The sequence below is a fragment of the Stutzerimonas xanthomarina DSM 18231 genome, from assembly GCF_900129835.1.
Lineage (GTDB): Bacteria > Pseudomonadota > Gammaproteobacteria > Pseudomonadales > Pseudomonadaceae > Stutzerimonas > Stutzerimonas xanthomarina.
In genome coordinates, this window is record NZ_FQXA01000002.1 from 1 (window position 1) to 453,926 (window position 453,926).

Annotated in this window: 411 protein-coding genes, 4 tRNA genes, 5 pseudogenes and 2 riboswitches (1 of these 422 running past the window's edge); of the genes and pseudogenes, 229 read left to right on the forward strand and 191 right to left on the reverse strand. The window is 60.0% G+C overall.

What is annotated here, in order from left to right:
• Positions 1-619 precede the first annotated feature (619 nt).
• Both BUE09_RS04390 and BUE09_RS04400 read left to right on the forward strand, forming a co-directional pair.
• Positions 620-1,312: a YetF domain-containing protein gene (locus BUE09_RS04390; RefSeq protein ID WP_073299501.1), complete on the forward strand. Its 693-nt coding sequence runs from the start codon at positions 620-622 to the stop codon at positions 1,310-1,312.
• An 894-nt stretch (positions 1,313-2,206) separates the two neighbouring features.
• Positions 2,207-2,995, forward strand: coding sequence for a cyclic nucleotide-binding domain-containing protein (locus BUE09_RS04400; RefSeq protein WP_073299503.1), 789 nt, complete (start codon positions 2,207-2,209; stop codon positions 2,993-2,995).
• Positions 2,996-3,341: 346 nt separating this feature from the next.
• On the opposite strand, the gene gltA is transcribed toward BUE09_RS04400, so the two are convergent.
• A complete protein-coding gene (gene gltA / locus BUE09_RS04405) occupies positions 3,342-4,613 on the reverse strand; it encodes a citrate synthase (protein ID WP_019339407.1) in 1,272 nt (423 codons plus the stop codon).
• 362 nt (positions 4,614-4,975) lie between these two features.
• Here gltA and sdhC point away from each other — a divergent pair, with 362 nt between their 5' ends.
• The 18 genes from sdhC to sstT all read left to right on the forward strand — a co-directional run bounded on the left by sdhC (position 4,976) and on the right by sstT (position 27,483).
• Complete coding sequence (gene sdhC, locus BUE09_RS04410; RefSeq protein WP_029404578.1) at positions 4,976-5,350, forward strand: succinate dehydrogenase, cytochrome b556 subunit; 375 nt, start codon at positions 4,976-4,978, stop codon at positions 5,348-5,350.
• Positions 5,344-5,712: a succinate dehydrogenase, hydrophobic membrane anchor protein gene (sdhD, locus tag BUE09_RS04415; protein WP_073299504.1), complete on the forward strand. Its 369-nt coding sequence runs from the start codon at positions 5,344-5,346 to the stop codon at positions 5,710-5,712. Before sdhC ends, sdhD begins: the two co-directional genes overlap by 7 nt.
• Positions 5,713-5,715: 3 nt before the next feature.
• Positions 5,716-7,488, forward strand: coding sequence for a succinate dehydrogenase flavoprotein subunit (gene sdhA / locus BUE09_RS04420; RefSeq protein WP_073299505.1), 1,773 nt, complete (start codon positions 5,716-5,718; stop codon positions 7,486-7,488).
• A 10-nt stretch (positions 7,489-7,498) separates the two neighbouring features.
• Complete coding sequence (locus tag BUE09_RS04425) at positions 7,499-8,203, forward strand: succinate dehydrogenase iron-sulfur subunit (protein ID WP_073299506.1); 705 nt, start codon at positions 7,499-7,501, stop codon at positions 8,201-8,203.
• Positions 8,204-8,494: 291 nt separating this feature from the next.
• Entirely contained in the window at positions 8,495-11,326 is a 2,832-nt protein-coding gene (locus BUE09_RS04430) for a 2-oxoglutarate dehydrogenase E1 component (RefSeq protein ID WP_073299507.1), read from the forward strand.
• Positions 11,327-11,393: 67 nt separating this feature from the next.
• Positions 11,394-12,614, forward strand: a complete 1,221-nt coding sequence (gene odhB, locus BUE09_RS04435; RefSeq protein WP_073299508.1) for a 2-oxoglutarate dehydrogenase complex dihydrolipoyllysine-residue succinyltransferase — start codon at positions 11,394-11,396, stop codon at positions 12,612-12,614.
• 94 nt (positions 12,615-12,708) lie between these two features.
• Positions 12,709-14,145, forward strand: a complete 1,437-nt coding sequence (gene lpdA, locus BUE09_RS04440) for a dihydrolipoyl dehydrogenase (protein WP_073299509.1) — start codon at positions 12,709-12,711, stop codon at positions 14,143-14,145.
• 174 nt (positions 14,146-14,319) lie between these two features.
• The gene (sucC, locus tag BUE09_RS04445) at positions 14,320-15,486 is read left to right on the forward strand and encodes an ADP-forming succinate--CoA ligase subunit beta (RefSeq protein WP_073299510.1); all 1,167 of its coding nucleotides are present in this window, start codon (positions 14,320-14,322) and stop codon (positions 15,484-15,486) included.
• Complete coding sequence (sucD, locus tag BUE09_RS04450) at positions 15,486-16,373, forward strand: succinate--CoA ligase subunit alpha (RefSeq protein ID WP_073299511.1); 888 nt, start codon at positions 15,486-15,488, stop codon at positions 16,371-16,373. The genes sucC and sucD overlap by 1 nt, the downstream gene beginning before the upstream one ends.
• Before the next feature lie 275 nt (positions 16,374-16,648).
• Positions 16,649-17,959, forward strand: coding sequence for a branched-chain amino acid transport system II carrier protein (gene brnQ / locus BUE09_RS04455; protein WP_073299512.1), 1,311 nt, complete (start codon positions 16,649-16,651; stop codon positions 17,957-17,959).
• Between the two features lie 93 nt (positions 17,960-18,052).
• Positions 18,053-18,778, forward strand: a complete 726-nt coding sequence (locus BUE09_RS04460; RefSeq protein ID WP_073299513.1) for a DUF599 domain-containing protein — start codon at positions 18,053-18,055, stop codon at positions 18,776-18,778.
• Positions 18,779-18,834: 56 nt separating this feature from the next.
• A complete protein-coding gene (locus BUE09_RS04465) occupies positions 18,835-19,293 on the forward strand; it encodes a PaaI family thioesterase (protein ID WP_073299514.1) in 459 nt (152 codons plus the stop codon).
• Positions 19,290-19,736 (forward strand): PaaI family thioesterase, encoded by a 447-nt coding sequence (locus tag BUE09_RS04470; protein ID WP_073299515.1) that lies wholly within the window; start codon positions 19,290-19,292, stop codon positions 19,734-19,736. The genes BUE09_RS04465 and BUE09_RS04470 overlap by 4 nt, the downstream gene beginning before the upstream one ends.
• A gap of 42 nt (positions 19,737-19,778) precedes the next feature.
• Positions 19,779-21,029, forward strand: coding sequence for an MFS transporter (locus BUE09_RS04475; protein WP_073299516.1), 1,251 nt, complete (start codon positions 19,779-19,781; stop codon positions 21,027-21,029).
• A gap of 139 nt (positions 21,030-21,168) precedes the next feature.
• The gene (gene htpG / locus BUE09_RS04480) at positions 21,169-23,076 is read left to right on the forward strand and encodes a molecular chaperone HtpG (protein WP_073299517.1); all 1,908 of its coding nucleotides are present in this window, start codon (positions 21,169-21,171) and stop codon (positions 23,074-23,076) included.
• Between the two features lie 202 nt (positions 23,077-23,278).
• A complete protein-coding gene (locus tag BUE09_RS04485) occupies positions 23,279-24,271 on the forward strand; it encodes an amidohydrolase family protein (protein ID WP_143164635.1) in 993 nt (330 codons plus the stop codon).
• Between the two features lie 150 nt (positions 24,272-24,421).
• A complete protein-coding gene (locus tag BUE09_RS04490) occupies positions 24,422-26,044 on the forward strand; it encodes a methyl-accepting chemotaxis protein (RefSeq protein WP_073299518.1) in 1,623 nt (540 codons plus the stop codon).
• A 200-nt stretch (positions 26,045-26,244) separates the two neighbouring features.
• Entirely contained in the window at positions 26,245-27,483 is a 1,239-nt protein-coding gene (sstT, locus tag BUE09_RS04495) for a serine/threonine transporter SstT (protein ID WP_073299519.1), read from the forward strand.
• 141 nt (positions 27,484-27,624) lie between these two features.
• Here sstT and fabB read toward each other — a convergent pair whose 3' ends face one another.
• Together fabB and fabA are read right to left on the reverse strand one after the other, a co-directional pair.
• Entirely contained in the window at positions 27,625-28,842 is a 1,218-nt protein-coding gene (gene fabB, locus BUE09_RS04500) for a beta-ketoacyl-ACP synthase I (protein WP_073299520.1), read from the reverse strand.
• A gap of 11 nt (positions 28,843-28,853) precedes the next feature.
• Positions 28,854-29,369: a 3-hydroxyacyl-[acyl-carrier-protein] dehydratase FabA gene (gene fabA / locus BUE09_RS04505; protein WP_045161538.1), complete on the reverse strand. Its 516-nt coding sequence runs from the start codon at positions 29,367-29,369 to the stop codon at positions 28,854-28,856.
• Between the two features lie 394 nt (positions 29,370-29,763).
• On the opposite strand from fabA, the gene BUE09_RS04510 reads away from it, so the two are divergent.
• The 8 genes from BUE09_RS04510 (at position 29,764) to BUE09_RS04545 (ending at position 36,068) form a co-directional block, all read left to right on the forward strand.
• On the forward strand, positions 29,764-30,786 hold the full coding sequence (locus tag BUE09_RS04510) for an NAD(P)H-dependent glycerol-3-phosphate dehydrogenase (protein ID WP_073299521.1): 1,023 nt from the start codon (positions 29,764-29,766) through the stop codon (positions 30,784-30,786).
• Between the two features lie 19 nt (positions 30,787-30,805).
• The gene (locus tag BUE09_RS04515) at positions 30,806-31,144 is read left to right on the forward strand and encodes a DUF4389 domain-containing protein (protein WP_073299522.1); all 339 of its coding nucleotides are present in this window, start codon (positions 30,806-30,808) and stop codon (positions 31,142-31,144) included.
• Complete coding sequence (sixA, locus tag BUE09_RS04520) at positions 31,141-31,599, forward strand: phosphohistidine phosphatase SixA (protein WP_073299523.1); 459 nt, start codon at positions 31,141-31,143, stop codon at positions 31,597-31,599. The genes BUE09_RS04515 and sixA overlap by 4 nt, the downstream gene beginning before the upstream one ends.
• Positions 31,600-31,683: 84 nt before the next feature.
• Positions 31,684-32,139, forward strand: a complete 456-nt coding sequence (locus BUE09_RS04525) for a hotdog fold thioesterase (protein WP_073299524.1) — start codon at positions 31,684-31,686, stop codon at positions 32,137-32,139.
• Between the two features lie 108 nt (positions 32,140-32,247).
• Entirely contained in the window at positions 32,248-33,054 is an 807-nt protein-coding gene (locus tag BUE09_RS04530) for an alpha/beta fold hydrolase (protein WP_073299525.1), read from the forward strand.
• Positions 33,051-33,908: an alpha/beta fold hydrolase gene (locus BUE09_RS04535; protein ID WP_073299526.1), complete on the forward strand. Its 858-nt coding sequence runs from the start codon at positions 33,051-33,053 to the stop codon at positions 33,906-33,908. Before BUE09_RS04530 ends, BUE09_RS04535 begins: the two co-directional genes overlap by 4 nt.
• A gap of 177 nt (positions 33,909-34,085) precedes the next feature.
• Positions 34,086-34,889 (forward strand): DUF4892 domain-containing protein, encoded by an 804-nt coding sequence (locus tag BUE09_RS04540; protein ID WP_073299527.1) that lies wholly within the window; start codon positions 34,086-34,088, stop codon positions 34,887-34,889.
• 84 nt (positions 34,890-34,973) lie between these two features.
• Entirely contained in the window at positions 34,974-36,068 is a 1,095-nt protein-coding gene (locus tag BUE09_RS04545; protein WP_073299528.1) for an AI-2E family transporter, read from the forward strand.
• A 50-nt stretch (positions 36,069-36,118) separates the two neighbouring features.
• Here BUE09_RS04545 and BUE09_RS04550 read toward each other — a convergent pair whose 3' ends face one another.
• Entirely contained in the window at positions 36,119-37,105 is a 987-nt protein-coding gene (locus BUE09_RS04550; RefSeq protein WP_073299529.1) for a patatin-like phospholipase family protein, read from the reverse strand.
• Positions 37,106-37,281: 176 nt separating this feature from the next.
• On the opposite strand from BUE09_RS04550, the gene selD reads away from it, so the two are divergent.
• The 8 genes from selD to BUE09_RS04590 all read left to right on the forward strand — a co-directional run bounded on the left by selD (position 37,282) and on the right by BUE09_RS04590 (position 45,422).
• The gene (gene selD / locus BUE09_RS04555; RefSeq protein ID WP_073299530.1) at positions 37,282-38,316 is read left to right on the forward strand and encodes a selenide, water dikinase SelD; all 1,035 of its coding nucleotides are present in this window, start codon (positions 37,282-37,284) and stop codon (positions 38,314-38,316) included.
• Entirely contained in the window at positions 38,316-39,422 is a 1,107-nt protein-coding gene (mnmH, locus tag BUE09_RS04560; protein ID WP_073299531.1) for a tRNA 2-selenouridine(34) synthase MnmH, read from the forward strand. The genes selD and mnmH overlap by 1 nt, the downstream gene beginning before the upstream one ends.
• A gap of 26 nt (positions 39,423-39,448) precedes the next feature.
• Positions 39,449-39,727: a hypothetical protein gene (locus tag BUE09_RS04565; RefSeq protein WP_073299532.1), complete on the forward strand. Its 279-nt coding sequence runs from the start codon at positions 39,449-39,451 to the stop codon at positions 39,725-39,727.
• A gap of 88 nt (positions 39,728-39,815) precedes the next feature.
• Positions 39,816-40,418, forward strand: coding sequence for a flavin reductase family protein (locus BUE09_RS04570; protein WP_073299533.1), 603 nt, complete (start codon positions 39,816-39,818; stop codon positions 40,416-40,418).
• A 178-nt stretch (positions 40,419-40,596) separates the two neighbouring features.
• The gene (locus tag BUE09_RS04575) at positions 40,597-41,514 is read left to right on the forward strand and encodes an AAA family ATPase (protein ID WP_073299534.1); all 918 of its coding nucleotides are present in this window, start codon (positions 40,597-40,599) and stop codon (positions 41,512-41,514) included.
• A 31-nt stretch (positions 41,515-41,545) separates the two neighbouring features.
• On the forward strand, positions 41,546-42,508 hold the full coding sequence (locus BUE09_RS04580; protein ID WP_073299535.1) for a DUF58 domain-containing protein: 963 nt from the start codon (positions 41,546-41,548) through the stop codon (positions 42,506-42,508).
• Complete coding sequence (locus BUE09_RS04585) at positions 42,505-44,526, forward strand: transglutaminase TgpA family protein (RefSeq protein WP_073299536.1); 2,022 nt, start codon at positions 42,505-42,507, stop codon at positions 44,524-44,526. Before BUE09_RS04580 ends, BUE09_RS04585 begins: the two co-directional genes overlap by 4 nt.
• 98 nt (positions 44,527-44,624) lie before the next feature.
• Positions 44,625-45,422, forward strand: coding sequence for an acyl-CoA thioesterase (locus tag BUE09_RS04590; protein WP_073299537.1), 798 nt, complete (start codon positions 44,625-44,627; stop codon positions 45,420-45,422).
• Positions 45,423-45,486: 64 nt separating this feature from the next.
• Here the strand turns inward: BUE09_RS04590 and BUE09_RS04595 are convergent, their stop codons facing one another.
• The gene (locus tag BUE09_RS04595) at positions 45,487-46,959 is read right to left on the reverse strand and encodes a methyl-accepting chemotaxis protein (protein ID WP_073299538.1); all 1,473 of its coding nucleotides are present in this window, start codon (positions 46,957-46,959) and stop codon (positions 45,487-45,489) included.
• A 109-nt stretch (positions 46,960-47,068) separates the two neighbouring features.
• Positions 47,069-47,881 carry a TatD family hydrolase gene (locus tag BUE09_RS04600; protein ID WP_073299539.1) on the reverse strand — a complete coding sequence of 271 codons (813 nt, stop codon included), beginning with the start codon at positions 47,879-47,881 and terminating at the stop codon, positions 47,069-47,071.
• A gap of 175 nt (positions 47,882-48,056) precedes the next feature.
• On the opposite strand from BUE09_RS04600, the gene BUE09_RS04605 reads away from it, so the two are divergent.
• The gene (locus BUE09_RS04605) at positions 48,057-49,466 is read left to right on the forward strand and encodes an MltF family protein (protein WP_073299540.1); all 1,410 of its coding nucleotides are present in this window, start codon (positions 48,057-48,059) and stop codon (positions 49,464-49,466) included.
• 5 nt (positions 49,467-49,471) lie between these two features.
• Here BUE09_RS04605 and BUE09_RS04610 read toward each other — a convergent pair whose 3' ends face one another.
• The 5 genes from BUE09_RS04610 to BUE09_RS04630 all read right to left on the reverse strand — a co-directional run bounded on the left by BUE09_RS04610 (position 49,472) and on the right by BUE09_RS04630 (position 55,530).
• Positions 49,472-50,494, reverse strand: coding sequence for a lipase secretion chaperone (locus tag BUE09_RS04610; protein ID WP_073299541.1), 1,023 nt, complete (start codon positions 50,492-50,494; stop codon positions 49,472-49,474).
• 50 nt (positions 50,495-50,544) lie between these two features.
• Positions 50,545-51,441, reverse strand: a complete 897-nt coding sequence (locus BUE09_RS04615; RefSeq protein ID WP_231975602.1) for a triacylglycerol lipase — start codon at positions 51,439-51,441, stop codon at positions 50,545-50,547.
• A 343-nt stretch (positions 51,442-51,784) separates the two neighbouring features.
• Positions 51,785-52,282: a transcription elongation factor GreB gene (greB, locus tag BUE09_RS04620; protein ID WP_073299543.1), complete on the reverse strand. Its 498-nt coding sequence runs from the start codon at positions 52,280-52,282 to the stop codon at positions 51,785-51,787.
• Positions 52,283-52,345: 63 nt separating this feature from the next.
• A complete protein-coding gene (locus tag BUE09_RS04625) occupies positions 52,346-54,847 on the reverse strand; it encodes an ABC transporter permease (RefSeq protein WP_073299544.1) in 2,502 nt (833 codons plus the stop codon).
• On the reverse strand, positions 54,844-55,530 hold the full coding sequence (locus BUE09_RS04630) for an ABC transporter ATP-binding protein (RefSeq protein WP_073299545.1): 687 nt from the start codon (positions 55,528-55,530) through the stop codon (positions 54,844-54,846). The genes BUE09_RS04625 and BUE09_RS04630 overlap by 4 nt, the downstream gene beginning before the upstream one ends.
• 10 nt (positions 55,531-55,540) lie before the next feature.
• On the opposite strand from BUE09_RS04630, the gene BUE09_RS04635 reads away from it, so the two are divergent.
• The 3 genes from BUE09_RS04635 (at position 55,541) to BUE09_RS04645 (ending at position 57,502) form a co-directional block, all read left to right on the forward strand.
• Positions 55,541-56,146 (forward strand): arylesterase, encoded by a 606-nt coding sequence (locus BUE09_RS04635; RefSeq protein WP_073300263.1) that lies wholly within the window; start codon positions 55,541-55,543, stop codon positions 56,144-56,146.
• A 45-nt stretch (positions 56,147-56,191) separates the two neighbouring features.
• A complete protein-coding gene (locus BUE09_RS04640; protein ID WP_073299546.1) occupies positions 56,192-56,473 on the forward strand; it encodes a hypothetical protein in 282 nt (93 codons plus the stop codon).
• A 66-nt stretch (positions 56,474-56,539) separates the two neighbouring features.
• Complete coding sequence (locus BUE09_RS04645) at positions 56,540-57,502, forward strand: L,D-transpeptidase family protein (protein WP_073299547.1); 963 nt, start codon at positions 56,540-56,542, stop codon at positions 57,500-57,502.
• Between the two features lie 88 nt (positions 57,503-57,590).
• Here BUE09_RS04645 and BUE09_RS04650 read toward each other — a convergent pair whose 3' ends face one another.
• Positions 57,591-57,845 carry an Lpp/OprI family alanine-zipper lipoprotein gene (locus BUE09_RS04650; RefSeq protein WP_029404583.1) on the reverse strand — a complete coding sequence of 85 codons (255 nt, stop codon included), beginning with the start codon at positions 57,843-57,845 and terminating at the stop codon, positions 57,591-57,593.
• A 422-nt stretch (positions 57,846-58,267) separates the two neighbouring features.
• On the opposite strand from BUE09_RS04650, the gene BUE09_RS04655 reads away from it, so the two are divergent.
• Entirely contained in the window at positions 58,268-58,555 is a 288-nt protein-coding gene (locus tag BUE09_RS04655; protein WP_073299548.1) for a GNAT family N-acetyltransferase, read from the forward strand.
• A 42-nt stretch (positions 58,556-58,597) separates the two neighbouring features.
• Here the strand turns inward: BUE09_RS04655 and BUE09_RS04660 are convergent, their stop codons facing one another.
• A complete protein-coding gene (locus BUE09_RS04660; protein WP_073299549.1) occupies positions 58,598-59,674 on the reverse strand; it encodes a 3-deoxy-7-phosphoheptulonate synthase in 1,077 nt (358 codons plus the stop codon).
• A 267-nt stretch (positions 59,675-59,941) separates the two neighbouring features.
• Between BUE09_RS04660 and BUE09_RS04665 the strand changes: the two genes are divergently transcribed.
• Entirely contained in the window at positions 59,942-60,889 is a 948-nt protein-coding gene (locus BUE09_RS04665) for a putative 2-dehydropantoate 2-reductase (RefSeq protein WP_073299550.1), read from the forward strand.
• 303 nt (positions 60,890-61,192) lie between these two features.
• On the forward strand, positions 61,193-62,167 hold the full coding sequence (gene cysB, locus BUE09_RS04670) for an HTH-type transcriptional regulator CysB (protein WP_073299551.1): 975 nt from the start codon (positions 61,193-61,195) through the stop codon (positions 62,165-62,167).
• Positions 62,168-62,264: 97 nt separating this feature from the next.
• Here the strand turns inward: cysB and BUE09_RS04675 are convergent, their stop codons facing one another.
• Positions 62,265-62,999 (reverse strand): phosphoadenylyl-sulfate reductase, encoded by a 735-nt coding sequence (locus tag BUE09_RS04675; protein WP_073299552.1) that lies wholly within the window; start codon positions 62,997-62,999, stop codon positions 62,265-62,267.
• Between the two features lie 181 nt (positions 63,000-63,180).
• Here BUE09_RS04675 and thrH point away from each other — a divergent pair, with 181 nt between their 5' ends.
• Complete coding sequence (gene thrH, locus BUE09_RS04680) at positions 63,181-63,798, forward strand: bifunctional phosphoserine phosphatase/homoserine phosphotransferase ThrH (protein ID WP_073299553.1); 618 nt, start codon at positions 63,181-63,183, stop codon at positions 63,796-63,798.
• Between the two features lie 40 nt (positions 63,799-63,838).
• Here the strand turns inward: thrH and pabB are convergent, their stop codons facing one another.
• The 4 genes from pabB to rloA are packed head-to-tail and all read right to left on the reverse strand — an operon-like array spanning position 63,839 to position 68,291.
• Positions 63,839-65,188, reverse strand: a complete 1,350-nt coding sequence (gene pabB / locus BUE09_RS04685) for an aminodeoxychorismate synthase component I (RefSeq protein WP_073299554.1) — start codon at positions 65,186-65,188, stop codon at positions 63,839-63,841.
• Positions 65,189-65,236: 48 nt separating this feature from the next.
• A complete protein-coding gene (locus BUE09_RS04690) occupies positions 65,237-66,220 on the reverse strand; it encodes an alpha-L-glutamate ligase-like protein (RefSeq protein ID WP_073299555.1) in 984 nt (327 codons plus the stop codon).
• A gap of 3 nt (positions 66,221-66,223) precedes the next feature.
• Positions 66,224-67,750: an osmotic stress tolerance membrane protein RloB gene (rloB, locus tag BUE09_RS04695; RefSeq protein WP_073299556.1), complete on the reverse strand. Its 1,527-nt coding sequence runs from the start codon at positions 67,748-67,750 to the stop codon at positions 66,224-66,226.
• Between the two features lie 4 nt (positions 67,751-67,754).
• Entirely contained in the window at positions 67,755-68,291 is a 537-nt protein-coding gene (gene rloA / locus BUE09_RS04700) for a retropepsin-like aspartic peptidase RloA (protein WP_073299557.1), read from the reverse strand.
• 266 nt (positions 68,292-68,557) lie between these two features.
• Here rloA and BUE09_RS04705 point away from each other — a divergent pair, with 266 nt between their 5' ends.
• The 5 genes from BUE09_RS04705 to prpF all read left to right on the forward strand — a co-directional run bounded on the left by BUE09_RS04705 (position 68,558) and on the right by prpF (position 75,370).
• Positions 68,558-69,280, forward strand: a complete 723-nt coding sequence (locus BUE09_RS04705) for a GntR family transcriptional regulator (RefSeq protein ID WP_073299558.1) — start codon at positions 68,558-68,560, stop codon at positions 69,278-69,280.
• Positions 69,277-70,164: a methylisocitrate lyase gene (gene prpB / locus BUE09_RS04710; RefSeq protein ID WP_073299559.1), complete on the forward strand. Its 888-nt coding sequence runs from the start codon at positions 69,277-69,279 to the stop codon at positions 70,162-70,164. The genes BUE09_RS04705 and prpB overlap by 4 nt, the downstream gene beginning before the upstream one ends.
• Positions 70,165-70,259: 95 nt before the next feature.
• Positions 70,260-71,387, forward strand: a complete 1,128-nt coding sequence (gene prpC, locus BUE09_RS04715; RefSeq protein WP_073299560.1) for a bifunctional 2-methylcitrate synthase/citrate synthase — start codon at positions 70,260-70,262, stop codon at positions 71,385-71,387.
• Positions 71,388-71,462: 75 nt separating this feature from the next.
• Positions 71,463-74,066: a Fe/S-dependent 2-methylisocitrate dehydratase AcnD gene (acnD, locus tag BUE09_RS04720; protein WP_073299561.1), complete on the forward strand. Its 2,604-nt coding sequence runs from the start codon at positions 71,463-71,465 to the stop codon at positions 74,064-74,066.
• Between the two features lie 116 nt (positions 74,067-74,182).
• The gene (gene prpF / locus BUE09_RS04725; protein ID WP_073299562.1) at positions 74,183-75,370 is read left to right on the forward strand and encodes a 2-methylaconitate cis-trans isomerase PrpF; all 1,188 of its coding nucleotides are present in this window, start codon (positions 74,183-74,185) and stop codon (positions 75,368-75,370) included.
• Positions 75,371-75,479: 109 nt separating this feature from the next.
• On the opposite strand, the gene ppsR is transcribed toward prpF, so the two are convergent.
• The gene (gene ppsR, locus BUE09_RS04730) at positions 75,480-76,298 is read right to left on the reverse strand and encodes a posphoenolpyruvate synthetase regulatory kinase/phosphorylase PpsR (protein WP_073299563.1); all 819 of its coding nucleotides are present in this window, start codon (positions 76,296-76,298) and stop codon (positions 75,480-75,482) included.
• A gap of 156 nt (positions 76,299-76,454) precedes the next feature.
• Between ppsR and ppsA the strand changes: the two genes are divergently transcribed.
• From ppsA to BUE09_RS04765, 7 genes are all read left to right on the forward strand, one after another.
• Complete coding sequence (ppsA, locus tag BUE09_RS04735; RefSeq protein WP_073299564.1) at positions 76,455-78,827, forward strand: phosphoenolpyruvate synthase; 2,373 nt, start codon at positions 76,455-76,457, stop codon at positions 78,825-78,827.
• A gap of 218 nt (positions 78,828-79,045) precedes the next feature.
• Positions 79,046-79,534 carry a ribonuclease E activity regulator RraA gene (rraA, locus tag BUE09_RS04740; RefSeq protein ID WP_073299565.1) on the forward strand — a complete coding sequence of 163 codons (489 nt, stop codon included), beginning with the start codon at positions 79,046-79,048 and terminating at the stop codon, positions 79,532-79,534.
• Positions 79,535-79,602: 68 nt separating this feature from the next.
• The gene (locus BUE09_RS04745) at positions 79,603-80,595 is read left to right on the forward strand and encodes a zinc transporter ZntB (protein WP_073299566.1); all 993 of its coding nucleotides are present in this window, start codon (positions 79,603-79,605) and stop codon (positions 80,593-80,595) included.
• A 53-nt stretch (positions 80,596-80,648) separates the two neighbouring features.
• Positions 80,649-80,894 carry a CrfX protein gene (locus BUE09_RS04750; protein ID WP_073299567.1) on the forward strand — a complete coding sequence of 82 codons (246 nt, stop codon included), beginning with the start codon at positions 80,649-80,651 and terminating at the stop codon, positions 80,892-80,894.
• 2 nt (positions 80,895-80,896) lie between these two features.
• Positions 80,897-81,721: a mechanosensitive ion channel family protein gene (locus BUE09_RS04755; protein ID WP_019339477.1), complete on the forward strand. Its 825-nt coding sequence runs from the start codon at positions 80,897-80,899 to the stop codon at positions 81,719-81,721.
• 107 nt (positions 81,722-81,828) lie between these two features.
• A complete protein-coding gene (gene sigX, locus BUE09_RS04760) occupies positions 81,829-82,395 on the forward strand; it encodes an RNA polymerase sigma factor SigX (RefSeq protein WP_073299568.1) in 567 nt (188 codons plus the stop codon).
• Between the two features lie 99 nt (positions 82,396-82,494).
• A complete protein-coding gene (locus BUE09_RS04765) occupies positions 82,495-83,487 on the forward strand; it encodes an OmpA family protein (RefSeq protein WP_073299569.1) in 993 nt (330 codons plus the stop codon).
• 752 nt (positions 83,488-84,239) lie between these two features.
• On the opposite strand, the gene BUE09_RS04770 is transcribed toward BUE09_RS04765, so the two are convergent.
• The 10 genes from BUE09_RS04770 to BUE09_RS04815 all read right to left on the reverse strand — a co-directional run bounded on the left by BUE09_RS04770 (position 84,240) and on the right by BUE09_RS04815 (position 95,526).
• On the reverse strand, positions 84,240-85,835 hold the full coding sequence (locus BUE09_RS04770) for an isocitrate lyase (RefSeq protein WP_073299570.1): 1,596 nt from the start codon (positions 85,833-85,835) through the stop codon (positions 84,240-84,242).
• 509 nt (positions 85,836-86,344) lie between these two features.
• Positions 86,345-87,151: a secretin N-terminal domain-containing protein gene (locus BUE09_RS04775; RefSeq protein ID WP_073299571.1), complete on the reverse strand. Its 807-nt coding sequence runs from the start codon at positions 87,149-87,151 to the stop codon at positions 86,345-86,347.
• Complete coding sequence (locus BUE09_RS20565) at positions 87,148-87,777, reverse strand: DUF7931 domain-containing protein (protein ID WP_073299572.1); 630 nt, start codon at positions 87,775-87,777, stop codon at positions 87,148-87,150. Before BUE09_RS20565 ends, BUE09_RS04775 begins: the two co-directional genes overlap by 4 nt.
• Before the next feature lie 4 nt (positions 87,778-87,781).
• Positions 87,782-88,207, reverse strand: coding sequence for a GNAT family N-acetyltransferase (locus BUE09_RS04785; protein WP_073299573.1), 426 nt, complete (start codon positions 88,205-88,207; stop codon positions 87,782-87,784).
• The gene (locus BUE09_RS04790; RefSeq protein ID WP_073299574.1) at positions 88,200-89,366 is read right to left on the reverse strand and encodes a ribosomal protein uL16 3-hydroxylase; all 1,167 of its coding nucleotides are present in this window, start codon (positions 89,364-89,366) and stop codon (positions 88,200-88,202) included. The genes BUE09_RS04785 and BUE09_RS04790 overlap by 8 nt, the downstream gene beginning before the upstream one ends.
• A 76-nt stretch (positions 89,367-89,442) precedes the next feature.
• The gene (gene purB / locus BUE09_RS04795; RefSeq protein ID WP_073299575.1) at positions 89,443-90,813 is read right to left on the reverse strand and encodes an adenylosuccinate lyase; all 1,371 of its coding nucleotides are present in this window, start codon (positions 90,811-90,813) and stop codon (positions 89,443-89,445) included.
• 110 nt (positions 90,814-90,923) lie between these two features.
• Positions 90,924-91,547 (reverse strand): high frequency lysogenization protein HflD, encoded by a 624-nt coding sequence (gene hflD / locus BUE09_RS04800; RefSeq protein ID WP_073299576.1) that lies wholly within the window; start codon positions 91,545-91,547, stop codon positions 90,924-90,926.
• Positions 91,544-92,674, reverse strand: coding sequence for a tRNA 2-thiouridine(34) synthase MnmA (gene mnmA, locus BUE09_RS04805; protein WP_073299577.1), 1,131 nt, complete (start codon positions 92,672-92,674; stop codon positions 91,544-91,546). The genes hflD and mnmA overlap by 4 nt, the downstream gene beginning before the upstream one ends.
• Before the next feature lie 68 nt (positions 92,675-92,742).
• Positions 92,743-93,183, reverse strand: a complete 441-nt coding sequence (locus BUE09_RS04810) for an NUDIX hydrolase (RefSeq protein ID WP_073299578.1) — start codon at positions 93,181-93,183, stop codon at positions 92,743-92,745.
• Positions 93,184-93,300: 117 nt separating this feature from the next.
• A complete protein-coding gene (locus tag BUE09_RS04815) occupies positions 93,301-95,526 on the reverse strand; it encodes an NADP-dependent isocitrate dehydrogenase (RefSeq protein ID WP_073299579.1) in 2,226 nt (741 codons plus the stop codon).
• Positions 95,527-95,893: 367 nt separating this feature from the next.
• Between BUE09_RS04815 and icd the strand changes: the two genes are divergently transcribed.
• The gene (icd, locus tag BUE09_RS04820; protein ID WP_073299580.1) at positions 95,894-97,150 is read left to right on the forward strand and encodes an NADP-dependent isocitrate dehydrogenase; all 1,257 of its coding nucleotides are present in this window, start codon (positions 95,894-95,896) and stop codon (positions 97,148-97,150) included.
• Positions 97,151-97,207: 57 nt separating this feature from the next.
• On the opposite strand, the gene cspD is transcribed toward icd, so the two are convergent.
• Complete coding sequence (gene cspD, locus BUE09_RS04825) at positions 97,208-97,465, reverse strand: cold shock domain-containing protein CspD (RefSeq protein WP_073299581.1); 258 nt, start codon at positions 97,463-97,465, stop codon at positions 97,208-97,210.
• Positions 97,466-97,678: 213 nt separating this feature from the next.
• On the opposite strand from cspD, the gene clpS reads away from it, so the two are divergent.
• Both clpS and clpA read left to right on the forward strand, forming a co-directional pair.
• The gene (clpS, locus tag BUE09_RS04830; protein ID WP_073299582.1) at positions 97,679-98,041 is read left to right on the forward strand and encodes an ATP-dependent Clp protease adapter ClpS; all 363 of its coding nucleotides are present in this window, start codon (positions 97,679-97,681) and stop codon (positions 98,039-98,041) included.
• 29 nt (positions 98,042-98,070) lie between these two features.
• Positions 98,071-100,341, forward strand: a complete 2,271-nt coding sequence (gene clpA, locus BUE09_RS04835; protein ID WP_073299583.1) for an ATP-dependent Clp protease ATP-binding subunit ClpA — start codon at positions 98,071-98,073, stop codon at positions 100,339-100,341.
• 188 nt (positions 100,342-100,529) lie between these two features.
• Here clpA and infA read toward each other — a convergent pair whose 3' ends face one another.
• The 4 genes from infA to trxB form a co-directional block, all read right to left on the reverse strand.
• The gene (infA, locus tag BUE09_RS04840) at positions 100,530-100,748 is read right to left on the reverse strand and encodes a translation initiation factor IF-1 (protein ID WP_002553999.1); all 219 of its coding nucleotides are present in this window, start codon (positions 100,746-100,748) and stop codon (positions 100,530-100,532) included.
• Positions 100,749-100,847: 99 nt separating this feature from the next.
• On the reverse strand, positions 100,848-101,555 hold the full coding sequence (locus tag BUE09_RS04845) for an arginyltransferase (protein ID WP_073299584.1): 708 nt from the start codon (positions 101,553-101,555) through the stop codon (positions 100,848-100,850).
• A 52-nt stretch (positions 101,556-101,607) separates the two neighbouring features.
• Positions 101,608-102,288 (reverse strand): leucyl/phenylalanyl-tRNA--protein transferase, encoded by a 681-nt coding sequence (gene aat / locus BUE09_RS04850; RefSeq protein ID WP_073299585.1) that lies wholly within the window; start codon positions 102,286-102,288, stop codon positions 101,608-101,610.
• Positions 102,289-102,332: 44 nt separating this feature from the next.
• Complete coding sequence (gene trxB, locus BUE09_RS04855) at positions 102,333-103,280, reverse strand: thioredoxin-disulfide reductase (protein ID WP_073299586.1); 948 nt, start codon at positions 103,278-103,280, stop codon at positions 102,333-102,335.
• A 214-nt stretch (positions 103,281-103,494) separates the two neighbouring features.
• Here trxB and ftsK point away from each other — a divergent pair, with 214 nt between their 5' ends.
• The 6 genes from ftsK to cysG all read left to right on the forward strand — a co-directional run bounded on the left by ftsK (position 103,495) and on the right by cysG (position 111,214).
• Complete coding sequence (gene ftsK, locus BUE09_RS04860) at positions 103,495-105,897, forward strand: DNA translocase FtsK (RefSeq protein WP_172830725.1); 2,403 nt, start codon at positions 103,495-103,497, stop codon at positions 105,895-105,897.
• A 15-nt stretch (positions 105,898-105,912) separates the two neighbouring features.
• Complete coding sequence (gene lolA / locus BUE09_RS04865) at positions 105,913-106,539, forward strand: outer membrane lipoprotein periplasmic chaperone LolA (RefSeq protein ID WP_073299587.1); 627 nt, start codon at positions 105,913-105,915, stop codon at positions 106,537-106,539.
• A gap of 75 nt (positions 106,540-106,614) precedes the next feature.
• A complete protein-coding gene (locus tag BUE09_RS04870; protein ID WP_073299588.1) occupies positions 106,615-107,940 on the forward strand; it encodes a replication-associated recombination protein A in 1,326 nt (441 codons plus the stop codon).
• The gene (gene crcB / locus BUE09_RS04875) at positions 107,937-108,311 is read left to right on the forward strand and encodes a fluoride efflux transporter CrcB (protein ID WP_073299589.1); all 375 of its coding nucleotides are present in this window, start codon (positions 107,937-107,939) and stop codon (positions 108,309-108,311) included. The genes BUE09_RS04870 and crcB overlap by 4 nt, the downstream gene beginning before the upstream one ends.
• Before the next feature lie 72 nt (positions 108,312-108,383).
• Complete coding sequence (gene serS / locus BUE09_RS04880; RefSeq protein ID WP_073299590.1) at positions 108,384-109,664, forward strand: serine--tRNA ligase; 1,281 nt, start codon at positions 108,384-108,386, stop codon at positions 109,662-109,664.
• Positions 109,665-109,816: 152 nt separating this feature from the next.
• Entirely contained in the window at positions 109,817-111,214 is a 1,398-nt protein-coding gene (gene cysG, locus BUE09_RS04885; RefSeq protein WP_073299591.1) for a siroheme synthase CysG, read from the forward strand.
• Between the two features lie 28 nt (positions 111,215-111,242).
• Here cysG and BUE09_RS04890 read toward each other — a convergent pair whose 3' ends face one another.
• From BUE09_RS04890 to BUE09_RS04920, 7 genes are all read right to left on the reverse strand, one after another.
• Complete coding sequence (locus BUE09_RS04890) at positions 111,243-112,241, reverse strand: glutathione S-transferase family protein (protein WP_073299592.1); 999 nt, start codon at positions 112,239-112,241, stop codon at positions 111,243-111,245.
• An 83-nt stretch (positions 112,242-112,324) separates the two neighbouring features.
• Positions 112,325-113,305 carry a glycosyl transferase family protein gene (locus BUE09_RS04895; protein WP_073299593.1) on the reverse strand — a complete coding sequence of 327 codons (981 nt, stop codon included), beginning with the start codon at positions 113,303-113,305 and terminating at the stop codon, positions 112,325-112,327.
• Complete coding sequence (locus BUE09_RS04900; RefSeq protein ID WP_073299594.1) at positions 113,302-113,637, reverse strand: TusE/DsrC/DsvC family sulfur relay protein; 336 nt, start codon at positions 113,635-113,637, stop codon at positions 113,302-113,304. The genes BUE09_RS04895 and BUE09_RS04900 overlap by 4 nt, the downstream gene beginning before the upstream one ends.
• Complete coding sequence (gene tusB, locus BUE09_RS04905; RefSeq protein WP_073299595.1) at positions 113,634-113,936, reverse strand: sulfurtransferase complex subunit TusB; 303 nt, start codon at positions 113,934-113,936, stop codon at positions 113,634-113,636. The genes BUE09_RS04900 and tusB overlap by 4 nt, the downstream gene beginning before the upstream one ends.
• Entirely contained in the window at positions 113,936-114,295 is a 360-nt protein-coding gene (gene tusC, locus BUE09_RS04910) for a sulfurtransferase complex subunit TusC (RefSeq protein WP_073299596.1), read from the reverse strand. Before tusC ends, tusB begins: the two co-directional genes overlap by 1 nt.
• A complete protein-coding gene (gene tusD, locus BUE09_RS04915; protein ID WP_073299597.1) occupies positions 114,295-114,687 on the reverse strand; it encodes a sulfurtransferase complex subunit TusD in 393 nt (130 codons plus the stop codon). The genes tusC and tusD overlap by 1 nt, the downstream gene beginning before the upstream one ends.
• Before the next feature lie 88 nt (positions 114,688-114,775).
• Positions 114,776-115,444: a Bax inhibitor-1/YccA family protein gene (locus tag BUE09_RS04920; protein WP_045426571.1), complete on the reverse strand. Its 669-nt coding sequence runs from the start codon at positions 115,442-115,444 to the stop codon at positions 114,776-114,778.
• Between the two features lie 128 nt (positions 115,445-115,572).
• Here BUE09_RS04920 and BUE09_RS04925 point away from each other — a divergent pair.
• Together BUE09_RS04925 and BUE09_RS04930 are read left to right on the forward strand one after the other, a co-directional pair.
• Positions 115,573-115,662, forward strand: a tRNA-Ser gene (locus BUE09_RS04925).
• A gap of 342 nt (positions 115,663-116,004) precedes the next feature.
• Entirely contained in the window at positions 116,005-116,277 is a 273-nt protein-coding gene (locus BUE09_RS04930) for a DUF1652 domain-containing protein (protein WP_073299598.1), read from the forward strand.
• Positions 116,278-116,412: 135 nt separating this feature from the next.
• Here BUE09_RS04930 and BUE09_RS04935 read toward each other — a convergent pair whose 3' ends face one another.
• From BUE09_RS04935 to BUE09_RS04960, 6 genes are all read right to left on the reverse strand, one after another.
• Positions 116,413-117,426 carry a peptide ABC transporter ATP-binding protein gene (locus BUE09_RS04935; protein WP_073299599.1) on the reverse strand — a complete coding sequence of 338 codons (1,014 nt, stop codon included), beginning with the start codon at positions 117,424-117,426 and terminating at the stop codon, positions 116,413-116,415.
• Positions 117,416-118,444 carry an ABC transporter ATP-binding protein gene (locus BUE09_RS04940; RefSeq protein WP_073299600.1) on the reverse strand — a complete coding sequence of 343 codons (1,029 nt, stop codon included), beginning with the start codon at positions 118,442-118,444 and terminating at the stop codon, positions 117,416-117,418. Before BUE09_RS04940 ends, BUE09_RS04935 begins: the two co-directional genes overlap by 11 nt.
• 52 nt (positions 118,445-118,496) lie before the next feature.
• Entirely contained in the window at positions 118,497-119,408 is a 912-nt protein-coding gene (locus tag BUE09_RS04945) for an ABC transporter permease subunit (protein ID WP_073299601.1), read from the reverse strand.
• A 12-nt stretch (positions 119,409-119,420) separates the two neighbouring features.
• A complete protein-coding gene (locus tag BUE09_RS04950) occupies positions 119,421-120,431 on the reverse strand; it encodes an ABC transporter permease subunit (protein ID WP_073299602.1) in 1,011 nt (336 codons plus the stop codon).
• A gap of 171 nt (positions 120,432-120,602) precedes the next feature.
• Positions 120,603-122,204 carry an ABC transporter substrate-binding protein gene (locus tag BUE09_RS04955; protein ID WP_073299603.1) on the reverse strand — a complete coding sequence of 534 codons (1,602 nt, stop codon included), beginning with the start codon at positions 122,202-122,204 and terminating at the stop codon, positions 120,603-120,605.
• 250 nt (positions 122,205-122,454) lie between these two features.
• A complete protein-coding gene (locus tag BUE09_RS04960; RefSeq protein ID WP_073299604.1) occupies positions 122,455-123,018 on the reverse strand; it encodes a cupin domain-containing protein in 564 nt (187 codons plus the stop codon).
• Between the two features lie 161 nt (positions 123,019-123,179).
• On the opposite strand from BUE09_RS04960, the gene BUE09_RS04965 reads away from it, so the two are divergent.
• From BUE09_RS04965 to BUE09_RS04975, 3 genes are all read left to right on the forward strand, one after another.
• On the forward strand, positions 123,180-124,412 hold the full coding sequence (locus tag BUE09_RS04965) for a M24 family metallopeptidase (protein WP_073299605.1): 1,233 nt from the start codon (positions 123,180-123,182) through the stop codon (positions 124,410-124,412).
• Between the two features lie 114 nt (positions 124,413-124,526).
• Entirely contained in the window at positions 124,527-125,432 is a 906-nt protein-coding gene (yedA, locus tag BUE09_RS04970) for a drug/metabolite exporter YedA (RefSeq protein WP_073299606.1), read from the forward strand.
• Between the two features lie 182 nt (positions 125,433-125,614).
• The gene (locus BUE09_RS04975) at positions 125,615-126,802 is read left to right on the forward strand and encodes an MFS transporter (protein ID WP_073299607.1); all 1,188 of its coding nucleotides are present in this window, start codon (positions 125,615-125,617) and stop codon (positions 126,800-126,802) included.
• Positions 126,803-126,844: 42 nt separating this feature from the next.
• Here the strand turns inward: BUE09_RS04975 and BUE09_RS04980 are convergent, their stop codons facing one another.
• From BUE09_RS04980 to BUE09_RS20225, 6 genes are all read right to left on the reverse strand, one after another.
• Complete coding sequence (locus tag BUE09_RS04980) at positions 126,845-127,351, reverse strand: MarR family winged helix-turn-helix transcriptional regulator (protein WP_073299608.1); 507 nt, start codon at positions 127,349-127,351, stop codon at positions 126,845-126,847.
• A 41-nt stretch (positions 127,352-127,392) separates the two neighbouring features.
• Positions 127,393-128,532, reverse strand: a complete 1,140-nt coding sequence (gene aliB, locus BUE09_RS04985) for a cyclohexanecarboxyl-CoA dehydrogenase (protein WP_073299609.1) — start codon at positions 128,530-128,532, stop codon at positions 127,393-127,395.
• Between the two features lie 59 nt (positions 128,533-128,591).
• A complete protein-coding gene (locus BUE09_RS04990) occupies positions 128,592-129,374 on the reverse strand; it encodes an enoyl-CoA hydratase-related protein (RefSeq protein ID WP_073299610.1) in 783 nt (260 codons plus the stop codon).
• A 13-nt stretch (positions 129,375-129,387) separates the two neighbouring features.
• On the reverse strand, positions 129,388-130,155 hold the full coding sequence (locus BUE09_RS04995; RefSeq protein ID WP_073299611.1) for an SDR family NAD(P)-dependent oxidoreductase: 768 nt from the start codon (positions 130,153-130,155) through the stop codon (positions 129,388-129,390).
• Positions 130,156-130,190: 35 nt separating this feature from the next.
• Positions 130,191-131,858: a cyclohexanecarboxylate-CoA ligase gene (locus BUE09_RS05000; RefSeq protein WP_073299612.1), complete on the reverse strand. Its 1,668-nt coding sequence runs from the start codon at positions 131,856-131,858 to the stop codon at positions 130,191-130,193.
• A 513-nt stretch (positions 131,859-132,371) separates the two neighbouring features.
• A complete protein-coding gene (locus BUE09_RS20225) occupies positions 132,372-132,542 on the reverse strand; it encodes a hypothetical protein (protein WP_156889451.1) in 171 nt (56 codons plus the stop codon).
• Positions 132,543-132,974: 432 nt separating this feature from the next.
• Here BUE09_RS20225 and BUE09_RS05005 point away from each other — a divergent pair, with 432 nt between their 5' ends.
• Positions 132,975-133,286, forward strand: coding sequence for a con-10 family general stress protein (locus tag BUE09_RS05005; protein WP_019339525.1), 312 nt, complete (start codon positions 132,975-132,977; stop codon positions 133,284-133,286).
• Positions 133,287-133,557: 271 nt separating this feature from the next.
• On the forward strand, positions 133,558-134,157 hold the full coding sequence (locus BUE09_RS05010; RefSeq protein ID WP_083380754.1) for an exopolysaccharide biosynthesis protein: 600 nt from the start codon (positions 133,558-133,560) through the stop codon (positions 134,155-134,157).
• Between the two features lie 51 nt (positions 134,158-134,208).
• Here BUE09_RS05010 and BUE09_RS05015 read toward each other — a convergent pair whose 3' ends face one another.
• Positions 134,209-135,462, reverse strand: coding sequence for a cation:proton antiporter domain-containing protein (locus tag BUE09_RS05015; RefSeq protein WP_073299614.1), 1,254 nt, complete (start codon positions 135,460-135,462; stop codon positions 134,209-134,211).
• 58 nt (positions 135,463-135,520) lie between these two features.
• Entirely contained in the window at positions 135,521-136,579 is a 1,059-nt protein-coding gene (locus tag BUE09_RS05020) for a DUF1615 domain-containing protein (protein ID WP_143164637.1), read from the reverse strand.
• Between the two features lie 348 nt (positions 136,580-136,927).
• Here BUE09_RS05020 and BUE09_RS20570 point away from each other — a divergent pair.
• Both BUE09_RS20570 and BUE09_RS05030 read left to right on the forward strand, forming a co-directional pair.
• Positions 136,928-137,826 (forward strand): annotated as a pseudogene (locus BUE09_RS20570) (hypothetical protein).
• An 81-nt stretch (positions 137,827-137,907) separates the two neighbouring features.
• The gene (locus tag BUE09_RS05030) at positions 137,908-138,786 is read left to right on the forward strand and encodes an AraC family transcriptional regulator (protein WP_073299615.1); all 879 of its coding nucleotides are present in this window, start codon (positions 137,908-137,910) and stop codon (positions 138,784-138,786) included.
• On the opposite strand, the gene BUE09_RS05035 is transcribed toward BUE09_RS05030, so the two are convergent.
• Entirely contained in the window at positions 138,768-139,355 is a 588-nt protein-coding gene (locus BUE09_RS05035) for a LysE family translocator (RefSeq protein ID WP_073299616.1), read from the reverse strand. The genes BUE09_RS05030 and BUE09_RS05035 overlap by 19 nt on opposite strands.
• Positions 139,356-139,443: 88 nt before the next feature.
• Positions 139,444-139,644: pseudogene (locus BUE09_RS05040) on the reverse strand (NrsF family protein); the annotation flags it as partial.
• Positions 139,645-139,747: 103 nt separating this feature from the next.
• Here BUE09_RS05040 and BUE09_RS20575 point away from each other — a divergent pair.
• The 7 genes and pseudogenes from BUE09_RS20575 to BUE09_RS05075 form a co-directional block, all read left to right on the forward strand.
• Positions 139,748-140,014 (forward strand): annotated as a pseudogene (locus tag BUE09_RS20575) (DoxX family membrane protein); the annotation flags it as partial.
• 124 nt (positions 140,015-140,138) lie between these two features.
• Positions 140,139-140,810: an HAD family hydrolase gene (locus tag BUE09_RS05050; protein WP_073299617.1), complete on the forward strand. Its 672-nt coding sequence runs from the start codon at positions 140,139-140,141 to the stop codon at positions 140,808-140,810.
• Between the two features lie 92 nt (positions 140,811-140,902).
• Entirely contained in the window at positions 140,903-142,165 is a 1,263-nt protein-coding gene (locus BUE09_RS05055) for a DUF2254 domain-containing protein (RefSeq protein WP_073299618.1), read from the forward strand.
• A gap of 286 nt (positions 142,166-142,451) precedes the next feature.
• Positions 142,452-143,861: a DegQ family serine endoprotease gene (locus BUE09_RS05060; protein ID WP_073299619.1), complete on the forward strand. Its 1,410-nt coding sequence runs from the start codon at positions 142,452-142,454 to the stop codon at positions 143,859-143,861.
• Positions 143,862-144,020: 159 nt separating this feature from the next.
• Entirely contained in the window at positions 144,021-144,314 is a 294-nt protein-coding gene (locus BUE09_RS05065) for a hypothetical protein (protein WP_143164623.1), read from the forward strand.
• Between the two features lie 436 nt (positions 144,315-144,750).
• Positions 144,751-147,870, forward strand: coding sequence for an ATP-binding protein (locus BUE09_RS05070; protein ID WP_073299621.1), 3,120 nt, complete (start codon positions 144,751-144,753; stop codon positions 147,868-147,870).
• A 212-nt stretch (positions 147,871-148,082) separates the two neighbouring features.
• Positions 148,083-148,180, forward strand: a riboswitch (glycine riboswitch).
• Between the two features lie 4 nt (positions 148,181-148,184).
• Positions 148,185-148,271: riboswitch (glycine riboswitch) on the forward strand.
• 62 nt (positions 148,272-148,333) lie between these two features.
• Positions 148,334-149,599, forward strand: coding sequence for a D-amino acid dehydrogenase (locus BUE09_RS05075; RefSeq protein WP_073299622.1), 1,266 nt, complete (start codon positions 148,334-148,336; stop codon positions 149,597-149,599).
• Between the two features lie 133 nt (positions 149,600-149,732).
• Here BUE09_RS05075 and BUE09_RS05080 read toward each other — a convergent pair whose 3' ends face one another.
• The 4 genes from BUE09_RS05080 to BUE09_RS05095 all read right to left on the reverse strand — a co-directional run bounded on the left by BUE09_RS05080 (position 149,733) and on the right by BUE09_RS05095 (position 151,203).
• Complete coding sequence (locus BUE09_RS05080) at positions 149,733-150,074, reverse strand: FKBP-type peptidyl-prolyl cis-trans isomerase (RefSeq protein ID WP_073299623.1); 342 nt, start codon at positions 150,072-150,074, stop codon at positions 149,733-149,735.
• A 33-nt stretch (positions 150,075-150,107) separates the two neighbouring features.
• Positions 150,108-150,461, reverse strand: coding sequence for a YkgJ family cysteine cluster protein (locus BUE09_RS05085; protein ID WP_073299624.1), 354 nt, complete (start codon positions 150,459-150,461; stop codon positions 150,108-150,110).
• Positions 150,462-150,533: 72 nt separating this feature from the next.
• Positions 150,534-150,827, reverse strand: a complete 294-nt coding sequence (locus tag BUE09_RS05090) for a GNAT family N-acetyltransferase (protein WP_073299625.1) — start codon at positions 150,825-150,827, stop codon at positions 150,534-150,536.
• A 64-nt stretch (positions 150,828-150,891) separates the two neighbouring features.
• The gene (locus tag BUE09_RS05095) at positions 150,892-151,203 is read right to left on the reverse strand and encodes a hypothetical protein (protein WP_073299626.1); all 312 of its coding nucleotides are present in this window, start codon (positions 151,201-151,203) and stop codon (positions 150,892-150,894) included.
• A 202-nt stretch (positions 151,204-151,405) separates the two neighbouring features.
• Between BUE09_RS05095 and BUE09_RS05100 the strand changes: the two genes are divergently transcribed.
• From BUE09_RS05100 to BUE09_RS05110, 3 genes are all read left to right on the forward strand, one after another.
• Entirely contained in the window at positions 151,406-153,541 is a 2,136-nt protein-coding gene (locus BUE09_RS05100; protein ID WP_073299627.1) for a NosR/NirI family protein, read from the forward strand.
• Between the two features lie 152 nt (positions 153,542-153,693).
• The gene (locus BUE09_RS05105) at positions 153,694-154,881 is read left to right on the forward strand and encodes an acetyl-CoA C-acyltransferase family protein (protein ID WP_073299628.1); all 1,188 of its coding nucleotides are present in this window, start codon (positions 153,694-153,696) and stop codon (positions 154,879-154,881) included.
• A 124-nt stretch (positions 154,882-155,005) separates the two neighbouring features.
• On the forward strand, positions 155,006-155,914 hold the full coding sequence (locus BUE09_RS05110) for a chemotaxis protein CheV (protein ID WP_073299629.1): 909 nt from the start codon (positions 155,006-155,008) through the stop codon (positions 155,912-155,914).
• A gap of 133 nt (positions 155,915-156,047) precedes the next feature.
• On the opposite strand, the gene BUE09_RS05115 is transcribed toward BUE09_RS05110, so the two are convergent.
• Positions 156,048-157,169: an SMP-30/gluconolactonase/LRE family protein gene (locus BUE09_RS05115; RefSeq protein ID WP_073299630.1), complete on the reverse strand. Its 1,122-nt coding sequence runs from the start codon at positions 157,167-157,169 to the stop codon at positions 156,048-156,050.
• Between the two features lie 220 nt (positions 157,170-157,389).
• Between BUE09_RS05115 and BUE09_RS05120 the strand changes: the two genes are divergently transcribed.
• Together BUE09_RS05120 and BUE09_RS05125 are read left to right on the forward strand one after the other, a co-directional pair.
• Positions 157,390-159,753, forward strand: coding sequence for a DNA polymerase II (locus BUE09_RS05120; RefSeq protein WP_073299631.1), 2,364 nt, complete (start codon positions 157,390-157,392; stop codon positions 159,751-159,753).
• A 228-nt stretch (positions 159,754-159,981) separates the two neighbouring features.
• Positions 159,982-160,185 carry a DUF3079 domain-containing protein gene (locus BUE09_RS05125; RefSeq protein WP_073299632.1) on the forward strand — a complete coding sequence of 68 codons (204 nt, stop codon included), beginning with the start codon at positions 159,982-159,984 and terminating at the stop codon, positions 160,183-160,185.
• A 31-nt stretch (positions 160,186-160,216) separates the two neighbouring features.
• On the opposite strand, the gene BUE09_RS05130 is transcribed toward BUE09_RS05125, so the two are convergent.
• From BUE09_RS05130 to BUE09_RS05155, 6 genes are read right to left on the reverse strand one after another with little or no spacing between them, the layout of a single operon-like run.
• The gene (locus tag BUE09_RS05130; RefSeq protein ID WP_073299633.1) at positions 160,217-162,172 is read right to left on the reverse strand and encodes a response regulator; all 1,956 of its coding nucleotides are present in this window, start codon (positions 162,170-162,172) and stop codon (positions 160,217-160,219) included.
• Positions 162,162-163,019, reverse strand: a complete 858-nt coding sequence (locus BUE09_RS05135; RefSeq protein WP_073299634.1) for a sensor histidine kinase — start codon at positions 163,017-163,019, stop codon at positions 162,162-162,164. The genes BUE09_RS05130 and BUE09_RS05135 overlap by 11 nt, the downstream gene beginning before the upstream one ends.
• Positions 163,012-164,016 (reverse strand): ATP-binding protein, encoded by a 1,005-nt coding sequence (locus BUE09_RS05140; RefSeq protein WP_073300269.1) that lies wholly within the window; start codon positions 164,014-164,016, stop codon positions 163,012-163,014. The genes BUE09_RS05135 and BUE09_RS05140 overlap by 8 nt, the downstream gene beginning before the upstream one ends.
• Positions 164,013-164,417 carry an anti-sigma regulatory factor gene (locus BUE09_RS05145; RefSeq protein ID WP_073299635.1) on the reverse strand — a complete coding sequence of 135 codons (405 nt, stop codon included), beginning with the start codon at positions 164,415-164,417 and terminating at the stop codon, positions 164,013-164,015. The genes BUE09_RS05140 and BUE09_RS05145 overlap by 4 nt, the downstream gene beginning before the upstream one ends.
• Complete coding sequence (locus tag BUE09_RS05150) at positions 164,414-164,776, reverse strand: STAS domain-containing protein (protein ID WP_073299636.1); 363 nt, start codon at positions 164,774-164,776, stop codon at positions 164,414-164,416. The genes BUE09_RS05145 and BUE09_RS05150 overlap by 4 nt, the downstream gene beginning before the upstream one ends.
• Positions 164,776-165,627, reverse strand: a complete 852-nt coding sequence (locus tag BUE09_RS05155; protein ID WP_073299637.1) for an STAS domain-containing protein — start codon at positions 165,625-165,627, stop codon at positions 164,776-164,778. The genes BUE09_RS05150 and BUE09_RS05155 overlap by 1 nt, the downstream gene beginning before the upstream one ends.
• Positions 165,628-166,132: 505 nt before the next feature.
• Here BUE09_RS05155 and BUE09_RS05160 point away from each other — a divergent pair.
• Positions 166,133-168,250, forward strand: a complete 2,118-nt coding sequence (locus tag BUE09_RS05160) for a putative bifunctional diguanylate cyclase/phosphodiesterase (RefSeq protein ID WP_073299638.1) — start codon at positions 166,133-166,135, stop codon at positions 168,248-168,250.
• Positions 168,251-168,270: 20 nt separating this feature from the next.
• Here the strand turns inward: BUE09_RS05160 and BUE09_RS05165 are convergent, their stop codons facing one another.
• Together BUE09_RS05165 and BUE09_RS05170 are read right to left on the reverse strand one after the other, a co-directional pair.
• The gene (locus BUE09_RS05165; RefSeq protein ID WP_244153208.1) at positions 168,271-168,909 is read right to left on the reverse strand and encodes a TIGR04211 family SH3 domain-containing protein; all 639 of its coding nucleotides are present in this window, start codon (positions 168,907-168,909) and stop codon (positions 168,271-168,273) included.
• Positions 168,910-169,247: 338 nt separating this feature from the next.
• Entirely contained in the window at positions 169,248-169,556 is a 309-nt protein-coding gene (locus BUE09_RS05170) for a hypothetical protein (RefSeq protein WP_073299640.1), read from the reverse strand.
• A gap of 152 nt (positions 169,557-169,708) precedes the next feature.
• Here BUE09_RS05170 and BUE09_RS05175 point away from each other — a divergent pair, with 152 nt between their 5' ends.
• Entirely contained in the window at positions 169,709-170,035 is a 327-nt protein-coding gene (locus BUE09_RS05175) for a hypothetical protein (RefSeq protein WP_073299641.1), read from the forward strand.
• Between the two features lie 9 nt (positions 170,036-170,044).
• On the opposite strand, the gene BUE09_RS05180 is transcribed toward BUE09_RS05175, so the two are convergent.
• The 4 genes from BUE09_RS05180 to nirB form a co-directional block, all read right to left on the reverse strand.
• Complete coding sequence (locus tag BUE09_RS05180; RefSeq protein ID WP_073299642.1) at positions 170,045-171,766, reverse strand: bifunctional protein-serine/threonine kinase/phosphatase; 1,722 nt, start codon at positions 171,764-171,766, stop codon at positions 170,045-170,047.
• 260 nt (positions 171,767-172,026) lie between these two features.
• Complete coding sequence (locus BUE09_RS05185) at positions 172,027-172,842, reverse strand: formate/nitrite transporter family protein (protein ID WP_073299643.1); 816 nt, start codon at positions 172,840-172,842, stop codon at positions 172,027-172,029.
• Between the two features lie 168 nt (positions 172,843-173,010).
• Positions 173,011-173,388, reverse strand: a complete 378-nt coding sequence (gene nirD, locus BUE09_RS05190; RefSeq protein ID WP_073299644.1) for a nitrite reductase small subunit NirD — start codon at positions 173,386-173,388, stop codon at positions 173,011-173,013.
• A complete protein-coding gene (gene nirB, locus BUE09_RS05195) occupies positions 173,388-175,961 on the reverse strand; it encodes a nitrite reductase large subunit NirB (RefSeq protein ID WP_073299645.1) in 2,574 nt (857 codons plus the stop codon). The genes nirD and nirB overlap by 1 nt, the downstream gene beginning before the upstream one ends.
• Before the next feature lie 607 nt (positions 175,962-176,568).
• Between nirB and BUE09_RS05200 the strand changes: the two genes are divergently transcribed.
• Together BUE09_RS05200 and BUE09_RS05205 are read left to right on the forward strand one after the other, a co-directional pair.
• The gene (locus BUE09_RS05200; RefSeq protein ID WP_073300271.1) at positions 176,569-177,393 is read left to right on the forward strand and encodes an aldo/keto reductase; all 825 of its coding nucleotides are present in this window, start codon (positions 176,569-176,571) and stop codon (positions 177,391-177,393) included.
• Between the two features lie 172 nt (positions 177,394-177,565).
• A complete protein-coding gene (locus BUE09_RS05205) occupies positions 177,566-178,912 on the forward strand; it encodes an esterase-like activity of phytase family protein (protein WP_073299646.1) in 1,347 nt (448 codons plus the stop codon).
• A gap of 217 nt (positions 178,913-179,129) precedes the next feature.
• Here the strand turns inward: BUE09_RS05205 and BUE09_RS05210 are convergent, their stop codons facing one another.
• From BUE09_RS05210 to BUE09_RS05225, 4 genes are all read right to left on the reverse strand, one after another.
• Positions 179,130-180,164 carry an NADP-dependent oxidoreductase gene (locus BUE09_RS05210; RefSeq protein WP_073299647.1) on the reverse strand — a complete coding sequence of 345 codons (1,035 nt, stop codon included), beginning with the start codon at positions 180,162-180,164 and terminating at the stop codon, positions 179,130-179,132.
• Between the two features lie 271 nt (positions 180,165-180,435).
• Complete coding sequence (locus BUE09_RS05215; RefSeq protein ID WP_073299648.1) at positions 180,436-181,617, reverse strand: hypothetical protein; 1,182 nt, start codon at positions 181,615-181,617, stop codon at positions 180,436-180,438.
• A gap of 155 nt (positions 181,618-181,772) precedes the next feature.
• Positions 181,773-182,093 carry a hypothetical protein gene (locus BUE09_RS05220; RefSeq protein WP_073299649.1) on the reverse strand — a complete coding sequence of 107 codons (321 nt, stop codon included), beginning with the start codon at positions 182,091-182,093 and terminating at the stop codon, positions 181,773-181,775.
• 75 nt (positions 182,094-182,168) lie between these two features.
• Entirely contained in the window at positions 182,169-182,531 is a 363-nt protein-coding gene (locus BUE09_RS05225; protein ID WP_073299650.1) for a hypothetical protein, read from the reverse strand.
• A 390-nt stretch (positions 182,532-182,921) separates the two neighbouring features.
• Here BUE09_RS05225 and rfbD point away from each other — a divergent pair, with 390 nt between their 5' ends.
• Positions 182,922-184,967 (forward strand): dTDP-4-dehydrorhamnose reductase, encoded by a 2,046-nt coding sequence (gene rfbD / locus BUE09_RS05230; RefSeq protein ID WP_073299651.1) that lies wholly within the window; start codon positions 182,922-182,924, stop codon positions 184,965-184,967.
• 122 nt (positions 184,968-185,089) lie between these two features.
• Positions 185,090-186,250 (forward strand): NAD(P)-dependent oxidoreductase, encoded by a 1,161-nt coding sequence (locus BUE09_RS05235; RefSeq protein WP_073299652.1) that lies wholly within the window; start codon positions 185,090-185,092, stop codon positions 186,248-186,250.
• 209 nt (positions 186,251-186,459) lie between these two features.
• Here the strand turns inward: BUE09_RS05235 and BUE09_RS05245 are convergent, their stop codons facing one another.
• Together BUE09_RS05245 and BUE09_RS05250 are read right to left on the reverse strand one after the other, a co-directional pair.
• On the reverse strand, positions 186,460-186,672 hold the full coding sequence (locus BUE09_RS05245; RefSeq protein WP_073299654.1) for a hypothetical protein: 213 nt from the start codon (positions 186,670-186,672) through the stop codon (positions 186,460-186,462).
• Positions 186,673-186,889: 217 nt separating this feature from the next.
• Positions 186,890-187,258, reverse strand: a complete 369-nt coding sequence (locus tag BUE09_RS05250) for a YgaP-like transmembrane domain (protein WP_073299655.1) — start codon at positions 187,256-187,258, stop codon at positions 186,890-186,892.
• 645 nt (positions 187,259-187,903) lie between these two features.
• On the opposite strand from BUE09_RS05250, the gene hppD reads away from it, so the two are divergent.
• From hppD to BUE09_RS05280, 6 genes are all read left to right on the forward strand, one after another.
• Positions 187,904-188,983, forward strand: coding sequence for a 4-hydroxyphenylpyruvate dioxygenase (gene hppD, locus BUE09_RS05255; RefSeq protein ID WP_073299656.1), 1,080 nt, complete (start codon positions 187,904-187,906; stop codon positions 188,981-188,983).
• Between the two features lie 175 nt (positions 188,984-189,158).
• The gene (locus BUE09_RS05260) at positions 189,159-189,515 is read left to right on the forward strand and encodes a hypothetical protein (RefSeq protein WP_073299657.1); all 357 of its coding nucleotides are present in this window, start codon (positions 189,159-189,161) and stop codon (positions 189,513-189,515) included.
• Between the two features lie 95 nt (positions 189,516-189,610).
• Complete coding sequence (locus tag BUE09_RS05265; protein ID WP_073299658.1) at positions 189,611-190,864, forward strand: TolC family protein; 1,254 nt, start codon at positions 189,611-189,613, stop codon at positions 190,862-190,864.
• Complete coding sequence (locus BUE09_RS05270) at positions 190,861-192,306, forward strand: efflux RND transporter periplasmic adaptor subunit (protein ID WP_073299659.1); 1,446 nt, start codon at positions 190,861-190,863, stop codon at positions 192,304-192,306. Before BUE09_RS05265 ends, BUE09_RS05270 begins: the two co-directional genes overlap by 4 nt.
• Positions 192,303-195,467, forward strand: a complete 3,165-nt coding sequence (locus tag BUE09_RS05275; protein ID WP_073299660.1) for an efflux RND transporter permease subunit — start codon at positions 192,303-192,305, stop codon at positions 195,465-195,467. The genes BUE09_RS05270 and BUE09_RS05275 overlap by 4 nt, the downstream gene beginning before the upstream one ends.
• Positions 195,464-195,823: a copper-binding protein gene (locus tag BUE09_RS05280; protein ID WP_073299661.1), complete on the forward strand. Its 360-nt coding sequence runs from the start codon at positions 195,464-195,466 to the stop codon at positions 195,821-195,823. Before BUE09_RS05275 ends, BUE09_RS05280 begins: the two co-directional genes overlap by 4 nt.
• Positions 195,824-195,927: 104 nt before the next feature.
• Here BUE09_RS05280 and BUE09_RS05285 read toward each other — a convergent pair whose 3' ends face one another.
• Positions 195,928-196,332, reverse strand: coding sequence for a GFA family protein (locus BUE09_RS05285; protein ID WP_073299662.1), 405 nt, complete (start codon positions 196,330-196,332; stop codon positions 195,928-195,930).
• A gap of 311 nt (positions 196,333-196,643) precedes the next feature.
• Between BUE09_RS05285 and BUE09_RS20805 the strand changes: the two genes are divergently transcribed.
• Positions 196,644-197,411, forward strand: coding sequence for an EamA family transporter (locus BUE09_RS20805; RefSeq protein ID WP_197675231.1), 768 nt, complete (start codon positions 196,644-196,646; stop codon positions 197,409-197,411).
• Positions 197,303-197,530 carry an EamA family transporter gene (locus BUE09_RS20585; protein ID WP_341864708.1) on the forward strand — a complete coding sequence of 76 codons (228 nt, stop codon included), beginning with the start codon at positions 197,303-197,305 and terminating at the stop codon, positions 197,528-197,530. The genes BUE09_RS20805 and BUE09_RS20585 overlap by 109 nt, the downstream gene beginning before the upstream one ends.
• Here BUE09_RS20585 and BUE09_RS05295 read toward each other — a convergent pair.
• The 4 genes from BUE09_RS05295 to BUE09_RS05320 form a co-directional block, all read right to left on the reverse strand.
• Complete coding sequence (locus BUE09_RS05295; protein WP_073299663.1) at positions 197,516-198,337, reverse strand: alpha/beta fold hydrolase; 822 nt, start codon at positions 198,335-198,337, stop codon at positions 197,516-197,518. The two genes, BUE09_RS20585 and BUE09_RS05295, sit on opposite strands and share 15 nt — an antisense overlap.
• Before the next feature lie 204 nt (positions 198,338-198,541).
• Positions 198,542-200,176: an acyl-CoA synthetase gene (locus BUE09_RS05300; protein WP_073299664.1), complete on the reverse strand. Its 1,635-nt coding sequence runs from the start codon at positions 200,174-200,176 to the stop codon at positions 198,542-198,544.
• Between the two features lie 721 nt (positions 200,177-200,897).
• Positions 200,898-201,092: a hypothetical protein gene (locus BUE09_RS05315; protein ID WP_073299667.1), complete on the reverse strand. Its 195-nt coding sequence runs from the start codon at positions 201,090-201,092 to the stop codon at positions 200,898-200,900.
• Between the two features lie 112 nt (positions 201,093-201,204).
• On the reverse strand, positions 201,205-201,978 hold the full coding sequence (locus BUE09_RS05320) for an IclR family transcriptional regulator (protein ID WP_073299668.1): 774 nt from the start codon (positions 201,976-201,978) through the stop codon (positions 201,205-201,207).
• 115 nt (positions 201,979-202,093) lie between these two features.
• Here BUE09_RS05320 and hmgA point away from each other — a divergent pair, with 115 nt between their 5' ends.
• Both hmgA and fahA read left to right on the forward strand, forming a co-directional pair.
• Positions 202,094-203,398, forward strand: coding sequence for a homogentisate 1,2-dioxygenase (gene hmgA, locus BUE09_RS05325; RefSeq protein WP_073299669.1), 1,305 nt, complete (start codon positions 202,094-202,096; stop codon positions 203,396-203,398).
• A 16-nt stretch (positions 203,399-203,414) separates the two neighbouring features.
• A complete protein-coding gene (gene fahA, locus BUE09_RS05330; RefSeq protein WP_073299670.1) occupies positions 203,415-204,716 on the forward strand; it encodes a fumarylacetoacetase in 1,302 nt (433 codons plus the stop codon).
• 71 nt (positions 204,717-204,787) lie between these two features.
• Here fahA and BUE09_RS05335 read toward each other — a convergent pair whose 3' ends face one another.
• From BUE09_RS05335 to BUE09_RS05350, 4 genes are read right to left on the reverse strand one after another with little or no spacing between them, the layout of a single operon-like run.
• Positions 204,788-205,855, reverse strand: a complete 1,068-nt coding sequence (locus tag BUE09_RS05335) for a hypothetical protein (RefSeq protein ID WP_073299671.1) — start codon at positions 205,853-205,855, stop codon at positions 204,788-204,790.
• 3 nt (positions 205,856-205,858) lie between these two features.
• Positions 205,859-206,107: an acyl carrier protein gene (locus tag BUE09_RS05340; protein WP_073299672.1), complete on the reverse strand. Its 249-nt coding sequence runs from the start codon at positions 206,105-206,107 to the stop codon at positions 205,859-205,861.
• Complete coding sequence (locus BUE09_RS05345) at positions 206,104-208,023, reverse strand: HAD-IIIC family phosphatase (RefSeq protein ID WP_073299673.1); 1,920 nt, start codon at positions 208,021-208,023, stop codon at positions 206,104-206,106. Before BUE09_RS05345 ends, BUE09_RS05340 begins: the two co-directional genes overlap by 4 nt.
• Before the next feature lie 30 nt (positions 208,024-208,053).
• Complete coding sequence (locus BUE09_RS05350; protein ID WP_073299674.1) at positions 208,054-209,592, reverse strand: MBOAT family O-acyltransferase; 1,539 nt, start codon at positions 209,590-209,592, stop codon at positions 208,054-208,056.
• A gap of 684 nt (positions 209,593-210,276) precedes the next feature.
• On the opposite strand from BUE09_RS05350, the gene BUE09_RS05355 reads away from it, so the two are divergent.
• The gene (locus BUE09_RS05355) at positions 210,277-211,959 is read left to right on the forward strand and encodes a methyl-accepting chemotaxis protein (protein WP_073299675.1); all 1,683 of its coding nucleotides are present in this window, start codon (positions 210,277-210,279) and stop codon (positions 211,957-211,959) included.
• A gap of 380 nt (positions 211,960-212,339) precedes the next feature.
• Here the strand turns inward: BUE09_RS05355 and BUE09_RS05360 are convergent, their stop codons facing one another.
• From BUE09_RS05360 to BUE09_RS05375, 4 genes are all read right to left on the reverse strand, one after another.
• Positions 212,340-213,680 (reverse strand): short-chain fatty acid transporter, encoded by a 1,341-nt coding sequence (locus tag BUE09_RS05360; protein ID WP_073299676.1) that lies wholly within the window; start codon positions 213,678-213,680, stop codon positions 212,340-212,342.
• Between the two features lie 135 nt (positions 213,681-213,815).
• Positions 213,816-214,997, reverse strand: coding sequence for an acetyl-CoA C-acetyltransferase (locus BUE09_RS05365; protein WP_073299677.1), 1,182 nt, complete (start codon positions 214,995-214,997; stop codon positions 213,816-213,818).
• Between the two features lie 99 nt (positions 214,998-215,096).
• Entirely contained in the window at positions 215,097-215,753 is a 657-nt protein-coding gene (locus tag BUE09_RS05370) for a CoA transferase subunit B (protein ID WP_073299678.1), read from the reverse strand.
• A gap of 26 nt (positions 215,754-215,779) precedes the next feature.
• On the reverse strand, positions 215,780-216,478 hold the full coding sequence (locus BUE09_RS05375; protein ID WP_073299679.1) for a CoA transferase subunit A: 699 nt from the start codon (positions 216,476-216,478) through the stop codon (positions 215,780-215,782).
• A gap of 155 nt (positions 216,479-216,633) precedes the next feature.
• Here BUE09_RS05375 and BUE09_RS05380 point away from each other — a divergent pair, with 155 nt between their 5' ends.
• The 17 genes from BUE09_RS05380 (at position 216,634) to pcaD (ending at position 235,841) form a co-directional block, all read left to right on the forward strand.
• Positions 216,634-217,533 carry a LysR family transcriptional regulator gene (locus tag BUE09_RS05380; RefSeq protein ID WP_073299680.1) on the forward strand — a complete coding sequence of 300 codons (900 nt, stop codon included), beginning with the start codon at positions 216,634-216,636 and terminating at the stop codon, positions 217,531-217,533.
• A gap of 230 nt (positions 217,534-217,763) precedes the next feature.
• On the forward strand, positions 217,764-218,717 hold the full coding sequence (locus BUE09_RS05385; RefSeq protein ID WP_073299681.1) for an AraC family transcriptional regulator: 954 nt from the start codon (positions 217,764-217,766) through the stop codon (positions 218,715-218,717).
• Between the two features lie 193 nt (positions 218,718-218,910).
• On the forward strand, positions 218,911-220,839 hold the full coding sequence (locus tag BUE09_RS05390) for a hybrid sensor histidine kinase/response regulator (RefSeq protein ID WP_143164625.1): 1,929 nt from the start codon (positions 218,911-218,913) through the stop codon (positions 220,837-220,839).
• Positions 220,840-221,068: 229 nt separating this feature from the next.
• A complete protein-coding gene (benA, locus tag BUE09_RS05395; protein WP_073299682.1) occupies positions 221,069-222,430 on the forward strand; it encodes a benzoate 1,2-dioxygenase large subunit in 1,362 nt (453 codons plus the stop codon).
• Positions 222,430-222,918 (forward strand): benzoate 1,2-dioxygenase small subunit, encoded by a 489-nt coding sequence (benB, locus tag BUE09_RS05400; protein ID WP_073299683.1) that lies wholly within the window; start codon positions 222,430-222,432, stop codon positions 222,916-222,918. The genes benA and benB overlap by 1 nt, the downstream gene beginning before the upstream one ends.
• 10 nt (positions 222,919-222,928) lie before the next feature.
• Positions 222,929-223,939, forward strand: coding sequence for a benzoate 1,2-dioxygenase electron transfer component BenC (gene benC / locus BUE09_RS05405; protein WP_073299684.1), 1,011 nt, complete (start codon positions 222,929-222,931; stop codon positions 223,937-223,939).
• Between the two features lie 288 nt (positions 223,940-224,227).
• Positions 224,228-225,007 carry a 1,6-dihydroxycyclohexa-2,4-diene-1-carboxylate dehydrogenase gene (locus BUE09_RS05410; RefSeq protein WP_073299685.1) on the forward strand — a complete coding sequence of 260 codons (780 nt, stop codon included), beginning with the start codon at positions 224,228-224,230 and terminating at the stop codon, positions 225,005-225,007.
• A 67-nt stretch (positions 225,008-225,074) separates the two neighbouring features.
• Positions 225,075-226,418 carry an MFS transporter gene (locus BUE09_RS05415; protein WP_073299686.1) on the forward strand — a complete coding sequence of 448 codons (1,344 nt, stop codon included), beginning with the start codon at positions 225,075-225,077 and terminating at the stop codon, positions 226,416-226,418.
• A gap of 29 nt (positions 226,419-226,447) precedes the next feature.
• Positions 226,448-227,569, forward strand: coding sequence for a muconate cycloisomerase family protein (locus BUE09_RS05420; RefSeq protein ID WP_073299687.1), 1,122 nt, complete (start codon positions 226,448-226,450; stop codon positions 227,567-227,569).
• A 15-nt stretch (positions 227,570-227,584) separates the two neighbouring features.
• Positions 227,585-227,875, forward strand: coding sequence for a muconolactone Delta-isomerase (gene catC / locus BUE09_RS05425; protein ID WP_073299688.1), 291 nt, complete (start codon positions 227,585-227,587; stop codon positions 227,873-227,875).
• A 72-nt stretch (positions 227,876-227,947) separates the two neighbouring features.
• A complete protein-coding gene (gene catA, locus BUE09_RS05430; protein ID WP_073299689.1) occupies positions 227,948-228,886 on the forward strand; it encodes a catechol 1,2-dioxygenase in 939 nt (312 codons plus the stop codon).
• Between the two features lie 483 nt (positions 228,887-229,369).
• Complete coding sequence (locus BUE09_RS05435; RefSeq protein WP_073299690.1) at positions 229,370-230,608, forward strand: benzoate/H(+) symporter BenE family transporter; 1,239 nt, start codon at positions 229,370-229,372, stop codon at positions 230,606-230,608.
• A 122-nt stretch (positions 230,609-230,730) separates the two neighbouring features.
• The gene (locus tag BUE09_RS05440) at positions 230,731-231,573 is read left to right on the forward strand and encodes an IclR family transcriptional regulator domain-containing protein (protein ID WP_073299691.1); all 843 of its coding nucleotides are present in this window, start codon (positions 230,731-230,733) and stop codon (positions 231,571-231,573) included.
• Positions 231,574-231,736: 163 nt separating this feature from the next.
• On the forward strand, positions 231,737-232,606 hold the full coding sequence (locus BUE09_RS05445) for a CoA transferase subunit A (RefSeq protein WP_073299692.1): 870 nt from the start codon (positions 231,737-231,739) through the stop codon (positions 232,604-232,606).
• Positions 232,606-233,400: a CoA-transferase subunit beta gene (locus BUE09_RS05450; RefSeq protein ID WP_073299693.1), complete on the forward strand. Its 795-nt coding sequence runs from the start codon at positions 232,606-232,608 to the stop codon at positions 233,398-233,400. Before BUE09_RS05445 ends, BUE09_RS05450 begins: the two co-directional genes overlap by 1 nt.
• Positions 233,397-234,602, forward strand: a complete 1,206-nt coding sequence (gene pcaF / locus BUE09_RS05455) for a 3-oxoadipyl-CoA thiolase (protein WP_073299694.1) — start codon at positions 233,397-233,399, stop codon at positions 234,600-234,602. Before BUE09_RS05450 ends, pcaF begins: the two co-directional genes overlap by 4 nt.
• Before the next feature lie 450 nt (positions 234,603-235,052).
• The gene (gene pcaD / locus BUE09_RS05460; RefSeq protein ID WP_073299695.1) at positions 235,053-235,841 is read left to right on the forward strand and encodes a 3-oxoadipate enol-lactonase; all 789 of its coding nucleotides are present in this window, start codon (positions 235,053-235,055) and stop codon (positions 235,839-235,841) included.
• Between the two features lie 63 nt (positions 235,842-235,904).
• Here the strand turns inward: pcaD and BUE09_RS05465 are convergent, their stop codons facing one another.
• Together BUE09_RS05465 and BUE09_RS05470 are read right to left on the reverse strand one after the other, a co-directional pair.
• The gene (locus BUE09_RS05465; RefSeq protein WP_073299696.1) at positions 235,905-237,902 is read right to left on the reverse strand and encodes a methyl-accepting chemotaxis protein; all 1,998 of its coding nucleotides are present in this window, start codon (positions 237,900-237,902) and stop codon (positions 235,905-235,907) included.
• 287 nt (positions 237,903-238,189) lie between these two features.
• Positions 238,190-239,917: a tannase/feruloyl esterase family alpha/beta hydrolase gene (locus tag BUE09_RS05470; RefSeq protein ID WP_231975529.1), complete on the reverse strand. Its 1,728-nt coding sequence runs from the start codon at positions 239,915-239,917 to the stop codon at positions 238,190-238,192.
• A 520-nt stretch (positions 239,918-240,437) separates the two neighbouring features.
• On the opposite strand from BUE09_RS05470, the gene BUE09_RS05475 reads away from it, so the two are divergent.
• A complete protein-coding gene (locus BUE09_RS05475) occupies positions 240,438-242,078 on the forward strand; it encodes a Na+/H+ antiporter (protein WP_073299697.1) in 1,641 nt (546 codons plus the stop codon).
• Here the strand turns inward: BUE09_RS05475 and BUE09_RS05480 are convergent.
• Positions 242,075-242,491, reverse strand: a complete 417-nt coding sequence (locus BUE09_RS05480; RefSeq protein ID WP_073299698.1) for a hypothetical protein — start codon at positions 242,489-242,491, stop codon at positions 242,075-242,077. The two genes, BUE09_RS05475 and BUE09_RS05480, sit on opposite strands and share 4 nt — an antisense overlap.
• Positions 242,492-242,723: 232 nt before the next feature.
• Complete coding sequence (locus tag BUE09_RS05485; protein ID WP_073299699.1) at positions 242,724-243,149, reverse strand: VOC family protein; 426 nt, start codon at positions 243,147-243,149, stop codon at positions 242,724-242,726.
• A 113-nt stretch (positions 243,150-243,262) separates the two neighbouring features.
• Between BUE09_RS05485 and BUE09_RS05490 the strand changes: the two genes are divergently transcribed.
• From BUE09_RS05490 to pgm, 3 genes are all read left to right on the forward strand, one after another.
• Complete coding sequence (locus tag BUE09_RS05490) at positions 243,263-244,153, forward strand: LysR family transcriptional regulator (RefSeq protein ID WP_073299700.1); 891 nt, start codon at positions 243,263-243,265, stop codon at positions 244,151-244,153.
• A 197-nt stretch (positions 244,154-244,350) separates the two neighbouring features.
• Complete coding sequence (locus BUE09_RS05495) at positions 244,351-246,936, forward strand: bifunctional diguanylate cyclase/phosphodiesterase (protein WP_073299701.1); 2,586 nt, start codon at positions 244,351-244,353, stop codon at positions 246,934-246,936.
• 286 nt (positions 246,937-247,222) lie between these two features.
• Positions 247,223-248,887, forward strand: a complete 1,665-nt coding sequence (pgm, locus tag BUE09_RS05500; RefSeq protein WP_073299702.1) for a phosphoglucomutase (alpha-D-glucose-1,6-bisphosphate-dependent) — start codon at positions 247,223-247,225, stop codon at positions 248,885-248,887.
• A 65-nt stretch (positions 248,888-248,952) separates the two neighbouring features.
• Here pgm and BUE09_RS05505 read toward each other — a convergent pair whose 3' ends face one another.
• Positions 248,953-249,357: a RidA family protein gene (locus BUE09_RS05505; protein ID WP_073299703.1), complete on the reverse strand. Its 405-nt coding sequence runs from the start codon at positions 249,355-249,357 to the stop codon at positions 248,953-248,955.
• Positions 249,358-249,493: 136 nt separating this feature from the next.
• On the opposite strand from BUE09_RS05505, the gene BUE09_RS05510 reads away from it, so the two are divergent.
• Complete coding sequence (locus tag BUE09_RS05510; protein WP_073299704.1) at positions 249,494-250,411, forward strand: LysR family transcriptional regulator; 918 nt, start codon at positions 249,494-249,496, stop codon at positions 250,409-250,411.
• Between the two features lie 150 nt (positions 250,412-250,561).
• On the opposite strand, the gene BUE09_RS05515 is transcribed toward BUE09_RS05510, so the two are convergent.
• A complete protein-coding gene (locus tag BUE09_RS05515) occupies positions 250,562-251,170 on the reverse strand; it encodes a glutathione S-transferase N-terminal domain-containing protein (RefSeq protein WP_073299705.1) in 609 nt (202 codons plus the stop codon).
• Positions 251,171-251,880: 710 nt separating this feature from the next.
• Between BUE09_RS05515 and BUE09_RS05520 the strand changes: the two genes are divergently transcribed.
• Positions 251,881-252,651, forward strand: coding sequence for a 3-hydroxybutyrate dehydrogenase (locus tag BUE09_RS05520; protein ID WP_073299706.1), 771 nt, complete (start codon positions 251,881-251,883; stop codon positions 252,649-252,651).
• A gap of 363 nt (positions 252,652-253,014) precedes the next feature.
• Here the strand turns inward: BUE09_RS05520 and BUE09_RS05525 are convergent, their stop codons facing one another.
• The 12 genes from BUE09_RS05525 to BUE09_RS05580 form a co-directional block, all read right to left on the reverse strand.
• Positions 253,015-254,505, reverse strand: coding sequence for a sigma-54 interaction domain-containing protein (locus BUE09_RS05525; protein WP_073300277.1), 1,491 nt, complete (start codon positions 254,503-254,505; stop codon positions 253,015-253,017).
• A 76-nt stretch (positions 254,506-254,581) separates the two neighbouring features.
• Positions 254,582-255,949: a TRAP transporter large permease gene (locus BUE09_RS05530; RefSeq protein WP_073299707.1), complete on the reverse strand. Its 1,368-nt coding sequence runs from the start codon at positions 255,947-255,949 to the stop codon at positions 254,582-254,584.
• Between the two features lie 16 nt (positions 255,950-255,965).
• On the reverse strand, positions 255,966-256,580 hold the full coding sequence (locus BUE09_RS05535) for a TRAP transporter small permease subunit (RefSeq protein WP_073300279.1): 615 nt from the start codon (positions 256,578-256,580) through the stop codon (positions 255,966-255,968).
• A gap of 208 nt (positions 256,581-256,788) precedes the next feature.
• The gene (locus tag BUE09_RS05540; RefSeq protein ID WP_073299708.1) at positions 256,789-257,874 is read right to left on the reverse strand and encodes a TRAP transporter substrate-binding protein; all 1,086 of its coding nucleotides are present in this window, start codon (positions 257,872-257,874) and stop codon (positions 256,789-256,791) included.
• 376 nt (positions 257,875-258,250) lie between these two features.
• The gene (locus BUE09_RS05545) at positions 258,251-258,646 is read right to left on the reverse strand and encodes a MerR family transcriptional regulator (RefSeq protein WP_073299709.1); all 396 of its coding nucleotides are present in this window, start codon (positions 258,644-258,646) and stop codon (positions 258,251-258,253) included.
• A 131-nt stretch (positions 258,647-258,777) separates the two neighbouring features.
• Positions 258,778-259,404, reverse strand: a complete 627-nt coding sequence (locus BUE09_RS05550; RefSeq protein ID WP_073299710.1) for a CoA transferase subunit B — start codon at positions 259,402-259,404, stop codon at positions 258,778-258,780.
• A 2-nt stretch (positions 259,405-259,406) separates the two neighbouring features.
• Entirely contained in the window at positions 259,407-260,102 is a 696-nt protein-coding gene (locus BUE09_RS05555) for a CoA transferase subunit A (RefSeq protein ID WP_073299711.1), read from the reverse strand.
• A 40-nt stretch (positions 260,103-260,142) separates the two neighbouring features.
• Positions 260,143-261,045 (reverse strand): hydroxymethylglutaryl-CoA lyase, encoded by a 903-nt coding sequence (locus BUE09_RS05560; protein WP_073299712.1) that lies wholly within the window; start codon positions 261,043-261,045, stop codon positions 260,143-260,145.
• 229 nt (positions 261,046-261,274) lie between these two features.
• Complete coding sequence (locus BUE09_RS05565; RefSeq protein ID WP_073299713.1) at positions 261,275-263,194, reverse strand: acetyl/propionyl/methylcrotonyl-CoA carboxylase subunit alpha; 1,920 nt, start codon at positions 263,192-263,194, stop codon at positions 261,275-261,277.
• Positions 263,191-263,994: a gamma-carboxygeranoyl-CoA hydratase gene (locus BUE09_RS05570; RefSeq protein WP_073299714.1), complete on the reverse strand. Its 804-nt coding sequence runs from the start codon at positions 263,992-263,994 to the stop codon at positions 263,191-263,193. Before BUE09_RS05570 ends, BUE09_RS05565 begins: the two co-directional genes overlap by 4 nt.
• A gap of 150 nt (positions 263,995-264,144) precedes the next feature.
• Entirely contained in the window at positions 264,145-265,752 is a 1,608-nt protein-coding gene (locus tag BUE09_RS05575; RefSeq protein WP_073299715.1) for a carboxyl transferase domain-containing protein, read from the reverse strand.
• Positions 265,753-265,919: 167 nt separating this feature from the next.
• Positions 265,920-267,083, reverse strand: coding sequence for an isovaleryl-CoA dehydrogenase (locus BUE09_RS05580; protein WP_073299716.1), 1,164 nt, complete (start codon positions 267,081-267,083; stop codon positions 265,920-265,922).
• A gap of 237 nt (positions 267,084-267,320) precedes the next feature.
• Between BUE09_RS05580 and BUE09_RS05585 the strand changes: the two genes are divergently transcribed.
• The 8 genes from BUE09_RS05585 (at position 267,321) to BUE09_RS05620 (ending at position 276,023) form a co-directional block, all read left to right on the forward strand.
• Complete coding sequence (locus BUE09_RS05585) at positions 267,321-268,997, forward strand: AMP-binding protein (RefSeq protein WP_073299717.1); 1,677 nt, start codon at positions 267,321-267,323, stop codon at positions 268,995-268,997.
• Positions 268,998-269,060: 63 nt separating this feature from the next.
• A complete protein-coding gene (locus tag BUE09_RS05590; RefSeq protein WP_073299718.1) occupies positions 269,061-269,654 on the forward strand; it encodes a peroxidase-related enzyme in 594 nt (197 codons plus the stop codon).
• 103 nt (positions 269,655-269,757) lie between these two features.
• Positions 269,758-271,020 (forward strand): OprD family porin, encoded by a 1,263-nt coding sequence (locus BUE09_RS05595; RefSeq protein ID WP_073299719.1) that lies wholly within the window; start codon positions 269,758-269,760, stop codon positions 271,018-271,020.
• A 233-nt stretch (positions 271,021-271,253) separates the two neighbouring features.
• The gene (locus tag BUE09_RS05600) at positions 271,254-272,027 is read left to right on the forward strand and encodes an ABC transporter ATP-binding protein (protein WP_073299720.1); all 774 of its coding nucleotides are present in this window, start codon (positions 271,254-271,256) and stop codon (positions 272,025-272,027) included.
• On the forward strand, positions 272,024-272,740 hold the full coding sequence (locus BUE09_RS05605; protein ID WP_073299721.1) for an ABC transporter ATP-binding protein: 717 nt from the start codon (positions 272,024-272,026) through the stop codon (positions 272,738-272,740). The genes BUE09_RS05600 and BUE09_RS05605 overlap by 4 nt, the downstream gene beginning before the upstream one ends.
• Positions 272,741-272,834: 94 nt before the next feature.
• The gene (locus BUE09_RS05610) at positions 272,835-274,052 is read left to right on the forward strand and encodes an ABC transporter substrate-binding protein (RefSeq protein ID WP_073299722.1); all 1,218 of its coding nucleotides are present in this window, start codon (positions 272,835-272,837) and stop codon (positions 274,050-274,052) included.
• A 70-nt stretch (positions 274,053-274,122) separates the two neighbouring features.
• Positions 274,123-275,010 (forward strand): branched-chain amino acid ABC transporter permease, encoded by an 888-nt coding sequence (locus BUE09_RS05615; RefSeq protein ID WP_073299723.1) that lies wholly within the window; start codon positions 274,123-274,125, stop codon positions 275,008-275,010.
• A gap of 2 nt (positions 275,011-275,012) precedes the next feature.
• Entirely contained in the window at positions 275,013-276,023 is a 1,011-nt protein-coding gene (locus BUE09_RS05620) for a branched-chain amino acid ABC transporter permease (RefSeq protein WP_073299724.1), read from the forward strand.
• Positions 276,024-276,324: 301 nt separating this feature from the next.
• Here BUE09_RS05620 and BUE09_RS05625 read toward each other — a convergent pair whose 3' ends face one another.
• On the reverse strand, positions 276,325-277,101 hold the full coding sequence (locus tag BUE09_RS05625) for an enoyl-CoA hydratase (protein ID WP_073299725.1): 777 nt from the start codon (positions 277,099-277,101) through the stop codon (positions 276,325-276,327).
• Between the two features lie 173 nt (positions 277,102-277,274).
• Between BUE09_RS05625 and BUE09_RS05630 the strand changes: the two genes are divergently transcribed.
• From BUE09_RS05630 to BUE09_RS05650, 5 genes are all read left to right on the forward strand, one after another.
• Complete coding sequence (locus BUE09_RS05630; RefSeq protein WP_073300281.1) at positions 277,275-278,165, forward strand: LysR family transcriptional regulator; 891 nt, start codon at positions 277,275-277,277, stop codon at positions 278,163-278,165.
• Positions 278,162-279,208 (forward strand): AraC family transcriptional regulator, encoded by a 1,047-nt coding sequence (locus tag BUE09_RS05635; RefSeq protein WP_073299726.1) that lies wholly within the window; start codon positions 278,162-278,164, stop codon positions 279,206-279,208. The genes BUE09_RS05630 and BUE09_RS05635 overlap by 4 nt, the downstream gene beginning before the upstream one ends.
• Positions 279,209-279,363: 155 nt before the next feature.
• Positions 279,364-280,131 (forward strand): SDR family NAD(P)-dependent oxidoreductase, encoded by a 768-nt coding sequence (locus BUE09_RS05640; protein ID WP_073299727.1) that lies wholly within the window; start codon positions 279,364-279,366, stop codon positions 280,129-280,131.
• A 13-nt stretch (positions 280,132-280,144) separates the two neighbouring features.
• Positions 280,145-281,332, forward strand: a complete 1,188-nt coding sequence (locus BUE09_RS05645; protein WP_073299728.1) for an acetyl-CoA C-acyltransferase — start codon at positions 280,145-280,147, stop codon at positions 281,330-281,332.
• Between the two features lie 9 nt (positions 281,333-281,341).
• The gene (locus tag BUE09_RS05650; protein WP_073299729.1) at positions 281,342-282,475 is read left to right on the forward strand and encodes an acyl-CoA dehydrogenase; all 1,134 of its coding nucleotides are present in this window, start codon (positions 281,342-281,344) and stop codon (positions 282,473-282,475) included.
• A gap of 372 nt (positions 282,476-282,847) precedes the next feature.
• Here the strand turns inward: BUE09_RS05650 and BUE09_RS05655 are convergent, their stop codons facing one another.
• The 8 genes from BUE09_RS05655 to BUE09_RS05690 form a co-directional block, all read right to left on the reverse strand.
• Positions 282,848-283,933 carry a CaiB/BaiF CoA transferase family protein gene (locus BUE09_RS05655; RefSeq protein WP_073299730.1) on the reverse strand — a complete coding sequence of 362 codons (1,086 nt, stop codon included), beginning with the start codon at positions 283,931-283,933 and terminating at the stop codon, positions 282,848-282,850.
• 352 nt (positions 283,934-284,285) lie between these two features.
• Entirely contained in the window at positions 284,286-285,938 is a 1,653-nt protein-coding gene (locus BUE09_RS05660; RefSeq protein WP_417786870.1) for a long-chain fatty acid--CoA ligase, read from the reverse strand.
• Between the two features lie 259 nt (positions 285,939-286,197).
• Positions 286,198-287,349 carry an acyl-CoA dehydrogenase family protein gene (locus tag BUE09_RS05665; protein WP_073299731.1) on the reverse strand — a complete coding sequence of 384 codons (1,152 nt, stop codon included), beginning with the start codon at positions 287,347-287,349 and terminating at the stop codon, positions 286,198-286,200.
• A gap of 10 nt (positions 287,350-287,359) precedes the next feature.
• Positions 287,360-288,415, reverse strand: coding sequence for an enoyl-CoA hydratase/isomerase family protein (locus BUE09_RS05670; RefSeq protein WP_073299732.1), 1,056 nt, complete (start codon positions 288,413-288,415; stop codon positions 287,360-287,362).
• A complete protein-coding gene (gene mmsB / locus BUE09_RS05675; protein WP_073299733.1) occupies positions 288,412-289,308 on the reverse strand; it encodes a 3-hydroxyisobutyrate dehydrogenase in 897 nt (298 codons plus the stop codon). Before mmsB ends, BUE09_RS05670 begins: the two co-directional genes overlap by 4 nt.
• Before the next feature lie 66 nt (positions 289,309-289,374).
• Complete coding sequence (locus BUE09_RS05680) at positions 289,375-290,886, reverse strand: CoA-acylating methylmalonate-semialdehyde dehydrogenase (protein ID WP_073299734.1); 1,512 nt, start codon at positions 290,884-290,886, stop codon at positions 289,375-289,377.
• Between the two features lie 650 nt (positions 290,887-291,536).
• A complete protein-coding gene (locus tag BUE09_RS05685; protein WP_019339665.1) occupies positions 291,537-291,809 on the reverse strand; it encodes an HU family DNA-binding protein in 273 nt (90 codons plus the stop codon).
• A gap of 272 nt (positions 291,810-292,081) precedes the next feature.
• Positions 292,082-292,510 carry a DUF2141 domain-containing protein gene (locus tag BUE09_RS05690; protein ID WP_083380743.1) on the reverse strand — a complete coding sequence of 143 codons (429 nt, stop codon included), beginning with the start codon at positions 292,508-292,510 and terminating at the stop codon, positions 292,082-292,084.
• A gap of 219 nt (positions 292,511-292,729) precedes the next feature.
• On the opposite strand from BUE09_RS05690, the gene BUE09_RS05695 reads away from it, so the two are divergent.
• On the forward strand, positions 292,730-293,206 hold the full coding sequence (locus BUE09_RS05695; protein WP_073299735.1) for a GreA/GreB family elongation factor: 477 nt from the start codon (positions 292,730-292,732) through the stop codon (positions 293,204-293,206).
• 356 nt (positions 293,207-293,562) lie between these two features.
• Here the strand turns inward: BUE09_RS05695 and BUE09_RS05700 are convergent, their stop codons facing one another.
• The 9 genes from BUE09_RS05700 to BUE09_RS05740 all read right to left on the reverse strand — a co-directional run bounded on the left by BUE09_RS05700 (position 293,563) and on the right by BUE09_RS05740 (position 308,166).
• Positions 293,563-294,504, reverse strand: a complete 942-nt coding sequence (locus tag BUE09_RS05700; RefSeq protein WP_073299736.1) for an ABC transporter substrate-binding protein — start codon at positions 294,502-294,504, stop codon at positions 293,563-293,565.
• Positions 294,501-295,367, reverse strand: a complete 867-nt coding sequence (locus BUE09_RS05705; RefSeq protein ID WP_073299737.1) for an ABC transporter ATP-binding protein — start codon at positions 295,365-295,367, stop codon at positions 294,501-294,503. The genes BUE09_RS05700 and BUE09_RS05705 overlap by 4 nt, the downstream gene beginning before the upstream one ends.
• Complete coding sequence (locus BUE09_RS05710; protein WP_073299738.1) at positions 295,367-296,410, reverse strand: FecCD family ABC transporter permease; 1,044 nt, start codon at positions 296,408-296,410, stop codon at positions 295,367-295,369. The genes BUE09_RS05705 and BUE09_RS05710 overlap by 1 nt, the downstream gene beginning before the upstream one ends.
• 2 nt (positions 296,411-296,412) lie before the next feature.
• A complete protein-coding gene (locus BUE09_RS05715; protein WP_143164626.1) occupies positions 296,413-297,450 on the reverse strand; it encodes a FecCD family ABC transporter permease in 1,038 nt (345 codons plus the stop codon).
• A gap of 56 nt (positions 297,451-297,506) precedes the next feature.
• Positions 297,507-299,474, reverse strand: a complete 1,968-nt coding sequence (locus BUE09_RS05720; protein ID WP_231975528.1) for a TonB-dependent receptor domain-containing protein — start codon at positions 299,472-299,474, stop codon at positions 297,507-297,509.
• Positions 299,475-299,530: 56 nt separating this feature from the next.
• On the reverse strand, positions 299,531-300,745 hold the full coding sequence (locus BUE09_RS05725) for an MFS transporter (RefSeq protein ID WP_073299739.1): 1,215 nt from the start codon (positions 300,743-300,745) through the stop codon (positions 299,531-299,533).
• A gap of 287 nt (positions 300,746-301,032) precedes the next feature.
• Positions 301,033-304,977 (reverse strand): trifunctional transcriptional regulator/proline dehydrogenase/L-glutamate gamma-semialdehyde dehydrogenase, encoded by a 3,945-nt coding sequence (gene putA / locus BUE09_RS05730; protein WP_073299740.1) that lies wholly within the window; start codon positions 304,975-304,977, stop codon positions 301,033-301,035.
• Between the two features lie 388 nt (positions 304,978-305,365).
• Positions 305,366-306,454, reverse strand: a complete 1,089-nt coding sequence (locus BUE09_RS05735) for an endonuclease/exonuclease/phosphatase family protein (RefSeq protein WP_073299741.1) — start codon at positions 306,452-306,454, stop codon at positions 305,366-305,368.
• Positions 306,455-306,684: 230 nt separating this feature from the next.
• Positions 306,685-308,166 (reverse strand): cellulase family glycosylhydrolase, encoded by a 1,482-nt coding sequence (locus BUE09_RS05740; protein WP_231975527.1) that lies wholly within the window; start codon positions 308,164-308,166, stop codon positions 306,685-306,687.
• Positions 308,167-309,013: 847 nt separating this feature from the next.
• On the opposite strand from BUE09_RS05740, the gene BUE09_RS05745 reads away from it, so the two are divergent.
• Together BUE09_RS05745 and BUE09_RS05750 are read left to right on the forward strand one after the other, a co-directional pair.
• The gene (locus BUE09_RS05745) at positions 309,014-310,147 is read left to right on the forward strand and encodes an aminotransferase class V-fold PLP-dependent enzyme (protein ID WP_073299742.1); all 1,134 of its coding nucleotides are present in this window, start codon (positions 309,014-309,016) and stop codon (positions 310,145-310,147) included.
• Positions 310,148-310,406: 259 nt separating this feature from the next.
• Positions 310,407-310,625: a hypothetical protein gene (locus BUE09_RS05750; protein ID WP_029404523.1), complete on the forward strand. Its 219-nt coding sequence runs from the start codon at positions 310,407-310,409 to the stop codon at positions 310,623-310,625.
• A gap of 241 nt (positions 310,626-310,866) precedes the next feature.
• On the opposite strand, the gene BUE09_RS05755 is transcribed toward BUE09_RS05750, so the two are convergent.
• Positions 310,867-311,895: an apurinic/apyrimidinic endonuclease family protein gene (locus BUE09_RS05755; protein ID WP_073299743.1), complete on the reverse strand. Its 1,029-nt coding sequence runs from the start codon at positions 311,893-311,895 to the stop codon at positions 310,867-310,869.
• A gap of 278 nt (positions 311,896-312,173) precedes the next feature.
• On the opposite strand from BUE09_RS05755, the gene BUE09_RS05760 reads away from it, so the two are divergent.
• Both BUE09_RS05760 and BUE09_RS05765 read left to right on the forward strand, forming a co-directional pair.
• Entirely contained in the window at positions 312,174-314,153 is a 1,980-nt protein-coding gene (locus BUE09_RS05760) for a DEAD/DEAH box helicase (protein WP_073299744.1), read from the forward strand.
• Between the two features lie 83 nt (positions 314,154-314,236).
• Positions 314,237-314,857 carry a glutathione S-transferase gene (locus tag BUE09_RS05765; protein WP_073299745.1) on the forward strand — a complete coding sequence of 207 codons (621 nt, stop codon included), beginning with the start codon at positions 314,237-314,239 and terminating at the stop codon, positions 314,855-314,857.
• Between the two features lie 66 nt (positions 314,858-314,923).
• On the opposite strand, the gene BUE09_RS05770 is transcribed toward BUE09_RS05765, so the two are convergent.
• The 6 genes from BUE09_RS05770 to BUE09_RS05795 form a co-directional block, all read right to left on the reverse strand.
• Positions 314,924-315,694, reverse strand: a complete 771-nt coding sequence (locus tag BUE09_RS05770) for an SIR2 family NAD-dependent protein deacylase (RefSeq protein ID WP_073299746.1) — start codon at positions 315,692-315,694, stop codon at positions 314,924-314,926.
• A gap of 288 nt (positions 315,695-315,982) precedes the next feature.
• On the reverse strand, positions 315,983-317,479 hold the full coding sequence (locus tag BUE09_RS05775) for a methyl-accepting chemotaxis protein (RefSeq protein ID WP_073299747.1): 1,497 nt from the start codon (positions 317,477-317,479) through the stop codon (positions 315,983-315,985).
• A gap of 314 nt (positions 317,480-317,793) precedes the next feature.
• The gene (gene phrB / locus BUE09_RS05780) at positions 317,794-319,221 is read right to left on the reverse strand and encodes a deoxyribodipyrimidine photo-lyase (RefSeq protein ID WP_073299748.1); all 1,428 of its coding nucleotides are present in this window, start codon (positions 319,219-319,221) and stop codon (positions 317,794-317,796) included.
• Positions 319,218-320,159, reverse strand: a complete 942-nt coding sequence (locus tag BUE09_RS05785) for a MerR family transcriptional regulator (RefSeq protein WP_073299749.1) — start codon at positions 320,157-320,159, stop codon at positions 319,218-319,220. Before BUE09_RS05785 ends, phrB begins: the two co-directional genes overlap by 4 nt.
• Before the next feature lie 2 nt (positions 320,160-320,161).
• Positions 320,162-321,124, reverse strand: a complete 963-nt coding sequence (locus tag BUE09_RS05790) for a YbgA family protein (protein WP_073299750.1) — start codon at positions 321,122-321,124, stop codon at positions 320,162-320,164.
• A 136-nt stretch (positions 321,125-321,260) separates the two neighbouring features.
• A complete protein-coding gene (locus tag BUE09_RS05795) occupies positions 321,261-321,476 on the reverse strand; it encodes a TIGR02450 family Trp-rich protein (RefSeq protein WP_073299751.1) in 216 nt (71 codons plus the stop codon).
• Positions 321,477-321,653: 177 nt separating this feature from the next.
• Here BUE09_RS05795 and BUE09_RS05800 point away from each other — a divergent pair, with 177 nt between their 5' ends.
• Both BUE09_RS05800 and hemH read left to right on the forward strand, forming a co-directional pair.
• Entirely contained in the window at positions 321,654-322,553 is a 900-nt protein-coding gene (locus tag BUE09_RS05800; protein WP_073299752.1) for a TIGR01777 family oxidoreductase, read from the forward strand.
• Positions 322,554-322,625: 72 nt separating this feature from the next.
• A complete protein-coding gene (gene hemH / locus BUE09_RS05805) occupies positions 322,626-323,651 on the forward strand; it encodes a ferrochelatase (RefSeq protein ID WP_073299753.1) in 1,026 nt (341 codons plus the stop codon).
• Between the two features lie 37 nt (positions 323,652-323,688).
• Here hemH and BUE09_RS05810 read toward each other — a convergent pair whose 3' ends face one another.
• Both BUE09_RS05810 and BUE09_RS05815 read right to left on the reverse strand, forming a co-directional pair.
• Positions 323,689-326,325: an EAL domain-containing protein gene (locus BUE09_RS05810; RefSeq protein WP_073299754.1), complete on the reverse strand. Its 2,637-nt coding sequence runs from the start codon at positions 326,323-326,325 to the stop codon at positions 323,689-323,691.
• A gap of 209 nt (positions 326,326-326,534) precedes the next feature.
• Positions 326,535-326,981: a PAS domain-containing protein gene (locus tag BUE09_RS05815; RefSeq protein WP_073299755.1), complete on the reverse strand. Its 447-nt coding sequence runs from the start codon at positions 326,979-326,981 to the stop codon at positions 326,535-326,537.
• A 266-nt stretch (positions 326,982-327,247) separates the two neighbouring features.
• Here BUE09_RS05815 and BUE09_RS05820 point away from each other — a divergent pair, with 266 nt between their 5' ends.
• The 5 genes from BUE09_RS05820 to nahK all read left to right on the forward strand — a co-directional run bounded on the left by BUE09_RS05820 (position 327,248) and on the right by nahK (position 336,256).
• Entirely contained in the window at positions 327,248-328,204 is a 957-nt protein-coding gene (locus BUE09_RS05820; protein WP_073299756.1) for a MerR family transcriptional regulator, read from the forward strand.
• Between the two features lie 108 nt (positions 328,205-328,312).
• Positions 328,313-330,844, forward strand: a complete 2,532-nt coding sequence (gene pqqF, locus BUE09_RS05825) for a pyrroloquinoline quinone biosynthesis protein PqqF (RefSeq protein WP_073299757.1) — start codon at positions 328,313-328,315, stop codon at positions 330,842-330,844.
• A gap of 276 nt (positions 330,845-331,120) precedes the next feature.
• Complete coding sequence (locus tag BUE09_RS05830; RefSeq protein ID WP_073299758.1) at positions 331,121-332,308, forward strand: porin; 1,188 nt, start codon at positions 331,121-331,123, stop codon at positions 332,306-332,308.
• Positions 332,309-332,550: 242 nt separating this feature from the next.
• Positions 332,551-333,690: a nitric oxide-sensing protein NosP gene (gene nosP / locus BUE09_RS05835; protein WP_167369773.1), complete on the forward strand. Its 1,140-nt coding sequence runs from the start codon at positions 332,551-332,553 to the stop codon at positions 333,688-333,690.
• Positions 333,608-336,256, forward strand: coding sequence for a hybrid sensor histidine kinase/response regulator NahK/ErcS' (gene nahK / locus BUE09_RS05840; RefSeq protein WP_083380741.1), 2,649 nt, complete (start codon positions 333,608-333,610; stop codon positions 336,254-336,256). The genes nosP and nahK overlap by 83 nt, the downstream gene beginning before the upstream one ends.
• Before the next feature lie 182 nt (positions 336,257-336,438).
• Here the strand turns inward: nahK and BUE09_RS05845 are convergent, their stop codons facing one another.
• From BUE09_RS05845 to BUE09_RS05870, 6 genes are all read right to left on the reverse strand, one after another.
• On the reverse strand, positions 336,439-337,104 hold the full coding sequence (locus BUE09_RS05845; protein ID WP_073299761.1) for a response regulator transcription factor: 666 nt from the start codon (positions 337,102-337,104) through the stop codon (positions 336,439-336,441).
• A gap of 332 nt (positions 337,105-337,436) precedes the next feature.
• Positions 337,437-338,228 (reverse strand): ABC transporter permease, encoded by a 792-nt coding sequence (locus BUE09_RS05850; protein WP_073299762.1) that lies wholly within the window; start codon positions 338,226-338,228, stop codon positions 337,437-337,439.
• Positions 338,229-338,283: 55 nt separating this feature from the next.
• Complete coding sequence (locus BUE09_RS05855; RefSeq protein ID WP_073299763.1) at positions 338,284-339,012, reverse strand: ABC transporter ATP-binding protein; 729 nt, start codon at positions 339,010-339,012, stop codon at positions 338,284-338,286.
• Entirely contained in the window at positions 339,009-339,980 is a 972-nt protein-coding gene (locus BUE09_RS05860; protein WP_073299764.1) for a YVTN family beta-propeller repeat protein, read from the reverse strand. Before BUE09_RS05860 ends, BUE09_RS05855 begins: the two co-directional genes overlap by 4 nt.
• Before the next feature lie 43 nt (positions 339,981-340,023).
• Positions 340,024-340,503: a tetratricopeptide repeat protein gene (locus BUE09_RS05865; RefSeq protein WP_073299765.1), complete on the reverse strand. Its 480-nt coding sequence runs from the start codon at positions 340,501-340,503 to the stop codon at positions 340,024-340,026.
• Entirely contained in the window at positions 340,500-341,693 is a 1,194-nt protein-coding gene (locus tag BUE09_RS05870) for an ABC transporter substrate-binding protein (protein ID WP_073299766.1), read from the reverse strand. The genes BUE09_RS05865 and BUE09_RS05870 overlap by 4 nt, the downstream gene beginning before the upstream one ends.
• A 152-nt stretch (positions 341,694-341,845) precedes the next feature.
• Here BUE09_RS05870 and BUE09_RS05875 point away from each other — a divergent pair, with 152 nt between their 5' ends.
• The 4 genes from BUE09_RS05875 (at position 341,846) to BUE09_RS05890 (ending at position 344,745) form a co-directional block, all read left to right on the forward strand.
• A complete protein-coding gene (locus tag BUE09_RS05875) occupies positions 341,846-342,283 on the forward strand; it encodes a cupredoxin domain-containing protein (protein WP_019339031.1) in 438 nt (145 codons plus the stop codon).
• Between the two features lie 36 nt (positions 342,284-342,319).
• Positions 342,320-343,603: a sensor histidine kinase gene (locus BUE09_RS05880; RefSeq protein WP_073299767.1), complete on the forward strand. Its 1,284-nt coding sequence runs from the start codon at positions 342,320-342,322 to the stop codon at positions 343,601-343,603.
• Positions 343,584-344,237, forward strand: a complete 654-nt coding sequence (locus tag BUE09_RS05885; protein ID WP_073299768.1) for a response regulator — start codon at positions 343,584-343,586, stop codon at positions 344,235-344,237. The genes BUE09_RS05880 and BUE09_RS05885 overlap by 20 nt, the downstream gene beginning before the upstream one ends.
• A gap of 190 nt (positions 344,238-344,427) precedes the next feature.
• Positions 344,428-344,745, forward strand: a complete 318-nt coding sequence (locus BUE09_RS05890; RefSeq protein ID WP_073299769.1) for an EthD family reductase — start codon at positions 344,428-344,430, stop codon at positions 344,743-344,745.
• Here the strand turns inward: BUE09_RS05890 and BUE09_RS05895 are convergent.
• Positions 344,720-346,357 (reverse strand): histidine kinase N-terminal 7TM domain-containing diguanylate cyclase, encoded by a 1,638-nt coding sequence (locus BUE09_RS05895; protein ID WP_341864711.1) that lies wholly within the window; start codon positions 346,355-346,357, stop codon positions 344,720-344,722. The two genes, BUE09_RS05890 and BUE09_RS05895, sit on opposite strands and share 26 nt — an antisense overlap.
• 275 nt (positions 346,358-346,632) lie before the next feature.
• On the opposite strand from BUE09_RS05895, the gene BUE09_RS20450 reads away from it, so the two are divergent.
• Positions 346,633-346,923, forward strand: coding sequence for a hypothetical protein (locus tag BUE09_RS20450; RefSeq protein ID WP_197675229.1), 291 nt, complete (start codon positions 346,633-346,635; stop codon positions 346,921-346,923).
• 63 nt (positions 346,924-346,986) lie between these two features.
• Positions 346,987-347,271 (forward strand): annotated as a pseudogene (locus BUE09_RS20835) (hypothetical protein); the annotation flags it as partial.
• A 327-nt stretch (positions 347,272-347,598) separates the two neighbouring features.
• Here the strand turns inward: BUE09_RS20835 and BUE09_RS05910 are convergent.
• From BUE09_RS05910 to exaA, 4 genes are all read right to left on the reverse strand, one after another.
• Positions 347,599-348,141, reverse strand: a complete 543-nt coding sequence (locus tag BUE09_RS05910; protein WP_073299773.1) for a DUF421 domain-containing protein — start codon at positions 348,139-348,141, stop codon at positions 347,599-347,601.
• Positions 348,142-348,244: 103 nt separating this feature from the next.
• Entirely contained in the window at positions 348,245-348,889 is a 645-nt protein-coding gene (locus BUE09_RS05915) for a 3'-5' exonuclease (RefSeq protein WP_073299774.1), read from the reverse strand.
• 106 nt (positions 348,890-348,995) lie between these two features.
• The gene (locus BUE09_RS05920; protein ID WP_073299775.1) at positions 348,996-349,646 is read right to left on the reverse strand and encodes a pentapeptide repeat-containing protein; all 651 of its coding nucleotides are present in this window, start codon (positions 349,644-349,646) and stop codon (positions 348,996-348,998) included.
• Between the two features lie 145 nt (positions 349,647-349,791).
• The gene (gene exaA, locus BUE09_RS05925) at positions 349,792-351,651 is read right to left on the reverse strand and encodes a quinoprotein ethanol dehydrogenase (RefSeq protein WP_073299776.1); all 1,860 of its coding nucleotides are present in this window, start codon (positions 351,649-351,651) and stop codon (positions 349,792-349,794) included.
• Positions 351,652-351,663: 12 nt separating this feature from the next.
• Between exaA and BUE09_RS20080 the strand changes: the two genes are divergently transcribed.
• From BUE09_RS20080 to BUE09_RS05935, 3 genes are read left to right on the forward strand one after another with little or no spacing between them, the layout of a single operon-like run.
• The gene (locus tag BUE09_RS20080) at positions 351,664-351,984 is read left to right on the forward strand and encodes a hypothetical protein (protein WP_143164627.1); all 321 of its coding nucleotides are present in this window, start codon (positions 351,664-351,666) and stop codon (positions 351,982-351,984) included.
• Positions 351,977-352,414 (forward strand): cytochrome c-550 PedF, encoded by a 438-nt coding sequence (pedF, locus tag BUE09_RS05930; protein WP_045427171.1) that lies wholly within the window; start codon positions 351,977-351,979, stop codon positions 352,412-352,414. The genes BUE09_RS20080 and pedF overlap by 8 nt, the downstream gene beginning before the upstream one ends.
• Positions 352,415-352,419: 5 nt before the next feature.
• Entirely contained in the window at positions 352,420-353,319 is a 900-nt protein-coding gene (locus BUE09_RS05935; RefSeq protein WP_073299777.1) for a substrate-binding periplasmic protein, read from the forward strand.
• A 105-nt stretch (positions 353,320-353,424) separates the two neighbouring features.
• Here the strand turns inward: BUE09_RS05935 and BUE09_RS05940 are convergent, their stop codons facing one another.
• Positions 353,425-354,645, reverse strand: coding sequence for an MFS transporter (locus BUE09_RS05940; RefSeq protein WP_073299778.1), 1,221 nt, complete (start codon positions 354,643-354,645; stop codon positions 353,425-353,427).
• Positions 354,646-354,841: 196 nt separating this feature from the next.
• Positions 354,842-356,077 carry an ABC transporter substrate-binding protein gene (locus BUE09_RS05945; protein WP_073299779.1) on the reverse strand — a complete coding sequence of 412 codons (1,236 nt, stop codon included), beginning with the start codon at positions 356,075-356,077 and terminating at the stop codon, positions 354,842-354,844.
• Between the two features lie 284 nt (positions 356,078-356,361).
• Between BUE09_RS05945 and BUE09_RS05950 the strand changes: the two genes are divergently transcribed.
• The gene (locus BUE09_RS05950) at positions 356,362-358,140 is read left to right on the forward strand and encodes a PQQ-dependent methanol/ethanol family dehydrogenase (RefSeq protein WP_073299780.1); all 1,779 of its coding nucleotides are present in this window, start codon (positions 356,362-356,364) and stop codon (positions 358,138-358,140) included.
• A gap of 411 nt (positions 358,141-358,551) precedes the next feature.
• Here the strand turns inward: BUE09_RS05950 and BUE09_RS05955 are convergent, their stop codons facing one another.
• From BUE09_RS05955 to pqqA (BUE09_RS20840), 6 genes are all read right to left on the reverse strand, one after another.
• Positions 358,552-359,409: a beta/alpha barrel domain-containing protein gene (locus tag BUE09_RS05955; RefSeq protein ID WP_073299781.1), complete on the reverse strand. Its 858-nt coding sequence runs from the start codon at positions 359,407-359,409 to the stop codon at positions 358,552-358,554.
• The gene (gene serC, locus BUE09_RS05960) at positions 359,402-360,499 is read right to left on the reverse strand and encodes a 3-phosphoserine/phosphohydroxythreonine transaminase (protein ID WP_073299782.1); all 1,098 of its coding nucleotides are present in this window, start codon (positions 360,497-360,499) and stop codon (positions 359,402-359,404) included. Before serC ends, BUE09_RS05955 begins: the two co-directional genes overlap by 8 nt.
• On the reverse strand, positions 360,480-360,983 hold the full coding sequence (locus BUE09_RS05965) for a urate hydroxylase PuuD (RefSeq protein WP_073299783.1): 504 nt from the start codon (positions 360,981-360,983) through the stop codon (positions 360,480-360,482). Before BUE09_RS05965 ends, serC begins: the two co-directional genes overlap by 20 nt.
• Positions 360,984-361,068: 85 nt before the next feature.
• Positions 361,069-362,214 (reverse strand): pyrroloquinoline quinone biosynthesis protein PqqE, encoded by a 1,146-nt coding sequence (gene pqqE, locus BUE09_RS05970; protein ID WP_073299784.1) that lies wholly within the window; start codon positions 362,212-362,214, stop codon positions 361,069-361,071.
• A complete protein-coding gene (gene pqqD, locus BUE09_RS05975; RefSeq protein WP_073299785.1) occupies positions 362,183-362,476 on the reverse strand; it encodes a pyrroloquinoline quinone biosynthesis peptide chaperone PqqD in 294 nt (97 codons plus the stop codon). The genes pqqE (BUE09_RS05970) and pqqD (BUE09_RS05975) overlap by 32 nt, the downstream gene beginning before the upstream one ends.
• Positions 362,477-362,533: 57 nt before the next feature.
• The gene (gene pqqA, locus BUE09_RS20840) at positions 362,534-362,608 is read right to left on the reverse strand and encodes a pyrroloquinoline quinone precursor peptide PqqA (protein WP_003282509.1); all 75 of its coding nucleotides are present in this window, start codon (positions 362,606-362,608) and stop codon (positions 362,534-362,536) included.
• Positions 362,609-363,020: 412 nt separating this feature from the next.
• Here pqqA (BUE09_RS20840) and exaC point away from each other — a divergent pair, with 412 nt between their 5' ends.
• From exaC to BUE09_RS06030, 10 genes are all read left to right on the forward strand, one after another.
• Positions 363,021-364,541, forward strand: a complete 1,521-nt coding sequence (exaC, locus tag BUE09_RS05985) for an acetaldehyde dehydrogenase ExaC (protein WP_073299786.1) — start codon at positions 363,021-363,023, stop codon at positions 364,539-364,541.
• A gap of 239 nt (positions 364,542-364,780) precedes the next feature.
• Positions 364,781-365,896, forward strand: a complete 1,116-nt coding sequence (locus BUE09_RS05990) for an oxidoreductase (RefSeq protein WP_073299787.1) — start codon at positions 364,781-364,783, stop codon at positions 365,894-365,896.
• 157 nt (positions 365,897-366,053) lie between these two features.
• The gene (pqqA, locus tag BUE09_RS05995) at positions 366,054-366,125 is read left to right on the forward strand and encodes a pyrroloquinoline quinone precursor peptide PqqA (RefSeq protein WP_003253598.1); all 72 of its coding nucleotides are present in this window, start codon (positions 366,054-366,056) and stop codon (positions 366,123-366,125) included.
• A gap of 48 nt (positions 366,126-366,173) precedes the next feature.
• A complete protein-coding gene (gene pqqB, locus BUE09_RS06000; protein WP_073299788.1) occupies positions 366,174-367,085 on the forward strand; it encodes a pyrroloquinoline quinone biosynthesis protein PqqB in 912 nt (303 codons plus the stop codon).
• A gap of 95 nt (positions 367,086-367,180) precedes the next feature.
• Positions 367,181-367,933, forward strand: coding sequence for a pyrroloquinoline-quinone synthase PqqC (pqqC, locus tag BUE09_RS06005; protein WP_073299789.1), 753 nt, complete (start codon positions 367,181-367,183; stop codon positions 367,931-367,933).
• A 116-nt stretch (positions 367,934-368,049) separates the two neighbouring features.
• Positions 368,050-368,328, forward strand: coding sequence for a pyrroloquinoline quinone biosynthesis peptide chaperone PqqD (pqqD, locus tag BUE09_RS06010; protein ID WP_073299790.1), 279 nt, complete (start codon positions 368,050-368,052; stop codon positions 368,326-368,328).
• On the forward strand, positions 368,300-369,454 hold the full coding sequence (gene pqqE, locus BUE09_RS06015; RefSeq protein ID WP_073299791.1) for a pyrroloquinoline quinone biosynthesis protein PqqE: 1,155 nt from the start codon (positions 368,300-368,302) through the stop codon (positions 369,452-369,454). The genes pqqD (BUE09_RS06010) and pqqE (BUE09_RS06015) overlap by 29 nt, the downstream gene beginning before the upstream one ends.
• 44 nt (positions 369,455-369,498) lie before the next feature.
• Positions 369,499-371,397, forward strand: a complete 1,899-nt coding sequence (locus tag BUE09_RS06020) for an alpha/beta hydrolase family protein (protein ID WP_073299792.1) — start codon at positions 369,499-369,501, stop codon at positions 371,395-371,397.
• Between the two features lie 98 nt (positions 371,398-371,495).
• Complete coding sequence (gene ercA, locus BUE09_RS06025) at positions 371,496-372,659, forward strand: alcohol dehydrogenase-like regulatory protein ErcA (RefSeq protein ID WP_073299793.1); 1,164 nt, start codon at positions 371,496-371,498, stop codon at positions 372,657-372,659.
• A complete protein-coding gene (locus BUE09_RS06030) occupies positions 372,643-374,319 on the forward strand; it encodes a PAS domain-containing hybrid sensor histidine kinase/response regulator (protein ID WP_073299794.1) in 1,677 nt (558 codons plus the stop codon). The genes ercA and BUE09_RS06030 overlap by 17 nt, the downstream gene beginning before the upstream one ends.
• 64 nt (positions 374,320-374,383) lie before the next feature.
• Here the strand turns inward: BUE09_RS06030 and arsJ are convergent, their stop codons facing one another.
• The 5 genes from arsJ to BUE09_RS06055 form a co-directional block, all read right to left on the reverse strand.
• Positions 374,384-375,616 (reverse strand): organoarsenical effux MFS transporter ArsJ, encoded by a 1,233-nt coding sequence (gene arsJ / locus BUE09_RS06035; RefSeq protein ID WP_073299795.1) that lies wholly within the window; start codon positions 375,614-375,616, stop codon positions 374,384-374,386.
• A 61-nt stretch (positions 375,617-375,677) separates the two neighbouring features.
• Complete coding sequence (locus BUE09_RS06040) at positions 375,678-376,685, reverse strand: ArsJ-associated glyceraldehyde-3-phosphate dehydrogenase (protein ID WP_073299796.1); 1,008 nt, start codon at positions 376,683-376,685, stop codon at positions 375,678-375,680.
• A 17-nt stretch (positions 376,686-376,702) separates the two neighbouring features.
• Positions 376,703-377,029 carry a YnfA family protein gene (locus BUE09_RS06045; protein WP_064482825.1) on the reverse strand — a complete coding sequence of 109 codons (327 nt, stop codon included), beginning with the start codon at positions 377,027-377,029 and terminating at the stop codon, positions 376,703-376,705.
• Positions 377,030-377,109: 80 nt separating this feature from the next.
• Positions 377,110-377,823 (reverse strand): arsenical resistance protein ArsH, encoded by a 714-nt coding sequence (arsH, locus tag BUE09_RS06050; protein WP_073299797.1) that lies wholly within the window; start codon positions 377,821-377,823, stop codon positions 377,110-377,112.
• A gap of 200 nt (positions 377,824-378,023) precedes the next feature.
• Positions 378,024-378,380: a metalloregulator ArsR/SmtB family transcription factor gene (locus BUE09_RS06055; RefSeq protein ID WP_073300293.1), complete on the reverse strand. Its 357-nt coding sequence runs from the start codon at positions 378,378-378,380 to the stop codon at positions 378,024-378,026.
• Between the two features lie 280 nt (positions 378,381-378,660).
• On the opposite strand from BUE09_RS06055, the gene arsB reads away from it, so the two are divergent.
• The 3 genes and pseudogenes from arsB to BUE09_RS06070 all read left to right on the forward strand — a co-directional run bounded on the left by arsB (position 378,661) and on the right by BUE09_RS06070 (position 381,012).
• Positions 378,661-379,740, forward strand: coding sequence for an ACR3 family arsenite efflux transporter (gene arsB, locus BUE09_RS06060; protein WP_073299798.1), 1,080 nt, complete (start codon positions 378,661-378,663; stop codon positions 379,738-379,740).
• Between the two features lie 50 nt (positions 379,741-379,790).
• Positions 379,791-380,756: pseudogene (locus BUE09_RS06065) on the forward strand (permease).
• Between the two features lie 19 nt (positions 380,757-380,775).
• A complete protein-coding gene (locus BUE09_RS06070; protein WP_073299799.1) occupies positions 380,776-381,012 on the forward strand; it encodes a thioredoxin family protein in 237 nt (78 codons plus the stop codon).
• Between the two features lie 98 nt (positions 381,013-381,110).
• On the opposite strand, the gene BUE09_RS06075 is transcribed toward BUE09_RS06070, so the two are convergent.
• Positions 381,111-381,851, reverse strand: a complete 741-nt coding sequence (locus tag BUE09_RS06075; protein ID WP_073299800.1) for a ZIP family metal transporter — start codon at positions 381,849-381,851, stop codon at positions 381,111-381,113.
• Positions 381,852-382,057: 206 nt separating this feature from the next.
• Between BUE09_RS06075 and gacA the strand changes: the two genes are divergently transcribed.
• The 5 genes from gacA (at position 382,058) to BUE09_RS06100 (ending at position 385,378) form a co-directional block, all read left to right on the forward strand.
• Positions 382,058-382,702 carry a response regulator transcription factor GacA gene (gene gacA, locus BUE09_RS06080; RefSeq protein WP_073299801.1) on the forward strand — a complete coding sequence of 215 codons (645 nt, stop codon included), beginning with the start codon at positions 382,058-382,060 and terminating at the stop codon, positions 382,700-382,702.
• Positions 382,702-384,522 carry an excinuclease ABC subunit UvrC gene (gene uvrC, locus BUE09_RS06085; protein ID WP_417778561.1) on the forward strand — a complete coding sequence of 607 codons (1,821 nt, stop codon included), beginning with the start codon at positions 382,702-382,704 and terminating at the stop codon, positions 384,520-384,522. Before gacA ends, uvrC begins: the two co-directional genes overlap by 1 nt.
• Before the next feature lie 34 nt (positions 384,523-384,556).
• A complete protein-coding gene (gene pgsA / locus BUE09_RS06090) occupies positions 384,557-385,114 on the forward strand; it encodes a CDP-diacylglycerol--glycerol-3-phosphate 3-phosphatidyltransferase (RefSeq protein WP_019339070.1) in 558 nt (185 codons plus the stop codon).
• Positions 385,115-385,184: 70 nt separating this feature from the next.
• Positions 385,185-385,260 (forward strand) — tRNA-Gly (locus BUE09_RS06095).
• 44 nt (positions 385,261-385,304) lie between these two features.
• Positions 385,305-385,378: transfer RNA gene (locus BUE09_RS06100), tRNA-Cys, on the forward strand.
• A 98-nt stretch (positions 385,379-385,476) separates the two neighbouring features.
• Here the strand turns inward: BUE09_RS06100 and BUE09_RS06105 are convergent.
• Together BUE09_RS06105 and BUE09_RS06110 are read right to left on the reverse strand one after the other, a co-directional pair.
• The gene (locus BUE09_RS06105) at positions 385,477-386,526 is read right to left on the reverse strand and encodes a phage integrase (protein ID WP_073299803.1); all 1,050 of its coding nucleotides are present in this window, start codon (positions 386,524-386,526) and stop codon (positions 385,477-385,479) included.
• A gap of 1 nt (position 386,527) precedes the next feature.
• Complete coding sequence (locus tag BUE09_RS06110) at positions 386,528-386,764, reverse strand: DUF4224 domain-containing protein (RefSeq protein ID WP_073299804.1); 237 nt, start codon at positions 386,762-386,764, stop codon at positions 386,528-386,530.
• A gap of 210 nt (positions 386,765-386,974) precedes the next feature.
• On the opposite strand from BUE09_RS06110, the gene BUE09_RS06115 reads away from it, so the two are divergent.
• A complete protein-coding gene (locus tag BUE09_RS06115) occupies positions 386,975-387,604 on the forward strand; it encodes a hypothetical protein (protein ID WP_073299805.1) in 630 nt (209 codons plus the stop codon).
• A gap of 84 nt (positions 387,605-387,688) precedes the next feature.
• Here BUE09_RS06115 and BUE09_RS06120 read toward each other — a convergent pair whose 3' ends face one another.
• Positions 387,689-388,009 (reverse strand): hypothetical protein, encoded by a 321-nt coding sequence (locus BUE09_RS06120; protein WP_143164629.1) that lies wholly within the window; start codon positions 388,007-388,009, stop codon positions 387,689-387,691.
• A gap of 271 nt (positions 388,010-388,280) precedes the next feature.
• Here BUE09_RS06120 and BUE09_RS06125 point away from each other — a divergent pair, with 271 nt between their 5' ends.
• The 3 genes from BUE09_RS06125 (at position 388,281) to BUE09_RS06140 (ending at position 390,712) form a co-directional block, all read left to right on the forward strand.
• Positions 388,281-388,874, forward strand: a complete 594-nt coding sequence (locus BUE09_RS06125) for a hypothetical protein (protein ID WP_073299807.1) — start codon at positions 388,281-388,283, stop codon at positions 388,872-388,874.
• A 73-nt stretch (positions 388,875-388,947) separates the two neighbouring features.
• Positions 388,948-389,418 (forward strand): hypothetical protein, encoded by a 471-nt coding sequence (locus tag BUE09_RS06130; protein ID WP_073299808.1) that lies wholly within the window; start codon positions 388,948-388,950, stop codon positions 389,416-389,418.
• A 577-nt stretch (positions 389,419-389,995) separates the two neighbouring features.
• On the forward strand, positions 389,996-390,712 hold the full coding sequence (locus tag BUE09_RS06140) for a hypothetical protein (RefSeq protein ID WP_073299810.1): 717 nt from the start codon (positions 389,996-389,998) through the stop codon (positions 390,710-390,712).
• Positions 390,713-390,743: 31 nt separating this feature from the next.
• On the opposite strand, the gene BUE09_RS06145 is transcribed toward BUE09_RS06140, so the two are convergent.
• The 5 genes from BUE09_RS06145 to BUE09_RS06165 all read right to left on the reverse strand — a co-directional run bounded on the left by BUE09_RS06145 (position 390,744) and on the right by BUE09_RS06165 (position 394,723).
• Complete coding sequence (locus tag BUE09_RS06145) at positions 390,744-391,004, reverse strand: hypothetical protein (protein ID WP_073299811.1); 261 nt, start codon at positions 391,002-391,004, stop codon at positions 390,744-390,746.
• Complete coding sequence (locus BUE09_RS06150) at positions 391,001-391,399, reverse strand: hypothetical protein (protein ID WP_073299812.1); 399 nt, start codon at positions 391,397-391,399, stop codon at positions 391,001-391,003. Before BUE09_RS06150 ends, BUE09_RS06145 begins: the two co-directional genes overlap by 4 nt.
• 51 nt (positions 391,400-391,450) lie before the next feature.
• Positions 391,451-393,181 carry a YqaJ viral recombinase family protein gene (locus BUE09_RS06155; protein WP_417801217.1) on the reverse strand — a complete coding sequence of 577 codons (1,731 nt, stop codon included), beginning with the start codon at positions 393,179-393,181 and terminating at the stop codon, positions 391,451-391,453.
• The gene (locus BUE09_RS06160) at positions 393,178-393,945 is read right to left on the reverse strand and encodes a recombinase RecT (RefSeq protein WP_073299813.1); all 768 of its coding nucleotides are present in this window, start codon (positions 393,943-393,945) and stop codon (positions 393,178-393,180) included. The genes BUE09_RS06155 and BUE09_RS06160 overlap by 4 nt, the downstream gene beginning before the upstream one ends.
• A 355-nt stretch (positions 393,946-394,300) precedes the next feature.
• Complete coding sequence (locus BUE09_RS06165; protein WP_073299814.1) at positions 394,301-394,723, reverse strand: hypothetical protein; 423 nt, start codon at positions 394,721-394,723, stop codon at positions 394,301-394,303.
• A gap of 644 nt (positions 394,724-395,367) precedes the next feature.
• Between BUE09_RS06165 and BUE09_RS19995 the strand changes: the two genes are divergently transcribed.
• Positions 395,368-395,793 carry a hypothetical protein gene (locus BUE09_RS19995; RefSeq protein ID WP_083380739.1) on the forward strand — a complete coding sequence of 142 codons (426 nt, stop codon included), beginning with the start codon at positions 395,368-395,370 and terminating at the stop codon, positions 395,791-395,793.
• 57 nt (positions 395,794-395,850) lie between these two features.
• Here BUE09_RS19995 and BUE09_RS06175 read toward each other — a convergent pair whose 3' ends face one another.
• The 6 genes from BUE09_RS06175 to BUE09_RS06205 form a co-directional block, all read right to left on the reverse strand.
• Positions 395,851-396,549 (reverse strand): HIRAN domain-containing protein, encoded by a 699-nt coding sequence (locus BUE09_RS06175; protein WP_073299815.1) that lies wholly within the window; start codon positions 396,547-396,549, stop codon positions 395,851-395,853.
• Positions 396,546-397,517 carry a HipA domain-containing protein gene (locus BUE09_RS06180; protein ID WP_073299816.1) on the reverse strand — a complete coding sequence of 324 codons (972 nt, stop codon included), beginning with the start codon at positions 397,515-397,517 and terminating at the stop codon, positions 396,546-396,548. Before BUE09_RS06180 ends, BUE09_RS06175 begins: the two co-directional genes overlap by 4 nt.
• Before the next feature lie 46 nt (positions 397,518-397,563).
• Positions 397,564-397,770, reverse strand: coding sequence for a carbon storage regulator (locus BUE09_RS06185; protein WP_073299817.1), 207 nt, complete (start codon positions 397,768-397,770; stop codon positions 397,564-397,566).
• 287 nt (positions 397,771-398,057) lie between these two features.
• Positions 398,058-398,945 (reverse strand): hypothetical protein, encoded by an 888-nt coding sequence (locus BUE09_RS06195; RefSeq protein WP_073299819.1) that lies wholly within the window; start codon positions 398,943-398,945, stop codon positions 398,058-398,060.
• On the reverse strand, positions 398,942-399,820 hold the full coding sequence (locus tag BUE09_RS06200; protein WP_073299820.1) for a hypothetical protein: 879 nt from the start codon (positions 399,818-399,820) through the stop codon (positions 398,942-398,944). Before BUE09_RS06200 ends, BUE09_RS06195 begins: the two co-directional genes overlap by 4 nt.
• A complete protein-coding gene (locus BUE09_RS06205) occupies positions 399,813-400,436 on the reverse strand; it encodes a hypothetical protein (RefSeq protein ID WP_073299821.1) in 624 nt (207 codons plus the stop codon). Before BUE09_RS06205 ends, BUE09_RS06200 begins: the two co-directional genes overlap by 8 nt.
• On the opposite strand from BUE09_RS06205, the gene BUE09_RS20810 reads away from it, so the two are divergent.
• The 29 genes from BUE09_RS20810 (at position 400,435) to BUE09_RS06350 (ending at position 421,189) form a co-directional block, all read left to right on the forward strand.
• Complete coding sequence (locus BUE09_RS20810; protein ID WP_073299822.1) at positions 400,435-400,833, forward strand: helix-turn-helix domain-containing protein; 399 nt, start codon at positions 400,435-400,437, stop codon at positions 400,831-400,833. The two genes, BUE09_RS06205 and BUE09_RS20810, sit on opposite strands and share 2 nt — an antisense overlap.
• Before the next feature lie 73 nt (positions 400,834-400,906).
• Positions 400,907-401,266, forward strand: coding sequence for a hypothetical protein (locus tag BUE09_RS06215; protein WP_073299823.1), 360 nt, complete (start codon positions 400,907-400,909; stop codon positions 401,264-401,266).
• A 35-nt stretch (positions 401,267-401,301) separates the two neighbouring features.
• Entirely contained in the window at positions 401,302-401,496 is a 195-nt protein-coding gene (locus tag BUE09_RS06220; protein ID WP_073299824.1) for a hypothetical protein, read from the forward strand.
• A 61-nt stretch (positions 401,497-401,557) separates the two neighbouring features.
• Positions 401,558-402,322, forward strand: a complete 765-nt coding sequence (locus BUE09_RS06225; protein ID WP_073299825.1) for a DnaT-like ssDNA-binding domain-containing protein — start codon at positions 401,558-401,560, stop codon at positions 402,320-402,322.
• A complete protein-coding gene (locus tag BUE09_RS06230) occupies positions 402,319-403,116 on the forward strand; it encodes a replication protein P (protein WP_073299826.1) in 798 nt (265 codons plus the stop codon). The genes BUE09_RS06225 and BUE09_RS06230 overlap by 4 nt, the downstream gene beginning before the upstream one ends.
• Positions 403,109-403,720: a hypothetical protein gene (locus BUE09_RS06235; RefSeq protein ID WP_073299827.1), complete on the forward strand. Its 612-nt coding sequence runs from the start codon at positions 403,109-403,111 to the stop codon at positions 403,718-403,720. Before BUE09_RS06230 ends, BUE09_RS06235 begins: the two co-directional genes overlap by 8 nt.
• Positions 403,717-404,022 carry a nuclease domain-containing protein gene (locus BUE09_RS06240; protein WP_073299828.1) on the forward strand — a complete coding sequence of 102 codons (306 nt, stop codon included), beginning with the start codon at positions 403,717-403,719 and terminating at the stop codon, positions 404,020-404,022. Before BUE09_RS06235 ends, BUE09_RS06240 begins: the two co-directional genes overlap by 4 nt.
• On the forward strand, positions 404,019-404,225 hold the full coding sequence (locus BUE09_RS06245) for a hypothetical protein (RefSeq protein WP_073299829.1): 207 nt from the start codon (positions 404,019-404,021) through the stop codon (positions 404,223-404,225). Before BUE09_RS06240 ends, BUE09_RS06245 begins: the two co-directional genes overlap by 4 nt.
• Positions 404,222-404,689 (forward strand): RuvC family protein, encoded by a 468-nt coding sequence (locus BUE09_RS06250; protein WP_197675227.1) that lies wholly within the window; start codon positions 404,222-404,224, stop codon positions 404,687-404,689. Before BUE09_RS06245 ends, BUE09_RS06250 begins: the two co-directional genes overlap by 4 nt.
• 90 nt (positions 404,690-404,779) lie before the next feature.
• The gene (locus BUE09_RS06255) at positions 404,780-405,487 is read left to right on the forward strand and encodes a bacteriophage antitermination protein Q (RefSeq protein WP_143164630.1); all 708 of its coding nucleotides are present in this window, start codon (positions 404,780-404,782) and stop codon (positions 405,485-405,487) included.
• A gap of 59 nt (positions 405,488-405,546) precedes the next feature.
• On the forward strand, positions 405,547-406,092 hold the full coding sequence (locus BUE09_RS20845; protein ID WP_073299832.1) for a DUF6338 family protein: 546 nt from the start codon (positions 405,547-405,549) through the stop codon (positions 406,090-406,092).
• A 334-nt stretch (positions 406,093-406,426) separates the two neighbouring features.
• A complete protein-coding gene (locus BUE09_RS06265; RefSeq protein ID WP_073299833.1) occupies positions 406,427-406,642 on the forward strand; it encodes a hypothetical protein in 216 nt (71 codons plus the stop codon).
• Positions 406,643-407,128: 486 nt separating this feature from the next.
• A complete protein-coding gene (locus tag BUE09_RS06270; protein ID WP_073300299.1) occupies positions 407,129-407,512 on the forward strand; it encodes a hypothetical protein in 384 nt (127 codons plus the stop codon).
• Complete coding sequence (locus tag BUE09_RS20085; RefSeq protein WP_143164631.1) at positions 407,509-407,982, forward strand: lysis system i-spanin subunit Rz; 474 nt, start codon at positions 407,509-407,511, stop codon at positions 407,980-407,982. The genes BUE09_RS06270 and BUE09_RS20085 overlap by 4 nt, the downstream gene beginning before the upstream one ends.
• 42 nt (positions 407,983-408,024) lie before the next feature.
• Complete coding sequence (locus BUE09_RS06280; protein ID WP_073299835.1) at positions 408,025-408,600, forward strand: hypothetical protein; 576 nt, start codon at positions 408,025-408,027, stop codon at positions 408,598-408,600.
• 61 nt (positions 408,601-408,661) lie between these two features.
• On the forward strand, positions 408,662-410,233 hold the full coding sequence (locus tag BUE09_RS06285; RefSeq protein WP_231975525.1) for a terminase: 1,572 nt from the start codon (positions 408,662-408,664) through the stop codon (positions 410,231-410,233).
• The gene (locus tag BUE09_RS06290) at positions 410,230-410,595 is read left to right on the forward strand and encodes a hypothetical protein (protein ID WP_073299836.1); all 366 of its coding nucleotides are present in this window, start codon (positions 410,230-410,232) and stop codon (positions 410,593-410,595) included. Before BUE09_RS06285 ends, BUE09_RS06290 begins: the two co-directional genes overlap by 4 nt.
• Entirely contained in the window at positions 410,592-412,742 is a 2,151-nt protein-coding gene (locus BUE09_RS06295) for a portal protein (RefSeq protein ID WP_073299837.1), read from the forward strand. The genes BUE09_RS06290 and BUE09_RS06295 overlap by 4 nt, the downstream gene beginning before the upstream one ends.
• Positions 412,743-413,007: 265 nt before the next feature.
• Entirely contained in the window at positions 413,008-413,913 is a 906-nt protein-coding gene (locus BUE09_RS06300; protein WP_073299838.1) for a hypothetical protein, read from the forward strand.
• Positions 413,914-413,960: 47 nt separating this feature from the next.
• Positions 413,961-414,902, forward strand: a complete 942-nt coding sequence (locus tag BUE09_RS06305; RefSeq protein WP_073299839.1) for a phage major capsid protein — start codon at positions 413,961-413,963, stop codon at positions 414,900-414,902.
• Positions 414,903-414,958: 56 nt separating this feature from the next.
• Entirely contained in the window at positions 414,959-415,459 is a 501-nt protein-coding gene (locus BUE09_RS06310) for a hypothetical protein (RefSeq protein ID WP_073299840.1), read from the forward strand.
• A 3-nt stretch (positions 415,460-415,462) separates the two neighbouring features.
• The gene (locus BUE09_RS06315; protein WP_073299841.1) at positions 415,463-416,152 is read left to right on the forward strand and encodes a phage adaptor protein; all 690 of its coding nucleotides are present in this window, start codon (positions 415,463-415,465) and stop codon (positions 416,150-416,152) included.
• Positions 416,149-416,712 carry a hypothetical protein gene (locus BUE09_RS06320; RefSeq protein WP_073299842.1) on the forward strand — a complete coding sequence of 188 codons (564 nt, stop codon included), beginning with the start codon at positions 416,149-416,151 and terminating at the stop codon, positions 416,710-416,712. Before BUE09_RS06315 ends, BUE09_RS06320 begins: the two co-directional genes overlap by 4 nt.
• Positions 416,713-416,761: 49 nt before the next feature.
• Positions 416,762-417,166, forward strand: coding sequence for a phage tail fiber protein (locus tag BUE09_RS06325; RefSeq protein WP_073299843.1), 405 nt, complete (start codon positions 416,762-416,764; stop codon positions 417,164-417,166).
• A gap of 4 nt (positions 417,167-417,170) precedes the next feature.
• A complete protein-coding gene (locus BUE09_RS06330; RefSeq protein WP_073299844.1) occupies positions 417,171-418,550 on the forward strand; it encodes a hypothetical protein in 1,380 nt (459 codons plus the stop codon).
• A gap of 9 nt (positions 418,551-418,559) precedes the next feature.
• Positions 418,560-418,877 (forward strand): phage fiber-tail adaptor protein, encoded by a 318-nt coding sequence (locus BUE09_RS06335; protein WP_073299845.1) that lies wholly within the window; start codon positions 418,560-418,562, stop codon positions 418,875-418,877.
• Positions 418,874-420,439: a hypothetical protein gene (locus BUE09_RS20460; protein ID WP_073299846.1), complete on the forward strand. Its 1,566-nt coding sequence runs from the start codon at positions 418,874-418,876 to the stop codon at positions 420,437-420,439. Before BUE09_RS06335 ends, BUE09_RS20460 begins: the two co-directional genes overlap by 4 nt.
• Positions 420,440-420,449: 10 nt before the next feature.
• A complete protein-coding gene (locus BUE09_RS06345) occupies positions 420,450-420,797 on the forward strand; it encodes a hypothetical protein (protein WP_073299847.1) in 348 nt (115 codons plus the stop codon).
• On the forward strand, positions 420,794-421,189 hold the full coding sequence (locus BUE09_RS06350) for a DUF4376 domain-containing protein (protein WP_073299848.1): 396 nt from the start codon (positions 420,794-420,796) through the stop codon (positions 421,187-421,189). The genes BUE09_RS06345 and BUE09_RS06350 overlap by 4 nt, the downstream gene beginning before the upstream one ends.
• Before the next feature lie 118 nt (positions 421,190-421,307).
• Here BUE09_RS06350 and BUE09_RS06355 read toward each other — a convergent pair whose 3' ends face one another.
• Positions 421,308-421,691, reverse strand: a complete 384-nt coding sequence (locus tag BUE09_RS06355) for a hypothetical protein (RefSeq protein ID WP_143164632.1) — start codon at positions 421,689-421,691, stop codon at positions 421,308-421,310.
• A 171-nt stretch (positions 421,692-421,862) separates the two neighbouring features.
• Between BUE09_RS06355 and BUE09_RS06360 the strand changes: the two genes are divergently transcribed.
• The 11 genes from BUE09_RS06360 to BUE09_RS06410 all read left to right on the forward strand — a co-directional run bounded on the left by BUE09_RS06360 (position 421,863) and on the right by BUE09_RS06410 (position 437,655).
• Positions 421,863-422,198, forward strand: coding sequence for a M15 family metallopeptidase (locus BUE09_RS06360; protein WP_073299850.1), 336 nt, complete (start codon positions 421,863-421,865; stop codon positions 422,196-422,198).
• Positions 422,195-423,820, forward strand: a complete 1,626-nt coding sequence (locus BUE09_RS06365; protein WP_073299851.1) for a hypothetical protein — start codon at positions 422,195-422,197, stop codon at positions 423,818-423,820. Before BUE09_RS06360 ends, BUE09_RS06365 begins: the two co-directional genes overlap by 4 nt.
• Before the next feature lie 28 nt (positions 423,821-423,848).
• Positions 423,849-425,276, forward strand: a complete 1,428-nt coding sequence (locus BUE09_RS06370; protein ID WP_073299852.1) for a phage tail tip fiber protein — start codon at positions 423,849-423,851, stop codon at positions 425,274-425,276.
• 1 nt (position 425,277) lies between these two features.
• Positions 425,278-425,559 (forward strand): hypothetical protein, encoded by a 282-nt coding sequence (locus BUE09_RS06375; RefSeq protein WP_073299853.1) that lies wholly within the window; start codon positions 425,278-425,280, stop codon positions 425,557-425,559.
• Entirely contained in the window at positions 425,559-426,275 is a 717-nt protein-coding gene (locus BUE09_RS06380; protein WP_073299854.1) for a hypothetical protein, read from the forward strand. The genes BUE09_RS06375 and BUE09_RS06380 overlap by 1 nt, the downstream gene beginning before the upstream one ends.
• A 61-nt stretch (positions 426,276-426,336) precedes the next feature.
• Positions 426,337-426,807, forward strand: coding sequence for a hypothetical protein (locus BUE09_RS06385; RefSeq protein WP_073299855.1), 471 nt, complete (start codon positions 426,337-426,339; stop codon positions 426,805-426,807).
• Complete coding sequence (locus BUE09_RS06390) at positions 426,804-427,481, forward strand: hypothetical protein (protein ID WP_073299856.1); 678 nt, start codon at positions 426,804-426,806, stop codon at positions 427,479-427,481. Before BUE09_RS06385 ends, BUE09_RS06390 begins: the two co-directional genes overlap by 4 nt.
• Position 427,482: 1 nt before the next feature.
• On the forward strand, positions 427,483-427,911 hold the full coding sequence (locus tag BUE09_RS06395; protein ID WP_073299857.1) for a hypothetical protein: 429 nt from the start codon (positions 427,483-427,485) through the stop codon (positions 427,909-427,911).
• Between the two features lie 4 nt (positions 427,912-427,915).
• Positions 427,916-428,167, forward strand: coding sequence for a hypothetical protein (locus BUE09_RS06400; RefSeq protein ID WP_073299858.1), 252 nt, complete (start codon positions 427,916-427,918; stop codon positions 428,165-428,167).
• 36 nt (positions 428,168-428,203) lie between these two features.
• The gene (locus BUE09_RS06405; protein WP_073299859.1) at positions 428,204-429,445 is read left to right on the forward strand and encodes a hypothetical protein; all 1,242 of its coding nucleotides are present in this window, start codon (positions 428,204-428,206) and stop codon (positions 429,443-429,445) included.
• Entirely contained in the window at positions 429,445-437,655 is an 8,211-nt protein-coding gene (locus tag BUE09_RS06410; RefSeq protein WP_073299860.1) for an LPD38 domain-containing protein, read from the forward strand. Before BUE09_RS06405 ends, BUE09_RS06410 begins: the two co-directional genes overlap by 1 nt.
• On the opposite strand, the gene BUE09_RS06415 is transcribed toward BUE09_RS06410, so the two are convergent.
• Positions 437,656-437,889: a hypothetical protein gene (locus tag BUE09_RS06415; RefSeq protein WP_073299861.1), complete on the reverse strand. Its 234-nt coding sequence runs from the start codon at positions 437,887-437,889 to the stop codon at positions 437,656-437,658.
• Positions 437,889-438,236, reverse strand: coding sequence for a hypothetical protein (locus BUE09_RS06420; protein ID WP_073299862.1), 348 nt, complete (start codon positions 438,234-438,236; stop codon positions 437,889-437,891). The genes BUE09_RS06415 and BUE09_RS06420 overlap by 1 nt, the downstream gene beginning before the upstream one ends.
• A gap of 461 nt (positions 438,237-438,697) precedes the next feature.
• Between BUE09_RS06420 and BUE09_RS06425 the strand changes: the two genes are divergently transcribed.
• From BUE09_RS06425 to BUE09_RS06435, 3 genes are all read left to right on the forward strand, one after another.
• Positions 438,698-438,892 (forward strand): PLDc N-terminal domain-containing protein, encoded by a 195-nt coding sequence (locus tag BUE09_RS06425; RefSeq protein WP_073299863.1) that lies wholly within the window; start codon positions 438,698-438,700, stop codon positions 438,890-438,892.
• Between the two features lie 132 nt (positions 438,893-439,024).
• A tRNA-Leu gene (locus BUE09_RS06430) sits at positions 439,025-439,111 on the forward strand.
• A gap of 179 nt (positions 439,112-439,290) precedes the next feature.
• Positions 439,291-439,566 carry a hypothetical protein gene (locus BUE09_RS06435; protein ID WP_244153207.1) on the forward strand — a complete coding sequence of 92 codons (276 nt, stop codon included), beginning with the start codon at positions 439,291-439,293 and terminating at the stop codon, positions 439,564-439,566.
• 556 nt (positions 439,567-440,122) lie between these two features.
• Here the strand turns inward: BUE09_RS06435 and BUE09_RS06445 are convergent.
• A complete protein-coding gene (locus BUE09_RS06445; RefSeq protein ID WP_073299865.1) occupies positions 440,123-440,368 on the reverse strand; it encodes a hypothetical protein in 246 nt (81 codons plus the stop codon).
• Between the two features lie 169 nt (positions 440,369-440,537).
• On the opposite strand from BUE09_RS06445, the gene BUE09_RS06450 reads away from it, so the two are divergent.
• Positions 440,538-441,290, forward strand: a complete 753-nt coding sequence (locus BUE09_RS06450; protein ID WP_073299866.1) for a FadR/GntR family transcriptional regulator — start codon at positions 440,538-440,540, stop codon at positions 441,288-441,290.
• 125 nt (positions 441,291-441,415) lie between these two features.
• Here BUE09_RS06450 and BUE09_RS06455 read toward each other — a convergent pair whose 3' ends face one another.
• The 10 genes from BUE09_RS06455 to BUE09_RS06500 all read right to left on the reverse strand — a co-directional run bounded on the left by BUE09_RS06455 (position 441,416) and on the right by BUE09_RS06500 (position 452,322).
• Positions 441,416-442,324, reverse strand: a complete 909-nt coding sequence (locus BUE09_RS06455; RefSeq protein WP_073299867.1) for an EamA family transporter — start codon at positions 442,322-442,324, stop codon at positions 441,416-441,418.
• 128 nt (positions 442,325-442,452) lie between these two features.
• The gene (locus tag BUE09_RS06460) at positions 442,453-443,733 is read right to left on the reverse strand and encodes a TRAP transporter large permease (protein ID WP_073299868.1); all 1,281 of its coding nucleotides are present in this window, start codon (positions 443,731-443,733) and stop codon (positions 442,453-442,455) included.
• Complete coding sequence (locus BUE09_RS06465) at positions 443,734-444,261, reverse strand: TRAP transporter small permease (protein ID WP_073299869.1); 528 nt, start codon at positions 444,259-444,261, stop codon at positions 443,734-443,736.
• Positions 444,262-444,327: 66 nt separating this feature from the next.
• The gene (locus BUE09_RS06470) at positions 444,328-445,302 is read right to left on the reverse strand and encodes a TRAP transporter substrate-binding protein (RefSeq protein ID WP_073299870.1); all 975 of its coding nucleotides are present in this window, start codon (positions 445,300-445,302) and stop codon (positions 444,328-444,330) included.
• 86 nt (positions 445,303-445,388) lie between these two features.
• On the reverse strand, positions 445,389-446,288 hold the full coding sequence (locus BUE09_RS06475; protein WP_073299871.1) for an SMP-30/gluconolactonase/LRE family protein: 900 nt from the start codon (positions 446,286-446,288) through the stop codon (positions 445,389-445,391).
• Between the two features lie 37 nt (positions 446,289-446,325).
• Entirely contained in the window at positions 446,326-447,150 is an 825-nt protein-coding gene (locus tag BUE09_RS06480) for an NAD-dependent epimerase/dehydratase family protein (RefSeq protein WP_073299872.1), read from the reverse strand.
• Positions 447,151-447,818: 668 nt separating this feature from the next.
• The gene (locus BUE09_RS06485) at positions 447,819-449,339 is read right to left on the reverse strand and encodes a tripartite tricarboxylate transporter permease (RefSeq protein WP_073299873.1); all 1,521 of its coding nucleotides are present in this window, start codon (positions 449,337-449,339) and stop codon (positions 447,819-447,821) included.
• Positions 449,340-449,348: 9 nt separating this feature from the next.
• On the reverse strand, positions 449,349-449,843 hold the full coding sequence (locus BUE09_RS06490) for a tripartite tricarboxylate transporter TctB family protein (RefSeq protein ID WP_073299874.1): 495 nt from the start codon (positions 449,841-449,843) through the stop codon (positions 449,349-449,351).
• A 69-nt stretch (positions 449,844-449,912) separates the two neighbouring features.
• On the reverse strand, positions 449,913-450,881 hold the full coding sequence (locus BUE09_RS06495; protein ID WP_073299875.1) for a Bug family tripartite tricarboxylate transporter substrate binding protein: 969 nt from the start codon (positions 450,879-450,881) through the stop codon (positions 449,913-449,915).
• A 49-nt stretch (positions 450,882-450,930) separates the two neighbouring features.
• Positions 450,931-452,322, reverse strand: coding sequence for an enolase C-terminal domain-like protein (locus BUE09_RS06500; RefSeq protein WP_073299876.1), 1,392 nt, complete (start codon positions 452,320-452,322; stop codon positions 450,931-450,933).
• Between the two features lie 700 nt (positions 452,323-453,022).
• On the opposite strand from BUE09_RS06500, the gene kdgD reads away from it, so the two are divergent.
• A protein-coding gene (gene kdgD / locus BUE09_RS06505; RefSeq protein WP_073299877.1) for a 5-dehydro-4-deoxyglucarate dehydratase crosses the window boundary here: on the forward strand, positions 453,023-453,926 show its 5' portion. 11 nt of this gene lie beyond the right edge of the window; 904 of the gene's 915 nt are visible here — the first part of the coding sequence; its start codon is at positions 453,023-453,025; the stop codon falls past the right edge of the window.

The following is a 453,926-nucleotide window of genomic DNA, read 5'->3' on the forward strand; positions in this document are numbered from 1 at the left end:
TATGTCTGTCTTTGCTGGTAGTCATAAACACGACCGTTTGCCTATCCCTTATGGTAAGGGGGAAACAATGTCCGGTGTTTCAGGGGGCTCGTTCAGCAGCATAGAGCGTCACCACCAGGAAGGGCGATTTCGGAGGCCCATTGACGACTTAGATGCACCGTTGGCGTCTCGGCCTTTCGTAATCAACGGCGACCTTACATCCAAGTGTTTCGCGGGTAAGAACCTCTGACAATCCAATAATTGATGCTGCTATGCGAGGGGGATCGAAATCGCCCGGAACCGACCCGGCACGGATCACCGCAAGGTGGTCCCAGCGGCGATGCTGGTCCGTGGCAATAGGTACACCCCGCGCCTGCGGACCTTGACGGCGAGCTCATCGTCAGAAGGTGGAGGTCTCAGTAACTGCTCCTCATTCTCTGGTACGGACTCACCGGCACCTGCAGCAAGCGGAGCGCGCAGGTGCAACCCCGGAGAAGGGAGTGCTGGAGCAGGGCGTTGAGATGGCCGCCATCTCGATCTACGACAGCGAAGAAGTCAGGAAGCCGCTGTACATCGGCAGATGATCGAATGTCGGCGGTGACGGTCTGAACGGTACGTAGATAGATCGACGGAGCTGTAGATGACCGCTTTTGATTGGCAGCGCATGTTGATGGATGAGTTTCCCGTCGCTTTTCTCGGTGAGGTCGCATTCCGTGCGCTTTTTGCGTTTGTCATCGTATTTCTCTTCCTGAAAATCAGCGGTCGCCGTGGCGTTCGGCAGTTGTCGCTATTTGAACTAGTCGTAATTCTTACGCTTGGTTCCGCCGCGGGCGACGTCTCGTTCTACGAAGATGTACCCTTGCTGCCTATCACCGCTGTGTTCGCTACGCTGTTATTGCTCTATCGGCTCACCGTTCTGATCATGAGCCACAGCGTCCGGTTTTCCGACTGGATGGAAGGCAAGCCAGTCACGATCATTAGAGATGGTCTTTATGAGCTGCACAGCTTGAACCGCTTGAACATCTCGGCTGACGAGTTTTTCATGGAGCTGCGTGTACAAGGCGTTGAGCATCTTGGTCAGGTGCGCCTGGGCATACTTGAAACAGATGGCAATGTAAGTCTTTTTTATTACGCGTCAGAGGTGGTAAAGCCAGGGCTGTCCGTTTTGCCTCCAGAACAACGCCCCACCTATAAGCAAGTTCCAGCCAGCGCCATATATGCGTGTTCGCGCTGTGGCCATATTCAAAGCATAGAAAGCCATCAACACGCGGTCTGCCCTCGTTGCGAGAACACCCAATGGTCCACTGCTTTGAACAACCCCCGGCCGCGCTAATGGCACGCCGCTGCATGCTTCGCTTTAGGCGCCACTGATGAGGGGCACCTGCTCCGTAGGTCGGGGGAAAGGGCACAGCATCAATACTGCGGAGCAAAGACCGGCTAGCGGCTAGCGGCGAACCTAGGGCGTAAATAAAGCTGTTAGGGCTATTGCTTGCCTCGGGCCGATACGATTTTGAGCGTCCGGATTGCTCAATCTATGAACGCCTTCGCTCCATGAACGCTGTCGCATCAAAAAAAGTGCAGCATAGCGGCATTATCTTTCATTATCGCTGATACCTCTTGCGCCATAGCATGGCCGCAGTTCACCGCCGCGATTGCCGTCAGGCCACTGTTAGGACCGGTATCGTCTTAGTCCGGCCTAATCGGCAGTGTCCTGCCTCGACTCGCCCAGATCAGAAAGGCGGAAAAGTCATATGCGCAGCCAGGTTTTGCTCGCGAAGCGCTGGTCGAAGCGCTCAATGAGCTTCTAAGTGCAGAGCGTACCGGCGCAGGTGGCTACCGCCAGCCTCAGCGAGGCGAAAACAGAACTCCAGCGTAGCGTGCTCAGACAGGTGCATTGCGGTGAGGCCGACAGCCAAGTAATTGCGTGATCGCGTGAACATGCGGCTGACCCTGCTCCAGCTCGAGGCGCGCTCTATGAACAATGCATGGTGTTCCCGAACCTTGGAACGTCTCGGGTTGGTTGGTCGTGGGCAAAATGGGGTATTCGCGAGCTGGAAGCGCTTCTTGATGAAGTAACTCACCCGCGGATTCGCGAGCAACTCGGAATCGTTCTTAGAACCCATCATATGAACAGCGATGACTACGGCGCAAAGGTCGGTGAGTTGCACTAGTTGCGGGCAGCCAATCCATGATGTCGGCGCTACAGCGAGGACGAGGAAGCGTGCGAATGGAAACCATCAAACCGGTTGAGGCCGCAAAGATGCATTGTCGACGTTGTATCCGAGCTGCACAGTGTCTGCCCGGCGTATTAAGTAAGTCTGAGATAAAGAAGCTGGAACGGCTCGTAACAAGCGGGCCATTGTTAGACAGAGGGGACGAACTGTTCAGAGCTGGCCAGCCAGCGGAAGCCTTATATGTCATACGATCCGGGGCTGTGCAAAGTTCAACCGCCAATGAACATGGCAGCCAGCAGATCGTCGGGTTCATGCTGGCAGGCGATTTCTTAGGGGTTTCTGCGCTTTATGACGGATCCTATACGACGACCGCAACAGCGATGCAGTCAACCTCGGCATGCAGGATTTCGTTCGACGTGTTGGAGCAGTTCTCGGGCAATTCCGCACTGAACCGTTTCGTGATGCGGCGGCTCGGCCACGAGTTACAGCACTGCAGGTTGGCTCGACTACGGATGGCTGCGCCAAGGTCCAAGACACGGGTCGCCAGGTTCATCTTGCATCATATGACTATGGTGGCTAGCCGGGGCTTATCTGCTACGCGCTTTCGCCTCCCGATGGCCAGATGGCAGATAGCGAATCACCTGGGTTTAGCTATCGAGTCACTGTCGCGGGAGCTAGCCAGCTTTCGCGCTCACGGAATTTTGGAAGTACGAAACAGGGAAGTGGTCGTCCGTGACGTTGCTCGGCTTCAGCGTTTAGCTGACGGCCTGCCGCATGAAGGCGGCGCTCCCATCGTGAAAATGACTGGTGGCAGGCGACCGAACAAACTTCAAGCCGTTTGAAGTTGGCAAGCGGAGCGGCGATGGCTCCAGCCGAGATTATCTTTGTTTTGCGGAAGTTCGTTCACCATCGCGACCGTGGTGTGCAGAACGTTTCGGTCGCTATATCAGGCGCTAGGCCGAAGCCGGGGTAGATCTGTCGGAGGGCAACGTGAGCGACTGCCATGACACCGCGTTGGCCGAGACTATTAACGACCTTCACAAAGCCAAGGTGATCCGCATCTACCGTCCCCGGGGACGACTTGATCTGGTCCAGAACAAAAACGCCCGGTGCGTTGCGCCGGGCGTCTGTGGACCGCTGATCCTGAACGCTATTAGGTCGAATTCAGGGCTAACGGTTCGCGCTGCCTCAGCGAGGCAGGTCGCGCTGAGGATGACCGGTATACAGCTGGCGTGGACGACCGATCTTCTGACCCATCGCAATCATTTCTTTCCAGTGCGAGATCCAGCCGACAGTACGTGCCAGCGCGAAAATCACGGTGAACATACTGGTTGGAATGCCAATCGCCTTGAGAATGATACCGGAGTAGAAGTCAACGTTCGGGTAGAGGTTGCGTTCGGCGAAGTAGGGATCGTTCAGCGCGATCTCTTCAAGCTTCATTGCAAGCTCGAGCTGCGGATCGTTGATGCCGAGTTCGCTCAGTACTTCGTCGCAGGTCTGCTTCATGACCTTTGCGCGTGGATCGAAGTTCTTGTAAACGCGGTGTCCAAAGCCCATCAGCTTGAACGGATCGTTCTTGTCCTTAGCCTTGGCCAGGAATTTTTCGATGTTCGAAACGTCGCCAATCTCGTCCAGCATAGTGAGTACGGCTTCGTTGGCGCCGCCATGTGCCGGACCCCAAAGTGCGGCAATGCCAGCCGCGATGCAGGCGAACGGATTAGCGCCAGTTGAACCGGCCAGGCGGACGGTGGACGTCGAAGCGTTCTGCTCATGGTCCGCATGCAGAATGAAGATGCGATCCATGGCTTTGGCCAGAACCGGGCTGATCGGCTTCACTTCGCATGGTGTGTTGAACATCATATGCAGGAAGTTTTCAGCGTAGTTCAGGTCGTTGCGTGGATACATCATCGGCTGACCCATGGAGTACTTGTAAACCATGGCAGCGAGGGTCGGCATTTTCGCGACCAGGCGCACTGCAGAAATCTCGCGGTGGTGCGGGTCGTTGATGTCCAAGGAGTCGTGATAGAAGGCAGAGAGCGCGCCTACCACGCCGCACATGATTGCCATCGGATGCGCATCACGGCGAAAGCCGTTGAGGAATGACTTGAGCTGCTCATGAACCATTGTGTGGTTCTTGACGGTGCTGATGAATTTCGCCTTTTCTTCGGCGGTCGGCAGTTCGCCGTTTAGCAGCAGGTAACAGGTCTCGAGATAATCGGCTTTTTCGGCCAGCTGCTCAATCGGGTAGCCGCGATGCAGCAGAATTCCCTTGTCACCATCAATATAGGTGATTTTGGATTCGCAAGAGGCGGTGGACATGAAGCCGGGGTCGAAGGTGAAGCGACCCGTGGAGGTCAAGCCTCGTACGTCGATTACGTCGGGCCCTACGGTGCCGGATAGAACGGGCAGTTCGATGGCGTCTGCGCCTTCGATGATCAACTGCGCTTTGTTGTCAGCCATGTATGGCCTCCTGTTTTATGCTTGGAATCATCATGGCCCCCCACGCAGGGCCCGCATCACTATAGTGAGATAAATCACAAAGTCAATTTGGGCTGGCCGCTAGCTGTAGAGGGGTTTAGGGTTGAATTCGCATCACAGAAAAAGCTATTTACGCGAATTACAAACCGAGGCGCCATCCGCCTTTAGTGGCACTTCACCACATTGTCATTAGCGACCTAACTGTTTATAATCGACGACCGACCGGCAGGGGCCTAACAGGCAGTTTCCTGTGGGTTGTCACTCGTGGGTGGCGGGTACCGCTGCGTGCTCTTCCCAACAACTTTGCCCTGCGGTTTCGGGGCTCTCAAGTGTGAAAAAAAGCCGTGAAAAGCCAACGACCTGTAAACCTAGATCTTAGGACAATAAAACTCCCAATCACTGCGTACACCTCAATCCTTCACCGCGTTTCCGGCGTGATCTTGTTTGTTGGTGTGGCCGTCCTGCTGCTAGCGCTTGATGCCTCTTTGTCTTCTGCTGAAGGCTTCGAGGAGGTCAAGGCGTATCTCGGTAGTCCGCTGGCGAAGCTGGTGGTATGGGCTCTGCTCTCTGCGTTGCTGTATCACCTGGTGGCCGGTGTGCGCCATTTGGTCATGGATACCGGCCACGGCGAAACGCTGGAAGGCGGGAAGCTGGGCTCGAAAATCGTTTTGGCCGTATCGGCTGTGCTGATCGTTCTGGCGGGAGTTTGGATATGGTAACCAATGTCACCAACTTTTCCCGTTCAGGGCTTTACGATTGGATGGCTCAGCGCGTTTCAGCGGTTGTCCTGGCGGCTTATTTTCTCTTCCTGATCGGATACCTGATGGTAAATCCGGGGCTGGAGTACGCTCAGTGGCACGCGTTGTTCTCCGCCCAGTGGATGCGCATCTTTAGTCTCCTTGCACTCGTTGCCCTCAGTGTTCATGCATGGGTTGGTATGTGGACGATTTCCACTGACTACCTGACCAACATGGCTATCGGAAAGTGGGCTACCGGCGTGCGTTTTCTCTTCCAGGCGGTGTGTGGCATAGCCATGTTCACTTTCTTCGTCTGGGGCGTGCAGATTCTTTGGGGTATCTGATCCATGGCTAGCATTCGTACTCTTTCTTATGACGCCATCATCATTGGTGGCGGTGGCGCGGGCATGCGCGCTGCGCTGCAATTGGCTCAAGGTGGCCATAAAACTGCGGTGGTGACCAAGGTTTTCCCGACTCGCTCGCATACCGTATCAGCACAAGGTGGCATTACCTGTGCCATCGCCTCGGCCGATCCGAACGATGATTGGCGCTGGCATATGTACGATACCGTCAAGGGCTCCGATTATATTGGCGACCAGGATGCTATCGAATACATGTGTTCCGTTGGTCCGGAGGCTGTGTTCGAACTGGAGCACATGGGCTTGCCATTCTCCCGTACCGAACAGGGTCGCATCTATCAGCGTCCATTCGGTGGTCAGTCCAAGGACTACGGAAAGGGGGGGCAGGCTGCTCGCACCTGCGCGGCCGCTGACCGTACCGGTCATGCACTGCTGCATACCCTGTATCAGGCCAACCTGAAGGCGGGCACGTCCTTCCTTAATGAGTGGTACGGCGTGGACCTGGTGAAGAACCAGGATGGCGCTATCGTTGGCATCATTGCGATCTGCATTGAAAACGGCGAAACAGTCTATATCCGCTCCAAGGCCGTGGTTCTGGCTACTGGTGGTGCGGGCCGTATCTACGCGTCGACGACCAACGCCCTGATCAATACTGGTGACGGTATCGGTATGGCGCTGCGTGCCGGTGTTCCGGTTCAGGACATCGAAATGTGGCAGTTCCACCCGACCGGTATTGCCGGTGCTGGCGTACTGGTGACCGAAGGTTGCCGCGGCGAGGGTGGTTACCTGATCAACAAGCATGGCGAGCGTTTCATGGAGCGTTATGCTCCAAACGCGAAGGATCTGGCGGGTCGTGACGTGGTTGCACGGTCGATGGTCAAGGAAATCCTGGCTGGTAACGGTTGTGGTCCGGACGGCGATCACGTGATGCTGAAGCTCGACCACCTCGGTGAGGAGGTGCTGCACAGCCGCCTGCCTGGTATCTGCGAGCTGTCGAAGACCTTCGCGCATGTCGATCCTGTTACTGCTCCAGTGCCTGTGGTTCCGACCTGTCACTACATGATGGGTGGCATCGCCACTAACATTCATGGCCAGGCGATGACCCAGGATGCTAACGGAAACGACAAGATTATCGATGGGTTGTTCGCAGTAGGCGAAGTGGCATGCGTATCGGTTCATGGTGCCAATCGTTTGGGTGGCAACTCGCTGCTTGATCTTGTTGTATTCGGTCGCGCGGCTGGTCTCCATCTGGAGAAAGCCCTGAAGGACGGTATCGAGCACCGCGGTGCGACTGAAACCGATCTGGACGTTGCGCTGAATCGCCTCGCCAGTCTGAACGAGCGGACCGAGGGCGAAGACGTCGCGTCGTTACGCAAAGAGCTTCAGAGCTGCATGCAGAACTACTTTGGCGTATTCCGTACGGGCGAGTACATGCAGAAAGGCATCGCTCAGCTTGCCGATCTGCGCCAGCGCATCGCTACGGTCAAGATCTCCGACAAGAGCCAGGCCTTCAACACCGCGCGTATCGAGGCTTTGGAGCTACAGAACCTGCTGGAAGTGGCTGAAGCAACTGCCATCGCTGCAGAGAATCGCAAGGAATCGCGCGGCGCGCATGCTCGCGAGGATTTCGAAGAGCGGGATGACGAAAACTGGCTGTGCCACACCCTGTACTTCCCGGGTGAGAAGCGCGTAGCTAAGCGTGCCGTGAATTTCTCTCCGAAGACTGTTCCGACTTTCGAGCCTAAGGTTCGGACTTACTGAGGTCGCCGATATGTTGCAAGTGAGCGTTTATCGCTATAACCCGGATAAAGACGTAAAGCCCTACATGCAGGACTTCCAGGTCAATACCGACGGTAAAGACCTGATGGTGCTCGACGTGCTTGCCCTCATCAAGGAACAGGACGAAGGCTTCTCTTATCGTCGCTCGTGCCGTGAAGGGGTTTGTGGCTCCGACGGCATGAACCTGAACGGCAAGAATGGACTGGCCTGTATTACGCCGCTGTCGTCTGTGGTCAAAGGCAACAAGCTGGTCGTTCGTCCGCTACCTGGTTTGCCAGTTATTCGTGACTTGGCCGTCGATATGGGCATCTTCTATAAGCAGTACGAGAAGGTTCGGCCTTATTTGATGAACGATACGCCTGCTCCGGCTATCGAACGTCTGCAAAGCCCGGAAGATCGCGAGAAGCTGGACGGTCTGTACGAGTGCATCCTGTGTGCTTGCTGCTCGACCAGCTGCCCTTCCTTCTGGTGGAACCCTGACAAGTTCCTCGGTCCCGCTGCGCTGCTGCAGGCCTATCGTTTCTTGGCCGACAGCCGCGACACCGAGACCGAGAATCGTCTGTCTGAGTTGGATGATCCGTTCAGCGTGTTTCGCTGCCGGGGCATCATGAACTGTGTGAGCGTCTGCCCGAAAGGGTTGAATCCGACCAAGGCCATTGGCCATGTGCGGAACATGCTCCTGCAGAGCGCAACCTGATACTCGGAGGTGTCTGCGAGTACTGATAGTAGTTGCAGACCCTTGATGCTTCACCGCGACACCTACGGCGCCAGAGTTCAAACGACGGCGCCGCAGTCTTAGTAGGAACCCCAGCTCACAAAGCCGTGGTTTCGCTCTGAAAATTTGATGACCAGCAGGGGCATCCGGGGTGGTTCTCGGAAACTATCTGCGCGGTCCGTAGTGGCTTTACCTGGGTCGCTGCTTCAGAACTTGGGAAGTCATGCTGCGGTCTCCACGCTGGTGGTGTCTCCTTATCGAAGGTGACCAGACATGCAAGAAAGCGTAATGCAGCGCATGTGGGACAGTGCCCACCTATCCGGTGGTAACGCTGCCTATGTGGAAGAGCTATATGAGCTCTACCTGCACGATCCCAACGCTGTGCCCGAAGAGTGGCGCACCTACTTCCAGAAGCTGCCCGTCAGTGGCGGGGCTGCGGCCGACGTATCGCATTCGACAATCCGCGATCACTTCGTCCTGCTGGCCAAGAACCAGCGTCGTGCCCAGCCCGTTTCGGCAGGCAGCGTCAGTAGCGAGCATGAGAAGAAGCAGGTCGAAGTTCTACGTCTGATCCAGGCGTACCGGATGCGTGGCCATCAGGCTGCCCAGCTCGACCCGCTCGGTCTGCAACAACGGCCCGCTCCAGCTGACCTGGCCATTAACAACTACGGGTTGACCGACGCGGACCTGGATACGGTTTTCCGTACCGGCGACTTGGCCATGGGCAAAGATCAGGCAACCTTGCGTGAGATCCACCAGGCGCTGCAAGAGACTTATTGCCGCACTATTGGGGCTGAATTTACCCACATCGTGGACTCGGACCAGCGCAACTGGTTTCTGCAGAGGCTCGAAAGTGTTCGTGGCCGCCCGTCCTTCTCGCCTGAAATCAAGAGTCACCTGCTTGAGCGCCTGACCGCAGCCGAGGGCCTGGAAAAGTACCTGGGTACCAAGTATCCAGGTACCAAGCGGTTTGGCCTGGAAGGTGGTGAGAGTCTGATTCCATTGCTGGATGAAATAATCCAACGCTCAGGCTCCTACGGCACTAAGGAGATCGTAATTGGCATGGCCCACCGTGGCCGCCTCAACGTCCTGGTCAACACCTTTGGTAAGAACCCGCGCGACCTGTTCGACGAGTTTGAAGGCAAGAAGGTCGAAGGGCTCAGTTCCGGTGACGTGAAGTATCACCAGGGGTTCTCTTCCAACGTGATGACCCCGGGTGGCGAAATACACCTGGCGATGGCGTTCAACCCGTCGCACCTGGAAATCGTGTCGCCGGTGGTTGAGGGCTCCGTTCGTGCCCGTCAGGATCGCCGGTGTGATGCGGTTGGTGACAAGGTGCTGCCGGTCACGATTCACGGGGATGCCGCCGTGGCGGGGCAGGGCGTTGTCATGGAAACCTTCCAGATGTCCCAGACTCGTGCCTATCGCACGGGGGGTACCATCCGGATCGTGATCAACAATCAGGTTGGCTTTACCACCAACAAGCAAGAAGACGCGCGCTCTACTGAGTATGCGACTGACGTTGCAAAAATGATCCAGGCGCCGATCTTCCACGTAAATGCGGATGATCCTGAAGCTGTTCTGTTCGTCACGCAGCTTGCCGTCGATTACCGGATGCAGTTCAAGCGTGACATCGTCATCGACCTGATCTGCTACCGCCGTCGCGGTCATAACGAAGCGGATGAGCCCAGCGGCACTCAGCCACTGATGTATCAGAAAATCTCTAAACAACGCACCACGCGCGAGCTCTATGCCGATGCGTTGACGCAGACCAACGTGCTCGACAACGAGCGCGTTCAGGCCAAGGTTGACGAGTACCGGACTGCGCTGGATAACGGCCTTCACGTCGTCAAGAGCCTGGTCAAAGAGCCGAACAAGGAATTGTTCGTTGATTGGCGTCCATATCTGGGCCATACCTGGACCGCTCGTTACGACACGCGGTTCGAACTGAAGGCGTTGCAGGAACTGTCCAGCAAGATGCTGACGGTGCCGGAAGGCTTCGTGGTTCAGCGTCAGGTGTCGAAGATTCTCGAAGACCGTCAGAAGATGGGTGCCGGTGCGCTCGCCATCAACTGGGGCTATGCCGAGACACTGGCTTATGCAACCCTGCTGTTCGAAGGCCACCCGGTTCGCATCAGTGGCCAGGACGTCGGTCGCGGCACCTTCTCGCACCGTCACGCGGCGTTGCACAACCAGAAGGATGGCAGCACCTATATTCCACTTCAGCATCTTTATGAAGGTCAGCCTCGCTTCGACCTGTACGACTCCTTCCTATCGGAAGAGGCAGTACTAGCGTTTGAGTACGGCTATGCCACTACCATGCCCAACGCACTGGTGGTGTGGGAAGCGCAGTTCGGGGACTTCGCGAATGGTGCTCAGGTCGTGATCGACCAGTTCATCACCAGTGGCGAGCACAAATGGGGCCGGCTGTGCGGGCTGACCATGCTGTTGCCGCATGGTTACGAAGGGCAAGGTCCGGAGCACTCGTCCGCGCGTTTGGAACGCTACCTGCAGCTGTGCGCCGAGCACAACATCCAGGTCTGTGTACCGACGACACCTGCTCAGGTCTATCACATGCTGCGTCGGCAGGCGATCCGTCCCCTGCGCAAGCCTCTGGTAGCGCTGACGCCGAAGTCACTGCTGCGCCACAAGCTGGCGACCTCGACCCTGGAAGACCTGACTCAAGGCTCGTTCCTGACAGTGATCCCCGAGATCGATCAGATCGATCCAGGCAAGGTCGAACGCGTTGTCATGTGCAGCGGCAAGGTCTATTACGATCTGCTGGACAAGCGCCGCAGTGAAGGTCGTGACGACATCGCAATTGTTCGTCTGGAACAGCTGTATCCGTTTCCGGAAGAGGACCTGGCGGAGGTGCTAGCGCCTTACCAGAACCTCAAGAACATCGTCTGGTGTCAGGAAGAACCGATGAATCAGGGCGCCTGGTATTGCAGCCAGCATCACATGCGTCGCGTTGCCATCGCACACAAGAAAGAGCTGTTCTTGCAATACGCGGGTCGTGAAGCGTCTGCTGCGCCTGCAGTCGGTTATGCCTCCATGCACGCAGAGCAACAGGAAAAACTGCTGCAGGACGCCTTCACCGTTTAATCATTCTTGCAAGAGGCCGCGGACACCGCGGCCTCTATGTAAAACCGAATCAAATAGGACCCAGCTAATGGCTATCGAGATCAAAGCCCCTCAATTTCCGGAATCGGTTGCTGACGGCACAGTTGCGACCTGGCACAAACAGCCGGGCGATGCGGTAAAGCGTGACGAATTGATTGTCGACATCGAGACCGACAAGGTCGTTATGGAAGTGCTGGCCGAAGCGGACGGCGTGCTGAGTGAAATCGTCAAAAACGAAGGCGATACCGTGCTCAGCGGCGAGCTGCTTGGCAAGCTGGATGCGGGCGCTACTGCCTCTGCTCCTGCCGCTCCAGCTGCTGCACCTGCACAAGCCAACGCTCCTGCTGCGGGCCCCGCTACCGGTGGAGAAGATGCCATCCTCGCGCCTGCAGCCCGCAAGCTGGCCGAAGAAAACGGCATCGACCCGAACAGCGTGAAGGGCACCGGCAAAGACGGACGCGTCACCAAAGAAGATCTGGTCGCCGCTATCGAGGCCAAGAAGTCCGCCCCGGCTTCAAGCAAGCCTGCCGCCAGCACTGCTGCTGCTCCTGTCACCACTGGTGGTGATCGGACCGAGAAGCGCGTGCCGATGACCCGCCTACGTGCCAAGGTGGCTGAGCGTTTGGTCGAGGCACAGTCGAACATGGCGATGCTGACGACCTTCAATGAAGTCGACATGACTGAGGTCATGGCGCTGCGTTCGAAGTACAAGGATCTTTTCGAGAAGACCCACAATGGCGTACGCCTGGGCTTCATGTCTTTCTTCGTCAAAGCGTCCGTCGAGGCGCTGAAGCGCTTCCCGGCGGTCAACGCCTCGATTGATGGTACCGACATCGTCTATCACGGTTATCAGGACATCGGCGTCGCCGTTTCCAGTGACCGTGGTCTGGTCGTACCGGTCCTGCGCAATGCGGAGCTGATGAATCTGGCTGAAGTCGAAAGCGGCATTGCGACCTTTGGCAAGAAGGCCCGTGATGGCAAATTGTCGATCGACGAAATGACCGGAGGTACCTTCACTATCACCAACGGCGGTACGTTCGGTTCGATGATGTCGACCCCAATCGTCAACCCGCCGCAAGCCGCCATCCTGGGCATGCACAACATTCTGCAACGCCCGATGGCCATCAACGGTCAAGTGGTCATTCGTCCCATGATGTACTTGGCGTTGTCCTATGATCATCGCCTGATCGACGGCAAGGAAGCGGTCAGCTTCCTGGTGACCATCAAGAACCTGCTGGAAGATCCGGCCCGTCTGCTGCTGGATATCTAAAAGACAGTTACAAGTAGCAAGTGGTCGCTGTACGAAAGGCAGCGCACTTGCGGCTTGTAGCGTGTCGCTTGCCGCTTAGAAAAGAGGATTCGTAATGAGCCAGAAATTCGACGTCGTCGTCATCGGTGCCGGCCCCGGCGGTTATGTAGCAGCCATTCGCGCAGCCCAATTGGGTTTGAAGACCGCCTGCATCGAGAAGTACCAGGGCAAGGAAGGCAAGACCGCGCTTGGTGGCACTTGCCTGAACGTCGGCTGCATTCCGTCCAAGGCGCTGCTGGACAGCTCCTACAAGTTCCACGAAGCCCATGAGAGCTTCAAGGTTCATGGGATCAGTACCGGCGAAGTGGCCATGGACGTTCCGACCATGGTGGCCCGAAAGGACCAGATCGTTAAGAACCTCACCGGCGGTGTTGCTGGTCTGTTGAAGGCAAACGGTGTGACCGTGTTCGAAGGCCACGGCAAGCTGCTCAGCGGCAAGCAGGTCGAAGTTACCGGCCTCGACGGCAACGCCCAAGTGCTGGGTGCGGAAAATGTAATTCTGGCGTCCGGTTCCAAGCCAGTCGACATTCCGCCTGCACCGGTTGACCAGAACATCATCGTTGACTCCACCGGCGCACTGGATTTCCAAAGCGTCCCGGCCAAGCTTGGCGTTATCGGCGCTGGCGTTATCGGCCTAGAACTGGGCTCGGTGTGGGCGCGTCTTGGTGCGGAGGTAACCGTTCTCGAAGCAATGGACAAGTTCCTGCCTGCCGCTGACGAGCAGATTTCAAAGGAAGCCTTCAAAGTACTGAGCAAGCAGGGGTTGAAGATTCTGCTTGGCGCTCGGGTCACTGGCTCTCAGGTGAACGGCAATCAGGTTACCGTCAACTTCACCAACGCCGAAGGCGAGCAGCAGCAGACCTTCGACAAGCTGATCGTTGCAGTCGGGCGCCGTCCGGTGACCACCGATTTGCTCGCCGCTGATGCGGGTGTCGATATGGACGAGCGCGGCTTCATTTTCGTCGATGATCAGTGCGCAACCAGCGTGCCAGGCGTTTACGCCATTGGTGACGTGGTCCGTGGAGCCATGCTCGCGCACAAGGCCTCGGAAGAGGGTGTGATGGTCGCCGAGCGTATCGCTGGTCACAAGTCGCAAATGAACTACGACTTGGTTCCGTCGGTCATCTATACCCACCCGGAAATCGCGTGGGTAGGCAAGACCGAGCAGGCGCTGAAGGCTGAGGGCGTTGAAATCAACGTCGGCACTTTCCCGTTCGCTGCCAGCGGTCGCGCTATGGCGGCCAACGACACGGCTGGCTTGGTCAAGGTCATCGCCGATGCTAAAACCGACCGTGTACTCGGCGTACACGTCATGGGTCCGGCTGCGGCTGAACTGGTTCAGCAAGGCGCGATCGGCATGGAGTTCGGTACCAGCGCTGAAGATCTCGGCATGATGGTCTTCTCGCACCCGACCATGTCCGAAGCACTGCACGAAGCTGCACTGGCGGTGAATGGTCACGCTATTCACATCGCCAATCGCAAGAAGCGCTAACAGCGCAGCAGAAAATGGCGGCGTGCACCGGACTCAGCGTCTGGTGCAGCCGCCGAATACCTTCGCGCAAGGTATGACAGGTCCTTGAAAGGTATCCTCGATAGTTTTCAGCGACTTGAGGCGACGGCACCAACAAGTGACGTCTGATGCACATCAAACCGAACGGTAGCTAAGATGAATCTTCACGAATATCAGGGTAAGCAACTGTTTGCCGAATACGGATTGCCAGTTTCCAAAGGCTATGCGGTTGATAGCCCAAAGGAAGCGGCTGAAGCCTGTGACCAAATCGGAGGCACTGAGTGGGTTGTTAAAGCCCAGGTGCACGCAGGCGGTCGTGGCAAAGCGGGTGGCGTAAAGCTGGTTCGTAGCAAGGACGAAGCCCGTGCATTTGCCGAGCAGTGGCTGGATAAGCGCCTGGTCACGTACCAGACTGACGCCAATGGTCAGCCGGTTAGCCGGATTCTCGTTGAAGCGTGCACTGATATCGAGAAAGAGCTGTATTTGGGGGCCGTGGTTGATCGCGCTACCCGTCGTGTGGTCTTCATGGCCTCCACGGAAGGCGGCGTCGATATCGAAAAAGTCGCTCACGACACGCCTGAGAAAATCCTCAAGGCAACCATCGATCCGCTGGTTGGCGCTCAGCCATTCCAGGGGCGTGAGCTGGCATTTAAGCTCGGTCTCAAGGGCGATCAGGTCAAGCAGTTCGTCCATATCTTCGTCGGCCTTGCCAAGCTCTTCGTTGACTACGATCTGGCCTTGCTGGAAGTCAACCCGCTGGTTATCAAGAAAGACGGCAACCTGCATTGTCTCGATGCCAAGCTGAACATCGACAGTAACGCCATCTACCGTCAGCCCAAGCTGCGCGGTATGCAGGATCCGTCGCAGGACGATCCTCGCGAAGCGCACGCTGCCAAGTGGGAGCTCAACTACGTCGCACTAGACGGCAACATCGGCTGCATGGTCAACGGTGCCGGGCTGGCGATGGGCACCATGGACATCGTCAACCTGCACGGTGGCAAGCCTGCGAACTTCCTCGACGTCGGTGGTGGCGCGACCGAAGAACGTGTGACCGAAGCGTTCAAGATCATCCTCTCCGATGACAACGTCGCGGCGGTTCTGGTCAACATCTTCGGCGGCATCGTTCGCTGCGACATGATTGCCGAAGGCATTATTGGCGCGGTGAAGGAAGTCGGCGTCAAAGTACCGGTAGTTGTGCGCCTGGAAGGCAACAACGCCGAGCTCGGCGCCAAAATGCTGGGTGAAAGTGGTCTGAACATCATCGGTGCGACCAGCCTGACCGATGCGGCCATTCAAGTCGTCAAAGCCGCGGAGGGCAAGTAATGAGCGTCCTGATCAATAAAGACACCAAGGTCATCTGCCAGGGCTTCACCGGCTCGCAGGGCACCTTCCACTCCGAGCAGGCTATCGAGTACGGCACCAAAATGGTCGGCGGCGTGACGCCCGGCAAGGGCGGTACTACGCACCTCGGTCTGCCAGTTTTCAACACTGTAAAAGAAGCGGTCGAAGCGACGGGCGCTGATGCGTCGGTTATCTATGTTCCCGCACCCTTCTGCAAGGACTCCATCCTTGAAGCAGTGTTCGGCGGTATCAAGTTGATTGTCTGCATCACCGAAGGCATTCCGACCCTCGACATGCTGGAAGTGAAGATCAAGTGTGACGAGATGGGCGTTCGCCTGATCGGGCCGAACTGCCCGGGCGTAATTACCCCCGGTGAGTGCAAGATCGGTATCCAGCCGGGTCACATCCACCTGCCTGGCAAGGTCGGTATTGTGTCCCGTTCCGGCACCTTGACCTACGAAGCAGTCAAGCAGACCACTGACGCCGGTTTCGGTCAGTCGACCTGCGTAGGTATCGGTGGCGACCCGATTCCAGGTTCGACCTTCATCGATATCCTCCAGCTGTTCCAGGAAGATCCGCAGACCGAAGCAATCGTCATGATTGGCGAGATCGGTGGTTCGGCCGAGGAAGAGGCTGCGGCGTACATCAAGGCAAACGTCACCAAGCCAGTGGTTTCCTACATCGCAGGTGTAACTGCTCCGGCTGGCAAGCGCATGGGCCATGCGGGCGCGATCATCTCCGGCGGCAAGGGAACGGCTGACGAGAAGTTCGCTGCGCTGCAGGACGCTGGCGTGAAGACCGTTCGCTCGCTTGCCGATATCGGCAAAGCGCTGGCGGAAATCACCGGCTGGGAAGTCAAGCAGGCCTGATCTGTACCTAGCGATGCCCGATGCCAGTCAGCTTGTCTGACTGGCATTTTTGTTTCTGCAGGGCAACAAACGGCTTCATGGCATCGTCGTATCGAACCCGCCCAGCACGCGTCCGGCTTCTGCGCCGCCTCTCTTGTGGGCCTTTGATTCCTCGCCCTCGTGGGCCATTTCGATTAAGGTGCGTGCTTTTTTCAGGCGACTCGGCATGGGTCGTAGCTGGAAGCAAGCGCTTATGCGTTCTGCGCGCCGGAATCTTCTGTAGTGGTGATAGTTCAATGACTCGACTGAAAGGCCTCGATTTGCTGGCTCTTGGCTTCATGACGTTCGCGCTGTTTCTTGGCGCCGGCAACATCATTTTTCCACCCAGCGCTGGGCTGGCTGCAGGGCAGTCACTCTGGTCTGCCGCGCTGGGTTTTTTGCTGACAGGCGTCGGTTTACCCTTGCTGACCGTGGTTGCGCTGGCACGGGTTGGCGGCGGCATGGATCGCTTGACGGCGCCACTGGGGCGTGGCGCCGGCACGCTGCTGGCGGTTGCGGTGTACCTGGCTATCGGTCCGCTGTTCGCGACACCCCGGACAGCGGTGGTTTCGTTCGAAATGGGGGTTGCGCCCTTTAGCGGCAACACAGCAATACCCCTTTTCGTTTATACGGTGCTGTTCTTTTCAGCGACTTTGTTCTTGGCAGTGAATCCAGGTCAGCTGGTTAACCGGGTCGGCAAGTTCATCACGCCGGTGCTACTGGCTGCACTATTGGTGCTGGGCGGCGCTGCTGTGTTCGCGCCGGCTGGCGACATCGGGGTGACCGCTGAGAGCTACCGCAACAGCCCGTTGCTGAAAGGATTTCTGGAAGGATATCTGACGATGGATACGCTCGGCGCGCTGGTATTCGGCATCGTGATCGCGACGGCGATCCGTGATCGCGGCGTATCCGATCCCGCGCTGGTGACCCGCTATTCAGTTATTGCCGGCGCAATAGCCGCGCTTGGCCTGTCGCTGGTTTACCTGGCGTTGTTCTACTTGGGTGCAACCAGTCAGGGCATTGCCGGGGAGGCGCAAAACGGCGTGCAGATTCTCACCTCCTATGTACAGCATACGTTCGGTACCCCGGGCAGTCTGCTGCTTGCGGTCGTGATTACGCTCGCCTGTCTGACCACCGCAGTCGGACTGACGACTGCCTGTGGTGAGTTTTTCAGCAGTTTGATTCCGGTTGGCTATCGCACAGTCGTGGTGGTGTTCACCTTGTTCAGCCTGTTGGTAGCCAATCAGGGCCTGACACAGCTGATCAGTGTGTCAGTGCCAGTACTGGTCGGACTCTATCCCCTGGCGATCATGTTGGTGGCACTGAGCTTGCTTGATGGTTGCTGGGTTTCGCCCCGCCGAATTTTTGTCCCGGTGATGGCTGTGACATTGGTTTTCGGTGTCGTGGATGGGTTGTCAGCGGCAGGCTTCAACGATCTGGTTCCGGTTCTGTTCACCCAATTACCGTTGGCCGCGCAGAGCATGGGCTGGCTGGTTCCTGTGCTGGTGACTTTGGCGATTGCGTTCGTGATAGATCGGCTGCTTGGCCGGCGCCGACTCGCGTCATGACGCCTGTGGGTCCTGACGTAAGATTGGCTGCCTAGGTGCCTGGCCAGCGGTTCCGCTGGCTATAATCCGGCGCATGTGTCCAGAGGAATTATCATGCTGATTCCCAATCATTTGCTGCCTCATCTGATAGCTGTCGCGTGGTTCGTGCTGTGCTGGGCCGGCTACACCCGTTACGCAAGCTGGCGAGGCAGGGACACGGCATGCCTTGCTAGCGTCCTGCATCTGTATCGTCAGGACTGGATGCGACGCATGCTGCTGCGCGACAACCGTATTGCCGATGCCAATGTGATCGGCAATCTGGAGCGTAATGCGGGATTTTTCGCATCCAGCACCTTGATCATTCTGGCGGGTATTCTGACCGCGCTGGGTGCGTCGGAACGTGCCGTTTCGCTGTTGGCAGATTTGCCATTTGCACAGCCGGTCAGCCGCGGGCTTTCCGAGATCAAGCTGTTGGCGTTGGCGGTTGTGTTCGTTTACGCGTTTTTCACTTTTAGCTGGTGCATGCGGCAGTACAACTTCGCGGCAGTGCTAGTAGCCTCGGCGCCGATGGCGGGTGAGCGCAACGTGAGTGACCTCGAGCGCAAGTCGTTCGCCGAGCGGGCTGCCAGAGTGATCTCGATGGCCGCAAACCAGTTCAACTTCGGTCTGAGGGCTTATTACTTCGGGATGGCTACCTTGTCCTGGTTCATCCATCCCTGGTTCTTCATGGTGGTGACGACCGGTGTGATGCTGGTTTTGTACCGGCGAGAGTTTCATTCCGATGTACTTAAAGTGATGGTTTTCACGCCAACCTTGCCGGTCGAACAGCCTAAGGAGTAGGGCTCGCGCTGGGAGGGCCGGTAAACTGTGTGGCTTGATCCTTTCTGAGAATTCGCATGAGCGATAGTCTGATACTGGAGCGTACCCAGCGCTTCCTTTTCCTGTTACGCCACTGTCAGGTCCTTGGTATGCGTGTCGAGCAAGCTAACGCCAAGGGGCTCACGCTGCGCCTTCCGTATAGCGAAAAGATCGTCAGCAATCCTGAGACCGGACGCATTCACGGCGGAGCGATCACAACGTTGATGGATACCACTTGCGGTATCTCGACGGCATGCGCACTGCCGGAGCTCGAGATCTGCCCGACGCTTGATTTGCGCATCGACTACATGCATCCCGCCGAGCCGAATCACGATGTGTTTGGCTTTGCCGAATGCTATCGCATGACACCAACGGTGATTTTTACCCGTGGAGTCGCGTATCAGCGCGATATCAATGAGCCAATTGCCCACGTGGTCGGCGCCTTTATGCGCATGGGTAAGAACAGCTTCGTGACAACGTCGGAGACGGCGAAATGAGTCATCTGGACCTCGACGCATTGGTCAGCGAGGCTCACGCCAATAACGATTACGATGCACTCTTGAATATGGTCCCGTACGCCCGGCTCATCGGTATCGAGTGCCTGCGGCTGGGCGATGAGATGGTTTTCCGGCTTCCCAAGAATCAGGACAACATCGGCAATCCTACGCTTCCGGCGATCCACGGCGGCGTAATTGCCGGCTTCATGGAACATGCCGCGATGCTCCATCTGCTGATGTTCATGGGCGCGCCACATTTGCCCAAAATCATCGACTTCTCGATAGATTATCTGCGAGCGGGTCACTATCGTGACACCTTTGCCGCGTGCCAGGTCTGGCGCCAGGGGCGTCGTGTGGCCAATGTTGCCGTGACAGCCTGGCAAACCAACCAGGCTGAGCCGATCGCAACTGCGCGTTGCCACTTCAAGGTCAACGAGCCCTGATAGGCCCTGCCGGCGCTACTGTAGTCGTCTTGAGGGTGTTGAATGGACGCGTTGCTGATACTGGGTGGGCTGCTGCTGATCGTAGCGGGTCTGATCTGGTTGATTGTTCTGGCGTTTGGTACGGGTTTGTTGTGGGGCGTTGGCAGTCTGCTGCCCCCGCTGACTCTGTTGTATATCGTGCGTCATTGGAGTATTGCCCGGAAGGCGGTGGGGCTGTCCGGTTTGGGTTTTATCCCTCTGGTCGTTGGATTTACCTTGCTTGCCAACCACGAGCCGGAGCGAGTCGCGGCCATCGCCAGTCTCGAATGGCTTGAGACGGATGAGCAGACGCAGAGCCACCAGCTGGGTTTTCGTTTGCATGGCCGGCTCGATGGCCGTCCGTTCAATCCGCAGTTCGGCAGTTATATTGATGGCGTGCTCACGTTGCGCGAAGGTGATCAGCTGTTCGCCCGGCAGGAAGTGAGCATTCGCCTCGGTACAGAACCATCTGGTGCTGTGCAGATCGATGTGCTCCCGGGGGATGTCGATCCCGTCCCGGAGGTCGAAATCAATTGGATGCGTCCAGAGCAAGAGCTTCCTGAGGCGCGCCGAATTCAGAGCGGCTACACCTTGCATCTGAACCTGCAACCGGTGCCGCCGAACAAGCTGGCCGGTGACTTCCATCTGGTCTTGCCGGCCCATTACCACACGAGCCTCAGTGGCCACGTTGAACTGTTCACGGACGATTTGCGCTATCGGGCAGGTCAGGTGGATCTGACTCATGACTCGGCGGGCACGCTCGCTTATGTGGCCAGCGATCATTTGCAGCGGCGGTTCGAGACGCGCGCTGTGACCATCGAAACCCTGGCTCCCGTCAGCTTTCCGGCGTCGAGCCTGGTGCTCTCGGTGCAAGCCAAGATCGAGCGGCGCGCGCGTCTGTTTGAACTGAATGTCAGCAAGGGCGACCAGGGCTGGGCGGTAGAGAATGATAGCTATCCGGCGCTGAGTGCTGCAGCCGAAACACCGCTCAAGGTTGCTGCCGCTCAATCTGAACCACTCCCCAAAAGCACCGCAGCGTCCCGGGTGGATCGTCGCCAGCGGTTTTCCCTGGCGCGGTTGCTGCGCAATCCGGCGCGTTACGAACACATGCAAATACGCGCGCAGACCAAACGAGGTGGCGTCGCGGAAGGGCGCTTCAAGGGGCTCGACCGAGACGGCAACCTGGCGATCCGGCAACGGCTGAAAGGCGCGGGAGAGGCTGTCTTCAATCTCAGTCCGGACGATATCGTTTTGCTTGAGCTACTTGAGCCTTAGTCACTGCTGAATGCCGTCAGCGGGAAGATCGCAGTTCTCCATGTATGGGCTGCACTTGAATTTCCTAGTCAAGCCCCCATCTGTTTTCCATCGCCGCAGTCGCGGTCCGTGCCATTGACGATGTGGAGTTTGCAAGACGATGAGTGTGGAGACTCAAAACAAAGAAACCCTGGGCTTCCAGACCGAAGTGAAGCAGCTGCTTCACCTTATGATTCACTCCTTGTATTCGAACAAGGAAATCTTTCTTCGTGAGTTGATTTCCAACGCCTCGGACGCTGCCGACAAGCTTCGATTCGAAGCACTGGCCAAGCCTGAGCTGCTTGAGGGTGGGGCCGATCTGAAGATTCGCGTCAGCTTCGATAAAGATGCCAAGACTGTCACCCTTGATGACAACGGCATCGGCATGAACCGCGAAGATGTCATTACCCATCTGGGCACTATCGCCAAGTCGGGTACGGCTGATTTCATGAAGCACCTGACTGGAGACCAGAAGAAGGACTCACACCTGATTGGTCAGTTCGGCGTCGGCTTCTATTCCGCTTTTATCGTCGCGGAGCAGGTTGAAGTATTCAGCCGCCGTGCGGGCACCTCTGCAGAGGAAGGCGTGTACTGGTCTTCGAAGGGCGAGGGCGATTTCGAGGTTGCCAACATCAACAAGGCGGAGCGTGGCACCCGCATCGTTCTGCACCTCAAGTCTGGTGAGGAAGAATTCGCTGATGGTTGGCGTCTTCGCAACATCATCAAGAAATACTCCGACCACATCGCACTGCCGATCGAGTTGCCTAAGGAGTTTCATGGCGAGGAGAAAGACAAGCCTTCAGAGGCCGAGTGGGAAACGGTCAACCGAGCCAGTGCACTTTGGACCCGTCCACGCACCGAGGTGAAGGACGAGGAGTATCAGGAGTTCTACAAGCACGTCGGGCACGATTTCGAGAATCCGTTGGCCTGGAGCCACAACAAGGTCGAGGGCAAGCTTGAATACACCTCGCTGTTGTTCGTACCTGGCCGCGCGCCTTTCGACCTGTACCAGCGCGAAGCACCCAAGGGGCTGAAACTTTACGTCCAGCGGGTCTTCATCATGGATCAGGCGGATGAGTTCCTGCCGTTGTACCTGCGCTTCATCAAGGGTGTGGTCGATTCCAACGATCTTTCGCTGAACGTTTCCCGCGAGATCCTGCAGAAGGATCCGGTAATCGATTCGATGAAGTCGGCGCTGACCAAGCGCGTGCTCGACATGCTGGACAAGCTGGCTAAAGACAAGCCGGAAGACTACAAGAACTTCTGGAAGCAGTTCGGCCAGGTCCTGAAAGAGGGGCCGGCGGAAGACTTCGCCAACAAGGAGAAGATTGCCGGTCTGCTGCGTTTCGCTTCCACCCAGGATGCATCTGGCGAGCAAAGTGTGTCGCTGGCTGATTACCTGGGTCGCGTCAAGGAAGGCCAGGACAAGGTTTACTACCTCACTGGCGAGTCCTATGCGCAGGTCAAGAACAGCCCGCACCTGGAAGTCTTCCGCAAGAAGGGTATCGAAGTCTTGCTGCTGACTGACCGCATAGATGAATGGCTGATGAGCTACCTGACCGAGTTTGACGGCAAGCAATTCGTTGACGTCGCGCGTGGTGACCTTGATCTCGGAAAGCTGGACACGGAAGAGGACAAGAAGGCTCAGGAAGAAATCGCCAAGACGAAGGAAGGACTGGTCGAGCGTCTCAAGACAGCGCTGGGTGACGAGGTTGCAGAGGTGCGTGTGTCCCATCGCCTGACTGATTCGCCAGCAATTCTGGCGATCGGAGAACAGGACCTGGGCTTGCAGATGCGCCAGATCCTCGAAGCCAGTGGGCAGAAAGTACCGGAGTCGAAGCCGATTTTTGAAATCAACCCGGCACACCCGCTGATCGAGAAGCTTGATGCCGAGCCAGACGAAGATCGTTTCGCCGACTTGTCACACATCCTCTTCGATCAGGCCGCACTCGCGGCTGGGGATAGCCTGAAAGACCCTGCTGCTTACGTGCAGCGTCTCAACAAGCTATTGGTTGAGCTGTCGGCTTAAATTGGCAGCGTTATGAAGGAGGCCCGTCAGTGACGGGCCTTTTTTCGTTTTGGCTGGACGGGTTCGATCATTTGCAAGAGGGCGTGCTATTCGTTGAGCGATACGACCTCAGTGAACCGCCTAGACGTGAGGTGGTCTATCCGCTTGGCTGTTAGGAGGTCATTTGTTGTTCAACTTAAGAAACTGTCTGGCGGCATTCTGTTTGATCGCTTCGATCGCACCGGTTCACGCTCGCGACTATCACTACAGCGACGCTCACCTGCATTTCGTTGATTTCTTCCAAGAAAGCGACGGGATGAGCAGACTGCTCAAAGCCATGGACGCTGGCAATATCGATCACGTGATGATCAGCGGAATTCCTGTTGCCAAGAAATGGCATGAGAACGAACCCAAGCGGCCACGTTATTACGCCGGTGACGATGCGCCGGTCTATTGGTATAGCGCGACCGACGTAGTGGTTGCTGCTGCGCTGAAAGAGCTGGACGAGCAGGAACGGCGAAGATTTCATCCGTTTCTGTCTGGCTTCAACCCTAACGACAAGAATGCCGATGCGCATATCCGTCGAATGTTGGATCTGGACCCAGGCCTTTGGCAGGGCCTAGGTGAGATATTTACCCGGCATGATGACGTCACCGCTCTAACCGAAGGCGACACTCCACGCGCCAACAATGAAGCGCTGACACGTGTCTATCATCTCGCTGCCGAATACGACCTGCCGGTGATGTTGCACTCCAACATCACATCCAAGCGTGAGCGCAACCCGCTTTATCTAGGTGAACTGGAAGATGCGCTGCGAAACCATCCGCATACACGTTTCATCTGGGCGCATGCAGGGACGAGCATGGAGCTGCATCGGCATCAAGAGAAGCTCGAGTTCCTGCTCCCCACCGTCAAGCGGCTACTGGACGATTATCCGAACCTCTACATTGATCTGTCCTGGACCATGCTTCGACCCTATCTTCTGGACGAGTCGAACGCGCCGGTTTCCGAGTGGGTTTCATTGGTTGAAAAACACCCAACGCGGTTCATGATTGGCTCAGATGTGGTGGGGCGTTTCGAGGGGCTTGGAGATGGCATGCGGGCCTTCGATCCATTCCTGGATGCGTTGCCCGAGAAAGTGGCTCGGAAAGTCGCACGGGACAACTTTCTTTCAATCTTGCCAAAGAAGTCGACTAAGCAATCCAGTCAGGACTGATGGCTTAATAATGGCTTTTTTTGGCCGGACGACCACTTGTCGAAACCCGTAGGGTTTCGCCGGTTCCACCTATTAAGGTTTGCTGTCCTGTTCCGATAGCTACACGGTCACCGCTGCGGCTTGCAGCGCAACCATGGAGCAGGAATTCCCATGTCGATTCGAAACTTGAATGTATCTATTCGCTCCGCTATAGGTTTTGGTCTTATAGGAGTGATCGTCCTGGTACTCGGCCTGTTTGCCCTGAGTCAGATGTCCGATATGCGTAAGGAATCCAGCGAGGTGGATCAGAACTGGCTGCCTAGCATCCTCAGCTTGGCTGATCTGAACGTTGCGATGCTTCGCATACGAGCGCTGACCATGCGGACAATGCTAGTTGAGGGGGAGGCGCTTGTTGCAGACAGGCAGTCGCTGGCCAAACTGGTTGATGAGATAGGAACCCTTAACTCGTCCTATGCCGAGCGCATCACCACTGCTGAAGAGAAAGCCTCGTACGGGCAGTTCTCTAGTGCGCAAAAGCAATACTTCGTTGAGCAACAGCGAGTTATCGACGCGGTTGCTCAGGGGGAGCACGATAAAGCGGTCGAATTGATGGGCGGAGCTATCAATACACACGCAGACGCCATGACCAAAGCTCTGATCGATCTGCAACGTATAAACCGCGAAGAGGCCAGCAAGGCTGCGGAGCGCGCCCTGTCTGTGTATGAAGCTGCGTTTATCTGGGTAATCGTCACGATCATAGTGGCTGCTATAGCTACCGTTATTCTCGCGCTAGTGTTTACGCGCAGTATTGTTCGGCCATTGAATCAGGCAGTGGACGTTGCCGAGGGCGTAGCGTCTGGTGATCTGACCCGCAATTTCGAGATCGAGGGGAAAGACGAACCTGCGCGTCTGTTGGCTGCTTTGAAAGCGATGCAGCAAAGCCTGCGTAGTACCATCCAAGGTATTGCTGATTCATCCAACCAGCTAGCCTCGGCTGCTGAAGAGTTGAATGTGGTGACCGAGGACTCGACGCGTGGGCTGCATCAGCAGAACCATGAGATCGAACAGGCTGCGACTGCAGTGAACGAGATGACTGCTGCGGTGGATGAAGTGGCTCGCAACGCAGTGGCGACTTCTGAGGCGTCGCGTGAGTCCGACGCGACCGCACAGCACGGCCGCCAGCAGGTGATCAAAACCGTCGAATCTATCGGGCAGCTGGCAGGTGACGTAACGACCACTGCAACCCAGGTTGAGCAGCTTGCGGGTCAGGTGCGTGATATCAGCAAAGTACTGGACGTGATTCGCTCGATTGCCGAGCAAACCAACCTGCTCGCGCTGAATGCCGCCATTGAAGCGGCAAGAGCTGGAGATGCCGGGCGTGGCTTTGCCGTTGTTGCTGACGAGGTGAGAGCGCTGGCGCATCGTACCCAGCAATCCACCCAGGAAATCGAGCAGATGATTGGCGACGTTCATCAAGGCACCGATAAAGCGGTTACGGCTATGCAGAACAGCAACGAGCGCGCCCGCGCTACGCTTGAGGTTGCGCGTACTGCTGGCGAGGCGCTGGACGGCATCACTCGTGCCATCAGCCAGATTAGCGAGCGCAATTTGGTAATTGCCAGCGCATCGGAGGAGCAGGCTCAGGTAGCACGTGAGGTCGATCGCAATTTGGTCAACATTCGTGACTTGTCGCTGCAGTCTTCTGCGGGTGCCAACCAAACCAGCGCAGCAAGCCAGGAACTGGCGTCACTCGCGATCAATCTTAACGAGCTGGTAGCGCGTTTCCAGGTCTGATTTGCTCTGTGATTACGATGCCCCGGTAAGGGGCTTCGTTTTTTCTGCGCTACTGCAACAGTGACTGGTTGCCGTTTTGTTCCTAAAGCTGGGCAGGGCGGGCCGAGATGCGTACTATCTGGCGTTTTTCGCAGGTGTTGACCGCCGTCTCCAGGGCGACGGGCCTCGCCTGAACCAGCCGTTTACGCCGAGACTCCGCCATGTCCAACTCCTTATCCCTTCTATTCCGCGCCTATAAGCGTGTAGGCCTGGTCACACAGATTGTGGTCGGCCTCGTTGCTGGTTGTTTGCTGGCATGGCTGTCGCCGGAGGCCGCGGCCTCAGTCAGTTTGCTGGGAAGTCTGTTTGTTGCGGGATTGAAGGCTGTCGCGCCAGTTCTGGTTTTTGTCCTGGTCACTGCATCGCTGGCCAATCACAAGCGCGGGCAGCCGACGCACATTCGTCCGATTCTGGTGCTCTATGCGTTGGGCACGATCAGCGCTGCAGCTGTTGCGGTTATCGCCAGCTTCATGCTTCCGACCAGCTTGACGCTGGTCAGCCAGGCGAATGACGTCATACCGCCTGAAGGCGTAGGGGCTGTGCTAAGGACGTTGCTGTTCAATGTTGTGGATAATCCAGTACATGCGCTGATCGAAGGCAATTTTATCGGTATTCTGGCGTGGGCGATTGGCCTTGGATTTGCGTTTCGGCATGCTCGTCAGAGCACCCGTGATCTGATCGCCGACGTGTCGGACGGTGTGACCCTGATCGTCAAGGTCGTTATTGGCTTTGCCCCCCTGGGCATTTTCGGTTTGGTCGCCGGGACCCTTGCCGAGTCCGGCTTCGCAGCGCTGGCGGGTTATCTGCAACTCCTGCTGGTGTTGGTGGGCAGCATGCTGTTCATGGCATTTGTAGTGAACCCCTTGCTCGTGTTCTGGCAGATCCGCCGCAATCCTTACCCACTGGTGCTCACCTGTTTGCGGGAGAGCGGCATAACCGCATTCTTTACCCGCAGCTCAGCTGCCAACATTCCGGTGAACATGCAGCTGTGCGAACGACTCGGGCTGCACAAGGACACCTACTCGGTTTCGATACCACTTGGCGCGACCATCAACATGGGCGGTGCGGCTATCACCATCACGGTGCTGACACTGGCGGCTGTGAACACGCTGGGCATCGCGGTGGACATCCCGAGCGCTATTTTGCTCAGCCTGCTAGCGGCGATCTGTGCCTGCGGTGCCTCTGGTGTCGCTGGAGGCTCGCTATTGCTGATTCCGTTGGCTTGCAGCTTGTTCGGAATCTCCAACGACCTGGCGATGCAGGTCGTAGCCGTCGGCTTCATTATCGGTGTGATTCAGGATTCGGCCGAGACCGCGCTGAATTCCTCGACAGACGCGTTATTTACCGCGGCCTCGTGTCTGGCGCACGGAGACGTGAACGGAGCCGAGCAGGCTTCCTGATCGAGCTGAGTTCCGGAAAGATGATCGCGTTCCGCTCGGGTTACGCGATCCACTAATGCGATTCGCTAGTGATCAAAGCACAGCACAAACAACAACGGCGCCCTTAGGCGCCGTTGTTGTTTGCAGCGGGTGTCGAGTCGATCAGCCTTTCCAGCGCTTCAGTACCAATGTCGCGTTGGTGCCGCCAAAGCCAAAGCTGTTACTCATGACAGTGTCGATCTTCGCATCTTCGCGGGTTTCGCGAACGATCGGCAGATCCGCGACTTCTGCATCGAGCTCTTCGATGTTGGCTGAGCCAGCAATGAAGTTGCCCTGCATCATCAGCATGCAATAGATCGCTTCGTGGACGCCGGCGGCTCCCAGTGAGTGACCTGACAGGCTCTTGGTCGAGCTGATTGCTGGGATCTTGTCACCGAACATGTTGCGGACGGCCTTGCTCTCAGCGACGTCGCCCACCGGGGTGGAAGTGCCATGGGTGTTCAGGTAATCGATGTCACCGTCCACCGTGGCCATTGCTTGTTGCATGCAGCGCAGCGCGCCTTCGCCGCTCGGCGCAACCATGTCATAGCCATCGGAGGTCGCGCCGTAGCCGACGATTTCGGCGTAGATCTTGGCACCGCGCTTGAGTGCATGCTCCAGCTCTTCGACCACGACCATGCCGCCGCCGCCAGCGATGACGAAACCGTCACGCTTGGCATCGTAGGCACGCGAAGCCTTTTCCGGCGTCGCGTTGTACTGGCTGGACAGGGCGCCCATGGCGTCGAATAGGCAGCTCTGGCTGTAATGTTCTTCTTCACCGCCGCCCGCGAAGACCACGTCCTGCTTGCCCATCTGGATCTGCTCCATTGCGTGGCCGATGCAGTGCGCGCTGGTAGCGCAGGCCGAAGCGATGGAGTAGTTGATACCTTTGATGCGGAACGGCGTAGCCAGGCAGGCGGAAACCGTGCTGCTCATGGTGCGCGGTACGCGGTACGGGCCAATGCGCTTGACGCCCTTCTCGCGAAGGATGTCGATGGCTTCCATCTGATTGATCGTGGAAGCGCCACCGGACCCGGCGATCAGGCCGATCCGCGGGTTTGAAATGTCTTCGGCGCTGAGGCCAGAATCTTCCAGGGCCTGCTGCATCGCCAGATAGGCATAAGCCGCCGCATCGCCCATGAAGCGCAGGACCTTGCGGTCGATCAACTCTTCGAGGTTCAGGTCGACTGAGCCGGATACCTGGCTACGCAGGCCCATATCGGCGTAGGCCTGATTGAAGCGAATACCGGGGCGGCTGGCCCGCAGGTTGGCGGAAACGGTGTCTTTGTCATTGCCGAGGCAGGAAACGATACCCAGGCCGGTGATTACGACGCGACGCATGCGGAAGTCCTTCAGAAGCTATCAGTAGATGTAAACAGGCCGACACGCAAACCTTCGGCGCTGTAGATCTCGCGACCATCCACGCTAACGGTGCCATCGGCGATACCGAGGATCAGAGAGCGGCTAATGGTGCGTTTGATATGGATGTTATAGGTAACCTTCTTGGCGGTCGGCAGAACCTGACCGAAGAATTTGACCTCGCCAGAACCCAGCGCACGACCACGGCCCGGGTTACCTTGCCAGCCTAGATAGAAGCCGACCAGCTGCCACATGGCATCGAGGCCCAAGCAGCCAGGCATGACCGGGTCCCCTTCGAAATGGCAGGCAAAGAACCAGAGATCAGGATTGATATCCAGCTCAGCAACCAGCTCGCCCTTGCCGTACTTGCCGCCGACTTCGCTGATATGAACGATGCGGTCGACCATCAGCATGTTCGGCGCGGGCAGTTGGGCATTACCGGGGCCGAACAGCTCGCCGCGGCTGCAACGGAGCAGATCTTCCCGAGTAAAGGCCTGTTGTTTGGTCATGCGTATTCCTCAATGGTCCCTTTATGGAGGGCTTGCTGCGTTCATCCGACTCAAAAATAGCGAGTCCGGTCATAAGACTAGTCATAGACTGCCACCTTGCGCTGAAAGTCACAGCGCGAGGATATGGGTACCGCTCGTTTCGACCAACCACGAGACGGCCATGGTGGAAACGGGCCGATACTTTAACACTCCTGATCCATGACCACGACCATGTGACGTTCTGCCTCTATATAGACCATTGGTGAATGCCTCTCAGGAGGTCTGTGTCATAGGTCGGCAGCTGCGGCCGGAATTGTAATCTGATGCTTCCGCTGTCATCCGGGATGGCACTGGTTGCGCTCGAAGCGCTACGTATAATGCAGAGCATTGCACTTGGTGCCTAAACGGATTCCCCATGACTGAACAGCAACCCATAGCGGTGCTTGGTGGCGGCAGCTTCGGAACTGCTATTGCAAACCTGCTTGCCGAGAACGGCCACAGTGTCCGCTTGTGGATGCGCGATGCCGAGCAGGCCGAAAGCATTCGCACGCACCGCCAGAACCCCCGCTATCTGAAGGGCGTGACACTGCTGCCGGCGGTCAACCCGGTCACCGACCTCGGGCAAACGCTCGCCGACTGCCAACTGATCTTTGTCGCGCTGCCCTCCAGCGCGTTGCGCCAGGCCTTGTCCCCATACGCCGAGCAGCTGTCGGGCAAAATGTTGGTGAGCACCACAAAAGGTATCGAGGCGCAGGGCTTCATGCTGATGAGCCAGATCCTGGAGCAAATCGCGCCGCAGGCTCGGATCGGCGTGATATCAGGACCTAATCTGGCGCGCGAAGTGGCTGAGCATGCGTTGACCGCAACGGTTGTGGCCAGTGACGACGAGGCGCTTTGCCGTTGCGTGCAGCAGGCGCTGCACGGGCGGACCTTTCGTGTCTATGCCAGCTCCGACCGGTTCGGCGTCGAGCTTGGCGGCGCATTGAAAAACGTGTACGCCATCATGGCCGGCATGGCCGCGGCGCTCGGCATGGGAGAAAACACCCGCAGCATGCTGATCACCCGCGCTCTGGCTGAAATGACGCGTTTTGCTGTTAGGCTCGGCGCCAATCCGATGACCTTCCTCGGCTTGGCCGGAGTGGGCGACCTGATCGTTACCTGTACCTCGACGAAAAGCCGAAACTTTCAGGTGGGGTATGCGCTCGGCGAAGGCTTGAGTCTCGATGAGGCCGTGTCACGGCTGGGTGAAGTGGCCGAAGGGGTCAACACCATCAAGGTATTGAAAACCAAAGCAGAGGAGCTACAGGTCTACATGCCACTGGTCGCGGGTCTGCATGCCATTTTGTTCGAGGGGCGTACGCTGGATCAGGTCATTGCGCTGCTGATGCGCGGCGAACCGAAGACCGACGTTGATTTCATTTCCACCGACGGTTTCTGATACGACAACGGAGCTATCAATGAGCACATCACAACGCAGCGCAGAGCGCGAGTCGCTGATTCTGCGCGCACTCTGGATGCTGATTTTCTTTTTTGTCTGGCAGTTGGCCGAGGTGGTGCTGTTGGTTGTCGTCGTGGCGCAGCTGGTGCTGCAAGCGGTAAACGGCAAGGCGAACACCAGCTTGCTGGAGCTGGGAGACAGCCTCAGCCAGTACGTGGCGCAGATCGGCCGTTTCGGCACCTTCAATACGGATCGCAAGCCCTGGCCGATGTCTGACTGGCCGAGGCCACGACCAGCCGACAGAGGAGAGGCGCCTCCGGTGCAACCGGCCCCGTCGGAACAGGAGCCCCAGCCATGATGTTGTGGCTGCTGCGCCACGGTGAAGCCGAGCCCCGGAACCGGACCGATGCCGAGCGTAATCTCACAGCTGCTGGTCGAATCGAAGTGGAGGGTGCCGCCGCGCATCTGCAAGGGCAACCGCTGCAAGCCATTCTTGCTAGCCCCTATCAGCGAGCGCAACAGACCGCTGAAATCGTCCGGCAGGCGCTCGGTTTCGGCAATCCGGTGGAAACCGTGTCCTGGCTCACGCCGGAATCTGATCCGACCGATGCGCTGCTCTATCTCGATCGTCGGAGTGAACAGCATGTGCTGCTCGTCACCCATCAGCCCTTTGTCGGTGTGCTCGGTGGCTGGCTGATCAGTGGTCACCGTGACGCGCCCATTCCGATGGCAACCGCCAGCCTGGCAGAACTGGAAGGGGAGTATGTTGCGGCGGGGTTGATGCGCCTGGTTGGGCTGCGGCACCCAGTCTGATGGCAACACCTCAATTTGCGAGGCTGCGCCTGCTATCACAGGTGATCTGCCACCGAAGAAAATAACAACAGGAGAGCGACATACGTGAGCATTTGGCAACGTCCACCGAGCCTCGAACAACTCAACGCCAACCGGCAGAACACCATTGTCGAGCTGCTCGACATTCGCTTCGAAGCAATTGAAGACGACAGCCTCACAGCCAGCATGGTCGTGGATTCCCGCACGCACCAGCCTTATGGTTTGCTGCACGGCGGCGCTTCGGTAGTGCTTGCCGAGACGGTTGGCTCAATGGCCAGCTACCAGTGCATCGACCCAAATCGATTCTATTGTGTCGGCCTGGAAGTAAACGCCAACCATATCCGCGCGGTGCGCAGCGGTCGCGTCACCGCCGTTTGTCGTCCGGTCCATCTCGGACGCTCCAGCCACGTCTGGGACATCCGACTGCATGGGGATGACGGCAAGCTGAGCTGCATTTCACGTTTGACCGTTGCGGTCGTTCCTCTTGGCGACAACAGCCCGCGGCGTGCAGAGGCGTCGTAGACACCCTGTTTGGCCGGACTGCCTTTGCTTCTGCCGCTTCGGCCGATTGCTGTTGAGGGAAGGGGCGCCAGACAATGGCTGTCGTTTCCATTCAGCTGCATAGAACCCATGACGCAACGCATTTTCTTCGCCCACGCCAACGGTTTTCCATCCGCGACTTATCACAGGCTGTTTGACAACCTGACGCCTGAGTACGCGATAACCTACCTCGATCAGCACGGTCACGATCCGCGCTTTCCAGTGGATGACAACTGGCAGAACCTGGTTCGGGAGCTCGTTGAGCAGCTTGTCGTGTTGCAGGAGCCGGTCTGGGGCGTCGGGCATTCGCTTGGTGGAATGTTGCACTATCACGCCGCCTTACAGCGACCGGAACTCTACCGTGGCGTGGTCATGCTCGATTCGCCAATGCCGACCTGGCTCGATCAGACGTTGATCTGGGCGGGTAAACGTTTTGGTTTTATTGATCGCCTGACGCCCGCGGGCCGAACTTTGGGCCGTCGCGAGCAGTTCAGTTGCGTCGACGAAGCGCGGCGTTATTTTGCTAGCAAAGCACTGTTTCGTGCTTTCGATCCTGCTTGCCTGGATGCCTATGTCGAGCATGGGCTTGAGCCGACTGAGCAAGGCGTGCGTTTGCGCTTCGACCCGGAAACGGAAATCCGTATCTATCGTAGCGTGCCGCATGTGACGCCCGGCTGGCCCCATGCACTGAAGATGCCGCTGGCTGTGGTGCGGGGACGACAGAGTCGAGTGGTGCTGCCCCATCACCTCTACCTGCTACGGCTGGTTGCTCATGGCGAGGCGCACACCTTGGCTGGCGGGCATATGTTTCCGCTTGAGCGACCTGATGATACGGCGGTCCTGCTCAGGCAATTGTTTTGTCGCTGGAGCGAACTGGATAGAAGAGGCGCTGCATGAGTGTCACGTTCGAAGAGATCCGTCTGAGCCTGCCTCATATCGAGGTGGCAGCCCACCTGTACGGTCCGGAAGACGGTCAGCCCGTCATTGCACTGCACGGTTGGTTGGACAATGCCGCCTCCTTTTCTCGTTTGGCACCGTTGCTCGATGGAGTTCGTATTGTTGCGCTAGATCTGCCAGGGCACGGCCATTCCGATCACCGGCCACTCGGTGCTGCCTATAACATCTGGGACTATGCCCACGACGTGCTGCAGACCGCCGAACAGTTTGGCTGGAGGCGATTCTCCCTGCTGGGGCACTCGATGGGCGCCATCGTGTCGGTGTTGCTGGCCGGTGCGATGCCCGACCGGATCGAGCGGCTGGCCTTGATCGATGGGGTGATTCCCTTTACCGGCGAAGCCGATACTGCGCCGCAGAAGCTTGGCGAATCGCTGCAAAAACTGCTCGCAGTGGATGACAAGCGAAAGCCGGTTTACGCCAGCTTCGATCAGGCGGTCGCGGCACGCATGAAAGGCGTGGGGGCGGTTAGTCACGACGCGGCTGAACGGCTTGCACAGCGAGGGCTGATGCCGGTTCCCGGCGGCTACACCTGGCGCACTGACGCGCGTCTGATGCTGCCATCATCAATGCGCCTGACGCGCGCCCACGCGCTAGCCTTCGTGCGTGGGGTAGCCTGCCCGGCAAGCCTGATCCTGGCAGAACAAGGTCTGCTCGCCCAGCCGGCCATGCGCGATCTGACCCAAGCCTTGCCGTTCGCCCTGCATCGGTTGCCCGGTGGCCACCATCTGCATTTGGATGATCAACCTGGGGCTGAAGCGGTAGCGGCGGTTTTCAACCCGTTCTTCGCAGGTTGAGCCGAGCCAGGATGGGGTTACGCAAGAATCTGTCGCAAAGCCCCGCTTGACTTGCTTTTGCCAACTGGTGACGCTGGGCTATCGCTTCAGCAGAGATCCCTCAATGATTGACCTCCATGCCACTGCCTTCTCCAACGGTTGGACCGCGTCGTCGGCGGTGATTCATTGAAGTGCCGTATGCGAGTTATAGCGATCGTCGCGCTGGTTTTTGCAGTCAGCACCGCTTATGCGGCCGACCCGCCGGGTAGCAGGGATTTCCAGGTGCTGCCGCGATACCCGCAGTCCGAAATTGTGGCCTTCAAAGAGCAGAACGTGCTGGACCGAACCTATCCTCTGGACTCGATTCGGCGTATCAGTGGGCGGCTGCGAATGAGCGACCAGATCACTGCCAGCGGCCATTTGACGGCAGTGACCTATCGGTTGCCGGACGTTCATACGGGCATCGAGGCGTTCGAGCGGTCGCGCAGTCGCCTGTTGCGCGAGGGCGCTGAGCTGCTCTTCTGGTGTGAGGGCCGTGAATGCGGGTCGAGCAGCCTCTGGGCCAATGAAATATTTCACCGCTCGACCCTTTACGGCCCGGAGGCGAGGCAGGCCTATCTGCTTGCGCGGCTGCCAGGCGATTCGGATCGGCTCATGGCGATATATGGCGTTACCCGCGGCAACGGCCGCCCCTATCTGCAAGTGGAGCAGTTCGAGCCGGATGAGCCGCTCGGTATCATCCTGCCGAACCCGGGCACCTTGTTGCGCCAGTTGAAAAGCTCCGGCGAACTCTGGCTTCCACGCTTGCCACAAGAACCTACGGCGGAGTGGGGGGCGTTGCTGGCGAACGTGCTGCGGCTCGACAGTACGATACGGGTCGCGTTGGAAGGCAAGGGCGCTGCGGCTTGGTACGAAGCGCTTACACAAGAGCGGATCAAGGCGCGGCGCATGGAGGCAGAGGCCACCGACGAGAATGGGCTGCGTATCACGCTGTTGCGTTGAGGGTATGTTTCAGACCGCAATCGCCACTGCTCCTCCTGGTGCACTTTGCTCTAAAGTGCACCCCCTTCGTCCATAGGTAACAGCATGCTCAACAATGATCGTCTGCTGGTGCAGATTCTGCTCCTGGTGCTGCTCGGTGCCTGTGTGTGGGTATTGGCCCCGTTTGCCTCGGCGCTGTTCTGGGCAGCGGTGCTGGCTTTTGCCAGCTGGCCGATCATGCGCGTACTGACTCGTTGGATGAAGGGCAATTCCACCCTCGCCGCTACCCTGTTGACCGCCGGTTGGATGGTGCTGGTCGCGGTGCCACTGGTCTGGCTGGGGTTCAACATTGCCGACCAGATTCGCGAGGTCAACGTGCTGGTGCACAACCTTCAGGTGCAAGGGCTGCCGGCACCGCCTGCATGGCTCGCTGAACTGCCCTTGATCGGCGATAACCTGCTGAATCTTTGGAACACGCTCGACGAGCAAGGTACGGCCTTCTTCGCGACGATCCGACCCTATGTCGGTCAGGTGGGCAACTGGTTGCTGGTGCGCAGTGCACGGGTTGGCGGCGGGATGCTGGAGCTGGCGCTTAGCCTGGTGCTGGTGTTTTTCTTCTACCGCGACGGGCCGAAACTGGCCGCGTTCGTCCATAGCCTGCTGCATCGGCTGATCGGCGACCGCGCTGACCATTACCTGGAATTAGTCGCTGGTACGGTTCAGCGGGTCGTCAACGGTGTGATTGGTACGGCGGCTGCGCAGGCGATTTTGGCGTACGTCGGATTCAGCATTGCGGGTGTGCCCGGTGCGCTGATCCTCGGTCTGCTGACATTCGCTTTCAGCTTCGTGATGGTCCCACCCCTGATCTGGGGTCCCGCAACGCTCTGGCTCGCCTGGCAGGGGCAGTACGGCATGGCAATCTTTCTGGGTATCTGGGGCATGTTCGTCATCAGTGGCGTGGACAACGTGCTGAAGCCCTATCTGATCAGTCGCGGTGGCAACCTGCCGTTGGTGGTCGTGCTGCTTGGCGTGTTTGGCGGCGTGTTGGCGTTTGGTTTCATGGGATTGTTCCTAGGCCCCACGCTGCTGGCAGTGGCTTACAGCCTGCTGGAAGACTGGCTGGTCAAGGAAGTGCCGAGCGTCATCACACCAGCAAAACTTCCCGGCGATCAAGGCAAGAATGCAGCGGCCCACGACTAGCCAGTTGTTGCTGATAACGCTGTTGCCGTTGGCTGCCAGCGTTCACGTAGCTAGAGCTGCTCGCGCTCGTACTTGTCGAGCGCGTCGCTGGCAACGATTTGCCCCAGCTTGATCAGCTCAGGCGCTTTGTAGAACTCGTAGAAACGGCAAGCGCGCTTGGGAATGTTGACCAGCACGTTGGGCGGGTAGCCGGCGATCTTGTATTGCGTCAACGAGGATTGCATCACTTCGAAGCTCTGGTTAATCAGCTCCAGCAAGGATGCCGGGCCGCCCACATCGATCACCATGGAACCCTCGGCCGATTTCGGCGCACTTTGCCCTGTCGGCGCGGCCGGAGGTTGGCCTTCACCGGGTCCGTCAATCGCGGTGAGTTCGGCTATTTGCTCCTCAAGCCCCTTGCTGCGCCAGAACGGCAGGTGCGAGCTGATCGAGTTGACCATGGCATCGAAACGTCCGGGCCGGACAACCTCCGGCAGCGGATATTGCCGATGGTTATTGGCGTTGAGGTTGACGGCGATGATGATGTCGCTGTGGCTCGAGACCACCGGCACGATCGGTAAAGGGTTGAGTATCCCGCCATCGACCAACATCCGGTTACCTTGCATGACCGGCGTGAACAGGCTCGGAATGGCTGCCGAGGCGCGCATTGCCAGTTCCAGGTTGCCCTCCTGAAACCAGATCTCCTGCTGATTCGTAAGATCAGCCGCGACGGCGGTGAAGGGGATTGGCAAGTCCTCGATGTTGATCGAGCCGAGCATCTCCCTGATCCGCCCAAAAATTTTCTCGCCGCGTATCGCCCCAAGACTGAAACTGGGATCGACCAATCGCAGCATGTCGAAGTAGTCCAGGCTTTCGATCCATCCGCGGTACTCCTCCAGCTTGCCGGCCGCGTAAATGCCGCCTACGACGGCGCCCATCGAACAACCAGCAACGCAGGTGATCTCGTAGCCGCGGGTCTCGAGTTCCTCGATTACGCCGATGTGCGCATAACCCCGAGCGCCACCCGAACCCAATACCAGTGCGACCTTGTTGCCCATGTGATTCTCCCTATGGCATTGGGTTGTAGCTTCAAGCTTCGCGCCGCCAGCTTCAAGCTAAAGCCGAGAAGCACGCCGTTTCATTACATGCTCATCGGCCGATGACGCAGCGACGCGGTCACCACCCTTGCTACAATCGACGCCCGTTTTGCCAGCATCACGAGAGTCTTTTCCAGATGAGCGAACCCATCCGCCTCACCCAATACAGCCACGGTGCCGGCTGCGGCTGCAAGATTTCGCCCAAGGTGCTGGACGTGATCCTCGCCGGCAGCGGCGCACAGAATCTCGATCCCCGTCTGTGGGTCGGAAATGCCTCGCGTGATGATGCCGCGGTGTACGGCATCGACGATGAGCGCGGTGTGGTATCGACTACCGATTTCTTCATGCCTATCGTCGATGATCCCTTCGATTTTGGCCGCATCGCCGCGACCAATGCCATCAGCGATATCTACGCGATGGGCGGTGATCCGCTCATGGCGATTGCCATCCTCGGGTGGCCCGTCAACGTGCTGCCGCCGGAAGTGGCCCGCGACGTCATTGCAGGCGGTCGAGCGGTGTGTGAGGCCGCAGGCATTCCGCTGGCTGGCGGGCATTCGATCGACGCGCCCGAGCCGATATTCGGTCTGGCCGTGACCGGTCTGGTCAACAAGAGCCAGATGAAGCGTAACGACACCGCCTCGGTTGGCTGCAAACTCTATCTGACCAAGCCGTTGGGAATAGGCATTCTCACCACCGCGGAGAAAAAGGCCAAGTTGCGACCCGAGGATGTCGGCAGGGCACGTGACTGGATGTGCACGCTCAACACACCCGGTAGTCGCTTCGGCAAGCTCGATTGCGTGCGGGCGATGACGGACGTTACCGGTTTCGGGCTGCTCGGGCATCTGGTCGAAATGGCCGATGGCAGCGCTGTTACCGCGTGCATCGATTACGCCCGCGTGCCGCGTCTGGAAGGCGTCGAGTATTACCTTGAACAGGGCTGTGTGCCTGGCGGTACGGGGCGCAATTTCGAGAGTTATGGTGACCGTATCGCCGCCATTGACGAGGTGCAGAAGCAGTTGTTGTGCGACCCGCAAACCAGTGGCGGATTGCTGGTGGCCGTTGCCCCCGAAGGCGAGGCAGAGTTTGTTGCAGTCGCCGCCGAACTCGGCCTGCTTCTCCAGCCGATCGGTGAGTTGATCGAAGCCGGCGCCTTTGCCGTTGAGGTACGTTGATGCGTGGCGATACCGATAAGTTTGCTGAGTTGTTTCTCAACGATGTACCGATGATGGACGCACGAGCGCCTGTGGAATTTGCCAAGGGTGCGTTTCCCGGTGTGGTCAATCTGCCGCTGATGAACGACCTCGAGCGGCAGAAGGTCGGTACCTGTTACAAGCAGCAGGGGCAGCAAGCGGCTATCGAGCTGGGCCACCGGCTGGTGAGTGGTCAGGTCAAGGAAGAACGTATTCAGGCTTGGGCCGACTTCGCGCGTAATAACCCTCAGGGTTATATCTATTGTTTCCGAGGTGGATTGCGTTCGCAGCTGGTCCAGCAGTGGCTCAAGACCGAGGCGGGAATCGACTACCCGCGCGTGACCGGTGGCTACAAGGCGATGCGCAATTTTCTGCTGGACACCATCGAACATGCGGCCGCGCATGACAATTTTGTGCTGGTCGGCGGTATGACCGGGACGGGCAAAACCGAGGTGCTGGCACGTCTGGAAGACGGGGTCGATCTGGAAGGCATTGCCAATCATCGCGGCTCAAGCTTTGGCAAGCGCGCCACCCCGCAGCCCGTGCAGATCGACTTCGAGAATGCACTGGCGATTCGCTTGTTGAAGATGCAGAAAGCCGGTGCCAGGCAGTTCGTGCTGGAAGATGAAGCGCGGCTGGTCGGACGCTGCTCGATACCGCTGCCCTTGTTTCAGGGTATGCAGCACTATCCGCTGGTCTGGCTCGAAGACAGTTTTGATGGACGGGTCGATCGCATCCTCAAGGATTATGTGATCGATCTTTGCGAGGAGTTCACCGCTGAGTACGGTGAGGAGGGTTTCACCGCGTTTGCTGAGCGTTTGCAGCAAAGTCTGGTCAATATCAGCAAGCGCCTCGGCGGCGAATGCTACACACGGCTGGCGGCGATCATGGATCAGGCGCTTGCCGAGCAGGCGAGTAACGGTTCGGTTGAGCTGCACCGCGGGTGGATCGAGACGTTGTTGAGGCAATACTACGATCCGATGTATGCCTACCAACGTGAAAGCAAGGCCGCCAGGATCGAATTCGTAGGGCAGCAGGACGCGGTCGTTGAGTTTTTGCGCGAGCGCGCTGCGGGGCATCAAAACTGAGCAGGTCTCAAAACGAGGATCTAGGGATGAAGAACTTAATCTGTCTATCGCTGTTAGCACTGACCCTGACCGGTTGCGCCGCCAAGACTGCCTATCGAGACAGCTGTGCGTCTCAGCTGAACGCCGCCTGGGAAGAGCAGAGCCTGGCCGAGGCGGAAGGCTTCGCCGGCACCGTCAGCTACTCCAAGGCGATGGCACTGCTGACCGGCGCCAAGACCCAGCAACAATTCGAGGCCTACCAGGGCTGCGTGGAGAAGGCCAAGAAGGCCCGTTTCTATCTGCGTGAGTCGCGCGCAGGGCGCTGATGGTGCTGCCATGCTGTGGCGGTCACCTGGCCGCCGCTTCCTTATTCATCGGTTCCTCGCTTCCCGAACCGACTCAGCAGGGATCGACATGCAGCTTGATTTTTCTACGCTGGCACCGGTCGAGGCCTATCGTTGGCTAACGTCCACCATTACTCCGCGACCGATTGCCTGGGTTTCGACATGCTCGACCGCGGGCGTAAGCAATCTTGCGCCGTTCAGCTTCTTCCAGGTCATCAGCAGTAACCCGCCAACGTTGCTGATCAACGTTGGTCTGAAAGACGGCCTACCGAAGGACACCGCCCGCAACGCGCGGGAAACGGGCGAACTTGTTGTGCAGCTCGTCAGTGCTGAGCAAGCCGAAGCGATGAACGCCTCTGCTGCGGCACTGCCCCATGGCATCAGCGAATTCGAGCACTGCGGTATCGTCAGCGAACCGGCCAGCCTGGTGACGGTGCATCGGGTCGCCGGCGCGCCGGTTGCCTTCGAATGTCGTGTCGCGCAGATCCTGCCGTATCCGGCCGAGTCGCCCAATTGCCAGCTCATCTTTGCCGAAGTGTTATTGGCGCACATCGACGACGGTGTTCTCGATGAGCGGGGTCGCGTCGATTCGGCCCGGCTTGATCTGGTTGGCAGACTGGGCGGTGCCGCGTACAGCTATACGCGCGAGCGTTTCGAGATGCAGCGACCCTAACGGGCGTCCTGTTTTCTGAACGCTTGGGTCAGGAAGCGACCCAAGCTGTGAAGCGCTGTAGCGTCTTCACCCGCCGGATCAAGTGCCGTATCACAAGTTCGCAACACCAGGTTTTCACCGCTTTGCCTGCGCTGGGCCGGGTCAGTAGGATCGACGGAACAAAAAAAAGGAGAGTTGCATGCGCACCCGATTGGAAGTCTGTCTGCGGGCGGTCAATGAAGTGCTGCTCGGCAAGCAATCGCAGGTCCGATTAGCCATGGCCTGCCTACTGGCGAGAGGGCACCTGCTGGTCGAGGATCTGCCCGGCATGGGCAAGACGACCTTGAGCCATGCGCTTGCGAAGGTCATGGGACTGGACTTCCAGCGCATCCAGTTCACCTCCGACCTGCTGCCCGGCGATATTCTCGGCACCTCGGTGTTCGACAAGGAGAGCGGTCAGTTCGTGTTTCATCCGGGACCGATCTTTGCCGAGCTGGTGCTGGCGGACGAAATCAACCGGGCTACCCCGAAAAGCCAGAGCGCGCTGCTTGAAGCCATGGAAGAAGGGCAGGTTACTATCGAGGGCGCGACGCGACCTTTGCCCGAGCCCTTCTTTGTGGTCGCCACGCAGAACCCGGTCAGCTCCGGCGGTACATTTGCCCTGCCTGAATCACAGCTGGATCGCTTTCTCATGCGCCTTTCGCTGGGCTACCCGGCTAAAGCGGCGGAGAAAGCATTGTTGCTCGGCGATTCGCGTCGCGATTTGCTCGCCCGATTACAACCGCAGCTGGATCGCGCCGAGCTAGCGGCTATCCAGCAGGCGGTGAGCGCCGTTCGCGTCAGTGATGCGCTGGTCGATTATGTCCTGCGCCTGGTCGAGGCCACGCGCACCCAGCCGCAGTTCGCCTGGGGCTTGTCACCTCGCGCCAGCCTGGCGCTGCTGGCGGCAGCCCGTGCCTGGGCCTTTCTCGACGGTCGAGATTACGTCATTCCGGAAGACGTCCAGGCGGTGCTGCCCTCGGTGGTTGGCCATCGGTTGCGCGAACGTGCCGATGCCACCGGACATGGCGGCGGCGCACTGGTGCAATGGCTGTTGCGCGAAGTGCCGGCGCTGTGACGCCGCCTCTGGCGGACTGACGGGGGCGGTTATGCGAGTGCTACCACGGATACGAGATCGCTGGCTGCTGAAACGCATCCCACCGGGCCCCAGCGTACGCCTCAACCAGCGTCGCATTTTCATCATGCCTACGGCGGTCGGGATGAGTTTCCTGGTCGCGCTGCTGTTGATGTTGCTTGCCGCGATTAACTACGAGAACAGTCTGGCTTACGCCCTGACGTTTTTGCTGGGTTCGGTATTTGTCGTGGCGATTCTGCATACCTGGCGCAACCTGGCGGGGCTCGAGTTGAAGGCGGCGGGCTCGGAGGCGGTTTTTCTCGGCGAGCAGGCCCGCTTGCGGGTGCGTCTGGAGAGCCGAGGTCGTCTGTACCAGGCCGTCTCGGTGGGTTGGCCTAAAAGTGGTTTGCAGTTGGTAGACGTACCGGCAGCCGGCTCCATCGAATTGGAACTGAGCCTGCCCACCGAGCGCCGTGGCTGGCTAAGACCAGGACGGTTGCGCGTTGAGAGCAGATTCCCCTTGGGCATTCTCGTGGCGTGGAGCTGGGTGGATTTGCAGCTCGCCGCACTGGTGTATCCACGCCCGGTCGCAGGCGCTGCGCCAAAGACCGGCGGACAAGCCGATGAGCGAGGTGAGGGTTCGCTGCCGCAGGGTAGCGGCATCGACGATTATCAGGGCTTGCGTCCCTGGCAGCCAGGCGATTCGAGGAAGCGTTTGAACTGGAAAGCCTACTCTCGAGGACAAGGCTTGCTGGTGAAGGATTTCACTGCGCTGTCCGGCGAGGACCCGTTACTGGATTTCGCTGCACTCGACGGTGATATCGAATCCCGATTGTCGTTGCTTTGTCACTGGGTCGTGGAGCTGTCGGCGCGCCAGCAGCCTTTCGCTCTCCGTATCGCCGACACCACCATTGATGCTGGCGCCGGCGTAGAACACCGCAACCGCAGCCTTCGGGCATTGGCGTTGTTCGGACAGCCATCTGGGGAGCCGAATTGAGCAGCGTGCAGCCCATTCCGCGCAACGGCCTGATCTGGCTGTTGGTGGCGCAGGTGCTGGTCATCCTGCCGCATCTGACTCATCTGCCGCTGTGGATCATTGGCCTCTGGCTGGGTTGCGCGATCTGGCGGGTGCAGATTTTTCGCATGCGCGCTCGATATCCGCGAGGCTGGGTGAAGGCACTGATGATGCTAGGCGCTGCGTTCGGCGTCTATTTTTCGCGCGGCGGGTTGATCGGGCTGGACGCCGGCGTGGTGTTGCTGATTGCCGCATTCATTCTCAAGCTGGTGGAAATGCGCAGTCGTCGCGATGCCTTGGTCCTGGTGTTTCTTGGCTTCTTTGCCGTGGTCACCAGCTATTTGTTCAATGACGGGCTGCTCGCCGGGCTTTACAGTCTGGCGCCAATCGTCGCGCTGCTGGCGGCGATGATAGGCCTGCAGCAGAGCCCTGCGGGCACACATCCCTGGCCAACGCTGCGACTGGCAGGCGCTTTGCTCCTGCAGGCGATTCCCTTGATGCTGGTCCTGTTTGTGCTTTTTCCACGCCTGGGACCGCTGTGGTCACTGCCGCAGCCGAAGGATCGCGGCGTGACCGGTCTGGCTGACAGCATGTCGCCAGGCGATATGGCAGAGCTGAGTCGCTCGAGTGCCCTGGCATTTCGCGCCAGTTTCGAGGGCCCGATCCCTGATAGGGATCAGCTGTACTGGCGTGCAGTCACCTTCGAGCGTTTCGATGGCCGGCGTTGGTCTCAGTCTTTTTCATCGCAGCTTCCAAGAGCCCCGGAATGGTCGCCACGGGGCGCGCCGGTTGAGTACAGCATCGTCATGCAACCCAGTGGGCGGCCGTGGTTGTATGCACTGGATGTGGCTCAGGTAAATGCAGGCGACGTGCGACTGATGAGCGATTTCCACTTGTCGCGCCCACAGCCTATTGATAAGCCGCTGCTGTACCAGGCGACGTCGTGGCCGGAGGCGCTGCGTGAACCAGATGCCGGACCAGCGATTCTCGGGCGAGCGCTGGAGCTGCCGCCGTCGGGTAATTCCCGCAGCAGGGCATGGGCGGCTGAACTGCGTCGCCGGCACCTGACACCCAAGGCAACGGTGCAAGCATTGCTCAGTCATTTTAACCAACAGCCTTACAGCTATACGTTGCGCCCTGCGCCGGTGGGCGAGGACATTGTCGACGGTTTCCTATTCGAGACCTTGAACGGATTTTGCGTGCATTACGCAGGCGCGATGACCTTTGTCCTACGCGCAGCAGGTATTCCCGCGCGGGTGGTCGCCGGCTATCAGGGCGGGGAGGTCAACCCGTCGGGCAACTATCTATCGGTGCGTCAGCTCGATGCTCATGCCTGGGTCGAATACTGGGAGGCGGGCAGCGGTTGGGTCAGTGTGGATCCGACATTTCAGGTCGCGCCGGAACGGATCGAGCGCGGGCTGGAGGAGGCGCTTGGCGCTGAGCAGGATCTGATCGAAGGCGCCGTGATGGATCTGCGGCGTTACCGCGATATTGGCTGGCTGAACGACCTGCGGTTCGGCTGGGATAGTCTCAACTATGGCTGGCAGCGCTGGGTTCTCAACTACCAGGGCGAGCGGCAACTGGAGCTATTGCAAAGCTTGTTCGGCAAAGTCGACGCCCGCAAGCTCGGTTTATTGATGGTTGCCTCGGGAGCGTTGCTGGTAGTTGTGCTGGCGCTGGTGCTGTTGAAACCCTGGCACCGGAAACAGAATGCGCAGCTGCGTCAGTTCCAGCGCTTCGAACAGTTGCTGGTGCGCCATGGCATCATTCGACGGGCAGGCGAGGGTCCTCGCGACTTCGGCCAACGCGCAGCAGAGCAACTGCCGGGTGTTGCCGCCCAAATTGGGGCATTCGCCGGATTGTACGAACGGGCCAGCTATGGGGGGCAGTCAACCGACCTGGCCGAGATGAAGGCTGCACTCGGCAGGCTGCGGCGACAGCTGCCTTGGCGTGCCAGTGGAAGCAAACAGCGGCGCGACGTCGACGGCGAGAAGCCATAGCTGCACGCGATGGCATGACATCACCAAAGGTTCGGCGATGCCTGCGCTGATGTGCGCAGCGATAAGATAAACCCCAATAACAACGAGTCGAGGTGGCAATGACCCTGTCCGAACTGCTACAAGCCGTGCGTGAAACTCCTCAAGATGTCGTCGTGCCTTCCAGCTGGGGGCAGGGCCGGGCCGGCTTCGGCGGGCTGGCCGCAGCGCTGGTATTCGAAGCCATGCAGGCGAAAGTGCCGAGTGACCGCCCGGTGCGGTCGCTGTCCATCACTTTCGTAGGGCCGCTTGCGGTTGATGTGCCCGTTAGTTTTGAAGCCGAGGTGCTGCGCGAAGGCAAAGCAGTCAGTCAGGTGCTCGGCCGCGCCATGCAGAACGGCCAAGTCGTAACCTTGGTGCAAGGCAGCTTTGGGGCAGCGCGTGTCTCTGCTGTCAGGGTGGAAGCTGAGCCGGCGCCTGAGCTGCCGCCGGTAGAGGCCTGTCAGGAATTGCCCTACATCAGCGGAGCCACACCTGAGTTCACTCGCCATCTGGTCATGCGCTGGGGTATTGGCGGTCTGCCTTTTTCAGGTAATACATCGCGGGAAATGGGCGGATGGGTTCGCCAGCGGGGCGAGGTCGATCGGGAGCCGGTCACCGTCTCGCATCTGCTGGCGCTCGTCGATGCGTGGCCGCCAGCCGTGCTGCCACATCTGAACAGTTTCGCCCCGGGCAGCTCGTTGACCTGGACCATCGAGTTCGTCCAGCCACTGCCAATACTCGATACTCACGAATGGTGCCGGTACCGTGCCGTGATCGAGCACGCTCAGGACGGTTACGGCCATTGCGCCGCCGCGTTATGGACCGGCAAGGGTGAGTTGGTTGCCTTGAGTCGGCAGACAGTAACCGTCTTCGGCTAACCGGCGCTGCCCGCTGGGTCGTTAAACCCGCAGGCAGTCCCGGCAGCTGTACAGGCTAATGCGGTTAGAGCTTGAGTTGGTGGATCGCCTTGCTGAGCTCGCCGGAAAGAGCCGCGAGTTCAGCGCTGGTGTTCGCCGATTCGACGGTTTGCTGAACGGTTTGCTCCGTAACGTCGCGAATGCCGGTGACCGAGCGGTTCAGCTCCTCGGCAACTTCGCTTTGTTGCTCGGCGGCGACGGCAATCTGCGTGTTGCTCTCGCGCATCTGTGCGACCGCCGCGGTGATGGCTTCAAGTGCTAGTCCTGCTTCACGTGCTTCGCGCACGCAGTCGTCTGCCTTGAGCGAGCTCTCTTGCATGAACTCGACCGCGTCGCGGGTCATGCCCTGCAGCCCGGCGATCATTTGCGTGATTTCGTCTGTGGACACCTGAACGCGTTTGGCCAGGCTACGCACCTCATCTGCAACCACCGCGAAGCCTCGGCCCATTTCCCCCGCACGTGCAGCTTCAATCGCTGCGTTCAATGCCAGCAGATTGGTTTGTTCGGCGATGCTGTGAATGACGCTCACCACACCGTTGATCTTCTGGCTGTCGGCGGCAAGCTGTTCGATGGTTTCGGCAGTCTGCTGTACGCCCTGCGACAGGCTGGATATCGAGCGCTCGACTCGCCGTACGACCTGCTGCCCACTGCTTGCCAGGTGGTCGGCACCCTGCGATTGGTCGCGCGTTTCCCTGGCGTGTTCGGCGATGTGGTGGACGGTGGCGGTCATCTCATTGATCGCGGTCGCAGCCTGGTCGGTTTCGCCCTGCTGGCCGAGCATGCCCTGGCGGACCTCACCCATGCTCGATGCCAGGCGAGCGGCCCCTTCATCGAGGCGGGTGGCCGCCTGGGCAACGGTGCCGACAATGCGCTGGTAACCCGCCTGCATGGCGTTGAATGCCGCAGCCATCTCGCCGACTTCATCACGGCTCGCCAACGGCACTCGCATCGCGAGATCGCCGCTGCGCTCAACATGCACCATGACGTTCTTGAGTGTATTGAGATGGCTGAGGAGGAAATGGATCAGCAGCTGTGATGCGGCCAGCAGCACCAACATCAGCACAGCAACAGCAACCGCGTAGCTGAAGAAATGTTCACCCAGCAGCTGTATCGCGCTGGGCACCCGAGCCAACACAGCCAGGGTTTCCCCGCCCGGTCTGGTCACCAATTGCGCGCCCAGTACCGGCGTGGTGTCGAACAGACGGTCATGCTCGATGGCTACCCACCCTTGGCGAGCGGTTACAGGCCGCCCGTCGATCGCAATGGCCTGACCGGCCGGAAACAGTTCAATATCGGCGTGCCTGGGAATTGCCGTGCCTTCCGGCCATGCCTGTAACAGCGCGCCGAGCTGCTGGGCGTTGTCCTGCGCGTCCTGGCTTCGCGACTGCTGTTCAAGTTGCAGGGCAAAGAGCACCAACAACAGAGTGGTCGCGAACGACACTAGGTTCAGCGCCCAGAACTTGTACTTCAGTGACAGATCGCGAATCCATAAAGCCATTGCATGCTCTTCTTATGTCGATGACCGGAACGGTTCGTCGCGCGGAGGCATCGCCGCTTTTTGCGAACCCGTTCTGTTAACGGCCAAAAAGTGTTGGGCTTGAGCCAGTTCAGTGCTCATTCATTGGCGGTATGCGAAAGAATTCCTGAGCACAATGCGTCGTGCTTAGCGCCAGCTGTTCTTCGCTGACACCGCGGTGCCCGGCCACTTCACGAAGCACTTCAGGAAGAAACGCCGGCTCGTTCTGGCCACCCTTGGGCTTGGGTCGCAGCGTGCGTGGTAGCAGGTAGGGTGCATCGCTTTCGAGCATCAAACGGGTCGCAGGAATGTCACGCACCAGTGGATGCAGGTGGGTACCGCGGCGCTCGTCACAGATCCAGCCGGTGATGCCGATGTGCAGGTCGAGATCGAGATAGGCGTAGAGGGCGCGTTTTTCGCCGGTGAAGCAGTGCACCACTGCAGCGCTGAGCTGATCACGGAACGTCCTGAGGATTTGTACCAGACGTTGATCGGCGTCGCGCTCATGAAGAAACACCGGCAGACCGGTTTCTACTGCCAATTGCAGGTGTTCTTCAAGGACTCGCTCCTGCTGCGCGCGTGGAGACAAATCCCGGTTGAAATCCAACCCGCACTCACCTACCGCGCGTACCTCGGGTTCGCCGAATAGGGCCTTGAGCTGCGCGCCGGTAGTGGAAGTCCATTGGCTCGCGTCATGAGGGTGAATGCCTGCTGTGCAGAACAGCCGATGTCCGCCTTCATCCAGCTCCCGGCAGAGCGCTAACGCCGATTCGCTTTCGTCGAGGCTGGTGCCCGTCAGGACGAGCTGGGCAACGCCCGCTGCGTGGGCACGATCTACAACCGCGCGTGGGTCTCGGGCGAAGGTCGGGTGGGTAAGGTTGACTCCGATGTCAACAAGCTGCATTAGGCGTCTCGCTTATGAGATCTAAATATATGAATCTAAATCAGTCACTTGGACATGATAATTAATGTGGTTAAAAGGGTGTTGCTGGCGATCAAGCCGAGGCTGTGACAATCTTCGCGACCTTGCGGCGGGGTAGCCGCTGTACAGCTTGTCTGATTCGAGCCGATATCCGGAAATGACCCGACTATTTTCCCTGCTGCTGTGTCTGCTCGTGCTTATGCCCTGGCCGGCCTCTGCGCGGGTGATGGGGCCGCCAGCCTGGCAAGCGGCCGATACCGTACGCGATCTTGCGGATATCCGCCGCAGCGGCGTGCTGCGGGTGCTGGTCAATCAGAGTCGCAACAGCTCTGGCGAGGTTAAAGGCGAAGCTATTGGTGTTGAGTATGTACGCCTGCGTGCGTTCGAGCAGTATCTCAATCGCGGGTCAAAAGGGCCTCCGATCACCTTTAAGATCATTCCCAAAGCCAAGGATCAGTTGCTCGGTGCGCTGCAGCGCGGGGAGGGTGATCTGGCCGCGCCTGGGGAGATCCTGGCGCAAGGCGCGATTCGCCGACTAAGCCGTAGCCGCGCCGTGATCGATCAGGTGCCGATGGTATTGGTGAGCCGGCAGGGCGGTCCTCGCTATCACAGCTTCGAGCAACTGTCGGGTCGTAGCTTGGCGTTAGCCGCTGGCAGTGCCGCAGGCTCCGCTCTCGACAAGCTCAATAGAACCTTGATGCAAGCCGGGCGAGCTCCGATTGCGGTCGAGTGGGTGGACCCCACGCTGGCAGTGGAAGACGTGCTGGAAATGGTACAAGCCGGTGTCTATCCGGCAACGGTGGTTGAGCAGCCGATTGCAGAGCGCTGGGCGAAGGTGCTGCCGAAATTGCGCATCGAGTCGACGCTGACGTTGGGCGATCCTGCTGACGTGCACTGGTTTGTGCGAAAGGATGCCGGGATGCTGCGCGCGAGCATCGACCGTTTTTTGCAGACTTACAACGCGCCGGATAACCAGGACGCGGTGTTCGTTCGCGTCTACCGCAGGCTCTATCGGGTTCAGTACCCATTGGATCGTGTCGGCAGACAGCGCCTGGAAAAGGTGCGTCCGACCTTGCAGCGGCATGCTCAGGCGCAGGATCTCGACTGGCTCAACCTGGCAGCTCTGGCATTCAAGGAGTCGACCTTAAACCCATCGGCGCGCGGAGCCTCGGGCGCCACCGGGCTGATGCAAGTAACGCCAGCGACCGCTCGCAGTATGGGGGTGCAGAACATCGGCCAGTTGGACAACAACGTGCTGGCTAGCGCGAAGTATCTGGCGAGCATCCGTAAAACCTTTTTTTCCAGCCCCAGACTGAATGAACGCGAACGCATGGCGTTTGTGCTGGCCGCCTATAATCTGGGGCCGCAGCGGGTCCAGGCTTTGCGTGCGGAGGCCCGACGTCGAGGTCTCAACCCTGATCAGTGGTTTTTCCAGGTCGAACGCGTCGCCATGTCGACCATGGGCATGGGCGTGGTCAGCTACGTCAATGCGGTAAACAAGTATTACCTGGCCTATACCCGGGAACGTTATCTGCTCGAGGGTAGCCCGCAAAGCGCCGCCAACTGAGCAGTTCAGCTGCGCTCAGCCGCAACCAATTGCTCAGCCGCTTGAAGGCGTTGACGCTCGGTTTCGTCGAAGCGTTCTGCCGTCAGACGGGTGATGGCCGCGCGTTTATCCGCTTGGCCAAGGCCCTGGCTGCGTTCAATCCGGCGTTTTTCCAGGCGGTAGGCGGTGACGCGGTCCTGCCATGCTCGACGCTTGGCGTCGAGCCGCTCCAAACGGGCTGCGGCTGCGTTGCCAACCAATTGCTGGCGTAGCTGGCGCAGTTCCGTGGAGCTGCCGCCGCTGGCTGCTAAAGCGCGGGTCTGTTCGCGCAGCTGCACTTGCATCTGTGCCGCCAACAGATCCTGCAGTTCCGCTGGCAGGCTGTTGCGCAAGTTGTCCAGTGCTGCGCCTTTGCCTGACGCATCAAGGCTTGGGTCATGATGAATTGCCAGGCGTTCCAGCATGAAGTGGTCAGCTGCTTCGTCCAGGCCAAAGAAAGTCTGATGGACCAGGTCATCGAATATTCCTGCACGTAACTGCTGCACGGCCCGCAGCCGGATGCGCATGGCGTCTATGCCTGCCTGCTGCATATGCTGCTGTTCCAGCAACAGCAGCTGCCGCTTGTAGTTCAGGTACTGGCTCAGCAGCCGGATGGCGTGGCCTGCGGCAGGTGCGGGCAGTTCGGCTTCGATATAGCGACGTAGCCGGGCGATGCTGGTTTCCAGCGGTTCCTCGCCAATCGAGGCGAGGAAGTAATCGAAGACTCGGCGTATCTCGGCATCAATGATCAGCTTCCCGGCGGCGTCGGCGCGAAGTCGGCCGTCCACCTGGGTGCCAGCAAAGGAGCCTGGCAGACGGTCAAGCGCATCCGTTCGCGGCCGCGGTGGAGCTTGGGCCGGATGTGTTTGCTGGCTGATCTGGCTCGTGCTGTTCCGAGCGGCTTCAGCGCGGCTCTGCGTCTGGGCAGGCACCGGGTCGAGTGGAGCACTGCCGTTCATCACAATGCCGATGAGAAGCCCTAACACAAACAGGACGGCGATAAATTTCATCAGAATGCCTTGTCGTCAGAAGGGTGGGGCCAGCGGGCCCCACCGGAGCCTCAGAGGCCTGCGTTTTTCAGGCGATTGGCATGCTGCCGGTACACTGTCACCGGGTCGGTTTCGAACAGGCTGGTCAGCCCAAGCACCTGGTTGACTTCGTCCAGGTGGTTCATTCGGTAGTTGTCGCGGATGACCATGCCCATGTGCGAGCTGCAGCGCCCCACAAGTCCGTCATTGGGCTCGTCAAATGCCAGCGAGCCGGCTCCCAACATGGCGTCACTCACATCCAGCGGGTTGGTCAGTGGACTGGTACCGCTCCATGAGTAGTAGCGCACGCCGTTGACCTTGTAGGCGCCTTCGCCGCACGCACTGGTCGGAATGCCCTGCGGATATTTCGCATTGAAACGGGCGGCTCCTTCACTGTTGAGTGATTCAAGTGAGCCAAGCGAGTTCTGTGGCTCGGTGCTGGGGCTTCCCGACAGGAAATGAATCAACGCACCCATTCCGTTGGTAAGCCCGGCGAGGATGGCTTCGCCTCCGGAGCCCTCTGGAATCTGTCGTATAAGGTCCGCAACGTCCGACCCTTTGTGTGGCGCGCCGACACTGGTAACCGATGCGACCAGATCGGGACGGACTGCGGCGACATAGCGCACGGTCGGTCCACCGTGGCTGTGGCCGACCAGGTTCACTTTGGCCTTACCGCTGATTGCGACGATTTCCTCGACTTGCTGAAGGAGCTCCTCTCCACGCAGCTCCGAGGTGTTGAGTTGGCTTACTTCGGTGACGTAAACCTGTGCACCGTCGCGTCGAAGTGCCTGGGGAATGCCGTACCAATAATCGATGCCAAGCATGCTGTCGAAGCCGAGCATGCCGTGTGCCAGCACAATCGGATAGCGCGTTTGGGTGTAGCCGCTGGAACCGAACAGGCCGGCCTGGACCTGGCTCGAAACAGCCATGACGGTACCGAGGCATAGAGCAAACACAGTCTTGTTGTTATTCATGAATGCACTCATCTAGGGTGACTGACATTGAGCAATCCATCGCCATTCACCGCGCCTAGCGCGTACTGCAGCGATGACTGGCGCAGCATTCGTGCCAGTTTGCCAAGCGACATGCATTAAGGCTCTAGCGCGGCGTTTCGCCTGCACCAAAATTGCCGGGGCGTGGCGGCACCAGCGAAACGTCCGTTACCAGAAGGAACATGCGCTTGGGTAGGAAGGTGATAACGCGCAAGTTAACCGAAGTTATCTGCTATATCGCTGCTTTAAGTGACTGATCGGTCCTAAATAAACCGTCTAGTCAGGGGTAATCGATAGCGGTGATGTACCAGAGCTTCGGCCCGGTAGGTGTCTGCACCTGAACCTCGGCGTCGAGCGTTCTGCCCACCAAAGCGCGCGCCAGCGGCGAATCGATGCTGATCAACCCTTGGCGCAGGTCCAGCTCATCGGGACCGACGATACGGTAGCGGGCCTGCTCTCCCTCTTCGTCCTCGACTGTCACCCAGGCGCCAAAATAGACCTTGCCGGGATCGCTGGGCCGTTCTGCAACCACTTTGAGTTTCTCCAGCCGTTTGGTCAGAAAACGTACGCGGCTGTCGATTTCACGCAGCATCTTCTTGCCGTAGGTGTACTCAGCGTTTTCCGAACGGTCGCCTTGGGCAGCTGCCTCGCTGACCGACTGGGTCACCTGAGGCCGCTTCACATGCCAGAGTTCATGCAGCTCGGCTCGCAGCCTCACCTCGCCTTCGGGGGTGATCAGAGGGGTGCCGGCAGGGCGAGGTGGGCGATAACGGCTCATGGCGTTTCCAGTTCAGCACGGGCTGGGCATTCTACAGGCAGTCCAACACGCTGCCTGTTCCAATCAATTTTCACGCAGCACATTTAGCGGGCTGGCGTTGAGTGCTCGACGCGTACCCAGCACGCCCGCCGTACCGACCAGCAGCGCGCCAATCAGGGGCAGCAAAAGCAGCCATGGGTGCGGCTGCCAGCGAAGATCGAAAACGAAGTGATAGAGCAGGGCGCTGACCAGTTCGCAACCCAATGCAGCGAGTACACCGCTGGCCGCGCCTAGTACGCCGAATTCGGTACGTCGGGCTCTGAGCAACAGTTTTCGCTCCGCCCCTAGCGCCCGGAGCAGCGCGCCTTGACGAATCCGCTCGTCCAGCGTTGCTTGAAGACCGGCAAACAGGACCGCCAGGCCTGCCGCCAGCACGAACATCAGCACATATTCGACCGCCAACGAGACTTGCGCCAGGATGCTGCGCAACTGGCTGAGCAAGGCTTCGACTTGCAATATCGTCGCAGACGGGAAGTCTCTGGCAAGCTGCACCAGTTCGCGATCCTTGCCTTGCGGCAGGTGAAAGCTGGTCATGTAGGTCGCCGGAACGTCCTGCAAGGTGTCGGGCTCGAAGATCATGTAGAAGTTAGGCTGGAAACTGTCCCAGTTGACCTCGCGTAGGCTGGTTACGCTGACATCGCGGGTGAGCCCGCCAACTGTGAAACTGAGCCGATCGCCAAGCTGCACCTGAAGACTTTCGGCCAGCTCGGCTTCCACCGACACGCCAGGCAGATCGGCTCGCGCCCCGGTCCACCATTGGCCAGCAGTCAGACGATTGTCGGAGGGCAGATCCTCGGCCCAGGTCAGGCTCAGGTCTCGACGAATCGCGCGCTCGCCCTGGCTTTCCTTGCTTACCAGCTGGCGTACCGGCTCGCCGTTGATCGCAACCAGACGACCTGGAACCACCGGGTACAGCGGAGCTGCGTGGTCGGAGAGTGCCTCGATGCGTGCGGTGAATGCGTCCCGGTCGGCGGGTAGGACGTTCAGTACGAAATGGTTGGGTGCGTCATCCGGCAACTGGTTTTGCCAGGTATCGAGCAGCTCGCCACGCAGCAACCCGATCAGTGCCATGGCGAGCAATATCAGGCCGAAAGCCAGCGACTGACCGGCCGCTGCCAGCGGGTGTCGGAGAAGCTGTCCGAGGCCTAGACGCCATGTCAGTGATGCGCCTGAAAGCGTTCGGCGCAGCCCTTTCAATGCCAGCAACAGCAATCCGCCGAGAATCACCGTGGCGAGCAGACCGCCGCCCAGCAGCGCGAGCGTAATCTTCAGATCCAGACTAAGCCGCCACATGATCAAGCCAAGGGCGGTCACGGCGGCCCCGTACACGAGCCAGGAGCTCGGTGGAATCGGCAGCATGTCGCGACGCAATACCCGCAGTGGCGGCACGCGGCCCAGTGCGGCCAGAGGGGGCAAGGCGAAACCCGCCAGCGCAACCAGGCCGGTCGCAATCCCCGCCAGCGCCGGCCACAACGTGGCAGGCGGCACTTCACTGACCACGAGTTCGCGCAGCAGGAAAAACAATCCATGTTGCGCGGCCCAGCCCAGCAGCGCGCCAGCCGTGCTAGCAACCAGGCCCAGGTAGGCGAGCTGCAGGGTATAGAGCATCAATGCTTCGCGGCGTGACAGGCCAAGACAGCGCAACAACGCACTGGCATCGAAGCGGCGAGCCGCGAAGCGTGCGGCCGATAGCGCCACTGCTACGCCTGCGAGCAGCACTGCGGCTAGGCTGGCCAGATTGAGGTAGCGTTCGGCACGCCCCAGCGCGCCACCGATTTGGCGGTTGCCGTCCTTGGCTGTCTCGATGCGCTGATGCGGTTGTAGAGCGACTTTGACGGCCTCTTGGTAAGCTGCCAGTTGCTCCGGGGTGCCTCGCCAGAGTTCGCGATAGCGCACACGACTACCGGGCTGTACCACGCCGGTCGCTTCGAGATCATCCAGATGCATCAGCACGCGTGGCGTCAAGCTGTAGAAATCGCCAACGCGATCAGGTTCGTAGGTCAGCACGCGGGTCAGCTGCAGCGGCTTGTTACCAACTTCAATCCACTCACCGATCTGGAGGTTCAGGGCGGCGAACAAGCGTGCTTCGGCCCAGGCTTGCCCGGGCTTCGGACCTGTTCCGGGCTGTTCGGGCTGATATGGCGCAGCTGCACTGCGAAGCTCACCGCGTAACGGATAGCTGTCATCAGCGGCCTTGACGCTGGTCAGCTGCAGGTTGTCGTCCGTAGCGATAACGCTGGAGAACTCAACCACCCGAGCGTGCGCAAGCTGCAATTGGTTGCCTGCTTCGATCTGTTCCGCTTCGGCGGGAGCACTGCCGCTCAATACCAGGTCGGCGCCCAGAAACTCGGTTGCGCGCAGCAGCATGGCGTCGTTCAGCCGCGCGCCAAAATAGCCAATGGCTGTGCTGGCCGCGACCGCGATCAACAGCGCAAAGAACAGTACGCGCAGCTCACCGGCACGGGCGTCGCGCAACAGCTGACGCAGCGCCAGCGTTGCCAGGCGGCTGAGGGGCACATGCTTCATTGGCTCAGCTCGTCGGCAAGTTGGCGACCGCCTTCCAGGCGAAGCAAGCGCTGGCAACGATGGGCCAGACGTTCGTCATGGGTTACCAGCACTAACGTCGTGCCGCGTTCGCGGTTGAGCTCGAACAACAGTTCGGTGATGGTCGCGCCCGTATGGCTGTCGAGGTTGCCGGTCGGCTCATCGGCGAACAGCACCGCCGGTTCCGCGGCGAAGGCGCGGGCGACGGCAACGCGCTGCTGCTCACCGCCTGACAGTTGCCTTGGGTAATGATGCAGGCGCGCGCCAAGACCGACACGATCGAGCAATTCGGTGGCTTTCGCCTCTGCGTCAGGGCGGCCGTGCAGCTCAAGCGGAAGCATGACGTTTTCCAGGGCGTTGAGGCTGTCGAGCAGCTGAAACGATTGGAAAACGAAGCCGACATGCTCGGCTCGCACACGGGCGCGCTGGTCTTCGTCCAGCGCGCCGAGCAGATGGCCAGCCAGATGCACCTCGCCTGATGTGGGAAGGTCCAGGCCCGCCAACAAACCGAGCAGCGTCGATTTGCCGGAACCTGAAGTGCCGATAATGGCAAGGCTGTCGCCCTTGTCGAGGCTCAATGACACATCGTCTAATATCGCCAGCTCGCCTTCCGCGCTGGGTACCGCTTTGCTAAGGTTCCGGGCGTAGAGAATGCTGGCGCTCATGGAGATTCCGATGCGAGTTTGGTTGAGAGGTGGGGTCCTGGTTTTGCTGTGCTGGGCTCAGGGCGCCTTGGCGGGAACGGTGTTGGTAGTCGGGGATAGTATCAGCGCCGCTTTCGGGCTGGAAACCAGCCAGGGCTGGGTACAGCTGCTCCAGCAACGCCTTGAAACAGAGAATCTTGACCATCGCGTGGTGAACGCTTCGATCAGTGGTGACACCAGCGCTGGAGGACTGGCGAGGTTGCCTGGCTTGCTGGCGGAGCACGATCCGGAAGTCGTCATTATCGAGCTTGGGGGCAATGATGGGCTTCGTGGTCAGCCACCGAAGCAACTGAACAGGAATCTGGCCGCTATGGTCGACCTGTCACTCAAGGCGGATGCCGAGGTCGTGTTGCTCGGTATACGTTTGCCGCCCAACCTGGGGCAACGTTACACGCGTGCATTTGCGGAGGCGTTCGACTCGCTTGCAGACGAGCGGAACCTGCCCTACGTGCCGTTTTTTCTTGAAGGTGTCGGTGGGGTTGAGGGCATGATGCAGGCCGATCGCATCCATCCGACAGCGGGTGCCCAGCAGCAGCTGCTGGACAACGTCTGGCCGGTGCTCGAACCCTTGCTTTGAAGCGTGCGCGCGGCTACTGTCGCGCCCCTCGAATCGGAGCCTTAGATGCCGCGCCCAGCCTGGACCCTTTTTGCCTATCGCCTCATCGTTCCAGACGAGCAGTTCGACTTGTTTGCTTGCCGGGAGAACCGGCTGCACCTGGCATTGCGGCAACTGGAGTTGAGCGGTCAGGTTGATCGCACGCTTTGTGGTGGTTTTCTGCCAGCGCGTCCGCACTGGCAAGATATCGAGCGCTCCGTACTCAAGGACCGCCGGCTCTGCCCCGCGTGTCGCGACGCGCTCGGCGCACAACGCAAGGGCCTTCCGTCTGCCGTCAGCGCCTGGTAGGTCGGCGCCTGCAGGCGGTTCGAGTACAATCGGCGAAACCCGAACACTTTCCCAAGGAAACCCTGAATGCTCTCGCGTGCGTTTGCAGTCGCCTCCAGTGTGTCATTCGCGGCTTTACTCTCGGCCGGTCAATCTATTGCTCTCGAACTACCGTTGCCTCCAGAAGGCGAGGATGTGGTTGGGCAGATTCAAGTGATCAAGGCCAAGTACGAAGACACCTTCGCTGCGCTCGGCGAAACGCATGATCTGGGCTATCTGGAACTGATTGCGGCAAATCCGGGCGTGGATCCATGGTTACCAGGCGAAGGGACCGACATCATTCTTCCGACGCGGTACATCCTGCCACCCGGGCCGCGTGAAGGCGTGGTGATCAATCTCGCGGAGTACCGCCTGTATTACTACCCGGAGGGCAAGGATGTGGTGCACACCTTTCCGCTCGGTATCGGGCGTGAAGGTTGGGGTTCCCCGGTCGGCAATACGCGAATCTCAGCCATGACCAGCAACCCAGCCTGGTATCCGCCGCAATCGATCCGCGACGAACACGCAGCCGACGGTGATCCGCTGCCGAAGGTGGTGCCGCCTGGGCCGGATAATCCGCTGGGTCCATACAAGTTGAGCTTGGCGTTGCCCGGTTATCTCATCCATGGTTCGAACAAGAAATTCGGAATCGGCATGCGCGTCAGCCATGGTTGTTTCCGTATGCTCAACCACAACGTTCTAGAGCTAGCAGGCTTGGTCAAGGTCGGAACCTCGGTGCGGATCATCGACGAGCCTTACAAATTTGGCGTGAGCCAAGGCAAGGTTTATCTGGAGGCGCACACGCCGCTTCAGGATGAAGAACAGAAGATGACGCTCATGGACAAGCATGCGGTGGTGATCAATACATTGCTCAAGCGTGACGAGTCTGCAGGGTCGCTGCAGCTGGATTGGGAAATGGTGCGTGAGATCATCGCTGGCGAAGACGGCCTGCCGATCCAGATCGCCGAGCAGGGGCAGGCTCTGGCCACTCATGAAGAGCCCGTCTTCTAATATTGCGTGTCTACAGATCGCGCCTGGAAAAACAGGCGCGCACAAAAAAGCCGACCTGACTGCAGGTCGGCTTTTTTTCGCCTGAAGCTTACTTGCGGCTGGCGCGTTCCAGCATACGCAGTGCACGCTCATTGGCTTCGTCAGCGGTCTGCTGGGCCTTCTGGGCAGCCTGCAGAGCCTCGTCGGCACGGCTGTACGCTTCGTCGGCACGCGCTTGAGCGCGGGCGGAGGCGTCTTCAGTCGCGGTCAGACGGGCTTCGCTTTCTTTGGTCATGCTGTTGCTGCAACCAGTAGCCAGAACTGCGGCGAAAGCCAGAGCAGAAAATTTCAGAACGTTGTTCATCGTGTTCCCCTTAAGGATGAAATCCATGGCAACTCCCGTTATGGAAAGTTGGCGCGCACATACTACCGATTAGTTACGCTAAGTAAACTGAGCCAAGCAGCTGCTACCACATTTTTTCTGCATGCTCATTCTTTGAACGGCATCCGCTGGCAGAACTGACTGAAAAACAACCAGAGCCAGCCGCGGCACTCGTTACATGGACCGACGCAAACGCCGAAAAGTTGCAGTGTTTATCTGAGTCGACTGTTTGACTGCAGCCCATTCGGTCCATTGTGGTGCGCTGATGATTTAAGCAATTGAAGCCGGGTCTTGCGTAGCGGTAGCATGCGTCGTCCAGCTAACAATAAAGATGGATAGTGCGTGAGAGAGCTGCACGCAACTTCCAAACAATCAGGGCAGGTCTAGCCTGCAGAGGAGGCGAGATGACCGAACAGCTGAACATCCATCATGATCGAACAAGTCACCAGTTCGAGACCGTTGTGGATGGCCATCGCGCTTATCTGGCCTATGTCGATCTGGGCAAACAGACCCTGGATATCTACCGGACCTTCGTGCCCGATGCGCTTCGCGGTCGAGGTATTGCTGCGGTGCTGGCCCAGCATGCGCTGGCGTACGCCGAGCGCGAGGGCTATACAGTTATCCCATCCTGTTCGTATGTAGAGTGGTACATCGAACGACAGGGTGCTACGGACGATCATGAGCAGGAATAAAAAAAACGCCGGCAAGCGGCGTTTTTTTTGATTCTGACAGCGTCAGCTGCGGGCGCGCTTGGGTAAGACGTCCTTCAGCTTGATGTGCATGCCGAGAATGGTTTTCTCGGTGGCTTCCCAATCGATGCAGGCATCGGTGATCGAGACGCCATATTCCAGATCGTTGAGATCTTTGGGGATAGGCTGGTTGCCCCAACCCAGATGACTTTCCACCATCAGCCCGATGATCGAATTGTTGCCCTCGAGGATCTGGTTGGCCACGTTGTCCATCACCAGTGGCTGCAAGGCAGGGTCCTTGTTTGAGTTGGCGTGGCTGCAATCCACCATGATGTTCGGTTTGATTCCGGCCTTGCTCAGTTCCTGCTCACATACTGCAACGCTGACCGAGTCATAGTTCGGCTTGCCATTGCCGCCACGCAACACCACGTGACCATAGGCGTTGCCCTTGGTAGTGACGATAGACACTCCGCCCGATTGGTTGATGCCCAGGAAGCGGTGCGGGCTGGAAACGGATTGCAGGGCATTGATCGCAACGGTCAGGCTGCCATCGGTACCATTCTTGAAACCCACGGAAGACGACAGGCCTGACGCCATTTCTCGGTGTGTCTGGGATTCGGTGGTGCGTGCACCGATGGCCGACCAGCTGATCAGGTCCTGCAGGTACTGCGGGGAGATCGGGTCCAGGGCTTCGGTCGCGGTCGGCAGGCCCATCTCCGCAAGATCGAGCAACAACTGGCGGCCAATATGCAGGCCATCCTGAATCTTGAACGAGTCATCCATGTAGGGATCGTTGATCAGGCCTTTCCAGCCGACCGTGGTGCGAGGCTTTTCGAAATACACCCGCATGACCAGAAACAGGCTCTCGGAGACCTTGTCGGCCAGCACTTTGAGGCGTTCGGCATATTCATGCGCGGCCTTCAGGTCATGAATTGAGCAGGGCCCTATCACGACGAATAGGCGATGATCCTTGCCGTCGAGAATGTTGCGTATCACTTGGCGCCCTTCAGAGACGGTCGCCAGCGCGGCAGCAGTTAGCGGTATTTCACGCTTCAACTGATCAGGGGTGATCAGTGTCTCGTTGGAGGAGACGTTAAGGTCGTCGATCGGTAAATCAGCCATCGTGTTCTCGTCAAGGTCACAGATGCCGTCCGCCAGCCAAGCCCGGTGCGGCGGAGCAGAGCTTGAGGGCGCAGCGGGGAGCGGAACCTTATCGCGTATTGCGTTGCCTCGACAATCATCTTGAAGTCGGACTGCTGCACGAAGATCGCTGCTGTCTGTCGCACCAAGTCGTTACATAGCCGCTGGGCCCTGCCTTGGGACGCTGATAAGGTGGTCATTTTTTACGCCAAGTGTGGCGTCTCACTGATCTGTCGTAGGAGCCCTTGCATGACTGCCCCCAAATCTCGAATCGGAATCATCGGTACTGGTGCCATCGGTGGCTTTTACGGCGTGATGCTTGCCCGGGCTGGCTACGATGTGCATTTTCTTCTGCGCAGTGAATACGAGACGGTCCTGCACAATGGGTTGCAGATAAACAGCGCAGTGCATGGCTCAGTGCACCTCGATTCGGTACAGGCTTATCGGACTGCCGCGCAGATGCCCAAATGCGACTGGCTGCTGATCGGAGCGAAAAGCACCAGTAATTCGGAGCTGGCTCCGCTGATTGCCGAGGCTGCAGCGAACAATGCCAAGGTGGTGGTGTTGCAGAACGGTTTAGGAGTCGAGGAGAGCCTGCGCCAAGCGCTTTCAGATGATGTCCATCTGTTGGGTGGCCTCTGTTTCATCTGCGCGCATCGCTCGGCGCTAGGTGTCGTCGAGCATCAGGCGCTTGGCGGTGTGAACCTCGGTTATCACTCTGGCCCGGCAGGTGAAGCTGATCAGCAGAGGCTGGTCAACGACGGCGTTGCCATGTTCCGCGCGGCGGGTGTCGATTCCAATCCGGCGGTGAACCTCGCGCAGGCACGCTGGCAGAAGCTGGTGTGGAACCTTCCCTATAACGGGCTTTCCGTTCTGCTCGACGCCGGTACCGCTCCGTTGATGGCAAACCCTGACAGCCGAGCACTGGTCCGATCGATCATGTTGGAAGCTTGCGGAGCGGCCGCTGCCTGTGGCCAACCGCTACCCGACGCGGTGGTGGATCGAATGATGATGTTCACCGATAACATACCCAACTATCTGCCGAGCATGTACCACGACCATGCACAGGGACGTCCGATGGAGCTCGAAGCGATCTATGCCGCTCCGCTGGCCGCTGCAGCAGAGGCTGGGTTCGTGATGCCGAAAACCGAGGCGCTGTATCAGGCTCTACGTTTTTTGTCAGCGCACGCGCACTGACGATCTATCCAAGCCACCCGCCGACGCAGGCCACCGGGCGGTTTTCGGTGCGGTAGTGGTTTGCTTCCAGGCTGCTAAGCTCAGTTAGGCCCAGCAAATCTCATGCTTGCTGGCCTCGCGCAGGGTGCGATTGGGTTGGCGGCCCGGCAAGAATGCAAGGGTTAGACTCATCGCTCTGGCATGGCGAAGCCAGTGATGGTCTACGGCGTTTCATACGGAACTGGTCTAGACTTTCGAAGTTTGGTGCAGAAAAGTTATAAAAATGGGTGGCGTCCGCGCGCCATTGGCCTTTGAGGGATCTCTATGAAGCTTCAGCAACTGCGTTACATCTGGGAGGTGGCGCACCATGACCTCAATGTCTCGGCAACGGCGCAAAGCCTGTTCACCTCACAGCCCGGTATCAGTAAGCAGATCCGGCTGTTGGAAGACGAACTGGGCGTAGAGGTTTTCGCGCGTAGCGGTAAGCACCTGACCCGAGTCACGCCCGCTGGCGAGCGAATCATCACGACCGCTGGAGAAATTCTGCGCAAATGCGAAAGCATCAAACAGATTGCGCAGGAGTTCTCCAATGAAAAACGCGGCACGCTCAGCATCGCCACAACCCACACGCAAGCCCGCTACGCTCTGCCGCCGGTGATCAGCGCATTTATCAAGCAATACCCGGATGTCGCGCTGCACATGCATCAAGGCACGCCGATGCAGATTGCCGAGATGGCGGCTGACGGAACCGTCGATTTCGCCATTGCGACCGAAGGACTGGAGCTGTTCGGCGACTTGGTGATGATGCCGTGCTATCGCTGGAACCGTTGCGTTGTTGTACCTCAGGGGCATCCGTTGGCGAAGCTGCAGAAGCTCACGCTGGAAGCCTTGGCTGAGCATCCGATCGTGACCTATGTGTTCGGTTTTACCGGACGATCCAAACTGGACGAGGCGTTCAGCCACAGGGGGCTGTCACCCAAAGTGGTGTTTACCGCTGCCGACGCCGACGTCATCAAGACCTATGTACGCCTGGGGCTGGGTGTCGGAATCATCGCGCGCATGGCCGTCGACGCGAAGCTCGACCCGGATCTGGTCGTCCTCGACGCCAGCGAGCTGTTCGAGCCCAGCGTGACCAAGATCGGTTTCCGTCGTGGCACGTTTCTGCGCGGCTTCATGTGCGATTTCATCGAAACTTTTGCCCCGCATCTTGATCGCGAAATGCTCGAGAAAGCCGTGCAATGCAAAAACAAAGTGGAGCTGGATGAATTGTTCATGGATGTCGACCTGCCGACCTTTTAGTTCGAGCGTCATCCAATTCAGTAAACCGACAGTCGTACGTCTGGCTCGGCAAGGGGCCCGTTTCAAGCCCCTTGATAGAGAGAGCCGGCGTAAATCGCTAGTTTTTAGCGATCAGGTTTCCAGCGTGTAGGCCGCATTCCTTCTGGGTCGACTCTTCCCACCACCAGCGTCCCTCACGCTCGTGCTGATTGGGCAGCACCGGACGTGTGCACGGCTCGCAACCAATGCTGATAAATCCGCGCTCATGCAGGCTGTTATATGGCAGCTCGAGCATGCGGATGTAGCCCCAGACCTCTTCGCTGGACATCTGCGCCAGCGGATTGAACTTGTACAGGCTGTGGCTGGGTGTGGAAAACGCGCTGTCAATCTCGAGTACCGCAACCTGGCTGCGTGTCCCCGGGCTCTGATCGCGGCGCTGGCCCGTTGCCCACGCGCGGACAGTTGACAGCTTGCGGCGCAGCGGTTCGATCTTGCGAATGCCGCAGCATTCGCCATGGCCGTCGCGGTAGAAGCTGAACAGCCCTTTTTCGTTAACCATCGGCTGCAACAGTGCTGGGTCCGGCGTCATGATCTCGATGGGAATGCCGTAGTGCTCGCGGACCTGCTCGATAAACCGATAGGTCTCGCTGTGCAGTCGTCCGGTATCGAGGCTGAACACTTTCACGTTCTTGTTCAACTTCCAGGCCATGTCGACCAATACGACGTCCTCGGCCCCGCTGAACGAGATCCACAGATCGTCCCCGAAAAGGTCGAAGGCCAGCTTGAGTATGTCCTGCGGGGATTTGCCGGCATAGGAGGCTGCCAGCTCGGCTACATCAATAGGTTGACTCATCAGGCGGCTTCCTTGGTTGGCGCTTGGCGCTCTGCTGCGCGATGTTAACAAAGAGTCTTTATTACCCTAAATAACGTTTACAGATGACCGCCCGTTCTTTGTGGCATAAGCAGCGCGTTGCTTCGCCGGGATCTTGCCGTTAGAGTGCCGCTTCAATTTTTCTGCTGTAAGGAGCGCGTCCGTGGAAATAGCCTGTCTCGACCTGGAAGGTGTACTGGTTCCGGAAATCTGGATCGCGTTCGCCGAGGCAACCGGAATCGAATCGCTGCGGGCAACCACACGCGACATCCCTGATTACGACGTCCTGATGAAGCAGCGGCTGCGTATTCTGGATGAGCACAACCTGACGCTGTCGGACATCCAGAAGGTCATTGCCACACTAAAGCCGCTGGATGGGGCCATTGAGTTTGTGGACTGGCTGCGTGAGCGTTTCCAGGTGGTCATCCTTTCGGACACTTTCTACGAGTTTTCGCAGCCGCTGATGCGTCAGCTAGGTTTTCCGACGTTGCTCTGCCATCGCTTGATCACTGACGAATCGGATCGCGTCGTGGATTACCAGCTTCGTCAGAAGGACCCCAAGCGCCAGTCGGTCATTGCGCTGAAGAGCCTCTACTACCGCATCATCGCAGCAGGCGATTCGTACAACGACACCACCATGCTCTCCGAGGCGCACGCTGGCATCCTCTTCCACGCACCGTACAACGTAATCCGTGAGTTCCCGCAGTTTCCGGCGGTGCATACCTTCGACGCGCTCAAGCAGGAATTCATCAAGGCATCCAACCGCAAGCTGACGTTGTAAACGACCAGGCTCCACGGTATCTGCTCAAGTGCCGTGGAGCCTATGACGCTAGCGTTGTTTCAAGCGTTCTCAGCAACACGCTCACCTTGTCCAGCGTCTCCTGATATTCGGCCTGCCACGCCGAGTCAGCTACGATTCCGCCGCCGCCCCAACAATACACACCGTCCTTGCGGAACAGCAGCGTGCGGATCGCAATAGAGCTGTCCATTTCGCCGCGCACGTCCAGATAGAGTAGCGAACCGCAGTAAATGGCTCGGCGAGTCGGCTCTAGCTCATCGATGATTTCCATGGCGCGAATCTTTGGTGCCCCCGTAATTGATCCACCCGGAAAGGCGCCGGAGAGCAGGTCGAGCGCATCCTTGTCCGGATCAAGTTTTCCCGTGACGCTGCTCACCAGGTGGTGCACATTGGGGTAGGTCTCCAAGGAAAACAGCTCCGGCACCTGAATACTGCCGATTTCACAGCTGCGGCCCAGATCGTTGCGAAGCAGGTCGACAATCATCAGGTTCTCTGCCCGATCCTTTGTACTGGCCATCAGCGCGTAGGCTTGTGCCTGGTCGCCTTCTGAATCAGGCCGTCTGGGCCGAGTGCCCTTGATCGGGCGAGTCTCGACTGTCCGGTTGCTCACGCGCAGGAAACGCTCCGGAGAGACGCTTGCAATTGCGCCTTGCTCGATCGTCATAAAGCCGGCGAACGGAGTCGGGCATGCCTCGCGCAGGAGACGGAACGCCTGCCACGGGTCGCCGATATAGGCAGCTTGGAAGCGCTGGGCGAAGTTCACCTGATAACAGTCACCCGCTTGGATGTACTGCTGGATACACTCAATCGCGTCCTGGTACTCGCCAGGTTTCAGATCTGCCGTAAACGCTGACGACAAGCTGAACGTCGCTTCTGAAGATTGCCCGTCCGTTTCGAACACTGTGGTCAGGCGGTTACGTTCGGTCTGAGCCAGTGATGGATGAAAGACCAGGTGCGTGGTTTGGCGCTGGTGATCATTTACCAGCGCCCAGGCATAGACGCCAAAGCGAGCGTGAGGAAGGTTCAGGTCGTCGGTAGCCACATTCGACAATCTTTCCAGCCGCGAGCCGAAGTCATAGCTGATATAGCCCAACAGGCCGCCTATAAAGGGAAGTTCGGCGTCTGGCGGTGCTTCGGCATTCCCCAATGAGCGGAGCGCCCCACGAAGTCTCGAAAAAAACGCGTTGCCGGTTTCCATCGCGCCAGGTTCGAGCAGCTGGGTTGGCCATGCACTTAGCAGGTCGAATCGGCCGCGTTCGGCCATCGGGCGGCCCGAGTCGAGCAGTACTGCGCCGGGCGCGTGGCGAATACGTTCGAACCAATGGGCGGGATCGGGGTGATAGGGAAGGGCGTGAAGCGTGCAGAGGGGCATGGTGTGTTTCGTTCGGGAGGTGACCCGGCCAATGGACCGGGCTTTGGCTCAATCGTGAGCCGGGATGTGGCCAAACAGCTCTTGAGCGAATCGCACTCGCTCTTCTGGGGTTTCCTGCTTCCCGCTTTTCTTGAGCTCCTCGACGCGATTCTCCACGGCATGCGCGCGGTGGGTCAGGCCACAGTCGTTGGCGATCTGAATGTTGAGCCCCGGACGTGCGTTGAGCTCGAGAATCAACGGCCCTTTATCCTCGTCCAGCACCATGTCCACACCGATGTAGCCAAGGCCGCACAACTCGTAGCAGCCGGCTGCGAGCTTCATGAAACCGTCCCAGTTTGGCAGCTGTACGCCGTCCACGGCGTTGGTGGTGTCCGGGTGTTTGGTGATCTTGTTGTTCAGCCAGGTGCCACGTAACGTGATGCCCGTCGCCAGATCTACTCCGACGCCAATGGCACCCTGGTGCAGGTTGGCCTTACCGCCGGACTGCCGGGTCGGTAGGCGCAGCATGGCCATGACCGGGTAGCCCATCAGGACGATGATGCGGATGTCCGGCACGCCTTCGTAGCTGATGCTTTTGAAGATCGGGTCGGGGGTAACGCGGTACTCGATCAGCGCGCGGTCACGGTGCCCGCCCAGCGAATACAGCCCGGTGAGGATGTTGGAAATTTGATGCTCGATCTCGTCATGAGTCAGGATTTTTCCTGACACCGTTCGATAACGCCCCTCGAAGCGGTCAGCGATTACAAGGATGCCGTCGCCACCGGCACCCTGTGCTGGCTTGACCACAAAGTCGGTGTGGTCCTTGACGATGTCCTTGAGCTTTTCGATGTCACGCTCGGTCTCGATGATCCCGTACATTTCCGGGACGTCGATGCCGGCCTCGATTGCTCGCTCCTTGGTGATGATCTTGTCATCGACGATCGGGTACAGGTTGCGCTTGTTGTACTTGAGCACATAGTCCGCGTTGCGGCGATTGATGCCCATGATGCCTTTGGCTTCGAGGGCCTTCCACGTCTTGATTAGACCGAACATGGCTCAATCCTTCAAAAAGGCTTTGAAACGAAACAGTTCGGTCAGGCGGTAGCCGCGATAACGACCCATCGCGAGCATGAATCCGACCATGATCAGCAGGACTGCCGGGAAGGTGAAGATGAAATAGGTCAACTCCGGAATATTCATCAGCAGGAATGCCAGCGCTGCTGCGATAAGTGTGCCGACTGCCACCTTGAATGCATGGCCGCCGCCGCGTTCTTCCCAGGTGATGGAGAGACGCTCGATGGTCATGGTCAGGATGACCATCGGGAACAGTGAGACGGATAGTCCGCGCTCGAGCCCGAGCTTGTGGCTGAACAGACTGATCACCGCGATCAGCACCACGACGAACGTAAGCACGACCGACAGGCGCGGCAGCATCTGAAGTTTCAAATGCTCCAGATACGAGCGCAGTGAAAGCCCCATCGCCGTGATGACGGTGAACAGGATGATGCCGAAACCGATCTGGGTTTCACGGAAGGCGAGCGCAATCAGTACGGGTGTAAAGGTACCCAGTGTTTGCAAGCCGCCGAGGTTGCGCAGAATCAGAATCACCAGAACGCCGATCGGAATCATGATCATGATCTGGTAGGTCTGCTGCGTTTGCAGTGGCAGGCCGTACAACGAATATTCGAGGAAGTCCGCGTCCGTATTCTCGTCGGTCAGCTTGGCCAAGCGGATGGCGTTCATCTCGCTGCTGTTAAGCGTGAAGGTGACCTGCGCGTTGCGCCCGCCTTCGAGTGTCATCAGCGGCTCGTCGCCGGTCCACCAGATCAAGCGATCTTTCGGCAGGCCCTGTTCGCCGGTTTCTGGATTGAAATACAGCCATTTGTCGCCGTTGAAACTGCGCAACCAGAGCTCTGGCGATTGCGCCATGTCAGCCTGCAGTCGAACCGTGTGAACGCGTTCCATGGGAACGTGCGCGATGGACAGCAGCAATTCGATTACCCGCGCTTTGTTTGGTGTAGAAGCGTCGCCGCCAAGCAGCAATTTGACGTTGTCATCGTTCGCATTGTTGACACGCTTGATGGCTTCGCTGATGAAGGTCTCGACGTCCGCCGAATGCTGGCGTATCGGTGAAAGCAACGCTTCCGCGGCAATCTTCTCAGCGCCTTCGACCGGAATGCTGTCGCGGAAAATCGGGCCGGTAGCCTTGGTTTGTTCACCGCTATAACGCCGGGTCAGGACCAGCCGGTAATACAGCGTCTGCTTGCCATTGACGCGCCGCGCTGACCAAGTGACCCGACGGTTGCCATCGGCACGGTTGATGCTCACGCCATAGTTGTTGGAAATGAAACTCTCATTGAGGCTGACGAATTCCTGGTTGAGCGGCGGCACGTACATCTGCAGTTTCACCGGCTCGCGCGGGTTGGCCTGGAATTCGACCTTGGCGTCGATGTTCCAGAGGTCATCGGTTTCATCTTCGGTAACCGGGATGCCCAGGATGAATATCTGGTAGGCAGTGATTGCGATGCCCAGCGTGACGAGCAAAAGAATCAGGATTTTCAGGTGCAGGGTAAGGGCGCGCATGGGGTTACTCGTCAGCGTCGGATTCGATAATGCAGCCGGGTTTGCCAGCAGCGTACTTAAGGCCAGGGTCGACCAGGGCCCCGAAGCGAGCAAGCGCTTCGGAACCGATTAGAAGTGGGTATTGGAATGCGCTTCGGTCCGTGAGGTTCACTTCGATGCTGCGTTTTGCCTTGCCCATGCATAGATTGAGTTCAACGACCGGGCGCGGAGTATAGGTTTTTTCTTCCTCTGGATCGAAGTCGCCAGCGCGACGCTTGATCTTGCTGATGCGCTGCAAGGGCAGTTCGATGGGGCGGTCGTGGGCTTCGTCGATAGCGAGGTAGAAGCGCACCCAGTTTTTTCCGTTGCGCTTGAAACGCTCGATGTCGCGGGCGCTGAGCGAGGCGGTCTGGGCACCTGTGTCGAGTTTGGCTGGCACCTCGAGACCGAAATCGGGCAGCGCCACGTGCTCATTCAGACCATAGATCGTTTTTTCATCGGCCTGCGCCCAGAACGGAGCGCTTAAAAAGCAGAGCAATAGAAGGCGGGTTTTGGTGCTCATAAATCCAGATAGTCGAGTCGAGAAAGTGGACAGGAACAACGAGCCAGGCTGAAGCGCGTCGAGGCGAGCGCCAGACGCGGCGTATGTAGGCATGCATTCTAGCATGGGCGACTTATCGCTCGGCTAGGCTCAAGCCGTACTGCGGTGCCACTCACTCTGCAGGCAACTGGGTTGCTGAGCGATTGTCGACAATCTACTTTTGTATCATTGACCAAGTGCGCTTCTAGGGCTAACTTGGCGCCATTAGTCGGTGAGGTGTCAACAATATGCTGGATGCGTTGGAAGCGCCGGGTCTTGATCAGGCAGACAGCGGAACCCTCTCGGAGCACGTTTTTCGACGGATCCAGGCAGCCATCGTGAAGGGCGATATCGCGCCCGGTAGCAAGATTTCAGAACCTGAGCTTGCGCGTACCTATGGCATCAGTCGCGGGCCACTGCGCGAGGCGATCCACCGGCTGGAAGGGCAGAAGCTGCTGGTTCGCGTGCCGCATGTTGGCGCACGGGTGGTTTCGCTCAGCCATGCCGAGCTGATCGAGCTCTACGAGATTCGTGAATCACTGGAAGGCATGGCCTGCCGACTCGCTGCCGGGCGGATGAGTGAGGCGGAAATTGATGATCTGCGCCGGGTACTGAGCACCCACGAGCGCGATGAAGCCTTCCAGGCCGGCGTCGGCTACTACCAGCAGGAAGGCGACTTCGACTTCCATTACCGGATTATCCAGGGCAGCGGTAACCGCACGCTGGCCAAGTTGCTGTGCGACGAGCTGTATCAGTTGGTGCGTATGTACCGCATCCAGTTCTCCGCAACCCCAAACCGCCCGCGTCAGGCGTTCGCTGAACACCACCGGATTCTTGATGCAATTGCCGACCGTGACGGCGAGCTGGCCGAGCTGCTGATGCGGCGCCACATCTGCGCTTCCAAGCGCAATATCGAGCGGCACTACCTAGCTGCTCAACAACAGACATCACAACCAAGAGGTGAGGCATGACACTTCCTACCCCCGGTCAGCGTTTCCGTGACGCGGTGGCCAGCGAGCATCCGCTGCAGGTCGTTGGCGCCATCAACGCCAACCACGCTCTGCTGGCCCAACGCGCTGGCTTCAAGGCGATCTACTTGTCCGGTGGCGGTGTGGCGGCCGGTTCGCTCGGCCTGCCGGATCTCGGCATAACCGGTCTTGATGATGTATTGACTGACGTGCGTCGCATCACCGACGTCTGCGACCTTCCGCTGCTGGTAGATGTCGACACTGGTTTCGGCTCCTCGGCGTTCAACGTGGCGCGTACGGTCAAGTCGATGATCAAGTTCGGCGCGGCGGCGATTCACATCGAGGACCAGGTTGGGGCCAAGCGCTGCGGACATCGCCCGAACAAGGAAATCGTCACTCAGCAGGAAATGGTTGACCGCATCAAGGCAGCTGTTGATGCACGTACCGACGACAGTTTTGTGATCATGGCGCGTACCGATGCGTTGGCGGTGGAAGGGTTGAATGCCGCACTGGATCGCGCCGCCGCCTGCATCGAAGCGGGTGCCGACATGATCTTCCCCGAGGCCATCACCGAGCTGGCGATGTACAAGACCTTCGCTGACCGCGTGAAAGCGCCAATTCTGGCCAACATCACCGAGTTCGGTGCAACGCCGCTGTACACCACCGAAGAGCTGGCCGGCGTCGATGTGTCCCTGGTGCTCTACCCATTGTCGGCGTTCCGCGCCATGAACAAGGCGGCCGAGAATGTCTACACCGCGCTGCGCCGTGACGGTACTCAGAAAAATGTGATCGACACCATGCAGACGCGCATGGAGCTCTACGATCGCATCAACTACCACGCATTCGAGCAGCACCTCGACTCACTGTTCGCTCAGAAGAAGAGCTGACGAGAAGGCCCCATTGGGTTTGCCAATGGGGCCTTTGCAATCCATTTTTCAACGTGATTTGCAGTATCCAGAACAAATCCAAGAAGGAGATAGCAATGGCTGAAGCAAAAATTTTGAGTGGCGCAGGCCTGCGTGGCCAGATCGCCGGCCAGACTGCCCTGTGTACCGTGGGCAAGACCGGTGCCGGGTTGACCTACCGCGGTTACGACGTACGTGAGCTGGCGGCCGAGTGCGATTTCGAAGAGGTGGCCTACTTGCTGTTCTACGGCGAGTTGCCAAACACACAGCAGCTGACCGATTACAAAAGTCGCCTGAAGACCATGCGGGACCTGCCGCAGGCGCTTAAGGAAGTGCTCGAGCGCATCCCTGCCAGTGCGCATCCGATGGACGTCATGCGTACCGGTTCGTCCGTACTTGGCACGCTGGAGCCAGAGCTCAGCTTCGACCAACAGCGCGACGTGGCCGAGCGTCTGATGGCCGCTTTCCCCGCGATCATGTGCTACTGGTACCGCTTCACTCATGATGGCGTGCGCATCAACTGCACGAGCGACGAAGAGACCCTGGGCGGTCATTTCCTCGCTCTGCTGCACGACGAGAATCCGAGCGACCTGCACGTCAAGGTGATGAACGTCTCGCTGATCCTTTATGCCGAGCACGAATTCAACGCCTCGACCTTTACTGCTCGTGTCTGCGCCTCGACGCTGTCCGATCTCTACTCCTGCGTGACCGGCGCCATCGGTTCGCTGCGTGGCCCGCTGCATGGCGGCGCCAACGAAGCGGCGATGGATATGATCGAGCAGTGGAAGAGTCCGGAAGAAGCCCGTGAAGCCATCCTCGGCATGCTCGAACGCAAGGACAAGATCATGGGCTTCGGCCATGCGATCTACAGCGAGTCTGACCCGCGCAACGAGGTGATCAAGGTTTGGGCGAAGAAGCTCGCCGATGAAGTGGGCGACACCGTGCTCTACCCGGTTTCGGTGGCTGTCGACGAAACCATGTGGGAGCAGAAAAAACTCTTCCCGAACGCCGATTTCTACCATGCCTCCGCTTATCACTTCATGGGCATTCCCACCAAACTGTTCACGCCGATCTTCGTTTGCTCGCGCGTTACCGGCTGGGCATCCCATGTGTTCGAACAACGCAGCAACAACCGGATCATTCGGCCGAGCGCCGAGTACATCGGTCCGGAGCAGCGCAAGGTTGTCCCGATCGCCCAGCGTTGATCGGAGCGAGGGAGCTCGTCGCCGGGCTCCCCGCACCTTGCCCCACAGAACATTACTGAATTGAGTTCTTCCGGCATGAATACAGAACACCGCAAACCTTTGCCAGGCACTGGGCTTGACTACTTCGACACCCGTGAGGCGATCGAAGCTATTCAACCGGGCGCCTATGACAAGCTGCCCTATACGTCCCGCGTTCTGGCCGAACAGCTGGTGCGTCGCTGTGAGCCTGAAGCGCTGACCGATTCGCTGAAGCAGATCATCGAGCGCAAGCGCGACCTCGACTTTCCCTGGTATCCGGCACGCGTCGTCTGCCATGACATCCTTGGCCAGACTGCGCTCGTCGACCTCGCCGGTCTGCGCGATGCGATCGCGGAGCAGGGCGGTGACCCGGCGAAGGTCAACCCGGTTGTTCCGACTCAGTTGATTGTCGACCACTCGCTGGCGGTGGAATTTGCCGGTTTCGACTCGGATGCGTTCGAGAAGAACCGCGCCGTCGAGGAGCGACGCAACGAAGACCGCTTCCACTTCATCGAGTGGACCAAGACCGCGTTCAAGAACGTCGACGTGATCCCTGCCGGCAACGGCATCATGCACCAGATCAACCTGGAGAAGATGTCGCCGGTGATTCAGGCGCGCGGTGGCGTGGCCTTCCCGGATACCTGTGTCGGTACCGACTCGCATACCCCGCATGTTGATGCGCTGGGCGTGATCGCCATAGGTGTCGGCGGTCTGGAAGCCGAAACCGTAATGCTCGGCCTGCCGTCGATGATGCGACTGCCCGATATCGTTGGTGTGCGCCTGACTGGCAAGCGTCAGCCAGGCATCACCGCCACCGATATCGTACTGGCGTTGACCGAGTTTCTGCGCAAGGAGCGTGTGGTCGGAGCCTGGGTCGAGTTCTTCGGCGAGGGTGCCGATAGCCTGACCATCGGCGACCGCGCGACCATCTCCAACATGTGCCCGGAATACGGCGCAACCGCTTCGATGTTCTACATCGACCAGCAGACCATCGAGTACCTCAAGCTGACCGGTCGCGAGCCGGAGCAGGTCGCACTGGTCGAGCAGTACGCCAGGGAAACCGGCCTGTGGGCAACCGCGTTGGAAGGTGCCGAGTACGAGCGCGTGCTCGAATTCGACCTATCCAGCGTGGTGCGCAACATGGCAGGCCCGTCCAACCCGCACAGGCGTCTGCCAACATCGTCGCTGCATGAGCGCGGCATTGCCGACGACGCGATGCTGGCGTCGGCGCGGGCTGAAGAGGCCGAAGGCCTGTTGCCGGACGGTGCGGTGATCATTGCCGCCATCACAAGCTGCACCAACACCTCTAACCCGCGCAACGTGGTTGCCGCCGGGCTACTGGCGAAGAAAGCAAACGATCTGGGATTAGTGCGCAAGCCGTGGGTGAAAACGTCGTTCGCGCCAGGTTCGAAGGTCGCCAAACTGTATCTGGAAGAAGCGGGCCTTTTGAGTGAGCTGGAAAAGCTAGGTTTCGGCATCGTCGGCTACGCCTGCACCACCTGTAATGGCATGTCCGGTGCGCTGGATCCAAAAATCCAAAAGGAAATTATCGACCGTGACCTGTATGCCACGGCTGTCCTGTCAGGCAACCGTAATTTCGATGGCCGTATCCACCCATACGCGAAGCAGGCCTTCCTCGCTTCGCCGCCCCTGGTGGTCGCTTATGCCATTGCCGGTACCGTGCGCTTCGATATCGAACAGGATGTCTTGGGCACCGACCAGAACGGTAACCCGATCACGCTGAAGGACCTTTGGCCGTCGGATGAGGAGATTGACGCCATCGTTGCGTCCTCGGTCAAACCCGAGCAGTTCAAGCAGATCTACATTCCGATGTTCGATCTGGGCACCATTGAGGAAGCCAAGAGCCCGTTGTACGACTGGCGCCCGATGTCCACCTACATCCGTCGTCCGCCATACTGGGAAGGCGCGCTGGCCGGGGAACGCAGCCTCAAGGGCATGCGGCCGCTAGCGATCCTGCCTGACAACATCACCACCGATCACCTGTCGCCGTCCAACGCTATCCTGCTGAACTCGGCTGCCGGCGAATACCTCGCGAAAATGGGCCTGTCGGAGGAGGACTTCAACTCCTACGCTACTCACCGCGGCGACCATCTGACCGCGCAGCGGGCGACGTTCGCCAACCCGCAGCTGGTCAACGAGATGGCGGTGGTCGACGGCAAGGTGCAGAAGGGTTCGCTGGCGCGTGTCGAGCCGGAAGGCAAGGTGATGCGCATGTGGGAAGCCATCGAAACCTACATGACTCGCAAGCAGAACCTGATCATCGTGGCCGGTGCCGACTACGGCCAGGGCAGCTCGCGTGACTGGGCGGCCAAGGGCGTGCGCCTGGCGGGTGTCGAGGTGATCGTCGCCGAAGGCTTCGAGCGTATCCACCGTACCAACCTGGTGGGCATGGGCGTGCTGCCGGTCGAGTTCAAACCGGGCACTACGCGCCTGACCCTTGGCCTCGATGGCACCGAAACCTTCGATATCGAAGGCGAGCTGTCGCCGCGCTGCGACCTGACGCTGGTCATTCATCACAAGAGCGGTGAAGAAACCCGCGCTCCGGTCACCTGCCGCCTCGATACGGCGGCGGAAGTCAGCGTCTACCAGGCCGGCGGCGTGCTGCAGCGTTTCGCCAAGGACTTCCTCGGGCAGGCGTGACCGACCGTCCTCGTAGGGTGGATGGCGCTTTTCCATCCACCGCACCAGCCCGCGCGGTGGATCGGTGAAGCGTGATCCACCCTACAACCCAATCATCTTCCAGCCAGGACTCACTCATGGCTCATCAAACCCAGATTAGAATTCCCGCGACGTACATGCGTGGCGGCACCAGCAAGGGCGTGTTCTTCCGCTTGCAGGACCTGCCGGAAAGCTGCCAGGTGCCGGGCGCTGCGCGCGACAAGCTGTTCTTGCGCGTGATCGGTAGTCCCGACCCTTATTCGGCACACATCGACGGCATGGGCGGCGCCACGTCCAGCACCAGCAAATGCGTCATCCTGTCCAAGAGCACTCGACCTGATCATGACGTCGAGTATCTCTATGGTCAGGTGTCGATCGACAAGCCCTTCGTCGACTGGAGCGGCAACTGCGGCAACCTTTCAACCGGCGCCGGCGCGTTCGCGCTGCATGCCGGCCTGGTGGATGCCGAGCGTATTCCGCAGAACGGCACCTGTGTCGTGCGGATCTGGCAGGCCAACATCGGCAAGACCATCATCGCCCACGTGCCGGTGGCCAACGGCCAGGTGCAGGAAACCGGCGATTTCGAGCTGGACGGCGTGACCTTTCCGGCTGCCGAGATCGTTCTGGAATTCCTCGATCCGTCTGATGAGGGTGAGGCGGGCGGTTCGATGTTCCCAACCGGCAGATTGGTCGATGATCTCGATGTTCCTGGCATCGGTACGCTCAAGGCGACCATGATCAGCGCTGGGATCCCGACCGTGTTCGTTAACGCCGAGGATATCGGCTATCAGGGCACCGAGTTGCGTGACGACATCAATGGCAACCCCGCGGCGCTAGCGCGGCTGGAAGCGATTCGAGTGGCCGGAGCGCTACGCATGGGGCTAATCAAAACGGCGGAGGAGGCTTTGACGCGTCAGCACACGCCAAAGGTTGCCTTCGTCTCGCCGTCCAAAACGTATCGAACCTCAAGTGGCAAAACCATCAATGCGGGCGAAGTGGATCTTCTCGTACGGGCTCTGTCGATGGGCAAGCTGCATCACGCGATGATGGGCACCTGTGCGGTGGCGATTGGAACGGCCGCTGCGGTTCCGGGCACGCTGGTAAATCTCGCTGCTGGTGGTGGCGAGCCCGAGGCTGTGCGCTTTGGTCATCCCTCTGGCACCTTGCGTGTTGGCGCCGAGGCGAAGCAGGTCGACGATCAATGGACCGTAACCAAAGCGATCATGAGCCGCAGCGCTCGCATATTGATGGAGGGGTGGGTGCGTGTGCCCGGCGATGCCTTCTGAAAGCTCGCACTACCGGACAAGGAAGTCATGCGCTGGAGGTCGTTTCTGTACGCGAAAATGAAAAAAAGTCCGCACAAAGCGGACTTTTTGTTGTCTAGCAGAACGGCACCTATTTGAGCCGGCGCTCGACACCTTTCTCGACGAGGATCTTGGCGGAGATTTCTTCCACCGAAAAATGGGTGGAGTTGATGTAATTGATGTTCTCGCGACGAAACAAGTTTTCGACCTCGCGGACTTCAAACTCGCATTGAGCGTAACTGGCATAGCGGCTATTGGGTTTGCGCTCGTTGCGAATGGCAGTCAGACGGTCAGGGTCGATGGTCAGGCCGAACAGCTTGTCGCGGTGGGTCTTGAGGGCGGGAGGAAGTTGCAGGCGCTCCATGTCGTCTTCGGTCAGCGGATAGTTGGCGGCGCGGATACCGTACTGCATCGCCATGTACAGGCAGGTAGGCGTTTTGCCACACCTGGAGACGCCGACCAAAATGAGGTCCGCCTTGTCGTAGTAGTGCGTGCGGGCACCGTCATCGTTGTCCAGAGCGAAGTTGACGGCGTCGATTCGCTCCATGTAGTTGGCGTTATGGCTGATCGAGTGGGATTTGCCAACGGAATAGGAGGAACGTGACATCAGTTCATGTTCCAGGGGAGCAAGGAAGGATGAAAAAATGTCGATCATGAAGCCATTGGATTCAGCCAGGATGTCGCGAATCTCCTGGTTTACCAGCGTATCGAATATGATCGGCCGCGCGCCGTCGCTTTCCGCCGCTTTATTGATTTGCTGTACCATTGCCCGCGCTTTTTCGGCCGTATCGATATATGGCCGCGTGAGCTTTATGAAAGTGATGGTTTCGAACTGTGCCAGTAGGCTTTGGCCGAGCGTTTCGGCCGTAATCCCGGTACCGTCGGATATGAAAAATGCAGTTCGTTTCATTGCGCCTGGGACCTTAAGTCAAGAACGGTTCTCAGCTATAGTAGGCCCCTTCGCCGAGCCTCGATTGGCAGGCATTGTTACTTATTTTGCAGGGCCAGGCCACCGTGCCGCGGATGGGCACGAACCGAGTTTCCAACACAACGTGGAGAGATCACCTTGGTAGAGTACGTAGTTTCCCTCGATAAGCTCGGCAATCATGACGTTGAGCGTGTAGGGGGCAAGAACGCCTCCCTCGGCGAGATGATCAGCAACCTGGCAGGTGCGGGTGTTTCGGTACCTGGTGGTTTCGCCACTACCGCCGAGGCCTATCGTGATTTCATGGAGCTTAGCGGTCTCAACGAGCAAATCCATGCGCTTCTCGATGCGCTGGACGTGGACGACGTCAACGCGCTTGCCAAAGCCGGGGCGCAGATTCGCGGCTGGGTCATGGACGCCGAATTCCCTCCCAAGCTCGATGCCGACATCCGTACCGCATTCGCTGAAATGTCCGGCGGCAACGACCATATGGCCGTTGCGGTCCGTTCATCGGCCACCGCGGAGGACTTGCCGGACGCTTCGTTCGCTGGTCAGCAAGAAACCTTCCTTAATATTCGTGGCGTCGATAACGTCATTCGGGCTGCGAAAGAAGTCTTCGCGTCCCTGTTCAACGACCGTGCGATTGCATACCGCGTCCATCAGGGCTTCGACCACAAGTTGGTTGCGCTGTCCGCGGGTGTCCAGCGCATGGTGCGTTCCGAGACTGGCACTGCAGGCGTGATGTTTACCCTGGACACTGAGTCTGGATTTCGCGACGTCGTGTTTATCACCGGTGCTTATGGCCTCGGCGAGACTGTCGTCCAGGGTGCGGTCAATCCCGATGAGTTCTACGTGCACAAGCACACCCTCGAAGCCGGTCGCCCGGCCATTCTGCGTCGCAATCTCGGCAGCAAAGCGATCAAGATGGTCTACGGCGAAGAAGCTAGCGCTGGTAAGTCGGTTAAAACTGTCGACGTTGATCAGGCCGAGCGAATGCGCTTCTGTCTGACCGATGAGGAGGTGGCCAATCTCGCCCGTCAGGCGATGACCATCGAGAACCATTATGGCCGTCCGATGGACATCGAGTGGGCCAAAGATGGCGATGATAATCAGCTGTACATCGTCCAGGCTCGCCCGGAAACAGTTAAGAGCCGCAGCAGCGGGAACGTCATGGAACGTTACCTGCTGAAGGAGAAAGGCAAGGTACTGGTCGAAGGCCGCGCCATCGGTCAGCGCATTGGTGCTGGTCCGGTAAAGATCATTCATAACGTATCCGAGATGGACAAGGTTCAGCCGGGCGATGTGCTGGTGTCGGATATGACCGACCCGGATTGGGAACCGGTGATGAAGCGCGCCAGTGCAATCGTTACCAACCGCGGCGGCCGAACCTGCCATGCGGCGATCATTGCTCGTGAGCTGGGTATTCCGGCGGTTGTTGGTTGCGGTAATGCAACTGAGCTGCTGCAGGATGGCCAACGGGTCACCGTCACCTGTGCCGAAGGCGACACCGGCCTGATCTTTGAAGGCGAGCTGGGCTTCGACATCCGTCAGAACTCTATCGACGCCATGCCGGAACTGCCGTTCAAGATCATGATGAATGTCGGTAACCCGGATCGTGCATTTGATTTCGCCCAGCTGCCCAATGAGGGCGTCGGTCTGGCGCGTCTCGAATTCATCATCAACCGGATGATCGGCGTTCACCCCAAGGCGCTGCTCAATTTCGATGCCCTGCCGGCTGACGTGAAAAGCAGTGTCGAAAAGCGTATTGCCGGCTACGGCGACCCGGTCGACTTCTACGTCGAGAAGTTGGTCGAGGGCGTCAGCACCCTGGCGGCTGCGTTCTGGCCGAAAAAAGTCATCGTGCGGTTGTCTGACTTCAAATCCAACGAATATGCCAATCTGATCGGCGGCAAGCTCTACGAGCCGGAAGAAGAGAACCCGATGCTCGGCTTCCGCGGTGCATCGCGTTACATCAGCGAATCCTTCCGCGATTGCTTCGAGCTCGAATGCCGGGCCATGCGCAAGGTTCGCGACGTGATGGGGCTGACCAATGTTGAGCTGATGGTGCCGTTCGTGCGCACCTTGGGCGAAGCCTCGCAGGTCATCGACATCCTCGGTCAGTTCGGTCTCAAGCGTGGCGAGAACGGCTTGCGCATCATCATGATGTGCGAGCTGCCTTCCAACGCTTTGCTGGCTGATGAGTTTCTCGAGTACTTTGATGGCTTCTCCATTGGCTCAAATGACATGACCCAGCTCACGCTTGGTCTGGACCGTGACTCCGGTATCATTGCCCATCTGTTCGATGAGCGAAATCCAGCGGTCAAGAAGCTGCTGGCGAACGCGATCGAAGCCTGTAACAAGGCAGGCAAGTACATCGGCATCTGCGGTCAGGGACCTTCCGATCACCCCGACCTGGCCAAGTGGCTGATGGAGCAGGGCATCGAGAGCGTATCGCTGAATCCTGACTCGGTGCTCGATACCTGGTTCTTCCTGGCTGACGCTGAGATCAAATAAACGTAGGGCGGCAAAAGGGCGGTTTCCGCCCTTTTTCGCAATGATCGAAAGCGGCTTTATCAATCTCGGCGGTGAATCTCAGGCGCATCACATGCGGCGTTAGCTAGTGCTGCCATAGCGATTGTGATGGGATCCAGCGCGGGGATTGGTGAGCGAATCGCGGATTCTCGATGTCGGCGAACAAGGCTTGACGCGTTTCAAGTACTAGGAGACTAACCATGCAATACATCACCCCAGATCTCTGCGATGCCTACCCCGAGCTGGTGCAGGCCGTGGAGCCGATGTTCAGTAATTTCGGTGGTCGCGACTCCTTTGGTGGCCAGATCGTTACGATCAAATGCTTCGAAGATAATTCGCTAGTCAAGGAACAGGTGGATGTAGACGGAGCCGGCAAGGTGCTGGTGGTTGACGGTGGTGGCTCGCTGCGCCGCGCATTGCTCGGTGACATGCTTGCAGAGAAGGCCGCGCGCAATGGTTGGGAGGGTCTGGTCATCTATGGTTGCATCCGTGATGTCGACGTGATTGCGCAGACGGAGTTAGGCGTTCAGGCATTGGCTACCCATCCCATGAAGACTGACAAGCGCGGCATTGGCGACCTCAATGTTCCGGTGACCTTTTGTGGGGTTACTTTCCGCCCTGGTGAATATGTTTATGCCGACAACAACGGCATTATCGTCTCGCCCGAAGAGTTGAAGATGCCTGGTTGAACCACGACGTTCGGCTGATCAAGCCCGGCTATGCCGGGCTTTTTTGCGATTTGTAGGAGGCAGGACCGGTGCCTGACGAAATAGGGCGTACAGGGCTTCTGCATGCCCTTGTGTTAAACGGGCACGGCGGTGCGCGCAGGATTACTTATGCGGATATCCCCTCGCTGGAGCTGGCCGAGCAGGAGAGCTTGTGGATCCATTGGGATCGAAGCCAGGCACAGGCTCAGGCCTGGCTTCGTAACCGGAGTGGCTTGAGTGCATTCGTATGCGACGTATTATTGGAAGAAAATACCCGTCCGCGCCTGCTTTCGCTGCCTGGCGACGAGTTGCTGCTATTCCTGCGAGGCGTAAACCTTAACCCCGACGCCGAACCCGAAGACATGGTGTCGCTACGCGTATTTGCGGATGCGCGCAGGGTGATATCGTTGCGCTTGCGACCGCTGCGCTCGACCGAGGTGGTGCTTCAGCAGTTGGAAGCTGGCATCGGTCCGAAAACCGCATCCGAAGTGTTGCTCGGCCTGGCTGACGCGCTGACCGAGCGGGTTGATCAGCTCGTTGCCGTGCTGGCAGAAAAGCTGGACGAGGAAGAGGACCGTGTCGAGACGGATGAGCGGTACACACCACCTCAAGACAAGATGTTGTCGTTACGGCGCCAGGCGGCTGGCCTACGACGGTTCCTGTTGCCGCAGCGCGAAATCTATTCGCAGCTGACGCGCAATCGCCTGCCGTGGTTCGTCGATGACGATACGGACTACTGGAATGAGCTGAGCAACCGGTTGATTCGATATCTGGAAGAGCTGGAGCTGGTTCGCGAGCGAGTCAATCTGGTGCTCGAAGCAGAAGAAAGGCGAATGCGCGAGCGGATGAACAGGACCATGTACCTGCTCGGCATCATTACCGGCTTTTTCCTGCCGATGAGTTTTCTTACCGGACTGCTCGGGATCAATGTGGGAGGCATTCCTGGCTCCGAAAACCCTTATGGGTTCGCAATAGCCTGTGCGCTCATTGGTGCGGTTGCGTTTTTTCAGTGGCGGATCTTCCGCCGGCTGAAATGGGTTTGATGTGACTACTCATAGGGCTGTGCCGTCAGAGTCACACTGTTGCCGAGGTAAAGATGCACGATCCCTTTGAAGAATCCCTGCGGGACATGCTTAACACGCAGCCGGAGCGTCATGATGACGCCCGCCTGGATCGTGTGCTGAAAACGGCCAATCGACAGGTTGGCGCTGGCGATCTGTTTGGCCTGATGGGGCATTGGCTGCAGGCCATGCTGATCGCATTTAGCAGCGGTGCGCCGCACGCCTCGGCTGTTACCCGCCGCCATTCCGAATCCCGTACTTCTTTCAATAAGGCCGACTGATCATGGAACTCGATCCCTGGAGCCAGAGCTTGTTGGGTGCTATGAGCGCTCTTTGGCAACCTATTGCCGCATTCATTCCGCGCTTGTTCGGTGCGCTATTGCTTGTAGCCATCGGTTTCGTCGTTGCCAAGCTGTTGGATACGCTACTGTCAAAGGTCCTGGCAAAAATAGGCTTGGACCGTTTGGTTGCCGGTACCGGGGCGACAAAGTTGCTGGGGCGTGCCGGTATTCGCATGCCGATCTCGGCGCTGATAGGCAAGATTGTCTATTGGTTTGTGTTGTTGATTTTCCTGGTGTCGGCTGCAGAGTCCCTGGGGCTCGCTCGCGTTTCGGCGACGCTGGATATGCTTGCGCTATACGTGCCCAAGGTTTTTGGAGCCGGGCTGATTCTGCTGGTTGGCATACTGCTAGCGCAGCTGGTCAATGGTCTGGTGCGTGGAGCTGCCGAGAGCGTTGGCCTTGAATATTCCGCAGGGCTCGGACGGATTGCGCAGGGGTTGGTAATCATCATCATCATTTCGGTTGCAATCGGGCAGCTTGAAGTGAAAACCGAACTGCTCAACTACGTCATTGCGATCGCGCTGATTTCCGTCGGGCTGGCGGTTGCGCTGGCTTTCGGTCTTGGCAGTCGTGAATTGGTGAGCCAGATTCTCGCCGGAATTTACGTTCGTGAACTTTACGAGGTTGGCCAGAGGGTACGCATCGAAGGGCTGGAGGGCTCGATCGAAGAAATCGGGACGGCGAAGACCTTGTTGCTTACTGATGACGGTGAGCTGGTCTCGATTGCAAATAGAGTGCTGCTGGAACAGCGCGTGGGCAGCCGTTAAGCCCGGTAATCTGTTAAAGTGCGCCGCCCCTTTTCGCGGGCGACCGTGAATGGCGGCCACGACTTGTGCCGGTTCGAAGCGTCTTGACTAAAACCCATCCACCCACCATGAGCTATGACCCCCGCCAGCTTTCGGACGAAGAGCTGGTGCAGCGTGCGCATGCCGAGCTGTTCCATATAACACGCGCCTATGAAGAGCTGATGCGACGATATCAGCGCACGCTATTTAACGTATGCGCGCGTTATTTGGGAAACGACCGAGACGCAGATGACGTTTGTCAAGAAGTCATGCTGAAGGTGTTGTATGGTTTGAAGAACTTTGAAGGCAAGTCGAAGTTCAAGACATGGCTATACAGCATTACGTACAACGAATGTATTACGCAGTATCGAAAAGAGCGCCGTAAGCGCCGGTTACTTGATGCATTGAGCCTCGATCCGGTCGAGGAGGCGATTGAAGAGAATACACCTGGCACCGAGGAAAAGGCGGGGCTAGACAAGTGGCTGGTTCATGTGAATCAGATTGATCGGGAAATACTTGTACTGCGTTTTGTCGCGGAACTGGAATTTCAGGAAATCGCTGACATCATGCATATGGGCCTAAGCGCAACGAAGATGCGATACAAGCGTGCATTGGACAAACTTCGCGAAAAATTTTCGGGAATCGCTGAAACTTAATGGCAACAAACTGTCTTAGTGATAGCGAACAGCTTGGGCTTAGAGACAGCCGGTTTCCTTAGATTGTTCTGATACTCACCACCAGATGGGGATTTACGGATGAAACTTAAAAACACCTTGGGCGTTGTAATTGGCTCTATGGTTGCTGCTACTTCTCTTAGCGCGCTCGCCCAGGGCCAAGGCGCTGTAGAGGTGGAAGCATTCGGCAAGCACTACTTCTCCGACAGCTCTCGTGGCTTCGAAGACGAAGGCGAGCTCTATGGCGCTGGCGCCAGCTATTTTCTCACCGATGATGTCTCCTTGGGCCTGTCCTACGGTGAATATCATGACGTCACTTCAGACGACCCGGTAGCGGGCGGCGGCCACAAGAACATCAAGGGAAGCTTGACCTCTCTTGATGCGGCCTATCATTTCGGTCAGCCAGGCGTAGGCCTGCGTCCTTACGTTTCAGCTGGCATGGCTCACCAGAGCATTGGCCAGGCAGCACGTAGCGGTCGTGACCACAGCACCTTTGCGAACATTGGCGCAGGTGTGAAGTACTACTTCACCGAGAACTTCTTTGCCAAGGCCAGCGTTGATGGCATGCATAACATCGATGCTGGCGACAGCGAGTGGATGGCTGGCGTTGGTGTAGGCCTGAACTTCGGCGGCGGTGCACAGCAGCAGGTCGCACAGGTTGAGCCGACTCCTGAGCCAGCGCCGGCTCCGATCGTTGATAACGAGCCAGAGCCGGAGCCGGAATTGGTCCGTGTCGAGCTTGACGTCAAGTTCGACTTTGACAAGGCCCGCGTTCGCGAAGAAAGCTACAGCGACATCAAGAACCTGGCTGATTTCATGCAGCAGTATCCTCAGACCAGCACCACTGTCGAAGGTCACACCGACTCGGTGGGTACTGATCAGTACAACCAGCGGTTGTCTGAGCGTCGTGCCCAGGCTGTTCGCGAAGTGCTGGTCAACCAGTACGGCGTCGAAAGCCAGCGTGTCGATTCGGTCGGTTACGGTGAGGCCCGCCCGGTTGCGGATAACACCACTGAAGAAGGTCGTCAAATCAACCGCCGCGTAGAAGCTGAAGTCGAAGCACAGGTTCGTTAATTCGAAATTTGCTTGGCTAGCTCGGCAGGTGCCTGGTAAGTCTTAGGCACCTTCTCGGCTTCTTGAAAAATCCGGTACCAGATTCTGGTGTCGGATTTTTTTTGCTTTGCTGTTAGCCATTCACAGTGCATGCGCCTGCCTGTGTGGCGAGCGCTGGATGGAGCTGCAGCCCAACGGCAGCGAGCGGTGCATCGGCGTAGTTGCTTGGTGCAAAGCCTAGGCGGTGCCGAGCATGCTGTCGGGGGATCATTGGGGGTACCTGCCGCCTTGAGCTTTCACAGGAACGCGCATGAAGTCTGCTCGCTACGACTAGAGATCTGAAGAGTACGCGGCCAAACATGTCGTTGCGCCTGCCTATACAGCTTTCGCACTAGCGCCACGTTTCTATCGTGCCAAAGCCCAAGCGAAGTAACGGTCCTCAGGCAGCCATAAATCCAGCAGGCCATGAATGGCTAGGTTGACTGGTGCTGGACTGCCTGCGCAGAAATTTATCCAAAAGCCTGCAGTTATCCCTTCGCGAATCTGGACTAGCAGTGTTCCAGGACATCGGCGACTGGCCTTAGCGTAGCGCCTGTTAGACATTGCAGAAGAAAGTGGGGAGACGTGTGCGGTGCTCGCGAGAGAGCTATTCATGCCTCGATTGCGCTTCGTGCGCAAACAAAAAAGCTGCCCCTTTCGGGAGCAGCTTTTATGCAGATGCCAAGGCATCTGTCACACCACTGGCCCAGGGGTGCCTGGGCCAGATCCAGCTCTTAGTGGAACTGGTTCATGGTGTTGTCTTTACCGCTCGCCTTCAGAGCTGCTTCGCCAGCGAAGTACTCTTTATGGTTGTCGCCGATGTCGGAGCCAGCCATGTTCTGGTGCTTAACGCAGGCGATACCCTGACGCAGTTCTTCACGCTGCACGCCTTTCACGTAGGCGAGCATGCCCTGGTCTGCGAAGTAACCCTTGGCCAGGTTGTCGGTGGACAGCGCGGCGGTGTGGTAGGTAGGCAGAGTGATCAGGTGGTGGAAAATGCCAGCATGAGCGGAGCCGTCCTTCTGGAAGGTGCGGATCTTCTCGTCGGCAACCTGGGCCAGTTCGGTTTCGTCGTACTCGACGCTCATCAGCTTGGCGCGGTCGTAGGCGGAAACGTCCTTGCCTTCGGCAACGAATGCGTCGAACACTTGCTGACGGAAGTTCAGGGTCCAGTTGAACGACGGGCTGTTGTTGTAGACCAGCTTAGCGTTCGGGATGACCTTGCGGATTTCGTCAACCATGGCAGCGATCTGGCCAACGTGCGGCTTCTCGGTTTCGATCCACAGCAGGTCGGCACCGTTCTGCAGGCTGGTGATGCAGTCGAGTACGCAGCGAGCTTCGCCAGTACCTTTGCGGAACTGGAAAAGGTTGCTTGGCAGGCGCTTCGGACGCAGCAGTTTGCCTTCGCGCTTGATCACTACATCGCCGTTGCCCAGTTCGGCTTCGGTGATTTCTTCGCAATCGAGGAAGGCGTTGTACTGGTCGCCCAGGTCGCCCGGTTCTTTAGTCACGGCGATCTGCTTGGTCAGGCCAGCACCCAGGGAGTCAGTACGAGCAACGATCACACCGTTGTCGATGCCCAGTTCCAGGAATGCATAGCGAACGGCAGCGATCTTGGCGAGGAAGTCGGCGTGCGGAACGGTGACTTTACCGTCCTGGTGGCCACACTGCTTCTCATCGGATACCTGGTTTTCGATCTGGATGCAGCAAGCACCGGCTTCGATCATGCGCTTGGCCAGCAGATAGGTGGCTTCCGGGTTACCGAAGCCAGCGTCGATGTCGGCAATGATCGGGACGATGTGGGTTTCGTAGTTGTCGATTTGGTTCTGGATCTCGGCAGCCTTGGCGGTGTCGCCGGCTTCGCGAGCGGCGTCCAGGCCGGTGAACAGCAGGTCCAGCTCGCGGCTGTCGGCCTGGCGCAGGAAGGTGTACAGCTCTTCGATCAGGTTGGAAACGGCAGTCTTCTCGTGCATCGACTGGTCCGGCAGCGGGCCGAACTCGGAGCGCAGAGCAGCAACCATCCAGCCGGACAGGTAGAGGTAGCGCTTGTTGGTGGTCTTCAGGTGCTTCTTGATGGAGATCAGCTTCTGCTGACCGATGAAGCCGTGCCAGCAACCCAGCGACTGGGTGTAAACGGACGTATCGGCGTCGTACTCGGCCATGTCCTTACGCATGATGTCGGCGGTGTACTGAGCGATTTCCAGACCGGTCTTGAAGCGGTTCTGAGCACGCATGCGAGCCACGGACTCAGGGTTGATAGCGCTCCAGCTGCTTCCAGCTACTTCTTTCAGAGCGGCAACGGCTTTGATGTCGTTTTGATAAGCGGACATGGTCAATCCTTCAAAGAAATTCGTGTTTGGTTGAGCACCGACTTTTCCCACTGAAACCTGCGTGTTTGCGCTGATGATGCGGATAGCACGCGGCAGAGCGTCGAAATATCGACCGAGACGAGGATTGAACCAAGGAGAGGAGGGTACGCAGTTACGACCGCAAGAGAACTTGGCTAGCTGTGGAATGATCGTGGCATTCCAACACTCAGCGACCTAAAGTCGTTGGGTGGACCAGCAAACTGACGTCTCAAGCTGATGCGTTAATCGCTTCCCCGTCCCTCAGGACGACTCGTTCCAGTCGCAACCTCGTCAGTCCGCCTTGTGGGCAGTACAGTCACGGAACGCCTCTGCTGGTTGGCTGAGTGCGATCCGGAGGCCCTGTTCAGAGCCTCTGGTTAGCGGGAGCGAGGCCATAATGCGCCGGCAAAGTAGGTTCGTCAAATGTTTTGTAGTGGATTTTAACAGGCACTACATTTTTTAACGGAACGTCGTTTGTCCGCTGAACCTTCTCAATTCAGCGTGTCTACTTTCAGTCGTAGAGAGAGGTCTTGACGACCTGCTGTGGAGTATCTGCGCAGCATTCCGTTCTCGGTGGAGCTTGCGGATTCGTCGACACCGCCGAGCTCGATCCATTCGCCAAGTCGCCCGCTGACTCGCGTATCGGTTTGCTGGATATTGATTGCACCTGGTTGGGATGCGCTCATGCGGTCGTTATGGCTGCTGATCGTAACGTGCACTCGATCGCCCTGTACGGTAGCAGTGGCATAGAAACCGCGCGTGACATCACGGTACTGAGTTTGTTGATAGAGCTGCCCGTAGCTGTCGCTCCCCATGGTGGAGATGGGGACGCTTTGGCCTATTTGAATCAGCGCAGGATAGCCCTCGGTGGCTTGGACCTGCTGCACTCCGCCGCCTTGGCTATTGGTGCTGTGACGGATGATCCGCACCTGGTCCCGACCTTGATTCTCCCCGCGGCCGCTCTGGATCTCGACGTCGCCAATGCGCGTTCCACTGTCGATCCGATAGCCGCTTTCGCTGCCAGTGGCTGAGTTTTGCGTATCGACACTGATCAGGAGTCTGCGGGGTTCGGTATCAAGTTTGGACAGGACATCTCGAAGCTCGCTGATCACGGCAGGCGGTGCGTTGACAATCAACTGGTTGCCGTATGCATTCACCTTGCCTTGATCAGCTACCACCGATTGGGCAATCGGTAGCACGTCTTCAGCCATTCGGAAATCCAGCGCGATCACCTCTGTCGCGGCGTGAAGTGTCGAGCTAACGATTAACAGGCAAGCAGCGAGTAGATGACGGCTCATAGCAAAAAGCTCCGCATATTGGGATCAAGAAGGCTACGGTCCCAGGCGACATCGAATAGCCGTTGCTGTTGGCGTGCGCGGCCAGGGTCTCGGTACTGCGCATGGCCCGAGAACTGGTCTGCGTTCGGGCGAATCAGCATGCCGCACTCGTCGACTATAAGGCCTGCGGGGGGGTGTATTAGATAATCCGGATGAGCGCTGCGAATATGGAAATTGCTGGTCAATCTGCGGCTTAGGGTGACCAGGCAGTGCCCTTCAGTGGCTACTCGAGAAGCGTCGCTCACCAATATACGCAGACGATTTCGTGGGTGAGCCCGCAAGAACTGCGAGCAGGCCCTTTGGATGCTGCTGTGGTTGTACAGCCAGGGTTCCAGGTCCGGCGTATAGATACTCAGGCTGCGCCTGGCTTGCCGGATCAGTGAAAGCGCATGACCACGAGCTTCGTCCATGTCATTGAAAGGCTGAGCGGAAGTGTCCACACCTAGCGTAAACGGTGCTGCGCTCCATTCTTGAGGCTGGACAGGCCTTGCCGCAGGGTTATCAATCCGGAAACGACCCGGTGACAGGAACTCGATCATCGGCGAGACGTCTTCGCTGACAGAGTGATCCGGGTCGTCATGTGCCATTTGGCTAGTGAGTCTTTCGAAGCATATCGACGTGGGGAAGGCCGGCCTCGAGGAACTCTTCACTGACCACTTCAAAGCCAAGACGCTCATAGAATGATGTGGCATGCACTTGAGCGGTGAGTCGCTGTTCATTGAGGCCACGCCGCTCAGCCTCGTCAATGGCCGCTTTCATCAGTGCGCCCCCGACATTCATACCGCGCCAGTCGCGCAATACCGAAACGCGACCAATGTGCCCGTCATTAAGCAGTCGCGCGGTGCCGATCGGGTAGCCGCTTTCCAGAGCGAGAAAATGCACGGCCTCAGCATCATCTGAGTCCCATTCCAGCTCCGGCGGCACCGATTGTTCAGCAATGAACACAGTCTCCCGAATTCGCCGTAGCTCCGCGTTATCCTGCTGCCAGTCGGCGATGCGAACTTCTATGTTACTCATCAGCGAACTCCAGACTTCCCTGTTTGACCAATTGCAGAATTAGGTTACGCCCATCCTCATCGCTCAGCCAGCCAGCGAGGTTTTCCGCATGGAGTGCGTCGGCAGAGCAGATTAATTTCAACAGCTCTTTCAGATGCGCTGGAAGCAGTCGGCTCTGGCCACTGGCAAACAGCAACAGGCCGATGTCCACCTCGCTCCAGGCCATGCGCGCGCTCAGGTTCCGTACGAGTATCGCGCCATCCTCCAACGCTGCCAGCATGGCCTTTTCGTCAATCTCTGGACCCTGTACTCGCTCCGGATAACGCGGCTCGGTCATGAATTGTCCAAACCAGGTGAGCAACAGGCGCTCGTCGCCCATATGCTCGGTGAGCATCGCCCGCAGGCGATCTAACGCATCGCTTTGAATCTGGTGTGGGTCGTCGATCGGCAGCAGATCCGCGTCGCTGTAACGCTCTTCGTCAGGCAGGAATTGCGCGAGGAAGTCGGTAAAGTGGGTTAGAACCTCTGCTGCGCTGGGCGCTCTGAAGCCCAGCGAGTAGGTCATGCAGGCGTCTTCGGCGGTGCCGAAATGAGCCAGTCTCGGCGGCAGATAAAGCATGTCGCCTGGCTCAAGTACCCATTCGTCAGTTCCCTGAAAATCCGCAAGTATGCGCAGGTCAGCGTGCTTGAGCATTGCGCTCTCGCTGTCGCACATTTGTCCTATGCGCCAGCGTCGCTGCCCATGTGCCTGCAGCAGGAAAACATCGTAATTGTCGAAATGCGGGCCCACTCCGCCGCCCGGCGCCGCGAAGCTGACCATGATGTCGTCGATTCGCCAGTTGGGCAGAAAACGGAAGTGCTCGATCAGTTCGGCGACTTCTGGCACCAGTTGATCGACCGCCTGTACGAGCAGCGTCCAGTCTCGTTCTGGCAGGCTTTGATAGGTGTCTTCACTGAACGGACCTCGGCGCAGCTCCCAAGGTGTGTCGCCATGCTCGATGACCAGGCGCGACTCGACTTCTTCTTCCAGTGATAAGCCGGCCAATTCATCTGGGGAAACCGGGCTTTCGAATCCGGGAATGGCCTGGCGGACCAGTAGAGGCTTTTTCTGCCAGTAGTCACGAAGAAATTCGCGCGCGCTGATCCCGCCGAGAATTTGTAAAGGAGTGTCGGAAGTCATGCCAGGTACCTTGCTCTGTTCAAGAGCTGAAAATAAAAACGCCCGGCACAGCCGGGCGTGCAAATAATGGGTTCGCTCAGATCCGCTTGGCTTGCTCGACCGCGTTGCCGATGTAGGTGGCAGGGGTCAGTTTGCGCAGCTCCTGCTTGGCTTCGGTCGGCATATCCAGACCGTCGATGAAAGTCTGCAGGGCCTCGGGGCTGATGCCTTTGCCTCGGGTCAACTCCTTGAGTTTCTCGTAGGGGTTCTCAATGGCATAGCGACGCATGACTGTCTGGATCGGCTCAGCCAGCACTTCCCAGCACGCGTCAAGGTCTTGCGCGATGCGCGCTTCGTTGAGCTCGAGTTTGCCGATGCCTTTGAGGCTGGCTTCGTACGCAATGATGCTATGAGCAAAGCCAACGCCCAGATTGCGTAGCACAGTTGAGTCGGTCAGGTCCCGCTGCCAGCGGGAAATGGGCAACTTGCTCGCCAGGTGGCTCAGCAGCGCATTGGCGATGCCGAGATTGCCTTCCGAGTTTTCGAAATCGATCGGGTTGACCTTGTGCGGCATGGTCGAGGAGCCAATTTCGCCTGCAACGGTGCGCTGCTTGAAATAACCCAGCGAAATGTAGCCCCAGATATCGCGATCGAAATCGATAAGAATGGTATTGAATCGAGCGACCGCATCGAACAGCTCTGCGATGTAATCGTGAGGCTCGATCTGCGTGGTGTAGGGGTTCCAGCAGAGCCCCAGGTCGCCTTCGATGAATTCGCGCGCGTTGGCTTCCCAGTCGACATTCGGGTAGGCGGACAGGTGGGCGTTGTAGTTGCCGACCGCGCCGTTGATCTTGCCCAGCAGGGGTACAGCGGCGACCTGTGCAATCTGGCGCTCGAGGCGGTAGACCACGTTGGCCAGCTCTTTGCCAAGGGTAGTGGGCGAGGCGGGTTGGCCGTGCGTGCGGGAGAGCATCGGTACGTCGGCGTGGGCGACGGCCAGCGCACGGATTGCGTCCGCCAGCTGACGCATCAGTGGCAATAACACGTCGTCCCGGCCTTCGCGCAGCATCAGCGCGTGGGACAGGTTGTTGATGTCCTCGCTGGTGCAGGCGAAATGAATGAACTCGTTGACCTTCGCCAGCTCCGGCAACTGCTTGGCCTGCTCCTTGAGGAGGTATTCCACCGCTTTCACATCATGGTTGGTGGTGCGCTCGAATTCCTTAACGCGTTCGGCATGTTCGAGTTGGAAATTCTCCGCGAGCTGATCGAGAAGCGCATTGGCTTCGTCCGAGAAGGGCGCCACCTCAGGAATGCCAGCATGTGCAGCCAGGCGCTGCAGCCAGCGGACTTCAACCTGAACGCGGCAGCGAATCAGACCGAATTCGCTGAAAATAGGGCGCAGAGCGCTGGTTTTGCCGGCGTAGCGGCCATCGACAGGGGAAACCGCGGTGAGCGAGGAAAGCTGCATAAAGGGCATTCTCGGCAGTCGAGCAACGAAAAGAGGGCGCAGATTATACATGAAAGCGAAAGGTAGACTGTCGCGGTGGCAATATCGCTTGTCGAGCCATTTGCGGGAGCTTATTCCGAGCGGAGCATCGGATAAAGCTCATCCAGCAGCTTGCGCCGGCTGAATACCATCTGCCACCGATGCCCGCCGAGTTGGCGCCAGAGCCGCGCTGAACGTATTCCCGCTAGCAGAAGCGCGCGGATCTTCGCAGCGTTGTCGCTCTGCTGGAGGTGGCGCATATCGCCTTGGACCTGAATGCGTTGGCGAAAGGTACTAAGCGTGTCTTGGTACAGCCCGCCAAAAGAGGCGATCACGTTTTCGTGGGTCAGACCAAAATGATCGGCCTGCTGCTGTATCTGGTCCAGGCGACTGCCTATCACCTGTAACAGGTCGCCGCGTTTATCCAGTTGCCGTTCCAGGCCAATCATCGCCAGCGCATAGCGCAGCGGCTCGCGTTGCAGGCTGCTGGTATCTCGCTCCAGTGCGCCGACCAGTGCTCGATAGCCCTCGCGAAGATTCAAGTCGTCCCCGCCATAGATTTCCAGAGCCGGCTTGTCTTCTCGCACCAGCAGACTGCCCAGCAGGTTCGCCATGGCAGCGTTTGGCACCTGTCCGGTTCGGGCTATTCGATCAACCAGCGCTGCAGCTTCAAACACCGCGCCGAGCGCAACCAGTTGTTCCTGTCGTGGTGTCATGGGCGGGCTCCGGCGAACCAGGGCTCCGCAGTCTCGATTACACCACCGCCGAGGCAGACTTCGCCGTCATAGAACACCACTGACTGGCCTGGCGTTACGGCGCGTTGCGGCTCGTTGAATACCGCTCGATAGCCGTTGTCGGTCTGCTCCAGCGTGCATGTCTGATCGCTCTGGCGATAGCGCACCTTGGCCGTGAGCTGCAATGGCGCGGGCAGTTCGATCGGGTTGACCCAATAAATTTCCGAGACCAGCAAAGCCCTGGAAAACAGCCATGGATGATCATTGCCCTGGCCGACTACCAGCACATTGCGCTCGAGATCCTTGCTCAAAACGTACCACGGCTCGTCGCTTGCATCCTTAAGGCCGCCGATACCCAAACCCTGTCGCTGGCCGATGGTGTGGTACATAAGGCCGTGATGGCTGCCGATGATTTCGCCATCGATCGTCTCGATATCGCCCGGCTGGGCAGGTAGATATTGCTTGAGGAAATCGCTGAAACGACGTTCCCCGATGAAACAGATTCCTGTTGAGTCCTTCTTCTTCGCCGTCGCCAAACCGTGCTTTTCCGCAACTGCGCGGACCGCCGGCTTTTCCAGCTCCCCTACCGGGAACAGCGTTTTGCTTAGCTGCTCGCCGCCGACAGCGTGGAGGAAATAGCTTTGGTCCTTGTTCGAGTCCAGCCCTTTGAGCAGCTCGCTGCGTCCGTCAATGTCGCGGCGCCTGACGTAATGCCCGGTGGCAATCAGGTCGGCACCGAGCGCCAGAGCATAATCAAGGAACGCCTTGAACTTGATCTCACGGTTGCAAAGGATATCCGGGTTAGGCGTCCTTCCGGCTTTGTACTCAGCCAGAAAGTGCTCGAATACATTATCCCAGTACTCAGCGGCAAAATTCGCCGTGTGCAGTTTTATGCCGATCCGGTCGCAGACGGCCTGAGCGTCGGCCAGATCTTCCCGAGCTGTGCAGTACTCGGTGCCATCATCTTCTTCCCAGTTCTTCATGAACAGGCCTTCGACCTGGTAACCCTGCTCAAGCAGAAGCAGGGCGGAAACCGAAGAGTCGACGCCGCCGGACATGCCGACGATGACGCGCAGGTTTTCAGGGGCGATAAATGGTGAATCAGGCATAAAGACTCAGGGTTAACTGCAAAGCGTGCAATTCTAACAGGCCGGCCAAGCCAGCGGTTAGAGGTCGATCAGTCGCGTATGACTGCGAGATCATGGGTCGGGCCAGCCAGGTAGTCATCAATGCAGCGCAGAATCAGTTCGCTGCGCCAACGCTCCGGTTGGTTGGCGAGTTCGTCTCGAGTCATCCAGAGGGCTGCGACAATGCCACTATCGAGCTCGCGGTGTGACTCATGGCGAACTGGTGAGGCCGCGAAGCAGACGCGCTGGTAGGTAACGCCATTACTTGGTGCAGTGTATAGATAGACACCTACCACGCCTTTGAGGGCAACCTCCCAGCCGGTTTCCTCAAGGGTTTCGCGTACCGCCGCTTGGCGTAATGTCTCGTCGGGCTCAAGGTGCCCGGCCGGTTGATTGAGTACCAATCGACCACCTTTGGATTCTTCGACCATCAGGAAGCGGCCATCGACTTCGACAATCGTTGCCACCGTGATGTGTGGATGCCAGGTCATGTTCAACCTCGGGCTGATCTGGATACAAAGAGGGCGTGTTTTTACATGCGTTGTAAATAAAGAAACCCCGGCGTAGCGCCGGGGTTCACTTTCATTCACCAGTACTGCCAGCTCCGATCAGGCCAGGACGGCGAGCGCAGCGTTGAACGTTGCACTTGGGCGCATTGCCTTGCTGGTCAGTTCGGGGTTGGAGCGGTAGTAGCCGCCAATCTCGACTGGCTTGCCCTGAACCTCGGCCAGCTCAGCAAGAATGGCTTCTTCGCTATCCTGCAGCTGCTTCGCCAGGGGTGCGAAGTGGGCTTGCAGGCCGGCGTCTTCGGTTTGTGCTGCGAGCTCCTGTGCCCAGTACAGCGCCAAATAGAAGTGGCTGCCGCGGTTGTCCAGCTCACCAGTACGGCGGGACGGAGACTTGTTGTTGTCGAGCAGCTTGCCTGTAGCCGCGTCCAGTGTCTTGCCGAGTAGCTTGGCTTTGACGTTGTCGGTTTTGATTCCGGTCTCTTCCAGCGATACCGCCAGCGCCAGGAACTCACCGAGCGAGTCCCAGCGCAGATGGTTTTCCTCGATCAGCTGCTGGACGTGCTTGGGTGCAGAGCCACCGGCACCTGTTTCGTACATGCCACCGCCGGCCATAAGTGGGACGACAGAGAGCATCTTCGCGGATGTGCCGAGTTCCATGATCGGGAACAGGTCGGTCAGGTAGTCGCGCAGAACGTTGCCGGTCACGGAGATAGTGTCCAGACCACGAATCAAGCGCTCCATGCTGACGCGGATGGCTTCGTTGTAGTCCATCATGCGGATGTCGAGGCCGGTCAGGTCATGATCCTGTAGGTAAGTTTCGACCTTCTTCTGAAGTTCGCGATCGTGGGCGCGCTCCGGGTCAAGCCAGAAGATCGCTGGCGTGTCCGATTGGCGTGCGCGGGTAACGGCCAGCTTGACCCAGTCGCGGATCGGCGCGTCCTTGGTCTGGCAGGCGCGCCAGATGTCGCCTTTCTCCACCGGGTGCTGCATCAGCACGGTGCCGTCGGTCGACACGACGCGCATGATGCCGTCAGCTTGCATCTCGAAGGTCTTGTCGTGGGAGCCGTACTCTTCAGCTTTCTGTGCCATCAGGCCTACGTTCGGCACGCTGCCCATGGTTACCGGATCAAAGGCGCCATTGGTTTTGCAGAAGTTGATCATCTCCTGGTAGATGCGAGCGTAGGTGCTCTCCGGCATCACCGCTTTGGTGTCCTTCTGCTTGCCATCCTTGCCCCACATCTGACCCGAGTTGCGGATCATGGCGGGCATGGAGGCGTCCACGATCACATCGCTCGGGATGTGCAGGTTGGTGATGCCTTTGACAGAGTCAACCATCGCCATTTCTGGGCGCTCAGCGTAGCAGGCGTGGATGTCGTGCAGAATCTCTTCCTGCTGAGAATCGGGCAGCGATTTGATCTTGTCGTAGACGCTGCTGATCCCATTGTTCGGGTTGACGCCCAGCTCTTTGAACAGCTCGCCGTACTTGTCGAAGACGTCTTTGTAATAAACGCTGACCGCATGGCCGAAGACAATCGGATGCGAGATCTTCATCATGGTGGCCTTGACGTGCAGGGACCACATAACGCCGGTTGCCTTGCAATCCTGCAGCGTTTCCTCGAAAAACTCGCGCAGCTTGTTACAGCTCATGAACATACCGTCGAGCACTTCGCCTTCCTGGAGGGCGAGTTGCTTCATGACCTCTACCTTATCGTCCTTGCCGACAAACTCGATGCGCACATCACCGGCTGCTTTCATGGTGATGGATTGTTCGCTGGAGAAGAAATCGCCGCCGCGCATGTAGTCCGCGTGCGACTGCGATGCCTTGCTCCACTTACCCATCGAATGCGGGTGCTTGCGAGCGAAGGCTTTCACGGCCGCCGGTGCGCGCCGGTCAGAGTTGCCTTCGCGCAGGACCGGGTTTACCGCGCTGCCGAGTACCTTGCCGTAACGCGCCCGTATTTCCTTGTCCGCATCGGTCTGCGGATCTTCTGGGAAGTTGGGGATGTTGTAACCCAAGGCTTGCAGTTCGGCGATAGCCGCTTTGAGCTGGGGGATGGAAGCGCTGATGTTGGGTAACTTGATGATGTTGGCGTCCGGCTGATTAGTCAGCTCGGCAAGCTTGGCCAGGTCATCTTCCACAACTTTATCGGCATCCAGCTGATCGGCAAAGCTTGCAAGAATGCGCCCTGCGAGAGAGATGTCACGTGTTTCGACGGCTATATTAGCGGAGGCGGCAAAGGCTTCAACAATGGGCAGAAGCGAATAGGTGGCCAGCGCCGGGGCTTCGTCGGTGAAGGTGTAGATAATCTTCGAGCGGGTGGACATTTAGAGTTAACTCTCTCTTGCTGAGCGTGCACAGAATCTCGAAGTGCGCAGGTAGGCGCCCTGGCTGCGTTAGCCGTGCCAGTCTCGAGGTTCGCCGCGATGATGTTGGATGCAGCACCACTGGAGTGTTGAGTGTTTGATCCGACCGGCTGCGGTTGGCAGTCTGGCGGTGCAGAGGCAATGATCTCATCGGAGGTCGGTTGCCCCTCATGACTCGTTAGTCACCTAAGCAGTATATCACCGCCGCCCATTGTCAAAGAATGCCCCGACCATACGACGAACGAACATATGGTTTAGGTCGATTCAACTGGGTTACTCTTCGAAGATGACCACTGTTTAATGTTTAACCACAAAAACGGAGTCCAGCATGGGATACCAAAAGATCCAGGTGCCTGCCAGCGGTGACAAAATCACCGTCAATACCGATAACACCCTGAACGTCCCCAATAATCCGATCATTCCGTATATAGAAGGCGACGGTATTGGCGTTGACATCAGCCCAGTGATGATCAAGGTGGTCGACGCGGCCGTAGAGAAGGCCTACGGCGGTGAGCGCAAGATCGCCTGGATGGAAATCTATGCAGGCGAGAAGGCGACGCAGGTATACGACCAGGACACCTGGCTGCCCAAGGAAACGCTGGATGTCGTTCGTGATTACGTGGTTTCGATCAAAGGGCCGCTGACCACTCCAGTCGGTGGCGGAATTCGTTCATTGAACGTTGCGCTGCGGCAGGAGCTCGACCTTTATGTCTGTCAGCGTCCGGTTCGCTGGTTTACCGGCGTACCCAGCCCGGTAAAGAAGCCGGCAGACGTCGACATGGTCATCTTCCGTGAGAACTCCGAAGACATTTACGCAGGTGTGGAGTGGAAGGCCGGTTCGCCTGAATGCGAAAAGGTCATCAAGTTCCTTACTGAAGAAATGGGCGTCAAGAAGATTCGCTTCACAGAGAACTGCGGTATCGGTATCAAGCCGGTATCGCTGGAAGGGACCAAGCGGCTGGTGCGCAAGGCGCTGCAGTATGCTGTCGACAATGATCGTAGCTCGGTCACCTTGGTCCACAAGGGCAACATCATGAAGTTCACCGAAGGCGCATTCAAGGAATGGGGCTACGAGGTGGCGCGCGATGAGTTTGGTGCAGAGTTGCTGGACGGTGGCCCGTGGATGCAGTTCAAGAACCCCAACACAGGCAAAAATATCGTCGTCAAAGATGCCATTGCTGACGCAATGCTGCAGCAGATCCTGCTGCGTCCCGCTGAGTACGATGTTATTGCGACCCTTAACCTGAACGGCGACTACCTGTCCGATGCGTTGGCCGCAGAGGTCGGTGGCATCGGCATCGCGCCGGGCGCCAATCTCTCGGACACGGTTGCCATGTTCGAGGCCACACACGGCACGGCGCCGAAATATGCGGGCCAGGATAAAGTCAATCCCGGGTCGCTGATCCTGTCGGCAGAAATGATGTTGCGACATATGGGATGGCTGGAGGCCGCAGACCTGATCATCAAGTCGACGGAAGCCGCGATTGCGGCCAAGACAGTGACCTATGACTTTGAGCGCCTGATGGACGGCGCGAAGCTGATGTCCTGCTCGGAATTTGGCGATGCGATGATCTCCCACATGTAAGCGTGCGAGAGCGACACAAAAAGGCCGATCGATGATCGGCCTTTTTGTTGCCTGGCGTCAGGCGTCTACGGTCGAGCCCTGTGAGACAGATGCAACCGCCTCCACAGTGGTTTGCAGCGACCGAATGTTGGTTGCGTGTAGGCCCTTTGGACCTTGCAGTATGTCGAACATGACTGCTTGCCCAGCTTTCAGAGTTCTGTACCCTTCCATTTGAATGGCCGAGTAGTGGGCGAACAGGTCCTCATCGCCGCCGTCTGCTACGATAAATCCATAGCCTTTAGCGTTGTTGAACCACTTGACCTTACCGCTTAGCATGCTGTTTTCCCTCTGCAAAGGAGTTCATCACTGGAGTAACATCCATTTCATTCCGCGCTGATGCAGTACATGGCCCACATGCGCAGCCCGTTGCCGTTGTGGCACATACTGTTTGTATCATCGTTTTGCCGATAGTCAAGGCGACTCGTCAGGTGGCTGTGAAGCCCTTCTATTTACCCGGCCTCGGCGCCCCGATCTAGAACTGTTATACGCATGCGTGCATTTCCAGAGATTCGACTAATATTCAATCAAGATCGTCCGAATCCATCGGATGATGACTCCTCTAGCCTGGCAGTCGAGGAAGCCAAGCCGCAACTGAAGGCACCACCGATGTTCAAAGTTGTCATGTTTAATGACGACTACACGCCGATGGATTTCGTCGTGGAGGTGCTCGAAGGAATTTTCAATCACAATCGGGAGCTGGCCACCAAGATCATGCTGGCGGTTCATACCGAAGGGCGGGCCGTTTGTGGCGTCTACACGCGCGACGTTGCTGAAACCAAAGCAATGCAGGTCAATCAATATGCAAGGGAATGCCAGCATCCGTTGCTTTGTGAGATCGAGAAGGACGGTTAAACCCGACTGCTGGGTAAGAGGTGAAAGCTATGTTGAACCGTGAGCTCGAAGTCACTCTGAATCTGGCTTTCAAGGAGGCACGTACCAAGCGTCATGAGTTCATGACGGTTGAACACCTTCTGTTAGCCCTGCTGGACAATGAAGCAGCCGCAACGGTCCTGCGTGCCTGTGGAGCCAGCCTCGACAAACTGCGTCACGACCTTCAGGAATTTATCGACTCCACTACGCCTTTGATTCCGCAGCATGATGACGAGCGCGAAACCCAGCCGACCCTAGGCTTCCAGCGAGTGTTGCAGCGGGCGGTGTTCCACGTTCAAAGCTCGGGTAAGCGTGAGGTCACTGGCGCCAATGTGCTGGTTGCGATTTTCAGTGAGCAGGAAAGCCAGGCGGTGTTTTTGCTCAAGCAGCAGAATGTCGCCCGCATCGACGTCGTCAATTACATTGCCCATGGTATTTCCAAGGTTCCCGGTAATAACGGCAGTACGGAAAGCGATACGGAAATGCAGGATGAGGAGGGTGGTGAATCGTCTACAGCCGGAAACCCGCTTGATGCCTATGCAAGCAATCTGAATGATCTGGCTCGTCAGGGCCGTATCGATCCGTTGGTCGGCCGTGAGCACGAGGTTGAGCGAGTTGCTCAGATTCTGGCGCGGCGTCGCAAAAATAATCCATTGCTGGTCGGTGAGGCTGGAGTGGGTAAGACCGCGATTGCTGAGGGGCTTGCCAAGCGCATCGTCGATAATCAGGTCCCCGAGCTACTCGCCAACAGCGTCGTTTATTCACTCGATCTGGGTGCGCTGTTGGCCGGTACGAAGTATCGCGGAGATTTCGAGAAGCGCTTCAAGGCGCTTCTGAATGAGCTTCGTAAGCGTCCGCAGGCAGTCCTGTTCATTGACGAAATTCACACCATCATTGGGGCTGGTGCCGCTTCGGGCGGCGTGATGGACGCATCAAACTTACTCAAGCCGTTGTTGTCGTCTGGGGAGATCCGTTGTATTGGGTCCACCACCTTTCAGGAGTTCCGTGGCATCTTCGAGAAAGATCGGGCGCTCGCGCGTCGCTTCCAGAAAGTCGATGTTTCAGAGCCGTCCGTTGAGGACACCATCGGTATCCTGAGAGGACTGAAGGGCCGCTTCGAGCAGCACCACAACATCGAATACAGCGATGAATCGCTGCGCGCGGCAGCGGAGCTCGCCTCTCGGTATATCAATGATCGGCATATGCCGGACAAGGCAATAGATGTAATCGATGAGGCAGGCGCGTACCAGCGTCTTCAGCCTGAAGATAAACGCGTCTCGCGGATAGATGTCGAGCAGGTTGAAGACATTGTCGCGAAGATCGCGCGCATCCCTCCAAAGCATGTGAGCACCTCCGACAAGGAGCTCCTGCGTAATCTGGAGCGAGACCTGAAGTTGACTGTATTCGGGCAGGATGACGCCATCGATTCGCTGGCTACGGCGATCAAGCTTTCGCGTGCGGGGCTTAAGGCGCCTGATAAGCCGGTCGGCTCGTTCCTTTTTGCAGGCCCTACGGGTGTTGGTAAAACAGAAGCTGCTCGGCAGCTTGCGCGGGCGCTGGGTATTGAGCTCGTACGCTTCGATATGTCCGAGTACATGGAGCGTCACACCGTGTCTCGCCTCATCGGCGCGCCGCCTGGCTACGTTGGCTTTGATCAGGGTGGGCTGCTGACCGAGGCGATCACCAAGCAACCACACTGTGTTCTGCTTCTCGATGAGATAGAAAAGGCGCACCCGGAGGTTTTCAACCTGCTGCTGCAGGTCATGGACCATGGCACGCTGACGGATAATAACGGCCGGAAAGCCGACTTCCGTAATGTCATCGTCATCATGACGACTAATGCCGGTGCGGAAACCGCGGCGAGAGCCTCGATTGGCTTCACTCATCAGGACCACGCCTCGGATGCAATGGAGGTGATCAAGAAGAGCTTCACGCCAGAGTTCAGAAACCGCCTGGACACTATCATCCAGTTTGGCCGTCTCAGTCACGAAGTCATCAAGAGCATTGTCGACAAGTTCCTCATTGAGTTGCAGGCGCAACTTGAGGACAAGCATGTCACGCTTGAAGTGTCCGACGCGGCGCGAGGTTGGTTGGCCGAACGTGGTTACGATGTGCAAATGGGCGCGCGGCCAATGGCTCGGCTGATTCAGGACAAGATCAAGCGGCCATTGGCTGAGGAAATTCTGTTCGGTGAGTTGGCCGAGCACGGCGGAGTGGTTCACATCGATATCCGGGACGGCGAGCCGTACTTCGACTTTGAAACTTCGGCCGAGTTGGCGTAATGCAGCAGAGGTACTGAAATAAAACGCCCGGTATCCCGGGCGTTTTTATTTGAACAGTGGCAGAGCGCAGGATTAATAAGACCTAGCCGCTATGCTTGTTGGTGCGTTAAACAATCGAGGCTCTCAGTCCTTTGGGCAGGTCCAAATGAAAAGCCCGGCCTATGCCGGGCGTTCATGCTCGCGTCCTGTCAGCGGGCGCGGTAGGTGATGCGGCCTTTGCTCAGGTCGTACGGTGTAAGTTCTACACGAACCTTGTCACCGGTAAGAATCCGGATGTAGTTCTTGCGCATCTTTCCGGAGATGTGCGCAGTAACGACGTGCCCATTTTCCAACTCCACACGAAACATGGTGTTGGGCAGGGTGTCGACGACAGTACCTTCCATTTCGAAGCTGTCTTCTTTCGACATTCAGTAAAGCCCTCGGTGTCCAATGATAGACCCGGTGCGAAGAATGCCCGGGTAAAAGCGGCAAGTATTGTGCCTGAAAGGGCTCCGAGAGCCAAGGGCTCAGGTTAGTGTTATCCAGCGCTGGTTAACCAGCAGTTCGATTGGGCGATACTCGGTCTTGTAGTTCATTTTGCGACAGTTTTTGATCCAGTAGCCGAGATAGACCGCTTTTAATCCAAGTCGGACCGCTTCACTGACCTGCCAGAGAATTGCATAGCGGCCAAGGCTGCGGCGCTCCTCGCTTGGCTCATAAAAGGTATAAACGGCGGACAGGCCATTGGGTAGCAGATCGGTCACCGCCAGCGCGAGCAGGCGTCCTTCCAGGCGGAACTCGTAGAAGCGAGAGAACGGCAGGTCGCGGACCAGGAAGGTATGAAACTGATCTCTGCTTGGCGGGTACATATCCCCATCAGCATGGCGCTGTTCGATATAGCTTGCGTAGAGCGCGTAATATTCTTCCGTGAATGAAGGGCGGACATCGGTAACGTTCAGGTCGGCGTTGCGCTTGAGGATGCGCTTCTGCTGACGATTGAGCTGCAGTCCATCGGCTGGTATCCGTGCGGGAATACAGGCAGTGCAGCGTTGGCAATGCGGGCGGTAGAGGTGATCACCGCTGCGACGGAAGCCCATTTCGGACAGCTCTGCGTACACCTGTACATCCATCGGCTGGCTGGGGTCGAGGAAGAGCGTAGTGGCCTGTTCGTCGGGCAGATAGCTGCAGGCGTGAGGCTGGGTGGCGTAGAACTTGAGACGAGCCAGTGAAGTCATGGTCAGCTCTCGGAAATCTTGAAATCAGTGTAGGTCAGCTTGGCTTCGTCGACTAGGGCTCCCATCGGGCCGTACTGGGTTCATCCAGATAGTGAGCGAGCGTCTTGGCGAAAGTCTGTCGGGGTATGGGTCTCGCGCCAAAATTGGCTAGGTGTTGCGTGTGCATCTGGCAGTCAATCAATTCGAATCCCCAGTCGCGGAGGCGTTCCACCAGTGTCACGAATCCCGCCTTGGATGCGTCGGTCGTTCGACTGAACATCGATTCGCCGAAGAATAGTCGACCCATTGCGAGGCCATAGAGGCCTCCGACCAGCCGTTCGTCTTGCCAGACTTCAATTGAGTGAGCGATGCCGAGCTGATGCAGCTGCAGATAAGCCTCTTGCATCGGTAGGGTGATCCAGGTGCCGTCGGTGTAATTTCGCGGGCCGGCACAGCCTTCAAGGACGTCTCGAAACGCTTTGTCGAAGGTGATGCTAAATGCACCTTGCCGTAACTTCTTGCGCAGGCTGCGCGAGACATGCAGCTCTTCGGGGTAGAGGACGGTGCGTGGGTCGGGTGACCACCAGAGGAGTGGTTGTCCTTCCTGGTACCAGGGAAAGCAGCCGTGACGGTAGGCCGCTAGTAGACGCTCAGGCGAGAGATCGCCTCCTGCAGCGAGAAGTCCGTTGGGATCGCGCATGGCTTTTTCGAGCGGGGGGAACGACAGGTCGTCGCGCTGCAGCCAGGTCAGCATATCGATAGTCACGGGGCGGATGGGGCGTCCGCCCGTAGAGGGTTTTACAGGTCGAGGTATTTTTCGGCATCTAGCGCGGCCATACAGCCAGCGCCGGCCGAAGTGATCGCCTGACGATAAACGTGATCGGCTACATCGCCTGCAGCAAACACGCCTGGGATCGTGGTGCTCGTCGCATCGCCCTCATTGCCGCCCTTGATCATGAGATAGCCGTCTTTCATCTCGAGTTGGCCCTGGAAAAGGTCCGTGTTGGGCTTGTGTCCGATAGCGATGAAAACGCCTGTCAGGTCGAGTTTCTGCTCTTCGCCGGACTCGGTGCTCTTCAGTCTCACTCCTGTTACGCCACTCGCATCGCCCAGTACTTCTTCAAGCGTGTGGTTCCAGTGCAGGCGAATGTTGCCATTGGCTGCCTTCTCCATGATCTTGTCCTGCAAGATCCTTTCGGAGCGCAGCTTGTCGCGGCGGTGGATCAGATGCACTTCTTTGGCAATATTCGAGAGATACAGCGCTTCTTCCACAGCGGTGTTGCCGCCGCCGATTACGGCCACGACCTGATTACGGTAGAAGAACCCGTCACAGGTGGCGCATGCCGACACGCCTCGTCCTGCGAAGGCTTCCTCTGAGGGCAGGCCGAGATACTGGGCCGATGCGCCGGTCGCGATGATCAATGCGTCGCAGCTGTAAGTTGCGCTGTCGCCTTTCAGGATAAAGGGCTTCTGCTGCAGTTCGGCGGTGTGGATGTGGTCGAATACTACTTCGGTGTCGAAACGCTCTGCGTGTTTCTGCATCCGCTCCATCAGCGCGGGGCCAGTCAGGCCCTCAACATCCCCCGGCCAGTTGTCCACTTCTGTAGTGGTGGTCAGCTGGCCGCCGGGCTGAATGCCGGTGATCATCAGCGGCTTCAAATTAGCGCGGGCTGCGTATACGGCCGCGGTATAACCGGCCGGGCCCGAGCCGAGGATGATCAGACGTGAATGCTTGACTTCATTCATAAAAAGCCCTCATAAGCCTTTGTTGTCAATGGAGAAGCGTGCTCCAGTCGAGTCACGCTTAAAAAACTGGCGTTTATGCTACACCGAAGCACGGACAAAAGCCCAAGCCGGCACGGAACCGGCAATGCCATCGAATCGACAAACCCGTACAATGCACAAGTTCAGGCTGACTACGGTTCATAGAGCGCGCCGCGGGCGCAGGAAATAAAGCGTTTTGAAGAATACTTCCTCTACCGCGCCAGCTTCCGTCTGGCGCCAGCAGTTGCATTACCGTCTCAAAGAGGGCGCGCTGATCGCGCTTGGTGCACTTTGCGCCTACCTCTGGATGGCATTGCTTACCTACGATCCCTCCGATCCTGGTTGGACGCATACCAGCAATGTCCAGCAGGTTCAGAATGCTGCCGGCCGCGCCGGCGCCTGGTTTGCCGATGTGCTGTTCATGGCGCTCGGCTACTTTGCTTTCCTGTTTCCTTTGTTGCTAGGTGTCAAGACCTGGCAGGTCTTTCGCGCACGGCACCAACCCTGGAGCTGGAACGGGTGGCTGTTTTCCTGGAGGCTGATCGGGCTCGTCTTTCTGATTCTTTCCGGATCTGCGCTCGCCTATATTCACTTTCAGTTTGCGGATGGTTTGCCTGCTTCGGCGGGCGGCGCTTTGGGCGAAAGCCTGGGACAGCTCGCCGAGGCCGCGCTGAATGTTCAGGGCAGCACGCTGCTGCTGCTGGCATTCTTCCTGTTCGGTTTGACGGTGTTTACGGACCTTTCATGGTTCAAGGTGATGGACCTGACCGGCAAGATCACGCTCGACTTGGTAGAGCTGATACAGAGTTTCTTTAGCCGCTGGTGGTCCGCTCGTAACGAGCGTAAGCAGGTCGTTGCGCAGCTGCGCGAAGCCGATGATGTGGTAAACGACGTCGCCGGCTCGCTCCCAGATCATCGAGAGCGCGCCAAGATCAAGGGACGGCTGCTTGAACGCGAGGAGTCGTTGAGCAAACACATGAGCGAGCGCGATAAGCGCCCACCTCCAGTAATTCCTGCAGCTGCACCGCCCAAGCCGGTCGAGCAGAGCAAGCGAGTGCTGAAGGAAAAGCAGGCCAACCTGTTCGTCGATCCACTGATCGAAGGCAGCGTGCCGCCATTGTCGCTACTGGACGTGGCGGAAAAGCAGCAGAAACAGTACTCGCCGGAGTCGCTTGAGGCCATGTCGCGGCTGCTGGAAATCAAGCTGAAGGAATTCGGGGTAGAGGTCATCGTCGAGTCAGTACACCCTGGCCCGGTGATCACGCGTTTCGAAATTCAGCCGGCCGCCGGGGTCAAGGTCAGCCGTATCTCCAATCTGGCGAAGGATCTGGCACGCTCGCTGGCGGTCATCAGCGTGCGTGTTGTCGAGGTGATTCCAGGCAAGACCACCGTCGGTATCGAGATTCCTAACGAGGACCGTCAGATCGTCCGCTTCTCCGAGGTCCTCTCGTCGGCGCCCTACGATGATGCCAAATCGCCGGTCACGATTGCACTCGGCCATGATATCGGTGGCAAGCCGGTGATTGCCGACCTTGCAAAAATGCCCCACTTGCTGGTTGCTGGTACCACCGGTTCGGGCAAGTCAGTCGGTGTGAATGCGATGATTCTGTCGATTCTCTTCAAGTCGACGCCGGAAGATGCGCGATTGATCATGATCGACCCGAAGATGCTTGAATTGTCGATCTACGAAGGCATCCCACACCTGTTGTGCCCAGTCGTGACCGACATGAAGGAAGCGGCCAACGCGCTGCGATGGAGCGTCGCTGAAATGGAGCGGCGTTATAAGCTGATGGCGGCCATGGGTGTCCGTAACCTGGCCGGTTTCAACCGTAAGGTGAAGGACGCGGAGGAGGCTGGTACTCCGCTGACCGACCCGCTGTATCGCCGCGAAAGCATGGATGACGAAGCGCCGCTTTTGAAGAAGCTGCCGACCATCGTGGTTGTGGTAGACGAGTTCGCCGACATGATGATGATTGTCGGCAAGAAGGTCGAAGAGCTGATTGCGCGTATCGCTCAGAAAGCACGGGCGGCGGGTATACACCTGATCCTGGCGACCCAGCGGCCATCGGTGGATGTGATTACCGGTTTGATCAAGGCCAACATTCCGACCCGCATGGCGTTTCAGGTATCAAGCAAGATCGACTCGCGAACCATTCTCGACCAGGGCGGCGCCGAGCAACTGCTCGGACACGGCGACATGCTTTACCTGCCGCCGGGCACTGGGCTGCCGATTCGCGTCCATGGTGCATTCGTTTCCGATGAAGAGGTGCATCGTGTTGTCGAGGCCTGGAAGGCTCGCGGTGCACCCGATTACATCGAAGAGATTCTGGTGGGCGCGGAAGAGTCTGGAAGTGGCTTCGATGGTGGCGGAGGCGAGGGCAGCGGTGACGACAGTGAAGACGATCCGCTTTACGATGAGGCGGTACGCTTCGTTACCGAAAGTCGCAGAGCATCGATTTCCGCCGTTCAACGCAAGCTCAAGATCGGCTACAACCGCGCTGCGCGGATGATCGAAGCCATGGAAATGGCGGGCGTAGTGACGTCAATGAACACCAACGGCTCGCGCGAAGTGCTCGCGCCGCCTCCTACCCGCGACTAGGTCGCTGAGGGCTTCATGCAATTGATTCGTGCGTTGTTTGCATCCGCTCTGCTGTTTGCGCTGGCTCCAGCTCAGGCTGACCAGGCCGCCTCGGTGCAGCGCCTGACCGGCCTGCTGCAGAAAGCCGACACCCTTACCGGCCGTTTTTCCCAGTTGTCTCTGGATGGCACCGGAACCCAGCTGCAGGAAACCTCTGGTGAGATGGCGCTTAAGCGTCCGGGACAGTTTCGTTGGCATACCGATGAGCCGATGGAGCAGCTGCTGGTTTCTAACGGCAAGAAGGTTTGGTTGTACGATCCAGATCTCGAACAAGTCACCATCCAGACGCTTGATCAGCGCCTGACCCATACTCCGGCATTGCTGTTGTCGGGTGATGTCTCGGCAATCAACGAGAATTTCGAGGTGTCGCACCGGGAGGCGGGTGAAGTGGTCGACTTCACCCTCAAGCCGAAAGCCAAGGACACGCTGTTCGACAGCCTGCGTCTGTCTTTCCGCGGTGGGGTGATCAACGACATGCAAATGATTGACGGCGTTGGTCAGCGCACCAATATCCTGTTTCAGGGCGTCAAGTTGAACCAGCCACTCAAAGCCGAGCTGTTCACCTTCGAAGTTCCGGAAGGGGCCGACGTCATTTCGGAGTAACTGCTAGCCGCTTTTCCGTTTACCAATACGGCCTGCTTCCCCGCAGGCCGTTTGCATCAGAGGCTTCCGTCGCCGATGGACCTGTTCAGTCGTGAACCTGTCGCCCAACCCCTTGCCGCGCGCCTGCGCGCCGCCAGCCTTGACGAATACGTCGGGCAGGAGCATCTGCTGGCGCGTGGCAAACCGTTGCGTGAGGCGCTGGAGCAAGGTGCGTTGCACTCGATGGTGTTTTGGGGGCCGCCCGGCGTCGGCAAGACGACACTGGCCCGGTTGTTGGCAAAGGTCTCGGACGCTCATTTTGAAACCGTCTCGGCGGTGCTGGCGGGCGTGAAAGAGATCCGACAGGCAGTCGAAATAGCTAAACAACAGGCGGCCCAGTATGGACGACGCACAATTCTTTTCGTTGACGAAGTGCACCGCTTCAACAAGTCCCAGCAGGACGCGTTCCTCCCGTATGTCGAAGATGGGACACTGATCTTTATTGGCGCGACAACCGAAAATCCCTCCTTCGAGCTGAACAATGCCTTGCTCTCGCGCGCGCGCGTCTACGTGCTCAAAAGCCTGGATGAAGCGGCGCTGCGCAGGCTGGTCACCCGCGCGTTGACCGAGCCGAAAGGCCTCGGTGATTTACATTTGAGCCTGCCGAACGAAAGCTTTCAGATCCTCATGGCTGCCGCTGATGGCGACGGGCGACGGTTGCTGAATCTGCTGGAAAACGCTTCCGATCTGGCCGAAGAGGGCGGCGAGATCAGCGTCGAACTACTACAGGACTTGCTGGGCGACAGCCGTCGACGTTTCGACAAAGGTGGCGAAGCTTTTTACGACCAGATCTCGGCGCTGCACAAGTCGGTGCGTGGATCGAACCCGGATGCCTCGCTGTATTGGTTTGCGCGAATGATCGACGGCGGCTGCGATCCGCTGTACATCGCGCGGCGTGTTGTGCGCATGGCCAGTGAAGAAGTGGGCAATGCTGACCCGCGGGCGCTAGGTTTGTGTCTGTCAGCCTGGGATGTTCAGGAGCGGCTGGGTAGCCCGGAAGGTGAACTGGCGATCGCGCAGGCGATTGTGTATCTCGCCTGTGCGCCCAAGAGCAATGCCGTATACAGCGCGTTCAATGCCGCGATGCGCGATGTCCGCGAGAACGGCTCGCAGGAGGTCCCGCTGCACTTGCGCAATGCGCCAACCCGGCTGATGAAGGAACTGGGTTATGGCAACGAATACCGCTATGCACACGATGAGCCTGATGCGTATGCCGCTGGCGAAGATTACTTCCCCGAAGCGATCGAGCCGCGGCAGTACTACCAACCGGTACCGCGAGGGCTGGAAAGCAAGATACGCGACAAGCTCGAGCACCTGAATCGACTTGATCAACAGAGCTCGCGCCGACGGAGAAAGACATGATTCGCATGGCATTGGCTGTGGCCGCTGGCGGGGTTGTCGGGACGCTGATCCGGTTCGGTGTTTCGACCTGGGTTTCTGTTCAATGGCCAAAGCACTTCTACCTGGCGACCTTGTTGGTCAATGTGCTCGGTTGCCTGCTCATTGGCTATCTCTACGCGTCGTTTCTGCAGCGTCCAGACCTCTCGCCGGAGCTACGCGGCGGCCTGATCATCGGTTTCCTCGGTGCCTTGACCACCTTTTCCAGCTTTTCTCTGGATGGGTTGCGTTTGCTGGAAAGCGGTCAGGCTGCGACGGCGTTTAGCTATATCGGCGTGAGCGTAATCGGTGGTCTGTTGGCTGCCTGGGCCGGACTTGCGCTCGCGCGGTTATGAACCTGCCACATATCGCAGTAAACTCCTGTTCCTCTTCGCCTTTCCTCAAAGCTTTCATAGACGAGACCCACCATGCTTGATTCGAAACTGGTACGCACACAGCTGCAAGATGTGGCCGAGCGCCTCGCCACCCGCGGCTATCAGCTGGATGTAGCGCGTATCGAGGCCCTGGAAGCCCAGCGCAAAACCGTGCAGACCCGTACCGAGCAACTTCAGGCTGAGCGCAACGCTCGCTCCAAGTCCATTGGGCAGGCGAAGCAGCGTGGTGAAGACATCGCCCCGTTGCTTGCCGACGTCGATCGTATGGGTTCCGAGCTGGAAGCCGGAAAGGCAGAACTGGAGACCATCCAGAGTGAGCTGGATCAGATGATGCTCAGCCTGCCGAACCTGCCGCATGAGTCGGTTCCTGTCGGCAAGGATGAGGATGACAACGTCGAAGTGCGTCGCTGGGGCACGCCCACGACGTTCGAGTTCGAGGTCAAGGACCATGTCGCGCTCGGTGAACAACACGGCTGGCTGGATTTCGAGACAGCTGCAAAACTCTCCGGTGCACGCTTTGCGCTGATGCGAGGCCCTATTGCCCGTCTGCATCGCGCGTTGGCGCAGTTCATGATTGATCTGCATACCAGTGAGCACGGCTATGAAGAGGCCTATACCCCGTATCTGGTTCAGGCGCCGGCGTTGCAAGGTACTGGCCAGCTACCAAAGTTCGAAGAAGATCTGTTCAAAATCAGCCGTGAAAACGAAGCCGACCTCTACCTGATCCCCACTGCCGAGGTCTCGCTGACCAATATCGTTGCCGGTGAGATCCTCGATGCCAAACTTCTGCCGCTGAAATTCGTTGCGCATACGCCGTGTTTCCGTAGCGAGGCGGGCGCATCGGGGCGCGATACCCGCGGCATGATTCGCCAGCACCAGTTCGATAAGGTCGAGATGGTGCAGATTGTCGAGCCGAGCCAGTCACTCGAAGCACTGGAAGGCCTGACTGCGAATGCGGAAAAGGTCCTGCAACGTCTGGAACTGCCTTACCGCGTTTTGTCCCTGTGCACGGGTGACATGGGCTTTGGTGCAATCAAGACTTACGACCTGGAAGTCTGGGTACCGAGCCAGGACAAGTATCGTGAAATCTCGTCGTGCTCAAGCTGCGGTGACTTCCAGGCCCGCCGCATGCAGGCGCGCTACCGCAACCCGGAAACCGGTAAGCCCGAACTGGTGCACACGTTGAACGGTTCCGGTCTCGCCGTAGGGCGGACCCTGGTTGCCGTGTTGGAAAACTACCAGCAGGTCGATGGCACCATCCGTGTGCCGGAAGTGCTCAGGCCATACATGGGCGGCATTGAAGTCATCGGTTGATCGATGGGTATTGCTTCCGCGGAGCCCGGTATCGGATGAGCAGGCCAGTCGTGGCTCAATGACCCGCGTAGACTCCTTGATTCTCGACAAGGGCCGTCTTTGCCGTAATGGTTGAGATGGCCGCATCTCAATTATGTGATCAGGACTCGCCCATGGATTTTCTGCCGCTTTTTCACAATCTGAATGGCCGTACGGTGTTGGTTGTTGGCGGCGGTGAGATTGCGCTGCGCAAGGCGCGGTTATTGTCGGAAGCGGGTGCGGTGCTGCGGGTAGTCGCCCCAGAAATAGAAGCACAGTTGAACGAGCTGGTCGTAAAGAGCGGTGGTCAGGCGCTGATCCGCGGTTATGAATCCAGGGATCTGTCAGGCTGCGTGCTGGCCATCGCGGCAACTGATGATGAGCCTTTGAACGCGCAAGTTTCTGAAGACGCGCGGGCGCTTGGCATGCCGGTAAACGTCGTCGACTCGCCCGATCTGTGTACGGTCATCTTCCCTGCGATCGTCGATCGCTCCCCATTGATGATCGCGGTATCCAGCGGTGGTGATGCGCCGGTGCTGGCGCGGCTCATGCGCGCGCGTATCGAAACCTGGGTGCCCTCGGTTTACGGCGAGTTGGCTGGTCTGGCAAAAAAGTTCCGCGGGCGGGTCAAAGCCAGGTTTTCCAACGTGCAGCAACGTCGTGTCTTTTGGGAGGAGGTTTTCCAGGGCGATGTTGCGGAGCGGGCCTTGGCAGGACAACAACAGGAGGCTGAGCGACTGCTGGTTGAGAAGCTGTCCGGAGCCGAGCCGAAAAACCTGGGTGAGGTGTATCTGGTGGGCGCAGGCCCTGGAGACCCTGATCTGCTGACGTTTCGCGCGCTGCGTTTGATGCAGCAGGCTGACGTTGTGCTGTATGACCGTCTTGTCGCGCCAGCCATTCTCGATCTGTGCCGCCGGGACGCCGACCGCATCTATGTCGGTAAGCAACGCGCAGCGCATGCGGTGCCGCAGGAGCAGATCAACCAGTTGCTGGTGACCTTGGCCAAGGAAGGCAAGCGCGTGTTGCGTCTCAAAGGAGGCGATCCGTTCATCTTCGGCCGGGGCGGTGAAGAAATCGAAGAGCTGGCTGCGCACGACGTGCCGTTCCAGGTTGTGCCGGGAATCACGGCGGCCAGCGGTTGCGCTGCCTATGCCGGCATCCCCCTGACGCATCGCGATCACGCACAGTCGGTGCGCTTTGTTACAGGGCATCTGAAAGATGGCAGCTGCGATCTAGCCTGGTCAGAGCTCGTCGCGCCAAGTCAGACGCTCGTCTTTTATATGGGGCTGGTCGGCTTACCAGTAATCTGCCAGCAGCTGATGGCACACGGTCGCGCAGCTGATACGCCGGCTGCACTGGTTCAGCAAGGTACGACTGTAAACCAGCGGGTCATTACCGGAACTCTCGCCAATCTGGCCGAGCGGGTCGCCAGTGAACAGGTGCAAGCGCCTACGCTGGTCATCGTTGGCGAGGTGGTGCAGCTGCGAGAGAAACTCGCCTGGTTTGAAGGCGCTCAGAACCGCGACAGGTGATCTGTCGCGGCACGCTAGAAAGTTCGGGTTACCGCGACCAGATGTCTTTGCCTGGCAGATGGTCGCGATCATGCGCGCGGTGAAGCGCCAATTCGGGGCCTTTGGGCACGATGCCGTTGGCATTGATATGCCGATGACTCGCGTAGTAGTGGTGCTTGATATGGGTGAAGTCGACCGTTTCGGCAACGCCTGGCCATTGATACAGCTCTCGGAGCCAGTTCGAGAGGTTGGGGTAGTCTTCGATACGACGCAAGTTGCACTTGAAGTGGCCATGGTAGACCGCGTCGAAACGGATGATCGTGGTGAATAGACGCCAATCGGCTTCGGTCAGGTATTCGCCGGTCAGATAGCGTCGTTCACCGAGACGCTGCTCCAGCCAGTCGAGTTCCGCAAATACCTCAGCGAATGCAGCCTCGTAGGCCCCTTGCGTCGAAGCGAAGCCCGCGCGATAGACGCCGTTGTTGATCCGAGGGTAGATCCGCTCGTTGAGCGAATCGATCTCGGCACGTAGCGGCTCCGGGTAAAGGTCCAGCGTCGAACCGGTCAGCTCATCAAACGCGCTATTGAAGATCCGGATCAACTCTGCGGACTCGTTATTAACGATCCGCTGCTGCTCCCGATCCCACAGCACGGGAACCGTTACCCGGCCGTTGTAGCGTTCATCATCGGCTGTGTAGCGCTGGTGCAGATAGGTCAGTCCGTCCAGCGCATCGCCGGTCGAGCCTTTCTCCTTGTCGAACGTCCAGCCGTGTTCGGCCATGAGCCAGCTGACGACAGAAACGTCGATCAAGGACTCGAGCCCTTTGAGCTTGCGGTAGATCAGGGTGCGATGGGCCCAGGGGCAAGCCAGTGAAACATAGAGATGATAGCGGCCGGCTTGTGCCTGGAGGGCGGGGCGGCCATCCGGGCCCGGCGAGCCATCTGCTGTAACCCAATCTCGCCGCTGGGCCTGCTCTCGCTGGAATTCACCGTCTCTACTGTTTTCGTACCAACGGTCTTGCCACTGTCCGTCTATCAAAAGTCCCATGCTCACCTCCAAATTTCGAATTAGAAACAGTGTAGGTGGCAAGGGTTGGCGCATGAGCCGTAATGCCCGGTCAAACCAATCGGTCAGATCGATAGATTGCGCTGCGCCCAGAACTCACGTGCCTGGGTGAATGCGGCGTCGCGCGGCTGTCCGAGGCCTCGCAATGCGAGCGCCATGGTCGCAACGACCGCAAGTTCACCGTAGGCATCCTCGGCGCCTTTCCAGACTGCAAGCAGGTGCTGCGCATCGAGTTGCGCCGGCTTGACGTGACGCTGCGGCGATAGAGCTGGCCAGTCTTCGTCCCAGAATTCGCCCGCCTGTGTGCCGTACAGGTGAGCAACACCGTCCGGGTTGACCTCGATTTCGCCACCTTCGCCCTTGATCACGATTGAGGTGTCGCCCAATAACCGGCTGGCTTCCCGGTGATTGGCCTGATAGCCGGGATGGAAAATGCTCTGCAGACCGCAGCGGGCACCCAGGGGGTTGAGGATTCGAGCCAGCGAATGGATCGGTGATCGCAGGCCGAGAATGTTTCGTTGATTGATCATGTGCTGAAGCCTTGGCATCCACGCGCCGAGCGGCATGAACGCAAGGTTGCCGCGCTCTAGCGCTGCACTAACGTCAGCCCAGCTCTCGCACCGGGGAATGTCCAACAACTCAAGCTGCTGCTCGGTATACATGCGACCTGCGGTATGCGCGCCCCCGCCGTGCATGAAGATCCGCACGCCGTTGCGTGCCAGGCATTTCGCCGCCAGCAGATACCACGGCAGATGCCGTTTTTTGCCTGCGTAGGTGGGCCAGTCGATATCCACCGCGATCGCTGGGGCGTTCAAGCGATCACGCACGGCTTCGGTGAAGCCTGCAAGCTCTTCCGCGCTTTCCTCCTTGTGGCGTAGCAGCATAAGAAAGGCGCCGAGCTGAGTTTCCTCGGCCTTGCCGTCTAACAACATGCCCATGGCTTCGCGCGCTTCCTCACGGGTGAGGTCGCGGGCGCCGCGCTTGCCTTTGCCGAGAATACGGACGAAAACGGCGAACGGGTGTTCAGCGGGTGTGACCAGGCTCATATGCAGTTGCTCGGTTTCGGCAGGCCTGCCAGCTTTGCGGCAAGCTTGGCGGGGGTGCCCTTGAATAGACGGTTCAGGTGCATGCTGTTGCCCTTGTCCGGGCCGAGTTTCAGTGCCGTGTACTTGATCAGCGGACGCGTCGCTGGCGACAGCTGAAACTCCTGATAGAACGCGCGCAGCACCTTGATGATTTCCCAGTGCTCGGGCTGAAGCGAGATGTCTTCTGCATGAGCCAGTACCTCGGCCACAGGTTCGCTCCAGTCATTCAGGTCCAGCAAAAAGCCTTCCTGATCCACAGCAATCTGTGTGCCATTGACGTTCAGCGTTTTCATAGCCAGGAGTTGGTCCGCTCAAACCGGCAGCAAAGCGCGACGAAACCCTCATAGTCGACCTGTTGCAGACGAGCTGGGGGAGCGCCAAGGCCGCGTGCAGCGACGTCTTCCGCTAATGCGAAAAGCGCGATGCTATCGGGCATCAACTCCAGCGCCTGGCACTGAGCCGTGCCATTTTGCAGGGCGTATACGGCGTCGCCGCAAAGCAACAGCGCGTCGTCAACCGAGAGCAGCCGCAGGCAGCTGACCAGACGGTCGTCGGAAAAAGGCGAATGTGAAAGCAGGTGCAAGGTAGCCATCAGAGCGTGATCACATGGTCGTAGCGGTTGATAAGAGCGCCGAGGCCAGCGTCGTCCAGTAGCTCAACCGGAAGAGACAGCTGTGCATCATCCAAGCCGCGCTCGCTGAGGCTGCGTCTGGCCGCATACAGCGACTCGATGCCGAACATCGGCAACGCCTGCAGGTTGGCGGTCAGGTCCTTCTGCTCGAGCCGAGCAGCCTGTTGCGCAGGCACCAACTGAAATACACCGTCATCTAGAAACAGCAGGCTGAGCGGCAGCTCAAACGCGCCGCCGGCCAGAGCGATATCCAGCGCCTCGCGTGCAGACGGACCAGACCACGGTGATTGGCGAGTGATGATGAGCATCGAGCGAGCCATCAGTGACCTCCGAAACAGACGAGGCGGTCGGCTTGCTGGCTGGCTTCGTGTAATTGACCCAGGCCGGACAGCTCCCACCCCGCAGCCAGGTTCGCCGCCGGACGCTGGTAACGCTTTGCCTCCTGTTGATCCAGCACACCGCGGCGCAGGCCGGCGGCGATGCAGACCACGCCATCCAGCCCGTGGTGAGTGATGAACTGGCCCCACTGCTCGCTCAGGTTTAGCTCGTCCTGCGCAGCGACGATGTTGGCCGAGGCGCTGTGCACGCCGTCCTGATAGAGGAACAGCTGGACAATCTCGTGCCCGCTCTCTAGCGCTGCTTCTGCAAAACGCAATGCACGCCGTGCGGCAGGAGAGTGCGGGGGTGAAAACAGAGCGATTGCGAATTTCATGGGCCACCGTTTCAGTACTGGCGGACATGATACGCGAGCTTTGGAAACGAAAAAGCCCGCCGAAGCGGGCTTATTCGATGGGTGCTGATCAGTCGTCGCCACCCATGATACCCATCAGCTGCAGCAGGCTGATGAACAGGTTGTACAGCGAAACGTACAGGCCGATGGTGGCCATGATGTAGTTACGCTCGCCGCCATGGATGATGGCGCTGGTCTGGTAGAGGATGCAGACCGACGAGAACAGCACGAAGCCCGCGCTGATCGCCAGCTGCAGACCACTGATCTCGAAGAAGAAACCAGCGACCATTGCGCCCAGCAGGACGAAGAAACCGGCGGTGATGAAACCACTAAGGAAGCTCATGTCCTTACGGGTGATCAGCACGAACGCCGACAGGCCAAAGAAGACCAGAGCGGTCATCGACAGCGCCGAGGCAATCAGCTCACCACCGTTGGCAGTGCCCAGGTACATGTTGAGGATCGGCCCCAGCGTGTAACCCATGAAACCGGTCAAGGCGAAAGTCGAAAGCAGACCCCACGCGGAATTGCGTAGCTTCACGGTCAGGAAGAACAGGCCGTAGAAGCCGATCAGCACCACGAAGATGTTCGGGTAAGCTGCGTTGGCTTGCATCGCCATGTAGGCGACGAAGGCGCTGAAGCCCAGGGTGATGGCCAGAAGGCCGTAGGTGTTGCGCAGAACGCGGCTGACTTCCTTCTGTTCAACCTGCGTATGCGTAGGTGCGTACTGTTGCTTGAGCATGGCGACACTCCTGTAGATGTATTCAGCCTAAGGTGAATTGCCCCGGATCATAACAGAGCTTTTGTTTCCTCCTAACGACAGTGTTTGACAGACTGTTTCGTTCGGGTACTATTGCGCCCGCTCTCTGCGGAGGAGTGGCAGAGCGGTTGAATGCAACGGTCTTGAAAACCGTCGAAGGGGAAACTCTTCCGTGAGTTCGAATCTCACCTCCTCCGCCATATCGCAAACTAAAGGCCCCGGATTCCGGGGCCTTTAGCGTTTCTGGCGTCTGAAATCGGCTATCTGTGTGGTCCTGGTTTGGTCCTCCAGGCATTGGAGAGCGTCAGGCTAATCCACGCACTATCAGAGCAATTCACGGGATTCCGGCTGGTTCGGCGAGCGTGGGTTTTTGTGTGCTGGAATAAGTCTTCGGGCTGGCAGGCGCTGTTTGGCGCTGGCTTGGTCGCCATCATGCGAAAGCGATTTATGTGCCCCAGCGCTGTGATGTAAGGTTTTGGCAGATCGTTGAACTGTGGTTGTGCTTAGCTTTTAATTTCCGCGCAGACAAAAGGAATTGTCAGATGATCCGGATAAGACTGCCCGAGGCTTTGGCACTCGTGCGGGAACACTTCAAGCCATTGTTGTTTACGGCCACTATGGACTCTCCGCAGACCATCCAGGCGATGCTGCTGGATGAGCTAACAGGAGAGTCATTGGTCCTGACCGGGCTCCCCTGCGGCGCAGCGGTTTCGCGAGCGCAGTTGTCAAGGTTGATCAGCGTGATCGAACTCGACGTCATTGCGCTACGGCCGGCTCTGCTAGAGCGCTTAAAAGAACGACAGATCGCCATTTAGCTGAACGTTTGTCTATGCGTCATCCAGATGGGCGACGACGTCGAATTTCACCGGCCGCCACTTTTCAAGTAAAAGGCCCCATGTTCTGGGGCCTTTTGTTTGAGTTCATGAAGCAACCTGCGTGCCTGACTCGGCTCAGGCAACCGAAGCGGTTTTGGAGGCCGAGCCCACCTCCTCGGCGTAATGGCACGCTACCAACCTGTCGTCCAAGTTGCGGAATGCGGGTACTTCAGCGCTGCATCGTTCGGTGGCGTGCGGGCAGCGGGTGTGGAAAACACAACCAGTCGGCGGATCGAGTGGATTGGGCAGTTCACCACTGGCGCGGACCTTCGGTCTTGTCGGGTCCGGGCGGATGCTCGGTGTCGCGGCCAACAACACTTGGGTGTAAGGGTGCAGCGGACGGGCGTAGATCAACTCGGCAGGTCCCATTTCCATCGGGCTACCGAAGTACATCACCAGTACCTTATCCGCCACATGACGGACAACAGCCAGGTCATGGGATATGAAGACATAGCCGGCGTTGAACTGCTCCTGCAGATCCATGAAGAGGTTCAGCACCTGCGCTTGAATCGACACATCCAGCGCCGAAGTCGGCTCATCGGCAATCAGCACCTTCGGATTGAGCATCATGGCCCGCGCAAGGGCGATGCGCTGGCGCTGGCCGCCGGAGAACATATGTGGATAGCGCTGGTAGTGCTCAGGGCGCAGCCCGACCTGCTGCATCATCGCCTGCACGCGCTCCCGGCGTTCGCTGCGTGACAGCCCGGTATTGATAACAAGCGGCTCAGCCAACTGGTCGCCGATCTTCTGCCTTGGGTTCAACGAGGCGTAGGGATTCTGGAACACCATCTGCACGTCGCGGCGAAGCTGTTTGCGTTGAGCCTTGTCTGCGCCTGCCACTTCCTGGCCGGCGATCTGCAGCGATCCGGAAGTGGGCTCCTCGATGAGTGTCAAAGCCCGTGCAAGCGTGGACTTGCCGCAACCAGATTCGCCCACCACCGCAAGGGTTTCGCCGGACGCCAGTTCGAATGACACGCCGTTGAGCGCGCGCACGGTGGCGTGTGGTTTGAACAGCCCACGTGAAATTTGGTAGTGGCGGGTCAGCTCGCGTGCGGACAGCACGCTGCCTGTCGACGGCTCAGTAGACATGGTGTTCTCCGGGTGGCTGGCTCGGACGTTGCGACTCCGGCAGCACTTCAGGTGCTTCGCCAGGCGTCATGTTGCGCGGGTAAAAGCAGCGCACCTCGCCGCGGTCGTAGGGTTCCAGTGCCGGTGGTTCTCCGCAGCGTGGTTGAGCGTAAGGGCAACGTGGCGAGAGCAGGCAGCCCGCCGGGCGGTCGTATCGACCCGGAACGATGCCCGGCAAGGTCGCAAGACGCCGGCTGTTCGAATGTTCTGGGATGGAGGCGAGCAACGCTTCGGTGTACGGATGAGCGGGTGCGTCGAACAGCTCTGGTACGCGCCCGGTTTCGACCGCCTGGCCCGCATACATCACGCAGACGCGCTGAGCCGTTTCAGCCACTACGGCCAGGTCGTGGGTGATCAGGATGAGCGCCATGTTCTGGTCGCGCTGCAAGCTCAGCAGTAGATCCATGATCTGCGCCTGGATGGTCACGTCGAGTGCCGTGGTCGGCTCGTCGGCGATCAACAGCTGTGGCTCGCCTGCGATAGCCATGGCGATAGCCACCCGCTGGCTCATGCCGCCGGACAGCTGATGGGGGAAGGCGTCCAGACGGCTAGCGGCGCCGGGGATTTCCACCCGTTCGAGCAGCTCGAGTGCTCGCTGCCGAGCGGCTTTGCCCTTGAGGCCCAGATGCTGGCGCAGCACTTCCTCGATCTGGTATCCCACGGTGTAGCTGGGGTTTAGCGCGGTCATTGGGTCCTGAAAGACCATGGCCAAATCCTTGCCGATCACTCGACGGCGCTGGCGCCCCTTGAGAGTCAACAAATCCTGGCCGGCGAACTGGAGGCGATCAGCTGCCACTTTGCCCGGCGCATCGACCAGTCCCATCAAGGCCATCATCGTGACTGACTTGCCAGAGCCGGATTCACCGACGATGGCCAGCACTTCACCTTTGTCGACGCTGAGGTCTAGCCCGTCGACCACAGGCGGCGCGGCGTCGTCTCCAAAGCGCACCGACAGATTTTGAATCTCGAGGAGGCTCATGAGCGATAGTCCCTCGTGTGCGTAAATCTTGAATTGAGCATCGATGGACTCCTCATGCGGCGTTCTTCAGTTTCGGGTCGAGTGCATCACGCAGCCCGTCACCGAAGAGGTTGATCGCCAGGACGCTGAGCAGGATCGCCAGGCCGGGTAGCGACACCACCCACCAGGCGCGCTCGATATAGTCACGCGCGGAGGCCAGCATCGTTCCCCATTCGGGCGTCGGCGGCTGCACGCCAAGGCCTAGAAAGCCCAGCGCGGCGGCGTCGAGAATCGCTGAGGAAAAGCTCAGCGTGGCTTGTACGATCAGCGGCGCCATGCAGTTCGGCAATACGCTGATGAACATCAAGCGCAAGGTGCCAGCACCTGCCAGTTTCGAGGCTGTCACGTAGTCGTGGTTGAGTTCGGTCATCACCGCCGCTCGGGTCAGTCGCACGTAGGAAGGCAGCGAGACGATCGCGATGGCGAAGATGGTATTGATCAGACCTGGGCCGAGGATCGCCACGATGGCCACGGCCAACAGCAGCGAAGGCAACGCCAGCATGATGTCCATCAAACGCATGATGAACGGGCCCAGTCGAGCAGGGGAAAAACCTGCGAGCAGGCCGAGCAGGATGCCGGGCAGCAGCGAAAAGACGACCGAAGCAAGACCGATCAGCAGCGACAGCCGCGCCCCGTGGATCAGCCGCGAAAGCATGTCCCGCCCGAGCTCGTCGGTGCCAAGCATGAACTGCGCCGTCCCGCCTTCCTGCCAGGCCGGCGGGGTGAGCAAAAAGTCGCGAAATTGTTCGCTGGGGTTGTAGGGCGCCAACGCCGGTGCGAACAGGGCACAGGCAACCAGCAACACCATAAAGATCAAGCCGCCCAGTGCGCCCTTGTTGCGGCGAAAGGCTCTCCAGAACTCCCGAAGGGGGGACGGGTAATAAGCAGTCGGTTCGGCGGCCGGCAGGGTCTCGATGCTGTTCATGCTTCGGCCTCCTTAGCGCTGGTGGCGAATACGGGGGTTGGCCAGGCCGTAGAGGATGTCCACGGTGAAATTGACCAGGATGACGAGGCAGGCGACCAGCAAGATGCCGTTCTGCACTACTGGGTAGTCGCGTGCGCCGATGGATTCGATCAGCCACTTGCCGATGCCCGGCCAGGAGAAGATGGTCTCGGTCAGTACGGCGCCGGCCAGCAGGGTGCCGATCTGCAAGCCGAACACGGTCAGGACGGGGATAAGTGCGTTGCGCAGCCCATGAACGAACACCACTCGGTTCGGCGATAAACCTTTCGCTCGAGCCGTGCGGACATAATCTTCGCGTAGCACTTCGAGCATTGCCGAGCGGGTCATTCGTGCGATGACCGCCAGGGGAATCGTCGCCAGCACCACAGCCGGGAGAATCATGTGGTGAAGAGCGTCCAGAAAGGCGCCTTCTTCTTCGCTGAGCAGGGTGTCGATCAGCATGAAGCCGGTGACGGGCGGGACGTCGTAGAGCAGGTCGATCCGTCCCGAAACGGGCGTCCAGCCGAGGCCGACCGAAAAGAACATGATGAGGATCAGACCCCACCAGAAGATTGGCATCGAATACCCAACCAGCGAAACGCCCATGACGCCGTGGTCGAACAGCGAGCCGCGTTTAAGTGCGGCGACCACGCCAGCCAGCACGCCAAGGGTGCCGGCGATGATCAGTGCCGCGAAGGCAAGCTCGAGGGTGGCAGGAAACAGGGTAGTGAACTCTTTCCAGACGCTGGTGCGTGTACGCAGCGACTCGCCGAGATCGCCTTGCGCCAGATTGCCGATGTAATCGAAGTACTGCAGGTAGAGTGGCTTGTTCAGACCCAGCCGCTCCATGGCCTGGGCATGCATCTCCGGATCGACTTTTCGCTCTCCCATCATCACTTCCACCGGGTCCCCAGGGATCATGCGAATCAGGGCAAAGGTGAGGAGCGTGATGCCGAAAAAGGTGGGTATCAGCAGACCCACGCGGCGGGCTATGAAGCTGAACATTGCAGAACTCCTGGTAAAACTATGGCTACGCAACAGCACAGCCTCGATCGCCGTACTCAAGTTCGTGACTATCGTTGGGCTGATGACGCTTTGCTGTGCGGACCGGCAGTCAAAAAACGTGCAAAGGAGGTCAGCCAGACCTGCACAAGGGCAAGCCTGGCTTCGCTACTATCAACGCTTGTTTTCTACGCCATAGAAGGAGTTGCGCCCGAAGGGGCTGATTTCGAAGCCCTCGACGCTGTTGCGCATCGGTTGGTAGACCGTGGAGTGGGCGATAGGCGTGATCGGCACCTGCTCCTGAATGATCTGCTGCGCCTGTTCATACAGCTTGGTGCGTTCAGCCTGATCAGTAATGCGCTTGGCATCCTTGACCACTTTGTCGTATGTCGCGTCGCACCATCTGGACCAGTTGTTGCCATTTACCGCATCACAGCCATACAGAGTGTTCATCCAGTTGTCCGGGTCACCATTGTCCCCAGTCCAGCCGATCAGCATGGCGTCATGTTCCCCCGCATGGCCGCGCTTGATGTATTCGCCCCACTCGTAGCTGACGATGCGTGCCTTGATCCCGATCTTGGCCCAATCAGCCTGGATCATTTGCGCCATCAGCTTGGCGTTGGGGTTGTAGGGGCGCTGCACGGGCATTGCCCACAGGGTGATTTCGGTGCCTTCCTTCACGCCTGCCTGCTTAAGCAATTCGCGCGCTTTTTCCGGGTTGTATTCAGTGCCCTTGATGCTCTCGTCGTAGGACCACTGAGTGGGCGGAAGGGCGTTTACAGCCAATTGGCCGGCGCCCTGATAGACGGCCTCGATGATGGATTTCTTGTCGACGGCCATGTCCAACGCCTTGCGCACCTCAAGCTTGCCGAGTGGCTCGTGCTCAACGTTATAGGCGATGTAACCGAGGTTAAAGCCGGGTTGGCTCGGTACCTCGATGTTGGGATCTTTCTGCAACGCTTCGATGTCCGCCGGGCGAGGGTTGAGCGTGACCTGGCATTCCCCGGCACGAAGCTTCTGCGCACGTACCGAGGCATCAGTGGTGATCGCGAAGATCAGGTTGTCGATCTTCACGTCTTCGGGTTTCCAGTATTCCTTGTTGCCCTTGAAGCGGATCTGCGCGTCTTTCTGGTAGCGGCTGAACACGAACGGCCCGGTGCCAATCGGCTTCTGGTTGATCTGTTCACTATTACCGGCTTGGAGCAACTGATCGGCATATTCAGCTGAATGGATCGCGGCGAAATTCATCGCGAGGTTCTGTATGAAGGCGGCATCTACTTTGTCGAGGGTAAAGCGGACGGTCATGTCGTCTAGCTTCTCGACCTTGGTGATGTTCTTGTCCATGCCCATATCGACGAAATAGGGAAACTCGCTGGCGTACGCCTTGCGGAACGGATGCTCCTTGTCGAGCATGCGCTGGAAAGTGAAGAGGACGTCGTCGGCATTGAACTCGCGGCTGGGCTTGAAGTAGTCAGTGGTATGAAACTTGACCCCGGGACGCAGATGGAAGGTATAGGTAAGGCCGTCATCGCTGACCTCCCATTTGGTCGCCAGCGCGGGGAGGGCGCGAGTGCCGCCTCGTTCGAATTGGGCCAGACGGTTGAATACGGTTTCCGAGGCGGCGTCGAAGTCAGTACCGGTGGTGTACTGACCGGGATCGAAACCGGCGGGGCTGCCCTCGGAGCAGTACACCAGGCTGCTGACGGCGAAGCTGAGGGGCGAGCCGAGGATCAGTCCCGCGGCGAGCAATGCTCGGATGGAGAGAGTGTTTCGCATGCAAACCTCATTCTTTTTTATGTTCATCGAGGGTTGGTCTCGTGGACCGAACAGTGGCTCACTGCACGCCGGTGTCGCCGTGGGGGTTCGCCCGCTCGGCGCAGAACACTGTTGGCAGCTGCGTCTTGAAGATCACAGCCTAGCCTGTCTCGAAATTAAGTCATGCTGAAAACCCGGTCAACAGAAATTAAGCGCTGCTAAATTTCGTTGGCGAGCTTCAGGTATCGAGATCAAGCAATAGCGGTGCCAGCTACCGGGTGGTCAAATCGTCGAACAGGCCCATGGTCGTTACGGTGAGCACTTCGGCCGGTTGATCGCCTACGTTGGCTAGGTGGTGAGGCTTGCACGCATCGAAATGTATGGAGTCGCCGCTGGCCAACGGATAGTCGCGGCCATCGACCGTGTAGATGATCCGTCCGGAGAGGACATAGGCGAATTCGGCGCCTTCGTGGGCAATGAGTTCGGACTGGTAACCCACTGGCATGCTGACTTTGACGGCGTTCAGCAGATTGCCTGGAAAGCTTGTAGACAGGCGCTCGTACGCCAGCGGCTGGCCTTCGATGGTGTAACGAACGCGTTCGCCCTGGTGGGAATCGGGCTGCGGTTGGCTGGGCTGATCAAACAGCGAATTGAGCGGCACGCCGAGCGATTTTGCGATGTTCGCCAGCGACGAAATCGAAACACCCGTAAGGTTACGTTCGGCCTGGGACAGGAAGCTCGCCGTCAGCCCCGACTCCTTGGCTACCTGGTTCAGGGTCTTGTTCGCGGCACGCCTGTGACGACGCAATCGCTCACCGATACGGTCGACTGTCATGAAATTCGCCTTGTGAAAGTGGCCAGTATACGGCCAGCGGGACAGGCTCGCGCCAGCCTTGATTTTGGCTTTTTCACGGCACCGCAGAAAAAAGCTTTGCCAGAAAAATTAAGCTGTACTTAAATTCGGCGAACATTTTTGGCTGGTTTCGGAGAACAGGCATGACCATCGGTGTCGGCGGCAGCACGCAGGAAGAAGCGCTTGGGCGCTTGCGCAACATGCTGGACGGCGTCGAGCCGATAGCGCAAGACGAGTACCTGGACCGTATCGACAAGGCACAGCGGCGCACGAGGCAGCTTGGCCTCGACGCCGTTTTTCTCAGCGCGGGCGCCAACCTCGAGTACTTCACCGGCGTGCGCTGGAGCCCGAGCGAGCGCATGGTTGGTGCAATCCTGCCCGCAGAGGGTGCGCTGGAGTACCTGGCGCCGGCCTTCGAAGAGGGCACGATTCGCGACTTCATGGTGGTTGATGGTGCAGTCAACGGGTGGCAGGAGCACGAAAGCCCCTATCGTTTGTTGCTCGACTGTTTGCAGCGCATGGGCATCCAGCCGAACACCAGGCTCCGCCCCTGCATTGGTCTGTGTCCGTCTTTGCCGTTTTTCATGTTCGACGGCCTGCGCTTGCTGGATCCAGGCTACGCCTTCACCGATGCGAGCGTCGTGACAAGCTATTGCCGGCAGCGTAAATCGAATGCTGAGATCGCCTTGATGCAACGGGCGAAGGACATGACGCTGGAAGTGCACAAGGCGGCGGCGAGCATCCTGCGTGAGGGCATCAGCACCACCGAAGTGGTTCGGTTTATCGAGCTGGCGCACCCGGCAGTCGGTGCGCCTGGGTCAACCTTCTGCATCGTGCTGTTCGGCGAGGCGAGTGCATTTCCCCATGGTGTGAAGTATCCGCAGACGCTCAAGCGCGGTGACATGGTCCTGATCGACACGGGCTGTCGTGTGCACAGTTACCTGTCGGACATCACGCGCAGTTACGTCTTCGGCGAGCCGAGCGAACACCAGCGAGCCTTGTGGACGTTCGAAAAGGACGCACAGTTGGCCGCCTTTGCGGCGGCCCGACGGGGTGCGCGCTGTGAAGAAGTGGACGAGGCGGCGCGAGGCGCGCTCGAAGCCTGCGGCCTCGGTCCCGATTACCAATTGCCGGGGCTTCCTCATCGAACCGGTCACGGGGTCGGGCTGGAAATCCATGAAAGTCCCTATCTGGTCCGCGGCGACCAGACACCCATCGACGTCGGCATGTGTTTCAGCAACGAACCGATGATCTGCGTGCCCGGTGAGTTCGGCATTCGCCTGGAGGACCACTTCTACATGAGCGAGAGTGGACCGCGCTGGTTCACCGAGCCGAGCCACAGCATTGATGATCCCTTCGGCCTCAATCACTGCTAAGCGGTGAGGCGGTGCGCCTAACTGCACCGCTAAACAAATGGCTGACTGTGCTTATTCTTGGCTAAGTGGGCTATCTAGAATGGTCGATCCCACCACCCGCTCGGGCCTCACGTCATGTCTTCGCGCCGCTTTCCGCTGCTGCTCGTGGGCGCTTTTGCCGCCCTGTATCTGATCTGGGGTTCGACCTATTTTGTGATTCGTATCGGCGTCCAGTCGTGGCCGCCAATGCTGTTGGCCGGGCTGCGTTTCGTCGTTGCCGGTAGCCTGATGTTTGCCTGGTTGCGCTGGCGCGGTGTCCCGATGCCGACCGCCAAGGAGTGGCGCTCATGTGCAATCGTCGGCTTCCTTCTGCTCAGTTGCGGCAATGGCGGCGTCACCATTGCCGAGCACCTTGGGGTAGCGTCGGCGGTTGCGGCGCTGGCGATTGCAACCGTGCCGCTGTTTGCCTTGCTGTTCGGCTTGATCTGGGGCCAGCGAACCACGGGTCTGGAGTGGGGCGGGATCCTGCTGGGGCTGATCGGCATCGGCTTGCTCAATCTTGGACACAACCTTCAGGCCAGCCCTCTGGGCGCGGTGATCGTTTTGCTCGCAGCGGCGAGCTGGGCGTTCGGTTCGATGTGGAGTCGCCACCTCAGTCTGCCGAACGGTGCAATGGCGAGTGCAGCACAGATGCTCGTCGGTGGCGCCGTGTTGTTGTTCGGCAGTTTGGTGAGCGGCGAACGCCTGCAGCAGATGCCAGACATGGGTGGCTGGCTTGCGTTGATCTACTTGACGTTTCTCGGATCCATCGTCGCGTTCAGCGCCTACCTGTACCTGCTCAAGCATGTGCGACCGGCAGCGGCGACCAGTTACGCCTATGTAAATCCGGTGGTGGCGGTCCTGCTGGGTATCACGTTTGCCGGTGAGCGCATCGGGCCTGAGGAGTGGTTGGCGATGACGGTTATCGTCAGCGCGGTAATCCTGATCGGTTTGCCCCAGTGGCGCCGGCCGAAGGCCGCAGCTGTGGCGAGCGAGACCTGAATCGAGCGCGCCGTCGGCCTGACGGTAGTTGTATGATGACTGCCGCTTGGGCAAGATCGGACCAATTACTTCGTGGTCCTGACCTCGGACGACTCATACGCCACCTTGGTCCTCCATAGCTGCACCGAGAGCGGTCTGGCCCGCCGTGTCTTTTCCTTCCGCTCATCTCAACAGGCGACCCGATGCCCGCTGCGAAACAACCGTCCACCAACGACACCTTCTTCATCCTGTCGCTGGTCATTTTCAACTTCATCTCGTTCATTTCCATTGGTATTCCGCTGGCGTCGCTGCCGGGCTACATCCATGAAAACCTGGGGTTCAGTACCGCGATCGCCGGTATTGTTATTGGTGCGCAATATCTGACCACCTTGCTCTGCCGTCCGCTCGCCGGCCGGCTGGCGGACGAGCGGGGCGCAAAGAAAACCGTACTCATCGGCATGGCGTCAGGGCTGATAAGCGGCGCGTTTCTGCTGGCCTCGGCGCTATTCGAATCCTGGCCGCTGGCAAGTATCGGGGTGATGGTCGCCAGCCGCTTGATCCTTGGTTTTGCGCAAAGTCTGGTTGGCATATCGGCGATCACCTGGGGCATCAGCCGGTTGGGAGCCGAAAGTACTGCGCGGATGATTTCCTGGAACGGAGTCGCCGCCTATGGCGGGGTCGGCATTGGCGCACCATTGGGCGTTTTTCTGACTGAGTCGCTGGGCCTCTGGAGCCTCGGCGCTGTGACAATGGGACTGGCCACCACAGGGCTGGCATTGGCATGGCGGCGTGGTGATGCGCCGCTCAATCCGGGTGCACGATTGCCGTTTGGCAAGGTGTTGTGGAAAGTCGCTCCGCCAGGTATCAGCTTGGCGTTGGCAACCATCGGTTACGGCACGCTGACAGCGTTCATTGCTTTGTATTATGACGCGCGTGGATGGGATGGCGCCGCCTGGTGTCTGACCGCTTTCGCCTTTGCCTTTATCGGCACACGCCTGCTATTTCCCAATCTGATCAACCGCGTTGGCGGCTATTCAGTGGCGATGGTCTGCCTGATGATTGAAATCTGTGGGTTACTGCTGCTCTGGCTGGCGGAGGCGCCGAGCGTTGCACTGGCCGGTTCAGCCTTGACCGGCTGCGGCCTTTCTCTACTGTATCCGGCGTTGGGCGTGGGCGTGGTATCCCGAGTAGGCACTGCCAACCGCAGCTCGGGTCTTAGCGTCTTCGCTATGTTCTTTGACCTGTCGCTGGGCCTGTCCGGCGCGATCATGGGCGTGTTGGCCGCTTACATCGGCATGCAGAGCATCTTTCTCGGTGCCGCAGTGGTAGCCGTGGGCGGTCTTGGCATCGTCTGGCTGCTGCTCAGGCAGGAGCGGGCGACAGAACAATAGTCATGCGACGCTGCTTCGCGATGAGCAGCGTGGTCGAGAACGTTATGACTGCCCGATAGCAGATTCTTCTATTGAGTCCAAGTCGGCAGTATCGACGCGCTCGAGCGCAATGCTGCCGAGATCTGCCTGAAATTTGCTCAGGTAATGCAGGAAGTTGACGCTGTCATCGAAGCTGAAGCCCTTCAATCCCTGCGCATAGAACTCGGCGATACGCTGCTGTAGCGCCTCCCAGTACGTGCGTCCCGGCGCGGTCAGCCTGACCAGCCGTGCACGCCCGTCGTCGGGATGCGGCACGCGCTCGACATGGCCGTCCCGCTCCATGCGTTTCAGAACGCCGTCCAGGCTCTGGCGGCTGACCACCAGATACTCGGTCAGTTGATTGAAGGAGATTCCCTCGTCATAGCCTGGACGGGACAAGGCGCCGAGCACCGCCCACTGCACGGTGCTGATGCCCATCTCTTTCTGCACTTGCCGCTGCAACACGTTGCCGGTCTGAAACAACCGGAAGAAAAGCCGGTTGGGAATGCTCTTGGTTTCAATCGCGGACATCGGAATTCCTAGCAGGATGGCGGTAAGTCAGTCGGAACGCGCTACCTGGGTATGCATTCACGGGCGATGATATTTTTCATGATCTGCGCCGTGCCGTCACCAATCTGCAGCCCCAGCACGTCCCGCATGCGCTGCGAGAAGGGCAGATCCTCGCCCCAGCCGGTATGACCGTGGGCAAGCATGCACTGCTTCACGACGTCGAACGCGAGTTTCGGTCCCCACCATTTATTCATTGCCGCTTCAGCATTGTGGCGCTGCCCCGAATCCTTTAACCAGAGTGCGTAATAGCATTGCAGCCGAGCGGCCTGCACGTAGGTCTGGTATTCGGCGAGCGGATGCGTAAGGCCTTGAAAGGCGGAGAGCTTTTGCCCGAAGGCATCGCGCTCGGTCAGCCATTGCCAGGTTTCGTCCAGCGATTGCTGGGCGGTGGCCAGGCACTGCAGGCCGATCAGCGCGCGGCTGTAGTCGAACCCTTGCATGACCTGCTTGAAGCCCTGGCCTTCCTCGCCCAGACGATGGCTGGCCGGCACCCGGACGTTGTCGAAGAAGATCGAGCCACGACCGATGCAGCGCTGGCCGGCATCATCGAAACGGGTGGTGCTGATGCCGGGCGAGTCCATCGGGACGAGAAAGGCGCTGATGCCGTTGGCGCGCGATTCCTGCGTACCCGTGCGGGCAAACACGACCGCCACGTCCGCCTGGTCAGCCATGGAAATCGAGGTCTTTTCGCCGTTGAGGATGTAACCGTCGCCGTTGTGTTCGGCCTTGAGGCGCAGGTTCGCCGCATCCGAGCCGCCGCTGGGTTCGGTCAGGGCAATGCACACGACCTTGCGACCGGCGGTGATTTCACCGAGCCATTCGCGCGCCAGTTCAGGCGCGGCATGCTGCGCGATGATCTGGCCATTGAGTGCGGCCAGTAACGGGATGTAGCCCACGTTGAAGTCGCCGCGTGAGATTTCTTCGATGATGATGCCGGCCGTGACGCAATCCAGACCGCTGCCGCCGAACGCTTCCGGCAGTTCGCCACCCAGCAGGCCCATTCCCCCCATCTGCTCGATCAGCGACCGCTCGATACATCCTTCGCGCTCACGACGTCGGTAGCCGGGCATGAGCACATCGGCACTGAAGCGTGCCACGCTGTCGCGAATGGCGGTTTGATGCTCGTTGAAACCGAAATTCATGGTGATCTCCAGCCAGAAGCCTGTGGCAGGAGCCGGTCTCCCGGCTCCGCGCGGATGCGTTACTTGTAGAACTGACGGAAGTTCGGCTTGCGCTTTTCCTTGAACGCAGCGGTCCCTTCCTTGGCTTCGTCGGTGTCGTAGTACAGGCTCAGCGCCTGCATCCCGAGCCCGCCGATCCCGCCAATATTGGCGCTGTCGGCATTGAACGAGCGCTTGGCGATGGAGAGAGCGGTCGGGCTCTTTTCCAGAATTTCGTCGCACCACTTGCTCACTTCAGCATCGAGTTCAGCGTGGGGCACCACGGCGTTGACCAAACCCCAGTCATACGCTTGCTGCGCGCTGTACTTACGGCACAGGTACCAAATCTCCCGGGCGCGTTTCTCGCCGATCACCCGGCTGAGGTAGGCGGTGCCGTAGCCGGGATCGACCGAGCCGACCTTCGGGCCGACCTGGCCGAAGATGGCGTTTTCAGAGGCGATGCTCAGGTCGCAGACCACATGGAGTACGTGCCCGCCGCCAATGGCGAATCCATTGACCCGCGCGATGACGGGCTTGGGCACTTCGCGAATCAGATTCTGCAACTCTTCGACAGGCAGTCCGATCAGGCCGCGACCGTCGTATTGGCCCTCATGCGCACCTTGATCCCCGCCCGTGCAGAAGGCTTTGTCGCCGGCGCCGGTGAATACGATGACGCCAATGGCCTTGTTCCAGCCGGCCCGGTTGAAGGCGTCGAGCAGCTCCATGCAGGTCTGGCCGCGAAACGCGTTGTAGCGCTCCGGGCGGTTGATGGTGATGGTCGCGACGCCGTCGGCTTCGCTGTAGAGAATGTCTTCGTAGTTCATGTTGAGCTCCTGTTCAGCCAGCCATGGTCAGGCCACCGGACACGCTGATGACCTGTCCGGTGATGAAGTCGGCATCGTCGCTAGCAAGCAAACAGACGATGCCGGGATAGTCTTCCGGTTGGCCAAGACGACGCTTGGGAACGGCGTTCTTGAACGCTTCAAGCAGCTTCTCCGGATTGTTCGACGTGGCCGCCACACTTTTCAGCAGCGCGGTATCGGTGGGGCCGGGGCAGACCACGTTGAAATTGATGTTCTTGCTGGCCAGCTCCCGCGCCAAGGTCTTCGACAGACCGATCAAGCCCGCTTTGCACGCGGCGTAGACCGCTTCCCCCGAGGAGCCGACGCGCGCGGCATCGGAGGCAATGTTGATGACCTTGCCGCCGCCGGCTTCGAGCATTTTCGGCAGCACCACGTGGTGCATGTTGAGCGCGCCGGTCAGGTTGATATCGATCAGCTGCTGCCACATGCCTGGCTCGGTCTTGAGAAACGGCATGAAGCGGTCGAAGCCCGCATTGTTGACGAGCACGGTTGGCACACCCAGGTCGCGCTCAATCTTTTCTACCGTTTCGACGATGCTGGCGTAGTCGGTGATGTCCGCGGCATAGGCCACTGCCTTGCCGCCGGCTTCGGTGACAAGCTCGGCTGTGCTTTGCGCGGCTGCTTCGTCACGATCAAGGACCGCGACTCGGCTGCCCTCGGCGGCAAAACGCAGGCAGAGCGCGCGGCCAATGCCACCGCCACCGCCCGTGATGATCACGGTTTTTCCAGATAGGCCTTTCATATCGGTTCTCCAACGAATGCAAAGGGAAGGGGTGTTCAGGCGGGCTTGGCGGCCGGGAGGCAGATGCCTTTGGCCTGCTCACGCAGTTTGAATTTCTGGATCTTCCCGGATGGTGTGCGTGGCAATGCAGGCAGCACTTCGAGGTATTCCGGTAAGTAGTTGCGGGTCAGGCGCTGCTCCGTGAGGAAGCTGACTACGTCCTGCAGGCTGAGCGACGGATGCCCCTCATGGAGGGTGACGTAGGCGCAAAGCCGCTCGCCTAGACGTTCATCAGGGCAACCCACCAGCGCGACTGCAGAAATCGCCGGGTGCTTGTAGAGCAGGTTTTCAATTTCCACGACCGGTACGTTTTCGCCACCGCGGATCACCACGTCCTTGGTGCGACCCGTGATGCGGATGTAGCCGTCAGCGTCCATCCGCGCCAGGTCGCCGGTGGGAAACCAGCCGTCGTCATCGACGTTGTACAGATCCGGGCGCTTGAGGTAACCGATGAACAGGCTGGCGCCCCGAACGAGCAGGTTGCCTTCGGCGCCGCGTGGTACGTCTTCGCCAGTCTCATCCACCACGCGCACTTCCATATGGGGCACTGCGACGCCGTCGCTGTTGATCGCGCGCTCCGGCTCGTCTTCGGGCCGGGTCATGGTTACGGCGCCGTTCTCGGTCATCCCCCACGCGGAAACAATCTTGGCCCGAATGGCGGCAGCCGCACGCTCCACCAGCGCCCCCGGTATTGGCGCGCCGGCCGAGACGAAGACGCGCAGCGAGGACAATTCTTCTGGGTGTTGTGGCGCAATCTCGATCAGGTCCGCCAGAAAGGGTGTCGACGCCATTGTGAAGGTCGGTCGTTCGGCCTTGGCGACCTTGACGGCAAACGCCGGGTCCCAAACGTCCTGCAGGACCGATGCGCTTTTCAGGTAGATGGGCATCATCAGGCCGTAGAGGAAGCCGGTCTGATGGGCCAGTGGCGACGCCATGAACATGATGTCGTCGCTGCCCAGATGCAGGCGTTCGGCGTAGGGACGGATATTGCTGAACAGCGTATTGCTGCTGTGCAGAACGCCTTTGGGCTCGCCCGTAGTACCAGATGTGTAAAGCAACTGGACGACGTCGTCGCCGTGCGGCTTCCGGTCGGCGAATAGGGCTTGGGTGTCGGTTTCCTCTTCCCACGCGCGATCCAGCAGCACCCGCTGGAAGGAACGACTCTCATCGTCGCTGTCGATTACCAGTACATGCTCGAGCGCCGGTAGTTCGGGGCGCAGCCCGTCCACCATCGCGGCGTAATCGAAGCCGCGGAATGTCTGCGGTACAACCAATACGCGGCTCTGCGCATAGCCCAGCATGAAGCGCAGCTCGTGCTCGCGAAAAATCGGCATCAACGGATTGAGCACCGCGCCGATGCGAACACACGCCAGGTGCAGGGCGGTCATTTCCCACCAGTTGGGCAGTTGGCAGGAGACGATATCGCCTTTGTCCACGCCCAGCGCCGCGAGGCCGGCTGCCATGCGGCGAACGATGTGATCCAGTTCGGCGTAGCTGAACATGCGTCGTACGTTTTGTTGGACACGGTATGCGATGAGGGCAGGCGCATCAGGTCTGCTCGATACAGCATGGTCCAGATAGTCTGTAATGACCTTGTCATTCCACGCGCCGGATTCGATCATTGATGCGCGGCGTTCGGATGGCACCGTTGCGGTAATGTTCATGAGCTAATCTACCTTTTTCCGTTCGAATAGCATTGTTCTTGTAGTGGGCGAAGGAAACGACTGATCGCTGGTGAGTAGTTAAACTAGAACCCAATAATATGTCAATGTGTTGTCGTTAATTGTGACAGATAGCCTGCCGTTCACTATCCCACCAAACAGTTGATGAACTGCCTGGCGGCCAGCTAAGGCGGCTGTTTGCATGCCGAGAGGGAGTCGAGCAGTGAACTGCAAAGTGCTTCGTGCTACAAAGCCTTTATGGGACAGAGCCATGCAGGTCGGGTCGCAACAATGAACTTGCAGGTTTGCGCCGACGCTGAGCGAGAGACTGCGATACAGGCTTCTATATAGCCCGGACTGGAATCGGCGTGCGACGCCAAACGGGGACGTCAGGGCTGATCAATGAGGAATGGACAGGAGCGGCTGGGATCGCGCCCCGCGGGCGGGCATTGAGCCCGGTTCTGTTCTTCTGTGATTGCGGCGCTACGTAGTTTGCGTGCGGGTGTGCAGAGATGCTTAGCGTCCGACCACGTAGAGCTCGAGGTCCATTGATGCACGCCTCGCCAGTGCCGCAGCGCTCGGGCGATTGTCCGTTTTGCAGCGCCTCAGCTGTTTCCAGAATTCAAGCGGTTGCTTGTTGCTGAGATCGGATTGCTTGACCAGGTTTTCCAGCGTTTTGCTGCTCATGTGGCCTCCAATGTCTCGGTCGAGGGGCTGGTGGTCCAGAAAATCGCTTCCTTGCGCCAGCCGTCGCGGCTTTCCTTGACTCCGAGACTGCTCCGATTCGGTTACAGCTTGTTGACAAAAATCCTTCCTTTGACGGCGCCGATGAGCGGCGTCTGCTGACGATTAACAGTCTGTCTTCGCTGGTCGTCGCGACGCAAAGCCCTATATAGCGCTGTAACTAGCATGGGCATGGTGTTTGGCGTTCCGTTGCCATCTAAGTGCAACTATCGCAGATTAAGGTGTTGCGCTTGTAATGGCAGTTTGAAGTGGCGCCGTTCATCGAACTCTATCTGTTTTTTCAGAACTCTTAGGCCGTAGTTGCCCTCCGAGATAGTGAGGCGGCTGCAGAGTGGCCGCCATTTTTAAGTACCATCAAGTAACTGGAGTAATCTCATGTCGAACGATAAGAGCGGAAATCCGGGTAACTTTGCTAACGATCGCGAGAAGGCCTCCGAAGCAGGGCAAAAAGGCGGTCACAACAGCGGTGGCAATTTTGCCAACGATCCGCAACGCGCCTCCGAAGCCGGCCAGAAGGGCGGTCAGAACAGTGGTGGAAACTTCGCTAACGACCGCGAGAAAGCGTCTGAAGCCGGCCAGAAAGGTGGCCAGAACAGCGGTGGAAACTTTGCCAACGACCGCGAGAAGGCGTCCGAAGCCGGCAAAAAGGGCGGTCAGAACAGCCACGGTGGTGGCCGCAACTCGTAAACGTTAAAGCTATATTGCTAACGTGAGCGAATATAAGCGGAACTTGCGATGCAAGTTTCGCTTTTTTATTTGCTGGTAAATCTATTTTCGAAAAACAGCGCCGCTGTAGTTCGTTAACTTATCTATGGGGCGGCGGTTGCGAGTGTTCTTTCTGATTTGTTATATGGAAGGAATATGCTCTGGCCAGTCATCAGGTGTAATTCAGCGAAACAGTGGTAAGCCGTTGGGACAGCATCATGCGGCACAGCCTGCTGCGATGAGGAGGGACCACATGAGTAAGGCCCGCGAGCGCGAACACAACTGTCTGGAACAAGTGATCGACGCTGTCGTCGAGTTGGGTGATGACCAATCAAAGGTATCGATTGGTGATATCCAGAACCAAATCGGCCGGCGCAGCTTTGGGCCGTTCCTGTTTGTTCCCGCCATCATCGAAATCAGCCCGGCCGGCGGGATCCCCGGCGTGCCGAGCATGCTCGCTCTAATCGTCGCGTTGTTCGCCATTCAGATGTTGTTGGGTCGGCATCATTTCTGGATGCCCGGATTTCTCGCGCATCGCTCGGTCAGCGGCCAGAAGCTCGAGAAGGGTTTGAACAAGATCCGTCCCGTTGTGCGCTGGCTGGATACAGTGAGCAATAAGCGTTTGGTCTGGGCCACCAGCAACAGCTTTCTACGGGTGATTGCGGTGCTCTGCATCGTGCTTGCGACCTCGGTGCCTCCGCTTGAACTGTTGCCCTTCGCCAGCACCGCGCCGTTCTCGGCCATCTGCCTGTTCGGTCTGGGAATCACCACCCGAGACGGAGCAGCCATCGTTCTCGGGCTGATAGTGGCGGTTGGCGCGTTCGTGCTGGCGGGAATGGGGCTGATTGGCTGATCGGCTCGTCCCAACGCGGCCTACCCGTTCCGTTGTATTGGCTCAGCCAGGCTACTCGTCAAGGTGAGCGCTGCCTCGCGGCGTAGCGCCGTGATGGCTTGAATACAGGCGTGACAGCGGCGCGGCGGACACGCCATGAATCATGATCGAAGCGAAGATCAAAGCACTGGCTGCATGCCAATAGAGCGGATCGTGCAGATGACTATGGGCGAGCGCGGCGTAGTAGATCGCGGCGATACCCAGTGGGCCGAACCAACCGAGGTAGAGCGAGTCCCGCAAATTGAGCGCGTTACGCCACGTGGCGGAAAGCGACATCACCGCCGGCGGCCTGCGCAACAGCAGGACCAGCAATGCGAATGCCAGCAGGGGCCACCCCAGCGCAGCCCACTCGTGCAAGGGCAGGGCGATGCCGAAAATCACGAACATCGGCAGCGTGAAAAGCTTCGCCACGGCCTCCTGAATGTTCTCTTCCTCCTGTTTTTCGTGCTTCTCGCTGAAGAGATTGAACGCCAGCCCTCCTGCGAATACCGCCAGCACGCCATCCATCTGCAGCAGCTTGGCGAGGCCCAGTGTCAGTAGCGAGAAAGCCACGGTGTAACCCAGCAGTGAGGAATTGGCGACCAGCTTCTTGTGCTCTGCAAAAGCCAGCAGTTTGGCCGCTGCAAAACCCACTACTGCGCCAACGAGTGCAGCGCCACCGATTCCGATCAGTACCGACTCAAGAAGCCAGCGCGACCACGCCTGGTCGGACGTATGGCTGAGCATGAGAATCGGCAGCATGACGAAGGCGTAGGCCAGGCCGTCGTTGGCGCCTGACTCCGCCGAAAGCGTGTCGCGCAGGCGCAAGGGGAGATGCTTTTTGGCGAACTCGCCGGTCACGATCGAACTGGCGACAACCGGGTCGGTGGGCGTGATCACCGCACCCAGCAGCAGGGCGGCCCATAAAGACAAGCCCAGCAGCCAGCCGGCCAACAGCGATGACACCAGCCACATGCCGAGCATGACGAAGGTCAGCAGGAGCATGATGGGCTTGCGCATGGCCTTGAGCGCCGCAGGTTGCAGGCGCAGCGCAACGCCCATCAATCCGATCGCTAGCGTCAACCGCGCCGCCTGCTCGAGAATGCTGAATGTGTCGCCCCAGCGCGCAAGATCCAGCCAACTCAACCCGTAGGGCCCGACGGCAGCACCCACCAGCACGGCCAGCGCCGGTTCGGATACAGGACTGCGCTTGATCAGCGCCGACAGCAGGGCAATACAGACGGCAACGCCGCCCATGATGGCAAGTGCAATGTTCAGCTGGGTCATGACGGCTCCGTTTCCGCGATACCTCCATTGCGAGCGGTGCCGCTAACAAAACGTTCCCCTAGTTGCCGGCGCGTTTCATGCAGGCCAGATGGCGGTCATTGACTCGATTGGCAAACCAGGCAGTCGTCAGGTTACGCGTGATCTTCGGACTCTCCAGGCGAATGCCGGGTAGTACGGCGCGGGGAAGGGGCTTTCCGGCGCGCTTCTCGGCCAGCGTGAACACCCGTTCATACAAGCTGGTTTTCTCGAATCCGTGCGTGTCGCCGCGTTCCAGGGCGTTGCGAATCGCCGTCTCGCTCATGTCGAGCTTGCCCGCCAGCGAGCGAACCGCACGCTCGGTCTGGCCGGCTTTGCTGCTGCCATGAATGATCAGATCGCCATCGAGGGTCAGCTTGATACCACTGGCACGGCTGACCGCAGCCTGAAACGCGGCGTTGCGGCTGGCATACCAGCCGGCGTTGAAGTCTGCGAAGCGGTACAGCGGTTGGGTGTAACTGGCCGGGTAGTCCAGCAGATGTGCGATGCCGAAGTACATACCGCCGCGGCGCGTGAACACTTCGTCCCGAATAGAGCCTTCGCGACGATAGGGATAGTCGCGTGCGCGGTCCTCTGCGAAGGCGATGCTGACTTGCATCGGGCCGCCGGTCTTGACCGGGTTCAGTGTGCCGAACAGCTGTTTGCCGAGCGGCATGATGCCGAGGAAATCGTCGAAGATCGCGCTTAGCTGTTCTTCGGTGCGCACCGCCGCAAGGCGCTGGCTGTACGTCTTGCCGTTGGGTGACTGAACGTCCAGAGCCGCGTCGACAATGAAGCGGGGAACATGCAATCGGGACGCGCGGCGATAGATCTCCTCGCGGGCGATTTTGGCCAGGCCTGGGACCGGTGGCGTCGCCTGGAACGTGGATTCCTGCACCGTGACGGCCAGGACAGCGCATAGGTTTTCATTGGTCGGCGGGATCGCCAACGCATCGAAGGCAGCGTAGATGTCGGTGGCCCAGCCCTGGCGATTCGGAATGTTGCTGGGAATCAGCCGGACGATCTTGGCCCGCACTTCGTCTGGCCGAGGCGCCGGTACCTCAGGTTTTTGCGTTCCGCAGCCGGCCAGACCAAGCAGCATGGCGCCAGTGAGCGCAGCGGCGAGCCGGCGCGTAACCCAGCTGGAGAGGGTCGTCGTTGGTACGAGCGCCTCGACAATCGAAGCCGGGCGTTTGGAAAGCTGAAGAATCATGCGGTCCCATCTGAATAAGTTGTTCAGGTTCCGACAGTAAAACAGACGCAGCCGTTCTTCGGACTTCGAGGTGCTGATGCGAGCGCTGGTGAACTTGCATGGCCTAAGCTGTCCGAAACCTGACGAGCCACCTGGATGTTCCGGTGGCACCAACTTCGACGAGCACCTGACTTCATGAGCGAATCGCACTTCGACGTTCGGCGACTCGAACGCTACGACAGCACCACCCGCGAATACATGCTGGCCATCATCACTGACGAGGACCACGCGTCCCAGGTTGAACTGGATTGCGGCCAGATCGCCTGGCAGTCGACCTTGCGCCATGATCGGCTGCACCGTGACATCGACCCGCAAACGGGCAAGCCACACTTCCGGTTTGAGGATATTCCTGAGCACGACGGCGGCGAGTTTCAGTTGGTCAGCCTGATTGCAGAGGGCGGGCGCGGCGCCGAGTTTTCCGAGCTGGTCATGTTCGGCAAGCGCCTAGTGACCTTCGACGACCGCACCGGGTTAGTCTGTGAAATCCGCGACCAGAGTCAGCTGGTGCCGCGAAACATCCTCATGACCGGCAGCGGCGACGAGGTTTTCAAGGGCTTCAAAGCGGAGTGGGCAACGCTTTACAACGACCGATTGGTGGTGGGCAGCCATGGCAAGAAGGCACCGAGGAATGGGTGAAGCTGCTCGATCGACATTACACCGTGCGAAGTGTGGACTGGGCGGATCGCTATCAACGCATCCGCGACGCGCTCAATGTCGGGCCGGACGGCTATGTGATCCACGAGGCGGCCGAGTGGCACCCGTATCGCCGTGAATGGCTTTTCTTTCCGCGCAAGATCTCGACCGAGCCATTCGACGAGGCGGTTGACGAGCGCGAGCGTGGCGCCAATACCTTGATTATTGCCAGCGAAGACTTCAGTCAGATCCGAACCCTTGAGGTCGGTCAGCGCATCCCCGAGCGGGGCATCTCATCGTTCAAGATCCTGCCGGGCCATCCCAACGAATGCGTTGGCCTGAAAAGCGTCGAGATCGGTGATCGGACCGAGAGCTACCTGTTCTGCTTCAACCTCGACGGTGAGGTGCTGCAGGACGATATCTTCATCGGTGACTACAAGTGCGAGGGTCTGGAAATTCTCTGATGGTTCGTCCGTGTCGTGACGGCGTAACCATGCTGTTTTGCGCTACGCTGATGGTCCCTGGCCGCCGTTACAGATTCGACCATGCATCAGCAAGTCCTCGCCCAGTCTCGTTCAGCTTCGGCGTCCAGTTTCTGGCGCGATGAGGCGCTGCCGTTCATCGAGTCGCGCACTGTAGAAGATGGCCGCCGCGTCTGTTATGCGCGGCACAGCCACGAAACCTTCTCCATCGGCTTGATCGACAGCGGCGCCAGTACCTACATTAACGGCGAATATCAATGCCGCGTCGAAGCCGGCACCCTGGTGCTGATGAACCCCGGCGATGTGCATGCCTGCAACCCAATTCAGACCCAGCCATGGGCGTATCGCATGCTGTATGTCGATACTGGTTGGCTGAGCGAGCTGCAAGATGACCTGGGCATGGGAGGTGCGGGCTTTCGCTGCTTCGCCCCAATAATGACCCGCGATCCGCTGCTGCAGGCGGGCTTTCACCGCTTTCACACGGTGCTCATCGACGACAACGCCGACTTGCTGCAAAAGGGGGCCGCCGCCGTATCGTTCTTCTCTTTGCTACACGAGCGATTGGGGCTCGAAGCCAACGCCCCGGTGAGCGACTTGAAACTGCAGCGCGCCGCTGAATACATCGCGGACCATTATCAGCGCTCCCTCAAGCTGGACGAGATCAGCGCTATGGCAGGCGTCTCACCGTCGAGCCTCATTCGCGCGTTTAAAAAGCAGTTCGGCATGACCCCACATGCTTATCTGACCAATCGACGCGTGCAGTTCGCGCGCGCCGAGCTGCGGCGTGGCCGGCCTATTGCAGATGTGGCGCTGGATGCGGGTTTCGCCGACCAGGCGCACCTGCAGCGCGCCTTCAAGCAACTGCTGGCTGCCACGCCCGGGCACTATCGAACAGGAAGCCGAAACGTGCGCCACGACACCCGTCAGGTCAGCAGCAAATAAACCGCGCTAGCGATCAGCAGCGCTGCCATCAACCGATTGAACAGCCGTACCCGTGCGGGCTTGTCGAGATGTTGCCGCAGAAAGGTGCCCGCATACGCCCAGCATGCCAGTGAGGCGTAGCAGATCACGAAGTAGATCGCTGCGAAGCGCCAGACTGAGGGAGCGTCGCCCGCGGCAGCGAACAAGCCCATGCCCGCTACCGAGGCCAGCCAGGCTTTGGGATTGAGCCACTGCATCGCTGCGCCATACAGCAGCGTCGGCCGCATCGCAGGCTTGTCTGCATTCAGGCGACCGTTGTCTGCGGCCAGCCGAAACGCCATGTACAGCAGAAATGCCACGCCGGCCAGCTTGATCGATTCGGTCAGCCAGGGCCAATGATCGAGAAGTTCGTTCAGGCCCAGCCCGATCAGCAACAGTAGCAGCGTGAAGCCAATGGTTGCGCCGCTGACGTGACGCATGGCTGGCCGCAAACCGAACTGCGCGCCAGCGCTGAGCGCGACGATATTGACCGGGCCCGGCGATATGGAAGAGGCCAGCGCGAAGGCGGCCATGGACAACAAAAGACTCATCGAAAGCTCCTGAAAGTACGCATGAACATCAGCGCGACGATAGGAGCGGGAACTGCCCCGGTATTGAAGAAAATGCGCGCTATGCGGCTTACCAACGCAACAGCCGTGGGCCGAGGAGGGCGCCGATGGCGGTGGGGATGAGCATGCCGAGCACATACCAAACGGCCCAGAAAGTGACACTCATCTCAGGACAATGCAGGCTGTAGGTTAGGGTTGCCATCGAACCGGCCAACAACCCCTCGGCTGCGTCGGCAAGACGCAGCCGGGTCGGCGCTAAGCCACGGATAGCTCAGAACACGGTGTTCTGGCAGCCGCTGAGCCTTGGCGGCTGTGCCTTTGTCGATGCCTGCGCGGCTGGCCGAGCCGTAGCCGACGCATCGGCACTGACGCTCCAAGCCCAGTCCGCGCTGCCGCTGTTGTCGCCTTATCTTGCAGCGCATCTGGTCACCTACGCCGAGCATCTGTTCCCACTGCTGCTGGTGCTCGGCCTGTTGGCGCGGCTATCGGCCTTGGCCTTGCTGGGCATGACGCTGGTGATCCAGCTCTTCGTCTACCCCGATGCCTGGCCTACGCACCTGACCTGGATCGGCCGGATGCTGGTCGTAATCGGCCGTGGCACTGGGCGTTGGTCGGCTGACCGGATGTTGGGCAATCGCTGAGGCGGCATGGTTGAGCGGCCGCTGTACCGCCGCAGGCTAAACTCAGCGCACCGTTTGCAGTCCAAGGCGCTGTCTCCAAACCGGAGTCGTCGCGCCGTTCTGCGCATTCACAACGGGAGATTCGATGGCCTCTATCGACTTGTTGATCAGCGACTGCGACGGGGTGATCGTCGACAGTGAAATCATCAGCCACCGCGTCCTGTTCGAGGCCCTGAGCCTGCATGTACCCGCTGAGCAGCTGCATGCCGCGCTGGAAGGCACCTTCGGTCTGACCGTTCCGAGCATCATCGATCTGATCGAAAAACGCTTCGACCTGACCATGCCGGAGACTTTCGATGCCGATCTACGCCGACAGAGTGAGAAGGTCGTGGCGGAAGAAGTCCAGGCGATCCCGGGCGTGCGCGAAGCGCTGTTGGCGATCAAGCTGCCGCTGGCGGTGGCATCCAATAGCCGTTTGCACAACGTTCAAGCATCGCTGCAGCGTGCCGGCCTGACCGAACGGGTGGCCGGCAATATCTTCTGCGCCGAGATGGTCCGCTCACCGAAACCGGCGCCCGACGTCTACTTGCTGGCCGCCGAGCGTATGGGGATCGCGCCGGGTCATTGTCTGGTCGTTGAAGACAGCCCGACTGGCGTGTTGGCGGCGCGTACCGCGGGCATGCAGGTGATCGGCTTTACTGGCGCCAGCCACATCCCGGCTGGGCATGACCAGGCATTGCGGGAGCTGGGTGTGGCCGCGGTGATCAATAACATGCGGGACCTGCCAGCTACGGTGGCCAACCTGGCGGCCGACTAGCAGCGGCGGCGGTTAGGGCGAAACCAGCTAACTTACGCAACGGTCCGCCAGCGCGCTTGTCTGTATTGAAACGGACGGAGTGCGAGCAACACATGATCGAGCGTTGGAAGTGGTTCCTCATCCGCATCAGTAAGCGACCCTGGTTCCGGGCCAGCCTGTATTCGGTGTTGGGGATTGCTACCGCGCTGGTGGCGCTGGTCGCGGCACCATACATACCGGAAGACGTGCCGGCCAAGATCGGTTCCGATGCGGTCGACAACATTCTTGGTGTGCTGGCGTCCAGCATGCTTGCAGTCACCACCTTCTCCCTGAGCATCATGGTGGCGGCCTACGGCTCGGCGACCAACAATGTCACACCGCGCGCTATTTCCCTATTGGTCGAAGACACGACCACGCAGAACACCCTGTCGACCTTTGTCGGTTCGTTCATCTTCAGTCTGGTCGGCATCATCGCGCTAAGCACTGGCCTTTACGGTGACAACGGCCGCGTGGTGCTTTTCGCGGCGACGATCATCGTGGTCATCCTGGTGCTTTACGCGTTGTTGCGCTGGATCGATCAATTGTCCGGGCTGGGCCGCGTTGCTGAAACGACCGCCAGAGTCGAGAAGGCCGCTACGCGGGCGCTTTGCCAGCGAATGGAACAGCCATTTCTGGGCGGTCGTCCACTGGAGGTCGATCCCAAGGTACTGCCGGGTGCGCGGCCGTTATACGCCGACAAGATCGGTTTCGTGCAACACGTCGACATGCCTGCGCTGGGCGAGTTGACCAAGGCAGAAGACAATGCGGTCTACATCTGCGTATTGCCGGGGATTTTCGTAGAGCCGACGCAGCCGATCGCCTGGTCGGTAGGGATCGCTGAAGACTGTGACACCGCGCTGCGCAATGCCTTCGTCATTGGCGCGCAGCGAACCTTCGATCGAGACCCGCGCTACGGTGTTGTCGTCATGGCCGAAGTCGCTTCGCGGGCGCTGTCGCCTGCTATTAACGACCAGGGCACCGCAATCGATGTGATTGGACGGGGTGTGCGCGTCCTGTCGCATCTGTCCAGGCCGACGCCGCCGGAAAAGCCGAAGTTCGACCGCGTTTTCGCGCCAGGGCTGAGCGTAGCGGACATGCTCGACGATTTCTTTACGCCCATTGAACGTGATGGCGCGGGTGTCGTCGAGGTGGGCATTCGCTTGCAGCAGGCCTTGGCCTCGCTTGGGCGACTTGGCGATGCGGCGATGACGCTCGCAGCGAACCATCATGCCCAGTCTGCGCTCAAACGCGCAGAGGCAGGGCTGTCGTTGCCAGATGACTATCAACGGGTACGCCAGGCGGCACAGGAGACAGGATTGCTCGAGACCTCGCGCTAGCGAGTACCGGACATTGCGGTACCGGCGTGGGCCGTTGCTGTTGTAAAACCTTACTTTTCCTTTACGCCCGCTACACACCAAGCTGACTGTCTTAGGCGTAAAGTCCGGCTCAGGCTGACGGAACAGCCAGCTCCCTTGGGTGGGTTTGCCGCAAACGGGCTGTCAGCTTAGAGTCAGCCATTGTGTATGCGGCAACCCGCTGCTTTTTTTGTGACCAGGAATCGGCTGTGGCGCGAAACCGGTCGTTTTTAACCCCCATTTTTTCATCGTGGAGAGACCAGTCACTATGATTCTTCGTAGAAACTTCCTGGCTGCTGTGGCCGGCGTAGCGCTGTTTGGACAGACGCTCATGGCCCACGCTGAACTGCCGGATTTCACGCCTCTGGTGGAGGATGCATCGCCCGCGGTAGTGAACATAAGCACCAAGCAGAAGCAACCGATGCGCGGCAACGCGCAGGCGCAAATGCCTGATCTCGAAGGCATTCCTCCCATGTTTCGCGAGTTTTTCGAGCACGGGATGCCTCAACAACCCGAGCGTCGTCGTGAAGCTCAGTCCTTGGGTTCGGGGTTCATCATTTCCGAAGACGGTTACGTCCTGACCAACAATCACGTTGTAGCCGACGCTGACGAGATCATGGTGCGTCTGCCTGATCGCAGCGAGATGCAAGCCAAGCTGGTCGGTGCCGACCCGCGCAGCGACGTGGCCCTGCTGAAAATCGAAGGCGACGGCCTGCCGACGGTCAAGATCGGCAGCTCCGACGAGCTGAAGGCAGGCGAGTGGGTTGTCGCGATTGGCTCACCGTTCGGTTTCGACCACACGGTGACTGCAGGCGTGGTCAGCGCCAAAGGTCGCAGCCTGCCGAACGAAAGTTATGTGCCGTTCATCCAGACCGACGTAGCGATCAATCCGGGTAACTCCGGCGGGCCGCTGTTCAACCTGGAAGGCGAAGTGGTAGGTATCAACTCGCAGATCTTCACCCGCTCCGGTGGGTTCATGGGGTTGTCGTTCGCGATCCCGATCGACGTCGCCATGGACGTGGCCAACCAGCTGCGCGAAGACGGCAAGGTCAGCCGCGGATGGCTTGGCGTTGTCATTCAGGAAGTGAACAAGGATCTGGCAGAGTCGTTCGGCCTCGAGCGTCCCGCGGGTGCGCTGGTCGCACAGGTGATGGATGGCGGTCCGGCAGCCAAGGGCGGCCTGAAGGTCGGCGATGTGATCCTCAGCGTTAACGACAAGCCAATCGACATGTCCGGTGATCTGCCGCATCTGATTGGTGCGATGAAGCCGGACAGCAAGGCCAAGCTTGAAGTGGTGCGTGACGGCGAGCACAAGACGCTGAACATCGACATCGGCGCGCTACCGGAAGACGGCGACATCATGGCTTCGGTCGATGGTTCGGGCGGCAACTCCCAGAGCAACAATCGCCTCGGTGTTGCCGTAGCCGAACTGACCGATGCGCAGCGTCAGGCACTGGAGATCTCGGGTGGCGTAGTGATCCGCGATATCAGCCAGGGGCCTGCTGCGATGATTGGTCTGCGCCCGGGTGACGTCATCACCCACCTGAACAACGAAGCGATCGATTCGGTCCAGCAGTTCAGCCAAGTGGTCAAGGATTTGCCCAAGAACCGCTCCGTATCGATGCGGGTATTGCGTGAAGGCCGCGCCAGCTTCATCACCTTCAAGCTGCCCAAGTAAGCAGTCGTCACGTAACACCAAGAGGCCCGCCATGTGCGGGCCTTTTTGCGTTTCGAAAGCACCAAAAAGGGTTTGCAAGCCGGGCTCGGCGGCACTGGGCACGAACTCTCTGGCTTGGCGCCTGCTCCATATGGTTTGAACCATGCTCTGGAGGTTGCGATGAATTTCTCTCTGACGCTGGGATTGCTCTTGCTGCCGGCGGTCGCCTTGGCCGATCCGCTGGCACTGGAGCGAGAGCTGAACGAGCTGCGAGTCGAGGTGGAGGTCAGTGAGCTGGAGACCGATTCCGGCGCTGGAATCGAGTCCGGGCTGGTTCAGGTCATGATCACTAATAACGAGCGTTTCAAAGTGGCGTGTCAGCTCCATCCCGGAGAAACCGAGGCCGCACACCCGGCCTGGATAGCACGCCCATCACCATCATCGCTCCCGAGGGGCGTCGTGCGCTTACGATGAGTGGCGAGTATGGCGATTCAACTCTAAATGCGCTGCTGACCTGTATTCGGGACGAATGACGCCTGGCGATCTGGTACTGCCTGGCGAATCACGCTGTTTTTTAATCCTCCGGATTGCGGCAACCTTGCGGCTTGTGCCCGCGGTGGGTCGAGGGCGGGTTGTTGGCGAGTTGGGTGACCAGACGGCGCGGCCTGGCGATCAGCTCGCCGCCGTAGTTGGGGCAGCTCCTTCCTGAATCTTGATCATTAAACAGTCCTGCTTGGTTCTGCATGGCACTGCATCAGGGTGCAGATGGAACCTGTCTGGTACCCGGGTTTCCAAGTGAATGCGTGCCATCAACCGATCGCTTAAGCTAGCGCGCAGCGCACGACGCAGTACTCGTTTTGGCAGAAATATTTCGCGACTGATCCGTCCAGGCGTCAAAGGAAACGATAATTTGAATCACGCAGCGGGAAGCAACTCGGGACGGTCGGTACCGTTGCGTAGTCGCTTGTTGACCATTGCCCTGGCCGGGATTTTGCCGCTGGCCCTGGTGGCCGGGCTGGGCATGCTGTTGATCGTTTCTGAACAGACAGAGTTGGCCAAGCAGCGCAGCCTTGAAGCTACGCGCCTCGCCGCGACGGCCGTGGAGGTCGAGCTGAGCCGGTCGCTCAATGTGCTCCAGGCGTTGTCGCAGTCGCCGCTGCTGGATGAAGGTGATATCGATGAGTTCGCCGACATGGTTCGCCGCGTATTGCCCTCGGTACCCAGCTGGTATGCCTTGCTGGTGCTCAGTTCTGAAGGCGAGGTGCTAAAGCGGGTTTCGCTACAAAATCCTCCGGCTTCCAAAGCCATCGCAGAGCCACGCAGCTTCGCCGAGTTGATCCGAACAGGCAAACCGCAAGTTGGAAGCATGAGCAAGGGGCCCGGCGGAGCCTGGGGCGTCCCTCTTCGTGTGCCGGTATTCCAAGGCGACGCGGTTCATTACGTATTGACCGCCGTGCTCAAGCCGCAGGCCATTGCTGATGTGATCGCCAACCGAAGGCTACCAGCCGGCTGGGTCAACACCGTGCTGGACTCCAGCGGTTTGCGTATCGCGCGCTCTCTGCATCATCAACAGACGCTTGGGAATCCGGCTTCGCCCACGCTGGCGGCCATGCTGCAGGAGAATACCGACGAAGAAGGCGTTGGCCTGTCCACAACCATGGAAGGCACGTCGGCCTATACCTCTTTCGTGAGATTGCAACCGTCCGGTTGGGTGTTGGCGACCGGTGTGCCCACAGAGGTCGTCGAAGCCGGAGCGACGCGTGCCTATACGCTGTACGGTGGCGGGCTGCTGCTGTCGCTGGTGTTTGCGGTGGCCGCGGCCCTGTTCGCGACACGGCGGATCAACGTTCCGATGCGGCATTTGCGGCGGGCGGCTCAGGCTATCGGGCAGGGACAAACATTTCAGGCGCCTGAAAGCGAGATCGAAGAAATCCGCGAAGTCGGACGAGCGCTCGAACGTGCCGCTCAGGCGCGTCTGTCGAGTGAGGCCGAGCGTGACAACATGCTCTCGCAGCTGGAGCTGGCGCAGCAGGATCTGACCGAGCAGGTCAGCGATCTGAAGTTGGTCCAGGACCTGAGCAGCCGCCTGTTACAGATGCCTGCCCTGGACGACCAGTTGCAAGCGATCATCGACGCGCTGTGCACCTTGCACAGCGCTGCGCATGGCCTCCTGGCGCTCAGCGACGGAGGGTCCCCCTTGCGCGTTCATGCATCGAAAGGCTTTTCTGCTGCTTCGCTGGCGCTGATGGAAAACATGCAGCGGGACCTGGGGCCTTGTGGGATCGCGATGCAAAAAGGGGAGCGCGTGATCGTGACCGATACTGAAGCCGATCCCTGCTTCAGTGAGCTGGTCTCGGTCTCACGCAGTGAAGGGTTTCGCTCGGTTCACTGCACGCCGATTCGGCACAGTGACAGCAGCGTACTCGGCACGCTTACCGTACAGCTCAAAGAGCCTCGGACGCCTACGGAAAGAGAGATACGACTGGCTGATGTCTTGGCGGGCCTGGCCGCGGTGTTCATCGATCGGGCGCGGGCACAAACCAAGGCGGGCATGTTCGAGCAGCGCCTGCAGGTGGCATTGAATTCATCCACGGTACCTTTTGCAGTCCTGTCTCCCCACCGGAACGCGGCGGGCGAGGTGGTCGACTTCCGCTTTGATTTCATCAACCTTACCGGTGCGGCCAGCCTGCGCGGAACAGTCGCCGCGCTAACCGGGCGGCGGTTGCGCGAGGTGCTTGGTGATGCGGCCAATCCACAAACACTGCAAACCTTGTTGGAGGTGGCGCAGCTTCAGCAACCGCGCGATCTGGAGTTACGCAGTACTGCGTTTGATAGCGAGCGCTGGGTGCGGCTTATCGCGACGCCGTTCGATCAAAGCCTGGCGGTTTGGTTCGCTGACGTATCCCAAGCCAAGCTCCATGAACAGGAGATTCGCGAATCCGCGCGGCGAAAGGATGAATTCCTGGCGACCCTGGCCCATGAGTTACGCAACCCGCTGGCGCCGATTCGGTTGGCGGCTGGCATTTTCGGTTCTGCCGCGGCAAGCGATGCGCAGAAGCTCCGCAGCCAGCAAATCATCGAGCGGCAAGTGCGGCATATGGCGCTGCTGCTTGACGACCTATTCGACATCTCCCGTATCACGCTTGGCAAACTGGTCCTGCGCAAGGAACAACTGGATCTGCGAAACGTCATCGATGCGGCCATCGAGACTGCCCGAGAAAAGATCGAGGCGAAGCAGCATGAGCTGGTAGTGACACTGCCGGACACGCCGATCCAGCTGAACGCTGATCCGCTTCGTCTCGAGCAGATCCTGACCAACCTGCTCAATAACGCTGCGAAATTTACCCCTAACGGCGGTTGCATTCGCATCACTGCGACTCGGGACGGTGACACCGTCAACGTTTCGGTCATTGATAATGGTCTGGGTATCGCGCGAGGGAACCTCAAGTTGATCTTCGAGCGGTTTGCCCAAGTGCCCGTCGCCGAATCTCACATCAATTCCGGCCTAGGGATCGGTTTGGCACTGGCCAAAGGGCTGGCGAAGCTGCACGGAGCAGACCTTCGCGTGCGCAGCGCGGGGCTAGGTCACGGCGCGGAGTTCATCCTGACCCTTCCGGTCCTGCCGGCCAGTAACGTCGGCGCAAGCGCTGATGTCAGCGAAAGCGTCACTCTGAACAAACGGCTCGTGCTGGTTGCCGACGACAACCGCGACATTGCCGAAACCATGGCCGAAATCCTTCGGCTGGAGGGCCACGAGGTGCATCTGGCGTTTGACGGCATCGAAGCGTTCGAACGTTATCTGCAACTCAAACCGGAGGTGGTGGTGCTGGATATCGGCATGCCCGGTCAGCGCGGCGACGAAGTAGCGCGGACGATTCGAGCCCATCCCAGTGGGGCCGGTGTGCGTTTGATTGCCATCACCGGTTGGGGACAACCGAGTGATCGCGAACAGGCGCTGGCCGCAGGGTTCGATATCCATATGACCAAGCCGGTCGACCTGCGTCGGTTGATTGCGGTGGTAGGTGGTTGAGGTCAGACCAAAGTCGCGTAGGGGCTATCTTCTGTCCCGCATCTGCGGTAGAACGAGCATGCGACCAAAGCGCGCACCGATGTTGCATCGTCGTGGTGAGTGTCAGGACGCATTGAATGGCTGAGTCTAGCAGCAGCGTACCCGTAGCAACGGGTGCTGACTGAGGCCATTTTGTTGTGATAGGACTGCCATGAGCATGCGCTCATGGCCATGAAGTGATATCGGGAGAGACTGCAGCGGCTTGGTCGTGTGCAGCGCCGAAGGAGCAACCGCCCCGGAAACTCTCAGGCAAAAGGACCGTTATCACGTGTGAACTCTGAAGAGCCGCCGGGCCGTCGTCGCCCGTCGCACCGAAGGAGCAAGCGAGCAGCGCTCGTGAAACTCTCAGGTCCAGAACAGAGGGGGCGTCTGATCCGCATGTCGCGGACGGGCTCTGACCCTTTGACGTTCTGGAGCTGCACAGATGAAAAAGATCGCTGTCATTGGTGGCGGTATCACCGGCATCACAACCGCCTACGCGCTGGCCAAGCGTGGTTTCGACGTCACTCTTTTGGAAAAGCATCGCTATGCAGCGATGGAAACCTCCTTTGCCAATGGCGGCCAGCTGTCGGCTTCCAACGCCGAAGTCTGGAATCACTGGTCGACCATCCTCAAGGGCATCAAGTGGATGCTAAAGAGCGATGCGCCATTGCTGGTCAATCCCAAACCCAGCTGGCACAAGTTGTCCTGGTTTGCCGAGTTCATCGGATCCATCCCTCAATACCGCGACAACACCATCTCAACCGCTCGCATGGCGATTGCGGCGCGCGAGCACCTGTTCGCCTGGGCTGAGGAAGAGGGCATTGATTTCGATCTGAAAAAAGCCGGCATCTTGCACATCTACCGCGACAAGGCCGGTTTCGACCATGCTGGCAAAGTCTCGACATTGCTCGCGCAGGGCGGCTTGCCCCGCCGCAGCGTGACCCCCGACGAGATGCGCGCTATTGAACCGACCCTGGCCGGCCGGTATTACGGTGGTTACTACACCGAATGCGATTCGACCGGTGACATCCACAAGTTCACCCATGGGCTGGCCGAGGCTGCCATTCGCCGTGGCGTCGATTGCCGCTACGGGCAGGATGTTGTTCGGGTTGCAACCGATGGCAAGGGCGCCAGCGTGACGATCGCAGCGCCTGGCGGCGAGCAAACGCTGCAATTCGACGGCATCGTCATATGCGCCGGAACCGCCAGCCGCGCGTTGGCAGCACAACTTGGCGATCGGGTGAATATTTACCCCGTCAAAGGCTATTCGATCACGGTCAACCTTAACGACGAGACCAGTCGCGCCGCAGCGCCTACCGTCAGCCTGCTGGACGACGAAACCAAGCTGGTCACCAGTCGCCTGGGTGACAGCCGCCTACGAGTGGCCGGCACCGCCGAGTTCAACGGCTATAACCGCGACATCCGCGCCGATCGGATCCGTCCGCTGGTGGACTGGGTGGCTGAGTGCTTCCCGGGCGTCAGCACCCAAAGCGTGGTCCCCTGGGCCGGCCTGCGCCCGATGATGCCGAACATGATGCCCAAGGTTGGCCGCGGCAGCTCTCCATGCGTGTTCTACAACACCGGCCACGGCCACCTCGGTTGGACGCTCTGCGCCATAACAGCTGACATGCTGGGTGATGTGGTGGGCGAGTCGATGGGCCGCTCCTCGTCGACGGCCACCGTCAGCGGTCAGCCGGCCCACGCTTGAAATCCATGACGGCTGCCGCGTGGGCTGCAGCCGTCATCGGCTCGAGTTGCGTCTGTCTTGAGTGTGGCTGAGGTCGTGGCTCTATATGCCCGGCTGATGCTACGGCGACCTTCGGGTATAGACCCGGTGGCCTTCAGTCGTCACGGGTCAATACTTCCAACAGATCGATCTCGAATAGCAGGTTCGAGTTCGGCGTGATGTGTTCACCTACCTGCCGTTCGCCATAGGCGAGGTGGGCGGGGACGAAAAGCCGACGTTTGCCGCCGACTTTCATGCCCATCAATCCCTGGTCCCACCCCTTGATCACCCGGCCGGTGCCGATCACGCACTGGAACGGCTTGCCGCGATCATAGGACGAGTCGAACACGCGGCCGTCTTCGAGTTGGCCGTGGTACTGCGTGGTGATTAGGGCGCCTTTGACCACGGCCTTGCCGTCGCCAAGCTGGATGTCTTCGATCCGAAGTTCGTTGCTCATCGTGTCTCTCGTGATGTCTTGTTGTGTGCGTTGCTAGACCAGCACCTGGCGCGTGCTGGCAATAAGTTGATGCACCTGCTTTTCCACCTCTGGCGCGGTGGGCGTTTCCGGGCCGCGGCCGCGAGGGCAGGGCAGGCTGGCGGTGGTGCCGAACAGTCGACAGATCAACGGGCGCTGTTCATAGGCCTCGCAGCCGTTTGGGCCCAGGTGCACACAATTCCAGTGCGCCAGGGCGGCGTCGTGCTCAGCAACGCTTTTATGCGGTAAGCAGGCCATTTCTTCCGAAGAAGCGGTGACCGGACCACAGCAATCGTGACAGCCAGGTTCGCAGGCGAAACCCGGGATCTGGCGGCGGAGATGATCGATCTTGCGGTTGGTAGAGGTCATGCGCGGCTTTTTGGATCAGGGGGCCGGCATGGTACTCGTCTGAGCGATACATGCCTGCCCCTCCGCTTGCTTTTATCGGGCCTCGAGAACATCGTCCCAGTCGTGATGCTTCTTCACGTAGGCCGCGACGAACTCGCACACCGGCACGATGCGCTTGCCACTCTGACGGGCGTCATCGAGCGATTCACGGATCAACTTGCTGCCCATGCCTTGACCCTCCAGGCTTGGGTTGACCTCGGTATGGCTGAATACCCGGCGATCGCCTTCGTCTTCATAGCGGGCGACGCCTAGCGCCTCGCCGCCGACGTCGAGGACATAGCATTGCTGGGACTCGTCGTGTCGCACGACCGCGTTACCATCGTTCATGAAAATCATCTCCGGTTGGTCTGGCCGCGTCTGGGCGGCGGTGGCTGTTCGGGTGGTGAAGGCGCTAGAACTCGTCGACCAGGCGCTTGCCCAGCGAGGTGCCGTGTGCCAGCGCTTCGTCATAGCTGTTGAAGTACTGCGTCTGGTCAACGCGCACCGGGACGATGATTTCCTGATCCTTGACCACTTCGGCCCCTACGGCCCAGAGCGTCTCGCCAAAGGTTTCGTATTCGTACCCGGTGAGGTGCACGATCACGTCATGATCGCGGTAGACCAGCCGATGGCTGTGGGGAATCTGATGGTTGCTGCCGCTGGGTATATGGGCAGGGGTTTCGAAGTAGGGCTCTTCGGCGTCCGGTTTGACTGCCTTGGTCATCGCTGGGCCTCCCTTGGGTTGTGTAGCTTGGGCCCCTAGCCGGCGTGCATCGTTCCGTCGCGATGAGCGTGCGCGACAGGCGTGACATTGCCAGCCGGGTCTTGGTATGAGACTGAAGTAGTGCCGTACCGACCAGCAAGTCGCATGGCAGTGTGCTGAGCGGGGAATAGCATGGGTGCATAACAATACGTCTGGAGCATCCATGTCACGTCGCGCCAGCTTCTTTTCGCGGATGTTATTGCTATTGAGCATGCTGGCCAGCCCAACGCTGTTTGCGCAGGAGCTGGACGCGCAGATCCAGCAGCTGTTTCCCAAGGCTACGCGCATCGAGCCGAAGCAAGACAATCCGCCGGTGCACAGTGTCTATCAGTTGGACGAATTACTTGGCTATGCCTTCGAATCCACCGACTACTCGAACCTGCAGGGCTTTTCCGGCAAGCCGATCCGTCTGCTGATAGGCATGGAAGCTCAGGGCGTGCTGGCTGGAGTGAAGGTGCTTGAACATCACGAGCCGGTTTTCCTGCACGGGCTAGGCGAACAACCTTTGTTCGACTTCGTCGATCAGTACCAACAGAAATCGATCGGCATACCCATTGTGGTGGGCGGTTCACAGGGAGGGGCCAGCGAAAGTGAGTCGATAGTCCGAATCGACGGGGTGAGCAAGGCAACCGTGTCGGTGGTGATCCTCAACGAAACCGTGTTGCTCTCCGCCCTGAGCGTGGCCCGCAAGCTGCTTGAAGGGTTCGCCAGTGGTCCCTTGGCCACGGCCAAGCCTGACCTTTATGAACCGCTCGACTGGTCACAGCTGCTGCAACGCGACTACCTCCAGCACTGGACAATCAGCCGCGAAGAAGTCGAAGGTGGCTTGGGCCATTCGATCGAGGGATACCTGGGGATCGAGCCGGAGAGCGATACGCAGCCCTTCACCGACCTCTACTTCGCCTACCTGAACGCGCCAAGCATTGGTCGCAACCTGCTGGGTGACGCAGGCTTCGCCAGACTCAACGAGGAGTTGAAAGCCGACGAACAGGCGGTGCTGGTGCTTTCCTCGGGCATGTATCGCCATGTGCCGGACGACTTCGTGCCGGCCACATCGCCCAGCCGGCTGGTGCTGATGCAGAACGACCACGCCATCGATCTCTATGACATGAACTTCAACAACGGTGCGGTGATGGAACAGCTCGACGTGCCGCTCGATGAAGGCGAGGCGCAGATCTTCCGCATCAAGGCACATAGCGCCTTCAACCCTGCCGAGCCTGCTGGGTTGCGCCTGAACGTTAATTTGCAGCGCAACCATCTGGTGCAAAGCAGCACGCAGTTCACCCGAGACTTTCAGCTCGACCAGGCGTTGTTCAACATCGAAGAGGCACAGGCTGCAGTCGAGCCAACGCCCATCTGGTTGCGCATGTGGCAGGAGCGCATATGGCAGATCGGCGTGCTTGGCATGTCGCTGATCCTGTTGAGTGCGGTATTCATCTGGCAGCACCGCATCAGCCGGCACAGCCGTGGTTTCCATCTGCTGCGCGCCGGCTTTCTACTCTTCACCCTGGGGTTTATCGGCCTCTATGCCCAGGGACAGCTCTCGGTCGTGAATATCTTCACGCTGTTGCTGGCGCTGGGCGAAAACTTCGATATCCGTGTGTTCCTGATGGACCCGGTGATTTTCATCCTCTGGAGCTTCACTTTTGTCAGCCTGTTCCTGTGGGGCCGTGGCGTATTCTGCGGATGGCTCTGTCCATTTGGCGCGCTGCAGGAAATGCTCGGCTGGCTGGCCAAGCGCCTGCACATCCGCCAATGGAAAATCTCCGATCGCAGCCATCAGCGCTTGCAGTGGCTGAAATACCTGATCCTTATTGGACTGGTCTCGACTGCTTTCTATTCGCTGACGCTGGCCGAAAGGCTTGCCGAAGTGGAACCGTTCAAGACCAGCATCACACTGTTCTTCGTACGCTCCTGGCCGTTCGTGCTCTATGCGATGGTTCTGCTCGGGCTCGGTCTGTTCGTGCACAAGTTCTACTGCCGCTACATCTGTCCGCTCGGTGCGGGGTTGGCGATGCTCGGCAAGTTCCACCTGTTTTCCTGGCTCAAGCGTATCGACGCGTGCGGCCAACCCTGCCAGCACTGCAAGCATCAGTGCGAGATCGGTGCAATCAAGCGCGATGGACGTATCGACTATGACGAGTGCATCCAGTGTCTGGAGTGCATCGTCATCCTAAACAACGATGACCAGTGCGTGGCGACCATCAGTGCGCGCAAGCGAGCCGACAAGGCGGCTCGACAGGCGCAGAGCGAGCTGATCGCCAGTGATGCCATGGCGCCGCGTGTCCCGGCTAGCTGATCGCCGATTGCGGCTGACCGTTCGGTTCTGCAAATTCGCACAACGCCTCTGCGCAGCTGCGTATTGTTCTCTCGCCTCAGGCCGCTAGGATCGGGCGACTCGCCGTGTCGGCATCCCCGGCACGCTCCGATCTTCTCAGCAGAGAGAAACCCATGGCTGAACGTGAAATCGTCATTGTTGGTGCAGTGCGCACGCCGATTGGCTCCTTTGGTGGTGCGCTCAAGGACGTCGACCTGATCACCCTCGCGACCACTGCCTGTCGCGGTGCGCTGGAGCGCTCCGGCATGCCAGCGGACGCCGTTGGTCACGTGGTGATGGGTAATGTGATCCCCACCGAGCCACGGGACGGCTACCTGGCGCGGGTCGCTGCGGTGGACGCCGGTATCCCGTTGGAAACGCCTGCGTTCAACGTCAACCGACTGTGTGGCTCGGGCTTGCAGGCGGTGATTTCGGCGGCCCAGTCAATCCTGCTGGGTGACACCGATGTGGCCGTTGGTGGCGGTGCGGAAAGCATGAGCCGTGGCCCGTTCATCCTGCCGAACCTGCGCTGGGGCGCGCGCCTCGGTGACAGCCAAGCGATCGATTACATGAACACGCTGTTGCACGATCCCTGGGGCAAGTTCCACATGGGGGTCACCGCGGAAAATGTCGCCGAGCGCTATGGCATCAGCCGCGAACAGCAGGATTCGCTGGCACTGGAAAGCCAGCAGCGCGCCGTGCGTGCAATCGAAAGCGGCCGCTTTCGCGAACAGATCGTTCCGGTGGAAGTCGCGACCCGAAAAGGCAGCGTGCTGTTCGATACCGACGAGCACCCGCGCTCCGACCTGACGGCCGAGCGCCTTGCAGCGCTGAAGCCCATCTTCAAGAAAGACAACGGCAGCGTGACCGCCGGCAATGCCTCGGGGCTTAACGATGGTGCTGCGGCGCTGGTGTTGGCCGAGGCCGGGCGCGCACAGGCGCTTGGGCTCAAACCGATGGCGCGGCTGGTTGGCTATGCGCATGCCGGCGTTGACCCCGCGTACATGGGCATTGGCCCGGTGCCGGCGGTGCGCAAGGTGCTGGAGCGCACCGGGATCAGCCTCGACCAGATCGACGTGATCGAAGCCAACGAAGCCTTCGCCGCCCAGGCCTGCGCGGTGATGCAGGAGCTGGGCATGGACCCGGCGCGAGTCAATCCCAACGGCTCGGGCATTTCCCTCGGTCATCCGGTGGGCGCGACCGGTGCAATCATTACGGTCAAGGCGATCCACGAATTACAGCGGGTGCAAGGGCGCTATGCGATGGTGACCATGTGCATCGGTGGTGGGCAAGGGATCGCGGCGGTCTTCGAGCGCTGTTGAACTTCGGCGGTGCGGCCGCAGCTTGTCGTGCCGCGCAGATTCCATTGAAGATTTCCGCGCGGCCGCCGACAAGCTCTAGCGAGGTTACATCTCCGCACGAGACCGGCATTCCACAGGACCACCCATGAACAACGCATCCGCTACCGACGCCTTATCGCTTCTGCTGTTCACGCTGCGCAGCGGCAAGCAGATGGCGATCAACCTGTTGAAGGTCAGCGAAATCATTCCGACGCCGTCGCTGACGCGGCTGCCCGAATCGCATCCCCATGTCCGCGGCGTCGCTACGCTGCGGGGCCAGCCGTTGTCGGTGATCGACCTCAGCCTGGCGATTGGCATGGCGCCGTTGCAGGATCCCAAGGGCGGTTGTCTGATCGTCACCGAGATCAGCCGTTCCAAACAGGGCTTGCATGTTCAGGCGGTGGTTAAGATCGTGCATATCCAGACGTCGAAGATCCTGCCGCCGCCCTATGGCGCGCGCACCAACTCGTTCATTACCGGAACGGCGGAAGTGGATGGCGAACTGATCCAGATCCTCGACGTGGAAAAGGTCATCCACAACATCGCCCCCATTCCGGGTGAGGCCGACATCTCTCATCTGGATGACCAGGACGCGCAGTTGCTGACCGAAACCCGCGCGCTGATCGTTGATGACAGCCAGGTGGCCATTCACATGTCAGTATCGGCGCTGACCAAGATGGGCATCACTTGCCATGCGGTCCGCAGCGCCCGCGAAGCCTTCGAGAAACTCGACAGCCTCAAGGATAGCTACGAGGCGATCAACTGCGTGGTCTCGGATATCGAGATGCCTGAAATGGACGGGTATTCCTTCACCCAGGCACTGCGCAAACATCCGGATTACGCCTCCATTTACGTGCTGCTGCACACCTCGCTGGACAGCACCATCAGCACCGACAAGGCCAAAGCCGCCGGTGCCAATGACATCCTGACCAAGTTTTCACCGCCCGAAATGACCAAGTGCATGCTGCGCGCGGCCCGGGTGATTCACCTCGGCGAGGATGCGTCGGTCGCTTGAGCGATTGGAGCGTTCGGGGCGCGCCATCCTGTAAGAGCGAGTTTGCTCACGAATGCTTGAGCCTGGTGTAGCAGTTCTTTACGAGTAAGCTCGCTGCTACGGAAAGCTGCGCTGGTGAAAGACTGGAGCCTGCTCAGCTGCCGTACTTGCCGAAGCTCGCATCACGCGTGTTGACGTAGAGCGCATACAGCGAGTGGCTGCCCGCCATGAACAGGCGGTTGCCCTTGGCACCGCCGAAGCACAGATTGGCACAGCGTTCCGGCAACCGGATCTTGCCGATCGCCTTGCCCGCCGGGTTGAAAATCATCACACCATCTAGGTCGGCGGTCACCGCTTCCGGAGCGCCTGAGCTGCCCCAACCGCACCACAAGTTGCCGTCTTCATCGCACTTGATGCCATCCAGTGCGCCATACGCCGAGGCTTCGATGTGCTTGCGGCGTTCGCCCAACGTGCCATTTGCGTTGACCGGGTAGGCCCAGACCAACCGGTTCGGTTTGGCGCGACCTTCCACGACGTACAGCGTTTTCTGATCAGGGGAGAAGCACAGCCCGTTAGGCCCGGAAATCGAGTCGATCACGCGGGTCACGGCGCCGGTTTCACCGTCGATGCGGTAAACGGCGTCTGCCAGCTCAGTCTGGATCTTGTGGCCCTCGTAGTAATTGCCAGTCTGGAAAGGCGGGTCGGTAAACCAGATCGAGCCGTCGCCGCGAACTGCCAGGTCATTGGGTGAGTTGAAGCGTTTGCCCTCGAACTGGTCGGCCAGCACGGTGATGCTGCCGTCGGGCTCGGTGCGGGTCACACGACGGCCCAGGTCATTGGTGGTCGAACCTTCGCACGTCAGCAACCGGCCCTGAAGGTCGCGCGCAAGACCGTTGGAATGGTTGGAAGGCTGGCGGAAAACATCGAAGGAGCCGGTGATTTCGTCCCAACGCATGATGCGGTTTTCAGGAATATCGCTAACCAGAAGGTAGCGCCCGTCACCCACCCAGACAGGGCCCTCTGCCCAGCGCATGCCGGTGGCGAGGCGTTCGACGCTGGCGTTGAACAGCCGGTACTTGGCGAAACTTTCGTCGAGGATTTCGACCAGCTCATCCGGGTAACGCTGGGTCAGCGGCTCGGCGGAGGCAAGGCGGGAAAAGCCGAGGCTGCCCATCGACGCAACGCCAGCTGAGAACAGCAGCGAGCTTTTCAGAAATGAGCGTCTGGCGTTTTCTGGCTCGTCGCTGGCGAGTGGTGCGTTGAACTTGATCGTCATGAGGCGGTTCGTCCGTCGTTATTGTTGATGTAGTCATCGTACAACCATGGTGAGTATTGTCAGCGCCTGCGTCGTTGTCAAAGTGAAGTGGCGCTGGAATGGGGTTATTTCCGCTTGTTCGCAGATTTGGTTGTCTGATGACGCTGCTGGTCATCAGACGCGCTCCTGCAGCGTTAGCCACGTAGAATGGCCGTCACGGGAATAGGCGGGGCGGCGTACGGTGAATTTGCAGCAAGGTTTTGTGCTCACGCGGCATTGGCGCGATACCGCGGCGGGTACCGAGGTGGAGTTCTGGTTGGCGACCGACGCTGGTCCACGTCGCCTGCGGGTGCCGTACCAGCCTTCGGTTGCCTTTGTTCCGGCGGCGCAGCAGCGTAAGGTCGAGATGCTGCTCAAGGGCGAGCGCGACGTTGAGCTGCGGCCCTTGAACCTGACCGATTTCCGCCATCGCCCGGTGGTCGGGTTGTATTGCAAGCAGCACCGTCAGTTGATGAATCTCGAGAAGCGCCTGCGTGGTGCAGGACTGGATGTGTACGAGGGCGACATTCGCCCGCCGGAGCGCTACCTGATGGAGCGCTTCATCACCGCGCCGGTCAGCTATACCGGCCAGCCGGATGCAGATGGCGTATGGGTCGAGGCGCAGATCAAACCTGCCCCGAACTATCGGCCGCAGCTCAGACTAGTCTCGCTGGATATCGAAACCACCATGCGTGGCGAGCTGTATTCCATTGCGCTGGAAGGCTGCGGGGAGCGGCAGGTCTACATGCTCGGCCCGGCCAACGGCGATGGCTCCGGCGTGGATTTCGAACTGGAATATTGCGACAGCCGCAAACAGCTGATCGAACGGTTGAACGGCTGGATGGCACGGCATGACCCAGACGGCATCATCGGCTGGAACCTGGTGCAGTTCGATCTGCGGGTGCTGCGTGATCAGGCTCAGCGCTATCAGGTACCGCTGCGCCTGGGCCGTGGCGGGGAAGAAATGGCCTGGCGCGAGCACGGCAGCCGAGGCAACCATTTCTTCGCCGCAGCGGCGGGGCGGCTGATCATCAATGGCATCGAGGCCCTGCGTTCGGCGACCTGGAGTTTCACCTCGTTCAGCCTGGAAAACGTCGCGCAAACCTTGCTCGGTGAGGGCAAAGCCATCGACACGCCCTATCAGCGCATGGACGAAATCAACCGCATGTTCGCCGAGGACAAGCCGGCCTTGGCGCGCTACAACCTCAAGGACTGCGAACTGGTCACGCGCATCTTCGCCAAGACCGAACTGCTGACGTTTTTGCTCGAACGGGCCACCGTCACCGGGTTGCCAGCCGACCGTAGCGGTGGGTCGGTGGCAGCCTTCGAACACCTCTACATCCCGCTGATGCACCGCCAGGGCTTCGTCGCGCCCAACCTGGGCGAGCGACCACCGGAGGCCAGCCCCGGCGGTTTCGTGATGAATTCGCAGCCGGGCCTGTACGAGTCAGTGCTGGTGCTGGACTACAAAAGCCTCTACCCCTCGATCATCCGTACCTTTCTGATCGATCCGGTGGGGCTGGTCGAAGGCATGCGCCAGCCGGAAGACGGCGACACGGTGCCCGGCTTTCGCGGCGCGCGGTTCTCGCGTACACGGCATTGCCTGCCGGCCATCGTCGAACGCGTCTGGGAAGGCCGCGAGTCGGCCAAGCGTGAAGGCAACAAGCCGCTGTCCCAGGCGCTGAAAATCATCATGAATGCTTTCTACGGCGTGCTCGGCTCAAGCGGCTGTCGTTTTTTCGATCCGCGGCTGGCCTCGTCGATCACCTTGCGTGGCCACGAGATCATGCGCCGCACCCGTGAGCTGATCGAAGCCGAGGGCTACAGCGTTATCTACGGTGATACCGACTCCACTTTCGTCTGGCTCAAGCGCGCCCGCAGCGACGAGGACGCGGCGCGTATCGGCAAGGGGTTGGTGCAGCAGATCAACCAGTGGTGGCGCGAGCATCTACAGCGCGAGTTCGGTCTGCATAGCGCGTTGGAGTTGCAGTTCGAGACCCACTTCAAGCGCTTTCTGATGCCAACCATTCGCGGCGCGGAAGAAGGCAGCAAGAAGCGCTATGCCGGGCTTGTCACCCGTGCGGACGGCAGTGATGGACTAGTGTTCAAAGGGCTGGAAACGGTGCGCACCGACTGGTCGCCACTGGCTCAGCAGTTCCAGCAGGAGTTGTACCGGCGCATCTTCAGCCGCGAGCCTTACCAAGACTACGTGCGCACCTACGTTCAGCGAACCCTGGCCGGTGAGCTGGACGACCTGCTGATCTTTCGCAAGCGCTTGCGTCGGCGCCTGGATGACTACGAGCGCAACGTTCCGCCGCACGTGCGGGCTGCGCGGATCGCTGACGAATTCAACCTGCAAAATGGTCGTCAGCGGCAATACCAGAATGGCGGCTGGATCAGCTACCTGATCACTGTCGCCGGGCCGGAGCCGCTCGAAGTGCGGCGGGCGCCAATCGATTACGACCATTACGTGACCCGTCAACTACAGCCTGTTGCCGATGCCATCCTGCCGTTCGTGAATGACAGCTTCAGCGCTCTGATCGACGAGCAGCTCGGCTTGTTCTAACGCCGGCCCTCAGCCGAGCTGACTTATGGCGGGAACCATCGCAACCCCAGCGAAATAAGTCAGAGCGTGGCGCTTTCAAAGCCCCCCTTGCCCGGTCCGTATTTTCTCAACAGAAGCGGACGTGACCGGACATGCATTCCAGCCATCCTTGAGCCTGATCAAGTTCAACCAGCGGTGGCCTGGTTAGCCTGTTTGCTTCTTTCAAGCAAACCCCCGAGGCCTCCTGCGATGGCCAAAAAATTTCCGCTCAACCCGCCGCACCCCGAGCGCATCTGCTGGGGTTGTGATCGCTATTGCCCGGCCGACTCGCTGGCCTGCGGTAATGGTGCCGGTCGAACTCAGCATCCGTCCGAGATGATGGGCGACGACTGGTACGAGTTCGGCGATTGGGGAGACCTGATCGCAACTGACAAGGGTGAAAAAAAGCAGTAACTAGCGCTGCCGATGTTGCTGCATGGATCGATCAGCGGCCGGCGCTAGCTGCCTGATCGAGCATCTGCCGCACCTTGCCGAGCAGTTCGCCAATCTGGAATGGCTTGATCACCATGTCCATTCCGGTGTCGAGGAAGCGATCTCGGCGCACCGCGTTTTCGGCGTAACCCGTCATGAACAACACGGGCAGAGCAGGGCGATGCGTTCGCGCTGCGTCAGCAAGCTCCCGCCCGGAAAGCTGAGGAAGCCCCACGTCGGTCAACAGCAGATCGACGCTGGAGTCATCCTGCAGCACCGACAGCGCTGTAGTGACGTCGCCGGCTTCGCTGCATCGGTAACCAGCCTCGCTCAGCATCTCGGCGACGAGCATGCGCACCGCTGGCATGTCCTCGACGATCAATACATGCTCGCCGTTACCCTGTGGCATGTCGTTGACCGAGGCGATTGTCGTTTCGCTTGCAATGGCTGCGGGTAACACCAGCGAGACTTCCGTGCCTTCGCCGACGACGCTGCTTAGCCTGGCTTCGCCCCCCGATTGCCGGGCGAACCCGTAGATCGATGACAACCCCAGGCCTGTGCCCTGGCCAAGCGGCTTAGTGGTAAAGAAGGGATCGAAGACCTTGCCAAGCACGTCCGGTGCGATGCCGGTACCGTCATCCTCCACCGTTAGCACCACATAGTTTCCGTCAGTCAGGTCCGCATCGCCATCGGAGCGCAATGCCGCGGTGCGGATGGTGATATTGCCGCCACGGGGCAGGGCGTCGCGTGCATTGATAACCAGATTGAGGATGGCGCTTTCAAGCTGGTTGGCATCGACCTGCGCCACCGCGCCTTGATCGGACAGTTCCAGATTCAAGGAAATATGCTCGCCGATGGTTCGCTGCAACAGCTCCTCGAGCGAGCGGATCTGCTCGTTGAGGTCGGCCGGGCGTGCATCCAGCGGCTGTTGGCGGGCGAAGGCCAACAGCCGGTTGGTCATCGACGCGGCGCTGCGCGCCGAATTCAGCGCGGTATCGGCAAAACGCAGAACCGCATCGGTGCGGCCTTCATACAGGCGCTTCTTGAGCAGTTCGATGCCGGTGATGATGCCGGTCAGCAGGTTGTTGAAATCGTGCGCGATGCCGCCGGTCAGCTTGCCCAGCGAATCCATTTTCTGCGCCTGCATCAACTGCCCTTCGGTGCGGACGCGCTCGGCGACTTCGCGGGCAAGCTCGTTGTTGGCATTGTCGAGCTGCTGGCGCTGCGAGCGCTCGCGTTGGCGCTGCTCGGTGATGTCTTCGATGACCACCAGTCCGAGCTCAGACGCTCGGTAAGGCGATACCTGCCACTTGGTTTCGCGGCGCTCGCCAGCCACTTCCAGGATCAAGGTGTCTTGCCAGCGAGAACCGCTTGCCAAGCTCTCTCGCAGCGTCTGCAGCTTTGTGTCCTGCCCGTCGGCAAGCCTCGCGGCCAGTGCGGTTGGCTCCGGTTGGTCCCCCAGCAGCAGGGACAGTGCACGGTTGCTTTCGTGAATTTGCAGCTGCGGGTCGATCACTGCAATCGGCGCCGCGACCTGAGAGAAGATCTCACGGAAGCGCGCCTCGCTTTCGCGCAACGCATGCTCGGTGTCGCGTACACGCAACAGCGTGCGCAAGGTGGCAAGGAGCACGTCCGGATCGACCGGGTGAATGAGGTAGGCGTCGGCGCCCGCATCCAGGCCGGTAATGATATCGCCGGTCTGGATCGAGGCTGCGGAGACATGGATGACCGGCAACAGCCGCGTGCCGTCATCGGTCCGCAGCTGGCGCACGATGTCGAAGCCGCTCATGTCAGGCAGGTTCACGTCGAGAATCAGCGCATCGATCGTGCCGGTGGCGATCAGGCCCAGTCCTTCGGTACCCGTTCCGGCTTCGAGCACGGCATAACCGTGGCGCTCCAACACCCGGCGTATTGCGTAGCGCGTGGCTGCGTTGTCGTCGACGACCAGCAGCTGGCTCTTATGCTCCATCAGTGCGCTCCGTGGAAATCGCGACAGGAATGACGACGTAGAACGTCGATCCCAGTCCCGGCTTGCTCTCGACGCCAACGCGACCGCCGAGCAGTTCGGCGAAGCGTTTGCACAGCGACAATCCCAGGCCGGTACCACGCAGACGCTTCTGCAGCGGTGTATCGATCTGTACGAAATCTTCGAACAGATTGCCGTGCATGTCTTCCGGAATGCCGATGCCTGTGTCCGTCACGGCGAAGCGCACCTCGCCGTCACCTTCGGCACAGGCAGAAATGCGCACCTCGCCGTTCTGCGTAAACTTGAGCGCATTGGAGATAAAGTTACGCAGAATCTGCGCGAGCTTTTTGTCGTCCGTGAAGAGCCGCGGCATGTCGTGCGGCTCCTCGAAAATCAGATCCACCGCGTTGGCATCGACGATCGGGCGAAACATTCCGCGCAGCGCCGCGAAGAGGTCAAACATGTCGAACCAGGCGGGCGATATGGTGATGCGGCCTGCCTCGATCTTCGCCAGATCGAGCAAGTCGTCAACCATGTCACTGAGTTCGCTGGCCGCGCCACTGATGAACAGCACCTGCTTATGCTGTTCCGGGCTGAGCGGGCCGTCCAATTCGTCGCTGAGCAAACGGGTAATGCTGCGAATGGACCCCAGCGGCGTACGGAACTCGTGGCTCATGTAGGACAGAAAACGGCTTTTCAGATCCGAGGCCTGTCGCAGCTGCTCGGCCTGGGTGTCGAGTTCGGCATACAGCGCGAGGACGCCCTGGTTGGTTTCCTCGAGCTCGCCGCGCAGCAGGTCGTTCTCGCTGCGCAGCTGTTGGATGAGGTCGTTCGTGTTCGAGTCAGTCAACGATTGCCTCCAGCGCAATCACCATAACGGTCACGTCATCGCGGCCACGACAGAAGTCGCGATGCAGCAGCGCTGCAATAATGGCCGGGTGACGATGGACAAGACCAGGGTAGTCGCGCAGATCCCAGCGTGACTGAAGTCCATCGCTGTACATGACCAGAAGCTGCGCCGAGTCGACCGGGTAGTCGAATGCAACGGCCTTGCGAAACTGAGAGCCCACGATGCCTGGGTGAGATGCCATGCCGCGACTCTTTTCGGCAGTCACCAGGCTGGCTCCGATGTTGCCGATACCAGCGAAACGCACCTTGCCAGCCTCATACAGCGCGATAGCTGCTGCGCCACCGCGTGAGCCGGTCATCGCCTGGTGCATGTCGAGCATATTGATCGTTGGGTCGGCAAACGAGTCCTCGGCAAACGCGGCAGCGCCGGCCAGACCGGCTTGCTCAGCATCTTCGCCATGGCCGATGCCGTCGATGATCAGCGCACTGAGCCGTGAACCATCGACAGCCAGATGCCAGACATCGCCGCAGGCCGGATCGTTTTTAAGAGAATGCTGGCTAACGCCGAACCGAAGTGGCAGGGCCGAAACATGGCGAGGGTACAGCTGCGCCAGCACCACCGATCCTTTGTTATCGGAGTGGATGTCGAACAGCTGAGCCTGGCGCGTGAGCGCACCGAGCCCTGTGCCCTGAGTGCCGCCGGTGGAAAAACCATCGGCCAGGCACACATTGGGATTGAAACCGGCGCCACGGTCGATGGCGATCAGCTCGATTCCCTGTCCGCTCTGAGCTGGTATCGCGCGCAGGTGCAGAGACCCATGATGCGCATGCTTGAGCAGGTTGGTGGCCAGCTCCGTTGCAACCAGTGCGACGCGTCCGGCATCGGTTTCATCGAATGCAAGTTCGACGGCGAGCGATTGCGCGACGCGGCGCGCATGGCCGACCTGGGTTTCGTCTTCGATCGCCAGAACGATGGTCATCGAGCCCTGAATATTCATGACCATTTGGTAATACTGATGCGTGTGCCGATGCCAGGAGTACTGTCGAGTTCGAAGGCATCCACCAGGCGCTTGGCACCGGTCAGTCCAAGCCCAAGGCCGCCACCGGAAGTCCAGCCGTCAGTCAACGCCAATTTGATGTCGGCGATGCCCGGGCCCTCATCACGGAAGGTCAGCCGGATGCCAGTGCGCGGGCCTTCGTCCACAACTTCCCAGTCCATATCGCCACCGCCGCCATAAACGACGGTGTTACGGGCCAGTTCGCTCACTGCAGTCACCAGCTTGGTCTGGTCGATCAAGCGCATGCCACAGTCCTGGGCCAGCTTGCGAACTGCCTGGCGGGCCAAAACCACATCCTGCTCGATCCGTACCGGTGTGCTGCCGCTGTCGCGCACGGTCATCTAGCGGCCATCCGTTTATGCAGCAGCTGCATGCCTCTTTCGACATTGAGCGCCGTGCTGACGCCCTGCAGCGTCAGGCTCAGCTCGACCAGCGTGATCGCTACCGCCGGCTGCATGCCGACCACGACGGTCTCGGCATCCATGATGCTGGACAGACCCGAGATCGAGCTGATCATGCGACCGATGAACGAATCGACCATGTCAAGCGCCGAGATGTCGATCAGCACCGCTTTGGCGGACGTCGAGTTGATGCGCTCGGCGAGATCGTCCTGGAGTGTCATGGCCAGTTGGTCATGCATGTCGACCTGAATGGTGACGAGCAGGAACTCGCCCATTTGCAGTATTGGGATGCGCTCCATTACACCGCCTTACTGACAGTCAGTCCGGAGCGACGCAGCGCAAGCGCCAGCGCATCGGCGAGAGAGGCCTTGGTGACGATGCCCTGAAGATCGAGACCCAGATGCACGATGGTCTGCGCAATCTGCGGACGTACGCCGCTGATGATGCAGTCAGCGCCCATCAGGCGGATGGCCGTAACGGTTTTAAGAAGGTGCTGCGCGACCAAGGTGTCCACGGTTGGCACGCCGGTGATGTCGATGATGGCGATTTCCGAACCGGTGTCTACGATGCGTTGCAACAGCGACTCCATCACCACTTGGGTGCGTTGCGAGTCGAGGGTGCCGATCATCGGCAGCGCGAGCACGCCGTCCCACAGCTTGACCACTGGTGTAGAGAGCTCCAGCAATTCCTCCTGCTGACGTTTGATGACCGATTCGCGGGACTTCTGGAAGGTGCGTACCGTGTGCAGGCCAAGTTGGTCGATCAGCTCGGATAACGCCCAGAGTTGTTCGGCCAGCACCGCCGGCTCATCGGCGTATTCAGCTTGCAACAGCGGCATCAACGGCCTTTTAAACGAGAAGATGAAACCGGCGGTTTGCTGCGAATCGAACCCCAGCAGCACGCGGCTGTGCGACAGCTGTTCGAGGAACTGGCGCATGCCGTCCCAGCTTCCGGCGCGCAAATCAGTGGATTCGGCCTGGCCTGCACCTTCGATCAGTAAACGGATGAACTCGGCCGTCTGCCGGCGAAACTCGTCAACCTTGACGTTGCGGTACATGCCACTGGCTTCGAGTTCACGAGTCCAGCTGTCGAGCAGCTCATGCTCTTTCTTGGCGATTGCGTTGAAGGTGCGTTGTTGCAATGAGGCCATTGGCGCGGGTCCTTTTGGGAGGTACAGCGATTGTCGGGTTTGATCCGGATTGCTGTCATGCGTTCCGGTAGCGCAGAACTAGTTCTGTCCGATATGCAGCCAGACACTAGGGGTTTTTAGCAAGCCGTAGAGCAGAACGAATCGAAGGCGTGATCATCCCACGCCCAATCAGGAAGTGAAGCCGGGACGTAATCCATGCGTTTTTCGGTGCGCATAGCCTGGTCCCGCCAGTGGCAAAGTGCTTTCATTTCGCCTCATGTCTATAGCCGGGTCAAGTTTGATCGTCAGCGTAACGTTCGGTTAAGGGGCTGCCTCTAGCAGACTGACGACCGTTTGGCAGATACCCGCAAGCTCTGCTTCAGAGACGCACAACCGGACCGACACAGGGAATGAAACCAACACCGGCGTGCACGGCCAGTTGTCGATCCACGGCTGACGGATGGCACTTCGCCTTTATTGATTATTCGGTCAAGATCCGCGCCCCTTATTTCATGAAGGCACCGTAATGCTGGTCGGTAGCTATAACGACACCCTGGTTTTCTTTTCGTTTGTTGTTGCCGTACTGGCGTCCTACACCGCGCTGGATATGGCCGGTCGGGTTGCGACGTCAACAGGCCGCGCGGCGCAATGGTGGTTGCTTGGCGGCGCGTTCTCGATGGGGCTGGGCATCTGGTCGATGCACTTCATTGGCATGCTTGCCTTCAGCCTGCCGATTCCGCTGGGTTATGACCCATCGATCACCGCGGGCTCGCTGGTCCTTTCGATTGGCGCTTCTGCGCTGGCGTTATGGCTAGTCTGCCAACGCAAGCTGCCGTGGAATCGTCTGATGCAGGGTGCGCTGCTGATCGGCGCAGGTATCTCGGCGATGCATTACAGCGGGATGGCCGCGCTGCGCATCCAGCCGGGTATCGTCTATGACATTGCATGGCTGGCCGCCTCGGTGTTGGTTGCGTTCATGGCGTCGGGCGCTGCGCTATGGCTGGCCTTCCGGCTACGCGCCAATCTGCAGCATGTGCGCGCCTGGCGCTGCGCCGCCGCGCTGGTGATGGGGCTCGCCATAGTCGGCATGCACTACACCGGCATGGCCGCTGCGGGCTTTCCGGAGGGCAGCTTCTGCGGTGCGGCTAACGGTGTTGACAGCAACTGGCTGGCGTTGCTGGTCATCGTGCTGACCCTCGCAGTGCTGGCGATCACCTTGATCGTTTCGGTGCTTGATGCGCGCCTGCAGGCTCGCACCTCAGTGCTAGCCAGCTCGCTGGAAAAGGCCAACGGCGAACTGCTGCAGCTGGCACTGCATGACAACCTGACCCGCTTGCCGAACCGTCTGTTGCTCGAGGACCGGCTCAGCCAGGCGCTCAAGGTGGCGCAACGTGAGCAGTCCCGCTTTGCGCTGATGTTTATGGACCTGGACGGCTTCAAGGCGGTGAACGATGCCTACGGTCATCACTTGGGCGACCAATTGCTGATCAGCGTGACCGGCCGACTTCGCGCCTGTACTCGCGCCCAGGACACGTTGGCGCGCCTCGGTGGAGATGAATTCGTATTGCTGGCAGCGATTGATGATCCGGACGACGCAGCCACTCTGGCAGCGCAACTGGTGCAGTGCGTCAGCGAGCCGTTCATGCTCTCGCGCTACACCCTGAGCGTTTCGTTGAGCATCGGTATCGCGGTCTACCCGGGTGACGGCGAGACCGAGCGCGATCTGCTGTTGCACGCCGACGCGGCGATGTATCACACCAAGAGTGCGGGGCGAAACGGCTACAGTTTTTTCGAGGCCTCGATGAACGCCAATACGGTCGAGCAATTGCAGCTATTGCATGACCTCCGGTTGGCTGTGTCCAACGGTGAGTTGCGGTTGCACTACCAACCCAAGTTCGAAGCACCGGCCGGGCCAGTACGAGGCTTCGAGGCTTTGTTGCGCTGGCAGCATCCGCAGCGTGGTTTGCTGTCACCGGACGCCTTTCTGCCGCTGGCGGAAAAAACCCGTCTGATCATCCCGATGGGCAAGTGGGTGCTGAACGAGGCCTGCCGGCAATTGCGGGAATGGCATCTGCAGGGCTTCAGCCATTGGACTGTAGCGGTGAACCTTTCAGCGGTTCAGTTCGAGCAACCCGACCTGGTCGGCACGGTGACCGACGCGATCGAGCTTCACCACATCCCGCCGCAGATGCTCACCATCGAGGTGACCGAAACCGTGGCCATGCGCGACCCGGAGTCCACCATCGATACGCTGGAGAAGCTCACACAGCTCGGTATCAAGGCATCGATTGACGACTTCGGAACGGGCTACTCGAGTTTGCTCTACCTCAAGCGCTTGCCGGCCAGTGAGTTGAAAATCGACCGTGCGTTCGTTAAGGAGATGAGCCCTGGCAATGAAGATTCGGTCATCGTTTCGGCCATCATCGCTTTGGCCAAGGCGCTGGGCTTGGAGGTTGTAGCAGAAGGCGTGGAAACGGCTGAGCAACAGGCATTTCTTACCGGCCTCGGTTGCGAAACGTTGCAAGGTTTCCTGTTGGACCGACCGATGGTGCCGGAGCAGATTCTGCAACGCGCCGCTCAGGCACAGCTCGGACCTTCGGCATTCGTCCGAACCAATGCTGAGTGGGTCGCTGAACCGAGCTGAGCACAGCTCGGTTCTCGTCGTCAGAACCAGCGGTCGTTGCGCTTGCGGCCGCGGGTCATGGCTGGAAGGATCAGCCCGAGCAGCAGTCCGGCCCCGGCGATGCTGCCGCCGTAGACCATGTAGCGCATCAGTACCTGATTGTTCTCATCGCCCAGGCGCGCCTGGGCATCACGCAGCTCTGACTCGGTCGCGGTGAGGGCTTCGTCCAGCGCCAAGCGGCGCGCTTCAAGCTCATCGATCAGCGCCTTGCGCGAATCAAGGGTTTCCTGCATGCCCTGGACGCGGGTTTTCCAGGAGTCGTCGATGGTTTTCAGCTCTTCGCTGAGTTCGGCCACTTGTTGCTCGAGCTGCGGCAGACGCTCTGCCTGACCCGGAACCTCCTGCAGATCGCTGCTGCGAATCCATACCCGGTCGCCATTTTCGCCGCGGACCTGGCTGTAGTCGCCGCTGGTCTCCAGCAGCTCGACCTTCTGGCCTGACGTAAGGCTGCCAACGATGCGATAGCCGTCGGTTGGGCCGCTGCGTACGTAGGTGGTGAGCGTGTCGCTGACCCAGCGATCATTGCTGGCCTGTTGGGCATGAGCGGGTGCGATGACCGCCAACAGCGTCCCGATCAGACCAGCGTTGAAAGCACGGCGCTGAGTTGCGGACCAGGACATACGGGATAAAAGTGCGATGAGACGACGAGATAGGGACATTAAAAGTATTCGCGTTGGCAATGGAGATCCCGCTGAGCGGGCCGAAACATAAGCGCAATTCCGGTCTGGCGAGCGCGCGACAGCAACGTGTTTCGATGCGTCGAACAGCGGCGCTCCGGAAGTGCCGATCGTAAGCGGGAGGATGCTTTCTCCCGTTAATTTGGCCACTGGGCCCTGTAGTTCTGCAGACTGGACTGACAGCGGGTAGCGCTTGGGGTTCATTAAATTTTCACGGTTTTGTGGCGTGTTCTGCTTTGCTATACGACAGTTCTGAGGCCGTGCGAATGACAACCTTACCGCTAGAGCGCTTCGACTGTCTGTACGCGGATCAGCACATGTTCCTGGCGAAAGCGTGTCTGCAGCGACTCGCGATATCCCTTCCACCAAGCTCGGTCCAGTTCGGACATCATCACTTCATAGACAACCAGGTCGTCGCGCACGGAATGGCTGTTGTCTTCTTGCCATAGCCCGTCGACAGGGGCTCGGCTGTGGGCGGTCAGGCCACCGAATTGGGTCACCAATTCGTCCCGCACATCGGCAAACAGCGACTTTGGCAATGCCTGTTGGGCGTTGTCATACAGTGGCAAAAACAGAAGGACGAGGTGCATGGTCAGGGTTCCTCAGCGATTGGCGTGCTTTGTGATACGACCTACTGGCGCACGCTCGATGCGACCGCTGCGGACCAACGGCAGCTCAGCGGCGAATTTGCAGGCGCGGCCGGACTCCAAGCACTACAAGCATTAGTTGGAGGTAACCCAAGATGGCATCGTCCACCCCCTCGGTAACCGCCCTACAGAAAGCGCAGGACATCACATCGCGCTGGGCCGACGGCGAGCTGGGCGCCGAAGAGGCGCAGCATGCACTTAAGTCGGTCTTCGATCACTGGCGGCCCGCTGAGGCCACGACCGACGCCGGGCAGGTCGCGGAGTCATCGCTGACTGCGGCGCGTATTGCCTTTCAGGATTGGCAGCAGCGCGGCGAAAACTGCGAGGAACTGGTCACGCAGCTGCGCTGGATTCTCGATCCTTCGAAAGACGGTATCACCGATCCGGCGCTCAACGTCTACGCGCCTCAGCGCCCGGATTGATGCCTTCGCTCAACGAGCCAGCAATACGATTACCGCGATCATCAACAGCAACGACACAGCTTGCCAGAACAGCACCGGGTTGCGCTCCAGAAGTGGCGGGCGAGCCTTGTTCAGAAAAGCCTGGTTCGGCTGGCGCAGCTCGAAGACGAACTCCGACAGATCCTCGTAGCGTTTGTAAGGGTCCGGATGCAGCGCCTTGCGCAGTACGTCATCAATCCACGCCGGTACGCCGCGGTCGTGCTCGCGGATGGAACGATAGCTGAGCTTGTTCTGCGCCGCGCGGGTGCGGCAGCTGGCAACTTGGGTGCCGTAGGGCAGGGCACCGGTCAGCATCTGGTAGGTGATCACCGCCAGCGAAAACATGTCGGAGCGGCTGCTACCGCTCTCGCCGAGGAAGTACTCCGGCGCCGTGTACTGGGCCGTGCCCAACAGTTCGTTGCGCTCGATGGGCGACGCCACTTCCATGATGCCGGCCACCCGCGTGGATCCGAAGTCGATGATTTTGACCGTGCCGGTGGCGTCGATCATGATGTTGGCCGGGCGCAGATCCTGATGCAGCATTTCCAGCCGGTGGAAGGCGCGAACGCCCTTGGCGATTTGCTCGACGATGCCGCGCACGGTTTCCAGATCCGGGCGGGGATGGTCGATCATCCATTGCGCCAGCGTCTGGCCTTCGATGTATTCGCTGACGCTATACAGGTAGTTGCGTTTGCGGGTCTGCAAGCATGGCTTGGCCACATGCGCGCTGTTGATGCGTCGCGCCACCCAGTCTTCCGTGAGAAACCGCTCCAGGTACTGCACGTCTCGTTGCAGGTCCATCGAGGGGGCCTTGATGATCACCGGCGCTTGGCTTTCGTCGTCGGTTGCGAGATACACATGGCTGCGGCTGCTGGCGTGCACCTCGCGCACGATGGTGTAGCCGTCGAATGCCGCGCGGGCTTCGAGAATGGGCGGGAAGGGCAGTTCGGTCAACTGCTGCAAGAGTTCGTCGGCAGCCTGCAGCGGCAGCGCGTCGATACGCAGGATTTGCACCGTCAGGTTGTCGTCGCTGCCCTGTTCCAGCGCCTGGGCGACGATGGCCCGTGCGGCTGCGTCCAGATCATCTGCGTAGTGAGCGATGGCACCGAGCATCGACGGTGCGCTGACGTACTCGTATACGCCATCGGTGGCGAGGATAAAGGTGTCGTCCACGTCGACCGGTTCGGCGCGATAGTCCAGATCCAGCTGTGGGTGGATGCCCAATGCGCGGCTCAGGTAACTCTTGTCTTCCGAGACCCACATTCGGTGGTCATTGGTCAGTTGCTCCAGCGCAGCGCCTTGGACGCGGTAGATACGCGAGTCGCCCGCATGAAAGAGGTGCGCCGTGGTCGATTTGATGACCATCGCGCTGAAGGTGCAAACATAACCACGATCCGGATCGAAGCGATAGGGGCTCTGTTGGCCCTGGGCGTGCAACCAGGAATTGGTTGCCATCAGCACTCGTTGCGCCGAGGTTTTCACTGACCAGGCATCGGAGGTGCAGTAGTAGTCAGCGAAAAAGCCACTGACGGCTGATTCGCTGGCAATGTGACTGACGGCGCTGCTGCTGATGCCATCCGCCAAGGCAATGGCGATGCCCTTGCTGCTCAGTTGTGGCTCTTTCGGAATGTAGACGCCGTGGAAGTCCTGGTTGGTTTCCTTGGCGCCCTTGTCGGTGTGTTGGCCCACCGAAACCTTGAGTTGACTGCTCATGCGCTCGAAATTTAACCCAACCCAACCCAACCCAACCCAGCCCTGCGGTTATCGCGGCTGGCTCGATTTTGAAAAAGCCAGCTTGCTGGCGAAGCTGCTCCACCGACCTTGGCGTCTGGCCCATAGCGTCGCCCTGCTATTCGCGAGCGAGCTCGCTCCTACGGGACGTGTTCCTGCTTCAGCCTTCATTGCCGCGGCTGGCTCGCTTTTGTGGGAGCCAGCTTGCTGGCGAAGCTGTTGGATATCGCTCGATTGCCGTCTCAACGCGCCACTGCACGCTTTGGTGCGGTCCGTACGTGGGTGGTGTAGAGCGTCAGGCCGGTGAAGGCCAGGCCGCCGACCAGGTTGCCCAGCGCAGTGGGGATTTCGTTCCAGACCATGTAATCCATGATCGAGAAGTTGCCGCCCATGATCATCGCCGAGGGGAACAGGAACATGTTCACCACCGAATGCTCGAAGCCCATGAAGAAGAACAGCATGATCGGCATCCACATGGCGATCACCTTGCCGCTGACCGAGGTGGAGATCATCGCGCCGACCACGCCCATCGAGACCATCCAGTTGCACAGCATGCCGCGCAGGAAGATGGTGAACCAGCCAGCGGCGCCGAACTCGGCATAACCCAGCGTACGCGCTTCACCGACGTGCGAGATCTTTTCGCCCACGGGACCCGGATCGGTGGAGAAGCCCATGGTGAAGACGAAGGCCATCATGAAGGCGACGGTGAGCGCTCCGCCGAAGTTACCCAGAAACACCAGCCCCCAATTGCGCAGCACGCCGTTGACGGTTACGCCCGGTCGCTTGTCCAGCAAGGCCAGCGGCGTGAGGACGAAGACGCCGGTGAGCAGGTCGAACCCCATCAAGTACAGCATGACGAAACCGACCGGGAAGAGCATGGCTCCTACCAGGGGCGAACCGGTTTGTACCGTGATGGTGATGGCAAAGACTGCTGCCAGCGCAAGGATGGCTCCGGCCATGAAGGCCCGAATCAAGGTATCCCGTGTGGACATGAAAATCTTGGACTCACCCGCGTCGACCATTTTGGTGACGAATTCCGAAGGGACGATGTAGGACATGGCGGTTCTCTGTGGGCGTTGTGGAGCCCGACCAAGAAGGTGCGGGCTGGATTCGTTTCTGGCCCGGCGAGGAGCCGGGCAATGGTGCGCTAAGGCTCGCGGTCAAGACCGCTCCCACAATCGGCCTGCGGGCGCGGTCGGGGGACGCCTAGTCTCGATCGCGAAAACTCAGTCGACGGCGATTTCTACCGCCTCGCCTTTGAGCCGCACCGCCCAAACGCGCAGGCGCTGCTCGGGATACTCAAGACAGGCGCCGTCCTGCAGCCGAAAGTGCTGTTTGTACAGCGGGGAGGCGATTACCAAATCGCCCTTGAGCTGCCCCAGAATGCCGCGGCCGATGACATTGGCGCCCGATTTCGGGTCCTTGTTGGCGACGGCGAAAACTTTCTCACCCGTCTCGGTTTCGGGCAGGTGGAACAGCGCCACCTGCTCGTCATCGAGCCAGGCGACCACGCCTGAATTGGCGACCAGATCACGACGGCTGCAGAGCGCCCGCCAGCTGACGTTTTCACTCGGTTGCATGCGTAAGGCGTTGGACTGGCTCATCAGAGCACCTCCTCGGTGACGGGAATCAGGTGAAGTTCGTGTGCATGTGCTGGGCGGCGCTGGCCGCGTTCCCTGACGAAGTGAACGTCCGGATCGCCGCGCTGGTCGTTGACGAAGGTGCGGAAGCGCTTGAGTTTTTCCGGGTCCTTGATGGCGTTGGCCCACTCGCATTCGTAGCGGTCGACCACCAGCTGCATCTGCGCTTCCAGCTCAGCGGCGAGGTTCAGGCTGTCATCGATGATGACTTCCTTGAGGTAATCGAGGCCGCCGTCCAAGGATTCGCGCCACACGGAGGTGCGTTGCAGCTTGTCCGCGGTGCGGATGTAGAACATCAGGAAGCGGTCGATGTAGCGGATCAGCGTTTCGTCATCGAGGTCAGTGGCGAACAGCTCGGCGTGACGCGGGCGCATGCCGCCATTGCCTGCCACATAGAGGTTCCAGCCGTTCTCGGTGGCGATCACGCCGATGTCCTTGCTCTGTGCTTCGGCGCATTCGCGGGTGCAACCGGAGACGCCGAACTTGATCTTGTGTGGTGAACGCAGGCCCTTGTAGCGATCCTCCAGGCGCAGCGCCATGCCGACACTGTCCTGCACGCCGTAGCGGCACCAGGTGCTGCCAACGCACGATTTCACCGTACGCAGGGATTTGCCGTAGGCATGGCCGGTTTCGAAGCCGGCCTCGATCAGCTCACCCCAGATATCCGGCAGCTCGTGCAGCTGCGCGCCGAACAGGTCGATGCGCTGACCGCCGGTGATCTTGGTGTAAAGGTCGTATTTCTTGGCGACAGCGCCGAGGGCGATCAGCTTGTCCGGGGTGATCTCACCGCCGGCGATGCGCGGCACCACCGAGTAGGTGCCGTTCTTCTGCATGTTGGCCATGAAGGTGTCGTTGGTGTCTTGCAGTGGGATCAGGCCTGGATCGGTGATCGGCTGGTTCCAGCAGGAGGCGAGAATCGAGCCCACCGCCGGCTTGCAGATGTCGCAGCCGGTGTGGCCGCGGCCGTGTTTGGCCAGCAGCTCATTGAAACTGATGATGCCTTCAACGCGGACGATGCCGTACAGCTCCTGGCGGGTATGAGCAAAGTGTTCGCATAGGCTTTTGTCGACTTCGACGCCACGAGCGGTCAGCTCGTGCTCGAAGACCTGCTTGAGCAGCGCGCTGCAGCCGCCGCAGCCGGTGCCAGCTTTGGTTGCGGCTTTCAACTCACCGAGGTCGGTGATGCCGGCGTCGACCTGACAGCACACCGCGCCTTTGGTGACGTTGTGGCATGAGCAGATCGTGGCGGTGTCGGGTAGCGCGTCGGCGCCCAGCGTCGGTGCGCCATCCGACAGCGGAAGGATCAGAGAGGACGGATCGGTCGGCAGCTTGATGCCGTTCTGCGCGTATTGCAGCAGGGTGTCGTAGTAACTGTTGTCGCCGATCAGCACCGCACCGATGACGCGCTTGCCGTCTTCGGACAGCACCAGACGGCGATAGCTGGCGTTGGCTTCGTCGATGAAGCGATAACTCTTGGCGCCGGGTGTGGCGGCGTGGGCATCACCGATGGAGCCGACGTCGACGCCGAGCAGCTTGAGCTTGGTGGACATGTCCGCGCCGCTGAATGGCTGGTGCGGCTCGCCGGTGAGCAGGGCTGCGACGTTACGTGCCATGGTGTAGCCGGGCGCGACCAAGCCGAAAATCATGCCGTTCCAGGATGCGCATTCACCGATGGCGTAGATCGAGGGGTCACTGGTGCGGTAGTCGCCATCGATCACGATGCCCCCGCGCGGGGCGATGTCCAGCTCGGCGCTGCGGGCCAGTGCATCCTGCGGGCGGATACCGGCGGAGAAGACGATCAGGTCGGTTTCCAGATACTCACATCTACCATCAGCGCCATCGTTGAAGTTCATCCGGTACGCGTATTCCTCACCGATGACGATTTCCTGCGTGGCGCGGGACAGGTGCACACCGACGCCCAGCGCCTCGATACGGGCCTTGAGCGCCTTACCGCCTTCCTCGTCCAGCTGAACGGGCATCAGGCGCGGGGCGAACTCGACCACATGCGCTTCAAGACCGAGGGACTTGAGTGCGTTGGCCGCTTCCAGACCAAGCAGGCCCCCACCGACCACCACGCCGCGCTTGGCATTGCTGGCGGCGGCGCGAATGGCGTCGAGGTCATCCAGGGTGCGGTAGACCAGACGCGAGTTGCCTTCGGCGCCTGGAATCGGCGGTACGAACGGGTAGGAACCGGTGGCCAGGATCAGCTTGTCGTACGGCTGGCGGCCTTCGCGGGTGACCACTTCCTTGCGCTCGCGGTCGATTTCCAGCACCTGCACGCCGAGGTGCATGTGCACGCCGTGAGCGGCGTAATAGTCCGCTTCGCACATGGCCAGGGAATCGGCATCGCGGCCACCGAAGTACTCGGACAGGTGAACGCGATCGTAGGCACGCTGGCGCTCTTCGCCGTACACGTGCAACTGATACTGGCTCAGCGCACCGCGCTCGATCAGCTGCTCGACACAGTGGTGTCCCACCATGCCGTTGCCGATCACGATCAATGTTTCGCTTTTGATCGGGGTGATGATTGCGTTCATGCCTGGTCCTCCGTCGATGCCGCGCTACGGCGTCGTCGTACAAAAACAAAAAAGGCGCCTGGAGCTGTCGGGCAGCTCCAGGCGCCTTTGCCTGGTATTCATGGAATGTGGGGGTGATGTGCGAGCGACGTTGCCCGTTGCACCCGTCCCGTGCCATGTGTGGCTGATGGTCTTCGTTGACCGCGGGAAGCTCTGCCGAATCGGTCGGCAGGTGTTGAAGGTGACTTAGCAGGTTGCATGCCAGTGTTGGGTGCAGGTGGCAGCGTCAGGGAACCGCTTCTAGGAACTGGTGGGCTGAAGCCCACCCTACGCAACCTCCGTCTACCGTAGGGTGGGCTTCAGCCCACCAATGATCCCCACAGCCCTCACATCCGTTTCCGCTTGCTGAGGCGCGGCACCGACCCAGAAGGGTGCGGTGCAAGAGACCGGTTCCCCTATTTGGGGCGATATGGCAGACGTTTTGGCCCGAAGCCGAACATTGCACCCCGGTAGTCGGTCAGTACACGACTTGCCGGTGGCCGCGTACTTATCCTGCTGCTGGCCTTACCAACTGACGAATCGCGGAGATCACTTGAACAAGGTCGTCGAACAACCTCTTTTGCTGGGCATGATGCGCCTGATGCAATACCCCGAACTGGCGCAGCCACAGGCGCTGCTGGGCTTTCTGGAGCGCTGCGTCGAGCGCGGCCTGAGTGGTTTCGACCACGCCGATATCTACGGTGGCGGTGACTGCGAAGCGCATTTCGGCGCAGCGCTAAAACTGCAACCGGCGTTGCGCGAGCAGGTCCAGCTGATCGGCAAGGCCGATATCGTGCCCGCTGCGCAGGACAGCTCGCGCTGGCAGGTCAAGCACTACAACACCCGAGCGGATTACCTCACCCAGGCGGTGGAGGGCTCGTTGAAGCGGTTGGGCGTGGAGCGCCTCGACGGCTTTCTACTGCACCGCCCCGATCCCTTACTGCGGGTCGATGAAGTCGCGCGGGCGCTGGATGATCTGGTCGGCAGCGGCAAGATCGGCTGGCTCGGGGTCTCCAATGCGGAGTTGCTGCACTGCCAGACGCTGGCGCGGGAGCTGCCGCTGCGTTGCAATCAGATCGAGCTGTCACTGCAGGCGCAGGACGCCGCGTGGGATGGTCGGTTGCACGCCATGGAAAGCGAAGGAGTGCATGTGCTGGCGTGGTCGCCGATGGGTGGTGGACGTTTCGGTCCTGAATTGCTGCGTGCGCTCGACGAGGTTGGCGCGGCGTTGAACGCCACAGCCAATCAGGTCGCCCTGGCCTGGCTGCGCAAGCTGCCCGGCAAGCCGGTGCCGATCCTCGGTAGCCTGCGCTGGGAGCGAATCGAGGAAGCGCTGCTGGGCGCCGAGCTGCAGCTTGATACTCAGACCTGGTTCTATCTCGCCCAGGCGGCGCGAGGGCATGAGGTTGCCTGACGCCCTTTGTGGCCTAGCCGTACGGTGCTTTTCGCCGAACGGTGCCGGCGTAATGGCGCTTATTCAGCTATAGCCATATTCCTGACACAGTGACTTTCTAAGGTGGTTCTCCGGTGCCAGAGTGCCGCGCATGTCGCACGGCGCAGGCCCCAAACGGATGGAGACACCCAACATGCGAATCCCGAAGCCGCTGGTCGTGGCGCTTGCCGCTGCGATCTCTGCCCCCGCCATGGCTGCCACCAATACCCTGGTGGGTTGGGCGATGATGCCTGCCGATACGTTCTCTGACGGCCCGACGTCGGGTCAGATGGCCAACGCGAACCCCTACGGCACCTTCGCGCCACCCTATGAAAACCGCCAGCCGGTACAGGGGTTCTCCGCCGTGCTGCCGGGCGCAGATGAAAACAGCTTCATATTCATGACCGACAACGGCTTCGGTGGGCAAACGAACTCTGCCGATACGCTGTTGCGGCTTTACAGTGTGCGGCCGGATTTCCGCACCGCCAGCGGCGGCAGCGGCAAGGTCAGCGCCAGCGACTATCTCAGCGGTGCGCCGCTGGCTCGCTTCACTCATCCGTCGCGCCTGACGCTCAACGACATCAATCAAAAGCTGGAACTGCCGATTCAGGCCGACTACCGCTTCTATTACAACGACGGCTCCAAGCCGCGCGTAGACAGTGCCATCGATTTCGGTCGCCTGCTGACGGGCGGCGACCTGGACGTCGAGTCGGTGCGCCGCGATAAGAACTGCGCCATGTGGTTTGGTGATGAGTTCGGTCCGTACCTGGTGAAGACCGATGCGTCCGGCACCGTTACCCGCAGCGCCATCTCGCTGCCGGGTGTCTATGCGCCGCAGCACGCGGATGTAGTGGCGGGGCGCGCGACTGCCAACCTGGGTGGGTCCGGTGGCTTCGAAGGCATGGCGATCAACCCGCGCGGTGACCGGCTGTACGCGCTGTTGGAAAAGTCGGTCAACGGCGATCCGGCCGGCACACTGCGCATCAACGAGTTCGACATCGATCAGGAGCGCTATAGCGGCAAGGTGTTCTTCTATCGCCTGCAGGCGCCGGAGCACGCCATCGGTGACATGACCGCGATCGACGAGACACGCTTTCTGGTCATCGAGCGCAATGGCGCTACCGCTACCAACGGCACCCCGTTCAAGAAGATCTACCTGATCGACATCCGTGGTGTCGCCAGTGGCGGTGCCGTGCATAAAACCGAAGTGGTCGACCTCATGCAACTGGCCGACCCCGACGACCTGAACGGCGACGGCCAGCGGTCATTCACCTTTCCCTACGTGACCATCGAAAGCGTGTTGCCGCTGGATGCGCGCACCTTGCTGGTCACCAACGACAACAACTTTCCTTATGGAGGAGGGCGTGGCCTCAACGCGGACGTCACCGAATTCCTGAAGATTCGCTTGGCCAAGCCGATTCCCGGCGTGCGCCCGCCGCATCTGCAACAGGCCAGGGATGCGCGTCGTTGCGATGTAACGGCAGGAGCGGGGCAGGGTTGAACTGCGCACAAGCTCGCCGGGCCGAGCGCTATCTAAAGAAAAAGGAATGGCTCGTCCCCGCAGGTGCGCGCACTACGCGCACCATTTGTCGGGTGGGCTTCAGCCCACCGATGGCGGCTCCGTCAGGTGGGCGCTAACCCTGTAGGGAGGGCTGTAGGGAGGGCTTCGGCCCACCCATAACGACGCAGTCCTCAGCTTCTGACCGACCGGTAAGGCTTCACGCCTCGCCGACCTGCACGACCAGTTTCCCGAAATTCCTGCCTTCGAGCAGGCCGATAAACGCCTCGGGCGCATTTTCAAGACCCTGAACGATCTGCTCGCGATACTTGATTTTGCCTTCGGCGTACCACGCGCTCATGTCACGGGCGAATTCGTCGTAGCGGTGCCCGTAGTCGTTGAAGATGATGAAGCCCTGCATGCGCATGCGCTTCTTAAGGATGGTATCGAGCAGCAATGGCAAACGGTCCGGGCCGTCTGGCAGGTTGGTGCTGTTGTACTGCGCGACGACGCCACAGACCGGCACCCGTGCGCTGGTGTTGAGGAGTGGCAGCACGGCATCGAATACTTTGCCGCCGACGTTCTCGAAATACACATCGATCCCGTCTGGGCAGTTGTCCGCCAATTGCTGCGCAAAATCTTCGGCGCGATGATCGATACAGGCGTCGAAGCCAAGCGTTTCGACCGCATGCCGACATTTATCAGAACCACCGGCGATACCGACAACCCGGCAGCCTTTGAGCTTACCGATCTGTCCGACAGTCGCGCCAACGGGGCCGGTGGCTGCGGCCACTACCAGCGTTTCGCCGGCCTTGGGTTGGCCGATATCGAGCAAACCCATGTAGGCGGTGAAGCCCGGCATACCCAGTACACCGAGGGCATGGGACGGATGCTCCATATCGGGGTCGAGCTTGATCAGCCCTTGTCCTTCGGACAGCGCATAATCCTGCCAACCATTGCCGCTGAGTACCCAGTCGCCTTCCTGGTAGTCGGCATGGCGGGACTCGACGACCCGGCAAACCGTGCCGCCGACCATCACATCGCCCACTTCCATCGGGGGCGCATAGGACGGACCGGCACTCATGCGGCCGCGCATGTAGGGGTCCAGCGAGAGATAGACGGTACGCAGCAACAGCTGCCCGTCGTTGGGGCTCGGCACCGGACCGGTTTCCAACCGAAAGTTATCTGCGGTGGGCGCACCGTGTGGGCGCGAGGCGAGGTGGATGCGGCGGTTGTGTTGCGATTGTTGAGCCATTGCGGTCTCCATGAGTCGATCAGGACATATCAAGATGGGAGCATGGAGGGCGTCGAGCGTTCCATCGCATGGCCGCTGCAGAAATAGGGGAAGAATATGCTAAAGCCGGAAACATAGCCGCCAGCGAGTAGAGGGCAGCCCCATCCGTTCTAATCAGCGGAGCAAGGCTTATCGGCATCCCTGGCGTCGTCATCCAAGTCCGCTGCGTTGTTCAGGGAAATAGTTTCAGTAGATTTAAGTGGACCGATACCCGGCCAAACAAGCACAACGACTATTGGCCAATCAGATTGATGGTGTTGTTGATGGGTATGTCCTCGACGGATTGGGCCTGGGCCAGCAACTGCGAGACCATAGACAGCACGGCACCAGATTGTCCGCCGTCTGGTCCCTCAGGGATCCAATACTCATCGCCCGCGAACTCGGTTCGGACAACCGCATTCATCGTCATTCCTTGCCTCACCCGGATGATCGGCTGCGGCCCGGCGTGGGTTCTGATGGTCAATAAGGTGCCCTTGGCCTTCTGCTCACGCACGCATTCGCCCAGGTAGTCGAATACTTCGGCGAGTGAGCGGGTGCGCAGCTCGACCTTGCCGAGACCCTTGGCCTCGAAATACACCCGCCCGCCACCGACACTGCCGAAGAAGTCCGGGTCGCCGAGCTGAAACTCGTTTCGGCTTTCAAGCTTGCAGCGGGCTAGTTTGAACAGCGCCTCCTGAGGGCGGACGAAGCAGAACCGTGCGCTTTCAACCGATTCGGTGAGCTGATAACGATTGTTGCCACGTGTACTGACGGACAGGTTCCCTTTGCGTGCCGAAATCAGCTGATCAATGGAGGGGGCTTGTTTGAGTTCCAACTCCGGACCGAAGCGGCTCACGAGAAAGGCCGTTTCCATGGTGATGCCCTGATCAACGAGGCGGTTGACCAGCTGCTGGAAGTGTTTGAAATCGGCCACCTTGGACGGGTTGTTAAAAAAGCGCTCAGTTCCGTTCGGACTCTGAATATGCGCACTTTCGAGAAACAGGGAAAGGATCAGCTCGGGTGGGTAATCCTGGCGCAGCATGAATGCCAACGATGTCGTGCTGATCGGCGCGACATAACCGCGGTAGAACTCCTGGTTATCCTGGGTCGACACATCGAAGCCCGGCCCTTGCTCAACGGACATGTGGGGATTGAAACTGAAGTCTGACGGTGCCTCGCCTCCGAACGGCAGCGTCAGGTTGGCCCCAGCGAAGAAGCGGCTCCGCCCACGGATGGTTGTCACAGTCGTGAAGTGCGCCGGTAGCGAGGCGCTACGACGAACGATGTTGAGCAATAGGGCTTCGTCCTGCAGACGGCTGTAGTCCTGATTGATGGTTGCCATTGCGGAATCGAGGCGTTCGGTTCCGGTGCAGCCTGCTAACAGGCCGAGAAAAGCGGTAGCCACTAGTCGTCCAGCCAGCGTCGAGCGGCTCATTCAGTTGCGTTCCCTAATGTGCGGTTAACGTGTAACAAAAAGATCGGGCAAATTCGGATAAGTGCACACACCCTTATTACCCGCGCAGGATGGTCGAGCGGTTCTCCGCTCGGCCTTGCGGCGTTACTGCTCCAGCTGGTTGACGAACTTCGCTGCTATTCAATCTCGCCGGGCGTCGCGGAGCGGTGCGCTGGGTCATCGGTCACCGTTTCCTGCTCAGTGCGATGCATGTTGCGGTTGGGAACGCTGTCGTTTTCCGGCATACCTTTAACGACCCGGCCATCCTCGGTGACGATCTGACCTTGCTCATTGCGGTGGGTTTCAAGCTTTTCCATGGGCGTAGGAACACCCATAGGGCTCGGGCGCGAACCGGTATCTTCCCGCGGCGTGCCGGCTGGCCACTGGGCCAATGCCGGTTGAGCGGCGGCGGCGAGCAGCGTGGCTATAACCAGCGACTTCATGATGGATCTGTTCATGATGTTCTCCTCGTTAATAGACTGACGAGCTGAGGTATAGCTGGTTGGCGCGGCTGTGCCGACGGCCTGCTCGATTCAGCGGCTCGGAACGCCTTCGGGCTTGCATACAAGCAAGGCGATCGGGCCACCAGCGGAATATTTGCCCGGGACGCGCATCACGACCTCTTCGTTTGGGTTCACCGAGACAGCTGGCGTGGCGGTCATCACGGTTTCCTCAGGTAGCGAGTGGAATTGGCATGAGGCTATTTCATTGCCGTGATTGTTAACTTTGATCGCGGGAACGCCCTTCAGGTCGACGCTATCCGATGAAGCCGAGGGCACGCCCAGTTCTTCCACCTTGATGTCCATGCCGTTCAGCCGTGTGACGACCTGAGGCTCTTGCCCAATGGCCGGGATCGCGAACGCCAGGCCGACCAATGCTAATAAGGGTCTTTTCATTCTGCTCTCCGTTTTAGGCTCTCTATATATGTGAACAGGACTGGGGACTTGAGTTCGCAGCGCGTGTCGTATCCGAGCGGGCTCATCGGAGGCCGAGCACGGCGGGCGCCGGCGCCAATCAGTATCGTGGATGCAATCATCTCTACGGCCCATTCGACGCCTCCGGCATGCTGCTCTCCGCGTCATACGTCACGAACGGCGCGGCTTTCGAGCTCACTAATATTTCGTTGCAATTTACTGAACCCCGCGCATTTAACCGGGTCAGAGCAGAGCGTCATGGCTAAAGCCCATCACGTCTCCGCAGCCACCTCCGCCGCTTCATACGATCTGGTCGGTGGCTCGCTGTCGGATTGAACTTTCCGCCTTGTTGAATCGAAACCGAGCGCATCAATGGATCAGATATACGCAGTGGTACTGTCGTACAAACGCAAGGAATTGTTACAGCGCTGCCTGGATGCGATCGACGAACAGACCCGCCCGTGTGCAGGAGTCATCGTCGTTGACAATGCCAGCAACGACGGCACCGAAGAGATGCTGCTGCAATCGGAACTGCCTAATCTCAAGGTCTATGTGCTGTCGCGTAACACCGGCGCATCAGGTGGCTTCAGCGCTGGCTTTCGGCTTGCTTACCAACAGGGCGCGGACTTCGTCTGGATGATGGACGATGATGTGATTCCTGAACCGGATGCGCTTGAGCAGTTGCTACTGGCCAACGAGCGCCTGGCCGAGCGTAAACAGCCGAGTTCGTATCTGCTCTCGATGGCCCGCACCGAGCATGGTCTGCTTACCAACGTGCCCAGAGTCGATGAGCGCACCAATTCGATCGATTATGAAAACTGGCCTGCACTGCTGGACATTGGCGTAATCCCGGTGCGCCCGGCGACCTATGTTTCGATTCTGGTGCCTCGCAGTTCGCTGGCGCAGCATGGCCTGCCGTTGGCGCCGATGTTTATGTGGGGGGATGATACCGAGTTCACCCTGCGCATCAGCCAGAACGTACCGGGCTATCTGGTGGCTGCCAGCAGGGTGCTGCATGTGCGACGTGTCAGCGGCGCGATCGATATTCTGCGTGAGCCCGATCCGGCGCGAATCGCGCTGCACCGCCATCTGGTTCGTAATGAGCTGTTCGTTGCCCGAAAGTATTTCCGCAAACGACGAGTGTTGGGCCTGTTCGGTTCTCGGCTGAGCCTGGTCGCTGCGATGCTGGCCAGAGGTCAGTTCGCTAAGGCACGCATCATTCTTACTGGCCTGCTGGAAAGCTTCAGTTTTTCGCCGGTTCCGGAATCGGCCGATGCGCCGGTCGAGGCGCTGGGCGTGACTGTACGTGAGCTGTTCCCAAAGGGAGCAGGCGAGACAGCTGATCTGCGGTTGGAGGTCGTCTCGACAACCGTTATCCGCTCCGATGCATCTGCCAGTCCGCCGCCAGGAGCCGTTGAAAACAATATGCGGATTCTGGTGTGCGGCGCCGAGGGGCAGGTTGGTTATTGCTTGATCAACCAGGCCGCGAGCTTCGGGCTGGATGCAATCGGTTTATCTCGCCGCGCCCTGGATATCACTCGCGTAGACCAGATATACGAGGCGATCGAGCGTTATAACCCCGCGCTGATCATTAACGTTGCGGCCTATACCAACCTGGATCACGCCGAAGCGGAAGTGGCGCAGGCTGAAGCGGTCAACCGCGACGGCGCGGCCAACCTGGCCGCGGCCGCTCGCCACTTCGATATCCCGTTATTTCACCTGTCCAGCGAATACGTGTTCTCCGGCGACGGCACCGAGCCGTACCGTGAAACCGATCAGCCGATGCCGAACAGCGTGTACGGCTCCACGCGCCGGGCAGGCGAGCAAGCCATCAGCCAGACGCTGGATCGATTCCTCATTCTGCGGACCAGTTGGATATACGGCGAGCGTGGTAATAATTTCGTAAAGACAATGCTCAACCTCTGCGGCAAAACTGGGGAAGTCTCAGTCGTCAGCGATCAGATCGGCTGCCCAACTCGGGCACGCAGCGTAGCGCGTGTGTTGGTTGAGCTGGCTCTGCGCTATTGCCGTAACGGTGATCTGCAGTGGGGTCTATACCATTACAGTGGTTCATCACCTTGCAGCTGGGCAGAGTTCGCCACGGAAATTTTCCGTGAAGCCGAACTGGCCGGGCTCATCGAACAAGCCCCTCGCGTGGTCCCGGTCACCAGTGACCGACTGCCTCGTGCCGCCATGAGACCGGCCTGGTCGGTACTCGATTGCTCACTTATCGAAGCCACGTTCGGCATTCGCCCGAAACATTGGCGGGAAGAGCTACGCAATGTCATTCGCCGTATGGGTGATCTGCCAGCCGAGCCATGCGGGCCGGCGCCGAGCAGAATTCCCTTCAAGGCCTACCCATTCAGCATTGGCGAGCCGGCGCGGTTATCGACCAATCAGGCGGTAAACCAGAACTGATTAGACCGGATGGCCGAGTCGCCAGCTTTATCTAAATGTTACGGTCGGAAGGCCAGAGCTATTAAAGGGATTTCGCAATGAAGGACGCAACGATCAAAAGGGTAGGGGTGTCGGGTACAGGGATGATCTCGCACTGTTTCGTTCGCCTGATCATGCAGCACTACAAGGACATGACGATCAGCCGTGTTCTGACCCGCAGACGAATCGATACGCTCGGCGACTTTCCGCTCAGGGACGCGCTGACGAACTCGATCGATGATCTGCTCGAGCATTCGGACATCATCGTCGAATGCACCGGTGACGTGTTCTTCGGTACGGAAGTGATCGAGCGTGCTTTCGAAGCCGGCCTACCGGTGGTGACCATAAATGCCGAACTGCAAGTAACCACCGGGTCTCACTTGGCCGGCAAAGGCTTGCTGACTGAAGCCGAAGGCGATCAGCCTGGGTCTCTGGCCGCACTGCACGAAGAAGCGCTACAGATGGGCTTCAAACCGCTCGTGTACGGCAACATGAAAGGCTACCTGAACCATAATCCCAGCCTGGAGGACATGACTTATTGGTCCAAGCGTCAGGGCATCAGCCTTGAGCAGACCACGTCATTCACCGATGGCACCAAGGTGCAGATCGAGCAGGTTGTAGTCGGCAATGGATTTGGCGCAACCATCACCAGGCGCGGCCTGGAAGGGCTGGCGTCAACCGATCTCAACGTCAGTGGCCAGGTTCTTGGGCTGATCGCGGACGGCGTCGGTCAGCCGATCGTCGACTACGTTCTGCCCAGCGGCTATCCAGCAGGTGGCGTGTTTCTGGTGTGTCGGCATGATGAAATGCAGGCGCAGGCAATTGAGTACTTCAAGCTCGGCCCCGGCCCTTATTACGTACTGACGCGACCGTTTCACCTCTGCTCGCTTGAAGTCGGCAAAACAGTTCGTCGGGTATTGGCTGGTGGCGGTGTGCTGCTGAACAATTCTGTCTCGCCCACCTTGGGCGTTGCAGCGATAGCCAAACGTGAAATGAGAGCTGGGGAGATCATCGCTCGTGGCATAGGTGGCTTCGACGTTCGTGGCGAAGCGGTGAAGCTCGCCGAGGAGCTCGACCATGTGCCCATTGGGCTGTTGCGCAACACGGTTCTCAAGCGACCAGTCGAGCCGGGGCAGCTCATCACCTTCGACGACATCGAGGTGCAGCCAAGTCGCGTGCTGGACATCCTCACCCAGCAACAGCAAACAGTGCGGCAGCGGATCGCAACAGATACTCAGCCAACTACGTTGCGCCAGGCTCTGTAATGAGAGCCGGCGATGAGCCCGAGGTCTGGGCAGACGGGTACAGTTTCGTGGAGTTTCAGCGGACCGGGACCGGTCTCGTCCCGTATCACCATGAAACTAATTCTGCAGGAGCGACGCTGCCGATCGCAGCGTCCGGCTCCTCGGCAGAAGAAGGCTTGGCGTGCGACGGAGCTGCCTTCTTCACCCTCCTGGCTTGATTTGACTTCCTTTTACACGAGCTGAGGCTGGTCCTCAGCAGTGCTATCAACGGTCATGTTAAGGCCCTTCCAAAGGCTGCAAGCCAGGCGCACCACGACACCGCCGAAGCCGATAGCCTCTAGTTGGGCGTCCTGCTCGTTGTCAAAAACTGCCAGCACGCTGCCGTATGAGTAAACGACTCCCCAACGACCCGAGTTCTCGCTATCTGCCTTGATGAAATCCATGAACGTCTCCTAATGTCACGGTCTGTGACAAAAATACGTCGCATAGATAGCATGGCGTCAGAACGCCGGCAATCACCGTTCGGCGAGGTCTCGATCCGCCCGTCGTACGGCTGTTCCGTACTGCTATTACAAAGCTATACGGCACCCGGCCAAGCGGTTCTCCAATCGCACTGCGCACTGCGGGAATTGATGACTACGTGTCCGGGCTCCTCATCATTTACGACGTGCCGCGACGCTCGCCCGGATGCGTTTCGTGGCCCATCGGTGTGGTGTCAGGGAAGGCCATTTCTGGCTCGTCGAAGTCGGGGCTGTGCACTTCCGAATCCAATGGCATGTGGCTGTAGCGCTGCTTATCGGCTCGGGCCTGATGTGGCGCCTGCTCGGTTGCGGTCAAGATTCGCTTGGCCTCACAACGGCCGCTGATGCCACGAGCCAAGGCCATGCCACCCATCGCGAGCTGCAACAGACCGCTGAGGCCACCGCGTCGCAGCCCTCGACCCAGCATCACCAGTCCGCCGGCCACTGAGGCGCCGCGTTCCCAGCCGTGCACGTTTTGAGGAGCATTCTTGTCAAAAAGTCGATTCATGGTCGTTCCTTATGTTCAGCCGTAGAACCTGTGCCTCGTTTGAGGCGAAAACGAGGCACAGTGGGTGTTGTCGGGCGAAGGGCCACACCCGTCTGGCGTGCCCGCAGACGATGCAGTTTTGGCTCGTTTCGTTGGTATAGCTTGGGCAGCGCCGCAGCGGTATTCGTTCGGGACGAAAGATGAGCGGCATGCGGCAAGGCTTGACAGTTCGGCATGGGTCCCGCAGATTTCGCTAAACGTAATTGAATTACGCAAAAAAATAATAGAGCGCTGTGCAAATGCGGCGTGCCTTGTATGCAGCCATGGCAACGAATATGGATTCATCAGTTTTCTTCCGGTTCACCGCGTCCGCTCGTCCCCGTACCGTCCAGGTATCCGTCCGCTCGGTGAGCCTGGTCACTCCGGTTGGCCTGTTGCGTGGCGGCGATGCGCGTTTGCCAACCCAGCCAAAGCACAGCGCGCAGGGCAGGTTGGCAGTCAGACCTGACGCCTGGCTGAGCCGTTGAAATGAAGACTTTGGGCTTTCGATTGACACTGGGCGACCATCTGGGTCGCAGCGTCCGTGGGATTTCCTGTGCGCCGCCGAGCTGACCTTCGCAGAACGTCAACCTCTTAAAAACGTACCGTTATTCCAAGGAGCCAGTCATGGCCGATCTGTTTGAAAACCCAATGGGCCTCATGGGCTTCGAATTCATAGAATTTGCCTCGCCCACCCCGAACGTCATTGAGCCGGTGCTGGAAAGCATGGGCTTTAGTCACGTCGCAAACCACCGCTCCAAAGACGTGGCGCTGTACCGCCAGGGCGAGATCAACGCCATCGTCAATCGCGAGCCAAAAGGGCTTCCAGCTTATTTCGCCGCCGAGCACGGGCCGTCCGTGTGCGGCATGGCGTTTCGTGTAAAGGACGCGCAGAAGGCCTATAACCGCGCTCTGGAACTGGGTGCTCAGGCCATCGAACTGCCGACTGGGCCAATGGAGCTGCGCCTGCCGGCAATCAAGGGTATCGGTGGCGCGCCGTTGTATCTGATCGACCGTTTCGGTGAAGGCAGCTCGATCTATGACATTGATTTCGTCTTCCTGGAGGGGGTGGACCGGCATCCGGCCGGCGCGGGCCTGAAACTCATCGATCACCTGACCCACAACGTCTACCGCGGCCGTATGGCCTATTGGGCGGATTTCTACGAGAAGCTGTTCAACTTCCGTGAGATTCGTTACTTCGACATCAAGGGCGAATACACCGGTCTGACGTCCAAGGCCATGACCGCGCCGGACGGCATGATCCGCATCCCCCTCAACGAGGAGTCGTCGAAGGGCGCCGGGCAGATCGAGGAATTCCTCATGCAGTTCAACGGTGAGGGTATCCAGCACGTCGCCTTCCTCACCGACAACCTGATCGAGACCTGGGACAAGCTAAAGGCCAGCGGTACGGTGTTCATGACCGCACCGCCGGAAACCTATTATCAGATGCTCGAAGAGCGGCTGCCCAACCACGGCGAGCCGGTGGAAGAGCTCAAGTCTCGCGGCATCCTGCTAGACGGTGCCGAGGAGAATGGCGAGCAGCGCCTGCTGCTGCAGATCTTCTCCGGCACGGTGCTGGGTCCGGTGTTCTTCGAGTTCATCCAGCGCAAGGGTGACAGCGGCTTCGGCGAAGGCAACTTCAAGGCATTGTTCGAATCCATCGAGCGCGACCAGATCCAGCGCGGCGTGCTGAGCACTACCGAGTAACCACCGAAACGGCAACCGGCCCCCGGTTGCCGTTTCATTCGATCGATCTGGTTGCTTTCAGACCCTTCAGCAATACCCGAGTGGGCACCTGGATTGGTGTCGCTTCGGTCAGGTTGAGTTCTCTTCGCTACCGAAACGATTGATAGGTTGCGTCTAGTCGCTTACGCTCACGCGCATGACCGCCAACCTACGCTCCTTCCTTATCCTGCTGCTTGTACTTGCGCTTCCGATCAACGGGATGGCGCAACTGCTCATGCCGGCAGGATCCTCGGTGCATCACGCGATGGCCGATATGGAGCATATGGACGGCATGGATGACATGGACGGTACCGAGGGCGATTGCCATACCGGGCGCAATCAAGCCAAGACGGCCCTCTGCAAGCCCGGACAAGAATGCAAAACCGTCAGCCTTCTCCAGATCGTCGCTGTGAAGGCGCAGGTGATCCCGGCAGCCAAGCCGGTGATTACACCCTATAACGGCCTACTTCCCGCCCGCGTTTTGGATGCCGTCTGGCACCCACCCCGCGCCTGATTCCGATCGAAATCTAGACACCCGTCCGAATGTGAGCATTCGGGCCGGCTCTCGCGTGCCCTTTGGCCCGCATGGAAGATCAGGAATCTTTTTAAATGAAACCCCTTATCCGTTGGGCGCCTCGCCATGTGGCCGCCTTGACCATCGGCGTGTTCTTTTTTCCCGGGCTCGTTTCAGCGTTGACCCTGGAAGAGGCTCTGAGCCTGGCCGAGCATCAGGCGCCTTCGTTAGCTGCACAAGTTGCCAATCTCCAAGCCGCTCGTAGCGCTGCGATACCGGCAGGCGAGCTGCCCGACCCCAAACTCAAGCTTGGTCTGCAAAGCGTTCCTATCGAAGGCGACGCACGCTGGCAGCTTGATGAAGAGGCCATGACCATGCAAATGGTTGGGGTCATGCAGGAAGTACCGAATCGCGCGAAGCGGCAGGCCCGGATCGAAGCCGCGCGGGCAAGCGTTGCGCTCGCAGACGTTCAGCAAACAATGGAGCGTCTCAGCGTTCGTCAAGCCACCGCAGAGGCATGGATCGCCAGCTTCGCGGTGGAGCAGAAGCTGAGTCTGTTCAAGCAGCTCTACACGGAAAACAAGCTGTTTTCTCAAGCAGTTCACGCACGTATAGCAGGCGGTCGCGGCCAAACCGCAGAAGGTGTGCTGCCGAAACAGGAAGCCGCCTTGCTTGCCGAGCAGGAAGATGAATTGCTGAGCAATCAGGCCGTCGCACGGGCCGATCTGCGCCGCTGGATAGGCGGGTCTGCAAGCCAGCCGCTGACCGGCACCTGGCCGCGGTGGCCTGCCGAGGCTGATCATCATCAGAACGCCATCGACCAGCACCCGGCGCTGCTCGCATTCGATCCGATGGTGCGCGAGGCGGAGGCGAAGATTCGCCAGGCTATCGCCGAGAAGACGCCAGACTGGAGTTGGGGGGTCGATTACCTGCGTCGTGGCCGGGAATACGGCGACATGGTCAATCTCAGTGTCAGCTTCGACCTGCCGATATTCACTGGTTCGCGACAAGACCCCAAGATCGCAGCCGAGCGGGCTCGGCTCGCACAGGTCGAAGCTCAGCGCCAAGCGACGCTACGCATGCATGACCGGGAGCTGACCGCCGACCTGGCCGAATACCGGCGCTTGACGCGGGCAGTGGATCGCCTCGAAGAAAGCTTGCTGCCGCTTGCTGAACAGAAGGTTCAGCTTGCCATGGCCGACTATCGCGCCGGCAAAGGTGAATTGATCGCCGTAATCGATGCGCGGCGCCAGCTCGTCGAAACCCGCCTGCGCCGCATCGACACGTCTCGTGACCTTGCGCTGAGCAACGCCCGCCTGCATTTCGCCTTTGGAGATACCCAACCATGAGCTTCCACATACAACAGCTGGCGCTCGTACTCAGTGTGATGATCGGTGCGACTGCGGCAGCCGTGATGCCAACTACAGCCTTGGCACAAGCAGCTGATGATGAGGGCAGGGCAGTGCTCTATTGGTACGACCCGATGGTCCCGCAGCAGAAATTCGACAAACCGGGTAAGTCACCCTTCATGGACATGGAGCTCGTCCCGCGTTATGCCGATGAAGGCAGCGACGGGGCATCGATGAAGATCGACCCGAGCGTCACGCAGAATCTTGGCATTCGTCTGGCGACGGCTGTGCGTGAGTCAATCAGTCAGTCGCTTGGCGCCACCGGTGCGCTGACGTTTGACGAACGCGATGTAGCGATTGTGCAGGCGCGTGCGGGTGGCTTCGTCGAACGCGTTTACGATCGTGCGCCTGAGGATGTTATCGAGAAAGGCTCGCCGTTGGCCGACCTGCTTATCCCGGAGTGGGCGGCGGCGCAGGAGGAGTATCTCGCACTCAGAGATGTCGGCGAACCCCAGCTGCTGGCAGCGGCCCGGCAGCGTTTACGCCTCGCCGGTATGCCGGCGGATGTCATCGCCCAGCTCCAACGAAGCGGTACAGCTCGCCCGGTCTGGACTGTAACCAGCCCGATCAGCGGTGTGTTGAGCAGCCTCGATGTTCGCGAGGGCATGACCGTATCTGCCGGTGCATCCCTTGCGCGTGTAAATGGGCTGAGCAGGGTTTGGCTAGAGGTCGCAGTACCCGAGGCGCAGGTCAGTCATCTGGCGCCGGGCCAAGCGGTGACAGCGCGCTTGCCAGCCTTTGCCGGCGAACAGCTGAACGGGACGATCCAGGCCGTACTGCCACAGGCCAACCTGGACAGCCGCACCGTGCGGGTTCGGATTGAGTTACCCAACCCACAACAGCGACTACGCCCCGGCATGACGGCGCAGGTGACCTTGAATCGCGACGTCGAGCAGGCGCTGGTCATACCGACCGAGGCGGTCATTCGCACTGGCCGGCGCGCATTGGTCATGCTGGCGGAGGATGAAGGCCGTTACCGTCCCGTCGAGGTGCGTATCGGTCGGGAATTCGATGACAGAACCGAAATACTTGAAGGGCTCGAAGCCGGCCAGAAGGTCGTTGCGTCCGGCCAGTTCCTGCTTGATTCCGAGGCGAGTCTGCGCGGACTGATCGCGCAAAGCCTGGAACAGCCGAAGTCCTCCTTCGAATCCGCTTTGCATGAGGCTGAAGGCACGATTGTGGGGCTGGAAGACGGCATGGTTGGCCTGTCGCATGGACCGTTCAAGACCTTGAATATGCCCGGGATGACCATGGCCTTTCCGGTTGCCGATCCATCGCTTACCTCCGGCTTGCAGTCGGGCGACCGTGTCCGCGTTGGCGTGCGTGAAACCGACGAGGGCCTGCTCATCGAGCGCATCGTGAAGCTCGGGGGCCAGCCATGATCGCAGCCATGATCCGCTGGTCAGTTGCCAACCGATTTCTGGTCCTGCTGGCCACTGTTTTCGCGGTGGCCTGGGGCGTCTGGTCAGTCAAGAACACAGCGATCGATGCCTTGCCAGACCTTTCCGATGTCCAGGTCATCATCCGCACCCCATACCCGGGCCAGGCACCTCAGATCGTCGAAAACCAGGTCACCTATCCATTGACCACAACGATGTTGTCGGTGCCAGGCGCGAAGACGGTGCGCGGCTACTCGTTCTTCGGAGACAGCTACGTCTACGTCCTGTTCGAGGACGGCACGGACCTCTACTGGGCCCGCTCGCGGGTATTGGAATACCTGAGTCAGGTACAAAGCCGGCTGCCTGCCGCGGCCAAGCCCGCCTTAGGCCCAGATGCCACGGGTGTCGGCTGGATCTACCAATATGTGCTGGTGGACCGCACGGGCAGGCATGACCTCTCACAGCTGCGCTCTCTGCAGGACTGGTTCCTGCGCTATGAGCTCAAGACACTGCCCAACGTGGCCGAAGTCGCATCCATCGGCGGGATGGTCAAGCAGTACCAGGTGGTACTCGACCCGGTACGCATGGCCAGCCGGGGCGTGACACAGCAGCAAATCGCAACGGCCATCGACGAGGCGAACCGTGAAACCGGCGGGAGTGTTCTGGAGCTGGCAGAAACCGAGTTCATGGTTCGTGCGACCGGCTATTTGCAGACGTTGAGCGATTTTCGAGCCATTCCGCTGCGTCTCGATGGTGGCGTGCCCGTGACACTCGGAGACGTTGCGCACGTTCAGCTCGGCCCAGAGATGCGCCGCGGCATTGCCGAGCTTGATGGCGAGGGGGAAGTGGTCGGTGGAGTGGTCATTCTGCGCAGCGGCAAAAACGCGCGGGAAACCATCGCCGCGGTCCAGACCAAGCTCGACGAACTCAAAGCGAGCTTGCCTCCGGGTGTTGAAATCGTCACGACCTACGACCGCAGCAAACTGATCGACAGCGCTGTTGAAAACCTCACCCACAAGCTCATCGAGGAGTTCATCGTCGTTGCACTGGTTTGCGCGCTGTTCCTTTGGCATTTGCGCTCGTCTCTGGTGGCAATCGTTTCGTTGCCAATCGGCATCCTGATCGCGTTCGTGATCATGCAGCGGCAGGGTATCAACGCCAACATCATGTCCCTGGGCGGCATCGCCATTGCCATCGGAGCGATGGTCGACGCAGCCATCGTCATGATCGAAAACGCTCACAAGCACATCGAGGCGTGGCACAAGCGTTACCCAGATTCCACCCTTAAAGGCCAGGAGCACTGGAAGGTCATCACCGAGGCGGCCGTCGAGGTCGGACCGGCCCTGTTCTTCAGCCTCCTGATCATTACGCTGTCGTTCATTCCAGTGTTCACCCTTGAGGCGCAGGAAGGTCGGCTGTTCGGTCCGCTGGCCTTCACCAAAACCTACGCAATGGCGGCCGCTGCCGGGTTATCCGTCACGCTGGTTCCGGTGCTCATGGGGTACTGGATACGGGGCCGAATCCCGGATGAACACCGCAACCCGCTCAACCGCGGGTTGATCTGGGCCTATAAGCCGGCTTTGGACGCGGTGCTGCGTTGGCCCAAGACAACGTTGCTGGTGGCGGTTCTGGTCTTTCTGACGGGCTTGTGGCCTGCCAGTCGCCTCGGTGGTGAGTTCTTGCCGCCGTTGGACGAAGGTGACCTGCTCTATATGCCCACTGCACTGCCGGGCCTCTCGGCGCAAAAGGCGTCCGAGCTGTTACAGCAGACCGACCGGCTGATCAAAACGGTTCCCGAGGTCGCTCGCGTATTTGGCAAGGCTGGGCGAGCCGACACCGCAACCGATCCCGCGCCGCTGGAAATGTTCGAGACGACCATCCAGTTCAAACCGAAGGATCAGTGGCGCGCAGGCATGACGCCGGGAAAACTGGTGGAGGAACTGGACCGAACGGTGCAAGTGCCTGGGTTGGCCAACCTGTGGATCCCGCCGATCCGCAACCGTATCGACATGCTGGCGACTGGTATCAAGAGCCCGATCGGGGTGAAGGTGTATGGCACCGAGTTGGCACAGATCGATAACGCCACCTTGGCCATCGAGAAAATCGCCAAAACCGTGCCCGGTGTCAGCTCGGCGTTGGCCGAGCGACTGACCGGCGGGCGCTATATCGATGTGGATATCGACCGTGTCGCGGCGGCACGTTACGGCTTGAACATCGCGGATGTGCAATCGATCGTGGCCGGTGCTATCGGCGGCCAGACCATCGGCGAGACTGTCGAAGGGCTTGCGCGCTATCCGATCAACCTTCGCTACGGTCGAGAGTGGCGCGACTCGCTGACCGATCTGCGCGACCTGCCTATCTACACGCCGCAGGGCAGCCAGATCACCCTGGGCACGGTCGCCGAGGTCAAGGTGACCGACGGCCCACCGATGCTCAAAAGCGAAAACGCCAGGCTGTCGGGTTGGGTCTACGTCGACGTTCGTGGTCGTGACATGGCTGCTGTGGTGAGCGATCTGAGGCAAAGGGTCAGCGAAAGTGTTCAGCTCGAGTCCGGCATGAGCATCAGCTATTCCGGTCAATTCGAGTTCATGGAGCGCGCCAACGCCAAGTTGAAAATGGTGGTGCCGGCGACCTTGCTGATCATCTTCGTTCTGCTCTATCTCACGTTTTCCCGCTTCGGCGAGGCGCTGTTGATCATGGCCACGCTACCATTCGCCCTGACCGGAGGTGTCTGGTTTCTATATCTACTGGGCTACAACCTCTCCGTCGCGACCGGTATTGGCTTCATCGCGCTCGCCGGGGTTTCCGCTGAGTTCGGCGTCATCATGTTGCTGTACCTGACGAACGCCTGGCGAGACCGCCTCAACGCCGGTGCGCGAGATGAAGCCGACCTGCTCGACGCGATTCGTGAGGGCGCCGTACAGCGCGTGCGCCCCAAGGCAATGACAGTGGCAGTCATCATCGCCGGTCTGTTGCCCATCCTTTTGGGGGGCGGAACCGGCAGCGAAATCATGAGCCGCATCGCCGCGCCCATGGTCGGCGGGATGATTACCGCGCCCTTGCTTTCCCTGTTCGTGCTGCCGGCGGCGTACTTGCTGATGCGCCGCCGTCAATTGCCGACCATCCCACACCAGACCATCAACTCCGCAGGAGCACACTCATGAACATCAAGCACATCTGTCTTGCGACATTCTTCCTGGTACCTGTTGCCAATGCCGCCGACAAGCAGCCCATGAACGGCATGCCGATGGATCACAAAGGCATGAACATGCAAACGGACCAGCAGGTGGCCGGAGGACAGGCCGCTACCGCCACCGGTACGGTCAAGAAGGTGAACCTGGAAAAGGGCTCGGTCATCATCGCTCACGGACCGGTCGAAGCACTCGGCTGGCCATCCATGACCATGGGTTTCAAGGCAACGCCGCATCAACTCCGGACCTTGCAGCAGGGTGACCAGGTTGAGTTCGACTTTGTTTCGAAAGGGATGAACGCCGTCGTCACTCGAATCGACAAACAGTAACAGGCTGGGTCATACCCCTCGGCACCGTGGATGCAGTGCGCGGTGCCTTGGCTTCGAAGATCTGCCGTGCGGTGGCGAGCGATCCGGATGGCCGAAGGGTCTCTTTAGGTCTGCAACTTGGGGGGCGGGTCGTCAGCGCTGGTATCACGGTCCCGTTCGTGCCGCGTGAGCGGAAACAACGGCAACCAGGCCTCGCGGCGAACCGTCCAGCTTTCGTAACTGGGCATCAGTTGATCAGGAGCGTCGAGGGAACCCAGATGCACTTCGATTTCGTCTGCTGTGCGTGCGAAAACGGACGAGCCACAGCGGGGGCAGAAATATCGCCCGGCATAGTCCTGCGCTTCGCCCGTGATCGTCACGGCATCCTGCGCAAACACCGCAGCGGCGTAGAAGAGGGCACCGTGATGCTTTCGGCAGTCGAGGCAATGGCATAGGCCAACCCGCTTCGGGCGACCCGTCGCCACAACCCGCAGGTTGCCGCACAGGCAACCACCGGTGAATCGCTCCATCTGGCTTCCTCTGGTCAATGGTCGGATCGAACCTGTCCCGTCAGTCATAGCTGAAAAACAGATGACCGACGTACTAAAGGTCGCTTCATTGGCTGCGACCGGGTTTGCCGTACAGAGGCATGTCTCGTTCGGCTGCCCCAGGCAGACTACCTGTTGGTTGCCAAGAGCCGTACTGATCAGGCGACTTCGATGCAGAACCGAACGGTCTGGCTGCGTTGGACATACGAACGGCCTTGGCTTGCGAGTATCAAACAGAGGACAGGATTAATCGAAGTGACAGGGTAGTTGCCACTCCGAACGAGGCTATGGCAATGGCGTTTATGGGCACAGCGCGTATGGGGGCGGTGCTTGTGGCGATGGCGGCGCTTTGCTGGGGATTTTCGGGCGGGATCGCCGGTGTTCTTTTGAGCGATGGCTGGGATGCGTACGTCGTTTCGTTCTTTCGAGGCGCCATCGGGTTAGTGTCAGTTCTCCTCTGGCTAGCGTTGCGACCAGGTGCCAGCGGACTGGCAAACCGCAAACTCTGGTTCTGGTCGGTGATCGCGGCGCTCGGTGTAGCCGGCAACTTCGCTTTCTATTTCCTAAGCATCAGGCAAAGCAGCGTAGCCGTTGCAGCGACGCTGATGTACTGCGCGCCAGTGTTCGTTTACTTGGTGTCATTCGTTCTCAAATTGGAACGTTCGACTCCACTGAAGTGGGTCGGGATCGGCGTTGTGATGCTTGGCATCGTGCTGCTGACAGGCGTCTATGAGAATGGCGCGGGTAGCGTCACCTTGACCGGCGCGGGCGCCGGGCTGCTCGCAGGGCTGTCCTACGCGGTATTTATTTTCGGCTTCAAATATGCGGCGCCGCACGGCACCCCACAGGCGATTCTTGTTATCGCGTTCGCCGCGCTTGTCACGGTATTTATCTGGTTGTCGAGGCCAACCAGATCATGGCTGTTTTCCGTTCGCCGAGCTGGCCGCTGTTCATGTTGCTGGGCGTGCTTGGCGCGGGGTTGTCTTTCACGCTGTATGTTATCGGCCTGCGCCATACCGCGCCAGCTATCGCTTCGGTGGTGGCAATGGTTGAGCCGGTGAGTGCGACGCTGTTCGGCGTCGCAGTTCTCAGCGAAAGCCTGGCCGGCCTTCAAATCGTCGGTATGGCGCTGATCCTGATCACGGCTACCGTGCTGGCCTTCTATTCAAGCGCGCGATAAACGGTTGATTGATTGCATCCGTCCTTCACCTTGCTCTTGGAGAAAGCGGGCAACCGTGTCGAGTACTGTCTCAGGCTGCTCACGATGGGGAACATGCTGGCAACCGTCGAGCGGAAGCTTTTGCGCGCCGCCGCTCCCCAGCGCAGCGACACGGTGAAGATGCTCCAGCGAACCGTATTCGTCATCCCGCCCATGAATGGCCAGTAGTGGGCAGGCGAAGCCCGGGGCGCTTTCTTCGATAGTCCAGGTGGCATAACTGTCCGACAGCCAGGTGTCGATCCAGGCCCAGAGAATCCACTCGGCCTTTGCGCCGTGGTATTTGCGCAGGCGTTCGACCTGGCCCGGTTCGGCGAATGCCGCTTGGGTGGCGCGGATGCCTTGCAAGGTTCGGTCTTCGACAAAGGCAAGGGCGGCGATGGTGATCAGCGCCTGGCAGTGGTTGGGGTGATGGGCGGCAAGGCTGGCGGCCATGATGCCACCGACACTGTGGCCGAGTGCGATGAAGTGCTCGATGTCCAGCGCGTGCCGCACTGGCGGAAAGAACTGCTCGGCTTCGTCGCGAATGAAGCTATCCGACCAGCCACCCGGATGCGCTGCGGAGCGACCAAAGCCGAGCCGGTCGTAGGCAATGACGTCGTGCCCGGTGGCTACAGCAAGGCGCTCGGGAAAGTCGCGCCACAGCTCGACGCAGCCGAGGGAGTCGTGCATCAGAACGATAGGTGTTTTGCGTGAATCAGTGCGCCAGCGACGCGTGAACACCTCGCCGTGTGCGGTGGGCAGAATGCGGTCTTCGGTCGAAACGATCATGAGAATCCTTGGGCCCTGGTTCGGGTCTGCATCCATCGGCGCGACAACTGTATGGTCCGGTATCGGCGCGAGTTTTGGCAGCCGTGATGCCGTCTGCCAAAAAGAAGCGGCCACCCTGGGCCGCCGAAGGCTTACGCCACGCGGATAGCATTGGCTGGCGGCGGCCAGACGCCGCCAGTTTGTAAGGTGTCGACCGCTTCGGGATCAGCTCGCCGCTGCGGCTGTGGGTTGCTGCGCTGTCTTTTCCCGATCGCGCAGCAGGAATCGCTGGATTTTTCCGCTCGGGGTCTTCGGCAGCTCGCTGACGAACTCGATTTCGCGCGGGTAGGCGTGGGCGGACAGGCGCTGGCGCACGTGTTGTTGCAGCTCGTCTGCCAGCGCGGAGTCGGCCTGGTGGCTCGCATGCAGCACAACGAACGCCTTCACCAGTTCGGTGCGCTCCGGATCAGGCTTGCCGATCACCGCCGCCTCGATCACCGCAGGGTGTTCGACCAGGGCGCTTTCTACATCGAAAGGGCCGACCCGGTAGCCGGACGTGGTGATCACATCATCGGCGCGGCCGACGAAGCTGATGCTGCCGTCGTCATTGAGCTCGACGGTGTCACCGCTCAGGTAGTAGTGCGCAACGAAGGCTTTGGTGTGGGTCCGTGCATAGCCGTTGAACCAGAGCAGGGGCGACTGGTTGCGGTCCAGCGCGAGCATGCCCGGTTTGCCCGGCTCCAGCTCGCGTAGTTGATCATCGATGACCACAACGCGATGTCCGGGCATCGAGTAGCCCGCCGTGCCGATGCGCACGGTATGGCTCAGCGCATGGTGGTTGCACAGGACCATGCCGAGTTCGGTCTGCCCGTAATGATCGTGGATCGTGCAGCCAAGACCGCTGCTGAACCAGCGGATCACTTCCGGGGTGAGCGGTTCACCCGCACTGCTCACGGCGCGCAGCTGCCCCTTGATCTTGCCTTCGACCTCATGCCGCGCTGCCAGCAGCAGGCGGAACGCGGTAGGAGAGCCGGCCATGTTGGTGATCTTGTATTCATTGATGATGCGACAGGTGCTATCGACAGTAAAGCCGCCTTCGTAGAACAAGGTCGAATGGCCCATGGCGAGCGGCCCGGTGACAGCGTAATACAGGCCGTACGCCCAGCCCGGATCGGCAATGTTCCAGAAACTGTCCTCGGGCCGCAGGTCGACCGCATCGCGCATATAGGTGACAAATGCCACGATGGCCTTGAGCGGCACATGCAGCTGCTTTGCCGGCCCGGTGGTGCCGGAGGTGAACATGGCGAGGAAGGGTGCCTCACCACTGAGCAGCACTGGCTTGAATTCGGCCGGCTGCTGATTGACCTGAGACCAGAAGTCGTCGGCGCCATCGCCTACAACCAGACGTTGCGGTGCGGCTTCGATGGCGTCCAGCTTCTCGCTGTTGGCCGCATCGGTGACGACCAGCTTCGCGCCGGATTCCTTGACCCGGTGCTCGACGGCTTTCGGGCCGAAGGCGGTAAACAGCGGCTGATAGATAGCGCCAGCGCGCCAGGTGCCGAGAATGGTGACCAGCAATTCGGGGGTGCGCGGCAACAGGCCGGCAACCGTATCGCCCGGCTTGATGCCATAACTGCCCAACAGATTGGCGAAGCGCGCCGAGGCTTCCTTGAGCTGTGCGAAGGTCCAGGTGGCTCGCTGGCCGTCGCGGCCTTCCCAGATAAGCGCGACCTTGTCCGAGTCGGCGTGACGGTCACAACACTCGACGCAGGCATTCATGGCGGAGAGATCACCGCTGAGGATGGCCGAGACCGTTCGCTGATAATCGAATTCGCTGGCCGCAGTGGCATGGTCGCGCATGGCTGGCTCCTGGGTTTTGTTGTTATTGAGTTGTCCGGATATTGGCGCCGTGACGTGGCCGCAACAATGGCAAAAGCCACCAAGCTGGATGAACGGTTTGGACAAATGCCGAACTGGATCGAGATCTTCGGCCGCCTCTGTCGATTATTCGCTCTACCGCTCGGGCGCGGTGCGACGTGCGGCAAGCACTTACTGGCTGAATCGGCCTCGAATCTATGAGCCATTCACCGCTCAACTGGAGGTTATCCATGAGTATCGATCCGCTCGACAGACCCCATAACCAGCAGCCCGTTCCCGGGCAACAGCAGAACCCCAGTCACTCCACTGAGCCGGATTTCATAACCGACAATCCGGATGTTCAGCCTGGAGCGGGTAACAGCACCAGGCCGGCGGAGCGGCCGCGCAGGGCGCCGGAGGCTGACCCGAACGAACCTGGACTCGGCAATCCGTTGCCCTGAGCTCCAAGTCCGCAATGCAACTCCGAGCCCAGCCTGGGCCGGGCTCGGTGTATTTGGTGTGGAACTATGAGAGCCGCTTCGCCTGCAGGGGTATACGGTGCGCTTGAGCCAGCTGGGGGGGAGCGGTCTGGCGATGGCTTTGGCTCACGCGCCTGAGGTTATGTTGCTGGGCACTTGAGTGACTGGCTGTTGTAGCGAGAGGGGTTGCAGCGAAGGCAGAGAGTGCTGCCGACATCTGGTGCCGGCAACCTCACTTGATGCGTTCAGCCAGCTCGGCGGCTGAGGGTGTGGTCGGCTGCAACATCGAGTAGCTGATGAGGCGCTGACAAGCGCGACTCAAGTGTCTGGACAAATGCTCGCGCCTCGGACTCGCTGCGAAACGTAACCTTGTTGCTGTCCATGTGAACTTCCCAGCTGCTGCCTTCGAATGATGTAAGCGGTCGGACTTGGATTTCCATGATTCCTCCGGGGTCTGGAAAAGACAGGCGAACGCTAGTCGTCGGGCAGCTATTCGTCAATTTGCATCATTGACGCAGTCTCTCGCTTGCTCTGAACGTCCTGCCTGACCCGCTAGCCGCCCATGCGGGCGCTGATGGTGCGTGCCGTTTGCAGCAAACGCTTGACCGCATCGCCTTCGGCTTCAGCCATGAAGCCGGGTTCGGCGCCGACGACAGTGACCACGCCCGCCAGCTTGTTTCCACTGCTGAACAAAGGCGCCGACAACGCGTTGACCCCCGCCATCAGCAGGCCGTGGACAGCCTGTACATGGCTGCGCTGCAGTTCGTTCATCGCGGCGAGCAGTGCATCGGAGGATGGGGCTGAGGGCAGTTTCAGCTCTTCTTCACGCAGCTGGGCGGTTTCGGCGTTTGGCATGAATGCGTTGAACACCAGTCCGGTAGACGAGCCCAGCAACGGCAGCACCGAGCCCACTTGCGTGACCAGCGTGACGGCCCGTACGGCTTGCTCCACATGCACGACCGCCGGGCCTTTGTTGCCCCAGACGGCGAGAAAACAGGTCTCGTTGAGTTCATCACGCAGCTGCGCCAGATGCGGCGTGGCCAGTTTGACCACGTCCAGTCGGCCCAAGGCGGCCAGTCCCACGAACAGCGCAGCGCGGCCCAGCCCGTAATGGTTGGTCAGAGGATCCTGTTCGGCGAAACCGCTGGCCATCAGAGCCTGCAAATAGCGATGAACCTTGCTGGCAGGCATCCCGACGTGCTCGGCCAGGCGTGACAGAGAGGTTGCTGGTGCCAGTTCGGCCAGCGCCGTAAGGATGTCCGTTCCCACTTCGGCGGCCTGTACTTTTTGCCGGCGAGGCGCCGTATCCGCATTGCTGTCTGCCATGGTTTCCACTGTCTGTTGTGCCGGCCCGCTGATTAAGGCGCTGTTTATAACTTGACGCCTTGATCAGTTCAAATTACTTTTTGCGTAAACGCATTACGCAAAATGAGAGACGGCTATGCAACCACAACAACAAATGGGCGAAACCTCTCGATACCTGTCCGGCTTCGGCAATGAATTCAGCAGCGAGGCCCTGCCAGGCGCACTGCCGGTCGGGCAGAACTCGCCGCAGAAAGTGCCCTTTGGTCTCTACACCGAATTGCTCTCTGGCACAGCGTTTACGGTGGCGCGCAGCGAAGCACGACGAACCTGGCTGTACCGTATTCGACCATCGGCTAACCACGGCCAATACCAGCATCTGGAGAGGCAACTCAACGCTAAGCTGGGCCCGGTCACGCCTAATCGGCTGCGCTGGAATCCGCAACCCGTTCCCGAGGCTGCGACTGATTTCCTCGATGGCCTGACGTGCGTAGTGGCCAACGCCGAGCCCGGCCAGCCCGCCGGGGCAAGCATCTACCGCTACGCGGCCAACCAGTCGATGGAACGGGTGTTCTTCAACGCCGACGGCGAGCTCTTGATAGTGCCGCAGTTGGGTGCGCTGAAACTGGTTACCGAATTGGGCGTGCTGGAGGTTGCACCGCTTGAGATCGCGGTGATCCCGCGCGGCATGCGTTTTCGGGTCGAGCTGCTGGATTCGGCTGCGCGTGGCTACGTCTGCGAGAACCATGGCTGTGCGCTGCGCCTGCCGGACCTTGGGCCGATCGGCAGCAATGGCCTGGCTAACCCGCGCGACTTCCTGACGCCGGTTGCGCATTTCGAAGAGCGCGACGAGCCGGTTCAGTTGGTACAGAAGTTCCTCGGCGAGCTCTGGTCGACCGAGCTGGATCACTCACCGCTGGACGTGGTGGCCTGGCACGGCAACAACGTGCCGTACAAATACGACCTGCGCCGTTTCAACACCATCGGCACCGTCAGTTTCGATCATCCCGATCCGTCGATTTTCACCGTGCTCACGTCACCCAGCGCCATCCACGGCATGGCCAATATCGACTTCGTGATCTTCCCGCCGCGCTGGATGGTGGCGGAGAACACCTTCCGTCCGCCGTGGTTCCATCGCAACCTGATGAACGAATTCATGGGGCTGATCGACGGCGCCTACGATGCCAAGGCTGACGGCTTCTCGCCGGGTGGCGCCTCGTTGCACAACTGCATGAGCGCTCACGGCCCGGACCACGTGTCGACTGAACAGGCGATCAACGCCGAACTCAAACCGCACAAGATCGAGAACACCATGGCCTTCATGTTCGAGACCGGTCAGGTGCTTCGCCCTACACGCCAGGCGCTGGAAAGCCCGCTGTTGCAGGCTGACTACGACAGCTGCTGGGCCGGCCTGGCCAACACTTTCGACAAGAACCAGAAATGACAGGACGGCACAGATCATGACCGTACATAACGAACAACGCAGCTGGGTCGAATCGGCCAACGGCCATTCGGATTTCCCCCTCGCCAACCTGCCACTGGGCGTATTCAGCCGTGACGGCGACCAGCCACGCGGTGGCGTCGCCATTGGCGATTACATTCTGGACTTGCGCGCCGCCTGCGAAGCCGGCGTGTTCGACGGCCAGGCGCTGGAAGCGGCGAAAGCGGCCAGTGTCAGCAGCCTCAACGCTTTCTTCGCGCTTGGCGCGTCAGCACGCAAAGCGCTGCGCGGCGCACTGATGGATTTGCTTGCCGAGGACAGCGCGCAGCGTGAAAGGCTGCAAGGCATGGGCGAGTCGTTGCTGCAGCCCATGAACCGTTGCCAGATGCATCTGCCAGCCAAGGTCGGCGACTACACCGACTTCTATGTCGGCATCCACCACGCCAATAACGTCGGCTTGCTGTTCCGTCCGGATAATCCGCTGCTGCCGAACTACAAATACGTGCCCATCGGTTATCACGGACGTGCATCGACGGTCGATGTTTCGGGTTCGACAGTGAAACGGCCCAACGGCCAGACCATGCCGCCGGGCGCGACCGAGCCGAGCTTTGGCCCGAGCAAGCGGCTCGACCATGAACTCGAACTGGGCATCTGGATCGGGCAGGGCAATGCTCGTGGCGAGTCGATCCCGATCGGCGAAGCCAGCAGCCATGTCGCCGGTTTCTGCCTGCTCAACGATTGGTCTGCACGTGATCTGCAAGCCTGGGAATATCAGCCGCTTGGCCCGTTCCTCTCGAAGAGTTTCGCCACCAGCGTCTCGCCTTGGGTAATTACGCCCGAAGCACTGGAGCCGTTCCGTTGCGCGCAGCCCGCGCGTGCCGAAGGCGATCCGCAGCCGCTCCCGTATCTCTTCGATCAGCAGGACCAGCAGCAGGGCGCGCTGGATATCGAACTTGAAGTGTTGCTGCTGACCGAGACCATGCGCGACAAGGGTCAGCCTGCGCAGCGCATCGCATTGAGCAGTACGAAGAACATGTATTGGACCGTGGCGCAGATGGTCGCGCACCACAGCGTCAATGGCTGCAGCCTGCAACCCGGCGATCTGTTCGGCTCCGGCACCCTGTCTGGTAGCAGCGCTGACAGCCTCGGTAGCCTGCTGGAAATCACCCAGGGCGGGAAGCTGCCCTTGGAGCTGCCCAGCGGCGAAACCCGCACCTTTCTGCAAGATGGAGACGAGATCATTCTCAAGGCGCGTTGCCGTCGGGACGGGCAGGCGTCCATCGGCTTTGGCGAGTGTCGCGGACGCGTGATGCCGGCTTAGCAGCGAGCGTGGTGAGCAAAAAGCCCGGGCATGTGCAAACAGCCCGGGCTTTTCCTTTCATGGACCGCCAATCAGGGCACCTTGGCGGTTTCCAGCGACGGTGACGGTACAGGCGCGATTGCCGTGTCACGCATCTGTTCGGCCAGGGCTGCGGTGAATTCCCGGACCACCGACCACCGCATGTGTACCGCGTCGACAAAGGAGGTCACCGGCGTGCTCCAGTCTTTGTCGGCGTTCCAGTAGGTGCCACCAGTGGCGTTGAGGGTTTCCATGATTCGCTTATCGAAGTCGGCCAGGAAGGTACCGTCCGGATCGTACTTTTCCTTCCACACTGGATGCAGCGGCGTGGAGACGACCATCAGCTCCCGACCTTCCTGCGCCAGGCGCGCGCTCATGCCGCGCAATGCCTCGAAACAGCTGGCATCCAACGGGTCCGGGCGGCCGTACAGCAGCTCACGGGTATTGGGGGTATCCAGCGGGCCATCGCCGAAGCGATTGAACACCAGAGGGTCCCACTCGATTTCTCCGGCGCGCTGAGCCTTGACCGTCAGCGCGTTGCGCGCCAACGACTTGGGCGAGAAGTAACGCATGTAGTGGCCCCAGGGCGAGGCGTTTTCGTAAACATAGGGATCGACGTGCTCACGGTTGAACACGGCGGTGGGCACACGCCAGCAACCGGCGAAATCCTGCGGATCGGCAATCATCACTACGCTCTGAATGCTCGGCTGGCGGTCGAGCAACCAGTGCCCGACGTAGGTCGACTGATTGGCGAACAACCCACAGAACGCCCCATTCATCGGTCGCACCTCAGGCATTGCCTCGGTCAGCACGTTGCCATCCACGTGACGCCAGGCCACCGATGAGCCGATGATCAGCAGATTCGGCGACTGGATCGGGTTGTCGCGCATGAAGCTTAGTTTTTCATCGGCGCAGGAGATATTGGAGAACGCCGGTGGCGGCAGGTTGCCGGTTCGGTCCAGCGCGAACAGCGTCAGGCAGAACATCGCCAGCGCACCGAACAGCCCGGCAAACAGCGACAGCAGATACCGCGAGCGCACCCGGCCTGGCACGCTGGCCGCGCTGGTTGCTTCCTTATCGGCATGGCTCCCGTCCCTGGGTACATCTGCTGTCCGGATCATGATTTATTTTCCCTCCAGCTTAGCGCTGATGACCTGGGCGAAATGGCCGACGTTGCGCAGCGACTCGAGCTCCGCCGTCCGAAACTTGATGCCGAAGCGCTGCTCGGCCGCGACCGTGAGCATGACGTGGGTCTGGCTATCCCAGCCCTCGATGTCGTTGGCGGTCATGTCCGGGGAGAGCACGATGCTGTCGTCGTCGAACACATCGTGGAAAACCGGGGTGAGCTGCTTGAGTACTTCTGCTTCGGTCATGCCAATACCTCGATGAAGTGGCGGGGCGTGCGGGGAGATGTAAGTTCGTAACGCCAGAAGGTCGCGTCGCTGGGGCTGTCAGCCAGCGCTGGATGCTGAACGAAGCCCAGCCGCGGGTAATGCTCGGCGACCATGCCGTTACGTTCGGTTGGCCGGTACTCACCGATTAGCGCGCGATAGCCGGCAGCTGTAGCGGCGTTGGTCAGCACCTCGAGTACAGCGTCCTCGACCTGACGACCCAGTACGCGGCAGCTCATCAGCCAGCTGTCGATCAGCAGCTCGTCCTTGGCGACGGCTGCATCCGGGCGCGCCAGGACAACGCTGATCAGGCCGTTGTCACCAAACTTGTCGGCCAGTCGGATTGCCAGCGCCACCGCCGCCGGGTCAATGGCGATGCGCTCGACCTCCGCTTCGCTGTAACGGCGAGTGGTGAGGTTGAACTGATTGGTCTTGTTGATCAGCTGCGTGCTGCGGGCCAGTTCGGCGGCGCCGATTGGGGTGGCGGTCAGTACCATCTCCAGACCGCGCAAATAGCCTTCCATGTCGGTGGCCTGGCTCATTGCCGCTTTGCGCTCGGCATTCAAAGCATAGTTGCGCCCGCGGCTGGCATCGTCCGAGGTAAAGGAGACGGCTTCGAAGTAGCCGGCGGCGGCAACGCGTGCCGGATAGTCGGCTACGTCATCCGGCAATTCCGGCACGGCGACTTCCGGCAGCTCGCGCCGCACGATGTCGCGTTCGGCGGGGTTGTCATCGACGAACACCAGGCTGTCGAGGCCAATGTCCAGCATCGAGGCGATGCGCCGCAGGTTGCCGGCCTTGTCTTCCCAGTTGGCGACGAAGGCCGCAATGTCGCTGCGCTTGAGCGCCATTTCCGGGTGATTGAACGCCGTTTCGGCCACGCTCAGATCATTCTTGCTGCACACCGCGAGGATGATGCCGCGACGCGCCAGTTGTGCGGCGTAGCGCTGGAAGGCGAGGAAGGCTTCGCCACTGGGCGAGCCCTGGCCGAGATGGATGCCGTCGACGCCATCGTCACCGACTACGCCGCCCCACAGCGTGTTGTCCAGGTCCAGCACCAGGCATTTGCGCGACAGGCCGATGCTGGCGGCGGCGATGCGAGCCAGTTGGTCGCCATACAGCGGCGCCAGGTTCGGGCTGACCAATTGCTTGGCCTGATGCCAGCGCACCGGTTCGGCCAGGCCGTCGCCATAACTGCCACGGGCGGCTTCCCAGGCAAGGTCCATCAGTAGTACGCCGTCTTCTCGGGCTGCCACACGAATGGCCGCATTGAGGCGATCGATGAGTGCATAGGGTGAGGCCGGAACCAACGCTTCGAATGAACCAAAAATCGGAGGGTCGGCGGGCACGATGGTTTGCTGGACGACTTGGGCCGCGTAGCGCTCGCGTGCCCGGCGCCACAGCAGGCGCAATTCGTCGACCCGCTCGGCGACCGCGGCGTCGACGTCTGCCTGCGAGGCTTCAAGCGGCAGCTGCAGAGGCGCGTCTCGCGCATCCAGCGCCAGGACGATCAATTGCGGGGCAAACCTGGCAAGCTCGGCGTTGTCCATCAGCAAGGCCTGGCGGTACATGCCATAGGGTGCGACGTGGACCGAGAGCGCCAGGCGGCGTTGCAGGCCCGCGACGCGAATGGCCGGCACCAGATGATCCACGGTATGGGACGACAGCAGGGCGATGCGCAACGGCCGCAGCCCGCTGCGGGTAGTTTCGCCGTTTGCCAGCGCGCGTAAGCCTTCGCTTGCAAGCCGGTCCAGCCGGGTCGTGAGCGTGAAGTCGCGGCGGTACCCGGCGAGCTGAGCGGCCAAATCCAGACGAGCGAAGGGGTCGGCTTCGCGCTTGGCCTCGCCGATGGCGCTGCCAAGATCAGGGTGTTGCGCTAACCAGAGAAGCTGATCCATTTAGCATGTCACTCCCTTGTTATTGAACGGTTAGAACTGGAAGTAGAGAAACTCGGTAGGCGCCACGGAGAACGCCACGGCCAGGGCGAAGAAGCCCAGCACGCCGATGGCCAGGCCGATGACCGGCGTCGGGCTCCACACGGCAATCGGGAACCAGCGCAGCAGCCAGTTTTCGCGTGGCTGGGCGTCCAACGCAATACGAAAGCTGGCCATCCACTGCTGCACGTTGGGCATGATCCAGACGAAGGCGAGCAGTATCGCGACGGTGAGGTAGTTGGATTTATCGAAGTCGGTGTGCAACTCGCTCAAGCCTGCCATGCCCGTCAGCATGGCCATCGCCGCCGTCACGCTGTTGGCACGGAAGAACACCATTGCTACGACCACACAGAGGAAGGTCAACAGGACCGCGCCGGCGTGGTGCCAGAGCTTGTCGCTGTCCAACGGCAATCCTCGTCGCGCCTTGTAGGCACGGAAGCCGTGGGCGACGACCAGATAGAACCCGTGCAACAGACCGAACGCCACGAACTGCCAGCCTGCGCCGTGCCAGACGCCCGAGATGAACATGGTCAATACCGTGGGGTAGGCGATCAGCACGACAAAGGTCCCGAGGCTCATCTTGCCTCGCCGAGGCAACGGCTTGCCGGCGGCCATGCGCGAACGCGTGATACGGATGACAATGGGGTTGTAGATGTAGGCGGTGAGGAAACGCGTAAGCGTCATGTGCCAGCGCGACCAATAGTCGATGATGTTGTGCGCCTTGAACGGGCTGTTGAAATTGACCGGCAGACGCAGGCCGAACAGCAATCCCAGGCCGATCGCCATGTCGCTGTAGCCGGAAAAGTCGAAATAGATTTGCAGCGTATAGCTGAGCGCGCCGTACCAGGCGTCGTACAGCGACGGCACCGTTCCACTGGCGGCGACCGCGAAGATCGGCGAGGCGTTTTCTCCCAGCGGGTCGGCGAGGATCACCTTCTTGAACAGGCCCAGCACGAAGACGGTCAGGCCCAGCGAGATATTGTCGATCCGCGGGCGGAAGCTGCTGCGGTCGTTGAACTGCTTGAGCATCTCGCCGTGGTGGGTGATGGGGCCGGCGATCAGCTGCGGGAAGAAGCTGATGAACAGACAGTAATTGACGAAATCATGCTCGTTGACCTCGCCATCATGGGCATCGATCAGGTAAGCAATTTGCTGAAACGTGAAGAACGAAATCGCCAGCGGCAGGATGATGTCGCCCACGGACCAACCCAGGCCGAAGGCGTCATCGAGCGTGCCGAAGAGAAAGCCGGTGTACTTGTAATAAGCGAGCAGTCCGACGTTCGCAGCGACGCCGAGCACCAGCACTGATCGAGAGGGCTGACGCATCAAGTAACCGCCGGCCAGGTAGTTGCCGACCATGCTGCCGACCAGAAGCGGAACGTAAGCGGGGTTCCACCAACCGTAGAACACCAGTGACGCCAACGTTAGCCAGATGGCCGCGTAGCGTTGTCTGCCGGTACCTGCGAGAAGAATGAAGCCAAGAAGAACGACCGGGAGAAACCCGGCGATAAACACCATGGAGTTGAAGAGCATCGTCCTTTTCCCTATCCCTGATCATCCACCGCCGTTCTGCGACCAGAACCGCCGCTTCCCGGAAAACCGCGGCGTCCCGATAACTTCAATCGGTGCGTTCGCGGAAAACTCCTCAAGTGTTCACTGCATGCCTAAACGAGTGAGGCAGCCAGATACTGCCGTTGCCAATCACAGATGCGTGCCACCGTCTGTTAACTGCGACTCAAGTGTGTAAGAAAAAGTTGCGGCAGTGATATGGCTGTGATCTCCATTCAGACGAATGGAATTGACGCGAAAACAAGCGAAACGGCTGTGATAGAGCTGTTCGTCGGTCTTTGAAATTCTTCGGGATGACCCTATGCCGCATGTGGCCATGAGATGGATACCGTGTGGCCGAGCGTCGTGATCACCGGTATCTGTGCGTCAGCTCATCGAACGCGGATGTGATTTTTCGTGGGGCGTGGTCCTGGTGGGCTGGAGGCATTCACCCCGAATCAGCGGCCGGCTGGGCGGTTATTTCGGCCCCGTACGGCGCCTGCTGGCGCGCAGAGGGCGCCACAGCTGTGATTCGGGTTCCATAGATGCGGCCACGAACCACCGGTAGGCTCTAACCCGGGGGGCGGGCACAGTCATTTCAAAGACGGACTGAAGTATCCGATGAGTCAGCCGATGACTAGCGGGTACTGTTCAACTCCGAGAATGTCCATGCGTCTAACCCTGAAACTGAAAGTTCTTCTCCTTGCACTGATACCGGTGGCCTTGTTCGCGTTGGTGCTTAGCGGTGCCGCCGCGCAGATCCTGCATGGCTTGGCGGATGAGGAAGTGGCCGAAACCCGTGAACGGATGATCCAAGAGAGCCGTGCCCGGCTCGAGGATTACGTGCGCATCGGCGTCAGCAGCGTGGCCCATCTCTATGAGCCAGCTGCTCAGGGCGATATGGCCAGCCGTGCCGAGGCGATCGCCATTCTGTCGAAAATAAAGTTCGGCAAAGGCGGCTACTTCTTCGGTTACGACTCGGAGGTGCGCCGACTGTTCAAGGGCGACGACCTGACCGGCATCGGCGTAAGCCTCAAGGACAACCGTGACCCGAACGGCGTGTATCTCAACCGCGAGCTGGTTGACGTCGCCAAGAATGGCACCTACTACGCGAGCTACTCCTCAGCGCTGCCAGGTAATGCCAATGTGCTGGTACCGAAGCTTGCGTACAGCTTCTATCTGCCCAAGTGGGACATGGCTTTGGGCACGGCCGTAAATCTGGACAATATCGATCATGCGCTAGATGAAGTGCGGGTTGAGATCGATGACCGAGTCAATTCGATCCTCACCAGCATTTTCGCCATCGCCGGTGTGATGCTGGCGGCGCTTGGCATCGCTGGCGTGGTCCTCAGCAACTCGATTGTCCGTCCGATTCAGGTCATCAAGGATCAGCTGGATGAAATCGCAGCGGGCGATGGCAACTTGACGCATCGTCTGTCGGAGCATGGCAAAGATGAGCTGGGCCAGCTCGCCGGTTCCTTCAACCGCTTCGTTGGCAAAATCCACACCATGGTCAGCCAAGTGGCGGAAATGACTGGCCAGCTGACCGGCATGGTGGCGGAAGTGGCTGCTCAGGCGCAGCGCTCCGAGAAAGCCATGGAGACCCAGCGTCAGGAGACCGACCAGGTCGCAACGGCCATCAACGAGATGTCGGCTGCCGCGCAGGAAGTCGCCCATAGCGCCCAAGGCGCGGCCGAAGCGGCGCAGAAAACCGATCAGGAAGGGCAGCAGGCGAAAGCGGTCGTGGATTCGAGCATCCGCCAGATTCACGCATTGGTGGATGAAATCCGTACCAGCGGCACGTCGCTGGATTCCCTGCAGCAGGACGTGCGCGCCATTGTCGGTGTGCTCGATGTCATCCGCTCGATTGCCGAGCAGACGAACCTGTTGGCGCTCAACGCAGCCATCGAAGCTGCCCGAGCCGGTGAAGCAGGTCGCGGGTTTGCGGTAGTGGCTGACGAGGTCCGTGCGCTTGCCAGCCGTACCCAGCAGAGCACCCAGGAAATTCAGGGCATGATCGACCGCTTGCAGACCGGCACCCAGCAGGCTGTCGCGGCGATGAGCCGTTCCAGCGAGGCGGGTGACACGAGCAGCAAACAGGCCAACCAGGCCGGAGCGTCACTCGATGCGATATCGCAGCTGATCGCGACCATCAACGGGATGAACGCGCAAATAGCCAGCGCCGCCGAAGAGCAAACCGCAGTGGCTGAAGAGATCAACCGCAGCGTTCACCAGATCGCCAATGCGGTAGAAAACGTCGCGGAGGAAACCCAGCATGGCGCCCAAACCGCGCGCAACCTCGCCAATGTAGGCGAGCGCCTCGGCGCGCTGGTTCGCCAGTTCCGTATCTGACGCGGTCTGATCTCCCCAGACGCTCAAATTGGTCTCATGGCAAACCCCGCATTTGCGGGGTTTTTCATTAGTGCAGGCCAGCTTTTGAAGTGCTGGCCTTCATCAGGCACAGTCAGCATGCTCACGTAGGGTGGATCGCGCTTCATCGATCCGCCGGGTGGCGGCCCACCGAGCGGAGTAACAGTGGATGTAAAAAGCGACATCCACCCTACGGACTTAGCGTCAGCCTAAGAAGTACAGACAGCCAGCTCGCGTAGGGTGGATCACGCTTCACCGATCCACCGGGTGGCGGTCCACCGGGTGGCGATCCACCGGGTGGCGCCCCACCGAGCGGAGTCACGGTGGATGTAAAAAGCGACATCCACCCTACGGACTTTGCGTCAGCCGAAGACGTACAGGCAGCCCGAGATGACGATCCCCGAATACACCAGCATCAGCAGGCAATAGCCCATGATGTCGCGCGCACCAAGGCCGACAATACCGAGGATGGGCAGCGCCCAGAATGGCTGGATCATGTTGGTCCAGGCATCGCCCCAGGCGATCGCCATGGCGGTTACTGCCGGGGAAACGCCAAGTGCTTGGCCTGCGGGCAGCATGATCGGCCCCTGTACCGCCCACTGACCGCCACCCGACGGTACGAAGACGTTGACCAACCCGGCGCTGAGGAACGCCAGCACGGGGAAGGTATCGGCCGACGACCAGGCGATGAAGGTATCGGTGACTTGCTTGCCTAACGACAGCCCCTCGGCGTTGGCGCCAACCATCATCCCCATGATCCCGGCGTAGAACGGGAACTGAATGACGATGCCGCTGATGCCGCCGATGCCGTCCTGCACCGCGCGCATGTAGCGCTCCGGCGAGCCGTGCAGCGCCAGACCGGTGAAGAGGAACAGGCCGATGACGATGTTCAGCGTCAGGGCGAAGCCGTTCTCGGCGAAGTAATAGCCGAAATACACCACGCCCAGCGCAACAATGATCAGATTGAGGATGCGGCTGTCGTCCATGCGCTGCGCCAGGGTGTTGCGCGGCAACGGTTCGTGTTCCGGGTCGACCAGCAGCGCCGTGTCCGCGACCTTCGGCTCTTTCGGGTGCATGGCCCAGTTAAGGATCGGCAGACCGATTACCAGCAGCGCGATGATGGTCAGGTTCATGGTGGTGAACAGGGTGTCGCCGACGCCGATGGCCGTGGTGACCACGCCGCCAGTCATGCGCTCCAGATCCGCGCCGCCGGTGGCCAAAGACAATGGAATGGAGCCGGACAGACCGCCGTGCCAGATCAAAAAGCCCGAATAGGCTGCAGCGACCAGTAGCGGGTAGTCGACGCCTTTTACTTCACGGGCCAGAGCGCGGGCGAACACCGCACCGATCACCAAACCGAAACCCCAGTTGATCCAAGAGCCGGCCAGCGCGACCAATGTCACCAAGACGACAGCGCGACCCGGCGTGCGCGCGGTGCGGGCCAAACCGGCCAATAGACGATGAATAGCCGGCGCGCTGGCAAGCGCATGGCCAGTCACCAGAATCAGCGCCATTTGCATAGCGAAGGTCAGCAGATTCCAGAAGCCTGAGCCCCAGTGCTTGGCCATGGCGGGCACGCCCTGGCCGGTCACGAGCATGCTGGCGACCAGCACGATAAGGCTGAGAAGAATCGCAAAAACGAAAGGAGAAGGTAGGTATCGCTGAATGAGCTTGACGCTCAAGGCGGTGACAGAGCTGAGCATGGTCGTTGATCCTGTGTTGTTCTTCTTTTTTAGTCGGCGGCGCACTTGCGTGGCGTGCGCCGCGGTTTTCCAGTGTTTCGCAGGTGTGTTGCGCTAGCGGTGTTGTCGATCCCCCTTATGAATCGCCGGAGCCTTTCAGCTACGTTCGATGGCCAGCGCAACGCCCTGACCGCCACCGATGCACAGCGTCGCCAGGCCTTTCTTCGTATCGCGGCGAATCATTTCGTGGAGGAGGGTGACCAGCACACGGCAGCCCGACGCGCCGATGGGGTGGCCGAGGGCGATGGCGCCACCGTTGACGTTGACCTTGCTCGCATCCCAGCCCAGTTCCTGGCCGACCGACAGGGCTTGGGCGGCAAAGGCTTCGTTGGCCTCGATCAGGTCCAGTTCGTCCAGCGTCCAGCCGGCTTTGTCCAGGCAGCGGCGGGTGGCTGAAACCGGCGCAATGCCCATGATCGCCGGGTCGACGCCGGCATTAGCGTAGGCCTTGATTGTCGCCAGCACCGGCAAGCCGAGCGATTCAGCCTTGCTTGCACTCATCAGCAACACCGCAGCCGCGCCATCGTTGAGGCTGGACGCGTTGCCAGCAGTGACCGAGCCATCCTTCTTGAACGCCGGCTTGAGTTTGGCCAGCGACTCGGCAGTGGTGCCGGCACGGGGCTGCTCATCAGTGTCGAAACGCAGGGGCTCGCCTTTACGCTGCGGAATCTCGATGGGCGTGATCTCGTCCTTGAAACGCCCGGCCTCGATGGCGGCGACGGCCTTCTGCTGCGATGAAGCAGCAAACGCGTCCTGCGCTTCACGGCTGATCGCGTATTTGTCGACCAGATTCTCGGCGGTGATGCCCATATGAAAGTCATTGAACGCATCCCAGAGGCCGTCGCTGATCATGCTGTCGACCAGCTCGGCGTGGCCCATGCGCAGCCCGGTGCGCGCTTTCGGCAGTACGTAGGGTGCGAGGCTCATATTCTCCTGACCGCCCGCAATGATCACCTCCGCATCGCCGCAGCGAATTGCCTGGGTCGCCAAGTGCAACGCCTTGAGACCAGAACCGCAGACCTTGTTCAGCGTGAAAGACGGCACCGCATGGGGCAGGCCGGCCTTGATCGAGGCTTGGCGGGCGGGATTCTGGCCGGAACCGGCCGTCAGGACCTGGCCGAGAATGACTTCATCCACGTCGGCGGGGTTCAGTCCGGTCTGTTTGAGCAGGCGTTTGATGACCGCCGCGCCCAGATCAGGCGCGGCGATGTTGGCCAGCGCGCCCTGAAAGGAGCCGATGGCGGTACGGGTCGCTGCAACAATAACGACGTCTTGCATGTTCTTACTCCGTTGAGTCGGGTGGTGTAGCGAGCGGTGGTCGCCGGGCTCTGTAGAGCCTTCGCGAGCCAGCTCGCTCCTACAAGGAAACGTGTGTGCTCAGAACGTCATTTCCGGTACGTGATCCGGTACCACAAGCTCCCCGGCGGTCTTGGCGATGATCTCTTCGACACTCACGCCGGGCGCACGCTCCTTGAGGACGAAGGCGCCGTTCTCGATCTCCAGGTAAGCCAGATCGGTCAGCACTCGCTTGATGCAACCGGCGCCGGTCAGCGGCAGGGTGCATTTGGGCAGCAGTTTGGATTCGCCATCCTTGGACGCGTGCGTCATCAGCACGATGATATTCTCGGCGCCGGCGACCAGGTCCATGGCGCCGCCCATGCCCTTAATCAGCTTGCCGGGGATCATCCAGGACGCGATGTTGCCCTGCACATCGACCTCGAAGGCGCCGAGCACGGTGAGGTCGATATGCCCACCGCGGATCATCGCGAAGGATTCGGCCGAGTTGAAAATGGAGGCGCCAACGCGTGCGGTGACGGTCTGCTTGCCGGCATTGATCATGTCGGCATCGAGTTCGGCCTCGGTGGGAAAGGCGCCCATGCCGAGCAGGCCGTTCTCCGATTGCAGCATCACTTCCATGCCTTCAGGCACGTAGTTGGCGACCAAGGTCGGGATGCCGATACCGAGGTTCACGTAGAAGCCGTCCTGCAGTTCACGGGCGACACGCTGGGCCATTTGCTCGCGAGAAAGTGCCATCGTCTATACCTCTCTTGTTCTTTTGATTAGCCGCGGACGGTGCGCTTTTCGATGCGCTTCTCGAAGGTGCCGCAGATGATGCGGTCGACGTAAATGCCTGGCGTGTGGATCTGGGTGGGGTCGATCTCGCCGGGCTCGACGATTTCCTCGACCTCGACCACGGTGATCTTTCCGGCCGCTGCCGCCAGCGGATTGAAGTTCTGCGCTGTGTGGCGGTAGATGACGTTGCCGTAGCGGTCGGCCTTCCAGCCTTTGACGATGGCGAAGTCGCCGGTGATGGCGTGTTCGAGGATGTGCGGGCGGCCGTTGAATTCACGCACGTCCTTGCCCTCGGCGATGGGCGTGCCGTAGCCGGTGGCGGTGTAGAAGGCTGGAATGCCCGCACCACCGGCGCGCATCTTTTCCGCCAGAGTGCCCTGTGGCGTCAGCTCGACTTCCAGCTCGCCGTTGAGCAACTGCTTTTCGAACAGCGCGTTTTCACCTACGTACGAGGCGACCATCTTGCAGATCTGCCGGTCTTCCAGCAGCACGCCAAGGCCGAAGCCATCGACGCCGCAGTTGTTGGACACGACGGTCAGATCGCGCGTGCCCTTGCGCTTGATCTCGGCGATCAGGTTTTCGGGGATGCCACACAAACCGAAGCCGCCGGCCAGGACGGTCATGCCATCTTCGAGTCCGTCGAGCGCCTCGGCGTAGGAATTCACGCGCTTGTCGAAACCAGCCATAAAGTTTTCCTTTTTTGTTGTTGGAGACGTGGTCGCCCTAGGGGCGACGATGCTGGCCCGAGTGTTCCTGTCGTGATTGAATTTGTTAAGTTGATTTTTAAGCGCTATTGATTGATAAAGCCAAACAATACGTACCGAAACGTTGCCGGGAAACCATGACAGCTAAACAACTTCGCGCCTTTCTTGCCGTGGCCCAGACCCTGAGCTTTGCCCAGGCCTGCGAGCGGCTGCACCTGTCGCAATCCGCGCTTAGCTTGACCATCAAAGCGTTGGAGGAGGGCTTGGGCGGCCGCTTGTTCAGCCGCACAACCCGCGCGGTGAGCCTGACCCCAGAAGGCGAGGCGCTATTACCCTTGGCGCGTCGGTTGTTGGCGGACTGGGATAATGCTGAAGACGAGTTGCGCCAGCGCTTCACGCTGAAGCAGGGCCGGGTAGCGCTCGCCTCGATGCCGTCCTTCGCTGGTAATTTACTGCCGTCGGTGCTGCGAACGTTTCGTCAGCGGTATCCGTCGATCAGCGTGACCGTGCATGACGTGATTAACGAGCAAGTGATGGAAATGGTGCGCGACCGGCATGTGGAGTTGGGTATCGCCTTCGAGCCTGAACCGACCACACCCTTGTGTTTCACGCCGCTCTACATGGATCGGTTCGTTGCCGTTGTGCCGGCAGATTCTCCCTTGGCTGCGCGCCAAGGAGTGGTCTGGGATGAGCTGCTCGAGCAGCCATTCATCACATTACAACGCCCCTCCACGGTGCGCTTCATGCTCGAAGACCATCTGCGCATGCGTGGTCGCAACCTGCCGGTGCAACTTGAAACCCATCAGTTGGCGACCGTTGGCCGCATGGTCGCCTGTGGGCTCGGGGTCAGCGCTGTGCCGGCGCTGTGCCGTGTACAAATGCTGGAAGTCGGGGCCCAATGCGTCGCCCTCAGCGATCCGGTAATCGAACGGCCGGTGGGCATCCTCACCAAGCCGGGTCACGAATTGTCGGTTGCCGCGCAGGCAATCGCCGACGCGTTGCGAGCAGGGACGGATTACCCGCACGACGCCGGCTAGACGGCCTGCGCCTCGAAAATCGCGGCCTCCACTGGTCAGCGTCGAGCGAAAGCGTGCGGTTACCGAACGCTGACGATATTGCACAGGCGTTGTATCTCATATGCTCAGCCACAGCTTTATGCTTCGCCGCGCGGCAAAGTGGCCATGGCCCCGGTCCGTGTTGACGACAGGCGAGTGACCGCCTCGCTGCGGTTTCAGCCTCACTATAAAAAAGACAAGAGTGCCTTGTGATGGACAGTCTGCTGAATACGAAAAGCAGGATTTTTGATCGTGCTGACCCGCATGCGGTGTCGGAGTACGTCAATCAGCATGTCGGTGCCCACTGCATCCAGCTGCCGCGCACGGGCCATCCGCAAGCCAGCCTGAGCCACTGCACCTTCGGCAAGCTCGACCTGTGCAAGCTGAGTTACGGCGGCAGCGTCCACGTGACGTCGCCAGCCCTGGAAACCATCTATCACTTGCAGCTGTTACAGCGCGGTCACTGCCTCTGGCGAGGCCGTGGTCAGGAGCACTATTTCACCCCCGGCGAGTTGCTGCTGATCAACCCTGACGATCCGGTCGACCTGACCTATTCGGATGACTGCGAGAAGCTGATCATCAAACTGCCAGCCTCGTTTCTGGAAAAAGCCTGTGCCGAGAACCAGTGGCGTGCGCCGGGCGAGGGTATCCGGTTCACGGCCAGCCGCTACGATCTCAAACAGCTCGAAGGCATCGAAGCCCTGCTCGGGCTGATCTGCCAGGAAGCCGAAGCCGAACACTGCGTGCCCCAGCTGCAGGAGCAGTACAGCCGTATCATCGCCTCGAAGCTGTTGTGCACCCTGGCCAACAACATCTACCGCGAGCCACTGAGCGAAAGCTGTCCCTCGTTCGGGCGCATCACCGATTACATCGATGAGCACCTGAAGAAAGACATCTCCATCGAACAACTGGCCCAGGTGGCGAACATGAGTGCGCGCTCGCTGTACATGCTGTTCGATCGCAAGATCGGTACAACGCCGAAATCCTATATTCGCCAGCGCAAGCTGGAGCAGATCCATGGCCGCCTGAGCGACCCCTCAGCCAAGGTCCGCAACATCACCGAGATCGCCATGGACTATGGCTTCCTCCATCTCGGGCGATTCTCCGAAAGCTACAAGACCACCTTTGGCGAACTGCCGTCGGACACGCTGCGTAAGCATCACTGAACTGCCGTTCGCTCTCATGAGGTTGCGCTATGAGCCATGGCACAACGCCTGCCAAGCGATTTGATTCAAGGTGCGCTGCCGAACTCTCGCGTTGCCCGAGTGCCTATGCTGGTAGGGTGTCGGCCAGCCGCACATTTCATATTGCGGCCAGGGTTGGTCATAATCCCGACCAAACCACTCAGAGAGATATCGCATGCAGGGGATGGCCTCATCGAACGCGCCGCTGGGAGTCGATGATCGATACCGCCTGCTGATTGATGCGGTGACCGATTACGCGATCTACATGCTCAATGTCGATGGCCGCATCGCCAGCTGGAACGCCGGTGCCAAGCGTTTCAAAGGTTACGAAGAAGCTGAAATCATCGGCGAGCACTTCTCCCGCTTTTACACCGCTGAAGATCGCGCAGCCGGCATGCCCCAGCGAACCCTGGACCGGGCAGCCGGTGGACGGTTCGAAGGCGAGGGCTGGCGGGTGCGTAAGGACGGCTCGCGCTTCTGGTGTCATGTGGTGGTCGACCCGATCCGCTCGCCGGAGGGCAACCTGATTGGTTTTGCCAAGATCACTCGCGACCTCACCGAGCGCAAACTGGCCGAGGAATCACTGAAACAGAGCGAGCAGCAGTTTCGGCTGCTGGTGCAGAGCGTCACTGATTACGCCATCTACATGCTGGACCCGACCGGCATCGTCACCAACTGGAACGCCGGCGCGCAACGCATCAAGGGTTATCGACCAGAGGAGATCATCGGTCAGCATTATTCGCTGTTCTTCAGCGAGGAGGACCGGCAGAACGGCACCCCGCAACGTGGTCTCGCCACGGCATTGCGCGATGGCCGGTTCGAAAGTCAGGGTTGGCGGATCCGCAAGGACGGTTCGCGGTTCTGGGCGAATGTCGTGCTCGACCCGATCCGCAGCGACACCGGCGCGTTAGTCGGATTCGCCAAGGTCACCCGCGACATCACCGAAAGCGTCGAGGCGCAGCGCGCACTGGAGAAGACGCGTGAGGCGTTGTTCCAGGCCCAGAAAATGGAATCGCTCGGCCGACTGACTGGCGGTATCGCTCACGACTTCAACAATTTGTTGATGGCGGTGGTGGGCGGGCTGGAGATCGTGCGCCGACGTGTGGACGATGACCCAAGGGTCGTCCCTTTGCTGGACAACGCCATCCAGGGAGCGCAGCGCGGCATATCGCTGTCTCAGCGCATGCTGGCCTACGCGCGGCGGCAGGAGCTGCATCTCGAGCTGGTTGATCTCTCGGCGCTGGTGCACGGCATGGCGGATCTGCTCAGGCAGTCGCTTGGCCCAAGGATCGAAATCGACACACGCTTTCCGCTCTCGCTCAAGCCTGTCCTGGCGGATGCCAATCAGATCGAGCTGGCGCTACTGAATCTGGCGGTCAATGCACGGGACGCAATGCCCAACGGCGGTACCGTCACCATCTCGGCACGTGAACATCGGTTCGATAAGGATGATGGGCTGTTTGAGCCGGGCGACTATGTGTGCCTGGCGCTGACCGATGATGGCTCGGGGATGGACGAGGCGACGCTTGCACAGGCCATGGAACCGTTCTTCACCACCAAGGGTGTTGGCAAGGGCACCGGCCTTGGGCTCTCGATGGTTCACGGTCTGGCCGCGCAGTCTGGCGGGCAGCTGCTGCTCAAGAGCGAGAAGGGCCATGGCACGACTGCCGAGCTTTGGCTGCCCCTTGCGGTAAACGTGCCTGCGCCGATAGAAGCTGAAAGCACCCAGCCACCTCAACCGCAATGCCTCATGGCGTTGAAGGTACTGGCGGTGGACGATGACCCGCTGGTGCTGATGACGACCGCTGCGATGCTCGAAGAGCTTGGTTGCGAGGTGATCGAGGCAAGCTCTGGCGAGCAGGCCTTGACGGCGCTGACGCAACACCCGGTCGATCTGGTGGTGACCGATCAGGCCATGCCGCATATGACCGGTGCGCAACTGGCTGACTTCATTCGAAACCGCTATCCACAACTGCCGGTTATTCTCGCCACCGGCTACGCCGATAAGCTTGGTGGACAGGCCGGCGGTCTTCCCAGGCTTGGCAAGCCTTTCGATATGAACGCCTTGGCCGAAAAAATCATCGCGGTCATGAGCCAGCCCTGACGGCCGGTGCGTCTGACGAATCCTGATCACAACCCACTACCTGCCGTAGTTACCGGGCGCCCGGCTTCATCGTCACTGCTCTGCCTGCAAGATCCCCCAAGCTCGCTGGGCCACGTCGCACATTGTTTTGCAGAAAACGGATAAAGGTGCTGCAGGAAACGGATATTGATGCCGTCTTCCGCGCCGTAGCCTTCATCACGTAGACACAATAACAATGGAGGCCCCGGCCATGTCCCTGGGATTCGACTACCTTGATTCGCTGCTAGAAGAAGATAAAGAGAAGGGCGTCTTTCGCTGCAAGCGCGAGATGTTCACCGACCCTCGGTTGTTCGATCTGGAGATGAAGCACATCTTCGAGGGCAACTGGCTGTACCTCGCTCACGAGAGCCAGATCGCCGAGAAGAACGACTACTACACGACCCAGATGGGGCGTCAGCCGATCTTCATCGCACGCAACAAGGATGGCGAACTCAACGCCTTCATCAATGCCTGCAGTCATCGTGGTGCCATGCTGTGCCGCTTCAAGAGCGGCAACAAGGCGACCTATACCTGTCCATTCCATGGCTGGACGTTCAATAACTCGGGCAAGCTGCTGAAGGTCAAGGACCCGAAGGAAGCTGGCTACCCGGATAGCTTCAACTGCGACGGCTCCCACGACCTGAAGAAGATCGCCCGCTTCGAGTCCTATCGCGGCTTTCTGTTCGGCAGCCTGCGTGAAGACGTCGCGCCGCTGGAGGAATTTCTCGGCGAATCGAAGAAGATCATCGATATGGTCGTCGACCAGTCTCCGGACGGCATCGAAGTGCTGCGCGGCTCGTCCACCTACGTGTATGAAGGCAACTGGAAGCTGCAGGCCGAAAACGGCGCCGACGGTTACCACGTCACTGCGGTGCACTGGAACTACGCCGCCACCCAGCAGCAGCGCAAGCTGAAAGAGGCCGGTGACGACATCCGCGCCATGAGCGCCGGCGGCTGGGGCAAGAAGGGCGGTGGCTTCTACTCGTTCGAGAACGGCCACCTGCTGCTCTGGACCCGCTGGGACAACCCGGAAGACCGTCCGCTGTATGCCCGCCGTGACGAGATGATCACCGAGTTCGGCCAGGCACGGACTGACTGGATGATCGAGAACTCACGCAACCTCTGCCTCTACCCGAACCTGTACCTGATGGACCAGTTCGGCTCGCAGCTGCGCATCGCCAAGCCGATCTCCGTCGACAAGACCGAAGTTACCATCTACTGCATCGCCCCCAAGGGCGAAAGCGCTGAAGCCCGTGCCCGCCGCATCCGCCAGTACGAAGACTTCTTCAACGTCAGCGGCATGGCCACGCCGGACGACCTGGAAGAATTCCGCGCCTGCCAGCAGGGCTTTGCCGGTAGGGCGATGGAATGGAACGACATGTCCCGCGGAGCCAAGCACTGGATCGACGGCGCCGATGAAGGTGCGCAGGAGATCGACCTGCACCCGCAGATGAGCGGCATGCGCACGGAGGATGAAGGCCTGTTTGTGCTGCAACATCATTATTGGCAGCAGCAGATGATCAAGGGGCTCAAGGAAGAGCAGGACCAACTGATCCACGTGGAGGGTGCGTGATGACTCTCTCGTACGAAACCGCGCGCGACTTCCTCTACCGCGAAGCGCGCTATCTGGACGACAAGGACTGGGACGCCTGGCTCGAACTCTATGCGCCGGATGCCACCTTCTGGATGCCGGCCTGGGATGACCGCGACCAGCTGACCCAGGACCCGATGAGCGAAATTTCGCTGATTTGGTACGGCAACCGCAGCGGCCTCGAAGACCGGGTGTTCCGCATCCGCACCGAGCGCTCCAGCGCGACCATTCCGGACACTCGCACGAGCCACAACATCAGCAACCTCGAGTTGCTCGAGCAAGCCGACGGCGTCTGCAAGCTGCGCTTCAACTGGCACACGATGAGCTTTCGCTACAAGACGGTCGACCACTTCTACGGCACCAGCTTCTACACCCTCGATACGCGCGGCGAGAACCCGCTGATCAAGGCCAAGAAGGTCGTGCTGAAGAACGACTACATCCGCCAGATGATCGACGTTTACCACCTCTGAGGGCGCCGCCATGACTCACAAGATCGCATTGAACTTCGAAGACGGTGTTACTCGTTTCATCGACGCCGCTATCGGCGAAACCGTCGCCGACGCCGCCTATCGCCAGGGCATCAACGTCCCGCTGGATTGCCGTGACGGTGCCTGCGGCGCCTGTAAATGCTTCGCCGAAAGCGGTCGCTATGACCTCGGCGAGGAATATATAGAAGACGCGCTCAGCGAAGCCGAGGCCGAGCAGGGCTACGTACTGACCTGCCAGATGCGCGCCGAAAGCGACTGCGTGGTTCGCGTGCCGGCCGCCTCGGACATCTGCAAGACCCAGCAGGCCAACTACCAGGCCGCCATCAGCAACGTTCGGCAGCTTTCCGAGAGCACGATCGCGCTGTCGATCAAAGGCGAGGCGTTGAACCAGCTGGCGTTCCTGCCCGGGCAGTACGTCAATCTGCAGGTGCCTGGCAGCGATCAGACCCGCGCCTATTCTTTCAGCTCGCTGCAAAAGGATGGCGAGGTTAGCTTCCTGATCCGCAACGTGCCGGGCGGGCTGATGAGCAGCTTCCTGACCAACCTCGCCAAGGCTGGCGACAGCGTTAACCTAGCTGGCCCGCTCGGCGCCTTCTACCTGCGCGAGATCAAACGGCCGCTGCTGTTGCTGGCCGGCGGCACCGGCCTCGCGCCATTCACCGCGATGCTGGAGAAGATCGCCGAGCAGGGCAGTGAGCACCCGCTGCACCTCATCTACGGCGTCACCCACGACCACGACCTGGTGGAGATGGAGAAGCTCGAGGCCTTCGCCGCGCGCATCCCCAACTTCAGCTACAGCGCCTGCGTCGCCAGCCCGGACAGCGCCTATCCGCAGAAGGGCTATGTAACTCAGCACATCGAGCCCAAACACCTGAACGACGGTGAGGTGGACATCTACCTCTGCGGCCCGCCTCCGATGGTCGAGGCGGTCAGCGGCTTCATCCGTGAGCAAGGGCTGGAGCCTGCGAATTTCTACTACGAGAAGTTTGCCGCCAGCGCCTAGTTCCCACGCTCCAGCGTGGGAGCCCTGGTTGTGACGCACTGCGGGGACGTGGAGCGTCCAGGGCGGCATTCCACGCGGAGCGTTGGAACGATCAACGCCGCAGTTCAAATTTGTAGGGTGGGCTTTAGCCCACCAATGGGGTGCTGGCGGTGGGCTAAAGCCCACCCTAGGGTACTTGCTCGCGAAAAGGCCAGCAGGTTCGCCTGGATCAACGTCCCAAAAAACTTCGCGAGCAAGCTCGCTCCTACAAGGGGCGTGCGTCGCTTCGAACACATCGAGGATGGGTAGATGAACAAGCGTTTTGAAAACAAGGTTGCAGTGATCACCGGCGCCGCGCAGGGCATCGGGCGGCGTGTGGCCGAGCGCATGGGCGAAGAGGGTGGACGGCTGATTCTGGTCGACCGCTCCGAGCTGGTCCACGAGCTGGCCGATGAGCTGGGGGCGAAGGGTATCGAGGTGCTGACCCTGACCGCCGACCTCGAGCAATTTGCCGACTGCCATCGCGTCATGGCCGCGGCAAAGGACCGCTTCGGCCGCCTCGACATCCTCGTCAATAACGTCGGCGGCACCATCTGGGCCAAGCCCTTCGAGCATTACCAGGAACACGAGATCGAGGCCGAAGTGCGTCGCTCGCTATTCCCCACGCTGTGGTGCTGTCACGCCGCGCTGCCGCACATGCTGGAGCAGGGCGCGGGCGCCATCGTCAACGTCTCTTCGATTGCCACGCGCAGCCTGAATCGTGTGCCTTATGGCGCGGCGAAGGGCGGCGTCAATGCGCTGACCGCTTGCCTGGCGTTCGAGAACGCCCAGCGCGGGATCCGCGTCAACGCCACCGCACCGGGCGGCACTGAAGCGCCGCCCCGCCGCATCCCGCGCAACGCCGCGGAGCAGAGCGAGCTGGAAAAGATCTGGTACCAGCAGATCGTCGATCAGACCGTCGATTCAACCCTGATGAAGCGCTACGGGACGATTGACGAGCAGGCCGGCGCCATCCTGTTTCTCGCCTCGGATGACGCCTCCTACATCACTGGCGTGACCCTGCCGGTGGGTGGTGGCGACCTGGGTTGAACCGTCCCGCCGCCGAACGCGGCTAGCACGCAGTTAACGACTAACAAAAACAATAGAGAGTCTTGCCATGCGAAAAGTAGATGTTCACGAAATCATCGATAACGCGCGCTTCAGCCGCTTTCACTGGCTCGTCGTGTGCCTCTGCGCACTGCTGCTGATCTTCGACGGCTACGACCTGTTCATCTATGGCGTGGTGCTGCCAGTGATCATGAAGGAATGGGGGCTGAGCCCGCTGGAAGCCGGTGCGCTGGGCAGTTACGCGCTGTTCGGGATGATGTTCGGCGCGCTGCTCTTCGGCACCCTGGCCGACCGCATCGGCCGCAAGAAGGGCATCGCCATCTGCTTTGTGCTGTTCAGCGGTGCCACGGTGCTCAACGGTTTCGCCAGCACACCGACCGAGTTCGGCATCTTCCGCTTTCTCGCCGGCCTCGGCTGCGGCGGGTTGATGCCCAACGTGGTGGCACTGATGAACGAGTACGCGCCCAAGAAACTGCGCAGCACGCTGGTGGCCCTGATGTTCAGCGGCTACTCGCTGGGCGGCATGTTGTCGGCTGGCCTGGGGATCTTCGTGCTGCCGCGCTTCGGCTGGGAAGCGATGTTCTTCGCCGCTGCCGTGCCGCTGCTGCTGTTGCCGGTGATTCTCTGGTACCTGCCGGAATCCGTCGGCTTCCTGGTTCGTCAGGGAAAGGCTGATCAGGCGCGGGCGCTGCTGAACAAGGTCGACCCGAGCCGCCAACTGACCGCTGCCGATGAGCTGGTGATGACCGACGTGAAGGGCAAGAGCGCTTCGGTGCTGGAGTTGTTCCGCGATGGCCGTGGTGTGCGCACCTTCTCGCTGTGGCTGGCGTTCTTCTGCTGCCTGCTGATGGTTTACGCGCTGGGTTCATGGCTGCCGAAACTGATGGCCAACGCCGGTTACAGCCTGGGATCCAGCCTGTCGTTCCTGCTGGCGCTGAATTTCGGGGGGATGGCTGGCGCGATTCTCGGCGGCTGGCTGGGCGATCGCTACAACCTGTCAAAAGTCGTGGTGGTGTTCTTCGCCGTGTCGGTGGCCTCGATCAGTTTGCTGGGCTTCAAGACGCCGATGCCGGTGCTCTACACCCTGATCTTCATCGCCGGCGCCACGGTGATTGGCACGCAGATCCTGCTGTACGCAACCGCCGCGCAGTTCTACGGCCTGTCGATCCGCTCCACCGGTCTTGGCTGGGCCTCGGGTATCGGTCGCAACGGCGCCATCGTCGGCCCGCTGTTGGGCGGCGCGCTGCTGGGCATCAACCTGCCGCTGCAGCTCAACTTCATGGCCTTTGCCGTCCCGGGCATCGTCGCCGCACTGGCCATGACCGCCTTCGCCATCTCCAGCAAGCGCAGCCCAGAAGCCGCGCCGATCGTGCTGTCAGCGGCCAAGGCGTGAACCCTGACATTGGTAAATCGGAAATCGATATGAGCCCCATCCTGATCGAAAGCATCCAGACGATCATCGTCGACCTGCCGACCATCCGCCCGCACAAGCTGGCGATGCACACCATGCAGCAACAGACGCTGGTGATCATCCGAGTGCAGTGCAGCGACGGTATCGAAGGCATCGGCGAGTCCACCACCATCGGTGGCCTGGCCTACGGCAACGAGAGCCCGGAAAGCATCAAGCAAAACATCGACAGCCACCTCGGCCCTCTGCTGGTGGGGCAGGACGCGGCGAATATCAACGCCGCCATGCTGCGGCTGGATAAGGCGGCGAAGGGCAACACCTTCGCCAAGTCCGGCCTGGAAAGCGCGCTGCTGGACGCTCAGGGCAAGCGCCTCGGGCTGCCGGTCAGCGAGCTGCTCGGCGGCCGCGTACGTGACAGCCTGGAAGTCGCCTGGACCCTGGCCAGCGGCAACACCGCCAAGGACATCGAAGAGGCCGAGCGCATGCTGGATATCCGCCGCCATCGCATCTTCAAGCTGAAGATCGGCGCTGGCGAAGTGAATGCCGACCTCAAGCACGTCATCGCCATCAAGCAGGCCCTCGGCGAGCGCGCCAGCGTGCGCGTCGATGTCAACCAGGCGTGGGACGAGTCGGTGGCGCTGCGTGCCTGCCAGGTGCTGGGCGACAACGGCATCGACCTGATCGAACAGCCGATCTCGCGGATCAATCGCGGCGGCCAGATCCGCCTGAACCAGCGCAGCCCGGCACCGATCATGGCCGACGAATCCATCGAGAGTGTGGAGGACGCGTTCAGCCTGGCCGCTGACGGCGCGGCCAGCATCTTCGCGTTGAAGATCGCCAAGAACGGCGGCCCGCGTGCCGTGCTGCGCACCGCGCAGATCGCGGAGGCCGCCGGTATCGCGCTGTATGGCGGCACCATGCTCGAAGGCGCCATCGGCACCCTGGCCTCAGCGCATGCCTTCGTCACCCTCAACAAGCTGGCCTGGGGCACCGAGCTATTCGGACCGCTATTGCTCACCGAAGAAATCGTCACCGAGGCGCCGGTCTACCGCGACTTCCAGCTGGAAGTGCCGCGCACGCCGGGCCTGGGTCTGACCCTCGATGAAGAGCGCTTGGCGTTCTTCAGCCGCACGTAAACGGAGGCTGAACTGATGCTGTTCCACGTAAAGATGATCGTAAAACTGCCCGTCGATATGGACCCCGGCAAGGCGTTCAAGCTGAAGGCTGACGAGAAGGAATTGGCGCAAAGCCTGATGCGCGAAGGCAAGTGGCGCCACCTGTGGCGCATCGCCGGCCAGTACGCCAACTACAGCGTGTTCGATGTGGCCAGCGTGCAGGAACTGCACGACACCCTGATGCAGCTGCCGCTGTTTCCCTACATGGAGATCGAGGTCAATCCGCTGTGCCGGCACCCGTCCTCGGTTCGTGAAGACGACAGCTGATCGACTTTCCAAGGCTGGCGTGGCGCCGGCCAGCTAATCGCGTCACCACAACTACAAGATGAGGCCTGAGCCATGACTGTGAAAATTTCCCACTCCCCGGAAGTCCAGCAATTCTTCAAGGAAGCCAGCGGCTTTCAGAACGACCAGGGCAACACTCGCATGAAGACCGTGACCCACCGCATTCTGTCCGATGCGGCACGGATCATTGAAGACTTGAAGATCACTCAGGATGAGTTCTGGAAAGCGGTGGATTACATCAACCGCCTCGGCGGCCGCAATGAAGCTGGTCTGCTGGTGGCCGGTCTCGGCCTCGAGCATTTTCTCGACCTGCTGGAAGATGCCAAGGACGCTGAAGTCGGCCTGACTGGCGGCACCCCACGCACAATCGAAGGCCCGCTGTATGTCGCCGGCGCACCGATCGTGGAAGGCGAAGCGCGTATGGATGACGGCAGCGAAGATGGCGTCTCGACCGTGATGTTCCTTCACGGCCAGGTCACCGGGCCGGATGGCAAACCACTGGCCGGTGCTACGGTGGACCTGTGGCACGCCAACACTCAGGGCAACTACTCGTACTTCGACAAGAGCCAAACGGATTACAACCTGCGCCGCCGAATCATCACCGATGCCGAAGGCCGCTACCGCGCGCGCAGCATCGTGCCGTCCGGCTACGGCTGTTCGCCGGATGGTCCGACCCAGGAAATGCTGAACCAGCTGGGCCGGCACGGTCAGCGCCCGGCGCACATTCACTTCTTTATCTCAGCGCCCGGTCATCGCCACCTGACCACGCAGATCAACCTGTCGGGCGACAAATACCTCTGGGACGACTTCGCCTATGCCACTCGCGACGGGCTCATTGGTGACATTCACTTTAACGATGATCCGGAAGCGGCACATGCCCGCGGTGTGGAAGGGCGGTTTGCTGAAGTCGAGTTCGACTTCCAATTGCAGCAAGCGCCCGCTCCAACGGCCGAGCAGCGCAGCCGCCGACCAAGGGCGTTGCAGGAGGCGTAACCAATCGTCGGCCGAAGTAGGGTGGATGACGCTGTTTTCATCCACCGGCTTTTTGCGGTGCCGGTGGTGGATGGGTGAAGCGTCATCCACCCTACGTAAGGGAATTGCCTGATAGGGACGATGGGTGTGCTGGTCGGCACAGTGGAAAAAACGACACCGCGCCCAAGCTAACGTAGGGTGGATGACGCTGTTTTCATCCACCGGCTTTTTGCGGTGCAGGCGGTGGATGGGTGAAGCGTCATCCACCCTACGCAAGGGGTTGCCTGATAGGAACGATGGCTGCGCTTGTCAGCACAGTGGTAAGAAACGACACCGTGCCCAAGGCAACGTAGGGTGGATGACGCCGTTTTCATCCACCGGCTTTTTTTGCGGTGCCGGTGGTGGATGGGTGAAGCGTCATCCACCCTACGCTCAGAAGCAGGACCCACAATACGAGCGATCCGGACGTTGTCACGGACCGCCAGGCATGACTTGCGAGGCGTCATGAACAGGCTTTTGAGAGACATCTCCCTCTCCGCCGTGATAGCGGGATTCATTGCGACGGTGATTTCCTATGCAGGCCCACTGGTCATCATCTTTCAGGCGGCAGAAGCGGGCGGTCTGCCGCGTGAGGTTGTGTCGTCCTGGGTCTGGACTGTCTCCATCGGCAGCGGTGTGCTCGGCATTGTGCTGAGTCTGCGCTACAAGGTGCCGATCATCATTGCCTGGTCCGCACCGGGTTCGGCGTTGCTGGTCACCATGTTGCCGGACATCAGCATGAACCAGGCGGTTGGCGCCTATCTGGTATCCAGCGTGATTATTCTGCTGGTCGGGCTTTCCGGGGCGTTCGACAAGATCATCCGCCGAGTCCCTGCGGCGATTTCGGCCGCCATGCTCGCGGGCATCCTGTTTCGCTTCGGCACGGGGTTGTTCGTTTCGGTGAAGGAGCAACCCTGGTTGGTATTGGCAATGCTCGGCACCTACCTGCTGTTCAAACGAGTGATGCCTCGCTACGCCGTCATGGCAGTGCTGATCGTCGGCGTGGCCATCGCGGCCGGTAGCGGCGAGCTGCGCAGCGAGGCGCTGGTGATCGGGCTCGCGACGCCAGTCTGGATCACACCCGAGTTCAGTTGGCAGGTCATCCTCGGCGTCGCGTTTCCGTTGGTGATGGTGTCGCTGACCGGCCAGTTCGTACCGGGCATGGCCGTGCTGCGTAATGACGGTTATCAGACGCCCGCGAGCCCGCTGATCAGCAGCAGCGCGCTGGGCAGTTTGCTGCTTGCACCGTTTGGCTGCCACGGTCTGAACCTTGCGGCAATCACGGCTGCGATCTGCACCGGCAAGGAATCTCACGAAGACCCCGACAAACGCTACGTTGCTGGAATCTCCGGTGGGCTGTTCTACCTGCTGCTGGGCATCTTTGGCGCCACGCTGGTTTCGATCTTCACCGCCTTTCCCGCTGCGCTGATTGCGGCGCTGGCGGGGCTGGCGCTCCTCGCGGCCATTGGCGGGGCATTGAGTACCGCGATGTCGGTGCCGGAAGATCGCGAAGCTGCGTTGATCACCTTCCTCGTCACGGCGTCTGGCATGTCATTGCTCGGTCTGTCCGCTGCGTTCTGGGGACTGATCTTCGGCATCGCTGCCCACGTGCTGCTCACGCCCAGGCGTTCTCAAACGCCTTCACCTGTCAGCACGCCAGCACCGCTAGAAAAGGAGCAACCGCGCGCTGAGTCAATCCAATGACCTTCCCTGAACCAAGCAGGTATCTGGGCGCGACCGCAGTCCACATCTAAGTATGGGTGGCTTTGCGATTATCGACCTGTCGGACGATAATCGCCCATCGCTCCTAGCCGAAGCTGCCGCTCATGACCGACGAATCTCGCCCCAACCTTGCCCCTATGGCGCCGGCCATTATCGCCTCGCCCGCCAAGCGAATCGAGGCGCTGACCGGCGACCCGAACTTCATGACCTCACTGGCGCGGGGGTTGGCGGTGATCCATGCGTTCCAGGAGCGCAAACGCCATCTGACCATCGCGCAGATCAGCCACCGCACGGAAATACCCCGCGCGGCCGTGCGGCGCTGCCTGCACACATTGATCAAGCTCGGTTACGCCACGACCGATGGGCGCACCTATTCGTTGTTGCCAAAAGTCCTCACGCTCGGACACGCCTATCTGTCGTCCACACCGCTGGCGGTGACGGCGCAGCCGATCCTCGATCGGCTCAGCGATGAGCTGCACGAAGCCTGTTCGATGGCCACGCTGGAAGGCGACGAAGTGCTGTATGTGGCGCGATCGGCCACGCCCCAGCGGTTGATCTCGGTGGATCTCAGCGTGGGCAGCCGTTTGCCGGCCTACTGCACCTCGATGGGTCGGATTCTGCTGGCTGCGCTGGACGACGCGGCACTGACGGAGTACCTCGAACACGCGAATCTTCAGGTCAAGACCAGCCGCACGCTACATACACCTGAAGCGATCCGTGCGTCGGTTGAGGAAATAAGGCAGAAAGGTTGGGTCATCATCGATCAGGAGCTGGAAGTCGGCTTGCGCTCGCTGGCCGTGCCGCTGAAGGACTCTGCCGGGCAGGTGCTGGCCGCACTCAACGTTGGCACCCATGCGAGCCGGGTGACCAAGCAGGAGCTGGAGTCCCGCTTCCTGCCGGTTTTGCTCGAGGCGAGCAGGGAACTGAGCACGCGACTCTTCCACTGATCGAGCACGCCGGTGCCGGTTTTAAGCTTGCCGAGACGGGTACGCTTCTGTTCGATAATCGCACAATGAATCGATTATCGGATTGTTCTGGTTTCATTCGGTGGTTAGTGTTGATGGCACGCGCTTCTCTCTGCGCACCCAGACACCAACATGAGACCGACCCATGGCTGAACTCCTTTCCCTTCGCGAAGCAGTGGATCGCTTCGTCAGCAGCGGGGATACCGTTGCCCTTGAAGGCTTCACGCATCTGATTCCAACGGCCGCTGCGCACGAGATCATTCGCCAGGACAAAAAGGACCTGACACTGGTGCGGATGACGCCCGACCTCGTCTATGACCTGCTGATCGGCGCCGGCTGCGCGAAAAAGCTGGTGTTTTCCTGGGGCGGCAATCCTGGCGTCGGCTCCCTTCATCGCCTGCGTGACGCTGTAGAGAAACAGTGGCCGCAGCCGCTGGAGATCGAGGAACACAGCCACGCCGATCTGGCCAACGCCTATGTCGCTGGCGCTTCGGGTTTGCCGTTTGCCGTGCTTCGCGCCTACCTCGGTTCCGACCTGCCGAAGGTCAATCCGATGATCAAGTTCATCGATTGCCCCTTCACCGGTGAGAAGCTGGCTGCCGTTCCGAGTGTGCGGCCCGATGTGACCGTGATTCATGCGCAGAAGGCCGACCGCAAAGGCAACGTGCTGATCGCCGGGATTCTTGGCGTGCAGAAGGAGGCGGCGCTGGCGGCCAAGCGCTGCATCGTCACCGTCGAGGAAATCGTCGATGACCTACAAGCACCGATGAATGCCTGTGTATTGCCAACCTGGGCGCTGAGCGCGGTGTGCCTGGTACCCGGTGGGGCGCACCCGTCCTATGCCCATGGCTATTACGAGCGCGACAACCGCTTCTACCAGCAGTGGGACCCGATCGCTCGCGACCGCGACAGCTTCACCGCCTGGATCGACGAGTTCATTCGCGGTACTGAAGATTTTTCAGCCTTTCAAGAAAAGATAGGGGCCAAGCTGGCCGCGCAGCAGGAGGCCAACTGATGAACGCTCACGCCAATGACTACAGCACAAACGAAATGATGACGGTTGCAGCGTCCCGTCGCCTGGGTAATGGCAACGTCTGCTTCGTCGGCATTGGTCTACCGTCCAAGGCGGCCAACCTGGCCCGCCTGACCCATGCGCCTGAAGTGGTGCTGATTTATGAGTCCGGTCCGATCGGGGCCAAGCCGTCCGTATTGCCCTTGTCCATCGGTGATGGCGAACTGGCGGAGACGGCTGACACCGTGGTGCCGACCGCTGAGATATTCCGATACTGGTTGCAGGGCGGGCGGATCGACGTCGGTTTCCTCGGGGCGGCGCAGGTCGACAAGTACGGCAACATCAACACCACGGTGATTGGCGACTATCACCAACCGAAAGTTCGCTTGCCAGGGGCGGGCGGCGCGCCAGAAATTGCCGGCTCGGCGAAGCAGGTGCTGATCATCCTCAAGCAGTCGCACCGAACCTTCGTCGACAAGCTGGCGTTCATCACGTCGGTCGGTTTTGGTGAAGGCGGGGAGCATCGCAAGCAGCTCGGTTTGCCAGGCAATGGGCCGGTGGGAATCATCACCGACCTGTGCATTATGGAGCCCGAATCCGGGTCCAACGAATTCGTGGTGACCTCGCTGCACCCGGGCGTGACCCGCGAACAGGTGATCGAGAACACCGGCTGGGCGATCCGGTTCGCTGATGATCTGGGCGAAACCGCGCCACCAACCGAACACGAGCTGGGAGCTCTGCGTGCCCTTGAAGCCCGCACCGCTGCCGCCCACGGACAATCTGGAGGTGACGAGTGACACGCGAAGTCTTTATCTGCGACGCCGTACGGACACCCATCGGCCGCTTCGGCGGGGCTTTGGCTGCCGTGCGTACCGACGACCTGGCGGCCACGCCAATCAAAGCCCTGCTGGAACGCAATCCCGGCCTCGATCCTGCAGCGATCGAAGAGGTCTTCATGGGTAGCGCCAACCAGGCCGGCGAGGACAACCGTAACGTGGCGCGCATGGCCGCACTGCTGGCCGGCCTGCCGGAAACCGTGCCGGGTGTGACCCTTAACCGCCTCTGCGCCTCTGGAATGGATGCGGTGGGCAGCGCCTTCCGCGCCATCGCCTGCGGCGAGATGGAGCTGGCCATCGCCGGCGGCGTCGAGTCCATGACCCGTGCGCCTTATGTGATGGGTAAAGCCGATACGGCGTTCGGGCGAACCCAGAAGATCGAGGACACCACCATCGGGTGGCGCTTCATCAACCCGAAGATGAAAGAAATGTACGGCGTCGATGCCATGCCGCAGACCGCTGACAACGTTGCGGAAGCGCACAAGATCAGCCGCGAGGATCAGGACGCTTTCGCCCTGCGCAGCCAGCAGCGCACCGGCAAGGCGCAGGCCGCGGGGTTCTTCGCTGAAGAAATCGTTCCGGTGGTGATCAAGGGCCGCAAGGGTGACACCGTCGTGGATACCGACGAGCACCCGCGTCCGGACACCACGGCCGAGGCGCTGGCAAAGCTCAAACCTGTCAACGGACCGGACAAGACCGTCACTGCGGGTAATGCGTCGGGCGTCAATGACGGTGCGGCGGCGATGATCCTGGCCAGTGCAGAAGCGGTGCGGAAATATGGCCTGACGCCTCGCGCCAAGGTGCTCGGTATGGCAAGTGCCGGCGTCGCGCCACGCGTAATGGGCTACGGCCCGGTGCCGGCGGTACGCAAGTTGTGCGAGCGGCTGAACCTGGCGGTAAGCGACTTCGACGTAATCGAACTCAATGAAGCCTTCGCCGCACAAGCGCTGGCGGTGACTCGCGATCTCGGTCTCGAAGACGACAGCCCGAAGGTCAATCCGCAGGGCGGCGCCATTGCCCTCGGCCATCCGTTGGGTATGAGCGGCGCGCGGCTGGTACTGACGACGGTGCACGCGCTGGAAAAGAGCGGCGGCAAGCTCGGCCTGGCGACCATGTGTGTGGGTGTAGGGCAGGGCCTGGCGTTAGCGGTTGAGAAAGTCTAAGAGGCGCGCCGTGGTGGGCTGAAGCCCACCCTACAAGAACTGCTGCACGCTGGTAGGGTGGGCTTCAGCCCACCAATATTTCACAGCTGTGATGGGCTCAGCCGCTCATGGCTTGTGCAGCGCCGGCTCATTCCTCAGCACAAACTTTAAATTTTCGACTTCAGCATTTGCGCGGAGGATGGTGGACTGAAGCCCACCCTACGGCAGTGCTGAGCCTTTACGCAGTGGGCTGAAGCAGAGCGCCTCCCGGCCCACTCTACGAAGCCAACCCTTGTAGTGGAGGTCCGCTCCCGTAGGGTGGGCTTCAGCCCACCGTTGTGACCGCCATGGCGGCATACGGCCTTTGATGGGCTTCGCGCCATGATGTATGACTCATTGCGGCACGCCACAAGCCCATCGTTTTCGCTCGTTTTTGGCTATTTTTAAATCAATTTCCCAGAGAGATTTGCCATGCCCACCGTCAAACTCGCCGATGGCGAACTGAACTACCGTCTCGAAGGCCCGGTCGATGCGCCGGTGCTGGTGCTGTCCAACTCGCTGGGCACCACGCACGAGATGTGGGATGCCCAGGTGCCTGCCTTCAGCGAGCAGTTCCGGGTGCTGCGCTACGACACACGCGGCCACGGCAGCTCGTCCGTCACGCCGGGGCCCTACAGCATCGAGCAACTTGGCCGCGATGTGCTGGGCCTGGCAGACGCGCTGGGTATCGACCGTTTCGCCTTCTGCGGTCTTTCTATGGGCGGCCTGATTGGTCAATGGCTCGGCATCCATGCTGGCGAGCGCCTGACACGGCTGGTGGTCTGCAATACCGGCGCCAAAATCGGCACTGATGAGGTCTGGGATGAGCGCATCAACACCGTACTAGAAGGCGGTGAGCAGGCGATGCGCGACATGCGTGACGCCTCTGTCGCGCGCTGGTTCACGCCTGATTTCGCGGCGCAGCACCCCGTAGAGGTCGCGCGCATCACCCAGATGATTGCCAGCACCTCACCCGCCGGCTATGCCGCCAATTGCGCTGCGGTGCGTGACGCCGACCACCGTAAGCAGCTGGGCGCGATCAAGGTGCCGACGCTGATCGTCTGTGGCAGCCAGGACCCTGTGACCACCACCGAACACGGCCGTTTCATTGAGCAACGGATTGCCAACGCCGAGCTTGTGGAGCTCGATGCTGCGCACCTGTCCAACGTCGAAGCGGAAGAGCGTTTCACCCGCTCAGTACTGAAATTTCTTCGCGACTGAACTGGTGAACGATTCAAAAACGAAAAGGCCCCGCAGGGCCTTTCTGTTAACGAGTACCTCGTGTTAGCGCACCTTGAATCGATTCACTACCGCGGTCAGACGTCCGTTGGTGCTGAGCAGCGACTCGGTGCTGCGGTCCACGCTCACGCCGCTTTCCACCAGCTCGTCGACCACGTGGCGAACCGCAACCATGTTCCGATTGATCTCCTCGGCCACTGCGCTTTGTTCTTCGGCGGCGGTGGCGATCTGGGTGCTCAGATCGTTGATGTGAACGACCGAGTTGGTCATCTCGTCGAGGCCGACCGTGACCTGGGCAGTCTTATCTGCAGTCGCCTGGCAGCTGACCTTGGTCTGCTCCATGGCCTGAACGGCGGAACCCACGGCCTGCTGCAGGTGGTGCAGCATTTCATTGATCTCGGACGTGCTTTGCTGGGTGCGGGCCGCCAGGGCACGAACCTCGTCGGCAACCACTGCGAAACCCCGACCTTGCTCACCGGCACGTGCGGCTTCAATTGCAGCGTTCAACGCAAGCAGATTGGTCTGCCCGGCGATATCGCCGATGACGCCCAGCACGTCGTTGATGCGCTTGGCGTCGGTTTCCATCGCCTGCACTTTGGCGGTTGCGCTTTCGACTTCGCTTACCAGCGCGCGCACGCTGGTGGACGCGTCGTCCACGACCAGCTTCGATGACAGCGCGTTGTGGTTGGCGGTTTGCGTGTACGCAGCGGTGTCGCTGGCGCTTTGCGCAACGGACTCCGCGGTCGAACTCATTTCATTGATTGCCGTGACCGCCTGATCGGTTTCCGACGCATGTCGGGCCAGCGCATCGTTGGTCGAACGTGACAGCTGCTTGAGCTGGCCGATTTCGGTGTGGATCTGGGTCGTCGCGTCGCTCACATCAATCATCATGTTCTGTAGATAACCGATGAAACCATTGACTGAGCGCCCGACCTGATCGACCTCGTCCTTGCCTTTGATATCGATTCGCTTGGTCAGATCAGCATCGCCAGCGGACAGCGCATCGATATTCGAACGCAGCACGTTGAGGCGCTTCATCAGCTGGTTCAGCGCAAGGATCATCAGCACCATCAGGATCAGCACCATCGGGATCTGCAGAGACGCCAGCGCCTTGAGCATCGCGTCGCTCTTCGCCTCGAGATGAGCGGTGGGCAATGCTGCGGCCAGCAGCCAGGGTGTTCCTTCGATGGGTGTCAGAAAGAAGCTGAACTCTTCTCCGGTCTTGCTGCTGTAGGTTTCCCGCTGGAGCTGTTGTGACTTGCCTGCCAGCGCCTTCTGGATAGTGGCGATGAAAGGCGACTGGCTGGACAGCTCGGACACGTTGCGCAGCACCATGTCGCCGCTCAGCTGCGGCTGGTTGCTGAGAATCTTGCCGTCGGCCTCGACGATCATGACTTCGCCACCGATCTCGTCCTGCTTTTCCGCAACCAGCTGGTTGAAGAATCCCAGGGTCAGGTCGATCGTCGACACGCCCCACGCCGCGCCGTCCTTGTAGATGGCCATGGCGCAGTTGGTGCGCGGTTCGGCGCTGGCATCGTCCTTATATGCGGCGGCCCATACGCACTTGCCGCGCGGTGCCTGCAAGCCGCCACGGTGCCAGGGCTGCTCGAAATAATTCAGCGATTCGGGGGAGTTCCAGTGGGTGTTCACCACCAGCTTTCCGGACTGGTCGCGATGATAGAAGGTGCTGTGCTTGGCACGTCCGGGCGTGCGCTTTTCCGGCAGGGGCCAGATGCCGCCGCCGAAGACCTTCACGTCACCGTACTGGTCAACCAGGCCCGGCAGGACGCGATCGATCTCATCGCTGTTCAGCATGGGAACGGTTTGCGTGATGCTCCTCGCCTGAGCGGCGACCTGCGCCAGTTGGATCGAGATGCTCTGACCGATTTCGTTGACCTCGGAAAGCACGATGGACTCGCCAGCTGCAATGAGTTGAGGCGTGACGAAACGCTTGATACCCAGAACAGTAAACAGTACGACCACGAGCACAAAGCCGACGAAAGTGACCGTATAGCGAGCCTTGATGGTTTGAAGCGAAAACATGAATGAGCAACCTCTTATCCAACCGCCCGTCGAGTGAGGACGCGGCAACGACGGAGCTATCGGCTCTGCCTCGAGGAGCTTGAGATCTTGCGGATAAGTGGTCGCGATCGCGGCTGCTGCCGCGTGCACCGGCTCAAAGCTTCGCCAGATGCGATAAGGACTGCCATTGAAAGCCGCGCTCGAGTGTGGCGATCAGCGCTTAAAACCGCACTCATATTGTTCTGCGGTTTTGGAGAGGCGGACCGGAGCGCACGGCCGGCAGACCGAGGCGCTCCGCCCGGTTTTGCCTACTTTTGATGACCGCGACTTCTCACGCAGACAAAGCTGGAGGCGTCGTCCACATCACCATGTCGCTTGTACATCGGCCAGCCAGGGTATTCGCAGAGCGGCCGGGTGCGGCCCGGCACCGCAACGGTGTCAGTCACGATCTGCCGCCTGGGCGCGACACCGCGCTCAACCCAGTTCTCCAGCGCCGTCAGCGAATCCCAGGCGGCATTGAAAACCGTGCTGGCTGCGTGGGCGTAGCCGGGGATTTCGTAATAGCGCATGAACCGACGGGTCTGCCCAACGCCCATGTCCTGTTGTACGCGCCGGTAATACTCAGCCGTGGCGCGGGTGCTGACCAGCTGATCCGAGGTGCCGTGAGCCATCAGAATCTTGCCGCCATTGGCAACGAACGCCGCCAGATCGGTCTGGTTGACGTCCTGACGCAACGACAGCGCATCGACGCGCGCCTGCCATGGGCCCAGGTTGGCCGGGTCCAGCGTCAGCGAGTTGAACGCCGGATTTCGGGTCACGAAGTAGCGCACCCACTCGTCCCAGAACCCCGAATGGTACGGCGCGCCTTCGGCAAAGCCGGTGCCGTGCGGCGGCATGGGGTAGTCAGGTTGCAGGGTATTCAGCCCCAGTCGATTGACTACCAGTTGCAAGCCTTCGCCCGGCCGGCCCAGATCGGTGCCCCAGGTATTGAAACCGGGGTAGCCGCGTTCACCGCTGGCCAAGGGCTGGCTGAAACGGATCGGCGTATCGAACACCTTGAGCGCATTGATTTGTGCATCGGACAGGCAACTGCTTCCCGTATCAGCGCCGTCACGGCAGCGCAGAGGACGGCCGTTGAGTTTGGCGGTTGCCGGATCGAACTGGGCATTGCACGCCGCCTGATGACTAATCACCCGGTCGCGCACGCCATCGAGCCCGTCACAGGCCTGCATCGAGGCTTCCAGCAGCGCGGCGCGCTTTTCCAGGCTGGGATAGGCGCCCGGCGCGGCCAGCGCACGGCTAATGCGGCCGAACTGCAAATCGAGTGCGGCGGCGTTGTAGGCCGGGTAGAGGGCGATCGCACCGTGAAAATCCTTCGGCCATTGCTGCACGACGGCAAGCGCCTCTCGGCCACCGGTGGAGCCGCCGGCGAAGTAGCTGCGCACCGGAGGCTCGCCGTAGCGTTGCTCGATCAGGTACATCGCCGTATCACGGGTTTTCTTCAGGGCGTCGTGGCCGTAGTTGGCCAAGGCTTCCTCATTCCAGGCGAAGTCACCCGGATGAACCGGGTTGGCGACGTGGCCTGAATCGCTGGCAAATACCGCATAGCCGCGGCCCAGTGGCGTCGGTTGGTCGATTGGTCCAGCCGGAACGTTGCCGGCCACGTTAGGTACGGTGCCGTTATAGCCGCCACCGCCATACATCATCGCCTTGCTGTTCCATTGTTCAGGCAGAACGATGCGCATCTTGAGGCTGGGTGCGCTCCGGTCAATCGGCGCGATTTCCACGCTCAGGTCGCAGTGGGGGCCAAACGTCTGCGGTGCGCTGCCACCGCCTGGCACCGGCGTCGCAGCGGTGACCTTGGCACCGGAGGTTGGCAGGGCAATCGCAGTGGCAGGAATCTGCGTACCGGCCAGCTCTCCACAGCTGGCCGCGAGGGTGGGCTGGGCGATCGCCAGTGCGATCAGGGTGGGGAAGGCCAGCCGCAGGCGCTGGGATGATGCGTAGCGAAAGCGGGGTGCACGGGATGCTTTCATCTGGGTTTCCTTGTTCTTGTTGTCATGCCCCGCAGCTGCGCCACGAGGTGGGGTACCCGAGAGGACTGCGCTGCAACCGGGTATGTTGGATGAGCCAAAGCTGTGCCAGCGGAACGCGAGAAGGCGCAGCCGCCGATGGCCGGTCACTAAATCGCAGCCGGACCGCTCTAGCACGGCGAGTAACAGGCTGGTCGGGGCGCTGCAGCGCGAAGGGATTTGTCCAGAAGGTCGGACATGGATAGGCGCAATGTCATCCTGGCCGGACACTCTGTACGGCGGCTCGGATTTTTTTCGACAAGCGGTACGGTCCTTATCACAGAAAAGCAGACGTCAGGCGTGACGGGACGCCTGAGCCATGACGTCTGTGCTTGCAGCACACGAGGCGTCGCGGTTGCTGCGGGCTAGTCCAGACGGATCTGATCCGCGAAGCGGATATTCCAAAACCTCCCGACTATACTTTTGTCGTATGCGCGCAAACGTCGCATGCCCCGCCTATTTTTTGTAGAGATCAGCCCGCCCTATGGAAACGCTTTACCTCATCTTCCTGCTGCTGCTCGCCGTGGGTGCAAGCCGCGTCCTGGCCAATGTCGTTCCCCTACCACTGCCGATCATGCAGATCATCATGGGCAGCGTGCTGGCGTTGCCGCCCTTTGGCATGGGTGTGGAGCTGCGGCCCGAGATCTTCATGCTGTTGTTCATTCCACCGCTGTTGTTCTACGACGGTTGGAAGATTCCCAAGCGCGAATTCACCGAGCACGGTGCGGAAATGACCGCCATGGCGCTGGTGCTTGTGCTGATCATTCTGGTGGTGGTGGGTTATTTCATTCACTGGCTGCTACCGGCCATTCCGCTGGGCGCGAGCTTTGCGCTGGCGGCGATCCTTTCGCCGACCGACGCGCTGGCGGTGATCGCGATTGCCCAGGGCCGGTTGCCGCGACACATGTCTCACCAGCTAGAAGGTGAAGCGATGATGAACGATGCCACCGGTCTGGTCTCGTTCAAGTTCGCCTTGGCTGCGGCCATCACTGGCAGTTTTTCGCTGGTCACGGTGACCGGCGAATTCTTCATCATTGCGCTTGGGGGATTACTGATCGGGGCAGGGCTGAGCTGGTTGGTGGGCAAGGGCAAACAGTGGATGACGGCGCGCGATCTGTTCGATCCGTCGACCTACGTGGTGATGATTCTGCTGCTGCCTTTTGCTGCCTTCTTCCTGGCTGAGCATGCCGGTATGTCCGGTATTCTGTCGGCGGTGGCGGCAGGCATGGTGCAGAGCCGGATCGACATGCTGCCGGTCAAGACCAGTACCCGGATCCTCAACCGCAGCATCTGGGAGATGCTGGATTTCAGCTTTAACGGCCTGGTGTTCCTGCTGCTGGGTCTGCAGTTCCCGCGGATTGTCGAGCGCGTCTGGGAAGCCGCCGGGCAAGGGACCTACAGCATGCCGATGCTGGTGTTCAGTGCGCTGGCAATCATGGCGCTGCTGCTGGTGGTGCGCTTTTCATTCGTTTTCGTCTATCACTGGAGCGAGGCGCGAGTGCGCCGCCTGCTCGGCAAGACGGTCCAGCCCAAACCGCTTCGCTTGTTCTCCGCACTCAGCGCCGTGGCCGGCGTGCGCGGCGCGATCACGCTGGCGGGTGTGCTCTCGATTCCGTTGATGATTGGCGATACGCCATTTCCGGGCAGGGATCTGATGATCTTCCTCGCCGCCGCGGTGATCATCCTGTCGCTGCTGATCGGTGCGCTGGGCATTCCGTATTTCCTCAAGCAGCTGCCCAACAACGATCTTGAAGAGCATCGTGAAGAATTGAAAAAGGCCCGCCGGAACGCGGCACAGGCGGCGGTCAGCTGGCTGGAAAACTGGAAGCAGGCCAACCCCGTCGATGATCCGGACCAGATGCTGCTACGCAGCGAGGTGACAGCACGGGTGACCGAGTCCTACCGCAAGGACATCGAAGCCTTGATGGACCACCAGGGTCGGGCGAGCCAGGCGCGTGAAACCATGGCCCTGGAGCGGGATATCCGCCTCAACGCCATTCGAGTACAGCGCAAGGAAATGTATCGGATGAGGAAACGGCACGACATAGACGAGCAGATGCTGCAGACCCTGCTACGCGAACTCGATTATGAAGAGGCCGCGCTGGGGGCCGGTGACACCGCCTAACGGCCTACCAGGTCCTGTTGTTGCTCGGGTTCAAGTACAGCGATAGTGTGGTCGCTGTGCTTGAACGACACCAGCTGCGTCAGCCAGGCCTGTAGCACCGGCGACTGCACCTTCTGGTTGCGCATCGTAATCGACAGGATCTCGCGGGCGATGGTGACGACCGCGCTCTTACTGCCGAGAAAGTGCCAGTTGAACCAGCCGTCGCCGTAGGTCAGCGGCGGTTGCTGCCCTATTGGCAAAGGGATGTACACCTTCACCGAAAGGTCGAAAAGCACTTCGGGCTTGGAGATGATCAGCAGCTTGACGTCCGCCACTTTGCTCAACCAGTAGCGATGATCGAAACGCCCCCCTGTCAGCTCCGCAGACTGGCTCAAGGCATCGTTGATCAGTGCTCGGTTATCGATGAGTTGCACGGTGGGGCTCCGCTTGTAGATGGACGATACCGGCCTCGGCACTCGCTGCAACCAACGAAGTGCAAAAACCGGCTGACAGATACCCTGCGCGACACCGGAGGGTGTCGCGTCTGGCATACCGGGTTATCGGTAGATCGTCGCTTTTGTTTAGCGGGCAAATGTCGGGATTACAGTTCCCCTTTACCGGTGAACAGCCTCAAGCCACTCGGTACTGGAGGGGCAGGGGATCGGGTCACTTGGCGAACAGCTGACTCATGTCCTTGAATGCCTTGAATTCCAGGGCATTACCGCAGGGATCGAAGAGAAACATGGTCGCCTGTTCACCGACCTGGCCCTGGAATCGCACATAAGGTTCGATCACGAACCGGGTGCCGCGGGCGCGCAGGCGCTCGGCCAATGCTTCCCACTCAGGCCAGCTGAGAACGATGCCGAAATGCGGTACCGGAACGTCGTGGCCGTCTACGGCATTGGTGTGTGCGGCTTCCTGCGACGGCGTCTGCGGATGTTCATGGATGACCAGTTGATGGCCATAGAAATCGAAATCTACCCAGTGCTCAGACGAGCGGCCTTCGGCCAGACCGAAGACTTCGCCATAGAAACGGCGAGCGGCGGGCAGGTCGTATACGGGGATCGCAAGGTGAAAAGGGGAAAGGCTCATCAAGGCTTCCTTCTGTGGTGGGGCCGTGACCGCCATCTTGCCGATTTGTCGTACCCACCAACAGCGGATATCGTTCGTGCCGAGCCTCGACTATTTCGATCAATCAGGTCCTTATGATCCGTGAACTGAGAACCTTCCTCGCCATTGCCCGTTGCGGCAGTTTTGCCGCTGCAGGCCATAAAGTCGGTCTGACCCAATCAGCCGTCAGCGCGCAGATCAAGAATCTTGAGGAGGCACTGGGTCTGCGTTTATTTGATCGAACGGGCCGCTCCGCGCATCTCAATCCGGCGGGTTTGCGAGCCTTGCCGCTGGCCGAACAGATTCTGGAGACGTTCAGCCTGATGGGGCAGCCGGAGTCGTTGGAAGACTACCGGGGCGAACTGCGCATCGGTGCGATCGGTACGGTACAGACCGGGCTACTGCCACCAGTGCTGCTCCGTCTGCTGGAGCAGGCGCCGGGCGTCGCGCCAAAGCTGGTTCCCGGCGTTTCCCTCAACTTGCTGTCGCAAGTCGATGCCGGTGAGATTGATCTGGCAATCATGATCCGACCGCCGTTTGCCCTGCCCAAGGAACTGGACGCCGAGCTCATACAACGCGAACCGTTCGTGCTGATCGCACCGCTCGACGTCGCCGGCGATGATCCGCTGCAACTGCTTGTCGAGCAGCCTTTCGTACGTTACGACCGCAATTCCTTCGGCGGGCGACAGGTGAGCCAGTTCCTACGCAAACATCACCTGGACGTACGTGCTGGTCTGGAGCTCGACGAGCTGGATGCCATTGTAAAGATGGTCGCCTGTGGCCTGGGTGTCGCGCTGGTGCCGGAGGCCGGGTTATGGCTCGAACGTGCGCCGACGGTTCGTGTTCTGCGATTGGGTGGCGCGACGTTCTATCGCGAGCTGGTATTGGTCGGGCGGCACAGCGCCCGACAGCTGCCGGTGCAGCAGCTATTTCGCCGCTGTGTGCGGGACGTCCTGGCGGATCATCCACGTCCGGCCACGGCTTAGCGAGGCAGCGAGACAGATCGCACGCAGCTACACTGAACGTCGGCTACGGAAGGCTCTATCCCGGTCTTTTCGGCTCTTGCACTACGCGTACCAGTGCAAGGAGCACATGGATAGCTGCGCAGACGAATAGTGCTCAGAACGGTGGCCGACTCTAAGAGTCCAACCTGAACCCCGCCATACCACGTGTGGATATCTGCATGGCCCAACCAGATCTGCAATCCCGACTTGCTTTCACGCTGCGATCTGCTGGCTTGCTGGAGTGGTACGTCGAACTGGACGACTCGCTGAGCGATGGCCAAGCGACCGTCGCGGTCGTCACCCATGCGCTCGATGCCTGTGCCTTGGGCAGTACCTCGCTCACCGAATTTCTGGAGCATATCCACCCGGACGACCGTGATTCGGTCGCCGAGCACGTTGCTATCACCCTCTCGACCGGTGACGAAGTGCGCTTCGAATGCCGTGTGCTGGTAGACGAGAGCAGCGTGCAGATGGTCAGCGTAACCGGACGCTCCACCGCCCACCCTGAGTTGAGAGCGCTGCACTTCATCAGTCAGGACGTGACCGACTGCCGCCGTTCCGAGGCGATTGCCGAAGGGCAGATGCGCGCACTCGAGCTGGCGGTGGCCGGCGCGCCCTTGACGGAGGTGCTGGTCGAACTGACCCGCTCGGCCCAAAAGCAGTCTGCTAGGACTGTTAGCGCAGCGATCATGCGCCTGGATGAGGATGGCAGGCTGCGATTCGTTGAAGCGTCCAGCCTTCCTTCAGATTTCGTCGCTGCGCTCAATGCAATGGACGCAGGTTCCGATGGAACCACCTGCAGCGTGTCGGTACGCACGGGCAAGCCAAGCGTTGCCTTGGACATTGGCGGCGATCCGTCCTGGGCCAGGCACCGAGACAAGGCGCTCGAGCATGGCCTGCGCGCTTGCTGGTCCACACCCATTCTTTCGCACAGCGGCGAAGTGATGGGCACCATTGCCTGTTACAGCAGCGTCTGCGCAGCGCCGTCATCTCTGGAACAGCAGGGCATCACGCTGCTCGCCAATACGGCGGCGTTGGTGGTGCAACGCGATCGAGCCAACCGGGCGCGGCTCGAGGTCGAGCAGAAAATGGCGGCCAACGAGCGTCGCTTCAAGGGGCTGGTTAAGGCTACCAACAGCCTCGTCTGGTCGACCAGCCCGCTGGTGGATATCGTCGAGTCACAGCCTGATTGGAACGAGTTCACCGGGCAGACGTTCGAGCAATCGCGCGGCAAGGGCTGGCTCGAAGCCGTGCATCCCGAAGATCGCCCCGAACTGGAAGCCCTTGTCGAGGAAATGCGCTCAGTCTTTGCAAACAGGCGCGCCGAGTACCGCGTCCGCCAGGCTGACGGCCAGTACCGGCATATGTCCGGTCACGCCGTGCCCATCTTCGATGACCACGGCAACATCAAAGAGTGGTCCGGTGGGTTGACCGATATTACCGACCGCAAGCAGGTCGAGCACCGACTGCACCACATGGCCACGCATGATCCGTTGACGGGGTTGCCGAACCGAATCTATCTCAACGAACACCTGCGGGAACTGGTCAATTTCATTCCGGAAAATCAGCAGTTGATGATCATGCTCATCGATCTTGATCGCTTCAAGGAAGTGAACGACTCGATGGGCCATGGCTATGGCGACGTGCTCCTGGTGCAGATCGCTCATCGCCTGCGCGAGGCGCTGCCATCCGGTGATCTGGTGGCGCGCCTGGGCGGGGACGAGTTTGTGGTGGTGGCCCATCTGCCTGACGGGGCGCGCTCGGCCGAGCGGCTGGCGAGCGATCTGCTGCGGGCGATCCAGGTGCCCTGCGATGTGCTCGGCACCCGCTATTACCCTTCGGCGTCGATGGGCATGTGCCTGTATCCGGACCCCGACACCAGCATTGACGAGCTCCTACAACACGCCGATATCGCCATGTACCGCGCCAAGTACGCGGGCGGCACCGGAATGCGGTTCTTCTCGGCTGAGATGAGCATCGAGAGCAAGAACCGCATGGCCCTCGAACTCGATCTGCGCGAAGCGCTGGAGCGTGATGAATTTGTCCTGCATTACCAGCCGCGCATCTGTCTGGACGATGACATTCCGTGCGGTGTGGAGGCGCTGATTCGCTGGAACCACCCAACCAAGGGGCTGGTCTCACCAGCAGAATTCATACCCATCGCCGAAGCCACCGGACTGATTTGCAAGATCGGTAACTGGGTGCTGCACCAGGCGTGCCAGGACATCCAGCAATTGACCGCACGCATCGGTACCGAACTGACGCTGTCGGTGAACGTGTCGCCGGTGCAGCTAAAGTCCCCAATGCTGTGCAGCGAAGTCAGCCGGGCACTGCAGGCGGCCGGGTTGGATACGCACCGTCTCGAACTGGAGTTGACCGAGTCCGGCTTGATCGAAGACACCGACACGTCGCATCAGCTCTTGAGAAGTCTCGGCGCCATCGGGGTGAGGCTTGCAATTGATGACTTCGGCACCGGGTACGCCGGCATCGCCTACTTGCGCCAATATCCAATCGACGTGGTGAAGCTTGATCGGACCTTCCTTTGCCCAACCGCCAAAAGCGATAACTGTCTCGATTTCATCAAGGCGGTGACCGAAATGTGCCACTCGCTTGGCATGCGCGTCGTGGCCGAAGGCGTAGAGGATGCCGACATGCTCCGGCAGTTGATGCGGTCAACATGCGACGAGGCGCAGGGCTATCTGTTCGCTAAGCCTATGCCGTTGGACAAACTGGGTGACTACATCATCGACCGCCGCGCGAGTTGAGCTTTACGGCTTGCACGCTGTGTATCGGCTGAAGCCGGCATTGATACTGTTCTGCTTAACGGGACCCGACAGGCTGCGGCGCTCTTCGCGGAAGCCCAGGCGCGCTCTATCATGCGCTGTCGCTGCGGATGCGCTTTCGATGCAGCTGTGGGGAACCAAAGCCCGAAGGTGGATGGTCGAAGCGCGTAGATAAATGCCGATCGCCGCCTGATTTCGCTTTCGACTGCCTCGACGGAACCCAAGATTCTGCCTGAATCGACCTACTGATCCTCCAAAGGAACGACTGATGAGCCTCGACCTCAACGCAGGACGCCTCCCTGATGAGCACATCCTGACCAACATTCCGCGTCTGATTTCGCGGTATTACAGCGAGCGCCCTGATCCATCCGATCCGGCCCAGCAAGTGGCGTTCGGCACCTCCGGCCACCGCGGCTCGTCACTGAAAAACAGCTTCAACGAGTGGCACATCCTGGCGACTACCCAGGCGATCTGCGACTACCGTCGCGACCAGGGCATCGACGGGCCAATCTTCGTTGGCATGGACACCCATGCGTTGTCCGAACCGGCATTCGTTTCCGCTTTGGAAGTGCTCGCGGCCAATGGCATCGAGACACGAATTGACGCTGGCTGCAGCGAAACCAATGGTGAGCCGGGCTATACGCCGACGCCTGCTATTTCCAACGCCATCCTCGAATACAACGCCGGTCGCAGTAGCGGCCTGGCTGACGGCATCGTCATTACGCCGTCGCACAATCCACCCGCTGACGGCGGCTTCAAGTACAACCCCACAAACGGCGGCCCGGCTGACACGGGCGTGACCAAGTGGATTCAGGAGCGCGCCAATGCGCTGCTGGTTGCCGGGCTCAAGGGCGTCCAGCGAATGGATTATGCTCAGGCGCTCAAGGCACCGACTACTAAGCGCTTCGATTTCATCGACAGCTATGTTGGCGGTTTGGAGCAGGTGATCGATCTCCAGGCGATCCGCAACTCCGGTCTGAAGTTCGGCGTCGACCCGCTGGGCGGCGCTGGTGTGCATTACTGGACGCGCATCGCCGAGCGCTACGGCCTGCCGCTTGAAGTGCTTTCCACCCGCGTCGACCCCACCTTCCGCTTCATGCGGCTGGACTGGGACGGCAAGATCCGCATGGACTGCAGCTCGCCACATGCCATGGCCGGTCTGATTGAAAACAAGGACCGCTTTGACGTCTCCTTTGCCTGCGACACCGACCACGACCGGCATGGCATCGTGGCGCGCTCGGTGGGGCTGCTGAATCCCAATCACTACCTGGCGGTTGCCATCGAATACCTGTTCACCCATCGGCCCGAGTGGAGCGCTGGGGCCGGAATCGGCAAGACATTGGTGTCCTCGTCGATGATCGACCGGGTCGCCAAAGGCATCGACCGCAAGGCCGTCGAGGTGCCGGTGGGCTTCAAATGGTTCGTCGATGGTTTGATGGACGGCAGCCTGGGCTTTGGCGGCGAGGAATCCGCTGGCGCGTCTTTCCTGCGCAAGCAGGGCGGCGCCTGGTCGACTGACAAGGATGGTCTGATTCTTGGCCTGCTGGCCGCAGAAATTACCGCCGTGACCGGCAAGGACCCGGGCGAGCGCTACCAGGCACTGACCGAGCGTTTCGGCGCGCCGGTCTATCAGCGTATCGATGCCCCCGCCAACCGTGAGCAAAAAGCCAAACTCGGCAAGCTCTCGGCGTCCCAGGTCACGGCTGGCGAACTGGCGGGTCAGCCAATCACCCAGATTCTTACCGAGGCGCCCGGCAACGGCGCTGCAATCGGCGGGCTGAAGGTCGTGACCGACAATGGTTGGTTCGCCGCGCGCCCATCCGGTACCGAGGACGTCTACAAGATCTATGCGGAAAGCTTCGAGGGCGAGGCGCACCTCACGCGCATTCAGGAAGAGGCCAAGGCGCTGGTCGATGGCGTGCTGAATAGCTAACGCGTAACACAGGGACAAGCCGCCACGGGATAGCGGGGCGGCTTTTTGGTGCGCAAAGGGCGGGGTCAGCTGGCTGATGGTTCGCGCAGTTTTGCGATCACTTTGATTTCGAACTGGAACCCGTACAGCCATGTCACGCCGACAGCCGTCACAGTAGGGTGCGGTGCGCTGCCCCAGTATTCCTGCACGACACTCCAAACTCGCTCGAAGTTGCTCTGCGGATCGACCATGAAAACGGTCACATCGATGACATCATCGAAGGTACATTCCGCTGCCTCGAGCACCGCGTTCAGATTCTCGAAGGCAAGCCTCACCTGAGCTTCGAGCTCAGGCTCCGGCGATCCGTCTTCGCGGCTGCCGACTTGTCCGGATACGAACAGCATCTCGTTGGCTCGAATGGCCGGCGAGTAGCGGTTCCGTTCATAAAGTGCTCGTCGCCCAGCAGGGAAAACCACGTCACGTGTGTTCATAGGCGCCTCTTGCGTCAGTCGATATCGAGTAGGTAATTGACGAAGAGACTGTAGGGCTGCCGGTTGGAGGGATAAACTCGCAAGGCTGTTCAGCACTGTTCTCAAATTCCAAACAATCCCAGCACCCGGAGCCGACATGGACCGCTTTGTCGCAATGCAGGCCTTTGCCCGAGTGGTCGAAACCGGCAGCTTCACCAAAGCCGCCAACACCTTGCACCTGAGCAAAACCAGCGTGACTCAACTGGTGCAACAGCTCGAAGCGCGATTGCGTGTGAGGTTGCTCAACCGAACTACACGCAAGGTCAATGTCACGGCGGATGGCGCCGCGTATTACGAACGGGTGGTGCGGTTATTGGCGGATCTGGACGATGCCGAAACCAGCCTGTCCAATGCGTCGGCATCGCCGCGTGGCCGCCTCAGGGTGGATGTGCCCAGCCCGTTTGCGCGGTCCATTCTGATACCCGCGCTTCCTGACTTTCATGCCAGCTATCCAGAAATCCAGCTGGACTTGGGTGTCAGCGACCGGATGGTGGATCTGATCGATGAGAACGTCGATTGCGTCGTGCGTGGCGGCGAACTCACCGATCTGTCTCTCATGGCGCGGCACATTGGCGACCTCCAACTGGGGGTTTATGCCGCGCACAGCTACCTTGAGCGAGCCGGTGTGCCGGCCCATCCAAGCGAGCTGGAGGACACACATCACCGCATCGTGGGCTTCCTGTGGGCGCGTACCGGGAAGGTCTTTCCCTACGCAATGCATCGCCACGGCGAACGCGTCAGCGTCATGGGTCGTTACGTACTTTCGGTGGATGACGGCAATGCTTATTTGGCAGCCGGCCTGGCGGGCTTGGGAGTGCTATGGCTGCCGGACTACATGTCCGACGCTCACCTGGAGAGTGGTGAGCTGGTGCCGTTGTTTGAGGATTGGCGGCTCGAGCCCATGCCCATGTATGTCGCCTTCCCGCCGAACCGGCATGTAAGCGCCAAGCTGCGGATATTCATCGACTGGATCGTCGAGTTGATGGCTCAGCGAGCGCAGGGAGAGAAGCGGTGACGCCATTATCAGAGGATGGGCACGCCGCTGGGGTTGAGCTTTCGTGGGAGCGGCCTTGGCGCGAAGCTGCGCGCGGCCCATTCGCGGTCGAGACCGCCCCCACGTCGGTGGTGTGGGTACGCGGCCCCGGCATCATCTGCTTCGAGAGCCTTAGACAGGCTCGCTGAGCTGCATTGACTCGCGTTGCAAGAGTGCTTCCTGAAAGGTCACCAGAGCAGGAAGCTCGTTTCGCCAGTTCAGCTCCGGGAAGCGAAAGTCCAGATAACCCAGGGCGCAGGCAATCCCGATTTGAGCGATGTCCAGCGGGCCTCGTAGCGCTTCGCTGTCGTCGTTCAACGCTCTGAGGGCACGGCGAACCTTGCCGAGCTGTCCATCGATCCAGTCATCCCACTGCCGCTCCACTGGCCGTGCGGCGCGCTCGTAACGGGTGATCACCGCCGCTTCCATCACCCCATCGGCCAGCGCTGCGAGGCGCAGCGTTTTCCAGCGTCTGGTCGGCTCAACAGGGAACAGCTTCGGTCGGTCATGCAGGCTGTCAAGGTATTCACAGATTACGCGACTGTCATACAGCACCTCGCCGCCATCGAGCATCAGCACTGGAATTTTGCCCAACGGGTTGAGCGTATTCACGCGCTCATTGAGGGTGACTGGAAGCACTGCGGTTTCGATCAGTTGCAGGCGGTGCAGCATTCCGGTTTCGCTGGCTAGCACACGGACTTTGCGGGAAAAGGGCGAGGTAGGTGCGTAGATCAGTTGCATGGTGGGCTCGGTGGGTAGAGAGGCGGAGGGAGAGGTGGCAACGAAACGGCCTCGCGGCTGAGATTGTTAGCATAGCCAACAATCTCACAAGCAACCGGGCGGACTGTATGGCTTTCGCAACGCCGCCTTGTCGCTCAAGGAAGCTCGACACCGTTCACCCAATAACAGCCGGATCGCCATACACATCGAGACCGCTTATCGGTGTGCAGCACGTTGGTTTTTAATGCACTACAGCACGGTTATGTCATGCACTAGCGGGCGTTGGTCGGATTGATAACCGATGTCTGTCCAGTCGACGGGACAGAACATGCGCCAGCATGTGTGGCTCGATAGGCATGTCCAGAAAGGTGGACACGCGCAGCTGGTTAGCTCACGGCGTCGGAACCGCTCTGATGTTTAGAGGGGCGGTTCTGCTGTGCGTAAGACGTTTCGCTGAAGTCTGGCACGACTTTCGCTGTGTTCGATTGTCTCGCTTGCTCGCTTCGTTCTCATCTAGACGGGGTTGCCTGAACCGGGCGCGATCAGAACAACAAGGAAAACCGTATGACTGCCTTATCTGAACCGTTAAATCGGTCCAACGCGAATCATCGTCCGCCCCTTTTCGCCGCCTTGGTGCCCGTCATCCCTCTTACCTGTCGCTATGCTGAAGAACAGCCAGGCGCGATTCCTTCCGCAGGCTTGGCAGTTCTTCGCAGCCACCGGAGCCCGACATGATCTTGAAAGGCAAGACCGCGCTGATCACCGGCTCGACCAGCGGCATTGGCCTGGGTATCGCTGGCAAGCTGGCCGAGGCGGGAGCGAACGTGATGCTCAATGGCTTTGGCGATGTAGATGCCGCCATCGCACAGGTCTCGGCATATGGCACACGCGTGCTGCACCATGCTGCAGATGTGTCCGATGCGGATCAGATCGCCGATCTCGTCAGCCGGACAGAGCGCGACCTCGGATCGGTGGATGTTCTGGTCAACAATGCCGGCATCCAGCATGTTGCGCCCGTCGAGTCGTTTCCGGTCGAGCGCTGGGACAGCGTCATTGCTATCAACCTGTCCTCGGCGTTTCACACCATACGCCTGACTTTGCCGGGTATGCGCGAGCGCAACTGGGGGCGGATCATCAATGTCGCTTCGGTTCATGGCTTAGTGGCCTCGGCACAGAAGGCGGCATACGTGGCGGCCAAGCACGGCCTGGTCGGCCTGACCAAAACCGTCGCGTTGGAAACGGCCACCACAGGCGTTACCTGCAATGCGCTCTGTCCCGGCTGGGTACTTACACCGCTGGTGCAACAGCAGATCGATAGCAAAGCTCAGGCCCACGGTGACCCGAGCCGGGCGACCCGTGAATTGCTGATGGAAAAACAACCATCGCTGGACTTTGTCACGCCGGAACAGCTCGGCGAGTTGGCCGTCTTCTTGTGCAGCGATGCGGCTCGCCAGGTTCGTGGTGTTGCCTGGAACGTCGACGGCGGCTGGCTGGCGCAATAGGGGCTTCGTGCTGCTGTGGAGCGAGGATGGATGAGGCTAGCCGCGCCTTCGCTCGAAAGCCGCGGCGCATGCGCGGTTGTTTGCTGCAGGGCTCTCAGAGGGCGGTGGGCTAAAGCCCACCCTGCGGGTACGGCCGGGGCGGTATCGGTGGTGTCGGGACAGATTGTAGGGTGGGCTTCAGCCCACCAAAGCCTCTAAAGCCGGCCGCCCGGGTCGGGTGTTTGCATGAACCATGAGTGCAAGCGGTGGGCTAAAGCCCACCCTACGGGTTATGGCCGGGGGCGGTATCGGTGATGTCGCGAAAGATTATCGTGGGCTTTGACTCGCGCTAATCTTTTTTCCTTCCGCCGCGAAGTCTGCGTCCTAGCGCTCGCTCAGCCCGTGCAACTGCAGCTTCGAATACAAACTGGCGCGCGAAATGCCCAGCTCCGTTGCTGCGCGGCGGCGGTTGCCTTTGCAGGCGAGCAGGGCGGTCTGCAAGGCGCGGCGTTCGGCCTGGGCGATGCTTTCGGCGAGAAGTTGCAGTGGGGCGTCGGGTTCCGGTGTCGGATCAGCAAGCACCGGCTCGCTGGGTGTGACGACCGCTTGCGGCGCGGCGGCGGTTTTCGCGTCCAACAGCGGCAGGAAATGGCGCGCTTCCAGCGATGTTCCATCCGCACTCAGCTGCGCGCGTTCCAGCAGGTTGCCTAACTCGCGTACGTTGCCGCGCCAGGGCTGGTTGCAGAGCAATGCAATGGCGCTTGGTGCAAGTTCCATCGGAGCTTGTCCGGAGCGGTTGGCGATGTCATCGAGCAGATGTTCGATCACGGCCGGTATGTCAGTAGCGCGCTCGCGCAGTGGCGGCACCTGCAACGCCAGCACGTTGAGTCGATAGTAAAGGTCATCACGAAACTCTCCGGCGGCGACCTTGGCTTCCAGGTCGATATGCGTTGCGGCGATCACCCGCACGTTCAGTGGCTTGACCTGATTGGAGCCCAGCGGCTCAATTTCCTGCTCCTGCAGCACGCGCAACAGCTTGGCTTGCAGGGCCAGCGGCAGGTCGCCGATTTCGTCGAGAAAAAGCGTGCCGCCGTTGGCCACTTCGAATTTGCCGATGCGCGCCTTGCGGTCAGCACCGGTGAAAGCGCCGGGCGCTGTTCCGAAGAGTTCGGCTTCGACCAAGGTTTCCGGAATCGCTGCGACATTGACCGCAACGAAAGGCCCATTAGCGCGCGGTGACAGATTATGGATGCCCTGGGCCAACAGCTCCTTACCGGTGCCGGTCTCGCCGCGAATCAGCACCGTGGCATCCAGCTGTGCGGCACGGCGGGCCTGGCGTTTGACTTCGCTCGCAGCCGGGCTGGTGCCGATGAAGCCTGCGATGGTGTAACGGGCCCGGCGGGCCTTGGCCAGTTCGTTCTGGGTCGCTACCAGCTGCGTTTGCAGCGTGGTGAACTTGGCCATCAGCGGCCTGAGGTGCCGGGCCCGGTCAAACAGCACGAAACCCAGTGCGCCGACCAGTGTGCCGTCCTCGTCGCGAAGCGGAATGCGGGTGACGACGAAATGCTCGCCACCAAAGGCCATCAGGTCGAGCATGCTCGGCTGGCCGCTTTCCATAACCTCGCGCAAGCGGCTGGCGGGCAACACCTCTTCGATTTCCTTGCCCAGCACGCTGCGCGGATCGCTGATGCCGATCTTTGCCGCGTACTTGTCATTGATCCAGACGATGCGTGCCTGGCGGTTGACCGCGATGGTGCCTTCGCACTGGGCATTGAGGTGATCGAACAACAGCGGCATGGCCACCGCACGAAATCGTTCGGGGGATACGCCGATGGTCAGGCCGTTGTGGTCAAGGTCGTTGCGGGCGATTGCCATGGGTTCGAACTGTCCGGTGAGGTTCGGCCGATTATGGAAGGCGCCGGCTGCCAGGGGCAAGGCAGCCGGTCCGGGCTCAGAGTCCGTACACCTCGTTGGGTAGCCATGTCGCCAGCGGCGCGAAGAAGAACACCAGGGCCAGGCCGAGTAACTGAATCAGGATGTAGGGCATGACGCCGAGGTAAACGTCCCGCGTCGTGACTTCCGGCGGGCAGACACCCTTGATGTAGAACAGCGCGAAGCCCACCGGTGGTGTGAGAAACGAGGTCTGCAGGCACAGCGCGAAGAGGATCGCGAACCACAGTGGATCGACGCCCATGGAAAACAGCACCGGTGCAACCAGCGGCAGGATAATCAGGGTAATTTCGACCCAGTCGAGGAAGAAGCCTAGCAGGAAGGTGATGAACAGTACGGTCAGCAATACCCCAGTCTGGCCGAACGGCAAACCGGTGAGCGCCGCACGGATCACGTCGTCCCCGCCCAGACCACGCAACACGGCGGCGAACACCGTGGCGCCGATAAAGATGCCGAAGATGAATGCCGAGGTGCGGCTGGTCTGGTAGAGCGCTTCTTTCAGCACCGCGATGTTTAGCTTGCGGCTGAGGGCCGCCATCAGCACAGCACCAAACGCACCGACCGCCGACGCTTCCGTCGTCGTAGCGATACCGAAGAAGATCGAGCCCAGCACGGCCAGAATCAGGACGAAAGGTGGCACCACTGCCCAGAACACATCGATCAGCGCCTTTGCATCAAGCTTCTGGCGGTTGGCCGGAGCAGGCGCAAAGTCCTTCTTCAGCCACGACACCACAACGATGTAGAGGATGTACATCAGTGCCAGCATCATTCCGGGGATTAGCGCGCCCATGAACAGCTTGCCCACCGAGGCTTCCGACGTACCGAGCCGATCAGCCATCAGGACCAGCATGATGCTTGGCGGAATCAGAATACCCAGGGTGCCGACCGAACAGGCGGTGCCGACCGCCAGACTCTTGTTGTATTTGGCCTGCAGCATCGGCCCGATCGAGAGCATGCCGAGCAGGGCCACCGAGGCGCCGACGATACCGGTGGAGGCGGCCAGCAGGATGCCGACCAGCACGACCGTGACGGCGTAACCGCCACGCAACGGACCAAGCACCCGAACAAGACTGTGCATCAGCCGTTCGGCGATGCCCGAGCGGTCAAGCATGAGACCCATGAAGATAAACAGCGGCAGAGCGACCATCAGCTCATTGGCGACGATGCCGTAGATACGTGCATCCAGTACGCCGATGGTGCCGTCCCAGGTAAACCAGAGATCGGCGTCGAAGTACTCGACCATCACGTGGCCGAGCACGGCGAATAGCAGCCCGATGCCGGCCAATGACCAGGCTACCGGGAAGCCAAGCAGCAACAGCCCCATGAAGGTGGCGAACATGCTGATGACGAGAATTTCTTCCAAACCCATGATTACGGCTACTCCATCAGGGCTGCGAATGGCCGCGGTCGCGGACAGTTGTCGGGGCTACAAAGGCCCGCGGGAAATTGAACAGCAACGTGCTGCAACGCGTGGCGCGTGAAAGCAGCGCCAGCGCTACCAGCGTCAGGCCGATGGGCAATACGCTTTTGAAGATGAAACGATGCGGCAGGCCGCTTGGCGCCTGCGAGCGCTCGTCATAGATGAAAGCCTGGTAGGCAAAGGGCACCAGTGCGTCGACCATCAGCACCACGATCGGCAGTGCCAATATCAGGATCGCCAGCAGTTCGATGATGGCCTGGCTGCGCAGCGTGAATTTCTCACGCAGCACATCGACGCGCACGTGGTCGTCACGCACCACCGCATAGGCCAGGGCGAGCATCAAAGCGGCACCGAACAGGTGCCAGGACAACTCTTCCAGCGCAATCGAGCCGCGAGAGAGCACAAAGCGGCTGAACACGTTGGTCAGTACAACCGCCAGCACCAATAGCCATATCCACGCACTGGCTTCGCCAATGGCGACCAGCGCTCTGTCCAGCCACCTGGACAGTTTGTTGTGAGGCAGCGCATCCGTTTGAGCGGCGGGCACGGCTTCGTTAGGGGAAACGGGATGAGCGGACACGACCACCTCGGAGATCCGAACCAGAAGAAAGCACGGCACTAACCGTGCGCTAGAGACCTGTCAGGTCGGCAAGATTCTTCACCTGCTGTGCTAAGGCTGCGTGACTGCGCTCCGGCATTTGCCGACCGACCGCAGAGACCTCAGCACAGCAGGATTCAAACGTGGATGACAAGCCAACCCTAGCGGGCACCAGGCGTTGCTGAGTGGATCACTCGTACTTGTAGTAGTCGCGCGGCAGGTAGCCTTTGCCGTGCCAGATCGAGTGATGCTTCATGAAGTCACGCTGGCTGCTCAGGACGCGATTGAACATTTCGTCCTTGGCGGCGATTTCATCGAGCACTTCGTTGGTCACGCGCTCCAGCTCACGCAGCACTTCTTCTGGCAACACCTGCGCTTTCACGCCCTGCTTTTCGTACTCGCGCAAGGCGGTCGGCTGGGCCCATTCGCTTTCAGCAAAACCTTTGAGGGTGGCCGATTCGCAACCCATCTCGATCAGCGCGCGGCTCTGTGGCTCGAGCTTTTCCCAGACGCCCTTGTTGACCAGCAGGTGCGAAGTGGTCAGCGTCTGGTGCCAGCCGGGCATGATGTAGTTCTTGATGATCTGATCAAGGCCCAACATCTTGTCGATCGCAGGTTGCGAGAACTCGGTGGCGTCGATGGTCTTGCGCTCCAGCGCCTGATAGATCTCGCCGCCGGGGATCATGGTGACCGAGGCACCGAGTTTTTCCAGCACCTTGCCGCCGATTCCGGCGAAGCGGATGCGCAGGCCATCGATATCTTCGAGCTTCTCGATCGGTTTGGCGAACCAGCCAGCGCCTTCCGGGCCGATGATGCTGCAGAGCATCGGGTGGATATTGCGCTCGGCATAAATCTCTTCCAGGAGCTTCTTGCCGTCCCCCTCGTAATACCAGGCGAGATAAGCAGGAGGCTCCATGTTGAACGGCGCACCGGAATACAGGGGAAGCGAGGCGATGGTGCCCTGATCGTAGCCAATCCAGGTATAGCCAGCCGGGTACTTGCCGTTGCTGACTGCATCCATGATTTCGAAGGGTGGCACCAGTTCGCCGGGCTCGTAGTAACGCAGCTGGATATCACCGCCGGAAATAGCCTTGAGCGACTCCGACAGATGCTTGATGGGTGTGGTCAGACCGACCAGGTGGGAGGGGAAGGCCAGCGGCACTTGCCAGCGGATCTTCTCGGCGGCTATGGCGTCGGCGCTGATCAGGCTGGCGCTGAGAAGAGTGGTGGCGCCGATGGCGCAGGCGAGTCGGGACAGTTTTTTGCTTATCGACATTGCAGGTTTCCTTCTTTTTTTTGTTTTGGTAACCAGAGGCGCAGGCCGGCGTTTGGTAAAGCCGGAAAGCGGGACGAGGCAGCACTGCTTTTTCGTCCCGCCAGGTGTTCTGGCGTCTTGCGAAATCACTTTGCAGGTTCTGTGCCTGACTCTGGGAAACCTGATAATCCACGGTTCAAAGGCTTCTCGGTGCTCAGCCAATTGTGGCTGTGTCCAACTCACCGGACACTTATCCAGGTCGACCGGTGGGGTGTCCAAGCTGGTGGACTCGTGTCTATTTATCTGGACTGTGCAGCCGCTTAGCCAGCAGCAAGCGTGACGTTATGGGCGCTGCAATCTTCTTGAAAGGTGCGTTTAGCTAAAACGCTGGCCGGACTCAGCCAACGTCCTTTTCCACAGTCGCCTTCAGCGCGGTGAGGCAGCGCTCTTCGGCAGTATCGAGTTCCAGCTGCATCTGCTGAATATCGAGCAACTGCTGTGCGAGCTGCTGGCGGCGTTCGGCAATCATGCCAAGCATGATGTTCAGCTGTTTCTGATTGCCGGCCTTGGGATCGTAGAGTTCGATCAGTGTCTTGCATTCGGCGAGGGAGAAGCCGATGCGTTTGCCGCGCAAGATAAGCTTCAGGGCAACACGATCCTTGGGGGTGTAGATGCGCTCCTGACCGCGCCGCTTCGGCGAGAGCATGCCTTGTTCTTCGTAGAAGCGTATGGCGCGGGTGGTGATATCGAGCTCGTTAGCCAGATCGGAAATGCTGTACGTCTGCTTTGCCATGAAAAATATCCAGTCCTGCCTGTCCACCCGCGGCTCGCGAAGAGCCGGGTGCGTTTACTACGGGGTAAGCCGGCCAAGGCTACACGCTGCGCTGGCCCGATGCACGGTGGCGTCGGGCCATATCGCAACGCTCAGTGCCGGATTGCGCAGCCGGTGGCGTCTTGCATCTCCCCGAAGCTAACGCCGTCGGCCAACTCCACCAGTTTCAAACCCTGCTCGGTAACATCCAGCACGCCCAGGTCGGTGATGATTCGGTCGACTACCCCGACGCCCGTCAGCGGCAGGTCGCACTGCTTGATGATCTTGTGCGCGCCCTTGGCGGTGTGCTCCATCAGCACGACAACCCGCTTGACCCCGGCCACCAGATCCATCGCGCCGCCCATGCCCTTGACCATCTTGCCGGGGATCATCCAGTTCGCCAGGTCGCCTTTTTCGGAAACCTGCATGGCGCCGAGAATCGCCAGGTTGATATGGCCGCCGCGGATCATGCCGAAGCTCATGGCGTTGTCGAAAAAGGCACTGCCGGGCAGGGCGGTGACGGTCTGCTTGCCAGCGTTGATCAGGTCCGGGTCGATCTCGTCCTCGGTGGGGAAGGGGCCGATGCCGAGCAGCCCATTCTCGCTCTGCAGCCAGACGTCCATGCCGTCGGGAATGTAGTTGGCTACAAGCGTGGGGAGGCCGATGCCGAGGTTGACGTAGTAGCCGTCCTGCAATTCCTGTGCGGCGCGTTGCGCCATCTGTTCGCGTGTCCAGGCCATGGTCAGCTCCTCACCGTACGTTTTTCGATGCGCTTCTCAGCGTTCGGGTTATGGATGATGCGCTGCACATAGATGCCCGGCAGGTGGATCTGGTCGGCGTCCAGCTCGCCGGTTTCGAGCAGATGATCGACCTCCACTACGCAAACCTTGCCAGCCATGGCGGCGAGCGGGTTGAAGTTGCGCGCGGTCTTGTTGAAAACAAGGTTGCCAGCCTTGTCCGCCTTGAAGGCTTTGACCAGCGATACATCGGCGGGCAGCGACTCTTCCATCACGTACCACTCGCCGTCGAATTGGCGAGTTTCCTTGCCCTCGGCGATCAGCGTGCCGTAACCGGTGCGGGTGTAGAACGCCGGTATGCCCGAGCCTGCGGCGCGTAGCTTCTCGGCCAGAGTGCCTTGCGGCGTGAACTCGAGTTCCAGCTCGCCGGCCAGGTACTGACGCTCGAACTCCTTGTTCTCACCGACGTAGGAGGAAACCATTTTGCGCACCTGGCGCGTCTCGAGCAGCAGGCCGAGGCCGAAGCCGTCGACGCCGGCGTTGTTGCTGATCACGGTGAGGTTTTTCTTGCCGGTGTCGCGCAGTGCTTCGATCAGTGCTTCGGGAATGCCGCACAGGCCGAAACCGCCAACGGCAAGCGTCATGCCGTCTTCGACCAGGCCGTCGAGTGCCTGCTGGGCGTTGGGGTAGATCTTGTTCATTGAGGCCTCTTGTTATTTGAGTGAGGGCGGTGGCGTTGGGTTATTGCACGGCCAGACGCGCCCGAGCGACCCGTGATCCGTTGGAACGCCCCAGTACATCACTGATGCGTTGCCCTGCGGCGATCAGCATGTCCAGGTTAATCCCGGTCTCGATACTCAGGCCGTTAAGCATGTAGAGCACATCTTCGCTGGCGACGTTGCCACTCGCGCCTTTGGCGTAAGGGCAGCCGCCGAGCCCGGCGACCGAACTGTCGAAGGTACAGACGCCCTCTTGCAGGCTGGCGTAGATGTTCGCAAGCGCCTGCCCATAGGTATCGTGGAAATGCCCGGCGAGCTTGTCACGCGGGACCTCACGACCGACGGTTTCGAACAACTGGCGGGTCTTGCCTGGGGTGCCGGTGCCGATGGTGTCGCCCAGCGATACCTCATAGCAGCCCATGGCGAACAGCTCATGCGCGACATGGGCGACGCGCTTAGGGTCGACCTCGCCTTCGTAAGGGCAACCCAACACGCAAGAGACGTAGCCTCGCACCTGAATGCCGTTCTCGCGCGCGGCGATCATCAGCGGGGCAAAGCGCGCCAGGCTCTCATCAATGGAGCAGTTGATGTTCTTCTGCGAAAACGCTTCCGAGGCGGCGCCAAACACGGCCACTTCGCTGACGCCGGCTTCGATGGCAGCTTCCAGCCCTTTCATATTGGGTGTCAGTGCGGCGTAGGTGACGCCAGGCTTCTGCTTGATCTGCGCGAACACATCGGCAGATCCGGCCATCTGCGGCACCCACTTGGGCGAGACGAAGCTGCCGACCTCGATGTAGTGCAGGCCCGCAGCGCTGAGGTCATCGACCAGCCGCACCTTGTCGGCCACGCTGATGGGTTGCTTTTCGTTCTGCAGACCGTCGCGCGGGCCGACTTCGACCAGGCGTACCTGTTTGGGTAGGCTCATATGTCCTCCAATCGGTGAAAACTCATCGCGTCGTTCACCCGTGTCGTTAAGTTGTTGCGGTCGGTCGTCGACCGAGTGGGCTTCGGCCCGCCAAGGTTGCGCCGAGCAGGCCCGCGCGGTTTGACAGATCCGCTGGGCTGAAGCCCACCCTACACAAGCTGTAGATTTGCCACCGTAGGGTGGGCTTCAGCCCACCAATTCGCCGGTGCTAGCGCCGGCTCGTTTGGCTTCAAACCTCGTCCATCTCGAGCAAGACCGCGCCTTCGTTGACCATATCGCCTTCGGCGCAGAACAGACCTTTGACCACGCCGGCCTGATGCGCGCGGATGCTGTGCTCCATCTTCATCGCTTCCAGCACGACCAGTGTGGCACCTGCCTCGACGCTCTGCCCGGCCTCGACCAGTACGCGCACAATGCTGCCATTCATGGGGGCGGTGAGGCCGCCGTGGTGCTGGTGGCTGGCTTCGACGTCGGCGATGGGGTCGAACGCGGTGACGGCTTGCAGCTCGCCATTCCATTCAAGGTAGAGGGTTTCGTCCTTGCGAATCACTTTGGGCTGGCGGCTGACGTTTGAGGGGGCTCGCTCGCTCGTGTTGGCGGCCGCATCGATGCGCACCAGTCGGCTTTCACCGTTGCATTGCAGATGCACGCCGATCCGCGCCGGCATGCCGAAACGCAGGCCATCGCGCTCTGCCCAAGGCGAGTGAAGGTCATCCTCACGAATTTTCGCCGGCTCGGTCTGTACGAACAGCCCTGCGGCCAGCTGCCAGAACGCGTCGGGCAGTTCGCCGGGGACGCGCATAAGCTCGGTTTCATGGCGCGGGATGAAACCGGTGTCCAACTCTGCCGCTGCGAAAGCCGGATGCCCGATTACGCGACGCAGAAAAGCAAGGTTGGTACGTACGCCGCCAACGCAAGTCTCATCCAGCATCGCCAGCAAACGCAGGCGTGCTTCTTCGCGGTTCTCGCCCCAGGCGATGAGTTTGCCGAGCATCGGGTCGTAGAACGGTGAAACGGTGTCGCCCTCCGTCACGCCGCTGTCGACGCGTCGACCCGGTCCAGCAGCGGATTCGCGGTACAGGTCCAGAGTGCCGGTGGCGGGGAGGAAATCATTGTCCGGATCTTCGGCATACAGCCGCACTTCGATGGCGTGGCCTGTGAGCGGCACCTGATCCTGTGTGATTGGCAGCGGCTCGCCACGCGCGACGCGGATCTGCCAGGCCACCAGATCCAGGCCGGTGATGGCTTCGGTCACGGGGTGTTCGACCTGCAGGCGGGTGTTCATCTCCATGAAGAAGAACTCACCGCGCGCGTCGAGCAGAAATTCCACCGTGCCGGCGCCTACATAGCCAATGGCTTGAGCCGCCTTGACCGCAGCTTCGCCCATGGCGCGACGCAGTTCGGCGGAAAGTCCTGGTGCCGGCGCTTCCTCGACGACCTTCTGGTGGCGGCGCTGGATCGAACAATCTCGCTCATTGAGGTAGAGGCGGTTACCGTGTTGATCGGCAAATACCTGGATCTCCACGTGGCGCGGTTTGAGCACGTATTTCTCAACCAGCATCCGCGAGTCGCCAAACGACGACTGCGCCTCACGCTGAGCCGATTGCAGCGCTTCGGCCAGATCCGCTTCGCGCTCGACCACCTTCATGCCTTTGCCGCCGCCACCGGCGGTGGCCTTGAGCAGCACCGGGTAGCCAATCTTTTCTGCAGCGACGCGGAAGGTTTCCACGTCCTGCGCTTCGCCGTGATAGCCAGGCACGAGCGGCACGCCGGCTTTTTCCATCAGCGCCTTGGCGGCCGATTTGCTGCCCATGGCATCGATGGCCGAGGCGGGCGGGCCGAGAAAGATCAGGCCGGCATCCTCGATGGCGCGAGCGAAGCCCGCGTTCTCCGAGAGGAAGCCGTAGCCGGGATGGATCGCTTGTGCGCCGCTGGCGTTGGCGGCATCGATCAGCTTGTCGATCAACAGGTAGCTGTCGGCCGGCTTGGCGCCGCCGAGATCGACACGAATGTCGGCCTCGCGGGCATGCCTTGCATCGTGGTCAATGGCGCTGTGCACGGCAACGGTGGTCAGGCCCATGGCCTTGGCGGTGCGCATCACGCGGCAGGCGATTTCGCCCCGGTTCGCGACCAGCAGGGTGGTTATCATTGTTTTGGCTCCTGCGTCCAATTCGGTTTGCGCTTCTCCAGAAAGGCGTTGAGGCCTTCCTGTCCTTCGGGGCTGACCCGTATGCGCGCAATGGCATTTTCGGTGTAGCGGCGTAACGCGGGGCTCAACGAAATACTGGCGGCTTCGCGTAAGAGATCCTTGCTGGCTCGCATGGCCTGTGGGCTGTTGAGCAGCAGGTTGTCGATCCAGCTGTGCAAGGCGTCGTCCAGTTCGCTGGCGGCGTAGGTCTCAGACAACAGACCGAGGTCGCGGGCGCGCTCGCCACTGAAGCGCTCGCCAGTCATGGCATAGCGACGCGTGGCACGTTCACCCATGGCCTTGACCACGAAGGGGCTGATCACTGCCGGCGCGAGGCCGATGCGCACTTCGGAAAGGGAAAACAACGCATCATGCGCACCGATGGCCATGTCGCAGCAGGCCACCAGCCCGACCGCACCGCCGAACGCCGCGCCTTGCACCACTGCCAACGTCGGCAGCTTGAGGTGGTAGAGGCTGTACATCAGTTCGGCCAGCTCGCGGGCGTCGGTGAGGTTGGCATCGAAATCCAACTTCGCTGACTGCTGCATCCAGGCCAGATCCGCCCCGGCCGAAAAATGCTTACCACGGCCGCGCAGCAGCAGGAAGCGCAGGCTCTTGTCCGCCTGCACCGTGTCGATTGCCAGTACCAGCTCGCGAATCATTTCGGCGTTGAAAGCGTTGTTCTTTTCCGGTCGGTTGAGCCAGAGCATGGCGAAGCCTCGTGGGTCTTTCTCAAGCTCGATGGTGCTGAAACTTGTCATCAATCTGTCCTCATGTAGGGTGGAAGACGCTCTTTTCTTCCACCGTGGCGCATCCAGTTGGTGGATGGGTGAAGCGTTAGCTACGCGCCCCGATCCACCTTACGGTCTCAAGCTGGTCATGGTCGTTCGGTCGGGCGCGCCGTGCGCACCCTACATCCGGAATACGCCGAAACGGGTCGGTTCGATCGGTGCGTTGAGACTCGCCGAGATTGCCAGCCCCAGCAGGTCGCGCGTCTGCGCGGGATCAATAACACCGTCATCCCAAAGTCGGGCACTGGAATAGTAGGGATGCCCCTGGTGCTCGTATTGCTCAAGGATCGGCTGTTTGAGCTGCGCCTCGTCTTGTTCTGAGAAGGTCTGTCCGCTGCGTTCGGCCTGCTCACGCTTGACCTGCACGAGCACGCCAGCGGCTTGCTCGCCACCCATCACGCCAATTCTCGCGTTGGGCCACATCCACAGAAAGCGCGGATCATAGGCACGACCGCACATGCCGTAGTTGCCGGCACCGAAGCTGCCGCCGATGACCACGGTGAACTTAGGCACCTGGGCGCAGGCGACCGCAGTGACCAGCTTGGCACCATGCTTGGCGATGCCGCCGGTCTCGTACTTCTGGCCAACCATGAAGCCGGTGATGTTCTGCAGGAACAGCAGCGGTATACCGCGCTGGCAGGCCAGCTCGATAAAGTGAGCGCCTTTCTGCGCGGCTTCAGCGAAGAGGATGCCGTTGTTCGCCAGAATCGCGATTGGATAGCCGTGCAATGTGGCGAACCCGCAGACCAGGGTGGTGCCGAACAGCGCCTTGAATTCATCGAACTCGCTGCCGTCGACGAGCCGCGCGATGACCTCGCGCACGTCGTAGGGCTGCTTGGATTGTGCCGGAATCACCCCGTAAAGCTCGTCCGCGGCATACAGCGGTGCGCGCGGTTGGCGGGTCTGTACCTGGCCAAGCTTTTTCCAGTTGAGGTTGGCGACGCAGCGCCGGGCGATGGCCAGCGCATGCTCATCGCTCTCGGCATAGTGGTCGGCCACGCCGGAGGTTTTGCAGTGCACATCGGCGCCGCCCAGATCTTCAGCCGTCACCACTTCGCCGGTCGCCGCTTTCACCAACGGCGGGCCGGCGAGGAAGATAGTCGCCTGGTTGCGCACCATGATGGTTTCGTCCGCCATCGCCGGCACATAGGCGCCACCCGCGGTGCAGGAACCCATCACCACCGCAATCTGCGGGATGCCCATGGCGCTCATGTTGGCCTGGTTGAAGAAGATGCGACCGAAGTGTTCACGGTCCGGAAACACCTCATCCTGGCGCGGCAGGTTGGCGCCGCCGGAATCCACCAGATAGATGCACGGCAAACGATTCTGCTGGGCGATGGATTGCGCGCGCAGGTGTTTTTTCACCGTGAGTGGGTAGTAGCTGCCGCCTTTAACCGTGGCGTCGTTTGCAATGATCATGCATTCGACGCCCACGACTCGACCAATACCGGCGACCACGCCAGCGGCGGCGACGTCTTCACCGTAGACCTCGTATGCCGCCAGGGGCGCGACTTCGAGAAAGGCCGAACCTGGGTCGAGGAGGGCGTTGATGCGGTCACGCACCAGCAGCTTGCCGCGAGCGACATGGCGCTGCTGGGACTTCTCACCGCCGCCTTCGCTGACTTTGCCGAGCAGCGTGCGGAGGCTTTCAACCTGCTCGAGCATCGCGTCGCGATTGGCAGCAAATTCGGGGGAGCGGGTGTTGATCTGGGTATTCAGGATGGCCATAGAACCCTCGAAAAGAGCGCTTAAGACTGAAGCTGGACGAAGGCCGGAGTGGCGCTTCATCCCGGGTAGGGCGGGCCGGGCGGCGTTCCGCTTCAGCCCACCACCTCCGGGAATGGTGGGCTGAAGCCCACCCTACGGTTTCCGCGTTCGGTCTCTGCTGCTTTGTCTTATTTGGTTTCGTTGAACAGCTCGCGGCCAATCAGCATGCGGCGAATCTCGCTGGTGCCGGCGCCGATCTCGTAGAGTTTGGCGTCGCGCAGCAGCCGGCCGGTGGGAAATTCGTTGATGTAGCCGTTGCCGCCCAGAATCTGGATCGCCTGCAGCGCCATTTGCGTCGCCGCTTCGGCGGTGTAGAGGATCACCCCGGCGGCATCCTTGCGAGTGGTCTCGCCACGGTCGCAGGCTTGCGCCACGGTGTAGAGGTAGGCGCGGCTGGCGTTGAGCTGGGTGTACATGTCGGCCACCTTGCCCTGGATGAACTGGAACTCGCCGATGCTCTGGCCGAACTGCTTGCGGTCGTGGATGTAGGGCACAACGACGTCCAGGCACGCCTGCATGATCCCGACCGGGCCGCCTGCCAGCACCACGCGCTCGTAGTCCAGGCCGCTCATCAACACTTTCACGCCACCATTTTCGACGCCCAGCACGTTTTCTTCCGGCACCTCGACGTCATCGAAGAACAGCTCGCAGGTGTTGGAACCGCGCATGCCGAGCTTGTCGAACTTGTTGCCGCGCGAGAAGCCTTTCCAGTCCCGTTCGACGATGAACGCGGTGATGCCGTGGGCGCCCTTGTCGAGATCGGTCTTGGCATAGATCACATAGGTGTTGGCATCCGGACCATTGGTAATCCAGGTCTTGCTGCCGTTGAGCACGTAGCGGTCGCCTTTCTTGTCGGCGCGCAGTTTCATCGAGACCACGTCGGAACCGGCATTCGGCTCGCTCATGGCCAGTGCACCGACGTGCTCACCGGAAATCAGCTTGGGCAGGTATTTTGCCTTCTGCTCTGGCGTGCCGTTGCGGTTGATCTGGTTGACGCAGAGATTGGAATGCGCGCCGTAGGACAGGCCCACCGAGGCTGAACCGCGGCTGATTTCCTCCAGCGCGATGACATGCGCCAGGTAACCCATGCCAGCGCCGCCGTATTCCTCGTCTATGGTGATACCGAGCAACCCCATGTCGCCAAACTTGCGCCACATGTCGCTGGGGAAGAGGTTGTCACGGTCGATGGCTTCGGCGCGGGGCGCCAGTTCGTTCGCAACGAAACCGCGAGTCTGGTCACGGAGCATGTCCACGGTTTCACCGAGAGCGAAGTTGAGGCCGGAATAGTTCATGTGCCACCTGTCTGTCTTGTAGTTGTTCTGATCCGACCGCCGGTTGAGCGCAATTGCTTTTTTACCCGCGGTTCAGCCTGTTGTTTGTCGCGCTCCCGTACCGACTTTAGGCGTAGGGTGCGGTGGGTTGTCACGCTGTTACCTTTACGTTAACGTAACGACGTCCCGAATGACTGTCAACTGCAGCAGACGTGGCAGTAAGGCCTCATAACAAACATAAGACTGAGGAATTTCGACATGAGTCTTCCGAGCTACACCTGCGGACCGCAGACCAAACCCCTGTTGCCGATGACCATCGGTGCGGCGTTCGACCGGGCTGTCGAGCGGTACTCCGACCGTGAGGCCTTGGTCGTTCGCCACCAGAACCTGCGCTACACCTGGGCACAATTGGCCGACGAAGTGGACCGTTGCGCGCGAGGCTTGCTGGCGCTCGGCCTCAAGGCTGGCGAGCGGGTGGGCATCTGGTCGCCCAACAATGCGCAGTGGTGCATCACCCAGTTTGCAACGGCCAAGGTCGGCGTGGTGCTGGTGAACATCAACCCGGCCTATCGCCTGAATGAGCTCGAATACGCGCTGAAGCAATCGGGCTGCCGTTGGTTGATCTGCGCCGATGCGTTCAAGACATCGGACTATCACGCGATGCTGCATGAGCTGCTGCCCGAGCTCGAGAGCTCCGCCATCGGCGCGCTGCAAAGTCACATGCTTCCAGAGCTGCGCGGCGTCATCAGCCTGTGCGACAAGCCCGTAGATGGCATGTTGCTGTGGAAAGGCCTGATGGACCTGGCCGAAAACGTAGGCCCGGAACAGCTACGCCAGTGCGGCGAGCAGTTGCAGTTCGATGACCCGATCAATATTCAGTACACCTCGGGGACCACCGGCTTCCCCAAGGGCGCCACGCTCAGCCACTACAACATCCTCAATAACGGTTACATGGTCGGCGAGAGCCTCAAGCTCAGCGAGCATGACCGACTGGTAATTCCGGTCCCGCTTTATCACTGCTTTGGCATGGTCATGGGCAATCTGGGTTGCGTGACCCACGGCACCACGATGATCTATCCAAGTGCAGCGTTCGAGCCGCTGGCGGCGCTGCAGGCGGCGGCGGAAGAGAAGGCCACCGGGATGTACGGCGTGCCGACCATGTTCATCGCCATGCTCGACCACCCGGAGCGCCAGTCGCTGGACCTGAGCAACCTGCGCACCGGGATCATGGCCGGTTCCACCTGCCCGATCGAAGTCATGAAGCGCGTGATCGATGACATGCATCTGGCCGAGATGCAGATTGCCTATGGCATGACCGAAACCAGCCCCGTCTCGACTCAAACCGGCCCGGATGATGACCTCGAGCGCCGCGTCACCAGCGTCGGGCGTACCCAGCCGCACCTGGAAAGCAAGGTTGTCGACGAGCACAACCGTATCGTTCCGCGCGGCCAGATTGGCGAGCTGTGCACCCGCGGCTACAGCGTGATGCTCGGCTACTGGAACAATCCGGAAGCCACTACCGGCGCGATTGACGGCGCGCGCTGGATGCATACCGGCGACTTGGCAATCATGGACGATGAGGGCTATATCAAGATCGTCGGGCGCAACAAGGACATGATTATCCGCGGCGGTGAGAACGTTTATCCACGGGAAGTCGAGGAGTTTCTCTTCACGCACCCAGCCGTCGCTGACGTGCAGGTGATTGGCGTGCCCGACAAGACCTACGGTGAAGAGATTGTCGCCTGGGTCAAGTTGCATCCGGGGCATGAAGCCAGCGCTGACGATCTGCGCGGTTTCTGCAAGGGCCGTATCGCGCACTTCAAGACGCCCAGGCACATCAAGTTCGTGGATGAGTTTCCAATGACCATCAGCGGCAAGGTGCAGAAGTTCAAGATGCGTGAGGTCAGCGTCGCCGAGCTGGGGCTTGCTGACTAGAACGGTTAACCGGTCGACAGCGGTCGGCCTGCCTCCCATCCGTGTGTTGATTCGGAGCACCGTATGACTCAAGCCATCAGTCGTTTTCCACTGGTCGGTAACCTGGACGCGCTACCGGCAGATATCCGCGAGCGGATTGTCGCTGTGCAGGAAAAAGCAGGTTTTGTGCCTAACGTTTTTCTTATGTTGGCTCATCGACCCGATGAATTTCGTGCCTTCTTTAACTACCACGATGCTTTGATGGAAAGGGAAGGTGACAGCCTGACCAAAGCCGAGAAGGAGATGATCGTCGTAGCGGTGAGTGCCGATCACGGCTGTTTGTACTGCGTCGTGGCGCATGGCGCGATTCTGAGAATTCTCGCTAAGGATCCACTGCTTGCCGACCAGATATCAGTCAATTACCGCACCGCGGCAATCAGTGAGCGTCAGCGGACTATGCTCGATTTTGCGCTGCATCTAGCCGCTGAGCGTGGCGTGCTGGATGACGCTTGGCAGGTACGATTGGAAAAGATGGGCTTCACTTTGAACGATATTTGGGACATTGGCTCGATTGCCGCGCTGTTTGGTCTTTCCAACTGTTTGGTATCGATGGCGAGAACGCCGCCCAATGACGAATTCTATTTGCTGGGCCGTGTGCCCAGGGCTAGCGCGAGCTGAGCGGTAGCCATGGATTTACCGCATTACGCGGTAAACAAGACCCGGCAGGAGCGAGGTCGGGTCTTCAGCTGCACCAACCAAGACAATAACAAGAGAGATGACTATGCAACTGAAACCCCTGAGCCGTTTCTTCCTCTTCAGCAGCCTGGCAGCTTCAGCGCTAGGTACTTCAACCATGGCATCCGCCGCGTTTCTCGATGACAGCAAAGCCACCGTCGAGGCGCGTAACTTCTACATGAACCGTGATTTCCGTCAGTCGGGGGCGCCTCAATCCAAGGCCGACGAATGGGCACAGGGTTTCATTCTGAAAATGGAATCAGGCTACACCGACGGGCCGATCGGCTTCGGCGTGGATGCACTGGGCCTGCTTGGTGTCAAGCTCGATTCGAGCCCGGATCGCTCGGGCACCGGTGTTCTGCAGCGCGATTCGTCCGGTCAGCCATCGGACGACTACGGGACTGCCGGTCTGACTGCCAAAGCGAAGGTGTCCAACACGACCCTGCACGTCGGCACCCTGCAGCCGATCATCCCGGTGGTGATGCGTAACGACAGCCGCCTGCTACCGAGCATCTACCGTGGTGCCTGGTTGCAAAGCAAGGAAGTCGACGGGCTGACGCTCGATGTCGGCATGCTCGACCGCACCAGCTACCGTGACTCTTCGGACTACGAAGAGATGGCAGTGTTTGCAAGTGGCGCGCGCAATATCGTCTTGGGCAGTACCAAAACCAGTGACGAGTTCCTGTTCGCCGGCGGCAAATACCAGTTCATGCCCGAACTGACCGGTAGTTATTACTACGGCGCACTGGACGGCATCTACAAGCAGCACAACACGCAACTGGTTCACATCATGCCGCTCGGGGACAACCAGAGCTTCAAAACTGATCTGCGCTACGTGCGCTCCACCGATGACGGCGGCAGCAACGTCGATAACAACGCCTTCGGTGCGCTGTTCACCTACAAAATCGGCGGCCATGGCTTCACTGGTGGTTACCAGACGTTGAGCGGCGATACTGGCTTTGCGTATATCAGCGGTGGCGACAACATGCTGGTCAACCTGTTGCAGATCAACGACTTCGGCAACGAAGACGAGAAATCATGGCAGGTTCGCTACGATTACGATTTTGCAGCCGCTGGCATCCCCGGGCTGAGCCTGATGACGCGCTATGTGTCCGGTGACAACGTCAACCTGGCAGGCGGCGGCGAAGGTAAAGAGTGGGAACGCGACACTGACATCGCCTATGTGGTCCAGAGCGGGCCGTTGAAGAACGTCGGAATGAAAGTGCGTAACGCTACGGTGCGCAGCAACTTCGGTAGCGACATCAATGAAACGCGTTTGATCCTCAGCTACACCCTGGCTCTTTGGTAAGGCCGGAACGCAACACCGCAATACCTCCTCGTTGATCTTTTGCCGGGCCCTTGGGGCCCGGTTTTTTCAAGGTGTTTCGGCGCGCATAGCCTCGCCAGAACCTGTAATTTGCTCAATCGAGCGTTTGAAAAGGTTGCTTGCTTCAGCTTGTAAACGGTTGTTATCGTTTACGTAAAGGTCACCCGTGACCTACGCCATAACCAACAACAATAATCAGGGTTAGAGGGCATCCCATGGCACCAGAGTTCGTGCTGGAAACGCGTGGTTTAACGAAGGAGTTTCGTGGCTTTACCGCCGTGGATTCCGTCGATCTGCGCGTCGAGAAGGGACACATCCATGCACTGATCGGCCCCAACGGTGCCGGCAAGACAACCGTCTTCAATCTCCTCACCAAATTCCTGACGCCCACCCGTGGCGAAATCATCTATCGCGGTAAGTCCATTACCTCGATGAAGGCCAACGAAATTGCACGCCTCGGTCTGGTACGGTCATTCCAGATTTCGGCCGTGTTCGGCCACATGACCGTCTTGGAGAACGTCCGCGTCGCGCTGCAGCAGAAACTGGGCAATTCCTACCACTTCTGGAAATCGGAACGAACGCTGCGTGAGCTGGATGAACGTGCAATCCAGCTATTGGCAGACGTTGACCTCGCGACCTTCGCTCAGACACTGGCCATCGAACTGCCGTATGGCCGCAAGCGCGCCCTGGAGCTGGCCACCACCCTGGCGCTGGATCCGGTAGTGCTCTTGCTTGATGAGCCCACCCAGGGAATGGGCGGCGAAGACGTCGATATGGTTGTAGCACTGGTACGCCGCGCGGCGGTCAATCGCACCGTGCTGATGGTCGAGCACAACCTGAGCGTGGTCAGCCGGCTCTGCGATCGCATCACCGTCCTGGCCCGCGGCTCGGTTCTGGCAGAAGGTGACTATGAAACCGTCTCGGCCAACCCAGACGTGCGCGAGGCCTACATGGGCAGCGAAGCCGACGCAGAGGAGGCCCACGCATGACGCCCATGGCTGATCGTGACCAGCTGCGGGTCGATGACCTGCATGCCTTCTATGGTGAGTCTCACATCCTGCATGGCGTAGATATGGTGGTTGGGCGGGGCGAACTCGTAACGCTGCTCGGCCGCAACGGTTCCGGTCGCAGCACCACCTTGCGCGCGATCATGAACATGGTAGGCCGACGTACCGGCTCGATTGTCGTCAACGGCAACGAGACCATGGGCATGCCGGCCCACCAGATTCCTCGACTCGGCGTCGGATACTGCCCGGAGGAACGCGGCGTTTTCTCCAGCCTCAATGTCGAGGAGAACCTCCTCCTACCGCCGACCGTGCGCAGTGGCGGCATGGGCCTGGACGAGCTCTACGAGATGTTCCCTAACCTGTATGAGCGCCGCTTCAGCCAGGGCACTCGGCTGTCCGGCGGCGAGCAGCAGATGCTCGCCATGGCGCGCATTCTGCGCACCGGCGCCAACCTGTTGCTGCTGGACGAGATCACCGAGGGCCTGGCCCCGGTCATCGTTCAGAAGCTGGCTGAGGTGCTGATCAAACTTAAAAAACGCGGCCTGACCATCGTGCTGGTGGAACAGAACTTCCGCTTCGCGGCGCCACTGGCCGACCGTCATTACGTGATGGAGCACGGGCAGATCATCGAAGAAATCAGTGCTGCAGACCTGGATTCAAAAAAGGAGTTTTTGAATAGCTGTCTGGGGGTCTGACCACCCTCGCCATGGAAGCCAGTCGGTACGACCTGTAGACCGACGATCGCAACAACACAGGGCACTACAACAAAAACAATCACAGTAGGTGAATATGAAAAGTCTCAAGAAAACCGCAGCCGCAATCCTCGTTTCCAGCATGATCGCTGGTACCGCGCAAGCCGAAATCAGCAACGATGAGATCCGCATCGGTTATCTCGCCGACATGTCGGGCACCTACCGTGACCTATCCGGCCCGGGCGGTCTTGAAGCCTTGAATATGGCTATCGAAGATTTCGGTGGCACTGTCGATGGCAAAAAGATCGTCACCTTCAATGCTGACGACCTGAACAAACCCGATGTCGGTGCCAATACCGTTCGGCAGTGGATCGACGAGCGCAACGTCGACATGGTGACCGGGATGGTTGCCAGTTCCGTGGTGCTGGCGGCAGCCAAGGTGATTGAACAGGGTGACAAGCTGGCGCTGATTTCCGGGGCCGCCGCTTCGAGCATCACCAACGAATTCTGCTCGCCCAATCATATTCACTGGACTTACGACACCTTCGCGCTGGCCAACGGCACCGCCAACGCGGTCCTCAAGGATGGCGGCAAAAGCTGGTTCATCCTGACCGCCGACTATGCCTTCGGCCACGCGATGGAAAACGACATCAAGAAAGTCGTCGAAGCCGAGGGCGGAAGTGTGGTTGGCACGGTTCGCCATCCGTTCCCGAGCAGCGACTTCTCTTCCTACATCCTGCAGGCTCAAGGCTCCGGTGCCGATGTGGTCGCGCTTGCCAACGCGGGCGCTGACACCGTCAACTCGCTCAAGACTGCCAGCGAGTTTGGCGTGACCCAATCGGGGCAACGCCTTGCCGGCATGGTGGTGTTCCTTAACGACATTCACGCCATGGGCCTGGACGTTACTCAGGGGCTGATGCTCACCACCGGCTGGTACTGGGACATGAACGAGGAGGCTCGCGCCTGGGCAAAGCGCTATGAAGAGCGCGTAGGCAGCATGCCAACCATGGTTCAAGCAGGCATCTACTCGGCAGCCACTCATTACCTGAACGCGGTCAAAGCGACCGGCAGCGATGACACCGAGACCGTCCGCGCACAGATGGCCAAGACACCGGTAAACGATATGTTCGCCAAGAACGGCACCATCCGCGAAGACGGCCGCATGGTGCATGACATGTACCTGGTACAGGTCAAGACGCCGGCCGAGTCGAAGGGCGAATGGGACCTGTACAAGGTTGTCAGCACCATCCCAGGTGATGAGGCGTTCCGGCCGATAGCCGAGAGCCAGTGCCAGAAGATGGCGCCGAAGGGCTGATTAGCCGTTCCCCCGTCTCAGCCCGGCCGGAATCGGCCGGGTGTCCCGGAATCCCTTTGGGAAGTGAATCATGACTCTCGTTTTCGGCGTCCCCCTGAGCGTTCTGTTCGGTCAGTTGCTGCTCGGCCTGATCAACGGGTCGTTCTACGCGCTGTTGAGCCTTGGTCTGGCGATCATCTTCGGCCTGCTGAAGATCATCAACTTCGCCCACGGCGCGCAATACATGCTCGGCGCCTTCGCCGCGTACCTCGGTTTGAATTACCTGGGCATCAACTACTGGGCAGCGTTGTTGCTTGCGCCTCTGGTAGTCGGGCTATTGGGAATGGGCATTGAACGTGGCCTGCTGCGTCGCATCGCGGGTGAAGATCATCTGTACGGTTTGCTGTTGACCTTCGGCCTCGCGCTGATCGTCGAGGGCAGCTTCGTCAAGCTGTTCGGTGTGTCGGGCTCTTCCTACCCGATGCCGGAAATGCTCAAAGGCGGTCACAACCTGGGCTTCATGTTCATGCCGACCTATCGCGGATGGGTCATCGTCGCCGCGCTCTCGGTGTGCATCGTGACCTGGTACATGATCGAGCGGACTCGCCTGGGCTCCTATCTGCGCGCGGGTACCGAAAATCCAAAGCTGATGCAGGCGTTTGGCATCAACGTGCCGCTGCTCGTCACCTTGACATACGGCTACGGCGTTGCGCTGGCAGCCTTTGCCGGTGTGCTTGCTGCACCCATCTACGCGGTCACGCCGGGAATGGGTTCGAACTTGCTCATCGTGGTGTTTGCGGTTGTGGTGATCGGCGGGATGGGTTCGATCATGGGCGCGATCCTTACCGGTCTGGCCATGGGCCTGATCGAAGGGCTGACCAAAGTGTTTTATCCCGAAGCGGCAAACACGGTGATCTTCTTGATCATGGTTCTGGTTCTGCTTGTGCGTCCCGCAGGCCTGTTCGGCAAGGAGGCATGAACATGTCGACTCAAGAAAATGTACAAGTGTCTCCCGTGACAGTCCGCGCCAATGCCGAGCGCGAACGGCGTCGTGCTTCACGGCGGCGTCAGTATCTGTTTTACACGGTGCTGTTAGGTGTGGCGCTGGTTGCGCCGATGATGGTCTATCCCGTGTTTCTGATGAAGCTGCTGTGCTTTGCACTGTTCGCCTGTGCGTTCAATTTGCTGCTCGGCTATGCAGGTTTGTTGTCATTCGGGCACGCGGCGTTCTTTGCCTGTGGCGGGTATATCACCGGATACACGCTCAGCACCTACAGCGGCCTGAGCACTGAACTGGGCATCCTTGCCGGGACCTTGGCATCGACAGTGCTGGGTGCGATCTTCGGGCTGCTAGCGATCCGCAGACAGGGCATCTACTTCGCGATGATCACCTTGGCGCTGGCTCAGATGGTCTTCTTCGTGTTTGTGCAGGCGCCGTTTACCGGCGGTGAGAACGGGATGCAGGGAGTGCCGAGAGGGCACTTGCTGGGCCTCTTCGACATGCAGAACAACATGTCCCTGTACTACTTCGTCCTGGCTGTGTTCGTGTTGGGCTTCGCGATCATTCAACGCACCATTCATTCACCTTACGGGCAGGTGCTCAAGGCAATCCGCGAAAATGAGCCGCGCGCGATTTCGCTGGGGTACAACGTCGACGCACACAAGCTGCTGGCCTTCGTCATCTCGGCCGCCCTGACCGGGCTGGCCGGTTCGACCAAGACCGTTGTGTTCCAGCTGGCCTCGCTGACGGATGCGCACTGGCATATGTCCGGTGAGGTGATTCTGATGACGCTGCTCGGTGGCGTCGGCACAATCCTGGGTCCCATCGTAGGTGCGACGGTGGTCGTGGCACTTCAGGGCTCGCTGTCCAACGGTCCGCTGGGCGAATGGGTGCACGTGATCCTCGGGGTTATTTTCGTGCTCTGCGTGCTGCTGTTCCGCTCGGGCATCGTGGGCTGGCTGGAGCGGCTGGTGAAGCGCAACTTCAAGTAGCGCTGTGTTATGGCGTGCGAGGCGGCGCTTCGAATGGGCGTCGTTGCGGCCCCGTCGCTTCGGGTGTAGTGAATCGATCTGTTGCGGCGGATGTGTAGAGAGGGGCAGAGGATGCTCCGACGAGCTACGCGGTTATGGCTACGTTCTTTGTTTCGGTGTGGCGATTGATTGCAACGGTGCAATGCGAAGAACGGAAGCGTTAGCGTATGGATTCGCCAACGGAAGCGCCCAAGGCAGTCAGGGCCGGAAGCGTTTCGTTAGATCCCGCGGCCCCGCAAGGGCGAGGCTACGGTACCGGTTCTTACGCGTTGCGCCACGTCGGGTTGCGTTTTTCCAGGAAGGCATTCACGCCTTCCTTCTGGTCCTGCGTATCGAACAGCTCGGCAAACAGTTCGCGCTCGGCTGCCCAGCCGGCATCCTGCGGCGCCGTTCGCGCATTCATGACCAAGCGCTTGCAGCGGCTGACGGAAGAGGGGCTTTGCTGGTCTACCAGCGCTGCCAGCTTGAGCGCCGCTTCGAGTGATTCTCCACGACCGACCACTTCTTCAACCAAACCAATCTTCTCGGCTTTTTCGGCGCTGATGCGCTCGCCACAAAGAATCATCCGCTTGGCCCAGCCTTCGCCGACGAGCCACGGTAGATTCTGCGTACCGCCCGCGCAGGGCAATAGTCCAACCTTCGCTTCGGGGAGAGCCATTTGCGCCTGCTCTTCGGCGATACGAATGTCGCAGGCCAGCGCGCACTCAAGTCCACCGCCCATCGCGTACCCATTGATGGCAGCAATCGACACACCGCGGAAATGGCTCAGGGCTTCAAATGCTCGTCCGAACAATACGGCTACTTCCTGTGCACCTTGCTTGTCACCGTCGGCGAACTGTTTGAGGTCGGCGCCTGCCGAGAAGAACTTGTCACCCTGGCCGGTGATGACCAGCGCGTACACCTCCGGATTGTCGTTGAGCTTGCCGATCATCTGCTCTAGCGCCGCCAACGATTCGCGATCCCATGTATTGGCAGGTGGATTGGCGATGGTCAGCAGCGCCGTGTGGTCGCGCATTTCGAGATGGATCTTCTGGCTCATGTCGGTTCCTTCTTCTTGGAATGATGCGGATGCCGTACGGCAAAACGGACTCAATGGACGAGCCTAGCAGCGTAAAAATAGTAAACCCATGATGCGAAATGCAGAGGTATTCTGTGTTTTTGCACAGCGAGCCGTGGACGGCACGCGCTAACACGATGGATCTGGAGTTTGCATTGGATTGGGACAACCTGCGTTTTTTTCTCGAACTCTCGCGTGCGGGCAAGCTGACGATCGCCGCGCGGCGCCTGGCGGTTGACCACACCACGGTGGCCCGGCGGGTTCAAGCGCTGGAGAAAAGCCTGGACCGGCAACTGTTCATCCGTGCCAAGGCGGGCTATCGATTATCCGAGGCGGGCCGCGAACTGCTGGCCCAGGCCGAGGCGATGGAGAGTGCCATCGCCTCCATCGAGCAGCCGAGCCTGACCGCCGACAAGCTCTCCGGCCAAGTGCGAATTGGCGCCACTGAGGGGTACGGCACCGTGATGCTCGCAGGCCAACTCGCCAATCTCACTCGCGACTACCCGCACCTGGGCGTGGATCTGCTGGCAGTGCCGCGCTCGGTGAGGTTGGCGCGGCATGAGGCGGACATCGTCATTACGCTGGAACGTCCCGAGCGGGGCCCTTATGTGATCACCAAGCTCACCGATTACGTGTTGCGGCTTTATGCATCGGAAGCGTATCTGTCGTCTCATCCGCCTATCCGCAGCCGAGAAGACCTCAGCGGCCACGTTTTCGTCAGTTACATCGAGGACCTGCTGTACAGCAAGGAGCTGTTCTATCTCGACGAGATCGTTCGCCCCCGCCAGCACTCGCTGCGCAGTACCAGCATCCTCGCCCAGCAGGAAGCCGTTGCCGCCGGAGCAGGGCTGGCAATCCTGCCGGCATTTCTGGCTGGCAAGGAGCCGTTGCTGCAGGAAGTCCTGGTCGGTGAAATCGAATTCACCCGAACCTTCTGGATGCTGATGCCGGTGGAAAACAAGGATCTGGCGCGCATGCGCGTGTGCTGGGACTTCCTGCGGGATGTCGCATCCAATAGCCACGACGTGATGATGGGTCGCGTATGAGCCGCGACGACAAGGGCACCATTTCCGTCAGGCTGGTGAATGAGGCGCTGCTGGCCTTTACTTCAGCTGCGTTGCCAGCCGAACAACTGCTGCATCAGCTCGGGCTGGTATCGGTCGACCTCACCGATACCGACGCGCGCATCGATGTGGCTGACTTCAGCAAGCTCTGGCGGCGCTTGGCGCGACACTTTGACGATGAGTTTTTTGGGATGAACGCGCGGCGTATGCGTGCCGGCAGTTTCGCTTTCGTATGCCGTGCGGCGATGGCACAGCAAACGCTCGATGGCGCGCTTCGTGTCGCACTGGATTTCTTCGGGCTGACTTTCGAAGGCTTTCGCGGTGAGCTGTCTCGCAGCGAAAGCCTGGCGGAAATCACGCTGTCGGAGACTTCGAATGTGCCGCCGCTCAGAGCCTTTAGTTACTTCACCTTCTGGATGTTGCTGCACGGCCTGGCCTGCTGGCTGGTTGGGCGGCGCATCCCGCTGCTGGCCGTCGAGCTGCGCTGCGACGAGCCAGACTATACCGACGACTACCGCGTCATGTTCTCGCGCAACCTGCGTTTCGCACGGCCGACCACACGGATCATCTTCGCCGCCGAGGTGCTCGACCTTCCGGTGCGCCGCAGCGAGCAGGAATTGCACAGCTTCCTGGCGCATGCGCCGTCCAACATCCTGGTCAAATACCGCGACACCACAAGTCTCGCCAGCCGTATCAAGGCGCAGCTGCGTGAAGTGCCAGCCGAACAGTGGCCGACCAGCGAAGCGCTGGCGCAGACGCTGTGCGTATCAGGCTCGACCTTGCGCCGACGGCTGGCTGATGCCGGGCAAACGTACCAGGCGATCAAGGACCAGGTGCGTCAGGAAATGGCTACGCTGTGGCTGGCAGACGCCTCGATCACCTACGCGGAAATCGCCGAGCGCTTGGGTTTTGCTGATGTCAGCTCGTTCTACAAGGCGTTCCGCAAATGGTCCGGAACCAATCCTGGGCAATACCGCAGCCTTATCCTGCGGGCGGACGAACCAATTGCCTCGCGCTTCCCTTAACTGAGCCCCACAGCCTTAGCGCCTGGCTTGGCCAAACCAGTCATCGCGATTGCCTGCATCGACCATTGTTCCTACCGAACGGTCTGAAGAAGATGAACACAGCAGGATGCGGCGGTGGGTGTGCCGCGATCCCATCATCTTTTCGAGGTTGTGCTGTGAACATTCAAGACAAGATTTTCCTGATCACGGGTGGCGCATCCGGTCTGGGTGCAGCGGCTGGCGAAGCGCTGGTCGCTGCAGGCGCCAAAGTGGTGTTGGCCGATATCAATGCGGAATTGCTCAACGAGCGTAGCAAGGCGCTGGGTGTTAGCGCGCATGCGGTGGTGACCAATGTCTGCGACGAAGCGGCCGGCCAAGCGGCTGTGAACGCGGCGGTCGAGCATTTCGGCGGTCTGCACGGGCTGGTCAATTGCGCCGGTGTCGCCAGCGGCGAAAGAATTCTGGGTCGTCAAGGCCCGCACGGGCTGGACAGTTTCAGCAAGGTGATCGGCCTCAACCTGATCGGCAGCTTCAACATGCTGCGCCTGGCGGCCGAAGCCATTGCCCGGGGCGAACCGGACGAGCAGGGCACTCGCGGCGTGATCATCAACACCGCGTCCATCGCAGCCTATGACGGCCAGATCGGGCAGGCCGCCTATGCGGCATCGAAGGGCGGCGTAGTGGCCATGACGCTGCCCGCAGCTCGTGAGCTGGCGCGTCACGGTATCCGCGTGATGACCATCGCCCCCGGCGTGTTCGAAACGCCGATGATGGCCGGTATGACCCTGGAGGTGCGCGACTCCCTGGCCGCTGGCGTACCGTTCCCGCCACGTCTGGGTCGTGCCAGTGAATACGCCGCGCTGGTACGCCACATCATCGAGAACGACATGCTCAACGGCGAAGTGATCCGCCTCGACGGCGCGCTGCGCATGGCCGCGAAATAATTGGGAGACAGTCATGAACAACGATCCAATCGTAATTCTGGGCAGCGCCCGTACCCCTATGGGCGGCTTTCAAGGTGATCTGAAAAGCCTGAGCGCGCCGGAACTGGGCGCGGCAGCGATTCGCGCAGCGGTAGAGCGCAGCGGTGTCTCGGCTGAACAGGTCCAGGAAGTGCTGATGGGCTGCGTGCTGCCAGCCGGTCTCGGTCAGGCACCGGCGCGCCAGGCGGCGCTTGGTGCCGGGTTGGGCAAGGCAACCGCAGCCACCACCCTGAACAAGATGTGCGGCTCAGGCATGCAGGCGGCGATCCTCGCACACGACGCGTTGCGCGCCGGCAGCGTCGATCTGGTTGTGGCGGGCGGCATGGAGAGCATGTCCAACGCGCCTTATCTGCTGGAAAAGGCTCGCAGCGGCTATCGCATGGGACATGGCAAGGTGCTTGACCATATGTTCCTCGACGGCCTTGAGGATGCCTATGACAAAGGCCGCCTGATGGGCACCTTCGCCGAGGACTGCGCGCAGAACCACGGCTTTACCCGCGAAGAGCAGGACGCCTATGCGTTGACCTCGCTGCAGCGCGCCCGCGATACGATCTCCAGTGGCCGCTTCGCCAGCGAAATCGTCCCGCTTGAGGTTGCTCAGGGACGTGCGCAGCGCACCGTTAATCAAGACGAGCAGCCGCCCAAGGCGATGCCGGAGAAGATCCCGTCGCTCAAGCCAGCGTTCCGTGTAGGTGGCACCGTGACGGCTGCCAATTCCAGTTCAATTTCTGACGGTGCCGCCGCGCTGGTACTGACGCGACGTTCCCACGCCGAACAACTCGGGGTGAAACCTCAGGCGGTGATTCATGGGCATGCGGTATTCGCCGATGCGCCCAATCTGTTCCCGACCGCACCCATAGGCGCCATCCACAAGCTATTGGAGCGGACTGGCTGGCGTCTCGATGAAGTGGACCTGTTCGAAATCAACGAGGCTTTCGCCGTGGTCAGCATGGTCACCATGCGCGAGTTGGGATTGGACCACGCCAAGGTTAACGTCAACGGCGGCGCCTGTGCCCTCGGCCACCCGATCGGTGCGTCCGGTGCGCGCATTCTCGTGACGCTGATCGCGGCACTGCGCGACCGCGGCCTGCGCAAGGGCATCGCAGCCATCTGCATCGGCGGTGGCGAAGCGACTGCCATGGCCGTCGAGCTGCTCGACTGAGGATTTGCCATGCTGCTCAATGATGACCAGACCAGTATTCGCGACATGGCTCGACAGTTCGCTCAGGAACGCCTCAAGCCGTTCGCTGCCGACTGGGATCGCGAACACCGCTACCCCGCCGAGGCAATCGGTGAGATGGCCGAACTCGGCTTCTTCGGCATGCTCTGCCCAGAACAGTGGGGCGGCAGCGAGACCGGCTACATCGCCTACGCGCTGGCGCTGGAGGAGATCGCCGCGGGTGACGGTGCCTGCTCGACCATCATGAGCGTGCACAACTCGGTCGGTTGCGTGCCGATCCTGCGCTTTGGCAATGATGAGCAGAAGCAGCGCTACCTGACGCCACTGGCCAGCGGCGCGCAGATCGGTGCCTTTGCCCTGACTGAGCCACACGCCGGTTCCGATGCCAGCAGCCTGCGCACCCGCGCCCGGCGTGACGGCGACAGTTACGTGCTCAACGGCGCCAAACAATTCATCACCTCGGGGCAGCACGCCGGTACGGTGATCGTCTTCGCCGTGACCGATCCAGAGGCTGGGAAGCGCGGCATCAGCGCCTTCATCGTGCCTACCGATACGCCCGGCTATCAGGTGGTGCGCATCGAAGACAAGCTCGGCCAGAACGCGTCGGATACCTGCCAGCTGGCATTCGAAGACATGCGCGTGCATGAATCCCAGCGATTGGGCGAGGAGGGCGAGGGCTACCGCATCGCCCTGGCAAATCTGGAAGGCGGCCGCATCGGCATAGCCGCGCAAGCGGTCGGCATGGCGCGCGCGGCGTTCGAAGCCGCCCGCGATTACGCCCGTGAAAGAGAGGCGTTCGGCAAGGCAATCAGCGAGCATCAGGCGGTTGCGTTTCGCTTAGCCGATATGGCGACTCAGATCGCCGTCGCCCGGCAGATGGTGCTGCACGCCGCTGCACTGCGCGAGGCCGGCCAGCCTGCACTGGTAGAAGCGTCCATGGCCAAGCTGTTCGCCTCGGAAATGGCGGAGAAGGTCTGCTCAGCGGCGATCCAAACGCTCGGCGGCTACGGCTATCTCAAGGACTTCCCTGTGGAGCGCATCTACCGCGACGTGCGGGTCTGCCAGATCTACGAAGGCACCAGTGATATCCAGCGATTGGTGATTGCGCGCAATCTTGGGGAGTGACCCGTCAATCGTTTCTGTCACGCTGCCGTCGTAGCTAATGTTGGGTGGGCTTTAGCCCACCGCAACGAGATGATGCGAAAACCCCGGTGGGCTGAAGCCCACCCTACGGTGTAAGCCCCAGCCGCTAGCATTCATAGCATGTCGCACCGCCCCCAAGTTTCGCGAAAAGCGCGCCTTGGGTGCGGCTAACCTATGTAGGGTGGGCTGAAGCCCACCGCATCGAGATGATGCGGAAGCACTGGTGGGCTGAAGCCCACCCTACGGTGTCAGTCCCAGCCGCGAGCATTCATAAAATGTCGCACCGCCCTCAGGTTTCGCGAAAAGCGCGCCTTTGGGTACGGCTACCCTATGTAGGGTGGGCTGAAGCCCACCCTACGAACGCCCGTCCCAGCCGCTAGCGTTGGTTGAACTTCGTACCGCCCCTGGCGTTCGCGAGAACCGCGGCGCGGGGGCGGCGTGCAGGGCGCCGTCGATGTCGCGGTAGACGCCGCGTTGCTGCATGTGCGGATGTTGCGCCGCTTCTTCCAGATTCAGCACCGGGGCGAAGCAGGCGTCGCTGCCTTCGAGTAGAGCGCACCACTCGGCTTGGGTGCGGCTGGCGAATAACGAGGCGAGCGCTTCGCTCTGCTCGGCCCACAGGACAGGGTCGTTGCAGCCTTGCCGCAACACATCGGGCGCATCGATCCGCTGCATCAGCTCGGCCAGGAACTGCGGCTCCAGCGGGCCGACGGCGATGTCGCGACCGTCTGCGCAGGTGTAGCAGCGGTAATGTGGCGCGGCGCCGGCAAGGAGGTTGCGGTCGCGCTCCAGCGAGATGGTGCCGCTGGGCAATAGGCCGGCAAAGAAGGTCATCATCGAGGACACACCGTCGACGATGGCGGCATCGACCACCTGTCCCACGCCTGACCGCTCGCGTTCCCACAACGCGGCCATGATGCCGAACGCCAGGTACAGCGAGCCGCCGCCGAAATCCCCGACCAGATTGAGTGGCGGGATCGCCGGGCCTTCGCGTCCGCCGATGGCCGCCAGTGCGCCGGTGATCGCCAGGTAGTTGATGTCATGGCCGGCGCTCTGGGCCAAGGGTCCGGTCTGGCCCCAGCCGGTCATGCGACCGTAGACCAGCCGTGGATTACGCTCATGAACCTGTTCCGGGCCGAGGCCCAGCCGTTCCATTACGCCAGGACGAAGGCCTTCGATCAGCACATCGGCGCCTTCAGCGAGCGTCAGGCATTGGTCCCGCCCGGCCTCGGTGCGGATGTCCAGCGTCAGGCGTTTGCGGCCGCGATCGACCACCGGATTGGGCCAGCCATTGCCGCCCTCGCGCTCGATGCGGATCACCTCGGCGCCAAGGTCAGCCAGCAGCATCGCGCAGTGTGGACCGGGCCCGATACTGGCGAACTCCAGCACGCGCAGACCGAGCAGCGGGCCTTGGCGGGGTGTGGCGGTGGCGGTCGACATAAGGTGCGTTCCTTTCGATGATGGGTCCCATCGCGCCAGTACGTGCCGACCTCCGTGTGTTAATGGCGCGGACGGTTGTGATCGCTCTGGCGTGTCATGTGACGTTGGTGGCCGGTTCACGGATGCGTACGGATGCGTACGGATATTACGTGGTGAGTCGGTGAAACGACGCGGTTGGTTAGATCCTTTTGTGCCGACGAAAAGGGTGGGTTGAAGCCCACCCTGCGGCTCGCCAGGCAGATCGCTGAATACGACAGGGCGAATCCGCGAAACGACCTGTTAAGTTTGCTCGGCTGGGGAATCGGTGGGCTGAAGCCCACCCTACGGAGCGGCGTCCCCTGGTTCTGCCGCGCTATAGGCTCGCCGTGTCGGCTGCGCTTTCCTCCTGCTCGATCAGATGGTCGCGGTAGCGGTCGCGCAGGGTTTTCTTGTCGATCTTGCCAGTCGCGGTCAGCGGGACGCTGTCGATGATGACGGCGTCGGGCATCCACCATTTGACGATCTGAGGCTCGAGAAAGGCGAGCACGGTTTCGATGCAGATTTCGGTGTCATCGTGCGGCTCGATGATCAGGATCGGACGCTCTTCCCATTTTTCGTGCGTCACGCCGACCACTGCGGCGATACGCACGCCGGGGCAGGCCACGGCGATGTTTTCGATGTCGATGGAGCTGATCCACTCGCCGCCGGACTTGATCACGTCCTTGCTGCGATCAGTGATGCGCATGTAGCCGTTGGGGTCGAGGGTGGCAATGTCGCCGGTGTCGAACCAGCCGTCCGCGTCCAGCGCCGTGGTTTCGCTACGGAAGTAGCGCTCGACCGTCCAGGGGCCGCGCACCAGCAGGGCGCCAGAAGTGGCGCCGTCATGCGGCAGTGCGTTGCCTGCCTCATCGACAATCTTCAATTCGATACCGAATTGCAGCCGGCCCTGGCGGGTCCAGATCGCTTCGTTGGTGGCGGCTTCGCCCATGGCGGCAAGTTTGGGCGTGGGCGTGGCGACGACACCGAGCGGGCTGGTTTCAGTCATGCCCCAGAGTTGACGAACGCTGACGCCATATTTCGTCTCGAATTTCTCGGCCAGCGCGCGCGGCACGGCCGAGCCGGCGATGACCAGACACTTGAGCTTGCCGGTGTCTTCACCGGTGCGTTCCAGGTGATTGAGGTACATCGTCCAGATCGTCGGCACGCCGCCGGAGAAGGTGACCCCCTCGTTCTGGATCAGCTCCTGCAGGCTGGCTCCGTCCATCTTGTCGCAAGGCAGGACGAACTTGCAGCCATTGATGGCCGCGGTGAACGGAACACCCCAGGCGGTCGCGTGGTAGAGCGAAGAGCAGGGCATGATGCAGTCGAACGCCGAGAAACCGAAGGCGCCGGTGAGGCCGGCTGCCATGGCGTGCAGGACCACCGAGCGGTGGCTGTAGACCACGCCTTTCGGATTGCCGGTGGTGCCGGACGTATAGCAGAGCATGGCGCCGGCGTTTTCATCGAACTGAGGCCAGTCGGTGACCGGCTGCTCCTTGGCGATCAGTGTTTCATAACTCAACGCACCCACTTCGCCCGGCTCAGTGCGTTCGGCATCAGAAAGCATGATGAAGGTGCGAACGTGTTCCAACCGGGGTCGCACACGCTCGAGCACCGCCAGAAAGCTGCGATCGAATAGCAGCACAGCGCTTCCGGCGTGGTTGAGCGTGTAAATGATCTGTTCGTCCGACAGCCGAGGATTGGCGGTGTGCAGCGCCGCGCCAATGCCGGGGACGGCGAAGAACAGCTCGAAGTGACGATGCGTGTTCCAGGCCATCGATGACACCAGGTCGCCGGGTTTGACCCCCAGGCTGCGCAGCATGGCGGCGGCCTGGCCGGCGCGTTTTGCCAGGCCTGCGTAGTCGTAACGCCAGATAGGTTCATCCACCAGCCGCGAGACGATTTCCCGGTCGCCATGGGCCAGGGCGGCGTGGGTCAGGATGCCGCTGATCATCAGCGGGGTCTGCTGCATCGTACCTTTGAGCATCGTCGTATCCTTCTTATTGTTGTCTGGATGGCGGTCGCGCTTGCCGTCATCTGTCGTTCGGATTACTTACTGCTTGTCTTTTGTACGGGCTTTACCGGCTGGATGAGGCTAGCGTTTCACGGGCTATTCAACATCTTTCGCGAGCAAGCTCGCTCCTACACATTCTCAACAGCCATTGCGCGCGCTCAAAACCTTTAGAGCGAGCTTGTTCGCGAATGACGAAGCCCGCTCGGTTGCTCAGGTTTCCCACCCGCGATCTTTAAAGTCCGTAGTTATTCAACTCCCGCGCAATCAACAGCCGCTGAATTTCGCTCGAGCCTTCATAGATCTGGGTAATGCGCGCATCGCGGTAATAACGCTCGACCGGGTAATCCTCCAGGTAGCCGTAGCCGCCGTGGATCTGCATGGCTTTCGAGCAGACATATTCGGCGACTTCCGAGGCGAACAGCTTGGCCTGGGAGGCTTCGGACAGGCAGGGCAGGTTAGCGCTGCGCAGGCGCGCGGCATGCAGGATGAGCAGTCGCGCGGCGTTCAGGCGGGTGTGCATGTCCGCCAACATGTTCGCCACGCTCTGGTGCTCGATGATCGGCTTGTCGAACTGGATGCGTTCGCGGGCATAACCCAGCGCCGCCTCGAACGCGGCGCGGGCAATGCCCAGCGCCTGGGCGCCGATACCGATGCGACCGCCTTCGAGGTTGGAAAGCGCGATCGCCAGCCCTTTTCCCCGCGGGCCGAGCAGGTTGGCTTCGGGAATGCGACAGTCACGCAGGGTGACGCCACAGGTATCCGAAGCACGGATGCCCATCTTCTTTTCCATGCGATCGACGACAAAGCCGGGGTTGTCGGTGGGAACCAGAAACGCGGACAGGCCCTTTTTACCGAGATCCGGATCGGTGACGGCGAAGACGATCGCGATTTTGGCGCGCTTGCCATTGCTGACAAATTGCTTGGCACCGTTGATGATCCACTCGCCGTTTTCCAGCACAGCGCGGGTGCGCAGGTTGTGTGCCTCGGAGCCGGCCTGAGGTTCGGTAAGGGCAAAGCAGCCGATGGCGCGACCTGCCGCCAGATCCGGCAGCCATTCGTCCTGCTGCTCCGGCGTACCGTATTTGAGGATCGGACCGCAGCCTACCGAGCTGTGGATGCTCATCAGCGCACCGATGGCGCCGTCTCCGGCGGAGATTTCCTCGACCGCCAGGGCATAGGTGACGTAGTCGATATAGGTTCCGCCCCATTGCTCGGGCACGATCATGCCCAGCAGGCCAAGCTCGCCAAGCTGGGTCACGGTGTCGTCACCGATCCAGCCGGCCTGCTCCCAAGCCTCTGCCTTGGGCGCGATTTCAGCGCGGGCGAAGTCGCGCGCCATGTCGCGGATCATCCGTTGTTCTTCGCTCAGTTCAATGTCTTGCATATGCAGCTCCTCAGGCGCCTGCGAAGAAGGCCGCCACGCGCTCGGGCGTCACTTCGTCCAGCGTAGGCGGGTTCCAGCGCGGGTTCCTGTCCTTGTCGACGATCAGCGCGCGCACGCCTTCGATGATGTCGCCTTCGTCGAACCACTGGCGGTCCAGGTGCAGCTCCATGGCAAAGCAATCAGCCAGCGACAAGCTGCGACCGCGACGGAGCATTTCCAGCGTGACGCACATCGACAGCGGCGAGCGGCTGTCCATTGTCTTGAGCGTCTCGGTCGCCCACACGTGAAACTCGGGGCGCTCTTCGGCGGCCAGCGACTGACGAATGGCGGCGACGCTGTCATGGGCGAAATGCTGCTCGATGGCCGGGAACAGCGCCTTGAACGGCGCATCAGGGAGCTCGGTGCAACCCATGGAGACCAGCAGGTTGGTCAGTGCCTGCACCGGTGCGGTGCTCCAATCCTGACGGTCCAGCGCCTGTTCAAGCTCGGCGAAACGCTCGTAGGGCACGCAATAATCGGCGAGACCGGCATACAGCGCGTCCGCCGAGCCGACGTGGTTACCGGTCAGGCCCATGTAGAGACCGAGGTTGCCCGGCAGGCGCGGCAGGAAATAGCTACCGCCCACGTCCGGGAAATAACCGATACCGACCTCCGGCATGCCCATCCGCGTGCGCTCGGAGATCACCCGCAGCGAGGCACCCTGAACCAGGCCCATGCCGCCGCCGAGCACGAAGCCGTTCATCAATGCCAGCAGGGGTTTGCTGTAGGCATGGATGTACTGATCGAGCGTGTATTCCTGTTCGAAGAATTCGCCATGCAGGGTGTCCCCGTTCTGATAGCTGTCGTATAGCGAACGGATGTCGCCACCGGCGCAGAAGGCTTTCTCTCCTGCGCCGCGCAACACCACGGCGACCACGTCGGGGTCGTCCGCCCAGGCTTGCAGTTGCTCGTGAAGCATCCGCACCATGGGCAGTGTGACGGCGTTAAGCCCGGCGGGGCGGTTGAGCGTGAGATAGCCGACGCGATTGCGTACCTCGATCAGTACCGGCGCTTCTGCCTGGGTCATGTCTCGTCCTCTTGGCGGTAGAGTTTGATGATCGCGGAGAAGTCCAGCCCACCGTGGCCCTGCATGCTGAAGGCTTGGTATAGCTGCTGCGCGAGACCACCGAGGATAACCGGCTGGCGCACTTGTTTGGCCGCCTCGCTGGCCAGACCGAGGTCTTTGAGCATCAAATCGGTGCCGAACCCGCCGCTGTAGCCGCGCGAGGCCGGGCCGTTCTCCAGCACGCCAGGGAAGGGGTTGTTGATCTCCGATGCCCAGCATCGGCCGCTGGATGAGTTGATGATTCCGGCCAGCACCTTGGCATCCATCCCTAACGCCACGCCCAGCGACATGGCCTCGGCCACGCCGATCATCGAGATGCCGAGCAGCATGTTGTTGGCGACTTTGGCCACCTGACCGTTACCGGTGTCGCCGCAGTGCACGATGTTTTTGCCCATCGTCGCCAGGATCGGCTGCGCCTTCTGGAAGTCCGTCTCGCTGCCACCAACCATGAAGGTCAGGGTGCCCGCGGCCGCACCGACGGTACCGCCCGACACCGGCGCATCGAGCATCGGGTTGCCATTCTTGGCCGCGGCCGCTGCGACTTCCCGTGCGGACATCGGGTCGATGGTGGAGGAGTCGATCAGCAGTACGCCGGACGATACATGCACGAGCAGCCCGTCCTCACCGAGGTAGACCTGTTTCACATGCGCGGCCGCTGGCAGCATGGTGATGATGGTTTCGACACCTGCCTGGGCGACTGCAGCCGGCGAGGTGGCCTCTTTGGCACCCGCTTCAACCAGCCCGGAGACCGCCGTGGCGGAAAGATCGAAAACAGTGACTTGATGGCCGGCTTTGAGCAGGTTGCGCGCCATGGGCCCGCCCATGTTGCCGAGCCCTAGAAATCCGATATGCATGGCCGTTTCCTTTTTGTTCTGATTGACGGCTGAAGCGGCGCCGGGTGTTAGCCGACGCCGATCCGCTTATTTGAGGTTGATGGTGGTATTCACCGGGCCGCCGACCTCATTCTCATCGAACCAGCGCTGGGTGACGGTCTTGGTCTGAGTGTAGAACTGCACCACTTGCTTGCCATACGGGCCGAGGTCGCCAAGCTTGGAGGCGCGCGAGCCGGTGAAGGAGAACATGGGAACCGGTACCGGGATCGGCACGTTGATGCCGACCTGGCCAACGTCGATCTCTTCCTGGAAATGCCGGGCGGCGGCGCCAGAACGGGTGAAGAGAGCGGTGCCGTTGCCATTGGGGTTGGCGTTGACCAGCTCGATGGCCTGATCGAGGGTATCGACCTGCATCACGCAGAGCACCGGGCCGAAGATCTCCTCGCGGTAGATGCTCATGTCCGGCTTCACACCGGAGAATATGGTCGGCCCGACAAAGTTGCCTTTCTCAAAGCCGGAGACCTGTGGGTTGCGACCGTCTAGAGCCAGCTCTGCGCCTTCCGACACGCCACGCTCGATCAGCGAGCTGATGCGATCCAGTGCTGCGCAGGAAACCACCGGGCCGACGTCGGTCCCGCTTTCAGCACCCGCATTAACCTTCAAGGTCTTGGCCTTGGCGACCAGATCCGGCAGCCAGCTCTGCGCTTCACCCACCAGGATCAGCACGGACAGAGCCATGCAGCGCTGGCCAGCTGCGCCGAAGGCCGCGCCAGCCAGGTTGTTGAGGGTCTGCTCCTTGTGGGCGTCCGGCAGGATGATGCCGTGGTTCTTCGCGCCCATCATGCACTGCACGCGCTTGCCGGCCTGGCTGGCGCGGTTGTAGACGTGAGTGCCGACTTTTGTCGAGCCGACGAAGGAGACGGCCTTGATATCCGGATGATCGCAGATCAGGTTCACCGCATCGGCGCCGCCATGAATCACGTTTAGCACGCCTGGCGGCACACCTGCTTCCATCGCCAGTTCGGCGAGACGCATCGTCACCATGGGGTCCTGCTCGGACGGCTTGAGGACGAACGTATTGCCGGTCGCGATGGCCATGGGGAACATCCACAGCGGGATCATCGCCGGAAAGTTGAAGGGTGTGATGCCGGCGCAGACGCCCAGCGGCTGCAGCAGGGTATAGGTGTCGACGCCCGTGGCGACGTTGTTGGCCAGCTCGCCGAGCTGCAGGTTGCCGATGCCGGCGGCATGCTCAACTACTTCGAGCCCGCGGAACACATCGCCCTCGGCGTCCGGCAGGGTCTTGCCCTGCTCGGCGGTAAGAATGGCGGCGAGCTCCTTCATGTTTTCGCGGATCAGTTGCTGGTACTTGAGGAAGATCCGCGAGCGCGCGCCAATAGGCGTCTTGCGCCAGGTCTTGAAGGCTTTCTTGGCGCTGGCGACGGCGGCGTTCATCTCCGCTTCGGTGGCGAAGGGTACGCGGGCCAGGACTTCCTGCGTCGCCGGGTTGACGATGTCGCGCCATTCGCTGGTTGATGACTCGACCAGCTCACCGCCGATCAGGAGTTTGACTGTGGGGATGGCACTTGACTGGGTCATGGTGGGGTCCTGGCGATTGTTGTTATTCGGATAGGCAAGCTATGGAACTGTCCTGATCCTAGAGTGCAAATTTGCCGACTTCAATGCGACTCGCTGCATAGCGCTTCTGCATAAATACACATGCCATCCCACCACGGCGATGTCGCGGCTGCTGGGATTCGCCGTCTCATTTGGTTTTTTGATCTGCACGCCTACTTCACCAACGGGTCGTAAGGAGTGCTGATGCTCGGGCGGGAGAGCAGCGCCCGGTTATCCGGCGTGCTCCCGCGCCGATGCCAGACCTGCTTCACGGTGCCATCCAAACCGCTGAGCGCTCAGAACGTGGCGGCGCGCATACGTGGTGTCCGCCAGTTGTGGCCACACGTCGTTATTGAGGACAGGCGGGAGAACAGGTGCGCGCAGGCGATAACCGGCAGCCGTAGCGTTTCGTTGTGCCGTTCGGCGTCACTTGGTATTGGATTTCGAATGTAGAGAGGTGAGGGATGTAAACCTACCGGCTCATTCGGGCTTTTGATTGAGCGGTCGGGAGGCCCGGTGTGGGGGCGGGGAGATGACTGGGGGTCAGGCGGATATAGGGGAGGAATGGGAAGGTCCGAGCAGGCGCTGCGTCCGCTAGGACGTCAGCGGCCCGGTTTCCTGGATGCAGTGACTTAGTTCACTGCGTCCTTCAGCGACTTGCCTGGCTTGAAGCCTGGCAGCTTTGCTGCGGAGATCTTGATCGTTGCACCCGTCTGTGGGTTGCGGCCGTCACGGGCTGCGCGCTCTTTGACGGCAAAGGTGCCGAAGCCGACCAGCGTCACGCTGTCGCCGTTCTGCAGGGTGTTGGTCACGCTTTCGGTGAAGGCGTCCAGCACACGAGTGGCGGTGCTCTTCGGTACATCGGCGGAGGCGGCGATCGCTTCAATCAACTCGGCTTTATTCACGGGTGTGGCTCCAGATTGGAATGGGTGGTCAGTATAAGCAGCGTCTTGCCCTGTCGCCTGCGGCAAATTTCCTCTTTTTCAAAAATATCCCGTGCGGGGCGACAAATCGCGTGGTTGCCTGATCCAGACGCTTTTGTCTGGACATCGAAATTTTAGCTCCGGTTCATTGCCCTCCCGACCATTGGTAGCTGGCTTTTGTCTGGATGCGCCATCTGTTCGAGATCTGAGGGCAGTGAACTGCCTATTCACACGTTGATTGGCTCTCTTCAACTTCAGTAACGGACTTCAATGTCGATCTCTCGGGGCTGCTCGCCTGGCACATCGAACCGGCTATCCTCGAATGCGGGCGGGCCCATCACCTTGGGGTTGTTGGACAAGCCATAGCCTTCGGTGGGAAACATGCGGAACCTGAGGTCCAGCTCGCCATTAGCGTTTTCGTCATGGTAGGCCATCACCGCGTATTCACCGGCTGGAACGTCTTCGAACACCACGGTGACGGTTCCGGCCTTGGCAGGCGACTCGCTGGAGGCAAAGGCCTGGTCCGCTTTACGGAATGTCTTCGGGTCAGAGAACAGAGCCACGCGAACAGTGCCGCGATCGTGCTCGAGGTTGTTGAGTTTGACGGTCAACGGTTGGCCATCGGCGAAAGCCGCCTGACCTATCACCATTGCTACCAAGCTTAGCGCTACGCGCAATGTCATCGGATTCGCTCCTGGTTGACGTGTATATCGAATGATTGGAAGGCGGGGTGTATCCAGTGCACTTGGAAAAATATCCTGGCGATAGTGCCGTGCTTCTAACGGATCGGCCAGCCAAACGGCCGACCAGTCAGTCACGTCTTCCATCGAGTGTCGCCGCCGTGGCTCCACGAACGCTGCAATGCGATGCTAGACGCCAAACGCCCTATCGACCGAGTCCGCATGAACAAGACCCATCTTCAGACGCTGATCATCGACAAGCTGCAGGCCGCTCTGGCTGTTGCAAAGGAGGCACTGAAGGCCTCGCACGAGGCGGCGACGCACGCCGAAAGCAAAGCGGAGAACAAGTACGACACCCGAGGACTGGAAGCGGCCTACCTGGCCGATGGGCAACGGAAGCGCGTTCACGAAATCGAGACAGCGATCTCGAGTTACCAAAACCTTCCCGTGCGATCGCATCGCAATGAAACCATCACCCTGGGCGCGTTGGTTTCGCTGGAGTCCGCAGGCAATTGCCGTTGGGTGTTCCTGGGGCCGGATGCCGCTGGGCTGAGTGTGACGGTTGAAGGCGAAGAGGTGCTGGTGATCTCTCCGCGTTCGCCGCTGGGCAGGGCGCTGCTGGGCTGCGAGGAAGGTGACGAAGCCGAGATCAAGGTCGAAGGGCAGCCCCTCCGATACAGCCTAATCAGTGTTAGCTGACTCAACTTCCATCGCGCAAAAGGAGCGCAAAGCGCTATTAACGTCATTGCTATTTTAAATCAGTTAGATATGCACCGTAGTTAATGTCGTTTGTACGCTTTTTGTAGATCTATCTGATGAATATACGAAGGCGCAGGGCAAGCGGATAAATGATCTCAACAAAGCGTTCTATCTAGTTGATATGTCGCGATAACCCATAACGAAATGCCCTATGGAGACACGAGGTTCCGAGTCGCATCTGCTGCTGGACTCGCTGCCGAAGACTCCGAGTGGCAAGATCGACCGTAAGCGGTTACCCGAGCCGGTCTGATCGAGTGCGTTACCCCGTGGCCAGGACGGCCACGGGACGATCTGCGTTAGTTTTTCGCGACCGGCTCAGCGTCTGTTTTGACGACGATGGATTCCACATCTTCGATCACCTGCAGGGCAGCCATCGGCCCACCCAGCGAGGTCCATAGCGATCCATCGACGGCGTCGAAACGCTTGGCCTGAATAGACGAGAGCTGGCGGAACGCTGGTGTTTCTTCAGCCTGGCTAAGCGCCTCGACGGCTTCGCCGCTGGTGGCCAGCGTACCGATCACCAGCCAGTCCGCATCCAGTAGTTCAAGGGATTCAAGGCTCAGTGCCATGGAATGAGTGTGGCCTGGGTCCTGCTGGTGAGCCGGGCGGACCAGGCCGACGTCTTCCACCACAGTGCTGGAGAACGCGTCCTTGAACATGTAGGACGGGCCCTTCGGGTTCCAGCGAACGATACTGAACGTCTCGCCTTGATGGTCCTTCAAACGCTCACGCGCCTCGGCTGCACGTGCTTCGTAGCGGTCCAGAAAAGCCTTGGCTTCAGCATCCTTGTTCAGGATATGAGCGGTTCGCTGCATGCTGGACTGCCAAGGTTCGGCCCATTTAAAGGTCACAACCGTAGGCGCGATCTCGTTGAGTATCGCCAGCTGCTCCGGCTTGACCGGGCCGGTGAGGATCAGATCCGGTTCCAGCTCAAGCAGTGTCTCCAGGTTGGGGTTGTCCAGATCGCCGACGACCTTGATGCCTGTTGGTACCTTGCCTTTCAGGTAACGCGGCGGTGCAGCCTGGCCGCGACCGTTGACGGTGCCGATCGGCGTCACCCCCAGTGTCAGCGCCGTATCCAGATCGATTTCGTTGAGCGTGACAACACGCTCAGGCTCGGCCGGAACGGTGACGGTGTTGCCGAACGCATCTTCCACCTGACGGGCGGCGTGCGCACTGAGGGTCATCAACCCCGCTATAAGTGCGATGGTGAGGTGCCAGGGGGTTCGATTGATCATTGGGTCGTGTCCTTTTGGGCGGGTTCGGGCACCGCTGGGGTGCGGGTGGCTGATGGTGCTGAGGAGGGAAGCGCAGACGCTGCGAGCGAACGGCGACGTGGGACGATCACCGGAGCGCCGTCACCAGGCGCAGGCAGAATGTCCACCTCGGTCTGGTAAAGGCGGTCGACCAGCGCCTTGGTCATCACCTCGCGCGCTGGCCCCATGGCCTGAATTTGTCCATCGGCGAGTGCAATCAAGTCGTCGCAATAGCGCGCGGCGATGCCCAGATCATGGATGACGATCAGCACCGTACGGCCTTCGGCTGCGATCCGGTGAACCGCCTCCATGACTTCGGCTTGGTGGCCGATATCCAGTGCGCTGGTGGGCTCGTCGAGCAGAATCAGATCGGTGTTCTGCGCCAGGATCATGGCTAGCCACGCTCGCTGCGCCTGCCCGCCGGAGAGTGAGGAAGCCTGACGATGCCAGATGGCGTCGAGCTGCATGGCGGTACGAGCGCGGGCGACCTGATGCGCATCCTCATCAGTCCACTGGTTGAACCAGCCTTGATGCGGATGCCGGCCGTACTGCACCAACTGCTCGACACGAATTCCTTCGGCCATCACGGGGCGCTGGGGGAGAAACGCCAGCTGACGAGCCAGACTTTTCATCGAGTAACGGGAAAGCGACTGCCCATGCACATGGATTTCGCCACGCTGCAAGGGCAGCTGACGCGCCAATAGCTTGAGCAGGGTCGATTTGCCGCTGCCGTTGGGCCCGACGATTCCGATCAACCGGCCCTTGGGCAGCGAGAAAGTGACGTCGTCCAGGACCACTTTGTCCTGATAGGCGAAATGAAGGTGTTCGACGCTCAGTACCGTCATCAGTCAGCTCCTCGTCTGTCCTTGAGCAGCAATGCCAGCAGCAGGATGCCGCCAAGTAGCCGTGTCATGATGCCGGTGGGGATCTCTGCCGGCTGCGCCAGTACCCGAACCAGGGTGTCACTGCCCAACAGCAGGACCGCTCCGCAAAGAGCCGATAGCCAGAGCGGGGCCAGGTTATCGCGCGCCAACCACGACGCCAGGATCGGTGCGGCCATGGCGATGAATACGACCGGCCCGCCAATCGCTGTGCCCAGCGAGGCCACCAGAATGGCAAGCCCCAGCACGCCGAGCTGTACCAGCGGCACACGGATGCCCAGGTTCTGCGCAGTGGCATCGCCAAAGCGCAACAAGGCCAGGGGGCGGTTGACCAAGGCCATCAGCGGGCACAGCGCCAGCAGGACCAGGGCGATCGGGTTGACGGTCTGGTAGCTGACCCCAGCGAAGTGACCCATCGTCCAGAGATAGAGGCTGCCCAGGTGTACCAGCGGCTGCGTCGACATTGCGAAGTCGCCGATCGCGCCCAGTAGCTCCGACAGCGCGATACCGATGACGATGAACAGGTAGCCTTGCTCTCCGGGGCGGCGGCAGAGGGTGAACAGCGCTACGGCGGCCAATACCGCGCCCAGGGGAGAGGCCCACCAGGGCCAGCTACCCAACGTTAGGTAAAGGGAAAAACCGACAACCGCCAGCGATGCACCTTCGTTCACGCCGATCATGTCTGGCGTCGCCAGGCGGTTGCGCACCAGCGTCTGGATCAGGCAGCCGGCCATGCCCATGGCGAGGCCGGCAACGATGGCGGCTGCCACCCGCGGCATACGGATCTTGAACACCATGATCTCGTGCAACTTGCTGCCATTGCCGAGCAAGGTGGCGAGCACGTCTCGCATGCCCATCTGGCCGGAGCCCAGGCTGATCGCCAGCGTAGCCAGTATGGCAAGCAGCAGCGTGAGCAGGCCGCACATCAGCCAGTTGCGCCGATGCAGCAGCAGACACAGGCTGCCCATGCGTAGCGTCCACACGCCGCTGGGAGTGATGGGTGCCATGCTTACCTCACAGCCAGCAGGGATCGGAAGCCACCGCGCAAGACGATAGCAATCAGCGCCGGCGCGCCGAGTGCGGCCAGCAACGTTCCGACCGGCAGCTCGAAGGGTTGCAACAGCCAGCGCGCCAGCACATCAGCCGCCAAAAGGAACACCATGCCGAACAGCGTCGAGAACAGCAGCTGTCGGAGCAGTGCCACCGGTTCGATCAATCGAGCGCAGTAGGCTGCCAGAAAGCCCACGAAACCGACGGGCCCGGCAAGAGATATTGCGCAGGCCGTCAGTAATGTCGAGGCGACCAGGACGCTCAGTCGCACCCAGGTGGTGTGGATGCCCAGCGCCCGCGCCTGGCTGTCACCCATTTGCATCAGGGTCAGTTGTCGGCAGAGCAGGCCGGCGAGTGCCAGGCCCAGCAGCGCGACGGGCGTGACGGTGCCCACCGCGTCGAGCCGGGTCGCCGAGAGGGAGCCCAGGTTCCAGAACCGAAATTGCTCCAGCGCCACACGTGTCGACAGCAACATGAAATTCGACAGACCGCCGAATATTGCAGCCAGCGCGACGCCGGCGAGGATGAGTTTCAGCGGGCTGGCCTGACCCAGCATCAAGCCGATGCCGAGCACCACAAGGTTGCCCAGCAGGGCGCCGGCACCGGACCAGAGCAGATAGCCCCGTGTCGATTCGACGCCGTAGAAAATGAGACCGATGACCAGCCCCAGCACTGCGCCGGCATTGACGCCGAGCAAGCCGGGTTCGGCCAGCGGATTACGTGTTGCGCTTTGCAGCAGCGAGGCGGCGATGGCAAGACTTCCGCCAACTACGAGCGCTGCCAGCGTCCGCGGCAAACGCAGTGTCTCTACCACCATGGCCAGTTTTTCGTCTGCCACGGCGAGTTGGTTTCCGAGAAGATAGTGCAGCACTTCGACCGCGCCGTAGACGCCCGCACCGGTGCTCATCGAGACCGCCAGCAAGCCCAGCAGAAGCGCGCCGCCAGCGACGAGGACCGCTTGCTGGTAGCCGGGGAAGGTCGAATCAAGCCGTTTCATTGGTTTCGAGCAAGCTCCTGAAACCCGGCAGCCAGGCTGCCGGGCAATGGCAGGTATCAGATGTCGTAGCTGAAGCCAACGAACACCGTACGGCCCATGAGAATGTTATCGACCGACTGGGCGACATCGTCGCGCTTCTCGTTGGTCAGGTTGTTCATACCGGCTTTCAGCGACAACTCGCGGGTGGCCTGGTACTTCGCACCGAAATTCAGTTGATGGAACGCACCGCTCTCAACATTTGGCTGCGCGGCAGAGACGTAGAGGAGTTGGCTGCCGGTGTACTGGTAGTCCAGATTCAGCCCCAGATCGGGCATGGCCTGCCAGTCGAAACCGATATTGGCGACGTGCTGCGGGGTGTTGCGCAGTTGTTCGTCGGTATCGCGGTCTTCGGCATCCGAATAGGTGTAGTTCGCGCGCACTCCCATGCTGTCGCTCAGGTTGTAACGACCTTGCAATTCGTAGCCTTGCACGCGTGCCTTGCTGACGTTGCTATAGGTCATCACGGCAGGTCGATATCCGACTCGCCATGTATCGGTGATGATCATGTCGTCGATATCGTTGTTGAACAGCATGATGCCCGCTTCGAGACGCTCGTTCTGGTAGAGCGTACCGATCTCGTAGCTGGTCGCGGTTTCGGGCTTGAGGTTCGGGTTGCCGACCAGCGTACACATGCCGCGGCAGGCCAATACGCCATAGGTGTCGTCAGACTGATAGATGCTTGGTGCCTTGAACGAGCGCCCAACACTACCTTTGATCACCCAATTGTCGGTGAGGTTGTAGACGCCGTAGGCCCGCGGGCTGAATTCGCTGCCGAAGCTGTCGTGGTCATCCAGGCGTCCACCCAGGGTCACGTCCAGATCACCGATAGAAAACTCGTCTTGCAGGTAGACGGCCTTCTGGTCCACCTCGGTTTCGCTGCCAAGATTCTGGTTGTGTGTCAGCTCGGTACGACGCAACTCACTGCCGAGGGTAAGGAGGTGGCTGCCGAGAAATGCGGTCACCTGGCCGTCGACGGTGTGGTTTTTTTGCTCGATGTCGCCCTTCATGCCGCGCAGCGTCGTCATGATCTGCGAGTCGTCCATTAACTCGACGTTTTCGTAGTAATAACGCACCCGTGTGTTGAAGCCGTCCCAGTTGCCGGTATGGCCGAGTCCAAAGCTCCAGCGCTCCATCTCCTGCACGTTCAGGACCACCGCACCGAAGTTGTTCCACTCGGCCTCGCGATCGTCCTTGCGGTGGGTGATGTCCAGGTCGATGGTCTGACGTTCGTCCAGCAACCAGCTGAGGGAACCGTATGCGCTGCTGGCCTGGCGCTGTTCCGCGGCATCGGTATTTGGATTGACCGTTTGTTCGCTGAGCCAGGCGGCCTGGTCAGTGGTTTCCAGAATCAGATTGCCGAGCAGCTTGTTCTCGATCAGCGAACCACTGACGTAGCCGCTGGCCTTATGGCCGTCACCCGAATCACCCTCGGTGGGGTGCTCGTAGGTGTAGGCGATACCGGCTTTCGTCTCTTCGGTGGGCTGGCGCAGGATCACGTTGACCACACCGCCCAGTGCATCTGCACCGTACAGCGACGACATCGGGCCGCGTATCACTTCGATGCGTTCGATGGCCGCCATCGGGATCGAGGACAGATCGAAGTCGTTGGCATAGTTGGAGGACAGCGCATCGCGTGAGTTGATCCGGCGGCCGTTGACCAGCAACAGCGTGTAATCCGAGTCCATTCCGCGCAGCTTGATTTCCTGCCGGCCGTACGTGGACGACGGGTTGAGGTGCACACCGGGCAGGTACTTCACTGCATCGGCCAGGTTATAAACCGGTCTCTGCTCAAGCTCCTCACGGGTCACCACCGACACGCTGGCCGGCGCGCTGAGCTCGCTGTGTGCCGTCTGGGTGGCGGTGATGACTTGTTGCTCCAGAGCAACAGGCTCGGCCGCGAGTGCGGCAAGCGGCATAAGGCTGGCCAGGAGGGTCAGGGATAGGTGACGGGGGCGGCTGATACCCCGGTTTAGTGCGATTGACATAGCATGCTCCGTTGCTGCTCGAGGGTCGAAAGGACTGATCACGTATCCGCGGCGGGTTAGCCCGCCTGTTGTTTGGTTGAGGTGAGGCACATGTCGCGCTGTCTGATGCCATGAAGCAGATAAAGCACGCCGAGACCCGCCACGACGCCCGCTATTGCATAGAGGGTTGCCAGCTGTTCGAAGCCGATCACCTGGTGTTGAGGCCCTTCGCTCAGATAGCGCGCTGAAAACAAACTGCCAAGTCCGGCGGCGACATTCGAAACCGTTCCTTGAAACGCCATGAATGCTGCGCGTTGGTGAGCATGGGGAACGCCGGCGGCAATGGTCATGGTGCTGTTGGTACGCACGGCACTCAGCGCCATGAACAGCGTGAAGATGACGTAGAGGGAGATGCCCACCGGTGCGGCGAACCCAAGCAAGGTCACCAGTGAGAGGCAGCCGCTGCTGACAAGCACCACTGTTACAGCGCTGCCGCGATCGATCCAGGCGCCGCCGATCCGCATGGCCGCAAGGCTGGCAACGCCGCCGAGCAGATACAGCAGCCCCAGATGCGGGCGGGGAAAGCCCAGGTTGAACTCAAAGTAGATGGCGAAATGGGGCACCAGTAGAAAGTGCCCAAACATCTGCAATGACGTGATGCCGAGTGCGACCAGCCAGAGGCGCGAACCCAACAGCGCTCGGACCGAGACTTTTGGCCGTTCCACGACTGCAGGCTTGGGCATCAACAACTGGCACAGCAGCGCCAGCAGCAGCCCCGTCCCGCCCAACAGGAAAAAAGGTGCCGTCCAGTTCCAGCGAATCGAACATTCCAAGGCCAGCGGAATGATCAGAATCGCGGCGAGTGAAAAGCCCATCCCGACATAGGCAAGCTGACGGCCGCGCTCCGCAGGCGGTATCACGTCGAGCATAGTCGCCATCAGAATCGCGCCCATCGGACTCGCCACCAGGCCGGACAGTATGAAGATTGCAATCAGCTGGTTGGGGCCAGTCGCCCAAGCACAGCTCAGCAGCAGGGCAAATCGCAGGACGAAGAGGGTGATCAGCGCGCGCTTGCGGTCGAAATGATCCAGCCAGGGCGCACTGACGAACCCACTTAGCGCGGCAGCCAAGGTTGCGCCGCCGCTGATGTAGCCAACGTGGCTGGCCTCCAGACCGAGCTCGCGCACGAGATCCGGCCCCAGCGGCATGACCATCATCAGGCTGCCAATGGACAGCATGTTGATCAGCATCGCTAGGTGAACGGCGATCCTCGTCTGGACGGCAACTTTCATCGGACTACGGCACGCTCGGTGGTCAGGCGGGCTGCATCCTAAGGCAAGCTTAACGCTATTTCAAATACAACTCGTTCGCATTAGCGCAAATAGACGTTGTCGGTTCTTGCTTCCAGATCCAACAGGAACCATTGCGCAGCGCGCCAAATCGCAGCCACGTGTTCAAACCGCAGAGTTGCTGCGGCTAGTTTTGGGGCGGAGCGGATGGGTTAGGTCGATCAGATGCCAAGACCAAACGAACGAGAGTTTGATTCCCTCCGCCAATGCCAGCCGGTAGGCAGGGTCGATCAGCCAATGGTCATCAGGCTGGCATTGCCGCCGGCCGCAGCGGTATTGATGCTCAGCGCCCGCTCGATCAACAGCCGCTCAAGTGGAATGTCGGTGTCGCCGCCCTTCATGCCCTGAACACCGATAATCGGACCGCTGCGCTGCGATAGCCGCTGGCTGACGTCGAGAAGCTGGTCGGGATCGCCATGGTACAGCACAACATCGAAACACGTCGCGTCGCTGGTCCAGTCCGGGGTCAAGGTAAGTCTGGCTTGTACCGTCTGAGGGAGCGCAGAATGGAGCTCCCGTGAGGGTGATCCATCGGCTAGCACCGCCTCGCTGCCAACGGCCAATACCGCAGCCAGTTGGATCATCAGGTCACCTTCATTATCTGCCAGACACAGCACATGCTCGCGTGGCAGTAGGCTGTAGCTGTTGCGCTCGCCTGTTGGGCCGGCGAGTAAGCGAGTGGTGCCGCTCTGGGATTGTTTGGCATAACGATCACATAAGGTCGCTATCGGCTCCCGACCGGTTTGCCGGGCCCACTTCTGAAAGTCACTGATGGCAGCGATCTGCGCGGGGGAGCGGCGCACCTCAGGCAACGTCTGTGTCCCGCCGAAGTCGAGTGCGCGCAACAGCGCGTCGTCCGGCCGTTCTGACAGCAGGCGATACAGATAGAGCGGGCCACCGGCCTTGGGCCCGGTACCCGAAAGTCCCTCGCCACCGAACGGCTGCACCCCGACGACCGCGCCGACGATGTTGCGATTGACGTAAAGATTGCCGACCTTCGCACGCTCGACGACCTTGGCGATGGTTTCGTCGATGCGGGTATGCACACCCAAGGTCAATCCGTAGCCCGCCGCGTTTATCTGGTCCAACAGTGGGTCCAGCTCTGTGCGACGGAAGCGCAACACATGCAGTACCGGGCCGAAGATTTCCTGCTGCAGCTCATCCAGGCGTTCGAGTTCGATCAGTGTAGGTGTCACATAGGTGCCATGAGCGCACTCTTCTTCATCGACACGGGCCAGCTGATGCACGCGATGACCCTTGTCGCGCATGGCTTGCAGGTGGCGCTCGATGTTGTCGCGCGCCTCGCTGTCGATGACCGGCCCGACATCTACTGACAGGCGCTGCGGGTTGCCCATACGCGCTTCGGCCATGGCGCCCTTGAGCATGCCGATGACTCGTTCAGCGACATCTTCCTGTATGCAAAACACCCGCAGAGCCGAGCAGCGTTGACCGGCACTGTCGAAAGCCGAGGCCATCACGTCCATGACCACTTGTTCGGCCAATGCTGACGAATCAACGATCATCGCATTCTGGCCACCGGTTTCGGCGATCAAGGGAATGCTTCGGCCGCGTTCATCCAGGCGACCGGCGAGGCTGCGCTGCAGGATCGAAGCGACCGCAGTGGACCCGGTGAACATCACGCCACGGATACGTTCGTCGGCGATCAGCTGGGCACCGACGGTTTCGCCGCGCCCTGGCAGCAGCTGCAAGGCACCCTTGGGAATGCCAGCTTCGTGCAAGATCTGCACGCCCAGCATGGCGATCAAGGGTGTCTGCTCCGCGGGCTTGGCCAGTACCGTATTGCCAGCGCCCAGCGCGGCGCAGACCTGGCCGGTAAAGATTGCAAGCGGGAAGTTCCACGGGCTGATGCACGCCACCGGGCCAAGGGGTACATGGGTGTCGTTGTGGAAGTTGTCACGCACCTCAGCACCGTAGAAGCGCAGGAAGTCGACGGCTTCGCGTACCTCCGCGATAGCGTTTGCATACGACTTGCCCGCTTCACGGATGAGCACACCCAGCAGTTGCTGCATGCGCTGTTCCATCAGTTCCGCTGCTTTTTGCAATGCAGCTGCGCGCTCGGCGGGCGGGGTGGTTCGCCAGGCGCTGGCACTGTCGAGGGCACAGCGTAGGGCGTTGTCGACGTCCGCTTCGCTGGCTTCCTGGACGTGCCCGACGATGTCCCGGTGATCAGCGGGGTTGAGCAAGGGCTCGGCAGCACTCGTCGAAACGGTGTCACAGCCGAGTAACGGCGTGGCGGTGAGGCGTCGGCGTGCACCGGCCAGCAAAGTGGACGAAAGCGAGGCCAGCCTTTGCTCGTTGGACAGATCGATACCGCAGGCGTTGAGACGGCCTTCGCCATAGAGGTGTTGGGGCAATGGAATCCGCGGGTGCGGCAGGCCGAGTGTGCCTTCCGATGCGAGCATCTGCTCGATCGTCACCACTGGGTCGGCCACCAGTTCTTCAAGCGAAATGCTCTTGTCCGCGATGCGGTTGACGAAGGAAGTGTTGGCGCCGTTTTCCAACAGGCGACGCACCAGGTAGGCCAGTAGAGTTTCATGGCTGCCAACGGGTGCGTAGATCCGGCAGGGGCGGTTTAGCCGCTCGTCGCCCTTGCCTACGACCTGCTCGTAAAGCGGCTCGCCCATGCCATGCAGGCACTGGAATTCGTACTGGCCGGGGTAGTAGTTCTGCCCGGCCAGGTGATGGACCGCGGCCAGGGTATGCGCATTGTGTGTGGCGAATTGCGGATAGATGGCTTCGGGCGCGCCAAGCAGCTTGCGCGCGCAAGCAATGAACGACACGTCGGTATAAGCCTTGCGCGTATAGACCGGATACCCCTCGAGGCCGTTGAGCTGAGCCAGTTTGATTTCGCTGTCCCAGTAAGCGCCCTTGACCAGGCGGATCATCAAGCGATGGTGGCTGCGCTTGGCCAGGTCGATCAGAAAATCCACAACGTACGGGCAGCGCTTCTGATAGGCCTGAATGACGAAACCGATGCCGTTCCAGTCGGCCAGCGAAGGCTCGAAGCAGAGCCGTTCGAGCAGTTCCAGCGACAGCTCGAGACGGTCCGCTTCCTCGGCATCGATGTTGATACCGATGTCGTAGCGTCGCGCCAGTTCAGTCAGCGACAGCAGGACAGGGTAGAGCTCATCCATCACCCGGTTGTACTGCGCGCGGCTGTAGCGTGGGTGCAGTGCCGACAGTTTGATCGAGATGCCCGGCCCCTCGTAGATTCCGCGACCGCGCGAAGCCATGCCAATGGAATGAATCGCCTGTTCGTACGAGGCCAGATAGCGGCGTGCGTCCGCGGAGGTAAGCGCCGCTTCGCCGAGCATGTCATACGAGTAGCGGAAGCCTTTAGCCTCCATGGTTTGCGCATTGGCTAGCGCTTCGTTGATGGTTTCGCCGGTAACGAACTGCTCGCCCATCAACCGCATCGCCATATCCACACCCTTGCGGATGAGCGGCTCGCCACCTTTGCCGATCAAGCGGTTCAGCGACGAAGAAAGGCTGGTTTCGTTGTGCGTCGCCACCAGCCGGCCGGTGAGCATCAGGCCCCATGTGGCGGCGTTGACGAACACCGACTGGCTGTTGCCCAGGTGCGGTTGCCAGTTGCCGGTGCTGATCTTGTCGCGGATCAACGCATCGCGCGTGCCTTTGTCCGGCACCCTGAGCAGTGCTTCCGCCAGGCACATCAGGGCCACGCCTTCTTGAGATGACAACGAGAACTCCTGAAGCAACCCCTGAACCAGGCCCTGCCGTCCGCCAGCGCTTTTCTGATTACGCAGTTTCCCGGCGATGCGTAGCGCGAGTTGATGGGCCGCTTCGGCCTTTTCCGGTGACAGGCGCGCCTGCTCCAGTAGCACCGGCAACGCCTCCGGCTCGGGGCGGCGATAGGCCGCGGTAATAGCCGCACGGAGAACCGACTGCGGCAGGATGCTGTCGGCAAATTCGAGAAACGGCTGGCTGCCTGTTGTGACGCTGCTCTGGTCATGGCCGGCGTGCGACAGTGGCTCGGCGTCGGATTGGTTAGCGTCGCTTTCGACCTGATCAAGATAGCGGAGCAGTGCTTGCTCGATCACCCACTGCGGCGGACACTTGAGTCGGCTGGCGGCCACCTCTAGTCGATCGCGGGTTGCCTCGTCGAGCGCGATATCCAGCGTGCTGGTGACCATGTGACTGTCCTCCGAGATGAGGTAGGGCGAAAAACCTTGGCAGCAGTTTGCATCTGTCATCGCCACCGATAGACAAGCGCGGCCGGCTGATCTGTTTGTATCTCCTCAGCGTAGACCCTTGCTGTGCTTTGTCCGGCGCGTCCGGCGATTGGCAAAGGCGCCACCGAAGCGGATGGTCATCAGTAAGTTGATTGAGCTGCGTTCAACTACGCCTTTTGAAGGCGGACAGTGACTAGCTGTGCAACCGTCGCGGTTCCGCCAGCAGGCGTGGAGGGGAGGCGCAAACGGTTTTGAGATTTGAAGTACTCGACCGAGGGACAACTGACGCTAGGCCGCTTGCCAGCGGTGCTCAATGCACCAACGACGAACGAACTTCGCGCCGCCCTGTTCAGCGCTTTTCCGGCTCCGGCACGTCGGTCACGCTGACTCCTTCCTCGCGGATTTTTTCCTCGGCTTCAACCTCATCGTCTTCGTCGCCCTGCAGGCTCTGTTGGTCAGGCGCCGGCTCGTATTGCAGTTCGACCAGTACCGGGAAATGATCGGAGCCAAACTCTGGAAGGCGTTGGATGCGCACCAATTGGAAGTGATGGCTATGAAACAGGTGATCCAGCGGCCAGCGCAGAAACCAGTGCTGAGCGTGAAAGCTGTTGACCATGCCGCGACCGACCCGTGGGTCCAGCAGGCCACTGATCTTGCGAAACAGGCGCGTGTTGGCTGACCAGGCAACATCATTGAGGTCTCCGGTGACGATGACCGGGGTGTTGTGCAGATCGTCCCGAACACTCTCGGCGACGACCAGCAGTTCGACGTCACGCTCGGTCGACTCGTCGTTTTCCGTGGGGCTCGGCGGGGCTGGGTGCAGGAAGTGCATGCGGATCGCCAACTGGTCATTCAGGCGGACATTGGCATGCATGGAGGGCACATCGTCTTCGACCAGAAAGCAGGTTTCGGCGTTTTCCAACGGCAACCGGGACCAGACATGCATGCCGTAAAGATTGTCCAGTGGGCAACGCTTGGAGTAAGGGTATTCTGCGGTCAGCTCCTCAAGCTGGTCCTCCCACCATTGGTCCGTTTCGAGCGTCACCAGCACATCGGGACGATGCTCACGAACAAGTGCCTTGAGCTTGCCCGCCTGGCGGTTCGGCGTCAGGACATTGGCCGCCATGACGCGTATGCGCGGTTTGTCGCCGCCAGGGACAGCGGTTTTCACCTCAGGACGCCACAAGCGGGTGTACGGGATGATCCACCAGGCCTGATAGGCGAGGCAGAGGATCACCAATCCACTGATCAGAATCTGAAGCGGTTTGGAATAGGGCAGCAACAGTGCCTGGGCGACTAGCAAGGTGAAGGCGAGTACACACAGTTGCAATCGGGGGAAATCCAGTCCGCGTACCCACCAGACCGGGTTCTTCCACAGTGGTAGAAAAGTCAGCACGACCAGCAGGCCAGTCGCCACTAACAAGATCCCTTCCGTCATGACCGATCCTCGGTGCAGTTCGGCGCGACGTCATATCGGCCGTTCGGGTACCTGAGAGCAGGCATAACAAATTCGTCCCGTCGACGCCCTGATTGGTTCCGCTTGTTTTGTGATGGAGAGGGCGGGGAGGGGCGGCGGCCTCTTGAGGGCACGCTGAGCAAGGAGAGCCAACAAAAAAGGCCTGACACGCAAACGTGTCAGGCCTTCGCTGGAGTGGCTGCCAGTCGACGTTACATCGGTTCGCCAATGGCTGCGCAGCTGTTCGCGGTCGCGGCGTGCTTCCTCAGCACTGCCAACTGAGGTTGCTCGGCGCCCCCTGCAATGTCGAGTGCGAGAATGTAGTTGCCCCACCATGGACCGCCGGCCCAGTAGGTCATCGGAACGCAGTTCTCGCGCAGATAGCCGAGCAGATTATCCATCGCGACGATTGCATCGGGTGCGTAGTTCGGTACGCCCATCTCGCCGATGAATCCACGCAGCTTGTTGGTCCGGAGCCAGTCCACGAAAGGCTTGGCGCGGTTGATACCGAGCTCAGGCGCGAAGGTTTCGGCTTTGTCGGCGTACATGCCTGAGGTGTCCCGATCCAGGTACATGTGGGCTTCGAAGATCAGGTTGTTCTGCGGGTCGCGCATCCATGGGTCAGCGATGAGCTGGGTGTTCGATTGCGGCCAGTGCCAGGCGCTGGAGAACCGATCGCCGGCAACGTAGATCCAGTTGGTCTGGTCGACCTTGCGGATCTCCTTGGCGGCTGCCAGCGCGGCTTGCGGCCAGAGTCCCTTGGTGTTCGGCTCGTTCATCAGACCGTAACCGCTGAGTGCCGGATGTTTACCGACTTTCAGCGCAATACGCTTCCAGGTGTTGGCAAACGACTGGATCGATACCGTTTCGGAACCTATCGGCTGGCGGTAGTAGCGATAGTAGTTATGCATGTCCAGCACGACCTTGACCCCATGCTTGTGGGCAAAGTCGAGCGATTGGGTAAGCAGTGCCAGTTGAGCGGTGTCGAGTTCAGTGTCCAGCTGCGGTTGGATGCGCTCCCAGAGAAATGGCAGCCGGACCAGTTTCAGGCCCTGTTCGGCGTATTTCTTGTAATAGGATTCGGCTGGGTAGATGTAATTGGTCCCGTGCTTGCCCGGCAAGACCGAAGGACCGAAGGCGGCCCCGGACAGGGCGACACCGACCAGTTGCACCGGTTCGGTAGTCGGCATCGTGACGTCGGCTATCGGCGCCGAAGGTGTGGCTGGCAAGATAACCGGAGCCGCTACCAGGCTGAGTTTGTTCGGATAGCCGATGCGATTGCCGTCAAGCGTGGGGCCATCCATAAACACCGTAAGCGCGCCGCTGGCAGGCTTTACCGATGTAATGGTGCGCACCTGACCGTCGGCAGTGCGTACCGATGCGCCAACCATGAAGGCCGCCTTGTTCTGCGCAGTCGCAGCGACCGAAACGCCCGCCGACGCACGCCAAGAGCCGTTCAGCCAGTAACTGTTGGTGAACTTGTTGATCAGCGCCGCATGGCTCGGAGCGGAAACCGGAGCAGGGCTCGGTTCGGCTGGCACGGGCAGCGTGGTCGCCACGGTGCTCACGCGGAGCCTGTTGGGATAACCGACCAGATTGCCGTCGAGCACCGGGCCGTTCATGAACACGGTCAGCGCCCCGCTGGCGGGTTTGAGCGCGGTGACGGTTCGAATCTGCCCATCTGAAGTTTGCACCGCGGTTCCAACTTTGAACGCGGCCATGTTCTGATTTGTCGCGGCGACCGATACCCCTGCTGAAGCTCGCCAGGAGCCGTTCAGCCAGTAGCTGTTGGTGAACTTATTTATCAGTGCTGAGTAGGAAAGAGTCGAGACGCCTGTTGTCGCGTTGCTAGCGGCGTAAAGATCGTTTACAGGGAACAAAGCCAACAGCGTGGACAGAGCAACTGCAGACATGGGCCGTTTACAGGCCTTTGAAACAAACGAGGTAAACATCGGCTCACCGTGATCATACACATCGAAACGCAGGTTTCGATGAAGCGACAGGGGGAGGTTGATCAATAAGCGGCGCTGCAAAGGCAGGCGGGATACCACAAACAGAACGAACCAATGGGTAAACGAAATGGGCTTCCATGAGCGCCCGTTCCGCTTGCATAGTTATAATTTATTTTCTAAATCGCTAAAACAATAAGCGCCTTTAATAAGGCGCCAAAATAAAGTCTTTTTTGACGTTTGATATCATTTTGATACTTAAACGCCATGCTTCTGTGAATTGGAAAGAAGCTGAAAGCCACTAGCTATAGCTTCGGCGGTGATAGCCGCGTCATTTTTTTGAATTGGCCGTTACGCCGTTTCGCTTCAGGGGATAATGGAAATCCGATAAGCGGTATCAGTATTTTTTGAACTATTTAAGAAGTGGTGAGATTCGCGGCGGATTGATGCAAGGCTAAGCCACCCGAAATGCGAAACCAGCGCTCTCGCTGTCGCGGGTTTGACTTGCGTCGGGAAGGGTTTTGGTTGTGCTTGTAAAGCGCTGATGCTTCGGGCAGGGTCGAGGTCAGGCCTCTATTGACGGAGTGAACTCATGTCGGAGCTATACCCCCGCGTCGACCCCGATGGGCTGATCGAATATTCAGTCGTTTACACAGACCGGTCGCTTAACCACATGTCCCGGTCATTCCAGAGCGTGATGAACGATATTTCCGCCGCGTTGAAATCCGTCTACAACGCCCATGCAGTTGCGATCGTTCCGGGCAGTGGCACCTTCGGAATGGAAGCAGTTGCGCGCCAGCTCGCGCACGACCGCAACTGTCTGGTGATCCGCAACGGCTGGTTCAGCTATCGATGGACGCAGATATTCGACATGGGCCGTATTCCTGCGCACTCAACTGTGCTCAAGGCACGTCCGGAGAATCAGGCTGCGCAAGCTGCATTCACGCCGCCGCCAATAGATGAAGTCGTCGCAAGCATTGCCGCCCAAAAGCCGGATCTGGTGTTCGCTCCGCACGTGGAGACGTCCTCGGGGATCATCCTTCCTGATAGCTATCTGCGTGCTGTCAGCGACGCGGTACACGCGGTGGGCGGTCTGTTCGTTCTGGACTGCATTGCCTCCGGTGCGCTTTGGGTCGATATGCAGGCGAGCGGCGTGGATGTGCTGATCAGTGCGCCTCAAAAAGGCTGGAGCGCTTCACCCTGTTGCGCACTGGTGATGCTCAGCGAGGCTGCCCAGGCACGCGTCGAGGCGACTCAGAGCAGCAGCTTCGCCTGCGACCTGAAAAAATGGCTGCAAATCATGCAGGCCTACGAGCAGGGTGGTCACGCCTATCACGCCACCATGCCGAGCGACGCCTTGGCGCGCTTTCGCGATGTCATGTTCGAAACCCGCGACTACGGATTCGAAACCGTTCGTGCGCAGCAACTGGAGCTCGGACAGCGAGTCCGCGCATTGTTGGCTCAGAAGGGGTTCAAAAGCGTGGCTGCCAAAGGGTTCGAAGCACCTGGCGTGGTGGTCTGTTACACCGACGATGCAGGCATCAAGAGCGGCAGCAAATTTGCGACGCAAGGCCTGCAGATTGCCGCAGGGGTACCGCTGCAGTGCGACGAGCCAGCGGATTTCCAGACCTTCCGCATCGGGCTGTTTGGCCTCGAGAAGCTGAAGAATATTGATCGGACGCTCAATATCCTGCAGCGCGCCCTCGATCAGATTGTTGCCGTCTAGGTCACGGCTGGTTCAGCGGTTCCGGTAAGATCGAGACCGCTCGTCGCCGAATGGATAGGCGTTGAGACGGACGCGCAGACCTGTTGTTGAGCCATGCCGCATGCCAGAGACCTCGCGAATACGGCTTTGGGGGTGGGTAGAGGGGCTGAAACCTGCGAGATAGACACATTCCTGAAACAAAATTGTGTTTGCGCGGGCCGTCATGCTGACTACGCTGAAATTGTACAAAGCTTATTACAACAAGAAAGAGGGGCTAACTATGACCAACAACCAGAATGCTCAGGTCGTTGCACTCGAGTTGTGGCGCTTTTGCGCACACTGCATTGCTACCATCGTTGTTGTAGGAGCGGTACTGATTGGGTTCCTCGGATCATGGGAGCTGGGCCTCAAGGTCGGTGTGCTGCCGTTGCTGGCGCTGATTGCCGCGGACATGCTGGCCAGACGTCGGGAGCATGACATTCAACCAAGGAATTCCTGACCACTTGCCATCCTGCGCTGACCCGAGCGGTTCGCGCAGGATAGAACCCCTTTCGACCCTCGCTGTCTTGTCTACCTCTGCAACTTAGCCACAACGGTTCGCGGTGTTTTAAGACATCACGCGTGGTCAAGCTGGCCATCTGTTCGCCAAGCTCGTCATTCAATGTCTCGATAGCACCAACCGCAGGGAAGCCCGTGTTTCTCCGGCCACGTAGTCAATGCGAATAACCGAGCGGTAATGACTAAGGGGCTGAGCGCTCGTCAAGGTAATCATGGTAGTAGTCCAACGTGGCGAGGTTCTTGTCCTTGGCCTCGAACATCATGTCGAACCGATCGAGGAATTCACGGGCGTAGAGATTGGTCCAGCGATTCCACATGCGTTTGCTGTGGCTGTAGAGGTCACGTTTGCTGACTTTTTCCAGCAGCGCCGGAATTTCCAATTTCTCATCGACGCTGAACCCTAGCTCCATCAGGCTTTCCGGCGGTTGCGAGTAATGCATAGCTGGCCGTACACCGCGCCAGCTGTCAACGATGCGCGCCACGCGCGTGTCCTGTGGGTCGATATACCGGTCTTCATTGATCCAGCAGTGGTGGATGTCCAGTACCACCGGCGCAAGGTCGGCGAGCTGCAGGCAGTCGTCGACGCCGTAGGTCTTTTCCTCGTTCTCGAAGGTGATGCAATTACGCGCCTCGGTGGAGAGTCGCGGCCAGATCGTGCGGATGCCGTCGACGCCCAGGCGACCCGCGATGTGCACGTTGCATTTGAAATCCTGGAACTGCCGACCGAAGCCCATCATGCGAATCATGTCGGCGTGATATTCGAATTCGGTCAGGCTGTTCTCGACGACCTGAGGCTTGTCTGAGCCAAGCACGCAATATTGACCCGGGTGCAGCGACAGCCTGATGCCGGCTGCTCGAGCACGCTCGCCGATCAGCGCAAAGCCTTTGTCCATCGCCGCTTGCACCTCGGCCTGACGGTAGAAGTCCTTCGCTTCCGGATGGCTATAGAACGGCAGCAAGTCGCTGCTCAGGCGCAACATGCGCAGGGGTGGTGGCAAGGTCTCGACGTAGTCGAGCATGCGCAACTGCGCAGCCAGGTTGTGTTCGATGATGCCGTTCAGCTTCTCGCGCGCCACCTCTTGCGACACGCTGTTGAGCCAACGCAACGTGGTCGAACGCGGATTGAAGGTGCGCTCGATGGCTTCCAGCTCTCTCAGCGACTCGCTGTGGCCGGGGTGACGATACATGCAGGCAAAACCTATCTTGTACATAACGACCTATGCCGGCAGCGCTGATGGTAGCCGCTGCAAGTGACTGTCTTGTTTAGTACCCGGACGTTACCTGGGGTGCCATGCACCTGATGAACAGTCGACCGCAGCAACACGAGCGGAACCTGTAAGCCCAATACGTCTGCCGAGGGGTGTATCCGTTTCTTGGACCGTGCAAAAGGCCGAGCCGTCGCCGCGACCACTGCTCGCTCGGCAGGCAGCCAGCGGTGAAAAACCCGTACCATATCAACCACCTGTTGATGCTCTAGTTGGTTTTTTCCATGTTTTCTGCCGTCAAACGCTACAAGCTCCTGGTGTCGGGTGCCTTGGCGCGTTGTTTTCCTCGCACCTCAGCTTATCTGCAATCGGAAGAGGAACTGTTGTTGCGGCGCTGGCCGGACGCAGCTGCCAAGCAAGCCTTGCAGCGCACGGGCAAAAAGCCAGGTGCAACAGCGAAGATCGGTCGGACGATCAAGTCCCCTGCGGCGGCAGCTACTTCAGCCAAACCTCGCGCAAAAGCTCGCAAGCCGGCCAGTGAAGGCATTTATGGGCCGGCTAAGTTGACGGTCGATGAACAGCAGATTCAGGCGATGCGTCTTCGTGTCGGTCGCGCGGTAGAAGCCGGCGTGATCTGCGCGCCGTCGGATGAGCAATGGGCAATGATCCTCTGCGAGAGCCCGGTGACGCGTATCTTTGCGGGGGCCGGCTCAGGTAAGTCCACCACGTTGGTGCTGCGTGTGGTGTTCATGCTCTGCCATATGGGGATCGCGCCGGAGCGGCTGACCGTCATTTCCTTCACTAATGCATCCTGTACGCAGCTGCGCGAGCAACTGATTCGGGTGCTGGGTTTCTGGAATTTCGATTTTGATCCCGCCAGTGCCCGGCAGTGTGTGAGGACGTTCCATTCGGCCATGGCTGCGATGGCCAGGGACGTGCTCGGCAAGCCGGTCTGGTTCGAGCAACTGGACGAAAAGGGTGCCTCGCCGCTCGAGCTGGACAACCCCCTGACCGCTTCGCGTATGCGGCCGGCACAGCAACGACTGCTCAAACAGGCCTATCAGAGCTGTTATGCCGAAGAGGATCGTTTTCGCACGCTGGTGCATGAGCTGCTGCGCTTGCCGCCGCCAGACGATAAAAAGCGTGCGCCAAAGGCGCCTCTGGATCTATTCAAGCTCGCCGGTGAGTTCACCCCAGTGCCGCTGTTCGAGGCGTTCTTCGTGCAAGCGGGATTTATCGAAAGCATCGGCATTCGCATCGACCAGATGCACCCCACCCGGCTGCAGGGTTCATCGGCTGAACGAACCTTCAGCGAGGCCTTGGCGCTGTTCTGGCGGCATTTCCAGGCGCTGCTCGCGTCGCAGGGATTGACCACCTTCAACGGTGCGTTTCAAACCTTGACCCAGCGTCTTGCTGCATCCGACCGCAGTGTGCCGTCAGCGGCGCTGACGCCGTTCAGCCACTTGCTGATCGATGAATTTCAGGATATCTCGCCGCAGATCGTTCAGTGGCTGCAGGCGCTTCACCGTGCGCTGTCGAGCCAGGGCGAGGCCGTCAGCCTGATGGCCATCGGCGACGACTGGCAGTCGATCTACGGCTGGCGCGGCAGTTCGCCGGAGCTGTTCATGGATTTTGACAAATACTTCCCTGGCCACGGCGCATCGAAGAAGAGCAGGGTGGTGATGCTGGAAACCAACTACCGTTCAATCGAGCCCGTCATCCGCGATGGCGAGGCCGTGCTGAGCGGGGTGACGTTCAAGCAGACCAAGGTCAGCCAGGCGGCCAAGGCGACGCAACAGGGCGATCATGGGGTAAAACTGGTAACCCGCTTCGATGTGAAGAGCCGGCTGCCAGAGCTGATCCGCGAGATCCAGGCGCAATGCGAACATGTTGCCGCTCGCCCGAATGCTGACCGCAACGCGGTGCTGGTACTCAGCCGGCGCAACGAGCCATTGCGGGCCATCGAGGCGCAGCTGGACCGCAAGCTGCCGGTCAAGACCTACACCATTCATCGCGCCAAGGGCCTGCAGGCCGAGGTCGCGATCATCGTCGATGATTGTCTGCCGGCCGAGCGCCATCCTTTGCGAAATGCGCTGTATGCCTACTCAGGTTTTTTCCGCCACAGTTATGACCAGGCGATGGCCGACGAGAGCCTGCGCCTGGCTTACGTGGCGATCACCCGTGGCGTTAGCCGGGTGTTCTGGTATACGCAGAAAGTCCAGGGCGCAACGCGGCTGCTAGCTGACCAACGCAAAGCGCAGTGAGCAAGTCCGGCTGGCGACCGATAGCCGTCAGCCACTAAGGTCAAGGCGCTGACATCCGATATTGACGCACAGGAGTACATCGAATGCTGAAACTCTGGGGACGACTCAACTCGACCAACGTGAAAAAAGTGCTCTGGTGCCTGGAAGAGCTGAACATCGAATACACCCGTGTCGATGCTGGCGGGATCTTTGGGGTGGTTGGCGAGGCCGACTACATCGCGAAAAATCCCAACCAGCTGGTGCCTTGCCTGGAGGATGGCGAACTGGTGCTGTGGGAATCCAACGCCATCGTTCGTTATCTGGCGGCGCAATACGGCGAGGGCATCTTGTGGCAGGTAGATCCGGCTCAACGCGCCCAGGCTGACAAGTGGATGGATTGGGTCACCTCGTCCCTGGCTGCGCCGTTTCGCACGGTGTTCTGGAACATGGTGCGTACCGCGCCGGAGCAGCGCGACATGCCCGCGGTGCACGCCGCAACAGCGGAGTGCGGCAAGTTGTTGATGATCGCCGACCGGGCACTGTCGGACCAACCCTACCTGTCCGGCGCGTCGTTCGGCATGGGCGACATTCCGCTGGGTTGTTTCGCCTATGCCTGGTTCGAGATGCCCATCGAACGTCCTGACCTGCCGCACCTGCAGGCCTGGTATGAGCGGCTGCGCCAGCGAACGGCTTACCAGACGGCTGTAGTTACGCCTTTGACATGACGCAGCACTGCCGGGGCCGTTGAAGTCGCGTCAGCGCTGGCACCTGCTTGGGAATTCACGCATCGGTTAACCCGAGGTCACCTGACCGAAAGCCTGCTCGATCAGCAGTGGCAACTGTTCGCCAGCCGGCCCAGCCAACGCAAACTCCCGCTCGCCGTGATTGGCCTGAGGTTGCGGATTAACGTGCACGACTACCGCACCGGCGCGCCAGGCCAGCCCCGGAACCTCGGCGGCGGGATAGACCATTCCGGATGTGCCGACCGAGATCAGCACGTCGCACGACTCTGCAGCAGTGAAGGCGGCACTCAGTGCTTCAGTTGGCAGGCTTTCGCCGAACCAGACCACACCTGGACGCAGCTGACCACCGCATGCCGCGCAGCGCGGCGGCTCCAGACGGCGCCCACCTTCGGGTTCGTCCGGCATAGTTGGCGGCGCGTCTGGGCGTTGACCGCAGTTGAAGCAGCGAGGCTGATGAACGCTGCCGTGCAAATGGATGACGTCGGTGCTGCCGGCTCGCTCATGCAAATCGTCGACGTTCTGGGTGACAAGTGTGAGAAGGGGGACGTGCCGAGCCAATTCGGCAATCGCCATGTGGGCGGGGTTCGGCTGGGCCTGCAGCACCTTCATGCGCCGCCACTCGTACCACCCCCAGACCAGAGCCGGGTCCGCTCGGTAGGCTTCTGGCGTTGCCAGCGATGCCGCGTCGAAGCGCTCCCACAGGCCGGTGAGCGAGTCGCGAAAAGTTGGTATACCGCTTTCTGCTGACACGCCTGCGCCTGAAAAAACCACAACGTGTCTGGCGCGGCGCAGTGCGTCGATCAGTGGGGCTGGGATCATGGATTGACTCCTTGCATAGTCGCTAGCGGACGTCGACCAATACCATTCGACTATAGCCAAACGCCAGAGGCGGCCATCGTCGCCTGGCGCCTACCAGCCAAGCGCCTCAAATAACTCGGCGGGTAGTTTTCGCAGGCCTGGGCGATCCACTGTTTTGTCGGTGTCGAACCCCGAGAGATCGTTGAGGGGCGTTCGGCTGATGTTTCGCAGTGTCCGCAACATATTGAAAGAGCGGGACATGCGATTGCTTCGGGGCGTCTTTGCACAAACGAAGCCCCGTGCCGTCGATCAGCTAACGGCGAAGCGACCACTGAGCGTCCCCAGCCGCGAGGCCAGGGCACTCAACCCGGCACTGGCCTGCTCCAGCTGGCTGGCATCTACAGCGTTCTGCTCGGCAATCTGCTGAACGCTCTGCAGGTGACTGGCGATATCCGCGGATACCGCGGTTTGCTCATGAGTGGCGGCGGCAATCAATTCATTCATGTGGCTGATGGCTTCGATCTCTTGCGCCATCGATTCCAGCAGCTTCGTGGTTTGCTGGCTGTCGTCGACGCAACGGGCCACGCTCTGCCGGCTGTCTTGCAGCGATTCGGCCGCCTTGCGGCTGCTCTGCTGCAGTCGAGTGATGATCTCCTGAATCTCACGTGTCGACGTCGCTGTTTTCTGCGCGAGATTCCTCACTTCATCAGCCACTACCGCAAAGCCCCGGCCTTGCTCGCCGGCCCGAGCGGCTTCGATGGCCGCGTTCAAGGCCAGCAGGTTGGTCTGTTCGGCAATGCTGCGGATCACTTCAAGCACGCGCCCGATCTGCTCGGACTGGGCAGCCAGGTCTTGCATGACTACGTCGGTTCCGTCGATCCGCTGCGCCAGCTGGGCGATTTCCTCGCGGCTGGTCGCCACCGCTTGCCGGCCCTGTCCCGCCTTCGCGTTCGCGGCTTGCGCCGCTTGTGCAGCCCGATCGGCATGGCCGGAGACTTCTTCGATGGCAGTCGACATCTGCTGCATTGCATTGACCATCTGCGCGGTCTCGCCCAGTTGCAGATCGGCGCCGTCGCGCATTTGCCGGGTAGCGGTGCTCAGGCTGCCAGCCGTACCGTCAAGCCCGCGAGCATCGGTTACTACCGCGCTGACCAGTTTGGATAACTGATTGATCAGGTGATTGAACCGCTCAGCGACGGGCCCGCTGGCTGCGGAGCGCTGATGCAGGTCGATCCGCTCCGGGTTGCGAGTGATCTCTGCCGCGGCGTGCAGCAGTGCTTCGCCTTCGAGCGCTTCGGCGTTGGCACGCACCGCCAGATAAATCAGGATGGCACTCTCCAGCACCACATAGAACGCATGTAGGAAGACTTGTCCCCAATTGCCGCTGGGCATCAGGAACACCCCGGCTGCCTGCTGTTGCAGTGCAAAGAAGGCCAGGTGATGCACTGCGATGGTCGCCGCAGCTACCACTATCGGCAGCCAGTCCCGGTAGTACACCAGAAACGCGAGCAGGGCGAAGATGCCGAAATGCATCTCCAACATGCCGTGTTGCTGGTTGATGTGCAGTGCCGACATGACCATGAACGCAGCACCGAAAAGGCAACGCATCAGCCGCTCGCCTGCGATTAGCGCGTTGAGCACCGTCATCGCAACGGCAGTACCGCCACCGATGACGATAGCCTGTGCCCAACTGCCGCTCATCGCTGCCAAGCCGAGCGCATAGACGACGAGAAACCACAGCACGCCGAGCATGATGCGATCGGCCTTGCGGTAGTGGTCTTGCAGGGTGAAGGTCGTGCTGTTCATTGTTGGTTCTCATAAGGCGCTTGGGCGCGCATCGCTATATCGGCTGGTTTGGAACTGGAACTCAGACCGCCCATCGCCTCAGCGCCAATGGATGACGGAAAACAAGCGGGGCGTTGTAAACCTCTCGTCACACGCACTCAGCGACCCTCGACGGCGTACGAGGCGCTGGCTGCAGGCGCGCCTCGCTTTTCCCAGGGCAGCATCAGGAACCGGTTGTGATTGTGCTCGGCGGTGGTCCGACGTGCCCCTTGTAACGACCAGTTCATTTCCGGGCAGTAGTCAGGGATGGCGGTGCCTGTCCGGTTCCAAGCCGCTCATAGCGCCTCTCCCAGTTGCCTGAAAGCCGAAAGCGCCCGGTCGCGACTCATCGGCAAATCGATGATTTGCGACGGGTAATCGACGCCGGCAAGCAATCCGTTCAGTTTCGCCGGGTTGTGGATTCCGCGTTTGTCCAATTCGGCCAGCTCGGGTAGCCAACGCCGCAGGAAACTGCCATCCGGATCGAACTTGGCGGACTGACTAAGCGGGTTGAACAGCCGAAAATAGGGCACCGAGTCGGTTCCCGTCGAAGCGCTCCACTGCCATCCGCCATTGTTGGCAGCTAGGTCGCCATCAATCAGGTGCTGCATGAACCACCGCTCACCTTCGCGCCAGTCGATGAGCAGGTTTTTGCTCAGAAACATGGCGACGATCATGCGCAGGCGGTTGTGCATCCAGCCGGTTGCCAGCAGCTGGCGCATCGCCGCATCGATGATTGGAAAACCCGTACGGCCTTGCTGCCAGGCGGCCAGCTCATCGGGTGCGTGACGCCAGGGCAGGGCTTCGGTTTCACGCCGAAACCCCCGGCCCATCGAGACGTGTGGATAGCCAACCAGGATATGTTTGTAGAACTCACGCCAGAGCAGCTCATTGATCCAGGTGACCGCACCGGGATTGCCACTGTCGAGTTCGCCCCGATTCGCTCGCAGAGCGGCATGCAGGCATTGACGAGGGGAAACGACACCCGCGGCCAGATAGGCAGAAATCTGACTGGTACCAGGCTCGGCAGGGAAGTCGCGACGTTGTTGGTAATCTGCTAGGTCGTTTTCGGCGAAACGCGCGAGTCGCAGTTGCGCCAAGTCTTCGCCAGCCGGCCACAGCGAGCGCAAGTAATCACTGGGCTGGGCAAACCCCTCGACTGTTGGCAGCACCGAATCGCTGACAATCGGCAGCGAAGGCTGACGATCCGGGACCGGGACGCAGGCGGGAAGTGACTGCGTCAGCCGGGCATAACACAGCTTTCGAAACTGGCTGAAGACTTTGAAGTAACCACCCGACAGCGTCGTGATCGTGCCTGGCGCAAACAACAGCTGATCGAGGTGGCGGCGCATGCTGGTGCGCGTTTGCTGTAGCGCTGCGGCGACGGCCTCGTCACGGCACTGCTCGTTGACTCCGTATTCGTCGTTGACGTGCAGGGTATCAATTTCATAGGTACGGCAAAGATCAGCAATCAGCGCCGGCACGCCCTGCCAGTCTTCAACGCTGCGAATCAGCAGCGGGACGTTCAATTCTGAAAGGCGTGCCGACAGTTCAGTTAGGTTGCGTAGCCAGAAATCGACCTTGCACGGCGCATCGTCATGGGCCCGCCACTGGCCCGGCGTAATCAGATAGAGCGCTACCGTCGGGCCGGCGCTCATTGCGGCATTCAGGGCGTTGTTGTCACTGACGCGCAGGTCGGTGCGTAGCCAGAGAAGCTGATTCATTCCAGAAAGCCTTTGGGTTTTTCAAGCAGCGGCCCAGCCTGCAGGGCTTCGAGTGCGGCGAGCGGGTCAATGGCGAGGGTCAGGCCGGGTACGTTGCGCAATTCGGCCAGGTGAATGCTGGCGGCCGGCCCCACTAACAGCATAGGCAGCTCTTGCGTGTCGGCGAGGCGTGGCAATTGCCGTTTGAGGTAACCGCTGTCCAGCGACTGGCTGGCATACAGCAGCAGGCCGCGTGGCTTGATCCGTTCCACGGCCAGCGGCAATTCGGCCAGCGGTACCAACCACTCGATCACTTCGGCAGGGCAACCTGCACTGGACACCAGCCAGGCGCTGAGCCACAGACCCGGCTCGAAGCGCTGCTCGCACAAGGTCGTCAACAGCAACGGCGCGCCGTTATGCTGGCGGTTGCTGTGGTAGATGCGTGTGCCGAGCTTGGTTCGTAGCCACGAATAGAACAACCCGCGCTCGAGTTCCGCGCCAAACGCGCCGGTCCAGCGCTGTTCGAGGCTCAGCAGCAGCGGCAACAGCAGGTGCTTGCAGAGGGTAACCGGCGGATACAGAGAAAGCGCACGGTTGAAGCTGTCGTCGAGCTGCCGCTCAGAGAGCTCGGTGACGGCCAGAGACATCTGATTCTGAAGACCGCCCCACTGGCTGTGCTCGGTCAGATTGGGGCTCTGACGTGCGTCCAGCAATTGTTTGACCTGGCCGACCGCGACGCCCCGATTCAGCCACTTGAGAATGCTTTGGATGCGCTTGACGTGACTGTCGTCGTAGAGCCGGTGGCCCTTCGGGGTGCGACGCGGCACGATCAGTCCGTAGCGCCGTTCCCAGGCGCGCAGCGTGACCGGATTAACCCCGGTGAGGCGCGCCACCTCTCTGATCGGAAACCAGTCGTCTTCCCGGCCCAGGGCGGTGTCATCATTAATGTTCAGGGCCATGGTCAGATGCCGTTGCGCAGGCTGAGATCTTCTGGATGCGGCTGCAGATACACCTGGCTGGCAACGTAGCGATCCGGATGACGACGGAAGTGATGTTTTAGCAATGTCATCGGCACGACGAGCGGCACGATTCCTTCACGGTATTGGCTGATGAGACGTTGCAACTCCTGCTTGTCCTCGCCGCAAAGATCGTTCTTCAAGTAGCCGCTCAGGTGCTGCAGCACATTGCTGTGCGTGCCGCGCGAAGCAGTGGTCTTGAGCGCCGCCATCAGCTGGCTGAAATAGATCGGTGCAAGCTCATCAAGCGGCTTTATGCCGACCGTCGCGACCATCCGACCGAGGGCTTTGTATTGCACAGGGTTGGTCGCCATCAGCTGATACTTGTGCCGCGAGTGATAGTCGACCAGGGCCTTGCGGGTCAGCCCAGCTTCGAGCAAGCGCTGCCATTCGGCGTAGGCAAAGATTCGTGTGAGGAAATTCTCCCGCAGCACGGGGTCGTTTAGCCGACCGTCTTCCTCAATGGGCAGATCTGGCCTAGCTTCCATCAGTGCATGAGCGAACAGGCCGGAACCGCCGCCATCAATGGGGTGCCCGTTGGCCTGATAGACCTTGACCCGCTCCATCCCGCAGGAGGGGGATTTCTGCATCAGGATATAACCGCTGATATCGCTCAGTTCTTCGGCGATCTGCTTACCGTACGCGGTCAGTGCCTCGCTGACATCGAGCTCCGGGTGCACGGTGCCGACTGCGCGAGGGCTGTCTGGATCACCGACCAAGCGGATTGGCTCACGTGGCGTGCCGAGCCCTATAGCGACTTCCGGGCAGACCGGAACGAACTCGAAATGCCTGGCCAGCGTTTCGCTGCATAGCCGCGACTCCTTATGGCCGCCATTGAACCGCACCGGACTGCCAAGCAGGCAGGCACTGATGCCGACCTTTATAGGAGGATTGCAGGAATTGGGCATGGGGGTCGGCCTCGCTGTGTTCTTGTACAGATTAGAGTCTCTGTACAACCTGAGGCCATCATAAGCGGTTAGTTGTACAAGTCAATAATGGTTGTACAAGATGTTGTAATACACCAGTCCCGTGCGCTCAGGGTTGCTATTGCCAACCAAACAGCCACCGCTGATCGTCGCGCAGCTCACGCCAGTCGATCCACTGACTGCGTTGAGTGAGGGCAGCCTGTAGCTCAACCTGCACTAGAACACTGTTTTCATCACGTAACAGCTCCGTGATGAGGAAGTGCTTTTCCTTGTTTTGCGGCTCAGTGGCGGTCCACTTGGACAGCAGCAGCTTGTCTGGATTGAATTGGTTCATGGTGCCCTAGTGTTGCGAAAAGGTTGAGATGTACTGGTCGCCTGTTAGCGAGCTTTACGTAGACTACGCTTGCACTAATAAGTTATACAGTGGCCGCTTGTTGTACAGGCGTTAACCTCAGAATGTAACTGCTCTAAATGATCGACGCGGGACCACAGCTAAGATGCGGAGGGCTCAATGAACATATTGCTCACCGGCGGGACCGGCCTGATTGGACGGGCGCTGTGCAAACACTGGTTGCCACAGGGTCATCGGCTCTGGGTTTGGAGTCGGTCACCCGAGCAGGTGGCGGAGCGTTGCGGCGAGTCGGTAATCGGCATTGGCGATCTGCGCGAGCTCGATCAGGTCCCGCTTGATGCTGTGATCAACCTGGCGGGCGCGCCGATCGCCGATCGCCCCTGGACCAAGTCTCGTCGTCTGCTGCTGTGGAACAGCCGCATCGAGTTGACCGAGCATTTGGTCGAGTGGCTTGCAACGAGGCAGCAGAAACCTGCAGTGCTGATTTCCGGCTCGGCCGTCGGCTGGTATGGCGACGGTGGTGAGCGGGAACTGAGCGAGGACGACGGTCCGGTTACCTACGATTTTGCCAGCCAGCTGTGTGCCGCCTGGGAGGAAAGTGCGATGCGAGCGGAGCCGCTGGGCATCCGCGTGATACTGATCCGGACTGGGCTGGTGCTGGCATCCCGAGGCGGCTTCCTGCAACGTCTCAGGCCGCTGTTCGCGCTCGGGCTTGGTGGCAGGCAGGGCAACGGCCGTCAGTGGATGCCTTGGATACACATCGACGATCAGATTGGTCTGATAGATTTTCTCTTGCACCAGCCCGATGCAGGTGGGCCCTACAATGCGTGCGCACCGCAGCCGGCGCGCAACGCTGATTTTGCCAAGGCGCTCGCAGCAAGTATGGGACGTCCGGCGGTTCTACCTGTGCCTGCACTGGCCTTGAAGGTTGGCTTGGGCGAACTGTCCGGGTTGATTCTCGGCGGTCAGAAAGCGCGACCGTTGCGATTGCAGGTCGCAGGGTTTCAGTTTCGTTTCGTGACATTGGATGCGGCATTGGCGGATCTGCGCAAGGCGTGACCGCTGTGTGAAAATAGTGCCGCGACCAACGGGTTGCGGCGCGATCCATTAAATCAGCAGTTGGAAATGTGCATGTCCGAGCAGGCGTTGTTGTTGGTCAATCTGGGTTCTCCGGCGTCCACCGAAGTGGCCGATGTACGCCGCTATCTCAACCAGTTCCTGATGGACCCCTATGTCATCGATCTGCCTTGGCCCGTTCGCCGGCTGCTGGTCTCGCTGATCCTGATCAAGCGCCCGGAACAGTCGGCGCATGCCTATGCTTCCATCTGGTGGCCAGAAGGTTCGCCCCTGGTAGTGCTCAGCCAACGCTTGGCTGACGCCGTCCGGCCGCATTGGAAAGAGGGCCCGGTGGAACTGGCGATGCGCTATGGCGAATTGTCGATTGAGCGCTCGCTGTTGAAAGTGGCAGGGCAGGGCATCAGACAGGTCACCTTGGCGCCGCTGTATCCGCAGTTCGCGGACAGCACCACGACCACCGTCATTGAAGAGGCGCGACGGGTGATTCGCGAGCGTAACCTCGACATTCAGCTGTCGATCCTGCAGCCGTTTTTCGACCAGCCGGAATATCTCGAGGCGCTGGTTACGAGTGTCCAACCGCACCTGGAGCAACCATTCGACCATCTTCTGCTGAGCTATCACGGTTTGCCTGAGCGACATTTGCGCAAGACGGATCCGACCGGCGCGCATTGCCTGAAAACCGATGATTGCTGCCAGCGTGCCGAAGGCGCGGTGCTTGCCAGCTGCTACCGCGCCCAGTGCATTCAGAGCGCAGCTGCATTTGCCGAGCGTGCCGGCTTGCGACCCGAACAGTGGTCGGTGTCGTTCCAATCACGACTGGGACGCGCCAAGTGGATCGAGCCCTATACCGAGGCGCAGCTGGAAGAGCTGGCGGCCAGAGGCGTGAAGAAGTTGCTGGTGATGTGCCCTGCGTTCGTGTCCGATTGCATCGAAACGCTTGAGGAAATCGGTGATCGAGGCCGCGAACAGTTCGTTGCGGCCGGTGGTACGGATCTACAGCTGGTCCCTTGCCTGAATACCCATGAGCAGTGGGTGCAGGCGCTGGTCACCTTGTGTCGACGGGCCCCGCTGGCGTTGTAAGCGGCCCATCTCGGCGTGGGGTAAGCGAATGCGACCCTCACGCCACGGGTTCGAGCTCCAGCGCTTCGAATGCCTCCAGCGGCACCGGACGGCTAAATAGGTAACCCTGGAACATGTTGCAGCCATTGGCGACCAACAGTGACCGTTGCTCCTCCGTCTCGACCCCTTCGGCGATCACTTCCAGGTTGAGCCCAGTGGCAAGCGCGCAGGTGGCACGGATGATGGTCTGGCTGCTGACGTCATCGACCAGCTGACGAACAAACGACTGGTCGATTTTTAGTTGGTCGAGCGGCAACCGCTGCAGGTAGGCCATGGACGAATAACCTGTGCCGAAGTCGTCGATCGAGAAGCGAATGCCGTGCTGCTTCAGCGTCCTCATTCGAACCACCGCTTCTTCCATATCATCGAGCAGCAGGGATTCGGTGATTTCAAGCTTGAGCAGTCGCGGATTGGCACCGGTGCGTTCGAGCAACGCGAGCACACGATCCACGAAGTCGGCCTGATAGAGCAGGCTCGCACTCAAGTTGACGGCAAGCGTCAGTGTCGCCCAGCGTGGCTGTTTCGCCCAGGTGGCGAGCTGTTCGCAGGCCTGAGTCAGCACCATGAAATCCAGTATTTCGATCAGCCCGGCCCTTTCGGCCGGGCCGATGAAGTGGAACGGGCTGAGCAAGCCGCGTTGTGGATGCTGCCAGCGAACCAGGACCTCAGCACCGACAATCCCACGATGACGCTCGATTTGAGGCTGGAAATGAATCACGAATTCGCCAGCTGTCAGGCCTCGGCGGATTTCGTCTTCCAGGCGCAGGCGTTCTTGCACAGCCTGCTGCATGCGAGGGTCGAAGAAGCGCAGGGCATTCTTGCCGGCTTGTTTGGCTTCGTACATCGACATGTCGGCGCGCTTCATCAGCTCTTCCGCGTCCCCGTCATTGCTGTTCAGCAACACCACACCGATGCTGGCGCTGCTGTGCAGCAACAGGGCGCCCAGTCGGTAAGGCTGACCCAACGCCGACAGAATTCTTTCGCCGATCTGCTCGGCCTGGGCTGCTGCGTATTCCGCCTTGGCATCCAGATCCTCGAGCATGACAACGAACTCGTCGCCGCCGAGGCGGGCAACGGTGTTGATGCCACGGACCTCACCGCTCAGTCGTTCGGCCACCATGCAGAGCAACTGGTCGCCGGCCTGGTGGCCATGGAGGTCATTGATGTTCTTGAAATTGTCCAGATCGATGAACATCAGCGCGCCGTACTGCTGGCTGCGTGCAGTGGCTGCCAGGGCTTGCTGGAGGCGATCAAGCAGCAGGCGACGGTTTGGCAGGCCGCTCAGCGGGTCGTAAAAAGCAAGGTTATGAATGCGCTCTTCGGCTTGCTTGCGCTCGGTAATGTCGGTAAAGGCTGCCACGTAGTTGGACACAGCGCCCTGTGCGTCGAACACAGTGCTGATCGACAACCACTCGGGGTATACCTCGCCAGTCTTGCGGCGGTTCCAGATCTCGCCCTGCCACGCCCCGGTCTGCTGGATACTGCGCCACATGGCCAGGTAGAAATCGGGCGCGTGGCGACCGGAGGCGAGCAGGCTCGTGTCCTGTCCGATGGCCTCGTCTGCACCGTAGCCGCTGATCTCGGTGAATGCGTGGTTGACCTGCAGGATGCGGTTATTGGCATCGGTGATGATCATGCCCTGCTGGGATTCGAACGCGATCGCGGCGATGCGACGCTCCTGTTCGGCTTTGGCACGTTCGCTGATGTCTCGGCTCAAGCACACCACGGCTGGCTTGTACGGTTGCCCCAGTGACAAGCGCTGGGCGCGTACTTCGAATATCTTCAAGCCGTTTGCGGTCTGCATGGAATATTCAAGCAGCCCGGGCGTGCCGCTGGAAAGCGTGTCACGAATCAGTTCGCGGAAGCGTTCTGCCTGGCGGGGAGGGAGCACATCCTCCACCGTCTTACCGATCAGGTTTTGGTTGCCTCCTTGAAGCAGAGACGAGTCGTTGGCGATCACTTCCAGGTAACGGCCGTCCTCGTCAAGGACCAACAGCACGTCGGGGATCGCCTGGGTGATCGCCCTTAAACGTGCCTCACTGAGATGCATTGCACGTTCGATCTGGTCGCGCCGGAGCAAATCGGCCACTAGCAGGCCCAGTAGCACTACCGTTGTTGGCAGCACCAGCAGCATAGGCACCGCAACCTGCTCAAGTGTAGGTGCGACAAGCTGAGCGGGTAACAACAACAGTGAGGCTACGACACCGCCATGCAGGACCAAGCCAAAGAGCAGTAATTGCCAGCTGCCGACGGCGATCTGGCCACGGCGATGGAAATGGCGGTAGCCAAGACCCAGGACGATCGGCAGCAGCACATTGATCAATCCGACCCAGACGCCTAAACCACCCACCCACAGTCGATACACGCCGGCAATCAGCCCCGCGATACCCGCCGCAATTGGGCCTCCAAACAAGGCTGCCATACTCAGCACAACAGTGCGTGCATCGAAGATCACACCATCCTGCACGGAGATGGGCATCAGCATGCCAACGATGCAGGCGCCCCCGAACCAGATGCCGGCCGTGCATTGCGCCCATATCTGTTGGCTCTGGCCCCAATGACGCGCGGTAACAGAGAGCAGCCAGCAAAGCGCAAGGAGCACCGTTGCGTTTTCGACAAATGCATAGGAAGTCAAAGTAGCGGACCCGAATTCAGCCGCCGTCCAAGTTGGCGGGAATGTGATAGCAGATGGTAATTATTCGTGATTTCCCAGCAGTGTCATCTACAAACCTACTTGCCGGTCACAAGTCGTGCCGCGACTTCAGGTTGCGCATACCAGCGCTATCGGCAACCCTGATTAAGGCTGAAGTGCCATGGAGCACAGACCGACATGCGGCACGCTGGTTAGCGCTGGAGAGCCGCAAGCTGCTCCCGGAGATGCTGGACTTCAGCTTCAAGCTCGCAGACCCGCTGCTTGGCTTCGACCTCCGGCGTGACGTCTTTCTGGATGCCGATGAAATAGGTGAGTTGGTCACCTTCGTTGAAAACCGGCGTGATGGACAACTCGTTCCAGAAGGCACTGCCGTCCTTGCGGTAGTTGCGGATGATCTGGCGGCAGGGCGTATTGTTGCGAATCGCTTCGCGAATCGCCGCAAGACCTAGCTGGTCTCGGTCGTCGGCCTGCAGGAAGCGGCAGTCCTGGTAGAGGATGTCGTCGATCTCATAGCCCGTCAGCCGCTGAAATGCGGGGTTGGCGTAGATAAGGATGTTGTCGTCGCCTTCCTGCTCCGCTACCACGATCCCGTCATTGGAGGCTTCGATTACCAGTTGCAGCAGTTTGGCGTTGATCATATGGGTGTCTCTTGTGCACTTCGCGGCATTCTAGAACAACTACCTGAGCGCTGGCACAAAGGCTTTTGTAGCGAGGCGGCTCTACCGGTCGGTAGGACCGCAACCAGATACCTTGCGGTGCAGAGCGGGCAGGCACCGTCGACAGAGAGCGCAAATCGCAACTTTCGAACATCGCACAATCTGTACGTGTCTAGCCTCTGCACCGCCTATGCCTGCAGACCCTTGAGTTACACTGCGCCCATTCTTTTGCATGAGCTGTCCGCGTCATGACTGAATTTGCCCGTGCTTCCTCGCTGCGTTCGTCGTCATCGCTCAAGCAGGAAGAGTTATTCCCGATCCGCGAGGTATCACGCCTGACGGGTGTCAATCCGGTCACCCTGCGTGCCTGGGAACGCCGCTACGGCTTGATCCAGCCGACCCGCACCGAGAGCGGTCATCGTTTGTACTCGATGGCCGATGTCGAGGCGGTGCGCAACATCGTGGCCTGGACGGAACGTGGCGTGGCGGTGAGCAAGGTCGGTAGCATTTTGTCGCGCAATGCCGCCACCCGAGCGGTGGTACAGCCCGAGCAGCACGAGCCGGTCACCGGCGAGTGGCGCGAATGGCAGGTCCAGGTGCAGCGGGCTGTAAGCAGTTTCGACGAGGGCCGCCTCGATCAGGTCTATGGGCAGGTCTTCTCGACTTATCCATTACCCGTGGTGTTTCAGGATGTCCTGCTGCCGTTGTGGCAACAGTTGTTGGTGCGTCAGGATGAGTTCGGTCACACCAGCGAGTGGCTCTTTCTCGATAACTTCTTGCGGGGCCGCGTGTTGCAGCGGCTGCAACTTGCCCGAGCCCAGACGGAAGATCGCGTATTGCTGGCCGCTGTGCCTGGACAATGCCGTGAGCTGGAATTACTGATTGCCGGTCTGCTGCTCTCCAGTGATCAGGTCGGCGTCAGTGTGCTGGCCATCGGTCAACCGATGGATGAGCTGACGCTGATTTGTGAAAAGGTCCGCCCGCGCGCATTGGTGCTGTATTCCAACGTTCCGCCCAACGCCGCCTTGCTGAAGCAGTTTGCCAGGCTGACGCTGAGCCTCGATTGCCCTCTGGCCATGGCGGGTGAGGCGGCCGAGTTTTCCGAGGAAGGGCTGCGCGGATCGCCGATCGCCTGCCTTGGCACTGCCGGCAAGTTGATACAGCGTCGTCTGTTGCAGTTCCTCGACGGGCATCTGGATACCTGACGACGGCTGGACTTGCCGAGCTGAACACAGGGTTTGATGCTTAAGCATCATTGTGCCAAGGGAACCTCCGCGCGATCCTTTTAACTCTCAGCCGGAACACGTCGCCCAATGCACTCGTCAGCCGATCCTCTCCAGCGGCCACAGCAAAGCATTTACTCCAACGGTTTGCGCGTGCGCCTGCTGCCGTTGCTGGGCAGCTCGCAGGCCGCAGCATTGGTGCGCGTCCACGCTGGCTCGCATGATGCGCCGAGCACCTATCCGGGGCTGGCGCATTTTCTCGAGCATCTGCTGTTTCTCGGCAGCCGGAATTACTCTGCGGTTGAAGGCCTGATGCCCTTCGTTCAAGGGTGCGGAGGGCAGCTGAACGCGTCGACCCGTGAACGGCATACCGACTTTTTCTTTCAGCTTCCAGCCGGCCAGTTAGAAGAGGGTTTGCACCGCCTGCTGGACATGCTGGCCCATCCGCTGCTCGCCCCTGATGCACAGCTGCGTGAACGCGAAGTCTTGCAGGCCGAGTACCTGGCTCGTGCGCAGGACGCCGAAACACTGTGCGATGCTGCGCTCGGACGCGCGGCCAACCCAGACCATCCATTCGCTGGCTTTCACGCGGGCAATCGCGGGACGCTCCCCGTCGAGGACGCAGCCTTTCAGCAGGCTCTGCTTGGCTATCATCGGCGTTTCTACCACGCGGGTCAGATAGAGTTATTGCTCGCCGGGCCTCAGCACGAAAGCGTACTGCAGCGTCTCGCCGAGGAGATGGACGCTGAACTCGCTAGCCGTCCAGCTGTTCCTCGCCAGGCCCCGCCATTGCGCTTTAACGCCGGTGCCTGGTTTCGCTTGCAGTTCAACAATGCTCAACCACGCCTGCAACTGGCATTCGCTCTTGATCAGTTGCCGGAACAAGCCGTGCCTGCGCTGGACTATCTTTGCGCCTGGCTCGCATCCGAAGCGCCAGGTGGGCTTGCCCAGCGGCTGCGTGAAACCGGGCTGTGCCAGTCGGTGAAGCTACGCACGCCGTACTGGTATGCAGGGCAGGGCGTTGCGGTCATTGAGCTGTCACTGACACAACGGGGCTTGGACGCCCGCGCCGTCGTCATCGATGCCGTACTCGACTGGATGCGCTTCTTCTCGGGCGACGAACGCTGGCAGCCTTGCCGCGAGGAATACCAGCGGATCCGTCAGCGGAACCTGCAGAACGCCGAGCCGCTGGCACGGCTACGTCACTGGATTGAGCCGCAGGCCTGGGGCCTCGACAGTGATGAAGCTGCGATTCAACAAGCGCTGGTGTCGCTCACGGCGCAGATGCTCGGCTCCACGCCGCTGGTCCTCACTGCTGACAAAAGCCATTGCGAGCCGATCGAAACCAGCGGCTTTCCCCTGCGTCTGCGGACCGAGCCTCCGCAGCGAACCACGCCTGCCGACTGGCACTGGCAACAACCCGCTACGAATCCCTGGTTGAAGCCCAACACTATCCGCCACGAGGCGGCGCCTATCCCGCCTGCGCTGCGTAGGCAAGGGCCAGAAGACATGAGCGGGCAGGGCGCCCTGTTTCTACGCTGGCAATTGGCGCGATGCCAGCCTTCCACCGCTATGTGGCACACGGTAGCGCATGCCCTGCAGCCTGCTGTTTGGGCAGCGCAGCAAGCGGGCGTGATGTTGCGTTTCGAGAATTTTGGAAGCGCATGGTGCCTCCGATTGGAAGGCTTTGCCGAGGCCATACCGGCGATTCTCAGCGACATCGTGCCGGTGCTGACCGTGCCGCCAGCCGCAGCGTTCACGAAGGGCAATTCACTGGCTGAGCGCGACGCAGCACTCAGCCACGATGAGATGCTGATCCGTCAGTTGCTCAACCAACTACCCCGACTGCTGGCAGGCTCTGCCGCGGCCGACGCCCAGCCTGCGGACGCAGACCCAGCGTCGCTGTCTCGGCTGTGGCAGTCGGCACAGTGGCAGGGCCAGGCTATCGGCTTCGCGCCGTCCTTGAACGGAGCACTGAGCGATGCCACCCGTGCGTTGCCGGGAACGCCCGCGGTTAGACCGGTTGCTCGCAGCAAGCACGCAGCATTGAAGCGTTGGCACGATCTCAGCGGCAGTAGCGTGACGGTAGAAACCGCATTGCTGTTGTTCTGCCCATTGCCGGACCACACCGCCAAATGCGAGGCGTCGTGGCGTCTGTTGGCGCGGGTCACCGAAGCAGACTTTTTCCGAAGGTTGAGGAGCGAGCTGCAACTGGGATACGCCGTCTTCAGCCGCTTCTGTCAGTTCGGCGAGCATGCCGGGGTGCTTTTTGCCGTGCAGTCACCGAGTGCCTCAGCGGAAGAGATCCTCGAGCATGTCGAGAGGTTTCTCTGCGACAGCGCCGCGAAGCTGGCCAACCAATCTGAAGATGTGATCGAGCGAGCGGCACGCCAGGCCGCTGATCAGCACGTAGCCAGCAAAGCGGACTTTCGCGCCCAGGCCGAACAGGCATGGCAGTGCTTGCAGGCGGGACATGAGCTTGATCGACCGGCCGAGGTTGCCGACGCGATGCGCATGCTTCAGCGGCACGACCTGGCCGCAGCCCTGGAGTCACTGCGTGGGGCTGACGCCGGCTGGGTGGCTGTCGCCAATGCACCACCGCCGGACCTGAGCTGGAGCTGACACTCAATCCCACCGCAACCCCATCCCGTTTTGCTGCCTGACCGCTCACGAGTGGATTCGGGCTGCCGGCTTGCGTCTGCAGATCTACTTAAGCGTAACGACGTAAGACCTAAGCGCTACTTCGAACGGAACGAGCGGGAGCGCCTTAACGCTTGATTCATCGAGCCTGACGAAAGTAGCAGCCAGTCGCCGCCATTGGAGCGTATGGCCCTCCGGTTGTGCTTTCGATAATCCGCCTCGACACGACTGCCTGTCGTCACATCAGCGGAGAGCGCCATGTACAACAAGAAGAAAGCGGTTAGCACCTTATTACCGTTGGCTCTGGCCAGCGCGATTGGCATGACCCTAAGCCAGTCGGCAGTAGCCGAAATCATGCTTTACGACAAAGACGACACCACCTTTACCGTAGACGGCTACTTCAACACCTTCTACGTCAGCAGCGATGTCGATCGCGCCGGTGAGCAATTCGACCGGGATCAGTCCCGCGTTAAGATGGGCTTCCTGCCCAATTACATCGGCTTCAACTTCGGCAAGCAGCTCGACGACCTCAAGGTCGGCGGCCGCTCTTCCTTCTGGGTCACGATCAACGACAGCGACACCAACGGCACCGAGACCGGCATCGACGTTCGTCAGTTCTACGGCACGGCGTCTAACGACCAGTGGGGAGAGGTGCTTTTCGGTAAGGACTTCGGCCTGTTCGGCCGCTCCAACATTTTCCTCGACGAGATGCTGACCGGCTATGGCCAGGTCAGCGACACCCTGGGCCTGGTTGATTTCGGTGGTGTGTCCTTTGGCAACATTGGCACGGGTTACCCCTATCCGTTCCCAACCTCCCAGGTCACCTATCGCTCGCCGGTGATGAGCGGCCTGCGTGTGGCCGTGGGCATCATGGACCCTGTAGATACCACGAACGACGCCAGCAGCGCGTTGGACGAGGCCTACCAGGACAGCCCGCGCTTCGAAACCGAGATTACCTATCAGTTCGAGGTTGGCGGTGCTCAGATCTATTCCTGGGTCAACGGCATGCAGCAGACCTCGAAAAACACCGACAGCACCGTCGACGAAGTTGATTCTCAAGGCATCGGCTACGGCGTACAGGCCAAGATGGCCGGCTTCTCCGTTACCGCGTCAGGCTTCCAGGCCGAAGGCATCAACCCTTTCTACACCAACAACGCAGGCGAAGCGCAACTGCGCGACGTGGACAGCGATGGCTATCTGCTGCAAGGCTCCTACACCTTTGGCAAGAACCGCATCGCACTGTCATCCGGCAAGACCAAGGATGACGGCAATGGTCTGGGAACGGCGGCCGATTACGAAACCCGTGGCATCGCCTATTTCCGCACCATCAATGACAACCTGAAGCTGGTGGCCGAAGTGAACCAGTTCGAGTTGACCGGTCGAGATACCAGTGCCATTGATGAAGAAACCCGCACCTACGCCATTGGTGCCACGCTGAGCTTCTAACCCCAGCCGGCGGCAATCAGACGGATGCCTTTCGGGGCATCCGTTTTTTTGTTTGGGGCGCCACCCGCAGCCGCAGCAACAGGCGCCGTGGTGTTTCGTCGCTTTGCTACCTTGGCAGGCCGCAGGCGGTACTGAAGTAGCATGTTCGTACCCTATGCCCTGACCAAGAATGAGGTCATACGATAACGGTGTATGGGGTGGTGTGCGTGGGCGAGCAAGAATCCTTAGCGGTGCGCACAGCAATGTCTGAAGCGCAGGATGCCGAGACGGTGGCCCAGGACCTGGCGCGCCAGCTGATACATCCGTATCTCGGCTTCGTTCTGTTTTTCTGCTCTGCCGAGTATGACTTACCGGCACTGGGCAATGCGCTGCACCAGTACTTCGGCGGCGTGCGCATGGTCGGTTGTACGTCGGCTGGTGAAATTACCTCGCAGGGCTACGGGCGCAGTTGCGTGACTGCGGTTGGCTTCGATCACCGCAGCTTTTCCATCGCCTGCGAGCTGATCGACGAGATGGATCGCTTCAGCCTCACCGATGCGCAGCAACTGGTCGAGCGCCTGGGCAGCGATTGCCGCAGCAACTCGCTGGCGCCGATCAAGGATCACAGCTTCGCGCTCACCCTGCTTGACGGACTGTCGAGCCGCGAGGAGATCGTGCTGTCCGCGCTCAGTGCCGCCTTTGGCAGCATTCCGCATTTCGGCGGCTCGGCCGGCGACGACAACCACCTGACCGACACGCACGTCTACTACGGCGGCAAGTTCCACAGCGGGGCGGCGGCGGTGGTGCTGATCAACACCTGGCTGGATTTCGAGGTGTTCACCACGCATCACATGCTGCCGCGCACCGAGAAGCTGGTGGTGACGCGCGTGGACAGTCATGCCCGGCGGGTCTACGAACTGAACGCAGAGCCCGCCGCCGAGGAGTATGCGCGGCTGATCGGTGTCGAGGTCATCGATCTCGATCACCGCCTGTTCGCGGCGCATCCGCTGGCGGTACGTATTAACGAGCACTACTACGTCCGCGCCATCCAGAAGGTCAACGATGACCTCAGCCTGACGTTCTATTGCGCCGTGGAGAACGGCATCGTGCTGACTGCGATGCGTCCTGGTCCACTGATGCCCAACCTCGAAGCGCTGTTCGAACGCCTCGAACAGCGCCTCGGCCCACCGTTGCTGACGATCGGCTGCGACTGCTTCCTGCGGCGGCTGGAGATCGATGACAACGGTTCCAGTGACGACACTTCGGCCTTTCTCCGACGCCAGCAGGTGATCGGTTTCAACACCTACGGAGAGCAGTTCAATGGCATGCATATCAACCAGACCTTCACCGGCGTCGCCATCGGCCGGCCGGGTGGACGGGCTGGAGAAAGAGGTGCCCGTTGAACGGCTCGACAGGCAGGCCGAACTCGAGCGCGAAAACTACAAGCTGCGACGCATCAATGCTGCGCTGATCGAGCGCATTGAATCCAGTAACACCGGGCGCGATGCGTCTTACGCGGCTTTTCAGCATTCGGTCGAACTGGCCGAGCAGGTGCGCGAACGCACCGATGCGCTGAATCAGGCGATGGCCGAGCTGAAGGCCAGCAACCGCTTGTTGAGCGACGCGCGCCTGCGTGCCGAAACCGCGCATCAGCATCTAGTCGATGCGATCGAGAGCATTTCCGATGCCTTCGTACTGTTCGACAAAGACCAGCGCATCGTCCTGTTCAACAAGCGCTTCAAGACGCTGTGGAGCCGAACCCGCGTCCGCATCAACAGCGGCACGCGGCTGGCGGAACTCAAGCGGCTGGCGGAAAACAGCGGTTTGATCGCCGAGGAGCACCGCGGCAAGGCCAATGAGCCCACCGTCTACCGTCTACAAAGCGGGCGCTGGGTGCAGCTCAGCGAGCGGCCAACCCGCGAGGGTGGGTTGGTGATGCTTTACACCGACATCACCGAGGTGAAGGTCAGCGAGACCATGCGCCGCGAGCAGGCCTTGGCGCAGAAGTCCCGCTTGTTGCAGCGCGCCGTAGACAACCTTTCACAAGGCGTCGCCATGGTCAGCGCCGATGGTGGCTTGGAGCTATGGAACGGTCGTTTCCTCGAACTTTGCGGCCTGGCGCCCATCGAGGCGCATCGACCATTCGACGAGGTGATGGCCGACAGTGAGCTGAAACTACTGACGCCCAACACCCGTGACGCCGACGGTCAGCCGCTGACGGAGCTGGAGCAGCACCTGTTCGACGGTCGAACGCTTGAAGTCCGTACCCATCCGCTGCCCACTGGCGGCTTCGTCAACACCTTCACTGACATCACCGAGCGTTACCGCCATGCCGAAGCGCTGCGCGAGAGCGAGCGCTGGATCCGCCTGATCACCGACCATGTGCCGGCACTGATAGCCTATGTGTCGGCTGATCTGACCTACGAATTCACCAACAAGGTCTACGAGGAATGGTATCGCTGGCCCAGCGAAGGCATGCTCGGCCAGTCGCTGCGTGACATTCACAGCGGCGAGCACTGGCAGCAGCTCGAACCCTATATCGACCGGGCGCTGCGCGGCGAAAGCGTCAGCTTCGAGATGGCCGAACACAATCATTCCGGGCTGCAGCGCTACATGCTGCGCTCTTACGTACCGAACCGTCAGGCCAGCGGCGAGGTGGTCGGCATCTTCGTTCTGATTCAGGACATCACCGACCGCAGGCGCACGGCCGAGGCGCTGCACCAGGCCTATCAGAACCTAGAACAGCGAGTTCGGGAGCGCACCGCAGAACTCACTAGCCTCAACGATAAGCTGCTGTGCGAAATCGACGAGCGTGCCCACGCCGAGGCGCGGTTGCGTGAAGCCAAGCGCGAAGCAGAATTGGCCAACCTGTCGAAGACCAAGTTTCTTGCCGCGGTGAGCCACGACTTGTTGCAACCCTTGAACGCCGCTCGACTGTTCACCAGCGCACTGCTGGAGCAGCCCACCGCACCCAGTGGCGGGCTGATCCGCAACATCAGCAATTCTCTGGAGGACGTAGAAAACCTTCTGGGTACGCTGGTCGATATTTCCAAACTCGATGCCGGTGTGATCAAGCCCGATATCGCCCCGTTTGCCGTCAGCGAGCTACTGGAAAACCTGGCCGCGGAGTTTCACCAGATCGCGGCCAGCGAGCAACTGCAGCTGGACTTTATTCCCTGTTCCGCACTGGTGCGCAGCGATATTCAGTTGCTGGCGCGCATCCTGCGCAACCTGTTGACCAACGCCATTCGCTACACGCCCCATGGCCGCGTGATGCTGGGTTGCCGTCGCCGGCGACAGAGCCTGTCAATCGAGGTATGGGACACTGGAATCGGCATCCCCGAAGACAAGCTCGAGGAGGTCTTCCACGAGTTCAAACGCGGGGAAGGCGTGCGGCCTCAACAGGATCGCGGGCTTGGCCTGGGCCTGGCAATAGTCGAGAAGATCGCGCGAATTCTTGGTCATCGGGTCCAGGTCAGCTCGGTCCCCGGGCGCGGCTCCAAATTCGCCATCGAAGTGCCCTTGGCCAAGCGGGCACCAAAGGCCAGCGTAGAGCCGTCAGCTACGGACCAACTGCTCGAACGACTCAAGGGCGCGCGGGTCTGGGTGCTGGATAACGACACCGCGATCTGTGCCGGCATGCGCACATTGCTGGAAGGCTGGGGCTGTCATGTTGTAACGGCGCTGTCGGAGCAGGACCTGGCCGGGCAGGTTGACAACTTCCACGCCGATGCCGATCTGATCATCGCCGACTACCACCTGGACAACGACTGCAACGGCGTCGACGTGGTCGAAACAGTCAATGCCAGGCGTGCCAGCCCGCTGCCAGCCTTGATGATCACCGCCAATTACAGCAACGAACTGAAACAACAGGTGCGTGAGCTGGGCCACATGCTGATGCATAAGCCGGTGCGCCCGATGAAGCTGAAGACCGCCATGTGTCACATGATGGAACAGGGGCATCCTTAGAACAGCGCCAGGCTCGATCTACATGTGCTCGGCGTCGCTGACGTCTATGGTCAATCTGTAGGAGTGAGCTTGTTAGCGATCAGCTGCAGCTCAGGAGCCCCGGCTATCGCCAGCAAGCTGGCTCCTACAAGGGATTTTTAGCCTGCTGCTGGGGCGTGCGTGACAGCGTTGGTTATGGCTGATCACCTGCGCAGATAAGCCGTGAAGTCGATGTCTCCCGCCGAGAGGATGGCTTGCACCCGGTTGTGCACGTTGAGCTTGCGCAGGATGGCCGAGACATGGGCCTTGACTGTGGTTTCGGCGATGTCGAGGTTGTAGGCGATCTGCTTGTTGGACTCGCCCTTGGTCATGCGTTCAAGCACCAGCAGCTGCTTGCGGGTCAGTGCCTGCAACAGCTCGGGCGGGATGCTTTGTTCGTTGTGCTGGGCGCGGCGGGTGGTGGCTTTCTGGCTGCGGATGATGTCCGAGGGCAAGTAAACATTGCCGTTGAGGATCTGCTCGATCGCATCGGTCATCTGCGCGCGTGGCGAAGACTTGGTGATGAAACCGCAGGCGCCATAGGTGATGGCCTGCAGCACGACCTGCTTGTCCTGTTCGGCCGAGACGATCACCACGGGAATGGTTGGCGCCTCATTGCGCATGTTGATCAGCCCGTTAAGGCCGTGCATGCCGGGCATGTTCAGGTCGAGCAGCACCAGATCGAGATCGTCATTCTCCAGCGTCATCGCCAACGCGCTGTCGAGGTCGGCGGTTTCGAGGATCTCGCTGCCGGGGAAGCCATCCTGGATGACGTTATGGATAGCTTCGCGAAAAAGCGGGTGGTCGTCAGCGATCAGTATCTTGTACATGGCCGGTCACCTTCATTGTTCTGATTATGGTGGGGTAGATCGGAAGAAGACCTTCGTTGTGCGCGGCTTCGAGCGACCAATGGCAGCCTGTGTGCGGCGCCTATTCGATCAGGTTCTGTTCACCGACAAGCTTGCCCAGTCCTGCGAAAGAAAACCATGGGGAAACAGTCGTGGGTTTGGACTCCATAGCGTCTGGATTTGCTACAAAGCCTGGTGGGCTCTGGCATGTCCTGTTTTCCAGTACTTCAGTCGGCCACATTACAGGGCAAAGTGCCGCAGTTTGAAATCCTACAATCGACAGGAAAACCAGCACCAAAGTAGTAGTGAACTGCTCAGGTAGACCGTCGTAGCGCAGCGTGCTGCGGATTGAAGCTGAGCACTGCAAGCAGACTGAACAACAGTGTCAGGCCGAAGCAAACCGCCAGCGCCAGCGGATTGAGACGTTCATACAGCGCATAGCGAACCAACTCCACGGCGTAGGTAAAGGGATTGAACGAGCAGATCCAGAACAGCCACTCACTGGCTTCGCGCATTTTCCACAGCGGATAGAGCGCCGATGACAGGAAAAACATCGGGAAGATGACGAAATTCATCACCCCGGCAAAGTTTTCCAGCTGCCTGATGCCGTTGGATAACAGCAATCCCAGGGCACTGAGCAGCAACGCTACTAGCAACAGCGCTGGCAGAGCCGTCAGCAGGCCTGCCGCAGGCGGCTGTACGCCATACAACCAGGCGATTAAAAGAAACGCATAGACCTGCAGCAGCGAGATCAGCGCAGTTGCCAGCAGCTTGCTCGCCAGCAGGAAGCTGCGCGGCAGAGGGCTGGTCAGCAGTACGCGCATGCTGCCCATCTCGCGGTCGTACACCATGGAGAGCGAGCCCTGCATGCCGTTGAACAGCAGGATCATGCAGGCCAGGCCCGGCACGATCCAGGTTTCGTAGGTGATATAGGTCTCGTAGGGTTCGATGATGGCGATGCCCAGAGCGGCGCGAAATCCGGCAGCGAACACCACCAGCCAGAGCAGCGGTCGCACCAGGGCGCTGAAGAACCGCGAGCGCTGCTGAACGAAGCGCAGCCACTCGCGAAACACGATGGCTCGCAGGCATTCCCAATAGGGCGTCATGGCGAGGATTCCTGAGTTGGACGTGGCCTGGGGCGTATAGCATGGCTGGAGCGCATCACGCTGGCACCGCGTTACGCGTGAGCCGGGCAAAGGTCTGCTGGAGACTGCCATCTGCGGCAGCCAGCGTATCGGCTCGACCCTGCGCGACCAGGTTTCCGCGGTTGAGGATGATCAGTTCGTCACTTGCCTGCACCTCGTCCAGCAGGTGGGTGGTCCAGAGCACACTCATGCCTTGCTCATCGCAGAGGGATCTCACGTGATCGTTGAGGTTCTGGCGGCTAGCGGGATCGAGCCCCGCACTGGCTTCATCAAGCAGCAGCAGGCTTGGCTTGTGGAGGAGGGCACGGGCAATTTCCACTCTTCGGCGATGACCGCCATTGAGTTCGCGCACCTTGCTCTTGCGGCGCTCGCCCAGTTGCTGGCGATCCAGCTCGACTTCGATGCGGTCATTGGCGACCTTGCGCGGCATGCCATGCAGGGCGGCGTGATAGCGCAGGTTCTGCTCGACACTGAGATCCAGGTCCAGCGTGCTTTGCTGGAAGACCACCCCAAGCCGCCGCAAGGCTTCGCGCGGCTGGCGACGCAGACTGAAGCCAGCCACCTGAATGTCGCCCTGCTGCAAGTCATAGAGGCGCGTCAGCAACGCGATCAGCGTCGATTTGCCTGCGCCGTTGGGGCCGAGCAGGGCGGTGAAGCCACCCGCTGCCGTGTTGAAGCTCACGTCATGTAATGCCTGACGTTTACCGTAGGCAAAGCTGACGCCCTCTACCCGCAGGGCGGTCACGGTGCTACCACCACGCCCCAGGGATAGCGGCCAACCTTGATCGACTTGATCACCTTGAGCGAGTCCACGTCGATCACCGAAACATCACCGCTGACACCATTGGTGGTCAGCAGTCGGCTCTCATCGATGTTGAATGCCATGTGCCAGACCCGGCGCCCCACCAGCAGGTAGTCGAGTACCTCGTAGGTTTTGGCATCCACGACGGCTATGTGGTTGGCCGGGCCGAGCGCGACGAAGGCGTATTTGCCGTCCGAGCTGAGTTTGATGCCGACTGGCTGGACCTTGTCGGGATGTACGCCCTTGATCTTGAAATTCAACGTCTTGATGATCTCCCGCTGCTCAACGTCAACGACGCTGACCGTCCCGCCGATTTCCGACGAGGCCCAGAGCAGCGTGCTGTCCTTGTTGAATTCCACGTGGCGCGGGCGCTGGTCGACCAGGGTGTTGTCCACCAATTGGTTGGTACTGGTGTCGATCCAGTGCAGCATGTTGGTGGTTTCGCTGGTATTTACCGCCCACTTGCCATCCGGGCTGACGCCCATGCCTTCAGGCTCGACGCCGACATCGATCTGTGCGAGCACCTCTTCGTTGTCGACATCGACCACCGTCACCAGCGCATCGTCCTCGTTGGAGATGTACAGCCACTTGTTGTTCGGGTGCAGCGCGAACTGTTCGGGGTCAGCGCCGGACGGCAGCTGTTTGATGATCTTCCGGGTCGCCAGGTCCATGACCTGCACCGTGTCCGAGTCGCTGGCGCAGATGTAGAGCAGCTTATTGTCGCGCGACAGCGTCAACCCGCGTGGACGCTGGCCAACGTCAAGCGTTTCGACCGTTTCCAGGGTATCCAGATCGATCACGCTGACGGTGTCATCCTTCTCGTTGGACACATAGGCGGTGGCGGCGAGGGCGGATGCGCTGGCGCAAGCCAGTGCACAGGAAACAGCGGCAGCAAGGAGTGTTCGGGTCATTGGAATATTCTCTTGTTTTGGTGTGAACCGCTCAACGGGCGATTTAATTTGGCGACTGTTCCATGCGCAGCAGGTATTCGTCCGCTTCGGTCTGCCCGCCTTCGGATGCCCGGCGCAGCCACATGCGCGCGGCCTTGCGGTCTTTTTTTACGCCGCGCCCTTCGGCTAATGCGGTACCCCAGTGGTAGCGGGCCAGACTTACATAGCTAGCCTCATCTGACTGATTAGCGCCGAGCTCTATGAGCGCAGCGGCTTTGTCCATATCTACCGGAACGCCCGAGCCAGATTCATACATCTGAGCCAGCCAGATCATCGAATACACGTCGTTCCAGCGCGCGATGCAGTCTTCGAATATCTGCTTGGCAGCTCCAAAGTTTCCGGTCTTGGCAGTGACATAGCCGTACATGCATTTGATTCGCTTCGGGCTGTCAATGTATGCGTCATACCCCAGCTCGCTGGCGCTCGCGGTTTGTGCCAAGCCGGCAAGAAGCAGACCGGAGACGCAGCGAGATATGGCTTTCATCGGGTCGCCTCGCTCAGCCGGCACTGGCTCTCTGGCCGATCGAAGCCCAAGGTGTCCAGCTCGCTGGTGGGGTGCAGGAAGCCATCCTGGGGCGAACTGCTGACCAGCCCTCGCGGATGCACCAGCGGAACTGGTTGCCGCAGCTGGCCGTTCCAGGGCCGGAACGTCAACTTGCGACCCTTGAACCCATCGACCGGGAGCGACTCGCTCAGCAATATTTGGCGGATTGCCAGTGGGTCCGTGGTCCCGAGCTTGGTGATTGCAGTGGCCAGGCTGCGCACACCGATCCAGGCGGCAAAGTCGCGGTCATTCATCCAGCGATTGGCATGGGTTTCGAAGCGTTTCTGCAGCTGCGCCGCGCCGTAGGTTTCGACCGTCTTGTGCCAGCCGGTCGGGGTCAGGCCCTGTGTGCCCGCAACCGGCCGCGGCAGCCAGGTGTGGTAGGGCACGTATTCGCCGAAGTCGCCGCGCTCATCAGCTACCACGACAACGTCGTACTCGCCAGCTTGAGTGAACAGCGGCATGTCGGCTTGAGCTGTGCGCCGTTGGTCGTTATCGAAGGACCAGGGCTTTTCCTCGATGATCTTGTGGCCGAAGCGCTTGGCGGCACGCTTGAGTGCCTCGGCATAGGCCTGATCCTCTTCAGTCGGCCCGCTGATCAACAGCCAGCGATTCCAGCGGCGCACGGCGAGGAACTGCCCCAGCGCGTCGGCCAACATGCTGCGGCTTGGCAGCGTATGCAGCACGTTACCCAGGCAACGAGACGTTCGCAGCTCATCATCGGGACTGCCAGCGTTGATCAGCAGACTGTCCGGCATGGCCCCGGCCAACGTTTCCAGGCTGTACGCGGGAGCGTTCACCACAAACAGGCGCACACCCTGATCATGCAGCTGCCGCGCTTCGTCCAGTAGCTGCTCTGGGGTTTCAGCCGTGACGCGGTCCAGGGTGTAGCTGTGCTTGAGAAAACGACCGGTGCTGTTGCTGTCGGTAATGGCCAGCTCGGCGCCGCTCAAGCCCGCGTCAACCGGCTCAGGTATCACATTCGATAGCAGCGGGCCTGGGTCCGGGCGGTAACCGAGGTAACCGATGCGCGCCGAGAGTTCTGGCCCCGCCGCGCCTGCAGTACTGACGAAAACTGCACAGCAGGTAAGGGCGATCAAGCAACCGGTACGATACAAAAGAGGGCGCATGGACGACTCCTATGGCGTTGCGGTCAGCATAGGAACCCTGTCGGCGCGGGGAAATATGCAGAAAGTACCAGCTGCTGTGTACCAAGGTAGTAAACCGGACCCTGACAGGCACCTCTAGGATGAAGCCATCAATAACAAAAACGAGAAGCCCCATGCCTCCATTCAAAGCGCTAACACTTCACCTCTTGCTGATCGCCAGCCTGATCGGCTTCGATCAGGTGCTTGCCGCCGGTGACCTTACCCGTCGGACACAATCGCTGCCCGATCTCAGGTTTGGCTCCGAAGAAAGCGATTACGCGGTTTCCCAGAAGGAATACCAGCTGGAAACCGGCGTCGCCTATCAACTCAAAGTCATCGCCGATGGCCAGAAAGAGTGTGCTTTTCAGGCTCCTGAGTTTTCACAGGCCATCTTCCTGCGCAAGGTCGAGGCCGGCGGTGTGGAGATCAAAGCCGTGACGCTCGTCGAGCTGGAGTTCGAAGAAGCGGGCGAGGCGGAAATTTTCTTCCTGCCGATCAAGCCCGGGCGTTTCCCTTTCTATTGCAAAGGGCTTCAGAACAAGGGCATGGAAGGGAGCTTTGTGGTCAAGTAGCACAGCAACCTGCTGCTCTTGAAGCGGACATTGAACATGTCAGCACTCTGGCGTATCAGCCTACTGGTCTCGCTGTTTTTTAGCCTGGTTGCGGCTGTCTGCTTGGCCGTACTGCTGCGTCAGGCGAGCCAAGACGTAGGCCGTGAACTGGCTGCGGCGGGTGCCGTGCTTAGCTATCTCGGCGATATAGCGAAACGCGATCCCGCTGCTCTCCAACCTGAGCTGACGCGTCATCTGCGGCATGTGCAGGTTCGCTGGTTAGGCCCGGGCGTTCCGAGCCGTGAGATCCGCCCACAGCGAAGCACCTTGCTCGAGACCCTGTTGTATCCCGCCCAGTTGCCCGCGCCCCTGACAGTACAGATGCCTGAAGGCCGGACCTTGCAATTGAGCGTAGACCCACGAGACGAAATCGAGGAGGTAGAGGATTCGCTGCTACAGCTATTGGTGTGGTTCGGCAGTGCATTATTGCTGAGTCTGCTGGCGATCCGCTGGGCTGTCAGGCCGGCGCTGGGCACGCTGAACGAGTTGCTTGCAGCCTTTGGCCAGGTTTCACAAGGCCGTCTCGATACGCGCCTGCCGAGTCATTCCCTGCTGGAGGCACAGCGGCTCTCCGGGCATTTCAACCGCATGGTCAGCGCCTTGGAGTACACCCGGCGGGAAAACGATGACCTGACGCGCTCGTTACTGGAGCTGCAGGAGCGTGAGCGCACGCAGCTTGCCCAGGCGCTGCATGACGACCTGGGGCAATACCTGGCCGGTATCCGCGCCCAGGCCTGCCTGCTACAGGCGATAAAAGACCAGCCGCAACTGGTCAGCGCAACCGCACGCAGCCTGGATGATCACTGCGAACAGTTGCAGGACGGTTTCCGCAGGCTCACGCGCGAGCTCTATCCCGTGATGCTTGATCATTTGGAATTACCCGAGGCGATACGCCTGTTGGCTGAGCAATGGCAAAGCGCGCAAGGAATCGAGGTGCGCGTGCAGATCGACCGGCGCATTCCATGCCTGGCGTTGCACGAGAAAGAACAGCTGTACCGGTTGCTGCAGGAATCTCTCACAAACGTGGCCAAGCATGCCTGCGCCAGCTTCGTGCTCATTCGCCTGCGCATGACCAGCGGTCGACTGAAGCTGCTCGTGCGTGACAACGGCAGCAGTTCCAGCGCATCCGGACGGCCCGGCATCGGACTGCGTTCGATGCATGAACGCGCGCGGGCGCTGGAGGGCCGGTTGATCGCGTCGGGGCGATCAGGTCAGGGCTGGGTGGTTTATTTGGACATTCCGATCAGGGAGTCATGCTCCAATGAAGATCCTTCTCGTTGACGATCACGCCGTGGTTCGCCAGGGCTACGCTGCGCTGTTAAGCGCTTTGCTACCTGAGGTTGAGGTCGTCGAGGCTTGCAACGGCGAGGAGGCCCTGGCCAAAGCACTGGAGGCGGCCCCAAGCCTGGTCATCATGGATGTCGGGCTACCCGGCATCAGCGGCGTCGAAACCACCCGGCGCCTGTTGCAGCGCCTGCCACAACTGCGCGTGCTGTTCTTCAGCATGCACGACGAACTACCCTTGGTGCGCCAGGCACTGGATGCCGGAGCCGCCGGCTATATCACCAAGAGTTCGTCACCGGAGGTGTTGCTGGATGCGGTACGCCGAACCTTGGCTGGTTATGCCTACATTGAACAGCCGCTGGCCACTCAATTGGCACGCAACCCGACGGCGGCCAATGCGCAGGATCCACGCTTGCAAGGAATGACTCAGCGTGAATTCGAGATCTTCGTGATGCTCGCCAAGGGCACTCCGGCGCGACTGATCGCCGAGCGGCTTTGTATCAGCGGCAAGACAGTGTCCAACTACCTGACGCTCCTCAAAAGCAAGCTGCAGGTCAGCTCCCATGCCGAGCTGGTTCATCTGGCCATCGATGCCGGTATTGTGCGGGTAGGTGATCGGGCAGCCAGTTAGCTCGGTCTGCTACGTTTGGCTCGCACCGCCTTCGCTGGTAACGGCGCTGCCTGACAATGCGATTGTAAAAACCTCGGCGCTCGCGGGCTGTCAGAGCTCGGGCATCGCGGCATCGTGTCTGATCGTCGATGCTATTCCCGTAACGGTGGCAAGCGGGCGTAAGTCCAACCCTTGATAGAGGCAATTGAGCATGATCAAAGTCAGCGTGATGTATCCCAATACCCCAGGTGCGAGGTTCGATCACGACTACTATCGCGACACGCACCTGCCGTTGCTCAAGGCCCGTATGGGCGATGCCTGTCTTTACTACACGATCGATAAGGCCATCTGCGGGCGCACTCCTGACGAGCCGGCGCCATATATCGCGATGTGTCACATTTTCAGCGAGTCGCTGGAAACCTTCCAGGCCGGTATTGCTCCTCATGCCGAGGAGATCGTTGCGGACATTGCCAATTACACCGACCTAACGCCTGCCCGGCAGATCAGCGAGGTAGTGGTAGGGCACTGACAGTTGCTTGGACGGTACCGGGCATCGCCATGACCCGGTTGCGTCCGCAGTCTTTGGCCAAATACAGCTGTCGGTCAGCCTGCTGCATGAGGCCGTCCAGGTCACTGGCTTGTGAGGGAAAATGCACGACGCCGATCGACATGGTCAGGTGCAGCAGGCCGGCACGCGTCTCCAACGGTTGATCCGCGAACCGTTCGCAGAGATGCGCCAGCTTTCCCAAGGCTTCGGCCGGCTGAGTAGACGGCAGTATCAGCAAAAATTCCTCACCTCCGATACGAAAGACCGCATCGGTGGTGCGCAATCCGTCCAACAGAAATGCAGCCACAGCTTTCAACGCATCATCGCCAACTGCGTGACCATGGGTGTCGTTCAGCCGCTTGAAATGATCCAGGTCGACCATCGCCAATGCGATAGGCGCATCATCACGCTGTGCTCGGGCTGCCTCGCGGGCAAAGAATTCTTCCAGATAACGACGGTTGTAGAGGTCGGTCAGTGGATCGCGAAGTGCCTGGTCCTGCAGGGTTTTGTGAAGGCTGGAAATGGTCGCCAACTGCTGTTCGCTCAATGCCAGCGCTTCGGCCAGCTGCTGCTGGCTGCGTTGAAATTCGGTGATATCACGCAGGTAAAGCATTTGCCCAAGGGTCACCGTTCCTTCGCGCGTCGAGCGACAAATCGCGCGGACACGTACTTCGAAATGCTGTTGCCGTGTCTCGACGCTTATCAGCTGCGGTGTGTCACCAAGTTCCGCCTGCTGCACCATGCCGTCCAACGTACTGCCGATATGAGGCCATTGCGCCAATGCGCAGCCATGCCAGCCCTTTTTCAGGTTCGCCATGCCGAGTGCGGACGGGTTGGCCTCGATCACGCGGCGTTGTGGGTCGATCACTAACACCGGGTCCATCAGCGCATCGAGCAGCAGATGGCGTGCCACCGGCAACAGATCGAACAGACGCAGCCCGCTGATCAACCAGCCGAAACCCGCTACGGTCAATGCGAAGCTGAACGGCGTTGGGTCGAAGCCGAACAGGGTCCAGCCAAAAGCGACGTAGCTGATATTGGCGGCCCAGGGAATCGTGGTCAGTATCAGGAAAACCAGATAGTGCCGTCGGTGCAGGCCGCTGCTGAGCGCCACTGCACGTAGCGTGATACCAATGCAGAAAATCATGAAGGGATAGCCGTAAGCCGCGGCCAGATAGAACAATGGGCCATGCTGGTAGACGATCGGCGCGTTGGGTTCCGATGAGATTGGCGCGCTGGCCGAACCGTAGAACAGAAAATGCCAGGGGTTGCTCAGCGCCAGCAGCCAGAACAGTGCAGGCATCACCATCAATCCCGTCACGGCGAGCGGCTTAAGCGGGCTACGGACGCTGTTGACGTACTGCCAGAGAAACACCGACCAGAACGTCGGCACGCCGAGAATGGCGGGCCAGGCCATGCCTGCCCAGAACATCTTACAACTCTGCTGGTGCACGCTCATTTCCAGCGCGGCAACGCCGAGCCACCAGAGGATCGCCAGGTGCATCAGGCTGAAAGCGGAACTGCCGGCGAATTGCTGCTGATGGCGAAGCCAGCGAGCCAATAACGCGACGCCGAGGCCAACCAGCAGAGTCATCAGCACGGGGGCTGAAAAACTCCAGCCTGAAATCAAACAGGCCGACATCGGGCCGTCCTCTGACAAGTCGATACGTACGTCAATGCGCATTTTGAGCGGCGAAGATACCTGAAAGCGGAATACCTGACATGAATCCTTGTAGTGGCCTTGTGCTTGGCCATTCGCGCTCTAACAGTCCGCAGGCAACCGGGGTGAACTTACAAAGGCCAGGTTCTTCGAACACGTTGAATCTTTGATGACGGGAGCAATACGTCCGCCCTATGGTTTTTCTAGTCTTGGGAATCCTGCTTTTCCTGATCACGGCAACAGATATCACCAAAACCACGCTGTCGACGCGAGGTGGCGGGACTATCACCAATACCGTCTCCAAAAGCGTATGGCGTTTTTTCTTCGCCTTAGCGGGTCGGCGAGAGGAAGCGAAGCTGCTTGAGTATGCAGGCCAGTGCGTGCTGCTGTTGGTCCTGCTGACCTGGATTGCCTGCCTATGGGTTAGCTTGTTTTTGATGCTTGCGTCGGACCCGGCCTCGGTGATCAACGGCACGACCAAGGCGGCCGCGGACTCCTAGGAAACCTTCTACTACGCCGGCTTCACGCTTTCGACCTTAGGCGTAGGCGACTACGCAGCATCCGGCGACGGCTGGCGGGTGCTGACCAGTGCAGCGGCGTTCTGCGGCCTGACCTTGATCACGGCTGCGATCACCTACATCGTTCCGGTACTTTCGGCTGTCAGCCTGAAAAAAACCAGCTCAGTCTGCTCATCAGCAGCATGGGACGGACGCCACAGGAGATCTTGGTCAACAGTTGGAACGGGTCTGATTTTTCACGTTTTTATGACAATGCCAGCGAAATACGGCAGATGCTGGCGAGCACACCCTCAACCATCACGCCTATCCGGTGATCCGCTGTTTCCATAACAATCAGGCAGAGAAGAACGTGATTCCCGCTGTGGCGAGCCTGAACGAGGTGCTGCTCCTACTCGAAGGGGTCGCTGAACCACCATCTCGAGATGCAACGATCCAAGTACCTCGACCAGGTGGACAGGCCCGTCCAGCTGCCAATCATCGACGTCTCATCCCTGAGAGAAGCCGGAATACCGCTTAAACCGGGCGTGGAAGAATCACTCAATACGCCTGAGCGCCGTCGGTTGTTGGGCGCGTTACTGGAAGCAGATGGCTGGGGATGGCATCACGTTTACCGGCGCGACTGACGAGCCGGGGCGTCAATCGCAACGCTCCGATGGCCTACAGGTCAATGTCCCGGGGGCCGGGCGTCATGACCCCTGATAGGCTCGAACGGCTATCGCCTGAACCTATTTTGGTCACGCTGAAGCTGCCATCGGTCTCCAGCACGACTGCTTCAACCTCATTGATCGCTGAAAGACCGCTGGAGCGTATCGCCGAGCAGACTTCATCTTCAGTGACCCGAGCCACCCGCATCGCACTGCTGAGCATCTGCCCTTGATATAGCAGCAGTGCCGGTTCGCCAGTGACCAGCTTGCGTACCCAACCGACCCTTACACTGGACCAGGTAACCAGGTACTGCAATCCGATAAGAAGCGCCAATGCGAGGGTGCCTTCGGCGAGCGATACATCGCGGTTCAGCAAAATGGTAGCGAACGTCGACCCTAGGGCTACCGTGACAATCAGGTCGAATGCGTTCATCTTGGAGAGCGTACGGCGGCCGGAAATACGCAACAGTACGATCAGGTTGATATAAGCCAGGATGCCAATGACCAGGGTGCGAACCAGTGTCGACCAGCCGCTGAAAAAACATGCCTTCCACATCTGTCTCCTTTTGCGTCTGCAGTTGGTAGACGCCATCAAGATGGATGGGTTGCAGGTTAAGGGCGAGCAAGAGGGCATTCCTTCGCATCGACCAAGCACGTTGTCAGCTGTCCAGTCTTTTGGCCGGGACGATGCGGTCTTGCAGACCGCGTTCGGCGTCGTCGCCTAAAGCAAGGAATACTCTGAGTGCGGCGTAGGCATCGTTTGCTGCGTACAGCCGCTGCGCATCGGTAAGGGAACGGTTGCTCCAGTTCGACGTGGATACGCTGCGCGATTTGCTCACTCGCATACCCAATACGGTCGCAACCGCGCCGCGTAGTCCGACTTGTCCCTTTTTGCCCTGGTAGCGCAGCGTTGTGCCCAGATCGATGAAGTGCCGCATCTCGATATGCAGGCGATTGCGCAATCGACTGCGGTCGCTGCTCAACCCGAATCCCACCTTCAACACCCGATCTGACTGGAGCACTGCGCTGACGGCTTCACTGCAGCCATCCGAGCCGACCTTGAATAGGTAGGCTTTCTCGGGGCTGGCAAACTGAATCAAATGCGGCCCCGTCGATACTTCACCCACCTTGAAGGTCGGTTTGGATTCGGTATCGAAGCCGACCTGAGGCCAACCGAGAAGCTCGTCCCTGGCTTGGCTGAAGGCTTCGGGTGTTTCGGGCGTAACGATCTGATCGAGTTGCAGGCCATCAAAGGGGGGCAGGACGTCCAGTTCGACGACCTGTGGAATGCGGATGAGGGGCATGAGAGGTTCCGGCAAGCGCAGACTTGAACGACAGGCTGCAGTGGCGTCGTTGATGCACGCGAGACTAGCGCACAACGTTCCGGACGCATATCTGGATGCGTATCCCTTACTTCTCCCAATCCATTGGGCAATCGATGCAGCTGTCCATATTGGTGCCTTGAAAGGTTGCATAGTGACGGCGTGCCCCGGTCAGGGTGGCCTCTGCGAGATTGGCATCGTTGAACTTGCCCTCTTGCAGGTTCGCGTCGGTCAGCGTTGCGCGTGCGAGATCGGCCTTGCTGAGCCAGGTCATTTCAAGGTTGGCGGCGGTTAGATTTGCGCCCTGCATCTTCGCCCCGCTCAAACGCGCAAACTCAAGGTTTGCGGCGGTCAGGTTGGCCCCGTTGAAGCGAGCGGCCTGAGCGAACAGGCCCCATCCCTGAATCGCCACCAGGTGCGCATTGGTGAGATCAGCCACCCGCAGGTTGGCTTGTTGCAGGCTGGCGCGGGTGAAGGTGGCGCCGGTTAGATCTGCCTTTTCCAGATTGGCCAGATCGAGATTGGCGTGACGCAGGTTGGCACCGGACAGATTGGCACCGGCCAGGTCCATCTTGCGCATGTCCTGATTGCTCAGGTCGGCGTTACGGAGGTCGGCGTTGCGGCACTTGCCTTCCGGCTGGATAACGCAGCCATTGATGACTGTTGGTTGATGGCCATCAGCGAGGAGGGACGTGCTGGCGAGCAATGCAAGGGGCAGCAAAAGAAGAGTCGGGTTCATGGCAGTTCCGTATTTGAAGGGGAAAGAAGAGCCGACGCGTGACGGGTCGGTGAACCGGAGAGCGCCAACCCTTGCGGTTCAACCGAGTTGACTACGCCAGCTGTCCGACGCGGGATACTGCGCCGCATCACGACGCAGCCTCTACTTAGCGTTTGGCGGTCTGCTTGTCCCAGCTCGGGATCCGGAACACCCAGAACGAGCCGCCTTGCGCAACAGGCTTGGTCAGCGCTGCCATGTCACCACCCCACAGCGGCACGGCGCCACCGTAGCCGACGGTCACTCCGATGAATTGCTCACCGTCCTGCTGCCAGGTGATGGGCGGGGCGATGATTCCGCTGCCGGTCTGGAATTTCCACAGCTCTTCGCCGGTTTTGGCGTTGAAGGCTTTCAGGTAGCCGTCGCCAGTCCCGGTGAATACCAGATTGCCTTGGGTGGCAAGCACACCCGCCCAGAGCGGCAGCGGTTCCTTGTGTTCCCAAGCGACCTTGCCCGTGGTGGGATCCATGGCGCGAAGAATGCCGACGTGATCGTCGTACATGCGCTTGATGCGAAAGCCCTGACCGAGATAGGCATTACCCTTCTTGTAGCTGACCTCTTCGGTCCAGTAGTCCTCTTTCCAATGGTTGGCCGGGACGTAGAACAGTCCGGTGTCCTGGCTGTACGCCATGGGATTCCAGTTTTTGCCGCCGAGAAATGGCGGCGAAACTTCTACTGACTTGCCACGCGCTTCGCCTGGCTCGGGCATCGGTGGACGCTGGCCTTCGTTCTCGACGGGTCGTCCGGTCTTCAGGTCGATGTGGCTGGCCCAGGTAATGTTGTCGACGAACGGAAACGCATTCTGCAGCTTGCCATCTTCGCGATCGACCACGTAGAAGAAGCCATTGCGATCGGCGTGGGCCGTCGCCTTGACGGTTTTTCCATCCTTGTCTTTGTAATCGAACAGCACCAGCTCGTTGTTTCCGGAGAAATCCCAGGCATCGTTGGGCGTGTGCTGATAGAACCACTTTACTTCCCCGGTGGTGGCATCGACACCGACTTGCCCAGAGGTATAGAGGCTGTCGTAGTCTTTCGGCTCTCCGCCATCAGCGGTGCGCGCCCAACCGTTCCAGGGCGCGGGGTTTCCCGCACCAACGATGATGGTGTTGGTCTCGGCATCGAAGCTCGCACTCTGCCAAGGCGCGCCGCCACCCTGGCTCCAGGCCTCTTTCTTGCCGGTGGGTGAACTGGGGTCATCAGGCCAGGAGGGCGCCTTGACGTCCCCGGTCGGTGTGCTGTCTTTGCCGTTGAGTCGACCCACATGGCCCTCGACGAAGGGACGCATCCAGACCTCCTCGCCGGTATCTGGATCGCGGGCGAACAGCTTGCCGACAACGCCAAATTCGTCGCCGGAGCTGCCATGAATCAACAGCACCTTGCCGCTTTTCTGATCCTTGATCAGGGTTGGTGCGCCGGTCATAGTGTAGCCCGCGCCGTGATCACCGAACTTCTTCTTCCAGACGACCTTGCCGGTGTCCTTGTTCAGCGCGACTACCTGCGCATCCAGCGTGCCGAAGTAGATCTTGTCACCATAAATCGCCGCACCTCGGTTGACGACGTCACAGCAGGGTCGGATATCCGCAGGCAACCGGTGTGCGTAGCTCCAAAGCCGTTTGCCTGTGCGCGAATCGAGCGCGAACACGCGCGAGTAAGAACCTGTCACATAGATCACACCGTCATGCACGATGGCCTGGGATTCCTGTCCCCGCTGCTTCTCGTCACCAAAGGAAAAGGACCAGGCTGGCGTCAATTTGAAGACGTTTTCATCATTCACCTGATTCAGCGGGCTCCAGCGCTGGGCATTGGTGCCCAGGCCGTACTGCAATACGTTGTCGGTCGAAAGATGGTCGTTGGCGATGTCGTCCCAGGTGACGGTCTTGGCGTCTGCCAAGCCGCTGAGTGAGAGACCGCCAATCAGAACGGCTATGGCGAGGGGGCGTTTGCTGCCCAGGGGGGCTGTTGTTGTCATGGTTGGTTTCCCTTGGTCGATTCGGACGGGGCCAACCGCTCGCTGCGCAGCGAGAGGCTGGTCCGGCGATTCGATTATTGGGACGACGCAGCGACAGCTGATACGGAAAAGCTCCCGCTGATTCAGGGAAAACTTCCCAATCCGCCTGTGTTTTCGACCTGCTACCTGGGTGCTGTGCCGGTGTCGCACGAGTCCCTACTACCAAGGGAGGAGAATCCGACAACCAAAGCAGGATTCTGCCATCCGGGCGCAATGCCCAAGATGACCACCATGCGCTCCAACTGGGGCTGCCTTGCTCAGGTATTCGAACTCAACGGTGGTAGTCATGAATAACAAAACTGAACTGCGCGCGCTCTTTGCTGCTGGTCTGCTCGGCTTCGCCGGCTTTGCCTTCGCCCACGGTGACGTCACGCCGCAGAAGGTGGAAACCAAGGGGTTGTCCCCGCTGGGTGAAGAGTGGGTCGATGAAAACCCATACCGGGCGCCCAGTGAAGACCATGACAGGGCAGTTGAAATTGGCTCATCGGCCTACAACCAGAACTGCGCCCGCTGCCATGGCCTTGAGGCAATTTCTGGCGGCATCGCACCGGATCTGCGTGAACTGGAAGCCAGCTATGACGGCGACGAATGGTACAAGGAGCGCGTAATCAACGGTGCTGTTCGCGATGGCGCCGTCTACATGCCGCGCATGGCCGATTATCTCAGCCAGGAAGCGCTATGGGCCATCCGTACCTACATCGAAAGCGAAGCTGCCAAGCGGTGACTACGATGCGCCAGTTGCTTGCGGGGCTCTGCTTGTGGATGGTTTGCGCGCTGGTACAGGCGGAGGTGGTCAAGGTGCGCGCGTTCGATGACATCATCGATTCGGGCGTGCTCAAGGTGGCGATGTACGAAAACTTCCCGCCCTACAGCTTCATGGCCGATGGCAAGCCGCGCGGGGTCGATTTCGAGCTCGCGCAAAAACTGGCGTCCAAACTCGGGCTGAAGGTCGAGGTATTGTGGGTAAGGCCAGACGAGACACTGGATGACGACCTGCGCAACTTCATCTGGAAAGGGCATTACCTGCGACCGAACGTACTGGCCGATGTGATGATGCGCGTGCCTTACGACCGCGAGTTTTCCTACAAGCAGAACGAGCTGGGCGAGCTGATCAACGAGCTGGTGGTCATGTTTGGCCCGTACCAGCGTGAGCGCTGGCAGTCTGCCTATGACGATCGCCGGCTTGAAGATCTCTCCAGTGTCGCCGTGTTCCGTTACCACCCGGTCGGGGTGGAAGTGGAAAGCGTCCCCTCGTTCTATTTGTCATCGGTATTCAACGGCAGCATTGCCAAGATGCTGCATCACTACCCAACGGCTCAGGCCGCTTTCGCAGCGATGCAGGCTGGGGAAGTTGACGCGACCATGGCCATGCGCGGCGAGATCGACTGGATGCTGGGGCAAGCCAAGGACAGTCATCTTAAACCTGCAGAAAACGCCTATCCGAACATGGGCAAGCAGGTATGGGAGCTGGGTATGGCCGTGCACGAATCCAATCGGCAACTGGCCTATGCGCTTGAGGGTGAGCTGGAAGGCTTGATGAAGGACGGTGCGGTTGAGGCTATCTATGCCGATTACGGGCTGCGCTATGAATTGCCCGAGCTGTACCAGGTGCAGCTTGGCGAGAACTGATCACCGTTCTATCCCGCAGCCAGCCGATGCCTGCGAATTCTGTTTGTTGGCGCCGGGCAGAGTTCGCATGTCCTGATTCGTCCGTCCGTCCGTCCGATCGCCAGTCTAGTCCGCTGGCCCTGCATGACCGCAGGCCTGCATCCGTGGATGCCGGAAAAACCACACGGCCAGCGGCGTAGCGAGTGCAACCACAACCCAGCCCAGCAAACTGATCGCAACGGGCAGTCCGTAGTGGTCAGCGACCCAGCCGACGCCGAGCAACGGCACGATGCTGCCAACGTAGCCGCACACCAGGTAGGTTGAAATTAGCCCCGAACGTTCGGCGGGGCTGGCGATACGGTTGACCATGCTGATACCGGCCAACAGGCACATGCCATGGCCCGCCGCAGCAGCGCAGACACCGATGATGAATACCAGCGACGAGCCGGCCGTGAAGTTGAGCACGAGCATCGCGTTGCTCAATACCACCGACAACAGGCCGAGCAGCCCGCACCAGCGCAGACTCATCCTCGCGCAGGCCAGTTGCATCATGGCGGAAGCCAGCAGAATGACACCGATGGACGTGCCGCTCACTATCGGGCCATGCCAGGGCAGCATTTTCTCCAAGAACAGCGGCGCCATCGACGCGTAGATGCCGAACACGCCAAAGGCAAAAAAAGGGCAGGCGCAGGTCAGCAGAAACGCCAGCGAGTCCTGGCGCGCAGCCCAGGCCAACCGCGGAATAAATGTACGTAAACCTAAAGGTGCTGCTGCGCTGAACTCCGGGTGCGGCTTGAGCTGCACCCGCAGCAAGGCGTAGACGGCCAGCACGCCCAGGATCAGCGTCGGGATATAGGTCGTTATCAGCGGCTGCGCAAACCATTGGCCCGTGACGCCGCCGGTAAGCGGGCCGAGGCCGAAGCCAAAGGCGAGCAGGAAGCTGGTGATCATCGATATTCGCTGCGATGCGCCGTCACGGGAAATCTGCACCAGACCCACCGATGCGCTGGTCACCATCAGGCTGGAAGAAAGGCCGACTGCAAAACGGCCGATGTTGAGGCTAGGCAGGTTCCACGCGAGCATCGTCACCAGGGTCCCGGCCCAGCCAAGCAGCAGGCCGGTAAGCATGACCTTGCGAAAGCCCAGGGTGTCGGACAGGCGGCCCATGAACAACAGCCCGAACAGCGCACCCGCCATATAGATGATGTAAATCAGCGAAATATCGCTGGTACGGAGCTGCCACGCCTGCTGATACAACGGGTACAGCGGAGAGATGAGCGCTGTGCCCATGACGCCGACGCACATGGCGAAGCACACCCAGGTAAACGGGGACCATGTTTGTTTCATTGAAAGAACCCAGCTTGACAAAAGAATGGCGTCATCCGTATTGCCTAGCGTGGCGGGATGACGCCTTGATCATTAGGCGCCTACTGTATCGGCTCGGCGTGATCTCCGCGCAGTCATTCGTTCCGTGATTAACAACCCATTGGGCCAGGCGCGCCGACCCGCAGCCCTCTCGGCGGCAGACGGCACGGCGCTATCGCTAGCGCAAGGTCAGCTCGTCACCGCGCTCCTCCTGCCAATCATCGAAGCTCGGAGCTGCCGCTTCGCCGTCCATGCGATGGATGATGTTGAAATAATCCTGTTTGAACCTGTCCTGCATGATTTCATTCCGCGGCCGGATCCGCACCGCATAGATGCTCTGCACGTTCTGATGGTCGAAGCTGCGCCAATATTGTTCGTCCTTGAGCAGGCTATAGCGGTGGTCTTCAAGCGCCTTGATGACTTTCTCACTGTTCAGACTGCCTGCACGCTGTCCGGCCGCAGCCCATTGCTGAACGATGGCGTAGGCGGACGCGGCGGTACTGTCCGGGTAGCGCTGATGCTGTGCGATAAAGGCATCGACGAAGGCCTGGCCCTGTTCGCTTTTGACCAGGGCCGGGACGCGCCAGGTCCAGGCTGCCGTGCCAATGACGTGCTCCATTACCTGCGGGCCTGCCTGCTCGACAATGCTGCCGGTCAGATTGGGCACGATGATCTGCATCCGCTGGTCGAGCTTGAGGTCATGCGCCAGACGCATGGTCTGCACCAGATCCTGGCCGAGCAGGATGACGACTAAGACATCTGCGTCGCTGGCTGCGGCCTTTTTCAGCGCGGCGAGATACTCCTCATGATGTGCACCTCTGGCACTGATCCGCGAGAAGCCGTGGCGCGCTCGGTCACGGCTGCGAGTGGCTTCGCGCAGTGCCTGTTCCATGCTGCGGCCCCAGGTGTCGTCGAGGCTGAGGTAGTGATAGCGGCGATTCGGCAGATGCCAGCTGAGGTACTCGCCAAGCACCCGAGCACTCATCCAGGCGTTGTTGGTTTCGCGGAACAGATAACGCTGGCCATCGTGTCCGGTGATTGCGTTCGCATACCCCAGCGTGGGGAAGAACAGCATGCCCAGCTCGCGGGCGCGCTGGCCGGCAGCCACGGCTTCCTCGCTAGTAGCTCCGCCAAAGGCCATCGCGACGCCTTGGGCCGCAAATTTATCGATGTTGGCCCGCGCCTTCTGTTCGCGGGCGGCCGAGTTGCGGCTGATCAGCTCGAGCGGCCGGCCCAGCACGCCGCCCTGTCGGTTGATGGTTTCGATGGCGAGGAGGGCGCCGCGGCGCAGCTCAAGGCCTTCGCTCTTATAGTTACCGGTGCTTGGGTAATTCAGGCCCAGGCGAATTGGCTGGGCGGCGTTGGCGGTGGCAGCCAATGCCAACAGGAAGTTGCAGATCATGAGGCGGCGCATGGCTCGTGTCCTTGTGAGCGGAGGGGCATCCGTTGTAAGCCTCGAACTCGGCGCGAGGAATTGTCTTTTCGGGCACACCGGCTTCAACTTCGGTGCCGGTGTGGTAGCCCGGTTTGTCCGTCAGGATGCAAGGATGACGGGGTTTGCGCGGAGTATTGCTACCAAGGGAGGAGGAAAATCGGTACTGCGTGTAATTGTTGCAGGAGCGGCAAGATCCAAGAATCGCTACTAGACCGGGAAAACTTCCCGGCGACGATAACAATGAACCCGCAGAGGTAGCCGCAATGAAGCACACCGGTCTTCGCAAGCCCTTCGCCCTGACAGCGCTTTGCGCCGCCATGGCAGTGTCCAGCGTGTCGGCATGGGCAGTCACCGATCAGGAAATTCTCGATGACGCCAAGTCCACCGATCAGATCGTTACCAACGGCCTGGGGCTGCAAGGCCAGCGCTACAGCACCCTGGATGCCCTGAACACCGAGAACGTCACTCAGCTGCGCCCGGTCTGGGGCTTTTCCTTAGGGGGCGAAAAGCAACGCGGCCAGGAAGCGCAGCCGCTGATCAAAGATGGTGTGATGTACCTCACCGGCTCCTACTCGCGCGTATTTGCGGTCGACGCCCGTACCGGCAAGGAACTGTGGCAGTACGACGCCCGCCTGCCGGATGGCATCATGCCTTGCTGTGACGTGATCAACCGTGGCGTGGCGCTGTATGACGACCTGGTTATCTTCGGCACGCTGGATGCCAAGTTGGTCGCGCTGAACAAGGACACCGGCAAGGTCGTCTGGAAAAAGACCGTCGCTGACTACAAGGCTGGCTACTCGATTTCTGCCGCGCCGATGGTGGTAAAAGGCAAGTTGATCACTGGCCTGGCCGGCGGTGAGTTCGGCGTAGTTGGCATGATCCAGGCGTTCAACCCAAAGAATGGCGAGCTGCTGTGGACCCGTCCGACCGTCGAAGGTCACATGGGCTACGTGATGAAGGATGGCAAAAAGGTCGAAAACGGCATCTCTGGCGGCGAAGCCGGTAAAACCTGGCCGGGCGATCTTTGGAAGACCGGCGGTGCCGCGCCTTGGCTGGGTGGCTACTACGATCCGGACACCGATTCGCTGCTGTTCGGTACCGGCAACCCCTCACCGTGGAACTCGCACCTTCGCCCCGGTGACAACCTGTATTCCTCCTCGCGCCTGGCGCTCGATCCGGACGACGGCTCGATCAAATGGCATTTCCAGTCCACGCCCCATGACGGCTGGGACTATGACGGTGTGAACGAACTGATCTCCTTCGATTACAAGGAAAACGGCAAGACCGTGAAGGCAGCGGGTACAGCGGACCGTAACGGCTTCTTCTATGTGCTAGATCGCACCAACGGCAAGTTCATTCGCGGCTTCCCGTTCGTGGACAAGATCACCTGGGCCAAGGGGCTGGACAAGGATGGCCGACCGATCTACGACGACGCCCACCGTCCTGGCGCACCAGGAGAGGCCGACAAGGGCAAGACTGTCACCGTGGCGCCATCATTCCTCGGCGGCAAGAACTGGATGCCAATGGCCTACAGCCAGGACACCGGACTGTTCTACGTTCCGTCCAACGAGTGGGCGATGGACATCTGGAACGAAGGCGTCGCTTACAAGAAGGGTGCAGCCTATCTGGGTGCCGGCTTCACCATCCATCCGCTGAACGAGGAGTACATTGGCGTGCTGCGCGCCATTGATCCGAAAACCGGCAAGGAAGTCTGGCGTTACGAGAACTACGCGCCGCTATGGGGTGGTGTGCTGGCCACCAAGGGCAATCTAGTGTTCACCGGCAACCCGGAAGGGTTCCTGATGGCGTTCAATGCCAAGACGGGAGAGAAGGTCTACGAGTTCAACACTGGCTCCGGCGTGATCGGTTCTCCGGTTACCTGGGAAATGGATGGCGAACAGTACGTTTCGGTCCTCTCCGGCTGGGGCGGCGCTGTACCGCTCTGGGGCGGCGAAGTCGCCAAGCGCGTCAAAGACTTCAACCAGGGCGGCATGGTCTGGACCTTCAAACTGCCGAAGGAGCAAGTCGTAGCCAAGCGTTGATCTAGGCTCCAAGCGAAGGGCCGGCTTATAGCCGGCCTTTTGCGTTTATGGGGGTCGAGTAATTCGCACGGATGCTGCCGGTGAGTCAGTTCGTGGGTACGCTTCGACATTGTTAGACGAGGATGCCTTAGCCAAATCTCGGCGTTTCACAGGGATGTCGATCAGGCGGTGCACCTGTGTAATGACGGACTCGCTTGGAGTCAGAGCACTCAACAAGCCTTGCTTCGGGTGCTTGCCCGCTAGCTGAAGAAGAGAACGGCACGTTCGGGTGAAGCTCGCTCCGGGTTTTCCTGACAGCCGCCCCAAACGGTGGCGCCGACTTAACCGCAACCGCGTTCCGTCGCGCCAGGGAGATCCCGCATTACAGCGTACTGAGCGCCGTCAGGCCTGCTTGCGATCATTGATGACTCGTCATTTCCAAGGGGCTCGCAGCAAGCGACGAGCCAACCATGGACCTTGATGCAGCAATGCCGCATGGACCTGTACCAGCTGCGCACCCGCGTTCAGGCGCCCCTGAAGATCGGCGGCGCTCTGAATTCCTCCAACCGACATCAGCGTAAGTCCCCCACCGCAGAAGCTGTGCAAATGCTCGATCTGCTCGCAGGCTTGCGCCTGTTGGCGCTGGTCTTGCCAGTCGTGGTAACGCTGGCGCGTTGCAGGCGGTCCTGGATCATGAGCGACGAGCAGGCCATCAAAGCCTAGTTCCAGCAGCAGACCTGCGAGTGAGAACGGAATTTGCGCTGGCAGGCAACGTAGCTTGGCAACCAACGGAACCCGACGATTGCCTGCCTGATTCAGGTGCTGCTGTTGTTGACGAAGCGCAGTGAGCAACTGACGCAAGCGCGCGTCCTGTTGTAATAGCGGTGCGCTGGCCGGGCCGATCAGGTTAAGCACCAGGTAGTCGGCATGCGGCCAGCCGTTACTCAGCATGGAGCACGCTTCGGCCGTTGATTGCGATGCGTCCAAGGTCAGGTTAATGCCAAGACGCGCGTCACCGTGGTGCGCAGGCGCCAGGCTGGCAACCTGATCGAAGGTCAGGCTGCCGATTTCATTGAAACCAAAACCCAGTGCGGCGACCCGACGACCGAGCCGTCCGCTGTGGTCGAAGCCGGCTGCGATACCCAATGGGGAGGGGAAGCGCAGGCCCATCGCCGTTACCGGACGGCTGATCGCAAGGGTGGGCATGTGGCATGCCATATCGACGAGACCCAGTGCGAGTCGCTGTGTCAGGTGCTTGCGCAGGGCGTGAAGATCGAATTTTTCAGCCATGGATGCGCTCGAACCGTGTCATGAATTCCACCAGTCGATCCACGCCTGCCAGCGGCATGGCGTTGTACAAGCTGGCGCGAATGCCGCCTACGGCAGCGTGGCCGGCCAGATGGTGCAGGCCGACATGCTCGGCTTCGCTGAGGAACGCCGAAAGCAGGCGCGGTTCGCGGAGCTCGAAACAGACGTTCACCTTCGAGCGATCCACGGCGGGCTGCCGGCAGTGATACAGGCCGCTGTGGTCAATGCAAGCGTATAGACGCCGGCTTTTTCGCTCGGTGGCCGCAGCCATCGCGGCGAGGCCGCCCTGATACTTGATCCAGCGCAGCATCAAGTTGGCGACGTACAGGGCGAAGGTCGGCGGAGTATTGAAGCGGCTCTGTTGCTCGGCCTGTACCGCATAACTCAACGCCGAGGGCAGCGAAGGTTGCGGTGGTTGCAGCAGGTCATCGCGCACGATCAGCAGACACAGTCCGGCGACGCCAAGATTTTTCTGCGCACTGGCATAGATCAGGCCGAAGCGCTCGACCGGGACTGATCGGGTAAGGAAGTCCGAAGTCATGTCGGCAACCAGCGGCACCGACAGTTCCGGGAAGTGCGGTAGTTGCAGGCCGTTACCGGTTTCGTTACTGGTGATATGGCAGTAGCCAGCGTTCGGGTCGCACTGCCAATCCTGAGCGGCTGGCAGTGCGGTAAAATTTTGTGTCGAGCCACTGGCCATGACACTGACTGGTGCGTGCCGTCGGGCCTCGACAATCGCCTTACGCGCCCAGTGGCCGCTTTCCAGATAGTCGGCGCTCTGTCCGGGCCGCAGCAGGTTGAGCGGCACCAGGCCGAACTGCGCCGAGGCACCGCCCTGTACAAACAGCACCCGGTAGTTTTGTGGAATCGACAGCAGCGTGCGCAAATCCTGTTCGGTCTCCGCCATCAGTTGCTTGAATGCGGAGGTTGTGAACGGCTGTTCAAGCATCGAGAAGCCACTGCGATTCCAGTCCGGCAGTTCGTCGCGGATCTGCGCCAGTACCGCGCTCGGCAGCATCGCCGGGCCGGCGGCAAAACTGTAGCGCTCAGTCTCAGAAGATATGCAGGCCATGACCACCGCTTGCCATCAAAAACAAAAGGGGAAAGGAGAGGATGGTGTTGCTGCGTGAGGAGAGGAAGGTGATCCGCGAGCAGCGTACCCGCTCCTCCAATGTCGCGGGTACGAAGCCGAGCAGCTTCTTCTGATGCGGCCAGAGCACCAACCAGAGGTTGAGCAGCATCAGCGTGCCGATCCAGGCGCCGAGGCCGATCACCGCCAGCGGCCCCTGCAACAACAGCGCATCGGCCAGCCAGCCGCGCTGCCAGAGCATCAACATGCCAGACACCCAGACCACGAGGGAGGCGTAGCGAAAGATGCCGTGCTCACGCTTCATCCGCGTCTCAAGATCGCGATTGAGCGTGGCGGTATCGATGCCGTTCTGCAACGGCACGAAACGCGGGTTCTGGATAAAGTTGGCGTAGTTGTGGCCGACCCAGACCAGCGCGAACAACAGATGCGCATAGCGAGCCAGCACATCGAGCACAGGCATTTGCATCGGCGCCTCCTAGATCAGTACGCGCAGCAGCAGGTAGCAGCCAAGCGTCAGCGCGAGCCCGGCGCTTACGGTGCCGCCAAACGAGTCATGGGGTAGTTTCAAATGCCACCCCCTGGCTGGCCTGACGGGCGATCAGCGTGCCTTGCGGGCGGGTCGCATCCTGCGCCAACTCCACGGCCTGGCGAATCAGCTGGTGATGGGGTGATTTGCTGCACGCCGGGTCAGTGTTTGCACCGTTGCCAGTCAGCAGCAGCGCTTGGCAGCGACAGCCGCCGAAGTCCTTTTCCTTTTCGTCACAGCTGCGGCAGGGCTCGGGCATCCAGGCATCGCCGCGGTAGAGGTTGAATACCGGCGAGTCGTGCCAGATCTGTTCCAGGCGCTGCTGACGAACGTTGGGAAATTCGATGTCCTTGAAGTTGGCCGCCTGCGAACAGGGCAGCACGTTGCCGTTTGGCGCAACCGTGACGTGAATAGCACCCCAACCGTTCATACAAGCCTTGGGCCGGCCTTCGTAATAGTCGGGAATGACGAAGAAAATAGTCAGTTGATCACCGTAGCGTGTGCGCGCCTGCTGCACTTGGTCTTCGGCGCGCTGCAGTTCTGCATGGGTCGGCATCAGTGCATCGCGATTGAGCAGCGCCCAGTTGTAGTACTGCACGTTCGCCAGTTCGAGGTACTCGACCCCCAGCTCGACGGCAAACTCGATAATGTCTGGCACCTGAGCGATGTTCTGCCGAGTAATAGGAACGTTGAGCACCATGGGAAACTCCATGGACTTGATCAACCGCGCCATCTTTATCTTGCGCTCCCACGCATCGACACCAGCCAGCTGACGTGCCACGTCACGGTCGGTGGACTGAAAGCCGAGCTGGATGTGGCGCAGCCCGGCGTCTTTCAAAGCGTGCAGCCGCGCTTCGGTCAGCCCTATGCCAGACGTGATCAGGTTGGTGTAGTAGCCCATGCCGTCGGCCTCACCGACCAACGTTTCGAGGTCCTTGCGCAGCGTCGGCTCGCCGCCGGAAAAGCCGATCTGCATCGCACCCATGGCGCGGGCCTGGGCCATCACGTCGATCCACTCGGCGGTGCTCAACTCATCCTGGCGGTATTCGGCAAAGTTGCGCGGGTTGCTGCAGAACACGCACTGCAACGGGCACTGGTAGGTCAGCTCCAATAGCAACCAAACGGGGTTGCCGTTGCCATCAAGCCTTAGCGCGGATCCAGCCTTTGCCATGGGATACCTCCAGGAAATTCAGGACGCCATTGCGGATCGCGTCGATATCGGATGCGTTGTAGCTATGAGCCAGCTGATCGATCAGCTCAGCGACGTTGGTCTTGCCGTCGCAGCGTTTCAAAATTTCTCCGCCGGTGGCGTTCAGTTTGACGATGCCCTCGGGATAGAGCAGGACGTGCGCCTGCTGCGATTCCTCCCAGCGAAACAGAAAGGGCGAGCGAATCTCGTAGCAGCTGAGGGACGAAATGTTTGTTGTTGTCATGTCTTTTATCCTCGCTCGACCGACGTGACGGCGGTTGCAATCACGCCGGTCGTGGGCTTAGCGCACGTAGACGTACGCGGTGACTTCAAAGCCCAGACGCAGGTCGCAGAAGTCCGGATCGATCCACTGCATGGCATATCTCCTTAGCAGGTGTTTTTTTGAAAAAACCAATGTTGCGCCTCGAAGCTAAGGCTCTTTGAGCGGTCGACTAATACGACTTTGGGATCGGTTTTACGGGCAGTTGGTCGCGCTTTTCTGGCGCGCTAAAAATAGTTACCAGGCGGCTGGCCGCCTTTGCGTATGGTCAATTGCGCCGGGTCTGTGGAGGCCTAATCTGGCAAGTTTTTTCGGGCAAATGGCTCACTTTTTAACGCACCAGGAAGCCGGCGGCGGCTGTGCACGCGCTGCGGTTTCTACTACCAAATGAGGAACGCTTCTGTTCCTTGGGTGCATTCCGGCCAAGCGGCTGGGTTGCCTAAGATCGTTCCATGTCCTGTCCATGTCCGGTCAGGCTCGACAAGCAGAAAAACTAGAGAGGCCGCTCATGATCTACGCCCAACCCGGTACGGAAGGCTCCGTCATTTCCTTCAAGCCACGTTATGGCAACTTCATCGGTGGTGAATTCGTGCCGCCGGTCAAGGGCGAGTATTTCGTCAACACCTCGCCGGTAAACGCTGAAGTCATCGCCGAGTTCCCGCGCTCCGGTGCCGAGGATGTGGAAAAGGCGCTGGACGCCGCACATGCCGCGGCTGACGCCTGGGGCAAAACCTCGGTGCAGGACCGCGCACTGGTGTTGCTTAAAATCGCAGACCGTATCGAAGCCAACCTGGAAAAACTGGCCATCGCCGAAACCTGGGACAACGGCAAGGCCATCCGTGAAACCTTGAACGCCGACGTTCCGCTGGCAGCCGATCATTTTCGCTACTTCGCCGGCTGCATCCGGGCACAGGAAGGCAGCGCCGCTGAAATCAATGAGCACACCGCGGCTTATCACTTCCACGAGCCGCTGGGTGTGGTCGGTCAGATCATTCCCTGGAATTTCCCGCTGCTGATGGCAGCCTGGAAGCTCGCTCCGGCCTTGGCCGCCGGTAACTGCGTGGTACTCAAGCCGGCCGAGCAGACGCCGCTGTCGATCATGGTCTTCGCCGAGCTGGTCGGCGACCTGCTGCCGCCGGGCGTGCTGAACATCGTTCAAGGCTTTGGCCGCGAAGCGGGGCAGGCGCTGGCCACCAGCACCCGTATCGCCAAGATCGCCTTTACCGGTTCCACCCCGGTTGGTTCGCACATCATGCGCTGCGCTGCCGAGAACATCATTCCGAGCACCGTGGAGCTGGGTGGCAAGAGCCCGAACATCTTCTTCGAAGACATCATGAATGCTGAACCTGCCTTCATCGAAAAAGCCGCTGAAGGTCTGGTACTGGCCTTCTTCAACCAGGGCGAGGTGTGTACTTGCCCATCGCGCGCACTGATTCAGGAGTCGATCTTCGAACCCTTCATGGAAGTGGTGATGAAGAAGATCGAGGCGATCAAGCGTGGCGACCCGCTGGACACCGACACCATGGTCGGCGCGCAGGCCTCCGAACAGCAATTCGACAAGATCCTGTCGTACATGGAAATTGCTCAGCAGGAAGGTGCTGAGATCCTCACAGGCGGCGCCGCCGAGAAGCTGGAAGGGGGCCTTGCGACCGGTTATTACGTGCAGCCGACCCTGATCAAGGGCCACAACAAGATGCGCGTGTTCCAGGAAGAGATCTTTGGCCCGGTGGTCGGGGTTGCGACCTTCAAGGATGAGGCCGAAGCACTGGCGATTGCCAACGACACCGAATTCGGTCTCGGTGCTGGCGTCTGGACCCGTGACATCAACCGCGCCTACCGTATGGGCCGCGGTATCAAGGCCGGTCGCGTCTGGACTAACTGCTATCACCTGTACCCGGCGCACGCGGCGTTCGGTGGCTATAAGAAGTCCGGTGTGGGTCGTGAAACCCACAAGATGATGCTCGACCACTACCAGCAGACCAAGAACCTGCTGATCAGCTACGACATCAACCCGCTGGGCTTCTTCTAAGCGCGACACTGCAACTTGAAAGACCCGGCGCGTTCGCTCCAGCGCGCCGGCTGACTTGCTCGCACGCAATCAGTGCGGGGACCCTCGGCCGACCGGGTGCGGCAGGTGGTCCATCAACGCAACGCGGCCCCCAAGGCCGCGTTTTTTTATGCCCTCGCCAAGCCCGGCGAGTAAGGGGCGAACTCCAACGCCCGTTGCACCTCAGATTCAGCATGACCCACGTTCACGAGGATTTGCTGATGCCCCAATTGCTAGAACCTGCCCAGCTGAATCAGCTGCGCCTGCGCAACCGCGCCGTGCTGGCTCCGATGACCCGCGTCAGCGCCGAGCCGGAAGGGCAACCCAATGAACTGATGCGCGACTACTACCAAGCGTTTGCCCAGGGCGGCTTCGGCATGTTAATTACCGAAGGCACCTATACGGACACCGCCTATAGCCAGGGTTATCTGAACCAGCCGGGCCTGGCCACCGAGGTACAACGTGATAGCTGGAAGCCGATTGTCAGTGCGGTCCATCAGGCGGGTGCAGCCATCATCGCCCAGCTGATGCACGGCGGCGCACAGACCCAGGGCAACATCCACCACGCCCGTCACGTCGCCCCATCAGCAGTCCAGCCTGGCGGGCGGCAGTTAAGCTTCTACGGCGGCGAAGGCCCTTACGCGACGCCGGCGGAGATAACCGAGGCAGAAATCCAGGAAGCGATTGCCGGCTTCGTCCAGGCAGCGAAACATGCACGCGACGCCGGTTTCGATGGCGTGGAATTGCATGGCGCAAACGGCTACCTGTTGCACGAATTCATGACTGCCGAGTTCAATCAGCGCAGCGATCGGTGGGGCGGCGATTACAAGGCGAGACTGACCCTGCCGCTGGAAATCATCCGCGCGGTGCGTGAAGCGGTCGGGACGGGCTTTGTCGTGGGTATGCGGCTGTCGCAAGGCATGGTCACCGACAGTCGGCTCAAATGGGACGGAGGGCTTGAGGCGGCGCGCTATCGTATCGCCACGCTAGCCGCCGCCGGGCTCGACTATATCCACATCACCGAAGCCGACATCAGTGCTCCGGCATTCGAGGAAAGTGAGAGTCTGGCGGCAATTGCCAAAGGTGCCGTCGAGATTCCGATCGTCGGCAATGGCGCCATCGGCACCGGTGATCAGGCGCAACAACTGCTCGATGCCGGCGTACTGGACTTCGTGGCGATAGGCAAGGCGGCGCTGGCCAATCATGACTGGCCGCTGCGTGTACAGGAGCAGGTCCCGCTGACCGCGTTCGACTTCGATATGTTTTCTCCGATGGCGACCATCACCAACGAGCTGGCCTGGCGCGGCACCCACGGTCGCTCCGCTGTGCGCCGCTGAACAATCAGGTTATCGCGCGTTATGAAAACGGAGGCAGTCGAGGCACTACCAATGCAGAGCGCTGTCTCCTTCCAAAGTACCATTCCGCTTTTGACGGAGCAGGGTGCTTAATGGGTTGTCGGAATAATTCCGCCATCACAAAAAAGAGGAATCAGCCATGTGGACTAAACCTGCTTTTACCGACCTGCGCATTGGTTTCGAAGTCACCATGTACTTCGCCAATCGCTGATTGATCTGCCCCGGCCCCGGTCGGGGCTCCGTTTTTTGGGAGCTGCCCATGTTCATCCAGATTTTAGGTTCTGCTGCTGGCGGCGGCTTTCCTCAGTGGAACTGTAACTGCGCCAACTGCGCCGGGCTGCGAAACGGCAGCCTGCGTGCCAAGGCTCGCACGCAATCGTCGATAGCCATCAGCGACAACGGCGAGGACTGGATCCTCTGCAACGCCTCGCCTGATATTCGTGCGCAGCTTGAATCCTTTCCCAAGCTGCAGCCGGCACGCGGACCGCGAGACACCGCGATTGGCGCCATCATTCTGCTGGACAGCCAGATCGACCACACCACCGGTCTGCTGACACTGCGCGAAGGTTGCCCGCACGAAGTCTGGTGTACGGAGATGGTCCATCAGGACCTCACCACCGGTTTCCCACTGTTCAACATGCTTGAGCATTGGAATGGCGGCCTGCGCTGGAACCCCATCGCACTGGAAGGCAGCTTCCGCATTCCGACCTGCCCGACTCTGGAGATCACGCCAATCCCGCTGCGCAGCTCTGCGCCTCCCTATTCGCCGCACCGTAACGATCCGCACCCTGGCGACAACATCGGCCTGCTGATCGTGGACCAGAACACGGGCGGTAAGCTGTTCTACGCACCGGGCCTCGGCAAGGTCAGCCCCGAGCTTCTGGAGCTCATGCGCAGCGCCGATTGCCTGCTCGTCGACGGCACTCTGTGGCGCGACGACGAAATGCGGGTACGTGAGGTAGGCACCAAGCTGGGCAGCGAGATGGGCCACCTACAGCAGAGTGGGCCGGGGGGCATGATCGAGGTGCTCGACAGCATGCCCGCAGCACGCAAGATACTCATCCACATCAACAACACCAATCCGATCCTCGACGAAGACTCCGCCGAACGCGCGGTGCTCGACGAGCACGGGATCGAGGTTTCGTTCGATGGCATGAGTATCGAGCTGTAGCCGGCATCCGCCCGCGATTCACCAGAGAACTCAGTGGCTGAAGGTGCTTGCCGGTGCCTGCCGGAACAGCCCGCACAACCCGTAAGGAAGTTTTTATGACCCTGCCAGCCATGACTCCGTCCGAGTTCGAAGCGGCGCTACGCGCCAAGGGCGGCTACTACCACATCCATCATCCGTTCCACCGCGCCATGTACGAGGGCCGCTCGACTCGCGAGCAGATTCAGGGCTGGGTCGCCAATCGCTTCTACTATCAGGTCTGCATTCCGGTGAAGGATGCGGCGATCATGGCTAACTGCCCGGATCGCGATACCCGCCGTGAGTGGGTCCAGCGCATCATTGATCACGATGGAAGCCCAGGCGAGGAGGGCGGCATCGAAGCCTGGCTGCGCTTGGCCGAGGCGGTGGGCCTGGACCGCGAACAGGTGCTGTCGCAGGAACTGGTGCTGCCGGGCGTGCGTTTCGCCGTCGACGCCTATGTCAATTTCGCCCGCCGCGCCGTCTGGCAGGAGGCTGCCAGCAGTTCACTCACCGAGCTGTTCGCCCCGACCATTCACCAGTCCCGTCTGGACGCCTGGCCCCAGCACTACAGCTGGATCGATGCGTCCGGTTACGACTACTTCCGCAAACGCCTGAAGGAAGCGCGTCGCGACGTCGAGCACGGCCTGCGGATCACGCTGGAACACTACAAGACGCGGGAAAGCCAGGAGCGCATGCTGAACATTCTTCAGTTCAAACTCGATGTTTTGTGGAGCATGCTGGATGCCATGAGCATGGCCTACGAACTGGATCGTCCGCCCTACCACACGGTGACGAGCGAGCGTGTCTGGCACAAGGGCATCACGTTCTGACTGCTTGGCTGGGTGACCTGTGATCGAGTGGCGGCAGCCCTCGCATATAAGCTGTAGGGCGGGCTTCAGCCCACAAGCCCTTACCGATGATGTTTTCACTGGCGAGACAGAGGACCATGAGCGCTACCCAACTGACCCAGATTCCGGTTTTTCGCCGCGGTTTCCGCTTCCAGTGGGAACCGGCGCAGAACTGCCATGTGCTGCTCTACCCCGAAGGCATGATCAAGCTGAACGAGAGCGCATCGGCGGTTCTGGGCGAGGTCGATGGCACCCGGAGCGTGGGGGCAATTGTCGCCGATCTGCAGAGCCGCTTTCCCGATGCCGAGGGCATCGAGGAGGACATCGTCGCATTCCTGGAGGTAGCCGTTGAACGGTTCTGGATCGAGCTTCGCTAAGCCGGGTTTTGAGCCCGGTCCGCCGCTGTGGCTACTCGCCGAGCTGACCTATCGGTGCCCACTGCAGTGCCCATACTGCTCGAATCCGCTGGATTTCGCCCGCAGCCATGAAGAGCTGAGCACAGCCGAGTGGATTGAAATTTTTCGTCAGGCGCGCGAAATGGGCGCGGCACAACTGGGCTTTTCCGGCGGCGAGCCGTTGGTTCGCCAGGATCTGGCCGAGCTGATCAAGGCGGCACGGGACCTAGGCTATTACACCAACCTGATCACCTCTGGCATCGGCCTGACCGAGGAGAAAATCGCCTCGTTCGCCGACGCTGGGCTCGATCATATTCAGATCAGCTTTCAGGCCGCCGACGAAGAGGTGAACAACCTGCTCGCTGGCTCGAAGAAGGCATTCGCACAGAAGCTCGCCATGGCGCGCGCAGTCAAGGCGCACGGCTATCCGATGGTGCTGAATTTCGTGACCCATCGGCACAATATCGACAATATCGACCGCATCATTCAGCTCTGCCTGGAGCTGGAAGCGGACTTCGTCGAACTCGCAACCTGTCAGTTCTACGGCTGGGCCGAGCTCAACCGCGCCGGCCTGCTGCCGAGCAAGGAACAGCTGGTGCGTGCCGAACGCATCACCAACGAATGGCGCGACAAGCTCGCTGCCGAGAACCACCCTTGCAAACTGATTTTCGTCACCCCGGACTATTACGAAGAACGCCCCAAGGGCTGCATGAACGGCTGGGGCAACCTGTTCCTCGATATCACCCCAGACGGTACGGCACTACCGTGCCACAGTGCGCGACAGCTGCCCATTACCTTTCCGAACGTCCGCGAGCAAAGCATCGAGCAGATCTGGAAGCACTCGATGGGCTTCAACAAATTCCGCGGCTTCGACTGGATGCCCGAGCCGTGCCAATCCTGCGATGAAAAGGAAAAGGACTTCGGCGGCTGCCGCTGCCAGGCCTTCATGCTCACCGGCGATGCGGCCAACGCCGATCCGGTGTGCAGCAAGTCGTCTTATCACAACAAAATTCTTGCAGCGCGTACCGAGGCCGAACAGGCTCCGCGCGGGCTGGATGAACTGACCTTCCGCAACGAAAAGGCATCAAAGCTGATTCTCAAGGTGTAGGTCCGTTTAGAGAGCGGCAGCCTGACCGACCGGAACCGACAGCAATGATCAAGACAGAAACGCCGTACGGCTTTTGGACGAGTGAATGGACCGCTGAAAAAGCGGCCTCGGCCAGCCGCGATTTCGCCGAGCTGCGTGCCGGACATGGCGGGTTGTTCTGGATTCAATACGACCCAGACGATGCTCGTTGCACCTTGTGGTATTGGCGCAACGGTATGACGCAGTGCCTGACCCCAAGGGGTTTTTCGCTGCGAAGCCGGGTATACGAATACGGCGGCGGTGCGCTTTGCTTGACCGATGGCGGCGTTGCGTTCGTCAACGAAAAGGATCAGCAGATCTATCTGCAAGCCGTTGACGGTTCGAACCCGAGCCAGCCTGCGCTGCTTACCTCGCGCCCAAGATGCCGTTACGGCGACCTGCAATATGATCACCGCCGAGGCGCGATCCTGGCGGTCGAGGAAACCCACCATGACAAGGGCGTCGAGCATCGACTGGTGAGCGTTTCGCTTGTAGGCGAGCACAAGCTGCTTGCCGAAGGCGCTGACTTCTATGCCGCGCCAACGCTGGATGCCGCTGGCGAGCGTTTGGCCTGGATTCAATGGCAGCGTCCCGAGCAGCCCTGGACGGCCACCAGCCTCTGGATGGCCAACTACGTGCCTGACGGGCGGCTCGATCATCCGGTGTGTCTAGCAGGCGCCGAGGGTACGGAATCGCTGCAACAGCCTTGCTTCGCCGGGGACGGCACGCTGTTTTGCCTGACCGACCGCGCCGGTTGGTGGCAACCCTGGCGAAGCCAGGGCGATTCAATGGTGCCGGTGGATCGCTTTGTCCACCATCGCTTCGACCACGCTCCCGCGCCCTGGCAATTAGCGACCATAAGCTACCTTCCACTCACCGAGGGTGCCTGGTTGTCGACCCGGCTAGTAGACGGGTACGGCTTGCTGTTCGAGCATGACGCTGAGGGCAACGAGCGACAGCTCGCGTCTAAGTACAGCCGTTGCCGTCAATTAGCCGTTGATGACCAGCACTACTATTGCCTTGCCGGAGCGTCGGACCGGACGCCTGCCGTGCTGGCGATCGACCGCCTCAACGAAGAGATCACGATACTGGCCGGCGGCGAACAGCCGTTGCCCGCCGAGCAGCTGTCCTGCGCGCAACCGTTCAGTTTTGCGACCGGCCAAGGGGAGGTTGCGCACGCTTTCCTCTATCCGCCCTGTAATGCGAACCACCGTGGCTTGCCCGGGGAGAAGCCACCGCTGGTTGTGTTCATGCATGGCGGGCCGACCTCGGCCAGCTATTCAGTCTTCGATCCGCGTATTCAGTACTGGACGCAACGCGGTTTCGCCGTCGCTGACATCAATTACCGGGGCAGCAGTGGATTTGGCCGAGCCTATCGGCAGCGTTTGCGCGGCAACTGGGGCGTGGTGGACGTCGAGGATGCCTGCGCGGCGGTTCAATCATTGGCCGTTCGTGGCCAGATCGATTCCGCGCGCACCTTCATTCGTGGCTCCAGCGCGGGCGGTTACAGCGCGCTCTGCGCGTTGGCCGTTGATGCGGGCTTTACTGGCGGCGCCAGCCTCTACGGGGTCAGCGATCCGATGGCCCTGCGGCGCGTAACGCACAAATTCGAAGCGGATTATCTGGACTGGCTGATCGGCGACCCGGAGCGTGACGCTCAGCGATACACGGAGCGGACGCCGCTTAACAACGCAGCACAGATACGGGTTCCTGTGATTTTCTTCCAGGGCGCGCTGGATGCGGTGGTTCTGCCCGAACAAACCGAGTCCATGGTGGACGCATTGCGCGAGCAGGGTGTGCGGGTGGAATATTGCCTCTATCCGCAAGAACGTCATGGTTTTCGCCAGGCAGCCAACCTGGCAGATGCATTGGAGCGCGAGTGCCGCTTCTATATGTCGCTGCTGGGTCGAACCGGCGGCCAGTAAAGCAGCCCTCGCACCGCCATGCTCCGATTTGCCGATTGCTTTGATGGAGGAAAGCAGTACGCTTGCCAAAGTAACAAATAATAACGAGAGGCCGCCGTATGAGCCCCAACCTTAGCCTGCAACGTAAGTTCGTATCCCCAGAGATCGTGTTTGGTGCGGGCTGTCGGCATAGCGCCGGCAATTACGCGAAAAACTTCGGCGCCCGAAAGGTGTTGCTCGTGTCTGATCCGGGCGTGGTCGCGGCCGGTTGGGTTGGTGACGTCCAGGCAAGTCTGAGCCGACAGGACATCGACTACCACCTGTTTACCCAAGTGTCGGCCAACCCCCGCTCAGAAGAAGTGATGCTGGGTGCCGAGATGTACCGCAGTGAGGGGTGTAACGTCATCGTTGCGGTTGGCGGCGGCAGCCCGATGGATTGTGCCAAGGGCATCGGTATCGCGGTAGCGCATGGCCGGAATATCGTCGAGTTCGAGGGCGTCGACACGCTGCGCGTGCCAAGCCCGCCATTGATCCTGATTCCCACGACCGCGGGCACTTCTGCTGATGTTTCGCAGTTCGTGATCATCTCCAACCAGAGCGAGCGGATGAAGTTTTCCATCGTTAGCAAGGGCGCCGTACCGGATGTCTCGCTGATCGATCCGGAAACCACGCTCAGCATGGATCCGTTCCTATCGGCCTGTACGGGTATTGATGCGCTGGTCCATGCCATCGAAGCCTTCGTTTCGACTGGCCATGGACCGCTGACCGATCCACACGCGCTGGAAGCGATGCGGCTGATCAACGGCCATCTGGTTGAGATGATCGCCAATCCGGCAGATATCCAACTGCGCGAGAAAATCATGCTCGGTAGCATGCAAGCCGGCTTGGCCTTCTCAAACGCGATCCTTGGCGCAGTACACGCGATGTCTCACAGCTTGGGCGGTTACCTGGATCTGCCGCATGGTCTGTGCAATGCAGTTTTGGTCGAGCACGTGGTGGCGTTCAACTACGATTCGGCGCCGGATCGCTTCAAAGTGGTGGCGGAAACCCTGGGTATCGACAGTCGCGGGCTCAACCATCGGCAGACTCGTGAAAGGCTTATGCAACATCTGATCAGCCTCAAGCAGGCCATTGGCTTCAATGAAACGCTGAGCTTGCATGGCGTGGACCTCTCCGACATCCCGTTTCTTTCACAGCACGCGATGCAAGACCCCTGCATTCTGACCAACCCCCGCTCGTCGACCCAACGAGACGTCGAAGTGGTCTATGCCGAAGCACTCTGAACAGGATGAGGCTCTTGCCGGGCTGCTCGGGCTGGGTACGCATTCGGCCCGCAAAAGCCACTATCCCGAGCTCGTGGCCCGTCTCGAAGAGCTCGAAGCCGAACGCAACCGCTACAAATGGCTGTTCGAGCATGCTGTACACGGTATTTTCCAGGCAAGCCTGCAGGAAGGCATCCGTGCAGCCAATCCGGCCCTGGCACGGATGCTCGGGTACGAAAGCCCGGCCGAGGCGCTCTGGCACCTGACCGACCTGTCGCATCACTTGTTCATCGGTGGTGAGGCCGAACTCGAGCAAATTCGCCACACTCTGAAGACCCAGCAAGGCCTGTTCGGTTACGACACCCGCCTGCGGCGCAAAGACGGCACCGCAATCTATGTGATCATGAACCTCTTGCTTAAGCCGGACGAGGACGGCCTGGTCGAGGGCTTCGTCGCCGACATCACCGAACGCAAACTGGTTCAGATGCGCCTGTTGCAACTCAACGAGCAGCTTGAACAGCGGGTCACCGAACGCACCCTTGAGCTACGAAAGGCGCGGGATGCTGCTGAGGCGGCCAACCACAGCAAAGACAAATACCTGGCCGCCGCCAGCCACGATCTATTGCAGCCACTCAATGCCGCACGTTTGTTGATCTCGACGCTGCGGGAACGCCGTTTGCCGGATGCTGAGACCAATCTGGTCGAACGGGCGCACCAGGCGCTTGAGGGGGCCGAAGATCTACTTACGGACTTGCTGGATATTTCCAAATTGGACCAGCAGGCGATAAAGCCCGATATCGACATCTACCGGCTCGATGAAGTCCTGTTGCCCCTGGTCTCTGAATTTCAGTCAGTGGCAGATGCAGCCGGCCTCGGTTTTGATCACTACATTCCGGCCTATGCACTGCGCAGCGATTTCCGCCTGCTGACGCGCATTCTGCGTAACTTTCTCAGCAATGCCTGCCGCTACACCGATCAAGGCCGCGTCCTTTTGGGCGCGCGCAAACGCGGCGAATACCTGCGCATCGAGGTCTGGGATACCGGCCGAGGCATCGAGCCGGACCAGATGCAATCGATCTTCCTTGAGTTCAATCAGTTGAGCGTACAGCGCGCCACCGAGCGCGCCGGTGTCGGGCTCGGTCTGGCGATCGTTGATCGCATTGCCTCGATGCTGGCCTATCCGATACAGGTGCGTTCTCAGTTGGGGCGAGGCTCTGTGTTCAGCATTGATGTGCCGCTGGCCGATCCGTCGGAGCACCTGCCGGCCGAAGCGCCGGGGTTGCTGCCAGTGCTTGGCAATCCGTTACCGGGGCGGCGTCTGCTGGTCCTCGATAACGAGCTGAGCATCCTGCACAGCATGGCTGCGCTATTAGGACAGTGGGGCTGTGACGTGTTGACGGCCACCGATCAGGCAGCTGCATTGGCGGTACTCGACGGATCGCCGCCGGAGGTGATTCTTGCTGATTACCATCTTGATCAGGGCGTGACCGGTTGGGATGTGGTCGCTGCGCTGCGGGCGCACTTTGCGCTGGAGATTCCGGCGGTCATGGTGACAGCTGATCGCAGCGACCAATGTCGCCGCCAACTACAAGGCTTTGGCGTGCCGGTGTTGAACAAACCCGTCAAGGCGGGGAAATTACGTTCGGTGCTGAGCCACATGCTCAGCGATAGCCACCGCTAATAAACCTAGAACGCAAACAGCCGATGTGCCGGCGCACATCGGAACATCTCGCTAGGCGTCACGCTCAACCGGTTGGTTTGATTGCATGATCACGGTGCGGCAGGGCTATCGATATCAATGCGGCCAGCAGCACAAAGGCGCTCGATATCCACAGACAGGCCTCGAGTCCGTAACCTTGGTAGACCCAACCGGACAGCAAGGTGCCAACCAACCGGCCCAAGGCGTTGGACATGTAATAAAAGCCGACGTCCAGCGATACACCGTCGGCCTTGGCATAAGAGACGATCAGGTAGCTGTGCAGCGATGAGTTCACCGCGAAGAGCGCGCCGAACAACAACAGCCCGCCGAGCAGGACCGCCTGAGGCGGCCATTCAGTGCCCAGCCCCAACGCAATGCCCGCCGGCAAGCCGGCCAGAAGCAGCGCCCAACCAAACGCCGAGTGCCCATCCGGGACCTGACCACGTCGCTTGCCCGTAATGGCCGGGGCGAGCGACTGGACGATGCCGTAGCCGATCACCCAGAATGCGAGAAAGCCGCCGACCTGCCAGAAATCCCAGCCAAACACCGCAGATAGATAAACCGGCAGCGCCACCACGAACCAGACATCGCGGGCACCGAACAGGAACAGCCGCGCGGCTGACAGAACGTTAATAGCCTGGCTCTTGGAGAGCAGTTCGCGAAACTTCGGTTTCGCCTTGGCCTTGCCCAGGTCTTTTCTCAGCAGTACCAGACTGGAAACCCAGATTAGTGACAGCGCCGCGGCCATGATCAGCAGCGATCCGCGAAAACCGATAGCAGCAAGCAGGGCACCACCGAGGAAAAAACCGACACCCTTGAGCGCATTCTTCGAGCCGGTCAACACAGCCACCCACCGGTACAGCGTGCTTTGCTGACCGTTCGGCACCAGGAGCTTGATCGAGCTCTTGGCGCTCATCTTGTTCAAATCCTTGGCAATGCCCGACAGCGCTTGGGCGCCCATTACCCACGGAATCGTCAGCCATGCGGCGGGCACTGTGAGCATCATCAAGGCCACGACCTGCATGGCCAGGCCAATGTTCATCGTGCGATTGAGTCCAATCCGGGCCCCCAGGTAGCCGCCAACCAGATTGGTGATGACCCCGAAAATTTCATAGAACAGAAACAGGGCCGCGATTTGCAACGGCGTGTAGCCCAGCGCATGGAAGTGCAGCACTACCAGCATCCGCAGTGCGCCATCGGTCAGGGTGAAGGCCCAGTAATTACCGGTCACCAGTAAATACTGGCGAACCTCCGGTGCGAGGCGGGAGAGGGCGTGCATGACGAGTCCTGTTGCGGTGCGAAGGGTACGGATGGCGTCAAGAGCGCGCCATCCGCCGGGATCAATCGGCTAAACCAACGATGCGTGCCAATTCCACGGTGCGGTTGGCGTAGCCCCACTCGTTGTCGTACCAGGCATACAGCTTCACCTGCGTGCCGTTCACGACCATGGTCGAAAGGGCATCGATGATCGAGGAGCGCGGGTCGGTGCGGTAGTCGATGGAAACGAGCGGCCGCGCTTCATAGCCGAGGATGCCCTTGAGTGGGCCTTCGCTTGCCGCGGCATGCAGTAGCGCGTTGACCTCATCGACAGAGGTGGCTCGCTCGACTTCGAAAACGCAGTCGGTCAGCGATGCATTGGCCAGCGGGACGCGTACCGCGTGACCGTTGAGCTTGCCGCGCAACTCGGGAAAGATCTCGGCGATTGCGGTGGCTGAACCGGTGGTGGTCGGGATCAGGCTCATGCCCGAGGCACGAGCGCGGCGCAGATCCTGGTGTGGTTGATCGAGGATGCTCTGGGTATTGGTCAGGTCGTGGATCGTGGTAATCGAACCATGGCGGATGCCCAGGTGTTCATGGATCACCTTGACCACCGGGGCGAGGCAATTGGTGGTGCAGGAGGCTGCGGTAACGATCCGATGCAGCGCGGGATCGAACAGCGCGTCATTGACGCCCATGACGACATTGAGCGCCCCGGCTTCCTTGACCGGCGCGCTGACGACGACACGCTTGACGCCTTGTTCGAGATAGCCTTGAAGCACGGCCACCGTCTTCATCTTGCCGCTGGCTTCGATGACCAGATCGCAGCCGGACCAATCGGTCTCTGCGATGGCCTTATTTGCAGTGACTCGGACGCGCTTGCCATCGATGACAACGCAGTCGCCGTCACTGCTCGCTTCGTGCTGCCAGCGGCCGTGCACCGAGTCGAAGTTCAGCAGGTGAGCATGGGTGGCTGCGTCGCCGGCGGGATCGTTGATCTGGACGAACTCCAGCTCTGGCCAATCCCAGGCTGCGCGCAGTGCCAGACGGCCGATCCGGCCGAAACCGTTGATACCAACTTTGAGCGTCATGGTTGATTCCTCCTAAGTCAGGCGCCGCGAGGCGCGAACATGATGATGGCCATGCCTAACAGCGCGACGGCTGACCCCAGCAGATCCCAGCCGGTAGGCCTGATGCCGTCGACGATCCACAGCCAGACGATTGCAGCGCCGATGTAAACGCCGCCATAGGCGGCATACACGCGTCCGGCGGCTGTCGGGTGCAGCGATAACAACCAGGCAAACAGCACCAGTGATGCCGCGGCAGGTACCAGCAGCCAGGCGCTTTTGCCCTGACGAAGCCATAGGTATGGCAGGTAGCACCCAACGATTTCGGCCAGTGCGGTGATGGCGAACAAGCCAAAGGTCTTCAACATCCTGGTGAGAACAGCATCCGGCCAGCGTGGCCGGGGATTTCGAGAATGTCATAGGGGTGCGACATGATTGCGTTCCTTGCTCATATCGAGCGCTGATTGACGCGTGCCGACAAGGCTTCGGCCGATTCCTTGCGTTCAGAGTAGCGATCGACAAGGTAGCCACCGCGTCCACGAACCAGCAGCGTGAACTTGACCAACTCCTCCATCACGTCCACGACCCGGTCGTAATAAGCCGAAGGTTTCATTCGCCCGGCGTCGTCGAACTCCAGAAATACTTTGGCGACCGAGGACTGGTTGGGGATCGTAACCATCCGCATCCAACGGCCCAGCACGCGCATCTGATTCACTGCATTGAAGGACTGCGAGCCCCCACAGACCTGCATCAGCGCCAGCGTCTTGCCCTGCGTCGGGCGGACGGCACCCATGCTCAGCGGCACCCAGTCGATCTGAGCCTTGAATACCGCGCTCATCGCGCCATGCCGTTCCGGCGAGCACCACACCTGTCCTTCGGACCAGATCACCAGTTCGCGCAGCTCCTTCACCTTGGGGTGAGACTCAGGCGCGTCGTCTGGCAAAGGCAGGCCGGCGGGGTCGAAGATTCGCGTTTCGCAACCCATTGCCTCCAACAGACGTGCCGCCTCCTGGCTCAGCAAACGACTGAACGAGCGTTCGCGGTTCGAGCCATAGAGCAACAGAATGCGGGGTTTGTGTGATGGATCGCTGGGCAGGTCGAGCTTGTCCAGACTCGGCAGGTCGAGATATTCGGGGTCGATATTGGGCAGAGCTTCGTTCATTGATTTTCTCGCATCAGGGCGTCAGCTCATCGTTCGCGGCGTTCGCGGCGTTCGCATCGAGCCGGTTGCGGGGGAGGGCAGAGAGAGCCGCCATGCATACCTGGACGTTCGAGTTTGTGGTCGAACGCGCACGGGCCGATTCTTGGGAGCCGCGTTAGCTGTGCACAGCCATTGCGCTCGCACGGATCGCTCGCTCCGACTTAACCGCATATTGCTGCGCGACCAGGTCGGTCACGCATGCATTCAAGGCGGGCAGCATCGCTACTCAACCATTCGTTATTGGCGTTGAGCACGACCTGCAGCATCTCGCGAACCCAATCGGGCAGATGCGGGTGCAGGCGGTAATACACCCACTGACCCTGGCGCCTGTCCTCAAGGATTGCGCAACTTCTCAACTGGGACAGATGCCTCGAAATCTTGGGCTGGCTCTGCTCAAGCGCCGTCGTTAACTCACAAACGCACAATTCGCCCTCGCGCGTGATCAGCAAGGTCATGCGCGCTCGGGTTTCGTCGGACAGGCATTTGAAAACCAGGTCAGGCGTTAGAGGTTCGATCATGAAATTCATGGCATGGACGATGTGATTGACATAGAGCAAGCTCCACCCGGAAAACCGAGAATATATTGATGGCCGCATATGCTGTAAAGCGAATATGCTCAAACGGTTTCTTGGCAAGCTCGCCTATACAAGCGCAGCAGGATGACCGGGACGTGACCTTTGATGGAGGTGAACTGCCGTGCGCGGCGCATGGCCCATCAGATAAATCCGATGCTGACAGAGCCACCGCCGGCTGCTAGCGCTTCAAAACCGCTACCTAGATGAAATAACGAGAAGCTCCATGTCTACCCAATGCGAAACCATAGGAAAAAAAGCCGCCGGTGCACCGATCGGTTTCTTTGAGCGTTACCTGACCCTTTGGGTCTTTCTGTGCATCGTTGCAGGGACACTCATTGGGCTGTTCGCCCCAAAGGCGGCACAGACGGTCGGTGCGATGGAGCTGGCAAACGTGAACATCCCCGTAGGGGTGCTGATCTGGGTGATGATCATCCCGATGCTGATGAAAATCGACTTCAGCGCTCTCCATGAAGTCTTTGAGCACCGCGCCGGTATGGGCGTAACTCTCCTCGTGAACTGGGCAATCAAACCTTTCACCATGGCGTTTCTTGCCTGGCTGTTTCTCCGACATGTATTCGCGGGCTGGCTTCCGGCTGAGCAGATCGATAGCTACGTCGCCGGATTGATCCTGCTCGGCGCAGCGCCTTGCACCGCCATGGTGTTCGTCTGGAGCAACCTGTGTAACGGCAACGCCAACTTCACGCTGACTCAAGTGGCGGTGAACGACCTGATTATGGTGTTTGCCTTTGCGCCCATCGTGGCCTTGCTGTTGGGCGTCTCGTCGATCCCTGTGCCCTGGGATACGCTGATCCTTTCCGTCGTGATGTATATCGTCATCCCACTGACGATTGCTCAGCTCATTCGCTTTGGCGTTCGCAGGCGTGGTGAAGATAAGTTTCAGGCAGCACTGGCACATATTCAGCCGTTCGCTATCGTGGCGCTGCTGGCGACCCTCGTTTTGCTGTTCTCCTTTCAAGGTGAAGCGATTGTCGAACAGCCTCTGGTGATCGCCATGTTGGCGGTTCCGATCCTGCTGCAAACGCTCGTGATTGCCGCGTTGGGCTACTGGCTCAACCGACAGCTGAAAGTACGCCATGACATCGCCGGGCCGTCTGCCATGATCGGCGCGTCGAATTTCTTCGAGCTCGCTGTAGCCGTCGCGATCGTGCTGTACGGCTTCAACTCGGGTGCGGCGCTGGCGACGGTCGTAGGGGTGCTCATCGAGGTGCCGGTAATGCTTTGGCTGGTTCGTACCGTCAATAAAAGTCGAGACTGGTACGAGCGGGCGCTTCCGCGAGATTAGACGAGAAGCAGGTGGACGCTTTCACGTGGCTCAATGACCAGCTATTGCGAATGGATTGGCTGTCCTCTCTGGTGCGCTTACTGCTCGAAGAGGTATTCGGCCTGGACCTGGCCAGCCGCCTGGGTGGCAGTCTGCATTTCTTCATATATGACGTAATCAAGATCTTCATTCTGCTTTCGGCTTTGATCTTCCTGATTTCGTGGGTACAAAGTTACTTTCCACCGGAGCGCACCCGGCGGATTCTCGGCGGCATGCATGGTTTCAAGGCAAACTTGACTGGGGCATTGCTCGGCACAGTCACGCCTTTTTGCTCTTGCTCATCGATCCCGTTGTTCATCGGCTTTACCAGCTCCGGGCTGCCGCTAGCCGTGACGTTCTCCTTTCTCATTTCTTCGCCGCTGGTGGACCTGGCCTCGATGATCCTATTGGCCAGCGTGTTCAATTGGTCCATCGCGCTGGCCTACGTCGTGGTCGGCATCATCCTGGCGGTAGTTGGCGGGACGCTCATTGGCAAAGCACAGATGGAGCGCTACGTTGAAGCCTTCGTAACCCAGCACAAGGCTCTCGAGCTCCCTGAAGAGCAACTGGCACTGCGCGACCGGTTAGGTTATGCACGGGATCAGGTCATCGAAATCGCCCGAAGGGTCTGGCTTTACGTGCTGCTCGGGGTTGGCATTGGCGCGGCGATACACAACTGAATTCCGGAAGAGATGATCACTGACGCCATTGGGCAGGACCACTGGTGGTCGGTGCCGCTGGCTGCGCTCGTCGGTGTGCCGATGTACGCCGACATCTTCGGCACCCTGCCAATTGCAGAGGCGCTGGTCGGAAAAGGTGTCGGCATTGGCACTGTGCTGGCCTTCATGATGGCGGTCACTGCGCTGTCCCTGCCGTCGCTCATCATGCTGAAAAAGGTTGTTCAGGCGCCGCTGCTGGCACTCTTTTTTGGCATTGTGGTGGTCGGCATCATGCTGATCGGTTACCTCTTCAACAGCATCAGTCACCTGCTTCTATGACGTCTAACGGAATCACTTCATGATCATTAAAATCCTTGGTACAGGCTGCAAAAAGTGCGTTGCGCTCACTGAGAATGCTCAGCAAGCGGTCAGCGATCTCGGTATCGAAGCACAGATCGTCAAGGTCACCGACATGGCGGAGATTGCCGCTCACGGAGTCATGTCGACACCGGCTCTGGCGGTTGACGACAAAGTCGTGTCTATGGGAAAAGTACTGACGCCAAACGAAATCGAGAGGTTGCTGCAGGCTCGCTGAGCCGAGAGTCCTCCCATGGCTGGTGTCATATTTACCCGCCTTCATGGCGCGGTGACGGTACCGGCCGCGGGCCAAGCCGGAGGTCGCGCGCGCCCCGGCTAGCTGCCCTGAAAGCTGAGCAGCAACACCGAATAGCCGACCGAACCGAGCAGGAAGGCACTGAAGCGGCTATCGCGCTCTTCGGGTAATTCCTCTTTCAATACGTTCAGAATGATCGAGCCGCCTACAAACGCGGTCAGTGCCGAAACGGCGAGCTCCGAAACCTCCGTAGCGAGACCGAGCGTCCAACCTGCAAGCGGCATCGCGGCGAGGAGCCAGCGACCGCGGCGCCTGAACAACCTCTTGTGGTCGTGTTGAAGGGCGAAGTCATTAACCAGAAAATGCAGGCCCATCGCGACGCAATAGAGTACCAGCGTAGTCAGGCTGCTGTTTTCACCCTGAATCAGCAGATAACCAATGAGGCCGTTGTAAACCGCGAATGCGCCGATATGCAGCCAGAACACACCCGCATGGGATTCGGCATTTTCCGGCAAGCGACGACGGTGTTCCTTGATCAGCCGTTCCAAGCCATAGAATGAGGCGAGGCCAAGCAGGGCCAGCAAGTAGACATGATGCTCCAGGTAACTGAGCACCCGGATATCACTGCCATCCATCACTGCCTGACTGCGCGCCAGTTCGGGCAGCAGATGGACGAACACGTAAGCCACCGAAACGCCCCCAGCCATGGAAAGCCACCGGCTACGGGGCAGACTATTAAGCCTGCGCAAACGGCCTGCAAAAATATGAACGGTAGCCAGAACAAGGGCGGCGACGAAGCTGGCAAACAAGAGTGACTCCATGCATGGGTAACGATTTGATCATTACCAACGACTTCAGTCTGCGTTTTCGCGTTCACTCGGAAAGCTGCGTAAGTCGATTCGGTGATGTTAAAACGCCATGCTGCGATGTATGGTCTGGGTAATGCAGTATTTTTTTTGTTAAAGTTCGCCGCTTATGAAGCGAGCAGCCAGCCCAGCTTTGAATTTGCCTAGAAAGAGGTGTCTGCTTGATTAGGGGGCTTGTGGTCGATGACCACGATCTAGTGCGCACAGGCATTTCCCGCATGCTTGCTGATATCGATGGCCTACAAGTGGTCGGTCAGGCGGAATCCGGCGAAGTAGCGATCAAGAAGTCTCGTGAGCTCAAGCCCGACGTCGTGCTGATGGACGTGAAGATGCCCGGTATCGGCGGCCTCGAGGCGACTCGCAAGCTGGTGCGCAGCTACCCCGACATCAAGGTTATCGCGGTCACCATATGCGAGGAAGATCCCTTTCCAACGCGACTGCTTCAGGCCGGTGCAGCCGGCTACCTGACCAAAGGTGCCGCGCTGGAAGAAATGATTCAGGCGATTCGTATGGTGTTCGCAGGCCAGCGTTACATCAGCCCTCAGATCGCCCAGCAACTCGCGTTGAAGTCATTTCAACCCAAGGTCAACGGCTCTCCTTTCGATCTGCTCTCCGAACGGGAAATCCAGATAGCGCTGATGATCGCCAATTGTCAGAAGGTCCAGGCTATTTCCGACAAGCTCTGTTTGTCGCCCAAGACCGTCAACACCTATCGCTACCGCATCTACGAAAAGCTGTCGATCACCAGTGACGTCGAGCTTGCGTTACTCGCCGTTCGACACGGCATGGTCGACACCATCAATTGATGAGCGGCTTCGATTCCTCAGCATTCCTGGCTTCTTGCAGTGGACGCCCCGGGGTCTACCGGATGTTCGATGCCGAAGCCAAACTGCTTTATGTAGGAAAAGCGAAGAATCTAAAAAAGCGCCTGGCCAGTTACTTCCGCAAGGTCGGGCAAGCGCCGAAAACCGCCGCACTCGTGGCCAGAATCGCGCAGGTCGAAACGACGATCACGGCAAACGAAACCGAAGCGCTACTGCTTGAACAAACACTGATCAAGCAATGGCGACCGCCGTACAACATTCTGCTACGCGACGATAAGTCGTACCCCTATGTGTTTCTTTCGAGTGGTGATTTTCCTCGACTCAGCATTCACCGAGGCGCTAAAAAGGAAGTGGGTCGCTATTTCGGTCCCTATCCCAGCGCCGGCGCCATCCGCGAGAGCCTGAGCCTGTTGCAAAAGGCGTTTTTCGTGCGCCAGTGTGAGGACAGCTACTACCGCAATCGCACCCGCCCGTGCCTGCAGTATCAGATCAAGCGCTGCAAGGCTCCATGTGTGAATCTGGTGAATCCGGAGGAATATGCCGAAGACGTTCGTCATTCGGTCATGTTCCTGGAAGGGCGCAGCAATGCCCTCGCCGAGGAGCTTTCAAAGAACATGGAGAAGGCTGCGATGGCGCTTGATTTCGAGCGCGCCGCGGAGATTCGCGATCAGATCGGCATCCTGCGCCGCGTCCAGGATCAGCAGAGCATGGAAGGCGGCAGCGGCAATGTCGATATCGTTTCCTCCGTGGTTAGCCCGGGTGGCGCCTGTGTGCATCTGATCAGCGTTCGCAGCGGCCGTGTATTAGGGAGCAAGAATTTTTTTCCTCAGGTTGCCATTGAGGAAAGCGTCAGCGATGTACTACAAGCATTCTTGGAGCAGTATTACCTCAGCTCCATGGAGCGTGATCTTCCATCCGAGCTGATCGTCAACGCCGTACATGAAGACTTCGAAACGCTGATCAGCGCGGTGGCCGAGCTTCGTGATGTGGAACTGACCATTACCCATCGTGTTCGCGGTACCCGGGCGCGCTGGCAGCAGCTGGCGCTGACCAACGCCGAACAGGCGCTCGGTGCAAGGCTGGCAAGCCGTCAGCACCTGGCCGCACGGTTCCAGGCACTGGCTGAGGCGTTGGATATGGATGAGCAGCCGAGTCGGCTGGAATGTTTCGACATCAGCCACTCCAGTGGCGAAGCAACAGTCGCATCCTGTGTGGTGTTCGGCCCGGAAGGGCCACTGAAGTCCGACTACCGTCGCTACAACATCGAAGGCGTTATCGCCGGCGATGACTACGCCGCGATGCACCAGGCGCTCTCGCGCCGCTTTAAGAAAGCAGCCGAGGGGGAGGGCAAGCTGCCTGACATCCTGCTGGTGGACGGCGGTAAGGGCCAGATGAACATGGCTCGCGAAGTGTTACAGGAGCTGGCGGTGCCTGACCTGATCCTGCTGGGGGTCGCCAAGGGTGTCACCCGCAAGCCGGGCCTGGAGACCTTGTATCTGAACGATGCAGCACATGAATTTACATTGCCGGGCGATTCACCTGCGCTCCATCTGATCCAACAGGTGCGCGACGAAGCCCACCGCTTTGCAATCACCGGTCACAGAGCGCGAAGGAGTAAAGCGCGTACTACCTCGACGCTAGAGGGTGTGCCCGGCATCGGACCGAAACGCCGCCGAGAACTGCTCAAGCACTTCGGTGGTCTTCAAGAACTCAGCCGTGCGAGTCTTGACGAAATCGCCAAGGCACCGGGTATCAGTAAAAAGCTTGCCGAGTCGATTTATGCCGCTCTGCACAGTGAGTAGAATCACCCTCTAAATCCGCGGACCAGTGGTATCGATGAACATCCCAAACATTCTCACCGTGCTGCGCGTACTGCTGATACCGATCATCATCCTATTGTTCTATCTGCCTTTCCAATGGAGCTACCTGGCGGCGAGTGCGGTATTCGCAATCGCGGCCATCACCGATTGGCTGGATGGGTATCTGGCCCGCAAACTTCAGCAGAGCACGCCATTCGGCGCCTTCCTTGATCCAGTAGCCGACAAACTGATGGTGGCGGTGGCCCTGGTGCTGCTGGTTGAGGAACATTCGAACCTCTGGTTGACCTTGCCGGCAGCGATCATCATCGGCAGGGAGATCGTGGTGTCGGCTTTGCGCGAATGGATGGCAGAGCTGGGCGCCCGGGCACAGGTGGCGGTGTCCAATCTCGGCAAGTGGAAAACCGCAGCACAAATGGTGGCACTTATTATTCTGCTGGCCAATCCTCCGCTGACAACCGTCTGGGTTGGACTGGGTTATGCCTTGCTGATCGTCGCTGCAGGACTGACGCTGTGGTCGATGGTCAATTACCTGATGGCCGCGTGGCCCCATCTCAGCCCTACGGAAAAGAAATAAAAAACTTTTTTAATCAAGGGCTTGACGGGGCGTGCTGAAACTATAAAATGGCGCCCGTCACCAAGACGATGCGGGAATAGCTCAGTTGGTAGAGCACGACCTTGCCAAGGTCGGGGTCGCGAGTTCGAGTCTCGTTTCCCGCTCCAGTTTGTTGACGATGACGCCGCTGTATGCGGCGTCATCGGTTTGAGGCCGGTTGGCAGAGTGGTTATGCAGCGGATTGCAAATCCGTGTACGCCGGTTCGATTCCGACATCGGCCTCCATTATCAAAGCCCCGCAGGCTCTAGCCTTCGGGGCTTTTTTATGTGCGCCGAAAATACCCGCGTTCCAAAACTTTTGGGTACGCGTCCCAAAACTCTCGCTATTTCGAAGGTTTCACGATGGCGCCGACTCGGCGATAAACCCTCTCGGTGATTTGCTCTTTTGTGTGGCCCAGCAGCATGCTGGCGTCGGTCAGATCTAAGATCTCGCTGGCCGCCTTGGGGCGTATGTCGCGAAACTGGAACTGGCGAATACGAACCGCTAAATCAGGATCGCCCTGTTCGTCCGCCGTTAGGGCTGCTGCGTTTCGAGCATCATCCCAACGGTTGCGCAGCATGGCTCTCGATACGTGCAGGCCCCGCCTGTTGAGGATCAGAAAAGAAGAGGGGTGCCCCGCGTTACCTGCCGCGATGCGCTCGAGCAGGATCCCGAGTGAGTTCAGCTTGCCCTCAGATTGGGTCTGGATGCGTAGACGCTTGCTGGTCTTGCCCTGGCTTACAAGCAGGTGGCCGTCCACGACATCATCGCGGCGCATGCTAAGTACGTCGGCCGGACGCTGCCCGGTGAGGTACGCCAGATCCATGGCGTCGCGCAATTCATGGCAGGCCGCTTTGTAAACGGCACCCCACACGGCGTCGTTCGCGTAGTAATCGCGGACCTTCTCTTTGTTTTTGCGTACGCCCTGGCAGGGGTTCGCCTGCTGACACAGGCCCCATTCACGCGCGATGTTGAATACATGCGAGAGCAGCGCGATCTCCCGGTTAGCCCGGGTCTTCGCCGAGCGGGCGTCCCTGTATTGAGCGATCATCGCCGGCGTGATTGCTTCGATGGGCGCTTCATCGAAGACGGGCCGCAGCTTCCTGAGCTCTGCGGCGTTGTCCTGCTGGGTGCGGGGCGATTTGCCCGGGATGATGTCGCGCTCATATCGGTCGAATATGGCCTTCATCAGCTTCAGGTCGCCTGGCGCTTCGCGAGCTTCCAATTCCGCCCAGCGCAGGCGGGCCTTGTTCAGGTCGCCGCCCAGCGAAATGTCCTTTCCGTCAGGTCCGCGATAGAAAAAGCTGACCCAGACTTTGCCGTTTTTGCGTAGCCGAGAACGGCGATACATGTTGACGGGAAGGTTTCTGTTCTCGGGTTTACGCGGGCGCATATCAACTCACTTTGGAAAAGTCGGGGGTCCATGCCTGCTTGGCCGGCGCGGACGGTGATGGTTCTGCTGAAGGCGCACCAAGCTGTTGGCGGGCGTACTGCCGACCTACTAGCGGGCGCCTGCCGCGGCTTTCGATGTAGTGCCAGCCGTGGCTAATGAGCCAACGGCGTTGCCATGCTCGTGCCTGGTAGCCGGTGATCATCACCAACTCTTCATCGGAAAGAATTTCGCTTTCCATTGGCAAATCTCCTCCCTCCCGCATTTCGGGTGGCAAGTTGTAGGTAGGGTTTGTATGGGGGTTGATTGGAGCCAGAAACCGACGATTGCTTACTCGAATAGGTCTAGCTGCACTTCAAATTCGGCCGCAGAGCGGCCGAGGTCTTGTTTCATCGGACGCCTTGCGCGCTATGCTCTCGCCTCGAATACAGAGTTCGTGAGGACATAAATATTGGACAAGGTTGTGACGGCTGGCTGCGGGCTGCTACTGGCGCAAGGAATACTGATCGGCCTAGGGCTCGGTGTTGATGAGGGCGTCGCGCGAGCCGTAAAGTCGGGGCTGGAGATGACAGGATATCTCGGCGGAGCGGTTACGGCAGTTATCGCCTGGCGGGCATTGACCGGCTGGCGAGAGCAAGTACGGCACACCGCCAGATACCAGGCCATGGTCCAACTGCGGGGCGCATTAGAAGGGCTTCGAGTTTTTCCAGAACACCTGAGCATCGCTAGGAGATGCCTACTGGCGAAGCTTCGTTCTGGAGGAGATAAGAATCAGATATTAGAGGATATGAAGGTAGAGAGTGACGCAACCTGGCGGCGTGCCATGGAGCGATACAGCGTCGCATGGCATGGCAGCAAACACTTCATTGCGAAGGCTGAAGACTTCCCAGGGGCAGCGGGTACCCTATACGATCAGTTTATCAGCATGGATTTCGAGCACGTCGCGATGTACTCCAACAGCCTCAGTGAGCTGGATCACCTCCCTTTCGCGATAGAGAGCCGGCAAAAAATCAAAGAAACGCGGGCGTACTTGGAAGATCTTGGCAAGCAGATCGACGAGCTCTTGGCCGAAGTTGTTTGACCGAGCAACGTCCCGCCTTTTCTCGGAACTGCTGCTTGGGTTGTCTGCTAGTTCGGGCAGACAGCTTATGACTAGGCTTTCTTGCTAGATCAGCTCATCCAGCGTTGACCGGGGGCACAGCGTCCAAGGAACCTGGATCTTGTGCTCTGGTTCCTTGCAGTGCCAGGCTTGCTGGTAGAAGCAGCCATCTACCAGCTCGACCCCTTCAATGACGAAGGCCAGTGTGGCCATTCCGTCCAGGTTCACTTCATAGAGCCGTGGCAGCTCATCACGAAAGTGCGGCATCGCCTTGAAAAGGTATGCGGTTAGCGTCGGGCGACCGAGCGGCGTTAACTGGTCGACACGGATCTGCACGTCGCCATAGACACGCGGATACGCGTCCCGATCTCGTTGCGACCGTTTCACCCCGAGCTCATACAGTGGCAGGATTTGGAAGAACATGGCTTAAAGAGTACTGGCTGGATGTACAGTATTCTGCCAATCAGGTCACCCCGCGTCGAGCGCCAGGTGTCGGTGGCCACAAACCGCCGACTTGCTACGCCGCTACCGCCTGCTGCGTTAGCGATGGATCGTTAGCATTCGCAATCGCAGCCCAGGGGTAGCGTTCTCATATTACTAATATCACCAGATCTTCTGTGTAAAATTATGGGAAGTGGAAAAGGGAGCAGGAAGCCAGATGGCCATAGAAAACTCGATCGTGACGATTCATCGAATACCAGAGATAACAATCAGCTCTGGAATGGATTGGATTAGTGTTGCCAGCTTCCTAATTACGGCCGTGATTGTCGTCGTCAGTGCTCGGGCAACGATCAAGGGGCATGAGAAGACCGTCTCCAGTCAGCAGGAGACGGCATTCAAACATTTTTTGAAGAGTAGCAGGCAAGGCTGGATAAACGAGTTAAGAGACACATGCTCTTGCTTCATTGCGGCTGCCCTAAATGTACAGAGATTGAATAATGTCCGCGAAGGGCAGTCGACTCACTTGACGAAACTATTTTCCATAGACCCAGCAGAACATGCAAAAGCTATATCGAGCTGGACGGGCGATCACGTTGCAGCGATTGCAGAACTCAACCGGTTAAAGGCAAAAATACAGTTGCTGTTAAACCCTCAAGAATTGGATGCAGAAAATCTCATGGTAGCCGTCAATTATGTGTCCGACGTATGCGACCAGGTTGGCGCCTCGGCTAGGATACCTTGTGATGATGTAATTCGACTTTGCCAGGTCATTCTCAAGATTGAATGGGATAGAGCTAAGTCTGGTGAGTAGGCGTTTTTATTGGCACGGTATTGAGCATAGTAAGTTGGGATGCTAAATCGACGCTTTTAATGGGAGCCTATAAATGGAAAGTTGGGTGCCGCTAATTGTTGCGTTCGTTGGTGTGGTTTTTGGATCATATTTCGCTTTCAGCCGAACGAAGCATGAGAAGCTCTGGATTGATCGGTATAACCGAATTTGTTCAGCGCTGGAAAAAGCAAATCTGTTGCATCGTTATTTCACAGCTCGCTCGAATGGGGAAGCCCAAATGACTGGACTTACAGCATACGAGTATGAGCAGCTAGATAGCAGCTGGCCGGCTGCTCGACACAACCTTGGCCATGAAATAACAATGATAAGAATGCTTTTTTCCGCGCGCCAAGTCAGCTCCGCGGTAGCCGCGTGGGATAACCTTGAAAAAGAAATGTTTATGCTATTGGAACTTACCCCTGGGTACGATTTCGACGTTCAGTTTCGAACCCTCTCCGATGCCGCTATGCAATTAGAAGAGGCACTCATATTGCTCGCGCGGAAAGGTTGCTTGAAACCGTGGTAATCCACCTGTAGATGGGCGCTTCACGCACTCGGATTATGTATTTATGCCGCCCCTGCCTGCTGCCCGGCCTCGAGCAGATCAAATAGCCCAAGCATGCTCATTTTTTCACCCGCCTTTGAGGTAGATGACCGTGGGATCGTCCACCTCTTCGAAAAGACGAATGAAACGGACACTAATGCTGAGCATCGCCGCGTCGCGGTAGAACTCTTGGCGCACGCCCAGCGGGATGTGATCAGGGCCATCCCACCGACCAGCTCACGCGCGCTGCTGATCCTTCAGGAGAGGGTGGAAGACGCTTGGCTAGACGTTTAAACCTTGTGACTCGGCCAAGCGAACCTTGGCGCGCAGAATGGCCACGGGCTGTTCCGGGTGCAGGCCGGCCTCCATAGCTGGATGCAGCGAGTTATCAGTGAGGAAATCAGGTGATGGCCTGGTGGCTTCAGGTTCGCTGCCCGATGGAATCGTGAGACCAACCGCAATGCGTACCCAGCCGCGGATACCGCAAGTACAAGCTGGCGAAGCTGTGGACGATGGGCTACTACTTGGTGACCGGTAAGCGCCGGACAAGGAGGTTCTGATGAAAAGATACGTTATTGCTGTGTTGCTGACATCTCTGTCAGCTGGCTGCTCGTTTTTCCCTAATCACCAAACGCCCTTAAGTGTTCGCAACCCCCTGATCGACGGAGTGTTAACTGGCGAAGATGGAAAGAGTACAACTTTCAAAGATGAGAAAGCGCGAGATTGGGTTAATGCTTACAAAAATGTAAAAGGAAAAGCTAATCCGAGCCAAACGGACTTAGAAACATATGTTGGTTCGGGATTCGTTTATAGCCGGCTTATCTGTCGTGATTATTTCGAAAGGCTTTCGTATACCAAAGCTCATCGTGATTACATGCAGAAGGAGGCAAACCTAACAGGAGGCTTAGTCGCCTCTCTTATGGGCCTGGCGGAAGCTAGTTCTGGAGTCATTGCGGGCACCAGTGCTGCGTTCAGCTTTGGCTCTGCTTCTTTCGATGCCTATAACGAGTCCTACCTAGTGTCAATTAATATTCACGAACTAGAAAGTCTCGTTCGAAAACAGCAAAAGCAACATGAGGCGGTGGTGTACAGACAGCTCTACGAGCCTGATGGAGTATGGCCGGCGAAAATACAAACATTAGCTCAGGCGGACATGGCGCTTGACGATTACATTTTGATTTGTACCCCGAATGGCATTCGCAGCTCTTTAAACGCTGCAATAGAGGAAAAGGCCAAAACTACTGAGGCCGCAACAAAGAAGATCCAGCAACCTTAAGCCAGCGGTGTGACCGGTCTTTGGGGGTCGTTCAGGGAGTCCGTACCAGATCCGTATACACCGCCGGAGCCTGCTGGCTGAGCCGGTGGGCGCCATGTATCACGCGTGTGATGAAGTCTTGCGGCTCGTCGATGCCGGCCTGCTTCATCAATTCCACCAGCTTGGCGTCGGTGCCCTTGAAGAGGTCCAGCTTGATCGAGCGGGAGAGAAGGCGAGCCAGGCGCTGCTCTTCTGCAAGGCGGTCGCGCTCGCGCTTGTCGCGCTGGCGGTCTGCGGCGGACTTGGCTGTCATGCGCGGCACCGGCCGTCGTCGCGCAGCTCGATGCCGAACTTTGCGGCGATCTGCTCGACCATGATGGAGTTGAGCTTGCTGCCTTGGCCTTTCAGGGCTTTGTAAATCTCGTACGAAGTTCGGCGGATGGGGCCAAGCTCCGTCTGGAGGATGGCCAGGTCGGCGATGGTCTTGGCTAGCTCAGCCTGGCGGTGCTCGTATTCGCGCCGCGCCTTGTTTTGGCGGGTGATACTGGTGTTCCAGCAGGACACCTTCTGCGGGGCGCATTCGGTATGCCCGAGGCGAGTGATCTTTCCGCCGCTAGCGAGGAAAGCGCCGACCTGAATGACCAGGGCGCGCCGGTCTGTCTCCCGACCAGGCGGAGTCGGAAGGTTGAGTGTGGTGAGGTGATGCATGATGAGTCTCCGTCAGGGCGCCCTGCGTGGGCGCCGAATCGGGTGGCGGGGTTAGGCGGCAATGCGCTGTTCGAGGCTGCCGATGTGGGCAATCAAGGTGGTGCAAATGCGGGCAAAGTCCGAGGCGCGGTAGAGCACCGCAGCGCGATCGCGGCCGACCGACTCGATGCCGATGCTGCGCAGGAAGTCAGCCGTCAGCGAGAAGCCGAGGCGAGCGTTGATGTCGCCCAGCTTGATGCGCTGGCCATCGTCGGCCAGCTGAGCCGGGGCAGCCGAAGCTGTTGGCCGAAGGCTGATTGCCTCCGACACTGGCGCAACGGACGCGACGTCGCTGATCGGCTCGGCTGCTGCCGGTTGTGCCTGAGGTGGCTCGACGATTTTTGCGGCCTGTTCCGCAGCGGCCCGATCGGCTTGCTCCTTTTGCTCCTGCTCCAGCCGCTGGCGTTCTTCCTCGCGGATTCGCTCGCGCTCAGCTTCGGCGCGCGCCTCGGCCTTGGTCTGCTCGGCGGCTTCGTGCTCTGCAATGCGCCCCTTCACGATGGCGGTCAGCGCTTCGTTGTCCTTCAAGACTAGTTGCTGCGCATCGGTGAAGAGGAATGCATGGTCTTTCGCGAGCTCGCGCAGGCTGACTAGGTTGGTTTCAATGCCCTCCGCGATCGCGTTGGCTTCGATCTTCACACGGGCCAGCTCGGTATCGGTGGCGTCCTGCAGGGTGGAGATCGTGCGCTTGCCTTTCATCACGCCGGCGAAATCCGCACGAATCTGCGGTAGCTGCACCTTGCCGAGGCGCTTGTTGATCGCGGCGATGTGCGCAGCGAACGCGGTCTCGGCGCTGATCTTGATCTCCTGCCGGCGCGTTTCCTTCATGGCCTTTACCAGCTTGTCCAGCTCGAGACGTGTGCGGCGAGCCTCCGCGGTGATGTCGTCGAGCGTGCTGAACAGCCTGTCGATGCTCTCGGTCTGGCTGAGGGCGTGCTGCTTGGCGGCCTTCAGTTTGTCCTCGACCTCGCCGCACCACTTCACGGCTTGCTCCGCGTCAGCGAAGTCCTGATCAGTGACCAGATCACGGTTGATTGCACCAATGACGTCCAGCGCGTGGGCCTTGAAGGCGTCCAGGTTGCTGTTGGTGACCATGCCAGTGACTTCGATGCGCAGCGCTGGCAGGGTTTCCGGCGTGCGGCCAACGGCCTTGGGAACGGCTGGCGCTTCCGGCACGAAGGCAGCCAGGTCTTCCTCGAACTGTTTCCAGCCAGCCAGGATCTGCTCGATACGGCCCGGTACCGGCCGATACTCGAGGTGATGGAAATTCTCTTCAGTACCATCCGAGCAAACGAAGATCACGCGCTGGGCGCCGCTGACATACAGCTGCTGCTCCAGCTGGACCCAATAGTGGGCTTCCAGCTCGCCGGCGGCGATCTGCTGGATCAGGGACTGGTTGAGTGCCTTGTGCTCGAACAGGGTGTCGCCCAGCATGGTCATACCGTCCATGCTTGCCAGCAGGTTACCGAGCGTGCCGACCACCGGATACAGGTCTTCGCCGATCATCCGCTCCACGATTGGGCGGGCCATGGCTTCAGTAGCGTGGCCGTTGTCGAACAGGCGCTGAGTGGCGGCATCGACCTCGGGCGCCAAGCCCGTCTTCTTCTGCTGAAGCAGATCAGAGCGGGTCTGGTACTTGGAGACGCCAAGCATGGCCGGCGCCTCCGAGGCGGTGAAGTGCTCCAGGCGCAGGGCATGCCATTCAGTGCTTCCCTGCTGTACGTCGTGAATGATCATGCTCATGCGTCAGATACCTCGAGGTCGCGGATGGCTTGTTTTTGCTCTTCAGTCAGCCCGACCTTGGAAGCGGACATTTTGATGATGCGGTCGGCGGTGGTTTTGCCGCCCTCGATCAGGTCTTTCCAGTCGACCAGCTTCGTGGCGAACTCGGTGTCGTCGTAGCTCGGGAGAGCTTCAGGCTGCTTCTCGAGCGACTTGCGCTCTGCCGGCTGGCCCGTTCGAACCGTGCCCATGTCGCGCTCCGGCGCCATGTCTTGCACTTCTTCGGCAACCGGCATGCCACGCAGCACATCGGGGAAAACGTCACGTAGGGCGAAGGCGCGGGCCCGCATCTGGCGCATGCGCTTGGGGTGCTGGGTCCAAGGGCCAGACTTGCCCATCAGGCCGGCGGTCTTGGCGTCCTCCATGCTGAACGTGCGGACCTGCTCGTCTTCGCCGCGACGCTTCACACGGCAGGTGGCGGTGGTCCCATCGTCCGTCTCGTAGATGAATTCGCACAGTGGTGAGCCGCGGACCAGGGCGATCACCGCGTCGCCCCAAAGTGCCGGGCGACCGTTGATAACGGCGATGTTCTGCATGGCCTGCATCGGCTGCAGGCCCAGCTCCAGACCCCACTGGATAGCCACCAGGATGTTGCCCGGGTTGCCGTTGAAGTCCTTCGGAACGATGCTGGATTTGGACAGGATGTCGGCGAAGCGCATGGCCTCGTCGAGCGATTGCGGGGTCAGGCTGAACCCCTTGCTTGGGGATACGGCGATATCAGTCATGCAGAGCTCCAGGCGCACAGCCTCACGGGCTGGCGCTTCGGTCAGTTGGGTACGGTCAGGAAAAGGTGTGTTCGATCATCAGCCGTCCGGCGATCGCCAGGCTGAAGAGGCTCATCGCGGCGAAGCCGCAGCAAAGCAGAAGGGCTCGTTCGGTCATCCGGTGATCTCCCCAGCAAGCGCGCTCAGGTAGATCCAGCCGGTGAACACGGCCAGGGCGAGCGCAAAACCGCGCCAGAAGGCGTAGCGCTTGGCGCGCTGATAGCGGGTCATACACCCCCCAGCAGGCCGACATGGACCAGATAGGCGAGGAACGGGACCACGACGAAAAACAAGCCAGCGCCACCCGCAACTTCCTTCAGAACGTGCATGGCTGCAGCTCCCGGTTGCGATGCGTGAAAGCGTTATGGCGAAGGCCGGTCAGGCGGTCGTACGCGGGGTACCGGATAACGCCAAACACCAGCGCCGCAGTGATCATCCCGTCCGCAAAGCGGTCCCGGTACAGCAGAGCGTCGAAGTTCTCGGCCTCACGGATGGCATGGAGCTGAAACGCTATCCGGGCAAGCCCGCATTCGGTCGGGTTGCCGCTGGTCCTGACTCGCATGTCTTGCGCGAGCCGGTTTGCGACGCGCAAAGCCTTAGCCTTGCGGAGCGACTCCTGAAGCCGCTTTTCAATGGTGCGCTCTGTCGTTGGGCTCAGATACTTGGCCGCAGCCCCGTAGTTGCCCGCATTCGCACGGTCGCGGTTGCGCGCCGTATATACCTGTTCTGGATTGCTCATCGCATTTCCCTCGCTGTTGGCGCCAATCAGGCAGCCGCCTCCTTCATTGCAGGACCAATGCTATGGGTGGGGGGGAAGCGGCTGTCTCGATGGGCGCTTGGATAGGTGATTGCCGCGCTCACCTGCTGGGGTCTTGCGCGGCTTATCGTTCTGGCTGTCGGTTCACGGTTACTTGCCACCCTGAGAGGCGTTGTTTCGCCGCTTCGCACTGTGCCGGTCTTGCGCCTTATCTTGGCTCCGGCAGGGAGTACTCGCTGCGCGTCTCGGTGGCTGCTGATTCCAGATGCATCAACAGGTCGAGCCGGCATGGTCACCAGAGCCATGCGTGGGCCAGCTTCACTGGCGTATCAGTCGGTTTATCCACCATCGCTCAGGCTGTCGGCTGACGCCGGACCTGTCGGGACTGAACGGTGCAATCGGTTATTAAAGAGCGGTGGGCTTGTAGGCCCTGCCATGGATGTGCCGTGGCTGGTAACAAATATCAACCATTAGTTGATGTCTTGTCAACAACCGATAGTTGATAACTGGTGCGGTGTATCGATCGATGATCAGGGCGCCGTGGCGAGAAGGGAGCAACCGGCACTTCACTAGCGCTGTGCATCGTCTAGGCTGATCTAAAGGTCAAACGAGTGGTGGTATGTGGTATGTGCGGAGGCGTAGAGGCTCGCGATGCCGAGCGGTCATTCAAGGTCTATTTCCCCAGCCCCAAAGCCGCGTTCCCTGTGATGCTGGAAGGCGGTGAAGCGCTTGGCTGGGTAAAATGGGGCAGGAGAAGGGAGGAGGCCGGCAGAGGCCCGCAAGGTGGCTGGGCGCGCCTGGAGACGGTCGAGTGGGGCGGCTGGGACAAGTACAGGCCGCAGCGCGCGTTAGGGCTGATCGACCGCTACATGGAGAAGGACGCCAGCCGGAAGTCGCACTGGTTCGATATGCAGCCCGGCTATGGGCTGGACTGCCTGGTGCTGGGCGAGGGTGAAGCTCGGCGCGTGTATGTGGTTACCAGCACGCCGCCGGAGGCGTATGCGTGGATCCATGATCGCTGGCCGATGGTGCGCAATTTGGAGACGGGGTAGTTGCAAAAAGCCCCGCTAAATGCGGGGCTTCGTCGTTATTACCACTCTTAGAAACCGTCACGAGTATTTCACTAAAACTATAATTCCCAGTTTCGATCTAGAAACAAAGGTCTTTAAGATTGTTCCGCGCACGGTTCCCTCTCGTAATAATCTCCTAAAGCTCGGCGCCAGCGCTTTGTTTACGTAACCGATTTTAGAGCCGCGTAACTCAACTCTAATAGCTTGGCCATCGTGCTTGTTATCATCGTCCGTTATAAAATCGACTTCATCTCCCTCTGCTAGCGCCCGGCTTGGGTCATGATAATGATGTGCTCCTGAAAGTTCGATCACGAAATCGAGCGGCGCTTTCGCATCACTCAGGTCCGGGCAGAGCTCAAACGTATCGCTAGCTAGGCGCGCTCCGGTATATCCGAGAAGAGAGAATGGTGAGCCGGAAAAATCTGGCGGTAAATTGTACTGGCCAAGATACTCTTTGAAATCCTCTCGCTTGCGAGGCGGAATCCTGCGTAAAAAGACATCGAGCGCACCTGCCTGTGAGGCGTTATCTTTTTTATCTGCAAATGCAGGAAACTCAAAAAAGCCCTCGTTCAATGCGGCTTCGAAATCATCGGTTCCTTTTAGGTACCGAAAGACAGCGTCATCTCCCTGCCTAACAAGCTCGCCTACGACTCGCCGATGGCGTGGTTGGCTTTCATCCGTGGGATGCCAGACCAAAAGCAGTCGTGATGGCTCATAGATGTGTTCGATCGCACTCATGCTAGTTTTTCCGTCAGAAGCTCGGCGCGTCTACGCGTTAGCCGAAGAATGAATTCGGCGCGTTCAGACGTCAGATTAGCACCATCAGGTGCAGGCAAAGCAACCAGCTGGTCAAGGATCGTTGCCAGCCGGCCGATATCGAAGCCTTTGAGCTTTTTCGAGAGCAATAATTTCACGTCAGATTTTTTTTCGACCAGGGCAAAGCAATTTATGTGCCCGATGCGCTCGCCCGAATCTCGGGTGTAACGCAGGTGGTGTTTACCTCGGAGTATGTACCGATCAAGTGCCCCGTCATCCCATTTAGTAAACTTTGCCGGAAGCAATTCATGCCCTAGGCTTGTACCGTTATCAAACCACGGCGCAAACCTCCACTTAACATCAAACTTTTCTTGCCGTCGCCTAGCTACACTTTTAGATAACGGAACAGCCTTTAACAGATGGCCCCAGTTATCCTGATGTCGGTCTGTATTACCGATCAAAGAGTCAAAAAGCATCATGCTCCAAAACTCATATATCTGATTTCTGCCTAGGACGCGATTATTGAACGTGTCTGCGTCAATGATATTGTGCTGGGTTCCTTTGTCCCGGTCGAAATCGGGAACCCATTTATGGAAGAAGTTTCCGGCTGAATAAAATGACTCGTCACCTTCTTCATAAAACCAAGGACTTAACGCGCCGCATTGGCTCCGGCTTGAGTCAATCGCAGCGAAACATGGGGGAGCGTTTACGCTAAGTAGCATCGCTACCTGATATGCAATTATTTCCGCCCAGTACTGCTCTGGATATTTCTTGTCGGAGCGCTTAAACATATGGCGCCAATCGCTAAGAATGAAAAGCTCATCGGGATCGCCAGGAGAAAAGACTGTTCGTTTTGGCCGCGCGCCTTCAGGATATGCAGCTGAGAACTCGGCATCTTCCGGCCAGTGCGCGATCTCTATAATAGATTTCTGAACAAACTGCTGCTTCATATGGCAACCCTGGATTTGGTAAGCGCAACGAAACTACTCTCTGCGCTCATGCCTCTTCTAACTCGCTCCGCAATATCTGCAGGTCCAGCGGCGCCTCGATCGCGATCTGTGTGCGACTGCCCTTGATGCCTTTGACCGTCACGGTGATGCCGTCGAGAAGGAGCTGCGCTAGCAGGTCGTCAGCGTTTGTACCCGGCTGAACGCGCAGCGTGATCTTTTCGCCTTCGCGGCGGGTGAGTACTAGATAGCTCATGGTTTCGCTTCCTTGCGTTGTTAGATTGTATGGAGGGCTGGCCTAGCCGCGCCGGGGGTACGCGTTGCAGTGCTTAGATAGGACTGAGAGCGCGGCTTGGGAGTGCGCCTTCTCTAAGTTTGCGACCATGCACTCTTCCCAAGTGCTCGGCTTGCTGTGGTTAACACTCAGGACGCCTGCGGCGTAAGCCAGCACTGCCGTTCCGGCAAACATCCCAGTAAGTAGCGCACGAGGGATCGGGCGGCTCTTGTCCATGTGCAGTTCCTTCTGATGGGGGCTCGCTTGATTCAGGCGCAGCGCTCGCGCCACCAGCCAACGGTGAGGTCGGCCAGTTCGCCGGTGTTGTTGGCTTCGATAACTTGAATTCCGGTCGCACGGATACGGTCTATCTGCCGGCGGGTGGCGGCGTCGTGCTTGCGAAACTCTTGGTCGGTCAGGCCGCTGCTGGCGTTGGGCACTAAAACAGATATGGCGGCTGCTTGCCGGTCCGAATTGCTTCGGATGAGGTTTAGGTCGGCTGAGGCCTGCAATAGGTTGATCTCTACCACCAACGGGCTTTTGTACCAGGCCGATACAATGGTCCCTGATGCGGTTGAGCTGAGCAGGGGAACGTCCATTTCGATGCGATGGCCGCTGTTGCGTAGTGGTAGCTGGAACCGTTCAGTCTGGATGATGCGAGACGCCTGCATATGCATGCGCTGCTTCATCAGATCAAATACCGAAGAACGAAGCTTGGGCGTCGACTGGTATCGAAATGCATATTCCTGCGCACCCGCGCGAGGCCGACCTAGCGTGACTACGTCTTCATAGAACTCGTCGACGACTGACTCAGCACTCTCGCCGGAAGCGAAAAGCGGAGCACCGAGCCGTATGGTGTCGCTCAAAATCTCTGGCAGATCGGCGCCGGTCTCTATGATCGAGGCTTCGATGTCATACATAAGGTGAGCCAGATCATTCTGATCGATGCGGTTGTCGTAAAGACACTTAATGCGATCGAAGCTATCAAGCATGCGCACTTCAACCTTGCCGCCGTGAGTAAACATGACGCCAACGTTGAGATATTCGCCAGTGTCTTGGTCCAGGCAAACGCTAATCGGCCGCCAGTGCCCTTTGACAATCGGGGCATCGGATTGCTGTTCAGTAAATCGGGAGCGTAGTCGGGCGACTGCGTTCATATAACGTGGCCTGCTGCCTTTGCGTAGGATGCGGGATCGAACAGATCTTGCAGCAACTGGATGATGGCGTCGATGTCGATCTGGTCGAAGAATTCGGACAGCACTTGCCTCGCTGCGTTCTCGCCATCCTGCCGGAAGCTGACTGCAAAGCCATTATAGGCCATTACCCGAGCGCTGGAGTTGGGCAGCTTCTCACTCCAGTGCGGGTTGTGAAGGTCGATCAGCCATTGAAGCTTGTTCATGCAGGGTTCGGGAAAGGTTCCAGTGCCTCCCGGCGCCCAGTTGGGAAAGTTGAGAATGCGGCCGTGGTCGATCAAGGTGAGCCCGCTGGGTCCGGATGCAAGCAAATTTCCAGCGTTGCGATCCGAGTTCAACAACCAGCCATCGAAAGCAATGACCTTCGGAGAGTCCGGGTTCTTCGCCAACTCCAGAGAAAGGCGCTTCAGGCGACGATCATGCAGCGAAGTCAGCTGCTGCCCATTCAGGTGCCGCTGCTTTAGGCTCGGAAAATCCATGTCCTGGCTGAACCAGCAGAAATAGTTTTCTTGTTCGTGGCGGCCCGCAGCCCTATCCAGCTCGGCCCAGAGCGAAGATGGAATCTGCTCCCTGTCGAGCATCACAATGCCCGCCGCTGATGGAACCGTCAGGCCGCATGATTTAGCGAGCACGTATCCTAGGGCTTCATTGATCAGCTCTTGGTTGGCAACAAACCTTCCCGTGGTCGGGCACTGGATCTGGTCGGTGAGCGGCTTGACATAGCAGCGAGCTGAGCCGGTTGCTGTGCGAATCTTGGCCCGAAAAATGGGGCTGATTCCCTTACTGCCAGGCTCGCGAAGCGTGCCCCCAAAAGCCTCACGGCTCAGAATTTCAATCATTGGACTTAAATTTTTCCCTAAGCTTTTGGTAGCTTCCAGCTCGGCTTTTTGCGTTACCTACGGGGGCGCTTTCAAAGCGAGCAGCAATCCGATCCAACAACTCAACATCATCATCGGTTAGCCGCCCTTGAGCGGCCGCCATTGCGATTCTTTCGAGAATCTGCCGCGACCGAGGCGTGGCGATCATAGCGAGCATATTTACCTGTCCGGCAGCTATGTCGCGCGCCGGCCTGTTCTCTGCCACTCCTGCCGCCAATGAATCAGCGGAAGCTAGCATCGGGCCAACGCCGTACTCGAGCCATTCAGCACGCACGTTTAGCCAACCGGCTAGCGCCCGCAGATTGTCCTTCTCTGGGATTGACTCAGCGCGCAGCCATTTATTGGTTGCCTGAAGAGATGCTTCAACGCCGATTTTCTTTAACGCGGCTTGCAGATCGGTGTTGCGGCCGCGCCCCTTCCTGACGCCCGGCGCATCGTCCAATGAAGTGTTGAGGCGGGCAGCGAAAGCCGCACGGATTTCCTGAGAGTCAACCATGGGTTGATCTTGCCACGCCAGTTGCGCAACAGTCAGTTGATCTTTAATATCAACCGATAGTTGATCAATAGGACGAACCATGAACGCAATCTCCATAGCGGTCGAGAAGGTTGGGGGCCCGATTTCTGCGGCCGAGATATGTGGCATCCGCCGCCAGGCAATTGATAAGTGGCTTGCTCGCGGTTCTTTACCTCGCACCGAATACACCGGTGAAACCAATTACGCCTCTCGCTTGGCTGACGCCTCGAACGGTGATTTCACAGCCGAGTGGCTGCTTGCAGCAGCGGCGCCTACCAAGAGTGCGGCTGCCCTATCAGGCAGCCGTAAACCGGCTCTCGCTGGAGAGCGCCGCTCGCCCCGCAAGCCAGCCGACCGCCGGGGCCGGCGCGACACCGATCTATCCACTCAAGAAGCCAAAGAACTGCTGGAGAGCGCCGAGAAGATCGCCGGCACGCTGCAGCGGATCGCCAAGGATTGAGCCAGGACCGACAAGGGGCCAAGCGCCCCAGCTGTACCGCGTCACCCATATCCACCACCAGGAGCAAAGAGCCATGACCCAAACGAAGCTTTGTGAAGATCGCCGCCGCCGGGCACCCGGCACGCACCTGATCAGAGAGATCAAGGTCCGCGTCTGTACCGAAGACCATGAGGAGCTGATCCAGGCGTCACGCCTGGCCCACGCGGAGAACCTGACGGGTTACGCGCGCGATTGCATGTTCATCGGACATCGCTTGCAGCAGGGCGGCCAGCAGGAACAGATCCTGGCTGGGCTGTTGCTGCAGCAGCAGGCACACCTGCTGGCAGCCTTATTCCGCGGCGAGCCGATCAGCCAGGAAGAGCTGAGCGGGCTGCTTTTCGATCTGGCCAAGCAGTCGCTGCACAGCAGTGTGGGCGATGCGAAATCAGCCTAAAAGGCCCTGAAAGGGGCAAGGGGAGGGGAATGCCAATGTTTAGCAATGAGGTATGCACGGCCGCCATCGGCCGGCTGAACCAGGCGGAGCAAGGCGCACTAGCGCAGGAGGCGGTACGCCGTGCCTGTTCGATCAACGAGGCGATGTTGCAGGTGGCGTTAGAGAACCTGCAGCAGCAGCTCTATGCACTGCCTATCGCAGGGCGGCGTCTGCGGCTGGTTAAAGGATAACAGCGCGTCCCTTCGGGGGCGCCTTTTCAGGCCCTAGAAGGGCCTGTTGTGAGGTTTTAACATGGCTGGTGACTGGATCAAGTTCGAACTGATCACCCTCGACAAGCCGGAGGTCTGCCAGATCGCCGACGCTGCAGACATCGACTGCGATGCAGTGGTGGGCAAGCTGTTGCGCGTATGGGGTTGGTTCGACCAACAGACAGCAGATGGTAACGCTCCGAGCGTTAGCAAGCGGTTACTCGATCGCATGGTGGGCGTTACCGGATTCTGCGAACACATGAAATTGGTCGGTTGGATGGTGGAGGCCGATGGCGTGATAAGCCTGCCCAATTTCGACCGTCACAACGGCAAGACCGCGAAGAACCGGCTTCTCACGGCAAAGCGGGTCGCAGCACACAAGGCCGCTAACGGTAAAGGTAACGGCAATGGTAACGCTGCGAACGTTAGCGATGCGTTACCTAAAGAAGATGTAGAGAAGAGTAAAGAGCAACACAACACACAACGCGCGGAAGGTGATTTCGCGGTCGACCCAAACGCTCCGATCGAGATGACGCTGAACTGGGTACCAGACCCCGACCTGCTCAAAAACTACGCCCTGCGCATGGCGATGCCTGTCGACCTGTTCACCCATGACGCCATCGGCGCGTTCGTGTGCCACTACGCGGCCAGCGGCCGAGTCGAGACGCAAGCCGCCTGGGTGAGCCTGCTGACGAAGTGGATCAAGCGGGACGCGGCGCAAGCGACTGGCAAGGTCACGCCGTTGCGTCGTGCCTCTGGGCCCGAAGCCAACTTCGATGACACCGGCTGGCTGGAGGGCAAGCAATGAATTCCGTCCAGAACGTCTCGGCCCGTATCGTTCGTGCTGGCCCAGCCGCCATCCCGTCTCTGGCTGTGCCTGCTGCCGCCGACATCGTCGCTGCCCTGAGCGCCACCGAGAAAGCGGCGGTCGAGGAGCTGATCAACCGGCTGTTCCGAGAGATCCGCAATGCCCGGCCGGCGTGGCGCCAGGCGTGGCCGAACAAGGAGGCGCTGGACTCCGCCAAGGTCACCTGGGTGAAAACCATGATCGAGGGTGGTGTTCGCGACTGGGATGCGCAGGTTGAGGTTGGCCTACGTCGTCTCCGGGCCGAGCCGAGTGACTTCGTGCCAGCGCCGGGCAAGTTCGTCGAGTGGTGCAGCCCAACGCCCGAGTCGCTGGGCCTGCAGACGGCCGAGCGGGCTTATGACGAGGCCTGTCGCAACGCGCATCCCTCCTGCCGGATCTCGGCGACCTGGTCGCACCCGGTGACCTACCACGCGGCGATCGATGTTGGCCTGGATGTGCTGATGCAGCTGCCGGGAGCCGAGAGCTGGAAGTTGTTCGCCCGCAGCTATGCGGTGATGACGCGCCGTGCCATGGCAGGGCAGGCGCTGGGGATGGCGACACCGCTCGGCATCGGCCACGACAGCCAGAAACCCGAAGCAATGCTGGCGGAAGAGCAGAGCCTGCAGTTCGCCCTACGTGTGCGCGAGGCACAGGGAATCCCGCAAAGCGGCGAGGAAGCTCGTCAGGCGCTGCTGGCGAAGTTCGCCCCCCATCGGGCGCGGTTGAACAAGACGGCAGGAGGTCCCCATGGCTGACCAACTCGCACCGCGCCGCAAGCGCAAGGAGCGTCGGCACATCCTGTTCCGCGTGGAGCGGGCTGTGATCGAGAGCACCGGTGAAGTGGTCGGTGCGCTGGTACCGCGCTTCGCCACGGATCGCCGATTGATGCGGGACCGTGGTTACCGGACGGGTGATGACCTGCGCGCCGAGCTAAGCAAGCCGCGCCACCTTGGTCAGCACCGCAAAGCGCACCTACTTGGGGGCCTGGTAGTGGCTCAGCTGGAAGGCTTCGAGGGCCTCGACCAGCACGCCGCAATCAAGCGCCTGCAGCGCGAGTCGGGCGTTTGCTGTGAGATAGAGCAGATCGATGCTGCTCCGGTGGTCACCGCGATACTGGCTGCAGCGGAGACGATGCTGGGCGAGGTTGCGACGCGGATGCTCAAGGCCGTGCTGCCTGAAATCAAGCAGATCGACGTGCTGGTACCGCAGAGCCTGGCGTTCGATCGGATGGAGCAGGGCGAGTTTGAGTTGTTCTACGCGGGTATCTGCCAGCACCTGGCTGAGCGCTACTGGCCCGATTGTGACCAGGATCAGATCGAGCAGATGGCCGGGCTGATGGATCGGGAGCGTGTGGCATGAAGATCGCCAGCAAGAAGGTTCGCGACAGCGCGCGCGGCAAGGACTGCACCGTCCGGATGCCAGGCATCTGCAACTTCGATCCCGCCACGACCGTGCTTGCGCATATCCCGTGCGGGCAGAAGGGCGTCGGCATGAAGGGCTTCGACACCGTAGCGGTATACGCCTGCAGTCGCTGCCATGACGTGATCGACGGCCGAGCTAAGGGGGAGGTGGACTGGCAGGACATTCCGCGGGCTATCGCAGAAACACATGAGTCCCTAGTAGGGGACGGGCTTTTGGTGGTGAAAGGAGCAGCGGCATGAAGTGGGCGCAAAAGAAAAACCGGGACGGTCACCCGATCAAGGACTGCTGGGTTACGGATACCGGTTACACCGTGGCGATCTGCCGATTGCCGGAGCAGCGATTCGCCGTAACTCGTCCGGCTGGGGATGTGCCGTTTGCCTACGTCGGTACGCGTGACGAGGTGGTGCGGGCGATATCGAGCGATCAGGGGGCAGCGCAGTGATTCTAGGAATCGATCCAGGCTGTACCGGCGCCATTGTCGCGATGACCGACGGGGGCAACTACGTCGCTCACCTCAACATGCCGACCGTCAAGGTTGGGGCGAAAAGCCGAGTGAACGGCGCTGCGGTGGCTGCCTTCATCCGCGAGACCATCGGCGAGTTCAACACTCACGCATACCTCGAGCAGGTAGGCGCGATGCCAGGCCAGGGCGTTTCGTCGATGTTCACCTTTGGCCACGCGGCTGGAGTGGTAGAGGGGATTCTGCAGGGCATGGCTATTCCGTACACGCTGGTGACCCCACAGGCCTGGAAAAAGCGCGCGGGCCTAGTGGGCACCGACAAGGACGCAGCCCGTAGCCGAGCCATCCAGCTCTACCCAGACCTTCGCATCCTCGATCTGAAGGGAAAAGGGCAGGCGGTAGCCGACGCGATCCTGATTGCACGGCACGGAGCCAACTGCGCATGAACTACGCACTTGCGAACGCTGCGCAAAGCCAGGCGGCAAGCGCCGTTGAGAAGAAAAACACCGATTCACTGCGTACGCAAAGTGCGCAATTTGTACGCACTGCGCAATAGGGGAAGGGATATGCGACTGATCACAGCACGCCAGGCTTGGCACGATTCGCAGTATGAGTCCCGCGGCTCGATTACGGCCGCAACCATGGACCATGCGAAGATCGAAACAAAGCGCGCCGCTGCGAAGCGCAAGACGATCGAAGCAGTGTTCGCGGCCGTGGGTGACGAGGAGGAAAGCCGGGTCAAGGTCGTGGCGCAGCGGATGGAAGTGCAGGAGACGCGCCGCTCTGCCCGGGACAACAGTTCGTCGCGGTGTGCTCACATGATGACGATGGGGCGTATCCAGCACGCGATCGCCTCGCTGAACAAACCGCTGCAACACTTCGGACATTACCTCTACTCGCCGTTGGCCAATGCACGCGATCAGGATGTTGCGCGCACGCTGGTTTGGTTCGGCTGGGAGAAGCCGGCCGGTCTGACGAAGGTGAAGGAGTCGCGAGCGTACTGCCTGGTATTGCCTGCTTTGATTTCGTATCAAGGCTTCGTGACAGGAGGGCGTGACGAATGGACTCCGGGCCGCATCGCTGAGTTCGTGGCTGACTGGTATGGCGAGAAGATCAGCGTCAGCCAGTGGGCAAGAGATTGGGCGCCGATCTGGGAAAGTCTGCAGCGGACCATTGGCGAGATGGATCGCAAGGCGCTGGAGCCAGTGGAGCGGATCATGGATGAAGAGCACTGGGCTGCTTAAATGCTAGGTGGCCGTGTGCTACTGTTCAGCTTTGCGTTCATTGAGAAACGGAGTGGGTGGTGGGAGAAATCTTCGGTGAGTTGCTTCCAGCGATCCAACTGCTTCTACCCGGATTTATCTCGACTGTAATTTTTTATTGGCTATCTGATGCTCCAAAGCCTGGCCAGTTTGAGCGAGTGATACAGGCTCTTATCTGTACGGGGCTCATTAGTCTGATGGTAGAGGCCATTAAGAAGGCCGCCCACGCCATCGGTGAATGCTGTTTCGTCTGGGCGGTATGGACGGACGACAGGGCGATGGCTTTGTCGGTCGCCCTGGCCGTATTGCTTGGGCTGGCACTGGCTTTCGCGGCTTGCACAGATTCGTTTTACAAGCTGGCCAGGCGGTGTCGGCTTACGACGCGTGCATCACACACTGACTGGGTGTACGGTTTTGTTCTGTACCGAGAGCGCTTGGTTGTGCTGCAGCTCCGAGACGGACGCCGCATTTGCGGATACCCCCTTGTCTGGCCGACACAACCTGGAACCGGGCACTTTTTGCTACAGGGGGCCTGCTGGATAGTGGACGATGGGTTTGTTTCAGCCCAAGCATTGCCGCACACCTGATAGGCGGATCAGAAGTATCGTGGGTAGAATTTTTGCAACCAGTTGAAGAGGAGCAGGGAACCAATGACAGACAAGATGAAGCAGGGGCAGACGGAGCAAAGGGGCATCAACGAGGGGTTGAACGTGAATCCGGGCAGGACGACAAACGTGATGCCCAAGAGCCCACCACCATCGCCGCCGCCTGCGAAAAAGTCGAATGACTCCTAACGCTTGACGCCATGTCGAGCATTCGAGTAAATTTTCCCCATTGTGTGAAGCAGCACCCCAAATAAGCCCGGCCTAAGCGCTGGGCTTTTTTATGCGTACGTAGCGCTGGGAAAACAAGGAGCTTCACGTGGCGGTCAGATACGAAAAGATACAGGGCGAAGACATTCCGGTCGGGCTTCGTGGGCCCATGGTGAGGGAACTGTGGGCGGTTTATATCAACGACGGCATTCTGAAATATTGTGCGTCAGAAGCGGAAGCTGTGTCGGAGGTCGCTGCGGCTGAACGCGCCGAAGAGGCCAGGAGACCAAAGTTCGATACCAGTTATGATTCTGGTCCCAGTTGATTGAATGAAGCCCGGCCTAGCGCCGGGCTTTTTGTTGGCGGCATTTGTGTCCGTAGCCAGGGCGGCCTTCGGGAGAGCCTGGACATCCCCAGCCGGCGGTGGGGCTCGTTCATTGAAAAACACCGGCAGCCCGTGCGAACCAGCTCCTACCTACGGTGGTTCGGCGCGAGGGTGATCCGCTGAGACTGGTGCAATAGGGTGCCAGCAGCAGATCGCCCTTTGGCAGACAGCGCGGAAAGACGCGCACAACTATTTTGAGGCCTCGCTAAGTGCGGGGCCTTGTCGTATCTGGTCCCGCCGTGAGGCGCTGCCAGGGCCACGTCGGGAGACGTTGCCACAAACCGCCCGGCTTCGGCTGGGCACCTCTTTCCGGCGCTCGGCCTGGGTCTTTGCTCCCTGGCGGATTTCAGCGCATGAGCGCCGGCTCTACATGACACCACCAGGCCCTGTGCCGGGAGTGCCCGCGTGAAGCACACAGGTATCTACATGTCCGAACCAGGCCCACTGACCGCTGCTGGTGGCATCGCGCTGTACAAGCTGGGCGCCTTTGGCTTCGTCGCCATTCTTGCGGCTGTTGTCGTGATGGCGATGACATTGCCCAAGACGGTGCGCGAGTTTGTGGTGGCGATGATCAGCACCACCGTGGCCAGCCTGTGCGGCGGCGCATTCGTGGTGCGCTGGCTGGGGATCGGCCACTGGGCAAACGATGACATTGGCATGGTTGCCATCGGCGGTCTGATCTTCGTGTGCGGCCTGCCGGCTTGGGTGGTGGTGCGCGCTTGGTTCGCCTGGAGCGAGGCGAAGAAGGACCGCCAAATTGATGAGATCGTCGACGCCGTGCTGGATGCCAAGCGCAAGGTCGGGCTGTGAGGCTGTACCTGTTTGCAGGCGCGGCGCTGCTGGCCATCGTCGCGGCCGGCTGGCTGCGACTGGATTATCTGGGCGGCGAGCGTGACCGGCTGGCCGAAGCGCTGGACCTGTCACAGCAGGGTGTCACGCAACTGCAAGAGACAATCCGGCTGACCGAAGCGGCGTTCGCCGAGCGCGACCGTCACGACCAACAGGAAACCTTGGAGCTGAAGAATGCACGCGATGAGAACCAGCGCCTTGCTGCCGGTGTTGCTGCTGGCCGTCGCCGGCTGCTCGTCAGCGCCTCCTGCCCCGCAGTGCCCGCCGATACCGGCGCCAGCCGCGTGGATGATGGAAGCGCCGAACTCGCTGCAGACGCTCGACAACCTTATTTCGCCCACCGAGAGCAAGTGACGCTCGACGAGGCAAAGCTGCGCGGCTTGCAGGCGTATGTGCGCCTGTTCTGTCATCGGCCCGCGGCCATCGAATAGCGGCACGCCGGGAGGCGCCCGCGCTTTATCTGGAGAAGCACCATGACCGCAAAGAAAGGGGCCCGCTACGACTGGGCTGCGGTCGAGCGCGACTATCGAACCGGCCAGTACAGCAACCGTGAGCTGAGCCGCCTGCATGGCCCGTCCGAAGGCGCCATCCGCAAGCGCGCCACCGATCACGGCTGGCAGCGCGACCTGTCCGAGCAGATCCGCCAGCGTGTGCGGGAGAAAACCACCCTCGCCGTGACCAAGGAAGTCGCTCGGGCTGATTCTGACGAACTGATCATCGAGCAGGCGGCCGAGGCTGGCGCGGAAGTGATTCGTGGCCACCAGCGCTTGCTGAGGAAGGCCAAGGGGCTCGCCGAGACGCTGATGCAGCGCCTGGAAGAGCAGCTGGAGAAAGGCACCATGACCGTCCAGCTCAAGAGCGGCGAGGCGGCCGAGATCGACGTGCCTCTGGACTACGCCGGCAAGACGCTGGGCAACGCCACGATGGCGCTGGAGCGCGTGGTGAAGATGGAGCGCCAGAGCTACGGCCTCGACGCCGAGGACAAGGACAGCATCGGCAAGACGCTAAAGGAGCTGCTGGCCGAGGTCGCGCCAGGTGTCGAAGAGTAGGGCGCCGGCCGCCGTCGTCTTTGAGGGTGAGCGGTGGCTGCGGCTGCATCGCGAAGGCAAGTTGACCGATCCCGCCGACCTGCTGCGCGCGCTGGATAACAAGTGGTACAGGCTGAACACGCTCTACAAGATCAAGGACAAGAACGGCAAGACGCGCACGTTCCGGCCGAACAAGCAGCAGCGCGAGCGGTTCATCCGTAGCCACTGCCGCAATGTGATTCTGAAGGCGCGTCAGCTCGGATTCACCACCTTCGAAATGATCGATGCGCTGGATGACTGTCTGTTCACCGAGAATTTCTCAGCTGGCTGCATCGCGCACGCGCTGGAAGATGCGAAGGACATCTTCCGGAACAAGATCAAGTTCGCCTATGACCAGCTCCGTCAGGGCGCGTGGATGGCGATCTTCAACACCATCGGCTTGAAGCTGCCGGTGCCGACCAGCGATCGCGGCGAAGGCTACGTGTTCGACAATGGCTCGAGCATCCGAGTATCGACCAGTTACAGGGGCGGCACGCTGCAGCGCCTGCACGTCAGTGAGTTCGGCAAGATCTGCCGCAAGTATCCGGACAAGGCGCAGGAGATCGTTACCGGCGCGTTCGAAGCAGTTGGCCTGGGCAACCAGGTGACCCTGGAGAGCACCGCCGAAGGGCGTGAAGGCTACTTCCACGACTACTGCGCCACGGCACAGAAGCTGTCCGAGGCCGGCAAGCTGCCGACCCTGATGGATTTCCAGTTTCACTTCTTCCCGTGGTGGGATGAGCCGGGCTATCGCCTGGACCCTGCCGGCGTAGTGGTGCCGAGCTGGCTGCATGACTACTTCGCTGAACTGGACGCAAAGCACCGCATCAAGACCGATGCGGCCCAGCAGGCGTGGTACGTGAAGAAAGCCGAAGTGCTGAAGGACGACATGAAGCGCGAGTACCCGTCCACGCCGGACGAGGCCTTCGCGCAGAGTATCGACGGCGCTTACTACATGCAGCAGATGCGCTGGCTGCGCAAGAACGGCCGCATCACGAGGAAGGCCGCCTACAACCCGTCGCTGCCGGTCATCACGGCGTGGGACTTGGGCATGTCGGACGCCATGTCCATCGTGTTCTGCCAGGTGATCGGGCGCGAGGTGCGGATCATCGACTACCTGGAGCACAGCGGCGAAGGGCTGGAGTTCTATGCACGCAAGCTGCGTGAGAAGGGCTACACCTACGGCCAGCATTACGGGCCGCATGACCTGGCGGTGCGTGAACTCGGTACCGGCAAGAGCCGCGTCGACACGGCAGCTCAGTTCGGCATCCGCTTCCAGATCGTGCCGCGAATTAGCAACCACGCCGAGGGCATCGAGGCGGTACGCCAGTTCCTGCCGATGTGCTGGTTCGCCGAGCAGGTCGACGCTGGCGGCGATGACAAGGTGGTTGGCGTTGATCGTCTGATCGACTGCCTCGACAACTACCGCAAGGAATGGGATGACCGGTTGGGCGTATACCGGCCGACCCCGCGTCACGACTGGGCGTCACACGGCGCCAAAGCATTCGAAACACTCGCCCGCAGTGGACTGTTTGAACTGTCCACCGGCATGAACAGCACGCCAACGGCTCCGAATACGGAGCGCGGACGCCGCAACTGGAACGCACACACATGAGCAGCAATCTTTTCATCACCGTGGAGCATCGACAGGTAGCGAGCTTCATCGCGTCCAAGTTGGCGCCGCTGGCTGTGCCGTCCAACCAGGTGCGCAACGACCTGTCCAACATTCAGGTGGATCCGGTGCTGGTGGTTGAGCATTACGACGAGCACCCGGCCGTGCAGTTCAAGCTCGACGTGGCGGATGGCATGGGGTTAGAGGTGCGCGTCAAGCTGGCCGAGTTTGCCGCCAACCCGGCTGGCTACATGCGTGACCTGTTGGAAAACGTCCAGGGCATCCGCTTTGCCGCCCTGCAACGCCGTAACGACCGCAGGGCTGAAGTCGCTCAGGTCTATCGGCAGATGGAGGCCGTGCGATGAGCCTGGGCCTGCTGCATTTCAAACCCGCCTCCGAGCTGAAGGCCGAGGAAGAGGCCGAACAGCAGCGCCAGGACGAAGCGCGGCGCATGCAGGCGGTGGAGAGTTCGCTGTCCGGGCATATCCGCGGCGCCTTCGAGGCGGCGAAGACGGCCAAGCAGCCGATTGAGCGGCGCCTTTTGGATTGCGCACGTCGGCAGAAGGGTGAGTACGATGCGGACAAGCTGCGGGCAATTCAGGAAGAGGGCGGCAGCGAGCTCTACCCGAAGCTGACCACCACCAAGTGCCGCGCCGCCGCCGCCTGGATCCGCGACATCCTTATGCCGGCGAACGGCAGGCCGTGGGGGCTGGACCCGACGCCGGTTGCCGAGATTCCGCCCGACTATTTGAACGCCTTTGCGCAGCGCCTGGGTGAGCGCGCGCAGGGCATGGACCAGCAGCAGCTGGAAGACCTGTTGCGCCGCGAGGTGCAGGCCAAGGCCCGCCAGATCGCCGATCGCCATGAAGAGGTGATCAACGACCAACTGGAAGAAGGCGGCTGGAGCGAGGCGCTGGAGTCGTTCATTGATGACTTCGTGACCTATCCCGCCGCGTTCCTGCGGGGCCCGCTGCTACAGCGTGTGCCTGAGTTTGCCTGGAAGGAAGGCTGGCAGATGATCGAGGTGGAGGCGATCAAGCCCCAGTTCGCGCGCGTATCGCCCTATGACCTGTACCCGTCGCCGGATTCCTCGGACATCGACGATGGCGCCTACCTGATCGAGCGCGAGCGCTACACCCGTGCACACCTGAACCGGCTGCGCGGCGTGCCGGGCTACAAGGACGACGCAATCGAGCAGGTGCTGGTGGAGCATGGCCGGGGCGGTCTGCGTGAGTGGCTGGCCACCGATTCGGAGCGCGCCCGCCTGGAGGATCGCAGCCACGACTGGATGACCAATCAGGGTGAGACGATCGAGGGGCTGCATTACTGGGGCAGCGCCCAGGGCCTGATCCTGTTGCAGTGGGGCATGACGCCCGAGCAAGTCGAGGATCCGCTGGGCGAATACGAGATCGACGCTATCCTGATCGGCAGGCATGTGATCCGCTGTGTGATCAACCGTAACCCCATGGGCGCGCGTCCGTACCACAAGGCGTCGTTCCAGTTGGTACCGGGCTCCTTCTGGGGCATCGGCATTCCTGAATTGATGTCAGACGTGCAGGACATGTGCTGCGCTGTCGCCCGGGCGCAAGCGAACAACATGGCCTTCGCCAGCGGCCCGCAAATAGAAATCGCCATGGACCGTCTGGCGCCGGAAGAAAATCCCAACGAGATCTTCCCGATGAAGCGCTGGCGGACCAAGACCGACCGCACCGGTACCGGCTCCCCACAGCCAGCCATCCGCTTCTACCAGCCGGACAGTCGTGCAGGCGAGCTGATGCAGGTCTATTCCCAGTGGGAACAGCGCGCGGACGACGCGACGAATATTCCGCGCTATTCCTACGGCAACGAGAAGGTCGGCGGGGCAGGCAACACTGCCAGTGGCTTGTCCATGCTGCTGGAGAGTGCGAACAAGGGCATCAAGGACGCCATTCGCCACATTGACCGGGGCGTCACCAGTCGCGTGATTGCCGCGCTCTGGCTGTTCAACATGCGCTACAGCCCGGACATGTCGATCAAGGGAGACTGCCGTGTGGTGCCGCGCGGTGCCAGCGCGATGCTACTGCGCGAGCAGACTCAGCAGGCCCGCCAGCAGTTCTTGGCTGCTACCGGCAACGAGGCGGACATGCAGATCATCGGCGTGGAGGGTCGCGCGCGGCTTCTTCGCAGCATCGCCGACCAGCTCGACATGCCGGGGCTGGTTCCGGAAGACGACGAGATCAAGGGTCGCGTCGAGCAGCAGAACAAGCAGCAGGGCGAGCAGCAAGCGCAGCAAATGCAGCTGGAGGCCGGCAAGGCTCAGGCGGATGCGGCGAAGAAGCAGGCCGATGCCGGCAAGAGCCAGGCCGAAACCCAGCGGATCCTGCTAGAAATCCAGGCCTTGATGGGCCAACTGCAAGCACTTGGAGGGTTGGGTGGAGCTATCCCAGGAACAATACAAGGCGCTGGCCCGGCTGGAGGCGAACAACAGCCCGGACTGGCAATGCCTCAAGCAGGCGCTGCGCCAGGCTATTGAGACCGAGCGCGATGCGTTGGAGCAATCCAGCTCAACCGAAACCCTGTACCGGCTGCAAGGACGCGCCGGAGCCGTACGCGAACTACTGCTAGCCATTGAGGACAGCAGCGAGATTGCCAGACAGCACTCATAACAAAGCCGCCTACCGAGGCGGTTTTTTTATGGGCGACTGCTCGCCGTGCCTCGGCCAGGCATGGGCGAATCCTGAACCCGCACCGTGAACCCCAGCAAGTCGCTGGTTCACCCCGTTTGGAGAAGACCGCAAATGCTACCCCGCTCAGTGCAAGACCAGGCGAACGCCGCGAAGGCCCTGCAGGACCAGCTGAATCAGCCGGCCGCCGAGGAACCCGAGAATCCCGCTCCCGCAGCGGCTCCCGAGCCTGAACCGCAGCCAACGCCCGCCGAGCCTGCCGCGCAACCCGCACCCGAACCCCAGCCCGAAACCCGGGACGCTGCTTACTGGCGCCACCGCTTCGATGTGCTGCAAGGCAAATACAACGCCGAGGTTCCCGCGCTGCGTAAGGAAATCGCCACGCTGAAAGATCAGCTGGCCGCCGCCGACAAGCAACAACCGGCGTCTGCGGTCCAGCGAGCCCAGGAGGCGATGTCCGACCTGACCGAAGCGGAGATCGAAGAGTACGGCCCGGATCTGGTGAACCTGATCAAGCGTGTCGCCGGCAGCGCCGCCGCCCCAAGCAATAACGGCGACCTGCAGGAGATCAAGAGCGAACTGGGCCAGATGCGTGAAGAGAAGCGACAGGACGCCGAAGCGCGTTTCTGGACTGACCTCGAAGCGCAGGTACCGAACTTCCGCGCCGTCAACGCCGATCCGGCTTTCCATCAGTGGCTTGCCGAGATCGACCAACTGAGCGGCCAGCCTCGCCAGCAACTGCTGGTCGGGGCTCAGCAAGCACTTGATCCCTATCGAGTGGCTGCGGTCTTCAAGTCCTTCGCCGCGGTAGCGCCGAAGGCATCGCAAGAAACCATCCCGGACGAGCTTGTTCAGCCGCGTCAGACACGCTCCGCTGCGCCCGAACCGCAGCAGGGCAAGGTCTGGACGCGCGCTGAAATCAGCGAGTTCTACCGGAACAAGGCGAGCTATCCGAAGGATCAGGCCGCCGCAATCGAAGCCGATATTTTTGCCGCTCAGGCTCAGGGCCGCATCCGCTGATAGCGCCCTGTAACGCCGTGAGGCGTCACGTTCAGGAGTAACACAACATGGCAGGTCCAACCCGCGCCGCTGGCGCACCCAACTACAGCTCGTCCGGCACCGCCGGTTTCATTCCGGAAATTTGGTCCGGGAAACTGGTTGAGAAACTGTACGCAAGCACTTGTTTTGGCGAGATTGCTAACACCGATTACGAAGGCGAGATCAAGAACAAGGGCGATACCGTCCAGATCCGCACCGTGCCGTCGATCACCATCAAGGACTACGAGATCGGTGGCGGCCTCACCTACGAGAAGCCGACCAGCGATAAGGTCGAGCTGCAGATCGACAAGGCGAAGTACTTTGCCTTCGAGGTCAACGACATCGACCGCTACCAGGCCGATATCAAGCTGATGGACGAGTTCTCGGACGACGGCGGCGAGCAGATGAAGATCGCCATCGACACCGACATTCTGTCCCGTCACTACGTCGATGCAGCTGCCGAGAACGCCGGCGCTACTGCTGGCGCCAAGTCGGCCAGCTACAACCTGGGCGCTGCCGGTGCGCCGATCGCGATCACCAAGGAAAACGTCCTCGACGTGCTGGTGGACTGCGGCTCGGTACTCGACGAGCAGAACGTGCCGGAGACCGGCCGCTGGGTCATCCTGCCGGCCTGGATGAGCGGGATGCTGAAGAAGTCCGACCTCAAGGACGCCTCGATCATGGGCGACGCGCAGTCGGTCTTCCGTAACGGCAAGCTCGGCACCCTGGATCGCTTCACGGTGTACATCAGCAACAACATGAGCATCGTCGACGACGCCACCGCGGCGAAGAAGGCGACCAACATCATGTTCGGCCACAAGAAGGCGCTGACCTTCGCCAGCCAGATGACCCAGATGGAGACCCTGCCCAACCCGCAGGACTTCGGCAAGCTGGTGCGCGGCCTCAACGTCTACGGCTCCAAGGTCATCGACCCGAAAGCCATGGGCCACCTGTACGCCGCTCGCGGCTAACCCCTGCAGCAGAGCCGTCTTTCGGGGCGGCTTTGCCGTTTCTGGAGTAACGATTCATGGATCTAGCTGATCTGATTGCAGCGGTGAAGGCCGCAGCAACTAAGGATGCGCTCGAAACGCTGGTGAAGGACGAGCTCTCCCTCGATCTGGACAAGCGTAAAACGCTCAAGGCATTGCGTGCCGAGGTGCTGAAGGGGCTTGGCGAGACTGTGGAAGAGAGTGGCGACGATGATGCTGATGGCAGCGAAACCGGCACTGGCAGTCCTGGCGAAAGTCCGGAGAACGGCACCGCTGCCGCGCAAGCGCCTGAGCCAGCTGCTGCGCCCGCTCCAACGCCTGACCCAGAATCCACTGCTGCTGCGCCTCAGCCGGTCGCAGCGACAACGTCAATCGTCACACCAACGCCAGCATCGGTAACCCCGCCTGCTCTGGACGAAGCGCCCGAACCGGCGATCAAACCCGCCGTAGGCAATCGCCTGCTGCGCCACAAGGTCACCGGCCGCACCGTCCTGTGGACGCCGGCCCTGTCCAAGCTGGCCGACCTGGAAGAGGTATAAGCCATGGCGATCACCACCGTGGGCGAGGTCATCCGGCGCGTGAAGCTGATCTTGCAAGAGGTTACGCAGAACGGCACGCGCTGGACGAACGAAGAGCTGCTGGGCTGGCTGAACGAAAGCTATCAGGCCATTGTGGCGATCAAGCCTGATGCCAGCTCAGTGAACAAGGTGGTCGATTGTGTAGTGGGCTCTCGCCAGGAGCTGCCGGCCGATGGCCACCGCTTGCTCGACGTCGTACGGAACACGGCGGCAGGGTCGAACGGCTACAGCGTGATGAAGACGAGCCGCAACGCTCTGGACGCCACGCGCCGCGGCTGGCACGGCGAAACCCCGAGCGTCACGATCGAGCAGTTCGTGTTCGACGATCATGACCCCAGGCACTTCTACGTCTACCCGCCGGCCGCTGCGACGGCCAAGCTGGAAATCATCTACTCGGCGGTGCCACAGCCGCATGCGAATGCCCAGGCTACGGCCAGTTCTACGGAAGTGATCCGGCTCGGCGATTCGTTCGCGCCTGCCATCGTCGACTACATTTTGGCCCGCGCGTACAGCAAGGACGCTGAGCATGCGGCAAACCTGCAGCGGGCCCAGATGCACAGCAGTTCGTTCGTGAACATGCTGGGCGCCGAGGCTCAGGCAGGGATTGTCTTCAGCCCTAACCGTGAACGGGCCGGTAAGGGTGCGCCCGCATGAGCCTCAATGACTTGGTCGAAAGCCTGATCATCGAGGTGCCGGGCTGCCCCCTGCCGACTATCCGCGACATGCTCCGCTGGGCGCAGCGCGAATTGTGCAGCGAAGGTAACGCTTGGATCGTTAGCGACGGTCCGGCGGTTGTCGGCGCCAATACTCCGTTCGCGGAAGTGGAAGTGCCGTCGGATGCCGAAACGCTGCGAATCGTGCGCCTGCTGCAGGACGGTCGTGAGCTCAAGCCCGGGTTGGACTACCGCCAGACCGGAAGCAATGGCGTGGAGTTTCTGCGTACCACCCCGCAGAGCGTCACGCTGCTTGGCGCGATCGCTTGCCGCCCGGCCTATGGCAAGGACATGCCCGCCGAGCTGATTAGCCGTTGGGCTGAAGCGCTGCTCGATGGGGCCCGCTCGCGCCTGCTGATGCTGCCGCAACCCTGGCGCGATGTGCAGCTGGCCGAGCACAGCCGGCGCAAGTTCTTGGATTACCAGGCCGAAGCGCGTTCCCTGGCCGTCGATGGTTACCAGTCCGGCAGCGTCAGGATGCAAACCCGGCGCTTCATCTGATACCCGAAACACCCCTTGAATCCTGCAAGTCAGCCCGGGAGGGCCACCTATGTCTGCGTTTTCCGATTACCTCGAAAGCACCTTGATCAACGCCACCCTGCGCGGCGGCACCTATACCGGAGGTGGCGTGTACGTTGCGCTGTTTACGGGTGATCCCACTGATGCCGGTACCGGCGCCGAGCTGGTCGACAGCGGTTATGTTCGTCAGCGTGCCCACGCGTCGGTCGCATCCGACGGCTTCACCGTGCCGGCGAACGGATCGACCAGCAACGCCCGCAACCTGATCTTCCCGGCCATCGTCGATGCGCAGAAGACGATCACCCATTGGGGCATCTTCGATGCGCAGAACAGCGGCAACCTGCTGTACCACGCTGCCATGCTCAACCCGAAGACCCTGGATCCGACCGACGTGCTGTCGTTTCCGATTGGCTCCCTGATCATCACGCTGAGCTAAGCCCATGCGTATCGGTCATTCACTATTCGGCGGAGCCGTCGCGGGGCTCGTCATCGCGTCGGGCGTTGCCGCGTGCACGGCCGGCGCATACGCGCAGAACGAGGTCACTCGCCATTTTGAAGGGCAGGCGACTGCTGTTGCGGTTGCAAGTGGCGATTGTCGACGGGTTGCAGGAAATTACCCTGCCACACTGTCATGCAAGGCCGAGGCGTCTGGCGCGGCATCTGTCGACTTCCGCCCCCTGCCTGTAGCAATCGCAGGCTCCGCGCAAGCGGCCGGCGCCGCATCGGTCGAATACTTCGCCTACAGCTTCGGCAATGCCAATGCGCGCATGGATGGCGCTCCGGTTCGGCGGGTCAAGCTGTTCCCGCGTCAGGCGCAAGCGCTTGCGGTTGGGGAGGCGGACGTTCAGACCTGGCAGCTCGGTTATGCGAAACCGGCCATAGGGCGTGCGTTCGGCTTCGGTACGACTTACCACGTTGGGCACGGTTTGGGGCAGGGGCTCGCATCCGGAAGCGGGGCGCCTGCGCTTGAATTGGGCGCAGCCGGTTCTGGGCTAGCACCGGCCAGTGGTTCTGCGCTTGCCGCATTCACCATTGGCGTTGCGGGCATCGGTGACGCACCCGCGGCAGCCATGGGGGACGCGGCTGTTACCCGAGGCGGAGTTCGTGAGTTCGATGCCAATGGCATTGGAGCTGCGACAGTAACGGCCGTGGCGGGTACGGTCGGCATCCACCAGGCTCAAACCGGTCGCGCGGTTGCCCAGATCGTTGCCTATCCCAAATGTCAGATCGGTGGGAAAGGGCGGGCCATGGCGTCGGCTCACGGCGATGGCGATGGGCTGGGAACGGCTACGGGAGCGACCGCTGCGCCAGGTGATACCAGAGCCACGGCAATCGGGGCGGGTCGGTACCTGGCCAATGGGGCGGCAATTGCATCGGCGAAAGCCAGCGGCACCGGTAGTGGTGAGACTCATCAAACACGCGTCGTCGGCAAGCCTGGCAATAGCTCAGCTGTCTGCATCGGCGACGGGGTGCGCGTTGTCGTCGGCGGTGGCAAGGCCGGCAGCGCCGCCAGCATCACCATGATCGTTGGGCGCCGTACCGTCACGGCTGTTCCAGATCGTGTTGCAGCGAAAGCGAACGCGCGATCAGGTGCGACGGGCTTAGCCGTTCAGGGGAAATCAGCAATCGCCAACGCCTTGGTTCAAGGCCAGGGCCGGCGACGCTTGATTGGGGCGGGCGTCGCGTCGGCAGAAGCACATGCGCAGGGCGCAAACCAAATCAACGATCTACTACCGGCACCCGGGGAGCGCACGCATGTGGCTGGCTCTGCTGCCCGGTTGATCGTTATCGGCGAAGAACTGCGGCTGCTGGCCGCGTGAGGATTGTCCGTGACGACATTTACCAAGCAGCCGCGCGACATCCTCGACTACGACGTGGACATGAGCGAGTGGTTCGCATCGATTCCCGGCGATGACATCGAGGGCGTCGCGGTGCTGGTGGCCAGTGCCGCCGAGCCAGTGCCGACGCTCGAAGCCGGGCCTTCGCCGCACCCAGCCATTGTGCTGATAGGCGCGAACCCTGTGCGCTTCAAGCTCTGGCTAGGTGGCGGCACGCAGTACGTGGATTACACGGTGACCTGCATCGTCACGACTGAGCAGGACCGCACGAAAGAAATCGAATTTAAGATCAAGGTGCGCGACAAATGAGCAGCTTTGAAAACTTCGTTCAATGTCGAATTGTCACGCCGCTGGCCGCCTCGGCAACAGATGTCGCACTTTATGCTGCGGTAGCGCCGTACAGACTGCCACCCGAGGCTGGCGGCGTGCTAGTGCTTACGGATAGCCCCGGCAACCCGAGCGTTGTCGAGGTCATCCGCTACAGCCATCGGACCGGTCTGGCGCTGTATGGGCTGCAGCGTGGCCAAGAAGGCACGACCGCTCGTGACTGGACTGGCCCCGTTTTCTGCTACCAGGCACTGATGGCAGGCGACTTCCAGTCGATTCTCGATGAGCTAAATGCGGGTATCGATGGCAAGGTCGACAAGGCTACTGGCCAGTCGCTGATGACGGATGCCGAGCGGACCAAGCTGTCAGGCATCGCTGCGGGCGCGCAGGTCAATACCATTACCTCTGTGGCTGGCAAAACTGGTGTCGTCGCCCTGGCGAAAGGTGATGTTGGGCTGGCTAACGTCGACAACACCAGCGACGTGAACAAGCCGGTATCGACTGCCCAGCAGACAGCGCTGGATGGCAAGGTCGGCACAGGTGATGCCCGCCTGACCGATACCCGCGAGTGGACAGCCACCACGGTAGCTCAAGCGGAAGCTGAAGCAGGCACAGCGACAACACGGCGTGCGTGGACAGCCCAGCGTGTACGTCAAGCCGTCGCCGCCTGGTGGGCTGCCAGCGCCATGAAGACCAAGCTCGATGGCATAGCGTCCGGCGCTACCGCTAACGCTACCGATGCCCAGCTGCGGGACCGTGAGACCCATACCGGTACGCAGGGTGTGGGGACGATTACAGGACTAGGTACTGCTGCTACTGCGAATGTTCAGACCGGCCCGGCCGACACAACTGCCGGGGCGCTGATGGCGGTGGGGGCGTTTGGATTGGGCGCCGCAGGAATAAGCATACCGACCACGGAAGTGTTTCAAGCGCCGGGCGAATACAGCGGCGAGCTGACCGTAACTGGCGTGCCGGCAGGGGTGGGCGGGCGTAGCCAACAGAAGTTTATAGGCACCCCGACCTATGGAATGCAGCTGCTTTTCAACGTAAACGATTCTGACACTTCCAATCCTAACGCTATCTGGTTCAGGCACTGGCGTGGGGGGTCGCCGGTAGGCAACTTCAAGCGGCTTGTGCATTCGGGCAACATCCTCGGCACCGTCTCCCAATCCGCTGGCATCCCCACGGGCGCGATCATCGAGCGCGGCAGTAATGCGAATGGGGAGTACGTCAAGTGGGCTGACGGCACTATGGAGTGCCGATATACCGAGAGCACGGTGAGAACCGCATCCAAGCAGATTAGCGGGACCACCACATACAACACAGGTGCGGTTGCCTTCGTTTTTCCCGCTGCATTCGCAGCAGCGCCTACTGTCTCCCCTCACTTTTATAGAGAGGTGGGCGCAATTTGCCACGGCGCAACAACCAGAGGTGATGCAGGGCTTACCACATCGGGCGTAGAGCTGATTGGATTCGTCAGTTCAACATCCGGCACGTCGACAGGTCGCCTCGGGTACGTCGCCCGCGGGCGTTGGTTCGTATAAGGAGCACTCAATGCACATCACCCTATCCCCCGTCCGCCTAGACGAAACCCTGACCGCCTCCCTCACCGGCGACGTGCTGACCCTCAACGGCCAGCCCTTCGATTTCACTCAGCTTCCCGAAGGCGGCACGCTGCCTGCTGACGCCATTGCATCAGAATGGATCGTCGGTCCCGTATCGCGCATCAACGGCGAGCTGCGCCTGACCCTGCGGCTTCCTTATATCTCAGACGGAAGTCACTTTGCGCCTGAGCCGATCCACGTAACCGAAGACGGCCCTATCCCGCTGCCGCTCGACCCTGAGCCGGAGCCAGAAGTAATCGAAGAACCCGTTGTGGAAGAAGGGGTAATCGAAGCATGAGCATCGACTGGAGCCAACTGATCACCGCCGAAGACAAGACGGCACAGGCTCGACAAGCTCTTGTCGCAGATATCGCGGCGCGCCGGTGGCAAGCTGAGACGGCAGGCATCACCGTCAATGGCATTGCGATCGACACAGGGCGCGACAGTCAGGCACTGATCACCGGCGCCGCGGTATCCGCCATGCTGGATTCTGCGTATGCCCTTCGCTGGAAAACCCCGGCCGGCTTTGTTGATCTGGAAGGCCAGCAGATCATTGCGATGGCCACTACCGTTCGCGCCCATGTGCAGGCCGCGTTCGATCGAGAGGCAGATTTGCTGCAGGCACTGGCAGACGGCACCTTCCTCGACAAAATGCTGGAGGAGGGCTGGCCCGGTGCAGGGCGTGGCTGATGTTGGTCGCCATCAGTATTGGCTAAATCGCGGTACAACAAGGGGAGAAATGAGCTGGCGCGGCACCTACGGCTCGAAACGGTGAGGGAGCGAAACATCTGCGTCCAGGGACGTCCCCTCAACCCTGGGGCTTGTGTTGGTCTACAGCTAAAGCTGCCAGCAGCACGTTACATAGCACCAGATAGCCCTCTGCATGGCCGATGTCTTCATCAAAAAGCGGCTCCCCGTCTTCGTTGAGGAAGACGCCTTGGCGGTCCACCAGGAAGCTGCCAATGCCCGCAAGCTTTGCGCTTAGCTCGTCGAGCTTACGCACCAAAAGCCGTCCGACTACCTGCCCTTCATGCATCGCCTGGGTTAGCTGCACTTCAACGACTATCCCATAGGGTTGGGTGCCCAGCTTGATCAGCGCTTGCGTCTCATCGTAGGTGGCCGGCACCTTCAAGTACATCAAGCCAGTACGGTTCCAGCTGTCGGCCATATCCGCGAAACGGTTCGTGATCATTGCCCAGCAGCTTCGGTGTTTATTGAGCAGCCGGGTGGCTTGATCAGTGTCGTTTATCAGTGATGTGAACATCGGAAGATCCCTCGTTAGTTACAAATTGAGAATTCTACGCACAGCGCATACGCAATTCACTGACAGCCCGCACGGGCTTTTTTTTGCTTGGAGAAAACCATGAGCCTTGGCCAGAAACAGCGACAGTTCACCCGCCTGATCGGCTTACTAATTGAGTACGCCTACCAGCAGGGCTACGAGCTGACCTTCGGCGATGCTTACCGTGACCCGCGCGTGCACGGCCAGGTTGGCGAAAAGAAGTCGTATAGCTCTGCCGTCAGCCTGCATAAGGAGCGCTTGGCCGTGGATTTCAACCTGTTCAAGGATGGGCAGTACCTAACCCGGAGCGAGGATTACGCCCCGCTCGGGGAATACTGGGAGTCGCTTGGCGGCACCTGGGGCGGTCGGTTCAACGACGGCAACCACTTCAGCCTCGAGCATGGTGGCCGGAAATGAAGATTGCGTTGGCCGGTTTCCGCGGTGAAATGCCCATCGTGGATGAACGCCTGCTGCCGGAGCAGAACGCACAGGTCGCCCGCAACGTCTATCTTCGCCGGGGCACCCTCAAACCGGAGCGCGCACCGGGCCCGATAACCGGGCTGCCCAATGTCGTGGCTCCGTCGTCGCTATACCGCTACCCGAACGGGAACAATGGTGCCGGCTTCTGGATGATCTGGGGCAACGGCAAGCCGGTGCATGCCGTGAAGTCGCCGTTGGCTGATGACGCCTGGCAGCGCGTCTATTGGACTGGCGACGGAACGCCGAAGATGGGCGGCATCGCTGAAATCACCGGCGGCGCGCAGCCTTTCCCTGCGCGGAGTTTCCGCCTTGGCATTCCGGCGCCGGCCGCAGCACCCGTGGTCGCCGCGCCGACCGACCGTGTATCCGACGATGAGCAACCGCTGACCGCGGTGCAGACGTCCTATGTGGTGACGCTGATCAGCCGCTTCGGTGAGGAAGGGCCGCCGAGCTTCGCCAGTACACCGATTATCCGCTGGGATATGGTCGACGATGCTCCTGCGGGCGGTTCGGTGAACCTGAGCCTGCCGGCCATTCCGAGCGGCGCGCACGACATCATCACCAAGCGCATCTACCGCGCCGAGTCGTCTGGCGTGTTCCAGCATGTCGGCGATGTGCCGGCGGCGCAGGGCTCGTTCACCGACGCGGTGCCGAGCGAAAATATCGGTGTCTCGCTGCCCTCGCTGGAATGGGATATGCCGGATGACCGCCTGGTGGGGCTGACCGCGCTGCCGGGCGGCTTCTTGGCCGGCTACTTCGGCAACACGCTGTGCTTCAGCGAAGCCTTCTACCCGCACGCCTGGCCCGTCGCGTATCAGCTCGCCTTCAGCGAGGACATTGTGGGCGTCGCTGCCGTGGCGGGCGGCCTGGTGGTCGCCACCAATGGGCGCCCGCACATGATTACCGGCTCGTCGCCGGCGGCCATGGCCGATATGCACCTGGACGAGGATCAGCCGTGCGTGTCCGGTCGCTCGCTCGTGGACATGGGCGAATATGCCGTTTATGCCTCACCCAATGGCTTGGTAGCGGTCGGCGGAGGATCCGCGCAGCTGCTGACCAAGACCATGATTTCCAAGGAGCAATGGAAAGCGCTCAAGCCCGAGACGATCCACGCCTATCGCCATGATGGCCGATACCTCGCGTTCTATCAGAGCGGATGCTTCGCGTTCACCCCAGGCGAGGGCTTCGAATTCTTCGACGTCAGCGCCACGGCCGGCTGGTACGACTTAGACAAGGATCAGCTGTGCCTGATTCAGGGGAACAGCATCACGGCCTGGGGAAGCGGCGCGGCAATGACGCTGCGCTGGCGCTCGAAAGTACATGAGATAGCGCCCGGAAGTGGCGGATTTTCATGCGCAAAGGTGATTGCTCGGCAGTACCCGGTTACGCTACGCCTGATTGCTGATGGGGTGACGATGCTGGAGCTACCCGTGGCCAGCCGCGACCTGTTCCGCCTGCCGGCTGGCTACGCGCTATGCCGGGACTGGGAGGTCGAGGTGGTCGCCGCGTATGAGGTACAGTCCGTCCAGATCGCTTCCTCGCCCAGCGAGATCGTCTGACCAATCTATCGCCTGCCGGGAGGCACCGATGACCACAAGACGCAAGACGCTACCGGCGCTGTCGCCGAAGGCGCCGGCTGAACTCCGCCCGTTGTTCGCGGCCATGGCCGAGATACTAGAAACGGGTGAGGGGGTGCGCGGTGACAAGCTCGACCGCAAGCTCACGCTGCGTGACCTGCTCGACGGCGGCTTGGCCAAGCTGCGCGTGCCAGGCAATCCGGATGCCGGCCTAACCCAGCCCGCCGGCCCGCAGGACATGAGCGTGCCGCCGCGGCCGATTGGTTTCGCGGCGGATGGCAGTTTCTTCGGGATGATTCACCTGACATGGGAGCGCCCGCAGGAGCAGTACAACAACCACGCCTTCACCAATATCTACCGCAGCGAAGAGGACAACTTCGCCACGGCGCAGATCATCGGGCGCGAGGCCGGGATGTTCTACAGCGATGTGGTGCGCAACGACACGATTGCGGTCGATGACCCGCTGAGCCTGCCGGGTTACTACTACTGGATCACCTTCAGTTCGACCTCCAACATCGAGGGGCCGCCGAACTCACCGAACGGCACCTTTGCCCAGCCGCTGCCCGATGCGGCGTATCTGCTGGGGCAGCTGTCCGGTCAGTTGGGCGAGTCGCAGCTCGAGCAAGGGCTGCGCACCCGAATCGACCTGATCGATGCGCCGGCGTCCGTCTCCGGATCGGTGGCCGCTCGTGTGCAAGGTGAGCGCACCGAGCGAATCCAGGCGGACGAGGCCCAGGCTCAAGAAATCAAGACACTCTACAGCCGGTACGAGGATGCAGCCGCCGCGATACAGCGAGAGCAGACAGCTCGGTCGACTGCTGACGAAGCCTTGGCGCAAAGCGTCGAGACGGTGCAAACGACCGTTGGTAAGAACACCGCGAGCATCCAGCAGCATTCGAAGAGCATCGACGGGCTCTCGGCCCAGTACAACCTGAAGCTGGATGTGAACGGTTACGTATCCGGCTTCGGTGCGGTTAACGATGGCGCGACCGCAGACTTCGCGGTGCTGGCCGACCGCTTCTGGATCGCACGGCCTGGCGCCGCAGCGTCAGCGGTGAAGCCGTTCATGGTCATTGATGGAAAGGTCTACATCGACAGCGCTTTCATCCGCGACGCATCGATCCAAGAGGGCAAGCTCGGGCCCATCACCTTCGGCAAGATCTTCGATGCCGCCGGCAAACCGATCACCACGCTGGCGGGCAAGCTGCGGGCCGACATGCTCGATGTCGACAGTCTGCGCGTCGGGGATGCGAACATCAGCGGAGTGCTCAAGTCGAGCGCCACCGATGGGCACGGGCGCCCGCGCTGGCAATTGGACAAGGCCGGCGGATTTCAGATGAATGGGGGCGGCACTGGCGGTCGCATGGAGCTGCAGGAAAACCTCATTCGCATGTGGTACCCGAACGGCAGGCTGCTGCTGCGCATGGGGAACTGGTGATATGCCTAGTGGCCTCGAAGTGTACGACCCAGCCGGCAATCTGATCATGGATGGCACGGGCCGCTACGGTCGGATCATTGACATCTTTCAGCCGAACTTAGGTGCGGGCAGCAAAGCCTATCCGGACATCGATCCAGACTCACTGGATTTCGTATACTTCCAGGGCGACGAATGTGCGTTGTCCGTTTGGAAAGACGGCCAGAGCATCAAATGGAACCGCAAGAGTAGCTACTACTCGGGCGGCTTCCGTGGCGCCAGGCAGCTGATTGTGGTCGCGTTCTGATGCCTGGCTTCGAGATATTCAACGACGCCGGCTACAAGATCGCTGGCAACGATTATCCGAACCTGGTGCTGTACGGAAAAGGGCAGCTCACCACCACTGATTTCAACATCAATGGGCCTGGCTTCGACGGGCGTTCATATATCGGCAGTGCCGTTGTTCCTGATGATGGCGGAACAGTGCGGTTCTACCGCTCGATATCCGGGCATCACATGGTCGAGCAAGGAGGCCGGATATTTTCGGAGTCACGCGGGGCGCTGTTCGAGTACTACTCCTTCGGGCCGGTGGTAGCTGACGAGTCCAGTGGCGGCTTCGAGTTGTACAGGGAGGACGGCCAGTTGATGTTCTGCACCGCACGTCCGTTCCTGCGCCTGGCAGGGGTGTACGTCGACACGAGAAAGCCGGACAACCCTGAGGTTATGAATGCATCCGGGTACGCTTTCACAGCGAAGACAGCTTTCGCTCAGGGTACAAGGAAGTTCGCTTTCCAGTTCTCTAATGCACACCTGCAATATCGCCTCTACCGCTTTGCCGATCGTCCTTACAGCGTTAGCTATGAGTACGTCCGCGCGGCTGCGCTCATGGCGGACGGCACTTTCAAGTGTCGCTATCTCAACCGCTACAACTGGACGCATTCGATCGAGCGTCGGCGAGTCTGGGAAGTAGCCAATGGTGATGCTCCCCAGCGAATGTTGATCGCTGATGTAACCGGTCTCTGATGCTCTGCATAGTGGCGCTGCGCTGCTATCATCCACTTCATGTCATTGTCGGGAGACAACGATGCCACAGCCCAATGAGCGGGCGTTTCTTCAGCATGTGCTGAAAGATAACGCCGCGGCGATTCTTTTCTGCGAGGCGCTATTCCGCGTGTCGCAAGTTCTTGATGACCTGATTGACGGCGACAAGCCCGTCACTGGTGATGCGATCTACCGCGCCTTCTGGGAAGCGATGATCGATATTCCTTCGAACACCTTTTACCGCGCCCATGAACCGACGCTGCGCCCGCTCATGGCTGCCGCCCTGCAGGACTGGCGCGACAGCGTGACGCTGGAGCGTGACGGCGACAGGCACGGTCGCTCGTTGGCCTTTGTCCTACGCGACCAGCTGACGAGCCTGGTCGTTCAGTGTGCCGGCCTGATTGGCGGCTTCGCCTGGATGCAGCAGGTGTCGGTTGAAATTCGCCGGCATTTCCATGAGGAGAAGCTGGACGACTACCTGAACGAATTCAAGACAGGGAGGGCCGATCCATGAGCGGCGGCGGTGACAGCGACAACACGGTCAAGGACACCCCAGAACAGCGCTATGCGGCGCAGGTGGCTGCGGAGAAATGGAACTTCGCCCAGAGCAACCTCGCCCCGCTGGAAGACCAGTACATGGCCAACGTCGAAGATATGGATTCGGCGGGGCGCATGAGCTACATCCGCGGCCGGACCAATCAGGCGTCCATGGATAACTTGAGCCAGGGGCTGCAGCAGGTCGATGCGCAACTGGGGCAGGCCGGTATCAACCCGAACAGCGGGCGCTGGCTGGGCACCCAGACGGACTTCGCCGAGCAGAACGCACAACAGGGCGGCGAAACTATGGGGCGGGCTCAGTTTCAGCAGCAGGCGGAACAGGTCAAAGGCCTGCAGAACATCGTCGCCATGGGCTCCGGCGAATCGACCCAGGCGCAGGCCGGCTTGAGCGATATTGCCGCGACTTCGGCAGCCGATGCGCGCAGTGACGCCGCCAACAACTTCAATCGGCGCAGCGCCAATCTGCAGCTACTCGGTACTGCGGTAGGTGCTGCAGCCAACTACGGGATGAACAAATTCAGCGCAGCGCCTGCTGCGGCTGGCGCCGGCTCCAGCGCCGGGCTTTCCGGTTTCGACAACGGCTACGGGCTCAGTAGCGGTTCCGTCAACGGCCTGAGCTACGGAGGCTGATATGGCACTTTACATCGACGCGAACGCCGCGCTGCAGGGTGACCAAGGCGCCTCGAAAGTGCTCGGCCAGTTATACCGGGCCCAATGGGACGACTGGAAAACCCGTTTCAGTCCCTACATCGAACAGTTGGCCGATATCGCCAAGGACGAAACCTACGCCGCCAGGCAGGGCGCGGGTGCTGCTGCCGCGGTGAATACAAGCTATGCCAACACAGCGCAGGGCTTGCAAACGCAGCGTACCGGTATGGGCATCAATCTGACCGATGCACAAAAGACCGCCGAACAGCGGCAGCTGTCTCTTGGCCAAGCCGCGGACGGCGCCTCGGCCTATAACGAGGCGAAGATCTCCGCGCGCGATATGCAGGACCAAATTCTCGCCGGCGGTTTCGGTTTATCGAATCTCCCAACAACCGGCCAGCAGCAGGGGTAGAGCTATGTCATACGGATTGCTCGGTTTGAAAAACCAGATGCAAGGCGAGGCGCTTCGGGGCTTGCAGGATCTGGACAAGCAACAGCAGCAGAACAAGATGTTCGAGGAACAGGCCGATCAACAGCAAAAGGCTCAGCGCAAGCAGTCGCAGGTCGGCATGGCCACCAGCGGCGCGATGATGGGCGCCCAGGTCGGCGGGCCCGTTGGCGCCGTTGTCGGCGGTGTCGTTGGGCTTGTCGCCGGCTCGTTCATGTAACAGCGCCTTCGGGCTCACATATTGCCGGGAGGCAACATGGCAGGACTTGATACGCGCGGGGCCTTCGATGGCTTAGTGCAAGGCTTCAACATGATGGACGCCTATAACCACCGGAAGGCGTCCAGCGCACGCGCTGATCAGCAGGTACAGATGCAGCAGCGCGGGCTTGATATGCGCGAGCAGGAGTTTGCTGCGCAGCAGGATGATCGCCAAAAGCAGCAGGACCAGCAGCAGATCGCGCAGTTCTATACCGGCTGGGCCAGCGGCATCGATGCGCCCATCACCCCAGAGCTCGAGCAGGCGTTCGAGCGCAACAAGCTGGCTGACCCGCGTCACCTGTTCCGCCCTGAGACCGAAGCGGCTGTGCAGTACGCCGACAAACTGGCCAAGGGTGAGGGTTCGCTGTTCAGCAAGCAGACCGTAGACGCCATGAACGACTTCTATGCGCCGCGCGTCAATCGCGGAAACGGTGGCAAGAAGCGCCTGGCTGGCATGTATCCCGGGCAGAAGGATGGCTCGTTTGTTTTCGAGTTGGAGGTCGAGGACGAGCAGGGCAATAAGCGTCTGGCACCAATGACGGTGAACCGCGGCCTGGAAGGCGAAGACGACGAGGTCGCGCAGTACGAGATCGATCAGGCGATCGGCCCGGTGATGGGCGCGAAATCGATCTATCAGGCGCTCGGCCAGAACCGCGACAAGATGCTGGGCTACTTGCGTAGCTCCGGTTATCTGCCCAAGGAAGCCGAGAAGTGGGAACGGGTCGAAGGCCCAGACGGCGCAATCCTACAGCGCAATACCGCGACCGGCGAAATGAAGAGCGTCGTGGGGCGGAAGTCAGCCGGTGCCGGCGGAGCTTATGCGCCGAGCAGCGACGTGAAGACCCTCGAATATCTCAAAGCCAACGGTATGAGCGACCAGCAGGCCCGTGACGAACTGGTGCGTCTCAAGCGTGGCGGCAGCGACAGCAGCATCAGTGCTGGCGACCGGTACCGGGTGACCTTCCTCACCAACCAGATCAAGGAAATCGACTCCCAGCTCGAGGCCTTTCCAGATCCAGAAGCGGAAGCAGCGTTGCGTCAACAACGCGAGCAGCTTGTTCAGGCGCGGCAAGGGCTCGCCAGCGATCTGGGCCTTGCCGGCGTTCCTGGTCAGCAGCAAGCCAGGCAAGAGCCCAAGCCTTCACAGCCGCAGCAGGGGCCGAAGGTCGGCCATGTCGAAGACGGCTACGAGTTCCTCGGTGGCGACCCTGCGGACCCTGAAAACTGGAGTAAGAAGTGATGGCGGGTCCTTGGGAGAAATACCAGCAGCAACCCGCTATTGACCAGCCGCAGCCAGAGCAGGCCGGGCCATGGGCCAAGTACCAGACAGCGGAGCCAGTCGAGTCGGCCAACGATGCGGCAGCCGAGCAGAGCGGCATCGAAGCCATGGACTATGGCAAGGAGATCGCGGGTGGCGCGTTGGTAGGCACCGGCTCGGTCGTCAGCGGTTTCGGCGATCTACTGACTACGGCGGGAAATGCGGTTGAGCGAGGCGCCCGTGCGGTATTGCCCGCCGGGGCAGTGGATGCGCTGAAGAGCATTCCGGCACCGAGCGACTTGCTGTTTCGTCCGGCAGGTCGCCAGATCGACGCAGCGGGTAAGCAAATTCAGGCCACCAAGACCGAGGCGGCCAAGCAAGCTCTGGAAGCCAGCACGCCACAAGGTGACGTGCTCGATCCGTCCAGCTGGAGCATGGGCGATGATCCGTCCCTCGCCGGCTACGGGCTGCATGGTGCGAACCTAGTGGGCCAGTTCGTTCCTCAGGCCGCTGCGCTGGCAATCCCCGGCGGTCAGGCGCGCATGGCAGGAATGGCGAGCGTTGGTGGACTACAGGCGGGCGGGGCCGCTGGCGATGAAGTGGAACAACGCCTTGCGGCCATGCCGGACGCCGAGCTTCAGCAGGCGTCAGAACTCTACCGCGAGCTTCGCGCGGGCGGCGTGGAAGAGGCGGATGCTCGCGCCCATGTTTCTGCTACCGCACGCGCTGCCGCGTTCCAGGGCGCGGCTCCGGTTGGCGCGCTGGGCGGCGCAATGACGAACTATGCGCTTGGCCCGCTACAACGCCAGATCGGCGGCGGCGTCGGTCGACGGCTGGCTGGCGGCCTGGCACTGGATGCTCCCGCTGAGGGCGCGCAAGAGGTGGGCGAATCCGTCGCGGCCCGCGCTGCGACGAACCAGGTAATCGGCGAGCAGCGCTCCCTAACCGAAGATACCTTCGGCGACGCCGTGCTGGGCGCCATGGGTGGCGCAGGCCATGCGACCCTTGGCGCAGCGCTGGGCCGTCCGCAGCCGGTGGCGCGCCCTGCCGATCCTGCTGCAGAAGCCGACGCTACCTTCGACGACACCCCCCAAACTGCTGCGCTGCCGGCGCCGGGACTGCAGGGCCTGCCATCGCCCGAACCGACCTTTTACGCCGACAGCCAGGGCAACGTCCAGAACGTGGGCCCGGTGCGCAACGTCGACGGTGAGATGCAGCCCGACCAGCAGGGGCGCCAATGGATCAATCCGCGCAACCGCGCTGATCGCCCGGTGGGTGGCGAAGGCATGGAGCGCCAGGTGCCACACGGCGAGCCAGCACCGCTTGAAGGCCAGTTTCAGCACGGGAGCCGTCAGCGGATAGCTGAAACCGCCCCCCCGAAAGGCCAGACCCTGGAAGGCAAAACCCAGCAGACAGCCTTGCCGGCGCCCGAGGCCATCGTGGTCGACGGTCAGGGCATTGCGCAGCGTGGCGCGACGGCGCCGCAGGTCTTTGAGCGCCCGCTCGCAGGCGGCCGGGGCATGGACCAGCAGGCGCCGACCGCCATCCGCCGCGATGACGACTTCGAGTTCATCAACCGCACCAATGGCGAGCCGTTCCAGGCGCACGGCGCAGCGAAGGCCAGCAAGGCGTTCCGCGAAGCTAAGAGGGCAGGCCGTAACCCTACGGTCGCCAAAGTCGATGGCGGCTTTGCCGTGCGCGTGCCGGCAGATCCCAAGCGCTACCAGATGCGCCCTTTCGATCAGGCGGCGCATGAGGCGGCAACTTCTCCGAACAACGACCTGCCTGCCCCGACGCCGGCACAGATCGAGGCCGGCAACTACAAGAAAGGGCGCGTCCGCGTTCAGGGGCTGGATATCTCCATTGAGAATCCAAGGGGCTCCGAGCGCAGCGGTACCGGGCCGGACGGCACCCCGTGGCGCCGAACCATGAGCGACCACTACGGCTACATTAAGCGCACCACTGGCGCCGACGGCGAGCAGGTCGACGTCTACGTTGGGCCGCAGCAGCACAGCGACCAGGTATTCGTTGTCGACCAGCTCAATCAGCAGGACGGAAGCTTCGACGAACATAAAGTCATGCTGGGCTATCCCGACCAAGCGACAGCGGTGCAAGCGTACAGCGCCAACTTTGACGAAGGCTGGCAGGTCGGCCCGGTTACTGCCATGCCGGTGGCCGAGTTCAAGTCGTGGCTGAAAGGCGGTGCGCTTTCCAAGCCGCTCGCTCTGCCGAGCCCAATCGCCCAGCCAGCGGCAGCCGCTGCTGCGACGAAGGAGCCGCAGGAAAAGCCCAAACCAAAGGGCGTACGGCGCGCCGTGGATCGCGACCGCGATAGCGTGGTGCAAGCAGCCATTCGTCTCGGCGGCATCACCAACCAGTGGAAGCAGGACACAACTGGCGACACCAAGGGCAACAAGAACATTCCAGGTGTCGGGGCGCTATGGAGCGACAACACCGGTACCAGCCTGGATGACATGGCATCGCTGCTCGACCAGCACGGCTATGTGCCAGCCGGCGAAATGGACCGAGACGGCGGCGTGAGCTGGCTGCAGGACGCCTTGCGAGATGAACTGGCTGGCAGAAAAACACACTATGCGCCAGACTCTGCACGGCAGTTGGAACAGTACGAGCTGGAAATGCTCGAGCGCATAAACGAGCAGTTGGCCGCTGAGCGTGATCAGCTCGAAACTGAATACGCCCGCATCGAGGCCGAGTACGGCGCTGAGGCTGCGGCACACGCAAGATCGCAAGACGCTGCTTTCGACGAAGACGCATTAAGGTATGAGGAGTTCATCTCTGATGAGCCAGAAAGAACCGAAACCTTCATTGACGGAAATCCGCTCGATGAGGACGCAGCCGTCCGGCGAGATGACGAGGTACGGGCAGCTGATGCAGCAGAAGCTGGACCTGCTGGACAAGATCGCGGCACGTCGTTCAGCCTCGAACAGCAAACCGAAGCAGGACTGAAAGAGCAGGCGGAGCGCAACGCTGCCGCCGAGAAGGCTCGCGCCGATCAGGAGCGCGAGACCGAGCAAAAGGTTCAGGCCGACCGCGACCGCGAAGATTTCACCCTGACCGGCTCAGACCGGATATCCGACGTTGCCGCCGCGCGCGGGCAGAACGATATGTTCGGTGCCCAGCCAGCCACTCCAGCCAGCAAAGCGAAAGAACAAGCGACCCAGCTGGCTAAGAAGCCGAGCCCTGCAAAACCCACTGCCGAGCCCAAGCCCGTCAAGGTCGAAGACTTCGGCGAGAAGCTGGGTGGCGCCCGCAAGGATGAGCTGCGCGGCGTGCGCGAGCGCTTGGACAACATGGACGACCAGAGCATTGCGAACAGCAAGCTCAGCGAGCTATGGCCAAAGGGCGAGATTGACCGCATAGAAGACAGCTTCCACGCGGCTGCTTACCAGACCGTGCGGGACTTCATCCCCACCAAACCCCGGGCTTCGTACAGGATTGCCGGCTGGGTGAACAAAGTGAAGGCGGCGCGCGAGCTGCTTGCGGAGCTGTCGCGGATGGGCGGCGACTCGACGGTCGCCAAGATGCGAGCGTTCAGCCCTTCGCTGCGGTCGGTGGCCGACAAGATCGAGTTGCTGATGGGTATCGATCGCTCGCAGTGGGGGCGGATCGGGCGAGTAAGCATGGCCGTCGGTAGCTTCAGCAAGGATGGGCAGATGGTACCGGGCTCCTGGGCAGAGGTGGAAATCGACGGCCGAGGTAAGCACTTCTACGGCAAGGGTTCGATTGCTGAGGCGATGAATGACATTCGTTTGGCCCTGAATCTCAACTCGGCGCCCGAGAAGAAGATGCAGTTCGACGTCTATTCGGACCGCGCGACTGGGGAGGTCTTCATTGCCAAAAGCGGTGACCGAGAAACCCGCCGGCTGGCAACATTCAAGAACGTGGCAGAGGCCAGGGACCACATCGCCAACGAACATGACAGTTTGGTCGCAGCGTGGGACGCGGTTAAGAACCGCGACAACGTGACCAAGGCGGATATGCGCCGCAGCTTGAACGAGGTCCGCACAGGTGCCGACCACCGCGGCGGGGCGGACATCACGCCCGAACAGTTCCTTGAGGCGTTTGGGTTCAGGGGCGTCGAGTTCGGTAACTGGGTTGCGCAGGGTGATGGCAGCAAAGGCCGCCAGGGCATGCTCAATGACGCCTACGATTCCTTCATGGATCTGGCCGAAGTGATCGGCGTGCCGCCAAAGGCGCTGAGCCTTGAAGGTCGCCTGGGCATTGGCTTCGGGTCGCGCGGGCGAGGCCGTGCCAGCGCTCACTTCGAGCCGGGCACCGTCGTCATCAACCTGACCAAGACCAAGGGTGCGGGATCGCTGGCGCACGAATGGTTTCATGCGCTCGACAACTATTTCGCCGGCAAGCGTGGCGAGAGTGATGCCGGAAAGGTGCGTGAAGCCTCCTACATCACGTACCGCCCAGAACCGATGCTGGTGAACAAGAAGTATCCGGCGCAGCGCATGACCCGCGCCAAGCTGGACATGTACCAGGCGAATCATCCGAACGCACCGCTGTACGCTGAGGCGAACTGGACCTCCGATCCCACCCACCCCGAAGGCGTTCGACCGAAAGTCGAGAAGGCCTTCGCCGAGCTGGTTGCCACGCTCGACCAGTCGCCGATGGCGAAACGCTCGGCCGTTCTGGATAAGGGAGCCGCAGATGGGTACTGGTCGCGCATCATCGAGCGCGGCGCTCGCTCCTTTGAAACCTACGTGATTGCGAAGCTGGCCGATCGCGGCTATCGCAATGATTACCTGGCCAACGTGCGCAGCCTCGAAGAGTTTTCGCGCAGTCAGGATCGGTACCCGTACCTGACCGCTGACGAGCAAGGCCCCGTCAACGAAGCCTTCGACAAATTGTTCTCCACCATCGAAGCCCGCGAAACGGACGCAGGCGTCAGCCTTTACCGGCTGGGCGAAGGGTCTGGAGCGAAGGCCCAACATGTAACGGATGCGCTGTCGGGGGTTGCGGAACTTGCCGGCGTGAAGGTCGTGCAGACGTTCGATGATCTTCCTCTGTCAGCGCGGATCCGAGCCAAGCGTGACGGCATCGCGCCGGATGAGCTGCGCGGGATTTACAGCAGCGGGGCGACTTATGTTGTCGCCGGCAACCATGCCAGCATTGCCGACGCGGTCTTTACGGCCGTGCACGAAGAAGTCGGCCACCGCGGCATTCATGGCCTGCTAGGCGACCAACTGGACGCAACCATGGAGCGGTTGTATGCCAGCCAGGCAGCAACGGCCAAGGGCCGCCAGCGCATCGCGCAGATTCGCCAGGCTTATGCCAAGGTCCTGAAGAAGCTCGATGCCCGCAAGCAGCGATTGATGATCGCCGAGGAGATGGTTGCGCACCTGATCGAGGATGGTGAGCGGCCTACCGCGCTGCAACGTGTACTGTCGAAGGCCCGCGAACTGCTGCGCGCACTCTTCCCGCAAGTGCCGTGGACCTACACCGATATCCTTGCGCTGGGCGAGCAGTCCCGTCGCTGGCTGCGCGAGAGTCAGGCCGGGGTTACCAAGGACGAAAGCACCCGCTACGCCTTGGCTGGCAAACGACAGCATACCTCCGAGGCATTCACCGACCTGACCGCCAAGCAGAAGGAAGCGCTGAACAAGATCGCGCCCCGGACTGCCAAGCAGCAGGCGATCGATTGGTTCCGCCAGCACTCAGACCGGGCGCTACTGAAGATCCGTCAAGGCCTTGTCGACCGCTACGCGGCACTGCGCGAGCTGGACGAGGCGGCACACGGCAAGGATGTGCTGAGCACCGACATTGCCAGCAGCGCTTGGGTGCTGGCGCGCATGTCGTCGGCGGCCAGCGGCGCACTGCATGCCATGCTTAACAACGGACGTATTTACCTGGACCCGCAGCAGAAGGTGATCGACATCCAGGATGGCGAGGCGCTGGGCCTTGGGTCGACGCTGGCGCGCCTGGGCTCCGCAGCGGAGATCGAGCGCTTCATGGGCTGGATCGCCGGCAACCGCTCCGCCAAGCTCGCGGCCGAAGGCCGGGAAAACCTGTTCGACGCCGCCGAGATCGATGCGCTGCGCACCCTCAATAGCGGCACGACTGAGCATGGGAAGGCGCGCGGCGCGCTCTATGCTGAAGTGTTTACCGAGTTCCAGCAGTACCGGGACGACGTGCTGGTGATCGCCGAGCAGACCGGCGTGATCACGCCTGAAAGCCGCGCACTCTGGCGCGACGAGTTCTACGTGCCGTTCTACCGCGTGATGGATGAAGACGGGCCTGCCGGCCCGATGGCATCAAAGGGGCTGGCCCGCCAGGAGGCCTACAAGAAGCTCAAGGGTGGCAGCCAGAACCTGAACGACCTGCTGCAGAACACACTGCTGAACTTCAACCACCTGCTGCAGGCCAGCCTTAGAAACCAAGCCGCTGCGCAGGCCGTCGAGAATGCCGAGCAATTGGGTATCGCGCAGCCGGTGAATGAGGCCGCGCGGGACAAGAAGGCCAGCACCTTCGTCCTGAAGGCCGGCGAAAAGCAGTGGTACAACATCAGCGATCCGCTGGTTTTCGAGGCGCTGAATTCGCTCAGCGATGCGGGGCTGAACAACACCGCAGTGCGGGCGATGAGCTTCTTCAAGCGCCTGTTCACCAACATGACCACGGTGACGCCGCAGTTCATCATCGCCAACCTGCTGCGCGACTCAATGTCCGCCACAGCTACCTCGCCGGTGAGCAAGAACTTTCTGAAGAACATCGCGGTCGGCGGGAGCAGCTGGACCGATGCCCGCAAGCGGGCACGCATGCTTGCCAGCGGCGGCGCCTTCAGCTTCGGCCACATCTATAGCAACGACCCGGACGAGGTTAAGGCGCACATCACCCGCAACCTGCGTAGCGCCAAGCTGATCGACGGGCCAAAGGTCGTGCCGCAAGCGCTCCAGGCTGGCTGGAACGCATGGAACGCTGTGGCTAACACGGCGGAAAACGCCAACCGAGCCGCTATCTTTGAGCAGAACGAGCAGGGCAGCGGCAAACTTGCTGCCGCCTTCGAGGCCCGCGACTTGATGGACTTCTCGATGCACGGCGCCTGGCCGGCGGTTCGCTTTTTGATCCGCGTGGTGCCGTTCCTCAATGCACGCCTGCAAGGCTTGGATAAGCTGTATCGAGCAGGCGTTAAGCCATCGCTGTTAACCGCGTTCGGCCAGGGCAATGCCTCTGACAAGCAAGCGGCAGCGCGATTCATGACTGTCGCGGGTGCGCTATCCATGGCGAGCATGGCGCTCATGCTGGTGAACAACGACGACGAGGAATACCGCAAGCTCGAGGAATGGCAGAAGGATACCTACTGGTTCGTCCGCGTAGGTGGCAAGGCCTTCTTCATCCCTAAGCCGTTCGAGGTCGGCGCGATCGCCACCATGGCCGAGCGCTTACTGCAGCAGGCCATTGACGACAAGGCCACCGGCAAGCTGTTCGCGCAGCGCCTGGGTCACACCCTGACGCAAACCTTCTCGTTCTCGCCGGTACCGCATATGTTCCAGCCGGTGCTGGACGTGTATTCGAATGTGGACGCCTTCACGGGTCGCCCGATCGAATCGACCGGCATGGATCGCCTGAGCAAGGGGTTGCGCACCCGGGCAACGACCACGGCCCCGGCGCGCGCGGCATCGGCCGTCAGCCGCGTGTTCGGTGATGAGTTCCCGCTGGCGGTGTCGCCGATCCAGGCAGACCACCTAATAGCGGGCTACCTGGGGCAGGTCGGCGCGTGGGGGGCAGGCATGGTCGATACGATGTGGCGCGCAGCCAATGGAGAAAGCCAGCCAGCAAAGCACTGGCACGAGTATCAGCCGATCCGTCGTTTCTACCGCGATCTGGACACGCCAGCGGCATACACCCGATACAGCACGATCTTCTATGAAGGTCTGCGCGAAGCGGGCAAGGCTTATGCCGACGTGAAGGAGCTACAGGAGCTTGGTCGCATGGACGAAGCGCGCGAGGTGATCCGCGAGAAGCGCGACGTGCTGGGGCTGCGCAAGCAGCTTAACCAGGTGCAGCGGCGCCTGTCAGCGATCAGTGGCCGTATGGATGCGGTGCGTCTGGGCGAGCTTGATGCTGACGCCAAGCGCCGGGAGCTGGATCGCCTGGTGACGATCAAGGGTCGCTTGACGGAGATGGCTGGCAAGCGGCTGGAGGATATGCGCGCGAAGCGCTGATCAGCGCCGGCGTCTGGGCTGGCCGGCATACAAGCCGGTCAGCACCAGGGCACCGAAGAGCAGGGCGGGCACGTTGATCAGCAGACCGATGAGCATTACGAACAGTGGAATACCCGCCAGGCTCACGGTCAGCCAGCCACCAGTTGTCTGCCATGCGCGCGGCATCTGCGTCATCACCAGCCCGCCGAGGACAAGGAAGCCGATGATGCCGCCGACGATCTCGGTCGCGCCCATCAGTAGCAGCCGTAGCTGGTGCAGGTCGACTGGTAGTAGTTGCCGTCGGAGTCGGTACCAGAGTTGTAGAGCGTGTCGCCGATCTTGGTAGTGGTCCCGTTCCAGCTATCGCCATCTGCGGAATAGCCGTCGTGATAGGTGGTGTTTCCGATCGTGTTGCTGTTCTGGCTCCAATGCGAGCCATCGGCGCTGTAGCCGTCAAGGTGCGTCGTGTTGCCGAACTTCTGGACGTTGTACGTGTTGCCACTGTCATCCGTGCAGCTCTTAAACGATCCGGTACCGAAACATCCGGCGACGGCCGATTGCGCCGCCAATGAAAGCGCGACAATTGCGAGAGTCCTTTTCATCGTTTGTCCCGTGACGTTGAGTTAACTTCGCAAGGGTAGATTCGGGGCTGGCAAAACGCCAGTCCCTAGGGTTTTAGGGTAAGGGGAAGTGGTGCCCAGAACGGGCGAGAGGGGGCGAAAAAGAGTGCTAAAACAGAAAAGCACACCTAGACAGTTCGCGGCCTGTAGAGCACCGTTTGATGTTCTGTTTTGGAACGCCAAACCAAGCGAGACGCCCGCGCGGCGATGGTTGTAATAGCGGATTGCAAATCCGTGTACGCCGGTTCGATTCCGACATCGGCCTCCAGTAATAAAGAAACCGCAGGCGAAAGCTTGCGGTTTTTTTTATGCGCCCAATTTGTAGCTCGCCAAACTTTCGCGTTATCTGATTAGCGTCATTGGCGAAACGTATCCGCTCTAACTCGGAACTGTGGCGGCTCGGGCGGTGACTGAAACATAGAGAGTCTGTTTAGGGGACGTCTATGTCAGATTTAATGAGCTACCTCGCAATTGCGCTTGCCGGCATCGTTATCGTGCTGGATCTGTTAGCAATCGTCAGTGTATTCAAAAGTGATCGAAGCGTAGGGGCGAAAGCACTATGGGCGCTGGGCATAGCTATCTTTCCGATACTTGGATTGGTGTTCTGGCTGATCGTCGGTGTTCGCCGTCGGCATTGAATCGACGACGTTGGGCTATAGGCCCATGCCGCTAGGCCCAATATAGACGCGCCGTTGTGCCGTTCGGGTTGCGCCTCGACCAGAGCCTCGTTATAGTCCTGCGCCGCGATTGTGATCGCGCATCACCGTCCCGCCCGGATGGCGAAACTGGTAGACGCAAGGGACTTAAAATCCCTCATCCGAAAGGGTATGCGGGTTCGATTCCCGCTCCGGGCACCATCGGGACACACTGATACATCCGTATCTAACCCGGCCGCCGCAGCCGGGTTAATTGTTTATAGGGCATCAGTCCCCTGTCTACATTGAATGTGACCAGTGGCACTCTATCGTCGTGAACGCAGCCCCGCCACGCTCCTCTTATCCTGTAGTGCATTTGCTGCGGCAGAGGAGATGAAGCGATGGCCGATGCCCCTGATGGGATCCCAAACCAGAACAACGATGCTTCACGCGCACAGCGAGCAGGCAAAGACGATGTAGTCATTCCCGGTTCGCCGCCACCGTTAGGATCTGAGCGGACCGATGTCAGCCCTGGCAACGAACCCGGCGTGGACGAGTTGCCGAACAATGACGGCACTACGCCTCGAAGTCATGCCAAGCGAGGAGGGAAGATGAACAATGTCCCTGACATCGACCCCGACAGTGCAGAACTGGATGACGCGCCTAATCCGCGTTAGCAGTCGCGCACAAAAAAGCCCCGTACGGGGCGGGGCTGCAGGCGTTTAGCCAGTCGTTCCGTTGCCCTTTAACTCGCATTCCTGCGACCGCTCCATTCGAGCCTCCTAGGTCGCTGCGCGCTCTGCGCTGTTGGTGACTAGGGTAGGCGAGACACGGACGTGAATCATCCAACTTCACCAGTACGGGTCAGCCGAGGCCTACGCCGAGTACACGATCAACGCATTGGTGCCTATATCGAATGAGACAATTTGCCCATGATCAAGAGCATTTATCGCGTAAGCCTTGCCGCGGGGGGTTTGCTGACGCTGGCTGGCTGCAGTGCGTTCGAGGGTGTGCCAGCCGCTCAGCCAACCGACGAGTATGTATTGGCTTGTGACAAAGCCGAAAGCCCTGGATGTAAGACTCGCGCTGAGGAAATCTGCCCAGAAGGTTACGACACGCTCAGCAGCGAGGAAGGTTTTACACGAAAGGAGTTGCGAATCCGATGCTCAGACGGGGGCTAACCCACCTTAGTACGGGCGGCCAGCGCCTGAGCGGGCCGCCGGTTCGGGACGGTTACTCAGCGGAGTCGAGCAGCGCCTGTGCCTGCCCAAGGACCTGAACTGACTGGGTGTGGTTACCCGCCTTGTGCAGCTGCTCTCCTTCCGCTCGCAGTTCCTTCACCTTTTCCAGCGTTGCCGGATCGCTCGGCGGGTTGGTCTCTAATTGTTTGTCAATCTTGGCCATATCCATCGGACAGTGCATCGCCCATAGCGGCGTACTTACAACCGCTGCAGCGAGCAATAACATGATTCGGCGCATGGTGTCGGTCTCCTGACTGGGGATTGTCAATGCAGTATAGGATCAACGCTGAAACCAGGCGGTTTTCGGACGCAAGGTCGAATCGGCCAATAGACGGTGGTCGGATAGTTATCGTACAACTACTGAGCTATGATACGGATTACTTCGCTGCAACGAGATCGATGTGCCCATGGAAAACCAGATTGTTCAGCCACGTGTACGCCGCAAGCACCGCAGCCTCGCTCAGGAACTGGTGACCGAGCTGTCACAGCAGATCCGCGACGGCGTTATCAAACGTGGCGACAAGCTGCCGACGGAATCTGCGATCATGCAGGCCCAGGGCGTCAGCCGAACGGTGGTGCGCGAGGCAATCTCCAGGCTGCAAGCGTCCGGGCTGGTTGAGACTCGCCACGGCATTGGCACCTTCGTCCTCGACACACCGAGCACCACCGGCCTGCGCATCGACCCGGCCACTATCGGAACGCTGCGCGATGTGTTGTCGATTCTGGAGCTGCGGATCAGCCTGGAAGTCGAGTCAGCCGGTTTGGCGGCACAGCGACGGACACCGGAGCAGCTGACGGCCATGCGGGAATTTCTGGATTCGTTACAGCGCAGCGCAGCGCTTTCCAGTGAAGCGGCCGTATCGGATTTCCAGTTTCATTTGCAGATTGCCGAAGCAACGGGCAACCGTTACTTCACGGACATCATGAATCACCTGGGCACTGCAATCATCCCGCGTAGCCGGTTGAATTCGGCACGCCTGGCGCATGATGATCAGCCGCACTACCAGCAGCGTCTGGGTCGTGAACACGAGCAGATCTACGACGCTATTGCTCGCCAGGACTCGGAATCAGCTCGTGCTGCGATGCGTCTGCATCTCACCAACAGCCGTGAGCGCCTCCGCCATGCACATGAAGAGGCGGAGACAGACAAGGTCAGCTGACCAACTCTCCAGATCCAATTCGCCAGTAGCCCGTCCTGTCTCTACCGGGCCGCTGGCAAACTCATTTAGCAGTTGAACCTAACGAGCTGGCACGATACGCGCCAACTCGTCATTGTTCCGCCTGCTCAGTTCTTGCGATAGGCCAGCAGGACAACGCCACCCACCACGATAAAGCCGCCCAGTATTTGCAGCGGGGCAAGCAACTGGCCAAGCACTAACCAGCCAAGCAGCATGCCGGCCACCGGCTCGATGTTCATGACCGGAGCGTTGCGCGCGATGTTCAACCGCGGCATGCAGATAAAGAGCGTAGAGAAGGCCGCTCCATACAGAAGCACCAGACAACCCAGCGCGACCCAGCCGGCGGTTGCGCTGGGCAGGCCTAGCCCTCCCGGAATCAGACCGCTTGCCCCGAGCAGGGCAGAGGTACCGAAAACCATAACCAGCGTCAGCATGCTACGGACTGAACCGGCCATGCCCGACAGCTTGTGCTCAGTGATCCACAGCGCCAGCGCGAACACCGCTGCCGCGGTTAGGCCGTACAGAATCCCAGCTATCCATTGACCATCAGGCGCCTCACTGCTGATCAGCCGTGTCGGGACATCGAGCACAAGCACCAGGCCGACCAGAATCAAACCCATGATCGCCGCCGCCTGGCGAGTTGGTCGTGGGCCGCCGAGTGCCCAGCTCAGCAGCGCGAGCAGTATGGGTGAGAGATTCACCACCAGCAGGGCCAACGCAACGGGAATACGCGCTACCGCCGAGTAGATGCAAAAGCTCTGGATCGCGATCAGCAGCCCAAGAAGGATCTGCCAACCCCACGTAGCAGCGCTCAAGCGCAAGGATTCGCGCCGCCAGAATACGAGTGCGACCAGAGCCAGCAGCGTTACCCCGGCGCGGAAGAGCATGGCCAGCAACAGGCCGGTGTCGTGATCGAAGGCAATCCGCGCGGCGATATGGTTGGCTGCGAACGAGCAAGCCACGGTCGCGAGAACCAATACAGCAATGTGACGTGGAAATGGGGCGGTAGTTTGCATCGGGTCAATCCTGTCCTAAGCAGCATCACTATGTTCGAGCGCCGTCTGCAATGAGCAGTGGCAGTTCGAGCCTGTGAGCAAAAACGCCGCCCGGGTGGGCGGCGTCGGTGGTCTTGCGGAAAAGGCTGTTAGAGCACCATGCTGGGCAGCCAGAGGGAGATCGCGGGAATGTAGGTTACCGCAAGCAGCACCGTGAACAGCGCAAGGTAGAAGGGCAGCAGTGCCTTGACCGTGTTCTCGATGGTGACCTTGCCGATTGCCGCGCCGACGAAGAGTACCGCGCCTACCGGTGGTGTGATCAGCCCGATGCCCAGGTTAACCAGCATGATCATGCCGAAATGCACAGGGTCTACACCAATACCGGTAATGACAGGCATCAGAATCGGCGTGAGGATCAGGATCAGCGGTGCCATGTCCATCAGGGTGCCAAGGACCAGCAACATCATGTTGATGCACATGAGGATCACATAGCGATTGTCCGACAGTGTCAGGAACATCGTGGTGATCTTCGACGGGATCTGCATCAGCGTCATGATGTAGCCGAAGCTGGCGGCGAATGCGATCAGGATCATCACCACCGAGAGGGTACGAACGGTGCGGTGCAGCAGTTTTGGCAGCTCGCGCCACTTGTAGTCACGGTAGATGAACATGGTGACGAAGAAGGCCCACACCACGGCGATGGATGCCGATTCCGTCGCCGTGAACACGCCAGACAGAATACCGCCCAGGATGATGACCATAGTCATCAGGCCCCACAGCGCTTCAACACATATCTTCAACGCTTGCTTGAGTGGGACGACTTCCCCCTTGGGGTAGTTGCGAACCCGAGCGAAGATCAGACACATGGTCATCATCACGGCGCTGAGCAGCAAACCAGGACCGATACCAGCAATGAACAGTGACGAGATCGAAACGGTGCCTCCGGCAGCCAGCGAATACAGCACCGAGTTGTGGCTGGGTGGAGTCAACAGCGCCTGGACTGAACCACTGACCGTTACGGCCGTAGAAAACTCGCGAGGGTAGCCCTTCTTCTCCATTTCAGGGATCAGCACCGAACCTACCGAAGCAGTGTCCGCCAGTGACGAGCCGGAGATCGCGCCGAAAAAGGTCGACGCCATGATGTTCACCAGCGAGAGACCGCCGCGCACGAAGCCGACCAGCACCGCAGCGAACGCCACTAGCCGCCGGGACATTCCGCCCTCGGCCATGATCGCACCGGCCAACACGAAGAACGGAATCGCGAGTAGGGAGAACTTGTTGACGCCGCCGGCGACCTGGATCATCACCGCATCGAACGGGATATCAATCCACCAGGCGCCGATCAGCGCTGACATGCCCAGTGCGTAAGCCACTGGCATCCGCAGGAGAAAGAGTACGGCAAAGCTGCCGAGTAGAATCAGCGCGTCCATTTACGCAGCCTCCTTGCTGTCTTCAACCAGCTCGTAATTGACCGCTCGCCGATGGCTTTGGTCGCCGAAGATAGTGCGTTCGATGACAAACAACAGCGTGATAGCGCCGCCGATTGGGATCGGGGAATAGGTAATGCCAACGCGAAGGGTCGGCAGCGTGCTCATGAATTGATTCCAGGTTGCAACGCAGAGTTTGATGCCCCAGATAGTCATGAACAGACAGATGATACCCATCAGAATCTGTACCAGCAGCTCGATGTGACGGTGCAGATGCTGTGGTAAGCGATCGGTGAACATGCTCACCGCCATATGCGCGCCAGCTCGGTAGCTTGCCGCCGCACCAAGAAAGGTAAAGATCACCATAAGCAGGATGGCTACGGGTTCAGGCCAGCCACCGCCAGAGCCCAGCACGTAGCGCGCGAAGATCCCCCAGGGGATGATCATGGACATGACCACGATGGCCAGACCCGCGACCCAAACACAGGTCATGTAGATCGCGTCGTTGACGCGCAGCAGCGTGTTTTTCATCAGACTTCACCACAGGCGCGGCGGCGAGCGAAGCTCGTCGCCGCGAGGTTTTTCAGAGGGAACGAATTACTGGACGGCTTCGATACGCTTGATCAGCTCGGCGTAAGGGGCGCCGTATTTCTCACGGACCGGGGCGGTGGCGTCGTAGAAGGGCTTCTTGTCGACTTCGATGAAGGTGACACCTTCTTCCTTGAGCTTGGCTTCGCTACTCGCAGTCTTTTCATCCCACAGCTTGCGCTCTTCAATCTGCGCTTCCTTGGCGTATTTCATGACGATTTCCTGCTGTTCCGGGGTGAGCTTGTTCCAGGTCGTCTTCGACATCACGATCGGCTCAGGCAGGATCAGGTGACCGGTCAGCGAGTAGTTCTTCGCAGCGCGGAAGTGGTTGTGCTCGAGCATGGTTGGCGGATTGTTCTCGGCGCCATCGACCACACCAGTCTGCAGCGCACTGAAGATCTCGCCGGTATTCATCGCTACGCCCTGGGCTCCCATGGCGTTCAGCGTATCGATGAACAATGGGTTACCCATCACGCGGATTTTCATGCCCTTGAGGTCTTCAAGGTTGCGCACGGGCTCCTTGGTGTAGAGGTTGCGCACGCCACCGTCCATCCAAGCCAAACCGACCATGTTGAAATCGGAGTTGGTGATCTTGTCGAGAATTTCCTGGCCGATTTCGCCATCGATAACCTTACGCATGTGTTCATGATCGCGGAACACGAAGGGCATGTTGAAGGCGTTGACATCCGGTACGACCGGGCCAAGCGTACCCAGGCTGACGCGGGTCATCTGCACCGCACCGAGCTGCACCTGCTCGACGACTTCTTTCTCCGAACCCAGCACGCCGCCCGAGAACATGCGGAACTTGAGTTCGCCATCGGTGGCTTCTTCGATGTTCTTGCCCATGTTTTCCTGAGCGACGACGGTCGGGTAGCCGGCCGGGTGAACCTCGGCGATCTTCAGGGTCATGGCCGCATGTGCCGTGCTGGAAAGACAGAAGGCGAGAGGTAGGGCGGCGATGAGCAACTTGCGTTTGAAGTTCATGTGGATCTCCATCTTGTTGTTGTTGGTATACAGCGTTGCGAGCGTCAAGGCAGGGCAACTGTGGACCTGTCCTTGGTGGTGAAGCGTTAGCGGAAGCGCGGTTCCTCCAGCCCGGCGACGCCGGGTTGCAGGGCGAAGACACCGCCCGCCAATGGCTGATCGGAAAGATCACCGCCTGGGCGAATGGATGTGACGAACAGGGTGTCCAGACGAGAGCCACCGAAGGCGCACATGGCTGGTTTCTTCACCGGCACTTGCAACGAGCGATCAAGGCGTCCGTCGGGGGTGAAACGATGAATAAGGCCGGCGTCATTGCCGCAGATCCAGTAACAGCCATCGACATCCACCGCTGCGCCATCGGGACGGCCGGGATGCTGGTTCATGTCGACGAATAGCCGGCGATTGCTGGGCGTGCCGGTCGCTGTGTCGTAATCGAAGGCCCAGACGGCCTGCACGCTGGGGTGCGAGTCGGAAAGGTACATGGTGCGCCCGTCGGGGCTGAATCCAAGCCCGTTGGGTACGATGAAATCTTGCAGATGAGCCTCGAGCGATTCGCCTACAGTCGAGCCATCGATCCGGTACAGCGCGCCCGCCGGAGTTCCAGCGGCCATATCCATGACCATGGTGCCCGCCCAGAACCGGCCCTGGCGGTCGCAGCGTCCGTCATTGAATCGCATGTTGCCTGCGCCATGCTGGACGCCAGCAAGGCGGGTAGTGCTGAGTGTGCCGTCGCTCTGCGGGGCGACATCGAAAATGCCGTCCTCCATACCGGCAACCCAACGATTGGCGTCACCTTCGCGGCGAGCGATACAGGCAATCATTTGATCGCCCGTCCAGCGTGTTACGCAAGCATCGGAACTCTTCCAGCGAAGCAGCTGCTTGTTGGGTATGTCGACCCAATAGAGCGCCTGCTCGGAGGCCACCCAGACCGGGCTCTCGCCCGTTGCGTTCTGTGCATCGACTATGAGTTCTGCTGAATTTGCCATGGCGATTCTCTTTGTTGTTTTCGCGGCGTGGCGGGAATCAGTCGTCGAACGGACCTGCTTCGCAGAAGGCGCCACCCTGATAGATCAGGGCCGGATCATTGGGCGCATAGGGCGGTTGCTGTTCAATCTTTTCGCGGAACACTTCGGAGGTGTCCTGCGGCTCGAAGCCGAGCTGCGCAGCCATATGGTTGTCCCACCACTGGTCGCGGTTCGCCGAGGCGCCGTAAACAACCGTGTGCTTCACGTTCGGAGTGAACAGCGAGCGCTCGATCAGGTTGGTCAGGTCGCGATAGCTGAGGTAGGTCGCCATCATTCGGCGGTTGAGTGGCTCTGGAAAGGATGAGCCGATACGGATGCTGACGGTCTCGATACCGTAGCGATCGTAATAGAAGCTTGCCATGTCCTCGCCATAGGATTTGGACAGGCCGTAATAGCTGTCGGGACGACGCGGGGCGCTGGCGTCTATGGTTTCGGTCTGCTTGTGGAAACCGATGACATGGTTGGAGCTAGCGAAGACCACACGCTTGATGCCGTGCTTGCGTGCTGCTTCGTAGATATGAAATACGCCGCGGATATTGCCATCGAGAACTTCTTCGAAAGGACGCTCTACCGAGACGCCACCGAAATGCACGATCACATCGACACCTTCGCAGAGGGTGTGTACAGCGGCTTTGTCGGCAAGATTGCACTGCACCACTTCTTCATGATCGCCGGCGGGAGCATCCATCGGGGCGATATCGGAGAGGCGGATGATCCTGGCGTAGGGGCGCAGCGTTTCACGTAATACCTTGCCCAATCCTCCTGCAGCGCCTGTCAGCAGGAGGCGGTTGAAGGGTGTGGGAGCGGTCGTCGTGTTTGTCATTGAGGTCTGCCCATCGCTTATTTTTTTGATGTCATCGGTTGTCAGATGACTTGGTTCGATTATTTCTGCCGATCAGCAATCTTGTCAACCCGCCCGCCTGATCTTTTTCATGTAATGGCATTGCCCGATGGGCTGTTGAAATCAGCGCGAAGTACTCGATCAATGCCTTGCTTTGCCTGGGTTACGGGCTGATTGAACGCCACTTCGGACATCAAACTAATGGGCAAGACGATGCAATCACATACCACTAATGTCGAATGCCGGATCCGCACGATGGCTGAAGCGCCAAGGCGGTGGTCTCTCGACCGGTTGTATGACGACAGCTGCAACCGCTCTGCGACTCGGCGAACCCGAGCAAGGGCAAGGGCAAGGGCAAGGGCAAGGGCAACAATGGGGACCAAGCAACGGCGGCCGCGCCTTGCGAAGCATCAAACCTGGTACGAGCACTTGGAATGGTCGAGTCAGCCTTCAATGAGCGCTTGAGGATACGCGACGGGAAGAGGATCGTCCCAAACCGAGCGGACCTGGGTTCAGCCTGAACATCAGATAGCGAGCTGGCTGTAGACCAAAGTAAGCATGCGCGCCTGAACGAGAGACCGCGCCCTCGGGCGCGGTCTTGATATCGCTGCAGTAGTCAAAGCCTACCGTCTCCGCTAGGCGCAGCTGACTCAGGTTTCCTGCAGCCTGGCCGCAGTATTTTTTCGGCTACGTACCGCGCTGAACAGGTGCCAGGCCACAGAAGCGAGCGCCAGGAACAGGAAAGTCGCGGAAATAGGATTGGCGAGAAAGCCCATGAAGTTGCCGTCTGACAACATCAGGCCACGCCGCAGATTCGTTTCAGCCATTGGCCCCAGGATGAAACCGATGATGAACGGGGCGGCTGGCATCCCGCCCTTGACGAAGCCATAGCCGATCAAGCCGAACAGCAGGATTGTCCAGACGTCGAACACGCGACTGCTCAGACCGAACGCACCCACGACGCACAGCACCAGGATAATCGGTAGCAAGATGTGTTTGGGCACGGCCAGCAGCTTGATGAAGATGCGCAGGCCATAAAATTCCAGAACCAGCATCATCACCGAGGCGAGAATCAGCGCCGCGAAGATGGTGTACACCAACGCGCCCTGGCTGATGAACAACAGCGGGCCAGGCTGGATGCCATGGATCATGAAGCCACCGAGGAGAATCGCGGTCACGGTGTCGCCGGGAATGCCGAGGGTCATCAGCGGAATCATGGCACTGCCGATACCCGCATTGTTGGCGGTTTCGCTGGCCACCACACCGTCTACCGCACCCTTGCCGAACTGCTCAGGATGTTTGGAGCGCTTTTTGGCGATGATGTAGGACACGATGTTCGAGGTACCTGCACCGATGCCCGGCAAGATGCCAATCCCGATACCGATCAGCGCAGAGCGAAACGCGTTGGGGATCTGCCCGAAGAACTCTTTGAGCGAAAAACCAAAGCCTTTCACGCCCTTCATGCTCACCGAGGCGATCTTGCTTTTGTGTGCGGCTCTGCCGGTCTCGGCGATCTTGATCACTTCCGCGACGGCGAACATGCCGATCATCACCGTCAACATCGCAAATCCACCGTTGAGGTTCGGCGAATCGAATGTGAAGCGGCGGATGGCGTCCACCGGGGCGATACCCACGGTCGAGAACGCAAAACCAAGCGTGCCAGCGTAGATGCCTTTAAGCAGCGAGCCGGCGGACAGCGTGGCGATCAGCGTCAGGGAAAAGATCGCGATGGAAAAGTATTCATGCGGCCCGAAGCGCAAGGCAATCTTGGCCAAGGACGGCGCAATGGACATCAGTGCGACGATGCTGAAGATGGTACCGAGGAACGAGAACACCACACCGACGCCCAACGCCTTGAGGCCTTCTCCTTTCTCCATCATCGGCCCGCCGTCAAAGGTCGTGGCGATGGAGGCGGGCGTGCCGGGGATCTTGAGCAGAATGGCGGAGATCAGCCCTCCGGAGGTCGCACCGATAAACAACGCGACCAACAATGAAAGCCCGGCGGCGGGGCCCATGGTGTAAGTCAACGGCAAACACAGGGCGATCGCCATGGTCGCCGATAGACCGGGGACTGCACCAAAGACGATGCCGACCGCTACGCCAAGGGTGATCAGTATGAATATGTAGGGCGAGAAAACCGCGCCAAAGCCGGCCTGCAGTAATTCGAACATGGCCGCCTCCTAGATTTTCAGAAAGCCGGTCGGGAGCATCAGATCGAAGCCCTGCCGGAAGGTGAAGAAGATCAAAGCGGAGGTCACCACCGCGATGACGATGTAGGTGATGTGGTTGACCTTCTGCTCGCGCGGTGTGATGACGATGAACTGCGCGTACAGATAGAGCACAGTCATGATCGGAAAGCCGACCTTTTGCAGCAGAGCAACATAGACCGCGATCAATCCGAGCGTTTTGAATACCGTTGGATAGTCCGGCGGCGTTGCAGCCGATGGGTCAGCATCCGCATCCGCATCGGGATCAGCGGGAGGCTGGGTTGCCTTAGTCGCAGTCAGCAACTGCAGCGCGCCCAGCAGGCACAGCCCAACGGATAGCACGTAGGGAACGGTGGAGGCGTCGATAAAACCTTTGCGCGGAAGATTGATCGTCAGGAACAGGTAGAACAGGCCGGCACCGAGCATCAGGGCTCCGACCAGTAACTCCTTTCTCTTGTAGGTATCCATGGGACTGCTCTCGATTCAGAGGGAAGGCTGCCGGGCGCAGCGGCTACGCCCGGCATCGTGCCGCGGGCGTTACTTGCTCTGACGCAGTTCGTCCTTGTACTTCATGAAGTCTTCGCGGGTGTTCGTCAGGCGGTCGATCGACTGATTGGTATCGAAATAGCTGACCGGCTGCTTGAAGGTCTTGCGCAGCTCTTCCTCGTACTCAGGCATCTCGGTGATCTGTTTCACGATGCCTGACATCTTCTCGATGATTGCCGGATCAGTACCGTCCGGGAACGCCACGATGTAGGGCTTCTCCATGACGAAGTCGACGCCTTGCTCCTTGAACGTCGGCACGTCGCCAAGCAACGGATTGCGCTCTTCGTTGGGTTGGCCCAGGGCGACCATTTCGCCACTGGTCACGTAATCCTGGACCGAGCCGTAGCTGATTGCGGCCAGGTCGATACGGTCACCCAGCAGGGCGACGACTTTCTCGGACACTGTGCCAGCGTCGACCATTTTCAGCTTGGTGTCGGTCAGGCCTTCGAACATCAGACCTTGCAAGTGGGAGTAGCTGCCCATCTCGGTGCCGTAGGTGACGCTGCTCGGTTCGGCTTTGGATTTGGAGATCAGGTCTTCCAGCGCCTTCAGGCCTGAGCTTTTCGAGGCAACGAATACGGTGCCTTTGTCCACACCCGCGATACAGCAGATATCGAAAGCGTCCAGGCTGTCCTCGGTCAGGCCGGCGACCTCATTGACGATCATCTGCCCGGTATGGGTGAAGAGGATGGTGTTGCCATCCGGATCGGCCTGCTTGACCTGTTCGGCTGCGAGCGTTCCGCCACCGCCAGCGACGTTGGTGATGACCATCGACTTGCCGGTTAGCTTGGTGAAGTACTTGGCCATGGTGCGGGCGTTGAAGTCGGTGTCGCCGCCAGCGTTGGCGATGACGACCACCTGTACCGGGCGAGTCGGCCATTCGGTTTCAGCAGCAAAGGCACTGCTGACGGCAGTGGCGAGAAGGGCGGAAACGAGGGAGGCGCTGATAGCTTTTTTCATTGTATGTCTCTCCGGTGGTTGGGGTTGCGGCGCTTCTTGGGTCTTCTTGTTAGCGGCCCAGGCTTGGTTGCTTGGGGTCGTACTTCCAGCCAGGGACCAGATACTGCATCGCCATGGCATCGTCTCGGGCGCCGGTGGCGACTTTGTTGTACAGCTCATGGGCGGCCATGATCCGGTCCATATCCGGCTCGATGCCTAGGCCCGGCTTGTCCGGCACCTGAACTGCGCCATCAACAATCTGCAGCGGCTCGCGGGTCAGGCGCTCCTGGCCTTCCTGCCAGATCCAGTGGGTGTCGATGGCCGTGATGTTGCCCGGTGCTGCGGCCGCAGCATGGGTGAACATCGCCAGCGAGACGTCGAAGTGATTGTTCGAATGCGAACCCCAGGTCAGGCCGAACTGCTCGCACATTTGCGCCAGTCGTACCGAACCCTGCATGGTCCAGAAATGTGGATCGGCCAATGGGATGTCGACGGCTTCGAGGCGCAGCGAATGGCCCATCTGACGCCAGTCGGTGGCGACCATGTTGGTAGCGGTGGGAATGCCAGTAGCGCGCTTGAACTCGGCCATGATCTCGCGACCGGAGTAGCCGTTCTCTGGGCCACACGGGTCTTCTGCGTAGGACAGGATATGGCCTTGGCCTTTGCACAGTTCGATGGCTTCGGCCAGTGACCAGGCCCCATTGGGATCAAGCGTGACGCGGGCGTCAGGGAAGCGCGACTTGATGCCGGCAATCGCCTGCATCTCTTCGCTGCCACGCATCACGCCACCCTTGAGCTTGAAATCCTTGAAGCCGTAACGTGCCGTGGCAGCTTCGGCCAGCCGGACGATGGAGGCCGGAGTCACCGCTTCCTGATGACGAATGTGGTACCAGTCGTCAGCCGAACCGGTACCGGGCAGGTAGGGCAGGTCGGTACGGGTGCGATCCCCTATATAGAAAAGGTACGCCAGCATCGGCACGCTATCGCGTTGCTGGCCGCTGCCGAGCAATTCTGCGACAGGTACGTCGAGATGCTGTCCGAGCAGGTCTAGGAGGGCGGCTTCGACCGCGGTAATAACGTTGTCCAGACGCAGATTGATCTCGTGCGGCTGCTTCAGAACCGCTGCTTCCGCATCGGAGGTGATCTCGTGTTGCGTAGCTTGCGGCCCTTTCGCCGAGCCCCCCGCAATAGCCTGGCGCAGGGCGTTGAGCACGCGGTTGTAGCGGCCGACCTGCTGCCCGACGACGAGCTCCTTGGTGCGCTCTAGCGCCTGGCGGATGCCTTCACCACCGGGGACTTCACCGATCCCCTTGCGCCCGGCACTATCCTCGAGCAGCACCACGTTGCGAGTGAAATAGGGCGCATGCGCACCGCAGAGGTTCAGCAGCATGCTGTCGTAGCCCGCCACGGGAATGACCTGCATCCGGGTCACGATAGGGGTGTTGGCTTTGATATCTGACATCGAGTCGCGGGCTCCTGATTATTCTTGTGAGCTCAATAAGTGGGTAGCGAGGATGGTGCTATCAGCCAAGCCCTCGCGTACAACTAGCTAACTGTGAAAGATTGGCGGTCAGCGCTGCCCTGGCTGTAATGGCAATCGGAACGGCTGCCATCGGATGCAAGACAGCGGTGGAGATGTAGCGAATAGGCCTGGGCGCTGCTAGGAAGGATCGCTTGGAATGAGGCATGGCTTTTTAAGCTCTGTTTGTTTTGTCATACGTTGTCGTATGACTTGATCCGATTTTTATCAGCGCTGGTAATAGTTGTCAAACGACGGAAACATAAAAATCGTTCTGTGTGACTGCTCGTCTTCGCCTGCTTCGGAAAACTGCTGTACGTCTTCAATCGACAGGAGGGCGGAATTGCGCAAAGCCCGGCGACCGGAGCGCGTGGTTTCCTAAGGGTTCGCTATGATCTGATGGATAAATCCGTCTTCCGGCGGAGCAGGCGAACAGTGCACCAGCCGGTCGGCCATGCCCATTCGCGGTCGAAACCGCACCCACGCTTAGTTGTGCATGCTTGACCTGTGGGAGCGGTCTTGACCGCGAATGACGCCGGCAAATATCCATAAAAGCAGTAGCAACTTCCGATGTTGTACGATAACGTATCTCAAGGCTACGGCCCCTTCCTCAATACCAATAGCTTTACAGGATGCTCAAACAATGAACCCACAAGAACTGAAGGCCATCCTCTCTTCTGGTCTGCTCTCCTTTCCCGTCACCGATTTCGACCAGCAGGGCGACTTCAGTCGTGCTGGCTACATCAAGCGTCTGGAGTGGCTGGCTCCCTATGGTGCATCAGCGCTGTTTGCTGCGGGCGGCACGGGCGAGTTTTTCTCGCTGACCCCCCAGGAATACCCGGACGTTATCAAGACCGCCGTAGATACCTGCGCCGGCCAGGTACCCATCCTCGCGGGTGTTGGCGGTCCGACCCGTCAGGCCATTGCTTACGCTCAGGAAGCCGAGCGCCTGGGTGCCAAGGGGCTGTTGTTGCTTCCGCATTACCTGACCGAAGCGAGCCAGGAGGGCGTCGCTCGCCACGTGGAGGAGGTGTGCAAATCGGTCAACATCGGTGTGGTGGTCTACAACCGCAACGTGTGCCGTCTGACTGCGCCGCTGCTCGAGCAACTGGCCGAGCGCTGCCCGAACCTGATCGGCTACAAGGATGGTCTCGGTGATATCGAGTTGATGGTTTCCATCCGTCGTCGCCTGGGCGAACGTTTGACCTATCTCGGTGGCCTGCCGACGGCCGAGGTCTACGCCGCGGCCTACAGAGCGCTGGGTGTACCGGTTTATTCATCGGCCGTCTTCAACTTCGTACCGAAGTTAGCCATGGACTTCTATGCTGCTGTTGCTCGTGGCGATGACGAAACCGTTGGTAAGGTGATCGATGATTTCTTCCTGCCATACCTCGACATCCGCAACCGTTGCAAAGGTTATGCGGTCAGCATCGTCAAAGCGGGTGCGAAGATCGTGGGTTACGACGCAGGACCTGTTCGCGCACCGTTGACCGATCTGCGTCCAGACGAGTACGAAATGCTCGCCGCCCTGATCCAAAAGCAAGGTG

What these genes read in the sequence shown, in the direction of transcription:
- BUE09_RS04390 (WP_073299501.1), top strand. Translation starts at nt 620, where the DNA reads ATGACCGCTTTTGATTGGCAGCGCATGTTGATGGATGAGTTTCCCGTC.
- BUE09_RS04400 (WP_073299503.1), top strand. Translation starts at nt 2,207, where the DNA reads ATGGAAACCATCAAACCGGTTGAGGCCGCAAAGATGCATTGTCGACGT.
- gltA (WP_019339407.1), bottom strand. Translation starts at nt 4,613, where the DNA reads ATGGCTGACAACAAAGCGCAGTTGATCATCGAAGGCGCAGACGCCATC.
- sdhD (WP_073299504.1), top strand. Translation starts at nt 5,344, where the DNA reads ATGGTAACCAATGTCACCAACTTTTCCCGTTCAGGGCTTTACGATTGG.
- sdhA (WP_073299505.1), top strand. Translation starts at nt 5,716, where the DNA reads ATGGCTAGCATTCGTACTCTTTCTTATGACGCCATCATCATTGGTGGC.
- BUE09_RS04425 (WP_073299506.1), top strand. Translation starts at nt 7,499, where the DNA reads ATGTTGCAAGTGAGCGTTTATCGCTATAACCCGGATAAAGACGTAAAG.
- BUE09_RS04430 (WP_073299507.1), top strand. Translation starts at nt 8,495, where the DNA reads ATGCAAGAAAGCGTAATGCAGCGCATGTGGGACAGTGCCCACCTATCC.
- odhB (WP_073299508.1), top strand. Translation starts at nt 11,394, where the DNA reads ATGGCTATCGAGATCAAAGCCCCTCAATTTCCGGAATCGGTTGCTGAC.
- lpdA (WP_073299509.1), top strand. Translation starts at nt 12,709, where the DNA reads ATGAGCCAGAAATTCGACGTCGTCGTCATCGGTGCCGGCCCCGGCGGT.
- sucC (WP_073299510.1), top strand. Translation starts at nt 14,320, where the DNA reads ATGAATCTTCACGAATATCAGGGTAAGCAACTGTTTGCCGAATACGGA.
- sucD (WP_073299511.1), top strand. Translation starts at nt 15,486, where the DNA reads ATGAGCGTCCTGATCAATAAAGACACCAAGGTCATCTGCCAGGGCTTC.
- brnQ (WP_073299512.1), top strand. Translation starts at nt 16,649, where the DNA reads ATGACTCGACTGAAAGGCCTCGATTTGCTGGCTCTTGGCTTCATGACG.
- BUE09_RS04460 (WP_073299513.1), top strand. Translation starts at nt 18,053, where the DNA reads ATGCTGATTCCCAATCATTTGCTGCCTCATCTGATAGCTGTCGCGTGG.
- BUE09_RS04465 (WP_073299514.1), top strand. Translation starts at nt 18,835, where the DNA reads ATGAGCGATAGTCTGATACTGGAGCGTACCCAGCGCTTCCTTTTCCTG.
- BUE09_RS04470 (WP_073299515.1), top strand. Translation starts at nt 19,290, where the DNA reads ATGAGTCATCTGGACCTCGACGCATTGGTCAGCGAGGCTCACGCCAAT.
- BUE09_RS04475 (WP_073299516.1), top strand. Translation starts at nt 19,779, where the DNA reads ATGGACGCGTTGCTGATACTGGGTGGGCTGCTGCTGATCGTAGCGGGT.
- htpG (WP_073299517.1), top strand. Translation starts at nt 21,169, where the DNA reads ATGAGTGTGGAGACTCAAAACAAAGAAACCCTGGGCTTCCAGACCGAA.
- BUE09_RS04490 (WP_073299518.1), top strand. Translation starts at nt 24,422, where the DNA reads ATGTCGATTCGAAACTTGAATGTATCTATTCGCTCCGCTATAGGTTTT.
- sstT (WP_073299519.1), top strand. Translation starts at nt 26,245, where the DNA reads ATGTCCAACTCCTTATCCCTTCTATTCCGCGCCTATAAGCGTGTAGGC.
- fabB (WP_073299520.1), bottom strand. Translation starts at nt 28,842, where the DNA reads ATGCGTCGCGTCGTAATCACCGGCCTGGGTATCGTTTCCTGCCTCGGC.
- fabA (WP_045161538.1), bottom strand. Translation starts at nt 29,369, where the DNA reads ATGACCAAACAACAGGCCTTTACTCGGGAAGATCTGCTCCGTTGCAGC.
- BUE09_RS04510 (WP_073299521.1), top strand. Translation starts at nt 29,764, where the DNA reads ATGACTGAACAGCAACCCATAGCGGTGCTTGGTGGCGGCAGCTTCGGA.
- BUE09_RS04515 (WP_073299522.1), top strand. Translation starts at nt 30,806, where the DNA reads ATGAGCACATCACAACGCAGCGCAGAGCGCGAGTCGCTGATTCTGCGC.
- sixA (WP_073299523.1), top strand. Translation starts at nt 31,141, where the DNA reads ATGATGTTGTGGCTGCTGCGCCACGGTGAAGCCGAGCCCCGGAACCGG.
- BUE09_RS04530 (WP_073299525.1), top strand. Translation starts at nt 32,248, where the DNA reads ATGACGCAACGCATTTTCTTCGCCCACGCCAACGGTTTTCCATCCGCG.
- BUE09_RS04535 (WP_073299526.1), top strand. Translation starts at nt 33,051, where the DNA reads ATGAGTGTCACGTTCGAAGAGATCCGTCTGAGCCTGCCTCATATCGAG.
- BUE09_RS04540 (WP_073299527.1), top strand. Translation starts at nt 34,086, where the DNA reads ATGCGAGTTATAGCGATCGTCGCGCTGGTTTTTGCAGTCAGCACCGCT.
- BUE09_RS04545 (WP_073299528.1), top strand. Translation starts at nt 34,974, where the DNA reads ATGCTCAACAATGATCGTCTGCTGGTGCAGATTCTGCTCCTGGTGCTG.
- BUE09_RS04550 (WP_073299529.1), bottom strand. Translation starts at nt 37,105, where the DNA reads ATGGGCAACAAGGTCGCACTGGTATTGGGTTCGGGTGGCGCTCGGGGT.
- selD (WP_073299530.1), top strand. Translation starts at nt 37,282, where the DNA reads ATGAGCGAACCCATCCGCCTCACCCAATACAGCCACGGTGCCGGCTGC.
- mnmH (WP_073299531.1), top strand. Translation starts at nt 38,316, where the DNA reads ATGCGTGGCGATACCGATAAGTTTGCTGAGTTGTTTCTCAACGATGTA.
- BUE09_RS04565 (WP_073299532.1), top strand. Translation starts at nt 39,449, where the DNA reads ATGAAGAACTTAATCTGTCTATCGCTGTTAGCACTGACCCTGACCGGT.
- BUE09_RS04570 (WP_073299533.1), top strand. Translation starts at nt 39,816, where the DNA reads ATGCAGCTTGATTTTTCTACGCTGGCACCGGTCGAGGCCTATCGTTGG.
- BUE09_RS04575 (WP_073299534.1), top strand. Translation starts at nt 40,597, where the DNA reads ATGCGCACCCGATTGGAAGTCTGTCTGCGGGCGGTCAATGAAGTGCTG.
- BUE09_RS04580 (WP_073299535.1), top strand. Translation starts at nt 41,546, where the DNA reads ATGCGAGTGCTACCACGGATACGAGATCGCTGGCTGCTGAAACGCATC.
- BUE09_RS04590 (WP_073299537.1), top strand. Translation starts at nt 44,625, where the DNA reads ATGACCCTGTCCGAACTGCTACAAGCCGTGCGTGAAACTCCTCAAGAT.
- BUE09_RS04595 (WP_073299538.1), bottom strand. Translation starts at nt 46,959, where the DNA reads ATGGCTTTATGGATTCGCGATCTGTCACTGAAGTACAAGTTCTGGGCG.
- BUE09_RS04600 (WP_073299539.1), bottom strand. Translation starts at nt 47,881, where the DNA reads ATGCAGCTTGTTGACATCGGAGTCAACCTTACCCACCCGACCTTCGCC.
- BUE09_RS04605 (WP_073299540.1), top strand. Translation starts at nt 48,057, where the DNA reads ATGACCCGACTATTTTCCCTGCTGCTGTGTCTGCTCGTGCTTATGCCC.
- BUE09_RS04610 (WP_073299541.1), bottom strand. Translation starts at nt 50,494, where the DNA reads ATGAAATTTATCGCCGTCCTGTTTGTGTTAGGGCTTCTCATCGGCATT.
- BUE09_RS04615 (WP_231975602.1), bottom strand. Translation starts at nt 51,441, where the DNA reads ATGGCTGTTTCGAGCCAGGTCCAGGCCGGCCTGTTCGGTTCCAGCGGC.
- greB (WP_073299543.1), bottom strand. Translation starts at nt 52,282, where the DNA reads ATGAGCCGTTATCGCCCACCTCGCCCTGCCGGCACCCCTCTGATCACC.
- BUE09_RS04625 (WP_073299544.1), bottom strand. Translation starts at nt 54,847, where the DNA reads ATGAAGCATGTGCCCCTCAGCCGCCTGGCAACGCTGGCGCTGCGTCAG.
- BUE09_RS04630 (WP_073299545.1), bottom strand. Translation starts at nt 55,530, where the DNA reads ATGAGCGCCAGCATTCTCTACGCCCGGAACCTTAGCAAAGCGGTACCC.
- BUE09_RS04635 (WP_073300263.1), top strand. Translation starts at nt 55,541, where the DNA reads ATGCGAGTTTGGTTGAGAGGTGGGGTCCTGGTTTTGCTGTGCTGGGCT.
- BUE09_RS04640 (WP_073299546.1), top strand. Translation starts at nt 56,192, where the DNA reads ATGCCGCGCCCAGCCTGGACCCTTTTTGCCTATCGCCTCATCGTTCCA.
- BUE09_RS04645 (WP_073299547.1), top strand. Translation starts at nt 56,540, where the DNA reads ATGCTCTCGCGTGCGTTTGCAGTCGCCTCCAGTGTGTCATTCGCGGCT.
- BUE09_RS04650 (WP_029404583.1), bottom strand. Translation starts at nt 57,845, where the DNA reads ATGAACAACGTTCTGAAATTTTCTGCTCTGGCTTTCGCCGCAGTTCTG.
- BUE09_RS04655 (WP_073299548.1), top strand. Translation starts at nt 58,268, where the DNA reads ATGACCGAACAGCTGAACATCCATCATGATCGAACAAGTCACCAGTTC.
- BUE09_RS04660 (WP_073299549.1), bottom strand. Translation starts at nt 59,674, where the DNA reads ATGGCTGATTTACCGATCGACGACCTTAACGTCTCCTCCAACGAGACA.
- BUE09_RS04665 (WP_073299550.1), top strand. Translation starts at nt 59,942, where the DNA reads ATGACTGCCCCCAAATCTCGAATCGGAATCATCGGTACTGGTGCCATC.
- cysB (WP_073299551.1), top strand. Translation starts at nt 61,193, where the DNA reads ATGAAGCTTCAGCAACTGCGTTACATCTGGGAGGTGGCGCACCATGAC.
- BUE09_RS04675 (WP_073299552.1), bottom strand. Translation starts at nt 62,999, where the DNA reads ATGAGTCAACCTATTGATGTAGCCGAGCTGGCAGCCTCCTATGCCGGC.
- pabB (WP_073299554.1), bottom strand. Translation starts at nt 65,188, where the DNA reads ATGCCCCTCTGCACGCTTCACGCCCTTCCCTATCACCCCGATCCCGCC.
- BUE09_RS04690 (WP_073299555.1), bottom strand. Translation starts at nt 66,220, where the DNA reads ATGTTCGGTCTAATCAAGACGTGGAAGGCCCTCGAAGCCAAAGGCATC.
- rloB (WP_073299556.1), bottom strand. Translation starts at nt 67,750, where the DNA reads ATGCGCGCCCTTACCCTGCACCTGAAAATCCTGATTCTTTTGCTCGTC.
- rloA (WP_073299557.1), bottom strand. Translation starts at nt 68,291, where the DNA reads ATGAGCACCAAAACCCGCCTTCTATTGCTCTGCTTTTTAAGCGCTCCG.
- BUE09_RS04705 (WP_073299558.1), top strand. Translation starts at nt 68,558, where the DNA reads ATGCTGGATGCGTTGGAAGCGCCGGGTCTTGATCAGGCAGACAGCGGA.
- prpB (WP_073299559.1), top strand. Translation starts at nt 69,277, where the DNA reads ATGACACTTCCTACCCCCGGTCAGCGTTTCCGTGACGCGGTGGCCAGC.
- prpC (WP_073299560.1), top strand. Translation starts at nt 70,260, where the DNA reads ATGGCTGAAGCAAAAATTTTGAGTGGCGCAGGCCTGCGTGGCCAGATC.
- acnD (WP_073299561.1), top strand. Translation starts at nt 71,463, where the DNA reads ATGAATACAGAACACCGCAAACCTTTGCCAGGCACTGGGCTTGACTAC.
- prpF (WP_073299562.1), top strand. Translation starts at nt 74,183, where the DNA reads ATGGCTCATCAAACCCAGATTAGAATTCCCGCGACGTACATGCGTGGC.
- ppsR (WP_073299563.1), bottom strand. Translation starts at nt 76,298, where the DNA reads ATGAAACGAACTGCATTTTTCATATCCGACGGTACCGGGATTACGGCC.
- rraA (WP_073299565.1), top strand. Translation starts at nt 79,046, where the DNA reads ATGCAATACATCACCCCAGATCTCTGCGATGCCTACCCCGAGCTGGTG.
- BUE09_RS04750 (WP_073299567.1), top strand. Translation starts at nt 80,649, where the DNA reads ATGCACGATCCCTTTGAAGAATCCCTGCGGGACATGCTTAACACGCAG.
- BUE09_RS04755 (WP_019339477.1), top strand. Translation starts at nt 80,897, where the DNA reads ATGGAACTCGATCCCTGGAGCCAGAGCTTGTTGGGTGCTATGAGCGCT.
- sigX (WP_073299568.1), top strand. Translation starts at nt 81,829, where the DNA reads ATGAGCTATGACCCCCGCCAGCTTTCGGACGAAGAGCTGGTGCAGCGT.
- BUE09_RS04765 (WP_073299569.1), top strand. Translation starts at nt 82,495, where the DNA reads ATGAAACTTAAAAACACCTTGGGCGTTGTAATTGGCTCTATGGTTGCT.
- BUE09_RS04770 (WP_073299570.1), bottom strand. Translation starts at nt 85,835, where the DNA reads ATGTCCGCTTATCAAAACGACATCAAAGCCGTTGCCGCTCTGAAAGAA.
- BUE09_RS04775 (WP_073299571.1), bottom strand. Translation starts at nt 87,151, where the DNA reads ATGAGCCGTCATCTACTCGCTGCTTGCCTGTTAATCGTTAGCTCGACA.
- BUE09_RS20565 (WP_073299572.1), bottom strand. Translation starts at nt 87,777, where the DNA reads ATGGCACATGACGACCCGGATCACTCTGTCAGCGAAGACGTCTCGCCG.
- BUE09_RS04785 (WP_073299573.1), bottom strand. Translation starts at nt 88,207, where the DNA reads ATGAGTAACATAGAAGTTCGCATCGCCGACTGGCAGCAGGATAACGCG.
- BUE09_RS04790 (WP_073299574.1), bottom strand. Translation starts at nt 89,366, where the DNA reads ATGACTTCCGACACTCCTTTACAAATTCTCGGCGGGATCAGCGCGCGC.
- purB (WP_073299575.1), bottom strand. Translation starts at nt 90,813, where the DNA reads ATGCAGCTTTCCTCGCTCACCGCGGTTTCCCCTGTCGATGGCCGCTAC.
- hflD (WP_073299576.1), bottom strand. Translation starts at nt 91,547, where the DNA reads ATGACACCACGACAGGAACAACTGGTTGCGCTCGGCGCGGTGTTTGAA.
- mnmA (WP_073299577.1), bottom strand. Translation starts at nt 92,674, where the DNA reads ATGCCTGATTCACCATTTATCGCCCCTGAAAACCTGCGCGTCATCGTC.
- BUE09_RS04810 (WP_073299578.1), bottom strand. Translation starts at nt 93,183, where the DNA reads ATGACCTGGCATCCACACATCACGGTGGCAACGATTGTCGAAGTCGAT.
- BUE09_RS04815 (WP_073299579.1), bottom strand. Translation starts at nt 95,526, where the DNA reads ATGTCCACCCGCTCGAAGATTATCTACACCTTCACCGACGAAGCCCCG.
- icd (WP_073299580.1), top strand. Translation starts at nt 95,894, where the DNA reads ATGGGATACCAAAAGATCCAGGTGCCTGCCAGCGGTGACAAAATCACC.
- cspD (WP_073299581.1), bottom strand. Translation starts at nt 97,465, where the DNA reads ATGCTAAGCGGTAAGGTCAAGTGGTTCAACAACGCTAAAGGCTATGGA.
- clpS (WP_073299582.1), top strand. Translation starts at nt 97,679, where the DNA reads ATGCGTGCATTTCCAGAGATTCGACTAATATTCAATCAAGATCGTCCG.
- clpA (WP_073299583.1), top strand. Translation starts at nt 98,071, where the DNA reads ATGTTGAACCGTGAGCTCGAAGTCACTCTGAATCTGGCTTTCAAGGAG.
- infA (WP_002553999.1), bottom strand. Translation starts at nt 100,748, where the DNA reads ATGTCGAAAGAAGACAGCTTCGAAATGGAAGGTACTGTCGTCGACACC.
- BUE09_RS04845 (WP_073299584.1), bottom strand. Translation starts at nt 101,555, where the DNA reads ATGACTTCACTGGCTCGTCTCAAGTTCTACGCCACCCAGCCTCACGCC.
- aat (WP_073299585.1), bottom strand. Translation starts at nt 102,288, where the DNA reads ATGCTGACCTGGCTGCAGCGCGACGACCTGTCGTTCCCCCCGCTCGAA.
- trxB (WP_073299586.1), bottom strand. Translation starts at nt 103,280, where the DNA reads ATGAATGAAGTCAAGCATTCACGTCTGATCATCCTCGGCTCGGGCCCG.
- lolA (WP_073299587.1), top strand. Translation starts at nt 105,913, where the DNA reads ATGCAATTGATTCGTGCGTTGTTTGCATCCGCTCTGCTGTTTGCGCTG.
- BUE09_RS04870 (WP_073299588.1), top strand. Translation starts at nt 106,615, where the DNA reads ATGGACCTGTTCAGTCGTGAACCTGTCGCCCAACCCCTTGCCGCGCGC.
- crcB (WP_073299589.1), top strand. Translation starts at nt 107,937, where the DNA reads ATGATTCGCATGGCATTGGCTGTGGCCGCTGGCGGGGTTGTCGGGACG.
- serS (WP_073299590.1), top strand. Translation starts at nt 108,384, where the DNA reads ATGCTTGATTCGAAACTGGTACGCACACAGCTGCAAGATGTGGCCGAG.
- cysG (WP_073299591.1), top strand. Translation starts at nt 109,817, where the DNA reads ATGGATTTTCTGCCGCTTTTTCACAATCTGAATGGCCGTACGGTGTTG.
- BUE09_RS04890 (WP_073299592.1), bottom strand. Translation starts at nt 112,241, where the DNA reads ATGGGACTTTTGATAGACGGACAGTGGCAAGACCGTTGGTACGAAAAC.
- BUE09_RS04895 (WP_073299593.1), bottom strand. Translation starts at nt 113,305, where the DNA reads ATGAGCCTGGTCACACCCGCTGAACACCCGTTCGCCGTTTTCGTCCGT.
- BUE09_RS04900 (WP_073299594.1), bottom strand. Translation starts at nt 113,637, where the DNA reads ATGAAAACGCTGAACGTCAATGGCACACAGATTGCTGTGGATCAGGAA.
- tusB (WP_073299595.1), bottom strand. Translation starts at nt 113,936, where the DNA reads ATGGCTACCTTGCACCTGCTTTCACATTCGCCTTTTTCCGACGACCGT.
- tusC (WP_073299596.1), bottom strand. Translation starts at nt 114,295, where the DNA reads ATGGCTCGCTCGATGCTCATCATCACTCGCCAATCACCGTGGTCTGGT.
- tusD (WP_073299597.1), bottom strand. Translation starts at nt 114,687, where the DNA reads ATGAAATTCGCAATCGCTCTGTTTTCACCCCCGCACTCTCCTGCCGCA.
- BUE09_RS04920 (WP_045426571.1), bottom strand. Translation starts at nt 115,444, where the DNA reads ATGCTCAAGCAACAGTACGCACCTACGCATACGCAGGTTGAACAGAAG.
- BUE09_RS04930 (WP_073299598.1), top strand. Translation starts at nt 116,005, where the DNA reads ATGATCCGGATAAGACTGCCCGAGGCTTTGGCACTCGTGCGGGAACAC.
- BUE09_RS04935 (WP_073299599.1), bottom strand. Translation starts at nt 117,426, where the DNA reads ATGTCTACTGAGCCGTCGACAGGCAGCGTGCTGTCCGCACGCGAGCTG.
- BUE09_RS04940 (WP_073299600.1), bottom strand. Translation starts at nt 118,444, where the DNA reads ATGAGCCTCCTCGAGATTCAAAATCTGTCGGTGCGCTTTGGAGACGAC.
- BUE09_RS04945 (WP_073299601.1), bottom strand. Translation starts at nt 119,408, where the DNA reads ATGAACAGCATCGAGACCCTGCCGGCCGCCGAACCGACTGCTTATTAC.
- BUE09_RS04950 (WP_073299602.1), bottom strand. Translation starts at nt 120,431, where the DNA reads ATGTTCAGCTTCATAGCCCGCCGCGTGGGTCTGCTGATACCCACCTTT.
- BUE09_RS04955 (WP_073299603.1), bottom strand. Translation starts at nt 122,204, where the DNA reads ATGCGAAACACTCTCTCCATCCGAGCATTGCTCGCCGCGGGACTGATC.
- BUE09_RS04960 (WP_073299604.1), bottom strand. Translation starts at nt 123,018, where the DNA reads ATGACAGTCGACCGTATCGGTGAGCGATTGCGTCGTCACAGGCGTGCC.
- BUE09_RS04965 (WP_073299605.1), top strand. Translation starts at nt 123,180, where the DNA reads ATGACCATCGGTGTCGGCGGCAGCACGCAGGAAGAAGCGCTTGGGCGC.
- yedA (WP_073299606.1), top strand. Translation starts at nt 124,527, where the DNA reads ATGTCTTCGCGCCGCTTTCCGCTGCTGCTCGTGGGCGCTTTTGCCGCC.
- BUE09_RS04975 (WP_073299607.1), top strand. Translation starts at nt 125,615, where the DNA reads ATGCCCGCTGCGAAACAACCGTCCACCAACGACACCTTCTTCATCCTG.
- BUE09_RS04980 (WP_073299608.1), bottom strand. Translation starts at nt 127,351, where the DNA reads ATGTCCGCGATTGAAACCAAGAGCATTCCCAACCGGCTTTTCTTCCGG.
- aliB (WP_073299609.1), bottom strand. Translation starts at nt 128,532, where the DNA reads ATGAATTTCGGTTTCAACGAGCATCAAACCGCCATTCGCGACAGCGTG.
- BUE09_RS04990 (WP_073299610.1), bottom strand. Translation starts at nt 129,374, where the DNA reads ATGAACTACGAAGACATTCTCTACAGCGAAGCCGACGGCGTCGCGACC.
- BUE09_RS04995 (WP_073299611.1), bottom strand. Translation starts at nt 130,155, where the DNA reads ATGAAAGGCCTATCTGGAAAAACCGTGATCATCACGGGCGGTGGCGGT.
- BUE09_RS05000 (WP_073299612.1), bottom strand. Translation starts at nt 131,858, where the DNA reads ATGAACATTACCGCAACGGTGCCATCCGAACGCCGCGCATCAATGATC.
- BUE09_RS20225 (WP_156889451.1), bottom strand. Translation starts at nt 132,542, where the DNA reads ATGAGCAGCAAAACGCTGGAAAACCTGGTCAAGCAATCCGATCTCAGC.
- BUE09_RS05005 (WP_019339525.1), top strand. Translation starts at nt 132,975, where the DNA reads ATGTCGAACGATAAGAGCGGAAATCCGGGTAACTTTGCTAACGATCGC.
- BUE09_RS05010 (WP_083380754.1), top strand. Translation starts at nt 133,558, where the DNA reads ATGAGTAAGGCCCGCGAGCGCGAACACAACTGTCTGGAACAAGTGATC.
- BUE09_RS05015 (WP_073299614.1), bottom strand. Translation starts at nt 135,462, where the DNA reads ATGACCCAGCTGAACATTGCACTTGCCATCATGGGCGGCGTTGCCGTC.
- BUE09_RS05020 (WP_143164637.1), bottom strand. Translation starts at nt 136,579, where the DNA reads ATGCTGCTTGGTCTGGCCGGCTGCGGAACGCAAAAACCTGAGGTACCG.
- BUE09_RS05030 (WP_073299615.1), top strand. Translation starts at nt 137,908, where the DNA reads ATGCATCAGCAAGTCCTCGCCCAGTCTCGTTCAGCTTCGGCGTCCAGT.
- BUE09_RS05035 (WP_073299616.1), bottom strand. Translation starts at nt 139,355, where the DNA reads ATGAGTCTTTTGTTGTCCATGGCCGCCTTCGCGCTGGCCTCTTCCATA.
- BUE09_RS05050 (WP_073299617.1), top strand. Translation starts at nt 140,139, where the DNA reads ATGGCCTCTATCGACTTGTTGATCAGCGACTGCGACGGGGTGATCGTC.
- BUE09_RS05055 (WP_073299618.1), top strand. Translation starts at nt 140,903, where the DNA reads ATGATCGAGCGTTGGAAGTGGTTCCTCATCCGCATCAGTAAGCGACCC.
- BUE09_RS05060 (WP_073299619.1), top strand. Translation starts at nt 142,452, where the DNA reads ATGATTCTTCGTAGAAACTTCCTGGCTGCTGTGGCCGGCGTAGCGCTG.
- BUE09_RS05065 (WP_143164623.1), top strand. Translation starts at nt 144,021, where the DNA reads ATGAATTTCTCTCTGACGCTGGGATTGCTCTTGCTGCCGGCGGTCGCC.
- BUE09_RS05075 (WP_073299622.1), top strand. Translation starts at nt 148,334, where the DNA reads ATGAAAAAGATCGCTGTCATTGGTGGCGGTATCACCGGCATCACAACC.
- BUE09_RS05080 (WP_073299623.1), bottom strand. Translation starts at nt 150,074, where the DNA reads ATGAGCAACGAACTTCGGATCGAAGACATCCAGCTTGGCGACGGCAAG.
- BUE09_RS05085 (WP_073299624.1), bottom strand. Translation starts at nt 150,461, where the DNA reads ATGACCTCTACCAACCGCAAGATCGATCATCTCCGCCGCCAGATCCCG.
- BUE09_RS05090 (WP_073299625.1), bottom strand. Translation starts at nt 150,827, where the DNA reads ATGAACGATGGTAACGCGGTCGTGCGACACGACGAGTCCCAGCAATGC.
- BUE09_RS05095 (WP_073299626.1), bottom strand. Translation starts at nt 151,203, where the DNA reads ATGACCAAGGCAGTCAAACCGGACGCCGAAGAGCCCTACTTCGAAACC.
- BUE09_RS05100 (WP_073299627.1), top strand. Translation starts at nt 151,406, where the DNA reads ATGTCACGTCGCGCCAGCTTCTTTTCGCGGATGTTATTGCTATTGAGC.
- BUE09_RS05105 (WP_073299628.1), top strand. Translation starts at nt 153,694, where the DNA reads ATGGCTGAACGTGAAATCGTCATTGTTGGTGCAGTGCGCACGCCGATT.
- BUE09_RS05110 (WP_073299629.1), top strand. Translation starts at nt 155,006, where the DNA reads ATGAACAACGCATCCGCTACCGACGCCTTATCGCTTCTGCTGTTCACG.
- BUE09_RS05115 (WP_073299630.1), bottom strand. Translation starts at nt 157,169, where the DNA reads ATGACGATCAAGTTCAACGCACCACTCGCCAGCGACGAGCCAGAAAAC.
- BUE09_RS05125 (WP_073299632.1), top strand. Translation starts at nt 159,982, where the DNA reads ATGGCCAAAAAATTTCCGCTCAACCCGCCGCACCCCGAGCGCATCTGC.
- BUE09_RS05130 (WP_073299633.1), bottom strand. Translation starts at nt 162,172, where the DNA reads ATGGAGCATAAGAGCCAGCTGCTGGTCGTCGACGACAACGCAGCCACG.
- BUE09_RS05140 (WP_073300269.1), bottom strand. Translation starts at nt 164,016, where the DNA reads ATGAATATTCAGGGCTCGATGACCATCGTTCTGGCGATCGAAGACGAA.
- BUE09_RS05145 (WP_073299635.1), bottom strand. Translation starts at nt 164,417, where the DNA reads ATGACCGTGCGCGACAGCGGCAGCACACCGGTACGGATCGAGCAGGAT.
- BUE09_RS05150 (WP_073299636.1), bottom strand. Translation starts at nt 164,776, where the DNA reads ATGGAGCGCATCCCAATACTGCAAATGGGCGAGTTCCTGCTCGTCACC.
- BUE09_RS05155 (WP_073299637.1), bottom strand. Translation starts at nt 165,627, where the DNA reads ATGGCCTCATTGCAACAACGCACCTTCAACGCAATCGCCAAGAAAGAG.
- BUE09_RS05160 (WP_073299638.1), top strand. Translation starts at nt 166,133, where the DNA reads ATGCTGGTCGGTAGCTATAACGACACCCTGGTTTTCTTTTCGTTTGTT.
- BUE09_RS05165 (WP_244153208.1), bottom strand. Translation starts at nt 168,909, where the DNA reads ATGTCCTGGTCCGCAACTCAGCGCCGTGCTTTCAACGCTGGTCTGATC.
- BUE09_RS05170 (WP_073299640.1), bottom strand. Translation starts at nt 169,556, where the DNA reads ATGCACCTCGTCCTTCTGTTTTTGCCACTGTATGACAACGCCCAACAG.
- BUE09_RS05175 (WP_073299641.1), top strand. Translation starts at nt 169,709, where the DNA reads ATGGCATCGTCCACCCCCTCGGTAACCGCCCTACAGAAAGCGCAGGAC.
- BUE09_RS05180 (WP_073299642.1), bottom strand. Translation starts at nt 171,766, where the DNA reads ATGAGCAGTCAACTCAAGGTTTCGGTGGGCCAACACACCGACAAGGGC.
- BUE09_RS05185 (WP_073299643.1), bottom strand. Translation starts at nt 172,842, where the DNA reads ATGTCCTACATCGTCCCTTCGGAATTCGTCACCAAAATGGTCGACGCG.
- nirD (WP_073299644.1), bottom strand. Translation starts at nt 173,388, where the DNA reads ATGAGCCAGTCCAACGCCTTACGCATGCAACCGAGTGAAAACGTCAGC.
- nirB (WP_073299645.1), bottom strand. Translation starts at nt 175,961, where the DNA reads ATGAACGCAATCATCACCCCGATCAAAAGCGAAACATTGATCGTGATC.
- BUE09_RS05200 (WP_073300271.1), top strand. Translation starts at nt 176,569, where the DNA reads ATGATGCGCCTGATGCAATACCCCGAACTGGCGCAGCCACAGGCGCTG.
- BUE09_RS05205 (WP_073299646.1), top strand. Translation starts at nt 177,566, where the DNA reads ATGCGAATCCCGAAGCCGCTGGTCGTGGCGCTTGCCGCTGCGATCTCT.
- BUE09_RS05210 (WP_073299647.1), bottom strand. Translation starts at nt 180,164, where the DNA reads ATGGCTCAACAATCGCAACACAACCGCCGCATCCACCTCGCCTCGCGC.
- BUE09_RS05215 (WP_073299648.1), bottom strand. Translation starts at nt 181,617, where the DNA reads ATGAGCCGCTCGACGCTGGCTGGACGACTAGTGGCTACCGCTTTTCTC.
- BUE09_RS05220 (WP_073299649.1), bottom strand. Translation starts at nt 182,093, where the DNA reads ATGAACAGATCCATCATGAAGTCGCTGGTTATAGCCACGCTGCTCGCC.
- BUE09_RS05225 (WP_073299650.1), bottom strand. Translation starts at nt 182,531, where the DNA reads ATGAAAAGACCCTTATTAGCATTGGTCGGCCTGGCGTTCGCGATCCCG.
- rfbD (WP_073299651.1), top strand. Translation starts at nt 182,922, where the DNA reads ATGGATCAGATATACGCAGTGGTACTGTCGTACAAACGCAAGGAATTG.
- BUE09_RS05235 (WP_073299652.1), top strand. Translation starts at nt 185,090, where the DNA reads ATGATCTCGCACTGTTTCGTTCGCCTGATCATGCAGCACTACAAGGAC.
- BUE09_RS05245 (WP_073299654.1), bottom strand. Translation starts at nt 186,672, where the DNA reads ATGGATTTCATCAAGGCAGATAGCGAGAACTCGGGTCGTTGGGGAGTC.
- BUE09_RS05250 (WP_073299655.1), bottom strand. Translation starts at nt 187,258, where the DNA reads ATGAATCGACTTTTTGACAAGAATGCTCCTCAAAACGTGCACGGCTGG.
- hppD (WP_073299656.1), top strand. Translation starts at nt 187,904, where the DNA reads ATGGCCGATCTGTTTGAAAACCCAATGGGCCTCATGGGCTTCGAATTC.
- BUE09_RS05260 (WP_073299657.1), top strand. Translation starts at nt 189,159, where the DNA reads ATGACCGCCAACCTACGCTCCTTCCTTATCCTGCTGCTTGTACTTGCG.
- BUE09_RS05265 (WP_073299658.1), top strand. Translation starts at nt 189,611, where the DNA reads ATGAAACCCCTTATCCGTTGGGCGCCTCGCCATGTGGCCGCCTTGACC.
- BUE09_RS05270 (WP_073299659.1), top strand. Translation starts at nt 190,861, where the DNA reads ATGAGCTTCCACATACAACAGCTGGCGCTCGTACTCAGTGTGATGATC.
- BUE09_RS05275 (WP_073299660.1), top strand. Translation starts at nt 192,303, where the DNA reads ATGATCGCAGCCATGATCCGCTGGTCAGTTGCCAACCGATTTCTGGTC.
- BUE09_RS05280 (WP_073299661.1), top strand. Translation starts at nt 195,464, where the DNA reads ATGAACATCAAGCACATCTGTCTTGCGACATTCTTCCTGGTACCTGTT.
- BUE09_RS05285 (WP_073299662.1), bottom strand. Translation starts at nt 196,332, where the DNA reads ATGGAGCGATTCACCGGTGGTTGCCTGTGCGGCAACCTGCGGGTTGTG.
- BUE09_RS20805 (WP_197675231.1), top strand. Translation starts at nt 196,644, where the DNA reads ATGGCGTTTATGGGCACAGCGCGTATGGGGGCGGTGCTTGTGGCGATG.
- BUE09_RS20585 (WP_341864708.1), top strand. Translation starts at nt 197,303, where the DNA reads ATGTTGCTGGGCGTGCTTGGCGCGGGGTTGTCTTTCACGCTGTATGTT.
- BUE09_RS05295 (WP_073299663.1), bottom strand. Translation starts at nt 198,337, where the DNA reads ATGATCGTTTCGACCGAAGACCGCATTCTGCCCACCGCACACGGCGAG.
- BUE09_RS05300 (WP_073299664.1), bottom strand. Translation starts at nt 200,176, where the DNA reads ATGCGCGACCATGCCACTGCGGCCAGCGAATTCGATTATCAGCGAACG.
- BUE09_RS05315 (WP_073299667.1), bottom strand. Translation starts at nt 201,092, where the DNA reads ATGGAAATCCAAGTCCGACCGCTTACATCATTCGAAGGCAGCAGCTGG.
- BUE09_RS05320 (WP_073299668.1), bottom strand. Translation starts at nt 201,978, where the DNA reads ATGGCAGACAGCAATGCGGATACGGCGCCTCGCCGGCAAAAAGTACAG.
- hmgA (WP_073299669.1), top strand. Translation starts at nt 202,094, where the DNA reads ATGCAACCACAACAACAAATGGGCGAAACCTCTCGATACCTGTCCGGC.
- fahA (WP_073299670.1), top strand. Translation starts at nt 203,415, where the DNA reads ATGACCGTACATAACGAACAACGCAGCTGGGTCGAATCGGCCAACGGC.
- BUE09_RS05335 (WP_073299671.1), bottom strand. Translation starts at nt 205,855, where the DNA reads ATGATCCGGACAGCAGATGTACCCAGGGACGGGAGCCATGCCGATAAG.
- BUE09_RS05340 (WP_073299672.1), bottom strand. Translation starts at nt 206,107, where the DNA reads ATGACCGAAGCAGAAGTACTCAAGCAGCTCACCCCGGTTTTCCACGAT.
- BUE09_RS05345 (WP_073299673.1), bottom strand. Translation starts at nt 208,023, where the DNA reads ATGGATCAGCTTCTCTGGTTAGCGCAACACCCTGATCTTGGCAGCGCC.
- BUE09_RS05350 (WP_073299674.1), bottom strand. Translation starts at nt 209,592, where the DNA reads ATGCTCTTCAACTCCATGGTGTTTATCGCCGGGTTTCTCCCGGTCGTT.
- BUE09_RS05355 (WP_073299675.1), top strand. Translation starts at nt 210,277, where the DNA reads ATGCGTCTAACCCTGAAACTGAAAGTTCTTCTCCTTGCACTGATACCG.
- BUE09_RS05360 (WP_073299676.1), bottom strand. Translation starts at nt 213,680, where the DNA reads ATGCTCAGCTCTGTCACCGCCTTGAGCGTCAAGCTCATTCAGCGATAC.
- BUE09_RS05365 (WP_073299677.1), bottom strand. Translation starts at nt 214,997, where the DNA reads ATGCAAGACGTCGTTATTGTTGCAGCGACCCGTACCGCCATCGGCTCC.
- BUE09_RS05370 (WP_073299678.1), bottom strand. Translation starts at nt 215,753, where the DNA reads ATGGCACTTTCTCGCGAGCAAATGGCCCAGCGTGTCGCCCGTGAACTG.
- BUE09_RS05375 (WP_073299679.1), bottom strand. Translation starts at nt 216,478, where the DNA reads ATGGCTGGTTTCGACAAGCGCGTGAATTCCTACGCCGAGGCGCTCGAC.
- BUE09_RS05380 (WP_073299680.1), top strand. Translation starts at nt 216,634, where the DNA reads ATGACAGCTAAACAACTTCGCGCCTTTCTTGCCGTGGCCCAGACCCTG.
- BUE09_RS05385 (WP_073299681.1), top strand. Translation starts at nt 217,764, where the DNA reads ATGGACAGTCTGCTGAATACGAAAAGCAGGATTTTTGATCGTGCTGAC.
- BUE09_RS05390 (WP_143164625.1), top strand. Translation starts at nt 218,911, where the DNA reads ATGCAGGGGATGGCCTCATCGAACGCGCCGCTGGGAGTCGATGATCGA.
- benA (WP_073299682.1), top strand. Translation starts at nt 221,069, where the DNA reads ATGTCCCTGGGATTCGACTACCTTGATTCGCTGCTAGAAGAAGATAAA.
- benB (WP_073299683.1), top strand. Translation starts at nt 222,430, where the DNA reads ATGACTCTCTCGTACGAAACCGCGCGCGACTTCCTCTACCGCGAAGCG.
- benC (WP_073299684.1), top strand. Translation starts at nt 222,929, where the DNA reads ATGACTCACAAGATCGCATTGAACTTCGAAGACGGTGTTACTCGTTTC.
- BUE09_RS05410 (WP_073299685.1), top strand. Translation starts at nt 224,228, where the DNA reads ATGAACAAGCGTTTTGAAAACAAGGTTGCAGTGATCACCGGCGCCGCG.
- BUE09_RS05415 (WP_073299686.1), top strand. Translation starts at nt 225,075, where the DNA reads ATGCGAAAAGTAGATGTTCACGAAATCATCGATAACGCGCGCTTCAGC.
- BUE09_RS05420 (WP_073299687.1), top strand. Translation starts at nt 226,448, where the DNA reads ATGAGCCCCATCCTGATCGAAAGCATCCAGACGATCATCGTCGACCTG.
- catC (WP_073299688.1), top strand. Translation starts at nt 227,585, where the DNA reads ATGCTGTTCCACGTAAAGATGATCGTAAAACTGCCCGTCGATATGGAC.
- catA (WP_073299689.1), top strand. Translation starts at nt 227,948, where the DNA reads ATGACTGTGAAAATTTCCCACTCCCCGGAAGTCCAGCAATTCTTCAAG.
- BUE09_RS05435 (WP_073299690.1), top strand. Translation starts at nt 229,370, where the DNA reads ATGAACAGGCTTTTGAGAGACATCTCCCTCTCCGCCGTGATAGCGGGA.
- BUE09_RS05440 (WP_073299691.1), top strand. Translation starts at nt 230,731, where the DNA reads ATGACCGACGAATCTCGCCCCAACCTTGCCCCTATGGCGCCGGCCATT.
- BUE09_RS05445 (WP_073299692.1), top strand. Translation starts at nt 231,737, where the DNA reads ATGGCTGAACTCCTTTCCCTTCGCGAAGCAGTGGATCGCTTCGTCAGC.
- BUE09_RS05450 (WP_073299693.1), top strand. Translation starts at nt 232,606, where the DNA reads ATGAACGCTCACGCCAATGACTACAGCACAAACGAAATGATGACGGTT.
- pcaD (WP_073299695.1), top strand. Translation starts at nt 235,053, where the DNA reads ATGCCCACCGTCAAACTCGCCGATGGCGAACTGAACTACCGTCTCGAA.
- BUE09_RS05465 (WP_073299696.1), bottom strand. Translation starts at nt 237,902, where the DNA reads ATGTTTTCGCTTCAAACCATCAAGGCTCGCTATACGGTCACTTTCGTC.
- BUE09_RS05470 (WP_231975529.1), bottom strand. Translation starts at nt 239,917, where the DNA reads ATGAAAGCATCCCGTGCACCCCGCTTTCGCTACGCATCATCCCAGCGC.
- BUE09_RS05475 (WP_073299697.1), top strand. Translation starts at nt 240,438, where the DNA reads ATGGAAACGCTTTACCTCATCTTCCTGCTGCTGCTCGCCGTGGGTGCA.
- BUE09_RS05485 (WP_073299699.1), bottom strand. Translation starts at nt 243,149, where the DNA reads ATGAGCCTTTCCCCTTTTCACCTTGCGATCCCCGTATACGACCTGCCC.
- BUE09_RS05490 (WP_073299700.1), top strand. Translation starts at nt 243,263, where the DNA reads ATGATCCGTGAACTGAGAACCTTCCTCGCCATTGCCCGTTGCGGCAGT.
- BUE09_RS05495 (WP_073299701.1), top strand. Translation starts at nt 244,351, where the DNA reads ATGGCCCAACCAGATCTGCAATCCCGACTTGCTTTCACGCTGCGATCT.
- pgm (WP_073299702.1), top strand. Translation starts at nt 247,223, where the DNA reads ATGAGCCTCGACCTCAACGCAGGACGCCTCCCTGATGAGCACATCCTG.
- BUE09_RS05505 (WP_073299703.1), bottom strand. Translation starts at nt 249,357, where the DNA reads ATGAACACACGTGACGTGGTTTTCCCTGCTGGGCGACGAGCACTTTAT.
- BUE09_RS05510 (WP_073299704.1), top strand. Translation starts at nt 249,494, where the DNA reads ATGGACCGCTTTGTCGCAATGCAGGCCTTTGCCCGAGTGGTCGAAACC.
- BUE09_RS05515 (WP_073299705.1), bottom strand. Translation starts at nt 251,170, where the DNA reads ATGCAACTGATCTACGCACCTACCTCGCCCTTTTCCCGCAAAGTCCGT.
- BUE09_RS05520 (WP_073299706.1), top strand. Translation starts at nt 251,881, where the DNA reads ATGATCTTGAAAGGCAAGACCGCGCTGATCACCGGCTCGACCAGCGGC.
- BUE09_RS05525 (WP_073300277.1), bottom strand. Translation starts at nt 254,505, where the DNA reads ATGGCAATCGCCCGCAACGACCTTGACCACAACGGCCTGACCATCGGC.
- BUE09_RS05530 (WP_073299707.1), bottom strand. Translation starts at nt 255,949, where the DNA reads ATGGGTTTGGAAGAAATTCTCGTCATCAGCATGTTCGCCACCTTCATG.
- BUE09_RS05540 (WP_073299708.1), bottom strand. Translation starts at nt 257,874, where the DNA reads ATGTCGATAAGCAAAAAACTGTCCCGACTCGCCTGCGCCATCGGCGCC.
- BUE09_RS05545 (WP_073299709.1), bottom strand. Translation starts at nt 258,646, where the DNA reads ATGGCAAAGCAGACGTACAGCATTTCCGATCTGGCTAACGAGCTCGAT.
- BUE09_RS05550 (WP_073299710.1), bottom strand. Translation starts at nt 259,404, where the DNA reads ATGGCCTGGACACGCGAACAGATGGCGCAACGCGCCGCACAGGAATTG.
- BUE09_RS05555 (WP_073299711.1), bottom strand. Translation starts at nt 260,102, where the DNA reads ATGAACAAGATCTACCCCAACGCCCAGCAGGCACTCGACGGCCTGGTC.
- BUE09_RS05560 (WP_073299712.1), bottom strand. Translation starts at nt 261,045, where the DNA reads ATGAGCCTACCCAAACAGGTACGCCTGGTCGAAGTCGGCCCGCGCGAC.
- BUE09_RS05565 (WP_073299713.1), bottom strand. Translation starts at nt 263,194, where the DNA reads ATGATAACCACCCTGCTGGTCGCGAACCGGGGCGAAATCGCCTGCCGC.
- BUE09_RS05570 (WP_073299714.1), bottom strand. Translation starts at nt 263,994, where the DNA reads ATGACAAGTTTCAGCACCATCGAGCTTGAGAAAGACCCACGAGGCTTC.
- BUE09_RS05575 (WP_073299715.1), bottom strand. Translation starts at nt 265,752, where the DNA reads ATGGCCATCCTGAATACCCAGATCAACACCCGCTCCCCCGAATTTGCT.
- BUE09_RS05580 (WP_073299716.1), bottom strand. Translation starts at nt 267,083, where the DNA reads ATGAACTATTCCGGCCTCAACTTCGCTCTCGGTGAAACCGTGGACATG.
- BUE09_RS05585 (WP_073299717.1), top strand. Translation starts at nt 267,321, where the DNA reads ATGAGTCTTCCGAGCTACACCTGCGGACCGCAGACCAAACCCCTGTTG.
- BUE09_RS05590 (WP_073299718.1), top strand. Translation starts at nt 269,061, where the DNA reads ATGACTCAAGCCATCAGTCGTTTTCCACTGGTCGGTAACCTGGACGCG.
- BUE09_RS05595 (WP_073299719.1), top strand. Translation starts at nt 269,758, where the DNA reads ATGCAACTGAAACCCCTGAGCCGTTTCTTCCTCTTCAGCAGCCTGGCA.
- BUE09_RS05600 (WP_073299720.1), top strand. Translation starts at nt 271,254, where the DNA reads ATGGCACCAGAGTTCGTGCTGGAAACGCGTGGTTTAACGAAGGAGTTT.
- BUE09_RS05605 (WP_073299721.1), top strand. Translation starts at nt 272,024, where the DNA reads ATGACGCCCATGGCTGATCGTGACCAGCTGCGGGTCGATGACCTGCAT.
- BUE09_RS05610 (WP_073299722.1), top strand. Translation starts at nt 272,835, where the DNA reads ATGAAAAGTCTCAAGAAAACCGCAGCCGCAATCCTCGTTTCCAGCATG.
- BUE09_RS05615 (WP_073299723.1), top strand. Translation starts at nt 274,123, where the DNA reads ATGACTCTCGTTTTCGGCGTCCCCCTGAGCGTTCTGTTCGGTCAGTTG.
- BUE09_RS05620 (WP_073299724.1), top strand. Translation starts at nt 275,013, where the DNA reads ATGTCGACTCAAGAAAATGTACAAGTGTCTCCCGTGACAGTCCGCGCC.
- BUE09_RS05625 (WP_073299725.1), bottom strand. Translation starts at nt 277,101, where the DNA reads ATGAGCCAGAAGATCCATCTCGAAATGCGCGACCACACGGCGCTGCTG.
- BUE09_RS05635 (WP_073299726.1), top strand. Translation starts at nt 278,162, where the DNA reads ATGAGCCGCGACGACAAGGGCACCATTTCCGTCAGGCTGGTGAATGAG.
- BUE09_RS05645 (WP_073299728.1), top strand. Translation starts at nt 280,145, where the DNA reads ATGAACAACGATCCAATCGTAATTCTGGGCAGCGCCCGTACCCCTATG.
- BUE09_RS05650 (WP_073299729.1), top strand. Translation starts at nt 281,342, where the DNA reads ATGCTGCTCAATGATGACCAGACCAGTATTCGCGACATGGCTCGACAG.
- BUE09_RS05655 (WP_073299730.1), bottom strand. Translation starts at nt 283,933, where the DNA reads ATGTCGACCGCCACCGCCACACCCCGCCAAGGCCCGCTGCTCGGTCTG.
- BUE09_RS05660 (WP_417786870.1), bottom strand. Translation starts at nt 285,938, where the DNA reads ATGCTCAAAGGTACGATGCAGCAGACCCCGCTGATGATCAGCGGCATC.
- BUE09_RS05665 (WP_073299731.1), bottom strand. Translation starts at nt 287,349, where the DNA reads ATGCAAGACATTGAACTGAGCGAAGAACAACGGATGATCCGCGACATG.
- BUE09_RS05670 (WP_073299732.1), bottom strand. Translation starts at nt 288,415, where the DNA reads ATGACCCAGGCAGAAGCGCCGGTACTGATCGAGGTACGCAATCGCGTC.
- mmsB (WP_073299733.1), bottom strand. Translation starts at nt 289,308, where the DNA reads ATGCATATCGGATTTCTAGGGCTCGGCAACATGGGCGGGCCCATGGCG.
- BUE09_RS05680 (WP_073299734.1), bottom strand. Translation starts at nt 290,886, where the DNA reads ATGACCCAGTCAAGTGCCATCCCCACAGTCAAACTCCTGATCGGCGGT.
- BUE09_RS05690 (WP_083380743.1), bottom strand. Translation starts at nt 292,510, where the DNA reads ATGACATTGCGCGTAGCGCTAAGCTTGGTAGCAATGGTGATAGGTCAG.
- BUE09_RS05695 (WP_073299735.1), top strand. Translation starts at nt 292,730, where the DNA reads ATGAACAAGACCCATCTTCAGACGCTGATCATCGACAAGCTGCAGGCC.
- BUE09_RS05700 (WP_073299736.1), bottom strand. Translation starts at nt 294,504, where the DNA reads ATGATCAATCGAACCCCCTGGCACCTCACCATCGCACTTATAGCGGGG.
- BUE09_RS05705 (WP_073299737.1), bottom strand. Translation starts at nt 295,367, where the DNA reads ATGACGGTACTGAGCGTCGAACACCTTCATTTCGCCTATCAGGACAAA.
- BUE09_RS05710 (WP_073299738.1), bottom strand. Translation starts at nt 296,410, where the DNA reads ATGGCACCCATCACTCCCAGCGGCGTGTGGACGCTACGCATGGGCAGC.
- BUE09_RS05715 (WP_143164626.1), bottom strand. Translation starts at nt 297,450, where the DNA reads ATGAAACGGCTTGATTCGACCTTCCCCGGCTACCAGCAAGCGGTCCTC.
- BUE09_RS05720 (WP_231975528.1), bottom strand. Translation starts at nt 299,474, where the DNA reads ATGTCAATCGCACTAAACCGGGGTATCAGCCGCCCCCGTCACCTATCC.
- BUE09_RS05725 (WP_073299739.1), bottom strand. Translation starts at nt 300,745, where the DNA reads ATGAAAGTTGCCGTCCAGACGAGGATCGCCGTTCACCTAGCGATGCTG.
- putA (WP_073299740.1), bottom strand. Translation starts at nt 304,977, where the DNA reads ATGGTCACCAGCACGCTGGATATCGCGCTCGACGAGGCAACCCGCGAT.
- BUE09_RS05735 (WP_073299741.1), bottom strand. Translation starts at nt 306,454, where the DNA reads ATGACGGAAGGGATCTTGTTAGTGGCGACTGGCCTGCTGGTCGTGCTG.
- BUE09_RS05745 (WP_073299742.1), top strand. Translation starts at nt 309,014, where the DNA reads ATGTCGGAGCTATACCCCCGCGTCGACCCCGATGGGCTGATCGAATAT.
- BUE09_RS05750 (WP_029404523.1), top strand. Translation starts at nt 310,407, where the DNA reads ATGACCAACAACCAGAATGCTCAGGTCGTTGCACTCGAGTTGTGGCGC.
- BUE09_RS05755 (WP_073299743.1), bottom strand. Translation starts at nt 311,895, where the DNA reads ATGTACAAGATAGGTTTTGCCTGCATGTATCGTCACCCCGGCCACAGC.
- BUE09_RS05760 (WP_073299744.1), top strand. Translation starts at nt 312,174, where the DNA reads ATGTTTTCTGCCGTCAAACGCTACAAGCTCCTGGTGTCGGGTGCCTTG.
- BUE09_RS05765 (WP_073299745.1), top strand. Translation starts at nt 314,237, where the DNA reads ATGCTGAAACTCTGGGGACGACTCAACTCGACCAACGTGAAAAAAGTG.
- BUE09_RS05770 (WP_073299746.1), bottom strand. Translation starts at nt 315,694, where the DNA reads ATGATCCCAGCCCCACTGATCGACGCACTGCGCCGCGCCAGACACGTT.
- BUE09_RS05775 (WP_073299747.1), bottom strand. Translation starts at nt 317,479, where the DNA reads ATGAACAGCACGACCTTCACCCTGCAAGACCACTACCGCAAGGCCGAT.
- phrB (WP_073299748.1), bottom strand. Translation starts at nt 319,221, where the DNA reads ATGAATCAGCTTCTCTGGCTACGCACCGACCTGCGCGTCAGTGACAAC.
- BUE09_RS05785 (WP_073299749.1), bottom strand. Translation starts at nt 320,159, where the DNA reads ATGGCCCTGAACATTAATGATGACACCGCCCTGGGCCGGGAAGACGAC.
- BUE09_RS05790 (WP_073299750.1), bottom strand. Translation starts at nt 321,124, where the DNA reads ATGCCCAATTCCTGCAATCCTCCTATAAAGGTCGGCATCAGTGCCTGC.
- BUE09_RS05795 (WP_073299751.1), bottom strand. Translation starts at nt 321,476, where the DNA reads ATGAACCAATTCAATCCAGACAAGCTGCTGCTGTCCAAGTGGACCGCC.
- BUE09_RS05800 (WP_073299752.1), top strand. Translation starts at nt 321,654, where the DNA reads ATGAACATATTGCTCACCGGCGGGACCGGCCTGATTGGACGGGCGCTG.
- hemH (WP_073299753.1), top strand. Translation starts at nt 322,626, where the DNA reads ATGTCCGAGCAGGCGTTGTTGTTGGTCAATCTGGGTTCTCCGGCGTCC.
- BUE09_RS05815 (WP_073299755.1), bottom strand. Translation starts at nt 326,981, where the DNA reads ATGATCAACGCCAAACTGCTGCAACTGGTAATCGAAGCCTCCAATGAC.
- BUE09_RS05820 (WP_073299756.1), top strand. Translation starts at nt 327,248, where the DNA reads ATGACTGAATTTGCCCGTGCTTCCTCGCTGCGTTCGTCGTCATCGCTC.
- pqqF (WP_073299757.1), top strand. Translation starts at nt 328,313, where the DNA reads ATGCACTCGTCAGCCGATCCTCTCCAGCGGCCACAGCAAAGCATTTAC.
- BUE09_RS05830 (WP_073299758.1), top strand. Translation starts at nt 331,121, where the DNA reads ATGTACAACAAGAAGAAAGCGGTTAGCACCTTATTACCGTTGGCTCTG.
- nosP (WP_167369773.1), top strand. Translation starts at nt 332,551, where the DNA reads ATGTCTGAAGCGCAGGATGCCGAGACGGTGGCCCAGGACCTGGCGCGC.
- nahK (WP_083380741.1), top strand. Translation starts at nt 333,608, where the DNA reads ATGGCATGCATATCAACCAGACCTTCACCGGCGTCGCCATCGGCCGGC.
- BUE09_RS05845 (WP_073299761.1), bottom strand. Translation starts at nt 337,104, where the DNA reads ATGTACAAGATACTGATCGCTGACGACCACCCGCTTTTTCGCGAAGCT.
- BUE09_RS05850 (WP_073299762.1), bottom strand. Translation starts at nt 338,228, where the DNA reads ATGACGCCCTATTGGGAATGCCTGCGAGCCATCGTGTTTCGCGAGTGG.
- BUE09_RS05860 (WP_073299764.1), bottom strand. Translation starts at nt 339,980, where the DNA reads ATGACCCGAACACTCCTTGCTGCCGCTGTTTCCTGTGCACTGGCTTGC.
- BUE09_RS05865 (WP_073299765.1), bottom strand. Translation starts at nt 340,503, where the DNA reads ATGAAAGCCATATCTCGCTGCGTCTCCGGTCTGCTTCTTGCCGGCTTG.
- BUE09_RS05870 (WP_073299766.1), bottom strand. Translation starts at nt 341,693, where the DNA reads ATGCGCCCTCTTTTGTATCGTACCGGTTGCTTGATCGCCCTTACCTGC.
- BUE09_RS05875 (WP_019339031.1), top strand. Translation starts at nt 341,846, where the DNA reads ATGCCTCCATTCAAAGCGCTAACACTTCACCTCTTGCTGATCGCCAGC.
- BUE09_RS05880 (WP_073299767.1), top strand. Translation starts at nt 342,320, where the DNA reads ATGTCAGCACTCTGGCGTATCAGCCTACTGGTCTCGCTGTTTTTTAGC.
- BUE09_RS05885 (WP_073299768.1), top strand. Translation starts at nt 343,584, where the DNA reads ATGAAGATCCTTCTCGTTGACGATCACGCCGTGGTTCGCCAGGGCTAC.
- BUE09_RS05890 (WP_073299769.1), top strand. Translation starts at nt 344,428, where the DNA reads ATGATCAAAGTCAGCGTGATGTATCCCAATACCCCAGGTGCGAGGTTC.
- BUE09_RS05895 (WP_341864711.1), bottom strand. Translation starts at nt 346,357, where the DNA reads ATGACTCTGCTGGTTGGCCTCGGCGTCGCGTTATTGGCTCGCTGGCTT.
- BUE09_RS05910 (WP_073299773.1), bottom strand. Translation starts at nt 348,141, where the DNA reads ATGTGGAAGGCATGTTTTTTCAGCGGCTGGTCGACACTGGTTCGCACC.
- BUE09_RS05915 (WP_073299774.1), bottom strand. Translation starts at nt 348,889, where the DNA reads ATGCCCCTCATCCGCATTCCACAGGTCGTCGAACTGGACGTCCTGCCC.
- BUE09_RS05920 (WP_073299775.1), bottom strand. Translation starts at nt 349,646, where the DNA reads ATGAACCCGACTCTTCTTTTGCTGCCCCTTGCATTGCTCGCCAGCACG.
- exaA (WP_073299776.1), bottom strand. Translation starts at nt 351,651, where the DNA reads ATGACAACAACAGCCCCCCTGGGCAGCAAACGCCCCCTCGCCATAGCC.
- pedF (WP_045427171.1), top strand. Translation starts at nt 351,977, where the DNA reads ATGAATAACAAAACTGAACTGCGCGCGCTCTTTGCTGCTGGTCTGCTC.
- BUE09_RS05935 (WP_073299777.1), top strand. Translation starts at nt 352,420, where the DNA reads ATGCGCCAGTTGCTTGCGGGGCTCTGCTTGTGGATGGTTTGCGCGCTG.
- BUE09_RS05940 (WP_073299778.1), bottom strand. Translation starts at nt 354,645, where the DNA reads ATGAAACAAACATGGTCCCCGTTTACCTGGGTGTGCTTCGCCATGTGC.
- BUE09_RS05945 (WP_073299779.1), bottom strand. Translation starts at nt 356,077, where the DNA reads ATGCGCCGCCTCATGATCTGCAACTTCCTGTTGGCATTGGCTGCCACC.
- BUE09_RS05950 (WP_073299780.1), top strand. Translation starts at nt 356,362, where the DNA reads ATGAAGCACACCGGTCTTCGCAAGCCCTTCGCCCTGACAGCGCTTTGC.
- BUE09_RS05955 (WP_073299781.1), bottom strand. Translation starts at nt 359,409, where the DNA reads ATGGCTGAAAAATTCGATCTTCACGCCCTGCGCAAGCACCTGACACAG.
- serC (WP_073299782.1), bottom strand. Translation starts at nt 360,499, where the DNA reads ATGGCCTGCATATCTTCTGAGACTGAGCGCTACAGTTTTGCCGCCGGC.
- BUE09_RS05965 (WP_073299783.1), bottom strand. Translation starts at nt 360,983, where the DNA reads ATGCAAATGCCTGTGCTCGATGTGCTGGCTCGCTATGCGCATCTGTTG.
- pqqE (WP_073299784.1), bottom strand. Translation starts at nt 362,214, where the DNA reads ATGGCAAAGGCTGGATCCGCGCTAAGGCTTGATGGCAACGGCAACCCC.
- pqqD (WP_073299785.1), bottom strand. Translation starts at nt 362,476, where the DNA reads ATGACAACAACAAACATTTCGTCCCTCAGCTGCTACGAGATTCGCTCG.
- exaC (WP_073299786.1), top strand. Translation starts at nt 363,021, where the DNA reads ATGATCTACGCCCAACCCGGTACGGAAGGCTCCGTCATTTCCTTCAAG.
- BUE09_RS05990 (WP_073299787.1), top strand. Translation starts at nt 364,781, where the DNA reads ATGCCCCAATTGCTAGAACCTGCCCAGCTGAATCAGCTGCGCCTGCGC.
- pqqB (WP_073299788.1), top strand. Translation starts at nt 366,174, where the DNA reads ATGTTCATCCAGATTTTAGGTTCTGCTGCTGGCGGCGGCTTTCCTCAG.
- pqqC (WP_073299789.1), top strand. Translation starts at nt 367,181, where the DNA reads ATGACCCTGCCAGCCATGACTCCGTCCGAGTTCGAAGCGGCGCTACGC.
- pqqD (WP_073299790.1), top strand. Translation starts at nt 368,050, where the DNA reads ATGAGCGCTACCCAACTGACCCAGATTCCGGTTTTTCGCCGCGGTTTC.
- BUE09_RS06020 (WP_073299792.1), top strand. Translation starts at nt 369,499, where the DNA reads ATGATCAAGACAGAAACGCCGTACGGCTTTTGGACGAGTGAATGGACC.
- ercA (WP_073299793.1), top strand. Translation starts at nt 371,496, where the DNA reads ATGAGCCCCAACCTTAGCCTGCAACGTAAGTTCGTATCCCCAGAGATC.
- BUE09_RS06030 (WP_073299794.1), top strand. Translation starts at nt 372,643, where the DNA reads ATGCCGAAGCACTCTGAACAGGATGAGGCTCTTGCCGGGCTGCTCGGG.
- arsJ (WP_073299795.1), bottom strand. Translation starts at nt 375,616, where the DNA reads ATGCACGCCCTCTCCCGCCTCGCACCGGAGGTTCGCCAGTATTTACTG.
- BUE09_RS06040 (WP_073299796.1), bottom strand. Translation starts at nt 376,685, where the DNA reads ATGACGCTCAAAGTTGGTATCAACGGTTTCGGCCGGATCGGCCGTCTG.
- BUE09_RS06045 (WP_064482825.1), bottom strand. Translation starts at nt 377,029, where the DNA reads ATGTTGAAGACCTTTGGCTTGTTCGCCATCACCGCACTGGCCGAAATC.
- arsH (WP_073299797.1), bottom strand. Translation starts at nt 377,823, where the DNA reads ATGAACGAAGCTCTGCCCAATATCGACCCCGAATATCTCGACCTGCCG.
- BUE09_RS06055 (WP_073300293.1), bottom strand. Translation starts at nt 378,380, where the DNA reads ATGATCGAACCTCTAACGCCTGACCTGGTTTTCAAATGCCTGTCCGAC.
- arsB (WP_073299798.1), top strand. Translation starts at nt 378,661, where the DNA reads ATGTCTACCCAATGCGAAACCATAGGAAAAAAAGCCGCCGGTGCACCG.
- BUE09_RS06070 (WP_073299799.1), top strand. Translation starts at nt 380,776, where the DNA reads ATGATCATTAAAATCCTTGGTACAGGCTGCAAAAAGTGCGTTGCGCTC.
- BUE09_RS06075 (WP_073299800.1), bottom strand. Translation starts at nt 381,851, where the DNA reads ATGGAGTCACTCTTGTTTGCCAGCTTCGTCGCCGCCCTTGTTCTGGCT.
- uvrC (WP_417778561.1), top strand. Translation starts at nt 382,702, where the DNA reads ATGAGCGGCTTCGATTCCTCAGCATTCCTGGCTTCTTGCAGTGGACGC.
- pgsA (WP_019339070.1), top strand. Translation starts at nt 384,557, where the DNA reads ATGAACATCCCAAACATTCTCACCGTGCTGCGCGTACTGCTGATACCG.
- BUE09_RS06105 (WP_073299803.1), bottom strand. Translation starts at nt 386,526, where the DNA reads ATGCGCCCGCGTAAACCCGAGAACAGAAACCTTCCCGTCAACATGTAT.
- BUE09_RS06110 (WP_073299804.1), bottom strand. Translation starts at nt 386,764, where the DNA reads ATGGAAAGCGAAATTCTTTCCGATGAAGAGTTGGTGATGATCACCGGC.
- BUE09_RS06125 (WP_073299807.1), top strand. Translation starts at nt 388,281, where the DNA reads ATGGCCATAGAAAACTCGATCGTGACGATTCATCGAATACCAGAGATA.
- BUE09_RS06130 (WP_073299808.1), top strand. Translation starts at nt 388,948, where the DNA reads ATGGAAAGTTGGGTGCCGCTAATTGTTGCGTTCGTTGGTGTGGTTTTT.
- BUE09_RS06140 (WP_073299810.1), top strand. Translation starts at nt 389,996, where the DNA reads ATGAAAAGATACGTTATTGCTGTGTTGCTGACATCTCTGTCAGCTGGC.
- BUE09_RS06145 (WP_073299811.1), bottom strand. Translation starts at nt 391,004, where the DNA reads ATGACAGCCAAGTCCGCCGCAGACCGCCAGCGCGACAAGCGCGAGCGC.
- BUE09_RS06150 (WP_073299812.1), bottom strand. Translation starts at nt 391,399, where the DNA reads ATGCATCACCTCACCACACTCAACCTTCCGACTCCGCCTGGTCGGGAG.
- BUE09_RS06155 (WP_417801217.1), bottom strand. Translation starts at nt 393,181, where the DNA reads ATGAGCATGATCATTCACGACGTACAGCAGGGAAGCACTGAATGGCAT.
- BUE09_RS06160 (WP_073299813.1), bottom strand. Translation starts at nt 393,945, where the DNA reads ATGACTGATATCGCCGTATCCCCAAGCAAGGGGTTCAGCCTGACCCCG.
- BUE09_RS06165 (WP_073299814.1), bottom strand. Translation starts at nt 394,723, where the DNA reads ATGAGCAATCCAGAACAGGTATATACGGCGCGCAACCGCGACCGTGCG.
- BUE09_RS19995 (WP_083380739.1), top strand. Translation starts at nt 395,368, where the DNA reads ATGTGCGGAGGCGTAGAGGCTCGCGATGCCGAGCGGTCATTCAAGGTC.
- BUE09_RS06175 (WP_073299815.1), bottom strand. Translation starts at nt 396,549, where the DNA reads ATGAGTGCGATCGAACACATCTATGAGCCATCACGACTGCTTTTGGTC.
- BUE09_RS06180 (WP_073299816.1), bottom strand. Translation starts at nt 397,517, where the DNA reads ATGAAGCAGCAGTTTGTTCAGAAATCTATTATAGAGATCGCGCACTGG.
- BUE09_RS06185 (WP_073299817.1), bottom strand. Translation starts at nt 397,770, where the DNA reads ATGAGCTATCTAGTACTCACCCGCCGCGAAGGCGAAAAGATCACGCTG.
- BUE09_RS06195 (WP_073299819.1), bottom strand. Translation starts at nt 398,945, where the DNA reads ATGAACGCAGTCGCCCGACTACGCTCCCGATTTACTGAACAGCAATCC.
- BUE09_RS06200 (WP_073299820.1), bottom strand. Translation starts at nt 399,820, where the DNA reads ATGATTGAAATTCTGAGCCGTGAGGCTTTTGGGGGCACGCTTCGCGAG.
- BUE09_RS20810 (WP_073299822.1), top strand. Translation starts at nt 400,435, where the DNA reads ATGAACGCAATCTCCATAGCGGTCGAGAAGGTTGGGGGCCCGATTTCT.
- BUE09_RS06205 (WP_073299821.1), bottom strand. Translation starts at nt 400,436, where the DNA reads ATGGTTCGTCCTATTGATCAACTATCGGTTGATATTAAAGATCAACTG.
- BUE09_RS06215 (WP_073299823.1), top strand. Translation starts at nt 400,907, where the DNA reads ATGACCCAAACGAAGCTTTGTGAAGATCGCCGCCGCCGGGCACCCGGC.
- BUE09_RS06220 (WP_073299824.1), top strand. Translation starts at nt 401,302, where the DNA reads ATGTTTAGCAATGAGGTATGCACGGCCGCCATCGGCCGGCTGAACCAG.
- BUE09_RS06225 (WP_073299825.1), top strand. Translation starts at nt 401,558, where the DNA reads ATGGCTGGTGACTGGATCAAGTTCGAACTGATCACCCTCGACAAGCCG.
- BUE09_RS06230 (WP_073299826.1), top strand. Translation starts at nt 402,319, where the DNA reads ATGAATTCCGTCCAGAACGTCTCGGCCCGTATCGTTCGTGCTGGCCCA.
- BUE09_RS06235 (WP_073299827.1), top strand. Translation starts at nt 403,109, where the DNA reads ATGGCTGACCAACTCGCACCGCGCCGCAAGCGCAAGGAGCGTCGGCAC.
- BUE09_RS06240 (WP_073299828.1), top strand. Translation starts at nt 403,717, where the DNA reads ATGAAGATCGCCAGCAAGAAGGTTCGCGACAGCGCGCGCGGCAAGGAC.
- BUE09_RS06245 (WP_073299829.1), top strand. Translation starts at nt 404,019, where the DNA reads ATGAAGTGGGCGCAAAAGAAAAACCGGGACGGTCACCCGATCAAGGAC.
- BUE09_RS06270 (WP_073300299.1), top strand. Translation starts at nt 407,129, where the DNA reads ATGTCCGAACCAGGCCCACTGACCGCTGCTGGTGGCATCGCGCTGTAC.
- BUE09_RS06280 (WP_073299835.1), top strand. Translation starts at nt 408,025, where the DNA reads ATGACCGCAAAGAAAGGGGCCCGCTACGACTGGGCTGCGGTCGAGCGC.
- BUE09_RS06290 (WP_073299836.1), top strand. Translation starts at nt 410,230, where the DNA reads ATGAGCAGCAATCTTTTCATCACCGTGGAGCATCGACAGGTAGCGAGC.
- BUE09_RS06295 (WP_073299837.1), top strand. Translation starts at nt 410,592, where the DNA reads ATGAGCCTGGGCCTGCTGCATTTCAAACCCGCCTCCGAGCTGAAGGCC.
- BUE09_RS06300 (WP_073299838.1), top strand. Translation starts at nt 413,008, where the DNA reads ATGCTACCCCGCTCAGTGCAAGACCAGGCGAACGCCGCGAAGGCCCTG.
- BUE09_RS06305 (WP_073299839.1), top strand. Translation starts at nt 413,961, where the DNA reads ATGGCAGGTCCAACCCGCGCCGCTGGCGCACCCAACTACAGCTCGTCC.
- BUE09_RS06310 (WP_073299840.1), top strand. Translation starts at nt 414,959, where the DNA reads ATGGATCTAGCTGATCTGATTGCAGCGGTGAAGGCCGCAGCAACTAAG.
- BUE09_RS06315 (WP_073299841.1), top strand. Translation starts at nt 415,463, where the DNA reads ATGGCGATCACCACCGTGGGCGAGGTCATCCGGCGCGTGAAGCTGATC.
- BUE09_RS06320 (WP_073299842.1), top strand. Translation starts at nt 416,149, where the DNA reads ATGAGCCTCAATGACTTGGTCGAAAGCCTGATCATCGAGGTGCCGGGC.
- BUE09_RS06325 (WP_073299843.1), top strand. Translation starts at nt 416,762, where the DNA reads ATGTCTGCGTTTTCCGATTACCTCGAAAGCACCTTGATCAACGCCACC.
- BUE09_RS06330 (WP_073299844.1), top strand. Translation starts at nt 417,171, where the DNA reads ATGCGTATCGGTCATTCACTATTCGGCGGAGCCGTCGCGGGGCTCGTC.
- BUE09_RS20460 (WP_073299846.1), top strand. Translation starts at nt 418,874, where the DNA reads ATGAGCAGCTTTGAAAACTTCGTTCAATGTCGAATTGTCACGCCGCTG.
- BUE09_RS06345 (WP_073299847.1), top strand. Translation starts at nt 420,450, where the DNA reads ATGCACATCACCCTATCCCCCGTCCGCCTAGACGAAACCCTGACCGCC.
- BUE09_RS06350 (WP_073299848.1), top strand. Translation starts at nt 420,794, where the DNA reads ATGAGCATCGACTGGAGCCAACTGATCACCGCCGAAGACAAGACGGCA.
- BUE09_RS06355 (WP_143164632.1), bottom strand. Translation starts at nt 421,691, where the DNA reads ATGATCACGAACCGTTTCGCGGATATGGCCGACAGCTGGAACCGTACT.
- BUE09_RS06360 (WP_073299850.1), top strand. Translation starts at nt 421,863, where the DNA reads ATGAGCCTTGGCCAGAAACAGCGACAGTTCACCCGCCTGATCGGCTTA.
- BUE09_RS06365 (WP_073299851.1), top strand. Translation starts at nt 422,195, where the DNA reads ATGAAGATTGCGTTGGCCGGTTTCCGCGGTGAAATGCCCATCGTGGAT.
- BUE09_RS06370 (WP_073299852.1), top strand. Translation starts at nt 423,849, where the DNA reads ATGACCACAAGACGCAAGACGCTACCGGCGCTGTCGCCGAAGGCGCCG.
- BUE09_RS06375 (WP_073299853.1), top strand. Translation starts at nt 425,278, where the DNA reads ATGCCTAGTGGCCTCGAAGTGTACGACCCAGCCGGCAATCTGATCATG.
- BUE09_RS06380 (WP_073299854.1), top strand. Translation starts at nt 425,559, where the DNA reads ATGCCTGGCTTCGAGATATTCAACGACGCCGGCTACAAGATCGCTGGC.
- BUE09_RS06385 (WP_073299855.1), top strand. Translation starts at nt 426,337, where the DNA reads ATGCCACAGCCCAATGAGCGGGCGTTTCTTCAGCATGTGCTGAAAGAT.
- BUE09_RS06390 (WP_073299856.1), top strand. Translation starts at nt 426,804, where the DNA reads ATGAGCGGCGGCGGTGACAGCGACAACACGGTCAAGGACACCCCAGAA.
- BUE09_RS06395 (WP_073299857.1), top strand. Translation starts at nt 427,483, where the DNA reads ATGGCACTTTACATCGACGCGAACGCCGCGCTGCAGGGTGACCAAGGC.
- BUE09_RS06400 (WP_073299858.1), top strand. Translation starts at nt 427,916, where the DNA reads ATGTCATACGGATTGCTCGGTTTGAAAAACCAGATGCAAGGCGAGGCG.
- BUE09_RS06405 (WP_073299859.1), top strand. Translation starts at nt 428,204, where the DNA reads ATGGCAGGACTTGATACGCGCGGGGCCTTCGATGGCTTAGTGCAAGGC.
- BUE09_RS06410 (WP_073299860.1), top strand. Translation starts at nt 429,445, where the DNA reads ATGGCGGGTCCTTGGGAGAAATACCAGCAGCAACCCGCTATTGACCAG.
- BUE09_RS06415 (WP_073299861.1), bottom strand. Translation starts at nt 437,889, where the DNA reads ATGGGCGCGACCGAGATCGTCGGCGGCATCATCGGCTTCCTTGTCCTC.
- BUE09_RS06420 (WP_073299862.1), bottom strand. Translation starts at nt 438,236, where the DNA reads ATGAAAAGGACTCTCGCAATTGTCGCGCTTTCATTGGCGGCGCAATCG.
- BUE09_RS06425 (WP_073299863.1), top strand. Translation starts at nt 438,698, where the DNA reads ATGTCAGATTTAATGAGCTACCTCGCAATTGCGCTTGCCGGCATCGTT.
- BUE09_RS06435 (WP_244153207.1), top strand. Translation starts at nt 439,291, where the DNA reads ATGGCCGATGCCCCTGATGGGATCCCAAACCAGAACAACGATGCTTCA.
- BUE09_RS06445 (WP_073299865.1), bottom strand. Translation starts at nt 440,368, where the DNA reads ATGCGCCGAATCATGTTATTGCTCGCTGCAGCGGTTGTAAGTACGCCG.
- BUE09_RS06450 (WP_073299866.1), top strand. Translation starts at nt 440,538, where the DNA reads ATGGAAAACCAGATTGTTCAGCCACGTGTACGCCGCAAGCACCGCAGC.
- BUE09_RS06455 (WP_073299867.1), bottom strand. Translation starts at nt 442,324, where the DNA reads ATGCAAACTACCGCCCCATTTCCACGTCACATTGCTGTATTGGTTCTC.
- BUE09_RS06460 (WP_073299868.1), bottom strand. Translation starts at nt 443,733, where the DNA reads ATGGACGCGCTGATTCTACTCGGCAGCTTTGCCGTACTCTTTCTCCTG.
- BUE09_RS06465 (WP_073299869.1), bottom strand. Translation starts at nt 444,261, where the DNA reads ATGAAAAACACGCTGCTGCGCGTCAACGACGCGATCTACATGACCTGT.
- BUE09_RS06470 (WP_073299870.1), bottom strand. Translation starts at nt 445,302, where the DNA reads ATGAACTTCAAACGCAAGTTGCTCATCGCCGCCCTACCTCTCGCCTTC.
- BUE09_RS06475 (WP_073299871.1), bottom strand. Translation starts at nt 446,288, where the DNA reads ATGGCAAATTCAGCAGAACTCATAGTCGATGCACAGAACGCAACGGGC.
- BUE09_RS06480 (WP_073299872.1), bottom strand. Translation starts at nt 447,150, where the DNA reads ATGACAAACACGACGACCGCTCCCACACCCTTCAACCGCCTCCTGCTG.
- BUE09_RS06485 (WP_073299873.1), bottom strand. Translation starts at nt 449,339, where the DNA reads ATGTTCGAATTACTGCAGGCCGGCTTTGGCGCGGTTTTCTCGCCCTAC.
- BUE09_RS06490 (WP_073299874.1), bottom strand. Translation starts at nt 449,843, where the DNA reads ATGGATACCTACAAGAGAAAGGAGTTACTGGTCGGAGCCCTGATGCTC.
- BUE09_RS06495 (WP_073299875.1), bottom strand. Translation starts at nt 450,881, where the DNA reads ATGAAAAAAGCTATCAGCGCCTCCCTCGTTTCCGCCCTTCTCGCCACT.
- BUE09_RS06500 (WP_073299876.1), bottom strand. Translation starts at nt 452,322, where the DNA reads ATGTCAGATATCAAAGCCAACACCCCTATCGTGACCCGGATGCAGGTC.